This window comes from Deinococcus metalli (assembly GCF_014201805.1).
Taxonomy (GTDB): domain Bacteria; phylum Deinococcota; class Deinococci; order Deinococcales; family Deinococcaceae; genus Deinococcus; species Deinococcus metalli.
Window position 1 is genome coordinate 553,898 of the sequence record NZ_JACHFK010000001.1, and the last position, 445,778, is coordinate 999,675.

Sequence of the window (445,778 nt, forward strand, 5' to 3'; positions counted from 1 at the left end):
GCCCTTGCTGAGGGTGCCCACCCGCCGGGTCACGTCCAGCGCCAGCCGCCGCGCCACGGTCAGGCTGTGCGCCAGGTCGTGCTGGCCGCGCAGGGCGGCCGCGCGGCGGATCACCTCGCCCGCCGTCCACTCGGGCCGCAGCTTGATCTCGCCCGGCAGGTAGCCCACGCGGGCATGTACGGCCTCGCGCCCACGCCACACGTCGTGGCCCAGGATGCGGGCCGATCCGGCGGTCGGCCGCAGGAAGCCGAGCAGCGTGCGGATGGCGGTGGTCTTGCCCGCACCGTTCGGCCCCAGGAACCCGAAGATCTCGCCGGGCGCGACCTCCAGGGTCATGGGCCGCAGCCCCACGCCCGGCGCGTACTCCTTGCCCAGACCGCTGGTCTCGATGGCGTTCACGTGGACTCCTCCTTCGCGCGGTGCCACTCGGCCAGCACCGACGGGAACAGCCGCAGCCACAGGCGGTAGAACGCTGCCATCTCGCGCAGCGGCCCCGGATCGCCGCCCGGCGGCAGAGCGGCCAGGCCCTCGTCGGCCAGCCGCACCAGTGTGTCCAGCTTGCGGTTGCCCTGCTCGGTCAGGGTGGCCCACGCGTTCGGTTTCACGCGGAAACGGTCGGCGCGCTCGCCGGGATTCGGGGCGTGCTCGATCAGCCCCATCAGCGTGAGGTGCTTCAGGCCGGTGCCGACACCCGCGCGGCTGGATTGCAGCAGACTGCTCAGCTCGGCGGCGGTGTGCCCGCCCGGCGGCGCACACAGCAGCGCGCCCAGCACCCGCCCGGAGATGCGCGGCATCCCGATCATTTCCAGCAGCACCCCCGCCCGCTCGATGAACTGCAGCGGTTCATCCATTCCATAAGCGTATGACTTTCCAGAACTTTCTGAAAACTGCGTCGCATCACGTTCAGACGGCTGGATGCGCCCGGCTCGCTGCGGGACTACCCTGGGGCATGACCCGCACCGCGCCCGCTCCGCTGGCCCCCGCGCCGACCGCCGACCTGCCTGCGTACACGCCCCTGAACCGCGCCCGCCTGATCGCGCCCGGCCCGGTCGAGGTGGCGCCGGACGTGCTGCTGCAACTCGCACAGCCGCAGATGCACCACCGCGCCGCAGAAGGCATCGCCAAGCTGATGGAGGCCCGCGCGCAGCTCACGCAGTTGCTGGGCGACCCCTACGACGCCGTGATCACCACCACGTCCGGCACCGGGGCCTTCGAGGGCGCGCTGATCAGCACCACGCCGCCCGGCGCCACCGTGGTGAACGCCCAGGCGGGCAAGTTCAGCGAACGCTGGGGCGAGATGGCCCGGCGCTTCGGCTACGACACCCGGATTGTCGCCCAGCCCTGGGGCGGCGTGCTCGACCCGGACGAGGTCGCGGACGCCGCGAAGGACGCGCATACCCTGCTGATCACGCACAGCGAGACCAGCACCGGCGCGCTGCACGACCTCCAAGCCATCGCGGCGGCGGCCCGCGCGCAGAACCCCGATCTCATCATCATCGCGGACTGCATCACGTCATACGGCGTGGCGGAACTGCGGCCCGCCGCGTGGGGCGTGGACGTGATCGTGTCGGGCAGCCAGAAGGGCACCGCCACGCCGCCCGGCCTGGGTTTCGTGCTGTTCAGCCCCGAGGTGCAGGAGCGCCTGATCAGGAACCCGGAAAAGGGCTTCTATCTCGACATGACGCGCGAGTTGGCGGGCCAGAAGGCCGGCAGCACCCCGCAGACGCCGGCCATCAACCTGATCTATGCGCTGTCCACCGCGCTCGAGCGCCTGCTGGCCGTGCCGCTGGAGGTGCTGTGGGCCGAGCAGCGCTGCAAGACCGACGCGCTGATCGCCGCCGGCACCGTCCTGGGCGCGCCCGCGTGGGCAGCGCGCACCAGCCCCGCGGTCGCCGTGCTCACCCCGCCCGATGGCCTCACCGGCCGGCAGGTCGCCGCGCGCCTCGCCGCGATGGGCCAGCGGGCGCTGGCCGGCCAGGCCCCACACGAGGACACGGTGTTCCGAGTGAGCACCATGGGCTATGCCGACCGCTACGACGCCCTGGCGATCGCCGGGGTGCTGGAGGACGCCTTCGCCGGCCTGGGTGTGAAGGTCGAGCGGGGCGCGGCCGTGCAGGCGGCGTGGGCCGCGCTGAAGGACTGAAGAGCCAACGGAGGAGGCCGGACAGTCACTGTCCGGCCTCTTCTCGTTGCGGTGTGGGTCAGGCGGTCGGGGCCGCCCGGCGCGCGCGCGCCCGCAGGACCGGCGGCACGACCAGCGCGAGCAGCACGATCAGCAGGATGAACACCGTCAGCGGGCTGCGCAGGAAGATCGTGGCGTCGCCGTTGCTCTGCTGCAGGGCGGTGCGGAAGAACGACTCGGCTGTCGGCCCCAGCACCACGCCGATGATGGCGGGCGTGACCGGGAAGTCGAAGCGGCGCATGCCGTAGCCGATCACGCCGAACAGCGCGAGCAGGAACAGGTCGAACACCGAGTTGTTCAGCGAGTACACGCCGACCGTGCTGAACACCAGGATGCCGGCGTACAGGTATGGGCGGGGAATCAGCAGCAGCCGCGCCCAGATGGGAGCGAGCGGCAGGTTCAGCAGCAGCAGCATGACGTTGCCGATGTACAGCGAGGCGATCAGGCCCCACACTAGGTCGGCGTTCGTGAGGAACAGCAGCGGCCCCGGTTGCAGGCCGTACTGCTGGAACGCGGCCAGCAGGATCGCGGCGGTCGCGCTGGTCGGCAGGCCCAGGGTCAGCAGCGGCACCAGCACCCCCGCAGCCGAGGCGTTGTTCGCCGCTTCCGGCCCGGCCACGCCCTCGATGGCGCCCTTGCCGAACTCCTCCGGGTGCTTGCTGAGGCGTTTTTCCAGGGTGTAGCTCAGGAACGTGGGAATCTCGGCGCCGCCGGCGGGAATGGCGCCGAAGGGAAAGCCCAGCGCCGTGCCGCGCAGCCACGGCTTCCACGAGCGCCGCCAGTCGTCGCGGTTCATGGTGGCGCCGCCCTCGAGCTTGATGACGTCCTGGGTCTTGCGGAAGCGGCTGGCGACGTACAGCGTCTCCCCGATGGCGAACAGACCGATCACGACCGTGATGAAGTCGATGCCGTCGAGCAGCTCCGGGCGGCCCAGCGTGAAGCGTGCCTGGCCGCTCTGCGAGTCGGTGCCGATCAGGCCGATGGCGAGACCGAAGAACAGGCTGATCAGGCCGCGCAGCGGAGAGCCGCCGAAGGTCGCGCTGATCGTCACGAACGCCAGCATGATCAGGGCGAACTTGGCGCTGGGCGGAATCTGCACGGCGATGTCCGCGATGGCCGGCGCGAAGAACGTCAGCAGCACCGTCCCGATGGTGCCGGCCACGAACGACCCGATGGCGGCGGTGGCGAGCGCGGCGGCCGCGCGGCCCCGGCGGGCCATCTTGTTGCCCTCCAGCGCCGTGATGATCGAGCTGGACTCGCCGGGCGTGTTCAGCAGGATCGAGGTGGTGGAGCCGCCGAACATGCCGCCGTAGTAGATGCCGGCGAACATGATGAACGCGCTGACGGCTGGCAGCTTGGCGGTCACGGGCAGCAGCAGCGCCACCGTCAGGGCCGGGCCGATGCCGGGCAGCACGCCGACCAGCGTGCCCAGGGTCACGCCGATCAGCGCCCACAGCAGGTTCAGCGGCGTCATGGCGGTGCCGAAGCCCGCGAACAGGGAGTGCAGGGCGTCCATTACAGCAGTCCTTTCAGCACGCCCGCCGGCAGGCTCAGGCCCAGGCCGCGCGTGAACACCACGTAGGTCACGAGCGCCACGATCAGCGAGATCGCGGTCATCAGGGCGTAGCGGCGCTCCCCGAAGGCGAAGGCCACGCTGAAGTACATGACGGCGGTGCCGATCACGAAGCCCAGCGGGGCCAGCAGCACGCTGCCCAGCAGGAAGCCGCCCAGGATCACGCCGGGGCTGCTCAGGTCGGCGGGCGCGTCCGGGTCCGTGTCCTCCTCGGCGGACGGTTCGGCGCGGTCGCCGCGCAGCGTCAGCGCGGTCAGGATCACGCCCAGCAGTAGCGTGCCGCCCCCGACGATCAGCGGGAACACGCGCGGCCCGACGACCGCGTTGATCCCGAAGGGAATGGCGAAGGCGCCGAACAGCAGCAGCGCGCCGACGATGGTGACGCCCAGCGCGACCAGCAGGTCCGGGACGCTCACGCCGGAGCGCGGAGCACGGGAAAGGGGCGGAGTGGGGTCAGACATCGGGACAGGCCTCCTGGAGCGCGGGAACGAAGCAGCACACGGACGGGGGGGCGGGTGACCGCTGCCGGTGCACGCCGCCCCCGCCGGCCGAACGTTACTTCACGAGGCCGATGTCCTGCAGGATGCCCTTGACGCGCGCCGCCTCGACCTTCAGGAACAGCGAGTACTTGCTGCCGCTCATGTACAGGTCGGTCCAGTTGCGGGTCTTCAGCGTATCCTGCCACGCCTTGGTCGCGTGCATCTTGTTCAGGGCCGCGATCATGGCGTCGCGGTCGGCGGCGCTCACGCCGGGGGCGGCCACGATGCCGCGCCAGTTGGCGAGTTCCACGTTGAAGCCCTGCTCCTTGAAGGTCGGTGCGTCGATCCCGGCCTGGCGCTTGGGCGCCGAGATGCCGATGGCGCGCAGGCGCCCGGCCTTGATCTGCGCCTCGAACTCGCCGTAGCCGGCGATGGCGCCCGCGACCTGGTTGCCCAGCACGGCCGCCAGGGCCTCGCCGCCGCCGCTGAACGGCACGTAGTTCATCTTCTTGGGGTCGATGCCGTTCGCCTTGGCGAGCAGGCCCAGCAGGATGTGGTCGGTGCCGCCCGCGCTGCCGCCGGCGACTGCCAGGCCGTTGTTGGACTTCCATGCGGCGGCGAAGTCCTTCATGGTCTTGTAGGGGCTGCTGGCCGGCACGACCAGAACCTCGTACTCGCCGGTCAGGCGGGCCAGCGGGGTCACGCGGCTCAGGTCGACCTTGCTGGAGTTCGTGAGGATCGCGCCCACCATCACCAGGCCCATGGTCATCATCTGGCTGCCGTCGCCCTTGGCGTTGTACAGCTGCGCCAGGCCGATGGTGCCGCCCGCGCCAGGCACGTTGAACACCGTGACGGGCTTGACGATGCCCTCGTCCTGCATGACGGTCTGGATGGCGCGGCTGGTCTGGTCCCAGCCGCCGCCGGGCGCGGCGGGCGCCATGATGCGCACGTTCGACAGGCCCTGAGCCAGGGTGGTGGGGGCGATCAGCAGCAGGGCGGACAGGGCCAGAAGGGTCTTCTTGGCGTTCATGGGGTACCTCCGGGTGACGGCGCGCAGCGCGGCGTCCGTGAAGTGGGTTGTGATTGTCCACACCCTAGCCCCACGTCCCCCTGGTTTCAAGGCTCGCATGCGTCTGACACGGTGTTCTTCGTGACCACAATGCACAGTGGTGAACGCAATGCACGTTAGGGCACGGCGCGCTGATGGCCCGGTTCTACAATCGGCATCACGTCCTATGACTGCCTTCCGCCTTCCCCGTTCCGGCCTGCAGGGCCGGCTGGTGCGCTGGCACCTGCTCGTGCTGTGCGGCATGACGGCCCTGCTGCTGGGCGTGCAGACCCTGCACCTGTACGGCGAGGCGCGTGACCGGCTGGGCGAGCGCGCCATGACCACCAGCCGCATCGTGGCGACGCTGCCCGAGGTCGTGCGCGCGGCCGAGGCGGGCAACCAGGACGCCGCCCTGAACGCCGAGGTCAACGCCATGCGCGTGCAGGCCGAGGCGGATTTCATCGTGGTGGGTGACCGCCGCGGCATCCGCCTGGTGCACCCCCTGCAGGACCGCCTGGGCAAACCCATGGAGGGCGGCGACAACGACGAGCCGCTGTCGGGCCGCGAGGTGATCTCGGTCGCGCGCGGCAGCCTGGGCGTCAGCGTACGCGGCAAGGTGCCCATCTGGACGGGCGCGCAGCCCGGCACGCAGGTGGTGGGCGTGGTCAGCACCGGCTACCTGATGCCCCAGGCGTGGCACCTCGTCGGTGAGGCGCTGGTCAGCCTGCTGCCGTGGATCCTGCTCGCGCTGGGCCTGGGCACGCTGGGCGCTGTGTGGGCCGCGCGGCGGCTGCGCGCCGAGATCCTGAATCTGGAGCCCGAGGAGATCGCGGCGCTGGCCAGGCAGCAGCGGGCGGTGCTGGCCGCGCTGCGCGAGGGCGTGATCGCGGTCGACCGCGGCGGGCAGATCACGCTGGCGAGCGCGCGCGCCGCCGACATGCTGCTCGTGCCGTCCACGCCGGTGCCTCTGGCGCGGGTGTGGCCGGAACTCGCGGACCTCAGCCCCGGTCACGCCCGCCAGCAGAACCTGGAACTGCAATTGCGCGGCCAGCCGTACCTCGTGAACGTCGAGCCGCTCGACGGCGGCGGCCTCGACGGCGGGGGCTTCATCGTGGGCTTCCGCAACCGCGCCGAGGTGCTGGCCCTGGCGGACGAACTCACGCACGCGCGCGGCTTTGTGGACGTGCTGCGCGCCCAGACGCACGAGTACCAGAACCGCCTGCACGTGCTGTCGGGCCTGCTGCAACTGGGCCGGCACGAGGAGGCGCTGCGCGTGCTGAACGCCGAGATCCGCGCCGACGCCGAGTTCCGGCAGCTGCTGCGCGACGTGCAGGTGCCGCGGCTGGTCGCGCTGCTGGCCGGCAAGCGCGAGCGGGCGCAGGAACTCGGCATCGACTTCCAGGTCGCGGAGGGCAGCATGCTCTCCCCGGTGTGGGAACGGCACGCGGACACGCTGGTCACGGCGGTCGGCAACCTGACCGAGAACGCCTTCGAGGCGCTGGCCGGCCAGCCCGGCGTGGTCACGGTCCTGATCGGTGAGGACCCGGACGGCGTGCAGGTCGAGGTCGAGGACACCGGGCCCGGCGTGGCGCCCAACGTGCAGGAGCGGCTCTACACCCGCGGCGCGAGCAGCAAGGGCGAGGGCCGCGGCTACGGGCTGGCAGGCGTACAGGCGCGTGTGCAGGCGCTGGGTGGGCAACTGCGCTACGTGCGCCGCAGCGGCCGCACCGTCTTCCAGGTGAGCCTGCCGCCCCCCACCAGCCGCGCGCCCGGCGCTGCGCCGCTGGAGGTGGGAGCATGACCGGCCGCACGCCCAGCGTGCGCGTACTGCTGGTCGAGGACGACCAGCGGGTGGCGCGGGTCAACCGCGATCTGCTGGAACGCGACCCGGAGGTGCACGTGGTCGGGAGCGCGGCCACCTGCGCGCAGGGCGACGCGCTGGCACAGGCGCTGAACCCCGACCTGATCCTGCTGGACGTGCACCTGCCCGATGGCAGCGGCCTGGGTCTGCTGCGTCACTGGCGCTCGGTGGGCCGCACCACCGACGTCGCGCTGATCACCGCCGCCGACGATGAGGCCAGCGTCCGCCTGGCCCTGGCGCACGGCGCCTTTGACTATCTGATCAAGCCCTTCACCGGCGCGCGGCTGGCCGACCTGCTGGCCCGCCACCGGGCGCGACGGCTGCCGCCCGCGCCGGGCCCGGCCCTGCCGCGCCTCGACCAGGGCAGCCTCGACCGGCTGCTGGGCGTGCAGGGTCGGGGTGTGGAGCCGCTGCCGCGCGGCGTCGACCCCCACACCCTGGAGCGCGTCGCGCAGGCGCTGGGCGGCGCCGGCGAGGGCGTGAGCGCCGAAGACGTCGGCGAGCGGCTGGGCCTGAGCCGTGTGACCGCGTGGCGCTACCTCGAGCACCTCGTGCGCAGCGGCCGCGCCACCCTGGAACACCAGTACGGCCACTCCGGGCGCCCGGCGAAGCTGTACACCGCCCGCCCCGGCCCGGCCGATCCCGAGCGCTGAGGGCCGGCACCGCCGCAGGCCATCAGCCTGACCGTCACCTGTTCTGGGCCGGGCACACTCACAGCGATGCCAGACCACGCGGGCGACGCGCACGAACACCCCTTGAAAGGACGAGCGCCGTGACCGCGGCGCGGGCGCGGCGGCCCTTCCCCCGAAGTGGGCGTGAGCGCCGTCATGATGACTGGCCGCCCACCCGCCTACACTGGTCGGCCGTGCCGGTCCTGCTCCGCCCCGCGATCCTCCTCGCCTCGCTGCTGTGGCTGAGCGGCTGCGCGCCGCACTGGCTGGTCAGGGACACCCGCACTGCGGCCCTCGACCTGGCGGGTCGCGCGCCGGACGTGGTGATTCTGGGCGTGTCCGGTCGCTGCTCGCCGCCGTGTGTGGCGCCGCGCGACAACTGGGATTACCTGAGTTCCCGCGGCACCCTCGACGCCGTGGCCGACGTGTACGCCGCGGCCGGGTACCGCGTGGAGGTCGCCGGCTTTGCCAGCCACCCGGCCGCGTCCCACACGTCCCCGTACCTGCCCCGCCCGCAGTCCGGCTACGAGGCGCTGGTGGCCGCCGTCTCGCGGATGCGGGCGACGTGGCTGCGCTCCGGCATGCCGCCGCGCGTAGTCCTGGTCGCGCACTCGCACGGCGTCGCGTGGGCGCACCTCCTGACCCGCACCTTCCCCGAGGTCGCGTTCACCGCGCAGGTGGACCTGGACGGCATGTGCGTCGCGTGGCGGTCGGACTACGGCGCGGCCGTGCGCGCTCTGCCCCCGGCCGCGCCGGACGAGCCGCAGCTGCTGGACGCCTGCGACGCCGTGAGCATCACGGGCCGTACCGTGCCCCTCAAGGACGTCGTGTGGCCCAACGTGGCCCTGAACCTGGAGGTGCAGAGCAAGCGGCTCCCGGCGCGCACCAGCGCCAGCGGCGGCCTGCCCGTCAACTACCTGTTCGAACTGGCGCGCAACACCCGCCTGGACGGCACCGCCACCGGCATCCAGCACTTCCTGTCCGTCCGTGAGGACCACAGCGCGATCTCGTACCCGAACAGCGACGCGCTCGCGTGGGTCACCGCCCGTCTGCGTGACCAGATGCAGGCGTGGCCGGCGCCGCCTGCCCCGGCAGGCTCGGCCCAGCCTGCTTCCACCGTGGACCCACCCGCGCAGGAGCCGTGAACCGCCCGCTCACCGCACAGTCGTGAGCAGCCACGCCTGGGCCGCCCCGGCGTTCTGGACGGCCGCGCCGCGCTCCGGCGGAAACCACGCGAGCAGGCCGTCCAGCCCCGCGTCCACGTGGCCGAAGATCACCTTGTGGTCGCCGTCACGCAGGTGCAGCAGGCCCACCGGCCGGCCCACGGGCCGCGCGCCGACGGGCAGGGGGTCGCCCAGCCACACGGCGTCCACCTCGGCGCCGTCGGCTGGGTTCAGGGTGCCGGGCACACAGCCGTAGTTCACGGGGGCGGGCCGCGGCTCGGTGCGGTACGGCACCACGCGCCCACCCTGCCACACCCAGCGCTCCACGGTGCCGGCCGACCACTCCACCACGCCCGCCCACTCGGTGCCCACCGGCCCGCCGGCGTTCAGGGCTGCACCTCGTACAGTTCGACCTGCCGCAGCACCACGCCGCCCAGCGACAGCACCGCGCGGTATGCGCCCTGGTCCGGCGCCTCCAGCGTGAAGGTCGCGGTGGGCTGCGCGGCGTCGAGGTACACGCTGTCCTCGCCCAGCGCGCGGCTGCCGTCGAACCACTGCACCTTCAGGTACGCGGGCTCGAAGCGGCCGTCGACCCGCGCCTTCACGGTCAGGGTTGAGCCGCTGCGGATCAGGCTCGCGCCGGTCACGCGGGGCGTCAGGGTGACCTCCACGGGCCTGGGGACCGCCGGCACGAAGGCGTAGCGGCAGCCCGCCAGGCCCAGCGTAAGCAGGCCGGCAAACGAGACGGTCAGGACGCGGCGCAGCATGCCGAGATGGTAGAGCATCCACGTGAGCGCTCCGGAAGGGCGCGGCACGTCAGCGCAGGCGGTGCGCCTCGATGAACGCGATCACGTCGCGGCGGGTCGGCCCCAGGAAGGTCAGCGGCCGGGCCATCGCCGCGATGATCGTGATGTGCCCCATGCCCGGCAGCACCGTGAACGTGACCGGCACCCCGGCCCGGTCGAGCGCCGCGCGCATGTTCTCGCCGTTCTGCGCGCCCACGGTGCGGTCGCTGCCGGCCACCAGCAGCAGGTGCGGCGGCGCGTCCGGCCGCACGTGGCGGTCCGGCATCACCTCGTCCGGCGTGGCGCCCTCGGGGAAGGCCCGCGCGCTGGGCAGGCTCCGGAAGTCGTAGGAATACGGCCCGGCCACGCCGATCACGCCCCGCACCGCCGACACCGGCACGTCCACCTCGCGCAGCCAGCGCGCGTTGTCCACCGCCTCGACCGCGTTGAAGGCGCCAGCGGAGTGGCCCATCACGAACACGTTCTCCGGGTTGCCGCCGAAGGTCTTGGCACGCTCGCGCAGCACCTTCAGGGCCAGCGCGGTGTCCTGCACGAAGGTCGGGTAACGGTTCTGCGGGGCCAGCCGGTAACTCATCACGGCCGTCACGTAGCCGGCGCGGGCCAGGGACTCGCCCACGAACTTGTGGCCGTCCTTGTCGCCGCCCTCCCACGAGCCGCCGTGCACGAACAGCACGACCGGAGCGTTCGCCGCGCCGTGGGGCGCGTACACGTCCATGCGGTTGCGGGTGTCCGGGCCGTACGCCACGTCCCGCGTGACGTCGAGCCCCGAGGTGGACACGGCGCGGTTCAGGGTGTCCTGCGCGCTGCGCTGCGAGCAGCCGGCCAGCACCGCGGCGCCGACCACGAGCCCCAGCAGCAGCCAGGGAGAACGGGAAACCTTCGACATGCCGCGCAGCATAGGCAATCGCCGGCGCGGTCACGGCCGCGGACCCCACACTCTTCCTTCAGCGACGCCGCGGCCGAGCGCGTGAAACCTACACTTCACCGAACGCGACCGGGATAGCCTGACCGCGATGACCGGCCCGGCACACAGCGACGTCGTGGTGGTGGGTGGTGGCCCGGCCGGCACGGCGCTCGCGTCGGCCCTGGCGCGGCGTGGACTGGACGTGCGGCTGGTCGCGCCGCACCCCCCCACACCGTTCCCGGCGACCTACGGCGTGTGGCTGGACGACCTGCCCGGGTGGGCCACCGACATGACCGCCCAGGTGTGGACGGACGTGCGCGTGTACACGGACGACCACCCCCGGCCGCTGCACCGCCCGTACGCCCTGCTCGACAACGCGGCGCTGATGGAGGGGCTGCTCGCCCGGGCCGGCGCAGGCCTCTGCTGGACGGTGGGCACGGTGCGGTCGGTGACGCCCACGGCCGGTGGTCACCACGTGCACGGCGCGGCCGGCGAGTGCTGGTCGGCGCGGCTGGTCGTGGACGCCGCAGGGCACGGCGGCGCCCTCACGCCGACCACCTACCCCGGCGGCGCCGCGCTCCAGACCGCGTGGGGCCTGACCGCGACCTTCGACCGGCCACCCATCGCGCCCGGCTCGATGGTCTGGATGGACTACCGGCCGGCCGGACCGCCCGGCGGCGAGCCGACCTTCCTGTATGCCATGCACCTGGGGGGCGACCGCTACTTCGTGGAGGAGACCACCCTGATCGCGCGCCCGGCCGTGTCCCGGCGCGTGCTCGAGGCCCGGCTCCACGCGCGCCTGGACGCCGCCGGCACGCCCCCCCGCGAGGTGCACAGCACGGAATGGGTCGCGTTTCCCATGAACGGCGCCGCACCCGCGCCCGGCCCGCTGCTGGCCTTCGGGGCGGCGGCCGGGCTGGTGCATCCCATCAGCGGCTTCCAGGTGGCGGCTGCGCTGAGGCTGTCGGAGTCCGTCGCGGACGCGGTCCACGCGGCCTTCCAGAGGGGCGCCGATCCCGCGCGGGCCGGCTGGGACGTGCTGTGGCCCCCGGCCCGGCGCGCGGCGCGGGAGGTGCACCTGCTGGGCGTCCACGCCCTGCTGGGCCTGCCCGGCGCCGCCCTGCCGGCGTTCTTCAACGCCTTCTTCCGGCTGCCGCCCGAGCAGTGGCGCGCGTTCCTCGGCCCGGACACCCCGGCCGGCACGCTGTCGCGCACCATGCTGCGCCTGTTCCTGGACGCTCCGGCGGCCGTGCGCGGCCCGCTGGCCCGCGCCGCGCTGGGGCAGCCGGCCGTCAGCGTCCGGGCGCTCACGGCCGCGTGGCACGCGGCGGCGCCGTGATGGCCTGGCGCGCGCGGACTACACTGCGCCCATGAGCCTCCTGGACATGATCGGTCCTGTCATGATCGGGCCCAGTTCCAGCCACACGGCGGGCGCGTGCCGGCTGGGCCTGGTCGCGCACCACCTGCTGGGCGAGGCGCCCCGGACGGCGGTGATCGACCTGCATGCCAGCTTCGCCAAGACCGGACGGGGGCACGGCACGCACCTCGCCCTGATCGCTGGCGTTCTCGGTCTGCGCCCCGACGACGACCGCCTGCCGCGCGCGTTCGAGGAGGCCCAGGCCGCGGGTCTGGAGTTCCAGTTCCGCGACACCGATCTGGGCGACGTCCACCCCAACACCGCCCGCATCGACCTGCACGGCGACACGCAGCGGCTCACCGTGCAGGGCAGTTCCACCGGCGGCGGCGTGATCCACGTGACGCGGGTGCAGGGCCTGGGCGTGAACTTCAGCGGAGCCAGCCCCACCGCGCTGCTGCGCTACGCCGACGCGGTCGGCATGATCGCCCGCATCGCCAGCACGATCGCGGCCGACGGCGTGAACATCGCCACCCTGACGTGCACGCGCGACACCCGTGGCGGACACGCCCTGCTGGCCATCGAACTCGATCAGGCCCTTAGTGCGGAGGCGCTGGCCTTCCTTGGCCGCTGGCCGGACGTGACGTGGGTGCGGATGCTGCCCAAACTCATGGACGGCTAGGCCGGAACCCGAGCTGCCAGCCCACGCCGTCGGCGGCGTCCTGCACGGTGCGCAGCAGCATCTCGTGCGCGTGCAGGTGGGGCGTGGGGACGCTCACGCCCAGGGCGGCCAGCACCGCTCCGTCTCCGCCCTGGATGGGCACGGCCACGCTGCCGGTGCCGAGTGCCCACTCGTCCTGCGTGACCGCGTAGCCGTCCCGCCGGATGCGGGCGGCCTCGGCATTCCACGCGGCCGGTGACGTCACGGTGAGCGCGGTGTAGGCCGGGGCCGGGTGGGGCAGGGGCCGGCCCGCCAGCGCCAGCAGCAGCTTGCCGCTGGCCGTCGCGTGGGCCGGCAGCTCGAAGTCCAGTTCGCCCGCCACGGGCGGCCCGTCCCGGCCCTGGACGCTGCGGGCCACGCACAGCACGCGGTCCTCGCCGTCCAGCACGCTCAGGAAGGCCAGGCGGTGGGCGGCGCGCGCCACCCGCTCCATCGCGTCGTGCGCCGGGCCGTACCACGGCAGGCTGCCGTACAGCGCGCTCGACAGCTTGAGCAGCCGCCACCCCAGCCGGTAGCGGCCCCGGCCGTGACGGCTCAGTAGGCCGGTGGCTGTCAGCGTGAGGAGCTGCTCGTGCAGCGTGCTCGTCGGCACGCCGAGGTGGCGCGACAACGGCGAAAGTCGCCACTCGGTGTGGTCGGCATCGAAGGCCGACAGGACGTCCATGGTGGCCTGGAGCGACGAGCCGGTGGGCACGCGGTCATCCTAGCGCCGGCCGCGCCCTCGCCCGTAGGACTCCACCACCCGCACGGCCGCGCCCAGTCCGTCCTCGGCCCGGATGCGGTGTCCCAGGGCCGCCGCGCGTTCGCGTATGCCCGTGTCCACGCGCACCTGCGTCAGCGCGTCCCCGAGCGCGCCGGCGGTCAGATGGCGGGCGGGAACCGGCGAGGGGCCGACGCCCAGGCGACGCACCCGCTCGGCCCAGAACGGCTGATCCCCGAAGAACGGCACCACGACGGTGGGGACGCCTGCCGCCAGACCTGCCGCCGTGGTGCCGGCCCCACCGTGATGGACGGCCGCCGCCACGCGCGGGAACAGCCAGTGGTGCGGAACGCTGTCGGTGACGAAGACGTGTGGGGGAGCGTCGGCGGCGCTCAGTCCACCCCACCCGCTCAGGAGCACCGCCCGCTGCCCGCTGCGCTCCAGCGCGTCCAGCACCGTCCGGGTGGTGGCGGCCGCGTCCCGGGTCGTCATGCTGCCGAAGCCGATGGACACCGGTGGTGGCCCCGCGTGCATAAACGCTTCCAGGGCCGGTGGCGGGCTCCACTGCTGCTCACCGAGAAACCAGTAGCCGGTCAGGTGCTGCGCCGCGTCCCAGTCGGCGGGCCGGGGAAGTACCGCCGGACTGATGCCGTGCAGGGTGGGGGTGGTGTGGACGGGGCGCGGCCCCCACAGCGGAGCGGGGGGCAGCTCCAGCACCGCGCGCCGCGCGCGCGTGTCGGCCGCGCGGAACATCTGCCACATCACCTGGCGGGTCAGGACGTGCGACAGCCGGTTCGCCCCGCCGCCCAGGCGTGCCACCCCGGGCGGAAAGATCGCTCCGGGAAACGCCCGCGTGGGATGAAAGGGCACCACGTGCGCCTCTATCAGTGGAAGGCGCCGCTTCTCGGACACCGCCTGCGCCACGTTCATGCCGCCGATTCCGGCCAGCAGCAGCTCCGCGTCCTGCGCGGCGTCCAGGGCGTCCTGCGCCCAGTGCAGCGCGGCGTGGTGCGTGGCCCGGGCGGACACGCGGTTGATCTCCAGCATGTTGCCGCGCGCCAGCGCCGAGCGCATCTCCGGGCTGTTCACCACGTCCTGCACGTCGCCGCGCATGGGCCAGAAGTCCGGGCCGGCCGCGTGCACGAGGTCGCGGAAGGTGTCGTGCGTGGCCACGCGGACGCTGTGCCCGGCCCGCAGCAGGGCGGCCCCCAGCGCCACGTAGGGCTGCACGTCGCCGCGCGTGCCCAGCGCGATGACCGTGACGTTCACGCTGCGCCGCCGGGGAGGGTGGCCAGCAGGAGGTCGGTGACGGCCGACGCCACAGCGCCGGTGTCCGGCGGCGTGCCGTGCTCCAGGGCGTGCTGAAGGGTGAGGCCCAGCACCAGCGACAGCCCCGTGTGGATCATGGGCGCCGTATCCACGCCACGGAGTTCGGGTCGTGCGGCCAGCAGTTGCGCGCCGAGCGCCCCGGTCTCGGCAAAGGCAGCGGCGAGCGCCCGCCCGAGCGCGGGCCTGACCAGCGCCTCAGACACGACGATTCGGAACAGCGCGTGTCCGTCCTGCGCCAGGGCCGCCAGCGGTGCGGCCAGGAACGCCTCCAGAAACGGCCGCAGGTCGAGGGCGGCCATGTCCTCCGGCACCATGGACGCGCGGGTCTGCTCGCCCAGTGCGCCGAACAGGCCCAGCAACAGGTCGTCCTTATTGCGGAAGTGGTTGTAGAGGGTTCCCTCGGCCAGACCGGCCTGCCGGGCCACCGCGCGCATGGTGGTGCGGTGGTACCCCTGCTGTGAGAAGCACACGCGCGCGGCGTCGAGGATCACGCCGCGACGCTGCGGATCGGCGGGCGCCCGGGGGGCCGCACGCGGCTTCCTGTCCGGCGTCTCTGAGTGAGTGCTCACTCATTCATGGTGGCGCGGAGGGCTGGGTTCGTCAAGCACACTTCCGGCTCTACCGGAAAGGGCGGTTGTGGGGGATGTGGGACGGGCAGAAGATGATGCCCAGACGCCGATGGTGCACAGCGGGCCGCGCGCAGCGACGCGCCGCTTCCCCTTCGGAGACCCATTCACTGCCGGCACACCGCCCCATTCTTGGAGGTTCATCCATGACTCAGACTGCCGATTCCGCCCCCGTCGTTCGTGCTCCGCGCGGCCCACAGAAGACGGCCAAGGGCTGGAGCCAGGAAGCGGCCAAACGCATGCTGATGAACAACCTCGACCCGGAGGTCGCCGAGCACCCCGAGACCTTGGTGGTCTACGGCGGGCGCGGCAAGGCGGCACGCACCTGGGACGCCTTCCACAAGATCGTGGAGACGCTCGACCGGCTGGAGAACGACGAGACGCTGCTGATCCAGTCCGGCAAGCCCGTCGCGGTGCTGCGCACCCACGAGTGGGCGCCGCGCGTGCTGCTCGCCAACTCCAACCTCGTGCCGCACTGGGCAACGTGGGACACCTTCGACAAACTCGACCGAGCGGGCCTGATGATGTACGGCCAGATGACGGCCGGCTCGTGGATCTACATCGGCACGCAGGGCATCCTCCAGGGCACCTACGAGACCTTCGCGGCGGCCGGGCGCAAGCACTTCGGGGGCAGCCTCAGGGGCACCATCACCGTGACGGCCGGTCTGGGCGGCATGGGCGGCGCGCAGCCCCTGGCGGTGAAACTCGCCGGAGGCGTCGCCATCTGCATCGAGATCGACCCCACCCGGATTCAGAAACGCCTGGACACCCGCTATCTGGACGAAGTCGCGGACAGCCTGGAAGACGCCATCCGCCGCGCCGAGGAGTACAAGGCGCAGGGCGTCGCCCGCTCCATCGGCGTGCAGGGCAACGCTGGCGTGCTTGCGCCGCAGCTCGTGCAGATGGGCTGGACGCCGGACCTGATCACGGATCAGACCAGCGCGCACGATCCCATGTGGGGCTATCTGCCGCCCGTGAGTCCCGACGAGGACGCCGGCACCCTCCGCGCCGACTACCCCGACGAGTACCGCCGACGCGCCTACGACGCGATGGCCGCGCACGTCCGCGCCATCCTCGACCTCCAGAAGCGCGGAGCGGTCGCCTTCGATTACGGCAACAACCTGCGCCACCGCGCACGGGAAGCCGGCGTCGAGAATGCCTTCGACTACCCCGGCTTCGTGCCCGCGTTCATCCGCGACTCCTTCTGCGAGGGCCGCGGCCCCTTCCGCTGGGTGGCCCTGTCCGGCGACCCCGAGGACATCCGCGCCACCGACCGTGCGCTGCTGGAGCTGTTCCCGCACGACGACCGCCTGCAATCCTGGCTGACCTACGCCGCCGACCAGATCGCATTCCAGGGCCTGCCCGCGCGCATCTGCTGGCTGGGCTACCGCGAACGCGACCGGGCCGCGGCGCTCTTCAATGAAATGGTCGCGGACGGCCGCCTGAAAGCGCCCATCGTGATCGGGCGCGACCACCTCGACGCCGGCTCCGTCGCCAGCCCGTACCGTGAGACCGAAGCCATGCTGGACGGCAGCGACGCCGTGAGTGACTGGCCGCTGCTGAACTTCGGCGTGGGCATCGCGTCGGGTGCGAGCTGGATGAGCTTCCACCACGGCGGCGGCGTGGGCCTGGGCTTCTCGCAGCACAGCGGCCTGGTGATCGTCGCGGACGGCACGCCCGAGGCCGCGCAGAAACTCAGCCGCGCCCTGACCAACGACCCCGGCATGGGCGTCATCCGCCACGCTGACGCCGGTTACGACCACGCGCTGGACGTCGCCCGCGACCGCGGCATCGACCTGCCAAGCCTGAGCATCACGGATCACCGCAAGGGCGGGCAGTGACCCAGCCCACCCACCTGCCCTACGGCGGGATCGCCACCTTCGCCCGCGCGCCGCTGGTCGATCCAGGCGGGGAGTGGCGCGCGGACGTGGCCGCGCTGGGCGTACCTTTCGACATTGCCCTGGGCTTCCGGCCCGGCGCGCGGTTCGCGCCACGTGCCCTGCGGGAAGCGAGTCTGCGCAGCGTGCCGCCCTTCACCGGCCTGGACGGCGTGACCCGGCTCGCGGGCGTGACCTTCGCGGACGCCGGAGACGTCGTGCTGCCCAGCCTGGAGCCCGAACTCGCGCGTGATCGCATCACCGCGGCGGCCCGGCTGGTGCGGGAACGCTCCCGCGTGCCGGTGTTCCTGGGCGGCGATCACAGCGTGTCGTTTCCGCTTCTGCGGGCGTTTCAAGACGTGCCCGACCTCCACGTCGTGCAGCTCGACGCTCACCTGGACTTCACCGACGTCCGCAACGACACGCGGTACAGCAATTCCAGCCCCTTCCGCCGCGCGTGTGAGGCTCTGCCGAACCTCGTGCACATCACCACGATCGGTTTGCGCGGCCTGCGCTTCGATCCGGAGGCCGTCGCGGCCGCGCGGGCACGCGGACACACCCTGATTCCCATGACGGACGTGACCGCCGACCTCCAGGGTGTGCTGGAGCGTCTGCCACAAGGCCAGAACGTCTACCTCAGCGTGGATGTGGACGGTTTCGACCCCAGCGTGGTGCCCGGCACCAGCAGCCCGGAGCCGGACGGGTTCGCGTACGCACAGGGCATGGCGGTGCTGGCGGCCACCGCGCGCCACAACACCGTCGTCGGCCTCGACCTCGTGGAATTCGCCCCGAACCTCGACCCCAGCGGCCGCAGCGAGCTGCTGATGGCGCGGCTGGTCATGGAGACGCTGTGCGAGGTCTTCCATGACTGAGACGCTGTTCACGAACATCGGTCAGCTCGTCAGCCCGAAGCCGGGCGTGCAGCGCGGCGCGGCCATGCGCGACCTGACGATTATCCACGACGCGGCCATGCTCATCTCGGACGGTGTGATCCGGTGGGTCGGTCCACGCCCTGAGGCTCCCGGTGTGCTGCAGGAACACGACCTGGGCGGCGTGGCCGTCGTGCCCGGTCTGGTGGATCCGCACACGCACGCGGTCTGGGCCGGTGACCGCCTCGCGGACTTCGAGGCCCGCGTGCAGGGCGTTCCCTACGAGGAGATCCTTGCGCGGGGCGGCGGCATCCGCAGCAGCATGCAGGCGACCGGCGCCGCGAGCGTGGACGAACTGGTGGCGCTGGCACGGTCCCGTCTGGAAGCGCTGCGGGCGTCCGGCGCGACCACCATCGAGGTCAAGAGCGGATATGGGCTGGATTTCGACGCCGAGCGGCGGATGCTCTTGGCTATTCGCGACTTGCAGGCCGAGTTCTCCCTGGTGCCTACCTTGCTCATTCACGTGCCGCCCACCGAGGGCCGCGCCGAGTATGTTCACGCGGTCTGCCACGACCTCATTCCCACCGTCGCCAGTGAAGGGCTGGCCTCGGCCGTGGACGTGTTCTGCGAGCGAGAAGCGTTCACGGTCGAGGAATCCCGCGCGGTCCTTCAGGCCGCCACCGCGCACGGCCTGGGCACGAAACTCCACGCCGACCAGTTCCACGCCATCGGCGGCATGGAACTCGCGTGCGAACTGGGCGCGCTGAGCGTGGATCACCTGGAAGCGAGCGGCCCCGCGCAGATAGCGGCGCTGGCCGCGTCGAATACGGTGGCGACCATCCTCCCCGGCGCGACGCTGCACCTGGGCCTGCCCGCCGCGCCGGGCCGCCAACTCATCGACGCGGGTGCGGCGGTGGCCGTGGGCACCGACCTGAACCCCGGGTCCTCGCCCGTGTTCAGCGCGCAACTGGCCCTGGCCCTGGCGGTACGCCTGAATCGCCTGACGCCCGCCGAGGCCCTGACCGCCTGTACCGTGAATGCCGCCGCCGCTCTCGGCCTGAAGGACCGGGGCGCCCTCGTGCCCGGCCAGCGCGCCGATTTCTTGGCCCTGCACAGCCGCGACTGGCGCGACCTGCCGTACACGCTGGGCGCCAGTCCGGTGCGGGAGGTCTATGTGGCGGGCCGTGAACTGTGAGCGGACCGGTTCAACCATCCACCACCCCCGAAGGAGCACCTGTGATTCTTGATCAATCCCTGTCCCTGGAAGCCTTCCTGTCCGTCGTGCGTGGCGGAGAGACCGTCGAACTTGCGGACGCGGCGCGGGAGCGCATCCTGCGGGCGCGGGCGGTGATCGAGCGGATCGTGGACGGTGACGCCGCCGTGTACGGCGTGAACACGGGCTTCGGGAAGTTTGCGAACGTGCAGGTGCCACGGGCCGGGCTCGAGGAATTGCAGCTGAACCTGATCCTGTCGCACGCGATCGGGGTGGGGGAGAGCCTGCCCACGGAGGTCGTGCGCGGCATGCTGCTCCTGCGGGCGCAGTCGTTGGCGCTGGGGCACTCAGGCGTGCGTCCTGGGGTCGTCGAGCTGCTGCTGGCGCTGCTGAACGCGGGGGCGCATCCCGTGATTCCCGCGCAGGGCAGCGTGGGCGCGTCGGGCGACCTGGCGCCGCTGGCCCACCTGGCGCTGGCCCTGATCGGCCGGGGCGAGGTCGAATACGGCGGTGAGGTGCGGCCCAGTGCGGACGTGTTCGCGGAACTGGGCCTGACGCCGCTGACGCTCCAGGCCAAGGAGGGCCTGGCACTGATCAACGGCACGCAGCTGATGGGCAGCCTGCTGGCGCTCGCGGTCGCGGACGCGCGCACTCTGCTGGGCACGGCGAACCTTGCAGCGGCCATGACGGTCGAGGCCATGTACGGCTCGCACCGACCCTTCCAGGCCGACGTGATGCAACTGCGGCCCCACCCGGGCGCGGTGGCGGTGGCGCAGGAGCTGCGGCAGTTCCTGCGGGACTCGCAGATCGCGCCGTCGCACGCGGTCGGAGACGGCAAGGTGCAGGACGCGTACTCGCTGCGCGCCGCGCCCCAGGTTCACGGCGCGAGCCTGGACGCGCTGCTGCACGCGGAAAGCGTCCTGGCCGTCGAGTTCGCGTCGGTCACGGACAATCCGCTGATCTTCCCGGACAGCGGTGACGTGGTCAGCGGCGGAAACTTCCACGGGCAGCCGCTGGCGGTCACCATCGACGCGCTGAAGGTGGCGGTGGCGGAACTCGGCAGCATCTCCGAGCGCCGCTGCGAGCAGCTCCTGAACCCGGCGCTGTCGGGTCTGCCGGGCTTCCTGGCGCCGCAGGGCGGCCTGAACAGCGGGTTCATGATCGCGCAGTACACGGCCGCCGCTCTGGTCAGCGAGAACAAGGTATTGAGCCATCCGGCCAGCGTGGACACCATTCCCACCAGCGCCAATCAGGAAGACCACGTCAGCATGGGAGCCCACGGCGCGCGGCAACTGCGGGCGATCCTCGAGAACGTGCAGAACGTGATTGGGATCGAACTCATGTGCGCCGCGCAGGCGCTGGACTTCCAGCAGCTCCGCGCCGGGCGGGGCGCGCAGGCCGCGTGGGAGCACATCCGCGCGCATATTCCCAACATGCACAGCGATCGCTACTACCGCCCGGACCTGCTGCGGATCGTGGAACTGGTGCGCAGCGGGGAGCTGCTGGACGTGGCGCGGCGGGCGTGAGGCTGGAGCTGTACCGCGACGCCGGTTCCCTGGTTCTGCTTTGATCGGGGTGCACCGGCCCTCTGAACCCATGCCATCGGAATGCGTATGATCCGACCATGGTCCGTGGTGCGGTGCCTTCGGGCGGCCTACGCTGCGGTCAGGTCAACACCGGACGGGCCGGGGTCGTGGGGCTGTGTCCGGAAAGGCGGGGGGCGCATGACGATCCGGAACAGCTTGAGGGCGAGCGGCGTGGTGGGACTCGGGGGCGGGCTGATGTGGGCGGCGATGGCGGCGGCACCGGCTGCGCCCGCCGCGCCGGCAGGAGCGGTGGCGGCGCAGGTGAAGGCGGGCCTCGCGGTGTACGCCCGGAACTGTCAGGGTTGTCACGGCGACAAGCAGCAGGGGGGAATCGGGCCGGCGCTGGTGGGCGCGCAGATCCTCAAGGACTTCACCGGCCCGGCGCATCCGTACGCCGACCTGCACGGCTACGTGTCGAAGGCCATGCCGCTCAGCGCGCCCGGCAGCCTGAGCGCGCAGCAGTATCTGGACGTGGTCGCGTTCCTGTTCAATGTGAACGGCGTGGCCCTGCCCGCCGACGGCCTGACGAAGGACACCCTGAAGAGCGCCGCCCTGACGGCCCGCGCCGCTCAGGTGCAGGCCGGGCAGGCGGTGTTCGCCAAGAGCTGCCAGGGCTGCCACGGCGACCAGTTGCAGGGCGTGCGCGCGCCCACGCTGCTGGGCGCGGCCTTCCTGAAGAAGTGGGCCACCGTCGGTGACCTGCACGCGAAGGTGTCCAAGACCATGCCCAAGAACGCGCCGGGCAGCCTGAGCGCCCAGCAGTACTTGGACGTGGTGGCCTTCGTGCTCGACCGCAACAAGGCGGCGGCGGGTTCGGCCGCGCTGGGGTCAGACGACCTGAAGATGCCGCTGAAGTGACGGTCTCCAGAGCGAAATCCAGGATTGTGGGACGGACGCCGCGGGCGGCGGGCCGCAGTCGCTAGACTATTCGTCTAGACCACTCCGGCGAGGTTCCCGCATGACCCTGGACGACATCCTCAATGCCCCCGCGCCCGCCTCGGCCTGGATTCTCCAGCAGGACTGCGCAGAAACCGGGCTCGACCCGGCCGACATCCGCGCCGAGATGCTGCGGCGCATCGGGGAGATGCGCGCCAGCATCGAGCGCGGCCTGAGCAGCTCCGCCCCCAGCATTACCGGCATGGTCGGCTGGAACGCCAGCGGCCTGTGGAACGCAGCCGACGTCCTTCAGAGTCCTCTCCTGAAGCGCGTGCAGGCCTACGCCATGGCCGTCAACGAGGAGAACGCCCGCATGGGCCGCATCGTCGCCGCGCCCACGGCGGGCAGCGCCGGCACCATTCCCGGCGCGCTGATCGGGGTCGCGGATCACCTGGGGCTTCCCGACGACCGGCTGGTCGACCCTATGATCCTCGCCGCCGGGATCGGCAAGGCTATCAGCGCGCGCATGTTCATCTCCGGCGCCGCCGGCGGCTGTCAGGCCGAGATCGGCTCGAGCGCCGCCATGGCCGCTGCCGCCATCGTCGAACTGCTCGGCGGCACGCCCCGCGCGGCCGTGCACGCCGCCAGCCTCGCGCTGATGAACACCATCGGCCTGGTGTGCGACCCGGTCGGCGGCTACGTGGAGGTGCCCTGCGTGAGCCGCAACGCCTTCTACGCCGTGCACGCTGTCAGCGCCGCGCAGCTCGCCCTGGCGCAGCTGGAATCCTTCATCCCGCCTGACGAGGTGCTAGGCGCCATGGCCTCGGTGGGCCGCATGATGCCCGCCGCGTTGCGCGAGACTGCCGAGGGTGGCCTGGCCCAGACGCCCACCGGCCTGGCCGTCACCGCCCGCATGGAGGGCAAGGGCGGCGAGTTGCCCGGCGGCATGGTCGAACTGCCGATGGCGTAGGCTTCGCGGTCGCGTCGGGTACCTGTTCAGCCCTTCGCGGGCACGCCGACGCCCAGCGCCTCGCGCAACTGCGCGTGAGACGACAGGAAGTGGGTCACGCCGACGCCCTCCAGCGCAGCGCGGCCGTCGTGGACGAGGTGGCCGCCCGCCAGCAGGCCCCACACTGTCGCGCCCGCCGCCACACCTGCGCGGGCGCCCGGCGCGCTGTCCTCGATCACCACGCAGTCCTGCACGGGGACGCCGAGCTGCGCGGCGGCGTACTCGTACAGGGCCGGAGCTGGTTTGCCCACGCCGCCCACGACGGACGGATCGTAGGCGTGCTCGCCCACCAGCTCGGCCAGCCCGGCGCCGGCGAGCTTGAGGTGCAGGCGGTTTCTCTCGCTGTTGCTGGCGATGGCGAAGGGAATGCCTGCGGCGCGCAGGGCGCGCAGGGTCTCGTCGGCCCCGGCGATCAGCGGCACGTGGGCGAACGCCCCGTTGAAGCGCTCATTGATCATCGGCAGGAAGTCCTCCGGGGCCTTCCAGCCGCGCTCCTCGTCGAGCTGCCGCAGGACGCCCTCGAAGCGCTGCCCGCTGGTCAGGCGCGTGATCTCGGCGGCGCTGAACTGCAGGTCGTGCCCGGCGAAGATCTCGGCCCACAGCGCTCCGATGATGGTCTCCGTGTCGATCAGCACGCCGTCAAGGTCGAACAGCACGGCGGCGAAAGGGGTCGCGGTCACAGGGTGTCCGAGTCCGGGCCGTGCTCCCAGCCCGCCAGGACGTGCACGTGCGTGTGGAAGACCATCTGCCCGCTGCCGGCGCCGCAGTTCACCAGCAGACGGTAGTCCTGCGCGTGCTGCCGGGCGACCTTCGCCGCGGTCAGCCACAGCTCGCCCATCTCGGCGGCGTCCGTGATCTCGTCCACGCGGGTGGTGACCGCCTTCGGGATCACCAGCAGGTGGATGGGCGCCTTCGGGGCGATGTCGCGGATGGCGATGTAGCGCTCGTCCTCGTACACGACGTCGCTGGGGATCTCGCGGGCGATGATGCGCTCGAATAGGGTGGGCGTGCCGGTCATGTCCCCACTGTACGGCGGGGCGCCCGGTGGGCCTCCCCGTGCGAGCGTCCCGCCACCTGTCTTCATCCGACCTTCATCTTGGGGGGTGCCGTGATCCGATCCAGAGGGGCCGCGCTTATACCCCGATGTAAGCAACGTGCCCGGCGGTGGTGCGCCACCCGACGGCCCCGGCCCCCCTCTGTGAGCGTTTCTCGGTTCACGCGCCCGTCGCGTGCGCCCCGGCCGCTTGCACCCCGCACAGGAGACCACCATGACGAGCACCCCCGAACAGACCGCCACGACCGAAGGCCTGAACCGCCGCGCCGCCCTGGGCTTCCTCGGCAAGGTCGGCCTGGGCACCGCCGCCCTGGGCCTGGTTGGCACCGACGCGCTGGCCGCCCCGGCCAAGAACATCGACGGCGACGTGCTGAACTTCGCGCTGAACCTGGAATACCTGGAGGCCGCGTTCTACCTGGCCGCCGTGGGCCGCGTGAAGGAACTGCGCGCCATCGGTGGCGACGCCGCGATCAAGCTGCCCGCCAGCCTGGACATGGACCGCGGCATGCAGTTCAAGGACAGCAACGTGCAGGCGCTCGCCAACGACATCGCCGAGGACGAGCTGGCCCACGTGAAGTTCCTGCACGGCGCGCTCGGCAAGGGCGCCGCGATGCGCCCGGTGCTGGACCTCTCGGGCGCCTTCGACGCGGCCGGCCAGGCGGCCTCGGGCGGCGCGATCAAGGGCTTCAACCCCTACGCCAACGACCTGTTCTTCCTGCACGGCGCGTTCATCTTCGAGGACGTGGGCGTGACCGCCTACAACGGCGCGGCGACCCTGATCACCAACCCCGCGTACCTCCAGGCCGCGGCGGGCATCCTGGCGGTCGAGGCGTACCACGGCGGCGCGATCCGCACCATGCTGTACCAGCAGCGGCAGGTCTCGGCGGCAGCCGGCCTGTACGTGGGCCAGGTCGTGCAGGCGATCAGCTCGCTGCGCGGCAAGGTCGGAGGCGGCAAGGACCAGGGCCTGAGCGACAGCAAGGGCATGGCGGTCATCGCTCCGGCCGACATGAACGGCGTGGCGTATCCGCGCAGCACCCGCGAAGTGCTGAACATCGTGTACCTGGCGCCCGGCGCCAGCAAGGGCGGGTTCTACCCGAACGGCCTGAACGGCAGCATCAAGTAATCGCCTTTTTCGCGAAGACGTGGCCTGATTGAATTCAGGCCGCGTTTTTCTGTCATGCGCTAACCTGCGGGCGTGAGTCCATCCATCACGCCGGCCGTGCTGCGGGCGGCCGCCAGGCACACGCTCCGGCCCGCGGCCGACGTGCAGGCGGCCCTCTATGCCATGGGTTTTGTGCAGGCCGACCCGATCCGTGCGCCGGCCCGCGCCCAGGACCTCACGCTGATGCAGCGGGTGGCCGGTTACAGGGCGGGCGATCTGGAGCGCCTGTACCCGGCCCTTGACGCCGAAGAGGACATGATCCCCAACTACGGCTTCGTGCCCCGCCGCGTGCAGGCGCTGCTGCACCCGCGCGAGGTCGCGTCCACCCGGATCGAGCGCGAGCACCCGGAGCTGCTGGATGAGGTGCGGGCGCTGCTGCACGACCGGCTGGAACTGCACCCCAAAGACGTGAGCGCCGTCCTGGGACCGCGCACGGCCATCAACGCCTGGGGCGGGCAGAGCAGCGCGACCACCCGCGCGCTGGACGCCCTGCACTACCGCGGAGAGGCCCGGGTGACCCGCCGGGCGAGCGGCGTGCGCGTGTACGCCGCAGCCCCGCACCTGGAGGCCCTGCGCGCCGCACCGCTGTCCGAGGCAGACCGCCTGCGCGGCGTGGTGCACCTGCTCGCCGCACTGTACGGCCCGCTGCCGGAAGCGAGCCTGGGCCACCTGATCTCACTGTCGGGCTTCGGGCTGCCGCACCTGAGACCAGCCCTGCGCGCCGCGTTCCGCCGGGCCGCCCAGGAGGAGCTGGGGGCAGCGAAGGTGGATGGCCTGCGCTACGTGTGGGCACCGGAACACGATCCACAGGAAGCGCCAACACCGCGCGGCGTGAGGATCGTCGGTCCCTTCGACCCGCTGGTGTGGGACCGGCGCCGCTTCGAGCATCTGCACGGCTGGGCGTACCGCTTCGAGGCGTACACGCCGCCCGCCAAACGCAGCCTGGGCTACTACGCCCTGCCCGTGTTCCACGGCGAGCGTGCCGTCGGCTGGGCGAACCTGAACGTCGAGGGTGGGGACCTGCACGCTGATGTGGGCTTTGTGCCGGGGGTGCGGCAGACCGCCGCCCTGCGCCGCGGCCTGGACGCGGAACTCGACCGCTACCGCGTGTTCCTGGGGCTGCCCTCCGCCCACACCTCAAGCACCTGATCCAGCGCCTGCTGGACACCGCTCCCGCGCGTGCGCCGCGCCTGCCGCACGGTCGTCAGGACATTCAGGGCCAGGCCGGCGCGTTCCTCGGCTGCCAGCGCACGTCCGCTGACGGGGACGCCGTGCCGGGCTCGCTCCTCGCGGTAGACCTCCCGCAGGGCTGGCCCCAGGTTCTCGCGTTCCGCCGCGTCCAGCCGCACGGCGAGCAGGTGCGCGAGGTCCTCGCCCGGCACCGAGGGGTGGGTCTGCCCGTAGTCGATCAGCACGGGCGGGCCACCGCCAAGCGGCCACAGCACCTGTCCGGCGTGGATGTCGCCGTGCACCAACGTGACCGGCTGCGGTGCGGCCAGCAGCTCTGGCAGTGCCGCCGCGATGTCCGCGATCACCGGAGCCGCGACGCCGTAGTCCTGCGGCCGGGCCGCCATGCGCTGTGCGCGGCCGATCACGTCGCCGGGACGCCACGCCCACGCGCCGGTCAGCGCGGGGTGACCGTGGCCGTCCGGCCCGGCCCAGAACGCATGGAGGCGCGCGAGCAGCCGCACCACGTCCCGCAGGCCCGCCTCACGTTCGGGGTCACTGGAGAAGGCACCCCAGCCGGTGGTGGTGTCCGTCAGGTCGCGTGTCAGCAGGTGGGCGTGCGGAGCGCGTGCCGCCGCATGCAGGAACGGCGCGTGGAGCACCGGCGCCAGCGGCGCGAGGTCGCGCAGGTACGCGGTCTCGCGCTCCAGCCGAGCACACGCGCGCGGATCGTGCCACGTCAGCGGCACGTACTTCAGGAAGAGCGGCCCGTGAGCCGTCGCGTAGCGAGCAAAGGCCGCGCCCTCGCCCGTCCACGCCTCCACCAGCCGGCGGGGACCGGGGAACGCGGCGCACAGATCACGGGGCCACACGCGCGCGTCCACCGCCGGCCCGTCACCCTCCAGGGCCGCCCACGCGGCGCGCAGGCGGCCACGCACTGACGGCACCCGGCTCAGGTCAGCAGGGTGATCACGCTGCCCACGCCGCCGCCCAGCATGACGGTGCCGACCACGAAGGCGCCCAGGCACCCGAGCGGCCCGCGCGAGTGGCGCACCTGACGGTAGTGGCCGCCCTGCACGTAGCGGCCGCGGTGACCGCTGGAATGGCTGTGGCTGTGCCGCAGGAAGCCCCCACGGTGACCGCTGCGGCTGAACGAGAACGATCCGGCAGAAAATCCACTCATGCCACCGGTACGGGGCGGCCGGGCTGTGGGTTCCCGGTTCCCCGCGGTGAGCGTGTTACACACGTCACTCATGCCCGTATGATGGTGCCCATATGAGCGCAGCGAGTGAACGCAAGTATTTCGGCACCGACGGTGTGCGCGCCGTGGCCGGCGAATTCCCCCTCACGGCCGCGTGGGTGATGGCGCTGGGCGCCGCGGCCGGCGAGGTGCTCATGCACGGGCGCCGCTCGGCCCGGGTCGTGATCGGCAAGGACACCCGTCACAGCGGCGACATGCTGGAGGCCGCGCTGGCCGCCGGCCTGACCAGCCGGGGCGTGAACGTGGTGCACGTGGGCGTGCTGCCCACGCCGGGCGTGAGTTACGTCACCCGGCACCTCGGCGCGGACGCCGGCGTGGTGATCAGCGCGTCGCACAACCCCTACGAGGACAACGGCATCAAGTTCTTCGGCGCGGACGGCCAGAAGCTCAGCGACGCCACCGAGCTGGACATCGAGGCCGCGCTCGACCGGGTGCCCACCCTCGCGCCCGTCACCGGCGTGCGCATGGGCAACGTCACCAACCACACCGACGCCGAGCGCCTGTACGTCGAATACCTGAAGTCGCACGCGCCGAACCTGCGCGGCCTGCGGATCGCGCTGGACTGCGCGAACGGCGCGGCGTACCGCGTCGCTCCCAAGGTCTTCCAGGCGGCCGGCGCGGACGTGTTCGCGGTGTACACCACGCCGGACGGCCACAACATCAACCGTGGCTGCGGCAGCACGCACCTGGAGCACCTGCAGACGATCGTGCGCGAGGGACCGTATGACCTGGGCGTGGCCTTCGACGGCGACGCGGATCGCGCGCTGTTCGTGGACTCGCGCGGGAACGTGGTGCACGGCGACCACATGCTGTTGCTGAACGCCCGCGCGCGCGGCGAGTCGGCGGTCGTGACCACCATCATGGCCAACATGGGGCTCGAGGTGAAGCTCCGCGAGTCCGGCATCCCGCTCGAGCGCACCGCCGTGGGCGACCGCTACGTGCACGAGCGGCTGCACGGCCAGCACCTGCACCTGGGCGGCGAGCAGAGCGGACACATCCTGTTCCTGGACGTGTCGCCCACCGGGGACGGCGTGCTGACCGCGCTGCTGACCCTGGCGAGCCTGCAGAAGCTGGGCACCACGCTCGACTCGCTGCACGACGACCTGGTGATGTTCCCGCAGACGCTGCTGAACGTCCGGGTGGGCGACAAGAAGGCCATCGCCCGCGACGACGTGGTGCAGGCGGCCGTCGAGCGGGCCGAGGCGCGGCTGTCGGGCCGGGGCCGCGTGAACCTGCGTCCCAGCGGCACCGAGAACCTGATCCGCGTGATGGTCGAGGGCCAGGACAGCGCCGAGATCCACGAGATTGCGCGGGAACTGGCGGCGCTGGTCGAGCAGCGCGGGCAGCTCGGCGGCTAGGGCGGCCGGGCGCGATTACGTTCCCAGTAGAATACGGAGCATGACCTCCGGCTCACCCGACACGCTGGTGCTGATCGACGGGCACGCCCTGGCGTTCCGCTCGTATTTCGCGCTGCCGCCCCTGACCAGCCCCACGGGCGAGGCCACCCACGCCATCGTGGGGTTCCTGCGCCTGACGCTGCGGCTGGTGCGGCAGCGGAGCAACCAGGTGATCGTGGTGTTCGACCCCCCGGTCAAGACCTTCCGGCACGAGCAGTACGACGGCTACAAGTCCGGCCGCGCCGAGATGCCCTCGGACCTGCCGGGACAGGTGAACCGCATCCGCGAGATCGTGGACGCCGTGGGCCTGCCCCGTCTGGAGGAACCCGGCTACGAGGCGGACGACGTGATCGCCACCCTGACCCGCATGGCCGAGGGCACCGGTATGCAGGTGCGGATCGTGACCAGCGACCGCGACGCCTACCAGCTCCTCGACGATCACGTGAAGGTGATCTCCAACGACTTCAAGCTGATCGGCCCGGCCGAGGTGCTGGAGAAATACGGCGTGACCGTGCGGCAGTGGGTGGACTACCGCGCCCTGACCGGCGACGCCAGCGACAACATTCCCGGCGCCAAGGGCATCGGCCCCAAGACCGCCGCCAAGCTGCTCCAGGAATACGGCTCTCTGGAAGGCATCTACGCCGCCGCGAAGGCCGGGACCCTGAAGCCCGACGGCACCCGCCAGAAACTGCTGGACTCCGAGGCGGCCGTGAAGTTCAGCCACGAGCTGTCGTGCATGGTGACGGACCTGCCGCTGAAGGTCGAACTCGGCACCGGTCGCCTGCCCGGAGACCCGGCGCGGCTGGAGGAACTGCTGACCGAACTGGGCCTGCATTCCGTGAGGCGGGACATCGCCGCTCTGGACGGCCGCGAGTCGGCGCTGCCGGACGCAATCCACGACGAGAGTGAACGCCGTGGGCCGGTGCCGTCCGAACAGGATCAGGGCCACGTCGCGACGCCGACGGCCGAGGTGCAGCCGTGGAAGACCCCTGGCCCGGACGTCGTGTGGGGCTACGTGCTGTCCCGCGAAGACGACCTGACGGCCGCCCTGGTGGACGCCGCGACCTTCGAGGCTGGGCCGGGGGCCGGCATCGTCCGCACCGCGCCCACCCATGAACCGCCCGAGCGGCAGGCGGCTGGGACGTCCGCACCTCCCGCCGGTCTGTTCGGAGATACCGAGGCCGCGCCGCTCACCAAGGCGCAACAGAAGGCGGCCGACAAGGCCCAGCGCGACGTCGAGCGGGCCGCGGCGAAACTGCGCGAGCAGTACCCGGCCACCGTGGACGACGCTGAATTCATCGGCCAGCGCTCCATCACCGCCGCCGGCGCCAAGGCGCTTGCCACCCACCTGAACGTGCGCGGCCTGAGCGTCGAGCCCGGTGACGACCCGCTGCTGATCGCGTACCTGCTCGATCCGGCGAACACCAGCATGGCCGCCGCCTCGGAACGCTACCTGCAGACCGCGTGGCCCCCGGACGCCGCCGGCCGCGCCGCGGTCACCGCGCACCTGCTGAACATCCTGCCCGGGCAGCTCGATGACGCCCGGACGACGCTCTACCGCGACATGGAGGTGCCGCTCTCGGCGGTGCTGGCCCGCATGGAGGTGCGCGGCGTCCGGCTCGACAGCGAGTACCTGCGTGGCCTGTCCGCCGCCACCGGCGCCCGGCTCGCCACGCTGGAAGCCCAGATCCACTCGCTGGCCGGGCGCGAGTTCCAGATCCGCAGCCGTGACCAGCTCGAGGCCGTGCTGTACGACGAACTCGGCCTGGCCAGCGGCAAGAAGACCAAGCTGACCGGCAAGCGTTCCACCGCCGTCGCTGCGCTCGAACCCCTGCGGGACGAGCACCCAATCATCCCCGCGCTTCTGGAATACCGCGAGCTGGAGAAACTGCGCGGCACGTACCTCGATCCGCTGCCGAGCCTCGTAAATCCGCGCACCGGACGCCTGCACACGACCTTCGCGCAGGCCGCTGTCGCCACGGGACGGCTGAGCAGCCTCAACCCGAACCTCCAGAACATTCCCATCCGCAGTGAAACCGGCCGGGAAATCCGCAAGGGCTTCATCGCCGACAAGGGCTACTGCCTGATCAGCGCGGACTACTCGCAGATCGAGCTGCGGCTGCTGGCGCACATCGCGGACGACCCGCTGATGCAGCAGGCCTTCCTGGAGGGCGCGGACATCCACCGCCGCACCGCCGCGCAGGTGCTCGGCCTGAACGAAGCGACCGTGACGCCCAACCAGCGCCGCGCCGCGAAGACCGTCAACTTTGGCGTGCTGTACGGCATGAGCGCCCACCGCCTCTCGAACGACCTGGGCATCCCGTATGCGGACGCCGCCGGATTCATCGAAGTGTACTTCAGCACGTATCCCGGTATCCGGGCCTACATCGACCGGACGCTGGACTTCGGGCGGCAGCATGGCTACGTGGAGACGCTCTACGGCCGCCGCCGCTACGTGCCGGAACTCGTCGCCACCAACCGCACCCTGCGCGAGGCGGGCGAGCGGCTGGCGTACAACATGCCCATCCAGGGCACGGCCGCAGACATCATCAAGCTCGCCATGATCAAGCTCGACCGGGAGCTCGAGGCGCTGGGCGCCCGGCTGCTCCTGCAGGTGCACGACGAACTGCTGATCGAGGCGCCCGAGGACCGCGCCGACGCCGTGGCCGCGATCACCAAGGAACTCATGGAGGGTGCGGCGCAGCTCAAGGTGCCGCTGGCCGTTGAGGTGGGCGTGGGACCGAACTGGTACGACACGAAGTGAGGCTGGCCTGACCGCCTGTGCAAGACTGACCGCCGCTGCGTGAGATGCGGCGGCGGTTTCTTTATCCATGTCTGCCTGCTTATACACGCTTCGAATAGTGTTTTCCTTGCGGTCTAGGGATTTTGGGTAGCCTATTAAGTGTGAAGGTGTGCGTAAAAGATTGGACCATATCTCTGCAAATTCGGGGGGGACTACTGATTCTTTGCGGCGGGTTTGATGCGCCTGCTGGATCCTTTGTTCCCAATACAAAGAAATAAGCTTACGGAAAGGCAAGCGCGTGGTCGAGGTTTGAATGCGAATGAGTACACTTCTGTTCCGATGTGCATGCGGCCACGATCATTCGGCAGGGTGGCAGCTTCGTTTTCCCCCCGTGTTGATCGACCAGTTGCTCCCTGAGGCTGGCGCGGCTTCGACCACTGCGCAGTAGCGTGACTGAGCGACCTTGAGCATGGCAACCGACGGCAACATCTCCGGCTGCCCAATAGAGCTGCGTGGAGCTGACTGCCTTTCGTCGCTGATTTGTGGGCCCGCTAGTCCGGCTTGCGTGCCAGATACATGTGACGGGACAGCCGCCGCTCGGCCGTCAGGGTGTGGACGCACCACAGGAACTCCTGAAGGCCAGCGAACTGCCGGTCTCCCTCCAGCGCCACCAGCGCGTCATGGTGCGTGTCCCGCGCGTCATGCCACCGACGGGAGATCTCCGCCGCCGCCGGCGTCCGGTCTTCGCGCTCCACGAGGTCGAAGCCTGCGTCTCCAATCAGGCGCTCGTTCTCGCCGGGCGGCAGGTAGAAGTACGTCCCGATGGACGAGCGCCGGGCGATCTCGTCATGCGACACCAGGCCGGTCACCACCATCGCGTCCGTGTACAGCATGTGCCCCCCCGGGCGCAGCACCCGGAACCACTCTGCAAGCAGCCCGGCACGGCCAGGGATGTGACACACCGCGTCATTGCAGATCACGGCGTCGAAGCTGTTCGCGTCGAAGGGGAGCTCCTGGCTCGCGTCGATCACCTGGAAATGCGCCCGGTCGTCCAGATTCCGGTGCGCCGCCTGCTCCTGGGCGGTCTGGACCCCGAAGGCGTTGACATCCAGGCCCGTGATAGTGCAGCCCACGGTGGCCGCCAGGTGCAGGGCCGGGCCGCCCGAGCCGCTGCCCACCTCCAGCACCCTGGACGAGGCCGTGAGCCCCAGCAGGGTGCTGAAATGCCGGAGTTCATCGGCGGTCATCCAGCCGGTCTGACCGAGGTCCTCGCCGTAGGTGGCGGCGCGCACGGCTTGCTGGGCGTCTGCCGAGTACTGGCCGTAGGAGGCGTTGTAGAGATCGACGGGGGCCGGGGGTTCTGTCGCCACGGGTCTCCTGGAGCTGGAGAGAGTGGGGTGCCAGGAGCCACGTGGTCACGCTGTCCGGTGTGGCCTGCACCTCGTCGGTTGCCCAGCTCGGGTGGGTCCAGCCTACGTGATGGAGTGGGGCAGAGCTACGCCAATTCGTCTGCGTTGGAGCCCGAGGCCGCATGCCCGACCACCTGTAATCCGGTGCCAACGGTCGTTCCGAGCCCCGGCAGGCCGACCAGCAGGTAGTGTACCGGATTGTTGAAGGATGTTAACGCGGTGCTGAGTGTCCAGAAGATGCGCGGGTACTTTACTTGCTCAGCGAGCCGATGATGCTGAACATCGGGAGGAACATCCCGGCGACGATGGTTCCCACGATGCCGCCCAGGAACACGATCATGATGGGCTCGATGGCGGCGGTCATACCCTCCACGGCCTCGTCCACCTCGCGGTCGTAGAAGTCGCCGACCTTGTCGAGCATGGAGTCCAGCGAGCCGGTTTCTTCGCCGATGGCGACCATGCTGACGACCATGGGCGGGAAGATCTTGCTGGTCGCGAGGCTGGAACTCATCTGGTCACCGACCATGACGACGTTCTTGGCGTTCTCAATCGAGTCCTCGACGATCGCGTTGTTGGCGGTGCCCTTGGTGATCTCCAGGCTCTCGATGATGTTCACGCCGGAGCTGATCAGCAGGCCGAAGGTGCGCGCGAAGGACGCGATGGCGCTCTTCTTGAGCAGGTTCCCGAAGATCGGAATGCGCAGCTTGATGTCGTCGATGACGTGCCGGCCGTCGGGCCGCGAATAGTACCAGCGGTACAGGAAGGTCAGGGCAGCCAGGATCACCACGATGTACAGCGTGCCGTGCTGCAGGAAGTTTGACGTGGCCATCAGGACCTTGGTGATGGTGGGCAGCGGCGCGTTGAGCTGCGCGAGGATGCCGGCGAACTGCGGCACGATGGTGGTCAGCAGGAAGTACGTGATCAGGATCGCGAAGACCAGCACGATGACCGGGTACGTCAGGGCGCTCTTGATCTTGCCGCGCAGGGCGAGGTCCTTTTCCTGGAAGGCGGCGATGCGCTCCAGCACCGAGTCGAGGGTGCCGCTGGTCTCGCCGGCCCGCACAAGGTTGACATACAGGCGGTTGAAGATCTTGGGGTACTTCACCAGCGTCTCGCTCAGGGGCGTCCCGCTCTCCACGTCGGTGCGCATGGATTTGACGATTTCCTGGAAGCCCTTGTGCTCCAGCTGGCGCTGCAGGATTGCCAGCGACTGCACCAGCGGCACGCCGGCGTTGATCAGCGTGGCGAGCTGCTTGCTGAAGATCGCGACCTGCTTGAGGCTGGGCGGACGGTCACTCAGGAAGGGAATCTTGATATCGGCGTTCAGGCCGGCCTTCGGCGGCTTGATCTCGACGATCATGAGGTTCTTCGCACGCAGGGCGTCGCGCACCTGCGCCAGCGAATCGGCCTCCATCTGAGATTTCAGCACCTTCCCGGAGCGGTCGCGCACACGGTATTCGAAGACGGGCATACCGGCGAGTATAGTCGGGTCGGTCTTGCGGCCGCCTTACAGACCGGGCAGCGGTCGGCCCGGCCGCCGCCCACACGACGTTTCCGCCATGTCCACCGAATCCGAACCTTCCAACCCGAATCCCCCTCTTCCGCCGGACGCGCTCGCTGCGGCCGCGCGCGTGCTGGAGGGTGGGGGCATCGTCGCGTATCCGACCGAGACCGTGTGGGGTCTGGCGGCGCATCCGGACTCGCCGGCGGGCCTGGCGCGGCTGGTAGAGGTCAAGAGCCGCGATCCCCGCAAGCCGCTGCAGGTGTCGTGCGTGGACGCGGCGACCGCGCTGCTCCTGGCGCAGGACGACCCGGCGCTGCGCGTGCTCGCGCGGTGGTGGCCGGGCCCGCTGACGGTCGTGGCGCCGGCCTCAGCGCGCTGCGACCCGGCCTTCGCGCCGGGTGGCCGGGTGGGGCTGCGGGTGCCGGACCACCCGGTCGCGCGGGCGCTACTCCACGCGGTGGGGGGCATGCTCATCACCACCAGCTGCAACGTGTCCGGACACGCCTCCGCCACCACGCATGCCCAGGCCGTCGAGACTGGCCTCGCCGACATCGTGTTGCCCGACGGAGGCGTGCCGGCGAGTGGCCGGGCCAGCACCGTCGTCGCGCTGCCGGAGGGCGAGGTGGTGCGCGAGGGCGGCGTCAGCGCGCAGGCGATCCGCGATCTGCTGGCGGGGCAAGCGCCGTGAGGCCGCCCGACTCCGCCATGATCGGCGCGGCCCTGCTCGCGGCGGGCCGGCCAGTCACCGTGGCGGAACTCGCCGGGGTGCTGGGGCTGGATGACGCTCAGACGCGCGACCGGGTGGCGACCTTCGCCCGCACGGTGGGCGAGCACCACCTGGGCTTTGAGGTCGAGGAAGTCGCAGGCGGCTTTCGCCTGGTGGTGCCGCCGGCCCTGGCGGGCTCGCTGGCCCCGCTGCTCGCGCCGCCACCCCTGCCGGCGCTGAGCGCGGCGGCGCTGGAGGTGCTGGCCGTGATCGCGTACCGCCAGCCCGTGACCCGCGCGGAGATCGAGGCGATGCGCGGCGGCAGCGCCGGCACGGTCGTGACCCTCCAGGAGCGGGAACTCGTGAAGGTGGTGGGGACTTCCGACGCCCTCGGGCACCCACTGCTGTACGGCACCACCGAGCGCTTCTTGCTGGATTTTGGCCTGGGCAGCTTGGCCGACCTGCCGCCCCTGCAGGGCGAGGACTTCGCGCACCTGCTGCGCGGGTAGTCGGATGGCCGCCAGCGGGGGGCCGGTGTGCGGCTTGCCCTTCGCGCGGCGATACCCGAAGATGAGGGCGTTCCGGGGACGGCCCACCCGCTTCCGGCCGGACCCGCACGCATGACCCACACCTCCGCCAGCCTCGACACCTTCGATTTCCTCGAACTGCTGTACCTGCTCACCGATCAGGGCCGCAGCGGGGTCCTCACGGTGTTCCGGCCGGACGGTCAGTTCCAGGCGTGGATCGAGAACGGCACCGTCCGGCAGCTGGAGTTCGGCCGGGAGCGCGGCACCAAAGCCCTGGTGATGCTGATGAGCGATCCGCGCGGCCGCTTCCAGTTCGACGAGGGCATCACGCACCCCAATCCCCTGATGGAAGCCCCGCTGGACGAGGTGACGCTCGAGGTGCTGGAGCTTCTCCCGCCGTCGCCGCTGGGCTTCGACGGCCCGGCGCGTTTCACGTCCCGCGAGCGTCTGAACCGCCTGCGCTGGACCCTGCGCGAGCAGAACATCCTGCGGCTCGTGGACGCCCAGCGGCCGGTCAGCGAGATCAGCGAGGACCCCGAGGCCCGGCGCCTGCTGGAAAAGCTCCACCGGATCGGGCTGCTCACCAGCCGCAAGTCCCGCGTGGCCCGCCTGACCGTGACCGTTACGCGGGAGGTGCGCGGCGTGGTGCTGGTGGACGACCTGATCTTCAAGCGCTGGAAGGAGGACATGGTGCGCCACCCGCAGTCCATCGCGGTCCGCGCCGACAGCGGTGAGGTCTACACCCTGCCGGTGCGCAGCGGTTCGAACCTGGCCGCCCTGCTGATGGTGCCCGCTGAACTGCTGATGCGCACCGGCCTGCATGCCGGGGACAGCGTGCTGGTGCGTCCGCTCTGAACAGCGGCCGGGCGCGCGGCGGGCGGCGCCGCTACACTGGCGCGGTATGTCCGGCCTGCCCTCTGCCACTGCCCTCGTCCGCGCCGTCCAGGCCCGCGACGTCACCCCGAGCGACCTGCTCGACCAGGCCCTCGCCCGCGCGCAGGCCGCCGCCCCCCTGAACGCGCTGGTCAGCCTCCACCCCCTGGCGGCCGAGCACGCCGAGCGGGTGGCGACCCGCATGGACGCCGGCGAGGTCCTGCCGCTGGCGGGCCTGCCCATCGTGGTCAAGGACAACATCAACGTGACCGGCACCCGCACCACCTGCGGCAGCCGGATTCTGGACCGGTACGTGAGCCCCTACACCGCCACGGCCGCGCAGCGCCTGCTGGACGCGGGGGCCGTGATCGTGGGCAAGGCGAACATGGACGAGTTCGCCATGGGCTCCAGCACCGAGAGCAGCGCGAGCGGCCCCACCCTCAACCCCTGGGACACCGGGCGCGTGCCCGGCGGCAGCAGCGGGGGCAGCGCGGCTGCCGTGGCCGCCGCCGTGACGGCCGTGGCGCTGGGCAGCGACACCGGCGGCAGCGTCCGGCAGCCCGCCGCACTGTGCGGCGTGTACGGCCTGAAACCCACCTACGGCCGCGTCAGCCGCTACGGCCTGGTGGCATATGCGAGCAGCCTCGACCAGATCGGCCCGCTGGCGCACCGCGCCGAGGACCTGGCCCTGCTGATGAACGTGATCGCCGGGCACGACCCGCGTGACGCCACCAGCCTGGACGCCCCGCCGCGCTTCCGCGCCGGCACGCCCGACGACCTGCGCGGCCTGCGGGTGGGCGTGATCCGCGAGAGCCTGGGCGGCAACACCGCCGGCGTGAGCCGCACGCTGGACGGCACCCTGGACGCGCTGCGCGGCGCCGGCGCGACCGTGCAGGAGGTCAGCCTGCCGGAACTGAAGTACGCCATCGCCGCGTACTACCTGATCGCCATGCCCGAGGCCAGCTCCAACCTCGCGCGCTTCGACGGCATGGTGTACGGCCACCGTGAGCCCGGCGCGGACGTCACGGGCAGCATGACCCTGACCCGAGAGCGGGGCTTCGGGCGCGAGGTGCAGCGCCGCATCATGATCGGCACCTACGCCCTGAGCAGCGGGTACTACGACGCGTACTACTCGCGCGCCATGAAGGTCCGCCGGCGTCTGGCCGAGAGCTTCGCCGCCGCGTTCGCCGGCGTGGACGTGCTGGTGACGCCCACCAGTCCCTTCCCCGCGTTCCGGTGCGGCGAGAAGACCAGCGATCCCCTCGCCATGTATGCCGCGGACGTGGACACCGTCGCCATCAACCTCGCCGGCCTGCCCGCGCTGAGCGTGCCGATGGGCTTCGAGACCGTGGACGGCCTCGACCTGCCCGTCGGCATCCAGTTCATCGCGCCCGCGCTGGACGACGAGCGGCTCGTGCGCCTGGCCGGCGGACTCGAGGGCATCGGCGCCGTGCAGGCCAGGGTCGCGCCCGCGTACGCCTGACCCCCGGGGCGCGCGGGCGTGGCCGGGTGACTACTCCGACAGCGCGGACTGGATCTGGTTGCGCCCGGCGTGCTTGGCGCGGTACAGCTGCTCATCGGCCACCGAGATCAGCTTCTCGTGGTTGGCGACGCCCGGCTCGCACGCCACGCCGATCGACAGCGTCACCACCAGCCGCGGGTGGATCTGCGACCAGTCGTAGGCCCGCACCAGGTCCTGCACGCGCTCGCACACGCCCAGCGCCTGCTCCAGCGCGGTATTCGGGAACACGAACAGGAACTCCTCGCCCCCGTAGCGCCCGACCGCGTCCGACGCGCGCACGGCCGACTGGAACAGCTGCGCGACCGCTCTGAGCACCTGATCGCCCACCAGGTGCGAGTACTGGTCATTGATCTGCTTGAAGTGGTCGATGTCGGCCATGGCGACGCTCAGGGCGCGCCGCGTGACCCGCGCCTGCGTGAATTCGTCCTGGAGCAGGTTCTCGATGTGCCGGCGGTTGAACAGGCCGGTCAGGCCGTCTTCGGACAGCTGGCGCTCCAGCAGGCGCGACTGCTCCTCGAGCATGTTCACCAGGCTGCTCTTCTCGACGTTGGAGCGCTCCAGCGCCTCGTTCGCCCGCGCGAGTTCGATGGTCCGCAGGCGGTAGATCTCGGCCTCGGACTTGGCGCGCTCCACCTCGAGCTGCGACATCATCGAGCGCGTCCGCATGGCGGCCGCCTGGTCATGGATCTCGCGTTCCAGCTCGTGGTGCTGTCGGTAGTACGTGAACGCCTCCGAATGCCGGCCCTCGTGCGCCGCGATCTCGGAGAGCTGCTGGTAGATCTGCATCTCGAGGTCGCGCATGCCCTTGCTCTGCACGGTGGCCAGCGCCTGCTGGTGCAGTGTGCGGGCCTCGGCGTACTCGTGGGCTTCTTGGTGCAGGCGCCCGAGTTCGTAGCGGTTCCACGCCTCGGACGTCGCCAGCTCCGCGTTGACGGACTGCTCGATCGCCTCGCGCAGCAGCGCCTTGCCGCGCTCCACGTCGCCCAGGCGCGCCGCGGCCTTGCCGGCGGTGGCGAGCCCCAGGTTCATGACCGCGACGTTGCCCGTCTCGCGCGCCATCGCGACGGCCTCCTGCGCGGCCTGCGCCGCCAGCTCGATCTGGTCCAGGTCGAAGGCGATCACGGCCAGCGTGTGCAGCGCGTCTTCCTGGCCGTGCAGGTCGCCCAGCTCGCGGAAGAGATCCAGGCTCTCCTGCACGAACTGCTGCGCCTGGTGCCAGTCCCGGTTGCGGTAGCTGAGGTTGCCGAGGTTGTGCAGCAGCTGCGCCTCACGCAGGCGGTCCATGTGCTCGCGGGCGATGCGCAGGGCCACACTCAGCTGGTCCGTGGCCTTGGCATAGTCCTGCAGGTTGTTGTACACGGCCGCGATGTAGTTCGCGCAGTCGGCCTGCAGACCGGGGTCGTCCAGCCGCACGCCGATGTCCATCCCCTGCGACAGGTGCGACAGGGCGTCCTCGTAGTCGCCGGCGTCGAAGCAGTAGTAGCCCTGGGTCCGGTGCGCGAGGCCCAGCAGGCGCTCGTCGGGACCCAGTCGGGTCAGCTCCATGGCCCGCACGGCCAGCTCCGCGCCGGCCCTGGCATCGCTGCGCCGCAGCGCCCACGCGCGGTCGATCAACTCCCGGACCTCCAGCGTCTGTGGGTCGGGCACCGCAGCGGCCGGGAGCGGCGCGGCCGCCGCGGGGGCGGGGCGGCCTCCCGTGGCGGCGGTCGCGGCGGTGCCGTGGACCAAGTTCACGAGGTGCTGCACGATGTCCGGATCGAACTGGCTGCCGGCCTGGCGCATCATCTCGTCCAGCGCGGCCTGCACCGGCCATGCCTCCTTGTACGGCCGCTCGGTGATCAGAGCGTCGAACACGTCCGCGACCGCCACGATCCGGCCGCTGATCGGAATGGTGGTGCTCGCCAGGCCGTGCGGGTAGCCCGTGCCGTCCCAGCGCTCGTGGTGCGTCATGGCGATCTCCTCGGCCACGCGCAGCAGCCTCGACTGGCTGCCCTCCAGCACCTTCGCGCCGATCACCGTGTGGAGCTTCATGCGCTCGTACTCTTCCGGGGTATAGCGGCCACTCTTGAGTAGGATGTCGTCCCCGACGCCGATCTTGCCGATGTCGTGCAGCCGCGCGGCCCAGCGCAGCAGGTCGATCTCCTCCTGCGGCAGGCCCATCGCGCCGGCCAGCGACGCGCTGAGTTCCCCGACGCGGCGGGTGTGCTGCCCGGTCTTGTCGTCGCGGTACTCGGCCGCCAGCCCCAGGCGGTTCACGATCTCGATCTGCACGGCCTCCAGCTCGGCCGTGCGCAGCCGCACCGTCTCCTCGGCCTGGATGCGCGCGAGCTGCGAGGCGTCGTTGAGCTGCCGGTACATCTCGGTCTCGCGCCGGGCGCGTTCCGCCTCGAAGCGCGCCATCAGGGACTGCGTCTTGCGCTCGTTCTCCTCGGTGAACAGTTCGCGTTCCAGTTCGCGGTACGCGCGCAGGTAGGGGTACGCCTCCGCGAGCACGCCCTGGCCCTCCAGGCCCTCGTACAGGCTCTCGAGGATGGCGAGCTTCGACGTGTGCAACTCGTGCGCGGTCGCGAGGTCCAGCGCCGTGACGAGGTGCGCGCGCGCGGCGGCCGCGTCCGCGCGGCGGAACTCCAGGCGGCCCAGGCTGAGCATCGCGTTCACGCGGCCCTGCACGTCGCCGGATTCGGTCGCCCAGTACAGCGACTGCCCGAACATCTCCAGCGCCTCGTCCAGCGCACCCTGATCGAAGTGCACCTGACCCACGTTGTCGTACAGGTCGATCAGGTGGTGCGTGAGGTCGTGCTCGCGGGCGTGCGCGATGGCCTGCGTGAGGACCCCCTGCGCGCGCCCGAACTCCGCGAGGTCCTTGTACGCCAGGCCACTCATGCCCATGGCGCCCAGTTCGGTTTCCAGGTCGCCGCAGCGCTGCGCCTGGGTCAGGCCGGCTTCCAGAAACGACAGCGCCTGCGCGGGCTGCGCCATCGTCAGGAAGATGCGCCCGATGTTCACGTTGCACGCCGCGCGCACGTCGTCCGGGATCTCGGTGTACTGGTCGCACAGTTTCTGGCACTGGTACAGGGCCGTCAGGGCATCCGCGTGCGCGCCCAGGTACGACCACACCATTCCGATGTTGTTCAGACACAGGCCCTGCCCCACGCGGTCGCCGTTGCGGGCACGGAGTTCCACCTCGCGTTGCAGGGCAGTTACGGCCACGTTGTACTGACTGCACTGCTGCGCGGCCGTGGCGAGCATGGCGAGCGCCTCGACCTCGTGCGCGTCGTCGTTCAGGGCGCGGGCCTGCTCCGCGTAGGCACCGCACGCGTCCACCAGCGCATCACTGACGCCGTTTGCCGCCAGTTCCAGACAGCGCGCCGCGTACATGGCCAGCCGTTCGGCGGCGTCCGGTCCGTCGGCCGTGGGGGCGCCACCGGCCAGCGGCGGTGATCCCAGCAGCAGGTCGTTCATTGGTTCACCCATGGTACCGCCTGCCCTGCGGCAGCCGCCCGGCAAACGGAGCGAGCCGGTCCAGCGCCAGCTTGAACAGCTCCGATACGTGCGTGCCGTCCTCCGGGCACACGCTGTCGGACACCAGCAGGTCCACCGGGAAGGGCGCGCCCGCCACGAATTCGTCCAGGCGCCCCAGCAGCCGCTGGCGCCAGCCGCGCAGCGCCGCCGCACGGTCGAGCCCGGCTGGGATGCGCAGCAGCACCGCGAAGGTCGCGCCGTTCAGCCGGTACGCGCGGTCCTCCACGCGGCGGCCGTCCAGCAGCCGGGCCAGGTTCAGGATCAGGTCGTTGCCGCCCGCGTACCCGACCGTAGCGTTCAGGAACCGGATGTTCGCCACCTCCACGATCGACACGGCGAACCCGCCGCCGTGGCGGGCCGCGAACGCCACCTCCGCCGTGAAGTCCGCCAGGAACGCCTGCCGGTTGCCCAGCCCGGTGGACTCGTCGGTCAGCGCGGTCCGCTCCATGGCCTGCAGGTGCAGGTGCCGCGACAGGTGCAGCGCCAGGGACTGTGCCGCCGTCTCCAGCAGGGGAGCCGCCTCCGGGGAGCCGCGCTGCCGGCCGTCCGGATCGAAGGCGTGGAGGGTCAGGCCGTGCCCGTTCACGTCACAGCGCACGCGCACGCCGTCCGGCAGGCCGGGATCGGGGGCCTCCAGGGGCACGCCGTCTTGCCGGTAGGCACCCAGCGCCGGACCGTGCGGGTCCGCGGACCACGCGGCGCAGGCCCCGAAGCCGGTGAGCCGCGCCAGGATCGGCAGGCCGCGCCGCAGGAGGTCCGGCACGCTGTGCGCCTGCTCCAGCTGCCGCGACAGGAGGTTCAGCAACTCGGCGTGCTGGATGGCCCGCAGCAGCTGTTCGGTGCGCTGCTCGACGCGCTTTTCCAGTCCGGCATTCAGCACCCGCAGCTCCTGTTCCGCCGTGCGGCGCAGGTCGATCTCCATGTTCAGGCGCAGCGCGGGATTGACCAGCGACGCCACCGCCTCCAGCTGCGCGTAGGTGTTCACGTCCCACGTCACGCCCGGCGCGCCCACGACCGCCAGCGTGCCCCACACGGCGTCGGCGCCGGCCAGCGGCAGCAGCGCGGCCGGCTGGCTGGGAGTGCCCCACGCGTGCAGGTACCGCGGCTCTGGCCCCAGCACCTCCGGCAGGTCCGACCACGGAATGCTGGTCGAGCCGGCCGCGCCGCGCACCAGCCACGGCATGGGCAGGCGCGAGGCGCCGGCGTCGGGCCGGGTGAGCAGCGCCACGCCGCGCAGGAACAGGGCGCCGGCCAGCGTCGCCTCGACCTCCTGCAACACGCCGTCGGTGGACGCCACGCGCAGGATGCGGCGGCCCAGGTCGAGCAGCATCCGCGCGTCCGCCGAGAGGTGCCGGGCGTGCGGCAGCGACTGCTGGTGCAGCGGCACGCCCGGCCGCCGGTACCCAGCGCCGCGCACCGTCTCGATGAGGTGCTCGCCGGTCTTGCGGCGGATGCGTTTGACGTACGCGTCCACGATCCGGTCGTCTCCATCGAACTCGAGGCCCCACACGCGTTCGAGGATCTCAGAGCGGCTGAACAGCCGGCCCGGGTGACGGTCGAGCAGCTCGAACAGCGCCTCCTCCTTGGCGGTCAGCGACGCCCGCGCCGACGAGTCCACCGCTGCGCTCATGGGCCGTCCCACCGGCAGGCGCCCCCCGGACCGGCGACGGCGACGGTCTGGGCAGGCGGGACGTGGTGATCCGGAGCGTCAGGCATGGTCAGGGGGCAGGGAAGACAGCGGCTCACATCGCGCAGGGTGTTGCGGCGGCGATGTGAAGTAAACGGCATACTGCATGCTTTCAGGCGGAGGCTTACAGATTCCTCTCATTGACGTCGCCCGGCGCGGCAGTGGTAGAGACCGATCTGCACGCGCGTCAGGGCCGTTCTGGCGGGAGCCGGCGTTCTCATCTCTCCAAGCGGTCCGGCCTCACACCACGCCGCCGCGCCGGCGCAACTCGTGGCGCAGATCGTCGGTCGGCACACGGCGCACATGGCCGCGGTGCGAGGCCGCCGCCCACGCGGCCGCGATCCCGGCCGCCTCGCCCATGCTGTGGCAGTTCTGCTGCACGCGGATGCTCGACTGCGCCTCGAAGGTGCTGGACGCGGCCCGGCCCGGCACCAGCAGGTTCTGCACGCCCACCGGCACGAGGCAGCGGAAGGGAATCTCGTGGTAGGCGTCCTTGGCGAAATACGGCGCGCTGCCCTCGCGGTCGTGCAGCAGCCGCTCGCCACCCCTGACGGAATGGATGTCCACCGGGTAGTGGTTGCGGCAGATCGAGTCGTCGAAGCGCGCGCAGTCCAGGATGTCCTCCAGCGTCAGCGTGTAGTCCCCGATGATGCGCCGCGACTCGCGGATGCCCACCATCGGCGCGATCACCCCGATGAAGGCGCTCTGGCAGCCCGGCAGGAAGGCCCGGCAGAACGCCGTCAGGCGGTCGATGGCCTCGCGGCCGTCCACCTGCGCCGCCGAGAGCTGCCACGGATCGGCGCCGTCGTGCAGGTCCGGGCGGATGCGCGGGCAGTTGAAGCTGATCTCGCCCGGCCGGCCCGGCACGCTGAAGCCCTGGAAGTAGTCGCCGTCGCGCTCCAGCAGTACGCCCGCCGAGATCGCCTGACGGAACACGGGTTCGAGGGTGCTGCCCTTGCCCCACACCATCCAGAAGTGCAGGAATTGTGGGCTGTCCTGCCACTGCCCGTGCTCGCGCAGGAACGCGCACAGCCGCGCCGTGTCCACGCCCGCGAGCGTGAAGCGCAGGCTCATCGCCTGGTGCACGCCGTCCTCGTCGCCGCCGCGCATGGGCACGCCGCTCAGGGCCGCCACGTCTGCGTCTCCGGTCGCGTCGATAAACGCCGCCGCCCGCAAGGCCTGCAACCCGCCCTTGTTGTGCACCACCAGCGCGGCAATGCGGTCACCGTCCAGCACCGGCTGCACCACGTGCGTGTGGTACAGCACCTCGCCGCCCGACTCCAGCAACATGTGCTCCAGCACGACCTTCATGCCCTCGGGGTTGAACCAGTTGTCGTTCCCGCCGGGGTCGGTCGCGCCGTCGCCCCGCGCCGCGAGCCGCGCCTTGAGGTCGTCGGTCAGGCCGCGGTTCAGGTTCTCGCCGCCCGAGACGTTGCGCATCAGCGGCGTGACCCACGCGTTCGTGCCGGTGCCGCCCAGGCTGCCCTGCGCCTCCACGACCAGCACCCGCGCGCCCGTGCGGGCCGCCGCAATGCCGGCCATGGCCCCGGCGGTGCCGCCCCCGGCCACGATCACGTCCCAGCTTCTGTCCACGGTGGAGTAGGGGAGGGTCATCGAGCCGTCACGGTAGCGCAGCCCTGCCGGGCGTTAGTGAACGTCGACGATGCCCCGGCCCGTCCCGTTCACGGTGACCTCGAAGGGGGCGGTGCGGGCGGGTGTGCCGGGATCGGTGTAGGTGTGCTTCTCCCAGCCGATGTCGGCGGTGCAGGGCACACCCGTGCCGGCCGGCTGCCTTCCGTAGACCAGAAGCGTGAGGTGCGACGCCGTGCGGGCGCCCTCGACATGGTCAAACCGTCTACACCCGCCGACCGTCACCTCGACCACCACGTCCATGGGGTCAGTGGCCGCCACGCTGGCCGGGAGCTTGACGGACCTGACGTCCATCAGGAAAATCTCGGTGCGGGGCACTTGGGTGCAGGAGGCCAGCACCAGGCAGGCCATCGCGGCGACGGGCAGGCGCTTCATGACGCCATCGTGGCAGGTCGGGAAGCCGCGCGGTGCCCATGTGACCATGTGCGGCGGGTCGGCGCTATCCCTTGACCGCGCCTTCCAGGCCCTTCATGAAGTAGCGCTGCCCGAACGCGAACACGAGCAGGATCGGGATGATCATCAGGATCGCGCCGGCCATCACCGCGCGGCTGTTGGTGGAAAACGTGCCGGAGAGTTCCAGCAATCCGGCCGACAGCGGCAACAATTCCTTGTCCTGGATGACGATGCGTGCCCACAGGAACGAGTTCCAGTACGCCACGAACTCCAGGATGGCGAAGGCGGCCACGGTGGGCAGCGCGAGCGGCAGCATGATCTTGCGCCAGATGGAGAGCTCCGACGCGCCGTCGATGCGCGCGGCCTCCAGCAGTTCGGTGGGCACGCCCAGATAGGCCTGACGGAACAGGAACAGCCCGAAGATGGAGGCGATGCCCGGCAGCACCACCGCCGCGTACTGTCCGAAGGCGCGCAGGAAGGGGTCGTCGAAGCGCAGCAGCCCCAGCTTGGTCACGGTGATGTAGTTGACGATCAGCCCCGCCTCGTTGGGCAGCACCAGCAGGATCAGGATCGCGTAGAAGATCAGGTCGCGGCCCGGGAAGGTCATCTTCGCCAGCGGGTACGCGGCCAGCGCGGCGCACGTGACGGTCAGGAGTACGCCGGCCGTGCAGATGACCATGCTGTTGATGATCATGCGCCAGAACGGCACGGTCGTGCCGACCCAGACCTCGTGGTAGTTCTTGATGCCGAGCGACTGCGGCAGCAGCTTGGCCTCGTAGATGTTGCCGGTCGGTTCCAGCGACGTGATCAGTGTCCAGTAGAAGGGGTACAGCATGATCAGCGCGATCACGACGAGCACGGTGTAGGCGGCGGCGTTCGTGAGGCGTTCGCGGCGCTGCCGGCGTGCCCGGAGCTGGGCCGCCGTCGGATGCGCGGCGGGGCGGGTGGGGGTGGCGGTCTCAAGCATCGCTGCGGCCCCCGCGCGTCAGGCGGAAGTTGATCAGTCCGAACACGATGCTGATCAGCGCCACGATGATGCTCGACGCCGCGGCCAGCCCGTACTTGAAGTCCTGGAAGGCGCGCGAGTACGAGTAGAACAGCACCGAGTACGTGCTCCCGGCCGGGCCGCCCTGGGTCATGACCACGATCTCCTCGAACACCTTGATCGCGCTGATGGTCGACAGCAGCGAGCACACCAGGATGGTCGGCCGCAGCCCCGGAACGGTGACGTTCCAGAACACCTGCCAGCGCGTCGCGCCGTCGATGGTGGCGGCGTCGTCGAGTTCCTGGCTGACGTTCTGGAGCCCGGCGAGGTACAGCACCATGTAGTACCCGATGCCCTTCCACAGCGTCACGAACATCACGGCCAGCAGGGCGGTGGCGGGGTTGTTCAGCAGGCTGCGGTCATCCGAGGCCAGGCCGAGGGTGCGTAGCACGGTGTTCACCGGGCCGCCCTGCTGATACATCCACGACCAGATCAGGCCCACCACCGCGAAGGACGTCACGACCGGCACGTAGTACGCCGTGCGGAAAAACCCGATGCCCTTGAGGGGCCGGTTGACCAGCAGCGCGACCAGGATACTGATCACCTGGATCACGGGTACGACCAGGATGTACTTCAGCGAGTTGCGCAGGCCACTCCAGAACTGCTCGTCCTGAAACAGTTCACGGAAGTTGTCCAGGCCCACCCACTGCGGCGGGCTGATGATGTTGTACGAGTTGAAGGCCAGGAAGGTGCCGAACAGCACCGGCCAGGTGTGGAACATCACCAGCAGGATCAGGAAGGGCAGCATGAAGGCGTAGGCGATCATGGTGTTGCCCAGCGTCCGGCGTGCGCCCGCAGCGCCCTGGCGATGCTCCGCCCGTCGCGACCGGCGGGTGGGGGTGGAGGTCATGGGCGGTAGTGTACGCACTCCGCGCCGGCCCGGCATGAAGAAGCCCGCCCCCGGGTGTCCGGAAGCGGGTCAGGGAAGATCGAGACTCAGGGTTTAGTGGCCGTCGCCGTCCTTGGCCTCGCGCTTGCCCTCGTTGTACTCGGCGTGGGCCTCGCGGTTGTGGACCTCAGCCTTGGCGCGGTCTTCCAGGGCCTCGGCCTTGTCTGAGGCGTGGCCGGTCACCGCGTGCGCGATGTTGTGGCCGGCTTCACGGGCGCGGTCGGCGGCCTCGTTCACCTTGGCCTTGGCGGCGTCCAGCAGGTTCTCGGCAGTGTTCTTGTCACTCATGGTTGACATCCTCCTGTCGGTGGTTTCCCGTGTGGGTACGCATAGCGTGCGCCGAAGCTCGGCCGTCGGTGTGAGGCCGGTCTCAGGCGGCGGCCATCAACCCCGGAGCGACCCTTGGTGGAAAGCTCATCCATGGGCGCCGGCGCACATGACGGTCCGGTGAAGGTCACATGGACACCGCCGCGTCCCATGTCATCCCGGGGCGCTACAGTGCAGGCGCTATGACCAGCGCATCCCATATCCAGGTGCCCGCGCAGGGCGAGAAGATCACCATGCAAGACGGCAAGCTCAGCGTGCCGAACACCCCGGTGGTGCCCTTCGTGGAGGGCGACGGCACCGGGCGCGACATCTGGAAGGCCAGCGTGCGGGTGCTGGACGCCGCCGTCGAGAAGGCCTACGGCGGCGAGCGCAAGATCGCGTGGATGGAGGTCTACGCGGGCGAGAAGAGCACCGAGGTCTACGGCGAGAACGAGTGGCTGCCCGCCGAGACCGTCCAGGCCTTCGACGAGTACCTGATCGGCATCAAGGGGCCGCTCACCACGCCGGTCGGCGGCGGCATCCGCTCCATCAACGTGGCGCTGCGCCAGGAACTCGACCTGTACGCGTGCCTGCGCCCGGTGCAGTACTTCGACGGCGTGCCCAGCCCCGTCAAGCAGCCGGAACTGGTGGACATGGTGATCTTCCGCGAGAACACCGAGGACATCTACGCCGGCATCGAGTACCAGGAGGGCACCCCCGAGGCCAAGAAGTTCCTCGCCTTCCTGCAAAACGAGATGGGCGTGAAGAAGATCCGCTTCCCCGAGACGAGCTCCCTGGGCGTGAAGCCGGTCAGCAAGGAGGGCACCGAGCGCCTCGTGCGCGCCGCCATCCAGTACGCCATCGACAACGGCCGCAAGAGCGTGACGCTGGTGCACAAGGGCAACATCATGAAGTTCACGGAAGGCTCGTTCCGCGACTGGGGCTACGCCCTGGCCAAGAGCGAGTTCGGCGGCGTGGAGATCGACGGTGGCCCGTGGCTGAAGCTCCCGAACGGTATCGTCATCAAGGACGTGATCGCGGACGCCTTCCTCCAGCAGATCATCCTGCGCCCCGCCGAGTACGACGTGATCGCTACCCTGAACCTCAACGGCGACTACATCAGCGACGCGCTGGCCGCGCAGGTCGGCGGCATCGGCATCGCGCCCGGCGCCAACATCAACTACGTGACCGGCCACGCGGTCTTCGAGGCCACCCACGGCACCGCGCCCAAATACGCCGACAAGGACGTCATCAACCCCAGCTCCGTGATCCTCTCGGGCGAGATGATGCTGCGCCACATGGGCTGGAGCGAGGCCGCCGACCTGATCCTGGGCAGCATGAGCAAGACCATCGGCCAGAAGGTCGTGACCTACGACTTCGCCCGACTGATGGACAGCCCCACCCAGGTCGGCACCACAGCGTTCGCGGACGCCCTGATCGCCAACATGGGCTGACCGGCGCACCGGGAACGGGGCGTGGCTCGCGGGCCGCGCCCCGTTTCTCGTGCGTCCGGGGTGCCGCCCGTGCTCTATGCTCGCCGCATGGCACGTCTCCTGCTGGCCCTGATCGGGGTGGTTCTGCTGGCCGTGGTGGCGCTGGCGCTGCTGTGGCTGCTGGGGCAGGTGATGGTCGGCGTGGGCGCCTTCGTGGTCGGCACGGCCGGCGTGCTGTCGCGGCTGCTGTGGTTCCTGATCTTCACCGGCCTGCTGTCGGGCCTGGTGTACTTCGTCACCAGCGCGTGGCGCCCGCCGGGCCGCTCGGGGCCGGACGGCGCGGTGCGGCTGGACACGGCCTCGTCCGCCTTCACCACGCCCTCGGCGGGCAGTCCGGCTCCCGTCACCACCTCCGATCTCCCGACCACGGGCGGGGTGGACGCATGACGAACCCCGACCGCTTTCTGGGCCGCGCGGACGTGTACGCGGCCGCCCGGCCGGGCTATCCGGCGGCGCTGGGCCAGTGGCTGCGCGCGGCGGGGCTGCTGGACGCGCCGGTGGCCGACATCGGCGCGGGCACCGGGCTGTTCACGCGGCTGCTGCTCGACCACGGCGCGCATGTGGTGGCCGTCGAGCCGAATCCGGAGATGCGCGCCCAGCTCGGGACCGCTCTGGCAGACGCCGTGCCGGGCGGCCGGCTGACGGTGCAGGACGGCACCTCGGAGGCGACCGGCCTGCCGGACGCGTTGGTAGGTCTGATCACGGCGGCGCAGGCGGCCCACTGGTTCGATCCCGCACCCACCGTGCAGGAGTTCCGGCGGGTGCTGCGGCCGGGCGGGCGGGTGCTGCTGGTGTGGAACGACTGGCGCGGCGTCGAGTTGCCCTTCAACCGGGCGTACGGCGAGACCATCCGGCCGTTCCTGGCGCCGGGCACGCCGGATGTGGCGACGCGCGTGCCGGAGGAGCGCCTGCCGGCGCTGCTGCCCGGCGGGTTCGAGGCCCTGGCGTTCACCCACGAGGTCATCCTGACCCGCGCGCGGCTGCACGCCCTGGCCGCCAGTGTGAGTTACCTGCCGTCGCCGGACGACCGGGCGTACCCGGCGATGGTGGCCGTTCTGGACGCTGCCTTCGACGCCCACCGGGACGGGGCGGCGGACGATGAGGCCGTGCCCTTCGGCTACCGCACGCACGCCTTCCTGGGTACGCTCGACTGACCGCCGGTGTGTTACGCTGAGGACAGAACGCGGTCCGCCGTCCCGGGACCGGAAGGAGGTTCGCCGCCATGACCACCGCCATCGACGATCCCCGCCGCACCGGCTACGCCGCCGAGGTCGTGGCGAACACCCTTCTCGACCTCGCCCGCGCCGAGGGCCGGCAGCTCACGCAGATGCAGGTGCACAAGCTGGTGTTCATCGCGCACGGCTTCACGCTCGCGCTGCTGGGCCGCCCGCTGATGTACAACACCGTCCACGCGTGGAAGAACGGCCCGGTGGTGCGCCGGCTGTGGCAGCACTGGGGCGAGCGCGGCACCCGTCCCATCGACGCTCCGCTGCCCGTGTCGGCCGGAGAGCCGGACGTCGGCAGCGACGCCGAGGCGATGGAGGTCATCCGCTCAGTGTGGAACGCCTATGGCGGCATGGACGGCGTGGAACTGTCGCGCCTGACCCACACGCGCGGCAGTCCGTGGTCGCAGGTGTACGGCCAGAGCGCCGACCTGATTCCCAACGAGATCACCCGCGAGTACTACACGGGACTCGCCCGCAGTGCGTGAACCCGGCGCGTCGCCGGCGCTTCCTGCTGGCCCGGACGAGGTGCTGGTTCCACCGGCCGACACGGCGTCCCCCATCGAGCGGGCCATCCGGCAGGGCGTGGCCGCCGAGCGCCGCAACGCCGACCTTGAGACGCGCACCCGCGAACTGCGCTACCGCGAGGCCCTCGACCAGCGCCTGCTGCGGCTGCTGATCGGCCTGAGCGTGTTCGGCGTGTCCGTGCTGTGGCTGGTCGCCGACGTCTCCCTCACGCTGGCGCAGGGTCTGGGCACGCTGTTCGGGCGGCCCTTCCGGCTCGATCCAACCATCATCATCGCGTTCCTGACGACCAGCACCGCCACCGTCATCGGCCTGTTCCTGGTGTTCCTGCGCTGGCTGTACCCCAGCGGGCCGGAGAAGGAGTAGGGGAGGGCCACGCCTGGGCCAGCCCGGTCCTTTCCGTTGATGCCACGTTCAGGCCCTGGGAGGTGCCGCATGAAGCCCTACGCGCTTAAAGCCGGTGACGGCTGGACATACCGGTACGGAATCGACTTCACGGTCAAGGCCGGCGAACTCCGGCATGGTCGGGGCGCCACCCTGACGGAATACACCACCCGCCGGGGCGAGGAACCACCGGACCACACCCATGACACCGAGGATGAACTGTTCTACGTCCTGGACGGCGACCTGACCTTCCGGTGTGGTGAGCAGCACTTCCACGTGGAGCGCGGCGGCTTCGTGTACCTGCCGAGGGGGATCGAGCACGGCTACCGCATTCCCGGCGACGCCCCGGTGCGGCTTCTGGTCGTCTCGTTCCCGGTGCTGGAGCCGGCGGGGGGCTGGAACGGCTTTCTCGCCGATGTCGAGCGGGACGGCGAGGTGACGGGCGTTCCGCAGCCGTGACGCGGCCGTTCGCACGTGAGCCCGGCTTCTTTTCAGGGAACATATTCGGGTACACTGCATGGCTGTGACGCGCGCGGCCTCTTCCTGATTCTGGAGTCCACGGGCGCCTTCCCGGAGGACTTTTGAGTTACTGGCGTACCACCATCAAACCCCTGCTGGACGTGGAAACCGGCACGATGTTCAAGCACGCCCCCGTCCGCGTGACCCTGGCCTTCCCGAACCGCTACTCGGTGGGTATGGCCTCGCTGGGCTATCAGGTCATCTACCGGATGTTCAACAACGAGGACGGCGTGGCGTGTGAGCGCGCGTTCCTGCCGGACGACGTGGACGCCTTCGAGCGCACGGGGCAGGCCCTGCCCACCGTCGAGACCGGCCGCGACGCCGGGGACTGCGAACTGTTCGCGCTGAGCGTGTCCTTCGAACTCGACCTGACCAACATCATCCGGACGCTGGACGTGGCCGGACTGCGCCCGCTGCGCGAGGAACGCGACGACACCGACGCCATCGTGATGATCGGCGGGCCGCTCACCAGCAGCAATCCGTACCCCCTGACGCCCTTCGCGGACGTGATCGTGATCGGGGACGGCGAGCAGATCGTGCCCGTGGTATCGGAAGCGCTGCGCCAGGCGGCCACCCGCGAGGACTTCTACGACCTGATCGACGGCATGCCCGGCATCTTCCTGCCGGCGCGGCACTCGCACGAGCCCACGTGGGCGACCGCGCCCAAGGAACTGCTGCCGGCGTACTCCCAGATCGTCACGCCGCACTCGGAACTCAGCAACATGTTCCTGGTCGAGGCGCAGCGCGGCTGCCCCCGCCCGTGCACCTTCTGCCTGGCCAGGACCATGTACGGCCCCAACCGCAACAACCAGGCTCAGGAACTGCTGGACACCATCCCCGACTGGGTTGAGAAGGTCGGACTGGTCGGTGCGGCGCTGTCGGACTTCCCGCACACCAAGTACGTGGGCCGCACCCTGACCGAGCGCGGCATCAAGCTCGGCGTGAGCAGCATCCGCGCCGACACGGTGGACGCCGAACTCGCGGAGATCCTCAAGGCCGGCGGCCTGCGCACCTTCACCGTGGCGAGCGACGCCCCAAGCGAGCGCCTGCGCCGCTGGCTGAAAAAGGGCATCACCACCGAGGACCTGCTCAAGACCGCGCACATCAGCCGCGACCTGGGTTTCAAGGGCATCAAGGTCTACATGATGATCGGCCTGGGGCCGGAGAACGACGACGACATCAGCGAACTGATCTCATTCACGAAGGAGCTTGCGGGCATCAACCGCATTGCCCTGGGGATCAGTCCCTTTGTGCCCAAACGCCACACGCCGCACTTCGCCGATCCCTTCGCGGGCGTGCAGACCATCGAGAAGCGCATGAAGCGCATCCAGAAGGAGCTGCGCACCACCGCCGAACTCCGCAACGTGTCGGCCAAGTGGGCGTGGGTGGAATCCGTGATCGCGCGTGGCGGCCCCGAGGTCGGGATGGCCGCGTACCAGATCTACCGGAACGAGAGCATCGGCGCGTGGAAGAAGGCGCTGGACGAGGTCGGCTGGCACGACGAGTTCGAGTCGAACGCCCCCGCCATCGACCTGCCGCCCGGCCAGTACGAGCCGCGCGAGGTCTCGGCACACGCGCAGGGCCTGGCGGTGTAATGGGGTTCGAGCTTTGAAGAGTACGTCTGCCCAGCGCCCGACATCATTACGCCCTCACGAGAACTGAGCGGGTAAATTCTGTATACTGCGGTATGACCGAGCCGCGCCCCGTCCTGCCCAGCGTGCGTGGACGGGGCGCGGCGTTCAACGTGCCGGTGCGCTTCGAGCGCCTGTCGTACGATCCGCAGCACACCGACGAGGAGGGCTTCGAGCTGCGCGAGCACGCGCCGCGGACGCAGTTCTACCGCGACCACGCGCGCACGGTCATCGCCACGAACACTTCGCCGGACATTCCGTTCCGGGCCAGCATCAATCCGTACCGGGGCTGCGAGCACGGCTGCACGTACTGCTACGCCCGGCCTACCCACGAATTCCTGGGCCTCAGCGCGGGGCTGGACTTCGAGTCGAAGATCCTGGTCAAGCTGGACGCGGCGACCCTGCTGCGCCGGGAGCTCGCCGCACGCAAGTGGACGCCGCAGGTGATCGCCATGAGCGGCGTGACCGACATCTACCAGCCGGCCGAGCGGCACTACCGCCTGACCCGCGCGTGCCTGGAGGTGCTGCTGGACTACCGCAACCCGGTGGCCCTGATCACGAAAAACGCGCTGATCACCCGCGATCTGGATGTGCTGGCGGAGCTGGCGCGGCGCAACCTCGTGCGCGTCGCGCTGAGCATCACCACGCTGGACGAGGCCCTCCGCCGGAGCATGGAGCCGCGCACCAGCACGGCGCAGGCCCGGCTGGACGCCGTGGCCCGCCTGACCGACGCGGGCGTGCCCGTCAGTGTGATGGTCGGCCCGGTCATTCCCGGCCTGAACGACGACGAACTGCCGCGCATCGTGCGCGAGGCCGCCCGCGCCGGTGCGGTGGATGCCGGGTACAACGTCGTGCACTTTCCCGGCGTGACCGCCGACCTGTTTCTCGACTGGCTGGCGCGCGAGCAGCCGGAGCGCCGCGCCCGCGTGGAGGCCCTGATCCGCGAGGTGCGGGGGGGTGACCTGAACGACCCGCGCTTTGGGCAGCGCATGACCGGCACCGGGCCGTACGCCGAGGGCCTGCGCGCCCTGTTCCGCGCGGCCCTGCGGCAGGCCGGGCTGCCGAAACCCGGCGTGGCGCTCGACGTGACGCGCTTCCGGGTGCCCAGCGCGATGCCGTCGCTGTTCGACCCACTCGACTGAGTTTTCAAATGCCACGTCCAGCGGCGTCAATTCCAGTCAAGCTCACGCCGCGCCGGCCGTGAGCGCGCAGAATACGGCCCATGAGTGACCCAGCGCACCGCCCGCAGACCATGGCGGAGAAGATCCTCTCGCAGCGCGGCGACCATGTGGTCTACGCCGGCGACCTCGCGGTGGTTGAGGTCGATCAGGTGATGGTCGTCGATTCCATCGCCCAGAGCTTCATCGAGCGCATGCAGCGCGACCTGGAGGCCCTGCCGAAGTACCCCGAGCGGGTGAGCATCGTGATCGACCACGTCGCGCCCGCCAGCACCGTCAGCGTGGCGCAGGCGCAGAAGGAAGCGCGCGAGTACGCCGCGCAGACCGGTGTGCGCCTGTTCGACGTGGGGCGCGGCATCTGCCACCAGGTGCTGATGGAAGAGGGGCTTGCGCGGCCCGGCTGGATCGTGCTCGGCTCGGACAGCCACTCCACGACCTACGGCGCGGTGGCGGCCTTCGGTTCCGGCATGGGCGCCACCGACATCGCCCTGGCCGCCGCGAGCGGCAAGACGTGGCTGCGCGTGCCGGAGAGCGTCAAGGTGACCTTTACCGGCGAGTTGCGCCCCGGCGTGACCGCCAAAGACGTGGCGCTGGAGATGATTCGCCGCCTGGGTGCGGACGGTGCCACGTACCAGAGCATCGAGATGCACGCCGGCGACCGCTTCACGCGCGGCGAGCGCATGACCCTGGCGAACCTGTGCGTGGAGGCCGGCGCGAAGGCCGGACTGGTCGTCCCCGGCGGCGAGATCCTCACCGGGTACGGCTACGACGTGCCCGAGTGGGTCTACCCGGACGACGGCGCGACCTACGTGCAGGCCATCGAGATCGACCTGTCGGCCCTGAACCCCCGCATGTCCGCCCCGAACGAGGTGGACAACGTCTACGACGTGGCCGAGCTGCGCGACCAGCTGCGGAACACGCCGGTGGATCAGGTGTTCATCGGCACGTGCACCAACGGCCGCATCGAGGACCTGCATGCCGCCGCCGACGTGCTGCGCGGGCAGCGGGTCGCGCCGGGCACGCGCCTGCTGGTCATTCCCGCCAGCAGCGAGGTGATGGAGCAGGCCATGGCCGACGGCACCCTGCTGACGCTGCAACGTGCCGGGGCGGTGCTGGGCACGCCCGGCTGCGGGCCGTGCATGGGCCGCCACCAGGGCGTGCTCGCGCCCGGCGAGGTCTGCGTGAGCACCTCAAATCGCAACTTCATCGGCCGCATGGGCGACAAGGACGCGAAGATCTATCTGGCCAGCCCGGCGGTGGCGGCGGCGACGGCAGTCATGGGCCGCGTGGCGCTGCCGGAAGACGTGGTGGGTCACGCCGTGGCCGCAGGAGGGCGCTGATGCCCAGGATCTGGAAATTTGGCGACAGTGTCAACACGGACGACATCCTGCCTGGCAAGTTCGCCCCGTTCATGGCCGGCGAGGACGTGTTCCAGAGTTTCGCGTTCCATTACATCCGCCCGGAGTTTGCTGCCCAGGTGCAGCCGGGCGACGTGCTGATCGGCGGGCGCAACTGGGGTCTGGGCTCCAGCCGTGAGTACGCGCCGGCGGCCCTGAAGAAGTTGCAGATCGGCGGCATCGTCGCGCCGAGCTTCGCGCGCATTCACTACCGCAACCTGCTGAACCTCGGCATCCCGGCCTTCGAGTTTGACCTGACGGGGCTGCTGAACGACGGCGACGAGGTCTCGCTGGACGTGAACTCCGGCGTCCTGACGTATGCCGGCGGCACGGTGCAGTTGCCGCCCCCTCCGGAGTTCCTGCGCGAGGCGCTGGCCGAGGGGAGCATCCTGGCGTTCTTCAAGAAGCATGGCCGCTTTCCCGGCGAGCCCGCTTCCTAAAGGAGTCCAGCCACCTAGACTGTGGTCATGGCGACGCTGGAAGTGGAATGCCCCGTGTGCTCCGAGGTGCTGGAACTGACCGAGGACGACCGGCAGGAGTTGCAGGTCGGGGACGTGATCGTCTGCGATTCCTGCAACGCGGAGATGGAGGTCACGCGCAATGGGGGCGGGGAGGATTTTGAGCTGGAGTTGCTGGGCGTCCTGACGACCTGCCCGAACTGCGGCGAGGAATTCGAGGTCACGGAGGACCTGGTGGCGTCGGCCCCGACCGTGCGCGGCGCGGATGGTGTAGAGGTCAGCATCGTGCCGTGCCCGCACTGCAAGGCGCAGATCGAGCTGGAGTTCGTGACGGAGCCGTCTGGAGCTGTCTAGCTGAGTCGGCGCGGTCAGAACGCGAGCCGCTAACCTATCAAACGCAAGGAGTAATCATGTCTACCGTTCAATTTGAAAACCCGGACACCGGTGCCACCATCGAACTGACCAACCCCGAACTCGGCGAACTCGTCATCGACGACGAGACGGGCGTGGAATACGAGGTCGTGTCCGTCGACCCGCCCCGCCTGGAAGCCGCGCCCAACGAAGCGGAGGACTGGGGCGAGTAAGTCCCCGGCCTTCAGCGGTCAGCGCCGGGCTTCGCCCGCCTGACCGCTGACTGCTGGAGCACCGCACCGGAGATTCCATGGCCGACCTCGCCGTTCTCTACGACCGTATCCGCCCAGACGAGAAGATGCTGTTCGAGGCGCTCGACGCCCTCGGCGTGCCGTACGACAAGGTGTACGTGCCGCAGCTCAGCGTCACCTTCGACGCGTCCGGCGCCGCCCAGGTGCCGTGGAAGGTCGCCATCGAGCGCTGCGTGAGCCAGTCGCGCGGCCACGCCGTGACCCGCGCCCTGGAGGGCTTCGGGGTCAAGGTGATCAACCCCGCGCACGTCATCGAACTGTGCGGCGACAAGCTCGCCACCAACGCCCGGCTGCACGCGGCCGGCCTGCCCACCCCCCGCACCGGCGTCGCCTTCGACGGCGACACGGCCCTGGCCCTCATCGAGAGCATGGGCTACCCGGTGGTGCTCAAGCCCACCGTCGGCTCGTGGGGCCGCATGGTCAGCCGCCTGAACGACCGCGCCGCCGCCGAGGCCGTCATCGAGCACAAGGAGGTGCTGGGCGGGCCGCAGCACGGCATCTTCTACGTGCAGGCGCTGGTGGACAAGCCGCAGCGCGACATCCGCGCCTTCGTGGTGGGCGGCGAGTGCATCGGCGCGATCTACCGCACGTCGGAGCACTGGATCACCAACACGGCCCGCGGCGCGAAGGCCAGCAACTGCCCCGTCACGCCCGAGATCGCGGATCTCGCCCGGCGCGCCGCCGCCGCGGTGGACGGCCAGATCGTCGCCATCGACCTCGTCGAGGACCCGCACGCCACGAACGCGTGGGGCGGGCTGCTCGTCATCGAGATCAACCACACCATGGAATTCAAGAACTCGGTGAGCACCACCGGCGTGGACATCCCGCGCCGCATGGCCGAGTACGCCATCGGCCTGCTGACCTGACCCCCTGGCCCCTGTGCGCGGGACCACGGGGGCTTTACACTGCGGCCAGCCACGGGCACTCAGGAGGCACGGACGGTGGGCGGCGACAACAGCTCAGGGCGGACAGCGCACCAGGACTCAGCGGCCGCAGGGAGCCGCGGGGCGAGTGTAGACCTGTGCCTGGGCGCCGACGGCGAGGTCGAACTCCACCCGGACACCGGCATGGCCGCCCGCCAGGCCGCCCTGTTGCGCCTGAGCGGCCTGCCGCTGGACGCCCTGCTCGCCGCCCGCTGGGGGGTGCCGCAGCTGATCGCGCCGCCCACCCGCCTGCGCCCGGACGCCACCCTGACCGAGACGGCGGTTCTACACGCCGCGTCGCCGGACGGCACGTGGCTGCGGCTGAGCTGGCAGGACGCGTCCATCATCCCTGAGGCCGCGCCCGAGGTGGCCCGGCCGATCGACGTGCCGGCCCCCCTGCTGGAGTGGCTGCGCCTTGGTCCAGAGGACGCCCTGGGCGAGGCGGGCCGGCTGCTGCTCGGATCGGTCGTGACGCGCGCGGAACTCACCGACGGGCTGAGCCTGCACCAGCTGTGCCTGGGCGACGCGCCGGGCACCGTCGGCGACCACGCCCTGCTGCTGGGCAGTCCCGAGGAACCGCTCGGGGAGCTGCGCCTGAGCGCGGCGCCGCGTGATGTGCCGGACGACGTCCACGCGGTCGCGTGGGCGCTGACCCAGGTGGCCCGCCACGCGCGCCAGGACGCCGAGATCCGCCGCCGGGAGCACGCCGCGCAGCGCGCCGCGGACCTGCACCGCGCGCTGCTGTCCGTGGTGAGCGGCGACGCGCCCCCGGAGGCGGTCGTGTATGCGGCCACCCGGCTGCTGCACGCCCGCGCCGGCACGCGGGTCACCACCCGCGCCGGCATCCCCGAAGCTTACGGCGGCTGGGTGACGGCCCAGCTGCGCGGCCAGGTGATGGCCCAGCTGGCGGCCGGCATGGACCCCCGGCCCACCTACGCCGTGCTGCCCGCAGATGAGCTGCCGGTGCTGATCGTGCCGCTGGGCAGCCGCGGCCCGCGCCGCAGCGCGTGGGTGTTCCAGCTCAGCCGCCGCCCGTGGTTCCTGCGGCCGCAGGCGCTCGACAGCGTGCTGGAGGCTGCCCGCCACCCGGTTCATGCGGACGTCGCCGCCGACACGCGCCGGGGGGCCGGACTCAAGGCGCCGGCGGGCAGCGCGCCGCGCAGCGTCCTCGGCCTGCTGCAGCACCTGACGGACTCGGACGCGCCGGCCGCGCTGGCGAGCGAGGGCCTGGCGTACCTCACGCCGCCCGGCAGCGGGACGTGGGGCGCGTACCTGAGTGTGCGCAGCGCCAACGACGACGGTCAGGGGGGCGGCGTGGTGACCCTCAGCAGCGTGGCGCGCAGCGGCAACGACGCGGACCATCCCCGGCCGGCGGCGTTGCAGGCGGTGGTGGCGGCGTTCTGGCACACGGTGGGCGACGCCGGCGGCCTCAGCCTGAGTGCGCCGCACCCTCTGCTGCCCGCGCCGCTGCGCCGGCTGTGCCTCGCTCCAGTCCGCACCGCGGGCGGGCACCGGCTCGCCGGCGTGCTGGTCGTCGGCAACGGCCCAGAGGAGGCCCGTGCGGACGCTCAGATGCCCACGCTCCTGACCGTGCTGGCGCAGCAGATCACGCGGGCGGCCGAGCGGCAGCTCGCCATGCGGCAGCTGTCACGCGCGCGCGAGCAGACCTTCCGGGTGCTCGGGCGGGTGCTCGAACACCGCAGCTACGAGACCAAGGGGCACACCGACCGCGTGACCAGCCTCGCCCTGAAGCTCGGCCTGCAACTGAACCTGACCTACGACCAGCTGACCGTGCTGCGCTGGGGTGCGTACCTGCACGACATCGGCAAGATCGCCATCCCGGATGCCGTGCTGAACAAGGAAGGCCCGCTGAACCGCAGCGAACGTGGCCTGATGCACGAGCACGTCGTGATCGGCGAGGGGCTGCTGCGCGAGCAGGAACTGGTGCCCGAGGGCGTGCTGGAGATCGTGCGCCACCACCACGAGCGCTGGGACGGCGCCGGCTACCCGGACGGGCTGCGCGGCGACGGCATTCCATTGCTGGCCCGCGCATTTGCGGTGGTGGACGTGTACGACGCTCTGACCAGCGCCCGGGCGTACAAACCGTCGTGGACACAGGAACGGAGCCTCACCGAACTCGCCCGGATGGCTGGGCACGCGCTCGACCCGCGCCTGACCGGCGTGTTCATGGACATGATCCGCCGCGGCGACGTCAGCGTCACGGACGACCAGCACGCGCCGTTTGTCCTGCCCGCCGACTAGGACCGCGGCCTGAGGCTCGCCGCCACGTCTGCACATCTGCGCGGCGACGGTGCCGGGACGCCCGGCAGCCCCCGCCTATACTGCCGGGCATGAAGCTCGCGATTGTCGGCGTCGGCAAACTCGGACTGGCCCTGCTGGAGGGCGTCACGGCGCGCGGCATCATCCCGGCGGGCGAGATCGGCCTGCTCGACGCGAACGTCGCCCGGGTCGAGGACATCGCCTCCCGGACCGGCGCGCGGGTCGTCACCCGCAGCCAGCTCGGCGGTGCGGAGCGCATTCTGGTCGCGCTGCAACCCCGGGTGTTCCCGGAGGTCAGCGAGTGGCTCGCGCAGGAGAACGTGGGGTACATCAGCACCATGGCGGGTGTCAGCGTGGCGACCCTGGTGCGCCGCCTGGGCACGCAGCGCGTGGTGCGCGTCATGCCGAACCTCGGTGCGACCATCGGCCGCAGCCAGACGGCCATCACCGGTCCGCGCGAGGCTCAGGAGGCCGGCGACCTCGCGTTCGCCCTCGACCTGTTCGGCGCGGTCGGGGACGCCTACGACCTCCCGGAACACCTCTTCAATGCCTTCACCGGCATGAGCGCCAGCGGCCCCGCCTACGTGGCCGTGGTCGCCGAGGCGCTCGCGGACGGCGGCGTGCGTATGGGCCTGCCGCGGGTGCTGGCGAACGAACTTGCCGCGAAACTGCTGGTGTCCACCGGAGAACTGCTGCAACGCCGCGCGCACCCCGCCATGCTCAAGGACGAGGTCTCCAGCCCCGGCGGCACCACCATCGCCGGCCTGGAAGCCCTGGAGGCGGCCGGCGTGCGCGGCGGCCTGATCCAAGCGGTGGTCGCGGCCACCCGCCGCGGCACCGAACTCGGCCACGATCAGGAATAGGCCAGGCCGCAGGTCCGCGCTGCCGCCCACGTCAGACGGCTGTGACGGCCGCGCCCCTACACTCGCCCGGTCATGACTCCAGCCGCTGCTCTATCCGCCCTCGTCCGCAGCGGGGCTGCGCTGCTCGTGCTGGCGCTCCCGGCGGCGCAGGCCGTCACGCCGGCCGGGTACTACCCCTTCGCGGCCGGTACCCGCTGGTCGTACTCCAGCGGTGAGCAGCAGGTCGTCGGCCCGGCCGTGGTGCACCGGGGCGTGACGGTCACCCCTGTCAGCCACCAGTACGGCAGCACCACGTATACCCAGGACCTGCTGGAACTCCGCGCCGACGGCAGCGTGTGGCTGCGCGGCGTGAACGCCAGCGGCCGGCTCACGTGGTTCACGTCGCCCTTGACCGTATACCCGCCGGGGCCGCTGCGGCCCGGCATGACGTGGAGCAGCGCGAACGGCAGCGTCAGCCTGCGCGCCCGCGTCACGGGCACCAGCGCCGTCACGCTCTCGGCCGGCACCTTCAACGCCCTGACCATCCGCACCGACATGACCCAGGCGGGCCGCGTCAGCACCCAGACCACGTACTTCGTGCCCACCCTGGGCGTCGTGCGCTACCAGACGGCAGACGGCAGCGTGATCGACCTCCAGCGCTGAGCGGCGCTCATTTGCGGCGGGCGCGGTATGTGAGCAGCTGGGCGTACATGCGCGTGCGGGCGCCCGCCCCCTTCCAGAAGCCGCGTTTCTTCTCCTTGACCACCTGCGCCACGTTCGGCAGCTCGACGTAATCCCAGCGCGCGCCAGTCTCCTTGAGGTGCGCCGTGATGGCGGGCTCGGGCCAGCGTTCGTCCGTCAGGTGTGGCACGCCCACCAGCCACTCGCGGCGGCACGCGCGCTGCCCGCTCAGGTGCGGCGTGAGCTTGTTGCCCCAGTCCGTCACGAACCCGCCCCCCTCGAACACGCCGATGCTCATGTCCAGCGTGCCGTCCAGCACCGGCCGCACCAGCGTGCCGAGGTGCGCGGGCGTCAGGCCCGTGAGGTCCGCGTCGAGCATCACGATGTAGTCGGCGTCCGTCGCCGCGAGGGCCGCACCCAGCGCATGGCCCTTGCCGGCGTTCTCCGTCAGTTCCACCACCGTGGCCCCGGCGGCCCGCGCGACCGCGGCTGTGGCGTCCGAACTGCCGTCCGAGGCGACGACCACCTCCGGCGTGAACTGGCGGGCCACGCGCACCACGTCCGCCACCGTGCCCTCCTCGTTGAAGGCCGGAATGACGACCGCGATCCGAGCGGCAGAGCTGCCCTGCATGCGGACCATCCTACGGGGTTTTGCCCGCGCCGGCACCCCCCGCGGGCGGCCGGGCCGCCGTGGAGGGCGCGGCGTCGTACACTCCGGTGTTATGGACCTCAAGGCTCAGCTCAAGCACGCGGTGGAGGCGGCCGCCGCACAACTCGGCATGCCCGTGGACGCTGCCATTCAGGAAACGCCGGCCAGCAAGCCCGGCGACTACGGCACCCCCGCCGCCTTCCAGATGGCGAAGGCCGGCGGCGGAAACCCCGCGCAGATCGCCGCGCAGCTCGCCCAGACCGTCGCGCTGCCGGCCGGTTTCAGGCGGGTCGAGGCGGCCGGGCCGTTCCTGAACTTCTTCCTGGACGGCGGGGCCTTCGTGCAGGATGTGGTGTCGCGGCCCTTCGAGCTGCCGGCGCAGGCTGGCAAGGTCGTGATCGAGCACACCAGCGTGAACCCCAACAAGGAGCTGCACGTGGGGCACCTGCGCAACGTGGTGCTGGGCGACAGCATGGCCCGCATCTTCCGCGCGGCCGGGCACACCGTCGAGGTGCAGAACTACATCGACGACACCGGACGCCAGGCGGCCGAGAGCGTGTACGCCATGGAGCACTACGGCCGCACGTGGGATGGCCAGCAGAAGTACGACCACTGGCTGGGCGAGGGCTACGTGCGTCTGAACGCCGATCCGGTGAAACCAGACCTGGAACCCGGCATCCGCGAGGTCATGCACCAGCTGGAGGCCGGAGTGCTGCGCCCCGTGGTCGAGCAGACGGTCAAGGCCCAGCTGGAGACGTGTTTCCGTATCGGCGCGGCGTACGACCTGCTGGTGTGGGAATCCGACGTGGTCGGCAGCGGGTTTCTGAGCCAGGCGATGAACATCCTGGAGGGCAGCCGCTACACGACGCACCCCACCGAGGGCAAGTTCGCGGGCGCGTTCATCATGGACGTCAGCGAGTTCATGCCGGGCCTGGAGGAACCCAACGTGGTGCTGAGGCGCTCGGACGGCACGGCCATGTACGTCGCCAAGGACATCGGCTACCAGTTCTGGAAGTTCGGCCTGTTCGAGGGCATGCGCTTCAGGCCATTCATGACCGATCCCGCCGGAAAGACCATCTGGACCAGTGCCCCCGACGGCGAGCCCGACACCGCGCGGCGCTTCGGGCATGCCGGCGAGGTTATCAACGTGATCGACTCGCGCCAGAAGCACCCGCAGCTGCTGGTGAGGAGCAGCCTGGGCGTGGCTGGTGAACTCGAGAAGGAGGAACGCAGCGTCCACCTGAGCTACGAGTTCGTGAACCTGAACGGCCAGACGATCAGCGGCCGGAGGGGCATCACGCTGTCCGTGGATCACGCGCTGGAGGAGGCGGGACGCCGCGGTTTCGCGGAACTGAGCGCGAAAAACCCCGATCTCGCCCAGCGGCCAGATGCGCCGGAGATCGCCCGCCGTATCGGCGTGGGCGCGCTGCGCTTCGCGATGCTGCGCAACGAACCCAGCCGCTCCTTCGACTTCGACCTCGACAAGGCCAGCTCGCTGAGTGGCGACACCGCGCCGTACATCCAGTACGCCGCCGTGCGCGCCGCGAGCATCCTCCGCAAGGCCCAGGAGGCCGGGTACGCCACCGACGGCACCGGGGCCGACTGGGACGCCGTGCCGGACCTCGACCTGACGCTGGCCAAGCAGGTGGCGAAGCTGCCGGAGGTCGTGGCGCAGGCCGTGAAGGCGCACTCGCCGCACGGCGTCGCGCAGTACGCCCTGGACCTCGCCACGAGCTTCAACGCCTGGTTCAACGCGAAGGACCGCCGGGGCAAGCCGGCCACCAACGTCCTGCAATCGGAGCCGGGGCTGCGCGAGGCGCGGCTGGCGCTGGTCGGCCGGCTGCGTCAGGCCTTCGAGGAGACCCTCGACCTGATCGGCATCGAGGTCCCGGCCGCGATGTGACGTGCGTCCTTAGGGGCGGTTTCCCGCAGGGGAGATGGCACCGCTGACACCGGGCGAGCGGATGGGCGAGGGCGTCCCGTCCGCTCTGCCGGTCAGCTGCCGCGGGTGGCCGCGAGGCGTTCCAGGCGTTGCAGGAAGGCCACCAGCCGGCCGGCGACGGCGGGCGTGAAGCGGTTGCCGCCCATGTGCGCGCCGCTCAGGGTGACCACGTCGCTCACGCCGGGCTGCGCGAAGCTGCTCAGTCGCTGGGCGTTGATACTGGCGGGCACGACCTTGTCGTCCGGGCTGCTCACGATGAACAGTGGCAGCGGCGGCACCAGCGACGTGAGGTGCAGCGGGTCGTAGTCCGCGACCTTCGGGGCGCCCAGGGTCGGGGCCTTTAGACCGTACGCGGCCTGGATCTCCATGCGGCGGGACGGCGCGGATTTCCACGCGCCCAGCAGGCTCACCCACGCGTCGATCAGGGCCACGCCGCGCACCTCGTACGGCGCGCCGGGCAGCGCGCTGCGCAGCGCCAGCAGGCCGCCCATGCTCAGGCCCAGCGCGTAGGTGCGGCCGTTCCACGGGTAAGAGCGGATCGCGGCGAGGTGCGCGGCGGCCGAGGTGTACAGCGCGTTCTCGCTGCCCCACGAGTTCGGGCCGCCGTCGCCGCTCAGGAGTACCGCGAAGTTGGCCTGGAGCAGCGCGGTGAGCAGCACGTTCACCTGCGGGCTGTCGCGCACGCGTTCGGCCGTCTGGGCGCGCGGATGCGACACGATCACCAGGGGGCACGCGCGCGCCGCGCACGTGGTGGGCACCCGCAGGTAGGACGCCCCGCCGGCGGTGTTCTGCCGCACCCAGCGGTCGAGCGCGACCGTCACCGGAGCCGGGGGCGCCGTCTGGCTGGCAACCGCGTCCGCGACGGTGGAGCTGCCGAGCGCGGCGCACGCGGCCACCACGGCCGTGACCAGCACCCGGCGCGGCCGCACAGACGCAGACGGGCGCCGGGGCGGCTCATGGAGGGATGGCCGTTCGTCCGGGTCGCTGGAGGTGGTCGCCCGCTGCGTCATGGTCTAGCGTCCGAACAGCAGCAGGCCGACCGCCGTGCGCCGCAGCATCTGGGCGATCAGGGCGGGGATGATGGTCGCGATCAGCAGGTACACGACCAGGGTGGACAGCACCTCGAATTCCGTGCCGCGCGGCGGATTCCAGCCCTCGAGGAACTGGAGCACCACCGGATGCATCAGGTACACCTGCAGACTCACGATGCCCAGGTTTGCCAGCCGGCGTTGCAGCGCGCCCGGCCGCAGCTGCATGCGCCATACCACGCCCAGGAGCAGCAGCGCGACCAGCGTGGTATACGCCCACGACAGCGCGTCGAACAGCACCGGCGTGGCGTGTCCGGTCCGCAGGAATTTCAGCGACTCCGGCAGGTAGAACGCGAACACGGCCGCCAGCAGTGCCAGCAGCGCCCAGCGGTGCCGCAGCCACCACTGCGGGAATTCGCGCAGGCGCGAGCCCACCGATACGCCCAGCAGCAGCGGCAGGACATACCACATCACGGTGCTGGTCGGGTACTGCAGATGCAGCACGTAGCGGTTCAGGAAGTACAGTCCGAGTTGCAGCGGAATCCCGATCAGGAGCATGTCGGAGATCCGTGGGCGGCGGCGGGCGATCAGCACCAGCAGGGGCAGCACGGCGTACACCTCCAGAGCCACCAGCAGGAAGTACAGGTGGAAGCTGGCCTTGCCGTACAGCAGCCACGAGCGCCACTGCGCCGGGTCGTCCAGGGCCGACGCCGTGCGCTGACCGGTCCACACGTACCACAGGGCGTACAGCACGGTCCACAGCAGGTACGGCCACGCGGCGCGCAGCGTGCGGCGGAAGGCGTAGCGCCGCAGGTCGTAGCGCCTCAGCAGGCTGCGCGTCAGGACCAGCGCGGACAGGAACACGAAGGCCGGCACCGCGAAGTGCAGCGTGCGGTTCACGATCTCGGCCACCAGGTACGACGTGCTGTCCGGCGGCAGGTGCCGCAGGGCCACGCCCGTCGAGTGATGGATGATCACCTCCAGGATCGTGATGCCCCGGAAGGTGTCCACGCTCGCCCGCGCGGATGGCCGGCGGCGGGGCGTGGGCTGCACGGACGGCGCGGAGGGCGCCGACGGAGCGGTCATGGGGCGGCCGAGGGGATGAACGGTCACGTCAGCTCACCCCCGGCCCCGGACCTCGAAGCCCTGGGCGCGCAGCAGCGCGGCGGCCCGCTGCACTTCCTCCGGGCTCTCCAGGCCCAGCCGCAGCGCGCCGCCCTCCTCGCGGATGGCGAGCACCTCGATGTCCTTGATGTTCACGTGCGCCGCGCCGAGCGCCTGCGTGACCGCTCCGATCTGGTTGGGCTTGTCCGGCACGGCCACCACGAGGTCGAACTTGGCCGGCAGCAGGCTGCGCTTCACGACCGGCAGGCTGTCGCGGGTGCGCTTGCCCTCGTGGGCGGCCGCAAGCAGCTCTTCCGGGTCGTCGAGGTCGGCTTCCAGGCGCTCGAGCTGCTTGCGGAAGCGGGTCAGGGCGCCCCTCAGCGCGTCCTTGTTCTCCACGACCATGTCGCGGCTCATGCGTGGATCGCCGCTCGCCACGCGCGTCAGGTCGCGGAAGCCGCCGGCGGCCAGCAGGCTCAGGCGCTCGTCGCGCGCGACCATGTGCGTCAGGGCCAGGCTGGCGAGGTACGGCAGGTGGCTGATGGTCGCCACCAGCGCGTCGTGGGCGTCCGGCGGCATCACGACCGGGGCGGCGCCCAGGTGCTCGACCAGCAGCCGCGCGCGGCTGAGGGCCGTCAGCGGCGTGGACTCGGTGGGCGTGAGCACCCACACGGCGTTTTCCAGCAGCGACGCGCTCGCGTGCGTGACGCCGCCCCGCTCGCTGCCGGCCATCGGGTGCCCGGCCACGAAGGAGCGCACGCCCAGCCGCTCCATCTCGGCGGCGATGCCGCCCTTGACGCTGCCCACGTCCGTCACCAGCGCGCCGGGATTCACGTACGGTGCGAGGTCGCGCGCCAGACCCGTCAGGGCGCGCATGGGCGCGGCGAGGATCACCAGGTCGGCGCCGCGCAGCCACTCGCCGGGCGCGGCGCGCACCTCGTCCACCACGCCCAGCGCCTCGGCCTCGCGCAGCACGTCCATGTTGGCGTCCAGGCCGATCACCGTGCGCGCCAGGAAGCGCTGGCGCAGCCCCAGCGCGACGCTGCCGCCGATCAGACCCACGCCGGCCACGACGGCGGTGCCGAACAGCGGGGCGGGCGTCACGGGCGCGGCGTCGGCGGTCATGATCGGGAGGCTACCACGCACTTTCTTTTCATTTCCTGGCAGGATCAGACACCGGCGCCCGCCCGCCGGCCGTGTCCACGGGACGGTGACCTCCGCCGGCAGCCCGCGCCGCGCCGGCGCCTGCTAGAGTCCTCGCCGTGCCCGGCCCAGACGTCTTGCTGTACGGAGTGCCCCTCGCGTTCGTGGCGGGCTTCATCGACGCCGTCGCGGGGGGCGGCGGCACCATCACGCTGCCCACCCTGTTCCTGATGGGCCTGACGCCGCCGCAGGTGGTCGCCACGAACAAACTGCTGGCGATCTTCGGTTCGGGCAGCGCGACCGTGCAGTACGCCCGCAAGGGGCACATCGAGTGGCCGCTGGTGGGCCGGCTGATCCCGCTGGCCCTGGTGGGCAGCGCGCTGGGTGCGTACCTCGTGCACTTCGTCGATCCTGCCGCCTTCCGCACGCTGGTCGCGGTGGTGATCCTGGGCGTGGGGACGCTGGTGCTGCTGAACAAACGCTTCGGTCTGGACGACCGCTACCCCGGCCTGACCGCGCGCGTGCTGGCCCTGACCCTGCCCGGCGCGTTCATCGTCGGCATGTACGACGGCTTCCTGGGGCCGGGCACCGGCACCTTCCTCATGTTCCTGTTCGCATTGAGCGGCTTCAATCTCGTGCGGGCCAGCGGGAACGCGCGCGCCATCAACTTCGCCACGAACCTGGGCGCGTTCGTGTTCTTCCTGATCGGCGGGCAGATGGTGTTCTGGATCGGCCTGCCGATGGGCGTGGCGAACGCCCTGGGGGCCGCCCTGGGCGCGCGGATGGCCATGCTGCGCGGCAGCGCCTTCGTGAAGTGGATGTACGCGGTGATCGTGCTGCTGGTCGCCGCCCGGCTGCTGTTCGCGTGACGCGCATGAACCTTTCCAATAGTCAGTCCGGTTCTGGCCGAGCTGCCCGCCCCGCGCCAAAATGACGCCATGACCCAGACGTCCACCCCGGCCGGCGACTCCACCACCTCCAGCGTGCAGCAGGCGATCCTGGCGGGCGGCTGCTTCTGGTGCACCGAGGCCGTCATGAAGGACGTGCGCGGCGTCACGGCCGTCGAGAGCGGGTATATCGGCGGGCACATCGCGCAGCCGGACTACCGCAGCGTGTGCAGCGGCACGACCGGCCACGCCGAGGCCGTGCGCGTGACCTTCGATCCGGCGCAGGTGAGCTACGAGGACCTGCTGGGCCTGTTCTTCGCCACGCACGATCCCACCACCCTCAACCGGCAGGGCGCGGATATGGGTACGCAGTACCGCAGCGCCGTCTTTCCGCTGAATGCCGAGCAGGAGCGCCAGACGCGCGAGGTGATCGCCAACCTCGAGAAGGAACAGGTGTTCGACCGGCCCATCGTGACGTCCATCGAACCCGCCTCGACCTTCCACGTGGCCGAGGCCTACCACCAGGACTACTACGCCCGCAATCCCGGTCAGGGCTACTGCATGGCCGTGATCGCCCCGAAGGTGGCGAAACTCCGCAAGTACTACGGAGACAAGCTGCGCGCGTGACCTAGCCCAGGGTGCTCAACCGCTCCTCCACGTCCCGCCGCAGGCGCACGGCCAGCGGGTGGGCGAGCAGGGCCGCCAGGAACTCGCGCGAGGGCGAGCGGTCATACCACAGCTCGAACAGCGCGTGGATGGTCGGCGCGTCGTCGGGAGCGGGGTGGAGGGTGACGGTATCGCCCGCACCGACGTGACCGTCACGGAGCACCCGCAGGTACGCGCCAGGCCGCCGCATCCGCGCGAAGCGCTTCACGAACTCCGGGTCGCCCATGTTCGCGGCCAGCGTCGCGCACGGAATGCGGGGCGCCGTGACCTCCAGCAGCGGCCCGGGGGTGCCGTCCGCCGCCGTGATGTCGAGCCGGTCCCCGACCCGCAAAGCGGCGGACTCCAGTGTGTCCAGCCGCAGGTTCTCTCCGAAGGCGCCGGGTTCCGGCTCCTCGCCCAGCGCCTCTGTCCACGCGTCCAGGTCCGGCTGGGTGTACACGTACACCGCCTGATCCGGCCCGCCGTGGTGCTTGACGTTCAGGACGTGGTCGCCGTCCAGGCCGGCCGCCGTGACCGCCACGCGTCCGGCTTGGACGCGCTTGCGGATACCGGTCACGGTGGGGCGCGTTCCGATCACGACGGTCTCCGGCTGCGCCACCAGGACGGCGCGCACGCGGGCAGGGCGGGTATGGGGCATGTCCCGAGGGTAGCAGGCCGCCCCCGGCTCTTCCTGGCTGCTGGAGGCGGCACGTGGCGAAAGCCTAAGGGAGGCCCACACGTACGCCGGGCCGCGATCCCTAGGCTTCGGGGGTGCCCCGGCTTGCCCTGCTCCTGCTGATCCTGGCGTCGGGCCTGGCCGTACCGTCCGGAGAACGCAGCCGCACCTTCACGGCGCTGTCCAGCACCGAGGTGCAGACCGTCCAGATCGGCGGACTGACGTTCCTGCGCTCGCCGCTGCCGCCGGTGCCGGCCGGGGAACTCGACGGCCTGGGCACCGCCGGGCCGTGTCCGCCGCCAGATGCTCCCCTCGACCGCGTCCTGTACGACAGTCTGGACGGTCGGGGCGCGGCCCTCAGCTGCGGCAACGCCTTCGCGGGCCTCCTGAGTTTTCCGCAGGACGAGGCCGGCGTCACCGATCAGCCGCCCAGCCCGCTCGGCGGCTTCGAGGCGGTGGCACAGACCATCCGCGCCGCCCGGGACGAGGTGCTGCTCTCCACCATGGTCTGGGACGACGGCGCGGGCTCGCCCGGGGCGCTGCTGGCGGGCGCGGTCGCGGAGCTGCGCCGCGACCTCCAGCTCCACCCGGAACGGCACCCGCACGGCGTCACGGTGCGGCTGCTGCTGGGCAACTCCGTGCGCTTCGACCGGCTGACGGACCCGACCGCATCGGCGTACTCGGCCGCGCGGCACCTGCTGGAGGCCGGCGTGCCGCTGACGGGCGACCCGCTGCCCGGCTGGCGGCTGGAGATCGCCAACTACACCTACGCCTACCCGCACAACCACATGAAGCTGCTGATCGTGGACCGGCAGGAGGTGCTGGCCGGCGGCAACAATGTCAGCTGGTTCCACGTGCCGGTGACCACGCCGGGGGGGCTGGGCCTGCGCGACCTGGCTCTGCGGGTGCGCGGGCCGGTCGCGCGCCACGCCGTCGCGGCGTTCCGGGACGCGTGGCGGCACTCCCGGTCGCTGACGTGCCACGGTGAGCCGCAGCCCGTCGACCTGCACTTCGCGTGTGACCTCGACGCCACCTCCACGCCGTTCCCGCTGCTGTGGACCGGGCCACCCGCGCCGGCCGGCACCGCCCGCGTGTACGGCCTGTACCGCCGCGCGGGCGAGGAGGACGCCGACGCCGCGCTGGTGCGGCTGTTCGGCGCGGCGTCGGGCGAGATCGACCTGCTCCAGGCCCAGGTGAGCGGCACGCCCGAGTGCACCCTGAGCGCCCTGGCGCCCGGCGGCTGCGCGTCGGCGCAGACCATGCTGCCGGTGTGGAACGCGCTGCTGCACGCCGTCGAGACGCGGGGCGTGCGGGTGCGGATGGTGCTCGACCACGACCCCGTGCTGCAACTCGAGACGCTGGCCCTGCTGGGCGGACTGCGTGCCCGCCTGGCGCCGCTGGGCCTCGCGGACCGCGTGCAGGCCCGCTGGTTCGGCCCGGCCGAGGGCCAGCACACCAAGGCGATCCTGGTGGACGGCCGCATGCTCGTTGTGGGCAGCCCGAACCTCCAGTTCGCGTCGTTTGGGCCGGGCGGCCTGGGCGAGTACGCCCTGGCGACCAGCGATCCCACCGCCACCGGCCTGGGGGCGCGGCTGTTCGAGTTCGAGTGGGCGCGCGCGGTGCCCGTCACCCTGCCGTACTGGCTGCGTGAGCCCGGCCGCTGAGCGCAGCGTGACGTCCGTCCCCGCCGGCGGGGAGTGTCCGTGCTGAAATGCACGCATGAAGTCCAGCCCACAGCCGACCACGGGTGCCCCGGAGCGCGAGCGCTGGGGCGTGTCGGGGGACGCGGGCCGCTGGCCGACCCTGGCGGTGCTGATCGCCCTGTTTGCGGTGAGCGTCACGCCCACGCTGGGCGCGCTGGTGCGCGGACAGGACGCGCATCTGGCGTCCAGCATTCCTACCGCCATCGGTACGGCCCTGCTGCTGGGTCTGGTGTGGCGCGGGCACGTGTGGGCGTGGCGCGTCACGGTGGGCCTGAGTATGCTCGCAGGCCTGCTGGTGTTCGTGGTGGGCATGCTTGCCGCGCTGGGCGGCCCGGCCGGCTGGGTGGTCAGCGGGGCCGGCATCGCCTACCTGCTGCTGGGCACGGCGCTGGTGGGCACGCCGGTGATCCGGGCGTTTCTCGACCGCCGCTGGGCAGCCCGGAAAGGGCGACCGTGAGCGGGGGCGGCCGGCGCTTCACGGTGCAGGGCACGAACAACGCGTTCACGTGCGCGCACTGCGGCCAGTCCGTCGAGCCGCTGCGCAACGGCAGCGTCCGCAACCACTGTCCGCACTGCCTGCACAGCCTGCACGTGGACATCCAGCCCGGCGACCGCGCCAACACGTGCCACGGTCTGATGGTGCCGGTCGGCGCCGAGCAGAGCGGCAAGAAGGGCTGGATGATCGTGCACCGCTGCGCGAAGTGCGGCTACGTGGGCCGCAACCGCGCCGCGCTGGACGATCCCGCGCAGCCCGACGACTGGGACACCCTGATCGCCGTGACGACCCGCCCGCCCGTCTGAACGCCGCCGGCCCGTGCGCCGGGAGGGCAGGTATGCTGCGCGCATGGCTCTGTGGGTCTTTTTTGTGTTCATCGTGCTCAGCGCGACCTTCGTCCTGATGCTCAGCCGGGGGCCGCTGCGGGCGGCGCCGAACGCCGGGGCGCTGCGGACGGTGGCGTACGCGCAGTACGCCGCGGCGCTCCTGCTCGTCCTGGCGCGCGTGACAGGGGCCGCGTGACCGGCGTGACGAACGGCTCGCCACACCTCATCGACCTGCACTTCGAGGCCACGCCGGGCGTGATCGCGTCGTACGTGTTCGACACCGGCGACGGCCTGGCTGTGGTGGACACTGGGCCGACCAGCACCCTGCCCGCCCTGGAGGCCGGCCTGAACGGTCTGGGGGCGTCGCTGGACGACGTGCGGCACGTGCTGCTCACGCACATCCACTTCGACCACGCGGGCGCGGCCGGCACGGTGCTCGCGCGCGTCCCGGCTGCCCGCGCGTACGTGCACGGGCGCGGCGCGCCGCATCTGGCCAGTCCCGAGCGCCTGTACGCCAGCGCCACGCAGATCTACGGTGACCACATGGAGCGCCTGTGGGGTGAGATGCGGCCCATCGCCCCGGAGCGCGTGACGCCCCTGGCGGGCGGGGAGACGCTGCGCCTCGGCTCGCGCGACGTGGACGTGCTGTACACGCCGGGCCACGCGGTGCATCACGTGTCGTACCGCGTCGGGGACGACGTGTTCGTGGGGGATGTCGCCGGCGTGCGCCTCTCCGCCGCACAGACCACCCGCGCGCCCACGCCGCCCCCGGACATCGACCTGGAGGCGTGGCGGGACAGTATCCAGACGCTGCGGAGCCTGGACGTCGCCCGCCTGCACCTCGCGCACTTCGGGTCGTACGCGGCCGACGACCTCCACTGGACCGGCCTGCTAGACACCATGACCGCCGACGCCGACCGCGTGCGTGCGGGCCTGGAGGCGGGTCAGGACTATGAGACGATCTCGGCCGCGTTCACCACGCAGCTGATGGCCGAGCTGGAGGCCCAGGGGCCGGAGCTGCCCGCCCGCTACGCCTTTGCGTGCCCGCCGTGGATGAGCGTGCAGGGCCTGATGCGCTACTGGCAGCGCCGGGCCGCGCGCCCCGCTGTGGGGGTGAGCTGATGCGCGTGCTGGTCGTGGGCGGCGGTGGCCGCGAGCATGCCATCGTACACGCGTGTGCCCGCGCCGGGCACGACGTGCTGTGCACGCCCGGCAACCCCGGCATCGCCGCCCTGGCGCGCGTGCTGGATGGTCCGCAGGACGCCCCGGCCATCGCCGCGCTGGCCCGCCGGGAGGCCGTGGACGTGGTGATCGTCGGCCCGGAGGCGTACCTCGCGGCCGGCGTCGTGGACGAGTGCCGCGCGGCCGGCGTGCCGGCCTTCGGCCCCACGCGCGCCGCCAGCCGGCTGGAGGGCGACAAGGCGTGGAGTAAGGCGTTCATGAACCGCCACGGCATCCCCACCGCCACGCACCGCGCGTTCACCGCGCTGGACGACGCCCTGGCGCACGCCGGGACATGCATGCCGCCCATCGTGGTGAAGGACGCGGGCCTGAAGGCGGGCAAGGGCGTGACCATCGCGCACACCCACGCTCAGGCCGAGGCAGCGCTGCGCGAGATCTTCGGGCAGGCGGGTGCCCAGGCGGTCATCGAGGACTTCATGGCCGGGCAGGAGGTCACGGTGCTCGCCATCTGCGACGGCCAGCGCTACGCCCTGACACCGCCCAGCCAGGACCACAAGACCATCTTTGAGGGCGACACCGGCCCGATGACCGGCGGCATGGGCGTGATCTGCCCGTTCCCGGTGGACGACGCGACCGTGAGCGAGATCCGCACGGCGATCATCGAGCCTACCCTGGCCGGCATGCGCGCCGAGGGTCTGGAGTACCGGGGCGTGCTGTACGCCGGGCTGATGCTCACGCCGGCCGGGCCGAAGGTCGTGGAGTTCAACGCCCGCTTCGGCGATCCGGAGGCCGAGGCCGTGCTGCCGCTCCTGACCTCCGATCTTGCACAGCACGCGCTGGACGCTGCGCAGGGCCAGCTCGACCCGGCGAGCGTGACCTTCGGCGCCGGCGCGAGCGCCACCATCATCCTCGCGGCCCCCGGTTACCCGGGCGAACCGGAACGCGGCCTGCCCCTCACGCTGCCGGAGGCGGGCGGCAGCGAGGTGATCTACCACGCCGGCACCCGCCTGGACGGCGGGCAGCTCCGCAGCGCCGGCGGCCGCGTGCTGGCGGTCACGGCCACCGCGCCCACTCTGCCGCGCGCGCTGGGGGCCGCGTACGCCCTGGCCGGGCGGATCGGGTTTCCCGGTGCGCAGCTCCGGCGGGACATCGGCGCGCGGATCGGCGTGACTCCGGAGCCCGCCTGAGCAGCCGTTTGACCCTCCGCGCCGGCGCGCGCTAGCATCCCAGACCGTGACCGGGTGCGGGTCACGGAGGCCGGTGTGGCGGAATGGTAGACGCACTCGACTCAAAATCGAGCGGGAAACCGTAGGGGTTCGAGTCCCCTCACCGGCACCACAACGAAAAAACCCCGCACTAGGCGGGGCTTTTTCGTTGTGGTGACGCTGCTGTAGGGCAGGGGAGACCCGGTTACAGCACTGCGTACAGCACCCAGGTTTTTGTGAGCACGGCGTGAGGGGCAGAGCGGTCACAGTCCTGTGCGAAGCTCAGTCCTAGCATTTCGGTATGGACGTACCGCGCCCCGTGCTGATGCTGGTCGTGCCGCCGGACTGGGACCCGGTGCCCGACGCGCTGGCGGACCTGCGGCGTTGCCTCTCCGACGACTATGGCGCCGTCCTGATGCTGCGCCAGGGCACGCGGCCCATGCGGTCTCCCCTGATCCTCTGCGTGGGCTACTGGCCGACCGATCTCAAGCGCTTCGCAGAGCGCGACCTGCGCCCCAGGATTGCCGAGGCGTTCGTGGATCTCAGCTGGGTCGAGTTCGAGGACGTGGGCTGAGATCCCCAGGTCGGCTGGATCGTGACGGCAGGTCGGCGAGGCATCCGGCGTTGCGCGGGACCCAGGCGCGTTCAGGCTCTATGCCTGCAGCGCGGCGTGCGCACAGGTCTGCGCGAGCGCCTCAGCGCGCCGGGCGGCCGTGTTGAAGATCGTCTCACTCTGCGTGGGATCAGTTCCCAGGTCCTCCGCGAACACCGTCTGAACGTCCGTGATGCCCAGGAACCCCAGGAACGTGCGCAGGTGGCTGACGGAGTGCTCCATGCTCTGCGCGGGTCCCTCGCTCCACACGCTGCCCCGCGCCTCGAGGATGACGGCGTGCTTGCCCGACGTCAGGCCGACCGGCCCGCGCTCCGTGTACTGGAACGTGCGGCCCGCGACCGCGATGGCGTCCATATACGCCTTGACCATCGGCGGGTACCCGAAGTTCCACATTGGCAGCGCGAAGACGACGAGATCCGCGGCGAGGAACTGATCGACCAGGGCGCTGAGGCGCTCGACCTTGCGGGCTTCATGCGGGTCGAGGGGCTGCTGCTGGGCGAGTTTGCCCCACCCGGTCATCACGTCGGCATCGATCAGGGGGACGTGATCAGCGTACAGGTCGAGGACGCTGATGCGGGCGGTCACGTCCGCTCGCGCGTAGGTGTCCCGGAACATCTGTCCGAGGCGCCGCGAGTAGGACAGCTCAAGCGGCTTCGGGTTGCCGGTGATCATCAGCACATGCGTCATGGCGTCTCCCGTGGAGAGGCACAGGGTGTGAGTCCCGCCTCCCCGCCACGCGCGCCCGTCAGTGGGGCGACACCGGTGGACGCTCGTGAGTGCTTCATGATACACCTTCATGAGACAGTGTGAATTTCCTCACGTTGAGAGCGGACCGCCGTCAAGGACGCGGGGTGAGGTTCTGGACGGATGGTCCCGACGGGACGGCGGCCACCCCCGCTGAGCATGTCACGTGACATGATCCGCGGATCTGAGTACCATGCGGGCATGTGCAGCCGCGCGGATGACGACTTCGGGCCCGACGCCATCAGGACGCTCTCGAGCCTATTCGGGCCCTTGTGGGGATCGCCCATCCAGCGGGCCGAGGTCCGACCGACCCCCTGCGGTTCGTCCGCAAGTCTGGGCCGAGATACGAGGCGCCGTATGGTCGATGGGGGTTGGTCCCGACGGGGATGACCCTAACCGACGCCAAGAGGTACGCGACCTTCAACGCGAAGGCGGAATCCCTCGACGAGCGCCCGATGTTCAAGCAGGCCTTCGCGCAGCAGCGCTGCGTCATCCCACTCGCCGCCTTCTGGGAGTGGCCGACGCTGCCGGGCGGCCAGAAGCAGAGGGTCCGGATCGCCCGGCGCGACGCCAAGCCGCTGCTCGTGGCTGGCCTGTGGAGCCTGACGCCCACGCCCGACGGGCCGCTGGAGTCCTGCACCATCGTCACGCGGCCGCCCACGCCGGATCTGCTGGAAGTGCACGACCGCATGCCGGCCCTGCTGCTGTCCAAGGATCTGGAGACGTGGCTGTCCGGCCCGCCCCACCTGGCACGCGGCGCGGCGATGACGAGCTGGGAGCCGCGCATCCTGCAGGTCACTGAGGCATGAGCCGCAGCAACCCCAGGCCGACCGAGGACGAGAAGCGCCGCCGTGCCGCACGCCAGGCGGCCGAGCTGCTGGCCCTGCGAAACGAGCAGACGCGCGCCGCGGAGCGGGCCCGGTCGTTTTACACCTCCTTGCGCGCTGGCGGAGAGGCGGCGTACAACGCACTGGCACGACCACCGCGCGCAGCTGGTCCAGGACGGGACTCTGGCGGCCGACGTGGTCGTGACCCCGCTCGCGTGGGTGCCGCGCTGGCCGGCGCCGCCCCTGCCCGAGCCGCTGCCACCTACACCGACGGCGGTCGAGGCGGCGCGGATCGCGGCGGAGCTGCTCGCGGAGCGGCCGCGCATGACCCGCGAGGATCACGTCGCGCTGGGCCAGTCCATCGCCCGGCTGCGACTGCTGTACCAGGAACTGGGCTGGGAGGAGTGAGGCCCGCGGTGGCCGGTGTGTCAGCCTGATGGGATGATCGACGGAGACATGGAGGTCGTGCGCATCTTGGACGTGGCTGACACCCGGGCCGAGGTGGAACTGCCGGACACCAGCATCGAGGAGTGGTCTTTGGCCAGTCTGCCGCGGGGGTGCGGCCTGGTGACCGGGTGGGGATTACCGTCACCGACGGCGACATGGACATGGTGCTGCTCGAGCGGCTGGATGGGCTGCGGGCCTGAGCAGCTCGCAGTGGTGGATCATGGGGATCCAAGACTGAAACGACGAGCCGCCCCGCCACCGGCATCAGTCAGATGACGTGGAGGGGGTCATTGACCGGCGTTGAAGTCTGGCTGTCTCGTGCCGCGCTCGGCGCTAGGTGCCCAGCCACAGCACATTCACTGTGCCTTAGCGGGGCACACATGCGTCCCATTCCCGTCACACGATCAGACAGACTGGTGTCCCGTCCTCGTCCAGCCGTCCGCTTCCCTCTGCCCCCAGGAGGTCCCGTGCGTTCAAACTTCATCCAACGACTCGCCGGCGTCACCGCCACGCTGGTGCTGGTGGCCTGCGGTCAAACACCGTCGACCACCCAGGACAACCCGTATGCCAACGGAGTCTCACACGACTGGGCGCAGCTACCCACGACCGCGCTCACTGCCCAGCAGCTGACGGCTGGAGACAACACCCTTCAGTACGAGACGCCTACCTTCGCCCAGAACGGCTGGGGCCCCTTCGAGCGCAACCGCAGCAACGGCGAACAGCAGGCTGGAGATGGCAAACCGCTGACGCTGAACGGCTCGGTGTACAAGCAGGGGTACGGCGTTCACGCGAATAGCGACCTGCGGTTCAACCTGGCCGGCCCGAATGGCGAACTGTGCACCCGGTTCATCACGGATATCGGCGTGGATGACGAAGTCGGCTCGAAAGGCAGCGTGATCTTTCAGGTGCTCCTCGACGGCCAGCTGAAATACACGTCAGCCCGCATGACTGGCAGCAGTCCCACGGCCACCATCGACCTAGACGTGGCCGGCTGGAAGCAACTTCAACTCGTCGTGACCTCGGCCGGAGACGGCATTGATTTCGATCATGCCGACTGGGCCAACCCCCGGGTGTATTGCCAGGCATCATCGGGCACGCTCCAAATGGCGCTGTCCAACAATGGGTTTGCCACCGTGATTCACACCCAGAGCCAGACGTTCCAGTTGACCCTAGCGTCCAGGACAGGCAGCGTCCAGGGGCCAGTTGACCTGAGAATCGAATCGACCGACCCCGCCTCCCCAAGTCTCCTGCAACTGAACACGGCGCGGGTCGACTTCAGCGGAACCGGACCAGTGACGCGCGACATCGTCATTGCCGCACCAAAAATCCGGTCGAACGCAGAGATCTACCACTGCGTCTGTCGCGTGATCGCCAGTGTCGGTGGCAAAGACGTGGGTAGCGTTCCACTGGACGTCTACGTGTACCCCGCATCTACAGAATTCAGGTTCGTGCCGTCTGACGGGATTAGCGCAAAGGTGGGTTCGACCGTCACCGTGATGGTCGAAGTCACCACCAACGTCACGCCGATGCGCTTCACGGTGTCACCATACCTGAATGACTCATGGGCCGACTCTGAAACGTATGGCGTCATCGTCGGACCTCGGGACTTCACCGTGACGAGCAAGATATCGACCGTGCCACTGCAGATTCAGTTCAAGAAGGATCCGCCCAACGAGTATCACGTGAAGACCTTTATTTTCCTGTTCGCACCAGTGAACTTCACGCCGCCGACCTATCAGAACCTTCCGCAGCAGGCTTCTTTGGTGTGGACAGCGATTCCTTGATAAATGAGCCATCGCGCCTGTCCAAGAGCCCGGTACTGGGGGTTCTTTCGGGGATAGACTTCATCAGGTGATAGTATCCACGACGGTTTACCACTTGCCTGCTGCAGGCTGGGCCAATAGCCATTCCTGACGGGTCTTACCCTGAAACGAAACGACCGCCCCGCTCCCGGCATCAGCCAGGGCGGGGCAATTGGCGTTGCGACCGCTTCGTCATCACGGCTCAGGTGCCTATCAGTGAGCCCCGTTCCTATACTCATGTGTGCCGACGTATCTCGAGCGTTACCAGCACGGTGCCCACGAGGCCGTCTGGGCTGAACTCACCGCCCTCGGCCCTGCCGTCCGGGATCCCCGCATCTTTCCCGACGCGCTCGGCGTCGCTCACGAGACCATGCGGCGCGCAGCCACCAACGTCGATACCCTGATCACCCGCCTCCGCGCGCAGGGCTACCGCTTCGGTGTGCCCGATGGCCGACAGTTCAAGCCCAGACGCCCCCACCGTCCTCCGCTAAAGCATGTGGACGTGAAACTCGTCCGCTTGGAACGCCTCGCCGGACCTGTTCCGCTGTCCCTGAGGGCGTGGTACGAGGTCATGGGCGAGGTGTATCTCGGCGGGACCGCGCCCTGGCTGGAAGCGGACGTGCTCCCCGATCCTCTGGTCGTCGAGAGCATCGACGTCGCGCTGTATGCCGTACGGGACTGGTTGGAGGAGTGGAGGGACACGCCTCCAGACCAGCGTCCGAGAGATGAGCCCTGTCAGGCGTGGATTGCACCGGACGAGTACCACAAGGAAGACATCAGCGGTGGGCCGCCATACAGCATCGCACTGCCGAACGCGGCCGCGGACGCGAGGGTGGAGTTCGAGTGGCATGACACCACCTTCGTTTCCTACCTGCGGGAGGCGTTTGCGTGCGGGGGCTTCCCTGGCCTGGCACGGGCAGCTGGCGGAATGCCGTCAGTGGTTCGTGAATTGGCACGTGACTTGGTGCCGCTGTAGGACTACCGCCGAGTCCCTGAATGAAAAACTGCCCCGCTCCCAGCATCAGCCAGGGCGGGGCGGTTCAGGCCGTCATGGACGCGGAGCCGATCGTGTAACGGAACCTTCTAAATTTACAATCCCTCTTTCCGGGCCCAAATTGACGCTGAGGGTCATGCGCCACGTCGGTGTGCCCTTTACCAATGGGCTATTCATCCCCTTGACAGACGCGACCGTTTCGCCGTTCATCACGAGCGGGACAATGAATCCGACCAATGGCTGGGGCGGGAGGGTCTGCTGCGCAGTAAAGGTCGTCGCCGACCACGCGTTGACATGACCATCAGCGATGGTGTAGGTCATTCCGTTCAAGTCCATGGTGCCGTTCATGGTGTACGTCGTCTTATTCCCAGGCGTGGCCACGACATGGAACGCAATCGGGTACGTCTCGTCAATACCTGTGGAGGGAACCTTCACCACGCCTGACCAGTCCCCATTGAACACGCGGGGATCGGACGGCACGACCAGGGTGACGTTTCTGTCACCGCAACCTGTGAGCGGGAGGGCCAGGAGGAGCCCGCAGATCAGTGACCGCCAGCCCACGCGACCCAGGCCGGCGGTACGGGCGTGGTGTCGGGTCGCGGTCACGTGGTCTGGGCTGACGGCAGTCATGCAGGGATGGTGGCATACGTCGTCCTGACAGTGGGCCGCACGTGGGGCACCGTTATGGTGATCCGGTGGATTTCACGCCTGGCCGCCCCCTTCCGACTGAGTCTGCAGTGACCCAGGAGCGCACGCTGTACCACGCGCCACGCGCGACCGGCGCCCTGGGCGCAATGACTCGCGAGGGCGGGATGTGGCAGTGGCGGCAGCTGCGCGGGGAGGGCCCGGACGCCTACGGCAGCGGCGGGTGGAACGACCTGCGGACCTGGATGAAAGGCTGAAGCCCGTTGACTGGAGTTTCATGTGAGAATTGGAGCAGATCCATATGCAGATTAATTGGCCCTCACACTCTGAGGATGCAGAAACTTTATATGTAATGTTGACCCATAGAATTGCCTCCGCGTTTGTTGTCGGACGCGAATTCGGTTGCGACCCCATCACTATCACTGAGATGTATTTGAATGGCGAGCAATGGCAAGTCTTGGCCGCTGAGTTTAGGATTCGTCTTTGGTATCACGTCGAACGTATTGGGCTCGGAAATTTTGATGCTGTCACTGCCATCAGGGCGCGCTTCATTCTCAGCCTACTTCCTCGAGAGAAACCTTCGGAGCATGATCTCCGATTTGAATGGCTTATGACTTTTGCTGAACATTCCGGAGTTCCCCTTCCTAGTTTCGAAAGAGTAGTAAAGCAGGTTATAACTGAATATGCTGAAACTCATATAAGTGAATGAAGCCAACATAATAAATAGAAGACCAATTTTTATAAACATCTTGTCTTATTGGCTATCATTCGCATTAACGCACACGGTAACGCGCCCTGCTGAAATACGCAGCCTTCTTGACCTTGAGTAAGCACAGATGGGTTTTGGTGAGGTCAGGCACCCTGCTCATGGTGTTCAAAAGTTGCCTGGTCTGACCGTAGGGGCAAAACGACGAACTGCCCCGTTCCCGGCATCAGCCAGCGCGGGGCGGTGAGGGTTGACACGTGTTAACTTCCCGGGAAACGGCTCAAGTCGTCCTTACCGGATCAGCGGGATGGGCACTGGGACGCCGTTCCCAGGAGTCAACAAGGTCGGCCGCATGAAGAAGCCGCCGGGACGATTCACGTGCTGGCCCGACGGTAAGGGGGGCGACAGCACCACCCACTGCTCCCGCGGCAGGACACCACTGGTGAGCGTCAGCATGATCTCAGCATCCCCAATGAAGCCGGAAGGCGTCTCCGTGAGCACCCTGGTGTCCGTCACCTCCTGCGTCACCCTGTTCCACCCTTTTGCGAACTCCACGTTGAACGACACGCCCAGGCGCACCGTGCCGCTGTTCCCCGTGCAGGTCACGGTACCCGTGACCGTAACGGGCGCATCCAGGTACACCAGGCCACCTTCTCGAGTGACGTCCGTCTGCTGGTAGACCGTTCCAGTCGCGGTCGTCGTTTGCGACGTCGTGTGTCGCGCTTGCAGTGATTGCGCATGACCAGTCACCGTTCCCACCGCAAACAGATCCAGGAACGCCAACTGGGCGCTTTGGGTGCTGAACTTCGGCGTGCCGGTACACGATGCGTCAGGGAGTTGGGACACCAGTTCGTTCAGGTTGGGGGCGTTGTCAGCATTGAACGGGTGCAGTGCGGACGCGGGCACCGTTGCCGGTAGGGGGAGTGTGAACGCGCCACTGGCCTCGAGCGTCCCTGTGGCAATGACAGCACCTGTGGCGGTCTCGCCGTCGACGCGGCCGGCACCGCCCGACCAGGGTCTCGTCGCCTCGTCCACCTCAAAGGAATTGGCCTCCACGATTGTGCCGGTCACGCTCGTGGCAGATGTACCCGGAGGAGACGGCACAGGAGTGGCTGGGCACGCGGTGAGGATGAGGCTCAGGCCGCTCAGGAACCAGAATCTGGGGGAGAGCACGCGCTCATTGTAGAGAAGAGGGCAGAGTGCCTGGGCCGCAAATGAGGCGTCGGTAGCCAGTCAGTGCTGAGCATTATCATCGCGTTGGCCCGCATACGAAACCGCCCCCGCCACCGGCATGGGCCGAGGCGGGGGCGCGTTGCATGGCGCAAGATGTCCGTCAGTCGGTGCTGAGGCTGTAGCTCTTCCCATCCCGCAGGTAGTGGGCGTCCACGACCTGCACGCCCACGCACGGCACGAAGCTCCGGCCGCCGGGCACCGCAACGTTGACCGTGCAAGTGAGCTTCGTGCCGTGCGTGGGATCGTCGGGGATGCAGCGGACAGGGGTGGACGCTGACGGATGAGAAGGCCGGCTAGGACGACGTGTGTGGACGGGTGGGGATCGACTGGGACGCAGAAATCCCGACTCAAAATCGAGCGGGAAACCGTAGGGGTTCGAGTCCCCTCACCGGCACCACCCTGAAATGACCTGCGCCCAGCGCGGGTTTTTTTTGATCTGTGGCCTGTCGCCGGGAGGAGGAGGGGGCGTCACAGCTCCGGTCGTGGCCTCCCGGCGGGTCTGTCCGAAGTCCCAACGAACGCTCCACCACGTCGGTGAGCAGCTCCAACCCTTCATCAGTACACTCCCGGCATGCTGAACCCCGGTGCCGGCCTGCCCGAACCTGCCGACCTGACCGATGCCTTCTGGACCCAGCTCCAGGCGGTGACCGAACACCTCGCCGCCGCGCATACCCAGAACGAGGTGGACGACGCGGTGCTGCTCCTGGCACGTCAGGCGCTCGGGGCGGTCAGCGGCGTGATCCTGATCGTGTCGGGGCCGCACCTGCGGGTGGCCCGGCGCCACGGCGACGATCCCCTGGCGCGCACCGTCTGGGTCGGCCGGCCGCTGTCAGCCGTGACCCCCGCCACGGACGCCGTGCGGCTCCGGCAGCCGCAGTTCTACGAGCACCTCGGCTCACTGCTGGCGGTGTATCCGCATCTGGAGACGCAGACGGGCGGCACGGCGGCGGTCGCCAGCGCGGTGATGCCGATGATGCTGGACGCGGAGGTGCTGGGGGTGCTGGCGCTGGATTTCCATGGACCGCACGTCTTCAGCGCCGGCGAGGTTCACTTCCTGCAGACCCTGGCCGCGCAGGCGGCCCTGGCCCTGGACCGGATCCGGCTGCTGCATCACGCTCAGACGAGTGAGCAGCAGCGCGACGAGGTCGAGCGGCGCAACCAGGCGCTGGAGGCCTTCGCCGTGATGTCCCGCGATCTGGCGGGCGAGACGGACCGCTACGTGCTGGTGCGCCGCGCGCAGGAGATCATGCTGTCGCTGCTCTCGCCGGGGTACGCCCTGTACTGGGAGCGCGGCGAGGACCGCTGGCAGCTCAAGTCGCAGGTGGGCGACATCGGCAACCCGGAGCTTCAGCGGCTGGTCGATGAACACGGCCTGCCGCTGGACGCCCCGGCGCTCCACACGACGTGGCTGACCGGCGTGCCGAACTATCAGGACAACTACGCGCAGGGTGCGGACACGCCCGCCGAGATGATCCGGCACGTGAACGCCGCCACGGCATTTCAGGTTCGCCTGTACGGCCGGCCAATCGGCATGCTGGCGATTGGGCTGTTCGATCAGCGCACGTGGACGCCGATGGACAAGGTGCTGCTGGAAACCAGCATCACCAGCCTAGGGCTGGCTCTGGACCGCGCGGAGCAGACGCGGCACCTGCAGGAGCGCACAGCCGGCCTCGACGCCTTCGTGGCCTTTACCGAGGCCGTCGGCTCGGAACTCGATGTGCACAGCCTCGCGCAGCAGGCGATCAGGGTGATCGAGGCCCACCTGGGGGCCGTCAGCGTCGCGTACTACGAGCGGCACAGGGACCTGTGGATCGGCGTGGACTGGTCGAAGAATGTCCGTCCAGAAGTGGCGGCCCAGATGCAGGGCGGCGTGCCGCTGGACGCCCCAAACTTCGCGGATGCGGTGCGGCGGCGCACGCCGGTCTTCCTGGACACGTGGAATGCCGGCGACAACCACCTGTCCACGGCCGGGATGTACGGAGCAGCGGCGTTCTGCCCGATCTTCATTGACGGCGAGGCGCAGGCCATCCTGGCGGTCGGGCAGTTTGGGGGCGTGACGTGGACGGACCGCACCCGGGCCATCGTGCGCGCGGTCGGCCGCAGCCTCGGACTGGCGCTGGAACGTGCTGCCCAGGCGCGGGCCCTGACGGCGCAGCGCGACGCCCTGGACCGACGCACCCAGGAACTCGAGGCGGCGAACGGGGAACTCGAGGCGTTCGCGTACTCCGCGTCGCACGATCTGCGCACGCCCATCCGGCACGTGATGGGCTTTTCCGAACTGGCCCGGGTTGCCCTCGCCAGGAACGATACGGACAAGGTGGAGCGCAACCTCGGCATCGTGCAGCAGGGCGCCCGGCGCATGGATGAGCTGGTCGACGGCATGCTGATGCTGTCGCGGGCCGGGCGGCAGGAGTTCCGGCCCCGCTGGGTGGCCCTGGATCCGCTGATCTCGCAGGCGCAGCAGGACGCCCACCTTGAGTTCCCGGCGCAGGACATCCACGTGCAGTGGCCGCGGTCCGTGCAGGTGTGGGGCGATCCGACGCTGATCCAGCAGGTCATGACCAACCTGGTCAGTAACGCGGTGAAGTACTCCACCATGCGCCCACGGTCCGAGGTGACCGTGCTGGTTCAGGACAGCGAGACCGAGTGGACGATCACCGTCAGCGACAACGGCGTGGGCTTCGACCCGCAGTACGCCGGAAAATTGTTCGGCATCTTCCAGCGGCTGCACCCCCAGAGCGCGTTTCCTGGTGTGGGAGCGGGGCTGGCGACTGTGCGGCGTATCGTGATCAAGCACGGCGGCCGGGTCTTCGCCCGGAGCGTGGAGGGGCAGGGCGCCACCTTCGGATTCACGCTGGCGAAGCCGGCACCGTAGGACGGCCGCGCTTCAGGGGATGCGGTACAGGCCCGGTTCGTCGCGGCGGACCATCAGATAGCCGAGGCTGGCCAGGTAGCCCGCGAGTTCGCGGATCGCGCCCAGATCTGCGCACGCCGCGTCGGCCGGGAGCCGGGAGCGGAGCTCGCGCTGGAGGTCGCGGTCGCTGAGGTCGGTGCCGGAGGGCAACTCCAGAATCACCTTCAGCGCCGTGACTTCGACGATCGGGGCGGCCATACCACAGTGTGTTCAGGTCGCGGCTCGAGATTGGCACGATATGTGTGAATGTGAATGGGTTACAGAGAAAGGATGAACGTCGGTCAGTTGCTCGGGGCAGGTCTGCCCGTCACCCCAGGGCGTGGCCGCCCGATGCCACAGCTTGACGGCTGTGTATACTCGTGGGCGCCAAAGCCCCGCCTCGAAGACCGAGCGGGAAGTGCAGGAGACCACGTCTCCTCGCCGGCACCGAAAGAGGCCCCCATGACCCTGATCCTGAACCTGTTCCTCGTGCTTTTCGCCGTCACCTGCCTCGCGCTGGTGTTCTTCGTGCTGCTGCAGGTGCCCAAACAGGCCGGCCTGTCCGCCAGCATGGCGTCCGGCGGCTCCCTGCTGGGCGGGCGCGGCGTGGAGGGCGGCATCGTGCGCGTCACCAGCGTGCTGGGCGGCCTGTTCATGCTGCTCGCCATCCTGATCTCTTTCATCTCCCGCTGACTGTTGCGAAGCGTCCGCTGTTGCGGGACGTGCCAGCCCTGACCTGCGCCTGACCGATTGTCATTCGGCAGGCGCAGCCGTCATTCTTTCGGCGTGTGTAAGGTGCAGCGTGTTGAGATTAAAAAACTTAACACAATTGCAAGGAATACCTTGACCTAGCCTAAGCCGATCCATATATTGACCGCGCAGGAAACATGTACCCAGTCCACCCGCCTGCCAGGTCACCACTGGCGGGTTGCCCGTACACCGATCCGGAGGTTCCGATGAAGAAAGCCCTGACCCTTGCCCTCGCCCTGATGGGTAGCGGCGCCTTTGCCGCCCCGTATGTGTTGCCCGCCGCGTGGATGGCCCAAAGCCCCACGGAAGCCAAAGCGGGCGGTGAATTCCGGAGCTACACCATCAGCGATTACAAGACGCTGAACCCCTTCACCAGCGCCGAAGCCGACAGCCTGCCGACGATCATGGGCGGTCCTGCCGGCCTGTTCAATCAGGATCCCACCAACGACAAGTTCGTCCCCGTGATGGCCGACGCCCTGCCCACCGTGAGCAACGGCGGCAAGCGCTTTGTTGTGAAGATCCGTCAGGGCATGAAGTTCAGTGACGGTCAGGCCATCACGGCCGACGACTGGATCACCACCTTCAAGCTGCACACCGACGACAAGGTCGGCAGCAACTCCTACGACAACTTCTTCCTGAACGACAAGCCGATCACGGTCAAGAAGCTCGACACCTACACCCTGCAGTTCGACTTCCCCTCGGTAAGCGCCAGCGCCCTGAACCGCATGTCGTACACCCCCTGGCCCGACCACGTCTTCGGGCCGGTTTATAAGAGCAAGGGTGCGGACGGCATCAAGGCCATGTGGGGTATCAGCTCCACCCCCAGCGCCATCGTGTCCCCTGGCCCCTGGGTGATCAGCAGCTACCAGGCCGGCCAGCGTGCCGTGCTGAAGAAGAACACCTACTTCGGCGAGTGGTTCAAGGACGGCGCGAACAAGCCCCTGCCGTACCTCGACTCCGTCAGCTTCACCATCGTCAAGGACCTGAACGCGGGCCTGGCGGCGTACCTCGCCGGCCAGATCGACACCTTCGGCGCCAGCAAGGCTGACGACCTGGCCCAGATCAAGAAGGCCATCGACGCCGGCAACCTCAAGGCGACCCTGGTGCCGAACGTCGGCCCGAACTCCACGTCCTCGTGGATCGTGTTCAACTGGAACAAGGCCGGCGACGCCACCAAGCAGAAGCTCTTCCGTGACGTGCGCTTCCGTCAGGCCATGAGCCACATCGCCAACCGTCAGGCCATGATCCAGCTCGCGCTGGGCGGCCTGGGCAGCGAGGTGTACTCGGGCGTGTACCCGGTGTTCAAGAACTACCAGTACGCCAGCACCCCCACCTACAAGTACGACCTGGCCGAAGCGACCAAGCTGCTGAACCAGATGGGCTACACCAAGAAGAACAGCGACGGCTACCTGGTCGACAAGGCCGGCAAGGTGCTGGAGTTCAACCTGACCACCAACTCCGGCAACAACGTGCGCGAGCAGCTCGGCCAGATCTTCCGCGACGAGGCCAAGAAGGTCGGCGTGAAGGTCAACTTCACCCCGGTGGACTTCAACACCCTGGTCGGTCAGCTGCTGGCCAAGGGCGCGGACCGTCCCTTCGACGCGATCCTGCTGGGTCTGTCGGGCGGCGACAACATCTGGCCCTACGGCAGCAACGTGGTGCCCTGCGGCGGCAACCTGCACGCCTACAACGTGCCCAGCGACGGCAAGTGCCTGAACGCTCAGGAAAACCTGATGACCAAGCTGTACTACCAGGGCGACCAGACGCTGGACGACGACGCCCGCCGCAAGATCGGTGAGCAGCTGTCGAAGGTCGAGGGGCAGAACCTGGGCTTCATCTACCTGGTGGCGACCAACTACCACGTGACCTTCAACAACCGGGTCGGCGGCGAGTACAAGCGTAACCTCTGGGACTCGTACTACGGCTCGCGCCCCGCGTACGGCCTGACCACCTTCATCAAGTAACACTCGGCCAGTCCCACATGGACGGGGGTGGTTCGCGCTCGCGGGCTGCCCCCTCCTCCATGGAACACAGGAGAAACAGATGCTGCCATTTCTTCTCAGGCGACTGGTGCAGGCGGTTCCGACCCTGCTGCTCTCCAGTCTCCTGATCTTCTTCGTGATCTCGCTGGCTCCCGGCGACTTCCTCACACCGGCCAAGCTCAACCCGAACATCTCCGCACAGCAACTGGACAACCTGACCCGCAACTTCGGGCTCGACAAGCCCCTGGTCCAGCAGTACCTGCTGTGGATGCGCAACATCCTGCACGGCGACTTCGGGCTGTCGTTCTCATTCCAGGCGCCGGTGCTCCAGATCATGTGGCCGCGCATCGTCAACTCGCTGTGGCTGGTTCTGGTGATCACCGTGGTGTTCTACGGCCTCGCCATCCCGATCGGCGTGTTCGGCGCCGTGCGGCAGAACAGCCTGGGTGACCGCAGCGTCAACGTGTTCATGTACTTCCTGCTGGGGTTCCCGAGCTTCTTCCTGGCCCTGATCGCCCTGTACTTCCTGCTCCAGATCATCTTCGCCACCCACTGGGCGATCCCCATCGGTGGTATGACCAGTCCCGACCACGCATCCATGTCGGCCGGCGGCAAGGTCTGGGACGTGTTCAAGCACCTGCTGGTGCCAGGAATCCTGCTGGGCATCCATCAGACGGCGGGCCTGTCACGATATGTCCGCGCGCTGATGCTGGAAGTCATGAATTCGGACTACATCCGCACCGCGCGCGCGAAGGGCGTCAGCGAATCCTCGGCCATCTGGAAGCACACCTTCCGCAACGCGATCCTGCCCATCGTGGCCGGCATCGGCGGAGAGTTGCCCGGCCTGATCAGCGGGGCGGGGTTCATCGAGGTGGTCTTCGCATATCCGGGGATCACGCCCATGCTGCTCGACGCCCTGAACGCCCAGGACCTGTACCTGATCGCGGGGTTCACCATGATGACGACCATCCTCCTGATCGCCGGGAACGCCATCAGTGACATCCTGCTGGCGTTCGTCGATCCGCGCGTGAAACTGGGGTGACTGTGACAACGACCGCAACCCCGATGACCCAGGCGGCGCAGCGCCAGCGCGGCCAGTCGCAGCTCAGCGTGGCCTGGGGCCAGTTCCGCAAGAACAAGCTGGCCCGCTTCGGCGGCACCTGCCTGATCCTGCTGTATGTGATGGCCCTGTTCGCGCCCTTCATCGCCCCGGACGGCCTGTCGAACTACTCGACGACCAACATCACCAAATTCCACCCGCCCACGCCGGTGCATGTGCGGGATTCGAAGACGGGCGCTTTCACCCGGCCCTTCGTGTACAAGTACACGCAGCAGCTGAACATGGACACCTTCGTCAACGAGGTCAAGCCCACCGACCAGAAATGCCCCCTGTATCTCGGCGTTCGCGGCGACGCGTACAAACTGTTCGGCTTCATTCCCAGCACCGTTCACCTGTTCGGGACGGGCAACCCGGACTGCAAGATCTACCTGTTCGGCGCCGAGACGCTCGGGCGCGACCTGTTCACGCGCACCATGTACGCGTCGCAGATCTCGCTGACCATCGGCCTCGGGGCCACCATCCTGACCACCCTGATCGGCCTGTTCGCGGGCGCCGCCGCGGCGTATTTCGGCGGCGTGGTCGACACGCTGGTGATGCGTCTGGTCGAGGTCCTGGCCGCCATTCCCACGCTGTTCCTGCTGATCCTGCTGCGCGCCATCTTCCCGCAGAACATCAACCCGATCTTCGCGTTGTACGTGGTCTTGCTGCTGCTGGCCTTCGTGAGCTGGGGTGGTCTGGCCCGCGTGACCCGTGGCCAGCTCCTGAGCGTGCGCGAGCTCGACTTCGTGGCCGCCGCCAAGTCCCTGGGCGCCAGCGACAACCGCATCATGTGGCGTCACCTGCTCCCCACCATGACGACGTATACCATTGTCACCCTGAGCCTGGGGATTCCCGCCGCGATCCTCACAGAGTCGGGCCTCAGCTTTCTGGGGATCGGTGCGGTCGAACCCTACGTGTCGTGGGGCAGCCTGCTCACCCAGGCGCAGGAAGGCGGGTTCTCCAGCTTCACGTCCCGGCCGTGGGTGCTCATTCCCGGCTTTTTCATCGTGTTCACGGTGATGTGTTTCCAGCTTCTCGGCGACGGGCTCAGAGACGCGTTTGACCCTCGCAAACGGCAGTAATACCACTTTAAAAAGGTATGATGCGCTACGTGTATTTCCCGGAGGAACCATGACCCATCAGGGCGAGACCCTACTGGCCGTCAACGGCCTGAAGACCTATTTCTACACCGATGACGGCGTCGTCAAGAGCGTCGACGGCGTGACCTTCCATATCAAGAAGGGCGAGACGCTGGCGGTCGTGGGCGAGTCCGGCTCCGGCAAGAGCGTGACCAGCCTGTCGGTCATGCGCCTGATTCCCATGCCGCCTGGCAAGATCGTCGAGGGCGAGATCCTGTTCACCGGCAAGGACGGCGTGCAGAAGAACCTCGTGTCGCTGCCCGAGTCGGACATGCGCAAGATCCGCGGCAACGACATCTCCATGATCTTCCAGGAACCCATGACCTCGCTCAACCCGGTGTACACCGTCGGGGACCAGATCGCCGAGGCCGTGCAACTCCACCAGGGCAAGAACAAGAAAGAAGCGCTGGGCGTGGCGACCGACATGCTGCGCTTCGTGGGCATCCCTGCGCCGGAAAAGCGCGTCCACGAGTACCCGCACCAGATGTCCGGCGGGATGCGCCAGCGCGTCATGATCGCCATGGCGCTGTCGTGCAACCCGGCCCTGCTGATCGCCGACGAGCCGACCACGGCGCTCGACGTGACCATCCAGGCGCAGATCCTGGACCTGATGCGCAAGCTCCAGACCGACATCGGTATGAGCATCCTGTTCATCACGCACAACCTGGGCGTGGTGGCCGAGATGGCCGACCGCGTGGTGGTCATGTACGGCGGGCGCGTGGTCGAGGAAGGCGACGTGGTCGAGATCTTCAAGGCGCCCCGTCACCCGTACACCATGGGCCTGCTGAACTCGATTCCGCGCCCCGGCGAGTACGAGCACATCCCGGGCCAGCCCAAGCCGCGCCTGGAGGCCATCCCCGGTAACGTCCCCAACCCGCTGGCGCTGCCGCCCGGCTGCTCGTTCGAGCCGCGCTGCAAGTTCGCGGTGCCGGACTGCTCCAAGGCCGTGCCCGCCCTGGAAGACACCGGGCACGGGCACATGGCCCGCTGCATCCGCTGGCGTGAATTCGAGCAGGCCCAGGCCGAGGTGACCGCATGACCGCCGCTCCCAGCACGTATTCCGGCAAAGACCGTGGCATGGCCGCCAAGGGCGACACGCTGCTCGATGTCCAGCACCTCGAGAAGTACTTCCCGATCCGCGGCGGCCTGCTGTCGCGCGTGGTGGCGAACGTCAAGGCCGTGAACGACATCAGCTTCGCCGTCAAGCGCGGCGAGGTGGTCGGGCTGGTCGGCGAGTCCGGCTCCGGCAAGACCACGGCCGGGCGCGCCATCCTGCGCCTGATCGAACCCACCGGCGGGCAGGTGATCTTCAACGGCACGGACATCACCAAGCTGAGCAAGGCCCAGATGCGCGATTACCGGCGCGAGATGCAGATCATCTTCCAGGATCCGTTCGCCAGCCTGAACCCGCGCATGACGGTCTCGGACATCATCGGCGAGGCCATGCAGATCCACAACCTGCACCCCGGCAAGGGACGCATCGACCGCATCGCCGAGCTGCTGCAGCGTGTCGGCCTGCGGCCCGAGCACATGCGCCGCTACCCGCACGAGTTCTCCGGCGGGCAGCGCCAGCGCATCGGCATCGCGCGCGCGCTGGCGGTCGACCCCACGTTCATCGTGGCGGACGAGCCGGTCTCGGCGCTCGACGTGTCGATCCAGGCGCAGGTCGTGAACCTCATGCAGGACCTGCAGGAGGAGCTGGGCCTGACGGTGCTGTTCATCGCGCACGACCTGCACGTCGTGGAGTACATCTGCGACCGCATGATCGTGATGTACCTGGGCCGCATCATGGAGATCGCGCCCAGCCGCGAACTGAACCGCAACCCCAAGCACCCGTACACCGAGGCGCTGCTGTCGGCCGCGCCGGTGCCGGACCCGACCGTCAAGCGCCAGCGCATCATCCTGGAAGGCGACATTCCCAGCCCGATCAACCCGCCCTCGGGCTGCGTATTCCGCACGCGCTGCCGCTACGCCGTCGCCGAATGCGCCACCGTGGTGCCGGAACTGCGCGAGGTCGCGCCGAACCACTTCAAGGCCTGCATCCGCGACGACATCCTGTAAACGCGAATCGCCGCGACCGTCCCGTCCCCGTGTGGGGCGGGATTTTTCTGTTCCGTTTCTGACTGAACCTCTCACATCTCACAATTGGCCCCAGCGCACGATGGGTTCATGAAGAAACGCACGCTCCTCGCCGCTGCCCTGCTCGCCTCCCCAGCCCTCGCCGCCGACCTGCGCATCTACCCGAGCTTCGCCGAGGTGCGCCAGCCCGTGACCTCCACCGGCACCCGCCTCGACGTGACCCTGCCGCAGGCCGCGTGGGAGAACGTGCTGGCCGGTTCGCTGGACCTGGAGGGCCTGCCCTTCGACGCCGCCACCCAGACCCTCCAGGCGAACTGGCTGAGCGGTCTGGAGGGCCAGACCGTGTACCTGCGCCGCGGCGACACCACCGAGCCCGTCACGCTGGTGCGCGCCCGTGACCTGCTGGTCAAGGACGCCCAGGGCCGGTACTTCAATGTGCGTTTCGAGGAGTTGCAGTTCAGCGCGCCCCCACCCCTGAACCCGCAGAGCCCCAGCCAGACGCTGACGTACACCCTGCCGAAGGCCGGCAGCGGCACCCTGACGTACCTCACGCGCGCCGTGACGTGGGCGCCGCGCTACACCCTGAAGGCCAGCGACGCCGGCGCGCAGCTCGGTGCCCTGGCCGACCTGCGCAACACCACCGAACTCGCGTACGACGTCAAGGCCACCGAACTGTACGCCGGGGACGTGACGGTGCAGGCCAACCCGCAGGCGGAGGCCGCCAACTTCGCCGCGGACAGCGCCGTGATGCGCGCGGTGCCGGCGCCGAGCGCCCCGGCCACCAAGATCCAGAGCCAGGGCGAGCTGCGTGGCCTGACCCGCTACGACCTCACCACGCCGTTCACGCTGCCGGCCAACAGCGTGATCACCCTGCCGTTCCTCACGCCCAAACTCACGAAGTTCGAGCGCTACGTCGGCCTGACCACGTACTTCAACCCCGGCCCGCAGGAGGGCACCCTGAACCGCTCCTACCGCCTGGAAGCGGACCAGCGCCTGCCCGCCGGCCCCCTGACGGTGCGCGAGGACGGCCGCCTGGTCGGCCAGGCGCAGCTGCCCGACACCCGCGAGGGCGGCACCATCGACTTCACGCTCGGGGACGACCCGGATGTCGAGTACACCCGCAGCGTCCAGCTCGTCCGGCAGGACAAGGACACGAAGGGCAATGTCACGCGCAGCACGTACAAGGTCACGTACGCCTTCGAGAGCAGCAAGGACCGCGCCGTGCGCGCCGAGATCACCGAGCGCATTGGCGGGAGGATCATCATCATCGATGCCATGACGCCGGTGCAGAACCAGGGCGTGGCGACCCTGAAGGTCGACCTGCCCGCCAAGGCCAAGCTCAGCCGCAGCTTCACGGTGGTGATCGCCAACAACTGAGGAGCGTTCCGGCCGCCGCCCCCGACCGTTCGGCAGGTCGGGGGCGGGTCGTTGATGGGGGAGCAGTCGAACCGCTCAGCCCTCCCGGTCATCCGGATCACGCCGCGACTCCGCGTACGTGGCAGCCGGCTCGTGCTCTACAGGATCCCCTCCAGATACGCCTGCACGTCCACCTTCACCGGCATGAAGTACGCGTGCTGGCCGCGCTCGCGGGCGAAGGCGAGGAGGTCGGCAGCGAAGGCGCGGTTGCACTCCAGCGTCGGGGTGAACGTCCGGGGGAACACGGCGTGGTTGCGCGCCCGCCAGTAGTTCAGGCTGGATTCGGTGAGGATGCTGGTCGCGCCCCACCACATCTGCGCGCCGTCGGGGATCAGGTCGCTGTACGCGTCCATCACGCGCAGGTCGAAGAACGGCTGCGTGAAGAAGCCGCTCGCTCCGGCGTCCAGTTTGCGTTCCAGATAGTCGCGTTCCCGCGCGAACGACTGACGGTATGGGTCGAGGCCGGCGTACACGGTCACGTGCGGGGCGTCGCGTCGGAGGCGGCGGATCAGGTCCACGGCGTCCTGGTCGTAGACCCTGGCGCTCATGTCGGCGGGCGCGTCGCCGGTCACGACCAGCACCTCGTCAATGCCGTGCTCGCCCAGGGCCGGCAGGAACGGCAGCGGTTCGCGCGGGTTGAAGTCCACCGCGCGCAGGTGCGGCACGGCCCGGTGACGCGGCCGTGCGAAGGAGCAGCCCAGCCACGAGCGCAGCGAGTAGCGCGTCAGGTCCGGGACGTTCACGGTGTCCACGCTGGGCAGCGCGGCCACGACCTGCGCGATCTCGGCCCGCAGGCCGCTGCGCGAGCGGGGCACGAGTTCCACCGACACGCGCGTGCCGGACGCGCCGGTCACGACACGGCCTCCGCGACCTTCTCCGGATCGTAGGCGAGGATCGGCCCCAGCCAGCGCTCTGCCTCCGTCAGCGGCAGGCCCTTGCGCCGGGCATAGTCCTGTACCTGATCGCGCCCGATGCGGCCCACCGCGAAGTAGCGGGCGTCCGGGTGCGCGAAGTACAGGCCCGACACGGCCGCGGCCGGCAGCATCGCGCAGGATTCCGTGAGGCGCAGGCCGGTCTCCTCGGCGCGGAGGAGGCGGAACAGCGTGCGTTTCTCGGTGTGGTCGGGCTGCGCGGGGTAGCCGGGCGCGGGGCGGATGCCCTGGTAGCGCTCGCGGATCAGGTCGTCGTTGCCCAGCGTCTCGCCGTGCGCGTAGCCCCAGTGCCGGGTGCGGACGTCGCGGTGCAGCTTCTCGGCGAAGGCCTCGGCCAGCCGGTCCGCGACCGCCTTGACCAGGATGGCGCTGTAATCGTCGTGCTGGGCCTCGAACTGCGTGGCGAGTTCCTCGGCGCCGTGGATGGCGACCGCGAACGCCCCGATGTGGTCGCCCTGCGGCGCCACGAAGTCCGCCAGGGCCACGTTCGGGGTGCCCTGCTCGCGCTGCTGGCGCAGGGTGTGGAGGTGCACGACGTCTGGCAGCTCGTCGCGCCCTGCGGCGAGTTCGTGCGTGGCGTGGTCCAGCGTCTCGCCGGCCGGCACGTCCGGGCCGACCTGCACCGCGATGTCGTCACCGTCGCGCCAGGCGGGCCACAGGCCGATCACGCCGCGCGCCGTGAGCAGTGTCTCGTCGATCACGCGCCGCAGCAGCGCCTGGGCGTCCTCGAAGAGCTTGCGGGCCTCCTCGCCGCGCAGCGGGTCCGTCAGGATGGTCGGGTAGATGCCCTTCATCTCCCACGCGATGAAGAACGGCGTCCAGTCGATGTAGTCCAGCAGCTCCGCGATGGGCTGCTCGATAATCTGCCGGCCCGGTTCGCGCGGCGCCGGGGGCACGGCGGGGGAGAGCTGCGGCGCGCGCTCCCGCGCGGTCTCGATGGGAATCAGGCGCACCTGCCGCTCGCCGTGGCGTTCACGCAGCGCGTCGTACTCCACGCGGATGCGTTCCTGCACGCCGCGCGGATCACTCAGCAGGTCTGCGGTGGTGGTCACGGCGCGGCTGGCGTCCAGCACGTGCACGACCGGCCCCGGGTACGCCGGGTCGATCTTGACGGCGGTGTGGGCGCGGCTGGTGGTGGCCCCGCCGATCAGCAGGGGTTTCGACATGCCGCGGCGGGTCATCTCGCGGGCCACCGTGACCATCTCGTCCAGGCTGGGGGTGATCAGGCCGGACAGCCCGATCACGTCGGCGCCCAGCCGCTCGGCCTCGTCCAGAATGCGCTCGGTGGGCACCATCACGCCGAGGTCCGTGACCTCGTAGCCGTTGCACGCGAGCACCACGCCCACGATGTTCTTGCCGATGTCGTGCACGTCGCCCTTCACGGTCGCCAGCAGCACGCGGCCCTTGCCGGCGCCCGCCCCGCCGGCCTGCTTCTCGGCCTCCAAGTACGGCGTGAGGTACGCCACGGCGCGTTTCATCACGCGCGCGGACTTCACGACCTGCGGCAGGAACATCTTCCCGGCGCCGAACAGGTCGCCCACGACGTTCATGCCGTCCATCAGCGGCCCCTCGATCACCGCCAGCGGCGAGCCCAGCGCGCGGTACGCCTCCTCGGCGTCGGTGTCCGCGAAATCCGCGATGCCCTGCACCAGCGCGTGCTTGAGCCGCTCCGCGACGGGCAGGTCGCGCCACGCGTTCACCGCCCCCGCCTCGCGCTTCACGCCCTTGTAGCGCTCGGCCAGGGTCAGCAGGCGCTCGGTGGCGTCCGGCCGGCGCGCCAGGATCACGTCCTCCACCGCCTCGCGCAGGTCGGGCTCGATGTCCTCGTACACCGCGAGCATCCCCGCGTTGACGATGCCCATGTCCAGGCCCGCGCGGATCGCGTGATACAGGAACACGGCGTGCATCGCCTCGCGCACGTGGTTGTTGCCACGGAACGAGAACGACACGTTGCTGATCCCGCCGGACACCAGTGCGCCCGGCAGGTTCGCCTTGATCCAGCGGGTCGCCTCGATGAAGTCGATGGCGTAGCGGTCGTGCTCCTCGATGCCGGTCGCCACGGTCAGCACGTTCGGGTCGAAGATGATGTCCTGCGGCGGGAAGCCCACCGTCTGGGTCAACAGGCGGTACGCGCGGGACGTGATCTCCTTGCGCCGATCCAGGTTGTCGGCCTGCCCGTGCTCGTCGAAGGCCATCACGACCGCCGCCGCGCCGTAGCGCCGCAGCAGCCGGGCGCGCTCGATGAACGTCGCCTCGCCGTCCTTGAGGGAGATCGAGTTCACGACTGCCTTGCCCTGCACGCGTTTGAGCCCCGACTCCAGGATGTCCCACTTGGACGAGTCGAGCATCAGCGGCACGCGCGAGATGTCCGGCTCGCCGGCCAGCAGGTTCAGGAACTTGACCATGGCGGCCTCGCCGTCAAGCATGCCCTCGTCGAAGTTCACGTCCACGATCTGCGCGCCGTTCTCGACCTGCTGCCGGGCGATCTTCAGACCCGCGTCGTAGTCCCCGGCGAGGATCGCCTTGGCAAACTTGGGGCTGCCCGTCACGTTCGTCCGCTCGCCCACGTTCACGAAGTTCAGTTCCGGCGTGACGTTCAGTGGTTCCAGCCCGCTGAGGCGCAGCACCGGCGGCAGCTGCGGCGCGGTGCGCGGGGGCACGTCTCGCACCGCCGCCGCGATCGCGCGGATGTGCTCGGGCGTGGTGCCGCAGCATCCGCCCACGATGTTCACCAGCCCCTCGCGCGCGAAGTCCGCCAGCACGGCGGCCGTGTGCTCGGGCGTCTCGTCGTACTCGCCGAAGGCGTTGGGCAGGCCGGCGTTCGGGTGCACCGACACCAGCGCGTCGCTGCTGCGCGCGATCTCGCGCAGGTGCGGGCGCAGCAGGTCCGCGCCCAGCGCGCAGTTCAGGCCCAGACTGAACAGGTCAGCGTGCGCGGTGCTGATCGCGAAGGCTTCCGGCGTCTGGCCGCTCAGCGTGCGCCCGGAGGCGTCCGTGATCGTGCCGGACAGCATGATCGGCAGTGTGGTGCCGCTGACCACGAAGGCTTCCTCGCACGCGAACAGCGCGGCCTTGGCGTTCAAAGTGTCGAACACCGTCTCGATCAGCAGCAGGTCGGCCCCGCCCTCGATCAGGCCCAGGGCCGCCTCGACGTACGCGGCCACCAGATCGTCGTAGGTGACGTTGCGGAACTCCGGGCGTTCCACGTCGGGCGACAGCGTCGCCGTGCGGTTCGTCGGCCCGATGCTGCCGGCCACCCAGCGCGGGCGGCCGTCGCGGGCGGTGAACTCGTCGGCGACCTCGCGCGCCAGCCGCGCGCCCGCCACGTTCATGGCGCGGGCCAGGTGCTCCGTGCCGTAGTCCGCCTGGCTGACCGTGGTGGAATTGAAGGTGTTCGTGCTGGCGATGTCCGCGCCCGCCTCGAAGTACGCGCGGTGCACGGCGCGGATCACGTCAGGCCGGGTCAGTTGCAGCAGGTCGAAATTGCCGCGGTACATCCGCAGCGGATCGGCGTCGTCCCAGCGGAAATCCGCCTCGGTCAGGCCCGCGCCCTGGAGCTGGGTCCCCCACGCTCCGTCCAGAATCAGAATACGTCTGCGCGCCTCGGCGCGAATCTCCGTGCTCACCGTTCACCTCTGCTGGGCCGCCCGGTGGCGGCCTGTTGCTGTGTTCTGCGCACGCGGCGCCGCCCGTTGGCCATCGTTCCCGCTCGCGCCATCGTCGGCGCACCCACGCGGGTCTTTCCTGGAAGCACCGTTGCCGAAATGTGGGCCGGTTGCCACGCCATCACAGGGCAGGAAACACCCTCCGGCGGTTCTGGATGACCGCGCCCAGGGGGCACGATGCGGGCAGGATAGCGCGGAGGCGCGCCGCGAACCGCGGGGTGGAGTGGACAGGGGGCTGGGACGCTCAGCCCGACGGCGTGAGGCCCACCGCCGCGAGCACCGGCCGCAGCACGTCCCAGCCCTCGTCGCCCTTCGGGGTCAGCAGGCCCTGCGCCTCGGCTGCCAGCACCCGGGCGGCGTCCCGCTCCCCCTGGTCGAGCGCCAGCGCGGCCTGCTCGGCCACGATCAGGCCGCGGATCGAGGGGGTGGTCAGCACCTGCGCGTGGCGCTCGGCATCGGCCAGAACCGCCGCCGCCTCGTGGTGCTGGCCCAGGCGGCGCAGGCACGCGCCGTACTTCCACAGGCTCAGGGTGCGGCCGCGGGTGGCGTGCGAGCCCGGATGCGCCGCGACCGACTGCCCGTACTGCGCGGCGGCCTGCACGTAGTCGCCGCTGCGGAACGCGGCGTACCCCAGCCAGTACAGGATGTTCGACGCCCGCACCGGCTGCGCGCGGCGCGTGAGTTCCAGTGCGGGTTCGAGCATGCTCCTCGCGTCGTCCCATCGCTCCTGGCACGCCCGCGCCGCCCCGCCCTCGAGCAGCAGCGCCGCGCGGTGGTCGTCGCTCAGCGGCGCCAGCCCGTCCAGGGCACGTTGCACCGTCTGCACGGCCAGCTCGTATTCGTCTTCCTCGGTGTGGAACTTCGCGCGGCGCGCGGCGAGGTCCGCGTGCAGGGCGGGATCGTCCAGCACGCGGGCCAGCGCTGCCATGTGTTCCAGGCTTTCGGTGCGGCCGACCGGGTCGTCCGTGTGGCGTTGCAACTCGCTGCGGGCCGCGTGGAGGTGAAAGGCGTCGGCGGGCGGCGGCCCGGCAGCCAGGGCGCGGCCGGAGGCGTCCAGGGCGTCGGCGTACGCGTACAGCCGCTCGGCCGCCTGCGCGGCGTCCCGCCAGTGCGGCCATGCCAGGCCCGGCTCGCCCGCGTGCTGGTAATGGTCGGCCAGCTTCGCCGGCGGAGTGCCGGGGGGGGCGAGCTGCGCCAGTTGCCGGTGCAGGTACCGGGCGCGCGGTTCGCCCAGCGTGCGCGCCACCACCCGGCGGTACAGGTCGTGCCCGAAGCGGTACCCGCTGCCCTCGGGCACGATCAGCCGGGCGAGTTCCGCGCGCTCCAGGGCGTCCAGCGCCTCGCGCTCGTCCAGACCACACGCCCCCGCGACCAGCGGGATGGGAAAGGACTCACCCCACAGCGTGCCCGCCTGGAGCAGCTGCCGGGTGGCACTGCCCAGGCGCTCCACGCGCTCCGCGATCGCCTCGGTCACGCCGGGCGGGATCGGCATCTCGGCGTAATCCACGGTGTAGGCGTCGTGCGGGGTGAACCAGTGGCCGCCCTGGACGTTGAGCTCGCCGCGCTCGCGCAGGCCGCGCAGCGTCTCGACCAGAAACAGGGGATGCCCGGCGGTCGCGGCGTACAGGCGCCGCGAGAACAGCGGAGCCGGCGCGCCGGTGAGCCGCGTGATCAGGGCGGCCACGTCCTGCTCGCTCAGCTCGTGCAGCGTCACGCGCGGCGGGTTCAGTCGGCGCAGGATGTCCGTGAGTTCCGTGCGCGCGTTCAGCTCGCCGGGCCGGGCGGTCAGCCACACGCGCGGCGCGCCGCGGTGCAGCGCCAGGAACACGGCCTCCAGCGTGCCGGAGTCCAGCCAGTGCAGGTCCTCGACGATCAGGGTGCGCGGCCCCAGCAGGCTCACCAGCGCCTGCGCGAACGCGTCCAGCAGCGAGCCGCGCGTGTCCGGGCCCTGCGCCGCGCCCGGCTCGTGGACCGCCGCGTGCAGCAGGGGGCGCAGGTGGAGCGGACAGTGCGCCAGCGCCCCGGCGCGCAGCACGTCCAGCAGCGGTCCGAACGGCAGCGGCGTCGTCTCGGGCGCGCCGCGCAGGATCAGGGCGGCGCTGCCGGCCGCGTCGTGCACCAGGCGGGACTTTCCGACCCCGGCCTCGCCCAGCACCAGGCGCAGGCGGCTGCCCAGCAGGGCTGTGCGCGCGTCCTCGCGGCCCACCAGCGGCATGGGCAGCGGCGAGGTCGGCTCCGCGTCCGCCGGCCGGCCCGCGTGCGCGCCCTCCCGCGCGTGTTCGATGCGGTCGCGCAGGGCCAGCGTGGCCGGCAGCGGGCGCACCCCGAGGTCCGCGTGCAGGGCGCGTGACAGCGCGTCGAAGGTGTCCAGCGCCGCGTCGTGCCGGCCCAGGGCCAGCAGCGTCTCCATCAGCGCCCGCACCGAGCGCTCACGCAACGGGTCGAGGCGCACGGCGCGCTCGCGTACTGCCAGCGCCGCCGCGAGCTGCCCGGCGACGGCCAGGGCCTCGGCGTGAAGGTCGAGCGCGCGGTACTGCTCCTCGCGGATCGAGGCCGCGTACGCCTCGGCCCACCCGTCGAACGCGGCCGCAGCGGGCAGAAGCAGGTGATCCAGGAAACGGCCGCCCGCCAGCGCGGCGGCCCGCTCGTGGTCCCCGTCCGCCAGGGCGGCGCGCAGGCGCAGCACGTCCACCCGCACGTCCGGGTGCACGGCCACGGTCGGTCCGCTGGCGTGCAGCCACGCGCCGGCCTCGGAGGCCTTCAGGCGGTGGAGCTGCACCCGCAGGTTGCGCCGCGCCGCGTCGGCACCCAGGTCGGTCCACAGCAGGTCGGCCAGGGCCTCGCGGCTCGTCTCGCCCTCGACCGCCACGTACACCAGCAGCGCGAGGCTCTTGCCCTGCACGTCCAGCACGCGCTCTCCGGCCATGACCCTCGGCGTGCCCAGGGTGTGCACGGTCAGCGGCTCGGCACGGGTCATGGATGCCCGCAGTGTAGTCCAGCGCCCGGCGCAACACCCGCGCAACGCCGCGCGCCGTACGGTCTGGCCACGGAGACCCGTGATGCCCACACCTGACCCCCCCACCCCCCCGGCCACCGGCGGCACCGAGTACGTGCTGCGCATCGAATGGGCCCGCGACCGGCCGCCCACCTGCCACGTCGCGCGGCGCCACGACGGCGAGATCGAGTGGCTGGAATTCCGCGAGCCCGACGCCCTCCTGAGGCATCTGTGGCTGATCCTCGACGGCGGACCCGGCCTGCGCTGAGCGCGCTACGCTGGAGCATGTCCCTCCGACCGCTGCTGCTGGCCGCTGTGCTGGCCCTCGTTCCGCTGGCCGTGGCCCAGGGCGATCCGGTCCCGGAACTCCAGCCTGTCCCCGCCGGGTCGCTGCCGGCCACCCCCGTCCTGCTCGACCGGGCGGCCACGCCGAGCCCGGCCGGCACGACGGCCACGCTGGACGCGCCGCGCATGGCCCGCAGTCCGCTCACGCTGAGCATGACGGTGCAGCGCCCGGGCGGCCCAGTTCTCGTGGTCGCCGTGCGGCGCGACAACGCCCAGAACTGCGCCTTCGCACCGCTGCTGCGCGTGGTGGAGGTCGGCACCCGCCGGGTGGTGTACCCCGTCGCTGGCCGGCAGCGTCTGTGTACGCAGGAGATCGTCACGAAGTCCACCGCTGCGACCGGCCGGCTCTCGTTCAGCCGCGAGGTGACCCTCCCGCCGGGCGAGTACGTGATCGAGGCGTGGCTGCCCGGCGTGGTGGAGGGCGCGCTGGTGCGGGTGCCGGCCGCGCCGGTGCGCGTGTCCGTGAAGTAGGACCGGGTACCAGAAGAGGGCCGCATGAAGGGACGATGGCGACCCGCTGGCCGCACCACCGGGACTGCCGGCGTGTCCGTGCGTTAGGGTCTGGGCATGCCCGACCGCCTTCGACCCGTCACCGTGATCACCGGCGCGGCCGGCGGCATCGGCACGGCCCTGGCCCGGCTGCTGGCCCCGGCGCACGACCTGATCCTCACCGGCCGCGACGCCGCGCGCCTGGACGCGCTGTGCGCCGAGGTGGGCGGCCGGCCGCTGCGGCTCGACCTGACCCGGCCGGAGACCTTCGCAGCGGCTGTGGAGGGTCTGGAGCGCGTGACGAACGTCGTGCACAACGCAGGCGTCGTGGAACTCGGGCCGGTCGCGGAGCAGGGCCACGAGGTCTGGACGCGCACGCTGGCGGTCAACACCGTCGCGCCCGCCGAACTGACCCGGCACCTGCTGCCGCTCGTGCGGGCCGAGCGGGGCACGCTGGTGTTCGTGAACTCCGGCGCGGGCCTCGCCGCGCACGCCGGGTGGGGCAGCTACGCCGCGAGCAAGTTCGCGCTGCGCGCCCTGGCCGAGGCCCTGCGCGCCGAGGAGGCCGGGCGCGGCGTGCGGGTGGGCAGCGTGTACCCCGGCCGCACCGCGACGCCCATGCAGGCCAGCGTCCGCGCTCAGGAGGGCGGAACGTACTCCCCGGACGCGTACATCGACCCGCAGAGCGTCGCGGCCGCGATCCGCTTCATGCTGGACTCGCCGCGCGACGCCGACATCACGGACCTGACGGTGCGGCCGGGGCCGCGGCCATGACCCCGGCCGTCGATGTGGTCGTGATTGGCGCCGGCCCCGCCGGCCTGAGCGCCGCGCTGACGCTCGGCCGCTCGCGGCGCCGCGTCCTGCTGCTCGACGGTGGCCCGCCGCGCAACGCTCCGGTGGGCGCCGCGCACGGCCTGCTCACGCGCGACGGCATCCGGCCAGACGACCTCAAGGCCCGCGCGTTGGCCGACCTCGCGCCGTACGACGTGACGGTGCGCCACGAACCGGCCCGTGAGGTGGCCCTCACCCCGGACGGTTTCCGCGTCCGCGTCGGCCTGGCATGGGTGGAGGCCCGGCGGCTGCTGTTCACCACCGGCGTCCGCGACCTCCTGCCGAACGTGGCCGGCATGCGCGAGCGCTGGGGGCGCGGCGTGTACCACTGCCCCTACTGCGACGGCTGGGAACACCACGACGCGGCGCTGGGCGTGTACGGTACAGGTCAGACCGGGCACCACCTGGCCCTCACGGTGCGCGCGTGGTCGGACCGCGTGACGCTGCTGTGCGACGGTCCCAGCCAGCTCACGCCCGTGCAGAAGAGCGACCTCACGCGCCTGGACGTCACCGTCCGCGAGCAGCCGATCCGTGCCCTGACCGGCCCGTCGGGCGGCCCGGTGTGCGTGACCTTCCACGGCGCGCCGCCCGTGGCGCTCGACGCGGTGTTTCTCTCGCCCGAGCAGGAACCGGGCAGTCCGCTCGCCCACGCCCTGGGCTGCGCCGTCAACGACCGCGGCCGCGTGATCGTGGACGAGCTGGGACAGACCAGCGTGCCGGGCGTGTGGGCCGCTGGGGACATGACGGGCGCGCCGCAGTACGTGGTGAGCGCCGCGGCGGCGGGAATGCAGGCCGCCACGTGTATCAACACCAGCCTGATCCACGAGGATGTGCGGGCACAGGGCGCCAACTTCCACAAGGGTCACGCGGCGGAGTGAGTGGGGCGTGCCCAGCCGATGATGGTCGACGGTACCCGCGACCGACATGAAGGCCGTGCTGTTCGATCTCGACGGCACCATGCACGACCGCCGCGCCACCCTGTGCGGGTGGCTGGCCGGCCACCGACGGCGCTTCGGCCTGCCGGACGCCTACGCCGCCCGCTTCATAGAGCTGGATGACCACGGATATCGCCCCAAGGCCGAGGTGCTGCCCCAGCTGGTGCAGGAGTTCGGGCTCGGACACGACCAACACGCGCTGCTGGCGGATTTCGAGGAGCATCCCGATCTGGCCCGGCCGATGGCACACGCGGCCACCGTCCTCGCCGCACTGCGGGCGCGGGGCGTGCGCGTCGGGGTGGTCACGAACGGCCGGGCGGCCATGCAGGCGAGGACGCTGCGCGCCTGCGGCCTCGCGGACCTGCTGGACGACGTGGTCATCAGCGAGGCCGTCGGCCTGAGCAAACCCGATCCGCGCCTGTACACGCTGGCCCTGGCCCGACTGGGCGTGGCCGCTGCCGACGCATGGTTCGTGGGCGACTCGCCCCGCAACGACGTGTGGGGGCCGCAGCAGGTGGGCCTGCGGTCAGCGTTCCTGCCGACTGGACATCCCCTGGCCGGAGAGGAGCCGGACGCGACGCTGCGCGACCTGCGCGACGTCCTCACGCTGCCGTGAGGCGCTAGCATTCCCGGCGTGCCCGACGTCCCGGATCTGCCCATCGCCGAGGTCATCCCGGCCGTGCGCGCCGCGCTGGGCGCACACCCGCGGGTGGTCGTGCAGGCCCCGCCGGGCGCGGGCAAGAGCACGGCGCTGCCGCTGGCCCTGCTGGACGAGCCGTGGCTGGCCGGGCAGGGCGCCCTGATGCTGCAACCGCGCCGGGTGGCGGTGCGCGCCGTGGCCGCCCGCCTCGCCGAGGGGCTGGGCGAGGACGTGGGCGGCGTGGTGGGGTCGCGCGTGCGCTTCGAGTCGCGGGTGTCGGCCCGCACGCGCCTGGAAGTCGTGACCGAGGGCATCCTGACCCGGCGCCTGCAACGCGACCCGGAGCTGCGCGGCGTGGGCCTGGTGATCCTGGACGAGTTCCACGAGCGCAGCCTGAACGCGGACCTCGCCCTGGCCCTGCTGCGCGAGGTGCAGGGCGCGCTGCGGGATGACCTGCGGGTGCTGGTCATGAGCGCCACGCTCGACCCGGCCCTGCCCGGCCGGCTGGACGCCCCGCTGGTCGCCAGCGAGGGCCGCGCGTACCCGGTCGAGCGCCGCTACCTGAGCGCCGACCCGGCCGGCCGCATCGAGGACGCCGTGGCCCGCGCCGTCCGGCGGGCGCTGGAGGACGACCCCGGCGACATCCTGGCCTTCCTGCCGGGCGTGCGCGAGATCCGCGGCGCCCACGCGCAGCTGTCGGACGTCGCTGCGGCCGTGCTGCCCCTGTACGGCGACCTGCCGCTCGCGGAGCAGCAGCGGGCCCTGCGCCCGGACCCGGGCGGGCGCCGCAAGGTGATCCTGGCGACGTCCATCGCCGAGACGTCCCTTACCATCGACGGCGTGCGCGTGGTGGTGGACGGCGGGCTGAGCCGCACGCAGGCCTTCGATCCCGCCACCGGCCTGACCCGGATGCTCACCACCCGCGTCACGCGCGACGCCGCCACGCAGCGTGCCGGTCGCGCCGGCCGCACTGCGCCCGGGGTCGCGTACCGCCTGTGGAGCGAGCGGACGCACGCCCTGCTCCCCGCCGCGCGGCCGCCGGAAATCCTGGAGGCCGACCTCGCGCCGCTCACGCTGGAACTCGCGCAGTGGGGCGCGCCCGATCCGGCGGCCCTGGCGTGGCTGGACGCGCCGCCCCGCCCCCGGCTGGGCGCGGCCCGCACGCTGCTGCGGGGTCTGGCCGCGCTGGACGACACCGGACGGATCACGCCGGAGGGCACGCGGCTGCTGGAGTTCCCCACCCACCCCCGGCTGGCCCACGCGCTGTCGACCGGCCACGCGGCCGGGCTGGGCGCGCTGGCTGCCGACGTGGCCGCGCTGCTGGAGGAACGCGATCCCCTGCCCCCCGGCAGCGGCAGCGACCTCACCGAGCGGGTGGCCGCCCTGCGCGCGTGGCGGGGCCGGCATGGCGGCAGGGGAGACGTGGCTGTGCTGGAGAGGATCGAGCGGCTGTCGCGGCAGTGGCGCCGGACGCTCGGCGTGGCTCCGGACGACGCCGCGCCGGACGGCTGGGACGTCGGCACACTGATCGCGCTCGCGTACCCGGAGCGCGTGGCCCTGGCGCGCGAGGCGCAGCCGGGACGACCGTCCGGCCGGTTCCTGCTGGCCGGAGGGCAGGGCGCCGCGCTGCCCGAGGGCGACCCGCTGGCCGCGGCCCCGGCACTGGCGGTGGCGCACCTGGACGCCCGCGACGCCGAGGCGCGTATCTACCTGGCGGCGCCGCTCGACCCGGTGGTCCTGCGCGAGCGCGCCACGTGGACCGACACCGTGCGCTGGGACGCCCGCACCGGCACGCTGGTCGCGCGGCAGGAACGCCGGCTGGGCGCGCTGGTGCTGGATGAGCGCCCGCTGCGGGACGTGCCCACGGACCTGCGGGTGGCCGCCGTGGCGGACGCGGTCCGGAGTGAGGGCCTGCACCTCCTGACTGTCCCGCCCGACGCGGCGCAGCTCCGTGCCCGGGTGGGCTCGCTGCGGGCGTGGCATCCGGACGAGCCCTGGCCCGACCTGTCCGACGCCGCGCTCCTGGCCACCCTGGAGGACTGGCTGGGGCCAGCGCTGGGCCGGGTGCGCACCCTCGACGACCTCGCCCGGGTGGACGTCCGGCCCGGCCTGCACGCGCTGCTGCCGTGGCCTCTAAGCCGGGACCTCGACGAGCGGGCGCCCACGCACATGACCGTCCCGACGGGCAGTTCCATCCGGCTGGCGTACCGCGACGACGGCGAGGCCCCGATCCTGGCGGTGAAGTTGCAGGAACTTTTCGGGCTGGCCGACACGCCCACCGTCGACCAGGGCCGGCGCCCCGTGCTGCTGCACCTGCTGTCGCCCGCAGGCCGTCCGGTGCAGGTCACGCAGGACCTGCGGTCGTTCTGGAATTCCTCGTACTTCGAGGTCCGCAAGGACCTGCGCGGCCGCTACCCGAAGCACCCGTGGCCCGACGATCCGTGGTCGCACCGGCCCATGAAGGGCACCACGAAGCGGGGCGTGTGACGGTGGCCGGTCGGGCGAACGACTCACACGCGGCTTGAGTGTGGCCGCCGCGCCACGAACAGGACGCGCGTGAACGCGTAGTACACGCGCTCGCCGGGGAACACGGCGCTCAGGCGGGCGCGGTACGCGTCGAGGAATCGGGCGGCCGTGGCGTCGTCCAGGCGCGACAGGTACGGCACCAGCGCGGTGCCGCGCGTCCACTCGATCAGGCCGTCCGCACCCGGCAGGACGACCGGGTAGACCTTGCTGATCGCAGTGATGTCCTCCGCCCCCAGCGCGTCAAGGGTCTCGGCGTACGCGGCCGGCGTGAGGACCGGCGACGCGCCCTGCGCCGTGCCGAAGCGCGTGAAGCCGCCGAGGTCCGCCGCGAAGTCCTGCGCGGTGTCGGTCAGCAGGCGGTGGGTGGCGTGGTCGTGGTTGGCGGGCACCTGCACGGCCAGCACGCCGCCCGGTTCCAAGTGCGTCCACAGCCGGGCCAGCAGCCCGGGGTGGTCCGGCAGCCATTGCAGCGCGGCGTTCGAGTACATCAGGTCATAGGTGCCGTCCAGCGCGGCGATGTCGCCGTGCTTGAAGTCCAGGTTTGTAGGCTGCTCGGTCGGCGCGCGGGCCAGCATCTCGGCGCTGCTGTCCAGGCCCGTCACCCGCGCGTCCGGGAAGCGCCGGGCGAGGTCCAGGGTCTGCTCGCCGGTGCCGCAGCCTAGGTCGATCACGCGGCGGTACGCGCGGTCCGGAATCATGGCCTGGAGGTCGTGGGCGGGCGCGCTGCGGGCCGCCTGGAAGCGGTGGTACTGCTCCGGATTCCACGTCATGGCGTCAGTGTAGGACCGGCCGTGGCGGCGCGTGTACGTACTGGAGTGGTGACACTTCTCGAAACCGCGAAAAGCCCGCACCTGACGGGTCAGGGCGGGCCACTGTTTATCAGACCGAGCACTCAGAGCAGCGAGGCGAGCGCTCCACCGACGAGCATCAGGACCACGACGACGCCCATGGCTGCCAGCAGGTGACGCGGACCGGACTGCGGGCTCACGCCGCCCGCCCGTGGCCGTTGCCGGGTTCGGGGTGCAGGCTGCTCAGGGCGGCCTTCAGGTGCTTGTAGACCTCACGCTGCAGGTCGAGGTCTTCCGGCAGCTCGTAGCGCAGCTGTTCCATCGCCTGGACGAGGTGCGCGCCGCCGGGCGTGCGCTCGTGGTCCGGGCGGGCCCAGTCGGGCAGTTCCGGGGTCTGGGAGGGCGACCGCTTGGCATCGTCCCAGTCGGCCCACTGCTTGGGCAGGTCGTACAGGTAGCGCCCGATGCCGAAGTGCACCGCGCAGCGCTTCAGGGCGTCGCTGCTGGCGGCCTTGAGGGTGCCCAGGTCGCCTTCCGGAGCCTCGCCGATGTCCTCGCGGGTCACGCCCAGGATGGTCAGGCGGCCCTTGACGGTGGGAAGGCGGGTGCCCTGCACGACCTCCACCTCGAAGTTCCACGCGTCGGGGCAGATCGCGTCGAGGCGGTCCTGCACGGCGCGGGCGTCGATGTGCGCGAGCATCAGGGCGCGTTTGCGGTCCTTGCTGATCACGCCGGGCTTCCAGCTGACCACGTGCGCCGGAAAGGGGGCCTGGAGTCGTTTCTGGACATCGCTCAGCTTCATGGATTTAGTTTATAACGTAATGGCGTTACGGTCAAGACAGAATCGGCCGGTGGGAGTCCACCCCCGCACACAGCACAACACCCCCCGGCGGTGGCCAGGGGGTGCGGCTGGGACGGCGTTACTTCGTCTCGACCAGGGTGTAGCTGCCGCTGCCCGAGTACGCGTAGACCTCCCAGCGGTACGTGCCGCTGCCCGCCGAGTACGAGATGTTCTCGGTCGAGGTCGAGCCCTCGCTGGCGGCCACGTCGGTCCACGTGCCGTTCACCAGTTTGGACAGGTACAGATCGAAGTCCGTGCCGCTCGGTCCGCTCAGCGCGCCCTTGAGGGTGCCGCCGGCGTACGTGAAGCCGCTGGAGGACGGCTTGAACGAGCTGGTGCGGGAGCTGACCGAACCGGTGTACGTGGTGGTGCCGCTGGGCGGCGTGGTGGTGCCGCCGGTGCCGGTGTACAGCAGCAGGTTCGGGCTGCCGGTGCCGACGCTGGCGAGCACGCCGCTGGTGCCGGCCGACTTCAGGGCGCTGGTCACCTGCGAGACGGTGTAGCCGGGGTTCGCGGCCAGGATCAGGGCCACCGCGCCCGCCACGTGCGGCGTGGCCATGCTGGTGCCGCTGATGGTGTTGGTGGCCGTGTCGCTGGTGATCCAACTGGACGTGATGCCGGTGCCGGGCGCGAAGATGTCCACGCACGACCCGTAGTTCGAGTACGACGTGTCGCGGCTGTCGGTCCTGGTGGTCGCCCCGACCGTGATCGCGCTGGGCGCGCGGGCCGGGGAGTAGTTGCACGCGTTGGCGTTGTCGTTACCGGCGGCCACGGCCATCACCAGGCCGGAGTTCGTGGCGCTGGTCACGGCGTCGTCTACCGCCTGGCTGGCCCCGCCGCCCAGGCTCATGTTCGCCACGGCCGGGCCGCTGCGGTTGGCTGCAGCCCAGTTGATCCCGGCGATCACGCCGGAGTTCGTGCCGCTGCCCGAGCAGTCGAGCACCTTGACAGCCACCAGCTTCACGCTCTTGGCGACGCCGTAGGTGCTGCCGCCCACGGTGCCGGCCACGTGCGTGCCGTGCCCGTTGCAGTCGGTGTTCTGGCCGTCGCCGGTCTGATTGGTGCCCCACACGGCGCGGCCTGCGAACTGGCTGTGCGTGGTGCGGATGCCGGTGTCGATGATGTAAGCCGTGACGGTGCTGGCCGTCGTGGTGTAGGTGTAGCTGGAATCCAGCGGCAGGGAGCGCTGGTCGATGCGGTCGATGCCCCACGTCGCGCCGGTCTGGGTGGCGTCGGCGTGGACGGCGGCGTCCTGCTCGATGTACTTCACGTCGGCGTTGCCGCGCAGGATGGCGAGGTTCTGCGTGCTGAGCTTGGCCGAGAACCCGTGGATGGTCTGGGAGTACAGGTGCCCGATGGTCACGCCCTGTGGATCGAGGCCCAGCGACTGGATCAGCGAGCTGCTGGACTGGGCACTGAGCGTGCTGCCCGCGCCCTGACTCATCACCACGATGTACTGGCCGGGAATCGCCTCGGGGTTGCCGGTGCCCAGCAGCGGGGCCTGCGTGTGGGCCCGGTCCGCGTCGGCAGCGCCGGTGTCCGCCGTGGGCGACTGACCGCACGCGGCGAGCAGCAGGGTGGCGATCAGGGTGCCAGCGGCAATACGAATATCCTTCATCCGAACCTCCAGGGGGGACGTGGCTGTGGCAGCGAACTGTGGTTGACGTCGCTGTTTTATCGGCCCCTCGACAGACCCTCACTCTGTTGGTTAGACAACTCCTACACCCGGCCTTCATAACGCGACGAACGCCATCCTGGAGCTGAAAAAAGCTTTCCATTGCCAGTCCAAATATGAGAGTACGAGCGGTTTTCCACACCGCTGGCCGGCGCCGTGAGGGCACTCCACACCCGCCTCATCCGGCGGGTCGGCGTCTGCCGGTCGCCGTCGTCCAGACCCAGTGAGCCCATTCGGCGCGCCCGCTGCGTAGCATGCAGGCATGAGCCGCACGGCCACCCTGACCCGCACGACCAGCGAGACGGACATCACGGTCCGCCTCGACCTTGACCGCCCGGCCCACGACGCGCCCGCCACCGGGCACGGCTTCTTCGACCACATGCTCGACGCGCTGGCCCGCCACTCGCGGATGGGCGTGAGCGTCCGCGCCACCGGTGACCTGCACATCGAACCGCACCACCTCATCGAGGACACCGGCATCACCCTCGGGCAGGCGCTGACGCAGGCGCTCGGCGACCGCAGGGGCATCGAGCGGTACGGCAGCGCCTTCGTGCCCATGGACGAGACCCTGGCGCACGTCGTCGTGGACCTGTCGGGCCGTGCCCACCTGGCCTTCGAACCCGAGACGCTGGACGTGTGGGGCACGGCAGGCGGCATGACGCACTACCACCTGCGCGAATTCCTGCGCGGACTGTGCAACCACGGCGGCGTCACCCTGCACGTGCGCGTGCTGGCCGGGCGCGAGGCGCACCACGTGATCGAGGCGGTCGTGAAGGCCCTGGCGCGCGCCCTGCGGGACGCCGTGCGGATCACCTCGGACGACCTGCCCAGCACCAAGGGGTCGCTGTGAGCGCCGGCGTGCTGCTGCTCGACTACGGCGCGGGGAACGTCCGCAGCGCGGCCAAGGCCCTGGAGCGCGCCGGCATGGACGTGCGGGTCAGCGCGCAGCCGGCCGACGTGGCGCACGCCGACGCCGTGGTGGTGCCGGGCCAGGGGCACTTCCGGCAGGTGATGGAGGCCTTCGATACCAGCGGCTTCCACGGCCCGGTCATGGATGCCGCGCGCGCCGGCACCCCGCTGCTGGGCATCTGCGTGGGCATGCAGATGCTGCTGGATGGCTCGGAGGAGGCGCCGGGTGTCCCCGGCCTGGGCCTGGTGCCCGGCACCGTCCGGCGCTTCGAGGTCGCGCCGGGCCACAAGGTGCCGCAGATGGGCTGGAACGGCCTGGAGCTGCGCGGCGACTCCCCGCTGCTGCGCGGCCTGGACGCGGACGCCTACGCCTACTTCGTGCACTCGTACTACGTGCCGGCGGACGTGCCGGTCGACGACGGCGCGCTGGCGCACTACGGCGTGCCGTTCTGGGCGGCCTTCAGCCGCGGGAACCTGCACGCCACGCAGTTCCACCCCGAGAAGAGCGGCGCGGTCGGGCTGGGCATCCTGGACCGCTTCCGGCGGCACGTGCTGGGGTAATGGGGCAGGGCCGGATCGGCGTGGCTGGACGTCCCCACGCGGGGGCGCAGCCGGTGCGCGACAATCAGGTATGACCCAGACCCACGCCACCCCTCCTGCCGACATCGACTGGTCGACCCTCGGGTTCAGCTACATCCGCACGGATTTCCGGTACCTGTCGCACTGGCGTGACGGCGCGTGGGACGCCGGCACCCTGACGCGCGACAACGTCCTGCACATCTCCGAGGGCTCGACCGCGCTGCACTACGGCCAGCAGTGCTTCGAGGGGCTCAAGGCCTACCGCTGCGCGGACGGCACCGTCAACCTGTTCCGGCCGGACCAGAACGCCGCGCGCATGCAGCGCTCGTGCGAGCGCCTGCTGATGCCGGCGCCGAACACCGAGGCCTTCATCGAGGCGTGCCGGCAGGTCGTGAAGGCCAACGAGCGGTTCATCCCGCCGTACGGCACCGGCGGCAGCCTGTACCTGCGGCCCTTCGTGATCGGTGTAGGCGACAACATCGGAGTCCGCAGCGCGCCGGAGTTCATCTTCAGCGTGTTCTGCATCCCGGTCGGCCCGTACTTCAAGGGCGGCCTGAGCCCCATGAACTTCATCACGTCGCTGTACGACCGCGCCGCGCCGCACGGCACCGGCGCCGCGAAGGTTGGCGGGAACTACGCGGCGAGCCTGCTGCCCGGCCAGGAAGCCAAGGAGCGGCACTTCGCCGACGCGATCTACCTCGACCCGGAAACGCACACCAAGATCGAGGAGGTCGGCAGCGCGAACCTCTTCGCAATCACGCAGGACGGCCGCACCTTCGTGACGCCCAAGTCCCCCAGCATCCTGCCCAGCATCACCAAGTACAGCCTGCTGCACATCGCCGAGCATCGACTGGGCCTGGACGTCGTCGAGGGCGACGTCTTCATTGACGGCCTGGACGCGTACGCCGAGGCCGGCGCGTGCGGCACGGCGGCCGTCATCACGCCCATCGGCGGCATCCAGCACGGCGACACCTTCCACGTGTTCCATTCCGAGACCGAGGCCGGTCCGGTGACCAAGCGCCTGTACGACGAACTCGTCGGCATCCAGTTCGGTGACCGCGAGGCGCCGGAGGGCTGGATCGTCAAGGTCTGAAGCGGCGCGCGGGTTCGCACACTTCGCGGCGATTGTCCAGCGCTCCGGCCGGCCGGACCGGTCACGTGTCGTTGACCAAACCGTGACCTTCGGCAGTTGAGTGGACGGACGCGTGCCGGTGACCTGCCGGCCCGGTACACTCGCACCATGAGTGAACCGCTGCCGCTCGACCACGGCCACCTGCAGAAGCTCGTTACGGCCGACCTGGTTCGTCCCGACCACCTGCTGGGCGCCCACGTCGTCACCGAGAACGGTGTCGAGGGCGTGCGGTTCGGCGTGTGGGCGCCGGGCGCGCAGCACATCAGTGTGGTCGGTGACTTCAACGGCTACAACGGCTTCGACAACGCCATGCAGCGCCTCGACTTCGGGTACTGGGGCGTGTTCGTGCCCTCGGCCCGCCACGGGCACCGTTACAAGTTCCGCGTCACGGGGGCCGACGGCCGCACCGTGGACAAGATCGACCCGTACGGCCGCTTCTTCGAGGTCCGGCCCGCCACCGCCAGCATCGTGTGGCAGCAGGACTACACCTGGAGCGACGACGCGTGGATGGCCAAGCGCTCCCAGGGCTTCGACCAGCCCGTGAGCATCTACGAGGTCCACCTGCCCAGCTGGAAGAAGCGCGGCGACGGCTGGTTCATGAACTACCGCGACCTCGCGCACGACCTGGGCGAGTACGTCACGTACATGGGCTACACGCACGTGGAGCTGCTGGGCGTGATGGAACACCCCTTCGACGGCTCGTGGGGTTATCAGGTGACCGGCTACTACGCCCCCAGCAGCCGGATGGGCAACCCGGAGGACTTCAAGTACTTCGTGGATCACCTGCACGGCCTCGGCATCGGTGTGATCCTCGACTGGGTGCCGGGCCACTTCCCGACCGACGACTTCGCGCTCGCCAAGTTCGACGGCAGCCCGCTGTACGAGTACGCCGATCCCCGCAAGGGCTTCCACCTCGACTGGAACACGTACATCTTCGACTACGGCCGCAACGAGGTCGTGATGTTCCTGATCGGCTCGGCCCTGACGTGGCTGCAGGACTTCCACATCGACGGCCTGCGCGTGGACGCCGTGGCGAGCATGCTGTACCTCGACTTCTCGCGCACCGAGTGGATTCCCAACGTGCACGGCGGCCGCGAGAACCTCGAAGCCATCGCCTTCCTCAAGCGCCTGAATGAGGTCGTGCACCACATGGCCCCCGGCTGCATGATCGTCGCGGAGGAGAGCACCGCATTCCCGGGCGTGACCACGCCGAGTCCGTTCGGCCTGGGTTTCGACTACAAGTGGGCGATGGGCTGGATGAACGACAACCTGCGCTACTTCGAGGAAGACCCGCTGTGGCGCAAGTACCACCACCACGCCCTGACCTTCTACAACGCCTACCGCACCACCGAGAACTACGTCCTGGCCATCAGCCACGACGAGGTCGTGCACCTGAAAAAGAGCATGGTCATGAAGATGCCCGGCGACTGGTACACCCAGCGCGCCGGCTACCGAGCCTTCCTGGCAATGATGTGGGCCACGCCCGGCAAGAAGCTGCTGTTCATGGGCCAGGACTTCGCGCAGTCCACCGAGTGGGCCGCCGCCGAGGGCCTGCCGTGGTACATGGCGGACCAGCCGGACCACCGCGGCGTGATGAACCTCGTGCGGCGCCTGAATACCCTGTACCGCGAGCGGCCCGACTGGCATACCGGCGACCTGAAAGACGAGGGCCTGACGTGGATCAACGCGGACGACACCGACAACTCGGTGTATACCTTCCTGCGCCGTGATCCGGACAGCCCGGCGTGGAGCCTGATCGTGGCGAACATGACGCCCATGTTCCGCGAGAACTACCCGGTCGGCACGCCCCAGGGCGGCGAGTACCGCGTGCTGCTCTCCACCGACGACGGCGAGTTCGGCGGCTTCGGCACGCAGCAGCCCAACCTGACCGCAACCGACGACGGCTTCAACTTCCAGACCCACGCCCTGCGCCTGAACCTGCCGCCCAACAGCGTTCTGGTGCTGGAGGCGCTGGACACGCCGACCGTCAGCGAACAGCGGTGACCGCGCCCACCCCCCGGCCGGACGCCTGGACCGCGGTCAGCCTGGGCCTGCTCGCGGTGCTGGCCGTGCTGCTGCTGCTGCCGCTGCTGGGTGGGCCGCTGCCCAGTCCGTGGGTGGTGGCCGCGCTGCTGCTCGCGCGGCTGGGCGTGCAGGTGCTGCGCGCCCGCACCGACGAGCGCCTGCGCCGGCCGGCGTCGTGGGCCTTCGACCTGATCCTGATCGGCCTGCTGTTCTACACGCTCGCCAACCCACCGGTGAGGTAGGAAGCTCCCGAAATGGCGGGAGGCGGGCAGAGTGGACGACTCGGCGCGTGCTCACGGGGTACGGAGGGTGAAGGGTCGGGTGGCGTGACCACGGGTGGCGAGCGAAGGCCAGAGCGACGGTCGCCCTTCTCCAAATCTTCGACAAGCGTCCCGAGAATGCCCGGCGTGAAGTCGTCCCTGACTGGCCTGCTGCGTGGCCTGCGTCCCCCCGCCCTGGTCCGCAGCGTGTACGAGCACCTGCTCGGCACCGAGGTCGAGGTGCAGGTCGTGGCCGACACGCGTGCCCTGGGCGAGGCGGCCGAAGGGGCGGCGCTGGACGAGATCCGGCGCCTGACGGCCGTGTTCAACCGCTTCGACCCGGACAGCGAACTGCGCCGCTGGCTGGCCCAGCCCGGCGAGCGCGTCCTCCTCAGCCCGGACCTCCGCGAAGTGCTCGCGCTGGCCGACCACTGGCGCGTCCGGTCGGGCGGGGCCTTCCATCCCGGCGCAGACGCTCTGGGGGCCGTGTGGGAGGAGGCCGCGCGGGCCGACCAGCGTCCAGACCACGCGCTGCTGGAGCGGCTGGTGCATGACCTGCACGCCGATCCCTGGACCCTGCACCCGGACGGCCACGCGACCCTGCACGCGACGTCTCCGCTGGGGCTGAACGCGCTGGCGAAGGGGTACATCGTTGACCGGGCAGCGGAGGCCGCCGCGCGCTCGCCGGGGGTGCGGCAGGTGCTGGTGAACGCCGGCGGCGATCTGCGTACCGTCGGGCCGCGCGGCGTGGCCGTGTCGGTGGCCGATCCGCGCACCCGGCGGGACGACGCGCCGCCGGTCGCGCGGGTGCGGGTGCAGGGCGGCGCGCTCGCCAGCAGCGGCACCGCCCACCGGGGCGTGGAGATCGCCGGCCAGTGGTACTCGCACGTGATCGACCCGCGCACCGGGCAGCCGGTCACCGGGACGGCTGGCGCGACGGTGCTCGCCCCAGACTGCGCCACGGCCGATGCGCTCGCCACGGTGGTCGGCGTGCTGCCGCCGGCCGATGCGCTGGCACTGGTCGAGACCCAGCCATCAAGCGCCGCCCTGCTCGTTCTTCAGGACGGTCAGACGCGCGTCGGCACGCGCTGGCCAGCATTAACGTCAAGCTAACCCCCCCACGCCATCGTCCCGGCAGGCCCACGGCCGATTCCATTCCCAGGAGTTCCCGACATGACCGACACCCGACGCCGCTTCCTCGGCAAACTCGCCGCCACCGCCGCCACCCTCACCCTCGGCCGGTATGCCGGAGCGGCCGCGCCCGCCGCGACCGGCAAGGCCTGGGCCTCCGGCATGGCGCTGGACATCACCTTCACTGTCGCCACGAAGGCCGGCGGGTACATCAAGCGGCCCTTCGTGGCCGTGTACATCGAGGACGCGCAGGGCACCACCGTGCGCAACCTGACGGTGTGGCTCAAGCAGGGCCGCCTGAATCCCCGCTGGCTGGCCGAACTGCGCCGCTGGACGCGCCAGAACGGCGATCTGGTGGAGACCGTCAGCTCGGCCACCCGCAATCCCGGTACGTACGCCGTTTCGTGGGACGGCAAGGACGACAAGGGCAAGCTGCTGCCACAGGGCGAATACTACGTGGTGGTCGAATCGGCCCGCGAGCACGGCCCGTACTCGCTGGTGCGCGAGAAGGTGACGGTCGGCGCCGCCGCCTTCAAGAAGGCCTTCACCGCCGACAATGACATTGAGGCCGCCAGTGTCAGCTTCGGCAAGGCCTGACGACACGGACACGGACGATCTGTTCGAGACGTCCGTGTCCACCGGCCCCGCCCGGCCCGCTCGCCGGGGCCGCAGCAGCCGCGCGCAGGCGAACGTGACGCTGCGCTGGCTGCACACCTACACCTCCATGATCAGCCTGCTGGTCGTGCTGTTCTTCGCCCTGACCGGCATCACCCTCAACCACCCGGACTGGGTGTTCGGCACCGGTGAGGTCAGGAGCGAACTGACCGGCACCATGCCGGTGGGCTGGATCACGGACGGGAAGGTGAACTGGCTGACCGTGGCCGAGACGCTGCGCGCCGACCAGAACCTCAAGGGCCGCGCCGGCGACACCCGCGCCGACGACCGCGAGGCGGATATCTCCTTCGTCGGACCCGGCTACTCCGCCGACACCGTGATCGACCTGAAGACCGGGACGTACACCGTGAACGTGCTCCAGCAGGGCGCGGTCGCGGTCATGAACGACCTTCACCGCGGCCGCGACACCGGCGGCGCGTGGAAGTGGGTGATCGACCTCAGCGGGGCCGTGCTGGCCCTGGTGGCGGTCACTGGTATCGGCATCCTGCTGTACATGAAGAAGACCCGCACCCAGGCCCTGAGCGTGATGGGCGTCGCCGCCGTGGCTGTCCTCGCCCTCGCGTGGCACGCCATCGCCTGAGCCGTTCGCGGGGGCGTGCCGACCCACCCGCGGTCACAGGGCCGCGGGTGGGTTCTGTGCGGTCTGGCGGACAGTGACGGTACGGCCGGCGCAGTATCCTCCGGCGCATGTCCCTGACGCCCGATGAAGTCCGCGCCTTCTACGACGCCCACCGCACCGTGCGGCAGTACGTCACACATGAGGGTGGCACGCCGATCCCGCTGCCGGACGAGCACCTGGACGTGATCCTGCACGCGGCGCAGCGGGCGCCGACCGACGCGACCGCGCAGCTGTACTCGCTCGTCCGGATCACCCGCCCGGACCTGCGGGCGCGCATCGCGGAACTCACCACGAACGCCCACATCGCCAGCGCGAGCGAGGCCTTCGTGGTGTGTGCGGACGTGCAGCGCGTGCGCCGCGTGCTGGCCGTGACCGGCCACGAGCCCGGGCACTGGCCGGCCATCGCCGTGCACTTCGGCATTGGGGACGCCGTCATGGCCGGCACGAATCTCCTCACGGCTGCCGAGATGCTCGGGTACCAGGGGTGCTGGATCGGGGGCGTCATGAATGGCCTGGACGGCATCATCAGCGCCCTGAACCTGCCGGAGGGCGTGCTGCCCTTCGCCGCCCTGACCATCGGCCGGCCCGCCGAGCACGCGCCCTACCGGCCCCGCGTGCCGCGCCCGCTGGTGATCCACACCGACTCGTACCACGCCGGCACCGACGACGAGATCCGGGACGCCGTCGAGGTGATGAATCCCATCGCGGCGCGGGGCAGGCAGCCCGGCGACTGGGCCCGCCTGATGAACGCGTACTTCGGCGCGGGCGGCAGCATGTCCAAGCGCGAGCCGGCGTTGCGCGCCGCTCTGGAGCGGCAGGCGCTGGCCCCGACCGACTGAGCGGACGTGGTCTGGACGCGCCGCGCGCCCGTCCGCGTATCCTGCCCCCCATGAGTGCCGATCACACGTACGACCTGACGACCCTCGCCGCCCGCGCCGGTGAGGAGGCCCGCCCGGCGGGCAGCGTGGCGCTGGCCGAGCCCATCTACCAGAGCACCGTGTACGCCTTCCCGGACCTGGACACCCTGGACCGGGCCATGTCGGGCGAGCAGCCCGCCGCGTTCTACTACCGCAACGGCACCCCCAACGCCGCCACCCTGGAGCGTGCCCTGGCCGTGCTGGAGGGCACCGAGGCCGCCCTGGCCGCCGGCAGCGGCATGGCGGCGATCAGCGCCGCGCTGCTGGGCGTGCTGAAGGCCGGGGACCACGTGGTCGCGGATTCCCGCCTGTACGGCGTGTCGTACGCGCTGCTGGCCGAGGAATTCCCGCGCCTGGGCATCGACGTGACCTTCGTGGACGCCTGCGACCACGCCGAGGTCGAGGCCGCCTTCCGCGAGACCACCCGCGTGCTGCACGTCGAGAGCCTGACCAATCCGCTGCTGACCGTGCCAGATGTGCCCGCGCTGGCGGCCCTGGCGCACGCCCGGGGCGCGCTGCTGTCGGTGGACAACACCTTTGCCAGCCCCGCCATGTTCCGGCCCGCCCAGCACGGCGCGGACCTCGTGACGCACTCGGTGAGCAAGTACCTCAGCGGGCACTCGAACGCCTTCGGTGGCGTCGCGTGCGGCCGGGCCGACGTGATTGCGGCGGCGCGTACCCGCCTGCTGCGGCTGGGCGGCACCATCAGCGCCTTCGACGCGTGGATGACCATGCAGGGCCTCAAGACCCTGGGCCTGCGGATGCGTGCCCACAGCGGCAACGCCCAGGCGGTCGCGGACGTGCTGGCGAACCACCCGCGCGTGCGGGCCGTGTACCACCCGGGCCTGTCCGACCACCCGCAGTTCCACCTCGCCATGGACCTGTACCCGCAGGGCTTCGGCGGCATGCTCAGCACCGAGATCGAGGACGCGGCCGGTTTCGTGAAGGCCCTGGCCGGGCGCATTCCGCTGGCCCCCAGCCTCGCGGACGTCATGACGACCATCTCGTGGCCGTGGGGCACGTCGCACCGTGCGCTGCCGGAAGCCGAGCGCCGCCGCCTCGGCATCACGCCGGACCTGCTGCGCCTGAGCATCGGCATCGAGGACATAGGTGACCTGCTGGCCGACTTCGAGAGCGCTCTGGACGGGTAGGCAGGAGGGAAGAGAGGCGGGCACGTGTGGCGATCAGGCCAGGACGCGTGCCCGCGTTCTCGTGAATGGCGCTGTTACCCTACCAAGAACTGGATATGACTGGCGCAAGGGCGTGCTGCTGACGAGCGCACGGCCACCCAGTGGGTGGCTCAGTCCCACTCCCACTCGCGCCAGTCACTCGCTTTTGCCTCCCGGCCTTTCGTGGCGGGTCCGGACGGTCGTCCCGGCGCCGGGTACCACGCATACACGGCGTTCAGGGCGTCGTCGAGCCGGTCGCGGAGCAGGTGCTGGAGCAGGTCTTCCTCGGCGGCCGTGAGCTTCCCGATCTGGGACGCATGATGCTCGAAAGCCGCGTCCAGCCCGGCCAGATACGGCTCCCGCGCCCGGCGCACCGCGCCCTTACGGAGCGGTTCCGGATGGATGACCGGCGTGTAGGAGGCTGCCGCGTCCTCGATCTGCCGCTGCCGCCGGGCGTGGCGTTCGGTCCGCGTCCGTTCCGTGCGTTCCCGCGCGTCGGCGGCGCGGGCCTGTGCGGCCAGGAAATCGTCGCGCCGCTCGACCTCGGCCACGCGCGCCTCGGCGTACAGCTTCACGGGCGGCAGGCGCCGGCGGCCCATCTTCAGGCCGTTCGGCCGCGTGCGGTCGTGCTCGCCCAGGAACCGGGTGATCAGCGCGGGTGTCCAGCCGCGGTCCTTGAGATCCTGTGTGGCGAGAAAGCCCTCGGGGTTCAGCGACACGGCCGCTTTCACCGCTGGGGCGGCGTCCACTCGCGGCGCAGCAGATCCAGGCGGACGCTGTCGTAGCGCTGGCCGTCCACCACGCGCGCCTCGCGCACCCGGCTGGACTCTCGAAAGCCCAGGCGCCGCGCGGCGCGGATCATGCGCTCGTTGCCGCCCCACGTGGTGAAGGTCAGCACGTGCGCGTCCGTCTCGTCCAGGGTCGCCTGCACCCACAGCGCCAGCGCCCGCGTGCCGATGCCCCGGCCCCAGTGCACCGGGTCGTAGATCAGCACGCCCAGGTCCCACCACCCGCCGCCAGCGGGTTCCTCCTCCGAGCGGTTCACCATGCCCACGCACACCCCGTCTAGGTCGATCACGCGCTCGTCCGGGCGGGTGGCGGTCATGGACAGCTGCTGCACATAGCTTCGCAGCGACGCCGTGGTGGCGGCCGGGTGGAAGTACGGCGCGTCCCAGCGGCGCCACTCGGCGGCCGGGTCGGCCAGCCAGCGCTCCAGCACCGGCAGGTCACGCGGGCGGCGGCCCCGGATGGTCACCGTGTGCGGGGGGGGTGGGCCGGCGTGCGTCACGGCCGCACTATGCCAGACGCGCCGCGCCCCGTCAGCAGGAGCGGCCACCGTCGGGGTTCACGGCAGCAGCCGGTGCCACAGCGCGGGCAGCAGCACGGCCGCCGCCACGCCCAGCGACCCCGCGCTCGCCACCAGCACCGCCGCCGCCATCGCGTCCTTGGCGATCTTCGCCAGCGCGTGCCACTTGGGGCTGACGAGGTCCACGATGGCCTCCACCGCCGTGTTCACCAGTTCCAGTGACAGCACCAGCGCGCAGCACAGCACGATGGGCGCCAGGGCCACGCCCAGCCACGCCGCGGTCGCCAGCGCCAGCACCGCGCACCACACCTCCACCCGGAAGTTCGCCTGGGTCGCGTAGACGTGCCGCACACCCGCCCACGCGAAGCCCGCGGAGCGCCAGAAGCGGCGCAGGCTCAGGGCGGACCCGTCGGACCTCATGGAGTTACGGCAGGGCGGCGCGGGCCGCGTCCCAGGCGTCGTGGAAGACCTGCCACTCGGGGCCACGCGCGCCCTCCTCGAAGCCCAGACCCTCGGCGTGCGGGTGGTCATGGCCCACCAGATGGGTCAGGCCGTGACTGGCGAGCAGCGCCACCTCGCGCGTCAGTGGGTGCCCGCGGGCCTCCGCCTGCCGGGCGGCCGTGTCGAGGCTGATCACGATGTCGCCCAGGTGCGGCGGCATGAAGGGATCGCCGGGCTCCCACGTGGGAAAACTCAGGACGTCGGTCGGCGCGTCCTCGCCCCACGTCTCGCGCTTGAGGTCGCGGATGGCGCGGTCCCCGACCAGCACGACCGTCACCTCGCGGTCCGCCACGCCGAAGTGGGCCATGACGGCCTCCAGGCTGGCGCGCAGGGCCGGGCGCAGGCCAGCCGGCGGGGCCTTGCGGACGACGAGGTCGATCATGCGCCCAGGGTAGCGCCCGGACACGCGCCGCGACCACGGCGGTGGCACCGTGCGGGCTTGCCCGACAGCACAGGGACGCACGCCCGGCCACGTGCCGGAGGTGCGTCCCTGCGAGATGAGCCGTGGTCAGCTGGCTGGCTGGGGTGGATCGCTTTCGCCCTCGGGGATGGTCGCGAATTCGCCCCGGCGCGCCGCGCGCTTGTCCTGCTCGGCGTCCTCGGCGGACTCGTAGGCCTTGATGATGCGCCCGACCAGCGGATGGCGCACCACGTCCACGTCGGTGAACTCGTGCCACGCGATGCCCTCGATGCTGCTCAGGATGCGCTTGGCAACCGCCAGACCGCTAGTGATGTGACGCGGCAGGTCGATCTGCGTGACGTCCCCGGTCACGACCACCCGGCTGGAGAAGCCCATGCGGGTCAGGAACATCTTCATCTGCTCGCCCGTGGTGTTCTGCGCCTCGTCCAGAATGATGAACGCGTCGTTCAGCGTGCGGCCGCGCATGAACGCCAGCGGAGCGATCTCGATCACGCCGCTCGTCAGGTACGACTCGAACTTCTCCTGGTCGAGCATGTCCTGGAGCGCGTCGTACAGCGGGCGCAGGTACGGGTCGATCTTGGCCTGCAGGTCGCCCGGCAAAAAGCCCAGCTTCTCGCCCGCCTCGACGGCCGGCCGGGTCAGGATGATGCGCTTGACCTTTTTCGCCTTGAGGGCCTGCACGGCCATCGCCACGGCCATGTACGTCTTGCCGGTGCCGGCCGGGCCGACGCCGAAGGTGATGTCACTTTTCTCGATCTTCTCGAGGTACACCTTCTGCCCCGGCGTCTTGGGTTTCAGGCCGCGCGGCAGGCTCAGGCCGCTGACCTGCGTCTCGGCGGCCAGGCTGCGGCCCTCGCCGCTCAGGCGCGCGGAGCGCAGCAGGCTGTCCGGTGTGAGTTCGCCGCCGCCGCGCACGACGTCCAGGGCGTCGCGCACCATGCGCTCGGCCTGTTGCACGTCGGCAGGCTCGCCGGTCATGGTCACGGTCTCGCCGCGGGCCACCAGCCGGGCGCGCGTGAGTTCACGCATGCGGCGCAGGTTCGCGTCGCCCGCGCCGAGCAGGGCGTAGGCCTCCCGCTGGTCGGTCAGGGTGACGGTCGCCGTCGCGCTTCCCTGGGACGGAGAAGACGGCTGGACATTCTGGGCAGGGTCAGTCAACGGAACTCCTGGGCGCAGCAAAGCGCACCCTCCCCCCAGGTGTCTGGCGGGAAGGGAAGGAAACGAAGGTCATCGGACGTTCTCATTGTCGGCACTGCGCCGGGAGGCCGTCGTGTTCCACCGCACATTCCCGCGCCGGGGCGCCCGCGCCGTGCGCTCTGGACGGCGTTCCGGCGGTTCCCGGTGGTGGGGTCCGGCCCTGGTGCAGCGCTGGAATTGGCGGTCCGTGCCCCCACGCGCGCCGCGCCTTGAGTGACCCTTGCCTTCGCGTTCACGCTGCGCTGATCCCGCGGGCAGCCCGACGGGTACACTGACGGGCGTGACCGCGCAGGACGCCTCCGCGTTATCCCTTCAGGCCTTCCTGTTCGCAGACCCGGCCGCGCACTCGCTGTCCCCGCACATGCACCGCGCCGCGTTCCAGTCCGCCGGCCTGCGTGGGGACTACACGGCGGTGCGCGTGCCCGCCCCGGATCTCGCGGCGGCCGTGGCGGGCCTGCGGCGCCCCGGTGTCCTCGGCGCGAACCTCAGCCTGCCGCACAAGGAAGCGGCGCTGCCCCTGCTCGATGACCTCACGCCGGCCGCACGGGCCATCGGTGCGGTGAACACGATCATCCACCGCGGCGGCCGGCTGACCGGTGAGAACACCGACGCGCCGGGACTGCTGGAAGACCTGCGCGAGCACTGGCCGCACGGCGAGGGCGTGCCGGGCGCGGTGGTCGTGCTCGGCGCGGGCGGCGCGGCGCGGGCGGGCGTGTACACCGCGCTCACGCTGCTGGGCCGGGACGTGGTCGTCGTGAACCGGACCCCGGAGCGGGCCCGGCAGCTCGTGGCGTCGTGGCCAGGAGCCGGCGCTTGGGGCCGTCTGGAGGCCGCCGACGCCTCCTCCGTGCCGTGGACCGACGTGGCGCTCGTGATCAACGCCAGCAGCGCGGGTCTGAACAATCCGGAGCAGACTCCGCTGGACGCGGCGTACCTGCGCCGTCTGCCCCCTGGCGCGCTGGTGTACGACATGGTGTACGCTCCGCCCGAGACGCGGCTGATGGCCGACGCCCGCGCGGCCGGTCTGCGGGCCGCCAATGGCCTGGGCATGCTCGCGCAGCAGGCGCGGCTCGCCTTCACGGCGTGGACGGGCCGGGACGTGCCCGTGACGGTCTTCCGCGAGGCGCTGGACTCGCCCCGGTCCGGCGAGCGGAAATGAGGGCCTTCGATCCCGGCCGCCGCTGGGCGTCCCGGGCGCCGCTGATCGTGATGGCGATGGTGCTGCTGCTCACCACCGCGATGTCGCTGGTGCTGTCGGACTACGTGCACGAGCAGCAGAACAACCGCTTCCTGCGCGAGACCGGCTCGTACAGCAACGCGCTCGATTCGCGGCTCTCGGAGTACGGGCAACTGCTGTACGCGTTGCGGGCAGCGTGGCAGGTGCACCCGGACCTGCTGGACGCACGCGACTTCAACGGGTATGTGAGGGGCCTGGACCTGAACAGGCAGTACCCGGGCGTGCGGACGGTGGGGTACGCCGCGCTGCTGCCGCCTGGAGCGGATGAGGCGGCCCTCACGGCCAAGCTGCGGCGGGCCGTGTCGCCCACGTGGGCGGTGCGTCAGGGCTCCTCGCCGCAGGCGACCCGGGCGCCGGCCGCCGTGGTGTCGTCCATCGAGCCCGGGGCAAACGTGGCGCTCGGCTTTGACCTGTATTCCGAGCCGGTGCGGCGGGCCCTGCTGGTGGCCAGCGAACGCTCCGGCGGCGTGCAGGCGTCGGACCGCGTGGCGCTGCTGCAACCCGGCCAGGACGGCCGGTCGCTCGACGGCTTCCTGATGGCGCTGCCCGTGCCCGGCACCGGCGTGAACGGCACGCGGCCCGACGGCTTCCTGTTCCTGTCAATCCGCGCCGACCGCCTGACGGCGACGCTCAGCTCCAGCATGGGCATCCGGCCCTTGAATGTCGTGCTGAGCGTGAACGGCAAGCGCCTGAGCGGGCAGGAGCCGACCGCTGCGGTGGATTTCCAGCGCAGCGTGAGCCGCGTGATCTCCGGCCAGCACTGGACCCTGGATTTCTCGGCAGACAGCAGCTACGGTCAGGACTTCGCGGCCATCACGCCGCTGCTCACGCTGCTGGGCGGCCTGCTGACCGCCGGGCTGGCCTTCCTGGTGGTGCAGGCGCAGGTGCGGGCGCGCAGCCAGGCCGAGGCGCTGAACGTCTCGCTGGCGCTGGCCCGCACGCGCCAGGAGCAGGCCAGCGCCGAGTTCGAGGCGATCTTCCACTCCATGCAGGACGCGGCCGCCTTCACCGACGAGGTCGGCCTGATCCGGCTGGTGAACCCCGCGCTGCGCGAACAGTTCCGGGTGGCGGACGACCGCCTGATCGGTCAGCCCCTGTCGGTGCTGCATGAAGACCTGGGCCTCGCCAACCGCGAGTCGTTTCAGGCGATCACCACGCCGTATGTCCGGACGGACGGCTCGACCTTCGCTGGCGAGGCCCAGCGCAGCGCCGTGGTCGACCCCGAGGGCCGGCGACTGGGCCAGCTGGAGGTCGTGCGGGACGTCAGCGAGCGCGTGCAGGCCGAGCGGGCGGTGCAGGCCGCTCAGCGCCGCTACCGGGGCCTGCTGGACGCCCTGCCGTACTCCGTGCAGGTCAGCGATCCCGAGGGCCGCGTGACCTTCGTGAACGCCCGGCACCAGGACGTGCTCGGCGTGGACGACCTGACCAGCGCGATGTCGCCCGAGGGCCGCGCGGCGTACGCGCACCTGCAGTCCGCCGCGATGGCCGCGCGCGCGCCCCAGCAGCAGGACGTGCAGCTCGCGTTGCCCGGCGGCGACCGCCACTGGTTCACGCTGACCTTCGCGCCCTTCCGCGACCAGCGCGGCGAGGTGGTGGAATGGGTCACCAGCGTGACGGACATCCACGACCGGATGCTGGCCGAGCGGCTCGCGCAGCGCAACGAGGAACGCTACCGCAGCGTTCTGGAGGGGCTGCCGCAGATCGTATGGCTCACCGACACGCGCGGCACGCCGGTGTACTTCAACCGGCAGTGGACGGCGTACGTGGGCGAGGCGCGGGCCGGGCAGGACTTCCAGGCGCTGATCCACCCGTCGGACCGTGGAGAGTACGCCCGCCGCTGGGCGTCGGCACTCCACGCCGGGCGGCCCTTCGAGGCCGAACACCGGCTGCTCGGCCGGGCCGACACCTACCGGACCTTCGTGACCCGCGGCCTGCCCGTCACCGACTCGGGCGGGCAGGTGATCGAGTGGGTGGGCACGTCCACCGACGTGGACGACTCGGTGCACGCCGAGAACGCCGCGCGGCTGCTCGCGGACGTGTCCGGCCACCTCGCGGCGCGCGGCGGGCAGCACGGAGCGGCCCGGCATGCGCCGTACGCCACCGCGCTGGACGCCCTGACGGTGCGCTTCGTGGACAGCGCCGCGCTGTGGCAGGTTGGACCGCTGCAACTCGCGGCGCGCTCCGCCCGTCACCCCGGCTGGGACGCGCCGCACATGCGCGCCTTGGTGCGCCAGATGGTGGACGAGGTGATGGCGTCGCGGCAGCGCGTCGTGCTGACGGCGCACCCCCTGCTGCATGGCGTGCACGCCACGGGCGCCGTCCTGATCCCCCTGATCGCCCAGAACGGCATGCTGTGCGGTCTGCTGGGGCTCGCGCACCGGCAGCCCCTCACCGACCGCGACGCGGAACTCGCGGACGAGCTGGCCAAGCGGTTCGCGGCCGCGCTGGAAAATGACGCCCTGCAACAGCGCGTCGCGGCGGCCCAGGACGACCTACGCACCCTGAATCAGTCGCTGGAGGAACGCGTGGAACTGCGCACCCGCGAGCTGGAGGGCGCCAACCGTGAGCTGGAGGCCTTCAGCTACTCCGTCAGCCACGACCTGCGCACGCCGCTGCGGCACATCGTGGGCTTCGGCGACCTGCTCGCCAAGGAGGCGGACGGCGCCGACCTCAGCCCCAAGGCGCGGCGCTACCTCGGCATCATCACGGACTCGGCGGCGCGCATGAGCCAGCTGATCGAGGACCTGCTGGAGTTCTCCCGCATGGGCCGCCAGGAACTGCGCCGCGCGCCGGTCGACCTGGCCCCGCTGGTGCAGGCCAGCTGGCTGGCCCTGGAACCCGACCGCGCCGGCCGGGACGTGGCGCTGCGTGTGGCCGCCCTGCCCACCGTGGACGGCGACCCCACCATGCTGTCCCTGGTGTTCACGAACCTGCTCAGCAACGCCATCAAGTACACGCGCACGCAGCCGCACGCGGTCATCGACGTGAGCAGCACCCTAGCGGACGATGAAGTCAGCGTGACGGTCCGGGACAATGGTGTGGGCTTCGATCCGCGTTACATGGATAAACTGTTCGGCGTGTTCCAACGACTCCACCGTGCCGATGAATTCGAAGGCATCGGCATCGGCCTGGCCAACGTGCGCCGCATCGTGAGCCGGCATGGCGGCCGCGTGTCGGCCGACTCCCAGCCGGGCGAGGGCGCGGCCTTCACCGTGACGCTTCCAGCGAGGTCCGCCGAATGAGCGGCACGCCGCTCGTCCAGGGGGCCTACCGCAGCGTTCAGCCCGGCGAGGCGCTGCGCATCCTGCACCTCGAGGACAACGAACTCGACCACGAACTCGTCGTGTTCCACCTCGACGGCGAGGTGCCGTGGGACGTGCAGATCACCCGCGTGGAGGACGAGGTCGCGTTCCTCGACGCGCTGCGCGACGACCAGCCGCACCTGATCCTCAGCGACTTTGCGCTGCCCACCTACGACGGTCTGAGCGCCTTCCGCGCCGCCCACGCCCTGTTGCCCGACGTGCCCTTCATCATCGTGACCGGCGCGATGGGCGAGGAGACCGCCGTGGACACGCTGCGCGAGGGTGTGACCGATTACATCCTCAAGCAGCGCCTCGAGCGCCTCGCGCCCGCCGTCAAGCGCGCCATCGCGGAGGTCGACGCGCAGGTCAGCCGGGAGCTGGCCGAACAGGAAGTGCGACAGCTCAACCGCGACCTCAAGACCCGCCTGGACGAGGTCGAGCGTCTGCGCAACGTCGCCGAGCGGCAGAGCCAGCGCCTCGAGATCCAGGCGCGGCAGCTCGAGGAAGCATTGAACATGCAGAAGACCTTCCTCGCCGAGACCAGTCACGAACTGCGCACGCCGCTGACCGCGCTGCACGGCTACCTGCGGCGCGCCGAACGCGAGGTCGGCGGGAGCCAGACGCTGCTCGACGCCCAGCGCGTCGCGGAGAACATGACCCGGCTGGTGAACGACCTGCTGCAACTGTCCCGCGGCGAACTCGTGCAGAGCATCGAGATGCACTTCATGAACCTCGGCCACCTGCTGCGGCAGGTCGGGCGCGACTTCGGCGTGCGCGCTCCGCAGGACAACCTCGAGATCGTCGGTGATCCCGGCCGCCTCACGCAGGTCTTCGTGAACCTCGTGACCAACGCCGTGCGCGTTAGCGGCTCGCCCGACAAGGTTCACCTCGAGGTCGGGTCCCGGCCCGGCGAGATCGAGGTGCGCGTCGTCGACCACGGACCGGGCGTGCCCGACAACGTCAAGCCGAAAATCTTCGACAAGTTCTACCGCGGCAAGGAGGCCGGCTCGGCCGGGCTGGGCCTCACCATCGCTCAGCAGGTCGTGACGGCCCACGGCGGCACCATCGACGTTGTCGATACGCCCGGCGGCGGCGCCACCTTCCGCGTCCGGCTCCCGCTTCCCGAAGAAGACGACTGAACCGGCCGGTGCGCCACACGCGCTAGCCTGGACACATGAAGAAGTCCATGAACGTCACGTGGCTGGGCGAACACCGCTTCGTCGGCGTGAACCCCTCCGGGCAGCAACTGCTGATCGACAACTCGCCCACCAAGATCGGCGTGTCGCCCATGGACGCCCTGCTCGGCGCCCTGGCCACCTGCACCGCCGTCGATGTCGTCGACATCATGGCCAAACGCCGTACCCCCCTCACGTCGTACCGCATCGAGGTCGAGGGCGAGCGTGCCGAGACGCACCCCAAGCGCTACACGCACATCACCGTGCGGCACATCGCGGGCGGGAGCGGCGTGATGTTGGACGCGCTGACCAAGGCCGTGCACCTGAGTCACGAGAAGTACTGCTCGGTGGCGGCGTCGCTGAACGCGGAGATGAGCGTCGAGGCGGTGGTGGAGGAGAGCGCGGTTCCGAGCTGAGCGTGGGAGGTCAGGGGGTGGACGGGCACCGTTCGGCGGCGCAAGTCCCACCCTTTCCCTGTGGCCAGGGAGAATGTGGACGCTCACGTGTTCAGGCTGGCCGGAGCTGAAGTTGCGTCAGCGTGGCGCGCGGTCCTTGCCTCCTGCGATGGCCTCGTCCTCACCTGCGGGCTCTGCGCACGGTGGCATCCGGGGGAGCGCGTGTGACCAGCTCTGCCGAATCTGCTCTCCCTGCCCTGTGGTCTTCCTGAGGCGGGTCACGTCGCGCTGTGTCGTGAAAGGCTGACATGGGAGGCGCCGAGGCTGGCTACGACAGAACGGAGGTCCTGTATGCATTCAGTCACACTGCGCTTTTCAGGTCAGGGTGTCTGGATCGCGGTTCCTGCGGCTGCGGTGGCCGCGTCGGCCTTCGCCCTGGCGGCGTCCTTGGCCAGGCGCGCGTGCATCTGGGTCAGCTCCCCGGTGCAGGGCGTCTGGTCCGGCAGGGCGTGGTGGCGTTCGTCGAGCTTCAGGCACCAGCGGGCGGCAAACATCTTGGCGGCGGCGTTCAGGCCGGGGCCGGAGCCCTCGCCGCCGTTCTGGAAGAACGTCACGACCATGAAGTTGGGCGTCTGGCCGTCTCCAATCGGGCCGTAGCCCTCGTACCACGCGTTGGTGTAGGCGTAGCCCTTGCGGAAGCTCATGCCGTTCTCGGCGGTGCCGGTCTTGCCGGCGGTCCGCACCGGGAAGAAGTTCGGCCCCAGGATGTGCTGCGCCGTGCCCCAGCGGGTGGTGCCGGCCGTGGTGATCGCCATGCCGTCCTTGATGAGCTGGAAGTCCTTGGGGTTGCCGGGCACTCGTTCGGGCGGGCGGGTCGCCGGGACGCCGCCCACCGCGTGAACCAGGGACAGCGGCCGGCGCACCCCGAGGTTCTCGATGGTGGACAGGGCCGAGATCACCTGCGACGGCGTGACCAGCAGCGAGTCCTGCCCGATCGCAAAGGACAGCGCCTGCCCGGGGTAGTACACGATGGGCGCCTCGCCGGCCGCCTGGCGCCGGGCGTTCGTCTTGCCGTAGGTTTCCTTGAAGTGCTCGGGGCTGGGGATGTACCCGGTCTTCTCGCCGGCGAGTTCCAGACCGGTGTCGCGGCCGAAGCCGAGTTCCTGCGCGCGCCGGCCCAGGTAGTTCGCGTAGGTGATCGGGTCCGCCGAGATGGCCGCCTGGTAGTACCACGTGTTGCACGAGAACGCGATGGCGAGCTTGCCGTCCACGTTGCCCAGGCTGCCGGTGCGGTGCCAGTTGTAGCGCGGCCCGCCGAAGCGGATATACGGCGCGCAGTTGAACGTGCGGTTGCCCCACTTCTCGATAAAGGCCAGCGTGGACGTCGGCTTGAACACCGAGCCGGAGTCGAAGGTCTGCACGGCGCGGTTCTGCATCACGGCGTCCAGGCTGTTCGACGTCAGGGCCTTGGTCCGGGCTGCCGGGTCCGGGCTGGGCACCCGCGAGAACCAGTTCGGGTCGTAGGTGGGGCTGCTCGCCATCGCCAGCACCTCGTTCGTGCGCGGGTCGATGGCGATGATGGCGCCGCGCAGCACGGACTCGGGCGGCTGGCCGTACTTCTTGCGGCCGGCGTTCACGTCCTCCAGACCTTCTTGCAGGGCACGCTCGGCGGCGCGTTGCAGCGTGGAGTCTATGGACAGCGTGATGTTCTGGCCCTGCTTGCCGGGATCGATGATGCGCTCGGTCTGCGGGCGGCCGGCGGCCGTGACCTCGCGGCGGCGCAGGCCGTTCTTGCCCTCCAGGGTGGTCTGGAGGCTGGCTTCCAGGCCCGAGCGGCCCACCAGGTCGCCCACGGTGTACCCGCCATTCTGCACTTGGTCCTGGGTGGCTTCCTGCACGTAGCCGAGCAGGTGCGCGGCCAGGGTGTGCTGCGGGTAGATGCGCTCCAGGCGCGGGCGCAGCTCCAGGGACGGCACCAGCACCGTGTACTCGTACAGCGCGCTGAGATTCTTCTCCGGCACGTTGCGCGCCAGGATCACCTCGGTCTCCTTGCTGCGGTCGGGTTCGACCGGCTGCCCGTTCCTGACCATGTCCGGCGTAATGCCCGCGAGGTACACGATCTTGTCCCACGAGGGAATGGCCTGCGCCGGGTCGCTCGGGGTGCGCCGGCCGGCGTACACCAGGTCCACGGCGAGGCGGTTGGTGGCGAGCAGCACGCCGTCGCGGGTGCGGATCTCGCCGCGCAGCGCCCGGACGATCTCGTCGCGCTGGAAGTTGCTGGTGGACTGCACCGCGTACTCGCTGTGATCGATGATCTGGAGCTGGTACAGCCGCGCGCCCAGGGCGCCCAGCGCGAGGCTGAAGGCGAACGCGATCCACGTGACCCGCCCCGCGCCATTCGACCGGGCCCGGGCGGGCGCCACGGCGGGCGCGCCGCTGGCCCGGCGCCGCAGGCGGTCGCGGCGGTCGAGGACGTCGCCGGCGCGGCTCACGACAGGGCCTCCGGCGCCGACCGCGGCCCGAAGCCCCACGTCATCACGCGGTCCCACACGCCGGACAGGATAAGTGTTCCCGCGAACATGACCGGAACCGTCCTCACCAGCAGCGGCACCGTCACCAGGTCCGAGCGCAGCCAGTATGTCAGGGCCAGGAACGCCAGCCACTCGCCCGCCACGGCCGCCACCACCGTCAGCAGCGCCTGCACGGGACCGCTGTTCGAGAAGTAGCGCCGGACGAGCAGCACCAGCAGCGCGCCGCCGGCCACCCCGGCCGCGTGCAGGCCCAGCATGCCGCCCCCCAGCACGTCCTGCAGCAGGCCCACGCCGTACGCGGCGGCCAGCGCCCACGCGGGCCGCATCCGCCACGCCAGGCCCGCGCCGGTCAGCAGGAACAGGTCGGGGGCGGGAAGGCCGGCGGCGTCGGTCAGCCGGGACAGCAGGCCCTGCGCGGCGATCAGCAGCACGACCAGCGCGGCGGGCTGCAGCACGCGCCCGGCGCCGCGGCGCGGCAGGCGGCCCAGGGTCACAGGCCCTCCAGGATGGTGACGTCCTCGACCACGCCGACGTCCACGGCGGGCTTCACGATCACCACGCGGTTGAGGTCGTTGGGGCCCAGCGGCATGATCTTCTCGACGGTGCCCACGCGGATGCCCACCGGGAACACGCCGCCCAGGCTGTTCGTGACCAGCACGTCCCCGATCCTGATCGGCACGCTGCGCGAGAACTCGGCCCGCATCCGGTCCGGCGGCAGGCCCTGCGCGAGGCCGCGCCCGCCCTTGTTGCCGTCCAGGCTCACGCCCACGCTGCTCTCGGGATCGACCAGCGCGACCACCGTGCACTGCCGCGCCGCGACGTCGGAGACCTGCCCGACCAGACCGCCGGGCACCGTGACCGGCATGCGGACGCGCACGCCCGCGTTGCGGCCGAGGTTCAGGGTCAGGCGCGCCATCAGTGGGCTGGGCGACACGGCCACCACCTGCGCGATGCCCACGGCGTTGGGTGCCTGCGTGCGAGTGATCACATCGAGTTGCCGCAGGCGCGCGGCCTCGCGGGTGAGCAGTTCATTGCGCTGGCGCAGGACGCCCACCTGCTTTCGGAGGCTGGCGTTCTCGCGCGACAGTTCCCGCTCGTGCACCAGCGTGTCGTAGGCGTGGCGCAGGTTGTCCGCGACCGTCACGCTGATGCGGGTGACCGGCACCGTCGAGGCGCGCAGGGCCGTGGGGGCGACCACCTGGAAGCGCGTGGCCGCCATGCTGATGCCCAGCAGCAGCGCGTACACGACCAGTAAGCGCCGCCAGTTCACGCCGGGCGCAGCTCCGGAGCGTGCGGCTCGTTCCACACGGGCACGCCGGCGGCGCGCAGAAGGCGGATCACCACCGACAGCGGGAAGCCGACCACGGTGCTGTACTCGCCCTCGATCCGCAGGACCAGCGCCATGCCGAGCGCCTGGATGCCGTAGCCGCCGGCCTTGTCGAGCCCCTCGCCGGACGCGGCGTAGTGGGCAATCTCGCCGGGCGTCAGGTCGCGGAAGGTGACGTCCGCGCGGGACACCTCGACGTGCTCGTGTGCGCCGTGCACGACGCCCACGCCGGTGTACACCTGGTGGGTGCGGCCCGCCAGGGTGCGCAGGAAGGCGGCGTTCTCGGCCGCGTCGGCGGGCTTGCCGAGCAGCGTGCCGTCCAGCGCGACCACGGTGTCCGAACCGATCACAACCGCGCCGGGCTCGGCGGCGGCGACCGCCCGGGCCTTCACGAGGGCCAGCTCGCCCGCCAGCGCGTCCGGCTGCGCGGTGGCGCTGTTCTCGGGCTCGCCGCTGACCCGCACGCGGAACGGCACGCCCAGCAGACCCAGCAGCTCGCGCCGCCGCGGACTGCCGGACGCCAGGATCACCTCCGGCACCCCGGTGCGGGGGTGCGCGCCCTCGGGTCCCATCAGTAGCCCTCGCCCGCTCTGTCGCCCGTGACCAGGGCCACGCCGCCGGACGTCCCCAGGCGTGTGGCGCCGGCCTCGATCATGGCCCGCGCGTCCTGCGGGGTCCGCACACCGCCCGCCGCCTTGATCTGCGCGCGGCCCGCGATCACGTCGCGCATCAGGCGCACGTCGTCCAGGGTGGCGCCGCCGGTGCCGAACCCGGTGCTGGTCTTCACGAAGTCCGCGCCGCCCTGCACGGCCGCCTCGGTCGCGCCGCGCTTCTGGTCGTCGGTCAGGTAGCAGGTTTCGATGATCACCTTCAGCACGTGGTCCGGAATCGCCCGGCGCACCGCGCGCACATCGGCCTGCACCGTCTCCCAGTCGCCCGCCAGGGCCGCGCCGATGTGGATCACCATGTCCACCTCGTCCGCGCCGGCCTCGGCGCTCAGGCGGGCCTCGATGGCCTTCTGCTCGGAGGACACGGCGCCCAGGGGAAAACCGCACACGGTGGCGATCTTCACGTCGCTGCCGGTCAGCAGCTCCGCGGCCAGCGGAATGTACACGGGGTTGAGGCACACGGCGTAGAAGCCGTGGTCACGGGCTTCCGCGCACAGCGTGGCGATGTCGGCGGGCGTGGCCGTCGCCTTGAGCAGGGTGTGGTCGATGTACGGCGCGAGCTTCACGCCCTCCAGCATACGCAGCTCTCATGGGAAGAACTCAACCGCCAAACGGTGCAGGCGGGCGGGGCAGCCGGTCCCGCGCCACCCCGGAAGTGCGGCCCTGCGTTAGCCTGGACGCATGACGAGTGCCCCGACGACGCCCGCTCCCGGTGACGCCTTCCCCGAGTTCTCGCTGCCGGACGCGCACGGCCACACGCACGCCCTGTCCGATTTGCAGGGACGCTACGTGGTGCTGTACGCCTACCCCAAGGACGACACGCCCGGCTGCACCAAGGAAGCGTGCGACTTCCGCGACAACGCCCTGCTCAGGGGCCACGGCGCCGCCATCGTGGGCATCAGCGCGGACGACGCCGAGAGCCACGCAGAATTCGCCGAGAAGTTCAGCCTGCCGTTCCCGCTGCTGGTGGACGACGGCGCCGCGTATCTGAAGTCCATCGGCGCGTACGGCGAGAAGAACCTGTACGGCAAGGTCACCCAGGGCATCAAGCGCCAGACCTTCCTGATCGGCCCGGACGGCCGGCTGGTGCGGGCATGGCTGGCCGTGAAGGTGGACGGTCACGCCGACGCGGTCGCGGACGCCATCGACAAGGACCGCGCCCGCCGTGCCTGACCACCCCGTTCCCGATCTGGAGGCCCTGAAGAAGGAAGCGGCTGTACGCGCCACGCACCTGGTGCGCAGCGGCATGCGGGTCGGCCTGGGCACCGGCAGCACCGCCAAGTACGCCATCGAGGAACTCGCGCGGCGGATACAGGCCGGCGAACTCACGGACATCACCGGAGTCGCCACCAGCGAGGCGAGCGACACCCTGGCCCGCAGCCTGGGCCTGCGGGTCGAGGTGCTCGACCCCCGGCCGCTCGACCTCGCCATCGACGGCGCGGACGAGATCGACCCGCAGCTGAATCTGATCAAGGGCCTGGGCGGCGCGCTGCTGCGCGAGAAACTCACCGAGATTCAGGCCCGGCAGCTGGTGATCATCGCGGACCACACCAAGGTCGTGGAGCGGCTGGGCCAGAAGGCGCCGCTGCCCATCGAGATCGCGCGCTTCGGCTTCCTGAGCACCATTGAGCGCCTGCGCGCCCAGCTGCCGGGCGGCCGCCTGCGCCAGCCGGGCGCGCAGCCGTACGTGACCGACAACGGCAACTACATCTACGACGCGCAGCTGCCGGAGACGTTTGACCCGGCCACCCTGGAGCGCCAGCTCAAGGGCACGCTCGGCGTGGTGGACACCGGCTTCTTCCTGGGCATGGCGACGCACGCCTTCGTGGCCGCACCGGACGGCGTGCGGGAACTGGTGCGGCCGGCCTGACCGCGGGCCGCCGGTGACGGGTCGGGGGCGTTCCTGCCCACTCCCCTCAAATCAACCAGAGGGCGTTGGTTCGACGGAACCTGTGACCGCTGGGACTCACACTCCGGTCAGCGCTTCGAGTTGCGCGCGGAACACGGCCGGGTCACGGGTGGGCAGGTCGCAGGTGCGGTTCACGCACACGTAGCCCAGTCCACCGCCGGGTCGGCCCTCCAGCACCGGCAGGTCGTCCCCGGCCTCCGTGAAGGACAGCGCGACGAAGGGCAGGGGACACGTGGCTGCCACCGTCTCCAGCGCGCGCCGCTCGTTCGCGGTGCCGATGATGGCAACCTCGGCGTGTGGGGCGTTCAGGAAGGCGGCGGCCTGCCACAGCCCGCCGAAGCCTCCGGTCGCGGCGAGCATGTCGCGCGCGAAGGCGTCCACGGTGCGCCGGGCCTTGTCCTCGGCGCCGGGAACCGCGAAGTAGCGGTCCATCCACAGCGCGAGCAGGGCGGCGGCGGCGTTGTCGCTGATCACGGCCGAGTCGAAACCCGGCGCCTGCCGCGCGAGCAGCGGCTCGGCCTGGCCGCCGGACGCCATGAACACGCCGGCCTCGTCGTTCCAGAAGTCGCGCACGGTCACGTCCCACAGCTCGCGCGCCCAGTGCAGGTGCGCGGGGTCGCCGTCCGCCTGGAACAGCGCCACCAGCCCCAGGGCGACCAGGGCGTGGTCTTCCAGCAGACCCTCGACGCGCGATGCGCCGTCCGCCCAGGTGTGGCGCAGGGTGCCGTCCGCGAGGCGCATGTGCTCCCGCAGGAACGCCGCGACGGCGCGCGCCACCTCCGCGTACGTGTCGTCCTGGAGGATGCGCGCCGCGTCCGCGAAGGCGGCGAGGACCAGGCCGTTCCACGACGCGAGCACCTTCGTATCGGTGCCGGGCTGCGGCCGCTGCGTCCGCACGGCGAACATGCGGCCCCTCAGGTCGTCGAGCCGGGCGGCCAGCTCGGCCTCCGGCACGCCCGCCCTGGCCGCGAGGGTGGCGACCGGCACCGCCACGTGCGGCACGCTGCGCCGGCCGTACTCCGGGCGGTGCGGGTCGAGGAAATCCCCCTCGGGACGGATGCCCAGGTGCGTGAGCAGCAGCTCGGCGCCCTCCGGGTCCGGCAGCGCGGCGCGCACCTCGTCCGGTGTCCACGTGAAGGTCAGGCCCTCCACGCCTGCGGTGTCCGCGTCCTGCGCGGAGTAAAAGCCCCCGGCCGGGTCGCGCATCTTGCGCAGCAGATACGCCAGGGTGGAGCGGGCGGCGCGCTCGAAGGCCGCGTCGCCGGTGTGCTGCCACGCGTGCAGCAGCGTGCGCGTGAGCTGAGCGTTGTCGTACAGCATCTTCTCGAAGTGGGGCACCCGCCAGCGCTCGTCCACCGAGTAGCGGTGGAAGCCCCCGCCGAGCTGGTCGTGGAGGCCGCCCGCGAGCATCGCCCGCAGTGTGCCCAGGGCCATGTCGCGCCCATCCGCGCGGGTCAGCAGGAAGTCCAGGGTGGTCGGCGCGGGGAACTTCGGCGCGTGCCCGAAGCCCCCCTGCGCGGCGTCGTACGCCCGGCGCAGTGCGGCCACGGCGCGGTCGGGGCCGTCCGGTGGCAGGGTGCCTTCCGCGGGCGCGGGCCGGCTGGCCTCGCGGATGTGGGCGCTCAGCGCCTGCGCGCTGCCCACGATCTGCTCGCGCTCCTCGGTCCACGCGCGGGTCACGGCCGACATCACCCTCCGGAAGCTCGGCAGGCCGTGTCCGTCGCGCGGCGGAAAGTACGTGCCGGCATGGAAGGGCTCGCCCCCTGGTGTCAGGAAGACCGTCATCGGCCATCCGCCCTGCCCGGTCATGGCCTGGGTGGCCGCCATGTACACCGCGTCCACGTCCGGGCGCTCCTCGCGGTCCACCTTGACGTTCACGAACTGCGCGTTCATCTGCGCGGCCGTGTCCGCGTCCTCGAAGCTCTCGTGGGCCATCACGTGGCACCAGTGGCACGTGGAGTACCCCACCGACAGCAGCACCGGCACGTCCCGATCACGCGCCTCGGCAAAGGCGTCCTCGCCCCACGGGCGCCAGTCCACCGGGTTGTCGGCGTGCTGGCGGAGGTACGGACTGGATTCTCCAGACAGGCGGTTCATAGACGCAGCGTAGCGTCAAGGCCAAAACCCCGCCCCTGGAGAACGTGAACGCAGCCTGGAGTAGACTTCACACCCGCGCCGGGCCTGGAACGCGGCACACTGGAGGGTATGGCCCCGCCCGAGTCTTCTCCCGAGCCGTCAGCACACGACCCCGGTGCCATCCCGAACCCCGTCCGAGTCCGCGCGGGGTTCTCCCTCACCTTCGAGGTCCCGTACCCCACGCCCATGCTGTTCGTGGTGCAGCCCACGGACCGCCCCGCCACGACCGCCACGCGCCAGCGCATCATCGAGCAGCGCATGCTCGGCGCCGCCGAGGGCATCCACACCTACACCGACATGCACGGCAACGTGATCTGGCGCGTGCTGGCGCCCCCCGGCACCTTCACGCTCGGGCACGACCTGATCGCGGAGGTCACGCGGAACCCCGATCCGCAGCTGCACTCGCTGCGCAAGACGCCGGTCGAGGACTTGCCGGACGAGACCATCGCGTACCTGCTGCCCAGCCGCTACGTCGACAGCGACCTGGTCGGTGCCGAGGCGTGGGAGCGCTTCGGGCACATCCAGGGCGGCTGGGCGCAGGTGCAGGCGGTGAGCGACTTCCTGTACAGCGAGTGCGTGTACGGTTATGGCAGCACGTCCGCCACCACCGCGAAGCAGGCCTTCGACAGCAAGCGCGCGGTGTGCCGCGACTTCGCGCACATGGGCGTGGCGTTCTGCCGCGCACTGAACATCCCGGCGCGCTACGTGTGCGGGTACCTGCCGGACATCGACATCGTGCCGGACCCGGTGCCGATGGACTTCCATGCGTGGTTCGAGGTGTTCCTGGACGGCCAGTGGCGCACCTTCGACGCCCGGCACAACAAGCCCCGCGCGGGCCGCGTGCTGATCGCGCAGGGCCGAGACGCGTCCGATGTGGCCTTCACCACCACCTTCGGCAGCGCACGCCTGACGCACATGAAGGTCTGGGCCGACGAGACGACGGCGGCGAACACCCTGGACATCCCGCCGAACCCGCGCATCTTCTGAGGGCGGCCCGGCCCGCGTCGCCGCGCGGTCCCGCTACACTCCGGGCATGAGTTCCCTTTCCCTTCCCCAGGGGTTCCAGGCGGCGGTCATGGCGGCCGGCATCAAACCCAGCGGCAAGACCGACCTGAGCGGCGTGGTGTCCGCCACGACCTGCACGTGGGCCTTCGCGGGCACCCGCTCCACGACCGCCGCCGCGTGCGTGACGCGCAACCGTGACCTGTACGCCGGCGGGCAGGGCGTGCGGGGCCTGGTCGTGAACGCCGGGATCGCCAACGCGGCGACCGGCGCGCGCGGCGCCCACGACAACGAGGATATGGCCGACGCCTTCGGCAGCGTCATGAACGTGGCGGCCGAGCAGGTGCTCACCGCGAGCACCGGGATCATCGGGCACCTGCTGCCGATGGACCGCGTCCTGAGCGGCATCGAGCATCTACCGGACGAGCTGGACGGCGGCGCCGACGCCTTCGCGCACGCGATCATGACCACCGACACCCGCGTGAAGCTGGCACACGCCACGCTGCCGGGCGGCGCGCGCATCGTGGGGACGGCCAAGGGCAGCGGCATGATCCACCCGGACATGGCGACCATGTTCGCCTTCGCATTCACCGACGCCGAGGTGGGGCAGACCGCGCTGCGCGCCGCGTTCCCCGCCATCGTGGCCCGGACCTTCAATGCGGTGACGGTGGACGGCGACACCAGCACGAACGACATGGCCGTGGTGCTGGCGAACGGCGAGGCCGGGCCGGTGGACCTGAAGGTCTTCCTGGAGGCGCTGGAGGGCGTGATGCGTGACCTGGCCCGCCAGATCGCCGCGGACGGCGAGGGCGCCAGCAAGCTGCTCACGGTGCGCGTGACCGGCGCGCGCAGCGAGGCCGAGGCGCTGCTGGCCGCCCGCACGTGCTGCGTGAGCCCGCTGCTCAAGAGTGCTGTGCACGGCAACGACCCGAACTGGGGCCGGGTGATCATGGCGGTCGGCCGCAGCGGCGCCGCCGTGGACATCGAGCGCATGAAGGTCAGCGTGCAGGGCCAGCCGGTCTTCGCAGGCCGTCCGCTGCCCTACGAGGACGCCGCCGTGAGCGCGAGCATGAAGGCCGACGAGGTCGTGTTCGACGTCGATCTGGGCGTGGGCAGCGCACACGGCGAGGCGTGGGGCTGCGACCTGAGCGCCGAGTACGTGAGCATCAACGCGGACTACACGACCTGACCGTCGCCGGGGTGTTCACCGTGCCTTGAGGCCGGACCGTGCCCCCAGGGCGCAGCGCTACCCTGCGCGGATGGCCTCCCTGCCCGTGTCCGCCCTGGCCCGACCGCTCGATCTGCGGTACTCCTCGAACCGGGTCGCGCTGGTCGGCGCCGGCGTGACCCTCGTGCTGGCGCGGCGGCGGGGCCAGTCGTGGGGACGGGCGCTGGACGCTGCGGGCCTCGCCTTCCTGGCGTGGGCGACCGCGCGGGAACTCGACCCGGACCATCCCGTGACCGCCAATGCCGCGCTACCGCTGGGGGCAGTGGCGGGGCTGGCCGGACTGGACACCGCGCTGCCGGGTCTGGGCGCGCTGAGCGGCCTGCGGGTGCTCGCGGGCACCACAGGCGAACCGCCGACAGTGCTGGACCACGCGGCGATGCTCGCGCAGACGGCGCTCACCGCGGCGACGGGCAGCCGTAGCGCGGCGCTGCTGCCGGGACTGGCGGCCTTCGTGGTGCGGCCCACGCCCACGGCGGCCGTGCCGGTGCTGGGCGCATCGGTTCCGGCGTGGTTGGCGCGCTCCGGCCCGACAGGATCGCTGGGGCCGCTCGCCGCCGCGCTGGCTCTCGGCCCGCTGCTGGTCCGGCCCGAGAGGGTGACCAGCGAGTGCGACCGTGCTCCGCGCCAGGTGCGGGATCAGGACGTGCGGCGTGCCCGGATCGCGGCGTTTGCGGCACTGAGCCTGGGCCTCACCCAGCGCCGTGCGGCCGGGCTGGTGCCGCTGGCGTGCGCGGTCCTCAGCGTCGGTGTGCGCCGCCTCCGGCAACCCTGACGCGGCCCGCACCGCCCCCTGGAGGGGGTGGGCCGCACGCGCCGCCCGGGGAACGCTACACTTCCCGGCGATGCCCGCTCCCGACGCGCCCCTTGCCCTGATCGGCTACACCAGCGCGGCGGCCCGCGCCCTGCGCGACCTGGGGGTGGTCGCCGTGTCGGTCCCGCACGACGACCTGGGCGCCGTGATGGACGCGTGCCGCACCCTGCCCTTCAGCGGGGCGCTGGTGCACCCCAGCGTGGAGGGCGCGGCGCTGAGTGTCACCCAGGCCGACGTGGCCGCGCAGCGGGCCGGGCGGGTGGACAGTGTGGCCTTCGCCGGGGGCGTCCACGGCACCTTTGCCCTGGCCGACGCGCTGTCTGACGTGGTCGAGGACAGCGGGTACGCCACGCGCGGCGCGAGCGCGCTGCTGCTGGGCCAGTCGGCGTCGGACCTCGCGCTGGCGCTGCCGCTGACGCGCCTGGGCTTCACCGACATCGGCGTGGTTGCCGAGACCACCCCGGAGGCCGAGGGCGCCGCGCGGCACCTGCCGGCCGGCGTGCGCGCCTACCCGGTCAGCCGCCGGGACCCGTCCGTGGCCGCGCTGGCCGACCGCGCCGACCTGATCGTCCTCACGCGGGGGGCGCTGCCGCCGGGGCTTCTGCACCCGTACCACACCGTGGTCGACCTGACCGGGCACGCGGCGGGCACGGCGGCCGGGAGCGTGCTCGACTTGTCCCGCCTGCCGGCGCAGCGGCTGTGCCGGCAGCTCGACCACGCCACCGGGCACCGCTTCCGCACGGATGACCTGCTGCCGCTGCTGCCGGCGCTGGCATAGGACTCACTCGGCCGGGTGGGCGTCGAGGTCCTCGGCGTGCACGTCGATGGTCGGGTGGCGCTTCTGGAAGCGCACGCTCAGGATGCCGTGCCGGAGCTGCGCCTCGCCGGTCTGCGGCAGCACATCCTGCGGAAAGGTGAAGCTGCGCCGAAACGCCCCGGCCGGGCGGTCGCCGCCGATCAGGCGCGCCAGGGCCGGGCGCTCGCCGCTGACGGTCACGGTGCTGCCCTCCTCCAGCAGTTCCAGGCTGTCGGCGCTCACGCCGGGTATGTCCAGGTGCAGGATCAGGTGGGTGTCCTCGTCGGTCCAGTCGGCCGCCGGAATCCACGGCCCGCCGGACCCGAGGGTCTCGACCTCCTCACGCAGGGTCATGAGCTGCTGCAGTCGCGCGAGTACGGGCTCGTTCATGCCCACCACGCTAGCACCTGCCCGAATTCCATAGAATGCCGCGCGTGCCGTTCGTCCCGATCCTGACCGCGCCGACCGCCGCCGGGAAGAGCGCGCTGGCGGTGGACGCGGCGGCGGCGCTGCCGGCCGGGCGGGTGGAGATCGTGGCGGCGGACGCCTTCACCGTGTACCGCGGCCTGGACCTCGGCACGGCCAAACCCACGGCGGCGGAGCGCCGGGGAGTGCCGCACCACCTGCTCGACGTGGTGGACGTCACCGAGCCGTACGACGTGGCGCGCTTCGTCGCGGAGGCCGAGGCGACCATCGGCGCGGTGCTGGCGCGCGGGAACGTGCCGCTGGTGGTCGGCGGCACCGGCTTCTATCTGCGGGCGCTGTGTCGCGGCCTGCCCACCACGCCGCCGGCCGACGTGCTGGTGCGCGCGGACGTGGAACGTGACCTCGCGGAGCGCGGCCTGGACTCGCTGCTCGCGGAGATCGCGGCGGTGGACCCGGCCGAGGAACGGCGCATGGAGCGCAATCCCCGCCGGGTGGTGCGCGCGGTGGAACTGCTGCGGCGCACCGGCCGTCTGCCCGGCCACTACCCGCTGCGCCCGCCCGCCTTCGCGTACGACGTGATCGCGTATGCCCGGCCCGCCGCTGATGCGGAGGCGCGCATTGCCGCCCGTACGCTGGCCATGCTGCGGGCTGGCTGGCCACAGGAGGCGGCGTGGCTCGCGGCCACCGTCGATCCGGATGCGGCGCCGCATCCGACGGTGTGGCAGGCGCTCGGCTACCGGGACGCCCTGGCCGTGCACCGCGGCCAGCTCGGCAGAGAGGCCGCCGCGGAGCGGATCGCGCTCGCCACCCGGCAGTACGTCAAGCGGCAGGCGACGTTCATCCGCACGCAGCTCGGCGCGCCGCTGGACACGCCGGACGGCGCCGCACGGCGGCTCGCGGCCGTGCTGGCCGCCCTCGCCGGGGCCGTCTAGGGCGCGCGGCAAGCCCGCCCGGAGGTGTTGACCCGGCGTTCACTCCGTCCAGCACGCGGGAAATGACATTCTTCATGTACGTCCGGGGCGGGGATGGCCGGTGCGATCATGAATGGCCTCTAGGGCGGACCTTGCCGAAGGCCAGGGCGCGCACGTTAGAGTGAACGCAAGCACAAATCGCGTTCCGGTGGGTCGCACCATTCACGCACACGCCTATTCTCACTGGGGGGGAACTGATGAAACCACGTGTCCTGGGCATGATTCTTGCGGGCGGGCAGGGGTCCCGGCTCGCGCCGCTCACGCAGAAGCGCAGCAAGCCGGCCGTGCCGTTCGGCAGCAAGTACCGCATCATCGACTTCGCCATCAACAACTTCATCAATTCGGGCGTGTTCAGCATCTACGTGCTCACCCAGTACAAGGCGCAGAGCCTCACCGAGCACATCCAGCGAGGCTGGCGCTTCGGGACCTTCCTCAGCGACTACTTCATCACGCTGGTGCCCGCACAGATGTACCGCTTCGAGGAACTCGGCCCGGTGTGGTACCGCGGCACCGCCGACGCCGTGTACCAGAACATGCATCTGATCGACAACCACGACTCGGACTACGTGGCGATCTTCAGCGGCGACCACATCTACAAGATGAACGTCGAGCACATGCTGCAGCACCACATCGACACCCGCGCCGACCTGACCATCGCCGCGTACCCCATGCCGCAGTCCCAGGCGCACCAGTTCGGGATCATGCACGTGGACGACCGCTGGAAGGTCACGGACTTCCTGGAAAAACCCAAGGACCCGCCCAGCATCCCCGGCCAGCCGGGCATGAGCCTGACCAGCATGGGCAACTACATCTTCTCGCGCCGCGCGCTGGAAGAACTGCTCGAAACGAATATGGCCGGCGGCGAGGAGGGCTTCGACTTCGGCGGCGACGTGATCCCGCGCGCCCTGTCGGACGGCTACACCGTGATCGCCTACGATTACCACCGCAACCCGGTGCCCGGCCAGACCGGCCCGAACACCTACTGGCGCGACGTGGGGACGCTCGACGCGTACTACGCCGCCAACATGGACTTGGTCAGCGTGAATCCCGAGTTCGACCTGTACAACCCGCAGTGGGCGCTGCGCACCAGCAGCGAGTTCAGCCCGCCCGCCAAGTTCGTGCACGAGACCGAGGGCCGCCGCGGCCAGGCCTTCAACTCGATCATGGCCGGGGGCACCATCATCAGCGGCGGCACGGTGCGCGACTCGGTGCTGGGCCGCGCGGTCCGCACGCACTCGTATTCGCTGGTCGAGAGCAGCGTGCTGTTCGACGACGTCGAGGTCGGCCGCAACTCGCACATCCGCAACGCGATCGTCGACAAGAACGTGGTGATTCCGCCGTACACGAAGATCGGCACGGACCTGGAAGAGGACCGCGCGCGCGGCTTCACGATCACCGAGAAGGGCGTGGTCGTGGTGCCGAAGAGCTACTCCTTCTAACTCGGGGGCAGACGGCGGCAGGCAGATGGCCCGAGATCTTCAGGCCGTCTGCCTGCCGCCGGTTTCAGACGGTGTTCACACCAGCACGGGCTCGGTGTAGATGCCGTACACGCCCTTGAGGACGTCCATCTGCTCGCCCAGTGTGGCGTAGGCGTGCGCGCACTCGAGGAAGGCGGGCATGGAGTTCGCGCCCGTCACAGCCGTGTCGCGCAGGGCGCTCAGGGCGGCCTCGACCCGCGCAGGGTCACGTTCGCGGCGCACCTGGGCGAGCCGCGCCTCCTGCACCTTCTCGACCTGCGGGTCGATCAGCTGGATGGGCACCTCGACGGCGTCCTGCACGAAGTCGTTCACGCCCACGACGATCCGCTCGCCGCGCTCGACCTCGCGCTGGTAGCGGTACGCGGCCTCGGCCATCTCCAGCTGGAAGAACCCGGAGTCGATGCCCGCCTCCACGCCGCCCATGGCGCGGATCTGCTCGATGTAGCCCATCGCGGCGGCCTCGATGTCGCTGGTCAGTTTCTCGACGTAGTAGCTGCCGGCCAGCGGATCGACCACGCCGGCCACGCCGGTCTCAAACGCGATGATCTGCTGGGTGCGCAGCGCGATGGTCGCGGCCTCCTCGGTGGGCAGGGCCAGCGCCTCGTCGAAGGCGTCGGTGTGCAGGCTCTGGGTGCCGCCCAGCACCGCCGCGAGTGCCTGGATCGCCACGCGCGCGATGTTGTTCAGCGGCTGCTGGGCGGGCAGCGACACTCCGGCGGTCTGCGAGTGCGTGCGCAGCATCCAGCTGCGCGGGTTCTTCGCGCCGTAGCGGTCACGCATCTGCCGCGCCCAGATGCGGCGGGCGGCGCGGAGCTTGGCGATCTCCTCGAAGAAGTCGTTGTGGATGTCCCAGAAGAACGAGATGCGCGGCGCGAACTCGTCGATGTCCAGGCCGCGCTCCAGCGCCTTCTCCACGTAGTGGAAGCCGTCGGCCAGCGTGAACGCGAGTTCCTGCACGCCGGTCGCGCCGGCCTCGCGGATGTGGTAGCCGCTGACCGAGATGAAGTTCCACTTCGGCACGACCTTCGGGCCCCATTCGAAGGTGTCGATCACCAGCTTCACGCTGGGCGCCGGCGGGTAGATGAACTCCTTCTGCGCGATAAATTCCTTCAGGATGTCGTTCTGGATCGTGCCGCCGACCCGTCCCAGATCCTTGCCCTGCTTCTGCGCGTTGGCGATGTACATGGCCCAGACCGCGTTGGCCGGGCTGTTGATGGTCATGGACGTGGTGACGGCGGTGGGGTCGATACCGCGGAACAGCACCTCCATGTCTGCCAGGGAACTCACCGCCACGCCGCATTTGCCGACCTCGCCGCGGCTGAAGGGATGATCCGAGTCGTAGCCCATCAGGGTCGGGAGGTCGAAGGCGGTGGACAGGCCGGTCTGCCCGGCACCCAGCAGCGCGTGGAAGCGTTCATTCGTCTGCTCGGCGCTGCCGAAGCCGGCGAACATCCGCATGGTCCACAGCTTGCCGCGGTACACGCTGGGCTGCACGCCGCGGGTGTACGGGAACTCGCCGGGGTAACCTAGATCGCGCCCGGCGTCCCAGTCCTTCAGGTCGTCGGCGGTGTAGATCGGCTCCGGCTCTATGTCCGAGAGGTTCTTGAAGGTGTACTTGCGTTCCGGGAACGCCTGGGCGGCCGGGCTGTAGACGCTGCGCATCCACTCGTTCTTGGTCTTCATGCGGTGACCTCCAGCTCCACGGATATGGAGAACAAACGCTCGTTAGGTTGGCGCCAGGATAGCAGTCCGCGCTAGCGCGTGCCGGACTCCGGCGCCGAGTCCTGCTCCGCGGCCTCGCGGCGGGCGTCGGCCACGGCCTGCTCGACGATCTGGGCGCGCACGGTGCGGGCGGCGCGCACCGTGAACAGCATCACCACCCCGGCAAACAGCATCGTGAAGTACAGGTAGCCGCTGGGCACGCCCACCCCGAAGGCCTCGCCCACCAGATTCGAGCCCACCAGCAGCAGGAACGCCGCCGCGAGCAGCTTCAGCGGCGGGTGCGCGTCCAGGTAGGAGCTGATCGGGCCGCTTGCCAGGATCATGATGACCACGGCCAGGATCACGGCCGTGATCATCACCGGCAGCACGCCGCTGACGCCGATGGCCGTGACCACCGAGTCGAGGCTGAATACGATGTCGATCAGCGGGATCTGCACGATCACGCCCAGCAGCGACGCCTCGCCCACCTGCGTGTCCTGCGTGCCCAGGGGATCGGCCGCCATACGCGACAGTTCCTGCGTGCTCTTGACCATCAGGAACAGCCCACCCGCAACCAGCACGATGTCGTGCACGCTGATATCCCGCCCGAGCACCGTGAACAGCGGATCGGACAGCCGGGTCAGCCACGAGATGCCGGTCAGCAGCGCCACCCGCGTGATCACCGCCAGCCCCAGCCCGAGGGTGCGGGCCAGCGCCCGCTGGTCGCGGGGCAGACGCGACGCGAGCAGGGTGATGAACACGATGTTGTCGATGCCCAGCACCAGTTCCAGCAGCGTCAGACTCAGGACACCCACCCACCCGGCCGGGGTGCTCAGCACGTGCAGGAAGTCGGCCATCCGCCCACGGTAGGGCATGGCCGCCCGGTTTCACCAGCCGTCCGGATGAAGGCGGCGCGGCCGTGGGCACCACCCCGCCACCGGGGGGAGCGTGACTCCGGGTCAGTCCGTACACTGCGGGTCTCATGACAGTCACACCTCCCGGTGGGCCGGTCGGCATCCTTCTCCCTGCGTTCCCCTCGGTGCGCGCGTGACGCGGCCGTCCGTGCACGTGCAGGTCATCAACCTGCAACCCGTGGCGCTCACGGTGATCGGCGTGCTCCTGCTCCTGCTGTTCTTCAGCCAGGTCGCGCCGTCGCTGCTGGCGATTACGCTGGCGATCATCCTCGCCACCGCCCTGAACCCGCTGGCCCGCTTCCTGGAGCGCTGGATGCCCAGGGCGGCGGCCGGCACCCTGACGGTCCTGCTGGTCGTGGCCGCGCTGTTCGGCCTCGCGTACGTGGCGGTGCCGCCGGTGGTGAAACAGCTCAGCGGCCTGAACTCCGGCGCGCCGCTGGACCTCGGGCACATCGAGCAGTCGGTCAACGCGTGGCTCGACCGGCACCCGGAGGTGGACAGCGTCGTGCCGGACGGGGCCACGTCCCAGCTCAGCCAGCAGGTCGGCGCCCTGACGCGCAAGGTGACCGGCATGCTGCCCAGCGTGCTCGCCCTGGTCGCCGGGGGCCTGGCGACCGCGCTGGTGACGCTGGTGATGGTCGTGTTCGTGCTCGGCAACCCCGTGCCGCTGGTCAACGGCTTCCTGGGGGCGGTGCCGCCCACGTACCGGCTGCGGGCCGCGCGGGCGCTCGCGCAGGTGCTCAAGCAGGTGGGCGCGTGGGGCCGCGCGACGCTGCTGATCATGGCAACGACCGGCAGCATCACGGCAGCCGGGTTCTACCTGTTGGGCGTGCACAACTGGCTGGTGTTCGGCATCCTGGCCGCGCTGGGCGAACTCGTCCCGACCATCGGGCCGATCGTGGCGACCCTGCCGCCGGTGCTGTTCACGCTGGCCGAGGACCCGCACAAGGCCCTGCTGGTGCTGGCGTTCGTGCTGGTGTTCCAGCAGCTCGAGGGCTTCGTGCTCGCGCCCTTCCTGGTCGGCGGGGCGGGCGGGCTGCACCCGCTGTCGGTCACGGTGGGGGTGGTGCTGTTCGGCGGGGTGTTCGGCCTGACCGGCGCGTTCCTGACGGTGCCGTTCCTCATCGTGATCAAGGCGCTGTACCAGCACTTCTACCTGTGCGACGCGCCGGACATCCCGGACGCGGTCGCCATGGCCCTGATCAGCGGCGTGGTCGAGGACCAGCTGGGCCGCGAGGACGAGGCCCGGCTGGAGGCGCAGCGGGCCGAGATAGAGGCGCGCGACGCGGCCCTCGCTGATCAGCTGGAGCGCGGCGAACTCGACCTGGAAGCCGCGCTGGAACCGCCTGCAGAGGGTGGCAGCGCCCTGCCCCGGCCATAACGCGCCGCGATCTGATAGCATTTATGTTTGGGTGTCCCGCCCCGCAGGTGTGAGGCGGGCTTTTTCGTGCCTACGGACGCAGAAGGCCTGGGGCAGATGGCTGAAGGCTGACCGCTCCGATCAAGGGAGCTGAACTTTTATGGAATACCGGAACATCGCCATCATCGCACACGTTGACCACGGCAAGACCACGCTGGTGGACGCGCTGCTGCGCCAGACCCTGGAACTGGGCCACGGTGAGGAAATCGTCGAGCGCGCCATGGACTCCAACGCCCTGGAACGCGAGCGCGGCATCACCATCCTCGCGAAGAACACGGCCGTGGAGTACAAGGGCGTCAAGATCAACATCGTGGACACGCCGGGCCACGCGGACTTCGGCGGCGAGGTCGAGCGCGTGCTCGGCATGGTGAACGGCTGCCTGGTGCTCGTGGACGCCGCGGAAGGCCCCATGCCGCAGACGCGCTTCGTGCTGCGCAAGGCCATCGAACTGGGCCTCAAGCCCATCGTGGTCATCAACAAGATCGACCGGGGTGACGCCCGGCCCGAGGAAGTCGTGAACCTCACCTTCGACCTGATGGCCGAACTCGGCGCCAGCGACGACCAGCTCGACTTCCCGATCCTGTACGCGATTGCCCGTGAAGGCAAGGCGTACAAGGATCTGGACAAGCCCCAGGACGACATGCACGAGCTGTTCGACATGGTGCTGGAGCACATCCCCGCGCCGGAAACGGACCTGAAGGCCCCCTTCCAGATGCTCGTCACGAACCTCGACTACTCCGAGTACCTGGGCCGTATCGTGCTGGGCCGGGTGCAGCGCGGCACCGTGAAGAAGGGCGACTTCGTGCAGCTGATCCACAAGGACGGCACCATGACCAAGTCGCGCGTGGTGCAGCCCTTCACGCACCTGGGCCTGCGCCGCATCGAGATCGAAGAAGTCGGCGCCGGCGACATCGTGGCCCTGGCGGGCATCGAGGACGCGCAGATCGGCGAGACCGTGGCCGACCTGGCCGACCCGGAAGCGCTGCCGATCATCACCGTGGACGAACCCACCGTGAGCATGATCTTCCAGCCGAACACCAGTCCGTTTGCCGGCAAGGACGGCAAGTACGTCACGTCGCGCCACCTGAACGACCGCCTCAAGCGCGAGGTCATGACCAACGTGTCGCTCAAGGTCGAGGAGATCCGCCCGGACGAGTTCAAGGTCTCGGGCCGCGGGGAACTGCACCTGTCGATCCTGCTCGAAACCATGCGCCGCGAGGGCTACGAGGTGCAGGTCGGCGCGCCGCAGGTCATCATCCGCGAGATCGACGGCGAGAAGCACGAGCCGATCGAGCACCTCGTCCTCGACATGCCCGAGAGCCTGTCCAGCGCCGTGATCGGCGTGCTGGGCTCGCGCAAGGGCCAGATGGTGAACATGGAACCGCAGGGCAGCCGCGTGCGCGTGGAGTTCAAGATCCCCAGCCGCGCCCTGTTCGGCTTCCGCACCCAGTTCCTGACCATGACGCAGGGCGAGGGCATCATGAGCCACATCTTCGACGGCTACGCGCCGTGGGCCGGCGAGATCAAGAGCCGCCAGAACGGCTCGCTGGTCAGCATGGAAGACGGTCCGGCCTTCGCGTACTCGATCTGGAAGCTGCAGGACCGCGGCAACTTCTTCATCGACGCGGGGACCGAGGTGTACATCGGCATGATCGTCGGTGAGAACGCCCGCGAGCAGGACATGAACGTGAACGTCTGCAAGAACAAGAAGCTCACGAACGTGCGCTCCAGCGGTGCCGACGACGCCCTGACGCTGATCCCGCCGCGCCGCCTGAGCCTGGAAGACGCGCTGGAGTACATCAGCGAGGACGAACTGGTGGAACTGACGCCGCACAACATCCGCCTGCGCAAGAAGGTCCTGAACCCCAGCTTCCGCAAGTAAGCGGAAGACACGGGCGGCCGGGGGATGACCTCCGGCCGTTCTCGTTGTGGCGTAAGCTCAGGCTGGCTGCCGTCTGGCTGAAGAGAACGGAGACGTGGCGGCTACGATCAATAACTAGATATGACAGGTTGTTAGCCTAGTAGGGCTACGAATCACACCACGTCAGCCCGGAGCCTCAGCGTGCCCGCCTGAGCAGTCAACACGTCCACGAAGCGGGTGGCCGGTGCGCTCAGGGTGCGGCGCGACAGATGGACGAGCGCAGTGCGCCGGGTCAGCGGCGGACGGCCGTCCAGCGCTCGCTGCACGAGCCGGCCGGTGTCCAGTTCGGGCTGGATCACCAGGGCCGGGTAGAAGCCCACGCCGAGGCCGTCCAGCAGCAGGTGCCGGCCCGTGTCGGTGGGCACGTCTGCGACGTCCCTAGCCTGGGCCGCCAGGGTCAGGAGTTCCGGCGGCGTGACCTGCCACCAGCGCAGGAGCAGCAACGGCTGCGCGTCCGTGAGCAGGTCGGGCACCGTGATCGTCTCGCCCGCAGCGAGCGGGTGCTGCGGATGCAGGGTCGGGCGCACCTCCTCGACCAGGTGCAGGACCGGCGTCAGGTCCGGGTGGTGACCGTCGGCGGGGGGCCAGCAGATCACCCCGAGTTCCACCACGCCGTCCGCGAGGGCGTCTACGATCTCCGCGTGGCGCCCCTCGCGCACCACGATCTCCACGCCGGGGTGCTGCCGGTACGCCTGCGCGACGGCCGGCGCCAGGAACGCCCCGGACAGTGACCGCAGCGCCCCGACCGCCAGCCGCCCGCGTTCGCCGGTGCTGGCGAGCCGCGCCGCGTCCAGCCCGTCCTGGAGCACGCCGAGGGCGCGGCGGACATACGGCAGGAAGCTCACGCCCCGCTGCGTCAGGGCGACCTTGCGCCCCCGCGTGAACAGCGCCCCGCCAACCTCGCGCTCAAGGCCCTGGATGCGGGCGCTCACGGTGGCCTGGGCCACGCCCTGCACCCACGCGGCGCGGCTGAACGAGCCCTCGCGGACGATGTGGTCGAAGGTGCGCAGGTCGTCCAGATCCATGGGAAGACGGTAGCATTCCCAATCTATCGGAAACATTGATGTCAGAGGACATGGGAAGGCTATTGAACGCGGCCGGGACACGGTCTACGGTAACGGGATGAGTAAATCCATCACCCTTCCCGATGGTGTGACGGTGCGTCTAGCCACCCGCGCGGACGTCCCCGCCATCGTGGCGATCTACAACCACGCGGTGCTGCACACGACCGCGTCGTATGACCTGGAACCGGTCAGCGTGGACTCGCGGCTGGCGTGGTACGACCACAAGGTTGCGGACGGCTGGCCCGTGTTGGTGGCAGAGGAGGGTGGGGAGATCACGGGCTGGGCGACCTACGGGCCCTTCCGCGAGAAGCCCGGCTACCGCTTCACCGCCGAGCATTCCGTGTACGTCCGCGAGGACTGCCGGGGCCGCGGGGTGGGCCGCACGCTGCTGCGCGCGCTCATTGCGCTGGCGCGGGAGCGCGGCCTGCGGACCCTGGTGGGCGGCGTGGACGCCGACAACGCCGGCAGCCTCGCTTTCCACGAGGGGCTGGGCTTCGCGCGGGTCGCGCACTTCCGGCACGTCGGGCACAAGTTCGGCCGCTGGCTGGACCTGGTGTTCCTGCAACTCGACCTGGAGTCGCCGGCCCCGGCCACCCCCGCCGGAACGGAGGCGCCTGCGTCCGCGTAACGGTGGGATGCGGCTCCACTGTGATGGTCTCCCTGGCCGGCGCGCATGATGCCCGGCCTGCACCTGAACCTGCTTCCGGACGCGGTCGCGTGGATCGTGCACCCGGCGGCCGGCTTCGCGCTGGCGCACTGGGCATCGGTGCTGTACTCGCGGCTGGGCAAGAACCCGGCCTTCCTCCTGCGCGCCGCGCTGATCCTGCTGGTGCTGTCGGTGCTGGGCGCCGGCTGGGTGCTGCACCCTGCGGCGGGCATGCTGCTCGGGTACTTCGGCAGCCGGGCCTTCCACCGCTGGCGGCAGGACGGCACGGCGCTGCTGGCCGGCCTGCTCGCGGCGGCCCTGTTCATGGTGCAGGGTGCCACATGGCTGATCTTCCCGCTGGGCGTGATGGCCGTGGTGTGGGTCTTCACGGCCCTGTCCACGGGGGCGTGGCCCGGCCGCGAGACCACCGGCCCCAGCGCAGAGCCGGCCGCCCTGCCGGAGCACGCGGGCGGACTGCCCATGATGCCGACCGCGCCAGGGCGGGCCGAGCCCGTCATGCCGGCCGCATATGTGCCGCCCCGGCGTCACGCCAGCGCGGCGCCGGACGGGACCGACCCGTTCACGGCCCTGCAACTCGACGACCGGCTACCCGGGGATGTCCGCGCGCAGCTCGTCGCGCTGGACCTCCGCACGGCCGAGGCCCTGAACCACCTGAAGGCGCTGGGGCAGGAGGGGAGTGAGGGAGCGTACGTGGCCCGTGCGATCCGCGACGAGTACGCGCCGGCGTCCGTGCGGGCGTACCTGAACCTGCCGCGCACCCAGGCGGACGTGACGCCCATCGAGGGCGACAGGACCGGCCACGACCTGCTGCGCGAGCAGCTCGACCTGCTGCTGGGCGCGGTGCAGGACATCCTGGCGGGCGCGCTGCGCTCGGGCGGCCAGGACCTGCTGACCCACCAGCGGTTCCTGCGCGAGAAGTTCGGCAAGGAAAAGAGGGAACTGGACGTCTGACGGGCCGGTTACGTCCTGCACAGAATGTGCCGGGTGGAGCACGCTATCCTGGCGTGTGATGACGACCGCGCCCGCCGACCCGATGCCCCGCGCCCTGGCCGCCCTCAAGCGCATGTGGGGCTACGACGCGTTCCGGGGCGTGCAGGCCGACATCGTCCGGACGCTGGTGGACGGCGGCAACGCCCTGGTGCTGATGCCGACCGGCGGCGGTAAGAGCCTGTGCTACCAGCTGCCCAGCCTGCTGCGCCCCGGCGTGGGCGTGGTGGTGTCGCCCCTGATCGCCCTGATGAAGGACCAGGTGGACACGCTGAGGCAACTGGGCGTACGGGCCGCATACCTGAACTCCAGCCTGAGCCCGCAGGACACCCGTGAAGTAGAGGGCGCCCTCGCCTCGGGGGACCTCGACCTGCTGTATGTCGCGCCGGAACGGCTGCTGCTGCCGCGTACGCTGGAGCTGCTGGAGCGCGTGCCGCTGGGCCTGTTCGCCGTCGACGAGGCGCACTGCGTATCGCAGTGGGGACACGACTTCCGGCCGGAGTACCAGGGCCTGCGCGTGCTGCCCGAGCGCTTCCCGGACATCCCGCGCGTGGCGCTGACCGCCACCGCCGACGACCGTACCCGCGCGGACATCCTGAGTGTGCTGGACCTGCACGGCGCGCCGCAGTTCATCTCCAGCTTCGATCGCCCGAACATCCAGTACCGCGTGGCGAACAAGGAAGGCCCCAAGACCCAGCTGCTGGACTTCATCCGTGCCGAGCATCCTGGTGACGCCGGCATCGTGTACTGCCTGTCGCGCAAGTCGGTCGAGGAGACCGCGCAGTGGCTCGTCGCGCAGGGCGTGGACGCCGTGCCGTACCACGCGGGCCTGTCGCCGCGCGAGCGGTCGTCCGCCCAGGAGCGCTTCCTGAACGAGGAAGGCCTGATCGTGTGCGCGACCGTCGCGTTCGGCATGGGCATCGACAAGCCCAACGTGCGCTTCGTGGCGCACCTCGACCTGCCCAAGAGCATGGAGGGCTACTACCAGGAGACCGGCCGCGCCGGCCGCGACGGACTGCCCAGCACCGCGTGGATGGTGTACGGCCTGGCCGACGTGGTGAACGTGAGGCGCATGCTTGCGTCCAGCGACGCGCCCGAGGAGGTCAAGCGCGTCGAGGCCGCCAAGCTGGACGCGCTGCTCACGTACTGCGAGGCCGCCACGTGCCGCCGCCAGATCCTGCTGGGCTACTTCGGTGAGGATTCCGCGCAGCCGTGCGGAAACTGCGACGTGTGCCTGAATCCCCCACGGGTGCGCGACATGACCCGCGAGGCGCAGATGGCGCTGTCGGCGGCCGTGCGCAGCGGCAACCGCTTCGGCGCGGCGCACCTGACCGACATCCTGTTGGGCCGCGCGACCGAGAAGGTCGTGTCGATGAACCACCACACGCTGCCCACCTTCGGCGTCGGCGCCGCGCACGACGAGAAGACGTGGCGCAGCGTGCTTCGGCAGCTCGTCAGCCTGGGCTACCTCGCGGCCGGCGAGCACCACGGCCTGAGCACCACCGGCAAAGCCCGCGCGCTGCTGAAGGGGGAGACCACGCTGGCCCTGCGCGAGGACAGTCTGGTGCCGCAGGTGAGCCGCCGCGACCGGGACCGCGGCCGGATCGGCGGGGGCCGCGCGCCCGTGGAGGCCCACGACCAGCCCCTGTTCGAGGCCCTGCGCGCGTGGCGGCTCGCCAAGGCGCGCGAGCTGGCCGTGCCGCCCTACGTGATCTTCACGGACGCGTCCCTGAAAGGCATCGCGGAGCTGCGGCCCGGCAGCCACGCCACGCTCGGCACCGTCAGTGGCGTGGGGCAGCGCAAGCTCGCAGACTTCGGGGACGACGTGCTGGGCATCGTCCAGCAGCACCAGGGCACGGCCCGCGCGACGCGCCCTCCCACGCCCGCCGAACTCGGCGCCCGCTCGAATAGCGCGGTGCTGGGCCTGCTCAGACCCCGCGCCAGCGTGGCCCCTGCGCCGCTGCTGCCGGAGCACTCGCCCGAGGAACCCAGCCCCGAGGTCGCCGAGGCCCTGCGTGAGCTGCGCCGCGAACTGGCCCGCGAGACCGGCCACAGCGCCTTTGTGATCTTCCCGAACGCCGCCCTGGACGCCCTGGCGGCGCGGCAGCCGCGCACGGTGGCGGCCCTCCAGGGCCTGCCCGGTCTCGGCCCGAAGCGCATCGAGGCGTATGGCGACCGTATCGTCGAAGCGATCAACACGGCCATAGAGGGCTGATCCCGGTCTGCCGATCCGCCTGAGGTTAAATAGGACGCCTATGAACCCCTGAAGTCACCAACAGGACGTGGAGACGGATCGTATTCGCGTCACATCAAGACCGCGAACTGACGGGATGAGCTGCCGTCCGGTTCACCTGGAGATGTTCGACCCAGAGCATGGGGTAGACGCGTCGGCGTCCACCCCCGTCAACGTTCCACGGCCCACGCGAGGAACGTGCGCAGGTCGTCGGCCAGCGCTGCCAGGCTGGGCTGGTGGACATACATCATGTGCCCGGCCTCGTAGTAGGCCACACGGACGTTGCCGCGCAGCGAGCCGTGCAGGGCGAGGTGGTCGAGGGTGTGGCGGGTCGCGTGGTACGGCGTGGCGAAGTCGTAGTACCCGGACGCCACGAAGACCTTCAGGTGTTGGTTCTGGTGCATCGCCTCGCGCAGCGTGTCCGACACGCGCACGTGCTTGTTCTCGAATTCCTTGTAGCTCCACGGGCGCACGCGGCCGGTGAGGATCTCGTACGGCAGGTCGGACTCGAAGCCGAGTTCCACGCGCACGTAGTGGTTCATGGCCGCCGTGTACGACCCGAGGATCGCGGTCATGCTGGGGTCGTCCGACGGTTCCGCGCCGCCCGAATCGCGGTCGAGGCCGGTGAAACGGCTGTCGAGGCGCCCGACCGTCACGCCGCGCCCCCGCAGCAGTTCCTTGCGGAAGCGGGCCAGCGTGACCCGCAGGTCGCTCCGCAGGATGAAGTCCTCGCTCAGGCCGCTCAGGCGGGCGTAGGTGCGCGCCACCTCGGCCCGGCGCGTGTCGTCCAGGCGGGCGCCCAGGTGCAGCGCTGCGGCGTACTCGCCGTCCGCGAAGGCCTCGGCTTCGGCCAGCACGGCCGCGAGCGTCCGGTCGCCATCCAGGGCGCCGTGGTACCACGCGGTCGCGGCCTGCGTGGGCAGGTGCACCACGTACGGCAGATCGTGCCCCGGCGTGAAGTCCACCGTGGAGAAATCCAGGATGGAACTCACCAGCATGATCCCGTTCAGGAACAGGCCGTGGCGCTGCTGGAGGTACCCGCTCAGCCCGGCGGCGCGCGTGGTGCCGTAACTCTCCCCGATCAGGAACTTCGGGCTCAGCCAGCGCCCCGCGCGGCTCACCCACAGGCGGATGAAGTCGCCCACCGATTCGATGTCCCGCCCGAAGCCGTGGAAGTCGCCGGGCTTCTCGCCCTCAGTCACGCGCGAGTACCCCGTGCTCACCGGGTCAATGAACACCAGATCGGACTCGGTCAGCAGGGTGAAATCGTTGTCGGTGAGGTCATACGGCGGGCCGGTCAGGGCGCCGGCGTCCCCCATGACCACGCGGCGCGGGCCGAGCACGCCCAGATGCAGCCACACGCTGCTGCTGCCGGGTCCGCCGTTGAAGGAGAACGTCACGGGCCGCGTCCGGGGGTCGGGCGCGCCGTCCAGCGCGTAGGCCACGAAGAACACGCGGGCGCGGGGCTTGACGCCCTCGCTCTCGCCGTCCTTGGCGTGGGCCTCGTCGTTCAGTACCATCGTCCCGGCCGTCACGGTGTACGCCAGCGTCCGCCCGTTTAGGGTGACGCTGTGGTGGGTGACGCTCACCTCGTCACGTGGGGTGTCCTTGGGCCGGTCGGTGGAAGCGGCCGGGCTGGCCGGCGGATCGTCGCGTTCCGTCATGCGCCCGAGCATAGTGCTGCCTGGCGCCGTAGCGGCCCGGATGGTCACGGCAGGTCGAGACCAGTTCCCGAGGTGCGGTCCTGGAGCCCGCTCTCAGAGCGTGAGCGCCAGCTCCACCGCTTCGCGCAGGCCGCCGGCATCCACGTCCGCAACGGTGTAGCGCGAGGCCGCGCGGGCGGCGGCGACCGCGTTGCCCATGGCGACCGGGTGGCCCACGACGGACATCGCGTCCACGTCGTTCTCGCCGTCGCCAACCATCATCACGCGGTCCATGTCCAGGCCGTAGCGCTGCGCGACCTTGCGCACCGCGGCGCCCTTGCCCACCCCGGCCTTGGTGACCGAGATGAACATGGTGTCCGGCATGGCGGGACTTCCTGCCGGATGCAGCGCCAGGCCCTCGTGCGGTTCGGCCATCACCTCGGCCTGCTCCCCGGTAGGCACGACCCACTGCGCCCGCACCACCGTGCCCACCAGCGACGCCGGCGTGCGCGGCTCGTACGGCAGGCCCAGCAGCGCCGCGTGGCGTTCGGCCAGCTCGCCGGGCTGGTTGAAGGCGTACTCGGTGTCGGTGTAGACCTCCAGCAGCCGCCCGGTGCGCTCGGCGTGCGCCAGCAGGGCCGGCACCGCGCCCGGCGGCATCGCTTCGGACAGGCTCTCGTGGCTGCCGACATTCACGATGCTCGCGCCGTTCTGGAAGACGTGCCAGCCGTCACCGTCCAGTCGCCGGGCGTAGGCGAGCGCGTTGCCCACCGCCGGCCGGCCGGAGCACAGCGCGATCCGCACGCCGCGCGCGCGGGCGTCTGCCATGGCGGCCCACACATCGTCCCGGACGGTGTTCCCCGTGCCCACCAGGGTGCCGTCCACATCCACACAGATCAGTCCAAGCATCCGGCCCAGTGTAGGGGTCACCCGGCCGACCGGGCGGCCGGCAGATGGACAGCTCCCGGCTCAGCGCTGCCAGCGGCCCTCGCGTTCCAGCACGGCGCAGCCGCCCACGTGGATCGCCACGACCTGCGTGCCGTCCACCTCGACCTCCACCTCGACCTCTCCGGGCGACCCGACCGCGTGGCCCTGGTACACCATGCCCGCCGCGCGGCCCGAGCGCACCGGCAGCCGCCCGTGGTGCGCGAGCAGGCCCATCAGCGCGCCCCCCGCACTGCCGGTCACAGGGTCTTCGGGGATGCCCACGCGGGGCGCGAAGTCGCGGGCGGCGAAGCGGTTCACGCCCATCGGCGCGTAGGCGTACACCGACTCCACGTCCAGCTCCTCGCTGAGCTGCTCGATGGCCGGCAGGTCCGGGTCAAGGCCGTCGAGGATCACGGCGTCCAGCAGCGGAACGAAGGCTGACCACTGCCCGCTGCTCGCGGCCGCCAGCGGCAGGCCCCGGTGCACCATGCGGTCGCTGATGCCCAGCGCGTCGGCCAGGCGGGAGCGCAGCGTGGTCGGCAGCAGCCGGGACTCGTGGCGGTGCTGACGCATCCACACCTGCACCGGCACCCCCGCGTCGCTGATCAATCTCAGCGGCACGCGGCCCGACAGCGTTTCGAGTTCCAGCGCCTCGCCCGCCCAGTACCCGGCCTGCGCGAGCATCAGGCCCAGCGCGACGGTCGCGTGCCCGCAGAACGCGACCTCGCACGTCGGCGTGAAGTAGCGCACCCGCACGCGGCCGTCGCCCATGCGGATCACGAATACTGTCTCCGGCGCGTCCAGGTAGGTCGCCAGGGCCTGCATCTCCGCGTCGGTCAGGGCGGCGGCGTCCAGCACCACGCCCGCGCGGTTGCCCTGGCCGGGCGTGGCCGTGAAGGCCCGCACCTCGCTGTACGCGATCATGGCGTCAATCTAACGCCTGCGCCTAAGCGGCGGCGCCCCGGCCACCACAGCGGACCGGGGCGCGGGATCAGGGCCTCAGCGCAGCTTGGCGAGGGTCGCCTTGGCCTGCTCCAGGTCGCGTTTTTCCCAGAACGTCACGGCGGGCATGGCGACGGCCTTGTCGAGCTGCGCGGCCGCCTCGGCCTTCTTGCCCTGGAGCAGCAGCGCGTTGGCGTACTCGATGCGGTGGATGGGCGTGTTCGGCTCCAGGCTGATGGCCTTCTCGAAGTTCGGGGCGACGTTCGAGCGGCTCGCGCCGGTCGCCTGCACGGCGATCGCGCCCTTGAGGCCGCCGGAGTCCAGGGTGGCGTTCCACAGGCCCAGCGCCACGTAGCCGCCGGCCATCTTGGGGTTGAGTTCCAGCGCCTTGTCGAGATTGGCCTTCACGTCCTTGGCGAGGCCTAGGCTCTGGAACACGCCCACGAACTGCGCGAGGCGGCCCTGCGCGCGCGCGAGTTCGAAGTACGCGTCGGCGTTGCTGCGGTCCTTGGCGATGGCGGCGCTCGCGTAGTCCTGGGCCTTCTGGAACAGCGCCTTTTTCTGGTTGTCAGGCACCAGGGACGCGCCGGCGGTGGTGGCCTCGGCGGCCAGGGTCAGGCCGGCGCTGGTGTTCAGCGCCGCGCCGGCCGACGCGGCCTCCTGCCACTTGCCCTGGTCGAGCAGGGCCTGGGCGGCCGGCTGGCTCTGGGCAGCGGCGGTGACGGACAGGGCGAGAACAGCGGACAGGGCGGTCATGCGCATGGGTGGACTCCTCCGGGTACAGGCGGATGCGGTGGGTGCGGACTGTGAAAACTGTGCCGGAGTATACATGCCTGGCCCTGAACCGAACCTGACGACCCCGACAGGTACGGCACTCCCGGGCTGTTCTGAACGGAGTACAGCGGCCTGCGGGGCGCGGGCGGGTGCTACGCTCGGCGCAGCATGGACACGGGCGGTGTGGACTGGAAGGGCGTGCTGGCCGAGGTGCGCCGCCACCTGCCCCCGCCGGCCTCCGGGCGGCAGCAGCGCGGCAGCCTGCGCTGGCTGGAGGCCGAGATGCGCGCACGCGGCGCGAACCCTGCCGCACTGCGCAACATCGTGTACCGCGACGTCGGCACCGCCGCCGACAAGGCCGCCCTGCACGGCATCCTGGCAGACCTGGCCCGCGAGACCGGCCACGATCTGCCGCAGCGGCCCGCACCGGCACCGGCGGCCATACCGGACGAACTCGACCTGCTGGGCCGCTCCAAGAAGCGCGCGTACAGGCAGTTCCTGGCCGGCATGCGGGCGGGCCGCGCGCCGCGCCTGATCGTGACCGGCCGCGCGGGCGCCGGCAAGACCGTACTGCTTGACCGCCTGGACGCGGCGCTGCGCGAGGCGGGCGTGCCGGTCACGCGGGTGGCCCTGACCGGAGACGCTGCGGCCGTGTTGCCCATGCCGCCGCCGGCCGGATCGTCGTACGCCGCCCTCGCACAGGCCCAGGCGGACGCCGCGCGGCGCGCGCTGCCGGCCAGCGGCGCCCTGCTGCTCCGCGTGACGGACGACCTGCACTTTGCGGGTGACCCGCCGCGCGGCCCGGACGGCGCGCCCCTCAGCCCGGGTGCGTGGGCGGCCACGCGCCTGCTCGCGGCGGCGCCGCCCGGCGTGGCGGTGCTGCTGGCCACCGAGTCACGGCGCGGCCTGGAGGACAGCCCGGCCGAGGTGATCGACCTGCGCCCGCCCACCACAGCCGAGGCGCGCACCTATGTGATGACGCGCCTGGGCGTGCCTCAGGCCGAGGCGCACGCCCTGGTGCGCGAGACCGGGCGCCACCTCGACCGACTGACGCTGCTGGTCAGCCTCCGCTCCGGCGACGCGGACGCCGGCAACCTGCGTTCCGATCCCGACACCCGCCGGCTGGTCGAGGCCGCTGCTGCGCTGGTCCGCGTGACAGCGCACGACCCACACGCGGCGTGGCCGCAAGCGCTGCTCCGGTCCGCGCTGGGGACCGATCCCGCCCAGCTCCCCCCGCACGCCCGGGCCCTGCTGCGGTTCACCGAGGACGGCGCGGCCGCCCCCACCCCGGTCCTGCGCGCCGCGTGGACCGCGCCGGAGTCGGCGGCGGTCCACGCGGCCCTGCGCCGGATCGCCGCCGAGGAAGACGATGCGCTGATGCCCTTCCGCCTTGCGGCCCTTGCTCACCTTGCGGAGTGGTCGGCACTGACCGCTGTCCTGGCCCAGCGGCCGGACGACGCGCGGCACCTGCCGCCACTGTGGCCGCTGGTCCGGTCGGCGGCCAGCGGGCCGGAGCGCGAGGTGCTCGCGAGGGCGGTGGTGGCGCACCACGCGGGCCGCGGCGAGTACGGCGAACCGCGCCTGCGCGACGCCCTGTTCACGCTGCTGGAGTCGCCGCACGACCCGGTGCGCGCGTGGGCCCGTGTGAAGCTCGCCGAGAGCAGCCTGGAGGCCGGGCAGATGGACTCTGCCCGCCGGCAGCTCGAGCATCCGGACGTGTCCGGCATGGACGTCGCCGACCCGTGGAGCGTGGCCGCCCACGCGGACGTCCTGCTGGTGTGCGCCGCGCTGGCCCGCTGGGAGGGCGACCTCGACGCGGCGACGCGGTACGCGGCCGATCCCCGGACGGCGGTGGGCGGGCCGCGCGCCGAGCTGTGGCGCGGCGTGATCGCCAAGGATGCCGGCCGCTGGGACGAGGCGCTGCGTCGCCTCCAGGCCGTGCCGCGCCGCAGTCCGCTGCTGTCGGCCCGCGCCCGTTATCAGGAGGGCGACCTGCGCCTGCGGCTGGGCCAGCCCCACGCGGCGCTGGAGGCGCTGCTGGACGCCGCTGCGCGCCTGGACGCGGCCGGCGGCGCGGCCGACGAGCGCGCCCGCGTCCTGGCCCGCGGCGCGACCGCCCTGCGCCGCCTGGGCCGCCCGGACGAGGCGTTGGGGACGCTGGCGCTTGCGCTCGCGCTGGTGCCGGACGACGACCGCCGCCGGCCGGACGGCGTGCCCCGCGCCCGCCTGCTGTCGGAAGGCGTACCGATCCTGCTGGCCCTGAACCGCCCGGACGACGCGCTCGCGCAGGGGCAGCGCGCGCTCGAGCTGCTGCGCGGCACCGCCGCCCGCCCCGCCGAGACCCGCTACCGCGACCGGCGCACCCGCTACCGCCTGGCGCTCGCGTACGTCACCCGCGGTCTGGGTGTGCCGTACCTCCAGCCGCTGGGCGGGCCGACGACGGATCACCCGGACCTGCGCCAGGCGCGCGCCCTGCTGGACGACGTGATCGCGCACGCGGCGGGCGGCAGCGACCGCGACGTGATCCTGACCTTCGACATGCACCTCAGCCGCGCCCTGGCCGATCCGGACGCCCACGCGGCGCTGGAGGCCTGTACCCGCGCCCTGGCACTCGCCGCCCACCCGTACGAGGAGGCGCAGGCCCGTGCCCAGCGCGCCGAGGCCCTGCTGCGGGCCGGCGACACCGCCGCTGCGCTGGCCGACGTGAACCGCGCCCATGCCCTGCTGCGCCGCGTGCAGCCCGCCTCGACCGAGCCGCCGGACCCCGGCCTGCACGCGCAACTCCTCGCGCTGGAGGCCCGCGCGACCATCCACGAGGGCGCAGCGACCGTGACGTGGGTGGCAGAGGCGCTGACGCCCGCGTCCCTCCAGCCGTTCCGGGATGGCGTGTGGCGCGAGGTGGGCCGCGCGCTGGAGGCGGCCCGGCCGGACGCGGCCGACGTGGTGCGCTCGCTGCTGCCCGGCGCCATGGACGGCGGACTGCGGCCCTCCGACGCCCTGCGGGTGGGCATGCTGGCCGCTCTCCCGTCACGGCGGCCCTGAGCGGGTATGCTGGGCGGCGTGAGTTCCACCGATCCGTCCACGCGTGGCCGCGCCGCCGTCCGACTGCTGCAGGGCTACGTCTGGCACCCGCAGGACGCCGACGTCGACCTGGAGCACTTCCTGCCGCGTGAACTGGACCTGTCCGCCCGGCCCGACCCGGACCAGGAGGGCGCGCACGTGCTGTGGGACCAGGTGCAGCCGCCCTTCGCGTTCTTCGAGAACGGAGAGCCGACGGCCGCGCAGACCTTCTACCAGTTCACGGTGCTGCGCGTGTACGACGAGCGGCCCACCAACGAGGCCCTGCACGGCGACGCGACCGCCGCCAGTGAAGCCCTGAGTCCCCTGCTGGACGGCACGCCCGAGGGTGTGGGCTGGCAGCTGTGGGAAGACCTGCGGGAGCTGTGACGCGCCCATGATCGAGTGGCTGGATCTGCGTGTCGAGGGTGATCCGCACCCGCGCCGCTTCGACTCGCCCTCGGCGGCCCGCGACTACCTGCTGCGCGTCGAGCGCCTCAGCGAGGAGGCCGTGACGGCGCTGCTCGCAGCGGGCGAGGTCGGCCCGCCCGTGGCGCGGCGCATGTATGTCCTGCGGCCCCTCGCGTCCGCGTGACCGCCGCCGAACCGGTCGTGGCCATCCCGGTCTACGCCGGGGTCAGCGAACTGGAACTGGGCGTGATGCTGACCGTGTGCCGGCTGTGCGGCGGGGACGGCCGCGCCGTGACGGTGAACCGCTCGCGCGCCAGCATCGTGACGGCTGGCGGGCTGGTCAGCACCCCACACGTCCTGTACGCGGCGCTGCCGGAACCCGCCGCGCTGCTGGTACCCGGCGGCCCCGGCGCGGCGCGCGCGGCCCGTGATCCGCTGCTGCGCGCCTTCCTGGCGGCGCACGCGGCCCTGCCGACGGGCGCGAGCGGCAGCGGCCTGCTCCTCCCCGCCGAGGCCGGCACGCTGGAGGGCCGGGTGGTCGGCGGCCCGGCCGACCTGGCCGACACGCTGTGGGGGCATGGCGTGGCCGACGTCCGCGCCGGCGAGGTCGTCACGGACGGAGCGCTGTGTACCACGCCCGGCGGCTTCCCGGCCCTGCACGCCGCGCTGCACGTCGCCGCAGCCTTGTGGGGCGACGACGCGGCAGCTGAGGCGAGGCGGCGCCTGGGCACCGTCGCCTGACCCATGCCGTGCGCTCATCCGTCGAGGTGTTCGCCGCCCGCCACGCCATCGAACAGGCCGCGCAGGGGCAGGGTGGGCACCGGCACGCGCGTACCGCCGATGCTGAAGCGTTCCCAGCCCAGCATGCGCTCCTCGAGCTGCGCGCGTTCCTCGGGGCTCAGGCGGCCCAGGATGCTCTGCTCGCCCATCTGCGTGCCGTGTGCGGCCAGCGCGGCCTTCTTGTTCTCGGCGTACGCGGCGACCGGCACGCTGACGGCCACCGTGCCCTCGGACACGCCGTACAGCGCGGGGTCGAGGTCCTGCCCCATGCGCGACAGGCCCTGCGCGGCCTCGGTGGTCAGGGCGGTGTAGTACAGACGCTGCGGACCGCCGCCCGGCAGCTGTCCGGAGCTGAAGAACGCCGCCACGGTCGCGCGGTGGATCTTCAGGTGGTCGATGTGACCGTACCCGCCGTGCGGATCGAAGGTCACGATCACCTGCGGGCGCACGTCGTCGATCACCGCCTTGATCCGCGTCTCGATCTCCAGCGGGTCGAGATTCATCAGGGCCTTCGGGTCGTCGTGGCGGGTGCGCTCGTAGCGGCCGGAGTCGTGGTAATCCAGGAACACGGGTTCCCCGATCTCCAGGGCCCGGCACGCGGCCCGCAGTTCCTGCTCCCGCTGCTGGCCGAGGTCGTCCACCGTCATGCCCGGCACCGTGATCTTGCCGGCCTCGCCGCGGGTGGCGCATGCCAGCACGACGCGCACGCCCTTGCGCGCGTAGTGCGTCAGGGTGCCGCCGACGCTGAACGCCTCGTCGTCGGGGTGGGCGAACACGGCCAGCAGGGTGGGCGGGGTCTGGGCAGTCATTCGGGCAGTGTAGGCCACCGGCCGCGTTCAGCCGTAGCCCGGCGGCGCCTCGCCCGCCTCCAGGCGACGCCCGCGCCCGTAGAAGTCCCAGAAGGCCTCCGGCCACGTCTGATACAGCAGTCGGCGGTTGGTGGCGTCGGCGGCCTCCAGCGCGTCGCCCAGCGCGCGGTGAAAGCGGCTGCCCTGCGTCTTCATGGCCAGCGCCGTCCAGTACGGTTCCGAGGCCAGCAGCTCGGCCAGCCGGTCTGCGTCCGTCATGTGGCCATGATGCCGCGCGCGGAGGTCGTCTGCTACGCTTCGCGTCATGGCAAAGCCCACGGGCCCGCGTATCCTGGCGATCACGTCCGAGAAGGGCGGGGTGGGGAAGAGCACGCTGGCCGTGAACCTCGCGGGTGCGTGCGCCGCGCAGGGCCGCCGCGTGGTGCTCATCGACGAGGACGGCCGCGTGGGCAGCGCCGTACGCTGGGCGGCGCGCGGTGGGGACGCGCTGGGTTTCCCGGTGCTGGAGCCCGACGACGCCCGGCCCAAACTGCTGGCGGGCGCCGACCTCGTGATCCTGGACACCGAGGGCCGCCCGAAGCGCAAGGACCTGCGGGCACTGGCCGAACGCGCGGACACCGTGCTGGTGCCGTCCGGCCTGAGTGCCCTGGAACGCGACGCGACCCGTGAACTCGTGGAGTACCTCGGCGACCAGGGCGCCGCCGCGAAGGTGCGGGTGGTGCTGTGCCGAGTGCCGCCGGTCGGGAGCGCGGCCGACGACCTGCGCGAGGAGCTGCGCGACGCCGGCATGGTGGTCTGCAACGCCGTGATCCGTCAGTACGCGGCGCACACCAAGGCGGCCGAGCTGGGCGTGCTGGTGCGTGACGTGCGCGATCCGCGGGCCGCATCCGCGTGGGCGGACGTCGAGGCGCTCGCGCAGGAACTCGGCTGAGGCCACACGGAATGACGCGCTTCGACTATCTGGCTGGGCCGGACAAACCGCGCAAGAAGGACCGCAAGTCCGCGAAGAAGGCCGGCAGGGCGCGGGACGACGGCGGCGCCGACCCCGTGGAGGCCGTGCAGGTGCGCCGGGACACCGTGCGGGCGGTGGCGCGCGAGCTGCGGCACGCGCAGGTGGGCACCGTGGACGACCTCGTGGAGACGTTGCTGCTCGCGTGGTTGCGGGACCGCGCCCGATGACGCTGCGGACGGCAGCGCTGGGACGCTGGGCGGGGCTGGCTGCGGCGCTGCTGCTGACGGTGCCGGGCGTGCTGCGGCCCCTGAGCGGCAGCCTGCTCGACCACGTCGATCTGGTGTTCCACGAGGCCGGGCATGTGATCTTCAGTCCGTTCGGCGAGACGCTGATGCTGCTGGGCGGCAGCGTCATGCAGGTGCTGGTGCCGCTGGGCTGCGCGCTGACCTTCCTGTTCCGGCGTGACCGCTACGCCGCCGGGCTGGTCACCCTGTGGACGGCGCAGTCGCTGGCGGGTGTGGCCGCGTACGTCCGCGACGCGCCGACCCGTAACCTCGACCTGATCACAGGCGACCCCGACACGCACGACTGGTGGCAACTGCTGGGCGCCGCCGACGCGCTGTCGCTGGCGGCGCCGCTGGGAAACATGCTCGCGTTCCTGGCGTTCGCGTGCCTCGTGGCGGGCGTGCTGTTGGCCGTGTGGGACGACGTCCGCTGAGGAATGGAATCGCTGAGGCGCTGGTTCCTGCTCTACCCTGAAGGCATGGAAGGCACCCCACCGGTGGTCACGGGCCGGTTCGCGCCCAGCCCGACGGGCGCCATGCACCTGGGCAACGCACGCACCGCGCTGCTGGCGTGGCTGCACTCCCGGGCGGCCGGGGGCCGCCACCTGCTGCGCTTCGAGGATCTCGACACCGGGCGGGTGCGTCCGTGGGCCTACGACGTCACGCGCCGTGACCTGGAGTGGCTGGGCCTCGACTGGGACGAGGAACATCTGCAATCCGAACGGCTGGAGCTGTATGCGCACGCGCTGTCCCGGCTCGACACCTACCCATGCACGTGCACCCGCCGCGAGGTCACGGAGGCCATCGCGGCGAGCGCGGGGGCACCCCACGGCGACGAGCCCGTGTATCCCGGCACGTGCCGGGACCGGCCGGCCCATCTCGACCGCTCGGCCGCGCGGCGCTGGCGGGTGCCGGCCGTGACGGTGTGCGCACACGACACGCTGCGCGGCTGGACGCTGTGCCAAGTCCTGCCCGCCGAGGTGGGGGACATCGTGCTGCGCCGCAACGACGGCGTGTACGCATACCACCTCGCGGTGGTGGTAGACGACGCGGCGATGGGCGTGACCGACGTGATCCGTGGCGAGGATCTGTGGCCGGCCACGCCGCGGCAGGTGGCGTTGCAGGACGCGCTGGGTCTGCCCCCGGTCCGGTACGGTCATGTGCCGCTGCTGCACGACGTGGCGGGGCAGAGGCTCGCCAAGCGCGGCGGCGCTCCGTCCGTGCGCGAGTGGCGCGAGGGCGGCACGTCGGCGGGGACGGTCCTGGCCCTGCTGGCCCGGAGCCTCGGCTGGGACGTGCCGGATGACGTGTCGGCGGCGGAGCTGCTGCCGGCCTGGCAGGCCTGGTCGCTCCATGAACTCGACCTTGACCGACCTCAAACTTAGACAGGTTGTCTAAGTTTTTATGTACCGGGTGTAACGCGGACTCCTACTCTGAAGATCCCATGACTCTACACCTGCCTGCCTATCCGATGCCGGATGACCGGGGACGATACGGCCGCTTTGGCGGACGCTACGTTCCCGAGACGCTCATTCCGGCGCTTGATGAACTCGACCGCGCCTATCAGACGGCCAAGCAGGACCCGGCGTTCCTGACCGAACTCGACCGCCTGCTGCGCGAGTACGTCAACCGGCCCAGCCCGCTGTACCTCGCCCAGCGGCTGACCGAGCACGCGGGCGGCGCCAAGATCTACCTCAAGCGCGAGGACTTCAACTACACCGGCGCGCACAAGATCAACAACTGCCTCGCCCAGGCGCTGCTGGCCGTCCGCATGGGCAAGAAGCGCGTGATCGCCGAGACCGGCGCTGGGCAGCACGGCGTCGCCAGCGCCACCGCTGCCGCGCTGCTGGGCCTGGACTGCGTGGTGTACATGGGCGCGGAGGACATCCGCCGGCAGGAGCTGAACGTCTTCCGCATGCGGCTGCTGGGCGCCGAGGTGCGCGAGGTGACGTCCGGCACCAGTACCCTCAAGGACGCCACCAACGAGGCCATCCGCGACTGGGTCACGAATGTCCGCGATACCTTCTACATCCTGGGCAGCGTGGTCGGACCGCACCCATACCCCGCCATGGTGCGCGACTTCCAGTCCGTGATCGGCGAGGAGACCAAGTGGCAGCTCCAGGCCGTCGAGGGCCGCGAGGTGCCGGACGCCATCGTGGCGTGCGTGGGCGGCGGCAGCAACGCCATCGGTATCTTCGCGCCGTACGCGTACCTGCCCGACGGTGAGCGGCCCCGCCTGATCGGCACCGAGGCGGCCGGCGAGGGCGTCGAGACCGGCCGGCACGCCGCCAGCGTGGCCGGCGGCCGCGTGGGCGTGCTGCACGGCTCGATGATGTACCTGCTGAACGACGACGAGGGCCAGATCGTGCCGCCGCATTCCATCAGCGCGGGCCTGGACTACCCCGGCATCGGCCCGGAGCACTGCCTGTACGCCACCACCGGCGTCGCGGAGTACGTGCCCGTTACCGACGCCCAGGCGCTGGAAGGGCTGCAGCTGTGCACCCGCCTGGAGGGCATCATCCCGGCGCTGGAGAGCGCCCACGCGATCTACCACGCGCTGCAGCTCGCCGCCACCATGCGGCCGGATCAGGTGATCGTGGTAAACCTCTCGGGCCGCGGCGACAAGGACGTCGCCGAGGTCGCCCGGCTGCTCAGGGCCGAGCAGGCGGCGGAGGTGAGCGCGTGACCGCCGTGCACGCGCGCGGCGTCGCCCGCATCCACGCCGCCTTTGACCGCGCCCGTGACGAAAACCGCGCCGCCTTCATTCCGTTCATGACCGCCGGCTTTCCCAACCAGCAGGACTTCCCGGCGGTCGCCGACGCACTGCTTGCCCACGCCGACGTGATGGAGGTGGGCATTCCGTACTCCGATCCGCTGGGCGACGGCCCGACGGTCCAGCGGGCGAGCGAAGTGGCGCTGGCGGGCGGCACCAGCACCCGCCGCACCCTGCAGCTGATCGCCGACCTGCGCGCCCGACACGACACGCCCATCGTGGTGATGACGTACGTCAATCCCATCTACGCCGTCGGCCCGCGCGAGTTCATGCGGCTCGCGGCGGAGGCCGGCGTGGACGGCCTGATCCTGCCGGACCTGCCGCCGGATCAGGATCTGGAGATCGCGGATCTCGCCGCCGAGCACGGCATGGCGGTCACGTTCCTGATCGCGCCGACCAGCACGCCCGAACGCGTGGAACTCGTCGCGGGGGCGTGCACCGGCTTCCTGTACGCGGTGAGCGTGACTGGCGTGACCGGCGCCCGCGAGGGCAGCGCCCTGGGCGAGGTGCCGGCGATGCTGGCCCTGGCCCGGCAGTACGCCCGCGTGCCGGTGGCCGTAGGCTTCGGCGTCAAGGACGCGGCCACCGCCCGCACTGTCGCGCAACTTGCGGACGGCGTCGTGGTTGGCAGCGCGTTCATCAACGCGATCCAGGGCGGTCAGGACGTGGGCGCGCTGGCCGCGTCCATCGCGCAGGGGTGCCGGAAGGACTGAATGCGGACGGAGCGGGCCGCCCGGGACACGCGTTCCCAGGCGGCCCGCTCTGCTGTGGTCAGCGGGCCGAGCGCCAGGGAAAGCCAGGCCGGGTGATGACCTGCATGACGGCCCACGCCGAGAAGGTCAGCATGGCGCACACGAGGTAGATATCGCGGAACCCGAAGGCCTGCGCGATGGCCCCCGACACGATCCCCGCGAGCATGCCGCCCACGTTCATGGTGTTCGAGAACAGGGTCGTGGCCGCGCTGACCCGGCCCGGCAGCAACTGCTGGAAGTACGTCATGCCCAGGCCCGCCAGGATCGCCAGCACCACGGAGCGCACCACCTGGGTCACGATCAGCAGCGGCATGCCGTGCGCGACGTAGATCAGCACGTAGTGCAGCACGAACAGCCCCATGGCGCCCTTGACCAGCCACTCCACGCTGGGCAGGCGCCGCAACATGACCAGGCCCAGCATCACCGGAATCTCCAGCAGGGCGCACAGGCTCACCAGGAAGCCGACCTGCCCGGTGGTGCCGTGCAGCGTCTTGGTGATGAACAGCGGGAACATGCTCATGGCCATGGTCATGCTCATCCCGTACAGCACGAAGGCCAGCGACACCAGCCACACCGGGCGGTTGGGCGCGGCCGTGCGCGGCTCGGTCACGGTGTGGCCGGCCGGGGTGGCGCGCAGGGGCACGCTGCGGCTGAGCAGGATCGGCACGGCGGCGAGCAGCAGGCACACTGCCGCGAGCAGGAAGACCCCCATGAAGTCGAAGCGGGCCAGCGCGGCAGCGCCCAGCCCAGGGCCGACCACGAAGGCCAGCGAGAACATCGAGCGCAGCACGGTCTGGCCGCGTTCGGCGATATCGCCCGGGGCGGCCGACATCTGTGTGCGGGCGTACGCGAAGAGCTGCGGAAACGCGGCGGCACCCAGGCCGACCAGGACGATCCCCACGGCCACGGCCGCTGGGTACGCGCGCACCACGCCGAGTCCGGCCTGACCGGCGGCGGCCACGCCCAGCGCGAGCAGCACCAGCGGCCGGCGGTCCGTCAGCCGGTCGGACCAGCGCGCCAGCCGCGTGCTCAGGATCACCGAGCTGACCGCGTTCAGCGTCAGGAAGATGCCGAGCTGTAGCGGGCTCATGCCGATATGGTTCACGCCGTACAGCGCTATGAATGGCCCGGACAGCGACACGCCGAAGCCCAGGAAGAAGACGGCGGCGGCGAGCCCGACGAAGCCCGGCAGGCGCAGCAGCGCGGGCAGGATCGCGGCCTGGGAGGTTGGATGGGTGGTCATGGGCAGCGTCCGGTCATGCTGGCCTGAGCTTACACCCTGACCCTTCTTAATCCATTCAGAAGCGTTCGGGACGGTGGTAGCCTCGGGCATGACCACCCCGGCGAAGACCCTGCCCCCGCGCGCGCAGGCCCCGACAGAGCAGACCTGGGACATCGAGGCGCTGTACGCGACCCCGGACGACTGGACCGCCGAGGCCGGGCGGCTGCCCGAGGCCATCGACGCGCTCTCGGCGCACGGCGGGCGCCTCGGCCGCGGGCCGGACGCGCTGCTCGCGTACCTCGCCGAGGCGGACGATGTCCTGCTGCGGATGCAGCGCTTCGCGTCGTACGCCTCCATGACTGCGAGCGTGGACGGCCGCGACGCCGTGGCCGCCGCCCGGCGCGACGCCGCGAACGGCCTGATGGCCCGCCTGGGCAGCGTGACGGCTGCACTGCAACCCGAACTGCTGGCGATTCCGGACGACGTGCTGGACGGCTGGCTGGCCCAGCCCGAGTTCGCGGACCAGCGGGTGCGCCTGGAGCGCCTGCGCCGTAATCGCCCGCACGTGCGCTCGGCCGAGGTCGAGGCCCTGCTGGGCGCGGTGCAGGCACCCTTTGCCAGCGAGCGCGGCATCCACCCGGCGCTGGCGAACATGGACCTGCGTTTCGGCACGGCCGGTGGCGAGGTGATCACGCAGGGCAACGTGGACCGTCTCACCGCGTCGGCCGACCGCGAGGTGCGGCGCGAGGCGTGGGAGCACTACGCCGACGCCCACCTGGCGGCGAAGCACGCCCAGGCGGCCATGTACGCCACCAACGTGCGCCAGAACGTGTTCGTGGCCCGCGCGCGGCAGTACCCGGACACCGTCACGGCCAGCCTCGCGCCGGACGCGATTCCGGTGGAGGTCGTCACGACCCTGCTGGACACCTACCGCGCGAACACGCCCACGTGGCACCGCTACTGGCGCGTGCGCCGCGAGTGGCTGGGCCTGCCGGACCTGCGCGAGTACGACGTGAAGGCCGCGCTGGTGCCGAGCCGCGCCGTCGGTTACGCCCAGGCGGTCGAGTGGATCGCGCAGGGTATGGCGCCCCTGGGCGAGGACTACGTGCGTGAAATGCGCCGGGGCCTCACCACGGACCGCTGGGTGGACTACGCCGAGAACGACGGCAAACGCCAGGGCGCGTACTCAAACGGCGGGGGCCGGGTCAAGCCGTTCATCTTCATGACGTGGAACGGCACCATGAACTCGTACTCCACCCTGGCGCACGAGATCGGGCATTCCATGCACTCGCTGCTCTCGACCCGCACGCACCCGTTCAGCGTGCCGCGCTACACCCTGTTCCACGCCGAGGTCGCCAGCAACTTCAATCAGGCGATGGTGCGTCAGCACCTGCTGGAGAAAGCGCGCGCGGCCGGCGACACCGAGTTCGAGGTGCAGATCATCGAGGAGGCGCTGTCGAACTTCCACCGCTACTTCTTCATCATGCCGACCCTGGCGGCCTTTGAACTGGAGTGCTACCGGCGAATCGAGGCCGGCGGCACGCTCAGCGCGCCGGACCTGATCACCCTGATGGCCGACCTGCTCGCGCAGGGCTACGGCGACGGCGTCACCATGGACCGCGAGCGCAGCGGCATCACGTGGGCCGAGTTCTCCACGCACCTATACGCGAACTTCTACGCGTACCAGTACGCGACCGGCATCAGTGCCGCGCACCAGCTCCTGGCCCAGTTTGGACAGGACCCCGAAGCGGCGCGCATGACATATCTGCGCTTCCTGGAGTCGGGAGGCAGCCTTGATCCCATTGACGCGCTGAAGGAAGCGGGCGTGGACATGCTGAGCGCCGGACCGGTCGAGGCGACGTTCCGCACGCTGGCCGGCTACGTGGACCGGCTGGAGAAACTGCTGGCGGAGCGGAAGGCCGGGCAGGCGGCCATTCAGGCACCGTAAGCACGGAGACATCGACGACGCGGGACGGTGGGTGTTGCGGACTCACCGTCCCTCAGCGGTCCGAAGAGAACACATTTTTCACGCGCTGGCAAAATCGTGAAATGTATCACTTGCTGTTCCTCAGAAAATGGGCGGGGTGGTCCCGCCCATCGGTGGAGACCGTTCAGGCCTGGGGCTGCTGGACCTGCATGCCGCCGGCCGGAGACACGCCTTCCAGCGCGCCGTAGTCGTCCTGGAAGTGCATCAGGACGCCGCCGAACAGCGTGTCGAAGGTCTCCTGGGGCATCTCGGCCAGGGTGGGGTAGAAGCCCACGTATTCCAGCCACACGTTGCCGTCGGCGTCGATGCTGCGCGCGAAGGCCCGCTCGCGGTTGCGGTCGTTGAGCATGTTCACGACTTCGTTGCGGCGGCCGTTGTACTGCTTCTGGGTCACGCAGGTGATCTCCAGGCGGCTGGTGTTGTTCGGGCCGTCGTTCACGCTGACCAGCACGGCCGCGTCGCCCATCTCGAAGCGCCAGCCCATGCGGATAAAGCGCTGGCCGTTGTTGTCTTCCATGTCCAGCTGGACTTCCTTGTCCTTCAGGTACTTCGCGAGCGTGTCCAGCGTCAGGAGTGCCGTGTCCATCGTCATTTAAACCATCCTCCTCGGTGGGGTGAAACACATCAGATCAGAACTGTGTGGCTTGAAACCCGGAAGATTCTAACACCGCCCGCTGGCCGCGCCCGTGACCGGCGTCTTCACGTTCCCGCAGGTCGGCCCTACGGCCGGGCGAGCACCGCGACCGTCACCGGAGCCACGCCCTCGCTCAGGATGCCCAGTTTCTGCGCCGCCGCCGCCGACAGGTCGATGATCCGCGACGGCACGCCAAACGGACCACGGTCGTTGATCAGGACGTCCACGCTGCGGCCCGTGACGCGGTGCGTGACGCGCACCCACGTGCCCTTCGGTAGCGTCAGGTGCGCGGCGGTCATCGCCGTCGTGGCGTCCGGCCGGCCCGGGTAGTACACCGCCTGTCCTACCTGCACTGCTCCGGCCGGGGTCACCGGGGCTGCCACCTCACCCGTCACCACCTCGTCCGCGGCCTCACGGTCTGGCAGCAGAATGACCTCGCCCGCCCGCAGCGTGGCGGCGGGCCGGGGATTGAGTGCCAGTAGGTTTGCCACGGTGGTGCCGTTCGCGTGGGCCAGGGACCACAGCGTGTCGCCCGGCTGCACGCGGTACACCCGGTTCGCGTCTGCCGCGCCGGTCAGCGCGGCCCCAGCGAGGAGCGCCGCCCGCAGCCACCCGCCGGTCCTCACAGATGGTCCTTCTCGGCCCGGCTCAGCACCTCGTACCCGTGGTCGGTCACGAGCACCAGGTCCTCGATTCGCACGCCGCCCACGTCCGGCACGTACACGCCGGGCTCGATGGTGATGACCATGCCGCTTTCCAGCACGTCCTCGCTGGTGCCGCGCAGGCTGGGTCCCTCGTGGATGTCGAGGCCCACGCCGTGCCCCAGCGAGTGCGCGAAATACTCCCCCAGGCCGTGCCCGGTCAGCAGGTCGCGCGCCAGCCGGTCGAGATCCGCGGCTCGCACGCCCGGCCGCACCGCCGCCACGGCCGCTTCCTCGGCCTCCAGGACCGCGCGGTACATCCGGCGCAGCTCGGCGGATGGGTTCCCGACCGCCACCGTGCGGGTCATGTCGCTGTGGTAGCCGTCCACCTGCGCGCCCATGTCCACGGTCACCAGCTCGTCCTCACCGATCACGCGGCTGGACGCCACCCCGTGGGGCTTTGCGCCGTTCGGGCCGCTCGCCACGATGATCTCGAAGGCGCTCTGGGCGCCGGCCCGCCGCATCGCGAGTTCGAGTTCCAGGGCCACGTCCAGCTCGGTCACGCCGGCCCGGATCGTCGGGTGCACCTGCGCGAAGGCGGCGTCGGCGATGGCCTGGGCGGCGCGCAGGGCGGCTAGTTCCCGGGCGTCCTTGCGGACCCGCAGGCCCTGCACCAGCCCCCGGACCGGGACCACCGTGGCGTCGGGCCACGCGGCGCGCAGGTCGTCCAGCACCGCGACCGTCAGGTGGTCCGCCTCGATGCCGACCCGCTGGCCGCCGAGCGTCGGCGCCGCGTGGGCGTAGGTGTCCGGCGGCCGGGCGATGAACTGCGGCACGCTCGACTCGCCCGCCGCCTGCACGGTGTAGCGCGCGTCGGTGTAGAGCGTCGCGCCGCTCTGCGTCACGAGCACCTTGCCGTCCTTGCCGGACGTGAAGCCGCTCAGGGCGCGCACGTTGGCGGGGTCGCTGATCCACAGGGCGTCCACCCCGGCCCGGCGCATGGCGCTCCGCAGCTGTTCCAGTGAGGTCATCGCAGGCAACGGTAACACGGCCCCCAATTCGCCGTGGTGACATACTTCCCGCCCGCGCGCCCGCCCCGCCGCTGTTCCCCCTCCAGGAACACGGGGCAGCGGGGCATGGCGCGGCCCCCTTATACTCATTCTTCGGGACATCAGCAGCAGGGGCCGCGCGGCGACCCCGCCCCAAGGAGGCAGCGAGCGTGAAACTTCACGAGTATCAGGGCAAGGACATCCTGCGCCAGTTTGGCGTCAATGTGCAGGACGGCAAGGTCGCCCGCACCCCGGACGAGGTGCGGCAGGTCGCGCGCGAGTACGGCCAGCCGGTCGTGGTCAAGGCGCAGGTACACGTCGGCGGGCGCGGCAAGGCCGGCGGCGTGAAGTTCAGCCCGACCGAGGACAAGGCCTTCGAGAACGGGGAGAAGATCCTCGGCATGGACATCAAGGGCCTAACCGTCAACAAGGTGCTGGTCACGCGCGCCGTGGACATCGACGCCGGCACCGAGTACTACGTCGGCATGATCGTTGACCGCAACGTGCAGAGCTACACCCTGATGGCCTCCGCCGAGGGCGGCATGGAGATCGAGGAGGTCGCCGCCGCCACGCCGGAGAAGATCATCAAGCACCGTGTGGACCCAGTGACCGGTCTGCGGCCCTACGAAGCGCGTGACGTGGCCATCAAGGCCGGCTTCAAGGGCAACCTGAACAAGATCGCAGACATGATGGTCAAGATGAGCGAGGCCGCGTTCGCGCGTGACGCCGTGCTCGTCGAGATCAACCCGCTGTTCGTTGGCCCGGACGGCGTGCCGGTCGCGCTCGACACGAAGTTCGAGGTGGACGACAACGCCATGTACCGCCACCGCGACCTCGCCGACTGGCGCGAGCTGGAAGCCGAGCACCCGCTTGAGATCGAGGCCAGCAAGTACGGCTTCGCGTACGTGAAGCTCGACGGCAACGTCGGCGTGCTCGGCAACGGCGCGGGCATCGTGATGACCTCGCTGGACGTCGTGAACCGTGCCGGCGCCAAGCCCGCGAACTTCCTCGACATCGGCGGCGGTGCCAAGGCCGAGATCGTGTACAACGCGGTCAAGTTGGTCAGCAAGGACACCGACGTCAAGGCGATCTTCATCAACATCTTCGGCGGCATCACCCGGGCCGACGAGGTCGCCAAGGGCGTCATCCAGGCGCTGAACGACGGCATCCTGACCAAACCGGTGCGCATGCGCATTGCCGGCACCGCCGAGGACGAGGCCAAAGCGCTGCTGGCGGAGGTCAACAGCCCGCTGATCCAGATGTACCCGACCATGTTCGAGGCCGCCGACGAGGCCGCCAGGGAAGCCAACGCGGCCAGCCAGGGGAGCAAGTAATGGGCATTCTCGTCGACAAGAACAGCAAGGTCATCGTGCAGGGCATGACCGGCCGTGAGGGCGCCAGCCACTCGCGCGCCATGAAGGAATTCGGCACGCAGGTCGTCGCGGGCGTCACGCCCGGCAAGGGCGGCCAGGACTTCGAGGGCTGGCCGGTCTTCAACTCCGTGGCGGAGGCCAAATCTGCCACCGGCGCGAACGTCAGCATCATCTTCGTGCCCCCGGCGGGCGCGGCGGACGCGGTGCTGGAAGCCGCGCACGCGGGCATTCCCCTGATCATCCTGATCACCGAGGGCGTGCCCACCGTGGACATGATGCGCGCCGTGCAGGAAGTCAAGGCGCTCGACGAGCACAGCCGTGCCCACGGCGGCGAGGGCGTGCGCCTGATCGGCGGTAACTGCCCCGGTCTGGTCACCAACGCTGAGGCCAAGGTCGGCATCATGCCGAACAAGATCTACGCCACGCCCGGCCGCATCGGACTGATCAGCCGCAGCGGCACCCTGACCTACGAGGCGGCCAAGCTGCTGAACGACGCCGGCATGGGCACCAGCACCACGGTCGGCATCGGCGGCGACCCGGTGATCGGCACGACCTTCGCGGACGTCCTGCCCCTGTTCGAAGCGGACCCGGACACCGACGCGGTCGTCGTGATCGGTGAGATTGGCGGCGCGGACGAGGAAGCGGCGGCCGAGTACATCAAGACCAGCATGAAGAAGCCCGTGGTGGCCTTCATCAGCGGCCGCAGCGCGCCCAAGGGCAAGCGCATGGGTCACGCCGGCGCGATCATCATGGGCGACGTCGGCACCCCGGAGAGCAAGCTCGCCGCCTTCCAGGCCGCGAACGTCCCGGTGGCCGACACCATGCCCGAGATCATCGACCTGGTGAAGCAGGCGCTGAACAAGTAAGCGTGGTACGGGGCGAGGGAGTGGGGCCAGGGGGCGCCGCTCCCCCGCTTCATGTGGCCGCCGACAAGGCCTGCTGGCCCCCCGCATCACAAGCGGGTCAGGTGCGCGCGTAGACTGAGCCTATGAAGCCAGCCTCCACCGCCTTCCTCGTGCTCGCCCTGGCCGCCGGTCAGGGAGTCGCCCTCACGGTGGCAGGCACGGCGGAGGGGGCCGGTCCGGACACGCGCATTGCCGGGTTTCTGGTGAGTCCCTTCGGCCAGCCGCTCCAGGAAATCGTGAGCGTGCCGGTCGAGAACGGCCGCTTCCGCCTGGAGATCCCCACGACTGTGCCTTCTGCCCGAGCGCAGGTGAGCCTCACGCCCCAGAACGTGTCTTGGCCGGGTGTGATCGATCCCATCACCGTAAGTTCCCCGGTGCAGGCCGCCGAACTGAAGTTCTTCGCGTACCGCGATCAGAACAGCAACGGGCACCGTGACGACCAGGAGGCGCTGCGCGAGGTGCCGCCGATGTCCAGCAACGCGACCCTGTTCGTGACGTGGGTGAGCGGCGACGTGACCGTGACCGCCAGCCGCGGCTATCAGGCGACCCTCAAGCGCGGCTGGAATGCCTTCCTGGTCGAGGTGGGCCGCGCCGTGGCCGTCCAGCCCTTCAGCGATAACGAAGTCGTGTCCGTCCGCCTGCGCCGCTGAACTGGCGGATTGGTGCGGCGGGTGTTTACAAAGACACGGGTGGTAGCAAGAACTGGATATGAATCGCGGCAGGGTTTAGGGGCAGTAACAGGAAAGGGAGACGAGCCGTCCATCTCCCCGGCCTCACCTCCTGATGGTGTGCTCGTATGCGGCCAGGTACTGCGGCACGATTCTGCTCGGGTGGAACCGCGTCAGGGCGGCCTCCCGGCCTGCGTGCCCCATCGCCGTGTAGACCTCGCGGTCGCGCAGGATACGCAGCGCGCCGTGGGCCATACCGTCGACGTCACCGACGGGGCACAGGATGCCGGTCACGCCGTCCTCGACGACCTCTGGGATGCCACCGGCGCGCGCGGCCACGACCGGCACCTCGCAGCTCATGGCTTCCAGGGCGGCCAGGCCGAAGCTCTCGTTCGAACTGGGCAACAGGAACAGATCGCTGATGCCCAACACCGTCTCGACGTCCGGGAATGACCCGAGGAAGTGCGTGCGGCCGATCACGCCGAGCTGCTGGGCGAGTTCAAAGGCGCGCGGGCGGTCCGGGCCGTCGCCGATCATCAGCAGGCGGGCCGGGATCTCGCTCGCCACGCGGGCAAAGACCTGCACGACGTCCTGCACGCGCTTGACCGGCCGGAAGTTGCTGACGTGCACCAGCAGCGCCTCGTCCGGGTGGGCGAAGCGGGCGCGGACGGCCGGGTCGGTGATCCGCACGAAGCGGTCGCCGTCCACGAAGTTGTGGATGACCTCGATGTCGCGGCCGACGCCGAACAGCTCACGCGTCTGGTCGGCCAGGAAAGCCGACACGGCTGTCACGTGGTTGCTGCGTTCGATGGCGTGCCGCGTGGTGTGCCGGAACGCAGGCTCCGCGCCGACGAGGGTCACGTCCGTGCCGTGCAGCGTCGTGATCACACGCGTGCGCCCGGTGATCGCCTTGGCGTGGATGGCGGCCGTCGCGTGCGGAATGGCGTAATGCGCATGTGAGAGCTGGATGTCGTGCTCGAGGATCACTTCCGTGAGGGTGTTCGCGGCCGCGAGTTCCGGGTAGGGCTGCTCGAACAGGGCATACGCGAAGGAACTCACCTGGTGGAAATACGGGCCGCGCATGCCGCCGTGTCCGGCGAGCCGGAACGGCTGCGCGGTGCCGACAAAATGCACCTCGTGCCCGGCGCGGGCGACCTTCAGGCCGAGTTCGGTGGCGACGACGCCGGAGCCGCCCGCGCTGGCGTGGCACAGGACGGCGACTTTCATGCTGGGAGTCATGACGGTGAAGGCTGTGCGCCGGTCAGAACAGAGCGAATGAGAGCGTGCATGGCAGCGGAGTATACCCGCGCCCGCGACAGCACTTCGTCAGCTAGAGCTGCGAATCACGCCCCCGGCAGGGTGGAATGCAGCGGGAAAACTTTATGGACAAATCACGAACTGCACATCACACTCTCAGCATGATCGCGATCCTCACGGATTCCACGTGTGACCTGCCGCCCGAGCACGCGCGTCAGCTCGGCATTCACGTCGTGCCCCTCACCGTGAACCTGCGCGAACGCCGCCTGCTGGACTGGCAGGACATAGACCCGGACGCCGTGTATGACCACATGAAGACCGGCGGTATGGCGACCACCGCACCGGTGGAGGAGGACGCCTTCAGCCGCCGATACCGCGAGCTGCTGCGCGACCACACGCACGTGGTGTCCATCCACCTGTCCGGCAAGCTGTCGGACACCGTGAACCGCGCGCGGCACGCGGCGCAGGCGCTGGAGGGCGGAGAGCGCGTGCACGTGATCGACAGCGGCCTGGCCTCCACGCCGCTGGCCGAGGCCGTGATGGCCGCGCAGCGTGCCGTGGGCGCTGGCGGGAACGCCGCCGACGTCGAGCGCGCCGTGCACCATGTGCGCGAGACCATGTCCGCCGAGTTCAGCGTGGCCTCCCTGGAGTACCTGCGCCGGGGCGGGCGAATCGGGCGCACGCAGGAGCTCATGGCGAACATGCTGGGCGTGCGGCCCATCCTGCACTTCGAGGACGGAGAACTGCGGGCGGTGCGCCGCATCAAGGCGGCCCACGCGCACCACGACATGCTCGACAAACTCCGCGAGCGCTTCGGCACGGCGCCCATCAGCGTCACCATTGCGCACGCCGGCCGCGACACCGGCCGCATCTCGGCCCTGCGCACCGCCGTGGCGTCCAGCGGCCTGAACGTCCACAAGGGCCGCGTGCAGCTGATCGGCCCGGTGATCGGCGCCCACGTCGGCCCGGGCACCTTCGGTTTCATGGCCTGCCCGGTGGCGTGATCCATGAGCAGGGCGGGCTGGGGATGCATTCCCAGCCCGCCCTGCTGCTGCGCCTACGCCTCGCTGGGCGAGCCGTCGCGGTCGAGCTTTTCCAGGTACGCCGCGCCGCCTTCCACCTCGGCGCGGTATCCGTCTGCCGTGCCGAAGGTCAGGGACTCGGCCAGCGTCTCGGACACCACGTATTCCTGCCACGCCTCGGCCGCCGCCCGCGCGTCGCCGCTCACGTCGAGGTGCAGGGTGATGCGGTCGGAGACCTGGAAGCCCGCGCGTTTGCGGCCGTCCTGGATGCCGCGCACGAGGTCGCGGGCCAGGCCCTCGAGTTCCAGTTCACGGGTCAGGGTGGTGTCGAAGGCCACCAGGTAGCCCGCTTCCTCCATCGCGGCGTAGCCCTCGGGTGAACGGGCGTCCACCAGCACCTCGTCCGGCCCGAGTTCAAAGCGCTCGCCGCCCGGAGCCACCACCTCGAAGAACTTGCCGTCGCGCACCGCGCGCGCGATCTCCGAGGCGTCCGCGGCCTGCAGCGCGGCGCGCACCTGCGGCACCGCCTTACCGAACTTCTTGCCCAGCAGCGGCAGGTTCGGGCGCAGCTGGTAGCTCACAAGTTCTGCGTACTGGTCGAGCAGCTCGACCTCCTTCACGTTCAGCTCCTCGCGGATCTGCCCGGCAAAGCGGCCCAGCGCGGCCGTCTGATCGGCCGTCCTGGCGCGGAGCATGACCTTCGGGAGCGGCTGACGCTGCCGCAGGCCCGTCTGCCCGCGCACGGCCCGGCCCAGCCCCACGACGCGCAGCACGGCGTCCATCTCCCCGACCAGGGCGGGCGCGGCCAGGGCCTCATTCACCACCGGCCACGCGCTCAGGTGCACGCTCTGCGGGGCGCCTGGCGTCACGGAGCGCACCAGGTTCTGGTACAGCGTCTCGGCGAGGAACGGCGTGAACGGCGCGGTCAGCTGCGTCACCGTGACCAGCGCGGTGTGCAGGGTGGCGTAGGCGCTCACATCCACCATGCCGTCCCCGCTCCAGAAGCGGCGGCGGTTGCGGCGCACGTACCAGTTGCTCAGGTCCTCCACCACGAAGTCCTGGAGTGCGCGGCTGGACGCGGTCGGATCGTAGTTCTCCAGCGCGTCCGTGACCGTGCCGATCAGCGCCTGCACCTTCGCCAGCAGCCAGCGGTCGACCTCGGGGCGCTCGTGCACCGGCGGGGCCGCCGCCAGATCCGGACGGTCGAGGTTCGCGTACAGCACGAAGAACGAGTAGGTGTTCCACAGCGTCAGGAAGTACGAGCGGAAGGCTTCTCCAATCACGTTCAGGCCCACCCGGCGCGACAGTTCCGGCGGCGCCGACACGTAGGTGTACCAGCGCGCCGCGTCGGCCCCGAACGCGTCGAAGACCTCCCAGGGGTTCAGGATGTTCCCCTTGCTCTTGCTCATCTTCTGGCCCTTCTCGTCGAGGAAGTGACCGGCGCAGATCACCGACTTGAACGCCACCGAGTCGAACACCATGGTGCCGATCTGGTGCAGCGAGTTGAACCACCCGCGCGTCTGGTCAATCGCCTCTGCGATGTAATCGGCCGGGAAGCCGCCGCGCTCGAAGACCTCGCGGTTCTCGAAGGGATAGTGGTGCTGCGCGAAGGGCATCGCGCCCGAGTCGTACCACACGTCCATCACGTACGGCACGCGGCGGAAGGTCTTGCCGTCCACGTCGAAGGTCACGTCGTCCACGAAGGGCCGGTGCGGATCGAAGTCGGGTCCGGCCACGTCGGTCCGCCCGCTGAGCTGCGCGAGTTCCGCGTACGAGCCGACCACGCGGTACTCGCCGTCCTCCGCCTCCCACACCGGCAGCGGCGTGCCCCAGTAGCGGTTGCGGCTGAGGTTCCAGTCGATCAGGTTCTCCAGCCACCCGCCGTAGCGGCCGTTCTTGATGTGCGCGGGGTGCCAGTCGATACTCTGGTTCAGCTCGATCAGGCGGTCTTTCAGGGTCGTGTTGCGCAGGTACCAGCTCTCGGTCGCGTAGTACATCAGCGGCGTGCCGCAGCGCCAGCAGTGCGGGTAGCTGTGCACGAAGTTCTTCTCGCGCCACATGATCCCGCGCGCACGCAGGTCACGCACGATGTCGCTGTTCGCGTCCCGGAAGAACACGCCCTGCCACGGCCCGAAGCGGTGCTTGCCCGTCTCGTCCACGCCCACGATCACCGGGAACCCGTAGTTGCGGCTCAAGCGCATGTCGTCCTCGCCGAAGGCCGGCGCGGTGTGCACGATTCCGGTGCCGTCCGAGTCGCTCACGTAGGTGTCCAGGCCGCTCATCCATACGGGCTTGCCCTCGCCCTCGGCGTCGTAGGCCTCGGTGAAGGGGGGCTCGTACGCCACGCGGTCCAGCTCGGTGCCGCGGAAGGTCTTCACGACCTCGGCGCCCTCGCCCAGCACCTCCGCGAGCAGCGTGCGCGCCAGGATCAGCGTGCGGCCCTCGCTGTCCTTTGCGGCCACGTACTCGAAGTCCGGGTGCAGGGCTACACCCACGTTGTACGGCAGCGTCCACGGCGTGGTCGTCCACACCAGGAAGGCCGCGCCGGCGTCCAGGCCCAGCGCCGCCGGGTCGCGCAGCGCGAAGGTCACGTACACGCTGGGGTCCTGGATGTCCTTGTAGCCCTCGCTCACCTCGGCGTTCGAGAGGGTCGTGCCGTCCTTCGGGCAGTACGGCGCCACCCGGAATCCCTTGTACAGCAGGCCCTTGCCGTCCAGCTCCTTGACGCTCCACCACACGCTCTCGATGTAGTTCCGGTGCAGCGTCATGTACGGCTGGTCGAGGTTCACCCAGTACGCCATGCGCTCGGTGAATCTGCGCCATTCCTGCTCGTACTCGAAGACGGTCTCGCGGCACTGCGCGTTGAAGCGGTCGATGCCGTATGCCTCGACCTCGCGTTTGGAGTTCAGGCCGAGCTTCTTCTCCACCGCGAGTTCGACCGGCAGGCCGTGCGTGTCCCACCCGGCCTTGCGCGCCACGTAGCGGCCCTGCATGGTCTTGAAGCGCGGGAAGAGGTCCTTCAGGGACCGGCTCTCCACGTGGTGGATGCCGGGCATGCCGTTCGCGGTGGGCGGCCCCTCGTAGAAGGTGTAGGGCTCGCCGCCCGCCGTCTGCTCCAGCGAGCGCTCGAAGATGCGTTCGTCGCGCCACCAGCGCAGCAGGGCTTCCTCCATGTGCGGGAAACTGGGGTTGGACTCGACGGGGGCGAACTTCTGCGGTGTATCCGAGGTGGTCATGGCACTCCTTGAAAGCGGGTCCCGGAGCGGCGGCCAACGAAAAAACGACGCGCTCCAGCGTGTGCTGGGACGCGTCGCCGCTGAGGCATGCGTGGTACCACCCAACTTCGCCGCGTTTGCGGCCTCGTTGCTGTCCCTCTGTCGCGGGGCGTACGGGCGGGTCTAGTGGGCCCCGGCGTACGGGGCGGTTCTTCCGCCGGCGCGGGAGGTGATGTTCGGCGGGGAGCTGGCCACCGGGCTTCCACCATCCCCGGCTCGCTGGCGCCGCTCTGTCCGCGTACTGTCCTCACGGTCGCGTTGCTGGCTTTAACCTCCGGCTGCGGAGGTTGTCGTATGGTAGGCCGGCTGACCGGGCCGGTCAATGACCTGCGCGCCGCGTGTCGCCCGGTGCTGGACACCCCGCGCACGGGGCCGCCCCAGCGGTTTATGCTGGGATCATTAAGTCCCGTCAGGTTCGCTGGCCGCCGGTGGCGGACCGCAGGCGGGCAGATCGGCGTTCCGGCGCCAGTCTCAGGAGACGATCATGGAGTCCACGGCTTACCAATTCACTTCACAAACCCGCAGGCAGCGCCGGGGAGGGTCGGCACAGTGACCGACACCGTTCCCTCCGCCCTGCCCTTCCACGAACTGCAACAGAAGATCCTCCCGGAACTGCACCTGATCGCAGCCGGGTACGGCATCGAGAACTACCGCAAACTGAAGAAAGACGCCCTGGCCCTGGCGATCATGCAGCGCCAGGCCGACGCCGAGGGCCAGCTGCTTGCCCAGGGCTACCTGGAGATCAGCCCGGACGGCTACGGCTTCTTGCAGTCGGACCTGCTCGACCAGCACTCGCGCTCAGTCCTGGTCACGGCGGGCGTGATCAAGCAGTACCACCTGCGCACCGGCGACTCCGTGATCGGCCGCGCCCGCAAGGCCCGCGAGAACGAGCGCTACGGCTCGCTGATCCAGGTCGAGGCCGTGAACGGTCTGGACCCGGAGGCGGCCCGCAAGCGCCCCAAGTTCGACGACCTGACGCCCACCTTCCCCGAAGCGCAGCTGGTGATGGAAGACCCGGCGATGGGCGACGGCCTGAGCCTGCGCGTGGTGGACCTGCTGGTGCCCATCGGGCGCGGGCAGCGTGCACTGATCGTCGCGCCGCCCAAGGCCGGGAAGACCACCCTGCTGAAGAACATCGCCAACTCGATCACCAAGAATTACCCGGACGTGACCGTCATGGTGCTGCTGGTGGACGAGCGCCCCGAGGAGGTCACGGACTTCCGCGAGAGTGTGCGCGGCGCGCAGGTGGTCGCCAGCACCTTCGACGAGCCGCCGCAGCACCATGTGCGCGTGGCGGAATTCGTGCACGAGCGCGCCCGGCGCATTGTCGAGGAGGGCGGTCACGTCGTGATCCTGCTCGACTCGATCACCCGCCTGGCCCGCGCGAACAACCTGGTCACGCCGCCGACCGGCCGCACGCTGTCGGGCGGTCTGGATTCCAACGCCCTGCACTGGCCCAAGCGCTTCCTGGGCGCGGCGCGCAACATCCGCGAGGGCGGCAGCCTGACCATCCTCGCCACGGCGCTGGTCGAGACCGGCAGCCGCATGGACGACGTGATCTTCGAGGAGTTCAAGGGCACCGGCAACGCGGAACTCGTGCTGTCGCGCCGCCTGGAGGAGCGCCGCATCTTCCCGGCCCTGGACATCCTGAAGTCCGGCACCCGCCGTGAGGAGCTGCTGCTGCAGCCTGAGGTGCTCAAGAAGATGTGGCTGCTGCGCAAGGTCATCAGCGACATGGACCCCGCCGACGCCATGGAGATGCTGCTGTCGCGGATGGGCAAGACCCGCAACAACATCGAATTCCTGCAAGGCCTTGCGGGCGGCTGAGATCGTCCACCCCCACCCTGGAGCCCCCGTGTCCGTACCGCTACGTCTTCGTCTGACCGTGGCCCTCGCGGCCGCCCTGCTCGTCCCGGCTGCGGCCGCATCTTCCGGTCCACCCAGCGGCGTGCCGGTGCCCGTGTCCCTGCTCGATCCCGCCACGCTGGTGCAGCCGGGGCCTGACGTCACGCTGGCCCCGGCGACCGCCCACCGCGTGCTGACCGTCGTGGTCTCCACCCGCGAGACGGCCGTGCAGGTGGGCCGCCGCTACGGGGTGGCGTCCGCCGGCGTGAGCCTGCTGCCGGTGTCTGGCCGCGCGCACGCCCGGCTGGCCCAGTTGAAGCTGGTGTCCAGCGAATCCGAGCGTCCGCCGCGGCGCCCGGCGTCCGTGCAGGTGTACCGCGTGCGCGCCGGCGACACCCTGGCAGGCATCGCGGGCCGCTTCGGCCTGACCATCGTGGACCTGCTGGGGGTGAACCTCGACCGGTCCAGCCTCGACCGCGTGCATATCGGCGAGACCCTCAACGTGCCCACGCGTGAGCGCGGCCTGCTGCTGCGCATCAAGCCCGGCCAGTCCGCGCTGTCGCTGATCGCCGGGTACGGCGCGGACCTCGTGCAGACGGCCCGCGCCAACGGCGCACTGCCCACCGAGCTGACCGTGGGCGACGCCCTGCTGCTGCCCGGCGTGCGCGCCGAGGGCTTCCAGCAGCAGCTCCTCGCGCAGCGCGCGGCCGAGAAGCGCGCGGCCGTGGTGTACGCCCAGCAGCAGCAGTACGAGCGGTTCCTGGCGTGGAAGACGGCGCAGGCCCGGCAGCGGGCCGTGGCAGCCGCGCAGCGCCAGGAGCAGTACGACCGCTACCTCGCGTGGCAGCAGTCCGAGGAGCGCCGGGCGAAGATCCAGGCCTACGAGCGGCAGGTGCAGTTCGAGGCGGCGCAGGCTGCCCTGCGGCAGCGCGAAGCGGCCGCCGCGAAGGTGGCCGCCGCCCGCCCGACCGCCGCGCGCCGCGCCAGCGAGTCCGGCGCGGTGGTCCAGCGGGCGTCCACCGGGGCCTCGGGGCTGGCGTGGCCGATGCGTGCGTACCGCATCACCAGCCGCTTTGGTGAGCGGGATATCGCGTTCCACCGCGAGGTCTTCCACGGCGGCGTGGACCTCGCCGCGCCGTACGGCTCGCCCATCTACGCCGCGCTGGACGGCGAAGTCACCGCGAGCGGGTACGGGGACTACGGCCTGAACGTCTTCACGGTGAGCGGCAACAGCACCGTCGTGTACGGCCACATGAGCCGCGCGGCCGTGGTGGCCGGCCAGCACGTGGTCCAGGGCCAGCTGCTGGGCTATGTGGGCTGCTCCGGCATCTGCACGGGGCCGCACCTCCACTTCGAGGTGCGCCTGGGAGGGCGCCCGGTCGACCCGCTGGCGCTACTGCCGTGAATGGGCGCCCGGACGGCCCGGGCCTGCGGCTGCTGGTCGTGGACGACGAGGAACAGATCCTCGAACTCCTCGACCTCACGCTGAGTCTGCACGGCTACGACGTGCAGACGGTCCCGAGCGGTCCCGATGCGCTTGCCCACCTCCACGTTCAGGACGTGGACGTGATCGTGATAGACGTGCTGATGGCCCCGTGGGACGGCTTCCAGACGGTCCGTCACCTGTGCGCTGCCCTGCCCTTGGTGCCGCCGGTGGTGTTCCTGTCGGGCCTGAACCGACCGGACCCGCTGCCAGACCTGGGCGGCGATGTGCGGGTGGAGTATCTGGTCAAGCCGTTCCGTCCGTCCGAGCTGATCGCTGTGATCGAACACGTCTGGGCGTCCCGTCCCCCCACGGACTGACCCCATCTGCTCCCGCCTGCTGACCCTTCCGATGGGGTCAGCTGTTGGCTACCGTGGAGCCATGAGCGAGACCACCACCGGAACGCCCCAGCTGAATCGCGGGTTTGCACAGATGTTCAAGGGCGGCGTGATCATGGACGTCGTCACGCCGGAGCAGGCGCGCATCGCCGAGGCGGCCGGCGCCACCGCCGTGATGGCGCTGGAACGCGTGCCGGCCGACATCCGCCGCGACGGCGGCGTGGCCCGCATGAGCGATCCCAAGATGATCAAGGAGATCATCGCGGCCGTGACGATTCCGGTGATGGCCAAGGTCCGCATCGGGCATGTGGTCGAGGCGCAGATCCTCCAGGCGCTCGGCGTGGACTTCATCGACGAGTCCGAGGTGCTGACACCGGCCGACGACCAGTTCCACATCCTGAAGACGGACTTCCGCGTGCCCTTCGTGTGCGGCGCGAAGAACCTCGGTGAGGCGCTGCGCCGCGTGGGTGAAGGTGCCAGCATGATCCGCACCAAGGGTGAGGCCGGCACCGGCAATGTCGTGGAGGCCGTGCGCCACGCCCGTACCGTGCTGGGCGAGATCCGCGCGATCCAGTCCCGCCCAACCGAGGAACTCATGACGGTGGCGCGCGATCTCCAGGCACCGTACGAACTGGTCAAGTACGTGCACGAGCACGGCCGCCTGCCCGTCGTGAACTTCGCGGCCGGCGGCGTCGCCACCCCGGCCGACGCGGCCCTGATGATGGTGCTCGGCCTGGACGGCGTGTTCGTGGGCAGCGGCATCTTCAAGAGCGACAATCCCGAACGCCGTGCGCAGGCCATCGTGAAGGCCGTCACGCACTACCAGAACCCGGACGTGCTCGCCGAGATCAGCGAGGACCTGGGCGCCCCGATGACCGGCATCAACATCGACGAGCTGATCCCGGCCGAACGCCTTGCCAGCCGTGGCTGGTAAAGCCGCGCCCGTGGTGGGCGTCCTGGCCCTCCAGGGCGCCTTCCGCGAGCACCGCCAGCGGCTCGAGAGCCTCGGAGCCGCCGGGCGCGAGGTCCGTCTGCCCGCCGACGTGGACGGTCTGGCGGGCCTGGTGCTGCCCGGAGGGGAGAGCACCACCATGACCCGCCTGCTGGACAGCTTCGACCTGTGGGAGCCGATCGCGGCCCTCCACGCGCGGGGCGGGGCACTGTGGGGCACGTGCGCCGGGGCGATCCTCCTCGCGGCGGACGTGCTGGGCGCACCGCCCCAGGACGGCGGCCACCAGCGCAGCTTCGGTGTGCTCGACGTGACCGTGCAGCGCAACGCCTTTGGACGTCAGGTGGATTCCTTCACGACTCCTCTCGATGTGCGTGGGCTGGACGCGCCGTTCGAGGCGGTGTTTATCCGCGCGCCGACCTTCGTGCGCGTTGGGAGCGACGTGGACGTCCTCGCGGATTACGCCGGCCACGCCGTGTTGGTGCGGCAGGGAAGGGTCCTGGCCAGCGCTTTCCACCCGGAGCTGACCGGGGATGCCCGGCTACACCGGGCGTTTCTGGAGATGCTTGTCCCAGAATTAACACGCTAGAAACAGGGAGAGGAATAAAATATTCACGAGCTCGAAAAATCGTGAATACTTTCACTAAGATGTAAGCATTTCAGTACGTCCGCCGGCACTCCCGTCACGTAGGGTAGGGGCGGTGGAGACGAGCGTGTACGAACGGGATGGAGCGCGGCTCCACGTCGCGACGACGGGCCACGGCCCGGACGTGGTGCTGATCCACGGTCTCAGCGGCTCCGGCCAGTGGTGGCGTCACAACGTCCCTGCGCTGAGCCGCGAGCACCGCGTCCACGTGCTTGACCTGGCAGGGTACGGCCGGGCGCGGCGGCAGCGGGCTTTGGGCGTGCAGGCCGTGGCCCGGCTGGTGGCGGCGTGGCTGGAGGAACGCGACCTGCACGATGTCACGGTCATCGGTCACTCGATGGGCGGGCATATCAGCCTGCATGTCACGGCCCTGGTGCCGGACCGCGTGTCCAGGCTGGTGCTTGCGGCGGCCAGCGGCCTGCTGCGTCAGCCCCTGCCGCGCGTGATGCTGGCGCTGCCCGGCGCGCTGGTCACGGGCCGCAAGCGCTTCCTGCCGCAGATCATCGGGGACGCGCTGCGGGCGGGGCCGCGCAACCTGCTCATCAGCAGCCGCGACCTGCTGCGCGACAGCGTGCAGGAGCTGCTGCCGGCCGTCCATGTTCCGACGCTGGTGATCTGGGGTGCGAGGGACGCCCTGGTGCCCGTGAGCGTCGGGCGCATGCTGGCCGGTCTGGTCCCCGGCGCGACGCTGCACGTGATTCCCGGCGCCGGCCACGTGGTGATGGTGGACGCGGCGCCCACCTTCAACCGGCTGGTGCTGGACTTCATGGCTGAGGGCCGAGGGGAAGGCGGATGAAGGTCGACCGGATATTCCTCGACGTGCACGGCCTGCGCACGCACGCGCTGGTGCTGGGGCGCGGAGCCCCGCTGGTGGTTGTGCCCGGTCTGGGCTGCGCGTCGTGGATGTACCTGCGGGTCGCGGCGGCGCTGGCAGATGACCGACGCGTGTACCTCTACGACCCGCCGGGCCACGGGTACAGCCAGGGCACGGCGTCGTTCCCGACGTGCATAGAACACCTGACAGACCACCTGGCCGCGTGGCTGGTGCAGGCCGGGCTGGTGGGCACGCCGGTCTTCGGGCACTCGCTGGGAGGGGAGGTCACCTTCGACCTCGCCGCCCGCTACCCGGGGTTCTGTACGGCTGTCGTCGCGTGTGCTCCAACCGGCATTCCCGAGAATCCCAGCGTGCCGGTGCAACTGCTGCGCCTGTTGCGTGACCTGCCGCGGGAACGCGCCGCCCTGCTGGTCCCTGGCCTGCGCGCGTACCGGCACTGCGGTGTGCGGCGGATGCTGCGCCTCGCGGACGATCAGACGGCCCACGACACCGGGCCGCTGCTCGGCCGAGTCGACGTGCCCACGCTGCTACTCGACGGCCTGAGCGATCCGGTGATCCAGTCGTGGACGGTTCAGGCCATCCGGACCGCCATTCCGGACGCGGTCGTGCGGGAGATCGCCGGCGGCACGCACGCCCTCACGGATTCGCATCCCCGGGCGGTGGCGAGATACACCCTGGATTTTCTTGAGGCAATCGAAAGGTGAACAAATCAATCACGATCTAGCATAGTCGTGAAACTATTCACTTAAGACTGCGGTGAAATGGCTAGTTCAGCCATCTCCGTCCATCTGTCAGCCCTCTCGACCCTCCACCGCCAGCCCGATCTCGGTGAGCTGCGCGGCATCGACAGGGGAGGGCGCCTCGGCCATCAGGTCGGCGCCGCGGTTGTTCTTCGGGAACGCAATCACCTCGCGGATGCTGGCGGCGCCGGTCATCACCATGACCAGCCGGTCAAAGCCCCACGCGATCCCGCCGTGTGGCGGCGTGCCGTACGTCAGGGCGTCGAGGAAGAAGCCGAACTTGTCCTGCGCCTGCTGCGGAGTGAAGCCGATGGCCCCGAACATCAGAGCCTGTACCTCCGGGCTGTGGATACGGATGCTGCCGCCGCCGACCTCGAAGCCGTTGAGCACCAGATCGTAGGCCTGCGCCCGGATCTCGCCCTGCCGCTCGGTGCCGAACAGCTCCACGTCGTCCGGGTGCGGCGCGGTGAAGGGGTGGTGCATGTAGGTCCACGTACCGGACTCCTCGTCCAGTTCCAGCTGGGGGAAGTCCGTCACCCACGACACGTGGTACAGCGGGCCGCCCGCCGCGAGGTCGAAGGCGTCGCGCAGCGCCAGCCGCACCGCGCCCAGAGCCGACACGGCCGACTTCCACGGGCCGGCGCTGAACAGCAGGGTTCCGCCCTCGGGCACGCCGGTCGCGGCCAGCAGGGATGCCGTCTGCGCGCCGACGAACTTGCTGATGCCGCCCGTGAAGCCCTCGCCCTCGCGCCGCAGCCACGCCAGGCCGCGCGCGCCGTTCTGCTTGGCGACGCGCTCCAGTTCGTCGATCTGCCTGCGCGTCAGTTCCGGTGCCACGATGACCTTGACGCACGGTGCGGATACGAAGGCCGCGAACTCCCCGCCCCGGAACAGCTCGGTCACGTCGGTGAAGGCCGTCCCGAAGCGCAGATCCGGCTTGTCCGAGCCGTAGGTGTCCATCGCGGCGTGGTAGGTCATGCGGGGGAACGGCTGGGGCAGTTCCACTCCCAGCGTCTCGCGGAACACGTGCGCCAGAAGCCGCTCGTTCAGCGCCAGCACGTCCTCCTGCTCGACGAAGCTCATTTCCATATCCAGCTGCGTGAAGTCCGGCTGACGGTCCGCGCGCAGGTCCTCGTCGCGGAAACAGCGGGCGAGCTGGTAGTAGCGGTCCATGCCGGAGATCATCAGGAGCTGCTTGAACAGCTGCGGCGACTGCGGCAGCGCGTAGAACTCGCCCGGGTTCAGGCGGCTGGGCACCAGGAAGTCGCGGGCGCCCTCGGGCGTGGACTTCGTGAGCATGGGCGTCTCGACCTGCACGAAGCCCTCGTTCGCCAGGAAGGACGTGATGGCCGCCACCGCCCTGGACCGCAGGATCAGGTGCCGCTGCATCTCCGGGCGGCGCAGGTCGAGATAGCGGTACTTCAGGCGGATGTCCTCCGCGACGCTGTCGCCCTTGTCCAGCTCGAACGGCGGGGTCTTGGCAGTGTTGAGCACCCGCACGCGCGACGCGATCACCTCGTAGTCCGCCGCGCCGCCCTTGCGCTGCGCCTCGGGCCGCGCCTGGTACGTGCCTTCGATCTCCGCGACGTACTCGGCGCGCAGCTCGTCCGCCGCAGCAAAAGCGGGGGAGTCCGGTTCCACCTGCACCTGCACCACGCCGCTGCGGTCGCGCAGCTCGAGGAAGATCAGGCCGCCCAGGTCGCGGCGGCGGTTCACCCAGCCCTGCAACGTGACACTCTGCCCGGCCTGGGCGGGCACCAATTCTCCGATATATGACGTGCGTTTCATGCGTTCTCCTGCGCGGGGGCGGCCTGTGCCACGCTCCCGGATGGCTCGAGGTGCCCGGCCAGGTACGCCGGCAAGTCACGGGTGCCGACGGTCATCTGCACGCCGGTGGCGAGGTCCTTGACGCTCACGACATCGCGGGCGACCTCATCCGAGCCGATCAGGGCGACCAGCCGCGCTCCACGCCGCTCGGCGTCGCGGAAGGCGGTGCCGGGCTTCACTGCTCGGTACGCGAACTCCGCACGTGCCACCCGCCGGGCGGCGATTGCAAGCGTCGCGGCATGCCCGACGTTGGCCACGTCCAGCGCGGCCACGTACAGCAGCGGGCCGCCCGACCCGGGCACGTCCAGCCCCTCGGCCTCCATGGCGAGCAGCAACCGCTCGATGCCGAAGGCCCAGCCGATGCCCGGCACCAGCGGCCCGCCGAGTTGCTCGGCCAGACCGTCGTAACGGCCCCCGCCGCCCAGCGCGGATTTTGCGCCCACGCCCTCGTGGTGCAGTTCCCACGCGGTGCGGCGGTAATAATCCAGTCCGCGCACGATGCTCGGGTCGATGTCGTACGCGACGTCCCACGAGTTCAGGTAAGTCTGCACGGCCTCGAAGTGCGCGCGCGCGTCGTCGCCCAGGAAGTCCAGCATGGGCTTCACGCCCAGTTCTGCGATCAGCGCCTGGTCTCCGGCGCTCTTGGAATCGAGGATCCGCATGGGGTTGCGCTCCAGACGCTCCTTCGAGTCGTCCGACAGGCGGTCCACGTGCGCGCCGAACAGCCCACGCAGGTAGGCGTTGTACGTCTCGCGGTCGGCCGGGTCGCCGATGCTGCCCAGTTTCACGCGCACGCCCGTCAATCCCAGGGCGGCCACCACGTCCACCATCAGCGCGATTGCCTCGGCATCCACCAGCGGGTCGGTGCTGCCCAGCACCTCGTAGTCCACCTGGTGGAACTGTCGCAGGCGGCCCTTCTGCACGTTCTCCGCGCGGAACATCGGGCCGTGGGTCCACAGCTTCAGGGGTGCTGGGAGCTGCTTGAGGCCGTTCTGGAGGTACGCGCGCACCAGGCCCGCCGTGCCCTCGGGCCGCAGGATGAAGCCCCCGTGGTCACCGAAGTAGTACACCGTGAACATCTCCTTGCGGACGATGTCGGTGCTGCCGCCCACGCCGCGCTTGACGAGTTCCGCCTCCTCGAACACCGGCGTGGCGAGAAACTGCGCGCCAGCGCGCTCCAGCACCCGGCGGGAGACGTCCTGAACGTGCTGGAAGGCCACGGCCCGCGTGTCGAGACTGAGTTTCGGACTGCCGTCCGGCAGGTGGTCCTGGGTACCCTTGGGCCGCTGAATCGCCATAACCTGGGAAGTCTACCGGTCTGAGCGTCTGACCGTCCAACGCGGGAGCATGGAAGCAGGGGAGAGGGCGGCCACGCCTGCGCGCCGGCCGCCCCCACTCCGCTGTGCTTACTGCCGGACGCTGTACGGCAGCCCGGTGGACTGCTTGCCGCCGACCTCGACGAACAGCCAGCTGCCGCCGACGGGCGCGTCGGCCGGAATGGTCAGGACGATCTGCGTGTCAGTCCACGACACGACCGCGGTCGCCGGGAAGACGTAGCCGCCCTGTCCGGTCTCGGTCGCGCCGAGGCGCACCTTGCCGATGCTGGGGCCGCCCAGGAACCGGCCCTGGATGGTGAGCTGGGAGCCGCGGGCGGCGCCCTCGGATACCTTGACGAGCATGGGGGTGACCGTCACCATCTGCTCGGCGGTCTGGGTCTGCTGGCGCGGCGCACAGGATGCGAGCACCCCGGCGAACAGTAAAGGAGCAACAAAGAAACGCAGCATTAGGGCAGCCTCCACGGGCAGTCTAATGATTCGCGACATGACCGGTCAAACGCCCCCCCCCAGTGCCGGCCGCTCTCCCGGCCCAGACGCGGCCGACGCCACGATCCCCTCCATGACCGGCAAGCGTGTGCTGGTCATCTTCAACCCCAAAAGCGGCAACGGCGACAGCGGCCTGCCCACGTTCAATACCCTGCTGCGCGGCGCCGGCGCCGAGGTCGTCGAGCGGGAACTGACGCAGGACACGCCCATGACCGAGTACGTAAAGGACGTGGAGTCCTTCGACGCGGTCGTCGCGGCCGGTGGGGACGGCACGGTCAGCTCGGTGTCGTACGCGAGCCGGTACAAGAACGTGCCGCTGCTGGCGTACCCGGCCGGCACGGCCAACCTGATCGCGCAGAACCTGGACCTGCCGGTCACGCCCCAGGATCTCGCGCGGGTGGTGGCCGAGGGCCGCGCCGTGCGGGTGGACATGGGCGAGGTCGAGGTGCGCGGCGAGACGCAGGGCTTCGCCATGCTCGCGGGTGCCGGCGCGGACGCCGCCATGATCCGGGACAGCGAGGACCTCAAGGACCGCTTCGGCGTGCTCGCATACGTCATGAGCGCCATGAAGCAGCTCAACCCGCGCAAGACCACCTTCACGCTCACCATCGACGGTCAGCGCCGCGAGTTCGAGGGCATCGGCGTGATGGTCGCGAACTTCGGCATGGCGAACTTCCGGCTGCCCATCACCACTGACATCAGCCCGGACGATGGGCGCTTCACGGTGGTGCTCCTGAAGGCCGGGAACCTCCTGCGCCTGGTGCCGAACCTGATCGACTCGGTGCGCGCCAAGCTGAATCTCGGCGACCCGCTGTTCAGCGGCAACTTGGAGACGCTCAGCGCCCGTGAAGTCACGGTGGACGCCGCCGATCCGTTCCCACTCCAGTACGACGGCGAGCTGCACGTGGAAACCACACCGTTCACCGCGCGCATTCTGCCCGGCGCCGTGCGCTACCTGACGCCCAGCACCGAGGAACAGCTCGCCACCTGACGGGCTTGACGTCCACCGCCCCAGATTTTGCGTCTGGGGCGGTGTTTTCTGGGCAGGCTCACAGGAGGGCCAGGAAGGGGCCTCGGAGGCGTGCCGAGGGGTACGGGAGCCTGCTGTGTAAACGCGGGCGGCGTACGCGGAGGCATTTCGCTCCGCGAAGCCACCCGTTGATAAGGCATGTTATCATCGGACAGATGTCGAGCGACCTCACGCCCTATACCGGCGACCGCCTCAGCCACGCCCGCGCGTTCACCGGCCTCACGGACGAGGCCCTGCGGGTCCGGGCCACCGTCGCCGCGCGGGACAAGCACGCGGACGACCTGTGGAGCCTCACGCAGGCCTTTCTGACCACCGACACCAGCGCCGGCGTCCGGTTGAGCCCCCACACGCTGCGCGCGTACCGCAAGGGCGTGGAGGTGCTGGTCGAGCACGCGGCTGCCAACGCGTGGAACGTGCTGCACCCCGGACGGCGCGAACCGTCGATGTTCGTGGCGTCACTCACGGCCGCCGGCCTGAAACCCGCGACGGTCATGGCCCGGGTGGCCGCGGCGTCCGCACTGTACCGGGCGCTGCGATGGGCCGGCGCGACGGACGCCGATCCCTTCGCGGACGTCAAGCGCCCCAAAGACCGCACCAAGGGCATCGTCAAGAACCCCCCGTACCGCGCGGATGTTATTCAGGCCATGCTCGCGGAGGCGGACGTGCAGGAGCGCGTGCTGCTGCTGCTCATGGCGCACGCGGGGCTGCGGATCGCGGAGGCGCTGGCCGTGCGCTGGGAGGACATCGACCTGCCCGCCCGGCGCCTGCGGGTCACGCACGGCAAGGGCGACAAGGCGCGCGTGGTGCCGCTCAGTGCCCGGCTGCGTGAGGCACTGACGGCCCTGCGCGCGGAGAGCGCGTCTTCCGGCGGCCACCTGACCACCTTCCGGGCGTACTCCAGCGCGTACGAGCGGCTCCAGAAGGTCGCCCTGAAGGCCGGGGTCGCGCACGAATTCCGGGGCTTCCACGCCGGGCGCAAATATGCGGGTACGCAGCTGTACGCGGCCACGAAGGATTTCACGCGCGTGGCGGGGTTCCTCGGCCACGAGCAGGTGGATACCACCCGCCGCTACGTGGAGGTGCCGGAGGACGACCTGAACGACGTGGTCGAGGGCTTCCGCTAGCGCGCGGTCACCACCGCCGGGCGCGTCCGTCCGTCCGGAACGCGTACACGATCATCAACGCGGCGAGCAGCAGCGCCGGAAGGTCACCCACCCGCATGTAGACGGTCGTGCCGGACAGCAGCCTGGGGCGGACGTGCAGCACCTGCATCGTCTCCCCTGCGGCCACCGTCTGGACCGGCTGCCCGAGGTCGTTCACGCTGCCGGCCACGCCGCGGTTCACCGAGCGCACCAGCCAGCGGCGGGTCTCGATGGCGCGGACGCGGCCCATCGCGAAGTGCTGCAGCACGCCCCAGCCGTCGTACCAGCCGTCGTTGCTGGGATTCACCAGCAGCTGCGCGCCCTGCTTCGCCAGCGAGCGCGCCACCCACGGAAACACCGAGTCGTAGCAAACGTACGCGCCGTAGCGGACACCGTTCAGGGTCAGAGGGCGCGGATCGCCGCTCTCCTCGACCCCGCCCAGCCGGATGTGGATGGCGTTCTCGATGATGGCGTACAGCGGGTGGAGCGGTCGGTACAGCGGGAAGTACTCGCCGAAGGGCACGAGCTTGCTCTTGTCGCTCCAGCTCGTGGCGTTCGAGCGGGCGTCGATGGCGGCCACCGCGTTGAATTCTGGTTCCGCACCGCCGGAGCCGACACCGCTGATGCCCGGGCCGACGAAGGACGGGAGGAACGCGGGCCGGCCGGGTGCCGTGATCGCCGTCTCGCTCCACACGACGACCTCGCCGTGGGTCTGACGCTGCGAGGCCACGCGCTGCTGACGCTCCTGCTCCTCCGGGCTGACATAGCCGGACGCCCGGCCGAAGGAGTCGAAGGGCGTGCGCAGCACCAGCACCGGCTGCACCGGCCCGCTGCCGGGTGTCCGCGTCAGGCCGTAGCCGAGCGCCACGGCCCACGCGAGGGCCGCGTATGCCAGCAGCCGGCCCCTCCCCCACGGACGGCGGGTCAGGGCGAAGGCCGCGAGGCTGGCGGCGGTGAACGTCACGAGGACGCTACCGAGCAACACGCCGCCCAGGTCCGCGATCTGGATGGCCGGGGACGGCAGCAGCGTCGCTCCCAGCGTCGGCCACGGAAACGCCAGTGGACCGAGGAACCGCAGCCACTCCAGGATCACCCACGCGCCGGCGAGTGCCCACACGCGCGCGACCGGATCGCGCACCAGCCGCGCGAGCGGGTACGCCATGACAGCCAGGAACGCGCCCTCCAGCAGGAACAGAGCAAAGGCGAGCACGCCGGTGCCGGTGCCGAGCAACTTGTTCAGGAAGGCGGTCAGCCACCACAGGTGCACGGTGAACAGGCCCACGCCGGACCACAGCAGCCGGACGCTGACTCCACGGGCATCTGAACCCTGCGCGGCGTACCACAGCACGGCGGCCAGCGGCACGAAGGCCAGCGGACTCCACGGCAGGGGTACGTTGCACAGGGCGAGCGCCGCGCCGAGCAGGGCGGACATGATCGGAACACTCAGGGCGGGCACGACCGCCATGATAGGGGGTGACCGGGCGCGCCGCGGACGGCGATGCTCTAGGATGCAGGCACCTTGAGAGTGGCCTTCATCAGTGACATTCACGGGAACATTCACGCACTGACCGCCGTGAAGCGCTTCCTCGCCGACAACATCGTCAACCAGGTCGTGGTGGTGGGTGATCTGGTCGGCTACGGCGCGTCGCCAGGCCCGGTCATCGACTTTGTGAAGCGCGAGGGCTGGTCCACCGGACTGGGCTCCAGCGACATGCGCGTCGCCATCGACCTGGGCGACCGCAACGACCGCAAGGGCGTGGCCGATCAGGTGCTGGTGTGGACCAAGAAGATGCTCTCGCCGGACCAGATGGACTTCCTGCGCCGGCTCCCGCCGGGCGGCCGGATCATGACGCCGATCGGCCGGGTGCGGTACTTCCACGGCAGTCCGCACGACCCCGAGGTGCGGCTGGACCTGATGGCGAACGAGCGGGACCTCGAGACGCTGGCCGACACGCTCGCGGCGCGGGTCGTCGTGGTCGGTGGATCGCACGTGCCCTTCGTCCGGACCATCGGCGAGACGACCTTCGTCGATCCCGGCAGCGTGGGTCTCACCCTGAACCACGAGCCCGGCGCGGACGTGGCGATCGTGGACTGCATCGGGCGCAAACCGAAGGTCTCACTGCACAAGGTCACGTACGACTTCGCGTCCAGCGCCTTCGACATCATGGCTTGGAACCTGCCGCCTGTGATTGCGGACGTGATCAAGACCGGCCGCATGGGCTAACAGTTCCAGGAGGAGAGCGGCACCGGGGCGAAATCCCGGTGCCGCTCTCCTGACGGGCAATTCTTAGACGGAGACGGGGCTGGCTCCGGCCGCGTGGCGTTCCAGGGCCTCGTCGAATCGGCGCACCAGGCCGGTCTCGCCCAGGATGTCCTCCAGGGCGCGCATCAGGGCGCGGTACGGCGCGGGGCGGGCCGCCTCGCCCATCAGGCCCAGGCGCCAGATCACGCCGGCGGTGGGGCCCAAGCCGCCCGTCACGCTGATCTCGCGCTGCCGCAGGGCTCTCCGGACCGCCGCGTCATCCAGCCCCTCGGGCAGGCGCAGGGCGAGCACGGTGGGCAGGCGGTCCTGCGGGCGCTTGACGTAGTGGCTGAAGCCCAGCGGCGTCAGCGCGGTCAGGATGGCGCTCCCGACCTCCCCCACGCGCTGCTGGCGGGCCTCCATACCCTCCTCCAGCGCGGCGCGCAGGGCGGCATGGAACGCGTAGTGGAGGTTCACCGGCACGGTGTGGTGGTAGGTGTGCTCGACCCAGTAGTCGCGCAGGCCCTCGAAATCGCAGTACCACAGCGGCGTGGGCGTGCGGCGGGCGCTGTAGCGGGCAAAGGCGCGCTCGCTGATCGCCACGGGCGCGAGGCCGGGAGGAGCCGACAGGCACTTCTGCGCGCCGGTGTAGGCGTAGTCCACCCCCCACCGCTCCATGTGGAAGGGTTCCATGCCGGCGGTGGTCACGGCGTCCACGGTCAGCAGGGCGCCGCTGCTGCGGACGAGTTCCGCGATCTCCGGCACGGGGTTCAGGACGCCGGTGCTGGTCTCGCCGTGAACGACCGCGACCATCTGGACGCCGTCGAGGTGCGCGGCGACGTCCTCGGGGCGGATCGCCTCGCCCAGGTGGGCGGTCACGAGGCGCACGCGCGCGCCGTAGCGGGCGGCCATCTCGGCCATGCGGCGACCGAACGAGCCGTTTGCGCACACCAGCACCTCGTCGCCCTGCTCGACCAGGTTCGCAAAGCCCGACTCCATGCCCAGGCTGCCGGTGCCGGCCAGCAGGGCGGTGAAGGCCTCGGGCTCGGTGCCGTACATGACGCGCAGGTCGTCCTGGATCTCGCGGTTGAGCTTGAACACCTCGGGGTCCATGTGCCCGAGCATGCCGCGCATCATGGCCTGCTGCGCCCGCGGGTGGATCGGGGTGGGGCCAGGGGTGAGCAGGATGTGGTCGAGGTGGAGGTCGTCGAACATGCGAGCAGGATAGCGTGTCGGGGGCGTCTGAGCAACAGAATTGCAAAACCGGGCTAGATTCCGGATTCAGTCGCAACATTCGATGGCACAGTTCCGGGAATGGTTGAGACTATTGCTCGATCTCCTCCAGAAGGACACGAGGGGGTGCATGATCGGCACGTCCGGTGAAAATTCCCTAGCATGCGGTCATGACCGTCCTGCCGCCCCTCCGGGCCGTGCTCTTCGACCGCGACGACACCATCGCCTGTACCGACCGCGCCGTTTCCCGTGAAGCTGCGACCTGGGCCGCCGAACGCCACAGCCTGGACGTCACGCACGTTGGTCAGGTGCTCGCGGACGTGTGGAGCGAGTCCATCTCACCCGACCGGTCCTCGTCGTGGTGGCACCTGCGCACGCCGGCCGACGAGGACGCGTTCTGGCAGGCCTACGGCCAGGAGCTCGCGCGGCGCTTGAACCTCAGCCCGGAGGCCGCCGCCGAGTGGATGGCCCGCTACCCCTACGAGGCCTACATGAAAGCTGTGCCCGGGGCGCGGGACGTCCTGAGCGCACTGCGCGCACGCGGGCTGAAGGTCGGCGTGCTGAGCAACACCCTCCCGAGCATCGACCGGACGCTGGCGTTTGTGGGCCTTGCCGACGTGGTCGATGTGGCCATCGCGACCTGCACGGTCGGCGTGCACAAACCCGATGCGGGCAGCTACCTCCACGCCGCGCAGGCGCTGGACTGCACGCCGGCCGAGGTGCTGTTCATCGACGACAAGCCCGAGAATGTCCACGCGGCCGAGGCGCTCGGGATGCGGGCGCGCGTGATCGACCTGTCGGGCCAGAACCCCGACGCCCTGCACACCCTCGGCGAGGTGCTGGACGTGGTGGACGCCCGGGCGGCCCGGGTGGGCGCGTGACGCCTCCCCTGCTCATCGACGGGCACCTGGATCTGGCGTACAACGCCGGTGAGGGCCGGGACCTCAGCGGCAGCGTGGAGGCGCTGCGCGCCGCCGATCCCATCGCGGGGCAGCGCGCGACCGTGACCTTCCCGGAACTGCGGCGCTCGGGGCTGCGGGTGTGCCTGGGCACGCTGTTTGCCATGCCGCGCACGCCGGCCAGCCCGCAGGGATATACGGACGCGGCGGGCGCCCGCGCGCAGGCCCTCTCGCAGCTCGACCAGTACCGCCGGTGGCAGGACGCGGGCGAGATTGTGCTGCTGCGGGACCGGGCCGAGGTCGCCGCGCACGTGGCCCGGCCGGACGCGCCGCTGGGCGTGGTGCTGCTGATGGAGGGCGCCGATCCGCTGCGCACCCCGGACGATCTGGCGCAGTGGGTCGAGTGGGGCGTGCGGATCGTGGGGCCGGCGTGGGGCGCGACCCGCTACGCCGGCGGGACGGACGCGCCGGGGCCGCTCACACCGGCCGGACGCGAGTTGGTGGCCGCCATGCGCGACCTGGGGGTGACGCTGGACGCGTCGCACCTGGACGACGCGGCCTTCTGGGACGCCGCCGACCTCGGGCCGCGCATGATCGCGTCGCACAGCAACGCCCGCTCCCTGGTGCCCGGCAACCGCCACCTGACCGACGACATGGCCTGCGCGATCGCGGAGGCGGACGGCGTGATCGGGCTGGTGTACCTCAGCCGTTTCCTGCGCGCCGTGCCGGACAGCGTGCGCGTGCCGCTGGACGCCCTGGCCGAGCACGCCCGGCATTACGCCGACATCGTCGGCTGGGACCGTGTGGCGCTGGGCACCGACATGGACGGGGGCTTCGGCGCCGAGAAGACGCCGCTGGGCATCGAGACGTACGTGGACGTGCCGGCCGTGCTGGACCTGTTGCCCGAGGACGCCCGCGCGGGCGTGGCCGGCGGGAACTGGGCGCGCTGGCTGACCACGCACCTGTGAGCGGCGCAGGCATTGACCACCTGTGGCGGTCCGGCGCGCGCCGAGGGGTACGCTGCGGAGTGTGAGCACCGAGCTTGATCCGCGCATCCACGCCTTCGACGCCGCCACCCGGACGGCCGACATCGCCCTCCGGGGACGTGTGGGGGACGACTGGACGTTCGTCACGCCCCACGCGGCGCAGGCCGGCAACGCCCGCGTGTCGCTGCGGGCCGCCCCAGATGCCGACAGCGCGCAGGTCACCGAGGCCCTGCCGGGCGAGCCGGTCGAGGTGCTGTGGGAGGGCCCGGCCGGCTGGCAGCGCGTCCGCACGGTCCATGACTGCTACCTGGGCTGGGCGCGGACAGAGCACCTCACGGCCCGGACGTCGCCGGACCTCGTCGTGTCGGCCCTGCGCGCGCACGCCTACGCCGGGCCGAAGGTCAGCCGTCCGCTGCGCGCGGAACTGTGCCGTGGCAGCCGTGTCACCCGTGCCGACGGCAACGCCGTGCAGGACGGTCACCGCGCGTGGCTGCCGGTGCACCTACCCGACGGGGCCGAGGCGTGGGTGCAGGAGGTGGTCGTCGAGCCCATGGGGACCACCGACCCGGCAGAGCTGGCGCTGCGGTTCGTGGACACGCCGTACGTGTGGGGGGGCCGCAGCGCGTGGGGCCTGGACTGCTCGGGCCTGTCCCAGCTGGTGTACGCGGCGGCGGGCCGCACGCTGCCCCGCGACGCGGACCAGCAGCAGGCGGCGCTGCCGTCCGTCGAGGAGCCGCGCCGTGGTGACCTCGCGTTCTTCCCGGGACACGTGGGCGTGATGCTCGACGCGAACCGCGTCGTCCACGCGAACGCCACGCACATGCGCGTGACCGTCGAGACGCTGGGCGATGGCGACTACGGGCGGCGGCTGGCGGCGGACCTGAGCGGCTTCGGGCGGTGGCCGGCGTGAGCGTGTCGTGGGAGACCCTCGACCTGCACACCGCGCACCCCTTCGGCATCGCGCGCTGGACGCACTCGGTGTATCCGCGCGCCATCGTCACCCTAGACCACGGTGGGGTCCGCGGTTCCGGCGAGGCCGCGCCGAACGCCTTCTACGGCGAGACCGGCGTCACCGTGGAGGCCGTGCTGCCGCTGCTGGCGCCCGCGCTGGAGGACCCGTGGGACTGGGACGGCCTGACCGCGCGGCTGGGCGCCCGGATGCCGCATCACCATCCCAGCGTGAAGTGCGCGCTGGAGATGGCCGCCGTGGAGTGGTGCGCGCACGCTGTCGAGTTGCCCGTATGGCGCCTGCTGGGCCTGTCGGCGTCGCCCATTCCGCCCAGCAGTTTCACGGTGTCGCTGGCCGACCTGCCCGCCATGCGGGACCAGGCGCGGACAGCTGTGGCGCAGGGCTACACGGTGCTGAAGGTGAAGCTCGGCACCGATCGGGACGAGGCGATCCTGACCGCGCTGCGCGAGGAGGTGCCGGACGTGACGCTGCGGGTGGACGCGAACGCCGCGTGGAGCCGCGCCCGGGCGCGCCGCATGCTCGGGGTGCTGGAGGACGCGCGGGTGGAACTGCTCGAACAGCCGCTGGCCGCCGCAGACCTGGACGGGCACGCGGAGCTGCGTGCCCGCGCCGCGCTTCCCATCGTCGCGGACGAGAGCGTGCACCACGTCAGCGACGTGCCGGCGCTCGCCCGCGCCTTCGACGGCGTGAACCTGAAGCTCGCTAAGCTCGGCGGGCCGCTCCAGGCGCTGCGGGCCCTGCGGCTGGCCCGCGCGCATGGCCTGAGCGTCATGATGGGCTGCATGATCGAGAGCAGCCTGGGCATCAGCGCCGCCGCCGCCCTCGCCGGACTGTGCGACTGGGCGGATCTGGACGGCGCGCTTCTGCTTGCCGACGATCCTTTCGCGGGCCTGGAGTGGACTGCCGGGCACCTCGAGCGGCCCACCGCTCCGGGCTGGGGCGTGCACCGCATATGAGTATCCGTGTGGCGGTGATCGGCTGCGGCAACCGGGGCGCGGATGTGTACGGCACGCACCTCCAGAGTCTCGGGGCGCAGATCGTGGCGCTGGTCGATCCCCGCGCGGGCCGGCTGGCGGAGGTCGGGGCGAGGCTGGACGTGCCCGCCCACGCGTGCCACGCCCACTGGGACGACCTGTTCGCCCTCGGCAGGGTGGCGGACGCGGTGGTCATCGCCACGCCGGATCACCAGCACGTCGAGCCGTGCCTGCGCGCCCTGGACCTCGGCTACCACGTGTTGCTGGAGAAGCCCATCTGCCTGGACGAGGCCGAGCTCGACCACCTCCTGAGGGCGGAGGCTGAATCCGCGGGCACCGTGACCGTCTGCCACGTGCTGCGCAGCACGCCCATCTTCAAGGAGGTTCGCGGTGTACTCGATGCCGGGGTGCTCGGCCCGCTGATCGGCATCACGTGGTCCGAAAACGTCGGTTGGTGGCATTACGCGCACTCGTACGTGCGCGGCAACTGGCGGGCCAGTCCGCCGGCTGCGCCGTTCCTGCTTGCAAAGGCCTGCCACGACCTCGACCTGTTGCGCTGGTACGCGGGCTCGCCGCCCGTCACGGTGGGCAGCGTGGGCGGTCTGCACCACTTCCGGCCCGAGCAGGCGCCGGCGGGCGCGCAGGGGCGCTGCGTCGAGTGCCCCGTGGCAGACTGCCCGTACGACGCGCGCACCATCTATCTCGGACGGCCGACTGACGTGTGGCCCGTGACGGTGCTGGTGGCCGGCGGCGGCACGCTGGCGGACGCCCTCGCGGATGGTCCCTACGGCGAATGCGTGTACGCCGGGCACAACACGGTGGTCGACCACCAGGCGGTCACGCTGGGATTTGCGGGCGGCCTCACCGCGCAGCTCACGGTCTCGGCGTTCACGCACGACATCTCGCGCACCTTCAAGCTGGTCGGGCCGTACGGTGAGCTGCGCGGCCACATGGAACGCGGCGAGCTGGAGCTGCACGACTTCCGCACCGGCACGGCGCGCACGTGGCACGTGCCCACCGACGGCAATCACGGCGGAGGGGATTTTGGCCTCGTCCGCACGTGGCTGTCGGCGCTGCGGGGCGAGGGAGGGTGGCCGTCTCCCCTGTCGGTATCGGTCGATTCGCACCGCATGGCCTTCGCGGCGGAGCGGGCGCGGTTGACGGGTGTGGCGGAGACGTTGTGATGCGTCTGCGAGTCTACCAACACTGCTAGTGATTTAATTCACGATTACGCCGACTCGTGAATATTTTGCCCCATCCAATCGTTTATTCCATGCTTGGTGCCACAGAACCCCGTCCGGGACGCGCTTCTCGCCTATGCTGGGACCGTGCACCTCGACGACCTGCCCGTGCTGCCCGCCAGCCCCGGCGTCTACATCTTCCGCAAGGGCGGCGTGCCCATCTATATCGGGAAGGCAAACAGCCTGCGCTCCCGCGTCCTGCAGCATTTCAAGGCCGGCGGCAAGAGCGGCAAGTTCACGGCGCTGGCCGACACTCTGGAGTTCATTACCGCCCGCAACGAGGTCGAGGCGCTGGTCCTCGAGGCGAACCTCATCAAGCAGCACCGGCCGCACTACAACGTGCTGCTCAAGGACGACAAGCACTATCCGTTCCTGAAGCTCACCAACGAGCCCTTCCCCATGCTGGTCGTGACCCGGCGCGTCCTCAAGGACGGCGCGCAGTATTACGGCCCGTATCCGGACGCGTCCGCGGTGCGCCGCGTCAAGCACCTGATCGACACCATGTTTCCCCTGCGGAAGAACAGTGGTCTGCCGATGCAGAAAAAGGCGCGGCCATGCCTGAACTTCCACATGGGCCGCTGCCTGGGGCCGTGCGTCGACCGGGCCGACCCCGTGGCCTATGCCCGGGTGGTCGAGGACGTCCGTGCCCTGCTGGAAGGCCGCGCCGCGCCCGTGATCGCCCGGCTGAAGGTGGACATGGCCCAGGCGGCCCGCGCGCAGGATTTCGAGCAGGCCGCGCGGCTGCGCGACCGCGTGCAGGCCGTCGAGAAACTCTTCGGGACCGAGCAGCACGCCTTCGTGAGCGACGAGACGGACCTGGATTTCCTGGGTGTGGCGCAGGCCGGCGAGTACGCGATGGTGCAGCTGTTTCGCATGCGCGCCGGGCGCGTGGTGGGCCGCGACAAGCGCTTCCTCACGAACGCCGAGGACGGCACGCTGGGCGAGGTCGTGGAGGCCTTTGTTCAGGACTACTACACCCAGGCCACGCACGTGCCGCCCCTGATCCTGCTGCCCGAGGGCTTCGACGACGCGCCGCTGTGGAGTGAATTCCTGTCGGAGCGGGCGGGCCGGAAGGTCGAGATGCGCACGCCCAAACGCGGCGACAAGGTGGACCTGGTCGAGATGGCCCAGCGCAACGCGAGCACGGGCCTGGAGAGCGAGCTGGCGCTGCTGGAACGCCGGGGCGACCATCCCGGCCTGGACAGCCTGCGCGAGGTGCTGGCGCTGCCGGACCGCCCGTGGCGCATCGAGGGCTACGACAACAGCAACCTGTTCGGCACCAACATCGTGTCGGGCATGGTCGTGTTCGAGGGCGGCCGGGCGCGGCGCGGCGAGCACCGGCGCTTCAAGGTGCGCGGGCTGGACCACCCGGACGACTACACCAGCATGAAACAGACCATCCTGCGGCGCTTCACCGGCAGCCTGTCGGACAAGCTGCCGCTGCCGGACCTGATGCTGATCGACGGCGGGCGTGGGCAGGTCAACGCCGCGCTCGACGCCCTGAAGGAAGCGGACGTGCGCGTGCCGGTGGTCGGCCTCGCCAAGCGCGAGGAACGCCTGATCCTGCCCGGGCGCTACGGCGCGCAGTGGTGGCTGGATACGGGCACCGAGATCGGCACGGACCGCGAGCTGCTGCTGCCGCACACGCACCCGGCCCTGCGGATGCTGATCGGCGTGCGCGACGAGGTGCACCAGTACGCCATCACATACCACCGCAAGCTGCGCGGCGAGAGCATGCTCCGCAGCGTGTTCGACGACCTGCCGGGCATCGGCCAGAAACGCCGCGACGCGCTGCTGGAGCACTTCACCAGCCTCGAGGACCTCGCGTCGGCCAGCGTGGACCAGATCGCGGCGGTGCCCGGCATGAACGGCCGCGCCGCGCAGAGCGTCAAGACCTTCCTCGCGCAGCGCGAGGCGAACCTCACGCCAGTCGCGGACTGAACCTGCGCCCCAACGCAGCACCGCCTGCGGGTCAGCGCAGGCGGTGGGCGGGAGCATAGTTGGCGATCACGCGAGGTGCAGGCGGACGAGCAGACGGCGCAGGTCGAGGGCGGGGCGCTCGGGCGCAGCGGGCCGGGCGGCGCGGGCGAGGCGGTCGTTGTGGGCTTCCTGGCGGAGTTGTTCGGGACGGAGCTGGGCGAGGTGCAGCGCGAGGGTGGGATTCATGGTGTGCTCCGGTGAAGCCGCTGCCCCTGTGGCATCCTTGCTCGGTCTTCCTTCGTGCCTCCATGGTGCGCGCTGACCCCCCACCGGCACATGCGTGGGGTGGCGCAGGTGCGGGTGCGCCGGGTGGCCTAGTGCGCTCCCTGCGATGGCGGATGGGCGGCCGCGCTGGGTGAACGAAGGCGCAAGCCGGGGCGCGGCGACGTGGAGTGTAATGACCGGATGATGCACGAGATCCGCTCTGAACTGCTGCCGCTTCTGCGCGTGCACTGGCGGCTGGTGCTGCTCGTGCTGCTGGGGGTGCTGGGGCCACTGATCCTGGTCGCGCATGTCACAGACGAGATCTTCCGCGAGGGCGGGTACGCGTGGGACCAGGCCATCCTCGCGTGGTACGCCGCGCACCGCACGCCAGCCCTGACGAGTGCCGCACGAGACCTCGCGGTGATCGGCGGGGTCGGGGTGCTGCCGGTGATCACGCTGGTGCTCGCGCTGCTGCTCGCGCACTACCGCAGCCGCGCGCACGCGTGGTTCCTGGTGCTCGCGGTGGCCGGCGCGACCGTCATCAACGTGCTGGCGAAGGTCGCCTTCCAGCGCCCCCGGCCGGACCAGCTCGTCTCGGTCCTGGTCGAACCCGGCTACTCGTTCCCGAGCGGGCACACCATGGCGAATGCCGCGTTCGGCATCGCACTCGGCCTGGTGTTCTGGAAGGGCCGCTGGGGCTGGCCGGTCACGCTCCTCGGGTGGGCGTGGGCGATCCTGATCGGCGTGAGCCGCAACTATCTGGGCGTGCACTACCCCACCGACGTGATGGTCGGGTTCCTGAGCAGCGTGGCGTGGGTGGTCGGACTGTACCTCGTCGTGCGGCGCCGGTGGACGGTGCTGGCGGCCCCGGAGGCGCCGGCGAATCCGCACCACATGACGTCGCCGGAGGGCAACGCCGCGGTCAACCAGCCGCGCTGACCGGCGTGCCCAGTCCGAAGGCGGCGTGCACGGAGCGTGTCGCGTCGTCCACGTGGGCGGCCTCGACGGCCACGCTGATGTTCAGCTCGCTGCTGCCCTGCGAGATCATCAGGATGTTCACGTCCTGCGCCGCAAGCGCCGTGAAGAGCCGGGCGGACACCCCCTTCTGACCGCGCATCCCGCTGCCCACGATGGCCAGCACGGACACGCCGTCCTGCTGCTCGACCTGCAGTTCCAGGCTCACGCCGGCGCGCAGGGCGTTCAGCGTGCGCTCGGCGTCCACCGTCTGCACCGCCAGGGACACGTTGCTCATACTGGACGACTGCGACACCATCAGGAGTGTGACATTCTCGCGGGCGATGGCGTCGAACACGCTGGCGATCACCTCCGGGATGCCCAGGACGCCGGCGCCGCTGACGTTGATGATGCTGACGTTGCGGATCGCGGTGACGGCCTTGACTGGGTGCCCGGCCTCGTCTCGCGGCTGTGCCTGCACCAGCGTGCCCGCGAAGTCCGGGTCGGAGGAGTTCTTCAGGCGCAGCGGAATGCCGCTGTCCTGGAGGGGCGTCACGGCCAGCGGGTGCAGCACCTTCGCGCCGAAGTACGCGAGTTCCATCACCTCGCCGTAGCTCAGGACGTCGATGTTGCGGGCGTCCTTCACCACGCGGGGGTCCGCGCTCATCACGCCGTCCACGTCCTTCCAGCCCCACACCTCGGTCGCGCCCAGCGCCTTGCCGATGATCGTGGCGCTGAAGTCCGTGCCGCCGCGCCCGAGGGTCGTGATCGCGCCCTTCTCGGTCTCCCCCATGAAGCCTGCCACGACCGGCGTGATGCCGGCGCCCAGCAGGCCGCTCAGGCGGTCCTTGATGCGGCCGTAGGTGCTGGGCAGCGGGCGGGCGTTGCCGAAGTGCGAGTCCGTGAGGATGCCAGCCTCGCCGCCCGTGAGGTGGTGGGCGCGCTGACCGAGCTGCTCCAGGGCGAGCCTCATCAGCGGCGCGGACAGGCGCTCACCGAAGGCGACGATCAGATCGCGGCTGCGCGGCGTGAGTTCGCGCAGCAGGTACACGCCGTACACGGCCTGGCGCAGCGTTTCGTGCATCTCACGCAACTCGCGCACCGTGTCGCTGTCGGGCGCGGCGCCGAGTTCCTGCGCGGCCGTGAAGTGCCGGGTGCGCATCGCGGCGATCTCATCGTTCGCGCGGGCGATATCGCCGGACTGCGCGGCGTCGGCGAGCAGCAGGAGCTGGTTGGTCACGCCGGCCATGGCGGAGACCACGACCACCACGCGCACGCCCTCCTGAAGGCTGCGGGCGGCCAGCGACGCGCTGTGGCGGATGGCACGCGCGTCCTGCATGTTCGTGCCGCCGTACTTCATGACCAGAAGGGTGTCGCTCATGTGGTCAGTATGGCGTGGAGGTCACGGGCGGCAACGGGAAGTCTGGGCAATCGATAAGTGAATCAATTCACGATATTGCCGGATCGTGATAATTTTGCCTCCTGTTCGGGCTGGCTAGGTTGGTGTCCAGAGCACACGAATACCCCATCAGCCTTTGGGCGTAGAGTGGAGCATGCGGGGTAAGCTTTCCCACACGTGGAGAGGCCCCAGGACTGGAGGCTCGCATGAAAGTAGGCATTAACGGCTTCGGCCGCATCGGTCGTCTGGTGTTCCGGGTGCTGGAGGCGCGTGGCGTCGAAGTGGTCGCCATCAACGACCTGACGGACAACAAGACGCTGGCCACCCTCCTGAAGTACGACAGCACCGCCGGCAAGTTCGACGGCACCGTCGAGTACGACGAGTCCTCGCTGACCGTGAACGGCAAGAAGATCCACGCGCTGGCCGAACGCGATCCCGCCAACATCAAGTGGGGCGAGCTGGGCGCCGAGATCGTGATCGAGTCCACCGGCATCTTCACCAGTCGCGAGGGCGCCAGCAAGCACCTGCAGGGCGGCGCCAAGAAGGTCATCATCACCGCGCCGGCCAAAAACGAGGACATCAGCATCGTGCTCGGCGTGAACGAGCAGGACTACGATCCCTCCCAGCACAACATCATCAGCAACGCCAGCTGCACCACCAACAGCCTGGGCGCGCCCATGAAGCTGCTCGACGAGGCGTTTGGCATCGAGAAGGCCATCATGACCACGGTGCACTCGTACACCAACGACCAGCGCGTGCTGGACCTGCCGCACAGCGACCTGCGCCGCGCCCGCGCCGCCGCCGTGAACATCATCCCGACCAGCACCGGCGCCGCCAAGGCCGTGTCGCAGGTGTACCCCGCGCTGAAGGGCAAGTTCGACGGCACCTCGCTGCGCGTGCCCACGCCGGTCGGCTCGATCAGCGACGTGGTCGTGATCCTCAAGCGCGACGTGACCGTGGCCGAGGTGAACAAGGTCTTCAAGGATGCCGCCGAGGGCAGCCACAAGGGCATCATCGAATACACCGAGGACCCCATCGTGCTCCAGGACATCGTGGGCGATCCGCACTCCGCGATCATCGACGGCGGGCTCACCATGGCGATGGGCAGCCTGGTGAAGTTCTTCAGCTGGTACGACAACGAGTGGGGCTACAGCAACCGGATTGCCGACCTGACGCAACTCGTCTCTGACAAGGGCTGAACACGGCCAAAGAGGATGGATGATGGGTGATGGGCCGAATTCCATCCTCCATCATCCATTCTCTATGACCATCCTGGAGGAACACATGCAGAACCTGAGTCAACTCGATGTGAAGGGCAAGCGCGTGCTGGTGCGCGTGGACTACAACGTACCGGTCAAGGACGGCGTGGTGCAGGACGATACGCGCGTCACGGCCAGCCTGCCGACCATCCGGGCGCTGCTGGATGCCGGCGCGCGGGGCGTGATCCTGATGAGCCACTTCGGCCGCCCCAAGAACGGCCCGGAGGACAAGTACAGCCTGCGGCCCGTCGCGCCGGTACTGGAAAAGGTGCTGGGCCGGCCCGTGACCTTCATCGGCGGCACGGCGGACAGCGACGAGACGCTCGCGGCCGTGCAGGCGCTGCCGGACGGCGCGGTTGCACTGCTGGAGAACGTGCGCTTCAGCTCGGGCGAGGAGAAGAACAACCCGGAGCTGAGCGCGAAGCTCGCCCGCCTGGGCGACGCCTTCGTGCTGGACGCCTTCGGCAGCGCGCACCGGGCGCACTCGTCCGTGAGCGGCGTGGCCGGGCTGCTGCCGCATGCCGCCGGCACACTCCTCCAGACCGAGGTGGACGCGCTGGGCAAGCTGCTCAACGACGTGCAGCATCCCTACGTCGTGATCATCGGCGGGGCGAAGGTCAGCGACAAGCTGCTGGTGATCGAGAATCTGCTGCCCACCGTGGACCGCATGCTGATCGGCGGCGGCATGGCCTACACCTTCGTGAAGGCGCAGGGCGGGAAGATCGGCAAGAGCATCCACGAGGACGACTTCCTGGACAAGGCGCGCGAACTGCTCGGCACGTACGGCGACAAGATCGTCCTGCCAACCGACACGCTCGCCGGCGACGCCTTCAGCAACGACGCGAACACGCGCGTGGTGCCCACGAACGACATCCCGGACGACTGGGAAGGCATGGACATCGGCCCGGACAGCCGCGCGGCCTTCGCCGAGGCCCTGAGCGGCGCCAAGACCGTGTTCTGGAACGGCCCGATGGGCGTGTTCGAGTTCGCCAAGTTCGCGGACGGCACGAACGCGATCGCCAAGGCTGTGGCCGACCTCCAGGGCGCGTACACCGTGATCGGCGGCGGCGACTCGGTCAGCGCGATCAACCAGAGCGGACAGGCGGGCCGCGTGGGTCACATCAGCACCGGGGGCGGCGCCAGCCTGGAACTGCTGGAAGGCAAGGCGCTGCCGGGCGTGGAGGCCATGAAATGAGGAACCTGCTGGCCCTGAACTGGAAGATGAACAAGACGCCCAGCGAGGCGCGCAGCTGGGCAGCCGAACTCGCGGAACGCTTCGAGGAAGGTGACGCGGAACTGGCCGTGATGGCCCCGGCCGTGACGATCTCCACGCTGGCCGCGAACCTCCCGGCGGGCGTGGGCCTGGGCGCGCAGGACGTGTCCGCCCATGACTCCGGCGCGTACACCGGCGAGGTCAGCGCGGGCATGCTGGCCGACCTGGGCGTGGGATACGTGGTCGTCGGGCACAGCGAGCGGCGCGACTACCACGGCGAGACGGACGCCGTCGTGGCCGCCAAGGCGAAGCAGGCTCAGGCGAACGGGATCGTGCCGATCGTGTGCGTGGGCGAGAAGCTCGACGTGCGCGAGAAGGGTGAGCACGTGGCGTACACCCTCGCGCAGCTCGCGGGCAGCCTGGCCGGCGTGGGCGCGGACGTCGTGGTGGCGTACGAGCCGGTGTGGGCCATCGGAACCGGCAAGACCGCGACCGCGGACGACGCCGAGGAACTCGCGGCCGCCATCCGCGGCGCGCTGGAGCAGCAGTACGGCAAGCGGGCCGCGGAGATCCGCGTGCTGTACGGCGGGAGCGTGAAGCCGGACAACATCGCCAGCATCTGCGTGAAGCCGAACGTGAACGGCGCCCTGGTGGGCGGCGCGAGCCTGAAGGTCGCGGACGTGCTCGGCATGAACGACGCGCTGAAGAACGCGTAGGACCCCTCTCTGCCCCGTTTGCAACAACGGGGCGCCTAAACTGCGCAATAAGTGAATGATTTCACGATTTTACTCGGGCGTGAATTTTGTCTTCTCTAACTTGTGCGGTCGATTCGGCGACTTCCCTATACTGGCGCCCAATGACTCTGCATACCAGCATCCATGACCTGAGGAACCATGTCGGGCAGAGCGTCACGCTGTCCGCGTGGCTGACCGACAAGAGCGGCAAGGGCAAGATCCAGTTCCTGAAACTGCGCGACGGCAGCGGCTTCGTGCAGGGCACCGTCTTCAGGGGCGACGTCAGCGAGGAGGTCTTCGAGGCCGCGAAACGGCTCACGCAGGAGCAGGCGGTGAGCGTCACCGGTGAGGTGCGGGCCGACGACCGTGCGCCGGGCGGCGTCGAGCTGAGCGTGCGGGAGCTCTCCCCCATCAGCGACAACCACGCCGAGTACCCGATCACGCCCAAGGAGCACGGCATCGAGTTCCTGATGGACCACCGGCACGTGTGGCTGCGTCACCGCCGTCCGTGGGCAATCCTGCGCGTGCGTGACGCCGTGCAGCGTGCCATCGTGGACTTCTTCCACGGCGAGGGCTTTGTGCGTTTCGACGCGCCGTTCTTCACGCCCAACGCCGCCGAGGGCACCACGGAGCTGTTCGAGATCGACCTGTTCGGTGAGGACAAGGCCTACCTCAGCCAGACCGGACAGCTCCACGCCGAGGCGGGCGCCTTCGCGTTCGGCAAGGTCTACACCTTCGGGCCGACCTTCCGCGCCGAGAAGAGCAAGACCCGCCGGCACCTGCTGGAATTCTGGATGGTCGAGCCGGAGGTCGCGCCGAGCAGCCACGTGGAGAACATGGCGCTGCAGGAGCGGTTCGTGTCGTTCATCGTGCGGCGTGTGCTGGAAGAATGCCAGACCGAGCTGGAGGTGCTGGGCCGCGACGTGACCAAGCTCGCCGGCGCCGCAGAGGGCAACTACCCACGTGTGACGTACACCGAGGCGCTAGAGATCGTCCGGCAGCACATCGAGAGCCGCGACCTGCCGCCGAACGTGCAGGACGACGTGCAACCCGTCGAGTGGGGCGACGACCTGGGCGCGCCGCACGAGACGATCCTGGGGCACCACTTCGACCGGCCGGTGATCATCGAGCGGTACCCGGCGGCCATCAAGGCGTTCTACATGCAGCCCGATCCGGCCGATCCGCGCGTGGCGCTGTGCGACGACATGATCGCCCCGGACGGCTACGGCGAGATCATCGGCGGCAGCGAGCGCATCCACGACTATGACCTGCTGAAATCCCGCATCGAGCACGAGGGCCTGCCGCTGGAGGCCTTCGACTGGTACCTCGACCTGCGCCGGGTGGGCAGCGTGCCGCACGCGGGCTTCGGCATGGGCCTGGAGCGGGTGATCGCTTGGATCACCGGCATCGACCACATCCGCGAGGCGATTCCCTTCCCGCGGATGCTGACGCGCATGCGACCGTAAAAATTTCGTGGCGCCAGCCTGGGGTTGAGGTGGAATTCCTTGATCCCACACTGCTCGTCCACGCTCAATCATATCCAATCATTGAACCAAGCGAGGCGGTCATCGAATCTCATATACAGTCACGCATTCAGCAGTGCCACGGCCCCGGGCAGCACCCGGGCGTGCAGCCGCGTGACCATCCCGGCCAGATCGCCGTCCAGGTGCAGGGCAACCGGCCGCGCCCACTCGACCGTGACGGCACTCCCCTGCCCTGCGCTGACGCGGGCGTGTTCCAGGTGCCGGCCACGCAGCACGCGGATCATCAGACCCAGCAAACTGGCGCGCGTGACCTCGCGGCTCGCCAGCACGTCCAGACAGCCGTCGCGCACATCGCTCTGTGGGCTGATCTGGAAGCCGCCGCCGTAGCGGGTTCCGTTCATCACGGCGACCAGCGCGCTCGGGCCGGCGTACTGGACGGCGCCGTCCACCGTGACGGTCACGGGGGTGAGGGCCAGTTCCTTCACGGTCAGCACCGCGGACCACGCGTAGCGGGCGAAACCGCGCAGGGCGGCCGGGGCGCGCGCCATGTTCGCGGCCACCTGCGCGTCGAAGCCCATGCCGAGGCCATTGAGCAGCACCGTGCGTCGGCCCGCGTGATCGCCCGCTCCGATCTCGACCTCCAGCGCGTCCACCCGGCGCGGCTGGAAGGCCAGGCGGTCGAGCGCAGCGCCCAGGTCGCCGGGCCGCAAGCCAAGCAGGCCTGCGAAGTCGTTCCCGGTGCCCAGCGGCACGATGCCCAGGGGCCGGCCGGTCCCGACCACGGCGGGCAACAGTGCCCCCACCGTGCCGTCCCCGCCCACCGCAAGTACCGCGACGTCGATGGGCAGGGCAGCCACCCGGGCGAGGGCCGCGTCACCGCTGGCTTCCTCGATCAGGGTGTAGGTCAGGCCGCGGCGCTCCAGCTCGCGCTGCACGTCCGGCCACGCCCGGCGCGCGCTGCCGCCGCCCGCGCGGGGGTTCAGGACGACGGCGTACGGGCGGGTCATAGGCTGACCAAGCGGTTGCGGGATGAACTGGACAGGCCCCGACTCACCCTGTCAGCTCCAGTCGGCGGGCCGCTCGGCCGAACCGAAGTGCCACGCGATGGCCTGCGCGATGCGCTGCGAGGCGTGGCCGTCGCCGTAGGGGTTGCGGGCGCGGCGCATCGCGTCCAGGGTCGCGGGCGTGGACAGCAGGTCGTTCAGCACGCCCTCCAGGCGCTGCGGGTCATTGCCGGCGAGGGTCAGCACGCCGGCCTCCAGGCCCTCGGGGCGCTCGGTGACGTTGCGGAGCACGGCGACGGGCACGCCCAGCGCCGCGCCCTCCTCCTGTAGACCGCCGGAGTCGGTGGCGAGCAGCACCGACGCGGCCATCAGCGGGGCCATGTCGCTGTAGTCGAGGGGATCGACGAGCTCGAAGTTGGGCACATGGCCGAGTTCAGGGCGCACCGCCTCCTGCACGGCCGGCGACAGATGCACCGGGTAGATGAAATGCGTGTCGGGGTGCGCGGCGGCCACGCGGCCCAGCGCGGCGGCCATATCGCGCATCATGGGCTGGTTCTCGCGGCGGTGCATGGTGACGGTCACGAGACGCTGCCCGGCCTCCGCCCGCGCGCGCCACTCGGGGCGCAGGGGCACGCGGCCCGCGACCTCGCGCACGGCGTCCACGGCCGTCTGGCCGGTCACGACGATGCCGCCCGGCGCCTTGCCCTCGCGCAGCAGGTTCGCCTTGCTGCCGGGCGTGGGCGAGAAATCCAGGGTGGTCAGCACGCCCGTCAGGCGGCGGTTCGCTTCCTCCGGGAAGGGTTCGGCCAGGCTGCCGGAGCGCAGGCCCGCCTCGACGTGCCCGACCGGGATGCCCTCGTAGAACGCGCTCAGGGCCACGCAGAAGCTGGTCGTGGTGTCGCCGTGCACCAGCACCATGTCTGCGCCCATCTCCTTCAGAGTGCGTCCAGCCTCCGGCACGATGCGCGCGGTCAGGCCTGCCAGCGTCTGGCGTTCGGTCATCACGTTCAGGTCGCGGTCCGGCGTGAGGCCGAACACGTTCAGGGCGCCGTCGAGCATCTGCCGCTGCTGGCCGGTCGAGAGAATCATGGGGCGCAGGCCGGGGAAGGCCTCGATCGCGCGGTACACGGGGGCCATCTTGGTCGCCTCGGGGCGGGTGCCGAAGGCCAGGACGATGGTGTGGTCGGTCATGGAGTGGGTTCCTCGGGATCTGGAGTGGCGGGCTCTAACGTCAGGGCGCGCATCCGCCGGTACGCCACGAACCACAGGCACAGCGCGATGCCCACCCCGGTGGCGAGGATCACCGGCAGGTGGACGCCCTGGAGCGCCATCCCGGTGATGCCGCACAGCAGCGTGACGGCCCACAGGATCACGGCGGTGCGCCGGGCGCTGGCGGTGCGAGCCAGAACGCGGTGGTGGATGTGGGTCTTGTCGGGGTGGCCCAGCGGGTTGCGGATACCGCGCGCCAGGCGGCCGATCACGACCTGCGTGGTGTCCAGCACCGGCAGCGCGAGCACGATCAGGGGCACGAGCAGGCTGGCCCCGGCGCTGACCTTCAACGTGCCGAGCAGGCTCACGGCGGCCAGCGTGTAGCCGAACAGGTACGCGCCGGCGTCGCCCATGATGATGCGGCTGGGGTTGAAGTTGTGCCGCAGGTAGCCCAGCGCCGCGCCGGACAACCCCGCGAGCAGCACCACGGCGGCCGCGCGGTCCGGGAACTGCGCGGCGGTGGCGAGCAGCACGGCGCTCACCACGAAGCCGACACCGCCCACCACGCCGTCCACCCCGTCCATCAGGTTCACGGCGTTCGTGAGGCCCACGATCCACACGATAGTCAGCAGCACGCTCAGCGGATGGTTGACGGAGGCCGGCAGCACCGGCAGGAAGGGAATGGCATTGAAGTCGATCTTCAGGCCGTTCACGACCAGCAGCACGGCGGCCAGCGTCTGCACCACCAGCCGGAACGCGGGCGACAGCCCGAACTGGTCGTCGATGAAGCCGACCAGCACCAGCAGCGACGCGCCCAGCAGGATTGCGAGCACCTGGATGTTCACGATCTCGACCACGATGGGCCGCAGCGCCCACGCGACCACCACGCTGAGCAGGAAGCCCGCGTAGATGGCCAGACCGCCTGCGTTCGGCAGCGGCTCCTTGTTCAGGCGCCGGGCGTTGGGCATGTCGGCCCAGCCGGCCTGCACCGCGAAATCGCGCAGCATGGGAATGAAGCGCCACGTGAACACCCACGCGGTCACGAAGGTCACCAGAACACTCAGAAAGCCCCGCCCCAGCGGATCGGCGATGCCCAGCGGCGCGAGGAGCGCGTGTAGATCCATAACTGACGGGATTCTAAAGGCTGCCGTGCCCGGCGGGGCAACGCCGCGCGGCGCTCACTTGGTGCCGTAGATGCGGTCGCCGGCGTCGCCCAGGCCCGGCACGATGTACCCGTGGTCGTTCAGGTGCGAGTCCACGGCCGCCACGATGATGTCCACGTCCGGGTGGTCGCGCTCGATGACCGCGATGCCCTCCGGCGCCGCGAGGATGCTCATGAGCTTGATGCTGGCCGCGCCCGCGTCCTTGAGGCTGCTGATCGCCGCGCTGGCGCTGCCGCCGGTCGCGAGCATGGGGTCCGTCAGGAACACGCGGCGCTCGGCGATGTCGGCGGGCAGCTTGTTGTAGTACGCCACCGGCAGCAGCGTCTGCGGATCGCGGTACAGGCCGATGTGCCCGACCTTCGCGGCCGGCACGAGCTGCACGATGGCGTCGGTCATGATCAGCCCGGCGCGCAGGATGGCGACCAGGGCCAGCTTCTTGCCGCTCAGCATGGGGAACTCACCGGGCACCAGCGGGGTGTTCAGGGTCTGCGGCTCGGTCTCCAGGTCGCGCATCGCCTCGTAGGCGAGCAGCAGGCTCAGCTCGGCGGCGAGTTCGCGGAACTCCTTGACGCCGGTGCGCTCGTCGCGCATCAGGGAGAGTTTGTGCTGCACCAGCGGGTGGGAAACGACCGTGACCATGTCCCCACCATACCGCGCGGCCTTAATGTTCGGGCAGCCGCGCCAGCACGTGCCGGGCACGCGGCACCTTGCGGGCGCGCTGGGCCTCGAACTCGTACGGCTCATTCATCAGGAACCAGTACAGGTCGTGCAGGGTCGTCAGGGCGATGTACGCGCGGTAGCGGGCCAGCGTGGCTCGGTCCGCGCCGGGCAGGAACGACAGCGCGGCCGCCATCGCGTCGTCCGGGGGCAGCAGGTCCAGCGTGCCGGTCTTGAGCAGGGCCAGGTCGCGCAGCGGGTCGTCGTAAGCGGCCTTGGTCCAGTCGATCAGCAGCACCTCGCCGCCGTCCGAGATCAGGATGTTGTCCTGCCACAGGTCCAGGTGGCAGAACGACGCCGCGTGCGCCAGCCGCCCGGCCTCCAGCGGTCGCTCCACCGCCCCGAACAGGTCGTCGAGCGGAAACGCCGCCAGGGCGCTGCGGAAGCGGCGCAGGCGCTGCTCGACCTTGCCAAGGTCCACCGTGCCGTGGACGTCTCGGTGCAGGGCGCCCAGGGCGGCGCGCAGGCTCGGCAGGGCGCGCGGGATGTCCTCGGCGCGCAGCGGGCGGCCCGCGAAGCGCCGCATGATCAGCGCCTCGATCCCGTCCGCCTGAACCACGTCCACGACCATGTGCGCCATGCCGGCGCGGCGCAGGTTCTCGGCCTCGCGGGCGTGGTCGCCGCGGCGGTTGCGGTACACCTTGACCACCACCTCGCCGCCGCGTGCGGCGTACACGCGGCTCTGCATGCCGCTGTCCATGGGCGTGAGCGTGCCGTACCGCGCCTCCAACTCGGGAAAGTGCGGAGCGGCGTCCGGGCCGGTGCTCGCCGGTGGACGCGTCATGTCGGCCGCCCCGGCGGGAGCCCGCCGGTGGCCGTCACAGGTCGAGTTTCTCCAGCTGCGCCACGATCCGCTGGTCCAGTCCACGGCCCGCCTGCGCCCGCACGCGTTCCAGGCCGCCCATGCGGACGTAGGCGTTCGCGACAGCCACGATGCGCGCATACAGAGGGATGTCCTCGCCAGCCAGCTTGTCGGGTTCGCCCTGACCGTCCCAGCGTTCGTGGTGGTGCCGCACGGCCCGCTGCGCTTCCGAGAGGTGCCCCACCCCGTGCAGGAAGTTCGCGCCGACCAGCGCGTGGCCGGCCTCGCCGTGGATCTTGCCGATATCGTGCATGGTCGCGGCGTACCACAGTTCCTCGAGTTCACGGTCGGCCAGCCCGATCTGCGCGCCCAGTTTCAGACTGATGTCCGCGACCGACTGGGCGTGGCCCAGCGCGTCGAACTCGCGGCTCTCGACGGCCTCCACGACCGCGCCCGTAATCTGCCGGGCCGCGTGCTTCCAGTCCTCGCGGGAATCCAGGATGCCCAGCAGCGGCGCGATGGCCGCCGCCCAGCGGGTCACGGCCTCCTGCGCGCTGGGCGTCACGCCCTCGGGGCCGGTGCGGTCAAAGACCATGGCGCCCACGTAGCGGCCACGGTCGCTGACCGGCACGACCAGCGATAGCGTCACCGCCTGCATGCCGCATTCGGTCAGCAGGGCCTGCGTGTCGGGCAGGTTCTGGTCGTACAGTTCGCGCGCGCCGTCGGACAGCAGTCGGGTGCGCATGGACGACCACGGGCCGCTCAGCGCGACGCCCAGCAGCGCCTTGGAGTAGCCGTGCACAGCGCCCACCCGGTCCTGGCCACGGCGCACGATCGCGTAGGCCGACACGCCGCCGCCCAGCAGGCGGGCAGCGTACGCCAGCGCGGCCTCCAGGATGCCCTCCTGGGTGGGGCGGGCCAGCAGTTCCGCCAGGACCCGCGTGGCGTCACCAGCGTCCGGGGCGCTGCCGCGCGGTTCCGGGACATCGGGCGTGGTGGGGGGTTTCTGGCGACGTCCAAACACGTGCCGACAGTATACGCGCGCTAGTGTAATGGGCATGCCGCCAACGCCCGCCCGCTCCAGCGCCGACGTGGCCCGCGCCGTCACGCGGGCGTACGAGCGCTACGGCCGCAAGGCGGACGAGTGGCGCCGCACCTACGAGGCGCGCGGCGGTCGGGTGTACTGCGGCGCGGGCTGCGCGGCCTGCTGCAACATGCCGATCCGGGTGAGCCTCGCCGAGGCGCTCGTGACGGCCGCCGCGCTCACGCCGGCGCAGGCGCGGGGCATGGCGGAGCACGCCGCGGCCGTCATCGCCAACGCACAGAGCGCCGGCGGCGACGACGAGTACGTGCACCGCCACCGCACCGAGGTGGGGTTCTGCCCGCTGCTGGACCGCGCGACGGGCGCGTGCACCGCCTACGCCGCGCGGCCCACGCGCTGCCGCGACACCTTCAGCGCGTTCCCGGCGGTGTACTGCGCGGTGGGCACGCTGGAGACCATGACGCCCCGGCAGCTCGCGCAGTACCACCGCGACGTGGCCCGCACGCCCGGCACGGACGGCGAGTGGCATTTCATCGCGCCGCTGGAACACCTGTCCGAGCCGATCTGGACGGCGGCGGCGCGCGCCATGCAGGACGCGTGGGGCGTGCAGGTGTGGGGCGATTACTGGGTGCTGACCACCCTGGCGCGCGACGACGCATTCATGGCGGCCGTCGAGGCGGGCCGGCCCCGCGACGCGTGGGCGGTCGCCCGGCGCCGGCGCCTCGCGCACCCGACGGTGCTGGAACTCGGCTGAGGTCGGCTGGCAGGCCGTGGACGCGGCTCAGCGGCGCCGGACCTTGCGCACGCCGCGCTTCATGCCGTGGTCCGGGCGCACGCCGTCCGCGATGAGGTGCAGCCACTGGCTCGCGTAGTAGCCCGCAACCAGGGGCAGCGCCACCTTCACGCTGATGGGCTGCGGCACCTCCGGCAGCGGCACGCCCGGCGCGACGTACCGCAGCAGCCCCACGACCAGCGCGACCATCAGGGCGACATACGCCAGGCGGGTCAGCGGACCCAGCACCCAGGAATGCGACAGGCCGCGGTGGCTGAACAGCAGGCCGTACGGGACCCACAGCACGCCCAGCAGGCCCCAGTGCCGTTTGCTGTCCACCCGGCCCTCCGCGAGGTCCAGGTCCGGCGACAGCAGGAAGGTGCCGACCGCGAAGGCCAGCGTGAACGCGAGCGCCTGCGCGGGCGTGATGGTGACGAGCTGCTGGCGCGACGCGATCAGGGCGCCCGCGGAGATGACGCTGTACGCGCCGATGTTGATGAGGTTGTGGACACGGCCGCTCGGCACCTGGCCATTGTGCCAGCGCGGCGCCGGCGTGTCACGGCGGGGGCCGGCGCGCGAAGGCCGGCTGGCGAGGCGTTCATCCGTGGTCAGGTCGCATCCTCCATGCTGGAGGCATGCGCCGTCCCCCTGCTCGACTGACCGCCGGCCTGTTGGTGCTGCTCACCAGTTGCCAGCAGCTCAACTCGGCCGGACCGGGCCGCTACGCCGTGACGCTGGGCGCCGCGCGTTCCATTCCTGTCGCCGTGCCCTACACGGGCACGTGGACCGTGAGCGGCGTGCCAGCGTGGGTGAGCGTCAGCAAGACCGCCGGCTCCGGACCGATCTCGTTCACCCTGACGGCCGACCGGGGCGCGGGCACGCCCCTGGCCGCTGACGTGGACGAGTTGCGGGGCACCCTTACCGTGACCTGGACGGACCCTGGCGGCCGCACCGGCACCGTGCGCTGGCCGGTCAGCGCGGACGAATTCAAGTTAACGGGGCGGGTGAAGGCCGGCCCGGCCGTCCAGGGAACGGATGTGAGGGTCCGGGCCGTGCCGAACCAGCCGGTCCAGGCGGCCTCGCACGGCATGATCGTCACGTACCGGGCGGGTGCGGGTCTGGGTGCGCAGGGCGTGACGGCCCGGCCGGACCGGCGGGCGGCGGCCACGCTGTCGGCGCGGGGCCTCGCGGCCGGGGCGACCACCCGCCTGGGCGAGCGAAGCGCGGCCGTGCGCGTGGCGGACGTGGACGGCGCGCTGCGGGCCTTGCGGGCCGACCCGGCGGTCGAGTCGGTCACGGTCAACCGCGTGCTGCACACACAGGCCACCGCGCCGACGTTGGCCACGCCGGTCGAGCCGACGGACCAGTTCGCGCCGCTCCAGTGGGCGTATCGGCTGCTCGGGTACCCGGCCGTGTGGCGGGACATGCAGGACCATCCGTACACGAAGGCGGTCACGGTGGCGGTGGTGGACAGTGGCATCCGCTATGACCACCCGGATCTACAGGGGCGGCTGTGGACCCCGGGCGAGGGCGCCCTGGACGTGCTGGAGGCCACGGTGGACACCGCGGGCACCGGGAACGGCGACGGCGACGGCCCGGACACCGATCCGACAGACCCGTCCACGCCGGGCCGGACGGCCAGCAGCCACGGCACGCACGTGACGGGCATCATCGCGGCCCGCTGGGGCGACAACGGGGCCACTGCCGGGTGCGCGGCGTGCAGCCGCACCGGGGTGATCGGCGCGACGAACACCGCGAACGTGAAGGTGCTCCCGATCCGCGCGATCGACGCCGAGGGCAACACCGACATCGCCCAGGTGGCCGTGGCGGTGCGCTACGCGGCCGGGCTGCCGGTCACCCTGGACGGCACCACGTACACGAACCCACACCCGGCGCAGGTCATCAACCTCAGCCTGGGCGGCGCAATCGCCGCGGCCGAGGCGCAGCCCATGTGCGACGCCGTGACGGAGGCCACGTCGGCCGGTGCCCTGGTCGTCGCGGCGTCCGGGAACGGATACGGCACCACGCCGTACTACCCGGCCGCGTGCCCCGACGCGGTGGCGGTGTCAAGCGTCACGCTGTCTGGAGGAAGCGCGCCGCGCCGCGCCACGTACTCGAATGCCTACCCGCAGGTGCAGTTGGCCGCGCCCGGCGGCACGGACTACTTTCAGGACGCCACGTACTACAACGGCGCCCGCTGGGACCCGCGGGGCGACGGCAGCAGCGAGCCCTTCGTGGACGCCATCATCTCGACGGGCTGGGATTACACACGCAACGCCCCGAATTACGAGGTGGAGGCCGGCACCAGCCAGGCGGCGCCGCAGGTCTCGGCGCTGGCCGCCCTGCTGCTCAGCAAGGGCGTCACCACCGACGCGGCGTCCACCCTGGCACGGCTGACGGGCACCGCCACGGACCTGGGCGCGGCGGGCCGCGACGACGTGTTCGGCTACGGCATGATCAACCCGGTCGCGGCCCTGGGCGCTCCGCCGGTCAGCGACACGCTGGGGCTGCGTCTACAGGACGCGCTGGGCCGGGTCTTCCAGCCGAAGCTGGACGCGGTGGGCCGCTTCCAGGCCTACCTGGGCGACGGCACCTTCCGCGTGATCGGCGGCCGCGACCGCAACGCGAACGGCGTGTACGGCGAGCCCGGCGAGCCGGCCAGCGAGAAGACGGCGGTGCTCGGCGCCGACTCGCCGGCGGTGGACGTGGGCGACCTCACGCCCTGACAGTCGGCGCTCAGCCGTTCACGTCGATGACGGTGCGCCCCCGCACCCGGCCCGCCAGGATCTCGGGGGCGAGGGCCGGCAGCTCGCTCAGGCCGCGCACCTGGGTCACGGCGTCGAGGCGGCCGGCGGGCAGGTCGCGCGCCAGGCGCGTCCACGCGGCGCGGCGCCGGGGCATGGGGCACGTCACCGAGTCGATGCCCAGCAGGTTCACGCCGCGCAGGATCAGCGGGAAGACGCTGGTCTGAAGCGTGCTCCCGCCGGCCAGACCGCACACCGCGAGACTGCCGTGGGTGCGCGTTGAGGCATAGGCCGCCGCCAGCGTGGTCCCGCCCACGGTGTCCACCACGCCCGCCCAGCGCTCCTTCTCCAGCGGTCGGGTCAGGGCGGTCAGGTCGTCGCGGCCGATCACGGTCGCCGCGCCGAGCGACTTGAGGTACTCGGTCTCCTCTGTCCGGCCGGTGCTGGCCGTGACCGTGTGTCCGGCCGCCGAGAGCAGCGCCACGGCGGTGCTGCCCACGCCGCCGGCGGCGCCCGTGACGAGCACCTCGCCGTCGCCCGGCGTCAGGCCGTGGTCCTCGAGGGCCAGGACGGCCAGCATGGCGGTGAAGCCGGCGGTCCCGATGCCCATGGCCCACGCCGCGTCGGTGCCGTCTGGCTGCGGCACCAGCCACTGCGACTGCACCCGCGCGAGGGTGGCGTAGCCGCCGTCCTGCCGCTCCCCGATGCCCCAGCCGGTCAGGATCACCGGCGCGCCCGGCGCGTGGGTGCCCGTGTCATCGTGCAGAACGGTGCCCGCGAGGTCGATGCCAGGGGTCATCGGGTACGTGCGGAGCACGCCGGGCCGGCCGGCCACCGCCAGACCGTCCTTGTAGTTCAGGCTGGAGTGCGTGACGCGCACGAGCGTGTCCCCGGCCGGGAGATCGGCCGTCGGCACGGTCTGGAGGTCGGCGTGGATGCCGTGGTCGTCCTTGTGGACGCGCAGGGCGCGGAACGAGTCTGGGATGGGCACGGTCATGAGGAGCCTCCACGGCACGGAACGCAGGAACGGGGTGTGCAGGCAAGGTAGCGTGTTCGGGATCGGGCGGAGGGCTGATGAATGGAGGGACCCCGACGCGCGGGCTGTCCCTGGAGGTGGAACACGCCGGCCGCCACGCCGCGGCGTGATACACTGCTCGCCGTCATGGAGCCTCCGAGTACTGGCTCTTCAAGATCGCCCGGTGAACACCGCCTCAGGGCGGCGTTTTTGCTGTGGTGCCCACACGTTCCATCTCTTCCGGTCGCCGACGCGACGCCGCTGATGCGGGCGCGGGCAGCATGTGCCATGCGGACGGCCGGGGCGCGAGGACGGAGCGCGCCCATACATGAATGACTACATAGGACTTCTCGCCCTGCTGGTGCTGGTGCTGCTCAACGGCTATTTCGTGGCCGTGGAATATGCCCTGGTCAGCGTGAGACGCACTCGTATCGACCAACTGGTCGAGGAGGGCAACGCCACGGCCAGAGCCGTGCAGAAGGTGCTGGGCCGCCTCGACCTGTACATCGCGGCGGTGCAGCTGGGCGTGTCGATGATGAGCCTGCTGATCGGCTTCGTGTCGGAACCCGCCATTGAACACCTCGCCGAGCCGCTGTTCGTTCAGGCGGGCCTGCCCGAGGCGTACCAGCGCCCGGCCGCGTTCACGCTGGCGTTCATCCTGGCGACCACGTTCCACATCGTGCTGGGTGAACTCGTGCCGAAATCGGCGGCGTTGCAGCGCAGCGAGCAGCTGTCTCTGACGCTGGTGCGCCCGCTGGTCGCGTTCACGGCCGTGTTCCGGCCGGTCATCCTGGGCCTGAACTCGCTGGGCGGTGGGGTGCTGCGCCTGCTGGGGCTCAAGGCGGTGGCCGGGCACCACACGGCGTATTCGGAAGAGGAGATCCGCATGATCGTCTCGGCGTCCAGCCAGGAAGGCGTGCTGGAGGACTCCGAGAAGGAACTGGTGTACAACGTCTTCGACCTCTCGGACACCACCGTGCGCGAGATCATGACGCCGCGCGTGGACATGGTCGTGGTGGACGGCGCGTCTCCCCTGCGCCGGCTGCTGGAACTGAACACCGAGCACGCGTACTCGCGGGTGCCGGTCTTTCAGGACACGGCCGACAACATCGTGGGCATCGCGCACACCAGCGACATGCTGGCGCACCTGGGCGAGCTCGACCACATCACCATCGCGGACGTCATGCGGCCGGTGTTCTTCGTGCCGGAGGGCATGAAGATCAAGGACCTGCTCGCCAAGATGCGTGAGAAGAAGAGCCACCTGAGCATCGTGGTGGACGAGTTCGGCGGCACGACCGGCCTGGTCACGCTGGAGGACGCCCTGGAGGAGATCGTCGGCGAGATCTACGACGAGACCGACGAGGAGGAGCAGCCTCAGATCGAGATTCTCGGCGAGGGCCGCTACCTGATGGACGGCAGCCTGACCATCCACGAGGTCGAGGAGCGCCTTGCCACCGACATCGAGGACGGCGACGCCGAGTACGACACCCTGGCGGGCTTCATGACCAACCACTTCGGCGACATTCCCGAGATCGGGCAGACCTTCACCCAGGCCGGCTGGGCCTTCACGGTCCACGACGCCGATCAGCGCCGCGTCACGCGGGTGCTGGTGGAGCGGCAGGCGGCCCACGCGGACGAACCCCTGGAACTCGAAACGGCGGAACAATGAACAAGGCAACCGACAATGCGCTGGGCGTCCAGCCCGATCCCCACCTCCTCGACCTCGCGCGCGCGGCCTTTGCCCGGGCGTACGCGCCGTACAGCCGCTTCCACGTGGGGGCCGCGCTGCGCACGCCGGACGGTCAGGTGTTCCAGGGCGTGAACGTGGAAAACGCCAGCTACGGCCTGGGCCGCTGCGCCGAGCAGAGCGCCGTGCAGGCCATGGCGAGCGCCGGGGCGCGCTCGTTCACCGACATCGTGGTGTATTCGGAGGCCACGCCGCCGGCCAGTCCGTGCGGGGCCTGCCGGCAGGTGCTGTTCGAGTTCGCGCCGGACGCCCTCGTGGTGTGCGTGAACCAGCACGGCGACATCGTCAGCGGCTACGTGAGGGACTTCCTGCCGCACGGCTTCCGGCTGGAGCAGCGGGACGAGGGGCACGAGGTCGGCACGCCGTAGAGCGCCGCTGAACACGGAACAAGGGGAGGCCAGAGCGGCTCTCCCCTGTTGCATGTACGTTGTCCTCTGGACCGTCCGCTCAGTCGTGGGCGGCAGCGGGTTCCCGGTGGCCGAACTGCTGGGCCTCGGTGCTGCCGGCCAGGGCGGTGGTGCTGCTGTGGCCGCCGCCGGCTGCCTGGGCGACCAGATCGAAGTACCCGGTACCGACCTCGCGCTGGTGCTTGACGGCCGTGAACCCGCGCTCCTGGGCAGCGAATTCCTTCTCCTGAAGGTCGACGAAGGACTTCATCTGGTTGCGGGCGTAACCGTAGGCGAGTTCGAACATGCTGTGGTTCAGGCTGTGAAAGCCGGCCAGGGTGATGAACTGGAACTTGTAGCCCAGCTTCCCGAGTTCCACCTGGAATTTTTCGATGGTCTCGTCGTCGAGGTTCTTCTTCCAGTTGAAGCTGGGCGAGCAGTTGTACGCCAGCAGTTTGCCCGGGAACCTGGCGTGCACAGCCTCGGCAAAGCGCCGGGCGTCCTCCAGGTTGGGCACGCTGGTCTCGCACCACAGCACGTCGGCGTAGGGCGCATACGCCAGCGCGCGGCTGATCGCCTGCTCGATGCCGGGCCGGACGTAGTAGAAGCCCTCGGGCGTGCGCTCGCCGGTGCAGAAGGGCTTGTCGTTGTCGTCGACGTCGCTGGTCAGCAGGTTCGCTGCGTCGGCGTCGGTGCGGGCGATCAGCACCGTGGGCACGCCGGACACGTCGGCGGCGAGGCGGGCCGCGTTCAGGGTGCGGATGAACTGCGACGTCGGGACGAGCACCTTGCCGCCGAGGTGGCCGCACTTCTTCTCGCTGGCGAGCTGATCCTCGAAGTGCACGCCGGCCGCGCCCGCCTCGATCATCGCCTTCATCAGCTCGAAGGCGTTCAGCGGGCCGCCGAAACCCGCCTCGGCGTCCGCGACGATCGGCACGAGGTAGTCGATATCGGCGCGGCCCTCGCTGTGCTGGATCTGATCCGCGCGGCGCAGGGTGTTGTTGATGCGCTTCACGACGTCCGGCACGCTGCTGGCCGGGTACAGGCTCTGGTCCGGGTACATCTGCCCGGCGTTGTTCGCGTCGCCGGCGACCTGCCACCCGGACAGGTAGATGGCCTTCAGGCCAGCCTTGACCTGCTGCATGGCCTGGTTGCCGGTCAGGGCTCCCAGGGCGTTCACGAAGGGCTCATCCTTCATCGAGCGCCACAACTTGTTGGCGCCGTGCCGGGCGAGCGTGTGCTCGATGGGCAGGCTGCCGCGCAGCTTCACGACATCGTCGGCGCTGTAGTTGCGCTGCACACCCTGCCAGCGGTCTTCGGTCTGCCAGGTCTTCTGAAGGATCTCGGCGGGCGTGCGGGGAGTGGGGGTCATGCAGTCCTCCATGGGGTGTGAGGGCCGATCCTCACCAGGAGCGGTGGGGAGCGGGCCGGGCCGGGAGCCTCGGTGGGTGGGCTGGTGACGACAGTGTGCGGCCTGTTAAGGACCGATGGTGATGGTGTACTGTCAGGCCGGACAACGACACCAGTTATTCAGGTACACCAGCAAAGCCCGACGAGCCGGCACAGAGGCGCTGGCATATCATATCCAATTTTGTGTATCTCGGAGCCGCGTGTGAGGCATACTCGCTGAGAGCACAACGTCATCCCCGCAGCCAGTCGCTCAGGATCTTCTCGAAGGCCTCGTGGTGGTCGTGGTGGTACAGCAGGCCGTGGAAACCGGCTCGATTCGCGGCGTCGATGTTCTCCTGCACGTCATCCACGAAGGCCACCTGCGCGGCCGGCAGGCCCATCGCCGTCTCCAGCGCTGCGAACGACTCCGGCGAGGGCTTCTTGTGCCCTAGTTCATTGCTGAACACCAGCGCGTCGAAGCGGCCGAAGCGCGGATCGCGCCGCAGATGGTCACTGACTACGGGGTAGTTGTTGCTCAGCAGGCCGACCCGGACGTGGGCGGGCAGGGCCGCCAGGGTGTCGTACATGGGCGCATTGTCGTGGATGCTGCCGAGGTACAGCGGCTCGAAGTCCTCGTACGGCAGGGCGACACCGGTCTCGGAGCGCAGCACGTCCCAGAAGTGCGGAAGCGACCACGCCCCGACCTCCAGCTGCCGCACGTGGCGGAAGTAGCTGTCGCGCACGCGCTCCACGGGAATGCCGCTGCGGTCCGCGACGTTCTGGGTGCTGCGGCCATCGAAGGTGCCCACGGTGAACACGCCGCCCCAGTCGAAGGCGACGTGACGGGTGCCGGTTGCTGCGTCGGTCATGCGCGCCATTCTCCCGGATGGGGCGGGCGGGGCCGGCGCCGCTGTTCAGACCGTCCGCCCGCTCACGCCAGCCGGACGCCCAGCAGCAGGCCCCGGCGCTCCCACGCCCGCAGGTTCAGGGCGTACAGTGCCTGCCACGGTTCCCACCACGGCGCGTCGGCCGGCAGGCGCCGCGTGCGGCCGTGCCGCAGCACATGTGCCGCATGCTGTTCCAGCAGTTCACGGCCACCGAGTCCCGCTTGGACGTGGACGTCCACCTCCTCGCTGGGGGCAGGGACCAGTCCGGCCGGACGGTTGCCGGTGAGGACGCCCGCGCTGCCGCTCGCGTCGTCCTTCAGCCACGTCAGCACCTGCACGCCCACGCCGGCCGCGGGTTCCAGCTCGTTCCAGCGCAGCAGCACGGCGGTGTCCTGGCCCAGGGTATAGGGCCGCACCCACAGGCCGCCGGGTTCCTGCCGCCACGTGCCGCCCGCCTCGACCGCGCCGGCTGCGACCAGGGCCGCCGCGTGCTGGGCGATTGCGCGCGTCAGCTCGGGCGTGCTGCCGGGGACGCCGTCGCCCTGGAGCACCACGTCCAGGCGGTCCGGCAGCGCGGGACCAGGTAGGTGCCGGCCCGCCAGCCGCGCCCGGCTCACATCCGGCAGGACGGCCAGGGCCCGGTCGGCACCCAGGAGCGCCTGCAGCTCCTCGTCGGTGAGACCCGCCAGGTTCAGCGTGAACGGCACGGCCCCAGAATACCCGGCGGGCCGCGCGCGGAGGGGACGGACGCCCGGGCCGGCCCATCTATACTCGGCACGATGACTGCCAGCAACACCTCCAGCGGCACGTACGTGGCCGACGTCCAGGCCGTCGCGGACGCCATATCCGGCCACGCCGGCCCGCTGGTCCTCCTCTCGCACGAAAACCCGGACGGCGACGCCCTGGGCAGCGTGCTGGGCCTGGCCCGCGCGCTGCGCTCCGTGGGCCGCGACGTGATCGCCCCCATGACCCCGCCGCGCTACCTGACCTTCGTGACCCGCCCCGGCGAGGTGCAGCCTCCGTTGGACGCCTTCCCGGCCCGGGCCATGGCGGTCGTGCTGGACGTGGACAACAACGATCCGGTGCGGGTGGCCGGCGCGCCGCTGGGCACCTTCGACGGGCCGGTGGTCAACATCGACCACCACGGCACCAACCTGCGCCGGGCCACCGCCGGCGTCGTCGATCCGGCCCGCCCGGCCACCGCCATGATGGTCGCGGACGTGATCGACGCCCTGGGCCTGCCGTGGACGGCCGACGTCGCCACGCCGCTGATGCTGGGCCTGAACACCGACACCGGCAGTTTCCGGTTCAGCAGCGTCACGCCCGAGACCTTCGGGTGCGCTGGTCGCCTGCTGGCCCACGGCGCTAGGCTGGCGTGGTTGAACGACGAGCTGGGTCAGCACCCGCACAGCTACTACACACTGCTGCGCGAGGTCCTCGGCACCCTGGAATTCCAGCACGGCGGACGGGTGGTGCTGGCCCGCGTGGACGACGCCATGCTGGCGCGCACCGGGGCCACCTGGGAGGACGTCGAGTCCTACGTGAGCCTGCTCCGTAGCGCCGAGGGCGCGCAGCTTGCGGTGATGGTCAAGGACTTCGGTGAGCGCGTGAAGCTGTCGCTGCGCTCGCGGCGCGGCGTGAGCGCGCAGAACGTCGCGCTCGCGCTGGGCGGCGGAGGGCACGTGGCCGCCGCCGGCGCGAGCGTGGCAGAACCGTGGACAGCCGTGCGGGAGCGGCTGGACGCCGCGATCCGCACAGAACTCGACCGGGCAGACGGCGCAGAGGGCTGATCAGGGCGTGGGGGCCAGCACCGCGTCGATACCAGCGTTGATCCATGCGAAGGCCCGGCGGGTCTGCGGCATCGTGTACGTCTGGTCCGAACCCTGCTGCATGAAGGCGTACACCACCCGGCGCCCGTCCTTGAGTTCGACATACCCGCTGTAGGTCAGGACGCGCCAGCCGTTGCCGCCCTTGCCGCCGAACCCCTGCACGCGGCCCTGGCGCTGCACCTTCAGGGCGGAGCGGCCGTAGCCGAGCGCCATCACCTCGCGCTGCCATGAGGCGGCACGGGTGGACAGCCCCGATCTCAGGAACTCGGCCGCCACCAGCGTCCCGAACTCGTACGGCGTGGAGATGTTCATGCTCCGCAGCGTGAGGTCCGGGTCGTAGCGGTGGTCGAAGTAATCGTCGAGCTTGCGCTGCACGTAGTCCGCGCGGTAGCGGCGGGCGTCCGCGTCGATCTGCTGCGCCAGTCGGGCCCGCTCCGCGCCCCGGGCGCCGGCCCAGCGCTGCGTGCCGTTCATGGTGGCCGACAGTCCGGCCTCGGCCACCCACCAGTCCTTGGTGGGCAGGATCAAGCGCGTGCGGCACAGGCCCAGGCCATCGGCCACGTCCTGCACGCTCTGGAGGCCCACCTGCCGGTGCAGGATGTCGGCGGCGGTGTTGTCGCTGTTGCGGATCATCCGCACCGACAGCTCCTTCACATTCGTGCCGTCGAAGGGGTACGCGCCGAGCGACTGGTTCTCGCGGGTCACGTCGAAGCGCTGGGTGGGCGAGATGCGCCCGGCGTCGAAGGCGCGCAGCAGCGCCCACAGCACCGCCTGCTTGTACGTGCTGGCCAGCGGAAACACGCTGTCCGGGTTGGTGCCCACGGCGCGCAGCGGCGCCAGGGTCGCCGGATCAACCACCGCCACCCACAGCCCCAGCCGGCCACTCAGCGGCAGCGGCGGGGCCGGCGCCTTCGCCACGGCAGGCGCCGCCTCCAGGCAGCCGTCGGCCCGGCGGCGCAGCGGCGCAGGGGGCACGCTCACCGGGGCCGGCGTCTCCAGCTTCGGCAGCACCAGATCCGCGTGGGGCGACGGCTGGCCGGCCTTGCGGCACCCGGCCAGCAGCGCCGCCACGACCAGCAGTCCCGCGACGATCCGGGTGGGCGGGACCGGGCGCTTCACCGCGTCAGGGCGTGACGGGTTCGAGGGCCACACCCATGGCCCCCGGGCCGGCGTGCGTCGCCACGACCGCTCCGATCGCGTGCTCGCCCAGGTCGTCGAAGGCCACGCCGCTCAGGCCGGCGCGCACCTCGTGCAGGAAGACCTCACCGCCCACGGTGTACAGAAACGCCGCGCGCACGGCCCCGTACTTCGCCGCGTACGCCCGGACATGGTCCACGAGGTCCTGCACGGCCTTCTTGTGCCCGCGCACCCGGCCGCCGGACTCCACGCGGCCCCCACGCACCACCAGGATTGGCTTGATGTTCAGCAGGCTCCCCAGCAGCGCCTGCGCGCCCCCGATCCGCCCGTTGATCCGCAGGAAATCCAGGGTATCCACGGTGAACCGCAGGTCGGCTTTCGGGGCAACACGATCCAGCTCGGCCACGATGTCCGCGACACTGCGGCCGGCGCCTGCGAGTTCCGCCGCCCGGATCACGCGCATCCCCAGGCCCATGCTCACGGACTGGGTGTCCACCACCGTCACCTTGCCGCCGAACTCCTGCGCGGCGAGCCGGGCGCTGCCGACCGTGCCGGACAGCTGCCCGCTGATGTGGATGCTCATCACCTCGTCCGCCCCCTGCAGCGCGCGCGCATACGCGGCCGCGAACTCTGCCGGGCTGGGCTGGGAGGTGCTCGGCGTCTTCTTTCCGGCCTTCAGCCCCGCGAACAGATCCGGCGGCGTGATCTCCAGGCCGTCCTTGTGCATCTTGCCGTCGAACAGCACGTAGAGGGGCACGCTCTCCACCCCGTATTGCGCGCACAGGTGCGGACTGAGGTCACTCGTCGAGTCGGTGACGATGGCGATGGTCATTCCCTGATACTACCGTGACACGCTCAGGAGTTCTTTTTCGGCACCCACTTCTTCCGGCCGCCCGTGCCCGGCTCGCTGGTGGCGCTCTGCCCTTCCTCCAGCGTGTTCTCGCCCACGTGCTGCAGGTGGACGTGCTCCGTGATCGGCTCGGGAGCGGCCTCGGCCGGAGTGGGAGGAGTTGGCGCGGTGTCCTCTGGAACCGAGGCCTTCGGCGTCCACTTCTTCCGGGCGGGCGTTGATGGCTCTGCGGCAGGAGCGGGCGCGGCGCTCGCCTCCACCTGGGTATCCGCCGTGGGCGCAGATGTGGCTGGCGGCACCGCGTCCGCCACCGCTGGACTCTGCGCTCCGGCTTTTGGTGTCCACTTCTTCCGTTCGATCGGAGTGGAGTCGAGAGGCACTGCCTCCGCTGGAGTGGGTGCCGGCACCGCGGACGCCTCCGGTTCAACGTGGACGGCTTCGGACAGCTCGACGGTGCTAGGCGTGGGCTGAGCTGCACTGGCGGCCTTGGCGCCGGGCGACCACTTCTTGCGCTCGGCAGGCGCCGGGGCGGCGGTGACGGCACCCTCCTCTGTGGGCGGTGCGACTTCCGGTGGGACCGGCGTCTCGGCAGCTTTCGCTTTCGGCGCCCACGCCTTGCGGGCGGGGGGCTCAACCGGCACCGTGGGCGCAGGCTCTGACACGACTGGAGCGGGATTCACGTCGTCGGACGTCGCCTTACCCTTGGGAGACCACGCCTTGCGGGCGGGTGCAGCTTCATCTGATGCGGGACTCGCCGCGCTCACGTCATCCGTGGCCGTCGGTGCGGGAGCGGCTTCGGGCGCGGCTGGCGACACGTCGTCCTGCGAAACCGTCGATCCCGCCTTCGGCTTCCAGCTCTTGCGGGCGGTGGTTTCCGGATGTGCGGCCTGGCCTTCTGGCTGGATGTCGGGGTTCTGGGTGGGGCTGCCCGGCTGCGCGTTGATGACGTCGGCGCTGGTCTCGCCCACCACGGCGGCGGGCGCGTTCGCCGCGGGCGTGTCCCCGGTGCGTTCCATCGGCATCTGCGCATTGGGGGCGCTGGCGACCTCCGGCTGCTCCAGCGGCGTGGCGTCCGGTGAGGGGCCGGTGGGCTGCACAGCGGTGCCGTCGGCGCGGTGGACGCTTTCCAGCAGAAGTTCCGCGACGTCCTTCACCACGATGTCGTCGCGTTTCTGCTTCTCGGGGGTGGAGTTCAGCATGGCCTTGCAGAAGGGGCAGCCCACAGCCAGCACCTTCCCTGGCGTGACGTGGCCGGTCTGCTCGTACTCGGCGCTGGCAGCCTTCGCGCCGTCCAGGCGGGCCTGGATCTCGCGGAAACGGTTGTCCGAGACGCGCTCGCGGCCCTCCTCTTCTTCCTTCCAGAACTGCGCGCCGCCCGCACCGCAGCAGAACGAGTTCGCGCGGCCGCGTTCAAGTTCCAGCACCTCGCCGGCCATCTGGGTGATCAGGGTGCGCGGCGCGTCGTACACGCCGTTGTGGCGGCCGAGGTAGCACGGGTCGTGGTATGTGACGTTCTCGTCCAGCTGCGCCAGCGGCAACTTGCCGGCCGCGACCAGCGTTTCCAGATACTCGGTGTGGTGGATGGTGCGGTAGTCCCCGCCGAGCTGCCGGTACTCGTTGCCGATGGCGTTCATGCAGTGCGGGCAGGTGGCGACGATCAGCTTGGGCGCGACCGTGTTGAGCGTCTCGACGTTCTCCTGGGCGAGCGACTGATACAGGAACTCGTTGCCGGAGCGCCGCGCCGAGTCGCCGGTGCATGCCTCCTTCTTGCCGAGCACCGCGTAGTTCACGCCCGCCTTGTCGAGGAGCTGCACGAAGCTGCGCGCGACCTTCTGAGCGCCGGGATCGTAGCTGGCCGCGCAGCCGACCCAGTACACGACGTCCGGTTCGGGGTTCTCGTCGATGGTGGGCACGCGCAGACCCTCGGCCCAGTCCAGGCGCTTGTCACGCGAGATGCCCCACGGGTTGCTGGCGCGTTCCATGCCGCGGAAGGCCGTCTGGAGCTGCGGGGGGAACTCGCCCGCGACCATCACCTGATGACGGCGGATGTCCACGATGTCGAGCATCTGTTCGTCCTGCACGGGGCAGACCTGCATGCACGCGCCGCAGGTGGTGCACGCCCACACCGACTCCTCGTTGATGGCGTATTCGAGCAGCGGGTGGGCGGTGCTCGCGCCGGACTCGAAGGGCGCGGGCCGCAGCGTGAAGGGGCTGGGGTGCGCCGCGATCACGTTGAGTTCCATGCGCTTGTTGATCTCCAGTGCGGCGGGGGACAGCGCCTTGCCGGTCGCGTTCGCCGGGCACACGTCCTGGCAGCGGTTGCACTGGATGCACGCGTAGGCGTCCAGCAGGCGGGGCCACTCCAGTTCCTCCAGCTTCTCCACGCCCAGGCGCGGCTCCTCGGCCTCCATCGCCTCCGCGAGGCCCTTCATGGGCGGCAGGACGCCGCTGCCCACCGGGCGTTTCAGGGCGTAGTTCAGGGGGGCCATGAAAATGTGGATGTGCTTGGTGTACGGGAAGTACGCCAGGAAGGCCAGCACGCTGCCGAGCGCGCCCCAGTACCCGAAGAGCCGCCAGCCCTGGAGGGCCGACTCGGACACGCCGCCGAACAGGACGTGACCGACGGCCGTGCTGAAGGGCTGGAAGGCGTCGCCGCCCTCCTGCACGACCTTCGCGGCGTTGCCGAGCACGCGGCTGCCCACATGGAAGGTGATGAACGCCGACACGATCACGCTGTCTCGCAGGATGTAGTTGGCCCGGAGCAGCGGGTGCAGCAGCGTCTTCTCGGTGAAGCGGAAGTCGCGTCTGGAGGGCAGGAACAGTCGCCGCACGACCAGGCTGATCACGCCCACGAGCACCAGGAAACTCAGGACGTCGGCCAGGACGTTGTACAGCGCGAACAGCGGAGTGGCGGCACTGTCGATGTGGAAGTTCAGATAGCCTTCCAGGCCGTCCACGACGTTCACCAGCAGGTAGTACACGAAGCCGTAGAAGATGAAGGCGTGCAGCGTGCTGATCACGGTGCGCCGCCGGAACGTGCGCTCCTGCGTCAGCGTGACGCGCAGGGCCGTCAGCACGCGCTGCACCGGCTGGTCAAAGCGGGATTCGCTGGCGCCGGCGCCGCGCGCCACGCGCCGGTACAGGCGATAGAAGCCCCACAGTCCGAGGAGTCCGGCGGCGAGGGCGAACACGAAGAACAGGACTTTGTGGGACAGGGGCAGCACGGGACGTCTCCTTGGAGTGGGGAGGGCGGGCAAAACTTGAACTGGGTTCAAGTATAACGGGGTCGGCACGTCCACGGGGCCGGGCCGTCTCCCCGTGCCACACAGCAGGAAGTGGGGCCAGCATACGCGCAGCCCCAGTGAACCCACCGCCGCGCGTCACGGCGCCGCGGAACTCGGCCGCGCTACGCTCGTACCCGACCACGCGGCAGATGGCCGCCCCGCACCCGAAGGAGACCGCCCTTGAGCCTCACCCCTACCGAACTGCAGTCGTACCTCTCCGCCCTCGTCACGGGCGAGCTGAACCTCTCCACCATGATCTGGGGCCCGCCCGGCGTCGGCAAGAGCAGCGTCGTGGCCCAGGTCGCCGCGAAACACGGCCTGGATTTCGTGGACGTCCGCCTGTCGCAGCTCGCCCCGACCGACCTGCGCGGCCTGCCGGTGCCGGAAGCCGACGGGCAGGGCAGCGGCACGTCCCGGTGGTATCCGCCGGACTTCCTGCCGCGCGGCGGCCACGGCATCCTGTTTCTGGACGAGGTGAACATGGCGCCGCCCACCATGCAGGGCATGGCGCAGCAGCTCATCCTCGACCGCAAGGTGGGTAGCTACGAGCTGCCGGAGGGCTGGTTCGTGTGGGCTGCCGGCAACCGCAAGGAAGACCGCGCCAGCGTGTTCGACATGCCCGCGCCGCTCGCCAACCGCTTCCTGCACCTGACCGTGCGGCCGGACTTCGACTCGTGGCGCACCTACGCGCTGGGCCGGAGCCTGCACGAGCACGTGATCGCGTTCCTGACCTTCCGGCCGGAACTGCTGTGGCGCCTGGACCCGCAGCAGCCGGCATGGCCCAGTCCCCGCGCGTGGGAGATGGCCTCGCGGCTGCACCGCGCCGGCCTGGACGCTGCGCCCGCCATTGGAGAGGCGGCCGGGGCCGAGTTCAGCGCCTTCGTGCGCCTGTACGAACAGCTTCCGGACCTGGGCATCGTGCTGGAGGGCCGCGGCGCGGGCCTGCGCCTGCCGGACGAGCCCAGCGTGCGCTACGCCGCCGTGGTCGGCCTCGCCGCCCGCGCCAGCACCGCCGACGAGGCGTACCACGCCTTCACGTGGCTGGCGAACGCCGCCGGCCCCGAGTGGCTGCAACTGTATGTCGCCACGCTGGTGAGCAAGTTCCAGGCCATCGGCCAGCTCGCGGACCTCGCCGCGCTGGTCGGCCGCGACGAGCGCCTGGCGACGCTGGTGCAGGGCACGCTGGAGCTCACGGAGGGCGGGTGAGGAAGGAAAAAAGATGGAGGATGGAGGATAGGAAAAACCCGTCCTGTCGATCCTCCATCCTCCATCCTCCATCCTCGCCGGGAGCCGCGTGACTCCCCCCGTCCCCGTCACGCCGGAGTTCCAGCGCCTGATCTCTGGCTCGCGGCTGCGGCTGCGGGGCAAGTCGGCGTTCTTTGCCACACTGCTGCTGCACGCGGAATTCGTGCCATCGCGCGAGGTCGCGGCGGCGGGCACGGACGGCGAGCGGGTGTACGTCAACCCCGAGGTGGCCGCCAGCCTGCCGCCTGATGTGCTGGACGGCCTGCTGCTGCATGAGGTGCTGCACGCGGCGCTGTCGCACGTGCAGCGGCGCGGCCCGCGCGAGCGCAAGCGCTGGAACAGGTCGGCCGACCTGATCGTGAACGGCATGGTGGACGCCGCCGGACTGCCCACGCCTCCGCAGTCGCGCCGCGACGAGCATCTGGAAAAGCTGAGCGTGGAGGAGGTCTACACGTCGCTGGAGGGCGAGGCCGAGGGCGACGGAGACGACGAGGGCGACGACCTGATGGACGGCCCGCCCAGCGACGCCCCCGCGAAGCAGGGCAAGCCCGGCAGCAGCGCGCAGCGGCAGTGGCAGCAGGCGCTCGCGCAGGCACGCAGCGTGGACGCCATGAGCGGCGGGAAAGGCGACGATCCCCTGGGCGCACACCGCGAGTTGCAGCGGCTGGCACCCGCGCGGCTGGACTGGCGGGCACACCTGTGGCGCTTCCTGGCGCGCACGCCCGTGGATTTCGGCGGCTTTGACCGGCGCTTCGTGGGGCGGGGCCTGTATCTGGAAGCGCTGGACGACGAGTCTCTGACCGCCCTGATCGCGGTGGACACGTCCGGCAGCGTGGACGACGACGCCGTGCGGGCGCTGGTGGGCGAGGTGCAGGGCGTGCTGGGTGCGTACCCGCACGTGAAGGCCACCCTGTACTACGCCGACACTGAAGCGTACGGTCCGCACGCCCTCACGCCCGGCGGCGAGATTCCCCCACCACAGGGCGGCGGCGGCACCGACTTCCGCCCGATCTTTGCCCTGCTCGACCAGCACGAACCCGACGTGCTGGTGTACCTCACGGACGGGTACGGTGACTTCCCGGCCGCGGCCCCGAAGACCCCGACGCTGTGGGTCGTGCCGCCCGGCGGCCTGGAGGACGAGGGCTTCCCCTTCGGTGAGGTGCTGCGCCTCGAGGAGCACACGTGAACGCCACCAGCCTGCCCGACACTTTCATTCCCGACCGCACGCTCGTGCCGGACGACGGTTCCGTGTGGGTCGTGTTCGACGGCCCGAAACTCGTGCTGACCGCCGAGGGCACGCTGCCCGCGTCTCCCCTGCCGGTGGTGGACGTGACCGCGCTGGGCACGCTGGACGGCCGGGCGTACTTCGCGGCCGGGCTCGATGGCGCCCTGCCCGACGGCTTCACGTCCATTCCGCTGCGAGCGGCGTTTGGCAAGCTCAGCGAGGCGCAGATGGGCGTGGCCGGGTACGGCTCGCAACTCGTGGACTATGTGCGGACGCACCGCTACTGCGGCCGCTGCGCCACGCCGCTGGTGGACTCCGGACATGAGCGCTCGCGCACGTGCCCGAACTGCGGCCTGACCGTGTACCCACGCGTGGCCCCCGTGGCGATGGTGCTGATCCACCGGGGCAAGGGGCTGGATACGGAACTGCTGCTGGCGCGTGGCCCGCACTTCGCACCGGGCGTGTATTCCGCGCTCGCGGGTTTCGTGGAGCCGTCCGAGACGCTGGAACACGCCGCGCACCGCGAGGTGCAGGAGGAGGTCGGCGTGACGGTCACGAACCTGACCTACGTGCTGAGCCAGCCGTGGCCCTTCCCGCACTCGCTGATGGTCGGCTTCGACGCCGAGTACGTGGGCGGCGACATCGTGCCGCAGCCGGGCGAGATCGAGGACGCCCGCTGGTTTCCGGTCACGGCCCTGCCGCTGCTGCCGGGGCCGTTCAGCATCGCGCGGCAGCTGATCGACCGGGCAGCGGAGCGCGCGCTGCACGGCGCGGACGACGGCGCGGGCATGGCATCATCGGGGTCATGACGTTCTCGGAACTCGACCCCCGCACCCTGACCATCTTGGGCGTCGAGGGAGCCCTGGAGGCGGCGGCTGCGCCCCGAGCCACGGCCGACACCCTGAGCGGCCTGAGCGCCCACCCGGACAGCCGCGTGCGCGCCCTGGTCGCCCGGCACCCGAACACGCCTGTGGAGGTGCTGGGCACGCTCGCGGCCGCGTACCCGGCGGACGTGCTGGCGAACCCGGGGCTGCCCCTGATGCGTCTGGCCCGGCCGAACCTGCTCTCTGCGTTCCCGGCGGACAGCGTGATCGCCCTGCTGAACACCGAGCACGCCCCGGCGTGGATCACCGACGCGGCCCTGCGTCACGAGGACTACGCCGTGCGCACGGCCCTCGCGGGGCGGCCGGGCCTCGGCCCCGAGCGGGTGGCGGCGCTGGCCCAGGACGCCGGGTGGCAGATCCGCGAGGCGGTCGCCCGCCGCGACGACCTCCCCGAGCCGCTGGTCCGGCAGCTCGCTGGCGACGACGACTACGACGTCCGCAAGGCTGTGGCCGCCCGGCCCGACCTGCCCGGCGACGTGCTGCGCGCCTTTATCCGCGACGGGCACGGGCTGGTGCGCGCCAGCGTCGCGCGGCGGCTCGACCTGCCGCTGGACTGCATGATCAGCCTCGCCGCCGACGGGGACGCGGACGTGCTCGCCACGCTGGCCCGGCGCGTCGACCTGCCCCGGGCCGTGCGCGAGTGGCTCGCCACGCACGAGCACGCCAGTGTCCGCGCCGCCGCCCTCCAGGGCTGGACGGTGCCGCCGACGTGGCTCGGCCGCGCCGCGCAGGACGCCGACCCGGACGTGCGCGCCGCCCTGGCCCGTCGCCCCGACGCGGCCCCGGATACCCTGGTCGCCCTCGCGCAGGACGAGAACGAGAGCGTGCGCCGCGCCGTACTGGAACGCAGCGACCTCCCGGAGGCCGCCGTGCTCGCCCTGGCCCGCGCGCCCGAGCAGGATATCCGCCTGCACGTCGCCAGTGCCGAGGGCGTCAGCGGCGCGGTGCTGGACGTCCTTGTGCATGACACGGACGCCAGCATCCGCACTGTGCTGGCCGTGCGCCCGGATGTGGGGGCGGCTCGACTCGCCACCCTGGCCGGCGACGCGAACCCCGAGGTGCGCCGCGCCGTCGCCTACGCGCCCACCGCCGACGCCGCTATCCTGACCGCGCTCAGCGCCGACCCCAATGCCGGCGTGCGCCGCGCCGCTGCCCAGCACCCGCAGTTGCCGGGTGGAGCACAGGACACGCTGTCCACCGACACCGACGACGGAGTGCGTCTCGCTCTGGCCGGGCGGCCCGACCTGAGTCCAGACGTCCGCGCCCACCTGCGAAGTGACCCAGACGCCAGCGTGCGCGCCGAGGTCACCGCCCCGTGACCGACATCCGCGTGCCGCTGGGCGGCCTGAAGTTCAGCGTCCGCGTGGCGATCCTGTGCACGCGCGGCGACCGGCTGCTGACGAACAGCGCGGACGGCCTGCCATTCCACTTCCTGCCCGGCGGCGCCCTGGGTACCGACGAGGACACCCTGGACTGCGCCCGGCGCGAGTGGCACGAGGAGACCGGCGTGGTCCCTGGTCCCCTGCGCCTCGTCGGCGTGATCGAGAACTTCTTTGGCCCCCCAGAGAAACGCCAGCACGAGATCGGCTTCTATTACCGCATGGACGCTCCCACCGCGCTGCCGGACACGCCTTTCACCGTGGCCGACAACGCCGAGGTGACGTGCCAGTGGGTACCCATCGAGGAGTTCGCCGCGACTCCGATCTACCCGCTCGTGGCTCGGTCGCTCCTGGACGTTCCCGAGGGCGAGGTGCGGCACGTCATCAACCGGGAGTGATTGCCAACGCCGCCACGCTCATGATGACTCCGGATGAGGTCTTCCTTGGCGGCAGGAACGCCAAGCTCGCTCCCCAGCCCAGCCTCTGTAAGCAGCGCTACGAGTCTGCTGCAAGGAGGGAGCCAAAAACCGAAGCGTCCGCCCTGCCCCTGACCGAAAGCCGTCGTGCGCGCAGCGCGCGGGCTGTGACGGCGACAACGCCCGAGGCAAGGACGCGGCCCCTCGCTGACGAGGCTCCAGTTACGGCCAAGTAGAGCGACGTGGCGACCACTTGCCGAGCGCAGCGCTCTCCCCCTGCCCCACTGGGGTAGGAGGCCAGGAGGTAGGGCCTCCTTTTCAAACCGCCGTCAGATTCGCAAACTTCACCAGCAGCTTCTTCGTCCCGGCCGACGGGAAGTGCACCGTGACCTCCTGCCGCTCGCCCATCCCCGCGACCGCCAGTACCTGTCCTTCCCCGAACTTGGGGTGCCGCACCTTCTCGCCGCCGCGGTAGGCCATGCCCTCCGTCATGGGGCTGGTGTTCTTCACGGCGCTGGGCGTGACGGGCACGGTGGGCCGGTAGGTCTTCCACGTTTTGGCGCGGTACTCGATGACCTGGCCGTAGGGGTCGACGGTGTCGAAGCCGCCCTCGATCTCCTCCAGGAACCGGCTGTCCTCGGCGGCGTTGGTCTTGCCGAACTGCATCCGGTTCTCGGCAGCGGTGAGAAACAGCCGGTCCATCGCGCGGGTTATGGCGACGTAGAACAGCCGGCGCTCTTCCTCGATGCCGCCGGCCTCGACGAGGGCACCCTTGCTGGGCAGCAGGCCCTCCTCGGTGCCGACGATGAACACCACGGGGAATTCCAGGCCCTTGGCGTTGTGCATGGTCATCAGGGTGACGGCGTCCTCGGGGGTGCCCTTGTTCTCCTGTTTCGTGCGCATGTCGTCGACGCTGGACAGCAGCGCGGCGTCGTCAAGGAAGTCCTGAATCGTGCCGTCGTGATCCTGCGACCACTCCTCGGCGGCGTTCACGAGTTCCTCGAGGTTCTCGACGCGCACCTGGCCTTCCTGGCCCTCGGTGCGCAGGAGGTCGAGGTAGCCGCTGGTCTCGATGACGTAGCGCAGGAAGGGCGCGGGTTCGTAGTTCTCGGCAGCGTCGCTCATGGCGGCCATCAGCTGGGCGAACTCGACGGGCTTGTTCGCGCCACGGTCGAGGATGCGGTCGTCGGCGGCGCGGGCGCAGGCCTCGAGCAGCGTGGTGCCCTGGATGCGCGCCCAGTCAAGCAGCTTTTCCAGCGCGGTGTCACCGATGCCGCGTTTGGGCCGGCCGATGATGCGGCGCAGGGCCACGTCGTCGCTGGGATTGATGGCGAGCCGGGCGTAGGCGAGGATGTCCCTGATCTCGCGCCGGTCGTAGAAGCCGACGCCGCCGACGATCTTCGCGGGAATCTGCACGCGCCGCAGGGACTCTTCGAGCACGCGGGACTGGGCGTTCGTGCGGTACAGGATCGCCATCTCGCCGAAGCGGCGGCCCTCCAGGGCGTGCAGGCGGGTGATCCACTCGGCCACGAAGTCGCCCTCGGCACGGTGGTCGGTTGCGCGGTGGAACACGACGGCGTGCCCGTCCTCCTTCACGGCGCGCAGGGTCTTGTCGAGGCGCTCGGCGTTGTTCTCGATCAGCTTGTTGGCGATGCCCAGGACGCGGGCGCTGGAGCGGTAGTTGTGCTCCAGCATGTACACCTTGGCGTCCGGGTAGTCCTTCTGGAAGTCGAGGATGTTCTGGATGTCGGCACCGCGGAACTTGTAGATCGACTGGTCGGGGTCGCCCACCACCAGCAGGTTCCGGTCGCGGGAGGCCAGCAGCCGCGTGAGTTCGTACTGCGCCTTGTTGGTGTCCTGGTACTCGTCCACGTGGATGAACTTCGCGCGGTTCTGGACGGCGTTCAGCACACCCGGCACCTCGCGGAACAGCCGCACGGTCTCGGTGATGAGGTCGCCGAAGTCGATGGCGTTCTGGCCCTTCTTGCGGTCCTCGTAGCGGCGGTAGACCTCGGCGGCGGCGTCCTTGGGAATGCCGCTGATGTACGGCTCATACGCGCGGTCAAGGTCGGCGGGCGTCTGGAGGTTGCTCTTGGCGCGGTCGAGGATGCCCCGCACGACGCGGGGGCTGGTCTCCGGGCCGATGCCGGGCACGCTGCCCATGACTTCCTTGAGCAGGTCGAGCTGGTCGTCGTCGTCGTAGATGACGAAGCCGCGCCTCAGGCCGATGTGCTCGCCGTACGCGCGCAGGATGCGGACGCCGGCGGAGTGAAAGGTGCTCATCCACAGCTGATCTGCGCCCGGCACGAGGTGGCTGGCGCGCTCGCGCATCTCGGCGGCGGCCTTGTTGGTGAAGGTCACGGCCAGGATCTCGCCGGGCGCCGCGCCGTAGTGGGCGATCAGGTGGGCGATGCGGTAGATCAGCGTACGGGTCTTGCCGCTGCCGGCGCCGGCGATGACCAGGGCGGGGCCGGTGTAGTGGTCGGCGGCCTCGGCCTGGGTAGGATTGAGGGCAGCGAGCAGGTCCGGCGCGGTGGTCACCTGTGAAGTGTATCAGGCGCGGTTCTGCTCTGGACATAACGGGGGGTGTTCCCGGGCAGGGCACGGTGTTCGTCGCACCTAACCCTGTTAGCCTCGCCGGGATGAGTCCGCGTCCCACAGCCACCCTCACCATCGCCCTGGGCAGCATCTTTGTCGCCCTGGTCGTGCTGGGCCTGAAGTTCCTGGCGTATGCCATGACCGGCAGCGTCGCGCTGTACTCGGACGCGCTGGAGAGCATCATCAACGTGGCGGCGGCGGTCGCGGCGTTCATCGCCCTGCAGGTCGCCGCGCGGCCCGCCGACGCGAACCACCCCTACGGGCACACCAAGGCCGAATACTTCAGCGCGGTGGCCGAGGGCGTGCTGATCGTGCTCGCGGCGATCAGCATCGCGCGCGAGGCGATCCCGGTGCTGCTGGCCCCCAGGGCGGTGGACGCGCCCTACGCCGGCATCCTGGTGAACCTGGGGGCCAGCGCGCTGAACGCCGTGTGGGCCACGCTGCTGCTGCGCACCGGGCGCGCGTCGCGGTCGCCGGCGCTGCTGGCCGACGGCCGGCACGTCATGAGCGACGTGGTGACCAGCGTGGGCGTGCTGATCGGCGTGGTGGCGGCCAAACTCACGGGGCTGGCGTTCCTGGACCCGGCACTGGCGCTGCTGGTGGCGCTGAACATCCTGTGGAGCGGGTGGCAGCTGGTCCGCGACTCGGTGGGCGGCCTGATGGACGCCGCGGTGGACAGCAAGACCGAGGGCCGCATCCGGGCACTGCTGAGCGAGCACGGCGACGGTGCCCTGGAGGTGCACGATCTGAGAACCCGACACGCCGGCCGCATGACCTTCATCGAGTTCCATCTGGTCGTGCCGGGCACCATGACGGTGGAGTCGGCGCACACCATCTGCGACCGCCTGGAGGACGCCCTGCGCGCCGAGATGCCCGACATCAGCGTCACGATCCATGTGGAGCCGCAGGAGAAGGCCAAGCACCACGGCGTGCTGGTGCTGTGAACGCACGGTGTGTGCTGCTGAGCTAAACGCTACGTAAAGTCGCGCTGCGTCGGTTGATTCATTTGACGCGCGGGGGCCGTGCCTATACTCGCCGCAGATCAGCTGGAGTGGAGGCAGGAACATGGGCAAAACCGACGTGCCGCAGAGCACAGACAGCCGTCACACGCCGGGCCCGGTCCGGCCTGCGCGCGGCGCGCGGGTGCACATCACGGTGGATGGCGTGGCGCAGGAGGCGTGGCTCGGTGAGCCGCTCATCGACGTGATCAACCGCGCGCAGATTCCGCTGGCGCAGGTGTGTTACCACCCGCAGCTGGGGCCGATCCAGACCTGCGATACCTGCTCGGTGGAGATCGGCGGCGTGGTCGGCCGGGCGTGCGGCACGCCGGTGCAGGCGGGCATGGTGGTCCGGACGCAGACGACTGCGGCCCGCACCGCACAGCGCGACGCCTACGACCGGATCGTCAGCAACCACGACCTGTACTGCACGGTGTGCGACAACAACAACGGCAACTGCACGGTGCACAACACGCTGGGGGTGCTCGGCATCCAGCACCAGACCCGGCCGTTCCAGCCCAAGGGCTACCCCAAGGACGACTCGAATCCCTTCTACCGCTACGACCCGGACCAGTGCATCCTGTGCGGGCGCTGCGTGGAGGCGTGCCAGAACGTGCAGGTGAACGAGACCCTCAGCATCGACTGGGAGGCCGGGCAGCCGCGCGTGCTGTGGGACGGCGGCAAGCCCATCGGCGAGTCGAGCTGCGTGAGCTGCGGCCACTGCGTCACGGTGTGTCCGTGCAACGCGCTGCAGGAGAAGTCCATGCTGGGGCAGGCGGGGCTGTTCACCGGCATTCCGCTGCCGGTGTGGAACGCCGCCATCGACGTGGTCAAGGGCGTGGAGGGCAGCACGGGCCTGAAGCCGATCATGAACGTCTCGGAGATCGAGTCGGCGGCGCGTGACCGCTACATCAAGAAGACCAAGACGGTCTGCACGTACTGCGGCGTGGGCTGCTCCTTCGACGTCTGGACGGACGAGCGCCACATCCTGAAGGTCGAGCCGGGCGAGGGGCATGCCAACGGCATCTCCACGTGCGTGAAGGGCAAGTTCGGCTGGGACTACGTGAACAGCGGCGAGCGCCTGACCACGCCGCTGATCCGCGACGGCGAGCGCTTCCGCGAGGCCACGTGGGACGAGGCGCTGGACCTGATCGCGTGGCGCTTCGGCGAGATCCGTGCGCAGCACGGCCCCGACGCCCTGGCCTTCGTGGCGAGCAGCAAGAGCACCAACGAGGAAGTCTTCCTGGTGCAGAAGTTCGCCCGGCAGGTGATCGGAACGAACAATGTGGACAACTGCTCGCGCTACTGCCAGTCGCCGGCCACCAAGGGGCTGTCGCAGACGGTGGGTATAGGCGGGGACAGCGGCACCATCCGTGACATCGAGCACGCCTCGCTGGTCATCACCATCGGCAGCAACACCGCCGAGAGCCACCCGGTGCTCGCCACCCGTATCAAGCGCGCGCAGAAGCAGGGCCGCACCCGGGTGATCGTGTTCGACCTGCGTGAGCACGAACTGGCCCGGCGCGCCGACCAGTTCATCCGCCCGAAGCCGGGCACGGACTTCGTGTGGATCAGCGCGGTCAACAAGTTCATCCTCGACCACGGCCTGGAAGACCGCCCGTTCCTGGACGCCCGCGTGACCGGTCTGGACGAGTACCGCGAGTCGGTCGCCGCGTACACGCTGGAGTACGCCGAGCAGGAGACCGGCATCCCCGCCGCAACCCTGGAAGCGCTGGCCCGCCAGATTGCGGCCGAGGAGGGCGTGTGCGTGCTGTGGGCGATGGGCGTGACCCAGCAGTGCGGCGGCAGCGACACCAGCGCGGCGATCAGCAACATGCTGCTGCTGACCGGCAATTACGGCCGCACCGGCACCGGCGCGTACCCCCTGCGCGGCCACAACAACGTGCAGGGCGCGGGCGACATGGGCGCCATGCCGGATCAGGTCAGTGGCTACCAGAAGGTCACGAACCCGGTCGTGGTGGACCGCCACGAGCGCGAGTGGGGCATCCGCCTGCGGCCGGACAAGGGCCTGGACAACACCGAGATGCTGGACGCCGCGCTGGAGGGCACACTCAAATCCCTGTGGATCACCGGCGAGGAGATGAGCCTGACGGACTCGAATGCCAACCACCTCGCCCGGGGTTTCGAGGCGCTGGAGTTCCTGGTGGTCCAGGACCTGTACTTCACGAACACGGCCCGCTACGCCGACGTGGTGCTGCCGGCCGCCGCGTCGCTGGAGAAGGAGGGCACCTTCACCAGCACCGAGCGCCGCATGCAGCGCCTGTACCAAGTCATGCCGCCCCTGAAGGGCACGCGGCCCGACTGGCAGATCTACATGGCGGTCGCGCAGCGCCTGGGCGTGACGTGGACGTACACGCACCCCGGCGAGATCATGGCCGAGATCGCCCGACTGTCGCCGTTCTTCGCCGGCGTGACGTACGAACGGCTGGAGGGCTACGGCTCGCTGTGCTGGCCGGTCGCGGAGGACGGCACCGACACGCCGCTGCTGTACACCGAGCGCTTCCACTTCCCCGACGGGAAGGCGAAGCTGCATCCCGCCGAATACCGCCCGCGCCAGCAGCCCCCGGGCGGTGAGTTCGACCTGCACCTGAACTCCGGGCGGATGCTGGAGCACTTTCACGAGGGGAACATGACCTTCCGTGTGCACGGCCTCGCCGAGAAAGTGCCGGACGCGTTCGTGGAGGTCAGTCCGGAACTGGCCGCCGAGCGCAACATCCAGAGCGGGCAGTGGGTGCGGCTGGTCAGTCCGCACGGCGCGATCCGCCTCCAGGCGCTGGTGACGGCGCGGGTCAGCGGCAATGAACTGTACGTGCCGCTGAACGCCCGCAAGGCCGAGAACGCCGTGAACTTCCTGACCGGCAGCCAGGGCGACGCGCAGACGCACACGCCCGCCTACAAGGACACCAGCGTCCGCATGGAACTCCTGCACGACGTCGGCGACAACCCGCTGCCCGCCACGAACCACCGCTGGGGCCACCCGACGCCGCAGAGTGGCGTGGAGGTCGAGCGCAAGTGGGCGCGGCCCGACTACGTGTACCCGGGCGGCGCACTGCCCATGCTCGGCGACAGCCTGAACGCCCGATCGGACGCCCTGGGCGCGGACGACTGACCCCACACCACCGGGAGATCCCATGGCGAAACCGCTTGAATTCACGCCCCGCACGCCCACCCCGCAGGAAACACTGCACGCCGGCGTAGAGGACTCCACCGACGCGCTGCTCGAAGGGCTGTATGTCCTGCGGCAGCTGCACGCGCACGGCGTGCTGGACGTGCTCGGCAAGACCGTGCGCGGCGGTGAGGGGCTGGTCGCGTCACTGCTGCACATCACCGGCGGCGAGAGCGGCACCACGCTGCTGCGCAATGTCACCGAGGTCGGCAAGACGCTGTCGGCCCTCGATCCGCGCGAGGTCAGCGTGCTGGGCCACGCGGTCACGGTCGGCGTGAGCGAGGGCGCGCGGCACGTGGCGGCCGGCAAGGGGCTCGGGCTGGGCGAGGTGCTGGGCCTGCTGAAAGACCGGGACGTGCAGGTGGCGCTCGGCGCGGTCTTTGCAGTGCTCAAGGGCGCGGGCCGTGCGCTGCGCGAGGCGGACGGCGAGATCGGCCAGACCGCGCACCAGGCCGAGGTCGGGCGCTGAGCGCAGACGATCCTGCGGTGATCCATCTGCCCGTCCGAACCTACCGGGAGGGGCAGTGGTACGCCCAGGACGATGCCGTGGCGGTCGAGGAGCCGCTGGAGCTCCGCCTGCACACCCCGCACGGGCCGGTCGCGCTGGGCGTGCTGATGCGCACCCCAGGCCATGACCGCGAGCTACTGCTGGGCTGGCTGGTGGCCGAGGGCCTGCTACCGACCGGGTTCACGCTGAACGACGACCCGGAGAATCCGAACGTGTGGCATCTGCACTCGCCGGAGCACGCCCGGCTCGCGGCGGGCGCGCGGCTGGCCGTGTCGTCGAGCGCGTGCGGGGTCTGCGGCAGCGGCAGCGTGGAACAGCTGCTGGCCCGCGCCGCGCCGCCCACGTGGACGGCCCTGCCGATCCCAGTGCGGGTGCTCACGGGCCTTCCCACGTCGCTTCGGGAGCGCCAGCCGGGCTTCGGAGCGACCGGCGGGCTGCACGGGGCCGCGCTGGTGGTGCCGGGCGGCCAGCTGGTGTGCACGCGCGAGGACATCGGCCGGCACAATGCCGTGGACAAGGTGGTCGGCTGGGCCCACGCGCAGGGCCACCTGCCCCTGCGTGACCACGTCCTGGTGGTGAGCAGCCGCGCGGGCTTCGAGATCGTCCAGAAGGCGATCACGGCCGGCATCGCACTCGTCGTGGCGGTGGGGGCCGCCACCACCCTGGCGGTCGAGACGGCCGCCGCGTTCGACGTGACACTGTGCGGCTTCACGCGCGACGGCCGACTGACGGTATATGCCGGCCCGGAGCGCGTGTCGGATGGGGCATGACCCACGCTGCGGCGGGCCGGGATCGCCAGCCGACGCCGCCGGCGAGGAGGCCAGCGCCGCTCAGCGGGCGGGCAGCTTGTCTAGGAAAGCGGTGATCGCCGCCAGGATGGAGGTCTCGGCCTGCCCGTGGGTGACCGTGGGCACGCCGTCGCCCTTCTGGGGGCCGTAGCGGCCGAAGAAGGCGTGCACCGCGCCGGGAATCACGGTCAGCGTGGTGTCGTCCGGCAGGCGGTCCAGGCCGCCGCGCACCTCCTGTGGGTCGGCCACGCCGTCCTTCTCGGCCAGCAGGGACAGGGTGGGCAGCGTCTTGCCCTTCAGAGTGACGTTCCCGGCCGGGTACGCGGCCATCAGGATCATGCCGGCCAGCTGGTCGGTGTGCCCGGCCGCGTACTGGGCCGCCATCGCGCCGCCCAGCGAGTGCCCGGCGATCACCACGCGCTTGCCCTGGCCGTACTGGGCGATCAGGCCGCCGGCGCGGTTGATGCCGGTCACGGCCAGGTCGAGCGGGAACACCGGGATCACCGTCTGCACGCCGTGCATGGTCAGGGCGCGGCCGATCCACTCGTAGGCCTGGGGGCGCACCAGCCCGCCCGGGTACAGGATCAGCAGCGTGGTCGCCTCGCCGCTGGACGGCCGGATGTCGATGACCTGACCGCCGGAGGTCTCCAACGTCACCTGCGACGAGTCCTGACCGCTCGGGGGCACGGCGTCCTGCCCCAGCACCAGCGGGGGCCGCACCGCCGCCTGCCGCGCCGTGGCGATCACGTACCCGGAGAGCAGGGCCAGCACGGCGGTGATCCACGCGCGGACGCGGGCGGACAGACGTTGGCGGACCGGACGCAGGGTCGTCATGCCCTCAGGATGCCTCAGCCGGCCGCCCAGCACATGCGGGAACGGCCACACCACGCCGGGAGGTCAGGCAGGGACGCGGCCGGTCGGGCGCGGGCAGCGCTAGCATGGCGGGGTGACCGCCTCTGCCGAACGGCCCACCCGCCCGCTGGTCTCGAAACCGGCCGGGTACGTGGAGCTGGCGCGCTACTCCAGCCTGGGCCGGCTTTGGGCCATGCTGGGCGGCGCGGTGCGCGCGGGCCGCACGGTGAGCCTGGTGCGCGGCGACAGCGCCGAGGTATGCCGCCGCCGGATTGCGGGCGCGGCCCTGCCGAACGCGGCGGTGTTCCTCGACACCGCGCGGGTTCTGAGCGAACTGGAGGACGCCTTCACGCCGCACCCGGCGCTGGTGGCGCTCCTGGCCGGCGACGCCGAGCCGCTGCGGGCCGAGGTGAACGCGCACTTCGAGCTGCGGCTGGACTTCGTCCTGGCGCTCACCGCCCGGCGCGACCTGGTCATGCGGCCGGAGTTCCGCTTCGTGCCCATCGTGCGGGGCCTGAGCGACCTGCCGGACGATCTGCCGCTCGACGCCCGGCGCCTGGGCCGGGACGAACTGCACCTGCTGGTGCAGCGCGCGTGCGGCCTGGCGTGAGCTGACGAGCCGACGGAAGGTCGCCCCGCGCCGTGGGCGGTCAGCCGTCGCTGGGCGTGCGTTTCTTGGGTGAGGTCGCCGCGAAGGCCGCGAGGCGCGCGGTGACCTGCGGCGGCGTCTTCAGCAGCAGGTCGCGGGCGTTCGGGTGCGTCTGCGCGAAGGCCTCCACGCGGTCGAGCAGCGTGCCGAACACGTCGGCGGGCATGTCCAGCGCCGGGGTCAGGCGGACAGTGCGCTTGCTGCTCAGCGACAGGTTCGCCATCACGCCGCCGAGGTGCAGTTCGCGCAGCGCCAGGATGGCGGTCGCCTCGAACACGATCTCGCGCAGCATGCTGGGCAGGGGGATGCCGACCATCGGCCGGAACTGCATGGCCATCAGGAGGCCCTGGCCGCGCACGTCTTCAAGCAGCTGCGGGAAGCGGCGGTGCAGGGCGCGCAGGCGGGTCAGACCGATCTCGCCCAGCTCCAGGCTGCGCGCGGGCAGGTCGTGCTCCAGCAGGTATTCCAGCGACTTCAGGCCGACGGCCATGGCCAGCGCGCCGCCGCCGAAGGTGTTGCTGTGCCGCTTGCTGCTCAGGCCGCCCAGCATCTTCTTGTAGATGGGCGCGCGGACGATGGTGGCGCCCACGGCGGTCAGGCCGGCCCCGAGCGGCTTGGCCAGCGTGACGATGTCCGGGTCGAGGCCCTGCGCGGCCGACTCGAACCAGTGCCCGGTGCGCCCGAGCCCCGTCTGGATCTCGTCGGCGATCACGGGGATGCCGTGGCGGCGGCACACCTCGCCCAGGCCCGACAGGAAGCCCGCCGGCGGGATGTTCACGCCGCCCTCGCCCTGAATCGGCTCGACGACCACCGCGTACACGCTGTCTGGCCCCAGGCGGCGCAGCAGGCGCTTGAAGGCCTCCAGGTCGCCGTAAGGACTCGTGACCGCGCCGGGCACCAGCGGCCGGAAGATGTCCTGGTACTCGGGATTGGGCGTCAGGCTCAGGGAGCCCAGGGTCTTGCCGTGGTAACCGCTGCCGAAGGACACGGCGTACTTCGCCCCCCGGCGCCACGCCTTGGCGAACTTCAGCGCGCCCTCGATGGCCTCGGTGCCGCTGGAGCAGAAGAACACCTGCGAGTCCGCGTGGCTGGGCAATTCGCGCGCGAGCAGACGCACCAGGTTCGCCTCCAGCGCCGCGCGCCACGGACTCGTGGACTGCTGCGGCAGACCCATGGCGCGGTTGTGCGTCAGGAACTCGTGCATGAAGTCGGTGATGGCCGGCGGCATCTCCCCGAAGGGCATGGCGGCGTATCCGCTCGCGTTGATGCGCCGCACGCCGCGCTCGTCCTCGAGTTCCCACGGCGTCACGCGGGAGAACGGGCCGGCCAGACCCAGGATGTCCAGGCCGTGCAGGAGTTCCTCGTTGCCGTGGCGCAGTTCCAGCTCCCGCACGCGCGGGCCGCTGAGCCGCTCGTGGAGGACGTCCTGGGTGTGGATGAAACCTTCGGGGAGACCGGGCATGCCCGCCAGTCTAGCCGGGGCGCGTACGACCGAGTTCGCGCAGCAGGGCCGGCACCCCGCCGGGGTACGCGTGGGCGTCCAGTCCGTCGGCCCGCAGGTACCGGGCGGCCAGGCCGGAGCGCACGCCGCGCTCGCAGACCACCACCAGGGGCGCTGTCAGGGGCGCCAGGGCGTGCTGGCCCTCCTCGATGGCGTCCAGCGTGACGGCCACGACCGGCAGGGGAATCAAGCCGTCCAGAGGCTGGGCGGCGCGCAGGTCGTCCGGCCGCAGGTCGATCACGGTGCCGGTGTCGGGCAGGGTCATGACCCGAGCATAGATCGGGGCCGCACATTCCGAGTGGGGCGGTCAGGTATCCTGCTCCTCATGGACGAAGTCACCCCGCAAGAAGGCCAGCGCCGCGTGCAGGCCGGCGCCCTGCTCGTCGACGTGCGCGAGCAGAACGAATACGACGACGTGCACGCCGACGGCGCACAGCTCATCCCGCTGAGCGAGTTCGAGGCCCGTTACACCGAACTCCCGAAGGACGCCGACCTCGTGATGATCTGCCGCAGCGGCGCCCGCAGTGCCCGCGCCGGCGAATTCCTCGCGCAGCACGGCTACTCGAAGGTCGCCAACCTCACCGGCGGCACGAACGCGTGGGTCGAGGCGGGCCTGCCCAGCGTGAAGGGGCAGGGCTGATGGACGACACGACTCCCCCGGTGGCCGACGCGGCGAGCAGCGGCCTGCCCAGCACCGAGCAGATCCTGGACTCCCTGAAGGTCGTGAAAGACCCCGAGATTCCCGTGAATGTCGTGGACCTCGGCCTGATCTACGGCGTGGACATCGATCCGAACGGCGCGGTGGACATCACCATGACCCTGACCAGCGTGGGCTGCCCCGTGCAGGACCTGATCCGCGCCGACGCGGAGATGGCCGTGGGCCGCCTGGACGGCGTGACCGACGTGAACGTGGAGTTCGTGTGGACGCCGCCATGGGGCCCGGACAAGATGACCGAGGACGGCAAGCGCCAGATGCGGATGTTCGGCTTCAACGTGTGAACATCTAGGAACTCAACACCAGCACCGTCCAACCGCTGATCTGGCAGTTGGACGGTGTTTTGTCTGTCCGGTCGGGCGCTCCGGACGGCCTGCCTCAGTCGTCGCTGCTGCGGGCGATGCCGAGGATGTTCAGGAACTGCGCGAGGGCCATGGCGAAGCCGGCCACGTAGGTCAGGGCGGCGGCAGTCAGCACTGCACGGGCGCCGTTGCCCCCCTCGCCGCCGCCACTCAGGCCGCGCTGCTGGAGGTAGTTCAGGGCACGGCGGCTGGCGTCGAATTCGACGGGCAGCGTGACGAGGTGAAACAGCAGGGCAAAACCGAACAGGATCGCCCCGAGCCACAGCAGACCGCTGATGTGCAGGAAGATGCCGGCGAGCAGCAGCAGCGGCGCGAGGTTCATGCCGAGGTTCAGCGGCACGGCCATCTGTCCGCGTAGCACCAGGGCCGGCATGTGCACCTTGTCCTGGATGGCGTGGCCGACCTCGTGCGCGGCGACGGCCATGGCGCCCACGCTGGGCACGCCGTACACGCTCTCGCTGAGGTTCACGGTCTTGCGGATGGGGTCGTAGTGGTCGGTCAGGTTGCCGGGCACGGCCTGCACGGGGATGTGACCCAGGCCGTTCTCGTCGAGCATCAGGCGGGCGACATCGGCGCCGGTCATGGAGCGCGGATTCCGGACCTGCCCCCATTTGCGGTAGGTGCTGCTCAGGTACGCCTGGATGGCCATGGAGGCCACGAAGACGATCAGGATAAGGACGGTGTACGGGCCAAGGAACATGTCAGCAACTCCTCCTGGAGTGGGGGCAGGGGGCGCCTGGCGGCGCCCTCTGGACATATCTTAGCGTGTCCCACTCAGGTTTAATGAGGAGCGGTCCTCACGCCCTTGAGGTTCCGTGGGTCAGTGCGTCGGCAGCGGCATCGAGCGCACGTGGAAGCGCACGGCCGTCCGCTCTTCGTGCTGCACGTCGAGCTTCACGAACTCCGGCTGGGTGTAGAGGTCCAGCGCGTCGCCGTGCAGGTAGCCGCGCGCGATGGCGAGGGCCTTGACCGTCTGGTTCACGGCGGTGGGGCCGATCGCCTGGATGTCCACCTCACCCTTCGAGCGCAGCAGCGCCGCCACCGCGCCCGCGATCGCGTTCGGCCGCGAGGTGCCGGACACGCGCAGGATTTCGAGGGGAAGGGCAGAGTCAGCCATCACGTTGAACCAAGTCTAGGCACGTGACCTGTCACCGGCAATGCCCCCGGCGGGCCCCTCCAGCACGTCGTCCAGGGGTGGGGCCACCACCCCCCGCGCCGCCCGGCCCTGGCGAGCGCTGCGCGTGTGGACTGCGCCTTTGGTGGGACGCCCACGCCCCGCACACACGCTAGGGTGCGGCCCTGTCCCCCGTTCTCCTCACCCGGAGGTTGATCCGTGCACGCTGAAGCGACCCTCGTCCCCCTGCTGTTCTTCGGGAGCGTCTTCGCGTTCCCCCTGGTCCGCCGCCAGCTGATCCACCGTCACGAGATGGAACGGCTGGCAGCCCTGCGGCCGGCGCTGCCCGCCCCCGAGAGCGCGGCTCCGCCCGCGGCCGACGACGCACCGGCCCTGGCCCTGCGGCTCCCGGAACCCCACCGGCAGTACGCGCTGGCGCTGCTGTGCCGCCTTCAGGACGCCCCATACGACCGCCTGGACCCACAGGCGCAGTTCCTGCTGCGCCAGGCGCGGCTGGACTACCTGCCCGCGACCCTGCGGGCCTACCTGCACCTCACACCCGCCGGGCGGCAGCAGCTCCTCGCCCGCGGCTACAGTCCCGAGGCCCATCTGCAGGAGCAGCTCGAAACCATCGCGCGCGGCGTCACGGCGGCGCTCGGGCTGGACCAGACGGCCGCCCAGCACCTCCTCACGCAGGGCCGCTTCCTGAAAGACCGCTTCGAGGACGGCCCCGGCACCGTCCGCGAGTACCTGCGCTCCTGACGGGCTCAGGCGTCGGGGTCGTCAGGACTTCCGTCGGCCACGGTCACGCCCAGGAAGTGCGCAAGAGCCGGCAATTGCGCGGAATCCACCGTCACGCCCGCCAGGTCGGGGAGGCCCAGGGACACGCCCCACAGCGCCGAGCCGCGCAGGTCGGCGCCGCCCAGGTCCGCGCGGCGGAAGTCGGTGCGGCGCAGCACGCAGCCGCTCAGGGTGGCGGCGGGCAGCGACGCGCCGGTGAACACGGCGTCGGTCAGGTCGCAGGTGTCCAGGTGCACGCGGGTGGCCTGGGCGCCGGCCCAGATCGAGAACGGCGCCGCCACGCCCGACAGCAGCACGTTCTTCAGCAGCACGCCGGGCAGCTGGGTACCCAGCAGCCGGCCGCCGCGCACCTCCACGCGGTCCAGGGCCGCGTCCGCCACTCGGGCGGCACTCAGGTCGCAGCGTTCCACGCGCACGTCCGCGAAGCGCACCAGCGTCCAGTCGATGTCGCGCAGGTCGACGCCCCGCAGCACGCAGCCCTCGAAGGCCACGGCGTGCAGGCGGGCCGGCACCCGGCCACCCTCGATCACCACGGCGCGGTACGTGGATTCGTCCTCCAGCGCGTCGGCCCCGACTTCTCGCAGGCCGCCCTTCGGGAAGCGCGGCGGCAGGGGGCGGGGGTGGCCGGTCACCAGTTCAGGATGTCACAGCGTCAGGACTTCGTGCCCCTTGTTCGTCACCACGACGGTGTGCTCGAACTGCGCGCTGGGCTGTTTGTCGGCGGTGATGACCGTCCACTTGTCGCTCAGCAGGCGCGTTTCGGGGCGGCCGAGGTTGATCATGGGCTCGATGGTGAAGACCATGCCCGGCTGGAGCTTCAGGCCGGTGTAGCGCACGCCGTGGTGATACACGGTGGGCTCGTCGTGCAGCTTCTTGCCGATGCCGTGGCCGGTGTACTCGTGCACGACCGAGTAGCCGCGGCCCTCCGCGAGCGACTGGATGGCGTAGCCGATGTCGCCCAGGCGCGCGCCCGGCCGGACGACCTCCAGCCCGGCGTTCAGGCACTCGCGGGTGGTGTCCACCAGCCCCTGCACCCGCTCGCTGACGGTGCCCACCGTGTACGTGTAGCACGCGTCGCCGTAGTAGCCGTCGAGCAGCACGCCGATGTCCACGCCAACGATGTCCCCGTCCTCCAGCACGCGGCCGTCCGGGATGCCGTGGCAGATCACCTCGTTCACGCTGGCGCAGATGGTGCCGGGAAACGGACTGGACTTGGGGCCGTAGCCCAGGTACGCGGGCACCGCGCCCGCCCGGCGGATGTGCTCCTCGGCCAGCGTGTCGAGTTCCTTCAGGGTCACGCCGGGTTTCACATACGGTTCCAGCACACGGAAGGTCTCGGCCACCAGCGCCCCGGCGCGGCGCATGATCTCGATCTCGCGGGCGGATTTCAGGGCGACACGGCTCATAACACCGGAGGCTAACATGACCGGCCTCGCCGCATGGGGACGTGTGCCAGGATGCGCCGCACGTGGGCTACGCTGCGGCCATGAAGGTCGTGATCAGTGTGGACATGGAGGGTGTGTGCGGGGTGTCGAGCTGGGTGCAGGTCAGCCCGCCGGAGTTCGGCGGCCTGGTCAGCAGCGCCGAGTACGAGCGCGCCCGCGAGCGCATGACGCTGGAGGCCGCCGCCGCCGCGCAGGGCGCCCTGGACGGCGGCGCGGCGGACGTGCTGGTGAACGACAGCCACGACACCATGCGCAACCTGATCCCGGAACTCCTGCCGGACGGCGTGCGCTTCACCAGCGGCAACGACAAGCCGCTGAGCATGGTGCAGGGCGTGCAGGACAGCGGCGTGGGCGCGCTGCTCTTCGTGGGCTATCACGCGCGGGCCGGCAGCATGCGCGGGCCGCTCGCGCACACGTGGAACGGCTTTCTCCGCGACGTGCGCGTGAACGGCGTGTCCACCGGCGAGTACGGCCTGAATGCCCTGGTGGCCGGGCATTACGGCGTGCCCGTGGTGTTCGCGTGCGGGGACGACGTGGCCATGAGCGAGATCACGGCCGAACTGGGGCCGCAGGTGGTCACGGTGGCGGTGAAGGAGGGCCTGAGCAGCTTCGCGGCCGCGCACCTGCACCCGCGTGAAGCGCAGCGCCGCATCCGCGAGGGCGCGGCACAGGGCGTCCGGGCGGCGGGCCACGCCACGCCGTACACGACCGTGTGGCCGGCGTCCGCGCAGCTGTCGTTCAACCACCAGGCCCGCGCCGACGCGTGCGAGCGGGTGCCCGGCGTGACCCGCGTGGACGCCGTGACGGTGGGGTGGTCGAGCCCCGACGCGTATCACCTGTTCCAGACCTTCCGCATGCTTGCCAAGGTGGGCGAAGTGCGCCTGGACGGGTAATTCTCATTCACGGCGGCTAAGGTGGAGCATGCCCCTGCGCTGCCTGCTACTCGCCGCCGCCCTCTCCTCCACCGCCGGCGCGGCCGTGTGGCTCGGCGCGGACGCCGGCATCAGCGGGTTCGGCGTGCACGCGGGCACCTCGCTGCTCAGCGTGCCCCTGATCGGCCGTCTGGGCGTGGAGGCCAGTGCGGAGCGGGCGTGGAACACCAGCGTGTCCAACCGCTATGCGGCGGGCGTGACCCTGCGCGACCTGAACATCCCGATCACGCGGGTGGACGCCTTCGCCACGGTCGGCGCGGAATACTCGAACAGCTTCGCGTTCTACGGCGAGGGCGGCCTGCGCGGTCCGCTGCTGGGACCGGCCGGCTGGCGCGCGTATGTGCGGGGCAGCACCGCCGGGCACCTCGGCGCCGGCGTGGGCCTGGAACTGCGCTTCTGAAGGCCGGCCGCAGACCGCAGCTCTGCCGCGCCGGGATGCGGCACACTGCAACCATGCCCACCGCTGACTCCTCCTCGGCCGTGACCGGCCGCTCCAATGCACCTCGTACCCGGCGGGCCGCGTGACACCCCGGATTCCCAAGGTGCTGCCCGCCCAGCCCGTCGATGTGCCCCACTACGCTCCGGCCCCCGGCCGGGGGCCGGTCGCGCTCGTCAGGAGCGAGGGCAGCGTCCGCTTCGACCCGGCAGTGCTCGACGGCGCGCAGCAGGCGGCGGCGCACGCCCCCGCGCTGGGCGCTCTCCAGGGACTGGTCGCCGTGCCGGCCGACATGGTGATCGGCGACGCCGTGCGGGTCAGCATCGGCGGCAGGGAGGTGTCGCTGGTCCCGCTGTGGCGCCCGGCGGAGTCTGAAGTGCTCGTGTGCGGCGTGTACGAGCCGGTTCCCGGCACGCGCTGATCCGGACGTGTCAGCCCAGCGTGGCGCGCAGGCGCTGCACGTCGCGCTGCCAGTCGCGCAGATCCTCGGAGTCCTCCCACAGCTCGGGCAGTTCGCTGTCCGGCCCAACCACGCGGTCCACGGCGTCGAGCGCCAGGGCGCGCTGACCGCTCACGCTGCGGGCGTCGGCGTCCTCCACCCACGACAGCAGGTCGTCGTCCGTCACGAAGCGGTGGTCGCCGGACGTGATCGCCGCGATGATCTCAGCGGCGGCGATGGCGCGCGAGCCCTCCTCAGCCTCGACGTAATCAAGGTCCGGGTCGAGCACCACCTCCAGGGCTTCCCGGAGCGCCACCGCGCCGTCCTCCACGACTTCCTTGATGAAGTCTGCGGCGCTGTCGTTGTCGAAACTGCCGGTGCCCCAGGTGCCCATATGTTCAGGGTAATGGGATTCGGTCAGGCGCGCCTTCACCCAAGCCTTCTCTGTGGAGGGAAATTCGTCCTCGGAGGCAGGTCAAGCCGCAGCAGACAACGGCGCATTCCCCGTCACCACCGGTGACGTGTCGGACTGAACGGAGCGGGCCAGGGTCTCAGGGTGGACCGCATCTGTCACGTTTCAGGCACGCGGCCACGCCCGGTGAATGCAGGAGGCGAACTGGTCTGCTGCCAGGTCGACTCCCGTACATCGATGCTTCTGCTGAGGTGCACGTGGTCGAGACGACCAAAAACGGGAACTGTGTTGGCACGACGTACGACGCCGGTGCGTCCGCGCGGAGGTCACCTGGTCAAGCAGGTCTAGCTTGGTTTCCCTAAGTCAGCCGTATCGCGGCAAGTGCCCGAATCCGGCGCGCCTACGCTGGAACGTCGCTGCCGTAGGTTCGCTCGACATAGGCCTCCAGCAGCGCCTGGAAGTCCTCGGCGATGCGGGGGCCCTTCAGGGTGGTCAGGAGTTTGCCGTCCTGGTACACGGGGGCGCGGGGGTCCTCGCCGGTGCCGGGCAGCGAGATGCCGATGTTGGCGTGCTTGCTCTCGCCGGGGCCGTTCACGATGCAGCCCATCACGGCGACCTGCATCTCCTCCACGCCGGGGTACCTCGCCTTCCACTCGGGCATGGTGTCGCGGATGAAGTCCTGGATCTTCTGAGCAAGTTCCTGGAAGAAGACGCTGGTGGTGCGCCCACAGCCGGGGCAGCTCGTGACCTGCGGCAAAAACTGGCGCAGCCCCAGGCTCTGGAGCATCTGCTGGGCGACCTCGACCTCCAGCTTGCGGCTCGCGCCGGGTTCCGGGGTCAGCGACACGCGGATGGTGTCGCCGATGCCCTCGGTGAGCAGCGGCGCGAGGGCCACGCTGCTGGCCACGATGCCCTTCATGCCCATGCCGGCCTCCGTCAGGCCCAGGTGCAGCGGGTAGTCGCACAGCGGGGCAAGCTGACGGTAGACCTGCCACAGTTCCGGCGCGCTGCTGACCTTCACCGAGATCAGGATCTTGTCGTGCGCGAGGCCGAGCTGTTCGGCGTACGCGGCGGATTCCAGCGCGGACACGACCATCGCGTCGATCATGACGTCCGTGCCGCTCTTGGGGCTGCCGGCGGCGGCGTTCGCGTCCATCAGGCGGGCGAGCACCTGCTGGTCGAGGCTGCCCCAGTTCACGCCGATCCGCACCGGCTTGTCGTACTCCCGGGCGACCTCGATCATGGTGGCGAAGTTTGCATCGTGGTGCTGGCCGGCCCCCACGTTGCCCGGGTTGATGCGGTACTTGGCGAGCAGCCGCGCCGCCAGCGGAAACTCGCGCAGCAGGATGTGCCCGTTGTAGTGGAAGTCCCCGACGATGGGCACGCTCAGGCCGACCTCCGCGAGCCGGGCGACGATCTCGGGAATGGCGGCGGCAGCTTCGCGGGTATTGACGGTCACGCGCACGATCTCGCTGCCGGCGCGGGCGAGCTGCGCGACCTGGATGGCGGTGCCCTCGGCGTCGGCGGTGTCGGTGTTGGTCATGCTCTGCACGACGATGGGGTGCGCGCTGCCGATGGGCACGCCGCCCACGTCCACGGTCACGGTCTGGCGGCGGGTGGTCATGTGGGCAGTGTACGCGGGGCGGTGCCCGGCGGTCAGGAAGGACGCTTACGACGGCCGGCGTCCTGCGCGTGGTCGAGGATGGCATTCACGCCGAGGTCGATGCCGCCGCGCGGACCGCTGCCGCCGTAGATTCCGGCGCGGTCCAGGCTGGCTGCGCCGTGCAGGAACGTCCACACGGCGACCGCGTGGTCCGTGTCGTCGAGGTCGCCGCTGAGCGCCCCGACGAGGCCCAGCAAGGTGTTCCACAGCGCCTTACCGGCGTCCGTGGCCAGGCCGTTGGCGGGGCCGTGTGCGTCCGGGACAAGCAAGAGGGCGTAGGCGTGCGGGTGGGTGCGGGCGTAGTGCAGGTACGCCCCGGCGGCGGCCTGGAGTGCGTTGCGGGGCAGGTGGCCCTCGGCGGCGCGGACGAGTTCGGCCTGCAGGTCACGGGCCGCTCGCTGCGCGAGGGCGTGCAGCAGGGCGTCCCGACTGTCGACATGGCGGTACAGGCTGCCAGCCCGCACACCCAGCGCGTCTGCAAGTGAGCGCATGCTCAGCGCGTCGGGGCCGCCGGCCTGGAACAGCGTCCACGCGACCTCCTCAATGGTCTCGGGCGTGAGCTTGGACGGATAGGGCATCGGGTGAACAGTGTACGCCTTGACAGCGCGGCCACGAAAACGTACAGTGTTCATCATGAAAGCGAACACTGTTCAGACCGCGCCGGGCACGACGGTCGGCGGCGCCGATGTCCTCGCCTTCGCCACGGAACTCGGCGCGCTCGGGGCCGTGGCGGTGTGGGGCTGGCACTCCGGCGGTTGGATGGGCGCGCTGGGCACGGCCCTCACCTTCGGGACGGTGTGGGGCGTGTTCCTGTCGCCCAGAGCGGCCGTGCCGGTCACGGGCGTGTGGTGGCCGCTCGCCAAGCTCGCGGTGTTCGCCGTCAGTGCCCTGGCATTGAGCACCGTCGCCGGCGTCGTGCCCGCGGCAGCGCTGCTCTCCCTGGCCCTCCTGAGCGCCGTACTGGGGGGCACGCGATGAGTCGCCCTCCGATCCGCGTCACGCAGTTTGGCCTGATCAACACCTACCTCGTGCCGGAAGCGGACGGCGTCACGCTGATCGACGCGGGTCTGCCGGGCCTGGAGCGCCGCGTCCAGCGCGCTGTCCGCGCCCTCGGCCGGCCACTGACCCGCGTTGCGCTGACCCATGCCCACGACGACCACATCGGCGCGGTGGACGCCCTGATGGCCGCCCGGCCCGGTCTGGAACTCCTCGTCGGCGAGAACGACGCCGCGCTGCTCGCGGAGCGGGGCTGCCGCGCCGCGCCCACCCGCCTGCTGCGGGCCGGCGACCGGATCGGATCGCTGACGGTCATCGACACGCCGGGGCACTCGCCCGGCCACGTCGCCTTCCTGGACGACCGCGACGGTACGCTGTACGCCGGCGACACCTTCGTGAGCGTTCCGTCCCTCCACGTCGCCAGCGTCCTGAGCGCCGTGTTCCCCCTGCCAACGCTGGGCACGCACGACCCCGCGCAGACCACCCGCAGCGCCCGCGCCCTGCTGGATGTGCCCGCGCGGTTCCTCGCGGTCGGTCACGGCCGGGTGCTTGCCGATCCGCTGCCCGCGATGCGCCGCGCGGTCGAACACGCCGAAAGTGGGGAGGAGCCGTCGGCCCTGACGCGCCGGATCGCCGGGACGGTGGCGCGCATGACCGGGATGGGCAGCGCGGCAGCCGTCGCCGGCAAGAACGGGGTGGCTCAGCAGAGCGAGCGCTGACGGCCGTGCACGTGGGCACCGCCGGCAACGCCCCCGGTCACACGCCCAGGTAGGCCTTGATGATGTCCGGGTCGCCCATCAGCTCGGCGCTGGGACCCTCCTTGACGAGCTTCCCGAGTTCCAGCACGTAGGTGCGGTCTGTGACCTTCAGCACCTGCCGGACGTTCTGCTCCACCAGCAGCACCGTCAGGCCGAGTTCGCGCAGGCTGCCGATCACGCGCATGACCTCCAGCACGACCAGCGGCGCGAGGCCCAGGCTGGGCTCGTCCATCAGCAGCACTTCCGGCTCGCTCATGATGGCGCGGCCGATGGCGACCATCTGCTGCTCCCCGCCGGACAGCGCCGCCGCCGGTGACGTGCGCTTCTCGGTCAGGCGCGGGAAGAAGTCGTACACCTTCTGGAGGTTCGCGGCGCGGTTCGCCTTGGTGCGCGGCAGGTACGCGCCCATCAGGAGGTTCTCCTCGACGGTCATCTGCCCGAACAGCTGCCGGCCCATCGGGACGTGCGCGACGCGCATCTCGGTGATGCGGTGCGGCGGGACGCCGTTCAGGTTCTGCCCGCGGTACTCGGCCGCGCCGCCCCTGGCCTTGAGCATGCCCGACACGACGCGCAGGATCGTGCTCTTGCCCGAGCCGTTCCCGCCGACCAGCCCGACGAGTTCGCCCTTGTCCACGTGCAGCGACACGCCGAACACGACCTGCACCTCACCGTACGCGACCTCCAGGTCACGGACATCCAGCACCCGTTCACCGGGCACGAAGCCGGGGCGCTTCACGGTGACGGCCGTCATGGGCGTCCTCCGCGGCGGCCTGCGGACTCCGGGCCGGGAGCGGGAAGGGACAGGTTCGTCTCGGGGCCTGCAACGCGGAGCCCGTGGCTGCCGTTCTCAGTCATCGTCGTCTCCCAGGTACGCACGGATCACATCGGGGTGCGCGGCGACGTCGTGCGGGTCGCCCTCGGCGAGGAGTTCCCCGAAGGCCATGCAGATCACGTGGTCCGACAGGCTCATGATCACGTGCATGATGTGCTCGACCATCACGATGCCCAGCCCGGACTGCGCGAGCTGCCGGATCAGGGCGACCATCTCCTGCTGGCCCGGCGGGTTCAGACCCGCGATGCTCTCATCGAGAAACAGCATGCGGGGCTCCAGCGCGAGCGCCTTGGCGAGTTCCAGACGGCGGCGGCGCGCCAGGTTCAGCTGTGACGCCGGCTGCGCGGCCCGGTCTGCGAGACCCACCCGTTCCAGCACGTCGTAGGCGTGGTTCTCCGCGGCGCGGCCTCGGTACTTGAGGAACGCGGCCACCAGGACGTTCTCCAGCACGCTGAGGTCCTCGAAGGGCCGCTCCACCTGGAAGGTGCGGGCCATGCCGAGTTTTGCCCGCACCTGTGGCTGCGCGTGCGTGATGTCGCGCCCATCGAACGCGACGCGGCCCTCGCTGGCCTTCACGAAGCCCGTCAGGGCGTTGAACAGCGTGGTCTTGCCCGCGCCGTTCGGGCCGATCAGGCCGAGGATCTCGCCGGGCCGCACCGCGAGGCTGATGTCCTTCACGGCCACCACGCCGCCGAAGCGCACGGTGATGTTGCTCGCCTCCAGCAGGGGCGGCCCACTGGGCGCGTGCACCGGCTGCCCACCGAAGTCGGTCCGGCCGGCTATGACGGCGGGACTCTGCGACGGCCCGCTCATCGTGCCGTCCCCAGCTTGCGGCCACCGCGCTGGAACAGGCCCATCACGCCGTTCGGAGCGAAGAGCGTCACGACCAGAATCAGCACGCCGTAGATCAGGAGGTTCGCGTTCGCGAACACGTTGCGGAAGATCTCGCCGAACACCGCGAGCAGGATCGCGCCGATGGCCGGGCCCTGGATGGTGCCGCGCCCGCCGATGATGGCCATCAGGGCGATTTGCACACTGATCGGCAGTTCCAGCAGGGTGTGCGGCTCGAAGGCCTGCAGGTAGATGCCGTACAGCGCGCCGCCCAGCGCCGTGAGCGCCGCGGAGATCATGAACGCGATCACCTTCATGCGCGTGGGGTCGATGCCCAGGGCGCGGGCGCCGTCCTCATCCTCGCGCACGGCCTGCAGCGCGTAGCCGAGGCGGGAGCGGCGGATGGCGTGCGTGATGCCGAGCGTGAGGACCACGAAGGCCGCCGCGAGGATGTACTCGGCCTTGCGGTCGAACAGGTCCAGGCCCAGGAAGCGCGGCAGGTCCGGCATGAACAGGCCCTCGCTGCCGCCGGTCCACTCGGAGTTGATGGCAATCAGACGGATGACGAGCGCCACCGCGATGGAGGACAGCGTGAAGTAGCTGCCGCGCAGGCGGAACGTCAGGCCGCCCCACACCGCCGCGATCAGGGCCGCAAGCACCATGGCGATCAGCGCGCCCCACCACGGCGCGACCGGCCCGCCGAAGATCGCCGGCACGCGCTCGGGAATGGCGAGCAGGGTCATGGTATACGCGCCGATACCGAGCAGCGCCGCGTGCCCGAGGCTGGTCTGCCCGGCCCACCCGCCCAGGATGTTCCAGCTCATGGCGAGCCCGGCGAAGATCAGGGTGGACACGCCGAAGTTCATGGCCTTGCCGAAGAACATGGGGTACAGGACGATCACGGCGATCAGCGCGGCGCTTAGCCACATGTTTCCGAAGGTCAGGGCGCGGGGGCGCGCGGCGGGAGCAGTGGTGGTGGCGGTCATACGCGTTTCACCGTGCGCCCGAACAGGCCCTCGGGGCGGAGCAGGAGGACGAGCAGGAACGCGACCAGGCCGTACGCGTCACGGTAGTTGTTGCTGATGTAGAACGCGCCCAGCGACTCGATGGTGCCGAGCACCAGGCCGCCCACGACGGCGCCCGGCAGGTTCCCGAGACCGCCCAGCACGGTCACGATGAAGGCCTTGGTGGTGTAGTTCTCGCCGACGGTGGGAAAGGCGTACAGCAGCGGCATGAGCAGTACGCCCGCGATCGCGGCGAACGCGACGCCCAGCCCGAACACGATCGCTTGGATGGTGGCGGTCTTCACGCCCTGGAGTTCTGCGCCCAGCGGATTCTGCGCCGTGGCGCGGATGGCCCGCCCGAGTTCCGTGCGGTACAGCAGGAAGTTCAGGCCCCCGATGGCGGCCAGCGTCCCGATGCCCGCCACGATGAGCGGAATGCTGAGCTGCACGCCGCCGAGCTGCACCGTCTTCGTGGCGTACGCGACGTTGATGTTCTGCGGCTGCGCGCCGAAGGTCAGCAGCAGCGTGTTCGAGATGATCAGGCCCAGCCCGAGCGTGGCGAGCATGCTGCCCTCTGCCAGCCGGTCACCCAGGCGCGCGAGGATGACGCGCTGGATGACGTACCCGAGCGCGAAGCCCACCGGCGCAGCCACGAGCACGCTGAAATACGGATCGAGGTTGAACGCGCGGAACAGGGCCAGCGTGATGAACATGCCGATGGCGAGAAAGTCCCCGTGCGCGAAGTTGATGACCCGCATGACCCCGAAGATGAGGCTCAGACCGGTGCCGATCAGGGCGTACAGGCCGCCGGTGAGCAGGCCCTGCGCGATCGTCTGAATGAGTGCCGTGGCGGCCGCTGGATCCATGAATGCTCCTTGAGGACAGGGGGTGGGAGAGGGACTATTTGCCGAGAATCAGCTTGCCGCGGGCGGCGCTGGCGGGTCCGACCGTCACGAACTTGCCCTCCTGCACCTGCGTGATCAGGCCCACCACGGAGTTCTGGTTGGTGTACCCGCCGTACGTGCGGAACGCGACCGGTCCGAAGGCGGTCTTGAGGTTGGTCTGGGCCAGGGCGGCGCGCACCTTCTCGGGGTCGGTGCCGCCGGCGCGCTTCACGGCGTCGATGGCGGCGAGCATCGCGGCGTAGCTCTGCGCGGCGTGCTGGCTGGGTTCCGCGCCGCCCAGCGCGGCCTTCAGGCGCGTGTACAGGTTCTGCGCGCCGGGGTAGCGCACGTCGGGGTTCCAGACCATCGTCACCAGGAAGCCCTCGGCGGCGTCGGCCGCGCCGGTCAGGAACGCCGGCAGCGCGAAGCCCGTCGCGATCCCCGCGATGATGCGGGGCTTGAGGCCCACCTCCTTGACCTGTTTCGTGAGCGCCACGGCGTCCTGCTCGTACGAGGCGAAGATCACGACGTCCGGGTTCTGGCCCTTGTAGCGGTTCAGCAGGGGCCGGAAGTCCGTGAGGCCCTGGTCGTAGGTGTCCTTGCCCAGGATGGTGTAGCCGGCGCCGGGCAGCAGCTTGGTCGCGTCGGTCAGGACGCTCTTGCCGAAGGCGTCGTTGCTGGTGAGGATCACGGCCGTCTTCAGGCCCGGCGTCTTGCGCAGCTGATCGATGAGTGAGCGGGTGTACACGCTCGACTGGTTGTTCACGCGGAAGGTGTAGGCGTTGCCGGGCTTGGTGATGGTCTCGTCCACGGCGGTCGCGACGAGCAGCGGCACCTTCACGCGCGCCATGTACTGCGACAGGGGCTTGGTGATGCCGCTCGCGTACGCGCCGATCACGACCGGCACCTTCGCGTTCACGAGCTTCTCGGCCGCCGTGAGGGCCTTGTTGGTGTCGCTGGCGTCGTCCTCAATGGCGAGCTCGACCTTCTGGCCGTTCACGCCGCCCCGGGCGTTGACCTCGTCGAGCGCGACCTTGAAGCCGGCCTGCTGCATCTGCCCGAAGGTGGCGAAGCGGCCCGAAAGGCTGGTGATCGCGCCGATCTGGATGGTGCCCTGGGCAGCGGCGCTGGCGGCGGTGGCGAGGAGCAGGGTGGTGATGATCCGGGTCACGGGAAACCTCCTGGACGGAGCGCGCCGCTCCCTGGGGAACGGCGCGCCGGGCGAAGCTCAGCGTTCAAACTTGATGGCGCGCGGCACGACCTCCTTGGGGTACACCGGCACGAACACGCCGTTTTGCACCTGCTGCGCGACCATCGCGAGCGGGTTCTGGTTCCGGAAGCCGTCGTAGTCCTTGAACTGGATCGGGCCGAAGGCGGTCTGCATGCTCACGGCGTTCAGCGCGGCCTTGACCTTCTCGCGGTCCGTGCTGCCCGCCGCCTTGAGGGCCTCGGCCGCCACGAGCACCGCGGCGTAGCCCTGCGCGGCGTGGTAGCTGGGATCGGCCCCGCCCAGCGCCTTCTTGAGGTCGACATTCAGCTTCTGCGTGCCGGCGTAGCGCAGCTGCGGGATCCACGCGGTGGCGGTCACGACATTCTCGGCGGCGCTGCCGCTGTCCTTGATGAAGTCCGGCAGCGCGAATCCCGCCGCGCCGCCCGCGAACAGCCGGGGCTTCACGCCCACCTCGCGCGCCTGCCGCATCACGGTGACGCTGTCGGCGGCGTAGGAGACCATCAGGACGCCGTCGGGGTTCTTGGCCTTCATGCGGTTCAGGACCGGGCGGAAGTCCGTGAGGCCCTGGTCGTAGCGCTGGTCCTCCACGACCTGGATGCCGTAGGCCTTGGCAAAGTTCTGCGCGGCGTCCGCGACGGACTTCTCGAAGGCGCCGGTGCCGGCGATGATCGCCATGGTCTTGAACTTGTTGTCGCGGAAGATGTTCAGGATCACGCGGGCGTACTCGGTGGCGGGCTGGTTCATGCGGTAGGTGTAGTCGCTGCCGGGCTTCGTGATGTCGTCGCCGCTGGACGTGAACACCAGGTTGGGCACCTTCTGCCGCGCGAGGTACTGCGCCTGCGCCTTCACGAGCGAGCTGGAGTACTCGTTCAGCACGAGCGGCACGCCGGCGTTCACGAGGCGCTCGGCGGCGGCGAGTCCCTTGTTCACGTCGCTGGCGTTGTCCTCGATGATGAGTTCGAGTTTCTTGCCGAGGACGCCGCCCTTGCGGTTGACCTCCTCGATGCCGACCTTGAAGCCGGCGAGCTGCATCTTGCCGAACTCCGCGAAGCGCCCGGTGACGGACGTGATCGCGCCGATCTTGATCGTGTCCTGCGCCGCCCCCTGCGTGCTCAGGGCGAGGGTGGCGAGGGCGGTCAGGGTGAGGACTGTGCGCATGTGCAGCTCCTTTGTGGGTGTGGCGGTGCCACGGTGGGTGGGCAGGGATTCACGCATGGTGGCGCCGGACGGCGTCGGACACGCGCTGGAGGTGCGAGCGCATGGCGGTCTCGGCGGCGGGTCCGTCCCGCTGCCGCAGCGCCCGCTCGATGCTGCGGTGCTCCTCGTGGCTGAGTCTCAGGTGCCACGCCTCGTTCAGCAGGAGCGGCCCGGCGAGGCGCATCTCGCGCATCAGGAGTTCGGAGTGGCGGATCACGCGGTTGTTGCCGCAGGTCTGCACGATGATCTGGTGGAAGCGGGCGTCGAGGTCCCGGAAGGAGCGGGGGTCACCGATCGCTGCGGCTCCCTGCGCGTCCAGGACGCCGCGCAGCGCGGTGAGGTCGGTGCTCGTCATGCGTTCGGCGGCGAGCCGGGCGGCGAGGGCGTCGATGCTGGCGCGCAGGTCGTACAGTTCCAGCACGTCGCCCAGGTTGAGGCGGGCGACCTCCACGCCGCGGCGGGTGTGCTCGACCGCGAGGCCCTCGCCGACGAGCAGCAGGACCGCCTCACGGACAGGCGAGCGGGACACTTCCAGCTGCCGGGCGAGTTCCGGGACACTCAGACGGGTGCCGGGCGGCAGGTCGCCGGACAGGATGGCGGCGCGCAGGCGGTCGCGGACAAGGTCGACGACGCGCGTGCTGGCAACGGGCTTCAGCAAGGGCGGGCTCCTTTGTGACATTGAGCAGGTTGTGGTACTCCGGAAGTGTTACATGTAATCGGCCGGTGTGCAAGCCCGTCGCGCTTGACCACCCCCGCGCCGCGCGGCACACTGGCGGCACAACCCGAAGGCAACGCCTGCCGCGCGCGGCACGACCACACCTGATCCCCAGGAGGCCGTGCCGCGCGTGCCCTTGACCCCACCGGAGCGCCATGACCCAACCCACGACCCGCCAGACCCCCTTCGCCCTCCCGTCCCCAGCGCCCCTGCCCGCCGCCCAGCACGACGCCACCCCCGGCTACACCGAGGTGCTCGGGGCACTGCTCGGCTCCACGGTTCGCCTCCGGCTGCGGACCACGCTGCCCGTCACGGGCGTGACGCTGCGCTTCGTGCGCGTCGGGGAGATCGAGTCCCACCCCGCCCGCGAGATCCACGTGCCCCACGGCGAGGGCCGCTGGTTCGAGGCCGAGCTGCCGGTGCACGACCTGCGCGTGCGCTACGCGTGGCAGCTGCACCTGCCGGACGACCACCTGAACGTGACCCGGCTGGGCGTGCACCACACCCGCCGCGGCTTCCGCGACTGGTTCCAGTACCTTGCCGGCTACGCCGCGCCGGAGTGGGCGTGGACGGCGGTGTTCTACCAGATCTTCCCCGACCGCTTCCGCAACGGCGACCCCGGCAACGACGTGCAGACCGGCGAGTACGAGTACGCGGGCCGCCCGGTGCAGCACGTGGCGTGGGACACCCCGGTCACTCGCGAGGGCGACATCCACGCCCATTACGGCGGCGACCTGAACGGCATCGCGCAGGCACTGCCGTACCTGACAGACCTCGGGATCACGGGCCTGTGGCTCACGCCGGTCTTCGTGTCGCCCAGCAACCACCGCTACGACATCACGGACTACCGCCGCATCGACCCCCATCTCGGCGGCGAGGCCGCGTGGGACGAACTCGTGCAGGGCGCCGACGCTGCCGGCATTCGCATTGTGCTGGACGGCGTGTTCAACCACATGGGCAACGAGAACGCGCTGTTCCGCGCGGCGCTGTCGCGCGAGGACGCCCCGGAACGCTCGCTGTTCACGTGGCGCGACGAACCGGGCAAGCCCCCGTACCACTCGTTCTTCGATGTGCCCACCCTGCCGAAGATCGATTACCGGAGCGGGTTCGCGGTGCAGGAATTCCTGGCGGGCGAGGAGAGCGTGGTGCGCCACTGGCTGCGCCGGGGGACGGCCGGGTGGCGCCTGGACGTCGCGCACATGATCGGGGCAGGCGGCACCGACGCCGACAATCTGCCGCTACACCGCACCCTCAAGCGCGCCGCGCGGGAGGAACGTCCGGACGCCTTCGTCTTCGGCGAACGCTTCTTCGACCCGGAGCACGCGTTGGACGGTCAGGGCGAGGACAGCGCCATGAACTACCACGGCTTCGGCCTGCCCGTCATGCAGTGGGCGGCGGGTCGCACGTACTTCGACGAACCCAGCCGTCTGGGCGGCGCGGAACTCGTGGACATCCTGTGGGACGCGTACCACGCGCTGCCGCCGCAGGTCGCCCTGACCATGGTGAACCTGCTCGAATCGCATGACATCGGCCGGGCGCTGTTCCGGCTGGGAAATGACCCGGCGCGCTACGCCGCGATGTTCACCCTGCTGATCGCGTACCCCGGCGTGCCGTGCATGTACTACGGCACCGAGGTCGGCGTGAGCCAGTCGCGGCCCGGCAACATGCCGTGGTGCCGCGAACCCATGCCCTGGGACGAGGCGCGCTGGAACACCGACCTGCGGGCACACGTGCAGGCGCTGGTGCAGGTCCGCAAGGCTGAAGTGGCCCTGCAACGCGGAGACCTGACCTTCCTGCCGGCTGGCGACGACGCCCTGGCCTTCCTGCGCGAGTACACCCACGCGGACGGCCGGACGGAGCGGGCCGTGGCCGTCGCCAGCCGCCTCGCGCAGCCGCATCCCCTCACGCTGGTGCTCCCGGATGGCGCGTGGCACGACGTGCTCGGCGGCGAAATCCTCCAGGGCGGCGAGGTCACGCTGGACGCGCACGGCGGCCGCCTGCTGGTGCAGCGCTGAGGACGTCCCCCGCCCCGCCGCGTGACGTACACTTGTGCCACATGGCACATGCAGCGGATTCGGCACTGTACTCGCACTGGGTCACCCTGCTCGGCTGGCTGGAGGCCGAGGCGACCGCGCGCGGCCTCGAGTTCTCCAAGGTCGCGGACTTCCCCGACTACATCTACCGCATGGAGCGTCCCTACGACCTGCCGACCACGGTCATGAGCGTCGCGCTGGGCAGTGGCGGCCAGCCCCTCGTGGTCGCAGCGGTCAGCCCGCGCCACGTCGACCTGAAGGGCGTCAGCCTGCGTCTGATGGGCGGCAGCAAGCACTGGCACCTGCATGCCGGCGAGGGCGGCCTGCTGGAAGGCAAGCGGCCCTTTACCCGCGAACGCCTCGCCACGGTGCTCGACGGCGTGGTGCGCGGCGTGGCGGTGTAGAACACCGCGAGAGCATGGGCGGCCAGACCAGGCCGCCCTTTTTCGTTCAGGTCACGGCAGCACGCGGAAGGCGATAAAGCCCGCGCCGATGCCGATGAGCGTGCCGGCCAGCACTTCCAGGTAGGTGTGGCCGAGCAGCACGCGCAGTGGCGTGGGCGCGAAGCCCTCGCGCACGACGGCGCGCAGTTCGTCCACCAGCTCGTTCAGCAGCCGCGCCTGCTGGCCGCTGCTGTGGCGCACGCCGGTCGCGTCGTACATCACGATCAGGGCGAACACGGCGCTCATGGCAAACAGGGGGCTGTTCATGCCCTCGCTGAGCGCCACGCCGGTCGTGAGGGCCGCGACCATCGCGGAGTGGCTGCTGGGCATGCCGCCGGTCTCCATGAACGCGGCGGGGCGCCAGCGGCGCTCGAACAGCAGGATCAGGATGACCTTGAGCACCTGCGCGCCGGTCGAGGACAGCACCGCGGTCCACAACCAGCGGTTCCCGAGCAGGTCAGCGAAGGAGTTCACCCAGGGCTCCGGATCGCTGCCGCTCGGCGGCCTGCACGGTGTTCGCCATCAGCTGCGCGACCGTCATGGGGCCGACGCCGCCGGGCACGGGGGTCAGGGCCGACGCGACAGCCGCGACGTGAGGGTGCACGTCGCCGGTCAGGTGGCTCTTGCCGTCCTCGCCCACCACGCGGTTGATGCCCACGTCGATCACGACCGCGCCGGGCGCCACCATGTCGGGCGTGATCAGGTGCGCGCGCCCGACGGCCGCGACCAGGATGTCCGCACTGCGCGTGATCGCCGCGAGGTCGCGGGTGCGGCTGTGAGCGACCGTGACGGTGGCGTCGGCCGCGAGCATCAGCCCGGCCAGCGGGCGGCCCACCAGGCGGCTGCGGCCCACGATCACCACGCGGCGCCCGGCGACCGCAACGCCGTAGTGCGCCAGCATGGCCATGATACCCGCCGGAGTGCACGGCGCCAGGGCGGGGCGGCCTGACCACAGGCGGCCCACGTTCACCGGGTGCAGGCCGTCCACATCCTTGTCGGGGTCGATGGCCTCCAGCACGGGTTCCTCGGCGATGTGGGCGGGCAGCGGGAGCTGCACCAGGATGCCATGTACGTCCGGGTCGGCATTCAGCGTGGCGACCAGAGCGAGCAGGTCGGCCTGTGGGGTCGCCTCGGGGAGCGCGTGCACGGTGGAGCGCAGGCCCGCCTCGCCTGCCTTCTTCGCCTTGCCGCGCACGTAGCTGACGCTGGCGGGGTCGTCCCCGACCCGCACGATCACGAGGTGCGGCGGCGTGGGCAGACCGGCTGCCTGCGCCGAGGCAGTGGCGATCACGGCCTCGGCGGCGGGCGGCCCGGCCAGGCGGGTGGCCGTGCCTGTCGTCACTCGGCCTCCTGGGTGGCCGCCGCGGTCCCCAGGCTGCGGCTCAGACCCGCCAGCACGCCGTTGACGAAACGGCCGGAGTCCTCGCCGCCGAACTTGCGCGCGATCCGCACGGCGCTCTCGATAACGGGCGGGTGCGGTTCCGGGCGGAACATCATCTCCAGCGTGGCGAGCCGCAGGATGTTCAGGTCGGTCTGCGCCATCTGCTCGAAGCTCCAGCCACGGATGGTGCGTTGGAGCGTGCCGTCGATCTCGTCCTGGTGGGCCAGCAGGCCCTCCATGAGTTCGTGGGCGAAGCTCAGGGCGTCGTCGCTCAGGGCCGGAAAGGTGTCGTCGCCCTCCCGCATGGCGCCCTCGGCGCGGGTGAAGGCGGCGCGCAGGCTCTGGTCGCCGCGCTGAGCCTCGAACAGCGCCCGGAACACGAACTCGCGGGCGGCGCGGCGCGTTCCGACCGGTCGGGCGCCCCGTTCACGGCGGCGCGTCAAGAGACCGGCCCCTTCGGCAGGCACACGTTCTGTACGGTCACGTTCACGGCCCGGACATTCAGGCCGGTCATGAGTTCGATGTTCTCGCGCACGGCCCGCTGCGCACGCTGCGACAGCGCCACCAGATTCAGGCCGTAGTCGATGTTCAGACCGACGTCCACGGTGACGTCGCCGCCCTCGCGCGTGACCTTCAGGGCGCGGGGGCGCCGGGCGCTGGCCTGCGGGCGCAGCACCTCTCCGACCTTCAAGGTGGCGGGCGCGACGGACGCGCCCTCGATGCCGTCCAGGGTGGTGCTGGCGATATCCAGCAGCACGTGTTTGCTGATCTCCACTTCGGGTGTTGCCATGCGTAATGCCTCCGGGCGCGGCCGCCGCGGGCCGCGTCACTCCAGTGCAGTGTAGTCGCTGGCACCCGCGTCGGGGTCGCCGGGCTCCGGGGGCAGCACACCGCGCCCCCGCAGCAGCGCGTCCAGTCCCGCCTCGTCGAGCACGGCGACCTCCAGTTCGCGGGCGCGGTCGAGTTTGCTGCCGGCCTCCTCGCCCGCGATCAGGAACGAGGTCTTGCCGGTCACGCTGCCGGTCACGCGCCCGCCCGCCTGTTCCAGCTGCGCCTTGATGGCCTCACGCGGGCGCGACAGCGTGCCGGTGAGCACGAAGTTCAGCCCCTTGAGCTGCTCGCCGCGCACCGCCGCCGCCTCCTGCGGATTCAGGCCGGCGGCGCGCAGGCGGGCGATCAGCCCCTGCATGCTGGGATCGGCCAGCGCCCCGGCCACGCTCTCCCCGATCACGCCGCCCAGGCCCGGCACCGCCGCGATCTGCTCGGGTGTGGCGGCCAGCAGGGCGTCCAGAGTGCCGAAGGCATTTGCCAGCGCCTGCGCGTTGCGCTCGCCCACGTGGTTCACGCCCAGCGCGTTCACCAGGCGCCACAGCGGGCGGGTGCGGCTGGCCTCCAGCTGCCCCAGGATGTTCTGCGCCTTCTTGTCGCCGCCGCGTTCCAGCCCGGCGAGCTGCTCGGCAGTGAGGCCGTAGAGGTCGGCGGCGTCGCGCACCAACCCGTGCTCGAGGAGCTGCGCGATCAGTTTTTCCCCGATACCGCGGATGTCCATCGCGCCGCGCGACACGAAGTAACGCAGGCGCTCGAACTGCTGCGCCGGGCACGCGGGGTTCGGACAGTAGGTGTTCGCGTCGCCCTCGGCGCGCACGGCCTCGTGACCGCACTCGGGGCAGTGGGTGGGAAAGGCGTAGGGCACGGCGCCCTCGGGCCGCTTCTCGGGCAGCACGCGCATGATCTGCGGAATCACGCCGCCGGACTTGCGCACCACCACGGTGTCGCCCACGTGCAGCCCCAGGTCACGGATGAAGTCCTCGTTGTGCAGGGTGGCGCGGCTGACGGTGCTGCCCTCGATCAGCCGCGGCTGGAGGTGTGCCAGCGGCGCCAGCTTCCCGGTACGCCCGACGTTGATGGTGATGCTCTCCAGCACCGTCTCGACTTCCTCGACCGGGAACTTGTACGCGATGGCCCAGCGCGGCGCTCGGCTGGTAAAGCCCGCCTCGGCCTGCAGCCGCAGCGGATCGAGTTTCAGCACGGTGCCGTCGGCGTCGAACTCGAAGCTCTGACGCGCGGCGATCATGCGCGCGTGATAGTCGGCCGCCGCCGCGATGCCGTGCAGCGTCTCCGTATGCGCGCTGACCGGGAAGCCCTGCGCCGCCAGCCATGTCAGCACCCCGGACTGGGTGGTGACCGGCACGCCGTCGCGTTTGCCCAGCATGTAGAACAGCGCCCGCAGGTGCCGCGAGCGCGTGACCTCGGGGTCCTTCTGCCGCAGCGCTCCGGCCGCGCCGTTGCGGGGGTTCTTCAGCAGCGGCGTGCCGAGTTCCTCGGCCTGGGCGTTGAAGGCGGCGAAATCGGCGCGGGACATGTACACCTCGCCGCGCACTTCCAGTTCGCCGGTCAGGCCCGGCAGCGACGTGGGGATACCGGGCACCGTGAGCACCTGTGCGGTCACGATCTCCCCCACCGCGCCGTTGCCGCGCGTGGCGGCCCACTGGAGTTCGCCGTCCACGTAGTACAGGTTCACGCTCAGGCCGTCGATCTTGAGTTCGCCGGTGAAGGTGAAATCGTCGTGGTCCGTCGGCAGGTTCAGCGAGCGGGCCAGTTTCTCGCGCCACTCGCCTAGCTCGGCATCCGAGAAGACGTTGTCGAGACTGGTCATGGGCGTGGGGTGCGTCACGGGCTGGAACGCCGCGCTGGGCATGCCGCCGACCGCCTGGGCCGGACTGCTCGCCGCGCCGGCCTCGGCGGCGGCCCGGGCGGCCCACTCAGGATTCGCGGCTTCCAGGGCGCGGAGCTGGCGGACCAGCGCGTCGTACTCGCTGTCCGGGATCTCCGGCGCGTCCTGCTCGTGGTACGCGCGGTTGTGCCGGGCGACGTCCCGACTCAGGGCGAGGTAGGCATCGAACGCGGGCTGATCCATGCCCTGAGCGTAGCATCACGCCCGGTTCCGCTCCCATCAAAACGGCGTCAGGTCCGGACGCTACGGTGGACACCGCTCCGTCCCTGCCACAGCGGGCGGCTGCCGTGGGTCTAGACACCTTGCGGTTTTCTTATACTCTGTGCAGGCAGACCCCCGCAGTTCAGTCCTGGAGGAACCACCATGAAAAAGCTCGTGACCCTGGCCCTCGCCGTGAGCACCACCCTCGCCGCCGCCCAGACCATGCGCGTCGGGATCGCCTACGACGCCGGCGGCAAATTCGACAAGAGCTTCAACCAGAGCGCCTACGAAGGCAGCCAGCGCGCCGTGAAGACCCTGGGCGTGCAGGTCAAGGACTTTGAACCCAGCGACCCCAGCCAGGTCATCCAGGGCATCCGCTCCTTCGCCAACGAGGGCTTTGACCTGACCATCGGCGTGGGCTTCGCGAACAACGCCAGCATCTCGCAGGTCGCCAAGGACAACCCCGACCTCGCCTTCGGCCTGGTGGACGACGTGTCGACGCAGAAGAACGTCGCCAGCCTGACCTTCCAGGAAGAGCAGGGCTCGTACCTGGTCGGCTACATCGCCGGCATGAACTCCTCGACCGGCGTGGTCGGCTTCGTGGGCGGCATGGACATCCCGCTGATCCACAAGTTCGAGGCCGGGTACACCGCCGGCGTGAAGGCCGCCAACCCCAGCGCCCGGGTCATCGCGCAGTACGTGGGCACCACCCCGGAAGCGTGGAACAACCCCGGCAAGGCCAAGGAAATCGCGGGCAGCATGCGTTCGCGCGGCGCGGACATCATCTTCGCGGCGGCCGGCGCGAGCGGCAACGGCGTGATCGACTACGTCAAGCAGACGCAGTGCGTGAAGGCCGCCAACCTGCCCTCCGGCGTGAAGTTCACCAGCGACAACTTCGCCAAGGTGTCCAAGAGCGCCAGCTACAAGGCGGCGTGCGCCGGCAACACCCGGCCGCTGTTCTTCATCGGCGTGGACAGCAACCAGAACTACCTGGGCGACTTCGACAAGAACCCCGCCACCCTCAACCACGGCCTGACCAGCATGCTCAAGCGTGTGGACAACGCCGTGTACACCCTGATCAGCGACGTCAAGGACAACAAGTTCAAGGGCGGCCAGCGCGTGTTCGGCCTGAAGGAAGGCGGCGTGGGCTACGCGGTCGACCAGTACAACAAGGCCCTGATCAGCAGCGCGCAGGTGCTGAAGGTCGAGGCCGCCAAGGCCAAGATCATCAGCGGCTCGATCAAGGTGCCGACCAAGTAAGCTGCACGTCTTCGGCACGCGGCGACCCCGGAGGGTCGCCGTTGTGCTTGATGGCGGCTGGCCGCCAATGCCTCCTGCCACCAGTGCCGACAACCACAGGGGATCAATCGGAATCCGTATTACACTCGGCGGGTGCCGCCCCGGCCGGATCTGGCGCTCGCCCTCGTGAGGATCGCGACGGGCGGCGTGTTCGCCGTGCACGGCTGGCAGGCGGTGTTCACGACCGGCCTGACGGGCCTGACCCGGCTGTACGCGGCGGCGGGCGTGCCCCTCCCCCTGCTGGTCGCGCCGGTCACAGCGATCCTGGACCTGCTGGGCGGCGTGCTGCTGGTGCTGGGTGTGGGCGCCCGCGGCCTGGCGGGCCTGCTGGGCGGGGTCACGGTGCTGCTGACCGTGGCCCGCTGGGCACATGGCCTGCTGCCGGTCACGCTGGCCGAGCTGTGTGCCCTGCTCGTCGCGGGCTGTGCGGCCGTCGCAGTGGGCGGCGCGGGTCAGCCGGCGGTGGACGGGTGGCGGCCCGGCGCCGTGGCGCCGGCGAAGCGGACCCGCAGCCGGCGCTGACGCGGCGGGCGTCCGCTCAGCGGTCGGTGGCTCCGCCCACGGGCAGGGGCTGGCCGAACTCGTCCACGACGTCCACGCGCGTGTAGGTACCCTCCACCCTCACCAGCGTCCACGGACTCGTGATGGCCTGCGTGGTGATGCTGCCGGGCCCCGGCACGCGCAGCTGCACCGTCAGCGTCAGGACGCCTCCGCTCGCGCTGGCACGCACCACGCGGACGCCGTACCCGCCGGTGTTGCGCTGCCCGAGAAAGATGCCGACGACCGTGCCGCTCCCGACGCTGGCGGGAGTGGGCACATCCGTCTGGCGGCCGTGGGCCTGGGTATACAGCGTGGCGACCTCCGCGTCGGTGGTGGCGACCTGCACGGTCGGGGCGCTCACGCGGGCGTTGGTGCCGCTGCTCAGTTCGGTGTAGGTCACGCGGTCTCCGGTGGTGGCTGTGACGGGCGAGGGCTTGGGGGCGGACGCCGCCGGCGGCGCCGCGACATACAGGCCGGTGCGTCGGTATGTGCCGGGTGCGGGGTCAAGGGTCAGCGGGGTGTCCGGGATCGAGTCCTCGGCCAGCACCGCCACGTACAGCGGGCCCTGGTGCAGCAGCGCCGCCCCCAGCGCGTCCGCCTCCGCGTCCGTGAGGCGGCCGGCTCCGCGCAGGGACGTCGCGGGCGCCATGTCCACCATGCCCGACGTGCCGCTCAGCCGCGTCCAGCGCTCGCCGTCGGTGGCATAGACAGTCGTCACGGCCGGGGTGCTCGCGGTGATCTGCACCCGGCTGCCCTCGGGCCGGGCGGCGAAGGGAGCGCTCAGGGACGCGGCCTTCACGCGGTACGCGGCGTGACCGTCCACGCTCAGGGTGCCGGGCAGGCCGCCGGCGGCCGAACTGTCCCCCAGAGTGGCGCGGTGTCCGTCGATGGTCAGCGTCGTGCGCGCGGCGTCCGGCCCGCCGTAGATCCACACCACCCGGTCCTGCGTACCGCCGTACAGCACAGCCTCGTGCACCTCGACGGCTCCGGCGCCGGTGGCGCGGCAGCCGACCAGACCCGCCGACGCCACGAGCGCCGCCGCGAGGGCCGCCCGCCGCAGCGGACGTGGAAACGGGTGGGCAGCAGTCATGCCCACAGCGTAGGCGCCGGGGCTGATGCCCGGCTGAGGATCACGTGGAGGACACCCCGACGTCCGCGGCGCCCAGCAGTTCGCGCGCGTGCCGCAGCGCGGCCTCGGAGGTGTTGCCGCTGAGCATGCGGGCAATCTCGTCCAGACGCGCCGAGTCGTCCAGGCGCTCGACGGCGCTGACCGTGCGGCCGTCCTCCACGCGCTTCGTGACACGGTAGTGCTGGTCCGCGCGCGCCGCGATCTGCGCGAGGTGCGTGACCACGAAGACCTGCCGTGTGCGCGCCAGCCGGCGCAGCTGCTCCGCGACCGCCACTGCCGCGGACCCGCCGATCCCGGCGTCCACCTCGTCGAACACCACCGAGGGCGTGTCGGCGCCCAGCACCGTGCTGATTGCGAGCATCACGCGCGACAGTTCCCCGCCGGACGCGACCTCCGCCAGCGGCGCGAGGTCCTCGCCGGGGTTGGCGGTGAAGTGCAGCGTCACGTCGCTCAGGCCGTGGGCCGTCGCCTCGGCGGCCGGGTGCAGCCGGAAGTCCAGCCGGGCGTGCGGCATCCCCAACTCGCGGATCACCGAGACGAGCTGAGCGGCGAGCGGCGCGGCGCGGGCCGTGCGGGCGGCGTCCAGGGCGCGTCCCGCCGCCCGCACGTCAGCGTGGCGCTGCTCGACGTCGCGGTCGAGGGTGCCCGCGTCGTGCTCGTCGCGCGTCAGGGCGGCGAGTTCCGCCTCGACCTGCGCGTGGAAGGAGATCACGTCGTCCAGCGTTGGGCCGTACTTGGTGCGCAGCTTGCCCAGCGCGCCCAACCGGGCCTCGACGCGCGCGAGTTCCTTGGGGTCCGGCGCATTGCCCTCCGCGACGCTCCGCAGTTCACCGGCCACCGCCTGGATGCTGTCCAGGGCCGCGCGCAGTTCCGTCTGGAGGGTCGCGCTGGTGGGGTCGTACCTCGCCCCGGCGTTCAGGGCGCGCACCGCCTCGGCCAGGAAGCCGACCGCGTTCTCGTCGCCGTCCGCGATCAACTCCAGCGCCCCGGCCGCGCCCTGGGCGATGGTGTCGAGGTTTGCCAGGCGGCTCAGCTCGGTCTGGAGGGGCTCCTCCTCGCCGGCCTGCGGGGCGACCTCGGCGATCTCGGCGGCCTGGAAGCGCAGCAGGTCGAGTTGCCGCGCCCGCTCCCGCTCGGTGGCGCGCAGGGTCTCCAGGCGCGTGCGGGCGTCCTGCCACGCGCGGTACGCCTGCGTGTAGGTCTCCACCTCGGCCGGCAGCTGCTTGTCGAGCAGGGCGCGCTGGTTGGCCGGAGTAAGCAGGCTGACGGCGCTGTGCTGCCAGTGGATGGTCAGGCGCTGCTGTGCCCAGTCCTGCAACTCGCGCACGCTCACGACCTCGCCGTCCACGCGGGCCGTGCTGCGGCCCTGCACGTTCACGCGCCGGCTCGCGCTGTCGTCGTCCCAGAAGCCCGTGACGAGCAGGTGCTCCTCGCCGCTGCGGATCAGGTCGGTGTTCGAGCGGGAGCCCAGCAGCAGGCCCAGCGCGTCCACGATGATGCTCTTGCCTGCCCCGGTCTCGCCGGTGAACACCGTGAAGCCGCCGGTGAGGTCGAGGGTCAGTTCCCGGATGGTCGCCAGGTGCCGCACTTCCAGCCGGCTCAGCAGCGGCCCGGCCGGGAGCGCGGGAGCGGCAGGAGCGTCGGTAGAGCGGGCAGCGCGGGCCTTGCGGGTCACGCCCACGAGTGTAATGCCTGGGCGCAGCCGGGCCGGGAGCCACGTCTCAATCCCTGCGCGGTCCTGGCGGGCGGGCGCGCGGGAAGATGAATTCACCATTACATTGCCCCCACGATTGCCCCGGACGGCTGGACGACAATGCGCGGAAGCCCGTCCGACGGACGGAAAGGAGTACCCATGACCAACGCTGCAACCGGAGGCGTCAGCAAACGCAGCCTCGTCCTGCTGGGCGGCCTCGCGGCCCTGGCTCTGAACCGTGACACGCGCCGCGCCGTGGTGGGCACCACCCGTCAGGCGTGGCATGACGCCGCCGCCACCCTCGACGACCGCGTGAAACCCGCCCTGGCCCAGGCCGCTTCGCAGGCGCAGGACCTCGCGGCCGAGGCGGCGCGCCGCGGGGCGGCCGGCATCGAGACCTTGCGCGAGGAAGCGCCGGTGCGGGCGCAGTCCCTGCTGGAGTCGGCGCGCGAGACCGCCGGCACGCTGGCCCACAGCGCCCAGGACAGTGCCACGGACCTGCTCGGCACGGCGCAGGCCGCCACGCAGCAGTCGGGCAAGCAGGCCCGACTGGCGCTGAAGTCGGCGCGCCGCACGGCCGCCAGCACCCTGGACGACGTGGTGAAGCCCGCGCTGGTTCAGGCCCAGGACACCGGCCTGGGGCTGCTGGCCGGCGTCCAGGAGCGCGTGCAGGACGCCTTGGGTGAGGGCGCCGACGCGGTGGTCAGCAAGCGCCGGCAGGCCGAGAAGTCGGTCGCCCGCGCCCGCCGCGATGCCGAGAAGCAGCTGCGCACCGCCCGCAAGGAATGGAACCCGCAGAAGCTGGAGAAGGCCGTGAACCGCAAGGTCGCCGGTCTCCAGAAGGAACTGGGCCGCGAGCTGAAGGTGCTGGAGAAACAGGCCCAGCGTGCCCGGCGCGACGACCGCCGCAGCGGCGCGGGCGGCGCCCTGACCGCGGCGGTGCTGCTCGGCACGGGCGCCGTGGTGCTGGCGCGGGTGCCGGTCGCCCGGCAGGGCATTCTGAACGCGGTGGGCAGTGTCAGCCCCGACGCGGCGGACGCGCTGCACCGCGCGGGGCGCAATGTGCGCAACATCGTGGGCACTGTGTGGATGGAACGCTTGGAGGAACCCAAGGCACCTCCGGCTGCGGCCGCGACCAGCCAGGTCGGCACGGCCTACGGGTCCGCGCCGGCCCAGCCGACTCAGCCCACGCCCCCGGCCGGCGAGCCGAAGCCCGACGACGCCAAACAGGGTGATCCCACCAAAAACTGATCACGGCACGGAGACGCGAGGATGGAGTCCAGGCTCCATCCTCTTTCTTGAGTTCGATGCAGGTGAGCCTGTCTCCGAAAACCGGACACGCTTGGTGTCGGGAGGGTCCAACCCGGCGTGACACGAACGGACGGTCTCAAACGTACCGGACGGCAACCCATCCATTCACCGCAACACTTAGAGGGGGGTTAGTGTCGCGCCCCCCCGCCACCGCCAGGGGTGCTGTTCCCAGCAATGTGACAAACGGTGGTTTGGCTGGAAGCGCTTCACTGTGGACAATGCGGGCCAGCCCACGATCCATCGGCCCCGCCGGGTTCCGGCCCGCGTTCACGGAGGAGTTCCAATGAGCCTGACCGCCAGCAGCCCGCTCGCCGACCTCGGCATCCACCGCGCGACCATCCACCTCAACCCCAGCGTGGACCAGCTGTACGCCGACGCGATCCGCCTGGGCGAGGGCGTCCGAGCCGCCACCGGACCGCTGACCGTCCGGACGAACAAGGGCGGCCGCAGTCCGAAAGACCGCTTCATCGTCGAGGATGATCTGACGCGCGACACCGTGTGGTGGGGCGGCTTCAACGCTCCGATCACGCCGGAGGTCTTCGACCGCCTGCTGGCCCGCATGACGGCGTACGCCGAGGGCCGCGAACTGTTCGTGCAGCAGGTGTACGCCGGCACCGACCCCGACCACCGCATCGCGGTGCGGATGGTCACGGAGATGGCGTACCACAGCCTGTTCGTGCACAACATGTTCGTGCGGCCCACCGCGCAGGAGCGGCTTGATTTCCACGAGGACTGGACGGTCCTGAACATCCCGTCGTTCCGGGCCGATCCGGAGCAGGACGGCGTCCGCAGCGAGACCTTCATCCTGGTGAACTTCACCCGGCGCATGATCATCGCGGGCGGCACCCAGTACGCCGGCGAGAACAAGAAGGGCATCTTCAGCGTGCTGAACTACCTGCTGCCGGCCCAGGGCGTGATGCCGATGCACTGTTCGGCGAACGTGGGCGAAGGCGGAGACGTGGCCCTGTTCTTCGGCCTGAGCGGCACCGGCAAGACCACCCTCAGCGCGGACCCGGCGCGCAAGCTGATCGGCGACGACGAGCACGGCTGGACCGACGACGGCGTGTTCAATTTCGAGGGCGGGTGCTACGCGAAGGTGATCCACCTCAACCCCCAGGCCGAGCCGATGATCTACCGCACCACCCGCACGTACGGCACGGTGCTGGAAAACGTGGTGCTCGACCCCGCGGGCGTGCCGGACCTGAACGACGGCAGCCTGACGGAGAACACCCGCAGCGCGTACCCGATCGAGGAAGTCGCCAACCACCAGCCGGGCGGCCGGGCGGGACACCCCAAACACATCGTGTTCCTGACCGCCGACGCCTTCGGGGTGCTGCCGCCCATCAGCCGCCTGAGCCCAGAGCAGATGATGTACCAGTTCATCAGCGGCTTCACCGCCAAGATTCCCGGCACCGAGGAGGGCGTGACCGAGCCCAGCCCGACCTTCAGCACGTGCTTCGGCGCGCCGTTCATGCCGCGGCACCCCGGCGAATACGCGCGGCTGCTGGCCCGCAAGGTGCAGCAGAGCGGCGCGCAGGTGTGGCTGGTGAACACCGGCTGGACCGGCGGCATGTACGGCGTGGGCCACCGCATGAGCATCGGGCACACCCGCGCCCTGCTGAACGCGGCCATCGGCGGCGAGCTGGACAGCGTGCCCTTTGAGCGCGAGCCGTTCTTTGGGCTAGAGATCCCGACCGAGGTCCCCGGCGTGCCGGCCGAGGTGCTCAATCCCCAGCGGGCGTGGGCCGACCACGACGCGTACGCCCGAACGGCGCGCAAGCTGGCCCGCATGTTCCGCGAGAACTTCACGCGCTTCGAGGCCGGTGTAGACCCGGCCGTGACCGCGTCCATGCCCAACCCGGACAGCTGAACCGGACCCACGGCAGCGGCAGGCAGAGGGCTCATCGCCTCTGCCTGCCGCCCTGTGCGTGGCCGTGCCCATGACGTGACGCTGACGGACCTCGCCCACCATGAGGGCACGACACGGCACCAGCAGACAAGGAGGCAACGATGACCGTCCTGACCCGCCCAGACCCCCTGACCCCGTCCGACCCCCCAGCCCCGGCCGATCCGGACGACCGAAGGCCCAGGCTGCTGGCCGCCGTGCTGTTCGCAGCGCTCGCCGGCTTCGCGCTCGCGCACCTGGCGGTCGTGGCGGGCCTGCTGCTGCTGGCGGCGGCCGTGACCGTCGTGCTGGCCCTTCCATAATCAGCGCGCGGAGGGGCCGTTGACTGTGGCCCCTCCGCGCGCCGGACGTGAAGGCTATTCCTTGACGCCCCCGGCGACGGCGCCGCCGACGAAGAACTGCTGGAAGCCGTAGAACAGGCCCACGATCGGCAGGGCGCCCAGCGTGGCGGCGGCGGCGAAGATGCCCCACTTGGTGCTGAACTGGCCCGACGTGAACGACAGCAGCATCACGCCGACCGTCCATTTCTCCACGCCGGTCAGCAGGACGTTGGCGAGGATGAACTCGGCGTAGGTGCCGATGAACTGGTTCAGGAAGATGAACACCAGAATGCCGCCCGACAGCGGCAGCACCACCCGCACGAAGGTCTGCCAGCGGGTCGCGCCGTCCACCATCGCCGCTTCCTCCAGCGATTCCGGCAGGGACTCCACGTAGCCCTTGAAGATCCAGGTGTTGAAGGCGATGGCGCCGCCCGAGTACGCCAGGATCAGGCCGGTGAAGGTGTTCGTGAGGCCGAGGATCACCATCAACGTGTACACGGCGACCAGCGCCAAGAACACCGGGAACATCTGGATGAAGATGAAGAACAGCAGCATCTGGAAGCGGCCCGGGAAGCGCAGCCGGGCCATGGCGTACCCGGCGGTGGTGGACAGCAGGATCGCCAGCAGGCCGGTCAGGCCCGACACGAACAGCGTATTGCGCACGGACAGCAGGAACTTGCTCTCGTTGCCCTGCCCCGTGAACTGCGCGGGCGTCATGAAGATCACGATGATCGCCAGGGCCGCGATCAGGACCCGCAGCGCCCACGTGCGCGTCTGCTTCAGGCCGGCGCTGTCGCGGCCCAGGCGGGTCATCAGGGCGAGGATCAGCACGACCGCCAGCGCGGCGCCGCCGATCACGGCCAGCAGCACCTGCCACCCGGGAATGGTCAGGCCGTCGAAGAGCTTGCCGTAGTTCTCCAGGCTGAGCACCTGCAGGTTGGGCAGCAGGCCGCTGCGGTACAGGATATTCGGGTTGCTGAAATCGGGGAACGCGAAGAGTGAGTTGCGCGGGTCGAACGCGGCGATCACCACGTACAGCAGCGGGTACACCGCGACCAGCACCACCAGGATCAGGAACAGGTGCGTGAGCTGGTCACCCAGCACCGCCGCGTAACTGATCTTGCGGCCCGTGCGCGCGATCCCGATCCGCTGCCCGAGCAGACTGGTCAGGGCCAGGACGCCGCTGGCGACCAGCAGGAACAGCAGGAAGCGCACCCAGCCGCGCTCGATGAAGTAGATGGTGAAGCTCTTGGGCCGGCCCTGCATGTTGTGCGACAGCGCGGCGCCCAGCACGATAAACCCGATAACCAGCGCGGCCAGCACGATCCACGGCACGGCGCGCCGAAGCGGGCCGGGCTCCTGGTGCACGTACCCGCCGGGCGGCAGACTGGGCGCAGACTTCTGAGGAACGCTGGTCACTTGCGGGCCTCCTCGAACACGCCGGCCGCCTTGAAGTTCACGAGGCTGATGGCGAGGGTCAGGAAGAAGATGATCAGGGCGATGGCGCTGGCCAGGGCGTAGTTCTGACCGCCGCTGCTGGCGAAGGCCGTGTTGTAGCCCCACGACAGCAGGATGTCGGTGCTCTGCGCGGTGCTCTCGCGGCCTTCCTGCGCGGGGCCGCCCTGCGTGAGCAGGTAGATGATCCCGAAGTTGTTGAAGTTGAATGCGAAAGCCGAGAGCATGATCGGCGTGAACGACGTCCTGAGCAGCGGCAGCGTGATGTTCATGATCTGCTGCCAGCGGCTGGCGCCGTCGATGCTGGCGGCCTCGTACAGGTCCTCGTTGATGGTGGCCAGCGCCGAGATGGTCGCGGTCATCATGTACGGGAAGCCCAGCCACAGGTTCACGAGCAGGATGCTGACCTTGGCCCACAGCGGATCGCCCAGCCACGGCACGGCCGCGAAGCCCAGCAGGCCCAGCGACTTGTTCACGATGCCGAACTGCTGGTTGAACAGCGCCACCCACATCTGCACGCTGATCACGGCCGGGATGGCCCACGGCAAGAACAGCAGCGTGCGGTAGATGTTGCGGCCCTTGAGGCGCTTGTTGAACAGCAGGATGCCCAGGATCAGCCCGGCCAGCGTGTTCAGGATCACGGTACCCAGCGCGAACACCACGGTCCACACGAACACCGGCCACAGGGCGCGGCTGGCGCGCGAGAAGATGTCCTGGAAGTTCTTGAGGCCCACGCGCTCGTAGCGGTTCAGGCGCGTGGCGTTGGCGACCTTCAGCGTCTCGGCCACCGGGGCCTGCAACGTGATGGCGCTGCCGGACACGCTCGCCACCTTGGCGCGCACCGGCACCGACGCTTCCTCGTCATAGAGGATCACGGTGTCCCCGTTACACGACGGGGTGCGGCACTTGAGGTACGTAGGCAGGGTCTGACCGTCGGGCACGCTGGCCAGCGTGACGGTCCGGCGGTCGGCGCTGAGCGTCGCGCCGGTGCGCACACCGCTGTCGGGGTTACCGCTGTTCTCGCCGGAGTAGTTCGTGAAGGCGTAATTCACGGTCAGGACGACCGGCAGCACCGTGAACGCCAGGATGAACACCAGCGCCGGGAAGATGTAGTACCAGTTGGTGATCCAAGGAAACAGCCGGTACGTGATCGGCATCAGCACGATCAGGGCCAGCAGCACCCAGATCAGGATCAGGTACGGCGGGGCGGACGCCCACACCTGGGCGGTCACGCTGGAGATCAGCCAGCCGGCCAGCGCGGCGATGCCGAGCATGACCAGCAGGATAGCGATGGCGATCAGCACGCCGCGCGTCCCCTGGGGCGGGACCAGTGGTCGGCTGGCCGCAGGTGGGGTCATGGTCTCGATCATTTGTTCCTCCCTATCAATCCGGTTCGCCCATGATGAATCGAAATCCCGCGTTTAGCAAGAGCAAAACAGGATTGTATGAGACGTTCGGCATTCCACTCCAGAACATGCGCCCCCGTCACACAACGGAACGGAATCTCTTGCCTTCCCTACGGGATTGGCAACGATTCCGTCCTGTTTCCGGGCATGGCCCGGCGTTCCATTGACTAGACTTACTTGATGTTGCCGTTGATCTCGGTCACGGCCTTGTTCAGGATCGAGTCGTAATCCTGGTTGGGCTTCTGCACGCTCTGGGCGATCGCGGCGCTCCACGGTCCCCACACCGCGCCCATCGCGGGCACGTTGGGCATGGGCGTGCCGGCCGAGATGGACTTGCCGAAGCCCACGACCACCGGGTCGGCCTTGAGCTTGGTGCGGGCCGACAGGCTGACCGGAATGCGGCCGCCGGCCTTGTTGAACGACACCTGCGCGTCGCCGGTGGCCACCGCCTTGGCGAACTGCGCGGCGAGCGCCTTGTTCTTGCTGTAGGCGTTGATCATGGTGCCCTGCACGCCGACGAAGGGGCTCCACTTGCCGGTCGCGCCGGGAGGCGTGGGGAACGCCGTGATGCCGTAGTCGACGCCGGCCTTCTTGATGTCGCCCATGTCCCACGGACCGGTGAGCAGCATAGCCAGCTTGCCGTCCACGAAGGCGCTCTTGGCGGCGCCGCCGTCCACGCCCTCGGGCACGAGATTGTACTTGTAACGCAGGTCGTTCAGGAACGCGCTGGCCTTGTCGGCGCCGGCGTTGGCCAGGCCGACGTCCTTGGTGTTCAGGGTGCCGCCGTTGTTCTTGAAGACGTAGCCGCCGTACGCGCTGATCACGCCGTACTGCATGTACGCGTTGGACAGGTCAGCCAGGTAGCCGAACTTGCCGTTGCCGGTGTTCGACTGCGCGACCTTCAGGAAGTCGGCCCACGTGGTGGGAGCGTTCGGCACCAGCTTCTTGTTGTACACGACGGCCACGGCCTCGGCGTACATGGGGATGCCGAACAGCTTGCCCTGGTACGTCATGGCGTTCACGGCGGTCTTGTCGAGGTCGGTCTTGGACGTGACGTACTTGTCCATCGGCTCGATCACGCCGGCGGCGGCGAGGGCGCCGAGCTGGTCGTGCGGCAGGGTCAGCAGCAGGTCCGGGCCCTGGCCCTTGGGCGCGGCCTGGATGAACTTGTCCTTCATCTGGTCGAGCGGCACGGTGACGATGTTGACCTGATTGCCGGTCTTCTTCTGGAAGGCGGCGGCCTGATCCTTGAGCCACGCCAGTTCAGGGCCGCCGAAGTGCGACCAGACGGTGAGGGTGGCGGCGCCGGCCTGGGTGGCGAGGGCGAGGGACAGGAGGGTGAGTGCTTTTTTCATGGGACTCCTTGACGCGTGGTGAACCGCTTCCATAACGGAGGCGTGCCGCGGCGCAGCGGAGATGTCGCTGCGCTTGGGGTGAGCGCCGGCGGCTCGTATTCGGGATGCTCGTCGGCATTATAGGTTCCGCCGCCTGACTTGACAATGATCAGACGGCTGACTTTTACCGCTACAGTCACCATTTTGTGACCTTCGACGCACTCGTGGGCGGGTGGTCACGAGGCCAATGACCGTCCCAGGACATTTGAGACCTGACCGACCGGTCAGGCGGGGCGTATCATGCCACCATGACGGCCACCATTCCCCCGAGCGGCCCCACGGGCCGGGCCAAGTTGATCCTGTTCCTGACCATCTTCAGCGCCATGCTGGGCCTGAGCATCCTCTTCCCGATCATCGCGCCGCTGGGCCGCGAACTCGGTCTGAGCGAGACGCAGACCGCGTGGTTCTCGACCGCGTACTCGCTGATGCAGTTCGTGTTCTCGCCCATCTGGGGCGCGCGCAGCGAACGCAGCGGGCGCAAACCCGTGCTGCTGCTGGGGCTGTGCGGCTTCGCGCTGTCGTTTGGGCTGTTCGGCGTGATCGCGGACCTAGGCCTGCGCGGCGTGCTGGGCGGCACGGCCCTGTTTGCCCTGCTGGTCGCCGCGCGCGTGCTGGGCGGCATGCTCTCCAGCGCCACGCTGCCCACCGCCCAGGCGATGATGGCCGACCTGAGCGCCGCCGGCGACCGCGCGGCCGGCATGGGCCTGATCGGCGCCGCCTTCGGCCTGGGCGTGGTGTTCGGCCCCGGCCTGGGCGCCCTGCTGAGCACCCTGGGCCTGACCGCGCCGGTGTACTTCAGCGCCGCGCTGGGGCTGCTGACCGCCGTGGTGGCCGCCCGCGTGCTGCCCGAGACCCGGCACGCCCGCGGCGCCGCGGTCACCGGCACCGACCGCCGGACCCTCTTCGCGCGCCCCGGCATTCCGCTGTTCCTGGCGCTGAGCGCCCTGACCACCCTGGCGTCCGTGGGCATGGAGCAGACCATCGGCTTCTTCGTGCAGGACACCCTGCACCTCACCCCGGCCGGGGCGGCGCGCTCGGTGGGCGGCATGCTCGCGGTGTTCGGCGTGGTGGCCGCGCTGGTGCAGGGCGGCGCGATCCGCCCGCTCGCCAAGCGGGTGCCGCCCACCCCGCTGATCGCCACCGGTCTGGCCGTGATGGGCGCCGGCATGCTGCTGCTCCCGGGTATGACCTCGTTCTGGCCGATCACCGCCGCCCTGGCCGTGATCGGCGTGGGGAGCGCGGTCCTCAGCCCCAGCCTGAGCGCCGCCCTGAGCCTGAGCGTGGGCGAGGACGAGCAGGGCACCGTGGCCGGCCTGAACTCCAGCGCCCTGGCCCTGGGCCGCATGACTGGCCCGCTGATCGGCACGGGCCTGTACCAGCACGTCGGCCACGGCGCTCCGTACCTGCTGAGCGGCGGCGTGCTGGGCGCGGCATTGCTGTGGACGCTGGTCGTCCGGCCCAAGGTCACGGCGCAGACGCCCGTGCCCAACTCCTGACCGGCCGGCGCAGTGGGCAGACGGCCGTGATCACTCGCGCGGGCCGTATGCTGGCCGGATGACCCGTCCCTCCACTCCGTCCCGCCGGCCGGTGCCGCCCAATCCGGCCAGAGACCTCGGCGTGCGCGTCCTGATGCGCGTGATGGCCGGGGACGCCTTCGCCGCGCCGGCGCTGGACGCCGCGCTGGCCGGCGCCCACCTCAGCGCCCGCGACGCCGGGCTCGCCACGCACCTCGTGTACGGCACGCTGCGCCGCCACGCCAGCCTGCGCGCGGCGCTGGCACCGCTGCTGAGCGCCGACACCCACCCGAAGGTGTGGACCCTGCTGCTGGCCGGCACCTTCGAGAAGCTGCACCTGGGCACGCCCGCGCACGCGGTGGTCAGCGAGTACGTGAACCTCGCACGCGACGCCCGGCTGGCCCCACCGGGGCTGGTGAACGCCGTGCTGCGGCGCGTCGAGCCCGTGCCCACATCGCCCGCTGCCGAGCTGCCAGGGTGGCTGGCCGACATCGTCCACGACGCCTACGGCACACAGGCGAACGCCGTGATGGCCAGCCTGCTCGAACCGCAACCGCTGTGGCTGAGCCTGTCGGACGCGGGCGTCGCGTCCCTGGTCGCGGAGGGCAGCACGGTCACGCCCGGCCCGCAGGGGGTCGACCGGGTAGAGCTTGCCCGGCCGCTGCGCGAGACCGCCGCGTACACAGACGGTCAGGCGCAGCCGATCAACCCGGCCAGCCTGGCGTGTGTGGCGGCGCTGGGCGACGTGCAGGGCGCGCGGGTGCTGGACCTGGCCGGAGGCGCGGGCATCAAGGCGGCAATGCTCGCGGCGCGCGGCGCGGCCGTGACCAGCGTCGACGTGCAGGCCCGCAAGCACGCGGCCGCCCGCCGGAACCTGCGTCGTCTGGGCCTGGACGCGGCGTTCGTCACGCACGACCTGACGCAGCCGCTGGACGTGGAACCGGCGGCGCTGGTGCTGCTTGACGCGCCGTGCACCGGCACCGGCACGCTGCGCAGCCACCCGGAGATCAAACTGCGCCTCACCCCGGACGGCGTGCGGGCCGCGGCCGTGCTCCAGACGCAGCTGCTCGACACCGCCGCGGCCGTGGTCGCTCCCGGCGGCGTGCTGGTCTACTCGGTGTGCTCGGTCACGCCGGAGGAGGGCCGGAATGTCATCGCGTCCTTCCTGAACACGCACCCGGCCTTCCACGCCGAGGCCGTGCCCGGCGTGACCGTGCCGCACGTGCCGGCCGGCCCCGGCGTCCTGACGGTGCCCACGGACGGCGTCGACGGGTTCTTCATCGCCCGGCTGCGCCGCGCGGACGCCTAGAGGCCCAGCGCGGCGTCCAGGGCGATCTCGATCATCGCGTGGAAGGTCGACTGCCGCTCTTCGGCGGTGGTCTCCTCGCGCGTGACGAGATGGTCGCTGATGGTCAGGATGGTCAGGGCCCTGACGCCGTACTTGGCGGCCAGGGTGTACAGGCCGGCCGCTTCCATCTCGACGGCCAGCACGCCGTACTGTGCCCACAGCCGGTACTGCTCGAAGTCGTCGTGGTAGAAGGTGTCGCTACTCATGATGTTGCCGACGTGCGTGGCGTGCCCACGTTCGCGCGCCAGCCGCGCCGCGCGTTCCAGCAGCCCAAAGTCCGCGATGGGCGCGAAGGTCTTGGCCCCGAACCGGATGGTGTTGATGTTGCTGTCGGTGCATGCCGCCTGCGCGAGCACCACGTCGCGCACGTGCACGTGCTCCTGGTAGCTGCCGGCCGTGCCGACGCGGATCAGGGTCTTGCAGCCGTAGTCCTGGATGAGTTCGTTCACGTAGATCATCGAGGACGCGATGCCCATGCCGGTGCCCTGCACGCTCACGCGCTGGCCACGGTACGTGCCGGTGTAGCCGTTCATGCCGCGCACGGTGTTGTGCAACGTGGGATTGTCGAAGAAGGTCTCGGCGATGTGCGTGGCGCGCAGGGGATCGCCGGGCAGCAGGACGGTCTCGGCGATCTGGCCCGGCTGGGCGCTCAGGTGAATGCTCATGGTCGTCAGGCTAGCAGGGGCGGGCGCCTCAGCGTTCGGCCAGCGCCGTGGCCACAGCCGCCAAAAAGTCGGCGGGCTGTTCGGTCTGGCCCTGCGCGAGCGCCGGTTTGCCGCCCCCCTTGCCGCCGGTGTGGGCCAGCACCTGCCGCAGCAGCGCTCCGGCGTCCACGTCCGCCCGGCCCGAGCCGACACCGCAGCGCCCGGCGGGCGTGACGGCCGCGACCACGTCGCCTACCCCGGCCGCGCTCAGCACGGGCAGTAGCAGGGCGGGGTCGTCCACGGCCACGGCCCGCAGGACGGCGGTGCCGACGACCTGCGCCGCCGTGCCCGCGACCAGCGTCCGGGCGTGGGCGTGCCGCAGCGTGTCCAGCTCGGCGTGCAGGGCGTCCCGCTCGGCCCGCAGCGCGTCCACCCGTTCGGTCACGCGGGCCACCGGCACGCTGAAACTCTGGGCCAGGGCGCGGGCACTCCTGTACACGCCGCTCAGGTACGCGCTCGCCTCCTCGCCAGCCATGAAGACCACGCGGGTCAGGCCGCCCTTGATGCGCTCGGTGCGCAGGACCACGACCGGCGCGGCCATTGCGGCGCGCGGCACGTGGGTGCCGCCACACGCGCTCACGTCGAAGGGCGTGCCGGCGGCGTCCTGGAAGATCACCAGCCGCACCTGACCCCGCACCTTCGCCGTTCGCCGCAGCGGGTAGCGGCCCAAGTCGTCCTCGGCCACCACGGGCGTCGCAAGGATCAGGTCGCCGCGCCCGAGCGTCTTGCGCAGCAGCGCCTCGGCGGCGTAGACGTCCTCCTCGCCGGGATCGCCGCGCAGGTCGAGGGTGCACTCGGGCGACGTCATGCTGACCGCCTCCACGGCGAACGCCGGGTTCACGCGCGCAAAGGCCTGCGCGAGCAGGTGCTCGCCGGAATGCCGCTGCGTGTGCCGCCAGCGGCTGCCGGCGTCCACGGTGCCGCTCACCGCCGCGCCGAGAGTGGGCATATCTCCGTCCAGCTCGTGCCAGATCTCCCCCGTCGCCTTCACCTTTCGGGTCGTGGTGACGTGCGCGGAGCCGCCCGGCCACGCCAGATCGCCCACGTCGCCCGGCTGGCCGCCGCCCTCGGGGTAGAAGGCGGTGGCGTCGAGCTGAAGGCGCGGGCCGTCCACGGCCGTGACGGTGGCCGTGAAGTCCAGGCGGGGCGGCAAGTCGTGGTACAGGGCGCGGGTCATGACCGGCAGGGTAAAGCCTGCACGCGGCCCGGAACGGTGAGGGCCGGCAGGCCCGGCTACACTCGGGGCATGCTCGTGTACCACCTGCCCGGCACCTTCGACACCCGCGACGCGCACCTCGACCTGCTGTGGAGCGCCGGCGCGACCGGCCTGGAGGAACGCGCCGGCGTGATCCGCGCGTACTTCGACGACCAGACGGACCTGCCCGCGCCCGTAGCGGACGGCGAGTGGCGGCAAGAAGCCGACCAGGACTGGCTGGCCGAGTTCAAGGCGACCCTGCGGCCCGTCACGGCCGGGCGCGTGACCATCGTGCCGCCGTGGCTCACGCACGAGGTCCCGGCTGGGCAGGTGCCGCTGATCATCGAGCCGGGGATGGCCTTTGGCACCGGACACCACGCGACCACGCGCATGGCCGTCGAGGCGCTCTCACAGCTCGACCTGAGCGGCCTGGGCGTGCTCGACGTGGGCACCGGCAGCGGCGTGTTGGCCATCGCGGCCACGCTGCTGGGCGCGGAGCACGCGCTGGGCGTGGACATCGATCCGCAGACCATTCCCATCGCGCAGGAGAACGCGGAGATCAACGGTGTGCCCGCCGGCCGCGCCGTTTTCGTCGAGGGCACGCTGGGCAGCGACCTGCCGGAACACACGGCGCCGGACGCCACCTATGACGTGCTGGTGGCCAACCTCTACGCCGAGCTGCACGACCTGCTGGCCGGCGAGTACGCGGCCCACCTGCGGCCCGGCGGCCCGCTGATCCTGACGGGCATCCTGACCGGGAAACTCCCGCTGGTGCAGGACGCCCTGGCACGCGAGGCCTTCGCGGACGTGACGGTGCGGCACAACGGCGAGTGGGCGCTGGTCACAGCCCGCGCGCCGCAGTGACACGGATTCCGATGGATTCCGTCCTATTTTCGGAATCACTCCGACCGCAGGAAGAAGGACAAGATACGGATGGCCGGGAAGCGGACTGGGACAGCTCCGCAGGAGAGAACCATCCAGCGCTTTCCCGAGTGTTCCGGAACTGGATGGAATCCGTATGACCCGCCGGACAGCCGGGCCGGCGGGCGGGCACCGCGTGCTCGTGCCGGAGCTGCGGGACGTGATGATCCTCGGGCCGCGAGAGGTGCGCCACCTGCACGTGCTGCGCGTGCGGCCGGGTGACACCGTGCGCGTGTTCGACGGCGACGGCCACGAGGCCGAGGCGACGGTTGCCACGCTGGACGACGCGCGGGCCGAGCTGCACCTGGGCACGGCGCTGGCCGGCGCGTCCGAGACACCGATGCCGCTGACCCTGGTCGTGGCGCTGCTCAAGGGCGACAAGCTGGCGGAGGTGGTGCGCGCCGCGACGGAACTCGGCGTGGCTGACATCCGCCTGATCGTGACGGCCCGCGCGGACGTGCGCGAGATCGGCGCGCAGAAGCTCCAGCGTCTGGAGCGGATCGCGCAGGAGGCGGCCAAGCAGTCGCGCCGCACCGTCATCCCCGACGTTCACGCGCCCGTGACCGTGGGCGACCTGACATGGCCCGGACAGCTGTTCGTCGCTCAGCCCGGCTCGACCACACGGATAGGCGACGTGCTGGACTGGGCGGCCCCGGTGACGGTGCTGACCGGCCCGGAAGGCGGCCTGACTGACGCGGAGGTGACGGCACTGGCGGCGCGCGGCGCCATACCCGTCACGCTGGGGCCACGCATCCTGCGGGCGGAGACGGCGCCGGTCGCGCTCCTGGGGGCCATCGCCGCGCTGGGGCGCTGAGGGCCGTCAGGCCGGAACGCTGGCGATCGGCGCCGCCGTGGGCAGAAGTTGCCGCCAGGATTTCACATCGCCCACGTGGGTGGTCACGTAGCGTTCCAGCGCGCGCCACAGGGCCGGACGCTGCGCGTGGGGCACCGGCGCGTCCATGCTGACCCTGACGGTCTGCCGCACGACACTGCGCAGGAAGGCCAGCGCCTCGGTCGGGTACGCGGGCAGGCTGCTGCACTTGCCGCACAGCAGCTGACCGCCCAGCGGGTCCGGATGGGCAGGTGCGGGGGCGCGGCAGCGCGCGCAGTGGGCGGTGTTCTGCACGAAGCCCGCCAGCGCCAGCAGCTTGTGGCTCAGCACCAGGGCCACCCACTCGGGGTCCGGCTGGTGCGACAAGCCGCGCAGGGCGCCGGCGAACAGATCGAAGGCCTGGTCGCTGAACTCGCCTTCCTGGAACAGGGCGTCGGCGAACTCGGCCAGCAGGTGCGCGAAGGCGTAGCGCTCGGGCTCGGCCAGCCGCGGCAGGGCGCCCTCCAAGATGGCCTGCTTCACGCTGGCGAGATCGTTGTGCGGCCCCTGATAGACCTGCACGCCAACGTGGTGGAAGAGGTTCAGTCGGCTGGCAAGTGGCCCGCGCACTCCGCCGCGCGCCACGGCCTTGAGCTTGCCCTGCGGAGTCAGCAGGGTCACGATGATGTCGCCAGCGGGCGTCACGCGCCGCCGGATGACGATGCCGCTGCGGTTCGCGGTGCGTGACCTCACCCTCACAGTCTAGTGCCGGGACCACGCGGCGGCTGTGCCAGCGTCCACACTCGCGTGCAGGCGGCGCGGGTACACTGCCGTGAATGAGTGACGCGCACCGCCGTGACCACAGCGTCCGAGACCTGCTCCGGGAACTGTTTCCCGAGACCCACCGTGAACTGTTCGGACAAGACCAGACGGCCGCGCCGCCGACACTGGGCCTTTACGCCGTGGCGGACGGCCGCCTAGCGCTGGTGCAGGGCGACCAGCTGGCGGAATTCACGCCGCTCGATCCCAAGGGCAGCAAGGCGCTGCACTGCGACCTGTGCCACTACACCCGCAGCCGCACTGAGGCCGCCGTGTACCGCGTGCATGTGGGCCGCCGCCTGACGCGCTACGTGACGCTGTGTACCGGCACCGACAGCTGCCAGAAGCGGGCCGGGACGCGCGGCCTGACGCACCTCGCGGACCGCATCTTCCCCATCGAGCCCGTGACGATGGAGTGAGCGCTCTGAGGAGCGACCGACGTCTGGCGCGGGCCGCGACCACCCCGCTGGTGATCCGTGAGGGCCGGGCCGCTGCTGTCGCCGGCGTCGGCGGCTAGCGTGGGAAGGTGACTGAGGTGTGGCCATCCGTCCTGAGTGAACTTCGCCTGCTGGTGGGACTGCTGGTGGCGGCCGTGCTGAGCGGCCTGGTCGGCTGGGAACGCGAAGCCCACCGCACCGGCGCGGGGCTGCGCACGCACATGCTGGTAGGCATCAGCTCCGCGCTGTTCGTGGTACTGGCCGAGCAGCTGATCGTGCAGTACGGCGTGTCCAGCAGCGGCGTGCGCTTCGATCTGGTGGGCGTGCTGGCCGCCGTGGTCAGCGGCGTGAGCTTCCTGGGCGCGGGCACCATCTTCTCGTCGGGCCGGGGCGAGCGCACGCGCGGGCTGACCACGGCGGCCAGCCTCCTGGCCACCGCAGGCGTGGGCGTCGCGTGCGGACTGCACCTGTACGTCTTCGCGACGGGCGCGACAGTACTGTTCCTCTTCGTGCTGCGGCCCCTCCAGCGCATGACCGAGCGGCCCAAACGGCCTCCGCAGGACGCGGATTCGCTCGAATGACGCCCGGCCATCCGGCGGCCACTTGCCGCTTCGCGGAATATTGTATACAATATCCACAATGACCTCCTTCGAGCGGCCCACCCTGGTGCGCGACAGCGTGTATGACCACCTGCGCCGCGCGCTGCTAGACGGCGACATCGCTCCGGGCGAACGCCTCGCGGAGGTCGAACTCGGGCAGCACCTCGGCGTGTCCCGCACTCCGATCCGCGAGGCCCTGATGCGCCTGACGCAGGACGGCCTGCTCGTCGCGGAGGCGAACAAGGGCGTGCGCGTGCGCACCGTCACCTCCGCCGAGGCCCGCGACGCCTACGTGGTGCGCGAGGAACTCGACGGTCTTGCCGCCGCGCTGGCCGCCGAGCAGCACGCCGCCTCGGACGCCGCCCTGCTCCGCAGCGCCCTGAACCGCCTGAATGGTGCCCCCACCACCGACTACCGCGAACAGACCCGGCTCGACCTCGCGTACCACCGCGCGGTCACGGACGCCGCGCACAACACCGTGCTGGGTATCCTCGCGCGCGACCTGGAGCAGCGCGTGGCGCTGATCAAGCACCAGACCCGCACGTACAACGCCCACCCGGACACGGCCGCGCAGCACGCCGCGATCCTCCAGGCGATCCTGGACCGCGACGCGCCCGCCGCCCGCGAGGCCGCCCGCGCCCACGTCCGCACCTTCGCCGCACTCGTCCTGAGCGACCTTGGAGACCCCACATGATCGACCAGCTCTACCGCAAGACCGTCCTCACCGTCGCCGGCCAGAAGGCTGTGGAGACCATCGTGCGCTCGCGCGGCTGGAGCGTGGCCCAGCGCTTCGTGGCCGGCGAGAGCATCCAGACCGCGCTGGACGCCGTTCGCGAACTGGAGAAGGACGGCATCCTCAGCAACCTCGACCTGCTGGGCGAGTTCATCGACTCGCCCGAGAAGTGCACTGCCTTCGCGGACAACGTCCTGCGCCTGCTGGACGCCGCGCACGAGCAGGGCTTCACGCCGTATGTCAGCGTGAAACTGTCCAGCGTCGGCCAGGGCCAGACCGTGAACGGTGAGGATCTGGGGCTCACCAACGCCCGGCGCATCGTCGGCCGCGCCCGGCAGTACGGCGGCTTCGTGTGCCTGGACATGGAAGACCACGCGCGGGTGGACCAGACCCTCGCGCAGTTCCGCACCCTGCACGGTGAATTCGGCGGGCAGCACGTCGGCACGGTGCTCCAGTCGTACCTCTACCGCTCCGAGGCCGACCGCGCCGCGCTGGACGACCTGAACCCGAACCTCCGCATCGTCAAGGGAGCGTACCTCGAACCCGAAACGGTCGCCATGCCCGTCAAGGCCGACGTGGACGCCAGCTACCGCAAGCTCGTGTACGCGCACATGAAGGCCGGTGCCTACGTGAACGTCGCCACGCACGACGAGTCCATCATCCGCGACGTGCAGCACTTCGTCCTCGCCCACGGCATCGCCAAGGACGCCTTCGAGTTCCAGATGCTCTACGGCATCCGTCGCGACCTCCAGAAGAACCTCGCCGCCCAGGGCTACCGCGTCCGCGCGTACATCCCCTACGGCCGCGACTGGTACGCGTACTTCTCCCGCCGAATTGCCGAACGCCCGGCGAACGTGATGTTCGTGCTGCGCGGCATGCTGCGGGGATGAACGGGCCATCGGCTCTGAGCCATGAGCTTTGAGCCAGCCCGTCTCCCCTGATTGCCCACCGCCCCCGAAGGAGTGCCCACATGCTGAAAATCCAGGAGTACCGCCCCCAGCCCTTTACCGACTTCACGCTCGACGAGAACGTGCGGGCCTACAAGGACGCCCTGAAGACAGTCCGCGCCGAGCTGGTTGGCAAGCACTACCCGCTGGTCATCGACGGCGAGCGCGTGGACACCGCCGAGAAGCTGACCTCGCTGAACCCCTGCGACACCTCGGAAGTGGTGGGCACGACGGCAAAGGCAACCATAGAGGATGCCGAGCGGGCCTTGCAGGGCGCGTGGACAGCGTTCGAGACGTGGAAGACGTGGGACATGGACGCCCGCGCCCGGATTCTGCTGAAGGCCGCCGCGATCCTGAAGCGCCGCCGCCTGGAAGCGTGCGCGCTGATGAGCGTCGAGGTCGGCAAGAACTACGCCGAGGCCGACGTGGAGGTCGCGGAGGCCATCGACTTCCTGGAGTACTACGCGCGCAGCGCCATCAAGTACGCGGGCTTCGGCGCGGCCGAGACGACGTGGTTCGAGGGCGAGGAGAACGGCCTGATGTACCTGCCGCTGGGCGTGGGCGTCAGCATCAGCCCGTGGAACTTCCCGTGCGCGATCTTCCTGGGCATGCTGGCCGCGCCCATCGTGGCGGGCAACTGCGTGATCGCCAAACCCGCCGAGGACAGCGGCCTGATCGCGGGGATGATGGTGGACATCCTGCTGGAAGCGGGACTGCCCGCCGGGGTGCTCCAGTTCCTGCCGGGTGTGGGCAAGGAGGTCGGGGAATACCTGACCACGCACGCAAGGACGCGCTTCATCACGTTCACGGGCAGCCGCGCGGTGGGACTGCACATCAACGAGGTCGCCGCGAAGGTGCAGCCGGGCCAGAAGTGGATTAAGAAGGTCATCCTGGAACTGGGCGGCAAGGACGGCATGATCGTGGACGAGACCGCAGACGTGGACGTGGCCGTGACGGCCGCCGTGCAGGGAGCGTTCGGCTTCAACGGCCAGAAGTGCTCCGCGATGAGCCGCCTGATCGTGGTGGACAGCGTGTACGACGACGTGGTCAGCGCCTTCGTGGAGCGGGCGCGGGCACTGAAGGTCGGCACTGGCGAGGAGAACGCGAACGTCACGGCGGTCGTGAACCAGATGAGCTTTGACAAGATCAGGGGCTACCTCGACCTCGCGCCGCAGGAGGGCACGGTGCTGCTGGGCGGCGAGGCCACGGGCGAGGCGGGCGGCAAGACCGGGTACTACGTGCCGCCGACCATCGTGGGCGACGTGAAGCGCGGCGCCCGGCTGGCGCAGGAGGAGATCTTCGGGCCGGTCGTGTCGGTGATCCGAGCCAGGGACTGGCAGGACGCGCTGGACATCGCCAACAGCACGGAGTACGGCCTGACCGGCGGCGTGTGCAGCCGGAACCGGGCGCGGCTGGAGCAGGCCCGCCGCGAGTTCGAGGCCGGGAACCTGTACTTCAACCGCAAGATCACCGGGGCCATCGTGGGCGTGCAGCCCTTCGGCGGCTACAACATGAGCGGCACGGACAGCAAGGCGGGCGGCCCGGACTACCTGGCGAACTTCCTGCAGCTGAAGGCCGTGACCGAACGCTGGTAAGACCGGTCCCCGGGCCGCCGTCTTAGAAAACGACAACAATTATGGAGCGCGGGCGTGAATGGTTGCCGCGCTCCTTGCGTTTGAACATCAAACGGCTCCGTTGCCTTCGGTTTGGGTGGGAATGGCGGCGGCCGGTTCACCCGTGACAACCCAGACATGTCGGAACCTATGTGCAGGACGTCGCTTCGACGTCATCTTGCTCCGACTCCAAAGATGTCTAGGCAGGTACTCCGGTGAGGCTGGGCGTGACACTACTATCCGCCCAAGTTCCATCCTTTTCGTTGTCACGCAGTCCAACGCCGGTCGTGAGCCAGTCACGGCCTCCCTCCGGAGTCTTTGTCGTCCGGGCGGAGTTGCCGGACGTCTTCCCCTGTTCCCGGAGGAACCATGAAGCACCCCCGCTCCCTGTTCGCGGCCACCCTGGCCCTGTCCCTCGCCGCGTGCAGCCAGCAGACCGCCGTGACCCCCACGGCCAGCGAGAGTGCCGCGGGCGGCACCTACCTCGTCGGCTTCCGGCAGGACGGCCTGAGCAGCCAGAGCCTGAGCGCACAGGCGACCGTGCAGGCCCAGGCCATCACCGCGGCCGGCGGCGTCATCACCACCCAGTGGGCGGACATCAGCGCGGCGGCCGTCAAGCTCACCCCCACGGCGCTGGCGAAGCTCAAGGGCAACCCCCTGATCGAGTATGTCGAACAGGAAGCCGCGCACCACGCGCTGGGCGGCCGGCACCTGACCACGGACGCCGGGGCGAGCGGTAAACCCGGCAGCGTCACGCCGACCTCCACAACGGCCGCTCCGTACACGCCCAGCGGCGAGTTCACCTGGGGCGACAACGCGCTGCGCGTGCCGGACCTCCGCACGGCCGGATACACCGGGGCGAGCACGACCATCAAGGTCGCCGTGTGCGTGCTGGACACCGGCATCGACGGCAATCACCCCGAGTTCCAGCGCAAGCTCAAGGGCTTCAAGAACTTCACCGGTGAAGCCAACCGCAGTGACGCGTACGCCCCGAACGACGTGTCGCACCACGGCACGCATGTGTCGGGAACCGTCTTCGCACAGTACGGGGCGGGCACCGGCGCGTCCGGCCTGCAGCCCGGCGAGGACGCCAACGGCGTGGGCGGTGTGGCGACCGGCGCCGACCTGTACATGGGCCGAGTGCTGGGTGACACCGGGTCCGGCAGCAGCAGCGGCATCATCAACGGCCTGAACTGGTGCGCGGCGCAGCTCAAGAGCCAGGGCGGGACCGAGGACAAGGTCGTCGTATCGATGAGCCTGGGCGGCGGCAGCCGGAGCACCACCGAACAGCGCGCCTACACCAGCGCGTACAACAAGGGCGTGCTGATCGTCGCGGCCACCGGCAACGACGGCGCGGCCGTGTCGTACCCCGCCGCGTACGACAACGTGGTCGGTGTGGCCGCCGTGGACAACACCCTCGCCAAGGCCAGCTTCAGCAACTTCGGCACGCAGGTCGATCTGTCCGGCCCCGGCGTCGCCGTGCTGAGCAGCGTGCCACTCGGACAGGGCGCGGCGGCCAGCGCCTCGGGCGGCGGCGTGACCTTCACCGACGTGACTGGGGCCGACAACAGCGCCAAGACGACCGTCAGCGGCACCATCGTGAAGGCCGGCGACGGCACCGGCACGGCCGGCGCGAACCAGTTCTGCGGCACCAGCACCCGCAACAGCGCCCTGGCAAACAACATCGCCCTGATCTCGCGCGGCACCTGCACCTTCGAGGAGAAGGTCGCCAACGCGAACGCCAGCGGCGCCAAGGCCGTCATGATCTACAACAACGCCGCTGGCCCGCTGGGCATGAGCCTCACCAACACCTACGCCATCCCGGTCGTGGGCATCCTCCAGACCGACGGGCAGGCGCTGCTGGGCAAACTGCCCACCACCGGCACCGTTGCGGTGACCACCGCCGACTACGAGTACTTCGACGGCACCAGCATGGCGACCCCGCACGTGTCGGCCGCCGCCGCAGTGGTGTGGGCCGCCAAGCCCACCCTGACGAACGCGCAGCTCCTCAGCCTGCTGACCTCCACGGCCAGGGATCTGGGCACGGCCGGCAAGGACAACAACTTCGGCTACGGCCTGGTCGACCCGTACAAGGCCATCACCGGCAGGTAAGCTCCTGAGTTGCCCCGCCCTCCACGCACGTGGAGGGCTTTTTCATCTGTCTCGCTCCGCCATCAGCGTGTTCACGATCAGGGCGCCGCCCAGGATGGCGGGAATGCCACCGCCGGGATGAACGCCGGTGCCCACCTGCCACAGGCCCGGCGCCACGTGGTACGGCTGCGGATGCAGCGGCCCGGCGCGCCACGCCGGGGCTGCCGCTCCGTAGATCGCGCCGCCCGGATGGCCGCCCAGCACGTAGTGGGCAGGGGTCAGCGTCCGGGCGTCCCGCAGGGCCGGAAGCAGGTCCGGCACGTCCAGCCGCCGGGCCACGCGCCGCAGTTCGGCCTGCACCCACGGGTGATCGGGGCTGGGAGCCGCGCCGGTCGCGGGCATGCTGATGAGCACCGTCACGCGGGGAGGGTCGTGGTGCACCATGGTCAGGGTGCTGTCCGGCAGCGCGCCCGCCCGCAGCGCCCGGCGCAGGGCGCGAAAGTCGTCCGGGGGAACGATGCTGGTGTAGGGCAGCGGCAGGGGTCGGTCCAGCACGCCGTACAGCACAAATCCGCTGACGGTCCGGCGGCCCACCGGACTGCGCGTGGAGTGGCGTCGCAGCGCGGCCAGCCGGGTTGGGTCGATCGCGCTGACCAGCACGTCGTGCCGCACGGTCTCGCCGCCGTCCAGTTCGAGCGTGGTAGCGCGCAGCCCGGTGACTGCACAGCCCGTCCGGATCACCACGCCCCGGCGTCCGGCCAGCGCCAGCAGCGTGTCGAGCAGAGCGCCCATGCCGGCGGCGGGGCGGTAGACCTGCCCGTCCAGCAGGGCCGGGATCAGGGCGTAGAGGGCCGGGGCGTCCCACGGCGTGACGCCCGCGTTGAGCGCGTGGGTCGCCAGGGCGTGCTCCAGCGCGGGGGGCAGCCGCTGTGCACGCAGCCACGCGTGGGCGGTGGGATGCCGGCCCGTCACGCCGAACAGCGCCCGCGCCGCCCGCAGGAACGCCGGATCGGTCACTCGGGGCGGCGTGGTGAGCAGGGTGGTCAGGTGCGGGCGCAGCGGCGCGGCCGTCCGCACGTAGGATCGCCAGTGCGGGTGCAGCGGATGGTCCGGCGGCACGGGCAGCGGGACGGGGCCAAACGGCGTGTGGTGCACGCCCAATCCGCCCGGCAGGGGCCGCAGGTCGAGCGGATCGGGTTCGCCCACGCGCTCCACGTACGCGCGCCACACCTCGGGAAACGTAAAGAGGCTCGGGCCGGTGTCGAAGGTGACGGCGCCGACCTGCTCACGGCGCAGCTTGCCGCCGGCCCGGTCGCGCTCGTACACCGTGACGGCGTGCCCGCGCCCACCGAGCAGCGCCGCGAGCGCCACACCGGCCAGACCGCCCCCGATAATCCCGACCGACCGCATGAATCAGAGCCCGTGCCACAGCCCGCGCGCGAGCAGGTACACCAGTTGCACGCCCGCCACCGCGCCCACGATCCACGGCGTGACGATGCTCAGGGGGTACAGCCGGGCCGCCCGCTGCGGCGTGGGCGAGCGCAGCAGGCTCAGGGCCATGCCGCCGCATGTGACGGCCAGGGCCAGCGCCGTCAGGGCCGAGACGGACCACAGCAGCGCGGCGGCCACCGCGAACCAGCTCAGCGCGTAGCACGCGGCGCCGCGCGCGCCCAGGGTGGTGGCGACAGTGGCAGTGCCCGCGTGCCGGTCGGCTGGAATGTCCTGCACGGCGTCGAAGGCGTGCTTGCCCACCGAGTACGCCATCAGCGCCAGCAGTGGCAGCCACGGCACCGGGCTGCCGAGGACCAGGGCGGGCAGGGCGAGCGGCAGGGCGTACGCGACGTTACTCAGGCCGTCCAGGAACGGGCGGGCCTTCACGCGCAGGGGCGGCAGGCTGTACGCCGCGAACAGCGCCGCCGACAGCGCCAGCACCAGCGTCGCGGCGGGCGGCAGGACTATGGCCAGGACCACGAGGGCCGGCACGTTCCACGTCAGGGTGGCGCGCAGCAGCGGCGCAGCCTCCGCGTCGGCCAGGCGGGCGCCCTGCCACCCACCCTTGCGGCTCGAGCGGGCATCTTCCTCTCGGTCCCACAGGTCGTTCAGGCCGTAGATCAGCAGGTTGAACGGCAGGGTCAGATACGCCAGCAGCAGCAGCACACCGGCGTCCAGCGTGTACAGCCGGCCGGTCAGCCAAACGCCCGTGACCAGCGTGCCGATGGTGTTGATCCACAGCGCGGGCCGCGACACCGTGAGCAGGCGCCGCAGGGGCAGGGTGGTGGGCAGGGTCAGGACTCGGGAGCGCATGGTCGTCCGGGCCGCATTGTACGGGCGCGGCTCCCTGCGGAGGTCCCCGTGCGAGGGCACGAATGCTTACGATTGGCACGCACGCCGTCCGGAACAATGGCGGAAGGATGCACCTTCCCGAACAGCTGTCTCACCTGGGCATGTACACGGCCTCCGAGGTCGAGTCGCGCACGGGTGTGCCGGCCACCACCCTGCGGCAGTGGGAGCGGCGCTACGGCTTTCCGCGTCCGGCGCGCAATTCCAGCGGGTACCGCCTGTACTCGCCGGAGGACGTGGTCGAGATCGGGCGGATGCAGGCGCACCTGATGCAGGGCGTGTCCGCGCGCCGGGCGGCCGAGCTGACCCTGGCGGGCCTCGACCCGGCCCGCGCGCCGTCTGGGGCGGGGCCGAACGTCGAGCGCCTGGCCGCGACGCTCACGGCGGCGCTGCTCGCGTCGGACAGTGGGAAGGCGCAGGCGGTGCTGGGCGAGGCGTACGCGCAGCTACCACAGGAGACGGTGCTGCTGGAGATCGTCACGCCCACGCTGGCCGACATCGGGCAGCGCTGGGAGCGCGGGGAGATTACGGTCGCGCACGAGCACGAGGCCACCGCCTTCCTGCGCGCCCGTCTGATGGCCCTGATGGACGCCGCCGACACGCCCGCCGCGCCCGGCCCGCTGGTGGTGGCCGCGTGCGCGCCCGGCGAGCGGCACGAGCTCGGCCTGATGATGCTGACGGTGGCCCTGCGCCGCCGCGGCGTGCGCGTCGCTTACCTGGGCGCGGACGTGCCGCTGGGCGACCTCGCGGTGTACGCGCGGGAACGCGGCGCGGCCGGCGTGATGCTGGCCCTCCAGGGCGACTGGGCGCTGCCGGGCACGCGGGCGCAGCGCCGCGACCTGGACGACCTGGGCGTGCCCGTCTACCTGGGGGGCGCGCTGATGAACAGCTGGCCGGAACTGGCCGGGGAACTGCGCGGCATCTACGCCGGCCCGGATTTCCACGGAGCCGCCGAGCAGATCGCGCAGCACCTGCGCGGGGAGGACTCATGAAGGTACTCGTCACCGGAGCGAGCGGGTTCGTCGGGACCGCGGTCGTGCGGGAACTCAGTCGGCGCGGGCACGAGGTCTGGGCGGGCAGCCGCGAGGGCAGGGCCGTGGCCGGCGCGCGTGGCGTGCGGCTGGACGTGACGGACGCGGGCAGCGTCGTGCGCGCTGTGGCCGAGGCCGACCCCGACGTGGTGGTACACCTCGTCGGAATCATCGTGGAGAAAGGCGAGCAGAGTTTCGAGCGCGTGCACGTGGAGGGCACCCGGCACGTGCTCGCGGCCACGCCGCGCGGCGCGCGGTACGTGCACATGAGCGCGCTGGGCGCCGATCCGCAGAGCGAGAGCGGCTACAGCGCCACCAAGGGCCGCGCCGAGGCGCTGGTGCGCGGCAGCGGCCTGCCGTACACGATCTTCCGGCCCAGCCTGATCTTCGGGCCCGGCGACGACTTCTTCGGCCGGGTGCTGCGCGAACTCGTGAGCACCGCGCCGATCGTGCCGCAGATCGGAGACGGTTCCTTCCCGTTCCGGCCGGTCAGCGTGCAGGACGTCGCGCAGGCGTTCGCCGGGGCGGTGGACGGCCAGGGCGTGGGCGAGACCTACGCATTGACCGGCCCGGACGAGTTCACGTTCCGGCAACTGCTGGAACTCGAACTGCGGGCGCTGGGCAAGTCCAAGCCCATCGTGCCGGTGCCGCTCGTGCTCATGAATCTCGCGGTTCCGCTGATGCAGGTATTGCCCAACCCGCCCATTACGAAGGACCAGTACGCGATGCTCAAGGAAGGCAACACGGCGCCGAACGAGCCGGCCCGCTCGGTGTTCGGTCTGCCCATGCGCCGCCTGGCCGACGACCTGCCGGGCCTGCTGGCCGCGGGAAGAGCGTCAGGGCAGGCGGCCGGGTAGGTCCTGAAGGGCGGCCACCTCGATGCGCGGCCGCCCCTGCCGGAACGCAGCGAGGTAGCCGGCGACGGTGCCGCCCGCCTGCACCACGAACTTCGCCAGGGCCTGCGCGGTGCCGCCGCTCGCCACGACGTCCTGCACGATGGCGACCCGCCGGCCGCGCAGCCGCTCGGCGTGCGGGCCGTCCAGCCACAGCGTCTCCGCGACGCCCAGGCTCAGGCTGGGCACGTCCTGGATCAGCGGCGACTGCATGTACGTGCGGCGCTTCTTGCGCGCACAGACATACGGCAGGCCCGAGCGGTCGCTGAGTTCGTGCGCCAGCGGCAGCGCGTTCGTGACCACCGTGAGCAGGAGTTCGGTGCCGTCCGGGATCAGCGGCAGCATGGCCTGGGCGGCCGCGTTCGTGAACTCCGGGTCGCCGATGAACTCCACGAGCGGCACGCGGCCCAGGTTGCCGGCGCGCACCGTGGGCAGGACGCGCTCGACGTCGCCGATCCGGACGGTCAGCGGCGTGGGTGGTGCAGCGCTCACGTGAACAGCGGCAGGTGACCGAGGGCCGTGACCTCGGGGCGCTCGTCGCCCTCGGTGAAGACGGCCAGCACGGCCGCGACCTCGCCCCCGACCCCCTCGATGATCTCCCGCAGCGAGTTCAGGGTGCCGCCGCTGGACACCACGTCGTCCACGATGGCGACCTTGTGCCCACGCACCTTCTCGACGTCGAAGCCGTCCAGCACCAGCAGTTGCGGCTTGCCGGTGGTGATGCTCACGACCTCGCGCGCCACGGGGTTGACCATGTAGGGCTTCTGGGTCTTGCGGATCACGATGTACGGCTTGCCGCTCTCGCGGCTGATCACGTGCGCCAGCCCCAGCGCCTTGACCTCGGGCGTGACGAGCACGTCGATGTCCGGCGGAATCAGGCGGGCGAGTTCGCGGCCGGCCTCCTCGGTCACCTCGGTGTCGCCCAGCATGTTGAACAGGGCCACGCTGACGCCGGGGGCCACAGGAACGACGGGCAGGTCACGGGTCACGCGACCCACGTGGACGGTGTGGGTGGTCATATCCCCGAGTGTAGTGCGTGCCCGCCCAGCCGGGCCGCCTACTCCCCGAGCGACCGGCCGTTCAGCGTGACCGCGCCGCCGTCGAGGCGCAGCGTCGTGCTCAGCGTGCGGCCCGCGCGGGTGATGTAGCCCGCCTGTTCCAGCGCACCGAGGTTCTGCGCGATGCCCTGACCCGGCGCCCCCACGGACGACACGAGGTCCGTGATGGCGGCCTCGCTGCCGCGCACGTTCAGCGTCACGGCGAGCAGTCCCCCCAGCAGGGCCGGCGACTGCGCCACCTGCGCGAGCTGAGGGGCCGTCAGGGTCGCGGCGCCCGGCACTGTGATCCGGCCGGTCACGGCGACCTCTCCGGCGGGCCGTGTCACGCTGATCCGCTCGATGTCGAGGGCCGGCCCACCACGCAGCACGTCGAGCAGGTCACTCTGGAGCTGCTGCTGTTGCGCCGGCGTGAGGGTCTCCCGGCGGCCCGGGGCCACGCTCCCCTGCTGCGCCTGCTGGAGCAGCGTGACGATCCGCTCCAGCGGCGCGCCCGGCACGTGCGACACGCCCACGTGCACCCGCAGGTCAGAGACGGTCTGCCCACCCGCCTTCAGGGTGCCCACGTCGTAGCGGGCGGCGCTGCCGTAGAACCCGCCCGCCTCGGTCGTTTCGCTGCTGACCTTCACAGTGCCCAGTTCGACGTTCTGGCCGCCGCCGATGAAGCTCACACCCTGCAACTCGACGGTCGCCGTTCCGGTCCCCAGCGCGCGGCCCGCAGACTGGTGGGTGGTGCCCGTCGCGGTGAGGCCGCGCACGGTGGCGCCGCCGTCCGCACTGACGACCGTGCCGCCGGGCCAGGTCACGGTGCTGCGGGTGGTGGTTCCGGCCACAGCAAGGAGCGCGTGGGCGGCCTGCCACGTCACCTGGGTGCCGTCGTCGGCGCGCACACTGCCGGCGGGTACGTCCAGGGTGCTGTCCGAGCCGCCGGCCAGCCCGACGACCGTGTGCAGGGTCGGCTTGCGGTTGGGAAAGGCCCGGTCGTAGGCGGCCTGCGCCGCCGCGTCCTTGAAGGCGACCTCGGTGTCCACCGTCGCCTGCGCCACACCGCGCAGTCCGGGAAATGGGCCGTGCTGGATGCGGTTCGTGACGATCACGTCAAAGGGCACGCCGGCACCCTGGTCACTGATCCGCACGTCGAGGATCTGCGTGGACGACGTGAGGCCGCGCCGGTACGCCGTCTGGGTCACGGTCACGACTCCGGTCGGTCCGAGAGTGGCGTTGAGCTGCGTGGTGAGGTCGTTCGCCACGGCCTGCGTGCGGCCAGCGAACACGGCGGTCGCCCCGGCCACGGCGCCCAGAGCGATGACGGCGGTCAGCGCAACGGCTGCCAGTGGAGAGCGGCGTCGGGGGCGGGCGCGGCCAGGCGGGGGCTTGGTGATCCGGGTCATGGGGTCTCCTGAGAGCGGGGAATGTGAACCTACCCTTCACACTACGGACGGCGCCGCGCCCGGGTTGCCGCAGACGGGCCGCCCGATGGGGGGATTCGTCCAGACACCTGTCATCAGTTGACTTGTTTTGTCAGCTTTAGAAGATTACTCTTTTCATCAATGATTGGCTCGCCCTCCCCTGCCAGCTCCCGTGCGGCCCGCACGGATCTCAGCGCCCTGCGGTTCAATCAGGTCACGGTGATCGCCGTGACGGCGCTGGCCGTCGTCCTGACCGCGCCGCTGCTCACGCTGCTGCTCGGCGCGGCCATGCTGCTCGGCGCCGTCTTCCCCGACGCCTCGCCGCTGCGCGCCGCGTACCGTGCGCTCGGCCGTCCGCTGGGCCTGAAACCCGACGTCGTGGATGAGGACCCGCGCGCCCACCATTTCGCTCAGGGCGTGGGCGGGACCTTCCTGCTCGCCTCGGCGCTGGTGACCCTCGCGGGTCTGCCCGTGGTCGGGGCCGTGCTGGGCCTCGTGGTCATCGCACTGGCCGCCCTGAACCTCACCAAGAAGATCTGCGTGGGCTGTCTGATGTACTTCCAGTACCGCCGCCTCCGCTACGCCATCCTGAGCCGCTAAGGAACCCCTGACATGTCCGATATCGAGACCCTGAAAAAAGAACTGCCGCCCTTCCAGATCTTCGACCTGATCCCGCAGTACGCCGCGCAGGGCGCAATCGACCCCGAGCGCATCGACCTGCTGAAGTGGGCCGGCGTGTACCCGCAGCGCCCTCAGGAAGACGGCTTCCTGATGATGCGTGTGAAAGTGCCCACCGCCGAGTTCAGCAGCGACACGCTGCGCGGCATCGCGGGCATCGCGGAGGACTACGGCCGCGGCCTGCTGGACGTCACGGACCGTCAGGCCTTCCAGTTCCACTGGCTGACCATCGGAAACATCCCCGCGATCTTCGACCGCCTGGAGGCCATCGGTCTGCACACCAAGGGTGCGTGCGGCGACACCGTGCGCGCGGTGATCGCCAGCCCACTGGCCGGCCTGGACGCGCGTGAAGTGATCGACGTGCGCCCCATCGCCGCGTCCATGGAAGGCAGCCTCAGCGGCAACCCGGACTTCCAGGACCTGCCGCGCAAGTTCAAGATCAGCATCACGGCGGTGCCGGAACTCGAAGGCATCCACATGATCAACGACATCGGCTTCCTGGCCCACCGGGTGAACGGCGAGGTCGGCTTCGACGTGTGGGTGGGCGGCGGCCTGGGCGCGGTCGCGCACCTCGCCAAGCGGCTGGGCGTGTTCATCCGCCCCGAGGAGGTCGTCGAGGTGGGCCGCGCCATCGCCGGGGCGTACCGTGACCACGGCTACCGCGCCAACCGCAAGAAGAGCCGCCTGAAGTTCCTGATCAAGGACCTCGGCGTGGAGAAGTTCCGCGAGATCGTCGAGACCGAGTACCTGGGCCGCACACTCCAGGACGGCCCCGCCGCGCCCGTCGCGCGCTTCGGCGGCAACGACGTGCTGGGCGTGAACCCCCAGGCGGACGGCCTGAACTACGTGGTCGTGGCGACCACCGTGGGACGCATCAACCCCGACAAGGCCCGCGCGCTGGCTGCCCTGGCCGAGCGCTACGGCCAGGGCACGCTGCGCACCACCGCGTTCCAGAACATGGTGATCCCGCACGTGAAGTCGGAGGACGTGGCTGCCCTCAGCGCCGAGCTGGCCGCGCTGGACCTCGCGCCCAAGACCACGCTGCGCGGCACCACCATCGCGTGCACCGGCACGCAGTTCTGCCGCCTGGCCCTGACCGAGACCAAGGCGCGCACCGCCGGGCTGGTCGACCAGATCGAGGCGAAGTTCAGCGGTCTGGACGTGCCCGTCACCATCAACCTGACCGGCTGCTCGAACGCCTGCACGCGCTACCAGGTCGCGGACCTGGGCTTCATGGGCGCGAACAAGACCGACCCCGACGGCACCGTGCACGAGGTCTACAACGTGCATCTCGCCGGCAGCATCGGTCAGGCGCAGCGCACCGGCACGAAGCTGAGGGGCGCCGTGCCCGCCGAGCGCCTGACCGAGTACACCGACGCCGTGCTGTCGGACTTCCAGGCCCACAAGCAGCCCGCCGAAAGCTTCGTGGAATACGCCGACCGCGTGGGCCACGACCGCTTCACGCCCGACGCGGTGCTGAGCGCCGCCGGCCTGAGCGCGAAGTCACTGGTGAACGCGTGACCGTCGCCGCCGAGCGTCCTGCGGTAACCACCGGCCGTGTGGTGTGGTTCACCGGCCTGAGCGGTGCCGGCAAGAGCACCCTGGCAAGCGCGCTGTACGCCGAACTGCACGCGCGCGGCGTGTCGGTGGAGCTGCTGGATGGCGACGCCGTGCGCGAGAACCTGTCCAAGGGGCTGGGCTTCACCAAGGCAGACCGCGACACCAACGTCCGCCGCATCGGGTTCGTGGCGGGCCTGCTGGCCAAGCATGGCGTGACGGTGCTGGTCAGCGCGATCAGCCCCTACGCCGACACCCGGCGCGAGGTGCTGGCGTCGTTTCCCGACGCGCTGGAAGTGTTCGTGGACGCGCCGCTGGAGGTCGTCACCGAGCGCGACGTGAAGGGCCTCTACCTGCGCGCCATCGCCGGCGAGATCCCGCACTTCACGGGCGTGAGCGATCCCTACGAGGCACCCGAGTCGCCCGACGTTCACCTGGAAACGCACAAGATCAGCGTCGAGGACGGCGTGCGGCAGCTGCTGGGGCGGTTGGGGCTGTGACGATTCTCGACGGTCCCCGTTCGGCCCCCGGCAACGACCGGCCCGGCCCGGACGCGTTTACTCCGGACACCGATCCGCTGGACGTGATCCGCTGGGCGCTGGAGAGTCATCCGGACGTGTTGATGCCCAGCGCCTTCAACCTGAACGGCGTGGTGCTGATCGACCTCGCGGTACGGGCCGGATACCGCGGCGACGTGGTGTTCGTGGATACCGGCTACCACTTCCCGGAGACGCTGGCGACCCGCGACCGGCTGGCCGCGCGCTACCCCGAGCTGACCTTCGTGACCCTGAACGGCGGCGCGCACCCCGAGGACGGCCAGACCGACCCGGCGCTGTACGCCAGCGATCCCGACGCGTGCTGCGCGGTGCGCAAGGTCGCTCCGCTGCAGGCGTACCTGCGTCAGCGTGCCCCGGGCGCGCTGCTGAACGCCCGCAGCCGCGACCAGGCGAGCACCCGCGCCGACATCCCCTTCGTGGAGGACGGCGGCGCGCGCGTGAAGGTCAATCCGCTGGCGCACTGGACGCGCGAGCGCCTGGAGGCCTACGCCCGCGAGCACGACCTGCCGGTGAATCCGCTGTACTTCGACGGGTTCCTGAGCGTGGGCTGCTGGACGTGCACGCGCGCCGTGCGCCCCGGCGAGGACGCCCGCGCGGGCCGCTGGGCCGGCAAGGGCAAGACCGAGTGTGGCCTGTGGGCCGGGAACAACACGCTATGACCGCCCGGCGATGTCCGCGGGCCTGACGCACCCCTTTTTTTGCCGATTCAGTTGACCTCTTTCATCCAGTAATCCACGTCCCGGAGACGACGATGCCCACGCTGATGACCGAAACCACCACCCTGCCCACGCCCCTGGGCGGCACGCTCGTGAACCGGGTGCGCCGACCCGGCCACGACTTCGATCCCGCCAGCCTGGACGGCCTGCCCCGCCTGGACCTCAGCGAGCGCTCCTACGCGGACCTGGAACTCCTGGCCACCGGCGCGTACTCGCCGCTGACGGGCTTCGTAAACGAGGCGGACTACACCTCGATCATCGAGCACGTGCGCCTCGCAGACGGCACGCCGTGGAGCATCCCGATCACGCTGCCCGTGACCCGCGACGACGCCGCGCGCCTGCACGGCACCGTCGTGCTGACCTTCGGCGGTCAGGACGTGGGCACGGTCGAGATTCAGGAACGCTACGACGCCCGCAAGTCCTGGGAAGCGCGCGAGGTCTACCGCACCGAGGACGCCGCGCACCCCGGCGTGGCCGCGCTGTACGCCCAGGGCGACGTGAACGTGAGCGGGCCGGTCACGCTGTTCGAGGTGCCGCGCGGCGCCTTCCCCGCCCACCACCGCACGCCGGCCGAGGTCCGGGCAGTGATCGAGGCGCGCGGCTGGCGCTCCACCGTGGCGTTCCAGACGCGCAACCCCATCCACCGCGCGCACGAGTACCTGCAGAAGGTCGCGCTGGAACTCGTGGACGGCCTGCTGCTGCACCCGCTGGTGGGCACCACCAAGGGTGACGACGTGCCCGCCGCGACCCGCGTGGAGGCCTACGAGGTGCTGCTGGAGAAGTACTACCCGCAGGCCCGCACGCTGCTGAGCGTGTACCCGGCCGCGATGCGCTACGCCGGGCCGCGTGAGGCGATCGTGCACGCGCTGTCGCGGCGCAACTACGGCGCGTCACACTTCATCGTGGGCCGCGACCACGCCGGCGTGGGCAGCTACTACGGCACCTACGACGCCCAGGAGATCTTCCGCGCGTTCACCGCCGAGGAACTGGGGATCCGCATCCTGCGCTTCGAGCACACCTTCTACTGCCAGTCGTGCGGGCAACTGGTGAGCCCGCGCACGTGCCCCCACGACTCCAGCCACCACCTGATCCTGAGCGGCACCAAGGTGCGCGAGAAGCTGCGCGCCGGCGAGGACCTGCCGCGCGAATTCACGCGCCCGGAAGTGGCGGAAGTGCTGCGCCGCGCGTATACCCGCGCGGGCTGAGTCGCCCGGCCGCAACCCTGAAGACCCGCCCGGCCCTTATCACAGATTCTTCATGAGCCGGGCGGTCACCATACGCAGGACTCCGGTCCGACCTGTTCCTGTACCCCGCTGAAGGAGGAGCCCATGCGCCGTTCCCTGCCTCACCGTATTCCGCTGCGCCGAGCGTCGCAGGCCGCCCTGGCGGCGGCCCTGATCGTGATGCCCCACGCCAGCGCCCAGCCCGCGACCACCGTCCGGCTGGGATTTTTCCCCAACCTCACGCACGCGCCGGCGCTGATCGGCCTGGAGCGCGGCACGTTCCAGAAGGCGCTGGGCAGTGTCAAGCTCGATGCCAAGCAGTTCGTGTCGGGCACCACCCTGACCGAGGCGTTCGCGGCAGGGCAGATCGACATCGCGTACGTCGGCCCCGGCCCGGCCATCAGCGCGGCCACGCGCGGCATGCCGGTGCAGTTCCTCGCGGGCGCGTCCGAGGCGGGCGCGGTGCTGGTCGCCCGTAAGGACAGCGGCATCAGGTCGTACAAGGACCTCGCCGGCAAGACGGTCGCCGTGCCCAGCCTGGGCAACACGCAGGACATCAGCCTGCGGCACATCCTCAAGGAGCAGGGCCTGAAGTCCAGGAATGACGGCGGAGACGTCACCATCGTGCCGATCCCGCCGGCCGACACGCTCGCGGCGTTTGTCGGCAAGCGCGCCGACGCGACGCTGGTGCCTGAGCCGTGGGGCGCGGTGCTCGAAGCGCAGGGGCACAGGGTGATCGGCAGCGAGAAGACCGTGTGGCGGGGCGGCCAGTACCCGACGACCATCGTGATCGTGAACGCCAAGTTCGCAGACGCGAATCCCGGTCTGGTGACTGCGTTCCTGAAGGCGCACACCGAGGCCGTGGCGTTCCTGACGAAGAACCCGGCGGCGGCCCAGACGGCCGTGAATGCCCAGCTGGAAAAACTGACCGGCGAGAAGATCGACCTGCGCGTGCTCCAGCGCGCCTTCGCCCGCACGCGCTTCACGACTACCCTCGACCTCGACGCCCTGAAGGAGTACGCGGCGCTGAACGTCGAGGCCGGGTACGCCCGCAACACGCCGGACCTGGCGTCTTTCGTGAGGAAATGACGGCATGACCGTGTCGCGCGCTCCCGGCGATTCCGTCACCCCGGCCACGCGGCCCTCGGGGCGCTGGCGCACGCTGGCGTGGCAGGTGATCGGCCTGCTGGTGATCGTGGCCGTGTGGTGGCTGGTCACGGACGTGTTGAAGCTGTACCCGCCGTACGTCTTCCCCAGCCCGCACGCCGTGTGGACCGAGGTAGCCTACGGCTTGTGGGGCACCGGTCCGCAGGACGGCAAGCTGCTCTCCGCGATCGGCGGCAGCCTGCGCCGCGTGCTGATCGGCTACGCCGCGGCCGTCGCGCTGGGCGGCGTGGTCGGGCTGATCATGGGCGCGTGGCCGCCGGTGCGGACGTCGCTGGGGGCGTACCTGACCGGCGTGCAGAGCGTACCCAGCATTGCCTTCGTGCCGTTCGCGATCCTGTTCCTGGGCCTGAACGAGCGGGCCGTGCTGTTCGTGGTGATCCTTGAGGGCTTCATCCCGGTGGCGCTGGCGGTGTCCGGCGCGCTCCTGACCGTGCCGCCGGCGCTGCGGATCGCGGGCCGCACGCTGGGCGCGCACGGTCCCATGCTCACGTGGCGGGTGCTGCTGCCGGCCGCCGTGCCGAACGTCCTGACGGGCCTGCGCACCGCGTGGAGTTTCGCGTGGCGCGCTCTGGTCGGCGGTGAACTGCTGATCGCGGGCTCCAAGAGCCTGGGCGAGCAGCTGGAGGTCGGGCGCAACACCGCGAATGTGGCGCTGGTGCTGGCGACCATCATCATCATCGGGGTGATCGGCGGGCTGTTCGACCTGCTGCTGCGCACTGTGGAAGCCCGCGTCCGGCGGGATTACGGCCTGGAGGTGGCACAATGACCGCAACTGTGGACCGCGACCCCGCCGCTCCCCCCACGACCACCGCCCCGGTCACGGCGGATATGGGCGCCGCGCACGATGCCCACCCGGGTTCGAGCCTGACGCTGGAGGGCGTGAGCTACCACTACAAGGGCCGCGCGGGCCTGGGACCCATCGACCTGCACGTGCCGCCCGGCGAGTTCCTGTGCGTGGTCGGCCCGTCGGGCAGCGGCAAGAGCACCCTGCTGAGCCTGCTGGCCGGCTTCCTGCGCCCGCAGCAGGGCGTGATCCGCCTGGGCGACGAGACGGTGCGCGGCCCGCACCACAGCCTGACGCTGGTGCAACAGGAGAGCGCGCTGTTTCCGTGGCTGGACGTGGCCGGGAACGTGAAGTTCGGCCTGAAGCGCCAGAAGCGCGCCCAGCAGGACGCGCGCGCGGCCGAGGCGCTGCGGCTGGTCGGTCTGGACGGCTACGCGGACCGCCGCGTGCACGAACTGTCCGGCGGGCAGCGCCAGCGCGTGAGCCTGGCCCGCGCGCTGGCCGTGAAGCCGGGCCTGCTGCTGCTGGACGAGCCCTTCAGCGCCCTGGACGTCCAGACGCGCACGTCGCTGGCCGACGAGCTGCTGGGCATCTGGTGGCAGCAGAAGGTCACGGTGGTCTTCGTGACGCACCAGCTCGAGGAAGCCCTGCACCTCGGCCAACGGGTGGTCGCGCTCAAGGACGGCCAGGTGGCCCTGGATGCCCGCTCCAAGGGCCTGACGCTGGCCGACCTCCAGGCGGCCGTGCAGCACTGAGCTGGCCTCCCGAACCCTGAGTGTTGCGGCGCGTGGAGCACAGGTCTCCACGCGCTTCTGTTCTCAGCTGCGCCTCAGCGCCCACCGGTGTACACCTCTGCAGGGCCGGGCCGAACCGACCTCCTACACTCGGGTATGCGTTTCACTGCCCTGGGGAGCCTGCGCGGTCTGGCGGCGCTGGTCGTGGTCGTCCACCATCACCTGCTCACGCTGCCCGCGTTCTTCCCCACCCAGGTGGGCCAGAGCGGATGGGCAGCGTGGCTGACGTTCTCGCCGCTGCACCTGCTGTGGGCGGGCGGCGAGGCGGTGTCGTTCTTCTTCCTGCTATCGGGCTTTGTGTTGACCCTTCCGGTGTGGCGCGGCGAGCCGCTGGACATGATGAACTTCGTGGTGCGGCGGGTGTGGCGCGTGTGGGTGCCGTTCATCGTGGCCGTAACTCTGGCCGCGCTCGCGTTCTGGCGCCTGGGCTGGACACCGGTCCTGGGCACCAGCGTGTGGTTCGAGAACATCTGGAAGGAGGCGGGCGTCAGCGCCTACGTGCAGCACGTGCTGATGCTGGGCCGCATGGACGAGGGCCTGACGCAGTGGGCATTTTTGCCGGTGGTGTGGAGCCTGAAGTGGGAGATGTGGCTGTCGCTGCTGCTCCCGGTCGTGGTGCTCCTGGCGCGGCAGCACGCCGTCTTCACGCCGCTGCTGTGCGTGCTGATGCTCGCGGCGCACTATTTCTACGGCACCGGCGACATCGCCACGAACCTGCTGCGGTACCTCGCGATGTTCGTGCTGGGGGCGTGGCTGTCGCGTCACCACGACCTCGCTGCGCGCACCGTGGCCCGCTGGCCGGTCGGCGTGCCGGCGGCCGTGCTCGCGGTGACGCTGCTGCTGATTCCGGTGCAGTGGTACGGCTGGACGGCCGACATGGGCTGGGTCCGCACGACCGTCAACGACACCGTCACGGTGTTCGGGTCGGCGCTGCTGGTCGCGCTGGCGCTGGGCTGGGCACCATTCCGCACGTGGCTGGAGCGGCCGGCCCTGCAATGGCTGGGCCGCGTGAGTTACAGCGTGTACCTGTACCACACGCTGGTGATCACGCTGGTCGTGCGGCTGGGCACAGACCGGCTGCCGGTGCCGTGGCTGCTGCTGCTGTCGTTCGCGCTGACCTTCCCGGTCGCGGAGGTCATGTACCGCCTGGTGGAGCGGCCCGCCGTGACGCGCTCGGAGCGCCTGAAGCGCCGCGTGGTATCGACCCGGACGGTGGCGGCCGACTGAAGGACAGGGAAAGGCGCGGCGGACGATCCCCTGTCCGGCACGCCTTTCGGTCCGACCGCTCAATGGGCCGCGACGACGGCCGTGCCGGCCTGCTCACGGGCGAGGCGCGGCCAGTCGACCAGGCGGCGGCGCCACTCGAAAATGATGACCTTGCTGACTTCCTCCAGCACCCGGGCGAGGAAGACGCCCCACGCGCCCAGCGGGCTGTACAGCCCCAGCACGATGGCGAGCGGCAGGCCGATCACGAAGGCGCCCACGATGTCGCCCAGCAGCACGCCCTTGCCGTCGCCGGTGCCGGGCAGCACCCCCCCGCCGATGATCATGTTGCGCACCTTCACGATCTGGCTCACGGCGGTGATCAGGATGCCGACGACGGCGAGCTGCTGCACCTCGGCGCCCACGCGGGGGAACAGCAGCGGCACAGCCAGCGCGCTCAGGGCGTACAGCACGCCGCTGATCAGGGCGGTGATCAGGCCGGCGCGCAGGATCTGCCGCAGCCAGCTCTGAGCGGCTCCGGCGTCCCCGGCGCCCAGGCTGCGGCCGATGAAGACGGTGGCAGCGCTCATCAGGCCAAACGAGGAGATGAAGAACACGCTCTCGAGGTTCGCGGAGATCTGGCTGGCCGCGAGCGCCTGGGTGCCCACGCGGGCGAACACGGCGGCGTACAGGAAGCCGCCGAGGCTCCACGCGAACTCCGTGAAGGCCAGGGGCGCCGTGATGGTCATCAGGGGCGCGGCGACCTCGCGCCACGAGCGCGGGTGCGGGATGTGCAGTTCCGCGAGGTGGCGGGGGCCGTAGATCTGCGCGGCGAGGTAGATGGCCTTGAAGGTGTTCGCCACGACGATGGCCCACGCGGCGCCGACCACGCCCAGCTGCGGGAACGGCCCCACGCCGAACACCAGCGAGTACGCCAGCGCGCTCTCGATGGCGACGCTGATGACGGTGGCGACCAGCGGCGTGCGGGCGTGCCCCAGCGAACGCAGCGCGCCGCTGTACACCCAGCCGAGCATGCCCGGCACCAGCGAGATCATCAGGACCTGCAGGTACGGGGTGGCGACGCGCGTCACGTCGGCGGCCCCGCCCGCGAGGCCCAGCAGCGGGCCAGCAACGAAGTACACCAGCACCGTGATCACGATGCCCAGCACCACGCTCAGGGCGGTGGTCACGGTCATGACGGTGTTCACGCCGTGGCGGTCACCGGCGCCGGCGCGGCGCGCGACCAGGATGCTGGTGCCGCTGCCGAGTGCGCCCAGCGTGATGAAGAACAGGAAGCCCAGGCTGCCGCTCAGGCCGACCGCGGCCACCGACACCGCGCCGAGCGTGCCGACGATCACCTGATTGATGAAGCCCAGGACGAGCTGGATCACCATCTCCAGGCTGACCGGCACGGCGATGCCGGCGATCTCGCGCGCCGGCGACTTGATCGATTCAGAAGGCGGGCTGGATGCGGTCGCGGCGCTCATACCGGGCCACACTACACGGTCCTTCTCAGCCCCGGATCAGCAGGATGGCGGAGGCCCGCCGGCGTCCGTCAGGGGGAGACGGCCGGGGCGTCCGGCACTGCCCGGTACGTCCCCCGTTCGCCGACGGTCAGGCGCGCGAAAGGCACCTCGGGGTCGTGCGGCGTGCAGAGCACCGCGCCCTCCTCCACCCACTGCGGAAAGTACCGTTTGCGGGTCTCCAGGGTGGTAATCGGCTCCGAGTCGAAGCCCATGATGTACGGCAGCGGCGCGTGGTGCAGGGTCGGCAGCAGGTCCGCCGTATACACGAGCGTCTGCCCGCCGGAGCGCAGCACCACGCCCTGCATGCCGCGCGTGTGGCCCGGCAGCGGCAGCAGCATTACGCCGGGGCGCAACTCGTGCTCACCCTCCACCACAGCGAACAGTCCGGCGTCCAGCAGCGGCTCGAAGGTCGCCGGGACGTAGCTGGCGCGGCTGCGCTCGTGGGGATGCCGGGCATCGTGGAGTTCCCGGGCCTGCACCACGTAGCGGGCGTTCGGGAACGTCGGCTCGCCCAGGCCCGTCACGTTCCGCCCGGCGTGGTCGAAATGCAGGTGGGTGCAGACCACGACGTCGATGTCGTCCGGCCCGAGGCCCACGGCGTCCAGCCCCCGGAATACCGACTCGTCGCGCTCGACGGCGTACATGGCGTCGAACTTCTCGCCGCCCTGGTCCCACAGGCCCGACTCGACCAGGATCGCCTCGCCGCCGCGCTGGATCAGCAGCGGGTTCACACGCAGCGGAATGCGGTTGGCGTCGTCGGCGGGCACGGCGCGCGACCACAGCACCTTCGGCACGGTGCCGTACATCGCCCCGCCGTCCAGCCGGAACTGCCCGTCCGTGAGCGACGTGACGAGGAAGTCACCGATGCGGCGCTGCTGGACCCACGTCATGCCGCGCGGCTCACAGGCCGAACACGCCGCGCTGCCCGGGCTGCACGAGGTCGGTGTACTCGCGGTGCCGGCGCATGTAGGACGCCACGAAGGGGCACATCGGCAGGACGTGCAGGCCGCGCGAGCGGATGTCGTCCAGCGCGAATTTCACGAGCTGGCTGCCGAGGCCCTCGCCCTCGTGGCCCTCGTCGATCTCGGTGTGGGGCATCATCCGCGCGCCCGCCACGTCCTGGTATTCGGCGTAGCCGGCCACGCGGCCACCCACACTGATCTCGTAGCGGTGCTGGGCGGCGTTGTCGCTCACACGGACGTCCTGGGTCATGGGCGCAGCCTAGCGGACGCTGTACACCTCCGGCGTGAGCAGGGGCGCCATCGCGAGCGCCAGCGCCTGCGACCACACCTGCGGCCGCGTGACCAGCCCGCGCGTGAACGCGCCGACGGTGCCCACGCCCGTCTTGATGCTCACGGTGCCCAGGAGGTCGTCCATCACCGGCCCGAGTTCCTCGCCCGCCCGCACGCGCGCCGCGACGACTGCGGGCAGCCGCAGTTCGGCGGTGCGCGACGTGTGCAGCGCACCGCCCGGGCGCGCGACCGCCACGATCCCGAACAGCCACGCGTGATCGCCGCTGAAGCGCACGCCGCCCTCGAGCCCGACCCCCCACGTGGCGCCGGGGTCGCGCAGCGCGCCGCGGGCCCGGTTCACCGCGCCGCTGCGGGTCTGCGCCACGCCCAGCGGCTGGTCCGGCACGCCGCTCGGAACGCCGCTGCCACGGACCTCCAGCGCGGGGTCCAGCGCGTGGAACACCTCGCGTACGGCACCCACCTTCGCCGGGTTGCGGCTGCCGACGACGACGCTCACGCGCGTCCCCTCACACGCCGCCGCTGCCCGGCAGGGTGCCGTACAGCCGCCGCAGCAGTGCCACCTGCCCCCAGTGATATGCGCTGTGCACCGCCAGATCCGCGAGCAGCTCGCGCGCCCGCGCGGAGGGGTCCTCCGCGAGCACCTGTGCCTGCGCCAGGCCCGCGCGCAGATCAGTCAGCGAGGCCTCGAACTCCGCGCGGGTGGGCGCCTGGTCCGGCCACACGCTCAGGCCCTCGGGCCACGACTCGGCGCGGCCGGTCGCCAGGTCCAGGCTGGCGCGCTGCGTCACGGCCAGGTGGTAGATCAGGCCCGCCAGGGTGTACGGCACCCCCGGCGTCTTGCGGGCCGCCTCGTGCCAGTTCAGGCCCGAGAGCAGCTCGGCCACGCTGCGAAACGACGTCCCGCCCAGCAGGGAATGTTGCAGGAGGTTCACGCGCGTCAGCTTACCCCGCGTCGTCGCGCGCGCCGCGCGGCCATGGGCTAAACAGCATGTCAAGAAGCCCTCAAGGCCGCGTGACCGGTGCCTAAAGCGCTTCTGGTCCGGCAGCGGCGCGGGGCGACGCACACTGACCACACGCCCGCCGTTTCCTGCGCCGCCCGGTGGGCGCGCCCGGCCACGGCAGTGGCGCACACCCAAGGACACGTATGACTCCAGACTCCCCGACCCAGGATCACCCCACGCCCATCGAGATTCTGCTCGTCGAGGACACGGAGGCCGACATCCTCCTGACCCAGGAGGCCTTCGCCGAGGCCGGCGTGTTCAACTGCCTGCGCGTCGCCCGCGACGGCGTCGAGGCGCTGGAGCTCCTGCGCACGCCCGGGTCGGTGCGGCCGGACGTGATCCTGCTGGACATCAACATGCCGCGCATGAACGGCCTGGAACTGCTGGACGTCCTCAAACGCGACCCGGCCCTGATGACGATCCCGGTGATCATGCTCACGACGAGCGCCGCCGAGGAGGACATCATGCGCTCGTACCAGGCGAACGCCGCGAGCTATGTGGTCAAACCGGTCGAGTTCAGCCGCTTCTACGCCGCCATCCAGGCGATCGGGCAGTACATGCTGAGCGTGGTGCGCGTCCCGCCGCACCCGAACGACCGGTACTGAGCCGGGTCAGCGCTGGCCCAGCCCGGCGCTCACGCTTCGCTGATCAGGCCGTCGAGCATGCACAGCGCCTCCAGACAGCGGTGGGCCTGGATGCGCGCGGCACTGCGCGTCTGTCGCCACTCCAGCCGGATACGGGCCACGCTGAGCGGGTCGCCCCCGGACGACGCGAGGCGCGACGCGCGCTGGTCGAGACCGGTGGCCTTCACGGCCAGGGTGCGGAACTGCGCCTGGTGGCGACGGGCGCTGTCCAGCGTTCCCTCGAGCTGATCGCGCGCGTCGTGCTCCGCGAGGTGCAGGTCGTGCTGGGCGTGCAGCACGCCGGGCGACGCGTCTCCGGCGTCGCCGGCCTGCCACTGGGCGTAGTTCAGGGCGTGCCGGGCGCGCAGCACGTTCGGGTGCAGCGGCACGCCCAGCGAGAAGCGCGCGCTGTCGAGGTCCGTCTCCACGTCCGGGAACGGCCGGTCCGCATCGGTCAGGTCGATCAGCGGCGTGAAGGTCTCGAGGAACGCGTCCGTCTGCGTGGACATCAGGCGGTTGTGCGCGAGCTGGCCGTCCACGGCCTGTCCGCCGCGGGCGGCACTCTCGAGTTCCCGGACGGTCAGGCGCAGCACCTGGCCCTGCGCCACCGCCGCCGCGACCTGATCCGCGACCTCCAGGCGCGCATGGTCCGAGCGCAGCCGGGTCAGGCGGTCCTCGGTCTCCCAGCGGCGCACCTCGGCCAGGGTCGCCTGCACGTCCCACTCGGCGGCGCGTTCCAGGCTGGCCATCACGGGGCTGGCGCGGATGGCGCTCAGGCTGCGGGCCGCGATCTCCGCGTGGGCGCGGGCCAGCAGCAGCGGCAGGTCATGCGCGCGCCGGCCCCAGCGCACCGGGGGCGGCGTGGGCAGGCCCTCGCCGGCGCTGCCCTCGGCCGGTACCGGCACGGTCGCCGCGAAGCGCGCGAGATCCACGGTGGTGACCTCCAGCCACTTGTCGGCGCGGCCGTCGCCCACGCGCTCACGCATCTTCTCGTACACGTCCTGCAACACGGCCACCACGTCGCGCGGCCCCAGGGTCCGCACGGCGGGCCACCCGCGCCGCTGCACGGCGGCCTGGATCACGAGCTGCGCCTCGCGCACGCCGAGTTCCTCACTCAGGCGACTGCGCAGCCAGTCCCGGTACGGATCGAGGCCCGCGCTCATGCCGGGCTCCCGGCCGCCGCGCGCGCGCGCTGCTGGCGCGCACTCTCGTACAGCATCAGCGCGGCGGCGGTGGCCACGTTCAGGCTGTCCGCGCCGCCCCCGGCGTTCATGGGGATGCTCACGCCGCCGGCCCCGCGCCACGCACCGGGCAGTCCCTGGTGTTCGGTGCCGAGCAGCAGCGCGACCCGCCCGGTCAGGGTGGCGTCCCAGTACACGGCGGGCGCGTCGGGCGTGCACGCGACCAGCCGGAAGTCGTGGGCGCGCAGCCACGCCAGGGCGCGGTCCTCCTCCCACGCCACCACCGGCACGCTGAACACGCTGCCCTGGCTGGCACGGATCACGTTCGGGCCGAAGGGGTCGGCGCCGCGCCCCAGCACGATCACCCCGGACGCGCCCACCGCGTCGGCCGTCCGCACGATGGCGCCCACGTTGCCCGGTTTCTCCAGGCCGTGCAGCACCACGACCACCGCGTCCCGGCCCGGGTCCGGCAGCGCGACGTCCGGGGTGGCGGCCACACCCAGCACGCCGTCGGGCCGGTCCCGGCCGCTGACCTTCTCGAAGGCCGGCCCGGACAGCACGGCGCGCCGGCCCGGCAACGTGGCGGCCACGTCCTCCGCCTCCGGGGAATACAGCGGCGGGCACAGGTACAGGTCGTGGACGGTCACGCCGGCCCGCGCCGCGCGCTGCACCTCGCGCGCGCCCTCGATCAGGATGACGCCTTCCTCCTCGCGGTCTCGGCGCTGCCGCAGGCGGACGAGGCGCTTGACCTGCGGGTTGTGCACGGACGTGATGACGCTCTCGGAAACCATTGCCGCCATTATGCCCGCCGCGCCCGCGTATCCCCGGGCGCGGCGGCGCAGGTGGGGGTGCTCCCACCCGCCGGGCGCGCTAGCGTGGCGGCATGGCGCTCGCGTACCCCCCGTTCAAGTCCTGCCCCTGCGGAAGCGGGCGGAGTTACGCGAACTGCTGCGGCCCCGCGCACGACGGCACCCGCCCGGCCGCGACGCCCGAGGCGCTGATGCGCGCCCGCTACAGCGCGTACGCACTGCGCAACGAGGCCTTCGTGCTCGCCACGTGGCACCCGGAGACCCGCCCCGCCGCGCTGCGTCTGGAGAGCGGCACGAAGTACACCGGCCTGACGGTCCACGCGGCGCACGGTCTGGAGGTGGAATTCACCGCCACGCTGCGGGTCCGTGACGGCGAGACGCTGCGGGTGCACGAGCGCAGCGCCTTCGCACAGGTGAACGGCGCGTGGCTGTACGTGGACGAAGTGACCCCCCCCACCGTGGAGTGAGCGCCGCATGAAACCCGGCGGGGGTCCGGCCCGTACCGGCGGTATGACCACTTCTGGACCAGAGCGCACCGTCAATATGCCCCGCGTAAATCTCCCCTCTCCCAACCGGCGGGTGTGGCTCGGCGTGCTCGCCGCGCTGCTGGTGGCGTGGGTGCTGTCGCAGGGCGTGCGGGTCATTCCGGCCGGCTTCGTGGGCGTGGTGTTCAGCTCGTTCAGCGGCGTGAAACCCGACGTGCTCCAGGAGGGCATTCACTTTGTCGTGCCCTTCGTGGACCACGTGAACCTGTATGACGCCCGGCTCCAGGAAGTCACGCTCGCCCATGACTCCCCGAACGCCAACGACGCCGAGGGCGCCATCCGCGCACGCAGCAAGGAGGGCCTGGACATCACGGCCGACGTGACAGTGCAGTTCCGCATCGACCGCGCCAAGGCCGCGATCCTGCATAAGGAACTGGGCCGCAACTACGTGCAGACCGTGATCCGCCCGCAGGTGCGCAGCAAGGTGCGCGACGCGATCGGGCAGTTCTCGGCCGCCGACATCATCAGCACGCAGCGCCAGGCGGTCGAGGCGAGCATCACGACGTCGCTGCGGGACGTGTTCTCGCGCAACAACCTGGTGCTCGACTCGGTGCTGCTGCGCGAACTGCGCATTCCCGATTCGATCGCCAAGGCCATCGAGCAGAAGCAGGCGGCCGAGCAGCAGGTCGCGGTGGAACGCAACCGCCTGCAGCAGTCGAGCATCAGCGCGCAGCGGGCGGTGGTGGAAGCGCAGGGCGCGGCTAAGGCGGCCGTCGAGCAGGCCAAGGGCGAGGCTCAGGCGCTGTCGCTGCGCGGCAAGGCGCTGCGCGAGAACCCCCAGCTGATCCAGCTGACGGTGGCGGAGAAGCTCGCCCCGACCATCCAGACGGTGATGCTGCCGTCCGGCGGGAACTTCCTGCTCGACCTGAAGTCGCTGGGCAGCGCGGGCACCGCGGCCACCACCACGGCCGCGCCGGCCACCGACAAGACGGCGCCCTGAGCGTCTAGGATGCGGGCATGACGGCCGTCCTGATCCTGATGGTGATCTTCGGGGGGATCGCCCTGATCACCTACGTCGACAACAGCACCAAGGCCCAGCGGCGCGCGCTGCCGGAGCCGGACGTCCGGACTCCGGCCACGGCCGCCGCGCTGCCGGCCCCCGCGGACCCGTCGGGCGGCGCGGAGACGCTGATCCTGGATCTGCCGGAACCGGCCCGCGCGGCCGCGTGGACGCTGCTGTGCGACGTGGTGGACGCCCTGAAAGCCGGCAGTGGCGACGCCCGCACCACCTACCTGCTGACGCAGACGCGCGACGCCTACCTCCCGGACACGCTGCGCGCGTACCACGGCCTCACGGACGGCGCGCGGCGCACCCTGAGCGCGCAGGGCCAGCCGCCCGAGACGCTGCTGCACGAACAGCTGCGGCTGCTGGAGGACGGCGTGCGCGAGGCGCTGCGCCACGACCACGCCACCGCCGACCGGCTGCTCGCCCAGGGCCGCTTCCTGCGCGAGCGCTTCGGGCAGGCCGAGGGGAATGCCCTGACGCTGCCCGGTCCGGCCCGGCCACTGGACTGAGTCCACGCCGCCGGTTTGCGGCCCGCGTGGGGGCTAGCCTGACCGGTATGGACACCCCACTCACCACGACGTTCCCCACGACCGCCTTCCTGGGGCTGGGGGCCATGGGCTTTCCCATGGCCGGGCATCTGGCCGCCCGCAGCCGCGAGACCGGCGGGCGCACGCTGGTGTGGAACCGCACGCCTGCCCGCGCCGCAGCGCATGCCGCCGAGTTCGGCAGCGTGGCGGCCACCCTGGAGGAAGCGGCCGGGGCCGACCTGATCGTGTCGTGCCTGCCGACCAGCGCCGAGGTGGACGGGGTGCTGGACGCCGTGCGCGGCCACCTGAAGCCCGGCAGCGTGTGGGTGGACTGCACCAGCGGCCACCCGGACGCGGCGCCGGAGCAGCGCGCGCGGCTGCTGGAGGCCGGCGTCCGTTTCCTGGACGCGCCGGTCAGCGGCGGCACGGTCGCCGCGAAGGCCGGCACCCTGACGGTCATGGTGGGTGGCCCGGCGCAGGAGATCGAGGCGGTGCGCCCCCACCTGGCCTTCGCGGGCAAACTGGTGCGGGTGGGAGACACCGGCGCGGGCTTCGCGGTGAAGGCCGTGAACAACGCCCTGCTGGCCGTGAACCTGTGGGCAGCCGGCGAGGGGCTGGCGATCCTGGGCCTGCGCGGGGTGGAACTCGGCGCGGCACTGGACGTGATCAACGCCAGCAGCGGACGCAGCAACACCACCGAAAACCTGATTCCGCAGCGCGTGCTCACGCGGCAGTTTCCGGCGACCTTCGGCCTGGGCCTGCTGGCAAAAGACGCCGGGATCGCGCTGGATCTGGCCGAGCAGGCCAGGGGCAGCGCGCCGGTGATCGCGCAGGTCACTGCCCTGTACCGCGCGGCGTCGCGCGTGATCGGCGCGCAGGAAGACCACACGGCGGCCCTGAAGCTGATCGAGCAGTGGAACGGCGTGGAGCTGAAATGAGCACGCCCGCTTTCGGTGTGGTGACGGATGGCGGTTTGGACGCCTACGCGGGCCTGCGCAACGACGTGCCGGTCGCGCCGTTCTCCGTCACGTTCGGGAACACGTCGTACCGAACGAACGAGCTGTCCCGGGAAGCCCTGTTCCGCGAGCTGGCGTCCAATCCCGCGCACCCGACCAGCAGCCAGCCCACGCCGCAGGACTGGGTGGACGCGTACCGGGGCGCGGGCACGCCCGCCGTGCTGGCCGTGACCATCAGCGCGGGCCTGAGCGGCAGCCGCAACGCGGCCGAGCAGGCGCGCACGATGGCCGGAGCCGGTGTGAACGTCCACATCCACGATTCGCGCACGTTGTCCGCCGCGCAGGCCTTCCAGGTGCATGCCGCCGCGACCGCCGCCGAGCGGGGCGAGCCGCTGGAGACGGCGCTCGCGTGGATGGCCGCCGTGGAGCGGGAAACCGAGCTGTACTTCACCATCGAGACGCTGGAGTACCTGCGGCGCGGGGGTCGCATCGGGCGGGTGCAGGCCACGCTGGGCGGCCTGCTCGACCTCAAGCCGGTGGTCACGGTGGACAAGGCGACGGGCGCGTACACGAACGTGGGCCGCGCGCGGTCGTACCGTGGCGGCATCGCGGCGGTCGCGGACCGCGTGACCCGCACCTTCGGCGAGGGCACGCCGCTGCGTCTGGGCCTGCTACACGGCAGCGAACCCGCCGACGCGGACACCCTGCTGGGCCTGATCGCCGCGCGGCACCCGGTGGTGTGGTCGGGCGTGGCAGGCGTGAACCCGGTGCTGAACGTGCACACCGGCCCCAGAGCCGTGGGCGTGGCCGCCGCGCCGGGCCACTGGCCGTGGGACCGCTGAGCGGACTCACATCGGTGCTCCGTTCCGTTGATGGGCCAAAGGCCGCCCATCACCTCCACGCGGGCGGCTGTCTATCGCGCTCACTCTCTGTGCTCGACCCACAAGAGGTGAAAGGCATCCCCTTCACCCCTCGTAGTTACCGATGTCAGGCGGGCGCGAAGACCGGGCGTGGGGCGCCGGCGTCCGGCGAGCGCAGCCACTCCAGCAGCGCGGCGCGGGCGCCCGGACGGAACCCGAAGGTGACCACCGCGGGCGCGTCCACCAGCAGCGCCGCGTAGGGGTTGTACAGCGCGAGGTGCAGGTCCGGCGTGAGGCCCGAGAGTGCTGGATGGCGGTGGCGGCCGGTCGTGGCGAGGATCACGGCGCGGCCGGCCGCGTCGGCGGCGCCGCGCAGGGCCGGCCAGTCGAGGTCGGCGGCGGTGTCGTAGGCGTGCAGCTCCACGTCGTACAGCGTGCCCAGGTCGGCAGCGACGGTGTCGGCGTCCACGCCGCGCTCGCTGACGTTTTCGCGGTACGCGTACCGCTCGCACACCAGCAGCACGCGTGAACCCGCTGGGGGCGCCACCGGACCTCCGTACACGCTCAGGCCGCGCTCCCAGCCGCGCGCCAGCAGCGCCCTGTCGTCCTCGGGGTTCAGCTCCGGGTCGGTGTGGGCGGGCGTGCGGCGGGCCAGGGCCCGCAGCCGGTCCACGCTGGCCTGCACCGCCGCGGGCTCCAGACCGCCGTCCAGGGCAGAGGCCATGGCCTCCAGGGTGGCGACCTGCACCTCGCGGCGCCCAAGCGCCATGACCAGGTCGGCGCCGGCGCGCAGCGCCATCACGGCGGCCTCACCGCGGCCGTAGTTGTCGTCAATGGCCTTCATGCCCATGGAGTCGGTGACGATCACGCCTTCGTAGCCCCACTCCCCCCGCAGCAGACCGGTCAGGACCGGGCGCGACAGGGTGGCGGGCCGTTCGGGGTCCAGCGCGTCGAACACGATGTGGGCGGTCATCACGGCGGGCGTGTGCGGGAGCAGTTCACGGAACGGCGCGAGTTCCAGCGCGTCCAGTTCGGCGCGGGACTTCGTGACGCGCTGCAACGCGTAGTGCGAGTCCAGGTGGGTGTCGCCGTGGCCGGGGAAGTGCTTCACGCACGCCGCGACGCCCTCCTGCGCGTGCCCGTCCAGCGAGGCGCGGCCGTGCCGGGCCACCAGCGCGGCGTCGGCGCCGAACGACCGGTCGCTGATCACGGGGTTGGACGGATCGACGTTCACGTCGAGCACCGGCGTGAAGTTCCAGTTGATCCCGACCGAGCGCAGCTGCCGGGCCAGCGCCGCGTGGACGTCGCGCGTGAGGACCACGTCGTCCGCCGCGCCGAGGGCCATGGCGCTGGGCGCATACGGCCAGAACGTCGGGCGGACGATCGCGCCCCCCTCGTGGTCCAGGGCGATCAGGGCGTCCTCTCCCAGCACCTCGCGCAGGTCCGCGCACAGCGTCCGGAGCTGCTCGGCACTCTCCACGTTCTTGCCGAACAGGCACACGGCCTTCACGCCGTAGCGGCGCAGGTGCGCGGCGGTGTCGGCGTCGAGGGTCGGGCCGGGGATGTCCACCATCGCCAGGGCGCCCGGAAGCAGGGGGGAGGTCACCGCGCCAGAGTAGTCCAGTCCCGGGGGAACCGGGACGCGCAGAGGTCTGCACCAGCACCCTCCCCGGCCGGGGGCAGCGGGCATGAGAAGCGGGCCGGAAGTTCTCAGGCACGTCGGGGACCGGAACGGTACAGTCTGCGGGTACCACATCATGTTCCGCACCGCCCACCACCGACCTCAAGGAGTCTCCATGAAGCGCGCCACCCTCGGGCTGCTCAGTGCCGCCCTGATCGCCACCGCCTCCACTGCCAGCGCCCAGAAGACCACCCTGGAGTTCTGGACGATTTCCCTCGCGCCGCTGTTCAACGACGAGATGAACCGCCTGGTGACCGCGTTCCAGAAGGACAACCCGGACGTGGAACTCAAGTGGGTGGACGTGCCCGCCAGCGCCATGGAGCAGAAGCTGCTCGCGGCCGTCGCGTCGGGCCGCCCGCCCGCGGCCGTGAACCTGTCGTCGGATATGGCTGTCAAGCTCGTGCAGCAGGGCGCCCTGGAACCCCTGACGCTCTCGGACGCGCAGAAGAAGCTGTACTTCGCGTCGCCGCTGTCGACCTTCACCTTCGACGGCAAGGTCATGGGCGTGCCGTGGTACTGGGCGCCCAAGGTCGTGGCGTACAACACCGAGATCTTCAAGAAAGCGGGCCTCGACCCGGCCAACCCGCCGCGCACCATCCAGACGCTGATCTCGGCGGCCAAGCAGATCAAGGACAAGACCGGCAACTACGGCTTCATGCCGAACATCAACGGCATCAACATGCTGTACGTGTTCCAGGAAGCGGGCCTGCCGATCTTCACCAAGGACGGCTCCGCGGCCGTGTTCAACGGGCCGGAGCACGTCAAGCTGCTCGAGACCTACGTGGACCTGTACAAGAAGGGCTACATCCCCGAGGACACCATGCGCCGCGGCTTCACGGCCGCGACCGAGCTGTACTCGGCGGGCAAGCTGGGCATGCTCATCACCGGGCCGCAGTTCATCCTGCGCGTGGCGAACGACAACAAGGCCATCTACGACGTCACGAAGGTCGCGCCGTACCCGATCAACATTGCCGGGAACGTGATCCACACGCCGCTAATGGGCTTCACGGTGCCCAAGGGCGTGCGGGACAAGGCGCTGGCTCAGAAGCTGGCGCTGTTCCTCACGAACGACGTGAACCAGCTGCAGTTCAGCCGCGTCACCAAGACCACCTTCCCCTCGACCGTGAAGGCCAGCACCGACAAGTTCTTCAAGCAGGGCGCGGCGAACGCCATCGACCAGGGCAAGCTGGTGTCCAGCACGGAACTCAAGAAGGCCCGCGACCTGACGCTGGTGTACCCGGACGCCAGCAAGCTGAACAAGGTCTTCAAGGACAACGTCGAGGCCGCGATGGCCGGCCAGAAGACCGCCAAGCAGGCGCTGGACGACATCGTGAAGGCCTGGAACGCCAGCCTCTGAATCCGGCCACGCGGGGGCATCCGGCCGCGTGCCGGACGCCCCTGTCGGTTGTGCGGGCATCACGCCCCGGTCAGAAAGGACGTGCACCATGACCCCGATGAAGCCACTTGTTTCGCTCGTGCTGGCCGGGCTACTGCTCGGTGCCGCCGACGCCGCGGCTGCCGCGCTCTCCCCCACCGCCGAGGCCCGCGCGCAGGAGCCGTTCACCACGCTGGTGCCCACGCCGCGCCGCGCGACCTTCCCGGCGGGCGTGCTGCCGCTCTCCGGTCTGGGCGTGAAGGTCGTGGGAACCGCCCCGGAACTGACGTGGGCGGCCCGTGACCTGAACACCGAGTGGCAGACCCGCCTGGGGCTGGCCCTGGGCGACGCCGCGAAGAGCGGTCCGGCAATCACGGTGGGCACCGTGGCCGACGCGGAGCTGGCCGCGAAGGCCAAGGCCGCCGGGCTGGACACCACCGCCGCCGAGGGCTACGCGCTGTGGGTGGACGCTTCCGGCGCGTGGATCGTGGGCGCCGACGCGAAGGGCGCCTACGAGGGCGCGCAGACGCTGCGGCAACTGCTGACGCCGGGCGGGCTGCGCTACGCGCGCATCAGCGACGCCCCGGCCCTCAAAGACCGCGTCGCCATGATCTACCTCGACCAGTTCAGCGCCCAGGTGAATGACCGCGTGATTCCGCTGCTGGCGCAGCTGAAGTTCAACGCCGTGCTGATCATGAGCGATTACGTGCAGTGGGACACCGCGAAGGCCGGCGGCTACGCCCACCCCGGCGGCGCGAGCAAGGCCGAGGCGCGGCGCGTGGCCGAGCTGGCGCGCTCATACGGCCTGGAACCCATACCGCTGATCGAGACGCTGTCGCACGCCGGGTGGATGTTCTATGGCGGCAAGAACCTGGACCTGCGCCAGGACGAGGGCAGCCAGAACCCGTGGGCCTACGACACCCTGAATCCCGCGACCTACGGCCGCGTCGTGCTGCCCATCCTGAAAGAGGCGGTGGAGGTGTTCCGCCCGCAGCGCCTCCACATCGGGCACGACGAGCTGCGCAGCCGCGACCGCTTCCCGGCGCGCGACAACGGCAAGGCGGTGGGTCTGGAGACGCTGGTGGTGGACGACATCGTGAAACTGCACGACGCGCTGAAGGCGCAGGGCGTGGCGACCATGCTGTGGCACGACACCGCCTTCGCGGACGCCGTGGTCGCCACCCTGCCGGCGCGGCTGCCCAAGGACATCCAAGTCGCGTACTGGAACTACACGGCCGGCACCAGCGCCGACATGCTCGGGAAGATCAAGGGGCTGGGCTTCCCGGTGCTGGGCGCAAGCTGGCTGGACGCCGGGAACCCCGAGGGCATGGCGAAGGCCAGCGTGGCCGCCGGCGCGCAGGGCATGATCCAGACGCGCTGGAATGGATACTTCGGCAACCCCAGCATCTGGGACGGACAGGCGGATCAGGGCGTGCCCTTCGTGCGGGCGGGCTCGGCGTTCTGGAACCCGGACGGGCCGGTGGTCACGGACGCCGTGGCCCGCTACCGCGACCTGTACCAGCCGACCGCGTACCGCGCTGCGCCGGGCGCGACCGTGGACCTGGCCCCGCTGGTCACGCGCACGCTGGCGGACCCGGACAGCAAGGGCTGGATTCTCAAGGGGCCGGACATCGACCTCCGGAACCTGAAGACCGGCGTGACCCGCCTGGGCGCGTACACCTTCGACGTGCGGGGCGCGGTGATGCTGCGGGGCAGCCGGCCCGCCGCGAAGGACCTGCCGGAACGCGCCACCGTGCCCGTGAACCGGCGCGCCGACGCGCTGGCGTTCCTGCACACCACCGGCTGGCCCGGCGCGCTGGCCCGCGAGGTGATCGGCCACTACGAGGTCGCGTATGCCGACGGCACCACGCTGAACGTGCCCCTGGAGTACGGCCGCAACATCCGCGCGTGGACCGACACCGTCACGTCGTCGATGATCCTGGCCCCCGGCTTTGCCGGCCAGACGCGCGACGGCCTGAGCGTGAACGTGCCGGTGCTGGAGTGGCCCAACCCCAGACCGGACGCGGTGATCACGTCCGTCACGCTGGTGAGCGACGGCAAGAACGCGAACCCGGCCCTGCTGGGCCTGACGGTGATCGGCGACCGCCCGTAGGCCCTGGGGCCGGCCGGATGGAGCGGGGATGACTTCACCTTGACACCCCCCCGAGTGCCCCCTACCCTGAACGCACGTTTGTTTACGTTTGACACCCTCCGGCTCCACTCCGTCCCGCGGCTCGCGGGCGGAGCCGGCGTTCCGGACGGGTGTGGAGGCCCCATGAAGAAACTTCTGCTCACCGCCCTGCTCGCCACCCTTCCCGCCGCGTCGGCCGCCGGCACGCTGGTCTTCGGCGCCAACGGCGACCCCGTCAGCCTGGAATCCGGCAACATCACCGACGGCATCTCGATCCTGGTGCAGCGCCAGATCTACGACACGCTGGTGGACTTCAAGGACGGCACCACCGACCTCAAGCCCGGCCTGGCGACGTCGTGGAAGGCCAACGCCGACAACACCGCGTGGACCTTCACCCTGCGCCGTGGCGTGAAATTCACCGACGGCACGGCCATGGACGCCGACGCCATCGTGTTCAACCTCAGCCGCTGGTGGGACAAGGCGCACCCCTACGGCTTCCGTGACCAGGGCCGCACCTTCGAGATCGTGGGCGACCTGCTCGGCGGCTACAAGGGCGACGCCTCGGCCGTGATCAAGAACATCGTAAAGGTCAACGACTACACGGTGCGTGTGGACCTGAACAAGCCCTCCTCGGTGCTCCCCAACGTGCTGGCTGCCGGGTACTTCGGCATCGCCAGCCCGACCGCCATCAAGAAGGACGGTGCGAAGTACGGCACGCCCGCCAGCGTGCCGGTCGGCACCGGCCCCTTCGTCTTCGAGTCGTGGAAGACCGGCGACCGCGTGACCCTCAAGGCCAACGCGGCGTACTGGGGCACCAAGGCCCGCGTGGACACCGTCGTGATCCGTGCCATCAAGGACGCGTCGCAGCGCCTGAACGAGCTCAAGGCCGGGACCATCGACTTCGCCAACGACTTCACGCCGGATGCGCTCAAGAGCATCCAGGCCGACAAGAACCTGGTGGCGGTCAAGCGTCCCAGCTTCAACGTGGGCTTCGTGTCGATGAACAACCGCAACCAGTACCTGAAAAACGACAAGGTGCGTCAGGCGATCAGCATGGCGATCAATAAAAAGGCCATCGTGGACGCCTTCTGGAACGGCCTGGGCACCAGCAACGCCAGCTTCCTGCCGCCGGTCATGGCGTGGGCCAACTCCAGCAAGGTGCCGGCCGACTACGCCTACGACCCGGCCGCCGCGAAGAAGATGCTGGCCGACGCCGGCTACGCGAACGGCTTCTCGATCGACCTGTGGTACATGCCGGTCAGCCGCCCGTACTTCCCCACGCCCAAGCCGATTGCCGAGGCGATTGCCGCCGACCTGAGCGCCGTGGGTATCAAGGTCAACCTCAAGACCGAGGACTGGGCCAAGTACCTGGACGACCGCAACAAGGAACCCGGCTTCGACATGTACATGATCGGCTGGACCGGCGACTACGGCGACCCGGATAACTTCTACGGCGCGTACTACGGCGCCAACGCCAGCGACGACATCAACTGGGCGCCGGCGAACCTGGTCACGCTGCTCGAGCAGGGCCGCGCCGCGACGTCGCAGGCCGACAAGGCCAAGGTGTACAGCCAGATCCACGAGATCACGTACAACGCCGCGTACCGCGTGCCGGTCGTGCATTCCTCGCCGCTGGCCGCCGCGCGCACGTACGTCAAGGGGTGGGTGCCCAGCCCCCTGGGCAGCGAGTCCTTCAACACGATCACGCTGCTCGGCAAGAAGTAAGGCTCCACGCTCTGGGGGGCAGATCCACAGCGGGTCTGCCCCCCGGCGGCTGTGCAGGCTCTAGCGCCCGCGCAGCCCCAATTGACTGTTCTGGAGGTTCCATTTGGGCACATATCTCCTGCGCCGGCTGCTGCGCACGGTGCTGGTCATGCTGGGCATCAGCCTGGTCGTGTTCGTCTTTGTCCGCTCCATTCCGGGTGATCCCGCCACCGTGATGCTGGGCGAGCGCGGCACGCCCGAAGCCGCCGCCCGGCTGCGCGAGCAGCTCGGCCTGAACAAGCCGTGGTTCTTCAACCCGCAGAGTCCCCTCGACGCGCAGTACCCGAAGTACGTCAACGCCCTGCTGCACGGCGACCTGGGCTCGGGGCTCAAGAGCAACATCCCGGTGCGGGACGAGTTGCAGGCCCGCTTTCCGGCTACGGCGGAACTCAGTCTGGCGGCCCTGGCCTTCGCGCTGCTGATCGGGCTGCCCGCCGGGGTGGTCGCGGCGCTGCGGCGCAATTCGTTCTGGGACAACGTCGCCACGACCATCTCGCTGGTGGGCGTCAGCATGCCGGTGTTCTGGCTGGGCCTGCTGCTGTCGTACTTCTTCGCGGTCAAGCTCGGGTGGCTGCCGCCCAGCGCCCGCACCGGCAACGAGAACACCCTGCGGGGCATCACCGGGCTGTACCTGCTCGACTCGGTGCTGCGCGGCGACGGCCGCTCGTTCTGGGACGTGCTGCGGCACCTGATCCTGCCGGCCGTCGCGCTGGGCACCATTCCGCTGGCGATCATCGCGCGCATCACGCGCTCCAGCCTGCTCGACGTGCTGGGGCAGGACTACGTGCGCACCGCGAAGGCCAAGGGCCTGGCACCTAACCGCGTAACCCTCAAGCACGCGCTGCGCAACGCCCTGCTGCCGGTCGTGACCGTGATCGGGTTGCAGGCCGGAGCGCTGCTGGGCGGCGCGGTGCTGACCGAGACCATCTTCTCGTGGCCCGGCATCGGCTCGTGGGTCTACGACGCGATCAGCCAGCGCGACTACCCGGTGATCCAGGGGGGCGTGATCTTCGCAGCGCTGGTCGTCAGCGTCGTGAACCTGCTCGTGGACCTCAGCTACGCCGCCCTCGATCCCCGCATCCAGTACAGGTGACGCCATGACCTCAGCAACCGCCCCCACCCCGGCGCGCCCGAAACGGCAGGAGAGCATCTTCTGGCGGCGCTTCCGGCGCAGCGGCCCCGGCAAGACCGGCGCGGTCATCGTGGCGCTGTTCGTGCTGCTGGCCGTGTTCGCGCCGCTCATCAAACCCTACGACCCCACGACAGACCGCAACTACCGCCTGAACCTCAAGCCTCCCTCCATCTCCGCGCTGTGGAACAAGGACGTGGCGGAGGTGTACCGCGATCCGGTCAGCGGCAAGGTCAATCTGCTCGCCTACCCCTTCGGCACCGACAACCTGGGCCGCGACGTGTACGCGCGCACGCTGCACGGCACCCGCATCTCGCTGAAGGTCGGCGTGGTGAGCACGCTGCTGGCCCTGGTCATCGGCTCGCTGCTGGGCGTGCTGGCCGGCTACTTCGGCGGGTGGTTCGACAACGTCATGGGCTACCTCACCGACGTGATGCTGGCCTTCCCCGGCATCCTGCTCGCCATCGGGTTTGCCAGCATCTTCAGCACCGACAACCCGCCGCTGCTGATCGCAGGACTCGACCGGCTGTTCGCGCTGAACAGTCCGCAACTCGTGACCGCCATGCTGGCCGTATCGCTGGTGCAGGTGCCGGTCTACATGCGCCTGGCGCGCTCGGTGGTGCTGTCGATCCGCGAGCGGGAGTTCGTGCAGGCGGCCGGAGCACTGGGCGCGTCGCAGGGCCGCACGATCTTCCGGCACATCCTGCCCAACTCGCTGTCGCCGTTGATCGTGCAGGGCGCCCTGAGCATCGCCACGGCCACCATCGAGGTCGCCGCGCTCGGCTTCCTGGGCATCGGCGCGCAGCCCCCGCTGCCGGAGTGGGGCACCATGATCAGCGACTCGCGCCAGTACTACGTGGACGCCCCGTGGACGATGGTGTTCCCCGGCCTGGCGATCTTCCTGACGGTGCTGGGCTTCAACCTGCTCGGCGACGGCCTGCGGGACGTGCTCGACCCCCGAAGCACGCAGTAACGGCCATCTCGGACGGGCGGGGAGGCGCGCGCTTCCTCGCCCACCGTCATGACCCCTGGGCGATGGGCACCGGGTCGCCCTCCGGGAGCCGGAAGGCCGCCAGCACGCGCGAGGTCACGTCCGCGATCACGTACGGCACCGGATAGCGGGCCAGGCGCGCGTCGGTCGGGCTGGGCCACGCGGGGCCGGCGGGATGGCTGTGGTACAGCGCGATCAGGCTCAGGCCCTCGGCGTCCATGGCCTTCAGGGCGCGCAGCAACCGGCCGGGGTCCGCGAGGTACTCGGACTCGGGGCGGGCGGAGATGTTCGGCAGCGGGTACAGTGCCACGCCCCTGAACTCTGCACCGTGAACCGTGCCGCCGATGACGCCCACACATTCCCTGGGCGCGTCGCGCTCGGCGTGCGCCCACAGGGCCGCCGTGAGCACGCCGGGCAGGTGCAGGATCACGCCCGCATTAGAGCATCCGGCGGGCCGGGGCCGCGGGCGATCCGGACGCCGCGACCGTTGACCTGCTGTTCACGTCAAACACCGTGCCAGCCGCGCACAAGTGGTCACGGCGGGCGCGGCGTGGGGTACACTGCGCCCCATGGCGAAGGCCCGCGCGAAAAGCGCTCCCCCGGTCAGCCGCTTTGACGGTGAGGCGCTCGGACTGGTGTTGTTCGCGCTCGGTATTTTCCTGGCGGTGACGGTGCTGCTGGTGCCGGCCGATCAGGTGCAGCGCGACGGCACCGTGAGTGTCATGACCGAGGTGCGCACCACGGTGGTGCAGTGGCTCGGCTGGGGCGCGTACCTGCTGCCGCTGATCCCGTTCGCATACGGCGTGCTGGTGTTCCTGGGCCGCGACCTGAAGAACCTCACCCGCCGCGCGCTGGGCGGCGTCCTGGTCACGCTGTCGGTGATGGCGCTGCACGATGTGGTGGAGGCCGGGGCCGCGGGCCAGCTCGCGGAACGCGTGATGGAACCCCTGCTGCGCGCCGTGAGTTACGCGGCCGTGATCCTGCCGCTGGTCACCCTCACGCTGGGCGTGGAACTCATGCTGCGGCTCTCGCCGCTGTCGCTGCTCAAGAACGTGTTCCGGCGCGTGAGCGTGCTGCTGGGCGGCGCGAGCGCGGGCGTGCAGGGCGTGATCGAGGCGCGCCAGGAGGGCCGCGGCGCGGCCAAGGCGCGGGCCGAGGCCCGGCAGACCCTCGCGGCGCACGCGCGCGAGTTGGACGTGCTGCGCCGCCTGTACCCCGAGGCGAAGGAGCTGCGCGCCCAGCACGACGAGTTGAAAGCCACGCAGCGCAGCGTGCGCGGCCTGGACGAGGCGGGACTCAAGCACCTCGACCGCGACCTGGCCGCGTGGCGCGAGGTCACGAAGACCTTCGTGGCGAACGCCGGCCGCGACCTGCGCGACGTGGTCGCCGCCGAGGCGCCGGACGCCGGGGCGAACGCAGAGACGCTGGCGAACGACGTGCGCGCCGGCCGGCACGAGCTGTGCGCCGAGCTGCCCAGCACCCTGGCGAGCGGCGCGCTGGAGCGCTACCGCCGCTCGCTGGTGATGGAGGTGCAGCGGCTGGCCGGCCGGGCCGGTCGCCTGGAACGCGAGCGCAAGCTGTCCGAGAAGGCGCTGGGCAAGGCCGACACCGGCATCCTGGCGCGCGAGTGGCCGGCGCACCGCGAGCGGGTCGAGGGCTGGGGAGCGCTGAGTGCCGACGTGCTGGCGTGGCAGGAACGCGCCGCGCACTACGCCGGCTGGCCGGACCTGGCCGCCGCCTTCGACCGCGCCCCGACCGAGGTGGCCGACACGCTCGCCGCCGCGCTGGTCGCGGACCCGGACGGCACGCTGGCCGATCTGGACGGCTGGCGCGCCCGGCTGGCCCGCGCGCAGGAGGAAGCGCTGCGCCGCGCCGAGGCGATGAGCATGACCGTGGCCGCCACGCCGCCGCGCATGGACTTCGACTTCTCCAGCGCGGCCCAGAGTGCAGCCGAGCCGGACGTCGCCCCGGCGCTCCCCTCCCCCGCCCGGCCGGTCGCGCGGTCGAGTGCCGTCGCGCTGCTGGACGAGCCGGCCGCACCCCCCAGCGCTCCGGCGGCGCCGGCCCCCACCAGTGGCCTCGATCCCTTCAGCGGCTGGGACGACGACGATCTACCCTTCGGCCCAGACGGCACCGAGTCGGCAGCGCCCGCCCGGCTGGAGCCGGTGCCCCCGCGCGCCCTCGATCCGCTGCTGGGCCGGGCAGGTGTGCAGGCCCGCGCGCCCAGCGCGGCTCCGTGGGACGACGAGCCGGAGGGCGCCAGCGCCGATACCGTCGACCGGCCCGCTGTGGGCGCGCTGCCGCTGGAGCTGCCCGGCTACGAGCTGCTCGACCCGGTGCCGCTCGCGGCGCTGAATGCCGCGCAGCTCGACGCCTCTGCGCGGCAGCGGGCCGGCGTGATCGACGAGACGCTGCGGCATTTCAACCTCCAGGCGCGGGTGGTGGACTTCGCGCGCGGCCCGACCGTCACGCGCTACGAGATCGAACCGGCGCCCGGCGAGAAGATCAGCCGCATCGCCAGCCTCAGCAACGACCTGGCGCGGGCACTGGCGGTGGGCGGCGTGCGCGTGGAGGCGCCGGTGCCGGGCAAGAGCGTGATCGGCTTGGAGGTGCCCAACGCCGACCGCGAACCCGTGACCTTCCACCAGGCGGCGGCCGCGCCGTCGTTCCGCGCCACGCGCGCCCGCCTGCCCGTGATCCTGGGCAAGAGCATCGACGGCGAGCTGATGGTCGGGGACCTCGCCAAGATGCCGCACCTGCTGGTGGCGGGCAGCACCGGCAGCGGGAAGTCGGTGTGCGTGAACACGCTGATCACGTCCCTGCTTTTCAAGTACCTGCCGACCGAGCTGCGTTTCCTGATGATCGACCCGAAGATGGTCGAACTGACGCCCTACGACGGCATTCCGCATCTGGTGCGCAGCGTGGTGACCAATCCGGTGGACGCGGCCGGGGTGCTGCTGGGCGCGGTCGCGCACATGGAGCGGCGCTACAAGATGATGTCGCAGGTTGGCGCGAAGAACCTCGAACAGTTCAACGCCAAGATGCGCCAGACGGGCGAGGTGGAACTGCCGCACCTGGTCATCATCATCGACGAGCTGGCGGACCTGATGATCACCAGCCCGAAAGAAGTCGAGTCGGCGATCATGCGCCTGGCGCAGATGGCCCGCGCCACCGGCATGCACCTGGTGCTGGCGACGCAGCGGCCCAGCGTGGACATCCTGACCAGCCTGATCAAGGTGAACGTTCCGGCCCGCATCGCCTTCGCGGTGAGCAGCAGCCACGACTCGCGCACCATCCTGGACGCCATGGGCGCCGAGCGCCTGACCGGCATGGGCGACATGCTGTACTACCAGCCGGGCCTGGTGAAGCCGATGCGCCTCCAGGGACCGTACATCAGCGAACTGGAGTCGGTGCGGATCACGGAACTGCTGCGCCGCCAGGTGTTCGAGGACGTGTTCGTCGAGGCGTACGGTGCGGACTTCGAGGGCGGCATCGAGGCGTCGGGGCCGAGTGCCGACCGGGCGAACGTGGATTTCAGCGATCCGCTGCTGCGGCAGGCGGCGCAGATCTGCATTGAGGAGGGCCAGGGCAGCGTGTCCAGGCTGCAACGCCGCCTGTCGGTCGGGCACGCCCGGGCCGGCAAGCTGATGGACCTGCTGGAGGCGATGGGCATCGTGTCCAAGCACCAGGGCAGCAAGCCGCGGGACGTGCTGATCACCGAGGCGGACCTGCCCGAGTACTTCGGCAAATAACGCGGCTCGGCTGTCCGCCGCCCACGCCCGAACTGACCCGTGGACAGCTGGCGTATGGCATGAGGCTGACGTGAGAGCCGCACCAATTCCGGTGCGGTCTTCGTTTAGAAGACCTGCGCTCTGTGCGCGGCGTGTTGCATTTTCAGGCGCGGTGGGGAAGATTGGATTTCGGACAATTGGCAATCCAGTTTCATTCAGAGGTGATTCGATGAAGAGGCAAACCAGCTTGCTCACGCTCGGACTGATGCTCGCGACCCCGGCCCTCGCCGGCGGCGGCGGCGCTCCGGCCACGCCTGCGGCTCCGGGCGCGTGCAAGAGCATCGCCCAGATCGTGAAGGGCGACCCGAACTTCAGCACGCTCGCCACCGCCCTGGACGCGGCCGGCCTGACCCAGACGCTGGAAGGCGGGCAGTACACCGTGTTCGCGCCGACGAACGCCGCCTTCGCCAAGGTGCCCAGCGATACCCTCGCCACCGCGCTGAACGACCCGGCCATGCTGCGCTCGATCCTGCTGTACCACGTCGTGAAGGGCAAGGTGCCGGCCGCGCAGGTCATGACCATGCCCAACGCCATGACGGCTGAAGGCTCGAACGTCCTGATCACCGTGAACGGCAAGATGGTCATGGTGGACAACGCCCGCGTCACCAAGGCCGACGTGATGGCCTGTAACGGGATCGTGCACGTGATCGACACGGTGCTGATGCCCGCGATGGACACGGCCGCTCCGGTCGCCGCCGCGCCTGCCCCGGCGCCGGCTCCCGCGCCGAAACCGGCCCCTGCTCCGGCGCCCGCTCCCGCACCGGCTGCTGACGCAGCCCCGGCGACGACCGACACCGCCATGACGGACACCGCGACCACCGACACGACGGCCCCGGCTGATACCACGGCCGCGGCGCCCGCTGCCTCGGCACCGCCCGCGGTCGACATCTCGTCCATCCCGGCCCTGCCGCTGAGCGGCGCCACCATCACCACGGACGCCGCGGCCACCACCACGACGGACACCGCCGCGACCACCGATACGGCGGCGACCGACGCCACCACGACGACCGACACCACCACCGACGCCGCGGCGACGACCGATACCGCAACGACGGACACGGCCACCACTGACACGGCGGCGGCCGACACCAGCGCCCAGGCCGACCAGGCCATGTCCACCAACACGCTGTACGACGTGCTGGTGAGCGACGACCGCTTCTCCACGCTGCGCGACCTGCTGAGCGACGCGGGCCTGACGGACCAGCTGACCTCGACCGAGTACACCATCTTTGCGCCGACCAACGACGCCTTCGACGCGCTTGACCAGGATCAGCTGGCCCTGATCGCCAGCGATCCCGACACGCTCAAGAAGGTGCTGCTGTACCACGTGGTCGCGGGCAAGCAGACGGCCGAACAGCTCGCCGGCGTGAAGCAGGTCTCCAGCGCCGAGGGCAACAGCATCGATGTGTCGTCCGACGGCACCATGCAGATGGTCGGCGGCGCCAAGGTGGACGGCGCGCCCATCGAGGCCGACAACGGCACGATCTTCGTGATCGACAAGGTGCTGCTGCCCCCCAACCTCGTGATTCCCGCGGCTCCTGCGGCCACGACGGCGACCACCGACGCGACGGCGACCACGACCACCACGACGGATGCGGCGGCGACCACCTCAACCGCGACCACCTCAACCGCGACCACCACGACCACCGCGCCGGCGGCCACCGCCACGACGACCACGGCCACAACGACGACCACCGCGGCGCCCGCGAATGTCGTGGCCCTGCTCCAGGGTCTGCCGCAGTACAGCACGCTGGTCTCGCTGATCCAGAAGGCCGGCCTGGCTGACACGCTCGCCACGGGCGACTACACGGTCTTCGCACCGACCAACGACGCCTTCGCCAAGGTGCCGCAGGCGACGCTGGACATGCTCAACGCCGATCCGGCCAAGCTCAAGCAGGTGCTGCTGTTCCACGTCGTGAGCGGCAAGGTCGTGGACGCCGGGCTGAACGTCGCCCAGCTCAAGAGCCTGGAAGGCAGCAGCATCGACCTGAAGGGCGATGGCGGCAACATCATGCTGGGCGTGCTGAGCGGCACCACCATCACCGGCGGCATGCTGGCGAACTCGGTGCCCATGACGGCGGGCAACAGCGTGGTCTACAGCATCGACGCGGTGCTGATTCCCCCCACCCTGAAGTAAGCGTTCCCCAGTCCTCAGGCCCGCTCTCGTATCAGAGCGGGCTAGTCCTTATTGATTGGCTGTCCTAGCGGGGCGGCCCCTCACGACACGGCGGCGGGATGCGTCCGCAGGAACTGCTCCCAGGTGGCTGGCGTGCGGGGCACGTGCCCGGACTCGGTCCAGTCCCAGTATGGTGTGTACAGGCTGCGAGAGCGGACGAGTTCCTCGCGGAAGATCTCGGCGCTCAGGCCAGTGCCGAGCAGGCCGCTGGTGGCGAATCGGTTCAGCACGTCCCCACGCTCATATGGCACGGCCCGGAACTCCGGGCGCCATCCGGCTGGCGTGGCCGTGAGGAGCAGGTACTGAGCGCGGGGATCGCCCGTCGCCGGGAAGCCGACTGCACCGGTGTTGAGCACGACCGTACCGTCCACCGTGGCATGGGCGGGGCGGTGGATGTGCGAGCCGACCAGCACGCCGTACTCGCCGCCGTCGTCAGCCTGGCGCAGGGCGGCGATCCGCTGCGGCGGGGTGCGCTCGCTGAGACCCTCCCGGTAGTGCTGCGGCGTCCCGTGTGCGATCAGCACGCGGGGCAGCCCAGGCACCTCCAGCGTCAGGGTCCGGTTCCACGTGGCGGGCTCGTGCAGCAGGCCGGCGCGGTCGAGCTGGTGCATGCTCCACACGGTCGCGCCCCAGAAGGGATCGTCGAACCAGTCCGGCGGCAGGGTGTCGCTGCGGACGTGCCACAGGCGCAGCAGGTCGTCGTGGTTGCCAAGCGTGAAGGCCACGTCCGGCTCATCCAGCAGCCGCTCCATGACCTGCACGGAATCCGGCCCGCGGTTCACGACGTCGCCGTTCACGATCACCCGGTCGGCGCCCTGCGAGTGAATGTCGGCCAGCACCGCGTTCAGCGCGTCGGCGTTGCCGTGGATGTCCGCAATGATCGCCGCCCGCATCGCGGGGCATTCTACGGCCGGGTGGTCCGGCGATCGTCTGCCGCGCCACGCTTGCTCTACATGGGCAGACTCGCCCGGCCTCGTTCAGTTGCGGAAGATGACTTCCTCGCGGCCGAAGGAGCGGAGGGCGAGCAGGCCCAGCAGCACGGTGCCCACCAGGTTCGCGGCCATCGCCAGCAGCACGTGCGCCGCGGTGACCGTGCCGCGCACGATCTCCAGCAGGGTCAGCATGCCGCCGAACAGCGGCAGCGCGTACAGGCCGGGGCCGAGGGTCAGAAAGTCGCTGAACTGCAACATCACGGCCGGAATCACGATGGCCAGGGACAGCGGGGCGATGTACGTCTGCGCCTCCTTGAACGACCGCGCGTAGATGCCCACGGTGATGAGGAGGGCGCTGATCAGCAGGGCGGCGCTGAGGGCAACGCCCAGCAGGGCCAGGGCGCTGCCCACGCCCAGCGTGATCTGCCCGCCCATCGCCTGGCTGATCTCGGCGCTGGCGCCGCTGCGGCCGCGCGTGAAGGCCCCGACCAGCAGGCCGCTGAGGATGAAGCCGAGCACGCTGAAACACGCGCTGGTCAGGGCCGTGATGGTCGTGGCAAGGAGCTTGCCGGCCACCACCTCGCTGCGCCGCACCGGGGCGACCAGCAGGCTTTCGAGGGTGCCGCGTTCCTTCTCCCCGGCGGTGGCGTCCACGGCAGTCGCCATCGCGCCGCTGAGGATGAACTGCAGCATCAGCATGGGAATCAGGAACGCGAGCTGACCGCTGCGCTGCTCCTGGGGCGGGCTGGCGTCCACGGGCCGGAGCACCACCGGAGTGAGGACGCCTGCTCCCAGGCCCAGCGCCTTTAAGCGATCCAGGGTCAGTGTGCGGTTGTAGGCGTTCACCACGTCCTGCACCTTGGCGAACGCGCCGGCCTGGGCGCGCAGGTTGTTGAGTTTGGCGTACACCTCCAGTGTGCCCTGAGCCGCGCCAGCGCTCGTGGGAATCACGCCCGCCGGCTGCACGGCCGCGTCCACGGCGCCGCTCTGCACGGCGGCGCGGGCGTTCTCGACCGGCACCAGCGTGACGCCGGCGCGGATCAGCGTGCCGTTGGCGAGCCGCTCGTCGCGGGTGAGCGCGGTCTCCAGCGCGGCAGGCAGGGTGCCGACCACGCCGAGTTTCTGCCGCGCCTGCTGCTGCCCGCCGATGAAACTGCCCAGCATCAGCGGGAGGCCCAGCGTGAACAGCGGAATCAGGATCATGGGCATCAGGATGGTGGCGTTCAGGGTGCGGCGGTCGCGCAGGGTGGACAGCAGGTCGCGGGCCGCGATGCGCCACACCACTCCGGGGCGGAGACGTTCAGACGGCACGGGCGGCCTCCCCACGCTGGTCGTGTTCGCGCACGAGTTCAAAGAACGCGCGTTCCAGGCTGCGTTCCCCCGTCGCCTCCAGCACCTGCGCCAGGGTGCCCACCGTGAGCAGCTGCCCGTGGTGGAGAATCGCCACGCGGTCGCAGACCTCCTCGGCCTCGCTCATGACGTGGGTGGAGTACAGCGTGAGGCGGCCCGGTGCGCGGCTGGCCTGCACGAAGTCGAGCAGGGTGCGCCGCGCGAAGATGTCCAGGCCGCTGGCCGCCTCGTCAAGGATCAGGACAGCGGGGTCGTGCAGCACCGCGCGGGCGATCACCACCTTCTGCTTCATGCCCGACGAGTACTCGCCCGCGCGGACATCCAGCGTGCGGCCGAGTTCCAGGCGGTCGTCGAGTTCCGCGATCCGGGCCTCGGTCTGCGCACGGGTCATGCCGTACAACCCCGCGAAGGAGCGCAGCACCTCGCGGCCGGTGAGGCGGGCGGGCAGCCCCATGCCGCCGTTCACCACGCCGACGATGCGCCGCACGGCCTCCGGGTCGCGCAGCAGATCGATGCCGCTGACGGTGCCGCCCCCGCTGCTGGGCCTCAGCAGCGTGGCGAGAATGCGCAGCAGGGTCGTCTTGCCGGCGCCGTTCGGGCCGAGCAGGCCGTACACCTCGGCGTCCCGGGCCGTCAGGGACACGCCGCGCAGGGCCTGGAAAGTGCCGTAGCTCTTGGTGATGTCGTGCAGTTCAAGCATGCCGCCCCCGTGTGCAGATTGATCTCATTCGGTGCAGGCTACGTGGTCGCGGCGCGCCGGGTTGCCGGAGCCAGACCGCAGGTCAACACCACCCCTACGGCCCGCCTGAGACCGCCCACCGCACCGTTCACCTGAACCGATTCAGACGTCCGTCTATACCGGACAGACGCCGGAACAGGAAGTGGCGTCCAGGCCGCTCTTTCAACGCAGCGTGGGCGAATTCCGCCCTCACCATCAATGTCAACACCCCGTTTCCTCATCAAAAATGAGAGAAAAAATGAATATAATAGGAAAGTTGCGCTGAACGGCGCACTTGCACATCAGTCCTGTGGTCAGCCCCTCCCCCCGACGGTATCCGGCTGGTCACTCGACACCCCTTCCACCTGTGGCCGCGCTGAACCCGGCCCGCGCCGCAGTTGCCCCCGGAGGCCCGCATGTTCAATCCCCCTACCCTCGAAGACCTGCAGGAAACCCGCCGCGCCAACGAGAAGTTGGTGCTGCGCGCTCTTGAAAGCAAGCCCGAATGGGTCGAGACCGAACTGGCCAAGACCACCAGCCTCGCGCTGTCTCACCTGCGCGCCGCGCTCGCCAGCCTGCTCGACCAGGGCCGGGTGCGCCGCCTGCCCGGCACCGGCACCCGCGCCGTGTACGGCCTCGCCGACCCCGGCCTGGCCGACGTGCCCGCCACGCCGCTCACCGACGCGGCCAAGAAGGTCCGCGACTACCTCGAAGGCCGCGCCGACAGCGCCCTGTACATGAGCGAGCAGCTGCGCATGACCCGCGAGGACGTAATGGCCGCCCTCAGCCTGCTGAACGCGCACGGCATGATCACCTGCACCTTCGTGGGCAGCCTGGTCATCTTCCGTCTCAAGGAAACCCAGGCCCTCGGCCAGGAACAGCCTGCCGCCGAGAAGCCCACCACACGCAAGAAGCAGGTCGCGTAAGCGTTCCCGCACCGCTTCCAGCCGAGCCCCCTGAGGGGGCTCGGCTCGTTTTTGGGTTCTGCTGACGGCAGGCAGACAGCGTTTTTGGTATTCTCCGCGTCATGAAGCTGGTTCTCGCCGTGATTCAGGATGCCGACGCGTCCGCCCTGATGCGCGTCCTGGCCGATCACTCCTTCGACGTGACCAAGCTCGCCAGCACCGGCGGCTTCCTGCGCGAGGGCAACACCACTCTGATGATCGGTGTCAGCGATGAGCGCCTGGACGACCTCAAACGCCTCGTGAAACAGACGTGTCGCACCCGCACCCGACTGGTCGCCCCAAGCGTCCCCATGGGCGAGCAGAACGAGAGCATGGTGAGTGATCCCGTCGAGGTGCCGGTGGGCGGCGCGGTCATGTTCGTCATGGGTGTGCAGGAATTCGTCAAGGTCTGAGCGCCGCAGGACTACAAGACCAACTGGCCCGGCGTGTCACTTGCTGGGCTGGCTGCTCTATGGCAATTCCCAGTGCTGTCATTGGAGACGCTGGCCTGTCACGACGACCGGGCGCACTCAAAGCCGCTTCAGGAACCGTCAACGGCGGCGCGTTCCGCCCTCGTCCTGCAGGTCCTTGTCGTTGTCCAGTCGGTCATGGGTGGCGTCCGGTTCCAGCGCCGTCGCGTCCTCTCCGGTGTCCTCGCCGGCACCGGGCTCATGCCGGGCACCCCGGCCTGGCTTGGCGTGCAGATCCGTGGCCTGCTGATCTGTGAGGGCAGTTCCCACGCTGGCGTCATCCGTTGGGCGCGTCATGCCCCAGCGTGCGCTCCTGGCATGGCGGGGCGGTGAGAGTGCAGTCAATGGCCAGTGCAGGTCGCCCGCCACTCGCGAATGACATCCACAGCCGCGCTCGATTGAACCACCTCCCGCCGGTGGGCTCACATCTGAATTGTACGTTTTGCAACAGAGTATGCTGGACGTACCGGCTCAGGAGCGCCGACGTCGGTGCAGGGCAGCCGGGGGGAGGATCGAGATGATTGTCGTCCGGAACATCTTCCAGCTCCAGTTTGGCAAGGCCAAGGAGGGCATTCCCCTGCTCAAGGAGATGGCGGCCCTGTCGCCCGAGGGCAGCGTCCGCATCCTGGCGGACGTCACCGGGGACTTCTACACCATGGTGCTCGAGGAGACGGCGGCCGACCTCGCGGACGTGGAGGCCCGCGCCCGGGCAGAGATGAGCCATCCGTCGTGGGGGGCGCTGTACGCGCGCTTCACGCCGCTGGTGATGTCCGGCCGCCGCGAGGTCTTCCGTACCGTCGAGTGAGGGACACCGGTTCGCCGCGACCGAACGGGCCAGCCCGGCAGAAAGGCGACATTTCGCAATATCAGCCCCCGGAGCGTAAGGATTGAGCGAGGGCACCTCGACTAGCGTGGGGCAGGCAGGTAACGCCAGTTGCCGCCCTGAACGGAGGTGCCGATGCCCAAGCTGAAGAGTGCTGTGCCCGCCGTGCTGCTGGCGGCGCTGGGGCTGCTGCACACCTCCTGGCTGGTGTTCCGCTGGGGACCGGCCGACATCCAGCCGCTGCTGGCCGGCCTGCTGTATGTGCCGGCGTTCGTGGTGTCAGCGTGGCTGTGTGCCGGAACGGCCCGCCGGGTCGGGGCGGCGCGCGAGGCGGTCGCGTGGGCGTGCGTCAGTGTGGGGCTGCTGGCCTTCGGGCTGGCGCAGATGGTCTTCACGTACCTGCAGGTGGTGCGTCACGTCGCGCCGTTCCCCAGCCTGGCCGACGCCCTGTTCCTCATGTTTCCCCCGCTGGTCGGCGCCGCCCTGCTGCTGTTCCCCCGCCCGCGCCTGAGCCGCACCGGCTGGCTGCGGCTGGGCCTGGACGTGGGCATCATGACGGCGGCGGCGGGCGTGTTCTCGTGGCGGTTCCTGCTGGCCGGACTGGTGGAGGCCTACCGCTCCGAGCCGCTGACCGGCGCCATCGCGCTGGCGTATCCCGTATCGGACCTCGTGCTGCTGTGCCTGGTGCTGCTCCTGCTCACCCGGCACCAGGACCTGCCACGGCCGGTCACGGTGCTGATCGCCCTGGCACTCGCCGCGTTCATCGTGGCGGACACCGGGTTCGCGGAACTCAGCGCGTCGCAGGCGTACGTGCCGGGCGCAGCCATCGACCTGTTCTGGGGGTACGGCGGCCTGCTGTTCGGCGTGGCCGCCCTGCGCCGGGGCCGCGGCCACCTCACGCAGAGCAGCGGACCGGCCATGACGTCGCAGGTGCTCGCGGTGGGGCCGTACGTGGCCGCGGCCGCCACCGCGGCGCTGCTGCTGACCACCGTGCTGGGGGGCACGGTGAGTTTCACGGGGCGCGGCGTGCTGTGGTGCACGCTGCTGGTGGCGGCGCTGGTGATGGTCCGGCAGGCTGTGGCGTTCGCCGAAAACGCCGCACTGACGCGGGACCTGCACCGGGCAGCGCAGCATCTGGAACAGCGCGTGGCAAGCCGCACGGCGGAACTGCATGAAGCGAACACGCAGCTCCAGGCCTTCTCCGTGGAACTTGAGGAGAAGGTCCGGGCGCGCACGGCCGAACTGGAACTCAGCCGCGCCCACCTGGCCCACCAGGCCCAGCACGACGCGCTCACGGGCCTGCCCAACCGTGTGCTGTTCGGGGACCGGCTGGGGCAGGCGGTGGCCGCCGCGGCACGCTACGACCGCAAGCTGGCGGTGCTGTACATCGATCTGGACGGCTTCAAGCTGGTGAACGACACCAGCGGACACGAGGCTGGCGACGAGGTGCTGCGCGTCACGGCCCACCGGCTGCGGGAACTCACGCGGCACAGTGACACCGTGGCCCGGCTGGGCGGCGACGAGTTCATCGTTCTGCTGACCGAGGTGACGGAGATCGCAGACGTGGCGATGATCGCCCGGCGGATCCTGGACGGCCTCGGGCACGACATCCATGTCGGCGTGCACACGGCGCGGGTCACGGCGTCCATCGGCGTCGCCCTGTACCCGGAAACGGCGCTGGACGCCGCGTCCCTGCACCGGCAGGCGGACGCGGCCATGTACCGCGCCAAGCACGGCGGCAAACACAACATCTGCTATTTCGCACCCGAGATGAACCACGCCGTGCAGGTGCGCGCGGACCTGACGGCGCGGCTGTCCGTGGCCCTGGCCAACCAGGAATTCCAGCTGGTGTACCAGCCGCTGTTCGAGTCCGGCACACGCCGCCTCGTCTCGCTCGAGGCGCTGCTGCGCTGGACGTCCCCGGAACTCGGGGAGGTGCCCCCGGCGGAATTCATTCCCATCGCGGAGGAAAGCGGCCAGATCGTGGAACTGGGGGCGTGGGTGCTGGGCGAGGCGTGCCGCCAGCTCGCCCAGTGGCAGCGCGACGGGCTGGCCCCCGTGCTGGTGGCGGTCAACGTCTCACCGTTGCAGTTTGCCCGGCCGGGCTTCGTGGATGACCTGCGCCGACTGCTGTCGCGGCACGGTGTGGATGGACAGTGGCTGGAACTGGAACTCACCGAGCGGATCATGCTGCACGACCTCACCTCCATGGCCCAGAAGATGCGCGAGGTGCGCGCCCTGGGCGTTCGCCTGTCCATCGACGATTTCGGCGCGGGCAACACGCCGCTCAGCTATTTCTTCCAGCTGCCGGTGACCACCGTCAAGATCGACCGCTCGCTGATCCGCGGTCTGGGGCAGACGCACGGCACCGACCGGGTGGTGCAGGCCATCGTGGCCCTGGCGCACTCCCTGCACCTGAACGTGGTCGCTGAGGGCATCGAGACGCGCGTGCAGCTCAGCAGCGTGACGGACCTGGGCTGCGAGCGCGTGCAGGGCTTCCTGCTGGCCCGGCCCGAGGGCCTGGCTACGGTGCAGGCGCGGCTGGCACAGACCTCCGCAGCTCCGGCCGGACCCGCTGTGCTCCCCCTGGAGTTGTGAGGGCCTTCGGCGTCTCAACGCCCGGACAGGCATGACGTGGCTCCCGGCCTGATCGGAGGGTGCCACGCCGTTCGTCGAACCTACCTGTCCGGGCGGGGTGGGGTAAGGAAAGTGCAACACGGGCCGTCCTAGTCTGCGGCATGCCTGCACCCGCGCTGCGCCCCAGGAGCTGGCGGGTGACGGAACACGCCCGCCGGCGGGCGTACACGGTGGTCGCGGCGGTCGCCAGCGTGATTCAGTTCGTGATTGCCCTTGTAGACGTGCTCCAGGCCTCGGGTCACGTGCCGGTGGAGGCATTGGCCGGCAGCATGATCTGCGGCGTGACGGCGGCGCTGCTGGCCCTCACACGCGTGCACTGGCAGATGATCGATTACGGCGTGCTGATCGCCGCGACCCTCTGTGTCGGGGATCAGCTGCTGGACGCACTGAACACGCCCACGCCGCCGCCGGCCCGGCTGCTGTTCACGGGCGTGTTCCTGTTCGTAGCAGCCTTCAGCATCCTGCGCGCTGGGTGGGCGGTCGTGTACGTGGTGGTGGCGTTCACCGGGTACGCCGGGGTGGTCCTGCTGCGGGGCGGAGACGTGACCCTGCTGGGCGAACTGGGGCTGTGCGGCGTGCTGATCGCCCATCTGTCCACCTACGGCCGCCAGCTGTCAGTGGAACGGGCAGAACGCGAGATCGCCCAGCGGCTTGCCCTGACTGATCCCCTCACCGGCCTGGAAAACCGCCGCGCGGCGCTGGCCCGCCTGAACAGCGCCTTCGATGCCGGCTCTCCCCTGTCCGCCGTGCTGGTGGACGTGGATCACTTCAAAACGGTGAACGACACCCTGGGTCACGACGTCGGGGACGACGTCCTGCGCGGCGTGGCCCGCACGCTCCAGGCGGCGGCCGGACCCCACGCTCACGTGGCCCGCTGGGGAGGCGAGGAGTTCCTCGTGACCCTGGCGGCCGATCACGCGCTGGACAGCGCGGAGCGGATGCGGGTGGGGGTCGAACGGGGGCCCGGCGTCAACGGCCCTTCCGTGACGGTCAGCGTCGGGGTGGCCCGGCCACCGGAAGTGGACACCGTTCGGGACCTCCTCCGGCTGGCTGACGCCCGGCTGTACGAAGCGAAGGTCAAGGGCCGCAACCGCGTGGAATCTGGACGGGCCGTGGTCCCCTGCGCGCTGCCGATCAGCCCTCCAGAACCCGAAACGCTGACGCACGCAGCGACCGGATAGACCGTTCAGCCCTGATGGAAAACACCGCCCCCGATTCGATGGGGCGGTGCAGGTGGTGGGCGGTGAGGGATTTGAACCCCCGATCTATCGCTTGTAAGGAGAACATAGCCCCCTCGCCTGCCGTTCCATCTCATGCCGCGTTGTCACGTTCCAGACGTCATTTTTCGTGGTTATCAGTCCGCGTCGTCCCGTTTCATTCCAGCTCGTTCCGTGTAGGATTACGCACGCGCAGAGGGCCGCAGTCCTATGCGAACCTCAGCTATAACATTCTAGTATGGACGTACCACGCCCGGTGCTGATGCTGGTGGTACCGCGGGGCTGGGGCCTGGTGTCCGAAGCGCTGAAGAAGCTGCGTCGCTGCCTGGGTAAGGACTACGGGGCGAGTTTGCACCTATTTTCAGCCTTCTATCAAGTTGAACTGGATGGAGTTGGAGGGTGTCGGCTGAGAATTCTGGAGCAACGTGGAGAGGTGGATAGAATCTCCGGTTGACGTGGGACCACGTCCGTTGCGTTCACGGGGTTGGGGGAACGCTCAGTTGCCAGCTGTGGTGTACGCCGTGCACGAAACGGGCAGCGTCACATCACTGGCGCTGAATGTCTTGGGCGGGGAGGGTGCAGAGCGTCCCGATCCAGGTGCGATTGGCGCCGCAGGTGGGGAGCCTAGCGAGCTGGGCCTTGGTGGTGCCCTGCTTGCCAGGCCGGCACCTGGATGCATCTGTCATGGGGCCGCACGAGACATGCATCTGTCATGGGGAACTGCGGCACGGCTCGGGTTACCTCCTCTGGAATAACGAAGCCCCCGCGCGGGCGGGGGCAGGTTGGATGGAGAGGCGGGTCAGTTCCGGCTGGGGTAATAGCCCTGCGTGCAGATGACGTAGTGCGCGGCGGCGCCATTGCTGGATTTGGGGGCGGCGTTCCGGAGGTCGGGCAGGGCGAACGTCGACGTCCCGTTCCCGCCGTACTGAACACCGAGCAGCGAGAAGAGGGCCGTGTACTGGTTGATCGACAGGAGTCGGCCGTCGGCCAGCATCGCGGGTCCGCCGGCCGCCGCGAAGTTGGCGGCCGTCAGGGTAATTTCACCGATGGTGCATTCGGCGCCGCTGCCGCTGCCGTCGCCCATCGAGAAGTAGGGGTTCTCACCCAGGAGCGTGGCCGTGCCGGAGGGGCCGGTCGGACCCTGAGGACCCGTGGCGCCCTGCGGACCGGTGGAGCCCGTAGCTCCGGTGGCGCCGGTATCACCCTTGATGCCCTGAAGACCTGCTGGCCCCTGCGGACCGGTTGCGCCGGTATCGCCCTTGATGCCCTGCGGGCCGGTGGCACCTATGGCTCCAGTATCGCCCTTTGTGCCCTGGGGGCCAGTCGCGCCCGGAGCTCCGGTGGCACCGGTATCCCCCTTGGTGCCCTGTGCGCCCATGGGGCCGACGGGACCCGCCGGGCCAACCGATCCGGTGTCACCCTTCAAACCCTGGGGGCCAGTTGGGCCGACGTCACCCGTGGTGCCGGCCGGGCCCTGGAGTCCCGTGGCGCCGGTATCGCCCTTCAGGCCGACCGGTCCGATATCTCCCTTGAGGCCGGCTGGACCGATGTCGCCCTTTGCTCCTGGCGCGCCGGTCGGACCGACGGGGCCCGTCTGGCCGATGGGGCCGGGGACGCCGGTGGCACCGGTATCTCCCTTCGCGCCGGTGGGCCCAGCGTCGCCTTTCGGGCCCGGCGCGCCAGGATCACCTTTGGCGCCCTGCGGGCCGGTGGGGCCCTGGGGTCCGGTGCCGGCAGGAACCCACGTCAGGGAGCCGTCGGTGGCGAGCGTCAGTGCGTCCCCGGCCCTACCGGAGCCGGACGTGGCGAGCTTGGGGGCGGTCACGCTGCCGTCGGCGATGCGGGCGGTGGTGATGGGCTGGGCGAGCGCGGCGAAGTTCGCGTTGACTTCATCGGCCCGGATAGGGGTGCCAGGTTTGAAGACGTAGGCGATCATGTCAGGAACAGTGTCGGCGGCGTAGGCGGCGGAGATCACGACGGTGGCGCCGAGCAGAGCGGACTTCAGGTCGAGTTTCATGGCCTCACTTCCAGGTGGCGGCGTTCCAGGTGGCGGCATTCCATGTGCCGGCCGAGCCTGGGAAGATGACGTGGGAGCAACTGGTCAGCAGCAGGGCAGCGCAGGCCAGGGCTGCGAGACGTGTCTTCACGTCTGTGATCGTGCCGCCGCGTGTCTGACAGTGCCGTCACGGTGCTATGTTCATGAGGGTGCCGGCGGTGAATGGACGAGGGCCCGGCCCAGCGCCCCATTCCAGCCGCACCCGGTGGGGTGGCTCAGCCTCGCCAGCTCCTGCCCAGCGCGGAACCGGTCGAACAGCGCGCTGTCGTGCTGGCGCAGGGTCTGCGCCCCCGCCTGCTCGCTGAGCCAGCCCATCGGCGTACGCACGCGGGTGTACGAGATGTAGCGTACCCGACCATGTTTCCGCTGCTGCTGGCGCTGAGGGTAGGCTGGAACCATCCGCTGCTGGCGGTCACTGTGGGCGTCACGAGTTCGCTGGCTGTCTTGGTGTCCCACACATGGAGGGCCTGGTACCAACACTCGGCCAGGGTACGCGCCTGCCGCATGAGCTGGCGGAACGTGACCCCTCCCTCTGGGGTCCAGACAGACGGCGCTGCGGCCTGGGTTTCGTCTAGCCGGTGGCGTCCTCGGTTAGCGAGGCGACCAGGTCGGCCATGTTTATTGGCTTGGCGATACTCACCTTGTGGGCGGCGCTCATTGGTGAACGCTCCTTGATCTGAATCGGGCGTGGAATACGGGAATGCTCAAGGCCGCAGCGCTCTGCGCCGCCACCGTAATTTCGTAGCAATTCCTACACTCGCTGCCATGTATCAGCCCCCCGCCGCCATTGAGGCCTGGAGGTACCTCCAGTCGCTGGCATGTACACACGCGGTCTACGAGCTGCGGCGAAATGGCACGACCACGCACTACGTCGCCATCTCGCAGGACGGACAGATCATCGCGACCGGGGTGGACACGTCCGAGGGTCATGCCAATGTGCTCGCGCTGATCGGGGCATTGCGGGTCGTCGTCCGACCGCCTCCGCCAACCTGACTGGCACGCCAGGTCGTCCGCCTCACCCGGACACATGCACCGAAAATGACGTAGTTGCACGTGGGTTCGGCGTGGCATCTGTAGCCGTGCTGGCAGTCGCACCAAATGTTCTCTCGACACACTGGCGCAGTGACGTGCCGGGATGACATCCTCGCTGCCATACCCGTATTGATCCAGGCGCGGGACGACCAGACGTTTTCTGCGGTCGAGGTGGCGAAGTTCATGCGGGCGAGAGGCACGCCCTACAAGGAACTGTCCATTCGCCGGATGGTGACCTACGATATGTGCGCGCCAGAGCCCGATCTTACCGGCCGGCGAACGCAGGAACTGGAGCGTGTCGAGCGCGGACGGTACCGGGTGCGGACCGCTCAGGAGTGTCGTTCGTGAACGCTGTAGACGGGGCGTTCCGTGTTAATGCGACCCCACGAAAGACCCCGGTGAGGCCAGCGTGGCCAGCATGGAGCCACCATGTCCCCACACGACCTGATTCTGGTGGTCGAAGACCTCGTCACTCATCGGCCCGACCGGGCGTTCTGGCTGTTTGAAGTCTTCGAACAGGTGTGCGTTGGAGGGACGGAATGGTCGGTGACGAAGGTCCGGGCGGTGCTGACGCAGGACCTGTGCGTGAATGCGCTCCATCCCACACCGGGAAGCGGCAAGTGCATTGAGCGCCTGGAACGGGGCCGGTACCGGCTGCTGGAGGACCTCACGCTGGCCTCCGCTGCCGACTGATCACGTCCGGGTGCGGCCGCGTGGCCTGCGGGGCGCTCACGCCGCGGCACACGTCCTTCAGGCCGAGCTGGTACAGGTAGAACGGCTCGCGCGCACGCACGAAGCCGTGCACCTCGCGCCGGACCCACGCGGTCAGGCGGGCCGCTGCTGCGGGTCCGGCTCACGCTCAACCTCGCGCGGCAGGAGCTGCTGCCGCTGGCGCTTGCTGACGGCGCGGCGGGTGGCCTGACGGTTCCGGCGGCTCATCGGTACGCCCAAGGGAGCGGACCCCACGCACTGCGCGGCATGCGCCCAGACGTGGCACGACTTTGACCGAATGCCCACACTGCGCGTCTCTCCACAGTTCCTTCCAGCGGACCCAGAGACAGTGCCGTGTGAAGTCCCCCAAGATTGACCTGAACGTTCCTGCCGACGTCGTCACCGCGGCCCGAGAGGGCCTGGCACTGCGTCAGGCCCTCCCATACGCCGGCAGCGGTTCGGGGCAACGCATGGCCGAACGGCTGGCCTGCGGTAAGCCCATGACGGCCAGCGCGGTGCGGCGATTGGCCACGTATTTCGCGTCGCATGACCAGCCGAGGCTGGTGGGATCGACGGGCCGGCCCCACCGGATGCACGTGGCGTGGTTGCTGCGGGGCGGAGACGCAGGTCGAGCATGGGCGGAGCGCGTGGTGGCAGCCCTGGACGCCGCGGCCGTGGTGCCCGAACAGGAGCGGCGCGCGGTCGAGGAACCGGCGGGGTGGGTCAAGCGGGCGTGTTGACAGACCCAGTGCCACGGTGCGGGCCGGCTCAGACATCCGCGTCCCTTCCATCAAACAGCGTGCTGATCAGTGGCGTGATCACCACGTCCACCCGGCCGCCTGGCATGACCGGCCCCCGCGTCACGCGCACATCGTCGATCAGCGAGTCGTCCGCCCAGACGTGCGCGTGCGTCAGGGCGTCCTCCAGCGCCTTGAGCAGTTTGGTGAGATCCTGCGCCCGGCGGCCCGGCGGGAAGGCCGTCAGGTGCAGGGCAAGGCGCGCGGTGGAGTGGCGCAGGCTGGCGATGACGGCCGCCACGCTGCGCCGGTAGTCGCGGCCTTCCTGGCTGAACAGGGTGCGAGCCTGCGGCTGGCCCTTCACTGTGATTACGACCGCGCGCCAGATCGCGTTCACACTGGGCGGATACGGCAGGGTGAAGGTCAGGACGCCGGGCAGCGGCGCTGCTGGACGAGGTGGCAGAAGGGACAGAACCTCGTCCACTCGCGGGGCCGCACTGGGCGTAGGTAGCGGGGCCGGCTGGACGACGGGGGCTGTGAGCGCGTACAGGCCCAGCCGGCTACGCGTCGCGGCGCGCTGCGCGAGGTCCGGGATGCGGCTCAGGTACGCCTCAGCAGCGTCGCGCGTCGGGAAAGGGTTCATCGGGGCTGCCACGCCTGCACGTTCGGCGTGATCGGCGTACCCTCAGCCGTATGACGCCACTGGTGTATCCCCTCACTTCGGACTTGAACGCTGACATGGGCATCATCCCTGTGCCCTGCTTTCACGCCGTGTCGTATGACGGGAACACCGCCGTACTGCAGGCCGATGGGTCGACAGTACCGTTTGACGTCTCGGCACTGACCAGTGAAGAGTTGGAGGACGCCAATCGCAGGTACGGGCGCGACATGCAGGTGCGGGGCCTGGTGGCGTTGCCCACGCGCTGGATGCAGGATCTGCCGGGTGTCACCTTCCGCCCGCCTTACCGCAAGCCGTTGGGTGTACGGGTTGGTGGCCACTGGTATTACGCGTGGCCGCTGCGCTGGGATCCGGAGCGCGACGTGGGGGCTGACACGGTGGTTCGCCTGTCCAGTTGAGGCAAAGGCCTTCGTGTGAATCACGAGCCCTTCACCTCCTCAGCGAAGTTCAGGACAGCCTTCTTCAAGGAGGTGGCCGCATCCCCATACGCAATGGTCTGGTGGCCCTCCGTGTCCACCACGAGGGCCTGCACGGTCGAATTCCCGCTCGCGTCCTGCTTCACCACGATCCGCAGCTCCTGCGTGGCTGTCAGCGACTGCTGGGCGTACGTCAGTCACCAGTCCGCCCAGGTCGGGGTGCCGCTGGATACCTTGGCCTGCACGCTGGCCTGGATGTGCCCCTCCCGCCGCTTCAGACGCTCGTACGTCCCCGCCGTGACGTTCTCGGCGATGGACGCCGCGCGCTGCTCCCCGGTCAGCTCGTGCAGCTTCACCTCCTGCCCGGTATCTGGATGCGGCACGGTCGCGTGCGCGTCGATGGCCGCCGCCACCTCGGCCGCGGCCTTGACCTGGCTCATACTAGGCCGGTCGCTACCTGTCGCCGTGTGAAGGTACTGGGCGACCGCGACGACCTTCTCCGGCTCAGTTCGCCGATCACTTTCGCGGCTTCCTTCAACTCCCTCGCCTGACGCTCGTTCTGCGGCTGTAAACCAATGGTTGTCACGAGCGTGCTGCTGGTCTCGGCCGCATCGATCAGCTGTTAGGCGCGGTACAGGCGCTGGTCGCAGCTGGACAGGAGGGCCTCGCCCACGTCGATGAAGCCCTGCCAGCCCTGTCTTAGGACGGCCTCCAGCTGGTTCAGGGCCTGGCGCTCCTCGGCCGTGATCGCTTCGAGGACCGGGGTCAAGCTCCCTCCACGCCGACGCGCCGACCCGACAGCGACGGGTAGGCTGAAGCATGGACTTTCCCGAACACGAGCGCGTGCTGGACGTGATGCAACAGGGCAGCCTGCTGCTTAGCCGGGTAGAACGTCAGGAGGACCGGGCACGTCCTGGCCCGACCGGCGTCCGCCTGCGCATCCTGAACCGGGGGACACGGCCCGTCACGGTGGATCACGTGACCTTCCAGCAGGAGGACTTGACGGTGACCGCGCCTCTCAACACGCGGGTGGATTCGGCACGCTACCTGGTCGTCGTCGGCCCAGGGACGTTGGACGCGCTGGCCCTGCAGGCGAGTCGCCAAGGCCAGTCGGCCCTCTTCAAGCCACCCCTGCCGTTTGACATGACGGTGTCGGTCTCGACGCCGTATGGCCCGATTGCGTTCACCCTGCGGCTGTGCTGGGGCTTCAGAACCGAGGGCGGATACGGCTTCACGCTGCAAGATCACCCCAGCTGAGGGCGCCATGCCCTAGTCGGCGAGCGGGTTCATGCGACCGTCCACGCAGCTGGGCTGACCAACCGGCACAAGCGGCGCTGCCGGCGCGGCGTGTTCGCCACCACCGGTCGCGCCACGGCTTCCAGCTGGTTCAGGGCCTGCCGCTCGTCCATGCTGAGCGGGACCGGCACACTCAATGTGGGTGCGCCGCCCACGTCGATGAGGGTTCCCCGTCGCGCTTCACGCCATTCAAGGCATGGGGTGGCGTCACCCGCGCACAGTAGACGCTCCCCAAGGAGGCGCTATGACGACACTCACGACCCTGAAAGACCTCGCAGGGGCTGATTGCTGAGTGGGACGAGATGATCCAGGAGGACGTCCTCCCGGCCGCGAAGGACGCCGGATTGATCGCGGCGGCCCAGCGTGTGGAGCATTACGAGATCGCGGGGTATGGCACGGTCGTACGGTACGCGGAGGTGCTTGGGCTGCAGGAGCACGCGACGCTGCTCCGTACGACAGAGCAGGAGGAGAGGGACACGGAGCTCGCACTGACGTCGGCGTCGAACACGATCGACCAGGACGCGGCGCGCGCCTGACCGGCCCGTTCCAGCGCCCGCCTGAAGATCCGGGTGGGCGCTGGTCGTGTCGCCCCCACGGTGCGACATGGTGGTCGGCGCCACCCAGGTCATCGATCGGGAACGGCAGGGCCTCACCGGGCTGCACCGGGTCGAGGGGCATGTTCGGCGGCACGTCGGGCGCGGGCGGCGCGTCCTGCTGCTCGGCCAGGAGCGGATCGGCGTCGATGTCCGGCGCGCCGGCTTGCATCCTCTCTCCGCGCTCGTGTAGCAGTTCATTCGCTGCCTGCTCCATGAGGTCGAGCACCAAGTCTCCGGCCGAGTTGGTCTGCTTCAGTTCCTGCTGAATCTGTTCGCTGAGCGTCGGCTGGTCGCTGACCGTGCACTCCAGCCAATTTGCGGGGCAGACGGTCAGGGTGGTCAACACGCAGCTCGGGCATGCCAGCGTGAGTTTCACGATGAACCAGTACCGGTCGGTGTACAAGAGCGAACGCACGGCCTGGGCGCTGTGAATTGGCGAGCTGACGCTGGTGGGCTGATTCAGGCGTTACGCGCGGCGCACAAACGACTACCTTGCTAGAACGGAAAAAGCCCGCGCTGGGCGGGCTGTTTCGTGGTGGGCGGTGAGGGATTTGAACCCCCGACCTATCGCTTGTAAGGCGAGAGCTCTACCGCTGAGCTAACCGCCCGGGCGAGCCGTCATGCTAATCAACTTGAATCGGGATGACAAGGGGGAGCGTGTCACTCGGCGGCCGGGAAGGTGACGCCGCCCAGCGTGTCGCTGAGGTCGCCGGCGAGCGCAAGGAGCGCCGCGTCGCTGCCCGCCGGCGCGACGAGCAGCACGCCGGCGGGACGGCCGTCCTGCGGAGGTGTGGGCAGCGCGAGGCTGGGGTAGCCGGCCTTGGCGGCCTGCGGGCAGCCGTGGATGCCAGGGTACAGCAGGAGGTGCACGCCGCCGGCGAACAGGGGGTCGAGGCCCCGGTTGCGGCTGAGGTCGAGGTCGCGGCGGCGGGCCTGCCGGTAGTGGGTCTCGCTGGCGTCGCCGCGCGTGCCGTGGGCAGCGTGCAGGAGGATCTGTCCGTAGCGCAGGGCGGTTTCCGGCTGGGCGTCGTTGCCCTCGATGACGTCCCGCATGGTATGGGGGCCGTCCGTCACGCCGCTCAGATAGGCGTTCAGGCCACCCTGGAACTCGTAGACCAGCACGTCGAGCATCCAGCCGGCGGCGTCCAGCTCGGCGCGCGTGGGGAAGGTGACGTCGCGCAATGTGGCGCCGGCCTGTGCCAGAGCAGCGGCGGCAGCGTCCTGGGCCGCGTGGTCTGCGGGAGACACGTGGGGTTCGTCCCGAATCACGCCGATCACGGCGCCGCGCAGCGAGGCGGGAAGGGCCGCGGGGCTAGCTACCCCCAGGGTGGCAGGGTCGCGCTCATCGGGTCCGGCGATCACGCCGAGGATCAGGGCGGCGTCGCGGACGCTGCGCGTGATCGGCCCGGCTGTGTCCTGGCTGTGGCTGATCGGCACGATGCCGGTGCGCGGCACGGCGCCCAGGGTGGGTTTCAGGCCGACCACGCCATTCTGGTGCGCCGGGCTGACGATGCTGCCGCTGGTCTCGGTGCCGATCGCGGCGGCGCACAGCCGGGCGGCCACCGCCACGCCGCTGCCGGACGACGAGCCGCCGGTGTCGAGATCCGCCCCCCACGGGTTCACGGTCTGCCCGCCACAGGACGAGTACCCGTTGGGCATGCCGAGCGTCATGAAGTTCGCCCACTCGGTCATGTTCGCCTTGCCGAGGATCACGGCGCCGGCCGCGCGCAGCCGCGCCACGACAGGCGCGTCCTCCCGCGGCACGTGCCGGGCCATCAGGACGCTGCCGGCCGTGGTGGGCAGGCCGGCCACGTCGATGTTGTCCTTGATCAGCATCGGCACGCCGTGCAGCACGCCGCGCTCGGCGGCGGGCAGGCCATCGAGCGCGGCGGCGTCCGCGGCGGCCCCCGGGTTGACGGTGATCACCGCGTGCAGCCGGGGGTTCAGACGGTCAATGCGGTCCAGGTAGACGCGGGTGGCCTCGCTGGCGCTGATGGCCCCCATGCGGATCGCGTCGGCGAGGGCCGTGGCGTCCAGCGTGAGGACGCGGGCCGGGTCGGCACCGGCCAGATCGGGTTGGAAAGTCACCCGCGCACTCTAGTGCAGGGCCGGCCGCCGGGTGCCCAGGGGCCGGATCAGGCCTTGACGAGGTACGCGCTCTCGATCACGTCGAGGGCGCGCACAGCCTGAAGCTGCTCCGGGGTGAGGCCGTCGTCGAGGGTCAGGGTGAACAGCGCCTGGCCGCCCTTCTGGGCGCGGCCCAGGGCCATGCCGGCGATGTTCACGCCCCACGAGCCGAGCAGCGTGGAGAGCTTGGCGACGGCGCCGGGCTTGTCCTCGTTGCTGGCGATCAGGATGTAGCCCTCGGGTTCGAGTTCCACCCGGAAGTCGCGCAGGCGGGTCAGGCGGGGGCTCTTGCCGAACACGGTGCCGCCGACAGTGCGGGTGCGGTCGCGGTCGCCGGCGTGGCTCGTGACCTTCACGACCACCTCGGTCTGGTAGTCGGGGCTGTCGGCCTGCTCGCGGATGGCGAGGTTCAGGCCCCGTTCCTTGGCCAGCGCGCGGGCGTTGATCATGTTGGGCCGCTCGTCGGTGCTGCCGCTGAGGTACCCGACCAGCACGGACGTGACGACCGGCGTGGGATCGGCAGGGAACTCGCCGCGGAAGGTGACCTCGATGTCGTGCGCGCCGGGCAGCAGCTGGGCCTGGATGCGGCCGAGCTTCTCGCCCAGCGCCAGGTAGCCGCCCAGCGCCTCCATGGTCTTGGGATCGAGCGACGGAGCGTTCACGGCGCCCTTGCTCACATCGCCCTTCAGGGCGTCGAGGACGCGCGACACGATCTCGGCGCCCACGCGCTCCTGCGCCTCGCGGGTGTTGGCGCCCAGGTGCGCGGTGATGCCCAGGTTCGGAGCGCCCAGGAACACGTGCTCGGCGGTGGGGGGCTCCTCCACGAACACGTCCACACCCGCGCCGAACAGGTGCCCGGCCTTGAGGGCGGCGACCAGGGCTCCTTCCTCAATGATGCCGCCGCGCGCGGCGTTCACCACGATCGCGTCCTTCTTCAGAAGGGCGAGCTCGCGCTCACCGATCATGCCGGTGGTCTCCTCGGTCAGCGGCGTGTGCACCGTCAGGAAGTCCACGCGGCGCAGCAGCTCGTCGAGCGTCCCGGCGCGGGCCACCCCCTGGCGCTCGAATTTGCTGTCGGGCACGTGCGGGTCGTACGCGACGACGTGCATGCGCAGGCCCTGCGCGCGGTCCGCGACGATGGACCCGATGCGGCCGAGCCCCACGATGCCCAGCGTCTTGTCCTTGAGTTCGATCCCGAGGAACTTGCGGTCCCACGTGCCGGCGCGGGTCTTGGCGTCGCTGCCGGTCAGGCCGCGCGCGGCGGCCATCAGGTGCATGATCGCCAGTTCCGCCGCAGAGACGTTGTTGCTCTCAGGCGCGTTCAGCACCAGCAGGCCGCGCAGGCTGGCGTAGTCGAGGTCGATGTTGTCCACGCCGACGCCGCCGCGGCCGATCACCTTCAGGCGGGGCCCGGCTGCGTCGATCAGTTCACGGTCCACCTTGGTGCGGCTGCGGGTGATCAGGGCGTCGTAGTCGGGGAGCCGGCGCAGCGTCTCGACACGGTCCATGTTGCCGTGGTAGTCGATCTGGAAGCCGGCGTGCTGGAGGTCGCCGGGGTTCATCTCGTCGCAGATCAGCACGCGCAGCGGTGCGCCCGCCTGCGGGACGTCGGGGGTGGTCGCGGGAGCGGTCATCCCGTCAGCGTAAACGTGTGGGGGCCAGGAGGCGTCCAGATGGCTAGGGAGACGGCGGCGGCGTCCGAAGGATTGCTCAAGGAGCGCCCCACCCGGGGGACTGGACAATATTTTTAGGCACGCCTAATATTTCGTCATGTCGTCGTCGCCCACTCCGCTGCGTAGCCTTGACGCCCACATGAACGCGCGGGCGGCCGAGGTCCTCACCACCCCGGGCGGCCGGCGCGGCCTGCGCCGGATCCTCCCCTTCATCGGCCCGGCCGTGATCGCCTCGATCGCGTACATGGACCCCGGCAACTTCGCCACGAACATCCAGGGCGGCGCCAGCTTCGGATACTCGCTGCTGTGGGTGATCCTGGCGGCGAACATCATGGCCATGCTGATCCAGAACCTGTCCGCCAAGGTCGGGATCGCCACCGGCCGCAACCTGCCGGAACTCATCCGCGAGCGGTTCCCGAAGCCCGTGGTGTGGTTCTACTGGGTGCAAGCGGAACTCGTCGCCATGGCCACGGACCTCGCGGAGTTCCTAGGCGCGGCCATCGCCATCTCGCTGCTCACGCAGTTGCCGCTGTTCTGGGGCGCGGTGATCACGGCCGTCATCACGTTCTGGCTGCTCACATTGCAGCGCCGGGGGTACCGGCCGCTGGAACTCGCCATCGGGGCCTTCGTGCTCACCATCGGGGTGGCGTACCTGGTGCAGTTCGTGATCGCCCGCCCGGCCCTAGCGGACCTGGGCCGCGGCTTCCTGCCCACCTTTGAGGGCAAGGACGCGGTGTATCTGGCGGTGGGCATCATCGGCGCGACCGTCATGCCGCACGTGATCTACCTGCACTCTGCGCTCACCCAGGGCCGCGTGCCCGCCGCAGACGACACCAGCAAACGCCGCCTGAGCCGCCTGAACCGGGTGGACGTGATCGCCTCGATGGGCTTCGCCGGCCTGATCAACATGAGCATGCTGGCCGTCGCGGCCGCGACCTTCCACGGCAAGAACGTGCAGGACGCCGGCAACCTGGAAACGGCGTACCAGACCCTCACGCCGCTGCTCGGGCCAGCCGCCGCCATCGCCTTCGCGATCGCGCTGCTCGCCAGCGGCATCAGCTCCAGCGCGGTGGGCACCATGGCCGGTCAGGTGATCATGCAGGGCTTCGTGGGCTTCAGCATTCCGCTGTGGGTGCGCCGGGTCCTGACCATGCTGCCGGCCTTCGTGGTGATCCTGCTGGGCCTGAACCCGACCGACACGCTGGTGCTGTCGCAGGTGGTGCTCAGCTTCGGGGTGCCGTTCGCGCTGGTGCCGCTGCTGATGTTCACCGCCCGCCGCGACGTGATGGGCGTGCTGGTGAGCCGCCCGTGGGTCACGGCCCTGGGCTGGGTGTTCGCGTCGGTCATCATCGGCCTGAACGTGTACCTGCTGTGGGGGGCGCTGGGCGGGGGCTGAGACGCACCCAGGGAAGCGAGCCGGCCCGTCGTGGCACCGGCTCGCTTCCCTGTGGTTCGGGCACGGTCAGACGCGGCGTTCCTCGCGGGGCGCTGACGATGAGGTGCGGGCCGCGTCCACCTCCGGCACCGTCAGGAGCGGCTTCACGCCCAGCCGCGGCAGCACCCAGCGGTCCAGGCCCAGCCAGCCCGCCACGCGCCAGCCCAGCACCAGCCACGTCGCCAGGATGAACAGCAGCGGGTTGGTCGAGAGCGTGCCGGCCAGCAGGTAGTTGGCGTTCATCACGCCGCCCAGGAACGCCGCGACGCCCGTGAACAGGCCCAGGATCAGCGCGAGACCCACCGCGACCTCGCCGAAGGCGACCAGATATGAGAGCACGGCCGCGTTCGGTAGAGCGATGGTCTCGATGAACCACGCGTACCAGCCGCTGACCTGCGGTGCGTCGCCGCCCGCCTTGGCGAGCGCTCCCTTCAGGAAGCCGCTGACCGCCTGTCCGGCCCCCTGGCCGACCCATGCGGAGTCGCCGATCTTGTGCCAGCCCGCCTGCAACCACTCCCAGCCGACATACACGCGCAGCGCCAGCCACAGCGGGGACAGGCGCGTGTCCGCGAACAGCGTGCGGGACAGCGCGGATTCGGGGACGTAGGTGGTGGACGTCATGGTGAACCTCCGGGTGGGCGCCGGTCGGTCCGGCGACATCCGCAGCATGGAGTGACCGGATGACGACCGCATGACCGGTGCCCCAAGCCCCCTTGGCCGCGCTGCGCCGGCGTCAGACCGAGACGTCCTGCTCCAGCGCGGCGCTCAGGCGGCGGCGGTACTCGCGGCCCGACACCTCGACCACGCCCAGGGTCGCCAGGTGCGGGTTCTGGATCTGCGCGTCGAGCAGCGTGAACCCGCGCGCGTGCAGGTGGGCCGCCAGGTGGACCAGCGCCGCCTTGCTGCCGTTCGTGACACGGTGGAACTTGCTCTCGGCGATGAACGCGCCGCCCAGCGCCAGCCCCAGCACGCCGCCCGCGAGTTCGCCGCCTCGCCACACCTCGAAGGAGTGCGCCAGACCGTGGGCGTGCAGGTGCGCGTACAGCGCGGCCAGGTCGCCGCTGATCCACTCGCCGTCGCGCGGCGGACTGCCCGGCAGGCGGCCCCGGCAGCCCTCGACGACCGCCGCGAACGCGGTGTCCACGCGCGGTTCGAAGCGTCCCAGATCGCGCTTGAGGCGCCGGGCGACGTGCAGCCCCTCGGTCTCGGTCAGCGGCACCACGGCGCGCGTCTCGACCGTGTACCACTGAACGCCCACGCCGTTGTCCATCAGGAAGGCGCCGCGCGCATACCCGGCGGCGACCTCGCGGGTCAGCGGGTCGGCGTGCGTCAGGAACGCGTGGGCGCCCGGCATGGCCTAACGCGGGGTGAGCACGGCCTGCGTGCAGCGGAACAGCGCCATCACCTTGCCGCCGGGGCCACGCACCTCGGCGTCCCACACCTGGGTGGAGCGGCCGGCGTGCACGGCGCGGGCCTCGCAGGTGATGGTGCCGTTGCGGGCCGTCCCCAGGAAGTTGCTCTTGAGTTCGATGGTCGTGAACGAGGCGCCCTCGGGCAGCAGCGTGCGTGTGCCGTACCCGCACGCGGTGTCGGCCAGCGCGATCACGCTCGCGGCGTGCAGGAACCCGTTCGGGGCGAGCAGGTCCGGCCGCACGCCGAGTTCGGCGCGGACCATGCCACGTTCCACGTGCGTGAAGCGCAGCCCGATCAGGCCGGGCAACGCGCCCGCGCCGAGGGCATTCAGGTCGTCGGTCGTCGGCAGGTCCGGCATGACCGCAGGCTAGAGCAAACGGGCATGCTCAGCGCGGCCACAGCCGGCCCATCCAGCCCGTGGGGTTGGTGCCCTCGCCGCGCACGCGGATCTCCAGGTGCAGGTGCGCGCCGTCTGCCAGGCCGGTGGCCCCGACCTCGCCTACCGGCTGCCCGCGCGTGACACGCTGCCCGGCCGTCACGAGCAGCTTGCTCTGGTGGAAATACAGGCTGCTCACACCCACGCCGTGGTCGATGATCACGAGGTTGCCGCGCACCGGAACGCGCGCCGCGAACACGACGGTGCCGTCGTTCACGGCCAGCACCGGGGTGCCGGTGGGCGCGGGGTAGTCCGCCCCGAAGTGGTACGCGACCGGTCCGCCCGCCGTGTAGGTGCGCGGCTGCCCGAAGGAACTGGACACCGGCGCCACGCCGCGCAGCGCCGGCGCGAAGGGCTGCGTCCACGCCTGCGGGGTGCGCCGCGCGTACGCCTTCTCGACCGCCGCCTCCTCGGCCTTGCGGCCCGGATCGACCAGCACGTTGCTGATGCGGGGCGGCAGGTTCAGGTGCTGGATGGGCTGGTCGAGCCCGGTGACCGGAATCCGCCCACGCACGAGGTCCGTGCCGACGCTGACCTCGTACACCAGCGGCGTGGTCTTGCCCAGCACCACGCGGCCGAGCACGCGGTACGCGCCCGCCGCACCGGTGGGCCGCAGCACCTCGTTGGGCTCGCGGACGTCCTCGCCGACCTCGCTGGGGAAGCGCACCGTCGCCTGACCGGCCCGCGCGCCGCCGAGGCGCACGGTGAAGGCCTCGCCCATGCGCAGGCTGGCCGGCACGCTGATCTCCACGCCCGCGATGCGCGCCGTCGCGTCGGTGGGCACGAGCTGCTCGGCCGGCAGCGGCGGCGGCAGACCGGGCTTGCTGGTCGCGGACGGCGGGGTCGTGGTGCTGCCCGGCGCCGGTGCCGGCGCAGGGACCGGGGCGGATGCGGCGCCGCTCCCCACCTTCAGCTCCTGCCCGACGCTGATGGCCGTGCCGCTCAGGCCGTTGAGCCGCTGGAGTTCCGCCACGGTCGTGCGGTACGTGCGGGCGATGGAGTACAGGGTGTCGCCGGGTTTGACGGTGTAGGCCCCCGCCAGTCCGGTCAGGAGGGCGGCGAGCAGCAGGGCGGCGCGGCGGGTCATGCGCCGCAGCATACGGTGCCTGAGTGAGGGCCGGCAGGAGCGTGGCCGCGGGCGGGGCTCACTCGGCGTCGAGGATCAGCGTGACCGGGCCGTCGTTCGCGGAGTCGATCACCATGTGCGCGCCGAAGACGCCCTCTCCGACCGCGAGGCCGTGAGCACGTAGCGCGGCATTGAAGTCGGCGTACAGCGCGCGGGCGTGATCCGGTGGGGCAGCCCCCAGGAAGCTGGGACGGTTGCCCGCGCGCGTGTCGGCGTACAGCGTGAACTGGCTGATGCTCAGCACCGAGCCGCCCACGTCGAGCACCGAGGCGTTCATCTTGCCGGCGCTGTCGCCGAAGATCCGCAGCTTCGTGATCTTCAGGGCAAGCCGCCGCGCGGTGTCGGGCGTGTCGGTGGGCGCGACCCCGAGGAGGATCAGCAGGCCCGGCCCGGTGTGACCGGTGACCGCGCCGTCCACCGTGCAGGTGGCGCGCGTCACCCGCTGGACCACGGCGCGCACGTCAGTTGCCGAGCCGGGCGCGCAGGGCCGCGATCGCGTCGGTGAGGAGCTGCGCTTCGGTGAAGTCCAGGTTGCCGCGGGTCTTGTCGGCCAGCATGGTCAGCAGGTTCAGGCTGCGCTGCGCGGTCTGCCGGGCGCGCGAGCCCTCCAGCAGGCCGTCGCGGGCCGCGCTGGCGGTGGCGGCATTCAGGTCGCCCAGCGCGGCCTCGGCGGTGGCCTGGAGCGAGTTGACGAGTCCCACGAAGTCCGGGTGAGGCATGCCCCCGAGCATAGCGGGCGCCCACGGGGATCAGCCGGCGGTGGCGCTGCCGCGCGCGGCGTCCAGGCGGGGGCGGCGGCTGCGGGCCTCGCGCCGCGCCTTGGGGTCCAGGCCGACCAGCAGGAAGAAATTCTCCAGCGCGTTTTCCTGGCCCTTGATGTCGGGGTGTTCGTGTTCGGCGGTGCCGGTCACGAAGGGCAGGGCGCGGTAGCGCTCAAGGGCGTGCTCGATCACCTCGTCGCTGGCGTGCTTCTCGGCGTACTCGCCCAGGGCGACGTAGACCGCGCGGCGGCTCTCGGCGTGTTTCAGGAACGCGTCGGGGTGGGGGGTCTCGGTGGCGCGGAGCATGTCCTGGCGGGCGATCCGGCGATAGTGCTTGAGCCCCATCAGGATCTGGTCCGTGGTCATGGGTTCTTTCATCGATCCTCCGTGGTGCGGGCAGGGCGCGGCGGCCTGATTCCTGGAGTATAGGGATGGCGTCACGGCCCCGGTGAGGGGCGGAGCGGGCCGTGCGGGGCCACACTCATAGATGTGAGCCACATGAGGACGCGTGAAAGTTCACTTTTTACATTGGTGCCGTGCCTGCGGCGGTCGAGCCCTCCACCTTTCGGATGAGCCCTGTTGTGAGAAACATGAGGATCATTTGCCCCCCATTGACACCTCACGGCGCATAAAACACGCATAGGCGCATAGAAAGTCGGACTTCCCCCCTCAATGAAGGCCAAGAATATTAACGTGGAGTAAACTTCAATGGTCGATGAAAGCTTCCCATGTCCTCCTCACCGCCGCCGCCCTGTGCCTGGGTACCGCCAGCGCCGCGACCTACACCGTCAAGACGGGCGACACCCTCTACTCGATCGCCCGCGCGCTGAACACCGACGCGGTCACGCTGATGCGCCTGAACAAGCTCGACAGCAGCACGCTCAACGTCGGGCAGCGCCTGCAGACCGGCAGCGGCAGCGCCGCGCCGACCACGGTCAAACCCGCTGCACCCGCTCCCACCCCCGCCGCCGCGCCCACCAGGTCCGGCGGCGCCTTCACGAAAGCGGCCGCCACGCGCTACCTCGGCATCCGCTACGTGCTGGGCGGCACGGGAAGCGGCGGCATCGACTGCAGCGGCTTCACCCTGCGCGTGTTCCAGCAGCTCGGCATCTCCCTGCCGCGCACCGCCGCCGCCCAGTGGAGCGTCGGCGTGCCAGTGAGCCGCCGCGACCTGCAACCCGGTGACCTGGTGTTCTTCAACACCATGGGCCGCACCGCCAGCCACGTCGGCATCTACCTCGGCGACGGCATGATGGCCGGCGCGAACTCGTACTACGGCAAGACCATGATCGAGCCGCTGTTCAGCAACCAGTACTGGGCCAGCCGCTACGACGGCGCCCGCCGCATCCTGAACTGAGCCGCGCTCCGCGCTTCATCGACACCCCGCCCCCGGCGGGGTTTTTTCATGGCACAGCAGTGGGCGGCGCTGTCACGAACAGCGCCGCCCACAACTGGTCCAGCGCAGCCTACTGCCGGATCACCTCGGCGTCCTTGGGAAGCTGGCGCAGCGCCGCCGCCGTCAGGCCCGCGTTGGTCTTGAACGCGGAGACGGTCATGTCCGCCAGGGTCTTGCCGGCGCCGTCCGTGACCTGGAGGCGGGTGGGCCGCCACCCGGCCTCGGTGATCCACACCAGCGTGCGGCTGCTGTCGCCGGACTTCGGGGTGGCCTCCAGCTGGAACACGCGCTTGCCGGCGGCGCCCGTGGTGCCCAGCAGCTTCACGGTGTAGTTGCTGAGCATCGACGCCGTGTTGCCGAGCTGCGTGAAGTCCAGCCCGGTCAGGCCCGCAGAATCTGCCGCCTTCTTCGCGGACGTGACCGTGACCTGGTTGGTGAGGTACAGGTACTGGCGAACCTCGGTCTTGTCGGCCACCACAATGTTGTCGGCCAGGGCGTCCGGCGCGTTGAACTGCACACGGATCAGGTTCTGGGCGGGAATGGTCTTCACGAGCACGTCGATCTTCTGCGAGGCGGTGTCCAGCGTGGCGGTGCCCGCCAGACGGAAGGAAACGTCCTTGGCAGCGCGCTGGGTGGCGTCCACCTTGTTCACGATGTCCTGCGCGGTCTGGGCGTGGCCGGTGCCCGCGAGGGCGGCCAGGAGGGTCAGGGAGAGCATCCGGGAAAGCATGCCCCGAGTATCCCGTCCGTCCTCATGAGAAGAGGGGGCACCCACTGATGCGGACTTTAGGCTCCGGGGGCGGCGGGTCGTCACGGCTGCTCGGGGCTGACGGGCGTCAGGTCAAGCGTGTAGCCCACCCGGGCGCCCAGGCCCACCTGTCCGGCGAGGTCCCGGCCGCCGCTGACCGCCACGTTCAGGGTGCCGGACCCCAGCGGCGCGCCGTACTCCAGGCCCGCCCGCAGGGGTGCGGACGCCGTGCGCCACGGCTCGTAGGCCGCGTACGCGCGCATGGTGCTGCCCTCCCCGACCACGCCGGACGCGCCCACGGCGGCGCTGAGGCCCACGCTTGACGGGCCGAGCAGACCGTCCACGCTGGCGCTCAGGCCATCCGGCGTGCTGTACGACACGCCGGCCGTCGCGCCCAGCACGCCCTGCCCGGCGCGTGCCCCCACCCGCCACGTCACGGTGCCGGTCGTCTCGGTCTCGGAGGGGGCGTCCGGGTCGTCGCCTTCAGCGGGCGGCAGCGTGCGGATCAGGTCGCGGCGGCCCTCGACGCCCAGCGTGCCCTGCGCCTGCGCTCCGAACTCGCCGCCGGCCAGCACGACCAGGGTGCGGTTGACGCGGTAGCGGGCAGTGACGTCGGCCGTCCAGCCCCGGTCGCGCAGGTCGGTGGGCGCGGACGACCACGCGCTCAGCGGATCGACGCTCGTGGCGGACGTGGAGAAGACCGCGCCGACCACGTTCAGCGCGACCGGACCCAGCGTGGCGGACGCGCGCGACGTGAGCCGCAGCCCGCCCGCGTACGTCACGGCGAGGTCGGTGCTGGACGTCACCGCCCCGAGCGGCGGAAGCGAGAGCGTGCGCGTGTAGCCCGCGTCCGCCGCGCGGGTGGAGATGCCCAGCCGGCCGGTGCCGCCCAGCACGTCCACGTCGCTCACGCCCACGCGCCCCCACAGCGCATCGAGCAGCGTGGGCGCTGGCGTGCGGTACGACACGCCAAAGTCCACGCCCGTGGCCCCGGCGCCGCCCACTCCCACCGCCGCCAGGGCCGCCATCAGGGCCATGCCGGCCCAGCCGTTCCGTCCAGTCATGGCTCAGAGCGTAGCAGCGGCGGGAAAGCGCCCGCATTCAGCCTCCCGTCACGTCTGCGGGGTAGCCTGCCGCCATGCACCGTGCCGTGACCGCTCCCCTGGCCCTCCTGACGCTGTGCCTCGGCGCGTGCGCGCCCACCCAGATCATCCAGGTGCCCACGGTGGACGTGCAGAGCGTGCGCCTGACCCGGCTGTCCCTGCCGGGCGGTCTGGGCGGCGCGCCGGTCGCGGACGTGTCCCTGACGCTGAAGGTGGGCAACGCCAACGCCATCGGCCTGCGCATGGCAGACATCGCGTCGGATGTGATCATCGACGGCACCAGGGTCGGCCACGTCAACCTCCCGAACGTGAACGTGCCGGCGCGCGGCAGCGCCGAGCAGGTGGCGAACGTGTCCATCCCCGTGACCCTCGACACGGCCGCCGCGTTCCTGAAGATCGCGCGCGGCCAGCTCGTCACGTACCGCCTGGACGGCGGCTTCGCCGCGGACTTCGGGCCGCTGGGGCTCCAGCGCTTCGGGCCGTTCACGCTGGCGCAGGGCCAGTGGAAGCAAAACCCCATCATCCCGTTCTGACGAGCCGGGCGACCCGCTACCCTGGGCGCATGACCCGCCCACCCCACGACGACCCGCAGCGCGCCTGGGCATACCGGCCCGAGCGGCCCCTGGAGGGCGCGCCCGGCGGCCCGCTGGGCGGCTCGACCTTCAGCGTGAAGGACCTGTACGGCGTGCCCGGGTGGCCACTGGGCGCCAGCACGCGCGCCGCCGTACCCGACCCGGGCGACAGCGTGCTGGTGTCGCGGCTCCTCGCGCTGGGGGCGAGCGCGGTGGGCAAGACGCACCTGCACGAGATCGCCCTGGGGATCACGGGCCTGAACGGGCACGGCGGCACCACGCATCCGCACGATCCGGCGCGCGTGCCCGGCGGCAGTTCCAGCGGCGCGGCCGTCAGCGTGGCGCTGGGACAGGTGGATTTCGCCCTGGGCACCGACACGGGCGGCAGCATCCGCGTGCCGGCCGCGTGGTGCGGTGTGGTGGGCTTCAAGCCGACGAAGGGCCACCCCGGGTGGAGCACCCAGGGCGTGCTGCCGCTGTCGTGGACGTGTGACCACGCCGGCCCGCTGGCCCGCGACGGCGCCACCGTCGCGCGGGTGCACGCGGCGCTGACGGGACACGACGTCCCGCGGCAGGACTGGGCCGGCGTGCGGGTCGGTCTGTGGCTGCCGGAGGGCTGGACAGACGCGGCCGTCGCGGACGCGGTCATGGCCTACGCCCACTCGCTGGAGGCCCGCGGCGCGGCCGTCGAGCGCGTCGCTTTCCCCGAGGTGCTGGACGCGTACTCCCCCATCGTGCTCTCGGAGGCGGCGCACGTCCACGCGGCGGCGCTGGCCCAGGATGATCCCGGCTTCCTGCCGTTCACGCTGGGCGCGCTGCGTCAGGGTCAGGCGATCACCGACGCCGAGTACGCGCACGCCTTCGAGCGGCGGGCCGAGTACCGTGCGCTGCTGGACGGTCTGTTTACGGCCTACGACATGCTGCTCGCTCCGGCCGTTCCCACACCCCCGCCCCTGATTGGCCAGGACGAGGTGGACATCGGTGAGGGCCGCGTGCCGCTGCGCCGGGCCGTGCTGCGGATCACCGCGCCGTTCAGCCTGCTGGGAGCGCCCACGCTGGCACTGCCCACCACCACGCCCTTCGTTGGGGTGCAGCTCGTGGCCCGGCACGGGCAGGACGACCGGCTGCTGGGCCTGGGCCTGGCGCTGGAGGACGCCCGGTGAAGGCCGCCCTTCCCCTGCTGCTGCTGCTGGCCGCGTGCGCGCCCGCGCCGGCCCGGCCCGCCGTGCAGTCGTTCGAGGGGTCGGCCCGCGTGCTGCTGACCGTGCAGTCCTACCGCCTGACCTACACGGAGGACCCCGCCACGCACGCCATCCGCGGCACGCTGGAAAACCGCAGCAGCGGCGACGCGTTCCGCGCCGAGGGCACCCTGCTGCCCGGCCCGGACGGGGACATCCTGACCGCCGACGTCAGCGCGGGCGACGTGCCGCGCGTGAACGCCACTGTGTTCGGGTTCGGCATCAAGGACCTGCCGCTCAAGGCGGGTGCGCAGCTCAGCGGCACCATCCGCGGCGACCTCCTGAGGGGCAGCCTGCGCGTGAACGGCTTCCGCTCGGCCCTGACCATGACGCGCGTGCGGTAGGCCAGCCGCGGCCCGGTCAGCCCGGCTTCATGATCGGCGGGTACGCTCGCCGCATGCTTCCACGCGGTTTGCGCGCCCGCGCCGTTCTGCCCCTCGCCCTGCCCACCGTGCTTGCCAGCTGCGCCCTCGGCGCGTACCTCAGTCCCCAGACCGCCCTGGAACGCCGGGTGAATGGCCTGTATGAGGGCATCGGCGTGGGCGGCACCGGCCGTGTCCCATACCGCCTGACCCTCACCATCCAGCAGCGCGAGGGCCGCGCGACCGCCGTACTCGTCAACGACGAGAGCCGCAAAGCCTACGCCGGCAGCGGCACCTTCCAGGCCACCGGGGACGGCGGCGCGCTGGAACTGAAGTTCTTCGAAAACGGCGACCAGCACCGCGCCAACCTGCACGCCACCGTGATCGGCACCAAGGTCAGCGGCACGCTCCGCACCGTCCTGCTCGGACGCGAACTGCTCGGGTACGTGGTCGAGCTGAACAAGGTCAGTGACAGCACCACCGTGCCCGCCACCACGGCCCCCGTGCCTCAACCCGCGCCGACGCCCGCCGTGCCGTGACATCTCGGCGTGGCCTATCTGGTCAGCTTGTGTGGGACTGCGCAGCCTGTCGGCGCTTCCACGTTGGACGGCTGTGGCTCCAGCTGGTGTCGCCTGAACCGTAGACGTCCAATCTCAGTGCTACAGGCGCGAGACGGCGACTCCCGGCCGTCGCCCGTCAGACTGGTGCCGTCCAGAGGTGCCACGACTCCCTCCCGGACTGTCCACGACCCCGGCCACATCGCATGGAAATGAGAATTCCATGACGCCGCCTTGACCCGAACCGCATCCCACCCTCTGCCGTCACATCCACTCGGCTGGCCGACCTCGCCCGGCACGTCACCCGCAGCGCAGTAGGCTCTCGGGTGTGGCCAGAGACCGGGACGTGTGGGACAGGGAGACGCTCATCGTCTCCGCGTTCCAGGCGGCCGTTGGCCTGTCGATTGGTGCCGCCCAGGAGGAACTGCGCGTAAGTGGGCGCATGGTCGAACGCCTGCACGAGGCCGTGCGGGACGGTTACCTGAACGCCTACGACCGCCTGCTGAACCTCGGCATCCCGCGCGAGCACATCGACGCCGTGCTCGTGCGCAACGACATGTCGCTGGATTTCATACTCCGGCAGGGCGGACGCTTTCCGGGTTGAAGGCTGGCACGGGCAGCGCTCCACCAGCGGGCAGCTTCGACCGCTGAGGATGACGCCCGTCGGACGATCCCGTACCCAGCACGCGGGGACTGCCCTCGTCAAGTCGGACGCTGAAAGACGTCCCTGCGTAAGCGGGAATCCGCCTGCCAGCGTTCAGATCAGGGCCGGGCGGAGCCGCTTAGCGTGACCTGAAAAATGCCTCAATGGGCACACATACCTTCTTCATGTGCGGCCCCGGCGGCATGCTCACACTCTGGAAGTGATCCCCGCCGTCGACCACACAGACGTGCCGCTGTTCTGCGCGATCCAGTGCGCGGAAGCTCAGGCCTTCGCCGAAGTTCGACCCCAACTCGGCGCCGGCCGCCCGGCTGTGGAGCAACTCCACGCGGCGATCGCGGAGGCCCGGCTGCGGACCCGGCAGGACCTGCTTGTGCTCGGGTATACGGCGGAAAAGATCGACCAGGGGCTGCAGAGGTATGACACCTACCTGGCCGCCATGTACGACGCGTTTCCGCCGTCTGTGCGCATAGAAGTCATGAATGTCGTTCCCTACCTGCGCCGCTAGCGCCCAGCCGACCTGAACCCGACCTTGGCCCGATTGGAGGAGGGCACGGATGGAATGCCGGTCTGGCGTTGACCTGTAATGCAGGCCGGACTCAGCCCGTGACCGTACCTTCCGAGGTATGGCCACCGAACTTGACGTGTGGGACCGGGACGCCATGATCCTGAGCGTTCTGCAGGCTGCCGTGGCGCGCTCGATCGTGGCCGCGGACGCGGAGCTGTACGGCAGCGCGTCCATGGTGGGACGCCTGCAGCGGGCCGTCTGGGATGGCCACACGGCGGCCATCAAGCGGCTGCGCGCCCTGGGCTACGAGCCGGACCAGATCGACCGGGTGCTGAGCCGGGTCGAATCCAGGGCGCCCGGCGTGCCCTGTGCGCGGACGGAACCGCAGGCCGTGTGGTCCTGCGTCTAGCCGGTGCTGGCCGACATCTACAGCGGCCGCCATTCCGCCGTGTGGTGCTCCGGCCCGGCTGGGTCACGCCGAGCCAGTCTTGATGAGATCGTGATAACCCGAGAAACGGTCAGCGTCCATACACACTGCTGCGTTCGGCCTTCTTACGCTCCCATCCATGACAGCGGTCCGCAGAAACCTGAACGCCGACCTCGCGATCGTCTCCTCCTACCAGAACGCTGTGGCACAGGCGCTGAACGCCGCTGTCGCCACAGCGGTGACCGGATCGCTCGTCGAATGCCTGCATGTCGCGGAGATGGCCGGCCGGGAGGCGGCGCGTGAACGGATGGTGCTCGCCGGGCACTCGCCCACCGAGATCGACATGACGCTGTACCTGTACGTGGGGCGGTAGCTCTAGGCCGGTGAGGTCTGGCCCAAGAGCCCAATGCGAGGTTTGCCCAACACTGAGCCGAACCATTCGGCCCGAGGTAGGGTCTGTAATGCGCTGGGCTGATGCCCCTCCAGTCATTCGAAGCAATCCCATGCGCGGCGGGACTTAACCGGGGACTAAACGTCAGGGGAATTTCGGTCGTACATCATGTCCGTGGCAACCGTGGGGTAAATCGTTGCGGCCATTGGAGCGAACACACATACACCGGGAAGCAGCCATGGGTACGGGCAAAAAGACGCAGAAAGCCGCCGACGAGTTGCAGCTTTAGCATGCGATTTGCTTTGCAACTACTGAAGTCGCGAGCACGTCCATGTGGGCAATCAGAGAGCAGCAGAAACGGCCACATCCCTGTTGCGGGAATAGCGTCGCGTCACGTGACTGCCGCCTCAACATACTCAGCACGCGGGCGGTGTATCCGTGGATGCCGGACACGATGCAGGCTGCTCCGGTCCGGTCCGGTTTGGTGAGTGCAGAATCGTGGCTGTTCGATGGCGACCGCCTCTCCCCTCCTCAAAACGGGGCCGCACGCTGCTCCCAACGCAGTGCTGACTGTCCCGCCAGCGGGGTACAATCCGGCATTGTGCCCGGACGGGCGCGTGTGGGCCGCAGAATCCATCTGTGAGGCCTGGGGAGAGTGGTCACTACGAGAGCACACCTGATCACCTACGGGTGCCAGATGAACGAGTACGACACCCACCTGGTGCAGAGCCAGCTGGTGTCGCTGGGCGCCGATATCGTGCCCACCGTGGACGAGGCGGACGTGGTGCTGGTCAACACCTGCGCCGTGCGGGGCAAGCCCGTGGAGAAGGTGCGGTCGCTGCTGGGCGACCTGCGGAAGATCAAGGCGCGGCGCCCGATGGTGATCGGACTGATGGGCTGCCTGGCACAGCTCGACGAGGGGCAGCAGATCGCGCGGGCATTCGGCGTGGATATCGTGCTGGGGCCGGGGAGCCTGCTGGACATCGGGAAGGCGCTGGAGAGCAGCGAGCGGTTCTGGGCGCTGAACTTCCGCGACGAGCTGCACGCGCACGTGCCGCCGCCCCCGCAGGGCACCTTGCAGGCACACCTGACGATCATGCGCGGCTGCGACCACCACTGCACGTACTGCATCGTGCCGACCACGCGCGGCCCGCAGGTGAGCCGCTCACCGGACGACATCCTGCGTGAACTGGACGCGCAGCTCGCGGCCGGGGTGCAGGAGGTGACGCTGCTGGGGCAGAACGTGAACGCCTACGGCGTGGACCAGGGCGCGCAACTGGCCGGCTACCCCAGTTTCGCGAACCTGCTGCGGCTGGTCGGCCGCAGCGGCGTGCGCCGCGTCAAATTCACGACCAGCCACCCGATGAACTTCACGGAGGACGTCGCGGCGGCGATGGCGGACACGCCGGCCATCTGCGAGTTCGTGCACCTGCCGGTGCAGAGTGGCAGCAACCGCGTGCTGCGCCGCATGGCACGCGAATACACGCGCGAAGGCTATCTCCAGCACGTCACGGACATCCGGCGGCACCTGCCGCACGCGGTCCTGGCGACGGACATCATCGTGGGCTTCCCCGGCGAGACCGAGGAGGACTTCCAGCACACGCTCGATCTGTACGACGAGGTCGGATACGACAGCGCGTACATGTTCATCTACTCGCCCCGGCCCGGCACGCCCAGTTACACGCACTTCGAGGACCTGCCGCGCGAGGTGAAGACTGAACGCCTGGCCCGCCTCGTGGCGAAGCAGAAGGAGTGGAGCGCCCGGAAGAATGCCGCGAAGGTCGGGACGATGCAGGACGTACTGCTGCGCGGCGACGCCCACGAGCCCGGCTTCCTGGAGGGCCACACACGCGGCAACCACCCCACCGTCGTGCCGGCAGCTGTCGGGGCGGATCGTCCCGGCACGTATGCCGTGCGGATCAACCACGCCACGCCGCACATGCTGTACGGCCGGATTCTCGGTGCGGACGGGCAGGAGCTGCCCATCCGGGAAACGGCCGCCAGTGGGCCGCAGCGCCCAGACACGGCCGCCCTGATCACCCCCCTGCCGATGGCGTGATCCCGAGGCTCACGGCACCTGGAACTTGATGCCGGGCGCCGCAATTCGCAGCGTCCGGTACTCGCCGGTGGCCTTGCCGCCCGGCGCGACCTTCACGCGCACCACAGCCGTCGGCTGCAACTCATGCGCGCCCGTCGGCAGGTTCAGGATCACGGCGGCCGACAGCGTACCGCCCACCGGCCACGGCTGTGGCGGGAACTTCAGCGTCGAGCAGGTCTCCAGTTGCTGCGCCTGGGCCGACGCGCCCACTCCACTGCCCGGCTCCGTCACCTGCACCTCGAATGGTCGGGGGCAGGTGTTTTCCAGTTCCAGCGGGTACGGACCGGCATTTGTCAGGGTCACCGTCAGGAGGCTGCCCACGAAGGTCGTCTGCGGCACCACCCGCGATTCCGGGGTCGTCATGGTCGGCGCACACGCCGCCAGGACGGCGAGTGGGCCGAGCATCCATGCAAAGGTCAGCGAACGCACACCGAAGCTTACCCACGCCAACATGAAAAACGTCGGTGCCGCTGGCCGGGCGCCCGCGATGCCCTCACGTTTGCTCAAGGTGCCATCACGATGGCGTCAGACAGACGGGTAACAGTGGAAGCCATGATGAAACCTGCGCTCGGCCTGCTTGCCGCCTCCGTCCTCCTCGCGTCCTGTGGCAGCACGGGCAGCGTGCCCGACGGCAGCGGCCGGATCGTTGATCTGACCACGGAATACACGACCTCGACGTCCCCCACCGTGCAGTACGTCGGCTGCGACAACATCAGCAATGCCAGCGCCGGGCGCAGCGGTTCCACTCAGGTGAAAGTTGAGTTTGCCGCGGCCGGGAGCATCCAGTCGGTCGAGGTCAGCCTGGCTGGCACGACCAACAACACTTCCGACCCGAACTTCGACACCGTGATTCAGGCGGCGAACCTCAAAAAGAACAGCGCGGGCAACTATGAGGTGATCTTCGACGCCAACTCGAAGACCGGCCAACTGCTGCCCGCCAGCATCGTGGTCGACCCGGTCGTGCAGCCGGTCAAGCCCGTCAGTGCGTCCAACCCGGTTGGAGGGTCGTTCTACGCTCTGGTGAAGATCACCACGGCCACGTCCTCGTTCACCCTGACGAGCTACAACCTGCGCCGGATTCCCGTGTACTCCAACTGCACCATCCAGACCTCGCAGCCCCTGTCGAAGTAACGTCCTCAAGTGGTGTGGGCCGGCCTGAGCGCCGGCCCGCTTCGTTTGCCGTGCCCTCAGGTTCTCTCAAGACCGCATCACACGAGGGTCAGGTTGGGCCGTCACAGTGAGGGACATGAAAAAAGTGCTGCTGGCAGCAATTGGCGTGGCGGGTCTGAGTGGTGTGCTGGCGAGCTGTGGTACGACCGCGGTCATTAGCATCGGGTTCGCTCCCGGTACCCAGCGGTCGTCGACGCTGACCCTGGACAGCATGGCGTACACCACCAACTACCAGACACAGTCGGCGTTTACCGATCAGAACGGCAACAGCATCGCGGCCGGTTCTTATGTCATCTGCGACAACCTCTCCACGCAGATGTATGTCGATCTAGAGTGGACGGGTGGCCTGAAGAACCTCTATGTCCAGTTCAAGGGCCTGAGCACTGGCGCAACGAAGACCGTTCCCTTCTACCCCTTCAGCGGCGTGGACTACAGCGGCAGCGGCACGGCCACATACACGCTTGGCGCCGGCACAGCGCCCCTGAGCGTGTCACCCAAGGTCGGCGCCCAGGCCATCGTGGTATCGCCGGTCATCGTGAACGTGAAGGGCAACACCTACGTGAACGTGCAGGGAACCGATCAGTACGGGTACAACAGCAACATCCTGACGAGCGCGCAGGCGCTGCCCGTTGTGAATTGCCAGTAAGCGTTCCATTTCAGGCCGCCCCGCTCTGGCTGGGGCGGCCTTTGTCTGCTGTGCTCACGCCTCCCGGATCAGCGGGTGCAACTCGCCCGCGCTGACCAGCCCCAGCCAGTGCAGGGCGCGGCTGGCCGAGACATAGAGCAGCCGGCGTTCGTACTCGGTGCTCTCGTCGTAGGTCTCCGCGTTGGCGCTGGCAACGATGGCGGCGCTGAATTCCAGGCCCTTGGCGAGATTCACGGGCAGAATCACCAGACCGCCGGTGTAGCGGTGCTCCTGGGTGGTGATGGGCTGGGCATCGGTGTCGAAGTCGCGCAGCGCGGCGCTGAGGCGGTCGGCATCCACGCCGCGGCGGGTGACGATGGCGATGTTCGTGTGGCCCTCAGCGCGGGCGTCCCGGACGGCCTGGGCGAGCAGCTGGAGTTCGGCGGTCTCGCTGGCGGTCATGGTGTAGCGCCGCACCTCGGCACCTTCACGGTCGACGCCCTGCACCTGGGCGGCACGGTTGTACGTGGCGGCGATGCGCGCGCCGAGCTGGGTGATCTGCCGGGTGCTGCGGTAGGTGCGGTTCAGGGTCATGACCTGCGCGCCGGGCAGCTGTGCCTGCACGGCCTCCCAGCTCGATGGCCCCTTGTAGCCGTGCATGCCCTGATTCAGGTCGCCCAGCGCGGTCACGTGGCCGGGCCGGGTGGCGCGGGCCAGCAGGGCGTACAGCAGCGGGCTGTAATCCTGCGCCTCGTCGAGCACCACATGGTCGAAGGGTTCCAGCATGCGCCCCACGCTGCGCCCGATGCCGCCCATGAACGCCTGCATGGTCAGCATCAGCGGAATCTCGGTGACGTCCGCGTGGGCGCGGCGGGGTGTGGGGATGCCGCTGAGAGGATCGGTCTGGAGCAGCGCGATCTCGCGTTCGGTCAGCAGGCCGCTGACAGCCAGCGCGTCGGGACTGGCGAGCAGCCGGCGCGTCTCGGTGACGGGCGTGGTGCTGGAGAATACGCGGCTCAGGACACCCTGGAGGCCGGTGGCAAGCTGCCGCAGCACAGTGGTTTCCGCTGTCTCCGGCACATTCAGGCGGTGCAGGGCCTCGGCCTCGCTGGCGCGTTTCAGGCCGGCGCGGTAGCCGTCCAGCGGGTCCTGGGCGAAGACGTCGCGCAACATGCCGCGCAGGTCGTGTTCCGAGAGGGTGAAGGCCACCGGATCGCGGCCCGGCACCTCCAGGGTCTCGCTGAGCTGGCGGCCCGCGAGGCCCGCGTTGAAACGCGTCCACAGGTGCGTGCGGACCACGTCCAGCATGCGGGCGTCGCCCAGCAGTTTGGCGCGGCGCCACGCCAGGGCCCGGCGGGTGTTGTCGCGGTCCGTGAGCAGCAGGCTCAGGGTGCGGTCTGTGACCTCCAGCTTCTCCAGGCCGAGGAGCCCGACCGCCCACGTCTCGGGTGTGGTGACGTTGACGCCGCCCAGGCCCAGTTCCGGCAGGATGCGCGCGGCGTACGCGGCGAGCACCTGGTTCGGCATCAGCACCATGCTCGCTTCAGGCCGGATCTGGTGCACGCCCCGGTCCGCGTTCGTGAGCCACGCGAGGCGGTGGAAGCCGATGGTGGTCTTGCCGCTCCCGGCGGCGCCCTGGATGATCACCGGCGTGCCTGCAGGAGCGCGCATCGCCTCGTTCTGCTCCGGCTGGAGCGTCTCGATGACGTCGCGCATGCCAGCCGTGGAGCCCTCCTCCAGCCGGCGCAGCAGCACCTCCTCGCGCCCGCCGGTGTCGCCGCCAGCGTCCTCGTCGTACAGGTCGGTCACGCGCAGCAGCTGCTTTTGCGTGATGTCCAGCTGCCGGCGCCGCCGGATCACACCCTGCCCGCCCTTGCGCGGCGTCCAGCCCAGCACGTCCGAGTAGAACAGGCTGCCGACTTCAGATTCCCACGACACGACGGTGTGCGGACCCTTCACGTCCCGGAAGCCATGCCGCCCGATGTAGAGCGTCTGTTCCCGGCCGCCCACCCGCACCTTCAGCGACCCGAAGTACGGTTCCTTGACGTGCGGCGAGAGCATCGCAGCGTGCTCGCCCGCCTCGTCGCCCAGGATGATGCTGGTCTCCAGGTCCGCGCCCATCTGCCGGTCGCGGTCCTCCCAGAACTCGATCTGACGGAGCATCGCGGCCACCGTGCCGTCCAGGTGATCGCTCTCCGCATCGAAGTCGGGGTGGGGCGTGTAGGCGGGCAGTCGGACAGGGGCGCGCGAGGACATCCGGCACAGGATAGACGGCCCGGGCACGGTTGTCCGGCGCTGCGTCCCAATGTGCGCCGACCGGCCGTGCAGGGCCTCCGGCTTACTGGCGGATGTCCAGGTACAGGTTCACGTCGGAGGTGTGCTGCCCGTCGGTCAGGGTGACGGTCACCGGTGTGGCCCGCTGGGACGCGAGGAGGGCCTGGAAGATCGGTTCGGACACCGCGTCGTCCGCGGCAGAGGGCTCGGCCGGGGCGGGCGTGGGCGGCGCGTCCGGGCTGACCGTGACCTTGAAGCGCAGCGTGATGACCTCGGTGTACTGGACGTTGATGACGCGCCCGCTGCCCTCGCTGCGCGTGACGGTCTTGGCGATGCGGGCGTCGAGCATCGAGACGCCGACGCCGTCGGGCGCTGCGACACGCTGCACGCGCAGCCACGGGGCGCTGGCGGACACGTCCGCGACACGGCCATCCGGACCGCTGCGGTCGTTCGCGTCGAGGCGCAGCGCCTGGAAGTACGGCGCGAACTCGTCGCCCGTCTCGACCAGGGCCCGCCAGTACGGCACGTCGACGACAACGGACTCGTTCGGGCGGACCATCACCGGTTCCAGAAAACTGTTCTGCGACAGCTGACGCTCGCCCGCCGCCCCCTGAATGGCGGCGCAGCCGCTGAGGGCAAGACCGGCGGCAAGTAGTACAGGCAGAAACGAGAGCTTTCTCACATCGCGAGCGTAGTGCGATATGAGGATGTGATGAACTTTACACCCCCATTCCTGGGATGCAGAGAACTTCACAGGAGGTTGCAGTGTGACCGGGGGCCCAGCTGTGTCGTCCGGCAGATGGCCTGCGCTCCTCCACACCTCCCCGGCCAGCACACGGTGCCTTGACCGCCCCTCCCCTTCCGGGGCACACTACCGGTCAGGCGTCGATCCGCAGGAGTACCGCGCCGCGTGACCACGAGCGAGCCCGAGACGGTGGAAGTCGGGCGGATCACAGCGCGGGAAGGGCAGCGGGGAGCTGAACTCACAAAAGTGCCCGCCTGGCCGCAGACAGCGGTGACGGGAACTGGGGTGGAACCGCGTGGCAGTGCTTGCAAAAGCAGTCTGCGTCCCCAGACGAGCGAGCACGACGTCGCCGTCTGGGGACGTTTCCTTGCCGCCCGAACAGGAGCACGTATGCCGGCATCGTCGATGGAAGAACTCGTCAGCCTGTGTAAACGCCGCGGCTTCATCTTTCAGGGCAGTGAAATCTATGGGGGCCTGCAGGGCTTCTACGACTACGGCCCGCTTGGCGTGGAGCTGAAGAACAACATCAAGGCCGCGTGGTGGCGCAGCAACGTCTACGAGCGCGACGACATGGAGGGCCTGGACGCCAGCATCATCATGCACCGGCAGGTGCTGCGCCACAGCGGCCACGAGGCGACCTTCAGCGACCCGATGGTGGACAACAAGAAGAACAACAAGCGTTACCGCCTCGACCACCTCGTGAAGGACCAGAAGGCCGACGTGATCGCCCGGGTCGCCGGCGCGGTCGGCCAGAGCGTGGAAAACTTCCCGGCCATGATCGCCGCGCTGAATGCGGACCCGGCGAAGGCGTCGGAGGCCCTGCGCGCGGCGGGCGTGCGTGACCCCTTCAGCGGCGAGGTGGGCGAGTGGACGGAACCCAAGCCCTTCAACATGATGTTCAAGACGACCATCGGACCGGTCGCGGACGACGAGAGCTACGGGTACCTGCGCCCGGAGACCGCGCAGGGGATCTTCACGAACTTCAAGAACGTCGTGGACTCCACCAGCCGCCGCCTGCCCTTCGGCATCGCGCAGATCGGCAAGGCCTTCCGCAACGAGATCACGCCGCGCAACTTCATCTTCCGCGTGCGCGAACTAGAGCAGATGGAAATCGAGTTCTTCTGCGTGCCCGGCACCGACGAGGAGTGGCACCAGCACTGGCTGGACAAGAGATTGAAGTGGTGGGAGGACCAGGGCGTGCCGCGCCACAAGATCGAGATCCTGGACGTGCCGAAAGAGGACCTCGCACACTACTCCAAGCGCACCTACGACCTGATGTACGACTACCCCACGCTGGGGCACGAGGAGATCGAGGGCATCGCCAACCGCAGCGACTACGACCTGGGATCGCACACGAAGAACCAGAGCGAGCTGGGGCTGGTGGCGCGTGTGGAGGAGAACGCCGACTCCATCGCCAAGCTGACCATCCCGCACCCGGACACGAACAAGCCGGTGGTGCCCTTTGTGATCGAGCCGTCCGCCGGGGTGGACCGCGCCCTGCTGGCCGTCCTGTCCGAGGCATTCACGAAGGAGACGCTGGAGAACGGCAACGAGCGCATCGTGCTGAAGCTGCGCCCGCACCTCGCGCCGATCAAGGTCGCGGTGATTCCGCTGGCGCGCAACAAGGAAGAAATCACCGACGTGGCCAAGAAGATCAAGGCTGAGTTGCAGGGTCTGGGCCTGGGCCGCGTGCTGTACGAGGACAGCGGCAACATCGGCAAGGCGTACCGCCGCCACGACGAGGTCGGCACGCCGTTCTGCGTGACCGTGGACTTCGACACCGTGGGTAAGGGCGAGGACGCCACCCTGGCGGACACCGTGACGGTCCGCGACCGCGACACGCTGGCGCAGGAACGCGTGAAGATCAGCGACCTGGGCGCGTGGATTCAGGCGAAGCTGCGCTGAAGACCGGCAAGGCGAAGGGGGAGCGGCAACGGCCAGCTCCCCCTTTCTTTGGTGTGCTTATCGTCAGGCTGGACGACGGCCCGCCGCACCATTGCGGCGGGCCAGCCACCACAGCACGCCAAACAGAGCGGCGGCGGCGACACACGACAGCGTCACCACCGTGCGGATCAGGGCGACGCTCTTGAGTTGTAGCGGATAGATGCTGTTCTGCTTGAGGTAGGTGTCGCTGACGTACCGCGCCCCGGCCTCCGACCGACCCTCCAGGAAGGCCGCCGGATCGCGGATGATCATGACCTGCGGCGACCCGATGGGCGTGCCGGGGCCAGATGAAGTGCCGAACAGGTCGGCGCTGCCCCCCTCGGCCGGCTGGACGAGCTGCACCAGTTCGGCGCTGCGGGTCAGGCCCGCCGACACCACGAAGGTCACGCCCAGCAGCGCCAGCGCGAGCAGGGCCAGACCAGCGAACCACGCCTGAAATCGTTGCACGGGCACACGTCCTGGTGGGCTTACTTGCTGCTGGCGATGAACTTCAGCGAGATGGCCAGGGTGTCGCTGACCTGGTTCGGGATGCGGGCGTTGGTCACGTCGTATTCACTGAGCTTGACCTTGAACGCCGTGGTCACGGCCAGCACGTCGCCCTTCGCGCCGGCCGCGCGGGTGGCGTCGCTGGCGGGCGTGAGCTTGACGGTGGCGCGGCTGGTGACCGGGCGGGTCACGCCGTTGAGCGTGAGTTTGCCGCTCACGTCGTACTGGTCGCCCTCGACGTGCTTCACGGCGGTCGTCTCGAACACGATGCCCGGGGTCTTGTCGAAGTTCAGCCACGCGTCCGAGCGCATGTGGTTGTCGCGCTGGGCGATCCCGGTCTTGATGCTGGAGCCGTTGACCGTGACCTTGCCGCTGCCGGCCCTGGTGGCCGTGTCGAAGCTGAGGGTGCCGCTCACCTCGCCGGTGCGCGCCACGATGTTTTCCACCACTGTGCTGCTCTCGGCCGTCATCAGGTTCAGGGTGGGATTGGCGACGACGGTGTAGGTCACCGGCGCGGCCCCGGCCAGGGTGCCCAGCACGACCAGCATGGGGAGCGCTCTTGTCAGGGACTTCATCATGGACTGCCTCCGAGCCGGTATGCGACGCGCTTGGTCTGTGCATCACAAGACCAAGCGCTTGATAAAACCGACTGACTGAAGTGTAGGCAATCTCTCTGAGCGCCCGGTGTGCCGCGCCGTCCGACCAAGGTCGGGGTCAGCCGATCACCTGCTTGACCGTGTTCCCGAGCTTCGGCGGGTACATCACCGCAAACTGCCCGTGGTGGTCGGCCCACACGCGGGTGAAGTCGGCGTAGCTCATCTTCACGTACCCGAGCAGGGGGTCCATCAGGTACACCATCCGCGACGCGTCGTCGTAGCCGGCGACCACGCGCCAGTGCGGGATCACGCGGCCCTGCGCGGTGATGTGCGATTGCAGCGCGATCAGCGGCAGCCCGCGTCGGATCGCGGCCCGCACCGTGGTCAGCGAGCCGCCCGAGTACAGCCGCGCCTGCATGCCGACCATCGGTGCGAAGGCCACGATGGCCTGCGCGGTCATATACGAGGCGTCGCTGGCGCGTGTGTAGTGGCTGATCTCCGCCTGGCTGACGTTCAGGCCGAAGTACGCGAGCACCTGCGAGATGCTGGCCGGCCCGCACGCGTTGTACGTCTGCCGCACCAGCGGCATGCCCTGGAGCACATATCCGGTCGGCGTGGGGGCCGCCGCCACCGCCGGTGACACGAGCAGACACAGACACAGGAGCAGTCGAAGCAGGGGCACCCGGTCAGCGTACTCCGGGCGCCGTCACGGCCTTCTGTCACGTGCCGGCCTTCAACGACCACTGCGCCGGGCGGTAGCGTGGCAAGGAATCACCGTCAATGGAAGGGGCACGTCTCCCCTCCTGCCGTGCGTTCGGCTGGATTCGGTGGCCACGGCGGTAGCTTCACGGAACCAACCAGATGTAGCACCGGAACCGTCTGGGACCACACCCATCACTTGAACCAGGCAGGGGCCGGCTGCGTACTCCAGGCGACAGAGGACTGGTCCACCCGGACGCCGGGCGGGGTCTGTTCCGCTGCTCCAAGGAGTCGCCATGAACCGTACTGCCCTGGCCCACCTGACCCTCCTCGCCGCCCTGTGCCTTGTTCCGGCTTCTGCTCAGACCATGAATCACGATGCCAGCATGTCCGCGTCCAGCATGAGCGGTCTTCCCATGCTGCACTTCACGACCGAGGCGGGCATGAACATGATGATGGGCAAGTCTGGCGACCTGATGATCATGGCGGCGCCCGGCATGGGCAAGTACGCCTACGCGATGAGCGGCCACACGGCCACCATCACCTTCGCCAGCCGCGACGCCAAGGGACTGTTCGCGTACTACGACAAGGCCATCCGTGCCGAGGGCTGGACGGAAAACACGTCCATGGCCATGGGCATGATGGGCGCCGGCCACTACGTCGAGGGCTACATGATGGGCAAATACAAGCTCGACCTGAGCGCAGTGACCGCCGGAGCCAGGACCACCGTTACGTTCAAGGTCCACTGACCGCACGAGCCGCCGAGGGCGTGGTCCCTCGGTGGCTCTGGAATGTGTCCAAGTCGAACAGGCATCAGGCACGGCCCGTGTCACCGCAGCCCGCGCCCCGGGAGCCGCACCTAGACCCGCGTGAGATCTTTGGGCAGGGGCAGGAATTCGATCTCGGGGTGCTGCTCGGCGGTGTATTCCAGGTCGTAGCGGCTGCGGAAGAGCATCACGGGGCGGCCCTGGTCGTCCTCGACGTGCCGGGCGAAGCGGGCCACGGAGCCCGGGTCGCCGGCCAGCCAGCGCACGAGCTGGTAGGACGTGACGTTCATCTCGACGTCCACGCCGTATTCCTCCTGCAATCTGGCCTGGAAGACCTCGAACTGCAAGGGGCCGACCGCGCCCAGGTACGGTTCGCGGGCGCCGTCCGTGGGGTAGAAGACCTGCACGACGCCTTCCTCCGCGAGCTGCGTGAGGCCCTTCATGAAGGCCTTGCGCTTGCCGACGTCGCGCAGCGAGATGGTGGCGAAGGTCTCGGGCGTGAAGCGCGGAAAGCTGGGGAGGTGCACGCGGGCGTCCACGCTGATCACGTCCCCGATCTGGAACACGCCGGGGTTCACGAGGCCGACGATGTCGCCGGGGTACGCATCCTCGACCTTCTCGCGGTCCTGCGCGAACAGGGTGTGCGCCTGCGACAGCCGCAGCTTGCGGCCCGTGCGCGTGTGCGTGACGTCCATGCCGCGCTCGAAGTGGCCGCTCATGACGCGCATGTACGCGGTGCGGTCGCGGTGCGCGCGGCTCATGTTGGCCTGCAACTTGAAGATGAAGCCCGCGAAGGGCGCGTCGGGCTCGCGCTCGCCCTGACTCGTCTCGACCGCTCCCGGCGGCGGGGCAAGGTCCACGAAGTTCGCCAGGAAGTGCTCCACGCCGAAGTTGTTCATGGCGCTGCCGAAGAACACGGGCGTCAGTTCGCCGGACAGGAAGTCGGCCGGATCGAACTCGGGCATGGCGCCGCGGATGAGTTCCACGTCCTCACGGAGTTTCGCGGCGAGTTCCGCGCCCACCAGGGCGTCCAGCTTCGGGTCGTCCAGGCCGGAGGTCTGCATGGGTGCGCGGTGCTTGCCGCCGGACGTGCGCTCGAAGGCGAGCACCTGCGAGGTCTGGATGTCGTACACGCCCTTGAAGTCCGGGCCGTCCCCGATGGGCCACGTCATGGGCACGGTGGTGATCTTCAGGACGTTCTCGACCTGCGACAGCAGATCAAAAGGGTCCAGGGCCGGGCGGTCCATCTTGTTCACGAAGGTCAGGATCGGGATGCCGCGGTTGCGGCACACGGCGAAGAGCTTCTCGGTCTGCGCCTGCACGCCGCGCGCGCCGTCGAGCACCATCAGGGCGCTGTCGGCGGCGGTCAGGGTGCGGTAGGTGTCCTCGCTGAAGTCCTGGTGGCCGGGTGTGTCGAGCAGGTTGATGTGCCGGCCCCGGTACTCGAAGGTCAGGGCGCTGGAGCTGATCGAGATGCCGCGCTGCTGCTCGATGGTCATCCAGTCGGACTTGGTGTGGCTGCGGCCCTCCTTGGCGGTCACACTGCCGGCTTCCTGGATGGCGCCGCCGTACAGCAGCAGCTTTTCGGTGATGGTCGTCTTGCCGGCGTCGGGGTGGGAGATGATGGCGAAGGTCCGGCGCCGGGCGATCTCGCCCTCGAGCGCGGCGGGGTTGGATTCGGGTGCAGTCATGGGGACTCCTGCGGGCGCGGGTGCGGCGTCGGCCCGGACGTGGTGCGTGGTCGGTGCGGAAGCGTCCTCGACTCGCGCTATGGGGGCGTGAGGAGGACGGTCATCCGTACATGATACCGCGCGTCCGGTCGCTCTGCCGACCACCCGCCCTTCGTGCAGACAGGCCTCCCGTCTTCACGCTGGCATAGCACCTACCTAGCATTTGGAACGCAGAGACCGATAACTACTTACCGGGTCAGCAACGCGCGCTCACAATAGAGTGAGATTTCTGAGACTTTTCTCACGCTCCTCCGCTAGGTTGGGGGTATCCACAACGTTGCCGGAGGTTCCATGAAGAGAAATGCCCTGTCGTCTGTCCTTATCGTTTCCCTGAGCGTGGCCCTGGCCGCGTGCAACCAGCAGAGCAGCCCCGCGCTGAGCGCCCAGGCCGCTGGCCCGGCGCAGCGCTACGTGGTCGTGTTCCGCGACGCGACCCTTCCTGCCGACGCCGGCGCCCGCGTCTCGAAGGCCGGCGGCAAGCTCATGAAGGCCATCGGGAGCGCCGGCGTGGCGACCATCACCGGCACCGCCGCCACGCGCGCCGCCCTAGAAAAAGACAGCGGCGTGCTTGCCGTGGGCCTGGAGCACCTGTACGCCGCGCCGACGGTGAGTGAAGAGGTCAAGGCGACGGCCGCAGACGGCCTGTACAGCGCCACCGCCGCGGACAGCCTGTACGGATACCAGTGGGATATGCGCCGCATCGGCGCGCAGATCGGCGCCAACCGGGTCGGAGCGGCCCAGACGAAAGTCACCGTGGGCGTGCTGGACGTGGGCGTGATGAGCGACCACCCGGACATGGTGGGCCAGATCGCGTACTCCAAGGGCACCAACTACTGCCTGGAGACCGGCGTCGACGGCACGACCGGTTACCCGGTGTACAGCAAGCTTATCGACTTCGACGCCCACCCCGACTTCGATCCCTCAAAGGATTCGTGCACCCCCGCGAACGCGATCTACGAGGATCACGGCACGCACGTGGCGGGCACGGTGGCCGGCAGGGTCGGTGGCGGCGAGATCGTTGGCGTGGCCCCAGGCGCGAAGATCGCCGCGTACAAGGTCTTCGACCGCTACCGCTACACCGACGCCAAGGGCAACGTGGTTGACGGCGTGGGCGGCTTCGACGGCCCGATCTTCGACGCGATCGTGGACGCGGCCAACCGCGGCGTGAACGTGATCAACATGAGCCTGGGCGGGACGCTCGACCGCTCGAACAAGGACGACAACGCGTCGTGGCTGGCGTGGCAGCGCGTCATGACCTACGCCGACAAGAAGGGCACGCTGATCATCGCGTCGGCTGGAAACGACGCGCAGAACTCCAACGGCACCATCGCCCACATCCCGTCGGACGTGCCGGGCATCATGTCCGTGTCCGCGACCGGCGTGACCGCGCTGAAGTCCGAGGCGGGACAGCTCGTCGCGAACGGCCCGGACGTGCTCGCATTCTACTCGAACTACGGCGCCTCCACCGACATCGCCGCGCCCGGTGGGGACTGCGGCACCAACCCCGCCAACGGCCTGAGCTGGTGCGACCGGCCCAGCGGTAACCGCGCCAACCGCCCGGCGACGTGGTTCTACCACCTGATCCTGTCGAGCGTCATCGACCCCACGACCGGCAAGCCCGACTACGCGTGGTTCGCGGGCACCAGCATGGCCAGCCCGCACGTGGCCGGCGTGGCCGCGCTCGTCAAGGCGCAGCACCCGGAATTCAGCCCCAACCAGCTCAAGGCCTACCTGCAGCGCACCACCGAAAAGGTCGGCCAGAAGCAGACCTTCGGCGCCGGTCTGCTCAGCGCCGACCTCTCCACTCGCTGAATCCACCGCCTCCGTCCAGGCCCGCCGCATGGCGGGCCTTGCCCTTGCTCGCGGCCTGCTGCGCTGTCACCCCTCCCGGCGGGCTTGTGGCTCCACATACGCCGCCAGGGCCGCGTCCAGGGTGCCCAGGCGCGCGGCGATCAGTGTGGCCGGATCACGGTGGTAGCCGCCGGCCATCACCGTGACGAGCGGAACGCCCGCCCGCGCCGCCCAGCGGTAGACGCGGTCGTCGCGGGCGCGCAGGCCATCCAGGGTCAGGGCCAGCTTGCCGAGCTGGTCGCCGGCCAGCACGTCCGCCCCGGCGAGGTAGTACGCGAAGTCCGGGCGGAAGGCCGCCACGGCCGGAGCGACCCGGGCGTCCAGCGCCGCGAGGTACGCCCCGTCCTCCGTGCCGTCCGGGAGGGGCACGTCCAGGTCGCCCGTCTCCTTGCGGAAGGGGTAGTTGTTCGCCGCGTGCACGCTGACCGTCAGGACACGAGGCTCGTCGCGGAAGATGTGGGCGGTGCCGTTGCCCTGGTGGACGTCCAGGTCGAGGATCAGGATGCGGCGGGCGTGTCCGTGGTCGAGCAGCCAGCGGGCACCGATCGCCACGTCGTTTAGGAACGAGAAGCCCTCGGCGTGGTCCGCGTAGGCGTGGTGCGTGCCGCCGCCCAGGTTGAGGCCCAGGCCCAGCGTCAGGGCTTCGCGGGTGGCGGCCAGGGTCGCGCCGCTGCTGCCCACGCTTCTCTCCACGACCGCCGGACTCCACGCGAAGCCCAGCGCCCGCTCCTCCTCGCGCGTGACGTGCCCGTCCCGCCAGCGGCGCAGGTACGCGGGATCGTGCACGCGCTCGGCGTCTGCCCACGCCAGGTCCGGGGCGTCCAGCAGGGGGAGGCGCGCGGCCGCACCCTCCAGCAGCAGCCCGATGAACTCTCGCGGCAGGAACTGGCGGCGCGGCGCCGGCCCGGCCGCGTGGACCGCGCGGCGCAGCGGCGTGAAGGCGCGGTACGGGTGGGGGCCGGCGGGCACACCCCAGGCTAGCGGCGCTCGGCGGTCCATGATGGAGCATGGTCGACCTTGTGAAGCGCCTGAACCTCAGCGTGCCGGTCGTGCTCGCCCCGATGGCGGGCGGCGTGGGCACACCGGCCCTGGCGGCGGCCGTATCGGCGGCGGGCGGGCTGGGCAGCCTCGGCGCGGCGTACCTGACCCCGGCGCAGATCGAGGAACACGTCGCGGACGTGCGCCGGCGGACGGAACGGCCCCTCGCGGTGAATCTGTTCGCGCCGCAGCCGGTGCCGGCCGTCACGCCGGCGCAGGTGCGGGCGTCCACCGCGGAACTCGGGCCGTTCCACGCGGCGTTGCACCTGCCGCCGCCCACACTGCCAGAGCGCGTGCAGGAGGACTTCGGCGCCCAGTTCGCGGCCGTCCTGCGCGCCCGGCCGGCGGTGGTCTCGTTCGCGTTCGGCCGGCTCGACCACGCGCACATGGAGGCGCTGCGGGCGGCGGGCCTCCTGACGGTGGGCACGGCGACCAGCGTGCCCGAGGCCGTCGAGCTGGAGCGGGACGGTGTGGATGCCGTGGTCCTCCAGGGCGGCGCGGCAGGCGGCCACCGGGGCGGGTGGCGGCAGGACGATCTCGCGGACACCGTGCTCCTGGTGCGGGCAGCTGTGGCGACAGTGGGCGTGCCGGTCATCGCGGCCGGCGGGCTGATGACGGCGGCGGACGTCCGTGCGGTGCTGGACGCCGGAGCGGCCCTGGCGCAGTGCGGCACGGCGTTCCTGCTGGCCGACGAGGCGGGCACGTCCGCTCCGTACCGCGAGGCGCTGCGCGGCGACGCGGACACCATCCTGACGACCGCGTTCAGCGGCCGCCCGGCCAGGGGGCTGCGCAACGCGCTCAGCGAGGCCGTCCACTCTCCCCTGCCGTACCCGCACCAGAACGCGCTGACCCGGCCCCTGCGCGTCGCGGGAGCGGCGGCGGGCCGGGCGGACATGCTGAGCCTGTGGGCCGGCACCGGCTACCGCCACGCGCAGGCGGCGCCGGCGGCCCACCTCCTCCAGTCGCTGACTCCGTGATGGTTGGAGGTGGCCCCCGCCATCCGGCCAGGGAGGGCGCCCCTCCGTTCGCCCGGCGCGCTTTTGGGCCGGCGAACGCACCATGGGGGCATGACGAACTTCAACGATCTATCGAACACCATCGCCGACGCGGTCGAAACCGTGTCGAAGAGCCTCGTGACCGTCCGTGGCGGGCCGCCCATCAGCGGCAGCGTGATCGGCGCGGGCCTGGTCCTCACCGTGGCGCACGTGCTGCACGCCGACGAGGTGACCGTGGTCACGGCGGACGGCCAGGAACTGCCCGCCACCGTCGCCGGCCGCGACCCGGCGACCGACCTCGCGCTGCTGAAGGTGCCGGGGCTGGACGTGCCGGCCCTGTCGGCGGGCGGCGACGTCCGGGTGGGGGAACTGCTGCTCGCGGTGGGCCGCCCGGAGCACGGCGTCCATGCCACGCTGGGCATGATGGAACGGGGCGCGCCCGGCCGGGGCTGGCTGCCGAGCGGCGCCGCGCCCTTCCGCGGCGTGAGCGGGGGCGCGCTGGTGGACGCCCGCGGCGGCCTGGTCGGCGTGCTGAACGCCGGCGTGTCGCGCGGCACCCTGCTGGCCGTGCCGGCGGCGCGCGCCCTGAAGGTGGCCACGCTGCTGGACACGACCGGCCGCGTGCCCCGCGGGTACCTGGGTCTGTCCACCCAGCCCGTGCGCTTCCCTGGACAGGACGCGCCCGCCGCCGACGCGCGCCGGGACGACGCTGAACGCGGAGGCCGCGAGGACCGGCCGCACCGTCCACACGGCGGCCCGCATGGCCGCGGCGGCTGGGGCGAGCGCCGGCCGGACGGGCGCGGCTGGGGTGGCCCGCGCTGGGACGGGCGCGGCCCCGGGTGGGGACGTGGCGGCCGGCTGGGCCTGACGGTCGTGCAGGTCGAGGCAGACAGTCCGGCCGGGACCGCGGGCGTGCGGGTCGGTGACATCCTGATGGCGCTGGACGGCGGCGCGATCCGGCATCCGCGTGAACTGCTCGACCGCGTCCGCGACCGCGCGGGCGAGGCCGTCACCCTGCGGGTGCTGCGCGGCGGCGACGAGCAGGACGTGAGCGTGACGGTCGGGGAACGCTGATCACGCCGGCCCCGCGCGCCGTAGCATCAGGCATGAGCGACGCCCAGGACGCCCGCCCCACCGTGCGGGTGATGCTGGGCTCCGCCATGCTCGCGGCGGGCGTACAGGCGATCCTATCGGCCGCTGGCCTGGACGTGGCCGACGCGGCGGACGTGCTGATCGTGGACGACACGTGGCTGGCAGACACCGCCGATCTGGAGGGCGCGCCGGCCATGGTGGCCCTCGGCTCGGACAGCTGGGCGGCCGTGCTGCCGGAGCTGTCGTCGGGCGGGTGGGCGGCGCTGCCTCCAGACGCCACGCCGCCCGAACTGCTCGCCGGGGTGCTCGGCGCGGCGGCCGGGCTGGCGGTGCTGCCGCCCGCGCTGGTGCCGGCGGCCGACGTGCCGGACGAGCCGGCAGCGCCGGACTCCGACGTGACCCTCACGCCCCGCGAGCGCGACGTGCTGGCGCTGCTGGCCGAGGGCCTGAGCAACAAGCGCGCCGCGCGCGACCTGGGCGTGTCCGAGAGCACCGTGAAGTTCCACGTGCAGGCCCTGTACTCCAAACTTGGCGTCCAGAGCCGTGCCGGGGCGGTCGCGCGCGGGATCGCGCTGGGGCTGGTCAGCGTCTAGGCCAAGGTCTCAACGGTGGACATGGCGTTGGAGGGTCGAAAACACTCTCCAACGCCATGTCCACCGCTGTCGGTCGTGGTGACTCTCTTCGAAGGGCACCAGCCCACCCGCCCGGATCACGCGAGGATTCAGGCCCTCACTTGATCGGGTGACTGCAGTTCAGCGGTTCACGGCGCTCATGTCCGGGTAGCGGTCGCCGGTCGCGGCGCCGCGCGGGAAGGCCGCGTCGATGCGCGCGAGGTCGTCCGCGTCCAGATGCACGTCCAGCGCCCCGACGTTCTCCTCGAGGTACGCCACGCGCTTGGTGCCAGGGATCGGCACGAGGTCGTCGCCCTGCGCGAGCACCCACGCCAGGGCGAGCTGGCCGGGGGTGCAGCCCTTCTCGGCCGCAATCGTTTCGACCTGCCGCACCAGATCGAGATTCTTCTGGAAGGCCTCGCCCTGGAAGCGGGGGTTGTGGCGCCGGAAGTCGTCCGGCGCGAAGTCCTCGGGGCTGGTGATCTGCCCGGTCAGGAAGCCGCGGCCGAGCGGGCTGTACGGCACAAACCCGATGCCCAGGTCGCGGCAGGTCTGGAGCACGTCGTCCTCGGGGTCACGGGTCCACAGCGAGTACTCGCTCTGCACCGCCGTGATGGGGTGTACGGCGTGCGCGCGGCGCAGCGTGTCGGCGCTCACCTCGCTCAGCCCGATGGCCCGCACCACGCCCGCCTGCACCAGCTCGGCCATGGCTCCGACGGTGTCCTCGATGGGTGTGGCCGGATCGACGCGGTGGAGGTAATACAGGTCCACGTGGTCGGTCTTCAGGCGGCCCAGGCTGGCCTCGACGGCGCGCTTCACGTAGCCGGGCGTGCCGTCGATGCGGCGTCCGCCCGGCGCGGACGGGTCGAAGACGATGCCGAACTTCGTGGCGAGCACCACGCGGTCCCGCTTGCCCTGCAGCCACCCCCCGAGCAGTTCCTCGTTGGTGTGCGGACCGTACATGTCGGCCGTGTCGTAGAACGTCACGCCGAGATCCAGCGCGCGGTCGAGGGTCCGCAGGTTCTCGTCCTGGTCGCGCGGGCCATAGAAGGCGCTCATGCCCATGCAGCCGAGGCCGAGGGCCGAAACGGTCAGGTCACGCAGGCGGCGGGTGGGGAGGCTGGTCGTGGGGGTCATCGGGAACTCCTTGCAGGGGCGAGTACGGAGCGGGGCCAGATGCGCCGTAGGGCACCGTACTCCACGGCGGGTCCGCGGCGCCACCGTCCCCACGCCCTGCGGGCCGATCGTGGGTACACTCGGGCATGCGGCTCGCGGTCTTCGGGGATATCCACGGAAACCTTCCGGCGCTGAGCGCGGCCCTGAACGACATGCGTATCCAGGGAGCGGACGCGCTGGTCTGCGTGGGTGACGTCGCGGCGGACGGCCCATGGCCCGGCGAGTGCGTGCGGCGCGTGGCGCAGCTCGGCTGCCCGGTCGTGCGCGGCAACGCGGACCGCATGCTGCTGGAACCGCCCGTTCCCTTCGAGTCGCGCGGCCTGCCGAACGAGCGCGAGATGCACGACATCGGCGCGTGGAGTGCCGACCAGCTGACGTCGGCGGACCGCGCGCTGCTGGAGACGTACCAGCCCACCGTGGACCTTGGGGACGTCCTGTGCTTCCACGGTAGTCCCGCCCGCGACAGCGAGGTGATCGGGGCGCACACCCCCGCCGCCCGGCTGGACGAACTGCGCCGCGAGTTCGGCACGCAGGCCGTATGGGTGGGCGGGCACACGCACACGGCCCTGGCCCGCGAGCTGGACGGCTGGCAGCTGCTCAACCCGGGCAGCGTGGGCCTGCCCTTCGAGAAGCGCGGCGACACCTACGTCAACCTCGCCCACGCCGAGTACGTGCTGCTGGACGACGACGGCGGCCGCTGGACACCGGTCTTCCGGCGCGTGCCGTACGACGTCGAGGACATCCGGCGCGGCGTGCTCGCCAGCGGCATGCCGCACGCCCGCTGGGCCGCCTCCGAGTGGGTGGCTGGTCATTCCGGATGACGCGGCCGGCCGTTCCACGCGGAACACTGGAGCACCATGTCTGATTCCCTGCAACTGGCCCTGCACGCTGCCGCCACCTCGAACGCCGCCCTGCGGGGCGTGGCCGTGGCCTGCGGCACGCTCCTGCTGTTCGTGCAGGCGGCCGGCTTCGTGGCCGTGGCCCTGACGCACCTTCAGCGCGTGGACTGGCGCGTGGCCGCGCGGATCGTCGTGTCGGGCGCGGTGGCCGTGCTGCTCACGCAGGTGCTGCTGCACACGGTCCACGATCCCCGGCCGTACCTCGTCGAGGGCTACGCGCCGCTCGCCCACGTGTCGGCCGACAACGGCTTTCCCAGCGACCACACGCTGGTGGCCGCACTCCTGGCCGGCTGGGCCGCGTGGCTGTCCCGGCGGAGCCTCCCGGCCTTCGTGGCCGGCGTGGTCGTGATCGCCCTGGGGCGCCTTGCCATCGGTGCCCACCATACGCTGGACGTGCTGGGCAGCATGGGAATCGCCGCCGTGAGCCTGGGCGTGGCGGCCGCGCTGCCCTACCCGCCCGCGTGGACCGGCCGCCGGGTGCTGCCGGGCCGGCCGGCCGGGCACGCCGCCCGCTGACGCCGCTAGCCCACTGCTGCGCCGGTGTCGAGCAGCAGCCGGGGCGTGAACTTCAGGACGTCCGCCGCGACCAGATGCGCGGGAATGCCGCCCACGTGGCGCATCGAGCGCTCGACCGGCACGCCGTGCAGGTGCCCGTACACGATCAGCTCGGGACGGGCCGTATCGATTACGCGGGTGAGCGGATTGGCCGGGTAGGGAGGCGTGGCCGGGGGGTAGTGCAGCATCATCAGCAGGTGGTCGCCGGGCTGCCGCAGCCGCATGGCGGCCTGCACGCTCAGCTCCAGGCGCTGCGCCTCACGGGCCAGCAGCCGCTCGTCCTCCGCGCCCAGCGGGTCGTGGCCGGGCGTGAGCCACCCGCGGGTGCCGCACACCACCACGTTCCCCACCCGCACGGCGTCGTTGACCACGGCCAGCATGCCCGGCGGCAACGCCGAGCGCAGTTTGCCGGCGGTGGGCCACCAGTAGTCGTGGTTGCCGCGCAGCAGCACCTTCGTGCCGGGCAGCGCCGCGACGGTCGCCAGGTCCTGGATCGCCTCGGGCAGCCGCATGGCCCACGACAGGTCGCCCGGCAGCAGCACCACGTCGTCATCCCGCACGGTCTCGCGCCAGCGCTCGTAGATCACGTCGGGGTGCCCGGCCCACTGCGGCCCGAACACCGTCATGGGTTTGGGCGTGACGGTGGCGAGGTGCAGGTCGGCGATGGCGTACACGCGCATGGGGCCTCCGGGCCAACACAAAAAAATCCTCCCGCGTTGGGGAGGACTTGTGTTCTGTGGTCGGGGCGAGAGGATTCGAACCTCCGACCCCGTCGTCCCGAACGACGTGCGCTACCAGGCTGCGCTACGCCCCGAACTCCCGACCACCGCCCCGCCGGAAGCAGGGCAGGGCGTAGTCTACGCGGCCCCCCCGGTGCCGTCAAGCGCGGGCCGCTTACTCGTCCGCGTCGTCCTCCGGAGCGCCCACTTCCGCCCCGGCCGCGGCAGACACCTCACGGATGGCTGCCCAGATGGCGTCGCCGCCGAAGCCGCGCCGCGCCAGAAACGCGTAGGCGCTGGCGCGCGGATCGCGCTTGCGGGCGAGCGCCGGCCAGCGGCGTTCCAGCAGCGTGCGGGCCGACTCGGCCTCCTGATCCGGGTCGCGGGCGGCCACGGTCTCCTGAATCAGCGGTTCGGGCACGCCGCGGCGCTTGAGGGTCTGCCGGACCCGGTGCCGGCCGACCGAGGTGCGGCTTCCCTCCGCGCGGGCCACGTGCGCGTCGTCCTGATAGCCGAGTTCCTGCACGCGCGTCAGGACGGTCTGGACGAGGTCCGGGTCGTCGCTGCGCTTCTCGAGCTTGCCGCGCAGTTCCGACTCGGTCAGTGCCCGGCCGCCCAGCGCGCGGAACGCATAGGCGAGCAGGTCGTCGCGCTCCTCCTGCGGCGTGCGGCGAGGCTTCTCGGCGGGGACGTCAACACGGGAACGGCGCACGCGTTCCAGTATCGCGCTTGCGACTTCACGCCACTGCGGGTATCATCACGAGGTTGCCATCCGACAGGTGGCAACCCTGCACACCGCAGGTGCGCGGAAGATCACCTTCCGGCGCTCGCGTTTCCCCGCGTGGAAACCGCCCCACTGCCGGGACACGGCCGGTGGGAGAACCAGGAGTACACATCATGGCCCTTCGTCACAAGTCCGCCCAGAAACGTCACCGCCAGAGCCTCAAGCGCCGCCTGATCAACCGCAGCCGCAAGAGCACCATCCGCACCTTCACGAAAAAGGCGCTGGAAGCCGTCACGGCCGGCGGGGACATCGCCGCCGCCCAGAGCAAGGCCGAGAGCCTGATCGACAAGGCCGCCAAGGGCAGCACCATCCACAAGAACGCCGCCGCGCGCAAGAAGAGCCGCCTGGCGAAGGCCATCAACAAGGCCAAGGCCGCCCAGCAGGCCTGAACGTACGCTTCTAAGAGGGACACGGCCGCGGCGCCGTGTCCCTTCGCCGTTTGGCCGGACTGCCGTGACCTACTGACGGGTTTCGTTCAGGTCGAGCACGCCACTGACCTTTTTCATGTCGATTTCCAGGGTGTAGCGGCCGGGGTCGCCCGTCGCGGCCAGCTTCAGACCCCACTTGCCCTTCGGGCAGGCCTGCCCCGCCACCTGCGCGCCGTTCGGATCGAGCAGCCGCAGCGTCAGTTCGCCGGAGCGCACGGCACAGCTGCCCTCGACGCCCACGGTCTGGCCCGCCTCGTAGATCTGGTACGAGTAGTGGTTGGTGCCCGAGGCATTGAAGAGGTACGTGGGCATCAGGGTGACGTACCCGACCCGGACGCCGAACGTGAAATACATCAGCGTCAGCACCAGGGCGAGGGCAACAGCAAGCAGCCGCATTCCGGTCAGTGTACCGTGCGCGTTCCTACTGCCCTCTGACACCCTGGCGCCGCCCGGCCGGTTCACGCAGGCTCCGCACACCGTGGGCAAGGCGCTGCACGCCGTCCCTGAGCGCGTCTGGGGGCAGGTGGGCGAAGGCCAGCAGCACCGCGGGCGCGCCGTCCCCCCCGCTCAGGGGGCCCAGCCGCGTCAGGGCCACTCCGTGGCGGGCGGCGGCGGCCACCAGAGCGTCCTCGCCCAGGCCGTCTGGGAGCGGCACGTACACATGCAGGCCCGCGCTGGCGGCCCGCTGCGGCCACTCCGGCAGGTGGGCGCGCAGCGCGGCGAGCAGCACCTCCTGCCGGTGGCGCAGCACGGGCCGGACCCGCCGCAGGTGCCGGGTGTACGCGCCGGACGCCAGCACGTCCCCGAGTGCCAGCGTGTCCAACGTGCCCGGTCCGCGGTCTGTGAGCGCGCGGGTGGCCGCCAGCACCCCGACCACGGCCGGCGGCGCGACCAGAAAGCCGCTGCGCGTGACGGGAGCGAGGACCTTGCTGAAACTGCCCAGCAGCACCGTCCGCTCGGGCGCGAGCCCCTGCATCACCGCCGGCGAGCGGCCGTCCAGCGACAGGTCCGCGGCGTAGTCGTCCTCCAAGATCAGGGCGTCCACCCGCCGGGCCCAGCCCACCACGGCCTGCCGGCGCGGCGCGGGCAGCGTGGCCGTCGTGGGGTACTGGCAGCCCGGCGTCACGTAGGCCAGCGTTGCGTCCGGCGGCAGCGCGTCCGGCTGGAGGCCCGCGCCGTCCACGGGGACGGGCCACAGCGCCGCGCCGGTGGCCGCCAGCGCCGCGCGGGCACCCTCGTAGGTGGGCGATTCCACGGCGGCGGTGCGGCCGGGTTCCAGGAACACGCGCGCCAGGGCGTCCAGGGCGGCCTGCGTACCGGCCGTGAGCATCACCATGTCCGGCGTGACGCGCGCCCCGCGTTCGGCGTTCAGGTACGCGGCCAGGGCGCGCCGCGTCTCCAGTGGTCCCAGCGGATCGGCCGCGCGCCCCGCGGCCCCGCCCGCCCGGCGCGCGAGCGCCTGCGTCCACGCAGCCTCCGGGTAGAGGTCCGGCACGTCCTGGCCCACCCGGAAGTCCACGGCGTACTCGCCGGACCGCTCGCCCGGTCGGCCCTGCACCACGCGCGCCGCCCACGCGCTGAGCGGCAGCGACACTGCCGTACCCGCCGCCGGGGCCGACGCCGGCAGGCTCACGACCGTGCCGCTGCGGCCCCGCACGGTCAGGAAGCCCTCGGCCTCAAGCTGATCCAGGGCGTCCACCAGCGTGTTGCGCGACACGCCCAGCACACCTGCCAGCCGCCGGTGGCCGGGCAGGCGGGTGCCCTGCGGAATGACGCCCCGTCCCAGCAGGTCACGCAGGCTGCGGACCACGCGGGTGTGCTGCGCCTCGCCGGGATGGGCGTCGAGCAGCCGCAGGGCACTCCAGCGGTCCTCCTCCGCGGTCAGCGGCGGAATTCCCGTTCCAGCCACGCGCGCTGCCCGCCCTCGGCCTCCAGCGCCTGCCCGGCCAGCGTCAGGTACCGGTCACGCGCCGCCTGCGCCTGGGCCGGCGTCAGGCCGTGGGCGGCCGGGTCGGCCAGCAGGTCCATCAGGAAGGGATAGACGGGCCGGTGCCCGAGCGGCGCGCCGTTCACGGTGATGTCGGCCGGCCACTTCAGCAGCCAGTCCAGGGCATACGGGCCGGGCTCCAGCACGCAGCCCCCGGGGTACGGCACGCGCGGTGGAGCGGGAAAGGTCACGGCTTCGGCGGTCATGGACCCAGGATGCACCCTGGAGCGCGCCGGCAGTGTAGGCGGGCCGGCACACCCAGGTCAGCCGCGGTCCGCGCCCCGCCGGGTGTGCGCCGCGTACCTCTGCAGCACGTCCCACCCCTGCCCGCCCTTCATGACCTCGCGGGCCGTGTCCACGCCGTCCCGGATGGACGCCACGACGCCGGCTGTGCGCAGGGCCGCCCCGACGTTCAGCGCGACGATGTCCTGCTGGGCGGGCGTGCCGCTGCCGGTGAGCAGCGCGCGGGTGATCTCGGCGTTCTCGGCGGGTGTGCCGCCCACGATGGCCTCGCGCGGGTGGAGCGCCACGCCGGCTTCCTCGGGGTGCAGTTGCCGGTCGATGACCTCGCCGCCGCGCAGGCCCGACACGGTGTTCACGCCGGACACGCTGAACTCGTCCAGGCCGTCGCCGTACACCACCGTCGCGCCGCCCGCGCCGAGCAGGCGCAGCACCTCCGCCAGCGTGCGGGTCAGTTCCGGCTTGAACACCCCGACCACCAGGTGCGTGGCGCCCGCCGGGTTGCTGAGCGGCCCCAGGATGTTGAACACCGTGCGCGACGCCAGATCCGAGCGCACCGCCGCCGCGTGGCGCAGCGCAGGGTGGTAGTTACGCGCGAACATGAAGCCGATCCCCAGAGTGTCCACGGCGTCCGCCACGACCTCCGGGCTGGCGTCGAGGTCCACGCCCAGGGCCTCGAGCACGTCCGCGCTGCCGGCGCGGCTGCTCGCGGCGCGGTTGCCGTGCTTGGCGACCGGCACGCCCGCCCCGGCGACCACGAAGGCGGTCGTGGTGCTGATGTTGAAGGTGTGCGCGCCGTCGCCGCCGGTGCCGACCACGTCCAGCAGCACCGGCCGGGGCCGCACCCGGACCGGCACGGCGTTCTCGCGCATCGCCTGCGCGAAGCCCGCGATCTCCTCCGGGGTCTCGCCGCGCACGCGCAGGGCGGCCAGCGCCGCCGAGAGCCGGACGGCACTCATCTCGCCGGTCATCACCTCGCGCATGAACGCGGTGGCGTCGGCCTGCGAGAGCTGCTCGCCGTTCATCAGCCGGGCGTGGATCATGCGCCCACTCCGCGCGCGTGGAAGGCCCGCACCTCGTGCAGGAAGTTGCGCAGCATGTCCATGCCCCGCTCGGTGGCGATGCTCTCGGGGTGGAACTGCACGCCGTAGACGGGATACTCGCGGTGGCGCAGCGCCATGACGATCTCCTCGCCGGGGTCGGTGGTCCACGCAGTCGCCTGGAGCTCCGGCGGCAGGTCGCGCACGACCAGCGAGTGGTAGCGGGTGACGCTCACGCCGTCCGGCAAACCCGCGAACAGGCCCTGGCCGTCGTGGCGCACCGGGCTGGTCTTGCCGTGCACCGGCAGCAGTGCCCGGCCGACCCGCGCGCCGTACGCCTCTCCGATGCTCTGGTGGCCCAGGCACACGCCCAGCAGCGGGTACTCCGGACCGAGGTCGCGGACGACCTGCACGCTCATGCCGGCCTCCAGCGGCGTGCACGGCCCGGGCGACACCACGATCGCCTCGGGGTTCAGGGCGCGCACCTCGTCAAGCGTGAAGGCGTCGTTGCGCCACACGGTCAGCTCCGCGCCGAGTTCCCCGAGGTACTGCACGAGGTTGTACGTGAACGAGTCGTAGTTGTCGATCAGCAGCACGCGCAGCGGCGCGCTCGGCGTGGGCAGGGTCACCGTGTCACCTCGGGTGGGAGCGTCAGGTCGTCGCCGATGTGCCCGCGCACACTCCAGCGGGCGGGCGGCGTCTCGAGCAGGATCACGTCCAGGTCGTTGGGCGCGACCCCGGCGTAGTCCTCCAGGGCGGCCTGGAGGGCCAGCAGGTACGCGCGCAGCGCCCTGTCCGTTCGCCCGCCCATGACGTGGATCTCCACGATCAGGTGGGCCGCGCCGCGGTCGTCCGGGTGAATGAAGTCCGCGCCGTCCAGGCCGAGGAACCGGTGGGATCGCCCGGCCTCGGGCAGCCCGAGTTCCTGCACCCCGGCGCGCTGGATGGCGTCCGAGACCTGCTGCCGGCGCACGGCGATGAACTCGGCGTGGCCGTAGATCTTGACGTGGAGCATCACTGCCCTCCCCTGCTCACAGCCCACCGGCGGCGAGTTCCACCGCGCGCATCAGGGCGGCGGCCTTGGCGCGGGTCTCGAGTTCCTCGCTGACCGGGTCGCTGTCCGCGACGATGCCCGCGCCCGCCTGGATGTGCACGCGGCCGTGCGCGATCACCATGGTCCGCAGCGTGAGGGCCATGTCCATGCTGCCGTCGAAGGCGATGTACCCGAAGCTGCCGCCGTACGGACCGCGCCGCACGGGTTCGAGTTCGTCGATGATCTCCATAGCGCGGATCTTCGGCGCGCCGCTGACCGTGCCCATCGGCTGAACGCTCGCCAGCGCGTGCAGCGGCGTCTGGCCGGCGCGCAACTGCCCGGTCACGCTGGACACGATGTGCATCACGTGGCTGTAGCGCTCGATGGTGAAGGCGTCCTGCACGCGCACGCTGCCGTATTCGCTGACCCGGCCGAGGTCGTTGCGGCCCAGGTCCACCAGCATCAGGTGCTCGGCGCGCTCCTTCTCGTCGGCCAGCAGTTCGGCCGCGAGCGCGTGGTCGGCTTCCGGCGTGGCGCCGCGCGGCCGCGTGCCGGCGATCGGCCGGGTCGTGACCGAGGCGCCGTCGCTGGCGAGCAGGCTCTCCGGGCTGCTGGCGACCAGCGTGACCGGCCCGAGTTGCAGGTAGCCCAGGTACGGACTGGGATTCACGCGGCGCAGCGCGCGGTACAGCGCGAAGGGGTGCACGCCGCCCAGCTCCGCACTGAAGCGCTGCGCGGGCACCACCTGGAAGATGTCGCCGGCGCGGATGTACTCCAGCGCGCGCTCCACCGCGGCCTGGTAGCCCTGCGGCGTGAAGTTGCTGGTGAACTGCGGCGCGGGCACGCTGCCCTGCCCCGGTACGTCCGGCAGCGGGCCGCGCAGGCGGGCGACCAGCGTCTGCACCTCGGCCTCGGCGGCGTCGACCGATGGGGCCGTCGCCACCGCGACCAGGCGGTGACGCAGGTGATCGAAGATCACCATGCCGCGCGGCGCGATGAAACACGCGTCCGGCACGTCCAGCTCGTCCGGATTGGCGTCCGGCAGGCGTTCGTACGCCCGCACGATGTCGTACGCGGCGTACCCGACCGCGCCCCCCACGAAGGCGGGCAGCCCGTCGGGTACCGGCACGGTGCGGGTGATCGCGGCGTACAGCCGGGCGAGCGGGTCCGCGTCCGGCCCGGTCCCGTCGCCGAACACGCCGCTGGAGTGCACGTGCCCGGCGCGGTACTCGAAGCGGCCCTGCTCGCCCACCCCGATGAACGAGTAGCGGCCGAGCTTCTCGCCGGCCTCCACGCTCTCGAGCAGGAAGGTGACGGTCTCGCCCTGGGCCACTTTCAGGTATGCAGTGACGGGCGTGTCCAGATCGGCGTTCAGCTCGGTGACGGCCAGGTGGAGGGTATCGGGGGTCGGCGTGGCGTGGGCTGTGGTCATGCGGCTCCTGTGCGGCGGGGCAAAAGAAAACGCCCGGTGGGGTGATCCACCTGGGCGCGTCCATCGAGCGGTCTACAGCGCGTTACACCCAGGCAAAGCTGGGCCACCACCACGCGCGGCGTTCGGACATGAGCGGAGCATAGCGCGCCCACCCGCCGGCCTCAAGGGGCGCTCAGGAGCGCAGCTCCGCGCGCGCGGGGGCCGAAGGGGCGCCCGCGTCCTCCTCGTCCTCCAGCGGCGCGAACAGCCGGTCGAGGTCTGCGGCCGTGAGCTGCGTCGCGTCGCTCAGGCCTCCGTCCAGCACGGCGCGCGCCAGGTTCGCCTTGCGGCCCTGCAGGTCGAGGATGCGCTCCTCCACGCTGCCCGCCGCGATCAGCTTGTACACGAAGACCGGCTTGTCCTGCCCGATGCGGTACGCGCGGTCCGTCGCCTGGTCCTCGGCGGCCGGGTTCCACCACGGGTCGTAGTGAATGACGGTGTCGGCAGCGGTGAGGTTCAGGCCCACCCCACCGGCCTTGAGGGTGATCAGGAACACGTGCGTGCGCCCGGCCTGGAACGCGTCGATCTGCTCCTGGCGGTCCTGCGTCTGCCCGGTCAGCATGGAGTACGGGATGCCCTCGGCTTTGAGCCACGGCTCCAGGTGGCCCAGCAGCGTGGCGAAGGAGCTGAAGATCAGCACGCGGCGGCCCTCCTCCAGCATCTGCGGCAGGTTGCCCTGCAGCCAGTCGAACTTCGCGTTGCCCTGCACGCCCGCCGCGGCGTCCAGCTTCACCAGGCGCGGATCGGTCACGGCCTGGCGGAGCTTGAGCAGCGCGTCCAGGATGGCGATGGTGGACCGGGCCAGACCGCGGGCGCGCAGCTCCTCCTGCACGCGGCCCTGCATGGTCACGCGCACGGTCTCGTACAGGTCGCGCTGGTCGCCGTCCAGCGTCACGCGCACGGGGATCTCGGTCTTGGGCGGCAGCTCGCGCGCCACGTCGCGCTTCTCGCGCCGCAGGATGAACGGCCGCACCCGAGCCGCCAGCGCCGTCCGCCGCGCGGGATCGCCGCGCTTCTCGATGGGCGTGCGGTACAGCTCCCGGAAGGTCCGCTCGTCGTGCAGCAGGCCCGGCGCCAGGAAGTTGAACTGCGACCACAGCTCGCCCAGATGGTTTTCCAGCGGCGTGCCCGTCAGCGCCAGGCGGTAGCGGGCGTCCAGCGCGCCGGCCGCCTTCGCCGCGGCGGTCTTGCTGTTCTTGATGTTCTGCGCCTCGTCCAGGATCACCAGGTGGTACGCGAACGCCGCCAGATCTTCCAGATCGCGCGGCAGCAGCGGATACGTCGTCAGGATCAGGTCGTGCTGCGGAATCCGCTCGAAGCTCGCGCGGCGGTCCTTGCCGTGCAGCGTCAGCACCCGCAGCGACGGCGCGAACTTCGCCGCCTCGGACTGCCAGTTCCCGATCACGGAGGTCGGCGCGACCACCAGACTGGGCCGGTCGGCGCGGCCGGACTCCTGCTCCAGCAGCAGGTGCGCGAGCGTCTGGACCGTCTTGCCCAGCCCCATGTCGTCGGCCAGGATGCCGCCCATGTCGTACTGGCGCAGGAACTGCAGCCACGCGAGGCCCTGGAGCTGGTACGGGCGCAGATCGGCGTTCAGGCCCTGCGGGGGCCGCACCGGGTCGATGCCGCCGAAGTCGCGCAGACGGCGGCCGAGGTCGAGCAGGCGCTCGGCGCCCAGCCAGCGGGCCTGCACGGCGCCCTCCAGTTCGGCAAGGCGGGCGGCGTCGAGCAGCGGGAGCTTCAGCGGGCCGGGCGGCAGGTCGCGCAGATTGAGTTCAACCAGCACGCTCAGGATGGCGCGGATGCGCCCGGCGGGCAAAGCGACGCGGCGGCCATCTGCCAGGGTGGCGGTGATGGTCTCGTCGTCGGAGAGATCCTGCAGCGCCTCGGGCGTGAACAGTTCCGGCTGCCGGGCGATCAGGTCGGCCAGCACGGGGATCAGGCTGACCTGCTGGCCGTCCACCACGATGCCCAGGTCGAGGGTGAACCACCCGCCGGCGCTGTCGTCGGCGTGCCCATACCAGTCGGTGATCTGCGCGAAGTTCAGCGGGAAGTCCGGGTGGAGCAGGACCGTGAAGCCCTGGGCTTCCAGCGCGTGGCGGCCCTCGCGCATGAAGTCGGCCCACGCGTCGTCGCCGTCCAGACTCAGCAGGTCGCCGAGGTCTCCGGGCAGCGTGAAGTCGCCCTGGTACAGGTCTTCCAGGCGCTGGAAGCCGGCGAGGTGCAGGTCGCGGCTGGCGTCGCGTTCCTGCTGGGGCCGGCGGGTCACGCGCGTCAGGACCCCGTCGCGGTACAGGGTGGGGCCGCTGCTGGCGGCGCCGTCGGGAACGGCCAGACCGCCGTAGGCGTGCCGGAGTTCGGCCGCCGGGAACACCCGCGTCTCGGGTCGGCGGGCCCAGCCGTCGCGGACATACACGGTGGCGGTGCGGCCCATCAGGTGCAGCTGAGGGGTGTACGGCAGGTCCTCTTCACGCACCTGCACGGTCTGCGGGATGGGCAGGTTCAGGCCGGACGCAGTGATCGCGTGGGCCAGCGCTGTGGCCTGGGCCGGCGCCAGGCTGGGGCCGGACAGGAAGCGGGCGACCTGATCCGGGCTGGCGTTCACGCCCAGGCGGCTGAGTTCCGCGATGTCCGGCTGCACCGCCCACGGGGGCGTGACCGGCAGCACGACCGCGCCCGGCACGTGCGGGGCGATCAGGGTCGGCGTCTGGGCGCCGCGGGCGTCGCTGGCCCACGCGAGTTCACCGGCAAGCTCCGGACCGCGCCGCAGCGGCTGGTCCGCGCGTTCCCAGCACAGCCGGCCGGAACCGAGCAGCGAGTCGATCAGCAGGTCGCCGGCGGGGTGGTCCGTCAGGGCGTACAGTTCCTCGCCGTAGCGGCCGGGCTCATGGGCGGGCGCGGTGGCCATCTCCAGCAGCCGCAGGATACGGTCGTCGCGGCGCACGAAGCCGGGCGCGGTCGAGAGCGTCCTGGGCACGCTATAGCGCTCAGCGCCGCGCAGGTCGGGCAGGTCGCCGCGCACCGGCACCCGCATGACCTGGATGGCGACCCGCCGCGAACCGCCACCGCTGGCGGGGGGCAGCAGGCGCAGCAGGTAGCGCAACTCGAACTGCCGGCCGCGCGTCTGGCCCGGCTGCTCTTGGAAGGACGCCAGCCACTGCTGGGTACGCGCGTCGAGCGCTTCCTCGGTGGCGCGCGGGACGGGCGCGGCGGGAATCGCCGCGGGGCGGGGCGTGGGCGGCGGATCGGTAGCGAGCACCAGGGCCGCCACGTGCCGGCAGCGGTAGCGGCCGCAGGTGCACGACGACGCCCGCAGCTGCGGGTCGGGCGGCGGAGTCAGCTCCACGCTGGCGTGGTACGTGGTGCCGGCGTCCTGCACGTCGCCGGTGGCGCGCCAGCCGGCGTCTGTCCACTCGCGCGACACGTTCTGCACCGCGCCTTCCCGCAGCGCGAGGCCCTGGGCGGCCGTATCCAGGCCGAACCCGGGCGGCAACCGGCTGAGCTTCACGGCTGCCCCGCCGGGCTGGCGGTCAGGGGCTCGTCAACAAACACGCCCCCGAGTCTAGCGCGCGTGGGGTGACGAATGTCTGACCTTCCCGGCACTTGCCCCGGCGGTGGTCCCGTCCGCGAATGACAGCGGGGACGTCACGTGGCGTCCCCGCAGGTCCAGGCGTCCCCGGTCAGGACGACGACTGGATGCGCCAGACCTTCCCGTTGCCGTCGTCCGTGAGCAGCAGCGCGCCATCCGGAGCGACCACGAGGTCCACAGGCCGGCCGAGCGTCTTCTGGCCCGACAGGAACCCGGTCAGGAAGTCCGCGACCTTGCCCGTCTGTGGATCGACCGTGACGACCTTGTAGCCGCTCTTGGCGCTGCGGTTCCAGCTGCCGTGCAGCGCGACGAACAGCTGCCCCTTGTAGGTGGCGGGGAAGCTCGCACCGGTGTACGCGGCCAGGCCCAGCGGCGCGGAGTGCGCGGTGGTCAGCGCGAAGGCGGGGGTGGCGCCGGTGCAGGTGGCGGCGGTCTTCTTGCCGAAGTCCTTGTCCCACACCTGGGCCTCGCCGGACTTGGTGGTGTAGCAGTACGGCCAGCCGTAGAAGCCGCCGGCCTTGACCTTGTAGAAGCCCTCGGGCGGCAGGTCGTCGCCCAGCTGGTCGCGGCCGTTGTTGGTGGCGTAGAGCGTGTCGCCCACCCACTCGATGCCGACCGGGTTGCGCAGGCCGGTGGCGTAGGGCTTGCCGTTCTTGCCGTCTGCGTCGTAGACCCAGATGGCGGCGCGCTTGGTGTCGGTCTCCTCGCACACGTTGCAGGAGCTGCCGGCCGCCACGTACATCTTGCCGTCCGGGCCGAACTCCACGGTGCGGGTGGAGTGGCCGCCGCCGCTGGGCAGCGTGAGCAGCGTCTCGGGCTGGCCGCTGGCCTTGGTGTCGCCGGGCTTGTAGGCGTAGCGCACGACCTTATCGGTCTCGGCCACGTACAGGTAGCCGCCGTGGATGGCCAGGCCGTGTGGCTGGTTCAGGCCAGTGGCGTACACCTGCTTGCTGTCGGCCTTGCCGTCCTTATTCGCGTCCGGGAGGACATACACGGTGCCGGCGCCCATGTCGCTCAGCAGCACGTCGCCGGTGCTGGCGACCACCATGAAGCGCGGCTGCTTGAAGCCGGTGGCGTATTCCATGACCTTGAAGCCGTCGGGCGTCTTGAGGGCCGGCGAGGTCTGGGCGGCGGCGGGCGTGGGCACGGCACACGACACGGTCAGGAGGGCCAGAGTCAGGGGCCGCAGCATGGAGGGCATGCGCTCAGTCGAGCATTTGCGTGTGAGAGGGCACCGGGGCGCGCATGAAGGTGCCCCGGCCGTCGGTGACCCGGCGCCCTCTTCAGCCCTCGTACTGGCTGAGCACCTGTTCCGTCCGGGCCGTCTTGACGCGGTTGACGAGCCGTTCGTACTCGTGCCGGTCGCGCAGCGACTTGCTGAGGGTCAGGGTGCTGGCGGTCAGGAACAGCGTGCCCATCAGCAGGTAGCCGCGCATCCAGGCGTCGACGGGCAGGTACCAGATCCCGACCAGCATCGCGGCCATGCTGATCAGGAACGCGAGCCAGATGAAGCCGAGCCACGCGGGCGAGTCTCCGATCAGGTCCGGAGCGGTGTAGGGCGACGGCGTGCGCTGCGTCATGGCCGACCTCCAGGGTGAATGGGGCGGGCGCCCCGGCGAAACGGTGCACCGAGTGTAAGTGGTGACGAATGTCCCGCCCTGCGGTCCGGACGGAGTCAAGGAAGCGCGGAATCCTGCGGCCCAGTCGGGCCTCCGCCGCAACCGGTGACCATGACCCCAGGGCCACCTGCGGCCATCCGACCCGGACGGGACGTGACCCGTGGCGTGGAGGCTCCCGCCGCTTTCAGGGCGCGTCGGTCGGGCGGTACTCGAAGTGGGCGCCCAGCGCTTCCAGGTGCCGGAAGAACATCGGGTAGCTCTTGCGGACATGGTGCGCCCCGGTGATCGTGATGGGCGCGTCCGCGCGCAGGCCCAGCACCGTCAGCAGCATGATCATGCGGTGGTCGCCGTGTCCGTCGGCCGTGACGCCCCCCGCGACGCGCTCGGCCCCGGTGACACTCAGGGAGTCGGCGGTCTCGGCGGCGCTCAGGCCCAGCCGCTGCAGTTCCCGGCGCGTGTCACTGATGCGGTCGCATTCCTTCAGGCGCAGGGTGGAGACGTTCTCCCACGTGGTGGTGCCGGCCGCGCCCGCCGCCGCCGCCGTGAGGGCCTGCACGGCGTCCGTGAAGCCGTCGCCGTCGCGCGTGACCGCGTGGAGCGGCCGCCCGCCCCGCACGACCAGCGTGTCGCCCTCCCTCACGATGTCCGCGCCCATCTCGCGCAGCACCGCCACGGCCTCGCGTTCGCCCTGGAGGTCGCGTTCGCGCAGGTTCGAGAGCCGCAGCACGCCCGGCACCGTCGCGGCCGCCGCGAGGATCGCCGCCGATCCGGGGTAATCGCCGGGCACCGTCACGCGCTCGGCGTGGTAGCGCTGGCCGCCGGGAATGGTGATGCGGCTGAGGTCCTCGCTCGCCGTGGCGCGCACCCCGAAGGCCGCCAGGGTATCGAGCGTCTGGCGCAGCGGCGCGTGGCTCTTGATCTCATCGGTCAGGCGCAGGTCCAGGCCGTCCGGCAGCAGCGGGGCCAGGAACATCAGCGCGGACGCGTACTGGCTGGACTTCTCGGCGCTGACCTCGACAACGCCGCCACGCACCGGACCGCCGACCGTGATGGGCAGTCGGCCGCCGTCGCTGCTCACGCGCGCGCCCAAACGTTCGAGCGCCGTGAGCAGGTCGCCCTGCGGGCGTTTGCCCAGCGAGTCCGCGTAGTCCGTGACGAAGGTCGTGTCGGTCGTGAGGGCCGCCACGCCCATCAGGAAGCGGGCCACGGCGCCCGCGTTGCCGGGGTTCAGGTTCACGCCCGCGCGCGGCGCCGCGCCGAAGCCGCGTATCACGGCGTCGTCCCCGACCAGCGTGACGCCCGCGCCCCAGTCCTCCAGGCAGCGCAGCATCGCCTCGGCGTCCTCGCTGGTCGCCACGCCCACCACGCGTGTCTGGCCCTCCGCCAGGGCCGCCGCTAGCAGGTAACGGGTGGTGTAGTTCTTGCTGGGCTGCGCGCGCAGTTCGCCCCGCAGTTCCCGCGCGGGGTGAACGACCACATCGAAGCGCTCCGGCAGACCATCGGCACTCATGCAGCGAGGCTAGCGTGTGCGCCGTCCCCCGGCCCGGCGCTGTCTTGCCCACGCCGGGGCCACGTGCCGGGTGGTCTACAGTGGGCCATGCGCGACTTCGCTCCCGGCCAGCGCTGGACGTACGCCACCCGCCCCGGCGAGGAGTCGTCCACGATCCTGATCCTGGCGACCGAGCCCGGCGACGACGGCGGCATCGTGCACATCCGGGTGGAGGGCCTGCACCTGCACACCCCGCACGGCGAGCAGGGCGAACTGGCCCACTCTCCCATCTCGGACGCCGCCCTGCGGCACTCCGTCACGGCGCTGGTCGAGGAGAACGCGGCCCTGCCGGACGATCACGCCGGCCTGCGGCACTGGGCGGACGCGTATAGCCGCGGCGAGGCGGGCTACTTCACGCTGAGCGTGGCGGAGATCGTCGCGGCCATCGAGGAGGTGGTGGGCGGCGCCGCCGGAAGTGACGCGCCGCCCCTGTTCCGCAAGGCAAACCCGAAGTAGGGCCCCCGCGGCTTACGTGGACACGGTCGGCCCGGCGCGCCGGGCGGCGAGTTCCCGCTCCTTGAGGAACTCGGCGGCCAGGAAGGAACCGACCACGGCGACCACGGACGCCCCCTGGAGCAGTACGCCCTCCCAGGTGGCGTGCACGCCCAGCCACAGCCCCAGCCCGGCCGGCAGCGCCACGGGGAGCGGATGCACCGGCAGCCAGCCCACCAGTTGCAGCGTGTGCACGGTGTTGCCCACCATCACGGCGAGCACGGCGGCGATGAGCACGCCGGTCCAGATCAGCAGCTTCTTCATGGGCAGTTTCGCCTGCCAGCGGAACACGGCCACGCCCACGCCGCACACCGCCGCGAGGCCCGCGCCCGCGCCGCCCAGCACCGGCACCGCGCCGACCTGCAACACCAGCGACTGGAGGAACAGCACCGTCTCGAAGCCCTCGCGGTAGATGCTGGTGAAGCCCAGCACCGCCAGCCCCCACCACTGCGCCCGGTGCGCCGCGCCGTGCGTGAGCGTGTGCTTGTGCTGCTGCATGGAGGCCATGCGGTCGGTCCAGTACACCTGGTGGTAGAACCAGTTCATGATCAGCAGCAGCACGCCGATCGCGATCACGCTCACCACGGCCTCGAGCTTCTCGCCGTAGCGGCCCAGCAGCGACAGCGCGCCCTGCATCACGAACCACGTGGCGGCGGTGCCGATCATCGCGCCGGCCGCGCCCAGCCACATCGGCCGCCGCAGGGGGCGCACGGCGGGACGGCGCAGACTGCCCATCAGCGCCGCGAGGATCAGGACGGCCTCCAGGCCCTCGCGGAACACGATGATGCCGGCGTTGGTGGCGACCGCGCCCGGCGCCGCCTCGGTGCCGAGCACGCCCGCGACGTCCGCCAGGGTGGTCTGGAGGGCCGCGCGGGTCACCTGGAACTCGCGGGCGGGCGCGCGGGTGTGGATCAGGGTCGCCAGGCCGCTGGGCGCCGTGCCGTTCCACACCAGGCCCTCCAGCCGCGCCTTGAGATCCGGGTTGAACACCGCGATGCGCGCCTCGGTGCCGCTCTCGAGCAGGGCGTAGGCGTCCAGGCGGGCGGTCTCGGCAGCCGTCCACTCGCCGGCCTGGGCGGCGGCCACCACCGCGTCGAGCTGCGCGCGCACCACGTCGAGGTCGCCGCTGGCGTCCTGGTGCTGCCACGCGGGCGGGAACGCGGCGCGCAGCTGCTGCTGGAGGGCCTGGACGCGGCCGCGCAGCTCGTCGGGGCTGGGCACCGCACGGGCCATGCCCTCTGGGCTGAGCTGGGCGTGCAGGTCACCGAAAGCGCGTGTGAGCGGCGCGCCAGTCGCAGGCGGCAGCAGCGGGCTCAGGTCAGCCAGCGCCGACCGCGCGCCGCTCAGGAACGTGCGGGCCTCGTTCACCTCGACTGCGAGGGTCACGATGGGCCGCCCGCCGTCGGTCTTGACGCCGCGCGCGTACTCGACCGGCACCAGTCCCAGGAAGCGCGTGACCTGCGCCGCACGGGCCGCGACCTCGCGGGCGGTCAGCGGCGCGGCACGGAAGTCGCCCAGCGCGGCGTTCACGGCGTCCAGTGTGGCCGGCAGCGCAGCGAGCTGTGCGTCCAGAGCGCGGGCGGCCGCCTCGCCCCGCTGCGCGGCGTATGCGGGACGCAGCAGGGCGGCGTAGCCCTGCGCCAGGGCGGCGTGTTCAGCGCCCAGCACCGCGAAACCGCGCGCGCGGTCGTCCGCGAGGTCGCGCAGCGCGCCCAGCAGCCGCGCCTGGTACGCGTCGAGCACGTCCGAGCGCACGGCGGTCAGGGCGTCGGCGGGGCTCATCCGGCCAGAGGCAAGGGCCTCGACGGCGGTGGTCGCGTCGGCGTTCAGGCGGGTCAGGCTGCTCGCCACGCGGTACTCGCGGGCCGCAAGCCATTCGCGGGCGCCCTGGGCGTCGCCGGCCTGCACGCTGGCTTCCAGACCGGTGGTCACGCCGCGCAGCAGCGCCGTCCACGCCTGGGCGCCCGCGCGGGCCAGCGGGGCCGCCTCGCCGCGGGCGGCGGCGGCCTGGGCCGCGTCCAGCGCGGCGCGCACGCCACGTGCCGCGGCGGGATCGGCCGTCTCGATCTGCGCCGAGATGCCGGCGTACTCCGCGCGGGCCTGCGCGACCAGCCGCGTCGCCTGCGCGGCATCGAAGTCGAGTTCCAGCGTGGCGTCGACCAGGCGCGCGCGCATGCCCTCGCCAGCGGTGGCGAGGTCCGCGGCGGGGGCAGCCACGGCGCCGGGCAGGATGCCGACGGCCACGGCGATCAACACAGTCAGGAACCGGCGCATGTCAGTCGATCCTCACGCCGAGCAGCGCGGCGGCCTGGGTCAGCCGGCCAGTGATGACGGTGGCGCGGTTCTGCGCCTCGCGTTGCAGCGCCTCGGCCTGTTCGGGCGTGTAGCGGCGGGTGCGCTCGCGGGCCACCAGCCGGTCCACGTACTGCGCCAGGTCGTCCAGGCCGGTGCGGATCTGCGTATCCAGGGGGGCGCTGCGTGCCCGCACGTCCGCGCTCAGGCCGCGGTACATCGCCTGCCACGACGCGATGTTGCCGGTCAGGTCGGCCATGCGCGAGATCACCACGAAGTCCTTGCGGGTGCTGCGCTGCCCCAGCACGAAGGGGCTGGACTTCCAGTCCTCAAAGAACACCGGGCCGACCGTGGGCACGTTGCCCACCAGCGCGCCGAAGACGTCCTCGCGGCTGGGCGTCCACGCCCGCGCGGCCTGCTGGAGCTTCCGGCCCTGCGCGTGCAGTTCGGCGGCGGCAGCCTTCAGGACGTTGGCGTCGGGCATCGCCTCGCCGAAGTCCACACGGCCGTTGCCGTTCAGGTCGGCCGGCACGCCGCTGGAGTAGGCCTTCACGGTGTTCCACAGTGTTCCCTCGGTCACGCCGAAGAGGTTGCCGGGCCTGGGCAGCACCTTGCCGCTGGGCAGCGTCAGGTCGAAGGGCACAACGTCCTCGCCGCCCTCAGCGCCGCTGGTCCCGGCGTCCAGGATCACGTCGAAGGTGCTCAGCACCCCGACGCCGGCCACGATGCCCTCGATGTCCTCGTAGGCCGGGCTGGCCTTTTCCCAGCCGGCGCGGGCGGCCTGCACCGCCGCGCGGGCCTGCGCGTCGCGCGCCAGGGCGCGGTAGTCGAACTTGGCCTGGCGCGCGAGGTCGTAGTAGCGGTCGGCGGCGGTCGTCAGGGCCTGCGTGCCGCTGAGCTGGGTGGTGAGCTTGGCGTCCAGGTACGCCCTCACGCCGCTGAGGTCGGCGGCGCCGGCGGCAGAGCAGGTCATCAGGACAGCCGAGCAGAGCAGAGCGGATCGCATACCCCGATCCTGGACTAATCCGAGCTGTTAAGTCAAGATTCGGGCTCCGGGTTGTCCACCTTGCCGGGGGCCGTTCCCAACGACGGCGCCCCCGCCACATCGGACGGGGGCACCACGGGACCGGTGGTCTGGGGTGTGGTTCAGTCGTCGCTGCCAACCGGCTGCGGCTGGGCCGACAGGCGGCCGCCCGCGGCGTAGGTGTGCGTTTCAGACAGGATAGTCCTGATGCTGGGGGCAGGATCGGCCTTCATCTGCTCGATCTGCTCGCGCACACCGCGGCCCAGCGCCGGGTCGATCTTGTCGAGGTGACCCAGGTAGCGCTCCTGCACGAACGCCGGGGTGCCGCCCAGGTTGCGGGCGAAGTTGCCGTGCGTGCGCGCCTGCTCGTCCGGGCTCATCAGGCGGTACAGCGCGCCGGGCTGCGCGTAGTAGTCCTCATCGGTCTGCGGCCAGCCGTAGCGGTCGGCGTTGCCGTCGATCCGGATGGGCGGCTCCTGCACGGCGTCGCCGGACGCGACCGGCCCGCCGAAGGAGTTGGGCTCGTACACCGGGGCGTCACCATAATTGCCGTCGAAGCGCGTCTGGCCGTCGCGGTTGTAGGTGTTGACGGGCGACGCGGCGCGGTTCACCGGCAGGGCGGCGTAGTTGATGCCGATGCGGTAGCGGTGCGCGTCCGCGTAGCTCATCAGGCGGCCCTGGAGCATCTTGTCGGGGCTGGCGCCGAAGCCGCGCGGCATGTTCGACGGCTCGAAGGCGGCCTGCTCGATCTCCGCGAAGTAGTTGCGCGGATTTTCGTTCAGCTCGAACTCCCCGATTTCCATCAGCGGGTAGTCGGCGTGCGGCCACACCTTGGTCAGGTCGAAGGGGTTGATGTGGTAGGTCTCGGCCTCGGCCTCCGGCATGACCTGGATGCTGACGCGCCACTTGGGGTACTCGCCACGCTCGATGGCGTCGTGCAGGTCCTGGAACGCGTAGTCGGGGTTTATCCCGGCGATCTCGGTGGCTTCCTCCTCGGTGAGGTTCTGCACGCCCTGCTGGGTGTGGAAGTGCCACTTCACGTAGAAGCGCTGGCCCTGGGCGTTCCACAGGCTGTAGGTGTGGCTGCCGTAGCCGTTCATGAAGCGGTAGCTGCGCGGAATGCCGCGGTCTCCGAAGATGTAGAGCGTCTGGTGCACCGTCTCGGGGCGCAGGCCCCAGAAGTCGAACATCATGGTCGCGCTGCGGCGTCCGGTGGCGGGGTGGCGCTTCTGGCTGTGGATGAAGTCCTGGAACTTCACGGGGTCGCGCACGAAAAACACCGGGGTGTTGTTGCCGACCAGGTCCCAGTTGCCGTCCTCGGTGTAGACCTTCAGCGCGAAGCCGCGTGGATCGCGCACGGTGTCGGCGTAGCCCTTCTCGCCGGCCACCGTGGAGAAGCGCGCCAGCATGCGGCACTCGGTCCCGGCCTGCTGGAACAGCTTGGCGACGGTCAGTTCCGGAATGGCGCGCGTGACCCGGAAGGTTCCGAACGCGCCGCTGCCCTTGGCGTGCACCACGCGCTCCGGCACGCGCTCGCGGTTGAAGTGCGCCATGCGCTCGAGCAGGTGGTGGTCCTGCAGCAGCACCGGCCCACGCGCGCCGGCCGTCAGGGAATTCTCGTTGCTGGCGACCGCGTCGCCCTGCGCGTTGGTGAGGGCAGCGCCGGCCGGCTTCGGGGCCTGCATGTCGGTGGGCTCGCTGGGTTTGAAGCTCTTGTCGTCGCTCATGGCTACTCCTGGCACGTGGGGGAACGGGGGCGATCCGGGGCGGACTGACCCGACCGTCATTGTAAACAGGAATGGTTCTCAACAGCATGAATCGGAACTGAGGGAACCCCTCAGCGGTTCAGGATCACCTCGCGCCCACCCTCGAACACCAGGTGCACGCCCACCTGCCCGCCGTCCACCCGCACCTCGCAGGACGTGACGCCGCGCGGAAGCGGTCCGGCCTTCACGCTGCCGCATCCGACCGAGTACGACGCGTTCGGGGAGGGCTTGCCCGCCACCACAGCGTCGCGGACACTGCGGGCGTAGTCGCTTGCACCCCGGCCCTGCCACGCCAGCGCGGCAACCATCATGCCGATCCCAGTCACGAAGGCCAGCAGGATCAGCCAGAAGGTGCGGGCCGTGCGCCGCCGCAGCTCCGGCGTCACCTCGCGCTGGGGCAGGGTCTTGAGTGGGTTTCCGGGAGGACGGCTGGACATCCCTCCGAGCGTAGCGTGACCGGGAGCGGACGGATGCCGGGTTAGACTGCCGCTCATGAGCAAGGTCATCATCATCGGAGCGGGCGGCGTTGCGAACGTCGTCGCCAAGAAGTGCGCCCAGAACGACACGGTCTTCACCGAAGTCCTGATCGCCACCCGCACCGTGTCCAAGGCCGACAAGATCGTCGCGGAGATCGGGCAGCACATGCCGGAGAGCAAGGCCGTGTTCAGCACCGCCACCGTGGACGCCGACAACGTGCCCGAACTGGTCAAGCTCATCCAGGACTTCGGACCGGTCATGGTCATCAACGTGGCCCTGCCGTACCAGGACCTGACGATCATGGACGCGTGCCTGGAGACCGGCGTGCACTACCTGGACACCGCGAACTACGAGCCCAAGGACGTCGCCAAGTTCGAGTACTCGTGGCAGTGGGCGTACCAGGACCGCTTCAAGGACAAGGGCCTGATGGCGCTGCTCGGCTGCGGCTTCGACCCCGGCGCGACCCAGGCGTTCACCGCGTTCCTGGCCAAGCACCACTTCCAGGAGATCCACCAGCTGGACATCGTGGACTGCAACAACGGCAACCACGGCAAGGCCTTCGCCACGAACTTCAACCCTGAGATCAACATCCGCGAGATCACGGCCAACGGCCGCTACTGGGAAAACGGCGAGTGGGTCGAGACCCGTCCCCTGGAGATCTCGCAGGACATCTACTACCCCAAGGTCGCCACCCGCAAGAGCTTCGTGCTGTACCACGAGGAACTCGAGTCGCTGGTCAAGCACTTCCCGACCATCCAGCGCGCACGCTTCTGGATGACCTTCGGCGAGACCTACATCAAGCACCTGAACGTCCTCGAGGGCATCGGCATGACCAGCATCGAGCCCATCGACTTCCGCGGCCAGAAGATCGCGCCCATCGAGTTCCTCAAGGCCGTGTTGCCCGCCCCGGAAAGCCTGGCGGAGAACTACACCGGCCAGACGTGCATCGGCGTGCAGGCCAAGGGCCCCGGCAAGGACGGACAGCCCAACGTGCACTTCGTGTACAACGTCAAGGACCACGCCGAGTGCTACCGCGAGGTGCAGGCGCAGGGCGTGAGCTACACCACCGGCGTGCCCGCCATGATCGGCGCGATGCTGATGCTTCAGGGCACGTGGATGCAGCCCGGCGTGTGGAACGTCGAGCAGCTCGACCCCGATCCCTTCATCGACGCCATGAACACCTGGGGGCTCCCGGTGGACGAACTGGCGGGCATCGAACTCGTCAAGGACTGAGCGGACGCGGACCGGGCCGGTCGCCGAGGGGTGGCCGGCCCGCCTTCATTCGCCCGGATCGATGAACAGCACCGGCCGGCACGCCTCCACCCCGCTCAGGTCGATGTCATCCCGGCGCGTCACAGCCCACTCCTCGCGACCCAGGCGCCAGCGATTCAGCACGGCGGGCTGGCCGCGCCGGGTGGCCCACTCCGTGCCATCCCGCCGGTAGCCCAGCCCCTCAGACACGCGGTTGGACGCCACGTTGTCGGAAAACGCCTCGCTGGTCGCCTCGCGGGCGCCCAGGCCCGCGAAGGCGAGGTGCAGGGCCGCGGCCCGCATCTCGCGCCCCACGCCCCGCCGCCGGACATCCGGCGCCAGCCACGAGAACGTGCTCACGGTCCTGAACTCTTTGAAGTGGACGCCGATCACGTCCTGCATCCCCACCGGCACGCCGTCCAGCACCACCACGAAGTACAGCCGCCACTGCTCAGGACGCACCGTGCCGCGCCCGCGCCAGATCGCCTGGAGCCACCTCCGTTCCCGCACCGGGTTGTCCTCGTACAGCGACATGGGATCGTCGAAGGGGAACGGTTCCCGGTCGGCCACGCCCGCCCGGACGACGGGCAGGAGCTGGGCCAGCAGCTCATCCGTGGCGCCGTGGAGTTCCAGCGTGGGCGTGACGACCCGGACGTTCAGCGGCGGGTAGAGGGCGAGGGACATAGGCACAGGAGGGCACGGATCACGGAAGGATGCCATGGGTGAAACGGCTTACCACTTCAGGATCACTGGATCGAACCAGACGTTCGTGGTACTCCCGATGTTCCGGAACCTCCATCCACTCGCCAACCCGAGAAATGCGCCGGCCTCGTCCCTCCGTGCGATCAGTTCTGCTGCCGAAATGGCCTCAAAGGCACCCACATCATCTGGGATGTCACCCTCACCAAACCAGATGAACCATTGCGGCCCTTCCGTTGTTCTAGCAATGCGAAAACCATTGATCGGAAGTGCCTCGTTATTCCATGCACGTTCGACGATAACGATGTCCTGCGCGCCAGTGTCTTGGTACTCCGCGCCGTAAACCTGGCAGACGTACCGCTGGTACTTTTGCTCCTCCGACCAGTCATCCGTCATTCGTACCTGCCGATCACCTTAGATAGGGTCTACCCACAATCGAGAACTGCTGAGAGATCCGTAGAAGGTTCACTCCAATCCATCCAGTCTTCTCCACCCCATCCTCAGACTCAGCCATGTGCCGAGCACCGTGGCCAGTCCAAGGCCGATCAGGCCCAGTACGCCTTCCAGCGTGCCCAGGGCGCTCAGGCCGGGGAACAGGTCGGGCCGCAGGACGCTGCCGGCGGCGGGCCGGGCGAGCAGCAGCAGGCACACCACGGCGTACGCGAGGCTCAGGCCCATGAACGCCAGCCCCCCGGCGCTGACGCCGATCTCGGCGGGGTTGTCGGCGTCGAACTTCGGGGCGGCGGCGCCCAGGCCCACACCCAGCGCCGTGATCACGAACGCGTTGCTGACACTGACGAGCACGCTCAGCAGCAGCAGGGTGGGACCGAGATCCATGGCCCGGGCGCTGGCGATCCCCATGACCAGACCGACGACCAGCGTGACCGGCAGCACGCCCAGGAACTTGCTCACGACGATCTGCCGGGCCTCGATGGGCGCGGTGCGCAGCAGCCAGTACGCCCTGGCCTCGGTGGACACGGCCGGGAACGCGAGCCGCACGGCGATGCCCGAGATGATGAAGCCCTGGAACGCGAGCTGGATGTACCCCAGGATGCCGCGGAACTGCGGGATGGGAATGGGCACGGCCTTGACGCTGACGAGGTACACGCCGGCCAGCGCGGCGACCACGAGCAGCTGGCTCCACTGGGTGGGGTCGCGCAGCGTGACACGCAGGTCCTTGCTCGCCAGCGACCCGCCGGGGCCGAGGCGGGCAAGCAAGCGTTCGGCCATCCGGGCGCGGCGTGGGCGGGGGTCGAGGGCCGGCGTGCTGGAGTCCAGCGCACGCGCCCAGCCCTCCTGATACGCCCTGGTGGCAAGCGCGGTGGCGGCGAGCAGCAGGGCGGCGGTGAGACCCGCCAGCGGCAGCAGCGGCCCGGCCAGGTGCCCGTGCGCGGCCTGCCAGATGCCCTGCGCCGCCCACGACGGCGGCAGGAGGGAACTGGACGGCCCGGTGAGGCTGCGGAGCAGCGCCCCGATCTGCGTGGGGTCCTGCAACTTCTGCACGAGGATCTCGGGCCGCACGGCGCGGATCGCGTACACCAGTCCGGCGCTCAGCAGCACACCCAGCGCGGTGCTGACCTCGCGCACGCGGCCGACCGGGGCGACGCGCATCAGGCCCACGGCCAGCAGTGCGCCCAGCCCGACGGGCGCGGCGAAGGTCAGCACGTCCGCGAGGATCATCACGGCGTACGCCCACGGCGGCGCGTGGAAGTACGCGGCGACCGTCAGCAGCAGCGGGACGGTCAGCAGCACCGGCACCAGGGCAGCGTTCAGGAACGTCTCCCCCACCTTCAGGGCGAAGACCCGCCACGTCGGCAGCGGCTGTGTCAGCAGAAAATTCAGGTCGTCGCTGAGGTACAGGGTGCTGATGGCGGCCGTGGTGGCGCTGAAGGTCACGCCGCTGGACAGGGTGATCAGGCCGATCTCCAGCACACGCGCGAACACGCCCAGCCCGATGTCCCCGAAGGTGCCCAGAAACCGCAGGGCCCGCCACACGCCGTACACCTCCGCCCAGACCAGCAGGATGCCGAGCACCACCAGAAACAGCAGCCCGGGCTTCGAGGCCCGCTCCAGGGTGTGCCGCAGGGCGGTGGCCTTGAGGTGCATCAGACTGGGCCGGCGGAGCCGGGTCACGGCGGTGGGGGCGGGCGCGGCCCTCATGCGCTCTGCACGGCCTCGCGGCGGCGCTGCTCCTCCTGCTGCTCTTCCTCGATCAGGCGGAAGAAGATGCGTTCAAGGCTGTCGCCGTGCACGCCGCCGACCGCCGTGCCGGTGCGGGCGCGCAGGTCGTCCATGCTGCCCTCGCCGAGCACTTTGCCGCGGTCGAGCACCACGATGCGGTCGCACACCGCCTCTGCCAGCGGCAGCGAGTGGGTGGTCAGCAGCACCGTGCGGCCCCGGTCGGCGTGCGCGCGGAACAGCTCTCGCACCTGCCGCGCGGCGTGCGGGTCGAGCCCGACCATGGGTTCGTCCACGATCAGCACCGGCGGGTCCGGCAACAGCGCCGCGATGATCGCCACCTTCTGCCGCATGCCGTGCGAGTACGTCTCCAGCAGCTCGTTGCCGAAATCGGTCAGGCGGAAGGTCTCCAGCCACGCGTCGATGGCGGCGTCCGCCCCCTCTACCCGGTACAGCTGCCCCACGAAGCGCAGGAGTTCCCGCGCCGTGAGTTTGCCGTACAGGTACGGGCGGTCCGGGATGTACCCGAAGGCCGCCTTGGCCTTCACGGGGTCCTGCCACACGTCGAAGCCCTGCACACGCACGGTGCCGGCCGTGGGGCGGGTCAGGCCGACCAGCGCGCGGATGGTGGTGGTCTTCCCCGCTCCGTTGCTGCCTAGCAGGCCGAACACCGCGCCGGGCGCCACGCGGAAGCTCAGGTCGCTGACAGCCACGTGGCGGCCGTAGCGTTTGGTGTAGTGGCTGACCTCGATCACCCGTCCAGCTTAGGCCCGCGCGTCTGACGCAGAGGTCACGGCATCCGCTGGGGGTCGCTCTGGCCGTCGCTGTACGACACGTCACCGGCCACCCGCCGGACCAGGGCCTCGAGGGCGCGCTGCCGGGTATGGGCCTCGGCGCTGGTCAGGACGGTGCGAAGGTCTGCGGCGGCGTCCGGGTCCCGCTCGGTCAGGCCCGGCAGCCAGCCCTGGGCCTTGACGCCCCACCACCCGCGGGCGGTGTACCACCCCTCGACGGCCAGGGAGGCCGCCCGGCACGCGATAAGCACGTGCAGTGGGTCACCGGTCTCCGCAAGGGCGCGGGCGTCCAGCACCTCGTCGATGAGCCGGTGACGCTCCTGTTGTGTGACTGGCCGGGGCGTCGGACCGGCGGCGTACAGCCTGCGGGCCTCCGTGGTCAGCGCGTGCAGGTCCGGGTGCGGCAGCACCACGCGGCCCTGCGCATACATGGTGATGGTGTCGCCCTCGCCAGCAGCGAACATGGCCCGCACCGTATGCGCCGGGTTGTGGAAGACCTCGACCGGCACGCCTTTCACCGTGAAGTTTGAGCGCCAGCGGTGGTCGCCCGTTACAAGGGCATGAACATCCAGGTCGCTGTGCGCGTTTCCCTCCCCACGGGCTGCGCTGCCGCACCACAGCGCCGCATACACGCCGGGCGTGGCCTGGATTCGGGCGAGCGCTGCCGGCAGGGCGGCGACCAGCCGAGCCTGCCCGTCCACGCGGTCAGGCGGTGGCGACGGGCGTGGGCGTCCAGTCGAGGCTGAGGTGCTGGGCGGCCTGCCACTCGCGCAGGCTGTAGCGGGCGCGGGCCAGGCTGGCGAGGGTGTGGTGCGCGACGTCCACCGCGCGGTGCATCTCGCGTTCGGTGATGAACGCGGCCTCGCGCGCGGCCAGGAGTTCGTCGGTGTCCACGATCTCGGCCATCAGGCCGTCGTGCAACACGATGTCGAGGTACAGGTCGCGCACGCTCCACACCGCGCCGTCATGGGTGATCTGCGCCACGTCGAGGTAGTAGTCGTGCTCGCGGCGGCCGTGGAAGTCGTAGCGGCACACGACGAGGTTGTGCATGGGCAGCAGGTGCGCCTGCCAGCGGCGGATGCGGGGGTGCGCGACGAACTCACGGTCCACGTACAGGCCGTGCGGAGTCTCGGTGTAGGTGCGGACTGCGCGCGTGCCGGTGTTCGTGACGTGCTGGAGGGCACGGACGTCGTGGCGTTCCACCTTGACCGGATGCGCGTGCCCTGGCATGACCCAGCGTAGCGGGCTGCCCCCACTTCCTTGATGAGCCGGGTGATCCGGCGGAAGGCCCACTGACGGACCCGGCGTCAGGTGGCGTTCCGGCGTCGTCCCGGTCCGCGCGAGGCGCCGACCGCACCGCGTGGCCGCCCTTCACCGTTCCTGAACTTCACCCGCCGATCAGCGGCAGGGCCTCCAGCGCGCCGAAGTCCGCCGGGACGTACAGGCTGCCCTCGGTGGTGCCCTGGGCGGCCACGGCGTCCAGCCGCGCTGCAAGTCCGGCCGCGCCGAGGTGGCCGGCCAGGAACGCGCGGTGCGCGGCGATCACGCCGGTCACCTGTTCGGGCGTCTCGTGCACGAATTCCACACGGTAGTCGCGCAGGCCGGCGGCCAGCCAGCCGTCCAGGTGGGGCGCGGCGACCTGCGCGCGGCCCTCGAACACCGTGTTGCGGCAGCCGACGTCCGCCATGACAGGATGCTGCACCCCCCGCTCGTCGCGCAGGGCGACGCGGTGCGACTCGCAGGGATGGCCGCAGTTGGTGTAGTCGGTGCCGCTGCTCAGGAAGCGGCAGAACACGCAGTGCTCGGTGTGAAAGACCGGCAGATGCCCGTACGCGATCACCTCCAGCCGCTCCGGGCCGACCAGCCCCGCCAGTTCCGCGATCTGCGCGGCGTTGAGGTCGTGCGTGGGCGTCAGGCGACTCAGGCCCAGGTCCAGCAGCGCGCGGGCGGTCAGGACGTTCGCGGCGTTTAGGCTGAAGTCGCCGGTCAGGTCCACGGCGCCGTGCCCGTGGAGACCCTCCAGCAGCCCGCCGGAGCGCACCAGCAGGCCGGCGTCCAGCGACAGCAGGAACTTCTGGAGGTTCTGCTCGGTGGGCTTCAGGATGCGCGGGCTGGCGACCCGGACGGGAATGCCGGCGGCCTTGACGCGCTCCACGCTGGGTTTCAGGCCGTACAGCTCCAGGTAGTCCAGCGTGACCGAGTCCGGCCGGGCCTCCAGGGCGGCGTCCAGCTGCTCGGGCGTGCGGACGAGGACATGCAGGCGGGCCGTCCCGGCCACCTGGGCCGCGTCCGGGACGGGCAGGGCGGCCAGCGTGGCGGCGAGGTGTGGGGCGACGGTGCGCTCCGGCGCGTGCCTGCGCGCCTCGGTCAGGAGGGCCACGGCGTCCCGCCGCAGGGCGTTCAGGGCGCTCACCGGCAGGAAGCCGGCGCCGCTCAGGTCGCTGGTGAGGGTGCCCAGGTGGTAGCCGGTGCCGCCCAGCTTGCCCAGCTGTTCTCGCAGGGTGCTGTCGTCCAGCGCGCGGTTGCGGGCGGCTGACAGGGGCTCGGGCAGGGTGACGGTGGCGCTGCGGCCGTGATCGTCCGTGAGCGTCAGCGCGGGCGGCGTCCCCACGTGCCCGGTGAAGTGCGCGTGCACCGGGCGGGTGTACACGGGATCGCCGGCCTCCGTGAGCGGTTTCACGCGGGCCGCGAGGTGCGGGTCGTGCGTACGCCACACCGGGTCGCCGGGCCGGACGCGCGCAGGATCGACCGCGCCCCGGCCGAAACGCAGCTCGTAGGTGCGGCCGGCACGCACGTCTTCCGTCTGCACGCCGCTCTGCCACAGACCGTACAGGAACCCACCCTCCTCGCGGCCCTCGGGAGCGCGCCAGTTGGCGGGGTCGAACACCAGGCCGTCGCCGGACTTCACGGATTCGGACAGCTCGACCAGCACGCCGCGCTCGGTGGTGCCCGTCACGGTGCCCACACGCACGCCGCGGTGGCGCGGAGCCCGGCCGCGCACGACCGTCTGGTGGTTGGTACCCGCCATGAAGTGCGGCCCCAGCCCGCGCGAGTACGCCTGCTCCAGGTCGCGTTCCTCCTGCGGCGTCACGCTCAGGGGCAGGCCGGCCCACGCCTCGTCCACGGCCCGGCGATACGCGGCGGTGGTCAGGGCGACGAACTCGGCGTCCTTGTAGCGGCCCTCGATCTTCAGGCAGTTCACGCCGATCCGCACGAGGTCCGGCACCTGATGCAGCGCGTACAGGTCGCCGGGCGACAGCAGGTAGCGGGCGTCGCCCAGGTCACGGCGCGCGCCGTCCACGTACAGGTCGTATGGCAGGCGGCAGGCCTGCGCGCACTGCCCGCGGTTGGCGCTGCGGCCCCCCCACGCCTCGCTGGAGAAACACTGGCCGGAGTAACTCACGCACAGGGCGCCGTGCACGAAGGTCTCCAGCTCCATGTCCGTCTGCTCCGCGATACGGCCGATATCGCGCAGGCTCAGCTCGCGGCCCAGCACCACGCGGCTCGCGCCGAAGCGCCGGGCATGCTCGGCGCCCTCGGCAGACGTCACGCTCATCTGCGTGCTGCCGTGCACCGGAAGGTCCGGGCAGATGTCGCGGATCAGGCGGGCCACGCCGTGATCCTGCACGATCAGGGCGTCCACGCCGGCCTCCGCCAGCGTGATGATCTGGCGCTCGGCCTGGCGCAGTTCGCGGTCGAAGACCAGCACGTTGAAGGTCACGAAGGCCTGCACGCCGCGCACGTGCAGCCCGCGCATGATCTCCGGCAGCGCGTCGGCGTCGAAGCCGACCTTCGCGCGCGCGTGGAAGCCCGCACCCGCGCCGTCCGCGCGGCCGGACCCGAAGTTCACGCCGAAAAACACGGCGTCGGCACCCGCCTCCACGGCGGCGCGCAGCTGGGCGTCGCCGCCGACGGGGCTCATCACTTCGGGCTTCACGCGGGGCCTGGGCATAACGCGCCAGTGTAGCTTCTGGCCCGGTCATTCGCCAACGGCGGCGTCCACACTTGCCGGATTGCAGCGCCGGGCCGGGTCCGCCCCGCTGGGCAGGTGCGCGGCCATCTCGGCACTGGGGCCTGGACGCGACTGTGCCGGCCAGGGCCACGGCGGGCTCCAGATGCACGGGAAAATTGAAGTGCTCCGAGTCCTCGACGTCCGCCTCGCGGAGACAGGTCCGTTACGGCGTGAGCCAGCGCCCGGCGGCGCGCGTGGCGAGCGGCATGAATACATACGTCATGGCCGGTACGACCAGCAGCATCTGCGCCAGGGCGCGCAGCGGCAACGGCCACGCCGAGACGAGCGGAAGCAGCAGCAGCGACACACCCACGCTGACCGGGTACAGCACCAGCAGGGTCAGCGCGGCCATCTTCCAGCGGGGCGGCTGGCGCAGCAGCGGCGCGGCGGGCGGCGTGAACCAGAAGTCCAGACCCGGCTGGCGCTCGAAACTCAGCTGGTCGTCCACCAGCGCGGCGATGGTGTCCAGCCACAACGCGCGTTCCGGCGACAGTTCCCACGCGGCGGCGCTGCCCAGAGAGTCGAAGCGCGCGACGACCGTGTACTCACGGCTGCCGTCGCCGGGGCGCAGCACGCCCGTGCCCCGGAACCCCGGCACGCGCGACAGCAGCTCGCCCAGGCGTTGCAGCGCCGCCTCGTACGCGCCCTCGTGGCCGGGACGGATGCGGCGGCGCACGACCAGCGTGACCGGATCGACGGGCGGCGAACTCGGCAGCGTCACGCCGGGCAGCATAGCCGGGCGGCCCCCACGGCGCGCTACCCTGCCCGGCATGATGCGCGTGGTGTTCGTGGGAGATGTCTTCGGCCAGCCGGGCCGGCGGGTGCTGGGCGCGCAGTTGCCGGGCCTGCGGCAGCGGGCCGACTTCGCCATCGTGAACATGGAGAACGCCGCCGGGGGCTTCGGCGTGCACCGCGACGCGGCTGACAGCGCCCTCGCCGCCGGCGCGGACTGCCTGACGCTGGGCAACCACGCGTGGCACCACAAGGACATCTACGCGCTGCTGGGCGACGAGCTGAAGTATCCGATCGTGCGGCCCCTGAACCTGTCCGATCCCGGCGCGCCGGGCGTGGGCTGGCGCACCTTCGACGTCAAGACGGCCACCGGCACCGAGCGCCTCACAGTCGTGAATCTGCTGGGGCGGGTGTTCATGGAGGCGGTCGCCAATCCGTTCCGGGCCATCGACGACCTGCTGGAGCGAGGCGACCTGGGCGCGGTGTTCGTGGACATGCACGCCGAGGCGACCAGCGAGAAGCAGGCGCTGGCGTGGCACCTGGACGGCCGGGTGGCGGCCGTGATCGGCACGCACACGCACGTGCCCACCGCCGACACCCGCATCCTGCCGGGCGGCACGGCCTTTCAGGCAGACGCCGGCTTTACCGGGCCGCACGACTCCGTGATCGGCTCGGAGGTGGGGGGGCCGGTGCAGAAATTCCTGACCGAACGCCCGCACCGCTTCGGGGTGGCGGCGGGCCGGGCGGAACTGAATGCGGTCTTTGTCCAGATAGAGGCGGGCAAAGCGGTGGGGGTGGAGCGCTACCGTTACGTCGAGGAGTGAGGCACGCAGCGGAGTCCGCCGCTGCCTACGCCTGCACGGCGGCCCACCCGGGGCCGGCACACCGAAGTCGAGCGTCCCACACGAACCACCGGTGGGCGGGGAGGGTCTGAGGCCATGAGTATCCGGAGCGACGTCAATCTGCTGGGCCGCACGCTGGGCACCGTCCTGAAGGAACAGGAGGGCGAGGCCTTCTTCGATCTGGTGGAGCGCACCCGCGCCCTGGTGCGCGACGTGCGCGCCGGCGGGGACGATGCCGAACTGCGCGCGATGATCGAGGGACTGTCCGGCCAGGACGCCGGGAACCTCGCGCGGGCCTTCACGTGGTACTTCCAGCTTGTGAACCTGGCCGAGGAATACGAGCGCGTGCGGGTGCTGCGCTCGGTCACGGGCGTACGCCCGCAGAGCCTGGAGCAGGCGCTGACGGAACTCAAGGCCCAGGGCCTGAGCGCCGGGGACGTCGAGGCGCTGATCGAGCGGGTGGACCTGGGTCTGACCTTCACCGCCCACCCGACCGAGATGCGCCGCCGCACCATCCGCAACCACCTCGTTGAGGTGGCGCGCGAGATTCCCGAGCTGTCGGACGAGGGCGCGCTCGAACGCGTCACGGCGCATGTCGAGGCGATGTGGACGACTCCCGAACTGCGCCGCCTCAAGCCCACCGTGCTGGACGAGGTCAAGGGCGGCCTGAACTACGTGACCAGCATCGCGCGGGCGCTGCCGGAACTCCAGCGCGACCTGCGCCGCGCGTTCCGTCAGGTGTACGGCGTGGAGTCCGAGGCGGCCGTGCCGGTGCATTTCTCGTCATGGATGGGCGGCGACCGCGACGGTAACCCCTTCGTGACCCCCGAGGCGACGCGCCAGGCGCTGGAGGTGCACCGTGAGCGGGCGCGCGAACTGCTGCTGGAGGCCGTGCGGCAAGCCTACGCGGACCTCAGCCAGGAGGACCCCGGGCACGAGGGCTACCGCGACGAGCTGCGCGCCATCCACAACGCCATCCGCGACGGTCAGGACCTCGACCTGCGCGGCCGGCTGGAAGCCCTGCACGAACGCCTGCACGCCGACGGCCAGCACCGCTCGGCCGACACGCTGCTGACGCCGCTGCTGGTGCTCACGCGGGTGTTCGGGCGGCATCTGGTCAGCCTCGACCTGCGCGAACACTCCGCCCAGACCGGCGCCGCGGTCGCCCGGCTGCTGAAGGACGCCGGCGTGGAGGGCGACTACCTCGCGCTGCCGGAGCATGCCAAGCAGGAAGTGCTGAGCCGCGAACTGCGCTCGCGCCGCCCGCTGTGGCCCGCCGGCGAGGCGCTGCCGGACGAACTGGAGACCGCCATCGGGCCGATCCGCGAGGTGCAGGCGGCCGCGCGGCTGTCCGGGCCGCTCGCCTTCGGGCGCTACATCGTGTCCATGTCCGAGTCGGTCAGCGACGTGCTCGAACCGCTGCTGCTGGCGCGCGAGGTGGGCTTCAGGGTGCTGCCGGTGCCGCTGTTCGAGACGCTCGACGACCTCGATCACGCGCCGCAGGTGGTGTGGGAACTGCTGTCGCTGCCCGAGTACCGCGCGGTGCTGGAGGGCAACGTGCAGGAGATCATGCTCGGGTACTCCGACTCGAACAAGGACGCGGGCTTTCTGGCCGCCAACTGGGCGCTGCACGAGGCGCAGCGCAAGATCAGCGACGTGTGCCGCAGGGCCGGCGTGCAGTGGCGCTTCTTCCACGGGCGCGGCACCAGCATCGGGCGCGGCGGCGGCCCGGCGTCCCGCGCGATCCTGGGCCAGCCGGCCGGCACCATCGACGCCGGCCTGCGGATCACCGAGCAGGGCGAGGCCCTGGCCGACAAGTACTCGCACCCCGTGCTGGCCCGGCGCAACCTGGAACAGGCGCTCTACGGCCTGCTGCTCGCCGCCGCCCGCCGCAACGACGACCTGAACCCCGCGTGGACGGACGCCATGCAGCGCGCCGCCCAGGCCAGCGCGGCCGCGTACCGCAACCTGGTGGACGATCCGGGCTTCCTGCCGTTCTTCGAGGCCGTCACGCCCATCCACGAGATCGCGCGGCTGAATATCGCGTCGCGCCCTGTGCGGCGCCCCGGCGCTCCCACCCTGGGGAACCTTCGCGCCATTCCCTGGGTGATGAGCTGGACGCAGAACCGCGCCAACCTGCCCGGCTGGTACGGTCTGCGCGAGGGCCTCAAGGTCATCGGGCCGTCGCTGGCCAAGGAGATGTATGCCGGGTGGCCGTTCTTCCGCACGGTGCTCGACAACGCCCAGATGAGTCTCGCCAAGAGCGACCCCCTGATCTTCGACGAGTACCTGCGCTTGGTGGATGACCACCCCCTGGCCGACCAGCTCAAGGCCGCGTACCAGGAGACCGTGGCCCTGGTCTCGGGCGTGGTCGGGGCCGAACTGCTCGGCAACGAACCCCGCCTGCGCGAGAGCATCAGCCTGCGCAACCCGTACATCGACCCGATCCACCGTATTCAGGTGGAACTGCTGCGCCGCGCCCGCGCCACCGAGGGCGGCCTGGACGAATTCGAGCGCCCGCTCCTCCTCAGCATCCAGGGCATCGCCGCCGGCGTCCGCAACACGGGCTGAGCACGATACATCCGCAGACTTGCCAGTGAGGCCTTGATAGCGGGCTGGATGGAGAACCCCATCCGAACCTTTCAGTACGCGCTGCGAGTCCCCACAAGAGCGAGGGGTTGAAAGCCGAAGCGTCCCACCCTGCCCCTGGCCGAAAGCCATCGTGCGCGAAGCGCGCGGGCGCTGACGACGACAACGCCCGAGGCGAGTACGCGGCCCCACGCTGCCGAGACCCCAGCTCCGCCCAGTCGGAAAGATTTGGCGACCACCTGCCCAGCGCAGCGGTCTCCCCCTGCCCCTCTGCTGCGCAGCTCCACGAGTCTGGGGTAGGGGGCCGGGGGTTGGGGCCGCGCCGCAGGCACCCACCCCAGACCATTACTAAACCCCTCTTACCGCCGCTCCAGCAGCACGAAGCTCAGCGTGACATCCTCCAGCACCTCCGCGCTGTGCACTTCCCCCGCCGGGATGAACGAGACGTCCCCGGCCCGCAGGGTGGCCGCCGTGCCGCCGCTGACGGCTTTGAGCACGCCGCTGTGGATGAAGCTGATTTCGTCCTGCTCATGGGCGGTGGAGGGCAGGAGTGTTCCCGCCGGGAAGTGAAGTGTGCCGACCTGTGCGGGCACGCCGGTCAGGTCGGCCCGCTGGCCGGACGTCAGGGCATGGTGTTCCATGCTGCCCAGCCTGCCCCGTCCGGCACGCGGACGCAAGGGCGGCGCACGCTCTACCATGCGGGTATGCGCTCACTGGTACTGGGTGCGCTGCTGGCCGCGGGTGCGGCGGGCGCGCAGACGTCGCCCCTTCCGTCGTTCGAGGGACAGGTCATCTATCAGGTCATGCCGGACCGGTTCGCAGACGGCACTCCCGACAACAACCAGGGCGTGAACCTCGACGATCCGCGCGCGTGGCACGGTGGGGATCTGGCCGGACTGACGGGCAAACTCGACTACATCAAGGCCCTGGGCGCCACCGCCGTGTGGCTCACGCCGGTGTATCAGCAGCAGACCGCGCTGACGTCCGGGACGGCCGGGTACCACGGGTACTGGCCGGCAGACTTCCGGAACGTCGATCCGCACTTCGGCACGCTGGCGGACTTCGGGACGTTCGTGAAGACCGCCCACGACGACGGCCTCAAGGTCGTGCTGGATCAGGTCATCAACCACTATGGGTATGAAGCCGCGGCCGTTAAGGTCAGGCCCGAGTGGTTCACCACGGACGCCGAGTGCCAGGCGAGCACCGACAAAGATGTGGATTGCCCGCTGGCCGGCCTGCCGAACCTGAAGCAGAGCAACCCCGAGGTCACGGACCTGCTGCTCGGCAACGACGACTTCTGGCGCACCCAGGGCGTGGACGCCTTCCGCTACGATGCGATCAAGCACGTGGAGCGGCCGTTCCTGAAGACACTGTTTGCCAGAGACCGCGCGGCGGGCACGTGGACACTGGGCGAGTGGTACGACGCCGATACCGGCACCGTCGCGGACTGGCAGAAGGCCGGGCTGGACTCACTGTTCCTGTTCAGCCTCCAGGCCGCGATGAAGGCGTCGATCATGAACGGGCAGGGACTGGACGCCGTGCGGGCCGTGCTGGAACGCCAGGGCGAGCTGCCCCGGCCGGGCGAGGTCGCGCTGTTCCTGGACAACCACGACCTGCCGCGCTTCGCCCAGGGCAGCCTGTTCGAGGACGTGGGCCGCGAGCGCACGAAGTACGGCCTGCGCGCCCTGATGACGCTGCGCGGCGTGCCCGTGATCTGGCAGGGCACCGAGATCGCCATGCGCGGCGGGAACGATCCGGACAACCGCCGCCAGATGCGCTTCGAGGCCCAGTGGACGCCGGACGAACGGGCGGTCTATGACGTGGCGCGGGGCGCCATCGCGGCCCGCAGGGCCAGCCCGGCGCTGAGCCGCGGCACGTTGGCCCTGCGGCCAGTGCCGGCGGCGCTGTCGGGCGACCTGCTGCTCTTCACGCGGGTGGTGGACGGGCAGCGGGTGCTGGCAGCGTGGCACAACGGCAAGGCGCGCCGGACGTACAGCCTGAAGCTCTCGGGCCTGGGTCTGAGCGCCGCAGACATGGCCGCCGCGGCGTCACTGTTCGCCGGGCAGGACGCCAAGCTCAGTGTGAAGGGCGGCTACCTGCACCTGAGTCTGCCCCCCCAGGACGCGGCCGCCTTTCCCCTGCCCTGAGCGCGTGAGCTGAAGACGAGAACGCCCGGCGGTCACGTCAGGCGTTCTGGGCGCCGATTTCAGGGAATGCGGTCGATTTCCGACAGGGACGTCGAGGTGGCGTCCACGCGCTGCTGCTGGAGCTTCTGGAGTTCCTGCTGGTCGAGGGCGGTGTGGGCCATCACGATGGTCTCGCACAGCAGCATCATCGAGGCGCACACGCTGGCCGGCAGGCACTGGGTGCCGGTGTCGCGCAGCACCACACCCTCGCGCCCGTCGGTCAGGACGAGCACCTCGGGACCCACGAGCAGGCCGGCCACGGCGGGCACCCGCCACGTCCGGGCGCGCGAGGCCATGAGTTCCGCGCGCCAGTCGTCGGCTGACGCGCCCTGGGGTGGCCCGCCGCCGGGCCGGCCGGCGCACAGGTCGTGGATGACGTCATGGACGAGCTGGCCGTCTTCCGGCGACAGCCGGATCAGGGTGCGGACGAGGTCGTCGCGGGTCAGGTCACCGCGCTGCCACGCGGCGATGCTGGTGTGGAGGTGGTAGGGGGTGGCGTGGGTGTCAGACATGGGCATCACGGGGGCAAGCGGCGATCTGGGAGGGCGGTCACGTGCACTGTAGCGCGCGGGGGTGACCCGGCCGCCGTCCCGGTTAGCCCGCGCGCCCCTCGCCCGCGCGGACCTCATCCGGACGGCGAATGCTCAGGACGCGGCTGGCGCCGGTCTGGTCGGTGGTCACGCCCCACAGCGCCCGAGCGACCTCCATGGTTGCTTTCTGGTGCGTGACCAGCAGGAACTGCGCGCCACGCGCACTGAAGCGCTCGAGAAAGGCGGTGAAGCGGCGGATGTTCGCCTCGTCAAGCGGGGCGTCTACCTCATCCAGCACGGCCAGCGGCAGGCCGCCCGCGCTGCCCTCGCCGCCCGCGTGGTTCAGTGCGAACAGGAAGCCCAGGCCGGCCATGGTGCGCTCTCCGGCCGACAGCAGCGTCATGGAGCGCGTGCGTTTGCCCCTGGGCTGCACGGCCAGCCGCAGGCCCGACAGGTGCCCACGCTCGTCGTGCTCGGGTTCCAGATCGCCGTCGCCGCCCAGGAGTTCGGCGCTGTACTCGCGGAAGGCGGCGTTCACCCGCGAGAACGCCGCGCGCGTGGCGTCGTCCTCGGCAGCCTCCAGGTCCGCGAGGTGCGCGCGCAGCTCAGCCGCGGCGGCCTCGGCGTCCTGTACCTCGGCCCGCTGGCCGGCCAGGGCGGCGGCGGCCTCGGCGTGCTCCACCTCGGCCCGCGCGTTCACCGGCCCCAGGGCCTCCAGGTCGGCGCGGGCGCGGTTCAGGGTGGCCGTCCACTCGCGGGGCGTGCCGGGAGGCAGGGCGCCGTCGGGCACGTCTTCTACGCTGCCCTGGCGGCGGGCGATCAGCAGGCGCAGATCGTCCAGGCGGGCGCGCAGCTTGTTCTGCGTGCCGATCACGGTCGCGTACGCCTGCGAGGCGGCCTCGCGCGCGTGCTCGGCGCGGGGGGACTCGTGCTCGTCCAGGGTGCCCAGCCCGGCCTCGCGGCGGGCCACCTCGGCCTGCGCGGCGGCCACTTGGGTGTCCTGGGTGGCGGCGGCGTGCCCGTTGGCGTCCAGCCGCACGCGGAGCACGGCGGCGCGGGCGTCGGCGGCCCGGTACGTGCGCCACGCCGTATCGAGTTCTCGGCCCAGCGCAAGCGCCTCGGCAGCGGCCCGTTCGGCGGCGCGGCTGTCCTCGGCGGCCTGCCGCGCGTGCAGCAGGTCGGCGCTCAGAGCGTCGAGATTTACGATGGCGACCACCGGCACAGGATCGGTGTGCACCGGCACCAGCCGCGCGTGCAGGCGGGCGCGCACCTCGTCGAGGCTGCGCGCCTGGGCGGCGAGTTCCGTCACACGGCGCTCCGCATCCGTTTCCTCGCGGGCGGCGCGCTCGCGGGCGGCCAGGAGGTCGTCGTGGCGCGCCGCGTCGCCCTGCAGCGCGGCGCGGGCTTCCTCCAGTGCGGCGGCCAGGGTGCGTTCCTGCGAGACCGCCGATTCCAGTTCCGCGTCGAGTTCTTGGAAGCGCCGCTGGTCCGCAAGCACCCCGCCGGCCGCGTCGCGCAGGCGGCCGCCGGTGATCGCGCCGCCCGGTTCGACGAGTTCCCCGTCCAGCGTGACCAGGCGCGGCCGGCTGGCGTGCGCGCGCGCGATGCGGTTGGCGGTCCGCAGGTCCTGCACGACCAGCGTGTCGGCCAGGACGGCCTCGGCCACCACGGGCGGATCGCTGGGACACAGGTCCGCCAGGTTGCCGATCACGCCCACCTCGCGCAGCAGGGCGCCGTCGCGGCGAGGCCGCGCGCGGATCAGGTCCAGCGGCAGGAAGGTCGCGCGGCCCCCGGTCCGCTTCAGCTCGTCGATGATCTCGCGGGCGTCGTCGGCGCGCTGCACGACCACCTGCTCCAGCCGGCGGCCCAGCGCCGCGCCCAGCGCGACCTCGACCTCGGCTGGCACCGTCAGGAGGTCCGCGACGGACCCCACGATGCCCGGGTGGTCGAGCCGCAGGGCGTTGCGCGCGCCCTCGCCGTAGCGCGCGTAGGAGTTCAGCGCGGCCTCCAGGCGCTCGCGCTCACGGCGCAGCGGGGCGGTGCTGGCCTGCACGCGCGCCAGTTCGCCGCCCAGATGCCGCTCGCGCGCCGTCACCGCGTCCCGGTCGCCCCGCAACGCCGCGTATGCGGCCTCGGCGTGCTCGCGGGCGTGGCGGGCCAGGGCGGAGCGCTCCCGCGCGGCGTCCAGGGCCTCCTGCACGCGCTCCAGGTTGCCCTCGGCACGCTCCAGCTCGGCGCGCAGCGTCTCGCGGCTGGCGTCCTCGCGGGCGTACTGCTCGGCGGCGCGGGCGGCGGCGGCCCGCTCGCGCACCAGCGTGTCGTCCAAGTGGCGGGCGCGGCGCTCGGCGGTGTCCGCGCGGCCCCGTGCGTCGGCCATGCCGGCCTCCAGCGCGGCCAGGTCCGGCGCGGGCGTGGGGGGCGGCGTGGCGGGCAGCCCGGCGAGTTCGGCGTCCAGGGCGGTGCGTTCCTGCCGCAGGTGATCGCGGTAGCGCTCGGCCTGCGCGGCGGCCTCGCGCGCGGCGCGCAGCGTCTCGAGGGCGCCAACGTGCGCGTCCCGGCGGGCGCGGGCATCCTGCGCGGCCTCTCGGGCCGCCTCGACCGCGCGGGCGGCGGCCTGCACCTCGGCGGCCACGGCGGCGGAGCGGACCTCCAGGTCCTGCACCTCCTGCTCGGCGGCGCGGATCTCGCGGCGCAGGCCGGCCTGCCGCTCGCGGCGCAGCGCGTCCTCCAGCAGCAGCACCGTCATGCTGAGGTGCCGGTGCGTGCGGGCGCCCTCGGCGGCGCGTTCCAGCCGGGCGGCGGCGGCCTCGCGCTCGCCCAGCAGCAGGTGCAGGCCGTGCAGGTGCGTGTCGGCCTCACGCAGCCGCGCCGCCGCCTCCTGCCGGGCACTGACCGCGCGCGACAAACCCGCCGCCTCCTGCAGGTAGCCCAGCAGCGTCCGGCCCTCGGCCTGCACCACGCCGCTCACCTCGCCCTGCCCGATCACCGCCAGCCCCCCCGGCCCCAGGCCGGTGCCGCGCAGCGCGCCCTGCACGTCGCGCACGCGCACCGGGCGGCCGTTCAGGTCCTGTTCGGCGGTGCCGTCGCGGTACACGCGCCGGGACACGTTCACGCGGCCCTCCCCGGTCTGGAGTTCCACCTGCACCTCCGCCAGGCCCAGCGGGGCCTTGCCGCCGCTGCCGTGGAAGATCAGCTCCGTGCCGCGCCCAGCGCGCAGTTCCCGGGCACGCGCGTGGTGGGTGGCCCAGCGCAGCGCCTCAACCACGTTGCTCTTGCCGCTGCCGTTGGGGCCGATCACGGCGCACACGCCCGGCCCGAACTCCAGACGGGTGCGGTCCGCGAACGATTTGAAGCCCTGCAGGGTGATCGAGTGCAGCATGGGAAAGGGGTCTAGCGGCCTCGGCAGCCGGCGAACATCGCAGAAGCGCGTTCAGACGTGGGGACGCTCAGACCGCTCCTCCCCTCACTGGTCCGCGCAGTCCTGGCGCGTGAAGGGCTCGCGCAGGTCCATGTGGCCGAGCGTCTCGACCGGCTGGCCGCTGAGCACGAAACTCACGTCCTGGCCGCGCGTGTCGAGCAGCGTGCGGGTGATGGTGCACAGCAGCATGCGCTCGCCGCTGGTGCCGTAGCGCAGGTTCTTGTATGCCGCCGGCAGGTCCACGTAGTAGTGCGCGCCGCGCAGGTACACCTTCGGCGCGGGCGTGCCCTTCGGCACCGCCCCCAGGTGCCCGGACTGTGCCGGCCCGGCCGCCCACACCGCCAGCGCCGCCTGGGCGACCGCGCTGGGCGTGCGCTGCGTGACCTGCACGGTGCGCGTCTCGGGCAGCAGGCGCTGCACCTGGGCATCGGTGAAGTACACCTTCACGCTCTGCGCGGTGCGCTCGGTCTGAAGTGGATTATTCGGTAGGGCCGGGGTGGGCGGCACGCGCTGCACCGCCTGCTGGGCCAGCACGGCGACCGCCAGCAGCGCGGCGCACAGGACATTGAACAGCGAGAACACGCGCCTCACGGCACACCTCCGGCACTGGCGGACACGTTCGCGTTGTTGTTCGCGCGGGCGGTCAGGTACGTGGCGATGGAGCGCGCCACAGCGGTCGCGATGATCGTGAGGCGCGAGTCCACGCCCAGGTTGGCGAGGTCCGAGGCGTTGTTCGCCCAGCCGAGTTCCAGCAGCAGCGCCGCCTGGGGCGCCTCGCCCAGGGTGAGGACGCGCGAGGTGTTCTCCTGCTTGGCCGTGATGTCACCGCCGCGCAGTTCGCCGCGCAGCAGGTCGCCCAGCCGCCGGGAGCTGCCGGTGCCGGCCACGACCAGCCCGCCGTAGGGCGGCACCTCGCCCGCGCGGATGTCGTTCACGATCTGCGCGCTGGCGCGGCCCGTCTGCTCGTACACGGTCACGCCGCTGCGCGAAGCGTTCGGGAACCGGCCCAGGTCCAGCGCGAGGTACACGTCGCTCTGCCGCGCGAGCTTGAGGGTGTCGTCGAGGCTCAGGGCGCTGCTGGGGTCGCGGGTCAGCTGCACCTGCCAGCCGGCCTTGGTCAGCAGTTCCGCCGCGCGGCGGGCCACGTCCAGCGTGGCGTCGCGGCCCACGCCGGGCACCCGCACCGGGTCGAGCACGATCAGCGGCCGCGTGACCCGCGTGAGCAGGTCGGGACTGCTGCGGGCGATGCCCGGGCCGGCGTCAAGGACCACGCGCACGCCGGTGTCGCGCACCACCTTGTAGGTGCGGTACCCGTCCGAGGGCGGCAGCGGCACGGTCAGGGTGAGGTCGCCGCCGACCTGCTTGACCTCGGCACCGGTCACGAAGGCGCCGCGCGTGGTGTAGCGCCGCGCCTGGCCGCTCAGGCCGCGCAGCGTGAGCACCACGTTCGAGCCGCGCTGCTCGTCCACCACGTCCACGTCCCGGCTGAGGTCCAGCACCAGGCGGTCGCTGTCCTTGCCGGTGCGGCTGCTCACGCCCAGGAGCTGCGCGGTCGGGACCGTGAACGACCCGTTGGCGTAGGTGGCGCCCAGCCCGGCGGCCAGGGTGTCCAGCGGCAGGTACAGGTGGTCGTTCACCAGTGTGGCGGTGCGGCCCTTCCGGCGCTGCGTGTCGAGCTGAACGGTGTTGAAGTCGGTCGTGGCCCGGTTCTGGTTCTCGTCGAGCGGCAGCAGCAGCGTGTGGCCAAAGCCCGTCACGGTCACGATCCGGTCGTCGCGGGTGATCTTCACCAGGCGGCCCAGAACTGGGTCGCTCGCGTATTCGGTGCCGTACAGCTGGATGCTCTGCACGGTCTGCCCGGCGAGGTTCAGCTGCGAGAACGCGACCTGCGCGCCGCTCACGCCGGCCAGGAGTGGACCGGCCAGCAGCGTGCCGGCCAGCAGGGCGCACGCGCGCAGGGTCGCCACGCGCTTCGGGCGCTGCACACGCCTCACAGTTCGCGCAGCTCCCGGCGCACGGTCTTCTCGGCCTCGGCGCGGCGCTTGTCGTGCAGCTTCTTGCCGCGCGCCAGGGCGAGTTCCACCTTGAACACCCGGCCCTTCTGGTACATGCGCGTGGGCACCAGTGTCAGGCCCTTCTGCTCCAGGCCGCGCCTCAGCTTGCCGATCTCCTCGCGGTGCAGCAGCAGGCGGCGGGTGCGCCGGGGCTCGTGGTTGTTGTACGTCGCCTCGGTGTAGGTCGGAATGTACAGCCCCTCCAGCTCGATATTGCCGCCTGCCAGGCGCGCGAAGGCGTCGCGGAAGTCCACGCCGCCCGCCCGCACGCTCTTGACCTCGCTGCCCGTCAGGGCGATGCCCGCCTCGAACCGCTCCAGCAGTTCGTATTCGTAATGGGCGCGGCGGTTCGTGTACACGCGCGGCATTCTAGCAGGCGAGCCTGAGACCGCCGTCCACCGTGCGGATGATTACACCGTGCGGGTGCTCACGGAACCGCGGCGCCGCCCACCCTACTTGCGGGGCGGCTGGCTGGGCCGGACCTCGACGCGGCTGGGCAGGGTGCGCGCCGGCATGTTCAGCAGGTCCACCGTGAGCTGCGCGATGTCCTCCGGCTGGATCTTCCACGCGTCCGCGTCCGACGGCGTGTGCCCGGCGAAGTGCGTGGCGACCGACCCCGGCATGATCTGCGTGACCTTGATCCCGTGGTGGCGCAGGTCGAGAGTCAGCACCTCCGACAGACCGTTCAGGCCGAACTTGCTCGCGTTGTACGCCCCACCGCCCGCGAAGGGATTCTTGCCGGCCAGGCTGGAGAGGGTAAAGATGTACCCGCCCCGCTCCTTCATCGCAGGGATGGCCGCCTTGATGGTGTAGAACGCGCCGCTGAGGTTGGTGTCGATCACCTCCCGCCACTGCTCGACACTCAGGTCGGCCACGTTGGCGAAGTGGCCCACGCCCGCGTTCACGAACAGCACGTCCAGACCGCCAAAGGCTGCCACGTGCGCGTTCACCTCGCGCTCCAGGGCAGCGGGGTCGCGCACGTCGCACACCACGCCGCGCGCGCCGTGCCCGATGCCTGCGGCGGCGGCCGAGACCTCCTGCTCATTGCGGCTGGTCAGCGTGACCCCGTAGCCGTCCCCGGCCAGCGACCGCGCGACCGCCTCCCCGATGCCCTTGCTGGCCCCCGTGATGAAGGCGCTCTTCTGCGTGCCGGCTGCGTCGGTCGTCATGGCGTGACCGTAGCACGGCCCCGGGCGCCGGACGGTCAGCGCGCCCCCGGTCTAGCGGGCCAGCGCGGCAAAATACTGCGCAATGCCCGCCGCGATGGCCTGCGCGAAGCGCTCCTGCCCGGCCGGGCTCTGGAGCGCCCGCAGGTTCCCGGCGTCGGTGAGGTACGCGGTCTCGACCAGCACGCTCGGCTGCGCGCTGGGCCGCGTGAGGGCCAGATCGGCCCCGCCCATCAGGCCCTGGCCGGGGCCGAGGTCTGGCAGGGTACGGCGCAGCGCGGCGAGGATCGACGCGGCGACCGCCTGTGACTGCGGGTGGGAGAAGTACACCTCCGGCCCGCGCACGCCACGCGGATCACGGCCGTCCGGCAGGGCGTTCGCGTGCACGCTGACGAGCAGTTCGGCCCGCGCGCCCTCGGCGATCAGGCCGCGCTCGTACAGGCCGAGCGTGACGTCGCTGGTGCGCGTCAGGATCACGGTGGCGCCCTGGGCGCGCAGCAGCGCGGCGGCACGCATGGCAATGGGCAGCACCAGCCCCTTCTCCGGGGTGCGCAGGCTACCCGCGCCTCCCTTCTGGCTGCCACCGTGCCCGGGGTCGAGGACGATCACGCGGCCCGCGAGCGGCCGGACCGGGTCCACGGCGGGAGGCCGCCGCACGGTCACGACGAGGTCCGCGCCGTCGTAGCCCGCCTGGAAGCCCCACGCCTGCCCCGGCGCCAAGTCCAGGGTCAGCACGGTCACGCCCGGAAGGCCCGGCTGGACGTCCACGCCGCGCAGCAGCGGATCGGCCATGCCGTCGGGTGCGGTCAGGGGCGCGGCGAATGGGCCGTACAGCGTGAGCACCAACTGCGAGCCGCCCGACCGCTGTTCCAGCGTGTGCGGCAGCCGGACACCGCCCAGCGGCACGCGGACGCGCAGGTCGCCGGTCGGTGCGGCCGGCGGAGGCACGAGACCTGGCACGGGGCTGAGTTCGGGCGGCACTCCGGCCACGTCGCTGGGGGCGGGCGGGCTCGCCTGGGCGAGCAGCGGCAGGGCCGATCCGACCGGCCCGGCGAGAGCGCCGTCCAGCGTGAGTGGGCCGCCGGGCGCGGTCGCCGTCCGGCCCGGACCCACCTCGACCTGATCGGCGGTCACGAGGGCCGGGACGCCCGGGGCGAGCCGCACGCGCAGGTCATCGCCCACGCGGCCCACGGCGGTGAAGGTCATGCCCTCACGCGGGTACAGCAGCGCTGCGCCGGCCAGGTCCGTCAGACGCATCCCGGATTCGTTCAGCGCGAGACCGCGCACCGTGCCGGGCCGCTGCGTGGCCGTGCGCGGCCCGGCCGGCGTGCTGGTCAGGTGGCCGGGCGCGGTTGCCGTGGCCGTGCGGCCGTCCGGCCCGGTCAGGGTGACAGTGAAGACCGCGTCCAGCAGCCGGGCGGTGGTCGGAAGCGTGTAGACCGCGCTGTACGTCCCGGCCGGTCCCTCGGTCATGGGCACCGGCGGACTGCCCGCCAGACGGTACGCGGCCCGGCCGCCCGGCGATCCGCGGAACGACACGGTCACTGCGCGCTCGGCGGGCGTGTCGTTCACGGCGTCCCAGTACACCTGCTGGACACCCGGGCGCACGCTGCCCCCCTCGACAGCGGTGGGTCTGGCCGGAAGGGTCCGTGTCGCCGTGCGGGTCACGCGCCACGTAAGGGTGCCGGTGCGGCCTGCCCGGGTAGTCACGAGGCGCAGGTCGTTCACGCCGGGCCGCAGCGGCCACCACTCCATGAACAGCCCATCCGGTCCGACCGGAACACGCTTGCCGTCAATACGCAGGTCGCCGCCGGGGCTGACGCTGCCCTCCAGGATCACGTGGTCGAAGGCCACGCTGGCGCCCGCATCGGGGTACGCGACGAACACGTCGGGGGCGCCAGAGGGAGCTGCGGTGGTGCCGGCCATCAGCGCCGGGGCGGCCGAGCACAGCAGGGCGGCCAGGAGGCGCTTGGGCATGCCTGGATGTAGCACGCCCCCGCGCCGCGTAAATGAGGCCGACCGACGCGCGGGGGAGCGTATGCTGGTGTCACCCATGAACGACGTTCTGGTCCAGGCGTACGAGTCGGCCCTGCCGGAATATGAGCGCCTGCGCGACGCGGCTGTGGCCGTCACGAACGCGCTGCTGCAAAGTTCCGGCCTGAACATCCATCACGTGACCGGCCGGGTCAAGCGCCCCGCCAGCCTCGCGGACAAACTGCTGCGCAAACCCGGACGCTACGGCGCGCTGGACGAGGTCACGGACCTCGTGGCGGTGCGCGTGATCACGTACTTCGAATCGGACGTGCAGGCGGTGTCCCGGCTGGTCGAGGAGCGCTTCGACGTGGACTGGGCGCACTCCATCGACAAGAGCAAGATGCACGACCCTGACCGGTTCGGGTACATGGGCGTGCACTACGTGGTGCGACCGCTCGGCCACGGCCCGGCCGACGCGGCCTTCGAGGACCACCCCTTCGAGATCCAGATCCGTTCCATCCTCCAGCACGCGTGGGCCGAGATCGAGCACGACCTGGGCTACAAGAACCGTGAGGCCGTGCCGCGTGAGGTGCGCCGGCGCTTCTACCGGCTGGCGGGCCTGCTGGAGATGGCCGACGAGGAGTTCATGACCCTCCACCGCCTGTCGAAGGACTATGCCGCGACCCTGCCCGAACGCGTGCACGACGCACCGGACAGCGTGTATATCGACGTGCAGAGCCTCCAGTACATGCTGGACGTCGATCCGGTACGTGACCTGGACACCCGGGTCGCCGCGGCGCTGAACGTGCTGCTGCTGACCGGTTGGCCCGACCCGGAACGGCCACAGCGGCTGGCCGGCCTGCTGCAATACGTGGGCGTGCACTCGGTTGGGGCGCTCCAGAAGGAACTGCGCCGCCACGGCCCGGAGATCGTTCAGTTTGCCGCCCTGCTGATGCCGCGCCTGCGCGAGACGTGGACGCCGGCGGGCGGCGCACGGCCCGGCACCAGCATCGTGCACTTCGGCCTGATGCGCGCGTGCGCCAATCCGGCCCTCGACCCGCGCGAGATCGTGAGCCTGCTCGACATGACCGGCGTCCTGAGCACCGCGCAGCTCATCAGCACGGTCCGCGACACCTACGCCGAGGCGACGGGCAGACGCGCCGGGTAAGGGCCGCGCGATCTACACGTGGCTCTGGAGCGCTTCGACGACAAGCCCCAGTCGTCGCCCAGATATCATCCAGGATGCTGCCGAGCGCGAGCTCAGACAGCGGCAACGTGCACTTCGACACCACCTTGAGCGTGCCATCCGGATCGGTGTGGGTCATCAGCACGATCAGCCGCCTCGCACCCGATGCCAGATCCATCGCGCCCCCCACGCCCAGCAGCGGTTTGCCCGGCACCGCCCAGTTGGCGAGATTCGCGTGGGCATCCACCTGCAGGCCGCCCATGACGGCCACGTGCACGTGGCCGCCGCGGATCATCCCGAAACTGTCCGCACTATCGAAATAGCTCGCGCCAGGGACCGCGGTCACGGGCACCGTGCCGGCGTTCACGGGGTGCTCCAGCGCGCCGCCGTTGTATGGAGCAGAGCCAACACCCAGCGTGCCGTTCTCAGTGTGCAGGTTCAGCTGCATCCCCGGGGTGATCAGGTCGGCGATCAGCGTGGGAATGCCGATGCCCAGGTTCACCACGTCGCCAGGGTGCAGTTCAGCCAGGGCACGCTGGGGCTGGTCGTGGGTCTTGGCTTCATGCACTCCGCCAGGCCGGGCTGGGGACGGTGAGGTGCCCGAGCGGTCTACCAAGGATGTCCAGCCGTGAGCGCGGCCACAGATGACCCCGCCTGACCTGCCGGACAGCCTGCCCCACTTCGCACCTCGCGCTTTCAGCTCACCGTTTTCCCCGCATCCAGCGAAGCCAGGAAGGCGCGGATGTGGTCAATGACGACCCGGGGCCTCTCCACACCGGTCAGGTGTGCCGCATCCGGGATCACGTGCAGGTCGGTGCCCAGCCGCGTGGCGAGGTCGCGGTTCAGGTCCGGCGGGGTGCTCTCGTCGGCCTCACCGCACAGCACCACGGCCGGCACGCTCAGCGCGGCCGTCTGCTCGCGCAGGTCGGCGTCCCGCAGAGCGGCGCAGGTGCCCACGTACCCCTGCGGCGACGTGCGGGCCAGCATGTTCACGTACCCGCGCGCCTCGGCGGGGCGACCCACGAAGAACGCGGGCGTGAACCAGCGGCCCACGATGCCGGGAGCGAGGTCTGCAAGCCGGCCGGCCCGCACGGCCTCGATCCGCTGCTGCCAGGCGTCGGGCGTGCCGATCCTCGCGCCGGTGCCGCACAGCACCAGTCCCGCGACGCGCTCCGGGTGGGCGGCGGCGACGTCCTGCGCGATCAGGCCACCCACCGACACGCCGGCCAGCACGGCGCGCTCCACCCCCAGGGCGTCCAGCAGGCCGATCAGGTCGGCCGTGTGGTCGCGCAGCGTGTACTCCCCGGGCGGTGCGTCCGACAGACCCTGGCCGCGCTGGTCGTACTGGATTGTTCCGCAGGTGCCGCCCAGCTCCGCGGCCACGCCATCCCAGATGCGGCCGTCGCTGCCCAGGGCGTTCAGGAACAACACCGTTCGCGCGCCGGGCCGTGGACGGTAGCGGACATGCAGGCTGACGCCGCGCACCTC

Annotated in this window: 431 protein-coding genes and 3 tRNA genes (2 of these 434 running past the window's edge); 235 read left to right on the forward strand and 199 right to left on the reverse strand. The window is 70.6% G+C overall.

The annotated features are described in order from the left end of the window. Both HNQ07_RS02725 and HNQ07_RS02730 read right to left on the reverse strand, forming a co-directional pair. Positions 1 to 399 carry the beginning of an ABC transporter ATP-binding protein gene (locus tag HNQ07_RS02725; RefSeq protein WP_184109347.1) on the reverse strand. It extends 495 nt beyond the left edge of the window, so 399 of the gene's 894 nt are visible here — the first part of the coding sequence; the start codon lies at positions 397 to 399; its stop codon lies beyond the left edge, outside the window. Then, entirely contained in the window at positions 396 to 851 is a 456-nt protein-coding gene (locus HNQ07_RS02730; protein ID WP_184109348.1) for a GbsR/MarR family transcriptional regulator, read from the reverse strand. Before HNQ07_RS02730 ends, HNQ07_RS02725 begins: the two co-directional genes overlap by 4 nt. A 98-nt stretch (positions 852 to 949) precedes the next feature. Here HNQ07_RS02730 and HNQ07_RS02735 point away from each other — a divergent pair, with 98 nt between their 5' ends. Beyond that, positions 950 to 2,143 carry an aminotransferase class V-fold PLP-dependent enzyme gene (locus HNQ07_RS02735; RefSeq protein WP_184109349.1) on the forward strand — a complete coding sequence of 398 codons (1,194 nt, stop codon included), beginning with the start codon at positions 950 to 952 and terminating at the stop codon, positions 2,141 to 2,143. A 58-nt stretch (positions 2,144 to 2,201) separates the two neighbouring features. On the opposite strand, the gene HNQ07_RS02740 is transcribed toward HNQ07_RS02735, so the two are convergent. From HNQ07_RS02740 to HNQ07_RS02750, 3 genes are all read right to left on the reverse strand, one after another. After that, a complete protein-coding gene (locus HNQ07_RS02740) occupies positions 2,202 to 3,698 on the reverse strand; it encodes a tripartite tricarboxylate transporter permease (protein WP_184109350.1) in 1,497 nt (498 codons plus the stop codon). Then, complete coding sequence (locus tag HNQ07_RS02745; RefSeq protein WP_184109351.1) at positions 3,698 to 4,216, reverse strand: tripartite tricarboxylate transporter TctB family protein; 519 nt, start codon at positions 4,214 to 4,216, stop codon at positions 3,698 to 3,700. Before HNQ07_RS02745 ends, HNQ07_RS02740 begins: the two co-directional genes overlap by 1 nt. 94 nt (positions 4,217 to 4,310) lie before the next feature. Continuing rightward, positions 4,311 to 5,264: a Bug family tripartite tricarboxylate transporter substrate binding protein gene (locus HNQ07_RS02750; RefSeq protein WP_184109352.1), complete on the reverse strand. Its 954-nt coding sequence runs from the start codon at positions 5,262 to 5,264 to the stop codon at positions 4,311 to 4,313. Between the two features lie 205 nt (positions 5,265 to 5,469). On the opposite strand from HNQ07_RS02750, the gene HNQ07_RS02755 reads away from it, so the two are divergent. The 3 genes from HNQ07_RS02755 (at position 5,470) to HNQ07_RS02765 (ending at position 8,959) form a co-directional block, all read left to right on the forward strand. Next, complete coding sequence (locus tag HNQ07_RS02755; protein WP_184109353.1) at positions 5,470 to 7,083, forward strand: ATP-binding protein; 1,614 nt, start codon at positions 5,470 to 5,472, stop codon at positions 7,081 to 7,083. Further along, positions 7,080 to 7,796, forward strand: coding sequence for a response regulator (locus HNQ07_RS02760; protein WP_184109354.1), 717 nt, complete (start codon positions 7,080 to 7,082; stop codon positions 7,794 to 7,796). Before HNQ07_RS02755 ends, HNQ07_RS02760 begins: the two co-directional genes overlap by 4 nt. A gap of 212 nt (positions 7,797 to 8,008) precedes the next feature. Next, the gene (locus HNQ07_RS02765) at positions 8,009 to 8,959 is read left to right on the forward strand and encodes a hypothetical protein (RefSeq protein WP_184109355.1); all 951 of its coding nucleotides are present in this window, start codon (positions 8,009 to 8,011) and stop codon (positions 8,957 to 8,959) included. A gap of 9 nt (positions 8,960 to 8,968) precedes the next feature. On the opposite strand, the gene HNQ07_RS02770 is transcribed toward HNQ07_RS02765, so the two are convergent. From HNQ07_RS02770 to HNQ07_RS02780, 3 genes are read right to left on the reverse strand one after another with little or no spacing between them, the layout of a single operon-like run. Further along, the gene (locus HNQ07_RS02770; RefSeq protein WP_229831774.1) at positions 8,969 to 9,349 is read right to left on the reverse strand and encodes an inorganic diphosphatase; all 381 of its coding nucleotides are present in this window, start codon (positions 9,347 to 9,349) and stop codon (positions 8,969 to 8,971) included. A 14-nt stretch (positions 9,350 to 9,363) separates the two neighbouring features. Beyond that, a complete protein-coding gene (locus HNQ07_RS02775; protein WP_184109356.1) occupies positions 9,364 to 9,744 on the reverse strand; it encodes a hypothetical protein in 381 nt (126 codons plus the stop codon). Between the two features lie 49 nt (positions 9,745 to 9,793). Further along, entirely contained in the window at positions 9,794 to 10,669 is an 876-nt protein-coding gene (locus HNQ07_RS02780; protein ID WP_184109357.1) for an alpha/beta hydrolase, read from the reverse strand. Between the two features lie 127 nt (positions 10,670 to 10,796). Here HNQ07_RS02780 and crtLm point away from each other — a divergent pair, with 127 nt between their 5' ends. Further along, positions 10,797 to 12,026, forward strand: coding sequence for a lycopene beta-cyclase CrtLm (gene crtLm / locus HNQ07_RS02785; protein ID WP_184109358.1), 1,230 nt, complete (start codon positions 10,797 to 10,799; stop codon positions 12,024 to 12,026). Positions 12,027 to 12,057: 31 nt separating this feature from the next. Next, on the forward strand, positions 12,058 to 12,723 hold the full coding sequence (sdaAB, locus tag HNQ07_RS02790; protein ID WP_184109359.1) for an L-serine ammonia-lyase, iron-sulfur-dependent subunit beta: 666 nt from the start codon (positions 12,058 to 12,060) through the stop codon (positions 12,721 to 12,723). Here the strand turns inward: sdaAB and HNQ07_RS02795 are convergent. Genes HNQ07_RS02795 through HNQ07_RS02805 form a run of 3 tightly spaced genes read right to left on the reverse strand, consistent with a single transcriptional unit; the run spans position 12,710 to position 15,360 of the window. Further along, positions 12,710 to 13,456: an IclR family transcriptional regulator gene (locus HNQ07_RS02795; protein ID WP_229831773.1), complete on the reverse strand. Its 747-nt coding sequence runs from the start codon at positions 13,454 to 13,456 to the stop codon at positions 12,710 to 12,712. The genes sdaAB and HNQ07_RS02795 overlap by 14 nt on opposite strands. 9 nt (positions 13,457 to 13,465) lie before the next feature. Further along, positions 13,466 to 14,731 carry a glycosyltransferase gene (locus HNQ07_RS24330; RefSeq protein ID WP_184109360.1) on the reverse strand — a complete coding sequence of 422 codons (1,266 nt, stop codon included), beginning with the start codon at positions 14,729 to 14,731 and terminating at the stop codon, positions 13,466 to 13,468. Continuing rightward, positions 14,728 to 15,360: a TetR/AcrR family transcriptional regulator gene (locus HNQ07_RS02805; protein ID WP_184109361.1), complete on the reverse strand. Its 633-nt coding sequence runs from the start codon at positions 15,358 to 15,360 to the stop codon at positions 14,728 to 14,730. The genes HNQ07_RS24330 and HNQ07_RS02805 overlap by 4 nt, the downstream gene beginning before the upstream one ends. Before the next feature lie 203 nt (positions 15,361 to 15,563). On the opposite strand from HNQ07_RS02805, the gene hutU reads away from it, so the two are divergent. The 6 genes from hutU to sdaAA all read left to right on the forward strand — a co-directional run bounded on the left by hutU (position 15,564) and on the right by sdaAA (position 22,808). Then, positions 15,564 to 17,258: a urocanate hydratase gene (gene hutU, locus HNQ07_RS02810; protein WP_184109362.1), complete on the forward strand. Its 1,695-nt coding sequence runs from the start codon at positions 15,564 to 15,566 to the stop codon at positions 17,256 to 17,258. After that, the gene (locus tag HNQ07_RS02815; protein ID WP_184109363.1) at positions 17,255 to 18,166 is read left to right on the forward strand and encodes an agmatinase; all 912 of its coding nucleotides are present in this window, start codon (positions 17,255 to 17,257) and stop codon (positions 18,164 to 18,166) included. The genes hutU and HNQ07_RS02815 overlap by 4 nt, the downstream gene beginning before the upstream one ends. After that, positions 18,159 to 19,358: an imidazolonepropionase gene (gene hutI, locus HNQ07_RS02820; RefSeq protein WP_184109364.1), complete on the forward strand. Its 1,200-nt coding sequence runs from the start codon at positions 18,159 to 18,161 to the stop codon at positions 19,356 to 19,358. Before HNQ07_RS02815 ends, hutI begins: the two co-directional genes overlap by 8 nt. Before the next feature lie 41 nt (positions 19,359 to 19,399). Further along, positions 19,400 to 20,902: a histidine ammonia-lyase gene (hutH, locus tag HNQ07_RS02825; RefSeq protein WP_184109365.1), complete on the forward strand. Its 1,503-nt coding sequence runs from the start codon at positions 19,400 to 19,402 to the stop codon at positions 20,900 to 20,902. A gap of 198 nt (positions 20,903 to 21,100) precedes the next feature. After that, positions 21,101 to 21,820: a c-type cytochrome gene (locus HNQ07_RS02830; RefSeq protein ID WP_184109366.1), complete on the forward strand. Its 720-nt coding sequence runs from the start codon at positions 21,101 to 21,103 to the stop codon at positions 21,818 to 21,820. Positions 21,821 to 21,920: 100 nt separating this feature from the next. After that, positions 21,921 to 22,808 carry an L-serine ammonia-lyase, iron-sulfur-dependent, subunit alpha gene (gene sdaAA / locus HNQ07_RS02835; protein WP_184109367.1) on the forward strand — a complete coding sequence of 296 codons (888 nt, stop codon included), beginning with the start codon at positions 21,921 to 21,923 and terminating at the stop codon, positions 22,806 to 22,808. 26 nt (positions 22,809 to 22,834) lie between these two features. Here sdaAA and HNQ07_RS02840 read toward each other — a convergent pair whose 3' ends face one another. Both HNQ07_RS02840 and HNQ07_RS02845 read right to left on the reverse strand, forming a co-directional pair. Continuing rightward, positions 22,835 to 23,527, reverse strand: a complete 693-nt coding sequence (locus tag HNQ07_RS02840; RefSeq protein ID WP_184109368.1) for an HAD family hydrolase — start codon at positions 23,525 to 23,527, stop codon at positions 22,835 to 22,837. After that, on the reverse strand, positions 23,524 to 23,865 hold the full coding sequence (locus HNQ07_RS02845; RefSeq protein WP_184109369.1) for a histidine triad nucleotide-binding protein: 342 nt from the start codon (positions 23,863 to 23,865) through the stop codon (positions 23,524 to 23,526). The genes HNQ07_RS02840 and HNQ07_RS02845 overlap by 4 nt, the downstream gene beginning before the upstream one ends. 250 nt (positions 23,866 to 24,115) lie before the next feature. Between HNQ07_RS02845 and HNQ07_RS02850 the strand changes: the two genes are divergently transcribed. Together HNQ07_RS02850 and HNQ07_RS02855 are read left to right on the forward strand one after the other, a co-directional pair. Beyond that, positions 24,116 to 25,027 carry a ferritin-like domain-containing protein gene (locus HNQ07_RS02850; RefSeq protein WP_184109370.1) on the forward strand — a complete coding sequence of 304 codons (912 nt, stop codon included), beginning with the start codon at positions 24,116 to 24,118 and terminating at the stop codon, positions 25,025 to 25,027. A 72-nt stretch (positions 25,028 to 25,099) separates the two neighbouring features. Next, positions 25,100 to 26,215: a DNA glycosylase AlkZ-like family protein gene (locus HNQ07_RS02855; protein WP_229831772.1), complete on the forward strand. Its 1,116-nt coding sequence runs from the start codon at positions 25,100 to 25,102 to the stop codon at positions 26,213 to 26,215. On the opposite strand, the gene HNQ07_RS02860 is transcribed toward HNQ07_RS02855, so the two are convergent. Both HNQ07_RS02860 and HNQ07_RS02865 read right to left on the reverse strand, forming a co-directional pair. Then, complete coding sequence (locus HNQ07_RS02860) at positions 26,167 to 27,180, reverse strand: phosphotransferase (RefSeq protein ID WP_229831771.1); 1,014 nt, start codon at positions 27,178 to 27,180, stop codon at positions 26,167 to 26,169. The two genes, HNQ07_RS02855 and HNQ07_RS02860, sit on opposite strands and share 49 nt — an antisense overlap. A gap of 5 nt (positions 27,181 to 27,185) precedes the next feature. Next, positions 27,186 to 27,416, reverse strand: coding sequence for a hypothetical protein (locus HNQ07_RS02865; RefSeq protein ID WP_184109371.1), 231 nt, complete (start codon positions 27,414 to 27,416; stop codon positions 27,186 to 27,188). Positions 27,417 to 27,508: 92 nt separating this feature from the next. On the opposite strand from HNQ07_RS02865, the gene glmM reads away from it, so the two are divergent. Both glmM and polA read left to right on the forward strand, forming a co-directional pair. Continuing rightward, positions 27,509 to 28,852 (forward strand): phosphoglucosamine mutase, encoded by a 1,344-nt coding sequence (gene glmM / locus HNQ07_RS02870; protein ID WP_184109372.1) that lies wholly within the window; start codon positions 27,509 to 27,511, stop codon positions 28,850 to 28,852. A gap of 40 nt (positions 28,853 to 28,892) precedes the next feature. Further along, positions 28,893 to 31,655: a DNA polymerase I gene (gene polA, locus HNQ07_RS02875; protein ID WP_184109373.1), complete on the forward strand. Its 2,763-nt coding sequence runs from the start codon at positions 28,893 to 28,895 to the stop codon at positions 31,653 to 31,655. Positions 31,656 to 32,185: 530 nt separating this feature from the next. Here the strand turns inward: polA and HNQ07_RS02880 are convergent. Then, on the reverse strand, positions 32,186 to 33,004 hold the full coding sequence (locus HNQ07_RS02880) for a class I SAM-dependent methyltransferase (protein WP_184109374.1): 819 nt from the start codon (positions 33,002 to 33,004) through the stop codon (positions 32,186 to 32,188). A 289-nt stretch (positions 33,005 to 33,293) separates the two neighbouring features. Next, positions 33,294 to 34,514: a type IV pilus assembly protein PilC gene (pilC, locus tag HNQ07_RS02885; protein ID WP_184109375.1), complete on the reverse strand. Its 1,221-nt coding sequence runs from the start codon at positions 34,512 to 34,514 to the stop codon at positions 33,294 to 33,296. 88 nt (positions 34,515 to 34,602) lie between these two features. Here pilC and HNQ07_RS02890 point away from each other — a divergent pair, with 88 nt between their 5' ends. From HNQ07_RS02890 to gatA, 4 genes are all read left to right on the forward strand, one after another. Beyond that, positions 34,603 to 35,235: an L-threonylcarbamoyladenylate synthase gene (locus HNQ07_RS02890; RefSeq protein WP_184109376.1), complete on the forward strand. Its 633-nt coding sequence runs from the start codon at positions 34,603 to 34,605 to the stop codon at positions 35,233 to 35,235. A gap of 17 nt (positions 35,236 to 35,252) precedes the next feature. Further along, entirely contained in the window at positions 35,253 to 35,762 is a 510-nt protein-coding gene (scpB, locus tag HNQ07_RS02895; RefSeq protein WP_184109842.1) for an SMC-Scp complex subunit ScpB, read from the forward strand. A gap of 111 nt (positions 35,763 to 35,873) precedes the next feature. Then, positions 35,874 to 36,635 (forward strand): DUF4388 domain-containing protein, encoded by a 762-nt coding sequence (locus HNQ07_RS02900; protein ID WP_184109377.1) that lies wholly within the window; start codon positions 35,874 to 35,876, stop codon positions 36,633 to 36,635. Between the two features lie 46 nt (positions 36,636 to 36,681). Beyond that, positions 36,682 to 38,136, forward strand: coding sequence for an Asp-tRNA(Asn)/Glu-tRNA(Gln) amidotransferase subunit GatA (gatA, locus tag HNQ07_RS02905; RefSeq protein WP_184109378.1), 1,455 nt, complete (start codon positions 36,682 to 36,684; stop codon positions 38,134 to 38,136). A gap of 30 nt (positions 38,137 to 38,166) precedes the next feature. Here gatA and HNQ07_RS02910 read toward each other — a convergent pair whose 3' ends face one another. The 7 genes from HNQ07_RS02910 to HNQ07_RS02940 form a co-directional block, all read right to left on the reverse strand. After that, on the reverse strand, positions 38,167 to 41,649 hold the full coding sequence (locus HNQ07_RS02910) for a diguanylate cyclase (protein WP_184109379.1): 3,483 nt from the start codon (positions 41,647 to 41,649) through the stop codon (positions 38,167 to 38,169). Continuing rightward, positions 41,642 to 43,327 (reverse strand): winged helix-turn-helix domain-containing protein, encoded by a 1,686-nt coding sequence (locus HNQ07_RS02915; RefSeq protein ID WP_184109380.1) that lies wholly within the window; start codon positions 43,325 to 43,327, stop codon positions 41,642 to 41,644. The genes HNQ07_RS02910 and HNQ07_RS02915 overlap by 8 nt, the downstream gene beginning before the upstream one ends. A gap of 297 nt (positions 43,328 to 43,624) precedes the next feature. Continuing rightward, a complete protein-coding gene (locus tag HNQ07_RS02920) occupies positions 43,625 to 44,998 on the reverse strand; it encodes an FAD-dependent oxidoreductase (protein ID WP_184109381.1) in 1,374 nt (457 codons plus the stop codon). Between the two features lie 33 nt (positions 44,999 to 45,031). Beyond that, positions 45,032 to 45,409: a hypothetical protein gene (locus HNQ07_RS02925; protein ID WP_184109382.1), complete on the reverse strand. Its 378-nt coding sequence runs from the start codon at positions 45,407 to 45,409 to the stop codon at positions 45,032 to 45,034. A 64-nt stretch (positions 45,410 to 45,473) separates the two neighbouring features. Further along, positions 45,474 to 46,394 (reverse strand): carbohydrate ABC transporter permease, encoded by a 921-nt coding sequence (locus HNQ07_RS02930; protein WP_184109383.1) that lies wholly within the window; start codon positions 46,392 to 46,394, stop codon positions 45,474 to 45,476. After that, positions 46,387 to 47,322, reverse strand: coding sequence for a carbohydrate ABC transporter permease (locus HNQ07_RS02935; RefSeq protein ID WP_184109384.1), 936 nt, complete (start codon positions 47,320 to 47,322; stop codon positions 46,387 to 46,389). Before HNQ07_RS02935 ends, HNQ07_RS02930 begins: the two co-directional genes overlap by 8 nt. A gap of 93 nt (positions 47,323 to 47,415) precedes the next feature. Beyond that, entirely contained in the window at positions 47,416 to 47,649 is a 234-nt protein-coding gene (locus tag HNQ07_RS02940) for a hypothetical protein (RefSeq protein ID WP_229831770.1), read from the reverse strand. A gap of 221 nt (positions 47,650 to 47,870) precedes the next feature. Here HNQ07_RS02940 and icd point away from each other — a divergent pair, with 221 nt between their 5' ends. From icd to HNQ07_RS03020, 16 genes are all read left to right on the forward strand, one after another. Beyond that, positions 47,871 to 49,121 carry an NADP-dependent isocitrate dehydrogenase gene (gene icd, locus HNQ07_RS02945; protein WP_184109386.1) on the forward strand — a complete coding sequence of 417 codons (1,251 nt, stop codon included), beginning with the start codon at positions 47,871 to 47,873 and terminating at the stop codon, positions 49,119 to 49,121. 87 nt (positions 49,122 to 49,208) lie between these two features. Further along, positions 49,209 to 49,547, forward strand: coding sequence for a hypothetical protein (locus HNQ07_RS23930; RefSeq protein WP_229831769.1), 339 nt, complete (start codon positions 49,209 to 49,211; stop codon positions 49,545 to 49,547). Further along, the gene (locus HNQ07_RS02955; RefSeq protein WP_184109387.1) at positions 49,544 to 50,314 is read left to right on the forward strand and encodes a class I SAM-dependent methyltransferase; all 771 of its coding nucleotides are present in this window, start codon (positions 49,544 to 49,546) and stop codon (positions 50,312 to 50,314) included. The genes HNQ07_RS23930 and HNQ07_RS02955 overlap by 4 nt, the downstream gene beginning before the upstream one ends. A gap of 68 nt (positions 50,315 to 50,382) precedes the next feature. Then, positions 50,383 to 50,871 carry a Panacea domain-containing protein gene (locus HNQ07_RS02960; protein WP_184109388.1) on the forward strand — a complete coding sequence of 163 codons (489 nt, stop codon included), beginning with the start codon at positions 50,383 to 50,385 and terminating at the stop codon, positions 50,869 to 50,871. Further along, the gene (locus HNQ07_RS02965) at positions 50,864 to 51,274 is read left to right on the forward strand and encodes a hypothetical protein (RefSeq protein WP_229831768.1); all 411 of its coding nucleotides are present in this window, start codon (positions 50,864 to 50,866) and stop codon (positions 51,272 to 51,274) included. The genes HNQ07_RS02960 and HNQ07_RS02965 overlap by 8 nt, the downstream gene beginning before the upstream one ends. Before the next feature lie 69 nt (positions 51,275 to 51,343). After that, positions 51,344 to 51,751 (forward strand): cupin domain-containing protein, encoded by a 408-nt coding sequence (locus tag HNQ07_RS02970; protein ID WP_184109389.1) that lies wholly within the window; start codon positions 51,344 to 51,346, stop codon positions 51,749 to 51,751. A gap of 122 nt (positions 51,752 to 51,873) precedes the next feature. Next, positions 51,874 to 53,406, forward strand: coding sequence for a B12-binding domain-containing radical SAM protein (locus tag HNQ07_RS02975; protein ID WP_184109390.1), 1,533 nt, complete (start codon positions 51,874 to 51,876; stop codon positions 53,404 to 53,406). A gap of 92 nt (positions 53,407 to 53,498) precedes the next feature. Then, positions 53,499 to 54,584: a PA0069 family radical SAM protein gene (locus tag HNQ07_RS02980; RefSeq protein ID WP_184109391.1), complete on the forward strand. Its 1,086-nt coding sequence runs from the start codon at positions 53,499 to 53,501 to the stop codon at positions 54,582 to 54,584. A gap of 80 nt (positions 54,585 to 54,664) precedes the next feature. Beyond that, entirely contained in the window at positions 54,665 to 55,960 is a 1,296-nt protein-coding gene (locus HNQ07_RS02985) for a 3-isopropylmalate dehydratase large subunit (RefSeq protein ID WP_184109392.1), read from the forward strand. Then, positions 55,960 to 56,457, forward strand: coding sequence for a LeuD/DmdB family oxidoreductase small subunit (locus HNQ07_RS02990; RefSeq protein ID WP_184109393.1), 498 nt, complete (start codon positions 55,960 to 55,962; stop codon positions 56,455 to 56,457). Before HNQ07_RS02985 ends, HNQ07_RS02990 begins: the two co-directional genes overlap by 1 nt. A 27-nt stretch (positions 56,458 to 56,484) precedes the next feature. Continuing rightward, positions 56,485 to 56,829 (forward strand): hypothetical protein, encoded by a 345-nt coding sequence (locus tag HNQ07_RS02995; RefSeq protein WP_184109394.1) that lies wholly within the window; start codon positions 56,485 to 56,487, stop codon positions 56,827 to 56,829. Between the two features lie 56 nt (positions 56,830 to 56,885). Beyond that, positions 56,886 to 57,059: a lysine biosynthesis protein LysW gene (gene lysW, locus HNQ07_RS03000; protein ID WP_184109395.1), complete on the forward strand. Its 174-nt coding sequence runs from the start codon at positions 56,886 to 56,888 to the stop codon at positions 57,057 to 57,059. 77 nt (positions 57,060 to 57,136) lie between these two features. Further along, entirely contained in the window at positions 57,137 to 58,003 is an 867-nt protein-coding gene (gene lysX, locus HNQ07_RS03005) for a lysine biosynthesis protein LysX (RefSeq protein WP_184109396.1), read from the forward strand. 201 nt (positions 58,004 to 58,204) lie between these two features. Next, positions 58,205 to 60,322 (forward strand): HD-GYP domain-containing protein, encoded by a 2,118-nt coding sequence (locus tag HNQ07_RS23935; RefSeq protein WP_184109397.1) that lies wholly within the window; start codon positions 58,205 to 58,207, stop codon positions 60,320 to 60,322. An 89-nt stretch (positions 60,323 to 60,411) separates the two neighbouring features. Then, positions 60,412 to 61,203, forward strand: coding sequence for a pyrroline-5-carboxylate reductase (gene proC, locus HNQ07_RS03015; RefSeq protein WP_184109398.1), 792 nt, complete (start codon positions 60,412 to 60,414; stop codon positions 61,201 to 61,203). Between the two features lie 72 nt (positions 61,204 to 61,275). Continuing rightward, a complete protein-coding gene (locus tag HNQ07_RS03020; protein ID WP_184109399.1) occupies positions 61,276 to 61,845 on the forward strand; it encodes a hypothetical protein in 570 nt (189 codons plus the stop codon). Positions 61,846 to 61,852: 7 nt separating this feature from the next. On the opposite strand, the gene HNQ07_RS03025 is transcribed toward HNQ07_RS03020, so the two are convergent. After that, positions 61,853 to 62,494, reverse strand: coding sequence for a glycosyltransferase family 2 protein (locus tag HNQ07_RS03025; protein WP_184109400.1), 642 nt, complete (start codon positions 62,492 to 62,494; stop codon positions 61,853 to 61,855). Between the two features lie 91 nt (positions 62,495 to 62,585). Between HNQ07_RS03025 and HNQ07_RS03030 the strand changes: the two genes are divergently transcribed. After that, positions 62,586 to 64,415: an arginine--tRNA ligase gene (locus HNQ07_RS03030; protein ID WP_184109401.1), complete on the forward strand. Its 1,830-nt coding sequence runs from the start codon at positions 62,586 to 62,588 to the stop codon at positions 64,413 to 64,415. Positions 64,416 to 64,507: 92 nt separating this feature from the next. Here the strand turns inward: HNQ07_RS03030 and HNQ07_RS03035 are convergent, their stop codons facing one another. From HNQ07_RS03035 to HNQ07_RS03045, 3 genes are read right to left on the reverse strand one after another with little or no spacing between them, the layout of a single operon-like run. Next, the gene (locus HNQ07_RS03035) at positions 64,508 to 65,464 is read right to left on the reverse strand and encodes an alpha/beta hydrolase family protein (protein ID WP_229831767.1); all 957 of its coding nucleotides are present in this window, start codon (positions 65,462 to 65,464) and stop codon (positions 64,508 to 64,510) included. A 3-nt stretch (positions 65,465 to 65,467) separates the two neighbouring features. Then, entirely contained in the window at positions 65,468 to 66,568 is a 1,101-nt protein-coding gene (locus HNQ07_RS03040; protein ID WP_184109402.1) for an acyltransferase, read from the reverse strand. A 33-nt stretch (positions 66,569 to 66,601) separates the two neighbouring features. After that, positions 66,602 to 67,711, reverse strand: a complete 1,110-nt coding sequence (locus HNQ07_RS03045) for a prephenate dehydrogenase (protein ID WP_184109403.1) — start codon at positions 67,709 to 67,711, stop codon at positions 66,602 to 66,604. A 137-nt stretch (positions 67,712 to 67,848) separates the two neighbouring features. Between HNQ07_RS03045 and HNQ07_RS03050 the strand changes: the two genes are divergently transcribed. Together HNQ07_RS03050 and msrA are read left to right on the forward strand one after the other, a co-directional pair. Next, entirely contained in the window at positions 67,849 to 68,598 is a 750-nt protein-coding gene (locus HNQ07_RS03050; protein ID WP_184109404.1) for a TSUP family transporter, read from the forward strand. Between the two features lie 69 nt (positions 68,599 to 68,667). After that, positions 68,668 to 69,243, forward strand: a complete 576-nt coding sequence (gene msrA / locus HNQ07_RS03055) for a peptide-methionine (S)-S-oxide reductase MsrA (protein WP_184109405.1) — start codon at positions 68,668 to 68,670, stop codon at positions 69,241 to 69,243. 1 nt (position 69,244) lies between these two features. Here the strand turns inward: msrA and HNQ07_RS03060 are convergent, their stop codons facing one another. Further along, the gene (locus tag HNQ07_RS03060; protein WP_184109406.1) at positions 69,245 to 69,919 is read right to left on the reverse strand and encodes an MOSC domain-containing protein; all 675 of its coding nucleotides are present in this window, start codon (positions 69,917 to 69,919) and stop codon (positions 69,245 to 69,247) included. 113 nt (positions 69,920 to 70,032) lie between these two features. Between HNQ07_RS03060 and HNQ07_RS03065 the strand changes: the two genes are divergently transcribed. From HNQ07_RS03065 to HNQ07_RS03100, 8 genes are all read left to right on the forward strand, one after another. Continuing rightward, the gene (locus HNQ07_RS03065; RefSeq protein WP_229831765.1) at positions 70,033 to 71,601 is read left to right on the forward strand and encodes a phospholipase D-like domain-containing protein; all 1,569 of its coding nucleotides are present in this window, start codon (positions 70,033 to 70,035) and stop codon (positions 71,599 to 71,601) included. Between the two features lie 55 nt (positions 71,602 to 71,656). Then, complete coding sequence (locus HNQ07_RS03070; protein ID WP_229831764.1) at positions 71,657 to 72,097, forward strand: hypothetical protein; 441 nt, start codon at positions 71,657 to 71,659, stop codon at positions 72,095 to 72,097. Further along, positions 72,094 to 72,441 (forward strand): RNHCP domain-containing protein, encoded by a 348-nt coding sequence (locus HNQ07_RS03075; protein ID WP_229831763.1) that lies wholly within the window; start codon positions 72,094 to 72,096, stop codon positions 72,439 to 72,441. The genes HNQ07_RS03070 and HNQ07_RS03075 overlap by 4 nt, the downstream gene beginning before the upstream one ends. A 43-nt stretch (positions 72,442 to 72,484) precedes the next feature. After that, a complete protein-coding gene (locus tag HNQ07_RS03080; protein WP_184109407.1) occupies positions 72,485 to 72,658 on the forward strand; it encodes a hypothetical protein in 174 nt (57 codons plus the stop codon). Positions 72,659 to 72,663: 5 nt separating this feature from the next. After that, positions 72,664 to 73,584, forward strand: a complete 921-nt coding sequence (locus HNQ07_RS03085; RefSeq protein ID WP_373297948.1) for an MBL fold metallo-hydrolase — start codon at positions 72,664 to 72,666, stop codon at positions 73,582 to 73,584. After that, positions 73,584 to 74,831 (forward strand): phosphoribosylamine--glycine ligase, encoded by a 1,248-nt coding sequence (gene purD, locus HNQ07_RS03090; protein ID WP_184109409.1) that lies wholly within the window; start codon positions 73,584 to 73,586, stop codon positions 74,829 to 74,831. The genes HNQ07_RS03085 and purD overlap by 1 nt, the downstream gene beginning before the upstream one ends. A 69-nt stretch (positions 74,832 to 74,900) precedes the next feature. Beyond that, a tRNA-Leu gene (locus HNQ07_RS03095) sits at positions 74,901 to 74,982 on the forward strand. 168 nt (positions 74,983 to 75,150) lie between these two features. After that, entirely contained in the window at positions 75,151 to 75,423 is a 273-nt protein-coding gene (locus HNQ07_RS03100; protein WP_184109410.1) for a hypothetical protein, read from the forward strand. A gap of 78 nt (positions 75,424 to 75,501) precedes the next feature. Here HNQ07_RS03100 and HNQ07_RS03105 read toward each other — a convergent pair whose 3' ends face one another. After that, on the reverse strand, positions 75,502 to 76,149 hold the full coding sequence (locus HNQ07_RS03105) for an NAD(P)H-dependent oxidoreductase (protein WP_184109411.1): 648 nt from the start codon (positions 76,147 to 76,149) through the stop codon (positions 75,502 to 75,504). Between the two features lie 329 nt (positions 76,150 to 76,478). Between HNQ07_RS03105 and HNQ07_RS03110 the strand changes: the two genes are divergently transcribed. The 4 genes from HNQ07_RS03110 to HNQ07_RS03125 all read left to right on the forward strand — a co-directional run bounded on the left by HNQ07_RS03110 (position 76,479) and on the right by HNQ07_RS03125 (position 80,258). Then, on the forward strand, positions 76,479 to 77,015 hold the full coding sequence (locus HNQ07_RS03110; RefSeq protein WP_268245890.1) for an SOS response-associated peptidase: 537 nt from the start codon (positions 76,479 to 76,481) through the stop codon (positions 77,013 to 77,015). 213 nt (positions 77,016 to 77,228) lie between these two features. Continuing rightward, positions 77,229 to 77,441, forward strand: a complete 213-nt coding sequence (locus tag HNQ07_RS03115) for a hypothetical protein (RefSeq protein ID WP_184109413.1) — start codon at positions 77,229 to 77,231, stop codon at positions 77,439 to 77,441. A gap of 506 nt (positions 77,442 to 77,947) precedes the next feature. After that, the gene (locus HNQ07_RS03120) at positions 77,948 to 79,264 is read left to right on the forward strand and encodes an NPCBM/NEW2 domain-containing protein (protein WP_229831761.1); all 1,317 of its coding nucleotides are present in this window, start codon (positions 77,948 to 77,950) and stop codon (positions 79,262 to 79,264) included. A gap of 259 nt (positions 79,265 to 79,523) precedes the next feature. After that, a complete protein-coding gene (locus tag HNQ07_RS03125) occupies positions 79,524 to 80,258 on the forward strand; it encodes a hypothetical protein (RefSeq protein WP_184109415.1) in 735 nt (244 codons plus the stop codon). A gap of 72 nt (positions 80,259 to 80,330) precedes the next feature. Here the strand turns inward: HNQ07_RS03125 and HNQ07_RS03130 are convergent, their stop codons facing one another. Next, positions 80,331 to 80,906, reverse strand: a complete 576-nt coding sequence (locus HNQ07_RS03130) for a hypothetical protein (protein ID WP_184109416.1) — start codon at positions 80,904 to 80,906, stop codon at positions 80,331 to 80,333. A 107-nt stretch (positions 80,907 to 81,013) separates the two neighbouring features. On the opposite strand from HNQ07_RS03130, the gene HNQ07_RS03135 reads away from it, so the two are divergent. Then, a complete protein-coding gene (locus HNQ07_RS03135; RefSeq protein WP_184109417.1) occupies positions 81,014 to 81,178 on the forward strand; it encodes a hypothetical protein in 165 nt (54 codons plus the stop codon). 740 nt (positions 81,179 to 81,918) lie between these two features. On the opposite strand, the gene HNQ07_RS03140 is transcribed toward HNQ07_RS03135, so the two are convergent. Continuing rightward, entirely contained in the window at positions 81,919 to 82,800 is an 882-nt protein-coding gene (locus HNQ07_RS03140; protein ID WP_184109418.1) for a hypothetical protein, read from the reverse strand. Between the two features lie 631 nt (positions 82,801 to 83,431). On the opposite strand from HNQ07_RS03140, the gene HNQ07_RS03145 reads away from it, so the two are divergent. Beyond that, on the forward strand, positions 83,432 to 85,735 hold the full coding sequence (locus HNQ07_RS03145; RefSeq protein ID WP_184109419.1) for a sensor histidine kinase: 2,304 nt from the start codon (positions 83,432 to 83,434) through the stop codon (positions 85,733 to 85,735). Positions 85,736 to 85,747: 12 nt separating this feature from the next. Here the strand turns inward: HNQ07_RS03145 and HNQ07_RS03150 are convergent, their stop codons facing one another. Then, positions 85,748 to 85,972 carry a hypothetical protein gene (locus HNQ07_RS03150; protein ID WP_184109420.1) on the reverse strand — a complete coding sequence of 75 codons (225 nt, stop codon included), beginning with the start codon at positions 85,970 to 85,972 and terminating at the stop codon, positions 85,748 to 85,750. A 249-nt stretch (positions 85,973 to 86,221) separates the two neighbouring features. Between HNQ07_RS03150 and secG the strand changes: the two genes are divergently transcribed. The 7 genes from secG to HNQ07_RS03185 all read left to right on the forward strand — a co-directional run bounded on the left by secG (position 86,222) and on the right by HNQ07_RS03185 (position 94,179). Beyond that, on the forward strand, positions 86,222 to 86,446 hold the full coding sequence (secG, locus tag HNQ07_RS03155) for a preprotein translocase subunit SecG (RefSeq protein ID WP_184109848.1): 225 nt from the start codon (positions 86,222 to 86,224) through the stop codon (positions 86,444 to 86,446). Between the two features lie 263 nt (positions 86,447 to 86,709). After that, a complete protein-coding gene (locus HNQ07_RS03160) occupies positions 86,710 to 88,467 on the forward strand; it encodes an ABC transporter substrate-binding protein (protein WP_184109421.1) in 1,758 nt (585 codons plus the stop codon). A gap of 79 nt (positions 88,468 to 88,546) precedes the next feature. After that, a complete protein-coding gene (locus tag HNQ07_RS03165) occupies positions 88,547 to 89,527 on the forward strand; it encodes an ABC transporter permease (protein ID WP_184109422.1) in 981 nt (326 codons plus the stop codon). 23 nt (positions 89,528 to 89,550) lie between these two features. Beyond that, the gene (locus HNQ07_RS03170; protein WP_184109849.1) at positions 89,551 to 90,666 is read left to right on the forward strand and encodes an ABC transporter permease; all 1,116 of its coding nucleotides are present in this window, start codon (positions 89,551 to 89,553) and stop codon (positions 90,664 to 90,666) included. A gap of 49 nt (positions 90,667 to 90,715) precedes the next feature. Further along, positions 90,716 to 91,762, forward strand: coding sequence for an ABC transporter ATP-binding protein (locus HNQ07_RS03175; protein ID WP_184109423.1), 1,047 nt, complete (start codon positions 90,716 to 90,718; stop codon positions 91,760 to 91,762). Beyond that, positions 91,759 to 92,784, forward strand: coding sequence for an ABC transporter ATP-binding protein (locus HNQ07_RS03180; protein ID WP_184109424.1), 1,026 nt, complete (start codon positions 91,759 to 91,761; stop codon positions 92,782 to 92,784). Before HNQ07_RS03175 ends, HNQ07_RS03180 begins: the two co-directional genes overlap by 4 nt. 108 nt (positions 92,785 to 92,892) lie before the next feature. Further along, a complete protein-coding gene (locus HNQ07_RS03185; RefSeq protein WP_184109425.1) occupies positions 92,893 to 94,179 on the forward strand; it encodes a DUF4139 domain-containing protein in 1,287 nt (428 codons plus the stop codon). Positions 94,180 to 94,316: 137 nt separating this feature from the next. On the opposite strand, the gene HNQ07_RS03190 is transcribed toward HNQ07_RS03185, so the two are convergent. From HNQ07_RS03190 to HNQ07_RS03200, 3 genes are all read right to left on the reverse strand, one after another. After that, positions 94,317 to 95,072 carry a methylenetetrahydrofolate reductase gene (locus HNQ07_RS03190; protein ID WP_184109426.1) on the reverse strand — a complete coding sequence of 252 codons (756 nt, stop codon included), beginning with the start codon at positions 95,070 to 95,072 and terminating at the stop codon, positions 94,317 to 94,319. After that, the gene (gene metH, locus HNQ07_RS03195; protein WP_184109427.1) at positions 95,069 to 98,776 is read right to left on the reverse strand and encodes a methionine synthase; all 3,708 of its coding nucleotides are present in this window, start codon (positions 98,774 to 98,776) and stop codon (positions 95,069 to 95,071) included. Before metH ends, HNQ07_RS03190 begins: the two co-directional genes overlap by 4 nt. Positions 98,777 to 99,059: 283 nt before the next feature. Continuing rightward, the gene (locus tag HNQ07_RS03200) at positions 99,060 to 101,792 is read right to left on the reverse strand and encodes an ATP-binding protein (RefSeq protein ID WP_184109428.1); all 2,733 of its coding nucleotides are present in this window, start codon (positions 101,790 to 101,792) and stop codon (positions 99,060 to 99,062) included. Positions 101,793 to 101,874: 82 nt separating this feature from the next. Here HNQ07_RS03200 and HNQ07_RS03205 point away from each other — a divergent pair, with 82 nt between their 5' ends. From HNQ07_RS03205 to hrpB, 6 genes are all read left to right on the forward strand, one after another. Further along, on the forward strand, positions 101,875 to 102,078 hold the full coding sequence (locus tag HNQ07_RS03205) for a hypothetical protein (RefSeq protein WP_184109429.1): 204 nt from the start codon (positions 101,875 to 101,877) through the stop codon (positions 102,076 to 102,078). A 17-nt stretch (positions 102,079 to 102,095) separates the two neighbouring features. After that, complete coding sequence (locus HNQ07_RS03210; protein ID WP_184109430.1) at positions 102,096 to 102,626, forward strand: hypothetical protein; 531 nt, start codon at positions 102,096 to 102,098, stop codon at positions 102,624 to 102,626. 96 nt (positions 102,627 to 102,722) lie between these two features. Continuing rightward, positions 102,723 to 103,418: an SDR family oxidoreductase gene (locus HNQ07_RS03215; protein ID WP_184109431.1), complete on the forward strand. Its 696-nt coding sequence runs from the start codon at positions 102,723 to 102,725 to the stop codon at positions 103,416 to 103,418. Further along, on the forward strand, positions 103,415 to 104,353 hold the full coding sequence (locus HNQ07_RS03220; protein ID WP_184109432.1) for an NAD(P)/FAD-dependent oxidoreductase: 939 nt from the start codon (positions 103,415 to 103,417) through the stop codon (positions 104,351 to 104,353). Before HNQ07_RS03215 ends, HNQ07_RS03220 begins: the two co-directional genes overlap by 4 nt. A 46-nt stretch (positions 104,354 to 104,399) precedes the next feature. Next, complete coding sequence (locus HNQ07_RS03225; RefSeq protein ID WP_184109433.1) at positions 104,400 to 105,026, forward strand: HAD family hydrolase; 627 nt, start codon at positions 104,400 to 104,402, stop codon at positions 105,024 to 105,026. Positions 105,027 to 105,044: 18 nt separating this feature from the next. Beyond that, positions 105,045 to 107,537 (forward strand): ATP-dependent helicase HrpB, encoded by a 2,493-nt coding sequence (hrpB, locus tag HNQ07_RS03230; RefSeq protein WP_229831760.1) that lies wholly within the window; start codon positions 105,045 to 105,047, stop codon positions 107,535 to 107,537. Between the two features lie 23 nt (positions 107,538 to 107,560). Here the strand turns inward: hrpB and HNQ07_RS03235 are convergent, their stop codons facing one another. The 3 genes from HNQ07_RS03235 to HNQ07_RS03245 all read right to left on the reverse strand — a co-directional run bounded on the left by HNQ07_RS03235 (position 107,561) and on the right by HNQ07_RS03245 (position 110,823). Continuing rightward, complete coding sequence (locus HNQ07_RS03235) at positions 107,561 to 108,346, reverse strand: methyltransferase domain-containing protein (RefSeq protein WP_184109434.1); 786 nt, start codon at positions 108,344 to 108,346, stop codon at positions 107,561 to 107,563. A gap of 214 nt (positions 108,347 to 108,560) precedes the next feature. Beyond that, on the reverse strand, positions 108,561 to 109,166 hold the full coding sequence (ddrA, locus tag HNQ07_RS03240; protein ID WP_184109435.1) for a single-stranded DNA-binding protein DdrA: 606 nt from the start codon (positions 109,164 to 109,166) through the stop codon (positions 108,561 to 108,563). Positions 109,167 to 109,284: 118 nt separating this feature from the next. Further along, complete coding sequence (locus HNQ07_RS03245) at positions 109,285 to 110,823, reverse strand: S8 family peptidase (protein ID WP_184109436.1); 1,539 nt, start codon at positions 110,821 to 110,823, stop codon at positions 109,285 to 109,287. Positions 110,824 to 111,142: 319 nt separating this feature from the next. Here HNQ07_RS03245 and hisB point away from each other — a divergent pair, with 319 nt between their 5' ends. From hisB to HNQ07_RS03295, 10 genes are all read left to right on the forward strand, one after another. Then, the gene (gene hisB / locus HNQ07_RS03250) at positions 111,143 to 111,730 is read left to right on the forward strand and encodes an imidazoleglycerol-phosphate dehydratase HisB (RefSeq protein ID WP_184109437.1); all 588 of its coding nucleotides are present in this window, start codon (positions 111,143 to 111,145) and stop codon (positions 111,728 to 111,730) included. Beyond that, positions 111,727 to 112,350 (forward strand): imidazole glycerol phosphate synthase subunit HisH, encoded by a 624-nt coding sequence (hisH, locus tag HNQ07_RS03255; RefSeq protein ID WP_184109438.1) that lies wholly within the window; start codon positions 111,727 to 111,729, stop codon positions 112,348 to 112,350. The genes hisB and hisH overlap by 4 nt, the downstream gene beginning before the upstream one ends. 70 nt (positions 112,351 to 112,420) lie before the next feature. Next, positions 112,421 to 113,461 carry a branched-chain amino acid aminotransferase gene (locus HNQ07_RS03260; RefSeq protein WP_184109439.1) on the forward strand — a complete coding sequence of 347 codons (1,041 nt, stop codon included), beginning with the start codon at positions 112,421 to 112,423 and terminating at the stop codon, positions 113,459 to 113,461. 147 nt (positions 113,462 to 113,608) lie between these two features. Beyond that, on the forward strand, positions 113,609 to 115,504 hold the full coding sequence (locus HNQ07_RS03265) for a 1,4-alpha-glucan branching enzyme (RefSeq protein ID WP_184109440.1): 1,896 nt from the start codon (positions 113,609 to 113,611) through the stop codon (positions 115,502 to 115,504). Next, complete coding sequence (locus HNQ07_RS03270; protein WP_184109441.1) at positions 115,501 to 115,767, forward strand: hypothetical protein; 267 nt, start codon at positions 115,501 to 115,503, stop codon at positions 115,765 to 115,767. The genes HNQ07_RS03265 and HNQ07_RS03270 overlap by 4 nt, the downstream gene beginning before the upstream one ends. Before the next feature lie 165 nt (positions 115,768 to 115,932). Further along, a complete protein-coding gene (locus HNQ07_RS03275; protein ID WP_373297931.1) occupies positions 115,933 to 116,898 on the forward strand; it encodes an FAD:protein FMN transferase in 966 nt (321 codons plus the stop codon). Positions 116,899 to 116,958: 60 nt separating this feature from the next. Then, a complete protein-coding gene (locus tag HNQ07_RS03280) occupies positions 116,959 to 117,513 on the forward strand; it encodes a DUF2271 domain-containing protein (RefSeq protein ID WP_184109443.1) in 555 nt (184 codons plus the stop codon). 34 nt (positions 117,514 to 117,547) lie between these two features. Next, positions 117,548 to 118,171 (forward strand): PepSY-associated TM helix domain-containing protein, encoded by a 624-nt coding sequence (locus tag HNQ07_RS03285; protein WP_229831759.1) that lies wholly within the window; start codon positions 117,548 to 117,550, stop codon positions 118,169 to 118,171. A gap of 107 nt (positions 118,172 to 118,278) precedes the next feature. Then, positions 118,279 to 119,049, forward strand: coding sequence for a nitroreductase family protein (locus HNQ07_RS03290; RefSeq protein WP_184109445.1), 771 nt, complete (start codon positions 118,279 to 118,281; stop codon positions 119,047 to 119,049). Positions 119,050 to 119,099: 50 nt separating this feature from the next. Continuing rightward, the gene (locus tag HNQ07_RS03295; protein WP_184109446.1) at positions 119,100 to 120,278 is read left to right on the forward strand and encodes a trans-sulfuration enzyme family protein; all 1,179 of its coding nucleotides are present in this window, start codon (positions 119,100 to 119,102) and stop codon (positions 120,276 to 120,278) included. A 149-nt stretch (positions 120,279 to 120,427) separates the two neighbouring features. Here HNQ07_RS03295 and HNQ07_RS03300 read toward each other — a convergent pair whose 3' ends face one another. The 5 genes from HNQ07_RS03300 to HNQ07_RS03320 form a co-directional block, all read right to left on the reverse strand. Continuing rightward, the gene (locus HNQ07_RS03300) at positions 120,428 to 121,045 is read right to left on the reverse strand and encodes a hypothetical protein (RefSeq protein ID WP_184109447.1); all 618 of its coding nucleotides are present in this window, start codon (positions 121,043 to 121,045) and stop codon (positions 120,428 to 120,430) included. Continuing rightward, positions 121,024 to 121,584 carry a GNAT family N-acetyltransferase gene (locus tag HNQ07_RS03305; RefSeq protein ID WP_229831758.1) on the reverse strand — a complete coding sequence of 187 codons (561 nt, stop codon included), beginning with the start codon at positions 121,582 to 121,584 and terminating at the stop codon, positions 121,024 to 121,026. Before HNQ07_RS03305 ends, HNQ07_RS03300 begins: the two co-directional genes overlap by 22 nt. A 57-nt stretch (positions 121,585 to 121,641) precedes the next feature. Then, positions 121,642 to 122,022: a diacylglycerol kinase gene (locus tag HNQ07_RS03310; protein ID WP_184109448.1), complete on the reverse strand. Its 381-nt coding sequence runs from the start codon at positions 122,020 to 122,022 to the stop codon at positions 121,642 to 121,644. Between the two features lie 4 nt (positions 122,023 to 122,026). After that, on the reverse strand, positions 122,027 to 122,485 hold the full coding sequence (ybeY, locus tag HNQ07_RS03315; protein ID WP_184109449.1) for an rRNA maturation RNase YbeY: 459 nt from the start codon (positions 122,483 to 122,485) through the stop codon (positions 122,027 to 122,029). Between the two features lie 126 nt (positions 122,486 to 122,611). After that, the gene (locus HNQ07_RS03320; RefSeq protein ID WP_184109450.1) at positions 122,612 to 123,682 is read right to left on the reverse strand and encodes a PhoH family protein; all 1,071 of its coding nucleotides are present in this window, start codon (positions 123,680 to 123,682) and stop codon (positions 122,612 to 122,614) included. 319 nt (positions 123,683 to 124,001) lie between these two features. On the opposite strand from HNQ07_RS03320, the gene aroE reads away from it, so the two are divergent. The 4 genes from aroE to HNQ07_RS03340 are packed head-to-tail and all read left to right on the forward strand — an operon-like array spanning position 124,002 to position 129,851. After that, the gene (aroE, locus tag HNQ07_RS03325) at positions 124,002 to 124,880 is read left to right on the forward strand and encodes a shikimate dehydrogenase (protein ID WP_229831757.1); all 879 of its coding nucleotides are present in this window, start codon (positions 124,002 to 124,004) and stop codon (positions 124,878 to 124,880) included. Next, positions 124,877 to 128,200 carry a PAS domain S-box protein gene (locus tag HNQ07_RS03330; protein WP_184109451.1) on the forward strand — a complete coding sequence of 1,108 codons (3,324 nt, stop codon included), beginning with the start codon at positions 124,877 to 124,879 and terminating at the stop codon, positions 128,198 to 128,200. Before aroE ends, HNQ07_RS03330 begins: the two co-directional genes overlap by 4 nt. Beyond that, positions 128,197 to 129,399 carry an ATP-binding response regulator gene (locus HNQ07_RS03335; protein ID WP_184109452.1) on the forward strand — a complete coding sequence of 401 codons (1,203 nt, stop codon included), beginning with the start codon at positions 128,197 to 128,199 and terminating at the stop codon, positions 129,397 to 129,399. Before HNQ07_RS03330 ends, HNQ07_RS03335 begins: the two co-directional genes overlap by 4 nt. Positions 129,400 to 129,434: 35 nt before the next feature. After that, positions 129,435 to 129,851: an OsmC family protein gene (locus HNQ07_RS03340; RefSeq protein ID WP_184109453.1), complete on the forward strand. Its 417-nt coding sequence runs from the start codon at positions 129,435 to 129,437 to the stop codon at positions 129,849 to 129,851. Between the two features lie 359 nt (positions 129,852 to 130,210). Here HNQ07_RS03340 and HNQ07_RS03345 read toward each other — a convergent pair whose 3' ends face one another. From HNQ07_RS03345 to deoC, 5 genes are read right to left on the reverse strand one after another with little or no spacing between them, the layout of a single operon-like run. Beyond that, positions 130,211 to 132,322, reverse strand: a complete 2,112-nt coding sequence (locus HNQ07_RS03345) for a penicillin-binding transpeptidase domain-containing protein (RefSeq protein WP_184109454.1) — start codon at positions 132,320 to 132,322, stop codon at positions 130,211 to 130,213. Further along, positions 132,319 to 132,855, reverse strand: a complete 537-nt coding sequence (locus HNQ07_RS03350; RefSeq protein ID WP_229831756.1) for a Rod shape-determining protein MreD — start codon at positions 132,853 to 132,855, stop codon at positions 132,319 to 132,321. The genes HNQ07_RS03345 and HNQ07_RS03350 overlap by 4 nt, the downstream gene beginning before the upstream one ends. Then, entirely contained in the window at positions 132,852 to 133,631 is a 780-nt protein-coding gene (gene mreC, locus HNQ07_RS03355; RefSeq protein ID WP_229831755.1) for a rod shape-determining protein MreC, read from the reverse strand. Before mreC ends, HNQ07_RS03350 begins: the two co-directional genes overlap by 4 nt. Further along, positions 133,628 to 134,260 (reverse strand): Maf family nucleotide pyrophosphatase, encoded by a 633-nt coding sequence (locus HNQ07_RS03360; RefSeq protein WP_184109455.1) that lies wholly within the window; start codon positions 134,258 to 134,260, stop codon positions 133,628 to 133,630. Before HNQ07_RS03360 ends, mreC begins: the two co-directional genes overlap by 4 nt. Further along, a complete protein-coding gene (deoC, locus tag HNQ07_RS03365) occupies positions 134,260 to 134,922 on the reverse strand; it encodes a deoxyribose-phosphate aldolase (RefSeq protein ID WP_229831754.1) in 663 nt (220 codons plus the stop codon). The genes HNQ07_RS03360 and deoC overlap by 1 nt, the downstream gene beginning before the upstream one ends. A 115-nt stretch (positions 134,923 to 135,037) precedes the next feature. Here deoC and prxQ point away from each other — a divergent pair, with 115 nt between their 5' ends. Next, complete coding sequence (prxQ, locus tag HNQ07_RS03370; protein ID WP_184109457.1) at positions 135,038 to 135,529, forward strand: thioredoxin-dependent peroxiredoxin PrxQ; 492 nt, start codon at positions 135,038 to 135,040, stop codon at positions 135,527 to 135,529. Beyond that, positions 135,522 to 136,226 (forward strand): ribose 5-phosphate isomerase A, encoded by a 705-nt coding sequence (gene rpiA, locus HNQ07_RS03375; RefSeq protein WP_184109458.1) that lies wholly within the window; start codon positions 135,522 to 135,524, stop codon positions 136,224 to 136,226. Before prxQ ends, rpiA begins: the two co-directional genes overlap by 8 nt. Positions 136,227 to 136,322: 96 nt before the next feature. On the opposite strand, the gene HNQ07_RS03380 is transcribed toward rpiA, so the two are convergent. Then, complete coding sequence (locus tag HNQ07_RS03380; protein WP_184109459.1) at positions 136,323 to 138,362, reverse strand: thioredoxin domain-containing protein; 2,040 nt, start codon at positions 138,360 to 138,362, stop codon at positions 136,323 to 136,325. Between the two features lie 108 nt (positions 138,363 to 138,470). Between HNQ07_RS03380 and HNQ07_RS03385 the strand changes: the two genes are divergently transcribed. The 4 genes from HNQ07_RS03385 (at position 138,471) to HNQ07_RS03400 (ending at position 142,220) form a co-directional block, all read left to right on the forward strand. Then, on the forward strand, positions 138,471 to 139,388 hold the full coding sequence (locus HNQ07_RS03385) for a transglutaminase-like domain-containing protein (RefSeq protein WP_184109460.1): 918 nt from the start codon (positions 138,471 to 138,473) through the stop codon (positions 139,386 to 139,388). 46 nt (positions 139,389 to 139,434) lie between these two features. After that, complete coding sequence (gene argJ / locus HNQ07_RS03390; protein WP_184109461.1) at positions 139,435 to 140,592, forward strand: bifunctional glutamate N-acetyltransferase/amino-acid acetyltransferase ArgJ; 1,158 nt, start codon at positions 139,435 to 139,437, stop codon at positions 140,590 to 140,592. A gap of 70 nt (positions 140,593 to 140,662) precedes the next feature. Then, a complete protein-coding gene (locus tag HNQ07_RS03395; protein ID WP_184109462.1) occupies positions 140,663 to 141,403 on the forward strand; it encodes a hypothetical protein in 741 nt (246 codons plus the stop codon). Positions 141,404 to 141,473: 70 nt separating this feature from the next. Next, positions 141,474 to 142,220, forward strand: coding sequence for a shikimate dehydrogenase (locus HNQ07_RS03400; protein WP_184109463.1), 747 nt, complete (start codon positions 141,474 to 141,476; stop codon positions 142,218 to 142,220). A gap of 3 nt (positions 142,221 to 142,223) precedes the next feature. Here HNQ07_RS03400 and HNQ07_RS03405 read toward each other — a convergent pair whose 3' ends face one another. Then, positions 142,224 to 142,628, reverse strand: coding sequence for an Hsp20/alpha crystallin family protein (locus HNQ07_RS03405; RefSeq protein ID WP_184109464.1), 405 nt, complete (start codon positions 142,626 to 142,628; stop codon positions 142,224 to 142,226). Between the two features lie 44 nt (positions 142,629 to 142,672). Between HNQ07_RS03405 and miaA the strand changes: the two genes are divergently transcribed. Beyond that, positions 142,673 to 143,596 carry a tRNA (adenosine(37)-N6)-dimethylallyltransferase MiaA gene (miaA, locus tag HNQ07_RS03410; protein WP_373297930.1) on the forward strand — a complete coding sequence of 308 codons (924 nt, stop codon included), beginning with the start codon at positions 142,673 to 142,675 and terminating at the stop codon, positions 143,594 to 143,596. 236 nt (positions 143,597 to 143,832) lie between these two features. Further along, positions 143,833 to 145,074 (forward strand): glucose-1-phosphate adenylyltransferase, encoded by a 1,242-nt coding sequence (glgC, locus tag HNQ07_RS03415; protein ID WP_184109466.1) that lies wholly within the window; start codon positions 143,833 to 143,835, stop codon positions 145,072 to 145,074. Positions 145,075 to 145,149: 75 nt separating this feature from the next. Here the strand turns inward: glgC and HNQ07_RS03420 are convergent, their stop codons facing one another. Further along, positions 145,150 to 146,796 (reverse strand): methylmalonyl-CoA mutase family protein, encoded by a 1,647-nt coding sequence (locus HNQ07_RS03420; protein ID WP_184109467.1) that lies wholly within the window; start codon positions 146,794 to 146,796, stop codon positions 145,150 to 145,152. Positions 146,797 to 146,867: 71 nt separating this feature from the next. After that, entirely contained in the window at positions 146,868 to 147,671 is an 804-nt protein-coding gene (locus HNQ07_RS03425; RefSeq protein ID WP_229831753.1) for a TerC family protein, read from the reverse strand. A gap of 190 nt (positions 147,672 to 147,861) precedes the next feature. Here HNQ07_RS03425 and HNQ07_RS03430 point away from each other — a divergent pair, with 190 nt between their 5' ends. Then, on the forward strand, positions 147,862 to 149,109 hold the full coding sequence (locus tag HNQ07_RS03430; RefSeq protein WP_184109469.1) for an AI-2E family transporter: 1,248 nt from the start codon (positions 147,862 to 147,864) through the stop codon (positions 149,107 to 149,109). 139 nt (positions 149,110 to 149,248) lie between these two features. Further along, a complete protein-coding gene (gene typA, locus HNQ07_RS03435; protein ID WP_184109470.1) occupies positions 149,249 to 151,030 on the forward strand; it encodes a translational GTPase TypA in 1,782 nt (593 codons plus the stop codon). A 152-nt stretch (positions 151,031 to 151,182) separates the two neighbouring features. On the opposite strand, the gene HNQ07_RS03440 is transcribed toward typA, so the two are convergent. Next, entirely contained in the window at positions 151,183 to 152,094 is a 912-nt protein-coding gene (locus HNQ07_RS03440; protein WP_184109471.1) for a LysR family transcriptional regulator, read from the reverse strand. A 97-nt stretch (positions 152,095 to 152,191) separates the two neighbouring features. On the opposite strand from HNQ07_RS03440, the gene HNQ07_RS03445 reads away from it, so the two are divergent. Genes HNQ07_RS03445 through recQ form a run of 3 tightly spaced genes read left to right on the forward strand, consistent with a single transcriptional unit; the run spans position 152,192 to position 156,002 of the window. Next, a complete protein-coding gene (locus HNQ07_RS03445) occupies positions 152,192 to 152,761 on the forward strand; it encodes a GNAT family N-acetyltransferase (protein ID WP_221274672.1) in 570 nt (189 codons plus the stop codon). A 45-nt stretch (positions 152,762 to 152,806) separates the two neighbouring features. Then, the gene (locus HNQ07_RS03450) at positions 152,807 to 153,751 is read left to right on the forward strand and encodes a hypothetical protein (protein WP_229831752.1); all 945 of its coding nucleotides are present in this window, start codon (positions 152,807 to 152,809) and stop codon (positions 153,749 to 153,751) included. A 58-nt stretch (positions 153,752 to 153,809) separates the two neighbouring features. Continuing rightward, positions 153,810 to 156,002 carry a DNA helicase RecQ gene (gene recQ / locus HNQ07_RS03455; protein WP_184109472.1) on the forward strand — a complete coding sequence of 731 codons (2,193 nt, stop codon included), beginning with the start codon at positions 153,810 to 153,812 and terminating at the stop codon, positions 156,000 to 156,002. Between the two features lie 188 nt (positions 156,003 to 156,190). On the opposite strand, the gene HNQ07_RS03460 is transcribed toward recQ, so the two are convergent. From HNQ07_RS03460 to HNQ07_RS03475, 4 genes are all read right to left on the reverse strand, one after another. Beyond that, positions 156,191 to 157,684 (reverse strand): S10 family peptidase, encoded by a 1,494-nt coding sequence (locus HNQ07_RS03460; protein ID WP_184109473.1) that lies wholly within the window; start codon positions 157,682 to 157,684, stop codon positions 156,191 to 156,193. A 93-nt stretch (positions 157,685 to 157,777) separates the two neighbouring features. Next, on the reverse strand, positions 157,778 to 158,572 hold the full coding sequence (locus tag HNQ07_RS03465) for a Cof-type HAD-IIB family hydrolase (RefSeq protein WP_184109474.1): 795 nt from the start codon (positions 158,570 to 158,572) through the stop codon (positions 157,778 to 157,780). Between the two features lie 60 nt (positions 158,573 to 158,632). Beyond that, positions 158,633 to 159,514 (reverse strand): PhzF family phenazine biosynthesis isomerase, encoded by an 882-nt coding sequence (locus tag HNQ07_RS03470; RefSeq protein WP_184109475.1) that lies wholly within the window; start codon positions 159,512 to 159,514, stop codon positions 158,633 to 158,635. A 75-nt stretch (positions 159,515 to 159,589) separates the two neighbouring features. Then, entirely contained in the window at positions 159,590 to 160,294 is a 705-nt protein-coding gene (locus HNQ07_RS03475; RefSeq protein WP_184109476.1) for a tetratricopeptide repeat protein, read from the reverse strand. A gap of 180 nt (positions 160,295 to 160,474) precedes the next feature. Between HNQ07_RS03475 and HNQ07_RS03480 the strand changes: the two genes are divergently transcribed. Genes HNQ07_RS03480 through HNQ07_RS03495 form a run of 4 tightly spaced genes read left to right on the forward strand, consistent with a single transcriptional unit; the run spans position 160,475 to position 164,515 of the window. Beyond that, entirely contained in the window at positions 160,475 to 163,348 is a 2,874-nt protein-coding gene (locus tag HNQ07_RS03480; protein ID WP_184109477.1) for an AAA family ATPase, read from the forward strand. Positions 163,349 to 163,354: 6 nt separating this feature from the next. Beyond that, the gene (locus HNQ07_RS03485) at positions 163,355 to 163,753 is read left to right on the forward strand and encodes a DUF3208 domain-containing protein (protein ID WP_184109478.1); all 399 of its coding nucleotides are present in this window, start codon (positions 163,355 to 163,357) and stop codon (positions 163,751 to 163,753) included. Between the two features lie 7 nt (positions 163,754 to 163,760). Continuing rightward, on the forward strand, positions 163,761 to 163,958 hold the full coding sequence (locus tag HNQ07_RS03490; RefSeq protein WP_184109479.1) for a hypothetical protein: 198 nt from the start codon (positions 163,761 to 163,763) through the stop codon (positions 163,956 to 163,958). After that, on the forward strand, positions 163,955 to 164,515 hold the full coding sequence (locus tag HNQ07_RS03495; protein ID WP_184109480.1) for a type 1 glutamine amidotransferase family protein: 561 nt from the start codon (positions 163,955 to 163,957) through the stop codon (positions 164,513 to 164,515). Before HNQ07_RS03490 ends, HNQ07_RS03495 begins: the two co-directional genes overlap by 4 nt. Before the next feature lie 14 nt (positions 164,516 to 164,529). Here HNQ07_RS03495 and HNQ07_RS03500 read toward each other — a convergent pair whose 3' ends face one another. Beyond that, complete coding sequence (locus HNQ07_RS03500) at positions 164,530 to 165,363, reverse strand: PIG-L deacetylase family protein (RefSeq protein WP_184109481.1); 834 nt, start codon at positions 165,361 to 165,363, stop codon at positions 164,530 to 164,532. A 27-nt stretch (positions 165,364 to 165,390) separates the two neighbouring features. Next, positions 165,391 to 165,621: a hypothetical protein gene (locus HNQ07_RS03505; protein ID WP_184109482.1), complete on the reverse strand. Its 231-nt coding sequence runs from the start codon at positions 165,619 to 165,621 to the stop codon at positions 165,391 to 165,393. Positions 165,622 to 165,667: 46 nt separating this feature from the next. Between HNQ07_RS03505 and HNQ07_RS03510 the strand changes: the two genes are divergently transcribed. Genes HNQ07_RS03510 through trpA form a run of 6 tightly spaced genes read left to right on the forward strand, consistent with a single transcriptional unit; the run spans position 165,668 to position 170,085 of the window. Next, on the forward strand, positions 165,668 to 166,294 hold the full coding sequence (locus HNQ07_RS03510; RefSeq protein WP_184109483.1) for a nucleotide-binding protein: 627 nt from the start codon (positions 165,668 to 165,670) through the stop codon (positions 166,292 to 166,294). 11 nt (positions 166,295 to 166,305) lie between these two features. Beyond that, positions 166,306 to 166,542: a hypothetical protein gene (locus HNQ07_RS03515; protein WP_184109484.1), complete on the forward strand. Its 237-nt coding sequence runs from the start codon at positions 166,306 to 166,308 to the stop codon at positions 166,540 to 166,542. Then, the gene (locus HNQ07_RS03520) at positions 166,539 to 167,033 is read left to right on the forward strand and encodes a hypothetical protein (RefSeq protein ID WP_184109485.1); all 495 of its coding nucleotides are present in this window, start codon (positions 166,539 to 166,541) and stop codon (positions 167,031 to 167,033) included. The genes HNQ07_RS03515 and HNQ07_RS03520 overlap by 4 nt, the downstream gene beginning before the upstream one ends. 45 nt (positions 167,034 to 167,078) lie before the next feature. Then, positions 167,079 to 167,984: a tRNA glutamyl-Q(34) synthetase GluQRS gene (gluQRS, locus tag HNQ07_RS03525; protein WP_184109486.1), complete on the forward strand. Its 906-nt coding sequence runs from the start codon at positions 167,079 to 167,081 to the stop codon at positions 167,982 to 167,984. Positions 167,985 to 168,043: 59 nt separating this feature from the next. Next, positions 168,044 to 169,285, forward strand: coding sequence for a tryptophan synthase subunit beta (gene trpB / locus HNQ07_RS03530; protein ID WP_184109487.1), 1,242 nt, complete (start codon positions 168,044 to 168,046; stop codon positions 169,283 to 169,285). Beyond that, positions 169,282 to 170,085: a tryptophan synthase subunit alpha gene (gene trpA, locus HNQ07_RS03535; RefSeq protein WP_184109488.1), complete on the forward strand. Its 804-nt coding sequence runs from the start codon at positions 169,282 to 169,284 to the stop codon at positions 170,083 to 170,085. Before trpB ends, trpA begins: the two co-directional genes overlap by 4 nt. A 58-nt stretch (positions 170,086 to 170,143) precedes the next feature. On the opposite strand, the gene HNQ07_RS03540 is transcribed toward trpA, so the two are convergent. Next, the gene (locus HNQ07_RS03540; protein ID WP_184109489.1) at positions 170,144 to 171,367 is read right to left on the reverse strand and encodes a sugar efflux transporter; all 1,224 of its coding nucleotides are present in this window, start codon (positions 171,365 to 171,367) and stop codon (positions 170,144 to 170,146) included. Between the two features lie 88 nt (positions 171,368 to 171,455). Between HNQ07_RS03540 and pepF the strand changes: the two genes are divergently transcribed. Continuing rightward, entirely contained in the window at positions 171,456 to 173,294 is a 1,839-nt protein-coding gene (gene pepF / locus HNQ07_RS03545; protein WP_184109490.1) for an oligoendopeptidase F, read from the forward strand. Positions 173,295 to 173,457: 163 nt separating this feature from the next. Here the strand turns inward: pepF and HNQ07_RS03550 are convergent, their stop codons facing one another. From HNQ07_RS03550 to HNQ07_RS03560, 3 genes are all read right to left on the reverse strand, one after another. Further along, on the reverse strand, positions 173,458 to 173,925 hold the full coding sequence (locus tag HNQ07_RS03550) for a YbjN domain-containing protein (protein WP_184109491.1): 468 nt from the start codon (positions 173,923 to 173,925) through the stop codon (positions 173,458 to 173,460). 128 nt (positions 173,926 to 174,053) lie between these two features. Beyond that, positions 174,054 to 174,593, reverse strand: a complete 540-nt coding sequence (locus HNQ07_RS03555; protein WP_229831751.1) for an RlpA-like double-psi beta-barrel domain-containing protein — start codon at positions 174,591 to 174,593, stop codon at positions 174,054 to 174,056. Beyond that, positions 174,590 to 175,639, reverse strand: coding sequence for a M24 family metallopeptidase (locus HNQ07_RS03560; protein ID WP_184109492.1), 1,050 nt, complete (start codon positions 175,637 to 175,639; stop codon positions 174,590 to 174,592). The genes HNQ07_RS03555 and HNQ07_RS03560 overlap by 4 nt, the downstream gene beginning before the upstream one ends. 188 nt (positions 175,640 to 175,827) lie before the next feature. Between HNQ07_RS03560 and sucC the strand changes: the two genes are divergently transcribed. From sucC to HNQ07_RS03575, 3 genes are all read left to right on the forward strand, one after another. Continuing rightward, on the forward strand, positions 175,828 to 176,991 hold the full coding sequence (sucC, locus tag HNQ07_RS03565) for an ADP-forming succinate--CoA ligase subunit beta (protein ID WP_184109493.1): 1,164 nt from the start codon (positions 175,828 to 175,830) through the stop codon (positions 176,989 to 176,991). Beyond that, positions 176,991 to 177,896 (forward strand): succinate--CoA ligase subunit alpha, encoded by a 906-nt coding sequence (gene sucD, locus HNQ07_RS03570; RefSeq protein ID WP_184109494.1) that lies wholly within the window; start codon positions 176,991 to 176,993, stop codon positions 177,894 to 177,896. Before sucC ends, sucD begins: the two co-directional genes overlap by 1 nt. Positions 177,897 to 178,018: 122 nt before the next feature. Next, positions 178,019 to 178,585: a hypothetical protein gene (locus HNQ07_RS03575; RefSeq protein ID WP_184109495.1), complete on the forward strand. Its 567-nt coding sequence runs from the start codon at positions 178,019 to 178,021 to the stop codon at positions 178,583 to 178,585. A 123-nt stretch (positions 178,586 to 178,708) separates the two neighbouring features. On the opposite strand, the gene bshA is transcribed toward HNQ07_RS03575, so the two are convergent. Beyond that, entirely contained in the window at positions 178,709 to 179,830 is a 1,122-nt protein-coding gene (gene bshA / locus HNQ07_RS03580; RefSeq protein WP_184109496.1) for an N-acetyl-alpha-D-glucosaminyl L-malate synthase BshA, read from the reverse strand. Between the two features lie 191 nt (positions 179,831 to 180,021). Here bshA and HNQ07_RS03585 point away from each other — a divergent pair, with 191 nt between their 5' ends. Continuing rightward, a complete protein-coding gene (locus tag HNQ07_RS03585; protein ID WP_184109497.1) occupies positions 180,022 to 180,864 on the forward strand; it encodes a DegV family protein in 843 nt (280 codons plus the stop codon). A 53-nt stretch (positions 180,865 to 180,917) separates the two neighbouring features. Here the strand turns inward: HNQ07_RS03585 and ileS are convergent, their stop codons facing one another. Next, a complete protein-coding gene (gene ileS / locus HNQ07_RS03590) occupies positions 180,918 to 184,118 on the reverse strand; it encodes an isoleucine--tRNA ligase (protein WP_184109498.1) in 3,201 nt (1,066 codons plus the stop codon). A 588-nt stretch (positions 184,119 to 184,706) separates the two neighbouring features. On the opposite strand from ileS, the gene rho reads away from it, so the two are divergent. From rho to HNQ07_RS03625, 7 genes are all read left to right on the forward strand, one after another. Next, positions 184,707 to 185,984, forward strand: coding sequence for a transcription termination factor Rho (gene rho, locus HNQ07_RS03595; protein WP_184109499.1), 1,278 nt, complete (start codon positions 184,707 to 184,709; stop codon positions 185,982 to 185,984). 28 nt (positions 185,985 to 186,012) lie between these two features. Next, positions 186,013 to 187,407, forward strand: a complete 1,395-nt coding sequence (locus tag HNQ07_RS03600) for a M23 family metallopeptidase (protein WP_184109500.1) — start codon at positions 186,013 to 186,015, stop codon at positions 187,405 to 187,407. Then, complete coding sequence (locus tag HNQ07_RS03605) at positions 187,404 to 187,805, forward strand: response regulator transcription factor (RefSeq protein WP_184109501.1); 402 nt, start codon at positions 187,404 to 187,406, stop codon at positions 187,803 to 187,805. The genes HNQ07_RS03600 and HNQ07_RS03605 overlap by 4 nt, the downstream gene beginning before the upstream one ends. Positions 187,806 to 187,866: 61 nt before the next feature. Continuing rightward, positions 187,867 to 188,757: a pyridoxal 5'-phosphate synthase lyase subunit PdxS gene (gene pdxS / locus HNQ07_RS03610; RefSeq protein WP_184109502.1), complete on the forward strand. Its 891-nt coding sequence runs from the start codon at positions 187,867 to 187,869 to the stop codon at positions 188,755 to 188,757. Then, positions 188,747 to 189,361, forward strand: a complete 615-nt coding sequence (gene pdxT, locus HNQ07_RS03615) for a pyridoxal 5'-phosphate synthase glutaminase subunit PdxT (RefSeq protein WP_184109503.1) — start codon at positions 188,747 to 188,749, stop codon at positions 189,359 to 189,361. The genes pdxS and pdxT overlap by 11 nt, the downstream gene beginning before the upstream one ends. Positions 189,362 to 189,485: 124 nt before the next feature. After that, positions 189,486 to 190,214, forward strand: a complete 729-nt coding sequence (locus HNQ07_RS03620; RefSeq protein ID WP_229831750.1) for an alpha/beta fold hydrolase — start codon at positions 189,486 to 189,488, stop codon at positions 190,212 to 190,214. Beyond that, positions 190,211 to 190,957 (forward strand): alpha/beta fold hydrolase, encoded by a 747-nt coding sequence (locus tag HNQ07_RS03625; RefSeq protein WP_184109505.1) that lies wholly within the window; start codon positions 190,211 to 190,213, stop codon positions 190,955 to 190,957. Before HNQ07_RS03620 ends, HNQ07_RS03625 begins: the two co-directional genes overlap by 4 nt. Before the next feature lie 87 nt (positions 190,958 to 191,044). Here the strand turns inward: HNQ07_RS03625 and aspS are convergent, their stop codons facing one another. The 3 genes from aspS to HNQ07_RS03640 form a co-directional block, all read right to left on the reverse strand. After that, positions 191,045 to 192,781, reverse strand: coding sequence for an aspartate--tRNA ligase (gene aspS, locus HNQ07_RS03630; RefSeq protein ID WP_184109506.1), 1,737 nt, complete (start codon positions 192,779 to 192,781; stop codon positions 191,045 to 191,047). Continuing rightward, positions 192,778 to 194,118 (reverse strand): histidine--tRNA ligase, encoded by a 1,341-nt coding sequence (gene hisS, locus HNQ07_RS03635; RefSeq protein ID WP_184109507.1) that lies wholly within the window; start codon positions 194,116 to 194,118, stop codon positions 192,778 to 192,780. Before hisS ends, aspS begins: the two co-directional genes overlap by 4 nt. Positions 194,119 to 194,226: 108 nt before the next feature. After that, on the reverse strand, positions 194,227 to 194,604 hold the full coding sequence (locus tag HNQ07_RS03640; protein ID WP_184109508.1) for an IPT/TIG domain-containing protein: 378 nt from the start codon (positions 194,602 to 194,604) through the stop codon (positions 194,227 to 194,229). Positions 194,605 to 194,641: 37 nt separating this feature from the next. Between HNQ07_RS03640 and HNQ07_RS03645 the strand changes: the two genes are divergently transcribed. Both HNQ07_RS03645 and HNQ07_RS03650 read left to right on the forward strand, forming a co-directional pair. Further along, positions 194,642 to 195,634 (forward strand): diacylglycerol/lipid kinase family protein, encoded by a 993-nt coding sequence (locus HNQ07_RS03645; protein ID WP_373297929.1) that lies wholly within the window; start codon positions 194,642 to 194,644, stop codon positions 195,632 to 195,634. Between the two features lie 194 nt (positions 195,635 to 195,828). Next, positions 195,829 to 196,797, forward strand: coding sequence for a tyrosine-type recombinase/integrase (locus HNQ07_RS03650; RefSeq protein WP_184109510.1), 969 nt, complete (start codon positions 195,829 to 195,831; stop codon positions 196,795 to 196,797). Positions 196,798 to 196,804: 7 nt separating this feature from the next. Here the strand turns inward: HNQ07_RS03650 and lnt are convergent, their stop codons facing one another. Beyond that, entirely contained in the window at positions 196,805 to 198,271 is a 1,467-nt protein-coding gene (gene lnt, locus HNQ07_RS03655; RefSeq protein WP_229831748.1) for an apolipoprotein N-acyltransferase, read from the reverse strand. Positions 198,272 to 198,334: 63 nt separating this feature from the next. Here lnt and HNQ07_RS03660 point away from each other — a divergent pair, with 63 nt between their 5' ends. Beyond that, positions 198,335 to 199,039, forward strand: a complete 705-nt coding sequence (locus HNQ07_RS03660; RefSeq protein ID WP_184109512.1) for a metallophosphoesterase family protein — start codon at positions 198,335 to 198,337, stop codon at positions 199,037 to 199,039. Positions 199,040 to 199,102: 63 nt separating this feature from the next. Here the strand turns inward: HNQ07_RS03660 and HNQ07_RS03665 are convergent, their stop codons facing one another. Continuing rightward, a complete protein-coding gene (locus HNQ07_RS03665; protein ID WP_184109513.1) occupies positions 199,103 to 200,272 on the reverse strand; it encodes an alanine--glyoxylate aminotransferase family protein in 1,170 nt (389 codons plus the stop codon). A 188-nt stretch (positions 200,273 to 200,460) separates the two neighbouring features. On the opposite strand from HNQ07_RS03665, the gene HNQ07_RS03670 reads away from it, so the two are divergent. The 6 genes from HNQ07_RS03670 to uvrC all read left to right on the forward strand — a co-directional run bounded on the left by HNQ07_RS03670 (position 200,461) and on the right by uvrC (position 207,301). Further along, positions 200,461 to 201,171, forward strand: coding sequence for an HAD family hydrolase (locus HNQ07_RS03670; RefSeq protein WP_184109514.1), 711 nt, complete (start codon positions 200,461 to 200,463; stop codon positions 201,169 to 201,171). Then, positions 201,168 to 202,157: a dipeptidase gene (locus HNQ07_RS03675; RefSeq protein WP_229831747.1), complete on the forward strand. Its 990-nt coding sequence runs from the start codon at positions 201,168 to 201,170 to the stop codon at positions 202,155 to 202,157. The genes HNQ07_RS03670 and HNQ07_RS03675 overlap by 4 nt, the downstream gene beginning before the upstream one ends. A gap of 61 nt (positions 202,158 to 202,218) precedes the next feature. After that, positions 202,219 to 203,085 carry a C40 family peptidase gene (locus HNQ07_RS03680; protein WP_229831746.1) on the forward strand — a complete coding sequence of 289 codons (867 nt, stop codon included), beginning with the start codon at positions 202,219 to 202,221 and terminating at the stop codon, positions 203,083 to 203,085. Continuing rightward, positions 203,082 to 204,101 (forward strand): dipeptide epimerase, encoded by a 1,020-nt coding sequence (locus tag HNQ07_RS03685; protein WP_308430863.1) that lies wholly within the window; start codon positions 203,082 to 203,084, stop codon positions 204,099 to 204,101. The genes HNQ07_RS03680 and HNQ07_RS03685 overlap by 4 nt, the downstream gene beginning before the upstream one ends. Further along, on the forward strand, positions 204,098 to 205,303 hold the full coding sequence (locus HNQ07_RS03690; protein WP_184109516.1) for a Gfo/Idh/MocA family protein: 1,206 nt from the start codon (positions 204,098 to 204,100) through the stop codon (positions 205,301 to 205,303). The genes HNQ07_RS03685 and HNQ07_RS03690 overlap by 4 nt, the downstream gene beginning before the upstream one ends. Before the next feature lie 144 nt (positions 205,304 to 205,447). Then, a complete protein-coding gene (uvrC, locus tag HNQ07_RS03695) occupies positions 205,448 to 207,301 on the forward strand; it encodes an excinuclease ABC subunit UvrC (RefSeq protein WP_184109517.1) in 1,854 nt (617 codons plus the stop codon). A gap of 66 nt (positions 207,302 to 207,367) precedes the next feature. Here the strand turns inward: uvrC and HNQ07_RS03700 are convergent, their stop codons facing one another. After that, positions 207,368 to 207,526, reverse strand: coding sequence for a hypothetical protein (locus HNQ07_RS03700; RefSeq protein WP_184109518.1), 159 nt, complete (start codon positions 207,524 to 207,526; stop codon positions 207,368 to 207,370). 219 nt (positions 207,527 to 207,745) lie between these two features. On the opposite strand from HNQ07_RS03700, the gene HNQ07_RS03705 reads away from it, so the two are divergent. Then, positions 207,746 to 208,483 carry a phosphatase PAP2 family protein gene (locus HNQ07_RS03705; RefSeq protein ID WP_184109519.1) on the forward strand — a complete coding sequence of 246 codons (738 nt, stop codon included), beginning with the start codon at positions 207,746 to 207,748 and terminating at the stop codon, positions 208,481 to 208,483. On the opposite strand, the gene HNQ07_RS03710 is transcribed toward HNQ07_RS03705, so the two are convergent. After that, a complete protein-coding gene (locus tag HNQ07_RS03710) occupies positions 208,467 to 209,879 on the reverse strand; it encodes an aspartate kinase (RefSeq protein ID WP_184109520.1) in 1,413 nt (470 codons plus the stop codon). The genes HNQ07_RS03705 and HNQ07_RS03710 overlap by 17 nt on opposite strands. Before the next feature lie 224 nt (positions 209,880 to 210,103). Between HNQ07_RS03710 and gap the strand changes: the two genes are divergently transcribed. The 4 genes from gap (at position 210,104) to asnS (ending at position 214,569) form a co-directional block, all read left to right on the forward strand. Beyond that, positions 210,104 to 211,096 (forward strand): type I glyceraldehyde-3-phosphate dehydrogenase, encoded by a 993-nt coding sequence (gene gap / locus HNQ07_RS03715; protein ID WP_184109521.1) that lies wholly within the window; start codon positions 210,104 to 210,106, stop codon positions 211,094 to 211,096. 85 nt (positions 211,097 to 211,181) lie between these two features. Continuing rightward, positions 211,182 to 212,351 carry a phosphoglycerate kinase gene (locus tag HNQ07_RS03720; RefSeq protein ID WP_184109522.1) on the forward strand — a complete coding sequence of 390 codons (1,170 nt, stop codon included), beginning with the start codon at positions 211,182 to 211,184 and terminating at the stop codon, positions 212,349 to 212,351. Beyond that, positions 212,348 to 213,085 carry a triose-phosphate isomerase gene (gene tpiA / locus HNQ07_RS03725; protein WP_184109523.1) on the forward strand — a complete coding sequence of 246 codons (738 nt, stop codon included), beginning with the start codon at positions 212,348 to 212,350 and terminating at the stop codon, positions 213,083 to 213,085. Before HNQ07_RS03720 ends, tpiA begins: the two co-directional genes overlap by 4 nt. A gap of 140 nt (positions 213,086 to 213,225) precedes the next feature. Further along, positions 213,226 to 214,569, forward strand: a complete 1,344-nt coding sequence (gene asnS, locus HNQ07_RS03730) for an asparagine--tRNA ligase (protein ID WP_184109524.1) — start codon at positions 213,226 to 213,228, stop codon at positions 214,567 to 214,569. 119 nt (positions 214,570 to 214,688) lie between these two features. On the opposite strand, the gene HNQ07_RS03735 is transcribed toward asnS, so the two are convergent. From HNQ07_RS03735 to HNQ07_RS03760, 6 genes are read right to left on the reverse strand one after another with little or no spacing between them, the layout of a single operon-like run. Further along, positions 214,689 to 215,594 carry a diacylglycerol/lipid kinase family protein gene (locus tag HNQ07_RS03735; protein ID WP_184109525.1) on the reverse strand — a complete coding sequence of 302 codons (906 nt, stop codon included), beginning with the start codon at positions 215,592 to 215,594 and terminating at the stop codon, positions 214,689 to 214,691. 51 nt (positions 215,595 to 215,645) lie between these two features. Further along, entirely contained in the window at positions 215,646 to 216,782 is a 1,137-nt protein-coding gene (gene wecB, locus HNQ07_RS03740; protein ID WP_184109526.1) for a non-hydrolyzing UDP-N-acetylglucosamine 2-epimerase, read from the reverse strand. After that, on the reverse strand, positions 216,779 to 217,924 hold the full coding sequence (locus HNQ07_RS03745) for an MraY family glycosyltransferase (RefSeq protein ID WP_184109527.1): 1,146 nt from the start codon (positions 217,922 to 217,924) through the stop codon (positions 216,779 to 216,781). The genes wecB and HNQ07_RS03745 overlap by 4 nt, the downstream gene beginning before the upstream one ends. 54 nt (positions 217,925 to 217,978) lie before the next feature. Beyond that, positions 217,979 to 218,602 (reverse strand): uracil phosphoribosyltransferase, encoded by a 624-nt coding sequence (upp, locus tag HNQ07_RS03750; RefSeq protein ID WP_184109528.1) that lies wholly within the window; start codon positions 218,600 to 218,602, stop codon positions 217,979 to 217,981. Positions 218,603 to 218,624: 22 nt separating this feature from the next. Beyond that, positions 218,625 to 219,464, reverse strand: coding sequence for an aminoglycoside phosphotransferase family protein (locus HNQ07_RS03755; protein ID WP_184109529.1), 840 nt, complete (start codon positions 219,462 to 219,464; stop codon positions 218,625 to 218,627). 34 nt (positions 219,465 to 219,498) lie between these two features. Next, complete coding sequence (locus HNQ07_RS03760; RefSeq protein WP_229831745.1) at positions 219,499 to 220,506, reverse strand: HD-GYP domain-containing protein; 1,008 nt, start codon at positions 220,504 to 220,506, stop codon at positions 219,499 to 219,501. Between the two features lie 34 nt (positions 220,507 to 220,540). On the opposite strand from HNQ07_RS03760, the gene HNQ07_RS03765 reads away from it, so the two are divergent. Beyond that, entirely contained in the window at positions 220,541 to 221,278 is a 738-nt protein-coding gene (locus tag HNQ07_RS03765; protein ID WP_184109531.1) for a YkgJ family cysteine cluster protein, read from the forward strand. Between the two features lie 27 nt (positions 221,279 to 221,305). On the opposite strand, the gene HNQ07_RS03770 is transcribed toward HNQ07_RS03765, so the two are convergent. Next, a complete protein-coding gene (locus HNQ07_RS03770) occupies positions 221,306 to 221,821 on the reverse strand; it encodes a metal-binding protein (protein WP_184109532.1) in 516 nt (171 codons plus the stop codon). Positions 221,822 to 221,931: 110 nt separating this feature from the next. On the opposite strand from HNQ07_RS03770, the gene HNQ07_RS03775 reads away from it, so the two are divergent. After that, on the forward strand, positions 221,932 to 224,022 hold the full coding sequence (locus HNQ07_RS03775; protein ID WP_184109533.1) for a S8 family serine peptidase: 2,091 nt from the start codon (positions 221,932 to 221,934) through the stop codon (positions 224,020 to 224,022). A gap of 10 nt (positions 224,023 to 224,032) precedes the next feature. Here the strand turns inward: HNQ07_RS03775 and HNQ07_RS03780 are convergent, their stop codons facing one another. Continuing rightward, positions 224,033 to 225,037, reverse strand: coding sequence for an MDR family oxidoreductase (locus tag HNQ07_RS03780; protein WP_184109534.1), 1,005 nt, complete (start codon positions 225,035 to 225,037; stop codon positions 224,033 to 224,035). Between the two features lie 346 nt (positions 225,038 to 225,383). Between HNQ07_RS03780 and HNQ07_RS03785 the strand changes: the two genes are divergently transcribed. Together HNQ07_RS03785 and cdd are read left to right on the forward strand one after the other, a co-directional pair. Continuing rightward, a complete protein-coding gene (locus tag HNQ07_RS03785; RefSeq protein ID WP_184109535.1) occupies positions 225,384 to 226,724 on the forward strand; it encodes a hemolysin family protein in 1,341 nt (446 codons plus the stop codon). Then, the gene (gene cdd / locus HNQ07_RS03790) at positions 226,721 to 227,170 is read left to right on the forward strand and encodes a cytidine deaminase (RefSeq protein ID WP_184109536.1); all 450 of its coding nucleotides are present in this window, start codon (positions 226,721 to 226,723) and stop codon (positions 227,168 to 227,170) included. The genes HNQ07_RS03785 and cdd overlap by 4 nt, the downstream gene beginning before the upstream one ends. A gap of 79 nt (positions 227,171 to 227,249) precedes the next feature. On the opposite strand, the gene aceA is transcribed toward cdd, so the two are convergent. From aceA to HNQ07_RS03805, 3 genes are all read right to left on the reverse strand, one after another. After that, positions 227,250 to 228,560: an isocitrate lyase gene (gene aceA, locus HNQ07_RS03795; RefSeq protein WP_184109537.1), complete on the reverse strand. Its 1,311-nt coding sequence runs from the start codon at positions 228,558 to 228,560 to the stop codon at positions 227,250 to 227,252. 268 nt (positions 228,561 to 228,828) lie between these two features. Continuing rightward, complete coding sequence (locus tag HNQ07_RS03800) at positions 228,829 to 229,446, reverse strand: HAD family hydrolase (RefSeq protein WP_184109538.1); 618 nt, start codon at positions 229,444 to 229,446, stop codon at positions 228,829 to 228,831. 62 nt (positions 229,447 to 229,508) lie between these two features. Beyond that, positions 229,509 to 230,171, reverse strand: a complete 663-nt coding sequence (locus HNQ07_RS03805; protein WP_184109539.1) for a hypothetical protein — start codon at positions 230,169 to 230,171, stop codon at positions 229,509 to 229,511. A 72-nt stretch (positions 230,172 to 230,243) separates the two neighbouring features. Here HNQ07_RS03805 and HNQ07_RS03810 point away from each other — a divergent pair, with 72 nt between their 5' ends. Then, a complete protein-coding gene (locus tag HNQ07_RS03810) occupies positions 230,244 to 231,254 on the forward strand; it encodes a DHH family phosphoesterase (RefSeq protein ID WP_184109540.1) in 1,011 nt (336 codons plus the stop codon). Here HNQ07_RS03810 and HNQ07_RS03815 read toward each other — a convergent pair whose 3' ends face one another. The 3 genes from HNQ07_RS03815 to HNQ07_RS03825 are packed head-to-tail and all read right to left on the reverse strand — an operon-like array spanning position 231,255 to position 236,504. Beyond that, a complete protein-coding gene (locus tag HNQ07_RS03815) occupies positions 231,255 to 232,412 on the reverse strand; it encodes a serine hydrolase (RefSeq protein ID WP_373297928.1) in 1,158 nt (385 codons plus the stop codon). A gap of 4 nt (positions 232,413 to 232,416) precedes the next feature. After that, complete coding sequence (locus HNQ07_RS03820) at positions 232,417 to 233,262, reverse strand: DegV family protein (RefSeq protein WP_184109541.1); 846 nt, start codon at positions 233,260 to 233,262, stop codon at positions 232,417 to 232,419. Between the two features lie 23 nt (positions 233,263 to 233,285). Beyond that, entirely contained in the window at positions 233,286 to 236,504 is a 3,219-nt protein-coding gene (locus tag HNQ07_RS03825; protein ID WP_184109542.1) for a heterodisulfide reductase-related iron-sulfur binding cluster, read from the reverse strand. A 240-nt stretch (positions 236,505 to 236,744) separates the two neighbouring features. On the opposite strand from HNQ07_RS03825, the gene HNQ07_RS03830 reads away from it, so the two are divergent. The 5 genes from HNQ07_RS03830 to HNQ07_RS03850 all read left to right on the forward strand — a co-directional run bounded on the left by HNQ07_RS03830 (position 236,745) and on the right by HNQ07_RS03850 (position 241,695). After that, positions 236,745 to 237,770, forward strand: a complete 1,026-nt coding sequence (locus HNQ07_RS03830) for an ATP-binding protein (RefSeq protein ID WP_184109543.1) — start codon at positions 236,745 to 236,747, stop codon at positions 237,768 to 237,770. An 88-nt stretch (positions 237,771 to 237,858) separates the two neighbouring features. Further along, positions 237,859 to 238,995 carry a vWA domain-containing protein gene (locus tag HNQ07_RS03835; RefSeq protein WP_184109544.1) on the forward strand — a complete coding sequence of 379 codons (1,137 nt, stop codon included), beginning with the start codon at positions 237,859 to 237,861 and terminating at the stop codon, positions 238,993 to 238,995. Further along, complete coding sequence (gene nudC / locus HNQ07_RS03840; protein WP_229831744.1) at positions 238,992 to 239,843, forward strand: NAD(+) diphosphatase; 852 nt, start codon at positions 238,992 to 238,994, stop codon at positions 239,841 to 239,843. Before HNQ07_RS03835 ends, nudC begins: the two co-directional genes overlap by 4 nt. Beyond that, complete coding sequence (locus HNQ07_RS03845; protein WP_184109545.1) at positions 239,840 to 241,237, forward strand: hypothetical protein; 1,398 nt, start codon at positions 239,840 to 239,842, stop codon at positions 241,235 to 241,237. Before nudC ends, HNQ07_RS03845 begins: the two co-directional genes overlap by 4 nt. Continuing rightward, the gene (locus HNQ07_RS03850) at positions 241,234 to 241,695 is read left to right on the forward strand and encodes an NUDIX hydrolase (RefSeq protein WP_184109546.1); all 462 of its coding nucleotides are present in this window, start codon (positions 241,234 to 241,236) and stop codon (positions 241,693 to 241,695) included. The genes HNQ07_RS03845 and HNQ07_RS03850 overlap by 4 nt, the downstream gene beginning before the upstream one ends. A 336-nt stretch (positions 241,696 to 242,031) precedes the next feature. Here HNQ07_RS03850 and HNQ07_RS03855 read toward each other — a convergent pair whose 3' ends face one another. Beyond that, entirely contained in the window at positions 242,032 to 244,254 is a 2,223-nt protein-coding gene (locus HNQ07_RS03855) for an ATP-dependent helicase (protein ID WP_184109547.1), read from the reverse strand. 101 nt (positions 244,255 to 244,355) lie between these two features. Between HNQ07_RS03855 and mntE the strand changes: the two genes are divergently transcribed. From mntE to HNQ07_RS03875, 4 genes are all read left to right on the forward strand, one after another. Then, on the forward strand, positions 244,356 to 245,255 hold the full coding sequence (gene mntE / locus HNQ07_RS03860; protein ID WP_184109548.1) for a manganese efflux transporter MntE: 900 nt from the start codon (positions 244,356 to 244,358) through the stop codon (positions 245,253 to 245,255). Positions 245,256 to 245,376: 121 nt separating this feature from the next. Beyond that, the gene (gene fdhF / locus HNQ07_RS03865) at positions 245,377 to 248,439 is read left to right on the forward strand and encodes a formate dehydrogenase subunit alpha (protein ID WP_184109549.1); all 3,063 of its coding nucleotides are present in this window, start codon (positions 245,377 to 245,379) and stop codon (positions 248,437 to 248,439) included. Between the two features lie 22 nt (positions 248,440 to 248,461). Then, positions 248,462 to 248,965 carry a helical membrane plugin domain-containing protein gene (locus HNQ07_RS03870; RefSeq protein WP_184109550.1) on the forward strand — a complete coding sequence of 168 codons (504 nt, stop codon included), beginning with the start codon at positions 248,462 to 248,464 and terminating at the stop codon, positions 248,963 to 248,965. A gap of 17 nt (positions 248,966 to 248,982) precedes the next feature. Beyond that, the gene (locus HNQ07_RS03875; protein ID WP_229831743.1) at positions 248,983 to 249,774 is read left to right on the forward strand and encodes a formate dehydrogenase accessory sulfurtransferase FdhD; all 792 of its coding nucleotides are present in this window, start codon (positions 248,983 to 248,985) and stop codon (positions 249,772 to 249,774) included. A 60-nt stretch (positions 249,775 to 249,834) separates the two neighbouring features. Here HNQ07_RS03875 and HNQ07_RS03880 read toward each other — a convergent pair whose 3' ends face one another. Further along, the gene (locus tag HNQ07_RS03880; RefSeq protein ID WP_184109551.1) at positions 249,835 to 250,626 is read right to left on the reverse strand and encodes an alpha/beta fold hydrolase; all 792 of its coding nucleotides are present in this window, start codon (positions 250,624 to 250,626) and stop codon (positions 249,835 to 249,837) included. A gap of 112 nt (positions 250,627 to 250,738) precedes the next feature. Here HNQ07_RS03880 and HNQ07_RS03885 point away from each other — a divergent pair, with 112 nt between their 5' ends. Then, positions 250,739 to 251,254, forward strand: coding sequence for a hypothetical protein (locus HNQ07_RS03885; protein WP_184109552.1), 516 nt, complete (start codon positions 250,739 to 250,741; stop codon positions 251,252 to 251,254). Between the two features lie 40 nt (positions 251,255 to 251,294). On the opposite strand, the gene HNQ07_RS03890 is transcribed toward HNQ07_RS03885, so the two are convergent. Both HNQ07_RS03890 and HNQ07_RS03895 read right to left on the reverse strand, forming a co-directional pair. Further along, positions 251,295 to 252,755 (reverse strand): class-III pyridoxal-phosphate-dependent aminotransferase, encoded by a 1,461-nt coding sequence (locus HNQ07_RS03890; RefSeq protein WP_184109553.1) that lies wholly within the window; start codon positions 252,753 to 252,755, stop codon positions 251,295 to 251,297. Between the two features lie 10 nt (positions 252,756 to 252,765). After that, positions 252,766 to 253,059, reverse strand: coding sequence for a rhodanese-like domain-containing protein (locus tag HNQ07_RS03895; protein WP_184109554.1), 294 nt, complete (start codon positions 253,057 to 253,059; stop codon positions 252,766 to 252,768). A gap of 60 nt (positions 253,060 to 253,119) precedes the next feature. Between HNQ07_RS03895 and HNQ07_RS03900 the strand changes: the two genes are divergently transcribed. Both HNQ07_RS03900 and HNQ07_RS03905 read left to right on the forward strand, forming a co-directional pair. Further along, a complete protein-coding gene (locus tag HNQ07_RS03900) occupies positions 253,120 to 253,434 on the forward strand; it encodes a rhodanese-like domain-containing protein (protein ID WP_184109555.1) in 315 nt (104 codons plus the stop codon). Then, positions 253,434 to 253,793: a metal-sulfur cluster assembly factor gene (locus HNQ07_RS03905; RefSeq protein ID WP_184109556.1), complete on the forward strand. Its 360-nt coding sequence runs from the start codon at positions 253,434 to 253,436 to the stop codon at positions 253,791 to 253,793. Before HNQ07_RS03900 ends, HNQ07_RS03905 begins: the two co-directional genes overlap by 1 nt. Before the next feature lie 94 nt (positions 253,794 to 253,887). Here the strand turns inward: HNQ07_RS03905 and HNQ07_RS03910 are convergent, their stop codons facing one another. Together HNQ07_RS03910 and HNQ07_RS03915 are read right to left on the reverse strand one after the other, a co-directional pair. After that, complete coding sequence (locus HNQ07_RS03910) at positions 253,888 to 254,571, reverse strand: zinc metallopeptidase (RefSeq protein ID WP_184109557.1); 684 nt, start codon at positions 254,569 to 254,571, stop codon at positions 253,888 to 253,890. A 120-nt stretch (positions 254,572 to 254,691) separates the two neighbouring features. Next, positions 254,692 to 254,988 (reverse strand): stage V sporulation protein S, encoded by a 297-nt coding sequence (locus tag HNQ07_RS03915; RefSeq protein WP_184109558.1) that lies wholly within the window; start codon positions 254,986 to 254,988, stop codon positions 254,692 to 254,694. Between the two features lie 216 nt (positions 254,989 to 255,204). Between HNQ07_RS03915 and HNQ07_RS03920 the strand changes: the two genes are divergently transcribed. Further along, the gene (locus HNQ07_RS03920) at positions 255,205 to 255,747 is read left to right on the forward strand and encodes a hypothetical protein (RefSeq protein WP_184109559.1); all 543 of its coding nucleotides are present in this window, start codon (positions 255,205 to 255,207) and stop codon (positions 255,745 to 255,747) included. A gap of 5 nt (positions 255,748 to 255,752) precedes the next feature. Here the strand turns inward: HNQ07_RS03920 and HNQ07_RS24335 are convergent, their stop codons facing one another. Both HNQ07_RS24335 and map read right to left on the reverse strand, forming a co-directional pair. After that, positions 255,753 to 256,418: a pentapeptide repeat-containing protein gene (locus tag HNQ07_RS24335; RefSeq protein ID WP_184109560.1), complete on the reverse strand. Its 666-nt coding sequence runs from the start codon at positions 256,416 to 256,418 to the stop codon at positions 255,753 to 255,755. Positions 256,419 to 256,430: 12 nt separating this feature from the next. Beyond that, positions 256,431 to 257,192, reverse strand: a complete 762-nt coding sequence (gene map / locus HNQ07_RS03930; RefSeq protein WP_184109561.1) for a type I methionyl aminopeptidase — start codon at positions 257,190 to 257,192, stop codon at positions 256,431 to 256,433. Between the two features lie 80 nt (positions 257,193 to 257,272). Here map and HNQ07_RS03935 point away from each other — a divergent pair, with 80 nt between their 5' ends. The 3 genes from HNQ07_RS03935 (at position 257,273) to HNQ07_RS03945 (ending at position 259,020) form a co-directional block, all read left to right on the forward strand. Next, positions 257,273 to 258,124 (forward strand): M55 family metallopeptidase, encoded by an 852-nt coding sequence (locus HNQ07_RS03935; RefSeq protein WP_184109562.1) that lies wholly within the window; start codon positions 257,273 to 257,275, stop codon positions 258,122 to 258,124. Positions 258,125 to 258,152: 28 nt separating this feature from the next. Beyond that, positions 258,153 to 258,563, forward strand: a complete 411-nt coding sequence (locus tag HNQ07_RS03940; protein WP_184109563.1) for a hypothetical protein — start codon at positions 258,153 to 258,155, stop codon at positions 258,561 to 258,563. A gap of 121 nt (positions 258,564 to 258,684) precedes the next feature. After that, positions 258,685 to 259,020: a hypothetical protein gene (locus tag HNQ07_RS03945; protein ID WP_184109564.1), complete on the forward strand. Its 336-nt coding sequence runs from the start codon at positions 258,685 to 258,687 to the stop codon at positions 259,018 to 259,020. A 10-nt stretch (positions 259,021 to 259,030) separates the two neighbouring features. Here the strand turns inward: HNQ07_RS03945 and HNQ07_RS03950 are convergent, their stop codons facing one another. The 3 genes from HNQ07_RS03950 to HNQ07_RS03960 form a co-directional block, all read right to left on the reverse strand. Further along, the gene (locus HNQ07_RS03950; protein WP_184109565.1) at positions 259,031 to 259,432 is read right to left on the reverse strand and encodes a DUF4259 domain-containing protein; all 402 of its coding nucleotides are present in this window, start codon (positions 259,430 to 259,432) and stop codon (positions 259,031 to 259,033) included. Between the two features lie 418 nt (positions 259,433 to 259,850). Continuing rightward, a complete protein-coding gene (gene ispG / locus HNQ07_RS03955; protein WP_184109566.1) occupies positions 259,851 to 261,074 on the reverse strand; it encodes a flavodoxin-dependent (E)-4-hydroxy-3-methylbut-2-enyl-diphosphate synthase in 1,224 nt (407 codons plus the stop codon). A 32-nt stretch (positions 261,075 to 261,106) separates the two neighbouring features. Further along, positions 261,107 to 261,691 carry a TetR/AcrR family transcriptional regulator gene (locus tag HNQ07_RS03960; RefSeq protein ID WP_184109567.1) on the reverse strand — a complete coding sequence of 195 codons (585 nt, stop codon included), beginning with the start codon at positions 261,689 to 261,691 and terminating at the stop codon, positions 261,107 to 261,109. Positions 261,692 to 261,746: 55 nt separating this feature from the next. On the opposite strand from HNQ07_RS03960, the gene HNQ07_RS03965 reads away from it, so the two are divergent. Next, positions 261,747 to 262,091, forward strand: coding sequence for a YrdB family protein (locus tag HNQ07_RS03965; protein ID WP_184109568.1), 345 nt, complete (start codon positions 261,747 to 261,749; stop codon positions 262,089 to 262,091). Further along, complete coding sequence (locus HNQ07_RS03970; protein ID WP_221274676.1) at positions 262,088 to 262,828, forward strand: MBL fold metallo-hydrolase; 741 nt, start codon at positions 262,088 to 262,090, stop codon at positions 262,826 to 262,828. The genes HNQ07_RS03965 and HNQ07_RS03970 overlap by 4 nt, the downstream gene beginning before the upstream one ends. 37 nt (positions 262,829 to 262,865) lie before the next feature. On the opposite strand, the gene HNQ07_RS03975 is transcribed toward HNQ07_RS03970, so the two are convergent. The 7 genes from HNQ07_RS03975 to HNQ07_RS04005 all read right to left on the reverse strand — a co-directional run bounded on the left by HNQ07_RS03975 (position 262,866) and on the right by HNQ07_RS04005 (position 269,504). After that, entirely contained in the window at positions 262,866 to 263,618 is a 753-nt protein-coding gene (locus tag HNQ07_RS03975; RefSeq protein ID WP_184109569.1) for an ABC transporter ATP-binding protein, read from the reverse strand. 96 nt (positions 263,619 to 263,714) lie between these two features. After that, positions 263,715 to 264,512 carry an ABC transporter ATP-binding protein gene (locus HNQ07_RS03980; protein WP_184109570.1) on the reverse strand — a complete coding sequence of 266 codons (798 nt, stop codon included), beginning with the start codon at positions 264,510 to 264,512 and terminating at the stop codon, positions 263,715 to 263,717. Then, positions 264,509 to 265,516: a branched-chain amino acid ABC transporter permease gene (locus HNQ07_RS03985; RefSeq protein ID WP_184109571.1), complete on the reverse strand. Its 1,008-nt coding sequence runs from the start codon at positions 265,514 to 265,516 to the stop codon at positions 264,509 to 264,511. Before HNQ07_RS03985 ends, HNQ07_RS03980 begins: the two co-directional genes overlap by 4 nt. Continuing rightward, a complete protein-coding gene (locus tag HNQ07_RS03990) occupies positions 265,513 to 266,400 on the reverse strand; it encodes a branched-chain amino acid ABC transporter permease (protein ID WP_184109572.1) in 888 nt (295 codons plus the stop codon). The genes HNQ07_RS03985 and HNQ07_RS03990 overlap by 4 nt, the downstream gene beginning before the upstream one ends. Positions 266,401 to 266,434: 34 nt before the next feature. Continuing rightward, positions 266,435 to 267,589: an ABC transporter substrate-binding protein gene (locus HNQ07_RS03995; protein WP_184109573.1), complete on the reverse strand. Its 1,155-nt coding sequence runs from the start codon at positions 267,587 to 267,589 to the stop codon at positions 266,435 to 266,437. A 57-nt stretch (positions 267,590 to 267,646) separates the two neighbouring features. Continuing rightward, entirely contained in the window at positions 267,647 to 268,807 is a 1,161-nt protein-coding gene (locus tag HNQ07_RS04000) for an ABC transporter substrate-binding protein (RefSeq protein ID WP_184109574.1), read from the reverse strand. Between the two features lie 49 nt (positions 268,808 to 268,856). Continuing rightward, complete coding sequence (locus HNQ07_RS04005; RefSeq protein WP_229831742.1) at positions 268,857 to 269,504, reverse strand: GntR family transcriptional regulator; 648 nt, start codon at positions 269,502 to 269,504, stop codon at positions 268,857 to 268,859. A 212-nt stretch (positions 269,505 to 269,716) separates the two neighbouring features. On the opposite strand from HNQ07_RS04005, the gene HNQ07_RS04010 reads away from it, so the two are divergent. Together HNQ07_RS04010 and HNQ07_RS04015 are read left to right on the forward strand one after the other, a co-directional pair. Then, positions 269,717 to 271,576: an alpha-amylase family glycosyl hydrolase gene (locus HNQ07_RS04010; RefSeq protein ID WP_184109576.1), complete on the forward strand. Its 1,860-nt coding sequence runs from the start codon at positions 269,717 to 269,719 to the stop codon at positions 271,574 to 271,576. A gap of 41 nt (positions 271,577 to 271,617) precedes the next feature. Beyond that, positions 271,618 to 271,998 carry an NADH-quinone oxidoreductase subunit 15 gene (locus tag HNQ07_RS04015; RefSeq protein WP_184109577.1) on the forward strand — a complete coding sequence of 127 codons (381 nt, stop codon included), beginning with the start codon at positions 271,618 to 271,620 and terminating at the stop codon, positions 271,996 to 271,998. Positions 271,999 to 272,049: 51 nt separating this feature from the next. On the opposite strand, the gene HNQ07_RS04020 is transcribed toward HNQ07_RS04015, so the two are convergent. From HNQ07_RS04020 to ligA, 5 genes are read right to left on the reverse strand one after another with little or no spacing between them, the layout of a single operon-like run. Beyond that, positions 272,050 to 272,511: a divergent PAP2 family protein gene (locus HNQ07_RS04020; protein ID WP_184109578.1), complete on the reverse strand. Its 462-nt coding sequence runs from the start codon at positions 272,509 to 272,511 to the stop codon at positions 272,050 to 272,052. Further along, entirely contained in the window at positions 272,495 to 273,379 is an 885-nt protein-coding gene (folD, locus tag HNQ07_RS04025) for a bifunctional methylenetetrahydrofolate dehydrogenase/methenyltetrahydrofolate cyclohydrolase FolD (RefSeq protein ID WP_184109579.1), read from the reverse strand. The genes HNQ07_RS04020 and folD overlap by 17 nt, the downstream gene beginning before the upstream one ends. Further along, on the reverse strand, positions 273,376 to 273,861 hold the full coding sequence (gene nusB / locus HNQ07_RS04030; RefSeq protein ID WP_184109580.1) for a transcription antitermination factor NusB: 486 nt from the start codon (positions 273,859 to 273,861) through the stop codon (positions 273,376 to 273,378). The genes folD and nusB overlap by 4 nt, the downstream gene beginning before the upstream one ends. Beyond that, positions 273,858 to 274,208: an Asp23/Gls24 family envelope stress response protein gene (locus HNQ07_RS04035; protein ID WP_184109581.1), complete on the reverse strand. Its 351-nt coding sequence runs from the start codon at positions 274,206 to 274,208 to the stop codon at positions 273,858 to 273,860. The genes nusB and HNQ07_RS04035 overlap by 4 nt, the downstream gene beginning before the upstream one ends. A 36-nt stretch (positions 274,209 to 274,244) precedes the next feature. After that, positions 274,245 to 276,335: an NAD-dependent DNA ligase LigA gene (ligA, locus tag HNQ07_RS04040; protein WP_184109582.1), complete on the reverse strand. Its 2,091-nt coding sequence runs from the start codon at positions 276,333 to 276,335 to the stop codon at positions 274,245 to 274,247. A 180-nt stretch (positions 276,336 to 276,515) separates the two neighbouring features. Here ligA and HNQ07_RS04045 point away from each other — a divergent pair, with 180 nt between their 5' ends. Both HNQ07_RS04045 and HNQ07_RS04050 read left to right on the forward strand, forming a co-directional pair. Beyond that, entirely contained in the window at positions 276,516 to 277,613 is a 1,098-nt protein-coding gene (locus HNQ07_RS04045; protein WP_184109583.1) for a BMP family lipoprotein, read from the forward strand. 132 nt (positions 277,614 to 277,745) lie between these two features. Beyond that, positions 277,746 to 278,174 (forward strand): DoxX family protein, encoded by a 429-nt coding sequence (locus HNQ07_RS04050; protein WP_184109584.1) that lies wholly within the window; start codon positions 277,746 to 277,748, stop codon positions 278,172 to 278,174. Between the two features lie 16 nt (positions 278,175 to 278,190). Here the strand turns inward: HNQ07_RS04050 and HNQ07_RS04055 are convergent, their stop codons facing one another. Both HNQ07_RS04055 and HNQ07_RS04060 read right to left on the reverse strand, forming a co-directional pair. Next, the gene (locus HNQ07_RS04055) at positions 278,191 to 279,282 is read right to left on the reverse strand and encodes a protease complex subunit PrcB family protein (RefSeq protein ID WP_184109585.1); all 1,092 of its coding nucleotides are present in this window, start codon (positions 279,280 to 279,282) and stop codon (positions 278,191 to 278,193) included. 40 nt (positions 279,283 to 279,322) lie between these two features. Next, positions 279,323 to 280,996 carry a DNA repair protein RecN gene (locus HNQ07_RS04060; protein ID WP_229831741.1) on the reverse strand — a complete coding sequence of 558 codons (1,674 nt, stop codon included), beginning with the start codon at positions 280,994 to 280,996 and terminating at the stop codon, positions 279,323 to 279,325. 177 nt (positions 280,997 to 281,173) lie between these two features. Between HNQ07_RS04060 and HNQ07_RS04065 the strand changes: the two genes are divergently transcribed. The 3 genes from HNQ07_RS04065 (at position 281,174) to HNQ07_RS04075 (ending at position 284,533) form a co-directional block, all read left to right on the forward strand. Continuing rightward, positions 281,174 to 282,265 (forward strand): hypothetical protein, encoded by a 1,092-nt coding sequence (locus HNQ07_RS04065; RefSeq protein ID WP_184109587.1) that lies wholly within the window; start codon positions 281,174 to 281,176, stop codon positions 282,263 to 282,265. Positions 282,266 to 282,608: 343 nt separating this feature from the next. Continuing rightward, positions 282,609 to 284,195, forward strand: a complete 1,587-nt coding sequence (pckA, locus tag HNQ07_RS04070) for a phosphoenolpyruvate carboxykinase (ATP) (protein WP_184109588.1) — start codon at positions 282,609 to 282,611, stop codon at positions 284,193 to 284,195. 140 nt (positions 284,196 to 284,335) lie between these two features. Then, positions 284,336 to 284,533: a hypothetical protein gene (locus tag HNQ07_RS04075; protein ID WP_184109589.1), complete on the forward strand. Its 198-nt coding sequence runs from the start codon at positions 284,336 to 284,338 to the stop codon at positions 284,531 to 284,533. A gap of 54 nt (positions 284,534 to 284,587) precedes the next feature. On the opposite strand, the gene HNQ07_RS04080 is transcribed toward HNQ07_RS04075, so the two are convergent. From HNQ07_RS04080 to HNQ07_RS04090, 3 genes are all read right to left on the reverse strand, one after another. Continuing rightward, positions 284,588 to 285,970, reverse strand: a complete 1,383-nt coding sequence (locus HNQ07_RS04080; protein ID WP_184109590.1) for a sugar ABC transporter permease — start codon at positions 285,968 to 285,970, stop codon at positions 284,588 to 284,590. Next, a complete protein-coding gene (locus tag HNQ07_RS04085) occupies positions 285,967 to 287,364 on the reverse strand; it encodes an ABC transporter permease subunit (protein ID WP_184109591.1) in 1,398 nt (465 codons plus the stop codon). Before HNQ07_RS04085 ends, HNQ07_RS04080 begins: the two co-directional genes overlap by 4 nt. Positions 287,365 to 287,585: 221 nt before the next feature. Beyond that, the gene (locus tag HNQ07_RS04090) at positions 287,586 to 288,767 is read right to left on the reverse strand and encodes a sugar ABC transporter substrate-binding protein (RefSeq protein WP_184109592.1); all 1,182 of its coding nucleotides are present in this window, start codon (positions 288,765 to 288,767) and stop codon (positions 287,586 to 287,588) included. Between the two features lie 287 nt (positions 288,768 to 289,054). Between HNQ07_RS04090 and HNQ07_RS04095 the strand changes: the two genes are divergently transcribed. Both HNQ07_RS04095 and HNQ07_RS04100 read left to right on the forward strand, forming a co-directional pair. After that, positions 289,055 to 290,302, forward strand: a complete 1,248-nt coding sequence (locus tag HNQ07_RS04095; RefSeq protein ID WP_184109593.1) for an MFS transporter — start codon at positions 289,055 to 289,057, stop codon at positions 290,300 to 290,302. Positions 290,303 to 290,360: 58 nt separating this feature from the next. After that, positions 290,361 to 291,629 (forward strand): RsmB/NOP family class I SAM-dependent RNA methyltransferase, encoded by a 1,269-nt coding sequence (locus tag HNQ07_RS04100; RefSeq protein WP_184109594.1) that lies wholly within the window; start codon positions 290,361 to 290,363, stop codon positions 291,627 to 291,629. Here HNQ07_RS04100 and deoD read toward each other — a convergent pair. Both deoD and HNQ07_RS04110 read right to left on the reverse strand, forming a co-directional pair. After that, the gene (deoD, locus tag HNQ07_RS04105; protein WP_184109595.1) at positions 291,626 to 292,333 is read right to left on the reverse strand and encodes a purine-nucleoside phosphorylase; all 708 of its coding nucleotides are present in this window, start codon (positions 292,331 to 292,333) and stop codon (positions 291,626 to 291,628) included. The genes HNQ07_RS04100 and deoD overlap by 4 nt on opposite strands. 28 nt (positions 292,334 to 292,361) lie before the next feature. After that, positions 292,362 to 293,549, reverse strand: a complete 1,188-nt coding sequence (locus tag HNQ07_RS04110; RefSeq protein WP_184109596.1) for an alanyl-tRNA editing protein — start codon at positions 293,547 to 293,549, stop codon at positions 292,362 to 292,364. A 69-nt stretch (positions 293,550 to 293,618) separates the two neighbouring features. On the opposite strand from HNQ07_RS04110, the gene HNQ07_RS04115 reads away from it, so the two are divergent. Beyond that, on the forward strand, positions 293,619 to 294,431 hold the full coding sequence (locus HNQ07_RS04115) for a 50S ribosomal protein L11 methyltransferase (RefSeq protein WP_184109597.1): 813 nt from the start codon (positions 293,619 to 293,621) through the stop codon (positions 294,429 to 294,431). A 154-nt stretch (positions 294,432 to 294,585) separates the two neighbouring features. Continuing rightward, positions 294,586 to 295,302 (forward strand): 16S rRNA (uracil(1498)-N(3))-methyltransferase, encoded by a 717-nt coding sequence (locus tag HNQ07_RS04120; RefSeq protein ID WP_184109598.1) that lies wholly within the window; start codon positions 294,586 to 294,588, stop codon positions 295,300 to 295,302. Positions 295,303 to 295,308: 6 nt separating this feature from the next. Here HNQ07_RS04120 and recO read toward each other — a convergent pair whose 3' ends face one another. Continuing rightward, positions 295,309 to 296,052 carry a DNA repair protein RecO gene (gene recO, locus HNQ07_RS04125; RefSeq protein WP_184109599.1) on the reverse strand — a complete coding sequence of 248 codons (744 nt, stop codon included), beginning with the start codon at positions 296,050 to 296,052 and terminating at the stop codon, positions 295,309 to 295,311. 83 nt (positions 296,053 to 296,135) lie between these two features. Here recO and HNQ07_RS04130 point away from each other — a divergent pair, with 83 nt between their 5' ends. The 6 genes from HNQ07_RS04130 (at position 296,136) to HNQ07_RS04155 (ending at position 302,559) form a co-directional block, all read left to right on the forward strand. Further along, on the forward strand, positions 296,136 to 296,537 hold the full coding sequence (locus HNQ07_RS04130; RefSeq protein ID WP_184109600.1) for a hypothetical protein: 402 nt from the start codon (positions 296,136 to 296,138) through the stop codon (positions 296,535 to 296,537). 107 nt (positions 296,538 to 296,644) lie between these two features. Beyond that, on the forward strand, positions 296,645 to 297,136 hold the full coding sequence (locus tag HNQ07_RS04135) for an MgtC/SapB family protein (protein ID WP_229831740.1): 492 nt from the start codon (positions 296,645 to 296,647) through the stop codon (positions 297,134 to 297,136). A 58-nt stretch (positions 297,137 to 297,194) separates the two neighbouring features. Further along, positions 297,195 to 297,848, forward strand: coding sequence for a GntR family transcriptional regulator (locus HNQ07_RS04140; protein WP_184109601.1), 654 nt, complete (start codon positions 297,195 to 297,197; stop codon positions 297,846 to 297,848). After that, complete coding sequence (locus HNQ07_RS04145) at positions 297,845 to 298,777, forward strand: proline dehydrogenase family protein (protein ID WP_184109602.1); 933 nt, start codon at positions 297,845 to 297,847, stop codon at positions 298,775 to 298,777. Before HNQ07_RS04140 ends, HNQ07_RS04145 begins: the two co-directional genes overlap by 4 nt. 80 nt (positions 298,778 to 298,857) lie before the next feature. Further along, positions 298,858 to 300,429, forward strand: coding sequence for an L-glutamate gamma-semialdehyde dehydrogenase (gene pruA / locus HNQ07_RS04150; RefSeq protein WP_184109603.1), 1,572 nt, complete (start codon positions 298,858 to 298,860; stop codon positions 300,427 to 300,429). Positions 300,430 to 300,816: 387 nt separating this feature from the next. Further along, a complete protein-coding gene (locus tag HNQ07_RS04155) occupies positions 300,817 to 302,559 on the forward strand; it encodes a S8 family serine peptidase (RefSeq protein WP_184109604.1) in 1,743 nt (580 codons plus the stop codon). A 42-nt stretch (positions 302,560 to 302,601) separates the two neighbouring features. Here the strand turns inward: HNQ07_RS04155 and HNQ07_RS04160 are convergent, their stop codons facing one another. Together HNQ07_RS04160 and HNQ07_RS04165 are read right to left on the reverse strand one after the other, a co-directional pair. Continuing rightward, positions 302,602 to 303,948: a phytoene desaturase family protein gene (locus HNQ07_RS04160; protein WP_184109605.1), complete on the reverse strand. Its 1,347-nt coding sequence runs from the start codon at positions 303,946 to 303,948 to the stop codon at positions 302,602 to 302,604. A gap of 3 nt (positions 303,949 to 303,951) precedes the next feature. Then, entirely contained in the window at positions 303,952 to 304,842 is an 891-nt protein-coding gene (locus HNQ07_RS04165; RefSeq protein WP_184109606.1) for a UbiA family prenyltransferase, read from the reverse strand. A gap of 107 nt (positions 304,843 to 304,949) precedes the next feature. Here HNQ07_RS04165 and HNQ07_RS04170 point away from each other — a divergent pair, with 107 nt between their 5' ends. Together HNQ07_RS04170 and HNQ07_RS04175 are read left to right on the forward strand one after the other, a co-directional pair. Next, a complete protein-coding gene (locus tag HNQ07_RS04170) occupies positions 304,950 to 305,870 on the forward strand; it encodes a MerR family transcriptional regulator (protein ID WP_184109607.1) in 921 nt (306 codons plus the stop codon). Continuing rightward, on the forward strand, positions 305,867 to 306,766 hold the full coding sequence (locus HNQ07_RS04175) for a complex I NDUFA9 subunit family protein (RefSeq protein ID WP_184109608.1): 900 nt from the start codon (positions 305,867 to 305,869) through the stop codon (positions 306,764 to 306,766). The genes HNQ07_RS04170 and HNQ07_RS04175 overlap by 4 nt, the downstream gene beginning before the upstream one ends. Here the strand turns inward: HNQ07_RS04175 and HNQ07_RS04180 are convergent. The 3 genes from HNQ07_RS04180 to HNQ07_RS04190 are packed head-to-tail and all read right to left on the reverse strand — an operon-like array spanning position 306,746 to position 309,248. Then, complete coding sequence (locus tag HNQ07_RS04180; protein ID WP_184109609.1) at positions 306,746 to 307,294, reverse strand: phosphoribosyltransferase family protein; 549 nt, start codon at positions 307,292 to 307,294, stop codon at positions 306,746 to 306,748. The two genes, HNQ07_RS04175 and HNQ07_RS04180, sit on opposite strands and share 21 nt — an antisense overlap. Next, positions 307,291 to 307,821 (reverse strand): phosphoribosyltransferase family protein, encoded by a 531-nt coding sequence (locus HNQ07_RS04185; protein ID WP_184109610.1) that lies wholly within the window; start codon positions 307,819 to 307,821, stop codon positions 307,291 to 307,293. The genes HNQ07_RS04180 and HNQ07_RS04185 overlap by 4 nt, the downstream gene beginning before the upstream one ends. Before the next feature lie 38 nt (positions 307,822 to 307,859). After that, the gene (locus tag HNQ07_RS04190) at positions 307,860 to 309,248 is read right to left on the reverse strand and encodes a YdgA family protein (RefSeq protein ID WP_184109611.1); all 1,389 of its coding nucleotides are present in this window, start codon (positions 309,246 to 309,248) and stop codon (positions 307,860 to 307,862) included. 159 nt (positions 309,249 to 309,407) lie between these two features. Here HNQ07_RS04190 and HNQ07_RS04195 point away from each other — a divergent pair, with 159 nt between their 5' ends. The 9 genes from HNQ07_RS04195 to HNQ07_RS04235 all read left to right on the forward strand — a co-directional run bounded on the left by HNQ07_RS04195 (position 309,408) and on the right by HNQ07_RS04235 (position 317,969). Further along, on the forward strand, positions 309,408 to 309,866 hold the full coding sequence (locus HNQ07_RS04195) for a DUF4395 domain-containing protein (protein WP_184109612.1): 459 nt from the start codon (positions 309,408 to 309,410) through the stop codon (positions 309,864 to 309,866). 12 nt (positions 309,867 to 309,878) lie between these two features. Next, complete coding sequence (locus HNQ07_RS04200; RefSeq protein WP_184109613.1) at positions 309,879 to 311,465, forward strand: nitrite/sulfite reductase; 1,587 nt, start codon at positions 309,879 to 309,881, stop codon at positions 311,463 to 311,465. Then, a complete protein-coding gene (cysC, locus tag HNQ07_RS04205; RefSeq protein ID WP_184109614.1) occupies positions 311,462 to 312,001 on the forward strand; it encodes an adenylyl-sulfate kinase in 540 nt (179 codons plus the stop codon). Before HNQ07_RS04200 ends, cysC begins: the two co-directional genes overlap by 4 nt. Before the next feature lie 2 nt (positions 312,002 to 312,003). Next, a complete protein-coding gene (locus HNQ07_RS04210) occupies positions 312,004 to 312,717 on the forward strand; it encodes a phosphoadenylyl-sulfate reductase (RefSeq protein ID WP_184109865.1) in 714 nt (237 codons plus the stop codon). 92 nt (positions 312,718 to 312,809) lie between these two features. Then, a complete protein-coding gene (sat, locus tag HNQ07_RS04215) occupies positions 312,810 to 313,979 on the forward strand; it encodes a sulfate adenylyltransferase (RefSeq protein ID WP_221274677.1) in 1,170 nt (389 codons plus the stop codon). A 198-nt stretch (positions 313,980 to 314,177) separates the two neighbouring features. Then, positions 314,178 to 315,086 carry an ABC transporter substrate-binding protein gene (locus HNQ07_RS04220; protein WP_229831826.1) on the forward strand — a complete coding sequence of 303 codons (909 nt, stop codon included), beginning with the start codon at positions 314,178 to 314,180 and terminating at the stop codon, positions 315,084 to 315,086. A 4-nt stretch (positions 315,087 to 315,090) separates the two neighbouring features. Beyond that, the gene (locus tag HNQ07_RS04225; RefSeq protein WP_184109616.1) at positions 315,091 to 315,930 is read left to right on the forward strand and encodes an ABC transporter permease; all 840 of its coding nucleotides are present in this window, start codon (positions 315,091 to 315,093) and stop codon (positions 315,928 to 315,930) included. 62 nt (positions 315,931 to 315,992) lie between these two features. Continuing rightward, positions 315,993 to 316,703 (forward strand): ABC transporter ATP-binding protein, encoded by a 711-nt coding sequence (locus tag HNQ07_RS04230; RefSeq protein WP_229831825.1) that lies wholly within the window; start codon positions 315,993 to 315,995, stop codon positions 316,701 to 316,703. Positions 316,704 to 316,838: 135 nt separating this feature from the next. Further along, complete coding sequence (locus HNQ07_RS04235) at positions 316,839 to 317,969, forward strand: acyltransferase family protein (protein ID WP_184109618.1); 1,131 nt, start codon at positions 316,839 to 316,841, stop codon at positions 317,967 to 317,969. Positions 317,970 to 318,028: 59 nt separating this feature from the next. Here the strand turns inward: HNQ07_RS04235 and HNQ07_RS04240 are convergent, their stop codons facing one another. The 5 genes from HNQ07_RS04240 to HNQ07_RS04260 all read right to left on the reverse strand — a co-directional run bounded on the left by HNQ07_RS04240 (position 318,029) and on the right by HNQ07_RS04260 (position 321,656). Further along, on the reverse strand, positions 318,029 to 319,432 hold the full coding sequence (locus HNQ07_RS04240; RefSeq protein WP_184109619.1) for an MATE family efflux transporter: 1,404 nt from the start codon (positions 319,430 to 319,432) through the stop codon (positions 318,029 to 318,031). 68 nt (positions 319,433 to 319,500) lie between these two features. Continuing rightward, positions 319,501 to 320,361 (reverse strand): MBL fold metallo-hydrolase, encoded by an 861-nt coding sequence (locus HNQ07_RS04245; protein ID WP_184109620.1) that lies wholly within the window; start codon positions 320,359 to 320,361, stop codon positions 319,501 to 319,503. 10 nt (positions 320,362 to 320,371) lie between these two features. Next, positions 320,372 to 320,683, reverse strand: coding sequence for a GNAT family N-acetyltransferase (locus HNQ07_RS04250; RefSeq protein WP_184109621.1), 312 nt, complete (start codon positions 320,681 to 320,683; stop codon positions 320,372 to 320,374). A 9-nt stretch (positions 320,684 to 320,692) separates the two neighbouring features. Continuing rightward, a complete protein-coding gene (gene yjjX / locus HNQ07_RS04255; RefSeq protein WP_184109622.1) occupies positions 320,693 to 321,220 on the reverse strand; it encodes an inosine/xanthosine triphosphatase in 528 nt (175 codons plus the stop codon). A 10-nt stretch (positions 321,221 to 321,230) separates the two neighbouring features. Then, complete coding sequence (locus HNQ07_RS04260; protein ID WP_184109623.1) at positions 321,231 to 321,656, reverse strand: DinB family protein; 426 nt, start codon at positions 321,654 to 321,656, stop codon at positions 321,231 to 321,233. 212 nt (positions 321,657 to 321,868) lie between these two features. Here HNQ07_RS04260 and HNQ07_RS04265 point away from each other — a divergent pair, with 212 nt between their 5' ends. Continuing rightward, entirely contained in the window at positions 321,869 to 322,330 is a 462-nt protein-coding gene (locus tag HNQ07_RS04265) for a response regulator (protein ID WP_184109624.1), read from the forward strand. A 29-nt stretch (positions 322,331 to 322,359) separates the two neighbouring features. Here the strand turns inward: HNQ07_RS04265 and HNQ07_RS04270 are convergent, their stop codons facing one another. Together HNQ07_RS04270 and HNQ07_RS04275 are read right to left on the reverse strand one after the other, a co-directional pair. Then, complete coding sequence (locus HNQ07_RS04270) at positions 322,360 to 323,511, reverse strand: hypothetical protein (protein WP_184109625.1); 1,152 nt, start codon at positions 323,509 to 323,511, stop codon at positions 322,360 to 322,362. After that, positions 323,508 to 324,320, reverse strand: coding sequence for a TrmH family RNA methyltransferase (locus HNQ07_RS04275; RefSeq protein WP_184109626.1), 813 nt, complete (start codon positions 324,318 to 324,320; stop codon positions 323,508 to 323,510). The genes HNQ07_RS04270 and HNQ07_RS04275 overlap by 4 nt, the downstream gene beginning before the upstream one ends. A 92-nt stretch (positions 324,321 to 324,412) precedes the next feature. Here HNQ07_RS04275 and HNQ07_RS04280 point away from each other — a divergent pair, with 92 nt between their 5' ends. From HNQ07_RS04280 to HNQ07_RS04300, 5 genes are all read left to right on the forward strand, one after another. Beyond that, on the forward strand, positions 324,413 to 324,805 hold the full coding sequence (locus HNQ07_RS04280) for a YchJ family protein (protein ID WP_184109627.1): 393 nt from the start codon (positions 324,413 to 324,415) through the stop codon (positions 324,803 to 324,805). 76 nt (positions 324,806 to 324,881) lie between these two features. Then, positions 324,882 to 325,823, forward strand: a complete 942-nt coding sequence (locus HNQ07_RS04285; protein WP_229831738.1) for a prohibitin family protein — start codon at positions 324,882 to 324,884, stop codon at positions 325,821 to 325,823. A gap of 17 nt (positions 325,824 to 325,840) precedes the next feature. After that, on the forward strand, positions 325,841 to 326,398 hold the full coding sequence (locus tag HNQ07_RS04290) for a hypothetical protein (protein ID WP_184109629.1): 558 nt from the start codon (positions 325,841 to 325,843) through the stop codon (positions 326,396 to 326,398). A gap of 47 nt (positions 326,399 to 326,445) precedes the next feature. Continuing rightward, a complete protein-coding gene (locus tag HNQ07_RS04295; protein ID WP_184109630.1) occupies positions 326,446 to 327,354 on the forward strand; it encodes an NAD(P)-dependent oxidoreductase in 909 nt (302 codons plus the stop codon). Then, positions 327,351 to 328,214: a DegV family protein gene (locus HNQ07_RS04300; RefSeq protein ID WP_184109631.1), complete on the forward strand. Its 864-nt coding sequence runs from the start codon at positions 327,351 to 327,353 to the stop codon at positions 328,212 to 328,214. Before HNQ07_RS04295 ends, HNQ07_RS04300 begins: the two co-directional genes overlap by 4 nt. 145 nt (positions 328,215 to 328,359) lie before the next feature. Here HNQ07_RS04300 and HNQ07_RS04305 read toward each other — a convergent pair whose 3' ends face one another. Beyond that, on the reverse strand, positions 328,360 to 329,838 hold the full coding sequence (locus HNQ07_RS04305) for a glycoside hydrolase family 3 protein (protein WP_229831737.1): 1,479 nt from the start codon (positions 329,836 to 329,838) through the stop codon (positions 328,360 to 328,362). A gap of 190 nt (positions 329,839 to 330,028) precedes the next feature. Here HNQ07_RS04305 and HNQ07_RS04310 point away from each other — a divergent pair, with 190 nt between their 5' ends. The 5 genes from HNQ07_RS04310 to HNQ07_RS04330 all read left to right on the forward strand — a co-directional run bounded on the left by HNQ07_RS04310 (position 330,029) and on the right by HNQ07_RS04330 (position 337,285). Beyond that, on the forward strand, positions 330,029 to 331,270 hold the full coding sequence (locus HNQ07_RS04310) for an ABC transporter substrate-binding protein (protein WP_184109632.1): 1,242 nt from the start codon (positions 330,029 to 330,031) through the stop codon (positions 331,268 to 331,270). Positions 331,271 to 331,358: 88 nt separating this feature from the next. Beyond that, positions 331,359 to 333,401 (forward strand): glycoside hydrolase family 20 zincin-like fold domain-containing protein, encoded by a 2,043-nt coding sequence (locus HNQ07_RS04315; RefSeq protein ID WP_229831736.1) that lies wholly within the window; start codon positions 331,359 to 331,361, stop codon positions 333,399 to 333,401. 162 nt (positions 333,402 to 333,563) lie between these two features. Further along, a complete protein-coding gene (locus HNQ07_RS04320) occupies positions 333,564 to 335,144 on the forward strand; it encodes an ABC transporter substrate-binding protein (RefSeq protein WP_184109633.1) in 1,581 nt (526 codons plus the stop codon). Between the two features lie 103 nt (positions 335,145 to 335,247). Then, entirely contained in the window at positions 335,248 to 336,276 is a 1,029-nt protein-coding gene (locus tag HNQ07_RS04325) for an ABC transporter permease (RefSeq protein ID WP_184109634.1), read from the forward strand. Between the two features lie 4 nt (positions 336,277 to 336,280). After that, the gene (locus tag HNQ07_RS04330; RefSeq protein WP_184109635.1) at positions 336,281 to 337,285 is read left to right on the forward strand and encodes an ABC transporter permease; all 1,005 of its coding nucleotides are present in this window, start codon (positions 336,281 to 336,283) and stop codon (positions 337,283 to 337,285) included. Between the two features lie 46 nt (positions 337,286 to 337,331). On the opposite strand, the gene HNQ07_RS04335 is transcribed toward HNQ07_RS04330, so the two are convergent. Next, a complete protein-coding gene (locus HNQ07_RS04335; protein ID WP_184109636.1) occupies positions 337,332 to 337,733 on the reverse strand; it encodes a M67 family metallopeptidase in 402 nt (133 codons plus the stop codon). Positions 337,734 to 337,872: 139 nt separating this feature from the next. On the opposite strand from HNQ07_RS04335, the gene HNQ07_RS04340 reads away from it, so the two are divergent. Then, entirely contained in the window at positions 337,873 to 341,055 is a 3,183-nt protein-coding gene (locus HNQ07_RS04340) for an FtsK/SpoIIIE family DNA translocase (protein WP_184109637.1), read from the forward strand. A gap of 244 nt (positions 341,056 to 341,299) precedes the next feature. Further along, entirely contained in the window at positions 341,300 to 343,231 is a 1,932-nt protein-coding gene (locus tag HNQ07_RS04345; protein ID WP_229831735.1) for a fasciclin domain-containing protein, read from the forward strand. An 80-nt stretch (positions 343,232 to 343,311) separates the two neighbouring features. On the opposite strand, the gene HNQ07_RS04350 is transcribed toward HNQ07_RS04345, so the two are convergent. The 3 genes from HNQ07_RS04350 to HNQ07_RS04360 all read right to left on the reverse strand — a co-directional run bounded on the left by HNQ07_RS04350 (position 343,312) and on the right by HNQ07_RS04360 (position 346,252). Continuing rightward, the gene (locus tag HNQ07_RS04350) at positions 343,312 to 344,163 is read right to left on the reverse strand and encodes a metallophosphoesterase family protein (RefSeq protein ID WP_184109639.1); all 852 of its coding nucleotides are present in this window, start codon (positions 344,161 to 344,163) and stop codon (positions 343,312 to 343,314) included. 84 nt (positions 344,164 to 344,247) lie between these two features. Continuing rightward, complete coding sequence (locus tag HNQ07_RS04355; protein ID WP_229831734.1) at positions 344,248 to 345,513, reverse strand: ABC transporter permease; 1,266 nt, start codon at positions 345,511 to 345,513, stop codon at positions 344,248 to 344,250. Then, positions 345,503 to 346,252 (reverse strand): ABC transporter ATP-binding protein, encoded by a 750-nt coding sequence (locus HNQ07_RS04360; protein WP_184109640.1) that lies wholly within the window; start codon positions 346,250 to 346,252, stop codon positions 345,503 to 345,505. The genes HNQ07_RS04355 and HNQ07_RS04360 overlap by 11 nt, the downstream gene beginning before the upstream one ends. Positions 346,253 to 346,686: 434 nt before the next feature. On the opposite strand from HNQ07_RS04360, the gene HNQ07_RS04365 reads away from it, so the two are divergent. After that, a complete protein-coding gene (locus HNQ07_RS04365; protein WP_184109641.1) occupies positions 346,687 to 347,196 on the forward strand; it encodes a transcription initiation factor IIE subunit alpha family protein in 510 nt (169 codons plus the stop codon). A gap of 101 nt (positions 347,197 to 347,297) precedes the next feature. Beyond that, positions 347,298 to 347,627 (forward strand): cyclic-di-AMP receptor, encoded by a 330-nt coding sequence (locus tag HNQ07_RS04370; RefSeq protein WP_184109642.1) that lies wholly within the window; start codon positions 347,298 to 347,300, stop codon positions 347,625 to 347,627. Positions 347,628 to 347,765: 138 nt separating this feature from the next. Here the strand turns inward: HNQ07_RS04370 and HNQ07_RS04375 are convergent, their stop codons facing one another. Continuing rightward, a complete protein-coding gene (locus tag HNQ07_RS04375) occupies positions 347,766 to 347,981 on the reverse strand; it encodes a hypothetical protein (RefSeq protein WP_184109643.1) in 216 nt (71 codons plus the stop codon). Positions 347,982 to 348,201: 220 nt separating this feature from the next. On the opposite strand from HNQ07_RS04375, the gene HNQ07_RS04380 reads away from it, so the two are divergent. The 3 genes from HNQ07_RS04380 to HNQ07_RS04390 all read left to right on the forward strand — a co-directional run bounded on the left by HNQ07_RS04380 (position 348,202) and on the right by HNQ07_RS04390 (position 352,325). Next, positions 348,202 to 348,489: a hypothetical protein gene (locus HNQ07_RS04380; RefSeq protein ID WP_184109644.1), complete on the forward strand. Its 288-nt coding sequence runs from the start codon at positions 348,202 to 348,204 to the stop codon at positions 348,487 to 348,489. A 153-nt stretch (positions 348,490 to 348,642) separates the two neighbouring features. Next, positions 348,643 to 351,105, forward strand: a complete 2,463-nt coding sequence (locus tag HNQ07_RS04385) for a putative bifunctional diguanylate cyclase/phosphodiesterase (protein WP_184109645.1) — start codon at positions 348,643 to 348,645, stop codon at positions 351,103 to 351,105. 176 nt (positions 351,106 to 351,281) lie between these two features. Beyond that, the gene (locus tag HNQ07_RS04390; protein WP_184109646.1) at positions 351,282 to 352,325 is read left to right on the forward strand and encodes a GGDEF domain-containing protein; all 1,044 of its coding nucleotides are present in this window, start codon (positions 351,282 to 351,284) and stop codon (positions 352,323 to 352,325) included. 835 nt (positions 352,326 to 353,160) lie between these two features. Here the strand turns inward: HNQ07_RS04390 and HNQ07_RS24340 are convergent. Further along, the gene (locus HNQ07_RS24340; protein ID WP_308430862.1) at positions 353,161 to 354,378 is read right to left on the reverse strand and encodes a tail fiber protein; all 1,218 of its coding nucleotides are present in this window, start codon (positions 354,376 to 354,378) and stop codon (positions 353,161 to 353,163) included. A gap of 804 nt (positions 354,379 to 355,182) precedes the next feature. Between HNQ07_RS24340 and HNQ07_RS04400 the strand changes: the two genes are divergently transcribed. The 3 genes from HNQ07_RS04400 to HNQ07_RS04410 all read left to right on the forward strand — a co-directional run bounded on the left by HNQ07_RS04400 (position 355,183) and on the right by HNQ07_RS04410 (position 356,142). Further along, a complete protein-coding gene (locus HNQ07_RS04400) occupies positions 355,183 to 355,410 on the forward strand; it encodes a hypothetical protein (protein ID WP_184109647.1) in 228 nt (75 codons plus the stop codon). Between the two features lie 129 nt (positions 355,411 to 355,539). Then, complete coding sequence (locus HNQ07_RS04405) at positions 355,540 to 355,797, forward strand: hypothetical protein (RefSeq protein WP_184109648.1); 258 nt, start codon at positions 355,540 to 355,542, stop codon at positions 355,795 to 355,797. Positions 355,798 to 355,878: 81 nt separating this feature from the next. Then, positions 355,879 to 356,142, forward strand: coding sequence for a hypothetical protein (locus HNQ07_RS04410; RefSeq protein ID WP_184109649.1), 264 nt, complete (start codon positions 355,879 to 355,881; stop codon positions 356,140 to 356,142). Here HNQ07_RS04410 and HNQ07_RS23950 read toward each other — a convergent pair. Beyond that, positions 356,117 to 356,242: a hypothetical protein gene (locus tag HNQ07_RS23950; protein WP_260322700.1), complete on the reverse strand. Its 126-nt coding sequence runs from the start codon at positions 356,240 to 356,242 to the stop codon at positions 356,117 to 356,119. The two genes, HNQ07_RS04410 and HNQ07_RS23950, sit on opposite strands and share 26 nt — an antisense overlap. Before the next feature lie 274 nt (positions 356,243 to 356,516). On the opposite strand from HNQ07_RS23950, the gene HNQ07_RS04415 reads away from it, so the two are divergent. Then, the gene (locus HNQ07_RS04415; RefSeq protein ID WP_184109650.1) at positions 356,517 to 356,900 is read left to right on the forward strand and encodes a DNA-binding protein; all 384 of its coding nucleotides are present in this window, start codon (positions 356,517 to 356,519) and stop codon (positions 356,898 to 356,900) included. A 28-nt stretch (positions 356,901 to 356,928) separates the two neighbouring features. On the opposite strand, the gene HNQ07_RS04420 is transcribed toward HNQ07_RS04415, so the two are convergent. Continuing rightward, the gene (locus tag HNQ07_RS04420) at positions 356,929 to 357,540 is read right to left on the reverse strand and encodes a RusA family crossover junction endodeoxyribonuclease (RefSeq protein WP_184109651.1); all 612 of its coding nucleotides are present in this window, start codon (positions 357,538 to 357,540) and stop codon (positions 356,929 to 356,931) included. Positions 357,541 to 357,590: 50 nt separating this feature from the next. Between HNQ07_RS04420 and HNQ07_RS04425 the strand changes: the two genes are divergently transcribed. Beyond that, positions 357,591 to 357,974: a hypothetical protein gene (locus tag HNQ07_RS04425; protein ID WP_184109652.1), complete on the forward strand. Its 384-nt coding sequence runs from the start codon at positions 357,591 to 357,593 to the stop codon at positions 357,972 to 357,974. Positions 357,975 to 357,994: 20 nt separating this feature from the next. Here HNQ07_RS04425 and HNQ07_RS04430 read toward each other — a convergent pair whose 3' ends face one another. The 3 genes from HNQ07_RS04430 to HNQ07_RS04440 form a co-directional block, all read right to left on the reverse strand. Beyond that, positions 357,995 to 358,141, reverse strand: coding sequence for a hypothetical protein (locus HNQ07_RS04430; RefSeq protein WP_184109653.1), 147 nt, complete (start codon positions 358,139 to 358,141; stop codon positions 357,995 to 357,997). A gap of 48 nt (positions 358,142 to 358,189) precedes the next feature. Continuing rightward, on the reverse strand, positions 358,190 to 358,432 hold the full coding sequence (locus HNQ07_RS04435) for a hypothetical protein (RefSeq protein ID WP_184109654.1): 243 nt from the start codon (positions 358,430 to 358,432) through the stop codon (positions 358,190 to 358,192). A 182-nt stretch (positions 358,433 to 358,614) separates the two neighbouring features. Next, positions 358,615 to 358,761 (reverse strand): hypothetical protein, encoded by a 147-nt coding sequence (locus tag HNQ07_RS04440; RefSeq protein WP_184109655.1) that lies wholly within the window; start codon positions 358,759 to 358,761, stop codon positions 358,615 to 358,617. Positions 358,762 to 358,811: 50 nt separating this feature from the next. Between HNQ07_RS04440 and HNQ07_RS04445 the strand changes: the two genes are divergently transcribed. From HNQ07_RS04445 to HNQ07_RS23955, 4 genes are all read left to right on the forward strand, one after another. Next, positions 358,812 to 359,249: a hypothetical protein gene (locus tag HNQ07_RS04445; RefSeq protein ID WP_184109656.1), complete on the forward strand. Its 438-nt coding sequence runs from the start codon at positions 358,812 to 358,814 to the stop codon at positions 359,247 to 359,249. Positions 359,250 to 359,569: 320 nt separating this feature from the next. Then, entirely contained in the window at positions 359,570 to 359,824 is a 255-nt protein-coding gene (locus tag HNQ07_RS04450; protein WP_260322772.1) for a DUF892 family protein, read from the forward strand. A gap of 67 nt (positions 359,825 to 359,891) precedes the next feature. Continuing rightward, positions 359,892 to 360,074 carry a hypothetical protein gene (locus HNQ07_RS04455; RefSeq protein WP_184109658.1) on the forward strand — a complete coding sequence of 61 codons (183 nt, stop codon included), beginning with the start codon at positions 359,892 to 359,894 and terminating at the stop codon, positions 360,072 to 360,074. A 109-nt stretch (positions 360,075 to 360,183) separates the two neighbouring features. Then, on the forward strand, positions 360,184 to 360,315 hold the full coding sequence (locus tag HNQ07_RS23955; RefSeq protein ID WP_260322701.1) for a hypothetical protein: 132 nt from the start codon (positions 360,184 to 360,186) through the stop codon (positions 360,313 to 360,315). Between the two features lie 102 nt (positions 360,316 to 360,417). Here HNQ07_RS23955 and HNQ07_RS04460 read toward each other — a convergent pair. The 3 genes from HNQ07_RS04460 to serA all read right to left on the reverse strand — a co-directional run bounded on the left by HNQ07_RS04460 (position 360,418) and on the right by serA (position 363,645). Beyond that, positions 360,418 to 360,492, reverse strand: a tRNA-Val gene (locus HNQ07_RS04460). Between the two features lie 52 nt (positions 360,493 to 360,544). Beyond that, positions 360,545 to 361,972: an amidase family protein gene (locus tag HNQ07_RS04465; protein WP_308430861.1), complete on the reverse strand. Its 1,428-nt coding sequence runs from the start codon at positions 361,970 to 361,972 to the stop codon at positions 360,545 to 360,547. Positions 361,973 to 362,019: 47 nt separating this feature from the next. Next, positions 362,020 to 363,645, reverse strand: coding sequence for a phosphoglycerate dehydrogenase (gene serA, locus HNQ07_RS04470; RefSeq protein WP_184109659.1), 1,626 nt, complete (start codon positions 363,643 to 363,645; stop codon positions 362,020 to 362,022). Between the two features lie 178 nt (positions 363,646 to 363,823). Between serA and HNQ07_RS04475 the strand changes: the two genes are divergently transcribed. Beyond that, on the forward strand, positions 363,824 to 365,080 hold the full coding sequence (locus tag HNQ07_RS04475) for an Nramp family divalent metal transporter (protein ID WP_184109660.1): 1,257 nt from the start codon (positions 363,824 to 363,826) through the stop codon (positions 365,078 to 365,080). A 66-nt stretch (positions 365,081 to 365,146) separates the two neighbouring features. Here the strand turns inward: HNQ07_RS04475 and HNQ07_RS04480 are convergent, their stop codons facing one another. The 7 genes from HNQ07_RS04480 to HNQ07_RS04510 form a co-directional block, all read right to left on the reverse strand. Then, on the reverse strand, positions 365,147 to 365,740 hold the full coding sequence (locus HNQ07_RS04480) for a DoxX family membrane protein (protein ID WP_184109661.1): 594 nt from the start codon (positions 365,738 to 365,740) through the stop codon (positions 365,147 to 365,149). Positions 365,741 to 365,852: 112 nt separating this feature from the next. Continuing rightward, positions 365,853 to 366,473, reverse strand: a complete 621-nt coding sequence (aat, locus tag HNQ07_RS04485) for a leucyl/phenylalanyl-tRNA--protein transferase (RefSeq protein WP_184109662.1) — start codon at positions 366,471 to 366,473, stop codon at positions 365,853 to 365,855. Between the two features lie 3 nt (positions 366,474 to 366,476). Continuing rightward, positions 366,477 to 366,890 (reverse strand): PaaI family thioesterase, encoded by a 414-nt coding sequence (locus tag HNQ07_RS04490; protein ID WP_184109663.1) that lies wholly within the window; start codon positions 366,888 to 366,890, stop codon positions 366,477 to 366,479. Between the two features lie 28 nt (positions 366,891 to 366,918). Beyond that, positions 366,919 to 368,055: a LysM peptidoglycan-binding domain-containing M23 family metallopeptidase gene (locus tag HNQ07_RS04495; RefSeq protein WP_184109664.1), complete on the reverse strand. Its 1,137-nt coding sequence runs from the start codon at positions 368,053 to 368,055 to the stop codon at positions 366,919 to 366,921. Positions 368,056 to 368,113: 58 nt separating this feature from the next. Beyond that, positions 368,114 to 368,554: a D-aminoacyl-tRNA deacylase gene (gene dtd, locus HNQ07_RS04500; protein WP_184109665.1), complete on the reverse strand. Its 441-nt coding sequence runs from the start codon at positions 368,552 to 368,554 to the stop codon at positions 368,114 to 368,116. 1 nt (position 368,555) lies between these two features. Then, positions 368,556 to 368,813 (reverse strand): DUF1844 domain-containing protein, encoded by a 258-nt coding sequence (locus tag HNQ07_RS04505; RefSeq protein ID WP_184109666.1) that lies wholly within the window; start codon positions 368,811 to 368,813, stop codon positions 368,556 to 368,558. A gap of 30 nt (positions 368,814 to 368,843) precedes the next feature. Continuing rightward, positions 368,844 to 369,233, reverse strand: coding sequence for a hypothetical protein (locus HNQ07_RS04510; protein WP_184109667.1), 390 nt, complete (start codon positions 369,231 to 369,233; stop codon positions 368,844 to 368,846). Between the two features lie 337 nt (positions 369,234 to 369,570). On the opposite strand from HNQ07_RS04510, the gene HNQ07_RS04515 reads away from it, so the two are divergent. Further along, positions 369,571 to 370,212, forward strand: a complete 642-nt coding sequence (locus tag HNQ07_RS04515) for a C40 family peptidase (RefSeq protein ID WP_184109668.1) — start codon at positions 369,571 to 369,573, stop codon at positions 370,210 to 370,212. A 109-nt stretch (positions 370,213 to 370,321) separates the two neighbouring features. Here the strand turns inward: HNQ07_RS04515 and HNQ07_RS04520 are convergent, their stop codons facing one another. Both HNQ07_RS04520 and HNQ07_RS04525 read right to left on the reverse strand, forming a co-directional pair. Continuing rightward, positions 370,322 to 370,981, reverse strand: a complete 660-nt coding sequence (locus tag HNQ07_RS04520) for an outer membrane lipoprotein carrier protein LolA (protein WP_184109669.1) — start codon at positions 370,979 to 370,981, stop codon at positions 370,322 to 370,324. Positions 370,982 to 371,061: 80 nt separating this feature from the next. After that, complete coding sequence (locus tag HNQ07_RS04525) at positions 371,062 to 372,063, reverse strand: hypothetical protein (protein ID WP_184109670.1); 1,002 nt, start codon at positions 372,061 to 372,063, stop codon at positions 371,062 to 371,064. Between the two features lie 74 nt (positions 372,064 to 372,137). Between HNQ07_RS04525 and HNQ07_RS04530 the strand changes: the two genes are divergently transcribed. The 9 genes from HNQ07_RS04530 (at position 372,138) to miaB (ending at position 378,877) form a co-directional block, all read left to right on the forward strand. Continuing rightward, positions 372,138 to 372,635 carry an LEA type 2 family protein gene (locus tag HNQ07_RS04530; RefSeq protein ID WP_184109671.1) on the forward strand — a complete coding sequence of 166 codons (498 nt, stop codon included), beginning with the start codon at positions 372,138 to 372,140 and terminating at the stop codon, positions 372,633 to 372,635. A 29-nt stretch (positions 372,636 to 372,664) separates the two neighbouring features. Beyond that, a complete protein-coding gene (locus HNQ07_RS04535; RefSeq protein ID WP_184109672.1) occupies positions 372,665 to 373,837 on the forward strand; it encodes an amidase in 1,173 nt (390 codons plus the stop codon). Then, entirely contained in the window at positions 373,834 to 374,256 is a 423-nt protein-coding gene (locus tag HNQ07_RS04540; RefSeq protein WP_184109673.1) for a hypothetical protein, read from the forward strand. The genes HNQ07_RS04535 and HNQ07_RS04540 overlap by 4 nt, the downstream gene beginning before the upstream one ends. Before the next feature lie 53 nt (positions 374,257 to 374,309). Then, the gene (locus tag HNQ07_RS04545; RefSeq protein WP_184109674.1) at positions 374,310 to 374,813 is read left to right on the forward strand and encodes a hypothetical protein; all 504 of its coding nucleotides are present in this window, start codon (positions 374,310 to 374,312) and stop codon (positions 374,811 to 374,813) included. Between the two features lie 346 nt (positions 374,814 to 375,159). Beyond that, the gene (locus tag HNQ07_RS04550; protein ID WP_184109675.1) at positions 375,160 to 375,435 is read left to right on the forward strand and encodes a hypothetical protein; all 276 of its coding nucleotides are present in this window, start codon (positions 375,160 to 375,162) and stop codon (positions 375,433 to 375,435) included. 259 nt (positions 375,436 to 375,694) lie between these two features. Next, entirely contained in the window at positions 375,695 to 376,000 is a 306-nt protein-coding gene (locus HNQ07_RS04555) for a hypothetical protein (protein WP_184109676.1), read from the forward strand. 118 nt (positions 376,001 to 376,118) lie between these two features. Further along, a complete protein-coding gene (locus tag HNQ07_RS04560; protein WP_184109677.1) occupies positions 376,119 to 376,409 on the forward strand; it encodes a hypothetical protein in 291 nt (96 codons plus the stop codon). A gap of 157 nt (positions 376,410 to 376,566) precedes the next feature. After that, positions 376,567 to 376,800: a hypothetical protein gene (locus HNQ07_RS04565; RefSeq protein WP_184109678.1), complete on the forward strand. Its 234-nt coding sequence runs from the start codon at positions 376,567 to 376,569 to the stop codon at positions 376,798 to 376,800. 673 nt (positions 376,801 to 377,473) lie between these two features. After that, positions 377,474 to 378,877: a tRNA (N6-isopentenyl adenosine(37)-C2)-methylthiotransferase MiaB gene (gene miaB / locus HNQ07_RS04570; protein WP_268245888.1), complete on the forward strand. Its 1,404-nt coding sequence runs from the start codon at positions 377,474 to 377,476 to the stop codon at positions 378,875 to 378,877. A gap of 9 nt (positions 378,878 to 378,886) precedes the next feature. Here miaB and HNQ07_RS04575 read toward each other — a convergent pair whose 3' ends face one another. Next, a complete protein-coding gene (locus HNQ07_RS04575; protein WP_184109680.1) occupies positions 378,887 to 379,345 on the reverse strand; it encodes a hypothetical protein in 459 nt (152 codons plus the stop codon). Between the two features lie 123 nt (positions 379,346 to 379,468). Between HNQ07_RS04575 and HNQ07_RS04580 the strand changes: the two genes are divergently transcribed. Together HNQ07_RS04580 and HNQ07_RS04585 are read left to right on the forward strand one after the other, a co-directional pair. Beyond that, positions 379,469 to 380,047: a hypothetical protein gene (locus HNQ07_RS04580; protein ID WP_184109681.1), complete on the forward strand. Its 579-nt coding sequence runs from the start codon at positions 379,469 to 379,471 to the stop codon at positions 380,045 to 380,047. Positions 380,048 to 380,162: 115 nt separating this feature from the next. Beyond that, positions 380,163 to 380,732: a hypothetical protein gene (locus HNQ07_RS04585; protein WP_229831732.1), complete on the forward strand. Its 570-nt coding sequence runs from the start codon at positions 380,163 to 380,165 to the stop codon at positions 380,730 to 380,732. A 54-nt stretch (positions 380,733 to 380,786) separates the two neighbouring features. On the opposite strand, the gene HNQ07_RS04590 is transcribed toward HNQ07_RS04585, so the two are convergent. Further along, positions 380,787 to 382,967, reverse strand: coding sequence for a HelD family protein (locus HNQ07_RS04590; RefSeq protein ID WP_308430860.1), 2,181 nt, complete (start codon positions 382,965 to 382,967; stop codon positions 380,787 to 380,789). Between the two features lie 82 nt (positions 382,968 to 383,049). Next, positions 383,050 to 383,667, reverse strand: coding sequence for a hypothetical protein (locus HNQ07_RS04595; RefSeq protein WP_184109683.1), 618 nt, complete (start codon positions 383,665 to 383,667; stop codon positions 383,050 to 383,052). Between the two features lie 453 nt (positions 383,668 to 384,120). On the opposite strand from HNQ07_RS04595, the gene HNQ07_RS04600 reads away from it, so the two are divergent. Next, a complete protein-coding gene (locus HNQ07_RS04600; RefSeq protein WP_184109684.1) occupies positions 384,121 to 385,635 on the forward strand; it encodes a glycine--tRNA ligase in 1,515 nt (504 codons plus the stop codon). Positions 385,636 to 385,698: 63 nt separating this feature from the next. On the opposite strand, the gene HNQ07_RS04605 is transcribed toward HNQ07_RS04600, so the two are convergent. The 3 genes from HNQ07_RS04605 to HNQ07_RS04615 form a co-directional block, all read right to left on the reverse strand. Beyond that, positions 385,699 to 386,121 carry a hypothetical protein gene (locus tag HNQ07_RS04605; protein ID WP_184109685.1) on the reverse strand — a complete coding sequence of 141 codons (423 nt, stop codon included), beginning with the start codon at positions 386,119 to 386,121 and terminating at the stop codon, positions 385,699 to 385,701. A gap of 20 nt (positions 386,122 to 386,141) precedes the next feature. After that, positions 386,142 to 386,738, reverse strand: coding sequence for a YceI family protein (locus HNQ07_RS04610; RefSeq protein WP_184109686.1), 597 nt, complete (start codon positions 386,736 to 386,738; stop codon positions 386,142 to 386,144). A 136-nt stretch (positions 386,739 to 386,874) separates the two neighbouring features. Continuing rightward, the gene (locus HNQ07_RS04615; RefSeq protein ID WP_229831731.1) at positions 386,875 to 387,438 is read right to left on the reverse strand and encodes a C39 family peptidase; all 564 of its coding nucleotides are present in this window, start codon (positions 387,436 to 387,438) and stop codon (positions 386,875 to 386,877) included. Between the two features lie 313 nt (positions 387,439 to 387,751). On the opposite strand from HNQ07_RS04615, the gene HNQ07_RS04620 reads away from it, so the two are divergent. After that, a complete protein-coding gene (locus HNQ07_RS04620) occupies positions 387,752 to 388,204 on the forward strand; it encodes a Rossmann-fold NAD(P)-binding domain-containing protein (protein ID WP_184109687.1) in 453 nt (150 codons plus the stop codon). A 110-nt stretch (positions 388,205 to 388,314) separates the two neighbouring features. On the opposite strand, the gene HNQ07_RS04625 is transcribed toward HNQ07_RS04620, so the two are convergent. After that, entirely contained in the window at positions 388,315 to 389,913 is a 1,599-nt protein-coding gene (locus tag HNQ07_RS04625; RefSeq protein ID WP_184109688.1) for a peptide chain release factor 3, read from the reverse strand. A gap of 330 nt (positions 389,914 to 390,243) precedes the next feature. Here HNQ07_RS04625 and HNQ07_RS04630 point away from each other — a divergent pair, with 330 nt between their 5' ends. Beyond that, the gene (locus tag HNQ07_RS04630; RefSeq protein WP_184109689.1) at positions 390,244 to 391,764 is read left to right on the forward strand and encodes a S8 family peptidase; all 1,521 of its coding nucleotides are present in this window, start codon (positions 390,244 to 390,246) and stop codon (positions 391,762 to 391,764) included. A 66-nt stretch (positions 391,765 to 391,830) separates the two neighbouring features. Here the strand turns inward: HNQ07_RS04630 and HNQ07_RS04635 are convergent, their stop codons facing one another. Continuing rightward, positions 391,831 to 392,772 (reverse strand): histone deacetylase family protein, encoded by a 942-nt coding sequence (locus HNQ07_RS04635; protein WP_229831730.1) that lies wholly within the window; start codon positions 392,770 to 392,772, stop codon positions 391,831 to 391,833. A 38-nt stretch (positions 392,773 to 392,810) separates the two neighbouring features. On the opposite strand from HNQ07_RS04635, the gene HNQ07_RS04640 reads away from it, so the two are divergent. The 3 genes from HNQ07_RS04640 (at position 392,811) to HNQ07_RS04650 (ending at position 395,521) form a co-directional block, all read left to right on the forward strand. Beyond that, entirely contained in the window at positions 392,811 to 393,818 is a 1,008-nt protein-coding gene (locus tag HNQ07_RS04640) for an NAD(P)H-dependent flavin oxidoreductase (RefSeq protein ID WP_184109691.1), read from the forward strand. Positions 393,819 to 393,908: 90 nt separating this feature from the next. Beyond that, positions 393,909 to 394,910, forward strand: coding sequence for a S1C family serine protease (locus tag HNQ07_RS04645; RefSeq protein WP_184109692.1), 1,002 nt, complete (start codon positions 393,909 to 393,911; stop codon positions 394,908 to 394,910). Positions 394,911 to 394,942: 32 nt separating this feature from the next. After that, positions 394,943 to 395,521: a response regulator transcription factor gene (locus HNQ07_RS04650; RefSeq protein WP_184109693.1), complete on the forward strand. Its 579-nt coding sequence runs from the start codon at positions 394,943 to 394,945 to the stop codon at positions 395,519 to 395,521. A gap of 159 nt (positions 395,522 to 395,680) precedes the next feature. Here the strand turns inward: HNQ07_RS04650 and HNQ07_RS04655 are convergent, their stop codons facing one another. After that, positions 395,681 to 396,676 (reverse strand): aldo/keto reductase, encoded by a 996-nt coding sequence (locus HNQ07_RS04655; RefSeq protein ID WP_184109694.1) that lies wholly within the window; start codon positions 396,674 to 396,676, stop codon positions 395,681 to 395,683. Positions 396,677 to 396,801: 125 nt separating this feature from the next. Here HNQ07_RS04655 and HNQ07_RS04660 point away from each other — a divergent pair, with 125 nt between their 5' ends. Together HNQ07_RS04660 and HNQ07_RS04665 are read left to right on the forward strand one after the other, a co-directional pair. Then, positions 396,802 to 397,536 (forward strand): metallophosphoesterase family protein, encoded by a 735-nt coding sequence (locus HNQ07_RS04660; RefSeq protein ID WP_184109695.1) that lies wholly within the window; start codon positions 396,802 to 396,804, stop codon positions 397,534 to 397,536. 36 nt (positions 397,537 to 397,572) lie between these two features. Further along, the gene (locus HNQ07_RS04665) at positions 397,573 to 398,130 is read left to right on the forward strand and encodes a phosphatase PAP2 family protein (protein WP_184109696.1); all 558 of its coding nucleotides are present in this window, start codon (positions 397,573 to 397,575) and stop codon (positions 398,128 to 398,130) included. A 5-nt stretch (positions 398,131 to 398,135) separates the two neighbouring features. Here the strand turns inward: HNQ07_RS04665 and HNQ07_RS04670 are convergent, their stop codons facing one another. The 3 genes from HNQ07_RS04670 to HNQ07_RS04680 all read right to left on the reverse strand — a co-directional run bounded on the left by HNQ07_RS04670 (position 398,136) and on the right by HNQ07_RS04680 (position 399,609). Further along, positions 398,136 to 398,849, reverse strand: a complete 714-nt coding sequence (locus HNQ07_RS04670; RefSeq protein WP_184109697.1) for a metallophosphoesterase — start codon at positions 398,847 to 398,849, stop codon at positions 398,136 to 398,138. Between the two features lie 57 nt (positions 398,850 to 398,906). Beyond that, a tRNA-Pro gene (locus HNQ07_RS04675) sits at positions 398,907 to 398,983 on the reverse strand. 80 nt (positions 398,984 to 399,063) lie between these two features. Beyond that, positions 399,064 to 399,609, reverse strand: coding sequence for a regulatory protein RecX (locus HNQ07_RS04680; RefSeq protein WP_221274791.1), 546 nt, complete (start codon positions 399,607 to 399,609; stop codon positions 399,064 to 399,066). 176 nt (positions 399,610 to 399,785) lie between these two features. Between HNQ07_RS04680 and rpsT the strand changes: the two genes are divergently transcribed. After that, positions 399,786 to 400,061 (forward strand): 30S ribosomal protein S20, encoded by a 276-nt coding sequence (gene rpsT, locus HNQ07_RS04685; RefSeq protein ID WP_184109698.1) that lies wholly within the window; start codon positions 399,786 to 399,788, stop codon positions 400,059 to 400,061. Between the two features lie 69 nt (positions 400,062 to 400,130). Here the strand turns inward: rpsT and HNQ07_RS04690 are convergent, their stop codons facing one another. The 11 genes from HNQ07_RS04690 to aroA form a co-directional block, all read right to left on the reverse strand. Next, complete coding sequence (locus HNQ07_RS04690; RefSeq protein ID WP_184109699.1) at positions 400,131 to 400,496, reverse strand: hypothetical protein; 366 nt, start codon at positions 400,494 to 400,496, stop codon at positions 400,131 to 400,133. Between the two features lie 25 nt (positions 400,497 to 400,521). Further along, positions 400,522 to 402,009 carry an aminotransferase-like domain-containing protein gene (locus HNQ07_RS04695; protein WP_184109700.1) on the reverse strand — a complete coding sequence of 496 codons (1,488 nt, stop codon included), beginning with the start codon at positions 402,007 to 402,009 and terminating at the stop codon, positions 400,522 to 400,524. Next, the gene (locus tag HNQ07_RS04700; protein WP_184109701.1) at positions 401,982 to 402,293 is read right to left on the reverse strand and encodes a hypothetical protein; all 312 of its coding nucleotides are present in this window, start codon (positions 402,291 to 402,293) and stop codon (positions 401,982 to 401,984) included. Before HNQ07_RS04700 ends, HNQ07_RS04695 begins: the two co-directional genes overlap by 28 nt. A gap of 57 nt (positions 402,294 to 402,350) precedes the next feature. Further along, positions 402,351 to 403,370, reverse strand: coding sequence for an anthranilate phosphoribosyltransferase (trpD, locus tag HNQ07_RS04705; RefSeq protein ID WP_184109702.1), 1,020 nt, complete (start codon positions 403,368 to 403,370; stop codon positions 402,351 to 402,353). Further along, positions 403,367 to 403,996: an anthranilate synthase component II gene (locus HNQ07_RS04710; protein WP_229831728.1), complete on the reverse strand. Its 630-nt coding sequence runs from the start codon at positions 403,994 to 403,996 to the stop codon at positions 403,367 to 403,369. The genes trpD and HNQ07_RS04710 overlap by 4 nt, the downstream gene beginning before the upstream one ends. Continuing rightward, complete coding sequence (locus tag HNQ07_RS04715) at positions 403,993 to 404,382, reverse strand: tautomerase family protein (protein ID WP_184109703.1); 390 nt, start codon at positions 404,380 to 404,382, stop codon at positions 403,993 to 403,995. Before HNQ07_RS04715 ends, HNQ07_RS04710 begins: the two co-directional genes overlap by 4 nt. 16 nt (positions 404,383 to 404,398) lie before the next feature. Continuing rightward, on the reverse strand, positions 404,399 to 405,832 hold the full coding sequence (trpE, locus tag HNQ07_RS04720; RefSeq protein WP_184109704.1) for an anthranilate synthase component I: 1,434 nt from the start codon (positions 405,830 to 405,832) through the stop codon (positions 404,399 to 404,401). Between the two features lie 172 nt (positions 405,833 to 406,004). Beyond that, entirely contained in the window at positions 406,005 to 409,379 is a 3,375-nt protein-coding gene (locus tag HNQ07_RS04725; RefSeq protein ID WP_184109705.1) for a DEAD/DEAH box helicase, read from the reverse strand. A gap of 172 nt (positions 409,380 to 409,551) precedes the next feature. Beyond that, on the reverse strand, positions 409,552 to 410,652 hold the full coding sequence (locus tag HNQ07_RS04730; RefSeq protein WP_184109876.1) for a PQQ-dependent sugar dehydrogenase: 1,101 nt from the start codon (positions 410,650 to 410,652) through the stop codon (positions 409,552 to 409,554). A 91-nt stretch (positions 410,653 to 410,743) separates the two neighbouring features. Continuing rightward, entirely contained in the window at positions 410,744 to 411,040 is a 297-nt protein-coding gene (locus HNQ07_RS04735) for a YiaA/YiaB family inner membrane protein (RefSeq protein ID WP_184109706.1), read from the reverse strand. Between the two features lie 223 nt (positions 411,041 to 411,263). Next, the gene (aroA, locus tag HNQ07_RS04740; protein WP_184109707.1) at positions 411,264 to 412,589 is read right to left on the reverse strand and encodes a 3-phosphoshikimate 1-carboxyvinyltransferase; all 1,326 of its coding nucleotides are present in this window, start codon (positions 412,587 to 412,589) and stop codon (positions 411,264 to 411,266) included. An 87-nt stretch (positions 412,590 to 412,676) separates the two neighbouring features. Here aroA and HNQ07_RS04745 point away from each other — a divergent pair, with 87 nt between their 5' ends. After that, positions 412,677 to 413,084 (forward strand): hypothetical protein, encoded by a 408-nt coding sequence (locus tag HNQ07_RS04745; protein ID WP_184109708.1) that lies wholly within the window; start codon positions 412,677 to 412,679, stop codon positions 413,082 to 413,084. A 12-nt stretch (positions 413,085 to 413,096) separates the two neighbouring features. On the opposite strand, the gene HNQ07_RS04750 is transcribed toward HNQ07_RS04745, so the two are convergent. From HNQ07_RS04750 to HNQ07_RS04765, 4 genes are all read right to left on the reverse strand, one after another. After that, positions 413,097 to 415,394, reverse strand: a complete 2,298-nt coding sequence (locus tag HNQ07_RS04750; protein WP_229831727.1) for a 4-helix bundle domain-containing protein — start codon at positions 415,392 to 415,394, stop codon at positions 413,097 to 413,099. A gap of 1 nt (position 415,395) precedes the next feature. Further along, on the reverse strand, positions 415,396 to 416,385 hold the full coding sequence (locus HNQ07_RS04755; RefSeq protein WP_229831726.1) for an imelysin family protein: 990 nt from the start codon (positions 416,383 to 416,385) through the stop codon (positions 415,396 to 415,398). A 173-nt stretch (positions 416,386 to 416,558) separates the two neighbouring features. Continuing rightward, positions 416,559 to 418,163 carry a catalase gene (locus HNQ07_RS04760; protein WP_184109710.1) on the reverse strand — a complete coding sequence of 535 codons (1,605 nt, stop codon included), beginning with the start codon at positions 418,161 to 418,163 and terminating at the stop codon, positions 416,559 to 416,561. A gap of 110 nt (positions 418,164 to 418,273) precedes the next feature. After that, entirely contained in the window at positions 418,274 to 418,639 is a 366-nt protein-coding gene (locus HNQ07_RS04765; protein WP_229831725.1) for a hypothetical protein, read from the reverse strand. Positions 418,640 to 418,694: 55 nt separating this feature from the next. On the opposite strand from HNQ07_RS04765, the gene HNQ07_RS04770 reads away from it, so the two are divergent. Continuing rightward, positions 418,695 to 419,912: a saccharopine dehydrogenase family protein gene (locus HNQ07_RS04770; RefSeq protein ID WP_184109711.1), complete on the forward strand. Its 1,218-nt coding sequence runs from the start codon at positions 418,695 to 418,697 to the stop codon at positions 419,910 to 419,912. Positions 419,913 to 419,957: 45 nt separating this feature from the next. On the opposite strand, the gene HNQ07_RS04775 is transcribed toward HNQ07_RS04770, so the two are convergent. From HNQ07_RS04775 to HNQ07_RS04810, 8 genes are all read right to left on the reverse strand, one after another. Continuing rightward, entirely contained in the window at positions 419,958 to 420,614 is a 657-nt protein-coding gene (locus HNQ07_RS04775; RefSeq protein ID WP_184109712.1) for a GNAT family N-acetyltransferase, read from the reverse strand. A 48-nt stretch (positions 420,615 to 420,662) separates the two neighbouring features. Beyond that, positions 420,663 to 421,025, reverse strand: coding sequence for an immunity protein Imm33 domain-containing protein (locus tag HNQ07_RS04780; RefSeq protein ID WP_184109713.1), 363 nt, complete (start codon positions 421,023 to 421,025; stop codon positions 420,663 to 420,665). Between the two features lie 69 nt (positions 421,026 to 421,094). Beyond that, on the reverse strand, positions 421,095 to 422,789 hold the full coding sequence (locus HNQ07_RS04785; RefSeq protein WP_229831724.1) for a putative ABC transporter permease subunit: 1,695 nt from the start codon (positions 422,787 to 422,789) through the stop codon (positions 421,095 to 421,097). Further along, the gene (locus HNQ07_RS04790) at positions 422,786 to 423,562 is read right to left on the reverse strand and encodes an ABC transporter ATP-binding protein (RefSeq protein ID WP_184109714.1); all 777 of its coding nucleotides are present in this window, start codon (positions 423,560 to 423,562) and stop codon (positions 422,786 to 422,788) included. Before HNQ07_RS04790 ends, HNQ07_RS04785 begins: the two co-directional genes overlap by 4 nt. A 35-nt stretch (positions 423,563 to 423,597) precedes the next feature. Next, positions 423,598 to 424,302 carry a hypothetical protein gene (locus HNQ07_RS23960; protein ID WP_229831723.1) on the reverse strand — a complete coding sequence of 235 codons (705 nt, stop codon included), beginning with the start codon at positions 424,300 to 424,302 and terminating at the stop codon, positions 423,598 to 423,600. A 4-nt stretch (positions 424,303 to 424,306) separates the two neighbouring features. Continuing rightward, positions 424,307 to 424,831 (reverse strand): DUF402 domain-containing protein, encoded by a 525-nt coding sequence (locus HNQ07_RS04800; protein ID WP_184109715.1) that lies wholly within the window; start codon positions 424,829 to 424,831, stop codon positions 424,307 to 424,309. A 157-nt stretch (positions 424,832 to 424,988) separates the two neighbouring features. Further along, positions 424,989 to 427,553 carry a U32 family peptidase gene (locus HNQ07_RS04805; protein WP_184109716.1) on the reverse strand — a complete coding sequence of 855 codons (2,565 nt, stop codon included), beginning with the start codon at positions 427,551 to 427,553 and terminating at the stop codon, positions 424,989 to 424,991. 223 nt (positions 427,554 to 427,776) lie between these two features. Continuing rightward, positions 427,777 to 428,334: an antibiotic biosynthesis monooxygenase gene (locus tag HNQ07_RS04810; protein WP_229831722.1), complete on the reverse strand. Its 558-nt coding sequence runs from the start codon at positions 428,332 to 428,334 to the stop codon at positions 427,777 to 427,779. 49 nt (positions 428,335 to 428,383) lie between these two features. Between HNQ07_RS04810 and HNQ07_RS04815 the strand changes: the two genes are divergently transcribed. Together HNQ07_RS04815 and HNQ07_RS04820 are read left to right on the forward strand one after the other, a co-directional pair. Then, positions 428,384 to 429,169, forward strand: a complete 786-nt coding sequence (locus tag HNQ07_RS04815) for a TIGR00282 family metallophosphoesterase (RefSeq protein ID WP_184109718.1) — start codon at positions 428,384 to 428,386, stop codon at positions 429,167 to 429,169. A gap of 114 nt (positions 429,170 to 429,283) precedes the next feature. Beyond that, positions 429,284 to 431,758: a phosphoenolpyruvate carboxylase gene (locus tag HNQ07_RS04820; protein ID WP_184109719.1), complete on the forward strand. Its 2,475-nt coding sequence runs from the start codon at positions 429,284 to 429,286 to the stop codon at positions 431,756 to 431,758. Between the two features lie 377 nt (positions 431,759 to 432,135). Here the strand turns inward: HNQ07_RS04820 and HNQ07_RS04825 are convergent, their stop codons facing one another. Further along, positions 432,136 to 432,417 carry a cupin domain-containing protein gene (locus HNQ07_RS04825; protein ID WP_184109720.1) on the reverse strand — a complete coding sequence of 94 codons (282 nt, stop codon included), beginning with the start codon at positions 432,415 to 432,417 and terminating at the stop codon, positions 432,136 to 432,138. A gap of 63 nt (positions 432,418 to 432,480) precedes the next feature. Here HNQ07_RS04825 and HNQ07_RS04830 point away from each other — a divergent pair, with 63 nt between their 5' ends. Continuing rightward, a complete protein-coding gene (locus HNQ07_RS04830; RefSeq protein WP_184109721.1) occupies positions 432,481 to 433,923 on the forward strand; it encodes an alpha-amylase family glycosyl hydrolase in 1,443 nt (480 codons plus the stop codon). A 59-nt stretch (positions 433,924 to 433,982) separates the two neighbouring features. Here the strand turns inward: HNQ07_RS04830 and HNQ07_RS04835 are convergent, their stop codons facing one another. The 7 genes from HNQ07_RS04835 to HNQ07_RS04865 form a co-directional block, all read right to left on the reverse strand. Further along, positions 433,983 to 434,474: a hypothetical protein gene (locus tag HNQ07_RS04835; protein ID WP_184109722.1), complete on the reverse strand. Its 492-nt coding sequence runs from the start codon at positions 434,472 to 434,474 to the stop codon at positions 433,983 to 433,985. 82 nt (positions 434,475 to 434,556) lie between these two features. After that, positions 434,557 to 437,871, reverse strand: coding sequence for an SMC hinge domain-related protein (locus HNQ07_RS04840; RefSeq protein ID WP_184109723.1), 3,315 nt, complete (start codon positions 437,869 to 437,871; stop codon positions 434,557 to 434,559). Positions 437,872 to 437,955: 84 nt separating this feature from the next. Continuing rightward, on the reverse strand, positions 437,956 to 438,501 hold the full coding sequence (locus tag HNQ07_RS04845) for a GerMN domain-containing protein (RefSeq protein WP_184109724.1): 546 nt from the start codon (positions 438,499 to 438,501) through the stop codon (positions 437,956 to 437,958). Next, positions 438,498 to 439,895 (reverse strand): N-acetylmuramoyl-L-alanine amidase family protein, encoded by a 1,398-nt coding sequence (locus HNQ07_RS04850; protein WP_229831721.1) that lies wholly within the window; start codon positions 439,893 to 439,895, stop codon positions 438,498 to 438,500. The genes HNQ07_RS04845 and HNQ07_RS04850 overlap by 4 nt, the downstream gene beginning before the upstream one ends. Before the next feature lie 5 nt (positions 439,896 to 439,900). Further along, complete coding sequence (smpB, locus tag HNQ07_RS04855) at positions 439,901 to 440,332, reverse strand: SsrA-binding protein SmpB (RefSeq protein WP_184109725.1); 432 nt, start codon at positions 440,330 to 440,332, stop codon at positions 439,901 to 439,903. An 84-nt stretch (positions 440,333 to 440,416) separates the two neighbouring features. Further along, a complete protein-coding gene (locus HNQ07_RS04860) occupies positions 440,417 to 441,133 on the reverse strand; it encodes an SDR family oxidoreductase (RefSeq protein ID WP_184109726.1) in 717 nt (238 codons plus the stop codon). A 51-nt stretch (positions 441,134 to 441,184) separates the two neighbouring features. Then, positions 441,185 to 443,107, reverse strand: a complete 1,923-nt coding sequence (locus HNQ07_RS04865) for an N-acetylmuramoyl-L-alanine amidase family protein (protein ID WP_229831720.1) — start codon at positions 443,105 to 443,107, stop codon at positions 441,185 to 441,187. Positions 443,108 to 443,183: 76 nt separating this feature from the next. Here HNQ07_RS04865 and HNQ07_RS04870 point away from each other — a divergent pair, with 76 nt between their 5' ends. Further along, the gene (locus HNQ07_RS04870) at positions 443,184 to 444,272 is read left to right on the forward strand and encodes a GTP pyrophosphokinase (protein WP_184109727.1); all 1,089 of its coding nucleotides are present in this window, start codon (positions 443,184 to 443,186) and stop codon (positions 444,270 to 444,272) included. On the opposite strand, the gene HNQ07_RS04875 is transcribed toward HNQ07_RS04870, so the two are convergent. Both HNQ07_RS04875 and pcaD read right to left on the reverse strand, forming a co-directional pair. Beyond that, the gene (locus HNQ07_RS04875; protein ID WP_229831719.1) at positions 444,220 to 444,858 is read right to left on the reverse strand and encodes a CoA-transferase; all 639 of its coding nucleotides are present in this window, start codon (positions 444,856 to 444,858) and stop codon (positions 444,220 to 444,222) included. The genes HNQ07_RS04870 and HNQ07_RS04875 overlap by 53 nt on opposite strands. Before the next feature lie 128 nt (positions 444,859 to 444,986). Then, on the reverse strand, positions 444,987 to 445,778 hold the 3' portion of the coding sequence (pcaD, locus tag HNQ07_RS04880) for a 3-oxoadipate enol-lactonase (RefSeq protein WP_184109728.1). It continues 30 nt past the right edge of the window; 792 of the gene's 822 nt are visible here — the last part of the coding sequence; the start codon falls outside the window, past its right edge — the gene reads right to left on this strand; the stop codon is at positions 444,987 to 444,989.

What these genes read in the sequence shown, in the direction of transcription:
- HNQ07_RS02735 (WP_184109349.1), top strand. Translation starts at nt 950, where the DNA reads ATGACCCGCACCGCGCCCGCTCCGCTGGCCCCCGCGCCGACCGCCGAC.
- HNQ07_RS04490 (WP_184109663.1), bottom strand. Translation starts at nt 366,890, where the DNA reads ATGCCGGACCTGCCGACGACCGACGACCTGAATGCCCTCGGCGCGGGC.
- HNQ07_RS03800 (WP_184109538.1), bottom strand. Translation starts at nt 229,446, where the DNA reads ATGACCGACGCAGCAACCGGCACCCGTCACGTCGCCTTCGACTGGGGC.
- HNQ07_RS03810 (WP_184109540.1), top strand. Translation starts at nt 230,244, where the DNA reads ATGACTGCCAGCAACACCTCCAGCGGCACGTACGTGGCCGACGTCCAG.
- HNQ07_RS04655 (WP_184109694.1), bottom strand. Translation starts at nt 396,676, where the DNA reads ATGACCCCCACGACCAGCCTCCCCACCCGCCGCCTGCGTGACCTGACC.
- HNQ07_RS04565 (WP_184109678.1), top strand. Translation starts at nt 376,567, where the DNA reads ATGACAGCGGTCCGCAGAAACCTGAACGCCGACCTCGCGATCGTCTCC.
- HNQ07_RS04090 (WP_184109592.1), bottom strand. Translation starts at nt 288,767, where the DNA reads ATGAAAAAAGCACTCACCCTCCTGTCCCTCGCCCTCGCCACCCAGGCC.
- bshA (WP_184109496.1), bottom strand. Translation starts at nt 179,830, where the DNA reads ATGAAAGTCGCCGTCCTGTGCCACGCCAGCGCGGGCGGCTCCGGCGTC.
- HNQ07_RS03710 (WP_184109520.1), bottom strand. Translation starts at nt 209,879, where the DNA reads ATGAGCGACACCCTTCTGGTCATGAAGTACGGCGGCACGAACATGCAG.
- HNQ07_RS03280 (WP_184109443.1), top strand. Translation starts at nt 116,959, where the DNA reads ATGACCGACACCCGACGCCGCTTCCTCGGCAAACTCGCCGCCACCGCC.
- HNQ07_RS04750 (WP_229831727.1), bottom strand. Translation starts at nt 415,394, where the DNA reads ATGCGCCGGTTCCTGACTGTGTTGATCGCCGTGGCCGTCGGCATCCTG.
- HNQ07_RS04745 (WP_184109708.1), top strand. Translation starts at nt 412,677, where the DNA reads ATGCGCGACTTCGCTCCCGGCCAGCGCTGGACGTACGCCACCCGCCCC.
- HNQ07_RS03160 (WP_184109421.1), top strand. Translation starts at nt 86,710, where the DNA reads ATGAAGAAAGCCCTGACCCTTGCCCTCGCCCTGATGGGTAGCGGCGCC.
- HNQ07_RS03700 (WP_184109518.1), bottom strand. Translation starts at nt 207,526, where the DNA reads ATGAATCCCACCCTCGCGCTGCACCTCGCCCAGCTCCGTCCCGAACAA.
- argJ (WP_184109461.1), top strand. Translation starts at nt 139,435, where the DNA reads ATGAGTTCCCTTTCCCTTCCCCAGGGGTTCCAGGCGGCGGTCATGGCG.
- HNQ07_RS02850 (WP_184109370.1), top strand. Translation starts at nt 24,116, where the DNA reads ATGACGAGCACCCCCGAACAGACCGCCACGACCGAAGGCCTGAACCGC.
- HNQ07_RS04160 (WP_184109605.1), bottom strand. Translation starts at nt 303,948, where the DNA reads ATGCGGTCGGTCGGGATTATCGGGGGCGGTCTGGCCGGTGTGGCGCTC.
- HNQ07_RS03585 (WP_184109497.1), top strand. Translation starts at nt 180,022, where the DNA reads ATGATCGCGATCCTCACGGATTCCACGTGTGACCTGCCGCCCGAGCAC.
- HNQ07_RS02930 (WP_184109383.1), bottom strand. Translation starts at nt 46,394, where the DNA reads ATGCTTGAGACCGCCACCCCCACCCGCCCCGCCGCGCATCCGACGGCG.
- HNQ07_RS03035 (WP_229831767.1), bottom strand. Translation starts at nt 65,464, where the DNA reads ATGACGCAGCGGGCGACCACCTCCAGCGACCCGGACGAACGGCCATCC.
- HNQ07_RS04480 (WP_184109661.1), bottom strand. Translation starts at nt 365,740, where the DNA reads ATGACGTCCACCACCTACGTCCCCGAATCCGCGCTGTCCCGCACGCTG.
- pruA (WP_184109603.1), top strand. Translation starts at nt 298,858, where the DNA reads ATGCTGAAAATCCAGGAGTACCGCCCCCAGCCCTTTACCGACTTCACG.
- HNQ07_RS02845 (WP_184109369.1), bottom strand. Translation starts at nt 23,865, where the DNA reads ATGACCGGCACGCCCACCCTATTCGAGCGCATCATCGCCCGCGAGATC.
- HNQ07_RS04365 (WP_184109641.1), top strand. Translation starts at nt 346,687, where the DNA reads ATGTTCAATCCCCCTACCCTCGAAGACCTGCAGGAAACCCGCCGCGCC.
- HNQ07_RS04410 (WP_184109649.1), top strand. Translation starts at nt 355,879, where the DNA reads ATGTCCCCACACGACCTGATTCTGGTGGTCGAAGACCTCGTCACTCAT.
- HNQ07_RS03785 (WP_184109535.1), top strand. Translation starts at nt 225,384, where the DNA reads ATGAATGACTACATAGGACTTCTCGCCCTGCTGGTGCTGGTGCTGCTC.
- HNQ07_RS04865 (WP_229831720.1), bottom strand. Translation starts at nt 443,107, where the DNA reads ATGCCCAAGCGCCTCCTGGCCGCCCTGCTGTGCTCGGCCGCCCCGGCG.
- HNQ07_RS03215 (WP_184109431.1), top strand. Translation starts at nt 102,723, where the DNA reads ATGCCCGACCGCCTTCGACCCGTCACCGTGATCACCGGCGCGGCCGGC.
- HNQ07_RS02920 (WP_184109381.1), bottom strand. Translation starts at nt 44,998, where the DNA reads ATGACCCTCCCCTACTCCACCGTGGACAGAAGCTGGGACGTGATCGTG.
- HNQ07_RS02910 (WP_184109379.1), bottom strand. Translation starts at nt 41,649, where the DNA reads ATGGGTGAACCAATGAACGACCTGCTGCTGGGATCACCGCCGCTGGCC.
- HNQ07_RS04530 (WP_184109671.1), top strand. Translation starts at nt 372,138, where the DNA reads ATGCACCGTGCCGTGACCGCTCCCCTGGCCCTCCTGACGCTGTGCCTC.
- HNQ07_RS03450 (WP_229831752.1), top strand. Translation starts at nt 152,807, where the DNA reads ATGATGCCCGGCCTGCACCTGAACCTGCTTCCGGACGCGGTCGCGTGG.
- HNQ07_RS03910 (WP_184109557.1), bottom strand. Translation starts at nt 254,571, where the DNA reads ATGTTCCTTGGCCCGTACACCGTCCTTATCCTGATCGTCTTCGTGGCC.
- HNQ07_RS03445 (WP_221274672.1), top strand. Translation starts at nt 152,192, where the DNA reads ATGAGTAAATCCATCACCCTTCCCGATGGTGTGACGGTGCGTCTAGCC.
- HNQ07_RS04385 (WP_184109645.1), top strand. Translation starts at nt 348,643, where the DNA reads ATGCCCAAGCTGAAGAGTGCTGTGCCCGCCGTGCTGCTGGCGGCGCTG.
- HNQ07_RS23935 (WP_184109397.1), top strand. Translation starts at nt 58,205, where the DNA reads ATGGCCGCCCGCCAGGCCGCCCTGTTGCGCCTGAGCGGCCTGCCGCTG.
- scpB (WP_184109842.1), top strand. Translation starts at nt 35,253, where the DNA reads ATGATCGGCGCGGCCCTGCTCGCGGCGGGCCGGCCAGTCACCGTGGCG.
- HNQ07_RS04620 (WP_184109687.1), top strand. Translation starts at nt 387,752, where the DNA reads ATGAACCGTACTGCCCTGGCCCACCTGACCCTCCTCGCCGCCCTGTGC.
- HNQ07_RS04375 (WP_184109643.1), bottom strand. Translation starts at nt 347,981, where the DNA reads ATGACGCGCCCAACGGATGACGCCAGCGTGGGAACTGCCCTCACAGAT.
- HNQ07_RS02955 (WP_184109387.1), top strand. Translation starts at nt 49,544, where the DNA reads ATGACGAACCCCGACCGCTTTCTGGGCCGCGCGGACGTGTACGCGGCC.
- HNQ07_RS03950 (WP_184109565.1), bottom strand. Translation starts at nt 259,432, where the DNA reads ATGGGCACCTGGGGCACCGGCAGTTTCGACAACGACAGCGCCGCAGAC.
- HNQ07_RS04285 (WP_229831738.1), top strand. Translation starts at nt 324,882, where the DNA reads ATGCCCCGCGTAAATCTCCCCTCTCCCAACCGGCGGGTGTGGCTCGGC.
- HNQ07_RS04360 (WP_184109640.1), bottom strand. Translation starts at nt 346,252, where the DNA reads ATGCTTGAACTGCACGACATCACCAAGAGCTACGGCACTTTCCAGGCC.
- hisB (WP_184109437.1), top strand. Translation starts at nt 111,143, where the DNA reads ATGAGCCGCACGGCCACCCTGACCCGCACGACCAGCGAGACGGACATC.
- cdd (WP_184109536.1), top strand. Translation starts at nt 226,721, where the DNA reads ATGAACAAGGCAACCGACAATGCGCTGGGCGTCCAGCCCGATCCCCAC.
- HNQ07_RS03490 (WP_184109479.1), top strand. Translation starts at nt 163,761, where the DNA reads ATGATCGAGTGGCTGGATCTGCGTGTCGAGGGTGATCCGCACCCGCGC.
- ileS (WP_184109498.1), bottom strand. Translation starts at nt 184,118, where the DNA reads ATGACCACCTCGGATACACCGCAGAAGTTCGCCCCCGTCGAGTCCAAC.
- HNQ07_RS04670 (WP_184109697.1), bottom strand. Translation starts at nt 398,849, where the DNA reads ATGCGCGTGTACGCCATCGCCGACCTGCACCTCGCCACCGTCACGCCC.
- HNQ07_RS04085 (WP_184109591.1), bottom strand. Translation starts at nt 287,364, where the DNA reads ATGACCCCACCTGCGGCCAGCCGACCACTGGTCCCGCCCCAGGGGACG.
- HNQ07_RS03265 (WP_184109440.1), top strand. Translation starts at nt 113,609, where the DNA reads ATGAGTGAACCGCTGCCGCTCGACCACGGCCACCTGCAGAAGCTCGTT.
- HNQ07_RS04870 (WP_184109727.1), top strand. Translation starts at nt 443,184, where the DNA reads ATGAACGACGTTCTGGTCCAGGCGTACGAGTCGGCCCTGCCGGAATAT.
- HNQ07_RS04520 (WP_184109669.1), bottom strand. Translation starts at nt 370,981, where the DNA reads ATGCTTTCCCGGATGCTCTCCCTGACCCTCCTGGCCGCCCTCGCGGGC.
- HNQ07_RS24340 (WP_308430862.1), bottom strand. Translation starts at nt 354,378, where the DNA reads ATGAAACTCGACCTGAAGTCCGCTCTGCTCGGCGCCACCGTCGTGATC.
- HNQ07_RS04830 (WP_184109721.1), top strand. Translation starts at nt 432,481, where the DNA reads ATGCGCTCACTGGTACTGGGTGCGCTGCTGGCCGCGGGTGCGGCGGGC.
- HNQ07_RS03870 (WP_184109550.1), top strand. Translation starts at nt 248,462, where the DNA reads ATGGCGAAACCGCTTGAATTCACGCCCCGCACGCCCACCCCGCAGGAA.
- HNQ07_RS03165 (WP_184109422.1), top strand. Translation starts at nt 88,547, where the DNA reads ATGCTGCCATTTCTTCTCAGGCGACTGGTGCAGGCGGTTCCGACCCTG.
- HNQ07_RS04780 (WP_184109713.1), bottom strand. Translation starts at nt 421,025, where the DNA reads ATGACGGATGACTGGTCGGAGGAGCAAAAGTACCAGCGGTACGTCTGC.
- sdaAB (WP_184109359.1), top strand. Translation starts at nt 12,058, where the DNA reads ATGAGCCTCCTGGACATGATCGGTCCTGTCATGATCGGGCCCAGTTCC.
- HNQ07_RS04510 (WP_184109667.1), bottom strand. Translation starts at nt 369,233, where the DNA reads ATGAAAGAACCCATGACCACGGACCAGATCCTGATGGGGCTCAAGCAC.
- crtLm (WP_184109358.1), top strand. Translation starts at nt 10,797, where the DNA reads ATGACCGGCCCGGCACACAGCGACGTCGTGGTGGTGGGTGGTGGCCCG.
- HNQ07_RS04700 (WP_184109701.1), bottom strand. Translation starts at nt 402,293, where the DNA reads ATGACCGCCGAAGCCGTGACCTTTCCCGCTCCACCGCGCGTGCCGTAC.
- HNQ07_RS04165 (WP_184109606.1), bottom strand. Translation starts at nt 304,842, where the DNA reads ATGCGCTCCCGAGTCCTGACCCTGCCCACCACCCTGCCCCTGCGGCGC.
- sdaAA (WP_184109367.1), top strand. Translation starts at nt 21,921, where the DNA reads ATGACCCTGGACGACATCCTCAATGCCCCCGCGCCCGCCTCGGCCTGG.
- HNQ07_RS04715 (WP_184109703.1), bottom strand. Translation starts at nt 404,382, where the DNA reads ATGCTCCACGTCAAGATCTACGGCCACGCCGAGTTCATCGCCGTGCGC.
- HNQ07_RS04015 (WP_184109577.1), top strand. Translation starts at nt 271,618, where the DNA reads ATGGCACATGCAGCGGATTCGGCACTGTACTCGCACTGGGTCACCCTG.
- HNQ07_RS04225 (WP_184109616.1), top strand. Translation starts at nt 315,091, where the DNA reads ATGACCGTGTCGCGCGCTCCCGGCGATTCCGTCACCCCGGCCACGCGG.
- HNQ07_RS03245 (WP_184109436.1), bottom strand. Translation starts at nt 110,823, where the DNA reads ATGAAGGATATTCGTATTGCCGCTGGCACCCTGATCGCCACCCTGCTG.
- HNQ07_RS03940 (WP_184109563.1), top strand. Translation starts at nt 258,153, where the DNA reads ATGCCCCTGCGCTGCCTGCTACTCGCCGCCGCCCTCTCCTCCACCGCC.
- HNQ07_RS04045 (WP_184109583.1), top strand. Translation starts at nt 276,516, where the DNA reads ATGAAAAAGCTCGTGACCCTGGCCCTCGCCGTGAGCACCACCCTCGCC.
- HNQ07_RS04425 (WP_184109652.1), top strand. Translation starts at nt 357,591, where the DNA reads ATGACGCCACTGGTGTATCCCCTCACTTCGGACTTGAACGCTGACATG.
- HNQ07_RS03100 (WP_184109410.1), top strand. Translation starts at nt 75,151, where the DNA reads ATGGACGTACCGCGCCCCGTGCTGATGCTGGTCGTGCCGCCGGACTGG.
- HNQ07_RS03665 (WP_184109513.1), bottom strand. Translation starts at nt 200,272, where the DNA reads ATGTTCGACGACCTCCACCTCGACCACATCCTGCTCACCCCTGGCCCC.
- HNQ07_RS03405 (WP_184109464.1), bottom strand. Translation starts at nt 142,628, where the DNA reads ATGAACGAGCCCGTACTCGCGCGACTGCAGCAGCTCATGACCCTGCGT.
- asnS (WP_184109524.1), top strand. Translation starts at nt 213,226, where the DNA reads ATGACTCTGCATACCAGCATCCATGACCTGAGGAACCATGTCGGGCAG.
- HNQ07_RS04400 (WP_184109647.1), top strand. Translation starts at nt 355,183, where the DNA reads ATGTATCAGCCCCCCGCCGCCATTGAGGCCTGGAGGTACCTCCAGTCG.
- HNQ07_RS02980 (WP_184109391.1), top strand. Translation starts at nt 53,499, where the DNA reads ATGACCGAGCCGCGCCCCGTCCTGCCCAGCGTGCGTGGACGGGGCGCG.
- HNQ07_RS04560 (WP_184109677.1), top strand. Translation starts at nt 376,119, where the DNA reads ATGGCCACCGAACTTGACGTGTGGGACCGGGACGCCATGATCCTGAGC.
- HNQ07_RS03880 (WP_184109551.1), bottom strand. Translation starts at nt 250,626, where the DNA reads ATGACGACCCTGCGTCCGGTCCGCCAACGTCTGTCCGCCCGCGTCCGC.
- HNQ07_RS03235 (WP_184109434.1), bottom strand. Translation starts at nt 108,346, where the DNA reads ATGACGTGGAATCCGGAGCAGTACCACCGCTTCCAGGCGGCCCGCAGC.
- HNQ07_RS03025 (WP_184109400.1), bottom strand. Translation starts at nt 62,494, where the DNA reads ATGCAGGGCAGCTCTGCCGCTCGGATCGCGGTCGTCATTCCGGCCTTC.
- proC (WP_184109398.1), top strand. Translation starts at nt 60,412, where the DNA reads ATGAAGCTCGCGATTGTCGGCGTCGGCAAACTCGGACTGGCCCTGCTG.
- HNQ07_RS02780 (WP_184109357.1), bottom strand. Translation starts at nt 10,669, where the DNA reads ATGTCGAAGGTTTCCCGTTCTCCCTGGCTGCTGCTGGGGCTCGTGGTC.
- HNQ07_RS03905 (WP_184109556.1), top strand. Translation starts at nt 253,434, where the DNA reads ATGGACGACACGACTCCCCCGGTGGCCGACGCGGCGAGCAGCGGCCTG.
- HNQ07_RS04370 (WP_184109642.1), top strand. Translation starts at nt 347,298, where the DNA reads ATGAAGCTGGTTCTCGCCGTGATTCAGGATGCCGACGCGTCCGCCCTG.
- HNQ07_RS03170 (WP_184109849.1), top strand. Translation starts at nt 89,551, where the DNA reads ATGACCCAGGCGGCGCAGCGCCAGCGCGGCCAGTCGCAGCTCAGCGTG.
- deoD (WP_184109595.1), bottom strand. Translation starts at nt 292,333, where the DNA reads ATGAGCATTCACCTGAGCGCCCAGCCGGGCCAGATCGCCGAGACCGTC.
- HNQ07_RS03420 (WP_184109467.1), bottom strand. Translation starts at nt 146,796, where the DNA reads ATGAAGACCAAGAACGAGTGGATGCGCAGCGTCTACAGCCCGGCCGCC.
- HNQ07_RS04580 (WP_184109681.1), top strand. Translation starts at nt 379,469, where the DNA reads ATGATGAAACCTGCGCTCGGCCTGCTTGCCGCCTCCGTCCTCCTCGCG.
- HNQ07_RS02775 (WP_184109356.1), bottom strand. Translation starts at nt 9,744, where the DNA reads ATGCTGCGCCGCGTCCTGACCGTCTCGTTTGCCGGCCTGCTTACGCTG.
- glmM (WP_184109372.1), top strand. Translation starts at nt 27,509, where the DNA reads ATGAGCGCAGCGAGTGAACGCAAGTATTTCGGCACCGACGGTGTGCGC.
- HNQ07_RS04010 (WP_184109576.1), top strand. Translation starts at nt 269,717, where the DNA reads ATGACCCAACCCACGACCCGCCAGACCCCCTTCGCCCTCCCGTCCCCA.
- HNQ07_RS02915 (WP_184109380.1), bottom strand. Translation starts at nt 43,327, where the DNA reads ATGAGCGCAGCGGTGGACTCGTCGGCGCGGGCGTCGCTGACCGCCAAG.
- HNQ07_RS04310 (WP_184109632.1), top strand. Translation starts at nt 330,029, where the DNA reads ATGAAGCGCGCCACCCTCGGGCTGCTCAGTGCCGCCCTGATCGCCACC.
- HNQ07_RS03900 (WP_184109555.1), top strand. Translation starts at nt 253,120, where the DNA reads ATGGACGAAGTCACCCCGCAAGAAGGCCAGCGCCGCGTGCAGGCCGGC.
- HNQ07_RS04730 (WP_184109876.1), bottom strand. Translation starts at nt 410,652, where the DNA reads ATGCTGCGGCCCCTGACTCTGGCCCTCCTGACCGTGTCGTGTGCCGTG.
- HNQ07_RS04230 (WP_229831825.1), top strand. Translation starts at nt 315,993, where the DNA reads ATGGGCGCCGCGCACGATGCCCACCCGGGTTCGAGCCTGACGCTGGAG.
- HNQ07_RS04295 (WP_184109630.1), top strand. Translation starts at nt 326,446, where the DNA reads ATGGACACCCCACTCACCACGACGTTCCCCACGACCGCCTTCCTGGGG.
- HNQ07_RS04245 (WP_184109620.1), bottom strand. Translation starts at nt 320,361, where the DNA reads ATGACGTGGGTCCAGCAGCGCCGCATCGGTGACTTCCTCGTCACGTCG.
- HNQ07_RS04785 (WP_229831724.1), bottom strand. Translation starts at nt 422,789, where the DNA reads ATGAGGGCCGCGCCCGCCCCCACCGCCGTGACCCGGCTCCGCCGGCCC.
- HNQ07_RS03650 (WP_184109510.1), top strand. Translation starts at nt 195,829, where the DNA reads ATGTCGAGCGACCTCACGCCCTATACCGGCGACCGCCTCAGCCACGCC.
- HNQ07_RS04585 (WP_229831732.1), top strand. Translation starts at nt 380,163, where the DNA reads ATGAAAAAAGTGCTGCTGGCAGCAATTGGCGTGGCGGGTCTGAGTGGT.
- HNQ07_RS03470 (WP_184109475.1), bottom strand. Translation starts at nt 159,514, where the DNA reads ATGATCGCGTACAGCGAGGTGCGGGCCTTCACGGCCACGCCCGGCCAG.
- HNQ07_RS03260 (WP_184109439.1), top strand. Translation starts at nt 112,421, where the DNA reads ATGACCCAGACCCACGCCACCCCTCCTGCCGACATCGACTGGTCGACC.
- HNQ07_RS04345 (WP_229831735.1), top strand. Translation starts at nt 341,300, where the DNA reads ATGCTCGCGACCCCGGCCCTCGCCGGCGGCGGCGGCGCTCCGGCCACG.
- HNQ07_RS04220 (WP_229831826.1), top strand. Translation starts at nt 314,178, where the DNA reads ATGCCCCACGCCAGCGCCCAGCCCGCGACCACCGTCCGGCTGGGATTT.
- HNQ07_RS04590 (WP_308430860.1), bottom strand. Translation starts at nt 382,967, where the DNA reads ATGTCCTCGCGCGCCCCTGTCCGACTGCCCGCCTACACGCCCCACCCC.
- HNQ07_RS03970 (WP_221274676.1), top strand. Translation starts at nt 262,088, where the DNA reads ATGAGTCGCCCTCCGATCCGCGTCACGCAGTTTGGCCTGATCAACACC.
- rpsT (WP_184109698.1), top strand. Translation starts at nt 399,786, where the DNA reads ATGGCCCTTCGTCACAAGTCCGCCCAGAAACGTCACCGCCAGAGCCTC.
- HNQ07_RS04760 (WP_184109710.1), bottom strand. Translation starts at nt 418,163, where the DNA reads ATGAGCGACGACAAGAGCTTCAAACCCAGCGAGCCCACCGACATGCAG.
- HNQ07_RS03360 (WP_184109455.1), bottom strand. Translation starts at nt 134,260, where the DNA reads ATGGGACCCGAGGGCGCGCACCCCCGCACCGGGGTGCCGGAGGTGATC.
- HNQ07_RS03380 (WP_184109459.1), bottom strand. Translation starts at nt 138,362, where the DNA reads ATGAACCGCCTGTCTGGAGAATCCAGTCCGTACCTCCGCCAGCACGCC.
- gluQRS (WP_184109486.1), top strand. Translation starts at nt 167,079, where the DNA reads ATGGAAGGCACCCCACCGGTGGTCACGGGCCGGTTCGCGCCCAGCCCG.
- HNQ07_RS03145 (WP_184109419.1), top strand. Translation starts at nt 83,432, where the DNA reads ATGCTGAACCCCGGTGCCGGCCTGCCCGAACCTGCCGACCTGACCGAT.
- HNQ07_RS03500 (WP_184109481.1), bottom strand. Translation starts at nt 165,363, where the DNA reads ATGACTGCCCAGACCCCGCCCACCCTGCTGGCCGTGTTCGCCCACCCC.
- HNQ07_RS04515 (WP_184109668.1), top strand. Translation starts at nt 369,571, where the DNA reads ATGAAAGCTTCCCATGTCCTCCTCACCGCCGCCGCCCTGTGCCTGGGT.
- HNQ07_RS03520 (WP_184109485.1), top strand. Translation starts at nt 166,539, where the DNA reads ATGACGCTGCGGACGGCAGCGCTGGGACGCTGGGCGGGGCTGGCTGCG.
- aat (WP_184109662.1), bottom strand. Translation starts at nt 366,473, where the DNA reads ATGCCGGGCGCCCACGCGTTCCTGACGCACGCCGACCCGCTGACCCGC.
- HNQ07_RS02970 (WP_184109389.1), top strand. Translation starts at nt 51,344, where the DNA reads ATGAAGCCCTACGCGCTTAAAGCCGGTGACGGCTGGACATACCGGTAC.
- HNQ07_RS04130 (WP_184109600.1), top strand. Translation starts at nt 296,136, where the DNA reads ATGAGTGACGCGCACCGCCGTGACCACAGCGTCCGAGACCTGCTCCGG.
- HNQ07_RS03130 (WP_184109416.1), bottom strand. Translation starts at nt 80,906, where the DNA reads ATGACTGCCGTCAGCCCAGACCACGTGACCGCGACCCGACACCACGCC.
- HNQ07_RS03705 (WP_184109519.1), top strand. Translation starts at nt 207,746, where the DNA reads ATGATGCACGAGATCCGCTCTGAACTGCTGCCGCTTCTGCGCGTGCAC.
- HNQ07_RS03745 (WP_184109527.1), bottom strand. Translation starts at nt 217,924, where the DNA reads ATGGATCTACACGCGCTCCTCGCGCCGCTGGGCATCGCCGATCCGCTG.
- HNQ07_RS04380 (WP_184109644.1), top strand. Translation starts at nt 348,202, where the DNA reads ATGATTGTCGTCCGGAACATCTTCCAGCTCCAGTTTGGCAAGGCCAAG.
- smpB (WP_184109725.1), bottom strand. Translation starts at nt 440,332, where the DNA reads ATGCCGCGCGTGTACACGAACCGCCGCGCCCATTACGAATACGAACTG.
- lysW (WP_184109395.1), top strand. Translation starts at nt 56,886, where the DNA reads ATGTCTACCGTTCAATTTGAAAACCCGGACACCGGTGCCACCATCGAA.
- HNQ07_RS03080 (WP_184109407.1), top strand. Translation starts at nt 72,485, where the DNA reads ATGGCTCTGTGGGTCTTTTTTGTGTTCATCGTGCTCAGCGCGACCTTC.
- HNQ07_RS02830 (WP_184109366.1), top strand. Translation starts at nt 21,101, where the DNA reads ATGACGATCCGGAACAGCTTGAGGGCGAGCGGCGTGGTGGGACTCGGG.
- HNQ07_RS04650 (WP_184109693.1), top strand. Translation starts at nt 394,943, where the DNA reads ATGAGCGACGCCCAGGACGCCCGCCCCACCGTGCGGGTGATGCTGGGC.
- HNQ07_RS04755 (WP_229831726.1), bottom strand. Translation starts at nt 416,385, where the DNA reads ATGACCTGCTCTGCCGCCGGCGCCGCCGACCTCAGCGGCGTGAGGGCG.
- pdxS (WP_184109502.1), top strand. Translation starts at nt 187,867, where the DNA reads ATGAGCGAGACCACCACCGGAACGCCCCAGCTGAATCGCGGGTTTGCA.
- HNQ07_RS23930 (WP_229831769.1), top strand. Translation starts at nt 49,209, where the DNA reads ATGGCACGTCTCCTGCTGGCCCTGATCGGGGTGGTTCTGCTGGCCGTG.
- HNQ07_RS02995 (WP_184109394.1), top strand. Translation starts at nt 56,485, where the DNA reads ATGGCGACGCTGGAAGTGGAATGCCCCGTGTGCTCCGAGGTGCTGGAA.
- HNQ07_RS03210 (WP_184109430.1), top strand. Translation starts at nt 102,096, where the DNA reads ATGTCCCTCCGACCGCTGCTGCTGGCCGCTGTGCTGGCCCTCGTTCCG.
- trpE (WP_184109704.1), bottom strand. Translation starts at nt 405,832, where the DNA reads ATGACCACAGCCCACGCCACGCCGACCCCCGATACCCTCCACCTGGCC.
- aceA (WP_184109537.1), bottom strand. Translation starts at nt 228,560, where the DNA reads ATGACCCCCACTCCCCGCACGCCCGCCGAGATCCTTCAGAAGACCTGG.
- HNQ07_RS03340 (WP_184109453.1), top strand. Translation starts at nt 129,435, where the DNA reads ATGAAGAAGTCCATGAACGTCACGTGGCTGGGCGAACACCGCTTCGTC.
- HNQ07_RS04155 (WP_184109604.1), top strand. Translation starts at nt 300,817, where the DNA reads ATGAAGCACCCCCGCTCCCTGTTCGCGGCCACCCTGGCCCTGTCCCTC.
- HNQ07_RS04805 (WP_184109716.1), bottom strand. Translation starts at nt 427,553, where the DNA reads ATGCCCAGGCCCCGCGTGAAGCCCGAAGTGATGAGCCCCGTCGGCGGC.
- HNQ07_RS03645 (WP_373297929.1), top strand. Translation starts at nt 194,642, where the DNA reads ATGACCGGTCAAACGCCCCCCCCCAGTGCCGGCCGCTCTCCCGGCCCA.
- HNQ07_RS04445 (WP_184109656.1), top strand. Translation starts at nt 358,812, where the DNA reads ATGGACTTTCCCGAACACGAGCGCGTGCTGGACGTGATGCAACAGGGC.
- HNQ07_RS03475 (WP_184109476.1), bottom strand. Translation starts at nt 160,294, where the DNA reads ATGCGCATGACCGCCCTGTCCGCTGTTCTCGCCCTGTCCGTCACCGCC.
- HNQ07_RS02925 (WP_184109382.1), bottom strand. Translation starts at nt 45,409, where the DNA reads ATGAAGCGCCTGCCCGTCGCCGCGATGGCCTGCCTGGTGCTGGCCTCC.
- HNQ07_RS03985 (WP_184109571.1), bottom strand. Translation starts at nt 265,516, where the DNA reads ATGACCGCCACCACCACTGCTCCCGCCGCGCGCCCCCGCGCCCTGACC.
- trpB (WP_184109487.1), top strand. Translation starts at nt 168,044, where the DNA reads ATGACTCTACACCTGCCTGCCTATCCGATGCCGGATGACCGGGGACGA.
- HNQ07_RS02745 (WP_184109351.1), bottom strand. Translation starts at nt 4,216, where the DNA reads ATGTCTGACCCCACTCCGCCCCTTTCCCGTGCTCCGCGCTCCGGCGTG.
- pepF (WP_184109490.1), top strand. Translation starts at nt 171,456, where the DNA reads ATGACCACCCCGGCGAAGACCCTGCCCCCGCGCGCGCAGGCCCCGACA.
- sucD (WP_184109494.1), top strand. Translation starts at nt 176,991, where the DNA reads ATGGGCATTCTCGTCGACAAGAACAGCAAGGTCATCGTGCAGGGCATG.
- HNQ07_RS03890 (WP_184109553.1), bottom strand. Translation starts at nt 252,755, where the DNA reads ATGCCCGGTCTCCCCGAAGGTTTCATCCACACCCAGGACGTCCTCCAC.
- HNQ07_RS03560 (WP_184109492.1), bottom strand. Translation starts at nt 175,639, where the DNA reads ATGACCTCACTGGAACAGCTGCGGAGCGCCATGCGCCGGGCCGGGGTG.
- HNQ07_RS03540 (WP_184109489.1), bottom strand. Translation starts at nt 171,367, where the DNA reads ATGACCACCCATCCAACCTCCCAGGCCGCGATCCTGCCCGCGCTGCTG.
- fdhF (WP_184109549.1), top strand. Translation starts at nt 245,377, where the DNA reads ATGGGCAAAACCGACGTGCCGCAGAGCACAGACAGCCGTCACACGCCG.
- HNQ07_RS04185 (WP_184109610.1), bottom strand. Translation starts at nt 307,821, where the DNA reads ATGACCACCCACACCGTCCACGTGGGTCGCGTGACCCGTGACCTGCCC.
- HNQ07_RS04775 (WP_184109712.1), bottom strand. Translation starts at nt 420,614, where the DNA reads ATGTCCCTCGCCCTCTACCCGCCGCTGAACGTCCGGGTCGTCACGCCC.
- HNQ07_RS04240 (WP_184109619.1), bottom strand. Translation starts at nt 319,432, where the DNA reads ATGAGCGCCGCGACCGCATCCAGCCCGCCTTCTGAATCGATCAAGTCG.
- HNQ07_RS04645 (WP_184109692.1), top strand. Translation starts at nt 393,909, where the DNA reads ATGACGAACTTCAACGATCTATCGAACACCATCGCCGACGCGGTCGAA.
- HNQ07_RS03425 (WP_229831753.1), bottom strand. Translation starts at nt 147,671, where the DNA reads ATGGCCGACTTCCTGCACGTGCTGAGCACCCCGGCCGGGTGGGTGGGT.
- HNQ07_RS04420 (WP_184109651.1), bottom strand. Translation starts at nt 357,540, where the DNA reads ATGAACCCTTTCCCGACGCGCGACGCTGCTGAGGCGTACCTGAGCCGC.
- HNQ07_RS04095 (WP_184109593.1), top strand. Translation starts at nt 289,055, where the DNA reads ATGACGGCCACCATTCCCCCGAGCGGCCCCACGGGCCGGGCCAAGTTG.
- HNQ07_RS04840 (WP_184109723.1), bottom strand. Translation starts at nt 437,871, where the DNA reads ATGCTGCACTCGATCACCCTGCAGGGCTTCAAATCGTTCGCGGACCGC.
- lysX (WP_184109396.1), top strand. Translation starts at nt 57,137, where the DNA reads ATGGCCGACCTCGCCGTTCTCTACGACCGTATCCGCCCAGACGAGAAG.
- HNQ07_RS04640 (WP_184109691.1), top strand. Translation starts at nt 392,811, where the DNA reads ATGGTCGACCTTGTGAAGCGCCTGAACCTCAGCGTGCCGGTCGTGCTC.
- HNQ07_RS03330 (WP_184109451.1), top strand. Translation starts at nt 124,877, where the DNA reads ATGAGGGCCTTCGATCCCGGCCGCCGCTGGGCGTCCCGGGCGCCGCTG.
- HNQ07_RS04145 (WP_184109602.1), top strand. Translation starts at nt 297,845, where the DNA reads ATGATCGACCAGCTCTACCGCAAGACCGTCCTCACCGTCGCCGGCCAG.
- HNQ07_RS04100 (WP_184109594.1), top strand. Translation starts at nt 290,361, where the DNA reads ATGACCCGTCCCTCCACTCCGTCCCGCCGGCCGGTGCCGCCCAATCCG.
- HNQ07_RS04035 (WP_184109581.1), bottom strand. Translation starts at nt 274,208, where the DNA reads ATGGCAACACCCGAAGTGGAGATCAGCAAACACGTGCTGCTGGATATC.
- HNQ07_RS04315 (WP_229831736.1), top strand. Translation starts at nt 331,359, where the DNA reads ATGACCCCGATGAAGCCACTTGTTTCGCTCGTGCTGGCCGGGCTACTG.
- HNQ07_RS02755 (WP_184109353.1), top strand. Translation starts at nt 5,470, where the DNA reads ATGACTGCCTTCCGCCTTCCCCGTTCCGGCCTGCAGGGCCGGCTGGTG.
- HNQ07_RS04800 (WP_184109715.1), bottom strand. Translation starts at nt 424,831, where the DNA reads ATGCCAGGGCACGCGCATCCGGTCAAGGTGGAACGCCACGACGTCCGT.
- serA (WP_184109659.1), bottom strand. Translation starts at nt 363,645, where the DNA reads ATGACCGCTCCCGCGACCACCCCCGACGTCCCGCAGGCGGGCGCACCG.
- HNQ07_RS04455 (WP_184109658.1), top strand. Translation starts at nt 359,892, where the DNA reads ATGGTGGTCGGCGCCACCCAGGTCATCGATCGGGAACGGCAGGGCCTC.
- HNQ07_RS04350 (WP_184109639.1), bottom strand. Translation starts at nt 344,163, where the DNA reads ATGCGGGCGGCGATCATTGCGGACATCCACGGCAACGCCGACGCGCTG.
- HNQ07_RS03020 (WP_184109399.1), top strand. Translation starts at nt 61,276, where the DNA reads ATGACTCCAGCCGCTGCTCTATCCGCCCTCGTCCGCAGCGGGGCTGCG.
- pilC (WP_184109375.1), bottom strand. Translation starts at nt 34,514, where the DNA reads ATGCCCGTCTTCGAATACCGTGTGCGCGACCGCTCCGGGAAGGTGCTG.
- HNQ07_RS02900 (WP_184109377.1), top strand. Translation starts at nt 35,874, where the DNA reads ATGACCCACACCTCCGCCAGCCTCGACACCTTCGATTTCCTCGAACTG.
- HNQ07_RS04280 (WP_184109627.1), top strand. Translation starts at nt 324,413, where the DNA reads ATGGCGCTCGCGTACCCCCCGTTCAAGTCCTGCCCCTGCGGAAGCGGG.
- HNQ07_RS03335 (WP_184109452.1), top strand. Translation starts at nt 128,197, where the DNA reads ATGAGCGGCACGCCGCTCGTCCAGGGGGCCTACCGCAGCGTTCAGCCC.
- HNQ07_RS03735 (WP_184109525.1), bottom strand. Translation starts at nt 215,594, where the DNA reads ATGACCCGCCCGTACGCCGTCGTCCTGAACCCCCGCGCGGGCGGCGGC.
- HNQ07_RS03720 (WP_184109522.1), top strand. Translation starts at nt 211,182, where the DNA reads ATGCAGAACCTGAGTCAACTCGATGTGAAGGGCAAGCGCGTGCTGGTG.
- HNQ07_RS03775 (WP_184109533.1), top strand. Translation starts at nt 221,932, where the DNA reads ATGCGCCGTCCCCCTGCTCGACTGACCGCCGGCCTGTTGGTGCTGCTC.
- HNQ07_RS03480 (WP_184109477.1), top strand. Translation starts at nt 160,475, where the DNA reads ATGGACACGGGCGGTGTGGACTGGAAGGGCGTGCTGGCCGAGGTGCGC.
- HNQ07_RS04625 (WP_184109688.1), bottom strand. Translation starts at nt 389,913, where the DNA reads ATGACTGCACCCGAATCCAACCCCGCCGCGCTCGAGGGCGAGATCGCC.
- HNQ07_RS04120 (WP_184109598.1), top strand. Translation starts at nt 294,586, where the DNA reads ATGACCCGCCGGACAGCCGGGCCGGCGGGCGGGCACCGCGTGCTCGTG.
- HNQ07_RS03060 (WP_184109406.1), bottom strand. Translation starts at nt 69,919, where the DNA reads ATGCCCCATACCCGCCCTGCCCGCGTGCGCGCCGTCCTGGTGGCGCAG.
- pckA (WP_184109588.1), top strand. Translation starts at nt 282,609, where the DNA reads ATGAGCCTGACCGCCAGCAGCCCGCTCGCCGACCTCGGCATCCACCGC.
- HNQ07_RS03290 (WP_184109445.1), top strand. Translation starts at nt 118,279, where the DNA reads ATGTCCCTGACGCCCGATGAAGTCCGCGCCTTCTACGACGCCCACCGC.
- polA (WP_184109373.1), top strand. Translation starts at nt 28,893, where the DNA reads ATGACCTCCGGCTCACCCGACACGCTGGTGCTGATCGACGGGCACGCC.
- HNQ07_RS03220 (WP_184109432.1), top strand. Translation starts at nt 103,415, where the DNA reads ATGACCCCGGCCGTCGATGTGGTCGTGATTGGCGCCGGCCCCGCCGGC.
- msrA (WP_184109405.1), top strand. Translation starts at nt 68,668, where the DNA reads ATGACCCAGACGTCCACCCCGGCCGGCGACTCCACCACCTCCAGCGTG.
- HNQ07_RS03515 (WP_184109484.1), top strand. Translation starts at nt 166,306, where the DNA reads ATGACGCGCTTCGACTATCTGGCTGGGCCGGACAAACCGCGCAAGAAG.
- HNQ07_RS04250 (WP_184109621.1), bottom strand. Translation starts at nt 320,683, where the DNA reads ATGACCCAGGACGTCCGTGTGAGCGACAACGCCGCCCAGCACCGCTAC.
- HNQ07_RS03485 (WP_184109478.1), top strand. Translation starts at nt 163,355, where the DNA reads ATGCTGGGCGGCGTGAGTTCCACCGATCCGTCCACGCGTGGCCGCGCC.
- HNQ07_RS03640 (WP_184109508.1), bottom strand. Translation starts at nt 194,604, where the DNA reads ATGCTGCGTTTCTTTGTTGCTCCTTTACTGTTCGCCGGGGTGCTCGCA.
- prxQ (WP_184109457.1), top strand. Translation starts at nt 135,038, where the DNA reads ATGACGAGTGCCCCGACGACGCCCGCTCCCGGTGACGCCTTCCCCGAG.
- HNQ07_RS03670 (WP_184109514.1), top strand. Translation starts at nt 200,461, where the DNA reads ATGACCGTCCTGCCGCCCCTCCGGGCCGTGCTCTTCGACCGCGACGAC.
- HNQ07_RS04660 (WP_184109695.1), top strand. Translation starts at nt 396,802, where the DNA reads ATGCGGCTCGCGGTCTTCGGGGATATCCACGGAAACCTTCCGGCGCTG.
- HNQ07_RS04495 (WP_184109664.1), bottom strand. Translation starts at nt 368,055, where the DNA reads ATGACCCGCCGCGCCGCCCTGCTGCTCGCCGCCCTCCTGACCGGACTG.
- HNQ07_RS02760 (WP_184109354.1), top strand. Translation starts at nt 7,080, where the DNA reads ATGACCGGCCGCACGCCCAGCGTGCGCGTACTGCTGGTCGAGGACGAC.
- HNQ07_RS04820 (WP_184109719.1), top strand. Translation starts at nt 429,284, where the DNA reads ATGAGTATCCGGAGCGACGTCAATCTGCTGGGCCGCACGCTGGGCACC.
- HNQ07_RS02740 (WP_184109350.1), bottom strand. Translation starts at nt 3,698, where the DNA reads ATGGACGCCCTGCACTCCCTGTTCGCGGGCTTCGGCACCGCCATGACG.
- typA (WP_184109470.1), top strand. Translation starts at nt 149,249, where the DNA reads ATGGAATACCGGAACATCGCCATCATCGCACACGTTGACCACGGCAAG.
- HNQ07_RS04665 (WP_184109696.1), top strand. Translation starts at nt 397,573, where the DNA reads ATGTCTGATTCCCTGCAACTGGCCCTGCACGCTGCCGCCACCTCGAAC.
- HNQ07_RS04275 (WP_184109626.1), bottom strand. Translation starts at nt 324,320, where the DNA reads ATGGTTTCCGAGAGCGTCATCACGTCCGTGCACAACCCGCAGGTCAAG.
- HNQ07_RS03690 (WP_184109516.1), top strand. Translation starts at nt 204,098, where the DNA reads ATGAGTATCCGTGTGGCGGTGATCGGCTGCGGCAACCGGGGCGCGGAT.
- HNQ07_RS03070 (WP_229831764.1), top strand. Translation starts at nt 71,657, where the DNA reads ATGAAGTCCAGCCCACAGCCGACCACGGGTGCCCCGGAGCGCGAGCGC.
- HNQ07_RS04290 (WP_184109629.1), top strand. Translation starts at nt 325,841, where the DNA reads ATGACGGCCGTCCTGATCCTGATGGTGATCTTCGGGGGGATCGCCCTG.
- mntE (WP_184109548.1), top strand. Translation starts at nt 244,356, where the DNA reads ATGAGTCCGCGTCCCACAGCCACCCTCACCATCGCCCTGGGCAGCATC.
- HNQ07_RS04815 (WP_184109718.1), top strand. Translation starts at nt 428,384, where the DNA reads ATGATGCGCGTGGTGTTCGTGGGAGATGTCTTCGGCCAGCCGGGCCGG.
- HNQ07_RS03510 (WP_184109483.1), top strand. Translation starts at nt 165,668, where the DNA reads ATGGCAAAGCCCACGGGCCCGCGTATCCTGGCGATCACGTCCGAGAAG.
- HNQ07_RS03175 (WP_184109423.1), top strand. Translation starts at nt 90,716, where the DNA reads ATGACCCATCAGGGCGAGACCCTACTGGCCGTCAACGGCCTGAAGACC.
- HNQ07_RS03935 (WP_184109562.1), top strand. Translation starts at nt 257,273, where the DNA reads ATGAAGGTCGTGATCAGTGTGGACATGGAGGGTGTGTGCGGGGTGTCG.
- HNQ07_RS03765 (WP_184109531.1), top strand. Translation starts at nt 220,541, where the DNA reads ATGCCGCCAACGCCCGCCCGCTCCAGCGCCGACGTGGCCCGCGCCGTC.
- HNQ07_RS04065 (WP_184109587.1), top strand. Translation starts at nt 281,174, where the DNA reads ATGACCAACGCTGCAACCGGAGGCGTCAGCAAACGCAGCCTCGTCCTG.
- HNQ07_RS03180 (WP_184109424.1), top strand. Translation starts at nt 91,759, where the DNA reads ATGACCGCCGCTCCCAGCACGTATTCCGGCAAAGACCGTGGCATGGCC.
- HNQ07_RS03310 (WP_184109448.1), bottom strand. Translation starts at nt 122,022, where the DNA reads ATGAGGTCCGACGGGTCCGCCCTGAGCCTGCGCCGCTTCTGGCGCTCC.
- purD (WP_184109409.1), top strand. Translation starts at nt 73,584, where the DNA reads ATGCGCGTGCTGGTCGTGGGCGGCGGTGGCCGCGAGCATGCCATCGTA.
- HNQ07_RS04235 (WP_184109618.1), top strand. Translation starts at nt 316,839, where the DNA reads ATGCGTTTCACTGCCCTGGGGAGCCTGCGCGGTCTGGCGGCGCTGGTC.
- sat (WP_221274677.1), top strand. Translation starts at nt 312,810, where the DNA reads ATGCCCACGCTGATGACCGAAACCACCACCCTGCCCACGCCCCTGGGC.
- HNQ07_RS03205 (WP_184109429.1), top strand. Translation starts at nt 101,875, where the DNA reads ATGCCCACACCTGACCCCCCCACCCCCCCGGCCACCGGCGGCACCGAG.
- HNQ07_RS04475 (WP_184109660.1), top strand. Translation starts at nt 363,824, where the DNA reads ATGAACGCGCGGGCGGCCGAGGTCCTCACCACCCCGGGCGGCCGGCGC.
- HNQ07_RS03965 (WP_184109568.1), top strand. Translation starts at nt 261,747, where the DNA reads ATGAAAGCGAACACTGTTCAGACCGCGCCGGGCACGACGGTCGGCGGC.
- trpD (WP_184109702.1), bottom strand. Translation starts at nt 403,370, where the DNA reads ATGATCCACGCCCGGCTGATGAACGGCGAGCAGCTCTCGCAGGCCGAC.
- HNQ07_RS03575 (WP_184109495.1), top strand. Translation starts at nt 178,019, where the DNA reads ATGAAGCCAGCCTCCACCGCCTTCCTCGTGCTCGCCCTGGCCGCCGGT.
- HNQ07_RS03185 (WP_184109425.1), top strand. Translation starts at nt 92,893, where the DNA reads ATGAAGAAACGCACGCTCCTCGCCGCTGCCCTGCTCGCCTCCCCAGCC.
- HNQ07_RS03040 (WP_184109402.1), bottom strand. Translation starts at nt 66,568, where the DNA reads ATGACCGCTCCGTCGGCGCCCTCCGCGCCGTCCGTGCAGCCCACGCCC.
- HNQ07_RS03550 (WP_184109491.1), bottom strand. Translation starts at nt 173,925, where the DNA reads ATGACGATGGACACGGCACTCCTGACGCTGGACACGCTCGCGAAGTAC.
- HNQ07_RS04000 (WP_184109574.1), bottom strand. Translation starts at nt 268,807, where the DNA reads ATGCGCACAGTCCTCACCCTGACCGCCCTCGCCACCCTCGCCCTGAGC.
- HNQ07_RS03895 (WP_184109554.1), bottom strand. Translation starts at nt 253,059, where the DNA reads ATGACCCTGCCCGACACCGGCACCGTGATCGACCTGCGGCCGGACGAC.
- HNQ07_RS04190 (WP_184109611.1), bottom strand. Translation starts at nt 309,248, where the DNA reads ATGACCCGGATCACCAAGCCCCCGCCTGGCCGCGCCCGCCCCCGACGC.
- tpiA (WP_184109523.1), top strand. Translation starts at nt 212,348, where the DNA reads ATGAGGAACCTGCTGGCCCTGAACTGGAAGATGAACAAGACGCCCAGC.
- hisS (WP_184109507.1), bottom strand. Translation starts at nt 194,118, where the DNA reads ATGGCGATTCAGCGGCCCAAGGGTACCCAGGACCACCTGCCGGACGGC.
- HNQ07_RS04140 (WP_184109601.1), top strand. Translation starts at nt 297,195, where the DNA reads ATGACCTCCTTCGAGCGGCCCACCCTGGTGCGCGACAGCGTGTATGAC.
- HNQ07_RS03780 (WP_184109534.1), bottom strand. Translation starts at nt 225,037, where the DNA reads ATGACCGTGCCCATCCCAGACTCGTTCCGCGCCCTGCGCGTCCACAAG.
- HNQ07_RS04055 (WP_184109585.1), bottom strand. Translation starts at nt 279,282, where the DNA reads ATGACTGCTGCCCACCCGTTTCCACGTCCGCTGCGGCGGGCGGCCCTC.
- HNQ07_RS04765 (WP_229831725.1), bottom strand. Translation starts at nt 418,639, where the DNA reads ATGTCCAGCCGTCCTCCCGGAAACCCACTCAAGACCCTGCCCCAGCGC.
- HNQ07_RS03625 (WP_184109505.1), top strand. Translation starts at nt 190,211, where the DNA reads ATGAAGGTCGACCGGATATTCCTCGACGTGCACGGCCTGCGCACGCAC.
- HNQ07_RS03980 (WP_184109570.1), bottom strand. Translation starts at nt 264,512, where the DNA reads ATGAGCGGGCCGTCGCAGAGTCCCGCCGTCATAGCCGGCCGGACCGAC.
- HNQ07_RS04435 (WP_184109654.1), bottom strand. Translation starts at nt 358,432, where the DNA reads ATGAGCCAGGTCAAGGCCGCGGCCGAGGTGGCGGCGGCCATCGACGCG.
- HNQ07_RS03150 (WP_184109420.1), bottom strand. Translation starts at nt 85,972, where the DNA reads ATGGCCGCCCCGATCGTCGAAGTCACGGCGCTGAAGGTGATTCTGGAG.
- HNQ07_RS04195 (WP_184109612.1), top strand. Translation starts at nt 309,408, where the DNA reads ATGATTGGCTCGCCCTCCCCTGCCAGCTCCCGTGCGGCCCGCACGGAT.
- map (WP_184109561.1), bottom strand. Translation starts at nt 257,192, where the DNA reads ATGAGCCGTGTCGCCCTGAAATCCGCCCGCGAGATCGAGATCATGCGC.
- HNQ07_RS04735 (WP_184109706.1), bottom strand. Translation starts at nt 411,040, where the DNA reads ATGACGCAGCGCACGCCGTCGCCCTACACCGCTCCGGACCTGATCGGA.
- HNQ07_RS02935 (WP_184109384.1), bottom strand. Translation starts at nt 47,322, where the DNA reads ATGACCTCCACCCCCACCCGCCGGTCGCGACGGGCGGAGCATCGCCAG.
- HNQ07_RS03960 (WP_184109567.1), bottom strand. Translation starts at nt 261,691, where the DNA reads ATGCCCTATCCGTCCAAGCTCACGCCCGAGACCATTGAGGAGGTCGCG.
- HNQ07_RS04170 (WP_184109607.1), top strand. Translation starts at nt 304,950, where the DNA reads ATGCACCTTCCCGAACAGCTGTCTCACCTGGGCATGTACACGGCCTCC.
- HNQ07_RS03465 (WP_184109474.1), bottom strand. Translation starts at nt 158,572, where the DNA reads ATGCTTGGACTGATCTGTGTGGATGTGGACGGCACCCTGGTGGGCACG.
- HNQ07_RS04630 (WP_184109689.1), top strand. Translation starts at nt 390,244, where the DNA reads ATGAAGAGAAATGCCCTGTCGTCTGTCCTTATCGTTTCCCTGAGCGTG.
- HNQ07_RS04340 (WP_184109637.1), top strand. Translation starts at nt 337,873, where the DNA reads ATGGCGAAGGCCCGCGCGAAAAGCGCTCCCCCGGTCAGCCGCTTTGAC.
- icd (WP_184109386.1), top strand. Translation starts at nt 47,871, where the DNA reads ATGACCAGCGCATCCCATATCCAGGTGCCCGCGCAGGGCGAGAAGATC.
- HNQ07_RS04770 (WP_184109711.1), top strand. Translation starts at nt 418,695, where the DNA reads ATGAGCAAGGTCATCATCATCGGAGCGGGCGGCGTTGCGAACGTCGTC.
- HNQ07_RS02865 (WP_184109371.1), bottom strand. Translation starts at nt 27,416, where the DNA reads ATGAGTGGATTTTCTGCCGGATCGTTCTCGTTCAGCCGCAGCGGTCAC.
- HNQ07_RS02990 (WP_184109393.1), top strand. Translation starts at nt 55,960, where the DNA reads ATGCCCAGGATCTGGAAATTTGGCGACAGTGTCAACACGGACGACATC.
- HNQ07_RS04610 (WP_184109686.1), bottom strand. Translation starts at nt 386,738, where the DNA reads ATGATGAAGTCCCTGACAAGAGCGCTCCCCATGCTGGTCGTGCTGGGC.
- hutU (WP_184109362.1), top strand. Translation starts at nt 15,564, where the DNA reads ATGACTCAGACTGCCGATTCCGCCCCCGTCGTTCGTGCTCCGCGCGGC.
- HNQ07_RS02730 (WP_184109348.1), bottom strand. Translation starts at nt 851, where the DNA reads ATGGATGAACCGCTGCAGTTCATCGAGCGGGCGGGGGTGCTGCTGGAA.
- wecB (WP_184109526.1), bottom strand. Translation starts at nt 216,782, where the DNA reads ATGACCGACCACACCATCGTCCTGGCCTTCGGCACCCGCCCCGAGGCG.
- HNQ07_RS02940 (WP_229831770.1), bottom strand. Translation starts at nt 47,649, where the DNA reads ATGAGTGACAAGAACACTGCCGAGAACCTGCTGGACGCCGCCAAGGCC.
- HNQ07_RS04175 (WP_184109608.1), top strand. Translation starts at nt 305,867, where the DNA reads ATGAAGGTACTCGTCACCGGAGCGAGCGGGTTCGTCGGGACCGCGGTC.
- gatA (WP_184109378.1), top strand. Translation starts at nt 36,682, where the DNA reads ATGTCCGGCCTGCCCTCTGCCACTGCCCTCGTCCGCGCCGTCCAGGCC.
- ddrA (WP_184109435.1), bottom strand. Translation starts at nt 109,166, where the DNA reads ATGAAGCTGAGCGATGTCCAGAAACGACTCCAGGCCCCCTTTCCGGCG.
- HNQ07_RS04505 (WP_184109666.1), bottom strand. Translation starts at nt 368,813, where the DNA reads ATGCCTCACCCGGACTTCGTGGGACTCGTCAACTCGCTCCAGGCCACC.
- gap (WP_184109521.1), top strand. Translation starts at nt 210,104, where the DNA reads ATGAAAGTAGGCATTAACGGCTTCGGCCGCATCGGTCGTCTGGTGTTC.
- HNQ07_RS03460 (WP_184109473.1), bottom strand. Translation starts at nt 157,684, where the DNA reads ATGACGGAACGCGACGATCCGCCGGCCAGCCCGGCCGCTTCCACCGAC.
- HNQ07_RS03505 (WP_184109482.1), bottom strand. Translation starts at nt 165,621, where the DNA reads ATGACGGACGCAGACCGGCTGGCCGAGCTGCTGGCCTCGGAACCGTAC.
- HNQ07_RS03820 (WP_184109541.1), bottom strand. Translation starts at nt 233,262, where the DNA reads ATGACCATCGCCATCGTCACCGACTCGACGAGTGACCTCAGTCCGCAC.
- HNQ07_RS02750 (WP_184109352.1), bottom strand. Translation starts at nt 5,264, where the DNA reads ATGAACGCCAAGAAGACCCTTCTGGCCCTGTCCGCCCTGCTGCTGATC.
- aroA (WP_184109707.1), bottom strand. Translation starts at nt 412,589, where the DNA reads ATGAGTGCCGATGGTCTGCCGGAGCGCTTCGATGTGGTCGTTCACCCC.
- HNQ07_RS03200 (WP_184109428.1), bottom strand. Translation starts at nt 101,792, where the DNA reads ATGACCCGTGCCGAGCCGCTGACCGTGCACACCCTGGGCACGCCGAGG.
- HNQ07_RS04270 (WP_184109625.1), bottom strand. Translation starts at nt 323,511, where the DNA reads ATGAGCGCGGGCCTCGATCCGTACCGGGACTGGCTGCGCAGTCGCCTG.
- HNQ07_RS03385 (WP_184109460.1), top strand. Translation starts at nt 138,471, where the DNA reads ATGGCCCCGCCCGAGTCTTCTCCCGAGCCGTCAGCACACGACCCCGGT.
- ligA (WP_184109582.1), bottom strand. Translation starts at nt 276,335, where the DNA reads ATGGATCAGCCCGCGTTCGATGCCTACCTCGCCCTGAGTCGGGACGTC.
- HNQ07_RS03225 (WP_184109433.1), top strand. Translation starts at nt 104,400, where the DNA reads ATGAAGGCCGTGCTGTTCGATCTCGACGGCACCATGCACGACCGCCGC.
- HNQ07_RS04545 (WP_184109674.1), top strand. Translation starts at nt 374,310, where the DNA reads ATGCTTCCACGCGGTTTGCGCGCCCGCGCCGTTCTGCCCCTCGCCCTG.
- upp (WP_184109528.1), bottom strand. Translation starts at nt 218,602, where the DNA reads ATGGTCACGGTCGTTTCCCACCCGCTGGTGCAGCACAAACTCTCCCTG.
- HNQ07_RS03755 (WP_184109529.1), bottom strand. Translation starts at nt 219,464, where the DNA reads ATGACGCGTCCACCGGCGAGCACCGGCCCGGACGCCGCTCCGCACTTT.
- HNQ07_RS04115 (WP_184109597.1), top strand. Translation starts at nt 293,619, where the DNA reads ATGCTCGTGTACCACCTGCCCGGCACCTTCGACACCCGCGACGCGCAC.
- HNQ07_RS03045 (WP_184109403.1), bottom strand. Translation starts at nt 67,711, where the DNA reads ATGACCGCCGACGCCGCGCCCGTGACGCCCGCCCCGCTGTTCGGCACC.
- aspS (WP_184109506.1), bottom strand. Translation starts at nt 192,781, where the DNA reads ATGAAACGCACGTCATATATCGGAGAATTGGTGCCCGCCCAGGCCGGG.
- HNQ07_RS03845 (WP_184109545.1), top strand. Translation starts at nt 239,840, where the DNA reads ATGACGTTCTCGGAACTCGACCCCCGCACCCTGACCATCTTGGGCGTC.
- HNQ07_RS03440 (WP_184109471.1), bottom strand. Translation starts at nt 152,094, where the DNA reads ATGGATCTGGACGACCTGCGCACCTTCGACCACATCGTCCGCGAGGGC.
- glgC (WP_184109466.1), top strand. Translation starts at nt 143,833, where the DNA reads ATGAAACCACGTGTCCTGGGCATGATTCTTGCGGGCGGGCAGGGGTCC.
- HNQ07_RS04300 (WP_184109631.1), top strand. Translation starts at nt 327,351, where the DNA reads ATGAGCACGCCCGCTTTCGGTGTGGTGACGGATGGCGGTTTGGACGCC.
- HNQ07_RS03030 (WP_184109401.1), top strand. Translation starts at nt 62,586, where the DNA reads ATGGACCTCAAGGCTCAGCTCAAGCACGCGGTGGAGGCGGCCGCCGCA.
- HNQ07_RS04825 (WP_184109720.1), bottom strand. Translation starts at nt 432,417, where the DNA reads ATGGAACACCATGCCCTGACGTCCGGCCAGCGGGCCGACCTGACCGGC.
- HNQ07_RS04075 (WP_184109589.1), top strand. Translation starts at nt 284,336, where the DNA reads ATGACCGTCCTGACCCGCCCAGACCCCCTGACCCCGTCCGACCCCCCA.
- HNQ07_RS03400 (WP_184109463.1), top strand. Translation starts at nt 141,474, where the DNA reads ATGCCCGCTCCCGACGCGCCCCTTGCCCTGATCGGCTACACCAGCGCG.
- hutI (WP_184109364.1), top strand. Translation starts at nt 18,159, where the DNA reads ATGACTGAGACGCTGTTCACGAACATCGGTCAGCTCGTCAGCCCGAAG.
- HNQ07_RS04835 (WP_184109722.1), bottom strand. Translation starts at nt 434,474, where the DNA reads ATGTCTGACACCCACGCCACCCCCTACCACCTCCACACCAGCATCGCC.
- HNQ07_RS04535 (WP_184109672.1), top strand. Translation starts at nt 372,665, where the DNA reads ATGACCCGCCCACCCCACGACGACCCGCAGCGCGCCTGGGCATACCGG.
- HNQ07_RS02960 (WP_184109388.1), top strand. Translation starts at nt 50,383, where the DNA reads ATGACCACCGCCATCGACGATCCCCGCCGCACCGGCTACGCCGCCGAG.
- HNQ07_RS04320 (WP_184109633.1), top strand. Translation starts at nt 333,564, where the DNA reads ATGAAGAAACTTCTGCTCACCGCCCTGCTCGCCACCCTTCCCGCCGCG.
- HNQ07_RS04200 (WP_184109613.1), top strand. Translation starts at nt 309,879, where the DNA reads ATGTCCGATATCGAGACCCTGAAAAAAGAACTGCCGCCCTTCCAGATC.
- HNQ07_RS04600 (WP_184109684.1), top strand. Translation starts at nt 384,121, where the DNA reads ATGCCGGCATCGTCGATGGAAGAACTCGTCAGCCTGTGTAAACGCCGC.
- HNQ07_RS03395 (WP_184109462.1), top strand. Translation starts at nt 140,663, where the DNA reads ATGGCCTCCCTGCCCGTGTCCGCCCTGGCCCGACCGCTCGATCTGCGG.
- HNQ07_RS03295 (WP_184109446.1), top strand. Translation starts at nt 119,100, where the DNA reads ATGAGTGCCGATCACACGTACGACCTGACGACCCTCGCCGCCCGCGCC.
- HNQ07_RS04110 (WP_184109596.1), bottom strand. Translation starts at nt 293,549, where the DNA reads ATGACCCGCGCCCTGTACCACGACTTGCCGCCCCGCCTGGACTTCACG.
- HNQ07_RS04690 (WP_184109699.1), bottom strand. Translation starts at nt 400,496, where the DNA reads ATGCGGCTGCTTGCTGTTGCCCTCGCCCTGGTGCTGACGCTGATGTAT.
- HNQ07_RS02890 (WP_184109376.1), top strand. Translation starts at nt 34,603, where the DNA reads ATGTCCACCGAATCCGAACCTTCCAACCCGAATCCCCCTCTTCCGCCG.
- HNQ07_RS03975 (WP_184109569.1), bottom strand. Translation starts at nt 263,618, where the DNA reads ATGACGGCCGTCACCGTGAAGCGCCCCGGCTTCGTGCCCGGTGAACGG.
- HNQ07_RS04265 (WP_184109624.1), top strand. Translation starts at nt 321,869, where the DNA reads ATGACTCCAGACTCCCCGACCCAGGATCACCCCACGCCCATCGAGATT.
- ybeY (WP_184109449.1), bottom strand. Translation starts at nt 122,485, where the DNA reads ATGATCGACCTCGTCGTCCGCAAGGCCCCGCCGGCTGGCCTGCGCCCG.
- HNQ07_RS04860 (WP_184109726.1), bottom strand. Translation starts at nt 441,133, where the DNA reads ATGACGACCGACGCAGCCGGCACGCAGAAGAGCGCCTTCATCACGGGG.
- recQ (WP_184109472.1), top strand. Translation starts at nt 153,810, where the DNA reads ATGACGACCGCGCCCGCCGACCCGATGCCCCGCGCCCTGGCCGCCCTC.
- HNQ07_RS04525 (WP_184109670.1), bottom strand. Translation starts at nt 372,063, where the DNA reads ATGACTGGACGGAACGGCTGGGCCGGCATGGCCCTGATGGCGGCCCTG.
- ispG (WP_184109566.1), bottom strand. Translation starts at nt 261,074, where the DNA reads ATGACCACCCGCCGCCAGACCGTGACCGTGGACGTGGGCGGCGTGCCC.
- HNQ07_RS03915 (WP_184109558.1), bottom strand. Translation starts at nt 254,988, where the DNA reads ATGGCTGACTCTGCCCTTCCCCTCGAAATCCTGCGCGTGTCCGGCACC.
- HNQ07_RS02985 (WP_184109392.1), top strand. Translation starts at nt 54,665, where the DNA reads ATGAGTGACCCAGCGCACCGCCCGCAGACCATGGCGGAGAAGATCCTC.
- HNQ07_RS03990 (WP_184109572.1), bottom strand. Translation starts at nt 266,400, where the DNA reads ATGGATCCAGCGGCCGCCACGGCACTCATTCAGACGATCGCGCAGGGC.
- HNQ07_RS04330 (WP_184109635.1), top strand. Translation starts at nt 336,281, where the DNA reads ATGACCTCAGCAACCGCCCCCACCCCGGCGCGCCCGAAACGGCAGGAG.
- HNQ07_RS03105 (WP_184109411.1), bottom strand. Translation starts at nt 76,149, where the DNA reads ATGACGCATGTGCTGATGATCACCGGCAACCCGAAGCCGCTTGAGCTG.